Consider the following 461,373-nt stretch of genomic DNA (forward strand, 5'->3'; position numbering starts at 1 on the left):
ATCATGGTGGCGTTGAGCCGATTCGGTGGCCGACCCGCACTGGTGATCGGACAGGACGCCGATCGGCAGCGTGCCGGCGAGCTGATCGGACCGCACCACCTGCGTATGGCGCGCCGCGCATTGACCTTCGCCGCCGAACTCGGGCTCCCGGTGGTGACCGTCATCGACACCCCTGGCGCCGAGTTGTCGGTCGCCGCCGAGGAAGACGGACTCGCCGGTGAGATCGCCCGGTGCGCAGCCGAACTCATCGGCTTGCCGTCGGTGACCGTCTCGGTGTTGCTCGGACAGGGTTCAGGTGGGGCGGCGCTCGCGCTGTTCCCGACCGATCGACGGGTCGCGGTGTCGGATGCGTGGCTGTCGCCACTGCCACCCGAGGGGGCCAGTCTGATTGTCCATCGCGACATCGCTCACGCCGCCGATATCGCTGCGGGACAGCAGATCCTGGCGGTCGAGCTGGCCGGGGTCGGGGTGTTCGACCGCATCGTTGCGGTGAACGAGGTGGGGGACGGGGATGCAGGGGACGTCTTGGCCGCAGCGGCGACGCGGATACGCGAGGTGATCGCCGACGAACTGCACGCGCTGTCCGTGCCGGACCCTGCTGCCCGAACCCGTGTCCCCGCCGCCCCGTCGTCACCCGGGTCGGCGACACGCATCCCGGCGGTCGGTGCCGTCGTGCGGGATGCGGCCGGACGATTTCTGTTGGTCAAGCGCGGACATGAGCCGCAGGCCGGTATGTGGACGGTGCCGGGCGGCAAGGTCGAGCCCGGAGAGACGTTGGAGCAGGCCGTGATCCGGGAGATCGCCGAGGAGACAGGCGTTGCCATCGAGGTCATCCGCGAGGCCTGGGTCGTCGACATCCCCGATCGGCGTGCCGGCGTGGTCTACGAGGTCCACGATTTCGTGGCCACCCCGCTGACCACCGACGTCGTCGCCGCTGACGATGCCGACGACGCGGGGTGGTTCGACCACCAACAGATGCGCGCGCTCCCACTGACACCAGGGCTGCTCGACCATCTCGACCGGCACGGGATGCTGTGACGCCGGTGATGGATGGACCTCGTGTATTGGTAAGCTGCGGTGCGCTATTGGACAGAGCGGCCCGTACTCGTGGCCGGGGGTCGACCGGGGAGGGAACCATGTCGGTGAGCCGACGCATCATGGCACCGCTGATCGCGGCGGTGGCGTTGTCGATGGGGCTGAGTGCCTGCGGTGACGATTCGACGAGCACCACGGGAACCGCTCCGACCTCCAGTGCCGGCGCGATCGATACGCCGACGTCGAGCGCGCTGTCGGGCGCGTGGACGGGGACGTGGACGTCGGTGGGTGAGACCAAGAGCGCGCAGCTCGGCGTGGTCACCGACAAGCCGTTCCTCGCGACCATCGACATCCCCGGCCGTTGTGGCGCCACGTGGAAGGAGACCTCGCGCGACGCCACCCACGTGGTGGTCACGGCGACCGTCACCTACGGCCAGTGCTCGGACAACGAGTGGCAGCTCACCCTTTCCGACCAGTCGATCACCGCGGTCGACACCAGCGATCCGGAGACCCGGGCTCAATTCCGACGGAGCTGACCGCACGCATCACCGGCGCCTGGCAGACATTCCGTCCGGTGCCCATCGCATTTGACCCACACTGAACGCAATCGCGTGCACGGCCATCGTCCCAGGTGGGTTCGGCGACATCGGGTCGCGCCCGATCTCGACGTCATCAATCACGCGAATCGGACGCTAGCGTTCCTGAGGTTGTCTCTCGAACCAGTTCAGTGGAGGTACTGCCGTGCGATCGCGGATTCTCGTCCTGTTGCTCTCGTTCATCGCCGCCGCGAGCGTGATCACCGCGTGCGGCGGGGACGATTCGCAGGCGGTGAAGATCGGGGTCGCCGACGCGTCCGAAAGCTACTGGAATGTGTTCAAGCAGAAGGCCTCCGCTGCGGGCATCGACGTCGAGCTGGTGAATTTCACCGACTACAATCAGCCCAATCCCGCACTCGCCGAGGGGGAGTTGGACCTCAACGAGTTCCAGCACCTGCTCTACCTGGCGACCTACAATGCCAAGAACAACAAGGATCTGGTGCCGATCGGCGCGACCGCGGTCTACCCGCTACCGCTGTACTCCACTCAGTACAAGTCCGTCGGTGAGATCCCGCAGGGGGCGCAGGTCGCAATCCCCAATGACCCCACCAATCAGGCACGCGGACTGCTGGTGCTCGCGCAGGCCGGACTCATCACGCTGACCAAGCCGGGCAACGCTTTCTCCACGCCCGCCGACATCGATCAGGCGCGATCCAAGGTGAAGGTCATCGCCGTCGACGCCGGCCAGACCGCCGCGAATCTCGATTCGGTGGCCGCGGCGATCGTCAACAACAACTACGCGACCTCGGCCAAACTGACCGCAGATCAGATCATCGCCTCCGACGATCCGAATGCTGAGGCCTCCAAGCCCTACATCAATGCGTTCGTCGCCCGCGCCGCAGACAAGGACAACGCCACCTACGCCAAGCTGGTGCAGATTTACCACGATCCCCAGGTGATCGCGGCGGTGAAGAAGTCCCTGGGCGAGTCCGGGGTCATCAAGACGAACTCGCCTGCCGATCTGCAGGCGACCGTGAAGGGATTGGAATCCGACGTGCGGGCCAATGGCTCCTGAGCCCGTCCCCGTCGGGGAGGCCCGGCGCCCGGCCGCCATCGAGTTCGTGGACGTCGCAAAGCGTTTCGGCAAGGATGCACCTGCGGTGCTCGACGGCATCAGTCTGCGCATCGATGCCGGCGAGATCGTCGGGATCATCGGGCCGTCAGGCGCGGGGAAGTCGACGCTTGCGCGTCTGATCAACGGACTCGAACGGCCCACCGGTGGTCATGTCCTGGTCGACGGACGGGACCACGGTGGGGCGCGCGAGCGTGAACTCACCGCCTTCCGAACCCAGATCGGCATGATCTTCCAGCAGTTCAATCTGTTCAACTCGCGCACCGTCGCCGGCAATGTCGGATTTGCGCTGCAGGTGGCGGGCGTGCCGAAATCCGCTCGACAACAACGCATCACCGAGCTCCTCGAGTTCGTCGGAATCGCCGACAAGGCGAAGGCGTGGCCATCGGCGTTGTCCGGCGGGCAGAAGCAGCGGGTGGGCATCGCGCGGGCGCTCGCCTCCTCGCCGTCGATCCTCATCGCCGACGAGGCCACCAGCGCCTTGGACCCCCAGACCACCGACGACACGCTCACACTGTTGCGTCGCATCAACTCCGATCTGGGTACCACCATCGTGGTGATCACCCACGAGATGGATGTGGTCCGCGAGGTGTGCGGCAAGGTCGCCGTTCTCGCCGACGGGCGACTCGTCGATCACGGCGACCTCTATGAGGTGTTCGCCCACCCGCGCTCGGAGGTCACCCGCAGCCTGCTGCGGCATGCCGTCTCCGGCGTTCCCGACGCGGACACGTTGGCCGCGTTGCGATCTCGGCACTCGGGCCGGCTCGTCACCGTCGAGGTCCGCGACGATGTCGCCCGCGTCGATCTCACCGGTGCGGTGGCCCGGGCCGGCGGGACCGCGTCGGTGATCCACGGTGGAATCGCCGATCTCGGCGGCCGCCCGTTTGGGGCATTGACCTATGAGGTCCACGCCCCTGATTCGGCGCTCGAGGAAGTCATCGGCGAAAGTCATACCGCCACCGGCATTGTCGTACACGAGGAGGTGAACCGATGAGCCACAGCGCACTGGCCGCCGACGGCTTCACCCGGGTGTTCGGTGACGAACTGCGCCCGTTGCTCTTCCAGGCGATCGGGGAGACTTTCCAGCTCGTCGGCTTCACCCTGCTGATCGGTGGCGCGCTGGGACTGCTGATCGGTGTGGTGCTGTATGCAACCAGTCCCGGGAACCTGTGGTCGAACGTGTGGATCTTCAACGGACTCAACGTGATCGTCAACATCGTCCGACCGATACCGTTCATCATCTTCATCACCGCCATCGCGCCGTTGACCAAGACGGTGATGGGAACCCGAATCGGTACCGAGGCGGCGATCTTCCCGATGACACTGATGGCGATGGTGGTGATCGCCCGAGTGGTCGAGCAGAGTCTCGTCTCCGTGGACCCGGGAGTGGTGGAAGCCGCCCGCGCGTGCGGCGCCGGTCGCGTGCGCACCCTGCTGACGGTGGTGGTGCCCGAGGGATTCGCGCCACTGGTACTGGGCTACACCTTCATCTTCGTCGCGATCGTGGACATGTCGGCGATGGCCGGCTATGTCGGTGGAGGGGGACTCGGAGATTTCGCCTTCCAATACGGCTACCAGCAGTTCGACTGGAAACTGACCGTTGTCGTCATCGCGTTGCTGGTGATTCTGGTACAGGTGGGACAGTACTTCGGCAACTGGCTGGCCCGCCGCGCACGACATCGCTGAGCCCGTCGCCACGCAGCTCCACACGCACGCAACCCAGACGCGAACAACGAGGTGACCGATGACAGAGCTACTCCCGCTTGGCCCCGACCAATTGCTGACCACCACCCGCTCGGTGCGCAAACGGCTCGATCTGGATCGGCCCGTTCCGCTCGAGGTGATCACCGAGGCCCTGGAGGTCGCGCTGCAGGCGCCCACCGGATCCAACAGCCAGACCTGGCACTGGATCGTGCTGACCGATCCCGAGATCAAGGAGAAGGTCGGCGCCTACTACGCGCGTTCGTTCGCGGCGTACTCCGCCGAGCGCACACTCGCCGACGACACCGCCCGTCGGGTCGCGTCGAGCGCGCAGTATCTCGCCGACATCATGGGCAAGGTGCCCGCACTGGTGATCGGGGCCATCTATACCGGCGGCGATCTGCCGGCCGGAAATCAAGCCGGCGTCTGGGGCTCGTTGCTGCCCGGCGCCTGGAGTCTCGGTCTGGCTTTGCGTGCCCGTGGTCTGGGGTCGGCGTGGACGACGCTGCACCTGACCTACGAGAAGGAGGTCGCGGAGCTGCTGGGTATCCCGCCCACCGTCCACCAGGGCGTTCTGCTGCCTGTTGCCTACACGAAGGGCGCCGACTTCAAGCCTGCCGGGCGCAAACCCCTCGACGAAGTGCTGCACGTCAACAAGTGGTGAGACGCGGTGCCCGGGGCAGTGGAGTGCCGCCGCCGCCGAGGTGAGCCGGTAGAGTTCAGAATCACCATGTCGTCCGCCGAGTCTGCCCACACCACCCCGGATTCGGGTTCCGGGGTGGCCTCGGGCGGTCCGCGTCCGTCGAATCGTCGTAGTGCTGCCAAGGCGGCTCGCCGTGCCGAGCTGCTCACGGCCGCAGCCAGTCAAATGGCCGACCGCGGATTCGCCGGGGTGCGACTCGAGGACATCGGGGGAGCGGTCGGCGTGAGTGGGCCGGCGATGTATCGACACTTCTCGTCGAAAACCGAACTGCTCGACGAGATGCTGCTCGACATCAGTCGTCGTCTCTACACCGGCGGACGAGAGGTCGTGCAGCGCGGCGGCTCGCCGGCCGAGACCCTCGATGCGCTGATCGCCTTCCACATCGACGTCCTGGTCACCAAGCCGGATCTGATCGCGGTCCAGGACCGTGACCTCTCCTCATTGACCCCGGAGGCCAATCACGAGGTACGGCGGTTGCAGCGACGCTACGTCGAAGACTGGGTCGACGTCCTGATGTCGGATGACGAGGGCCGCGAACTCGAACGCCAGGAGGCTCGCGTTCGAGTGCACGCCATGTTCGGGTTGCTCAACTCCTCGCCACGTCTCCCGGATTTTGATCCCGACAGATTGCGGTCGCTGCTGCGCGCCATGGCGCTCGCGGCGCTACGGGTGCCCGTCACGCCCTGATGGCACGTGACGGTGCTGGGGTGTGACGGTTCTGGGGTGTGGACGGTTCTGGGGTGTGACGGTCCGACGAATGAATCTGCGCTGCTGTGGGTACCGATGTCCAGGTCTGGCTCTACGCTGACACGCACATGATGTCGCGAATGAGAGTTTCGCCGACCGAAAGGGACGAGCAGTGAATCCTGGTGACCCGAACAATCCCCAGCAGAATTGGGCGGCCGGGTATCCCGCCCAGCCCACCGCCCCGCAGGGCCAGCACGGCGGCCCGGCACCCACGCAGGGGTTCGGGCAGCCGGGAACGCCATCGGGGCAGTGGTCGACGCCGGGGCAACAGTGGGGTGCCCCGCCCGCCGCACCTCGACGGCAGTTCGACGCCCGCGCTCAACTTCCCTCGATCCTGCTGGTGGCCGCCGCGGTCACCGGGCTGATCACCTACTTCATGGGTTTCGTCAGCTGGGTTGTGGTCGACAACAACGTCAGCGAAAGTCAACTCGACAATTGGAGTCAGAACTTCGAGAACGGAAACTCCGGGGTACCAGGCTTCGCCTCGTACGAGATCGTGCTCAACCCCGGCAAATTCCTGATCATCCTGGGTGCGATCGGTGTCGCTGCTGCGGTGGTATTGGTGCCGCGATTCCGTAAAGCCGTGCCCTTTCTCGCCGTGATCGCCGCAGGCGCATGGCTCGCCTTGTTTGCCGCCGCCGTGACCACCACGTCGGTGCCCGTCATCGGAGTCGGGGCCGGCGCGATTGTCGCGTTGATCTTCGGGTTCCTTCAGGTGGCATTCCTTTTGGCTGCTGCGGTACTCGGTGGTGTGAACAGAAGCTGAGCTTCTGAGCTGCGGTGGTCCGGTTCCAGCTCTGCCGCAGGCGGTCTCGAGGCTCGCCGCACGCGGCTCGCACCTCGACCATCGGGGAAGGCGACTCGCCGTCGAGGGACGCTGAAGCCCTTCCCGTCCGATGGTGTCCCATCCCGATGGTCGAGGTGCCGAGGAGCGTCAGCGACGAGCCTCGAGACCCCTTGTGCTGAAGGGCTTCCGGGGCCACGGATGCTCGAACACCTCGACCATCGGGTGGGGATTTCGCTATGGGGTTCTCAGACAACAGATGCGGTCCCGGCCGGCCGGGTGCGGGGAATCAGGTTGTGGGGCAGGGTAGGTCAGGCTGCGGTGTCGTCGAGTCGCATGGTGCGTCGGTGGTAGGACGGTACGGGTTGTCGTTTCGGATCCACGCTGGCGGGTGGGATGAGCCAGGGGTGTCGGTCGAATCCCATGATGATGTCCCAGCCGTGGTGGTGGACGTCGTCGTGGCAGCTGGTGCAGAGCAGGCAGCCGTTGTCGAGGTCGGTGGGACCACCGTCGGCCCAGTGGTGCACATGGTGTGCTTGGCAGCGGCCGGCGTGGGCACCGCATTTGATGCATCCGCGATCCCTGACGAGTAGTGCTTTGCGTTGGCCGGGGGTGAAGAAGCGTTCCTGGCGTCCGACGTCGAGGGGTGCGCCGTCGGTGTTGAGGATGATTTTGGTGATGGTGGTGTCACACGACAACATTTTCGCGGTCGCTTCGGTGATCGGACCCATGTTCTGCAGGTCCCCACCGAGGGCCGGGTTGTCGGCTGACCACGTCCACAACAACCCGTTGGTGGGTTTCGCCGAGAAGGTGGTGTCCGCAAGTCCTTGTGCCGCGAGTTCCACGATCGTCTCGAACGCGGCGGCACAGATCTGCTCAGGCGTCCGCGGATCGGGCGACCCATCGGGCTGCGGCTTGGGCGCCGACAAGGTTTCCATCAGGGTGCGGGTCTTTCCCCGGCGATGATGTCGAGGTTCGCCGAGATTTCCAGCCGTCCGTCGTCGGTGATGCGGTCGGTGTAGGAGTTGATCGTCTTGTCCTCCGCCGCTGGTAACCCGCCAGGTGTGTCGGCCGCCAACTCGTTACCCAGCTGCCGCGCGTAGAGGTTGATCTCGGCGGGGGTGAATCCGGCGAAGTAGTGCGACAGCAGTTTCCGCAGAAACTCGCAGCGTTGGACGGTGTCGAGTGGTTCGGAGCATCGGGTGTCGATGTGCGCCAACCCGCGGACGATGGCATCGGCGTGCTCCGACGAGATAGACCCGTCCGCCGCGTGCGCCAACAACAGATCCACATCGGTGGCGGCAGCCATCCGCACATACCGACCCGCGACCGAGGGCGCGAAACCCATGCGGATCAACAGTTCTCGTAGCCGGGTGGTTTTGTGGTCGGCGACGCCCAGTCGGTCCAGTTCGCCGGTGAGGGTGGTGGCGTGGTGATCGACCAGGTTCCGCAACAGCAGGACTTGTTTCATGGCACCGAAGGCTTGGGGTCCGGTCATGTCCGGGTTCCATTGCAGGTCGCTGAGTTGGGTGACGATGGCGGCGAAGACTGCCTCGGCGTCAACGGTTTCCGCGTCAAGAATGGTAGTGGAGTCGATCATGGGCCCCTCCCCGGTGGCTGACCGGTGTGATGGGTTCAGTGTGTACCTCGCCAGGGTGTTCGATGCAAGGGGTGTTTTGGTGAATTCTGCTTGTGGACAACGTGTTTCGGTGCTGATTTTCTGTCGGTGGGGTGTGGTAGGGGAGTGTGGGTTTCGTTGGCCTTGCTTCGATGTGGTTGGGGGGCTTGTTGTCTCGCCGGGTCTCGAGGCCCGGCGCTTGGCGCGCCGTGCACCTCGACCATCGGGGGAAGGGCACTCGGTCATCGGGGAAGGCGCCTTGACCGTCGGGGGAGGGGTTGACTGTCGGGAGTGATGAGTTCGCGGCCCCACCTTGCGGACGCGGCTGGTGCAGCGGGGGCGTCTGCAGAATCGGCTCGCGTTCGGCTCTCGGGTGGTGGATGTGGTTGGGAGGCTGGTTATCTCACCGGGTCGCGAGGCTCGCCGCACGCGGCTCGCACCTCGACCATCGGGGGGAAAGTTCTCGACGATCGAGGGAAAAGTTCTCGACGACGGGAGAAGCTCTCCGCCATCGGGGGGAATAGTTCTCGACCGTCGGGGGAGAATTCTCGACTGTCGGGAAGTTGTCGACAGAGGGGGAAAGGTCTCGACCGCCGGAGAAGAGCGTGAACGATCGGGGTCATCGATGGGTGTCCCGGGTGGGAAGGGGGCGGAGGGGAGTCAGCGAAGGGCGGCGGCGAGTTCGTCGACGTGGTCGACGAGCTCGGTGCCGTCGCGTGCGCTGATGAAGGCATCGCAGTACTCGATGTAATCAGTCAGCGCGCAACCGGTTTGATTCCAGTAGCGGCGCGGTTCGGGGGTGATCCAGGCGAGCCGGTGCGCGCGGCGACTTAGCTCGGCGAGGAGGTCGACGCGGGGGTCGAAGCCGTTGCTACGAGCGTCGCCGGCGACGATCACCGACGTGCGGGGGCCGAGGAGGTCGCCGTGACGGCCGATCAGTTCGGTCAGCATCGAACCGTAGTCGCTGGTGGCCGCGAGGTCGAGATCGTCGTCGGCGAGTACTGCCGCGAGTGCGGAATCGTCGTTGCCGAGACACAGGGCGTCGGTGACCCGCACTGGTCTGTCGACGAAAGCGACGACCTCGCAGCGCTCGCCGTGACGATGAAGGGTCTGGGCGAGCCGCAACAGAAACCCCGCCACCGGTCGCACCGACAACGACACGTCCACCAGCAAGAGCAGGCGGACGGGTCCGGCGTGGGTCGTGTGCCGCCAGAGTTGCACCGGCACACCATCGGTGGCCACGGCCGCACGCATGGTGCGGCGCATGTCGAGGCCGCCGTGATCGGTGCGTCGAACAACCTTCCGGGGAGCACCGCGCATACGTTGGACGAGTCGATGACAGGCGCGATCGATGTCGGCTTGATCCGACCACAGGGGACCAGTGGACGAATCGGCGGAATCGACACCGACATCCGATTGCGCCGCCAGATCCAGTCGCGCCGCCAGGGCGTCGACGAACGCCTCCAGTGCCCGTTCCAACTCGGCGCGCGCAGCCGCGTCGAGGTCATCTGTGCCGTCGGTGCCATAGGCGCGTCGAGCGTCGAAATCGGCGAGGGCGTGGAGGATCGCCTGTGCGCCGGCGACTCCCAGCGGGCTGCCGTGTACCCGTGCGGCACTTCCGACGAGTTCGCCGACGCTCGACGAATCGGCCTCATCCACCTCGATGGTGTAGGTGACTCCACCCGACACGGACGCGGAATCCTGGTCGACGCCCAGTGATTCGGTACCCGCCGACACGGTGAAGTCGTTCTCCTCCCGGTGTGCGCTCTCACCGTGGCGTTGTCGGGCGTCGGGGTCGTCGACGAGGAGGCCGCCGATGTCGTCGGTGTGCTCGTCCGCCCCGATCCGGCGGCCGGCGCCGGCGAAGTCCTCATCCCACTCGACGTCGTCGGGCAGGTCGGCGGCGGCGCCACGCGGTCGGGGGAGCGCCTCGTCTGCGCCGTCGATCCGTCCTTCGCCGAAGAAGGCGTCGAAGGCACGATCGAATCCTGTTGATTCGTAACCGTATTTGACGCTGACCGACCGCAGTGCCGCGCGGAGGTGATCGTTGTCACCGCCGACGATGTCGAGTACCCGACGGATCTCGATCACCTCGGCCGGTGACACGGCGACGCCCGATCCGCGCAGGACCCGGCCGAACAGCACCGCCAGCCTATCCAGTGTATCGTCGCGTGGACCGGTCGACACTCGCGAATGCCGTTGCGGGGAAACCATTGTCGTCGGCCGGTCAGGGATGCTGAGAAGACTGGCGCGGCGAAGACCGGCGCGAGGACGCCTGGTGCGTGGAACTGCGGGCACGTCCGGCGCCGAACGCGGTGGCCGTGACCGAGCCTGATGCCGTGGTTCCGTCGGTACCCACCTCTGCGGGATCGGAGTTCTCACCCGACGGGGAATCGAGTTCTCGTCGGGCGAGTTCGAGGTCGCTGCCGAATTTGACCAGTAACGACAGGAGTGTGCGATCGGCGACAGCCCGGTTGTCGTCACCGGTGCTGCCGAGCAGCGAAGCGGCCCGCGCGGCGTCGATGACCTCGGCGATGGACGGGCTCTTGCGCAGGGGTAGGTCACGCAGGCGGCGCGCGAGATCGACGACCTCGGCGATCACCGACTCCTCGACGTCGGGTGCGCGCACACCGACGATGCGGCATTCGCGGGCCGCGTCGGGATAACCGACCTGAAAGTGCAGGCATCGGCGTTTGAGAGCGGGCGAGAGTTCGCGAGTGTCGTTGGAGGTCAAGATCACCCATGGCGCCGAACGTGCGGTGAAGGTACCGAGCTCGGGTACCGTCACCTGTCGTTCGGCGAGCACCTCGAGCATGACCGCCTCCATCGCCTCGTCGGTGCGGTCGACCTCGTCGACGAGTAGCACCGTCGGTGTTGCCGACAGGATCGCGGCGAGCAGCGGGCGGGCGACGAGAAAGTCCTCGGTGTACACGCCGATGTCGTTGCGGGCCAACGCCGCCGAGGCGGCCGACAGATCGGGTTCGGCGGCCAGGTCGGCGCTGATGCGATCGCGCAGCATCTGCACATGCAACAGCTGCCGGGCATAGTCCCACTCGTAGAGTGCCCGTGCCTCATCGAGTCCCTCATAGCACTGCAATCGGATCAGATCCCGACCAGTTGCTGCGGCAAGGGCTTTCGCGAGTTCGGTCTTGCCGACGCCGGCGGGCCCCTCGAGAAGCAGTGGCCGGTCCAGCAGCGTCGCGAGATGGACCACCACTGCGAGATCGGAATCGATGACGTAGCCCTGCTCGTCGAGTCCACGGATGAGATCATCGACGGTGTCGACCGCGAGGTTCTCGACGGAGTCGACCGCGAGGTTCTCGACGGTGTCGAGGGATACCGGTGTGGTGGGCAGGGTCGAGGGTTCGGACATGACTCCTCTTCGTGGGTCAGCTCAGCAGCTCATGCGGGCAAGGTGCGGGTCGGTCCGGGCGAAGGGACAGGTCTCGTCCTCGCCCGGACCGACCCACGGTGCGGGAGTTGCTCAGGCTCCCGGTCTGTGTGGCCGGCGACCGATGGTCAGTAGCTTCCGGTCATGGCGTGGGTGACCATCGGGATCAGCGACTCGACGGTGCACTCGCGCGGATTGCCGGGCGTGCACCAGTCGTCCATCATGTGCTCGGCGATCGCCCGGATCTGCTTGTCGGAGGTGTCCATCGTATCGCCGCGGCCCTCGTACTTGCCGGTGTTCATCCGGTTCTTCTCGTAGCTGCCGACGCTGAGTTGGCCGAAATTGTCCGGAATGCCAAGGTCTTTGGAGAGCCGGATGGCCTCTTCGACGGCGGCGTCGGCGGCCTGCACCGTGGTCATGTTCGTGGTGTCGACGCCGAGCAGCGCGGCGATGTCGGCGTAGCGCTCGTAGCGGCTCGGCAGGTTGTACTCCCAGACGCGCGGCAGTGCGATCGCGTTGTTGAGTCCGTGGTGGCTGTCGTAGAACGCCGAAACGGCATGCGAGAGTGAGTGGATCAGTCCGAGGCCGCCCGAGTTGAACGCCTGGGCCGCTATGTATTGCGCGTGCATCATGCCGGTCCGCGCTTCGAGATTGCGGGGCTCGTAGACGGCGGTGCGCAGGTGATCGCGGATGAGCTCGATGGAGTACTTGGCGTTGCCCAGCGACGGCGCGAAGTCCAGCCGCGAGACGTACGGTTCGGAGGCGTGCGCCAACACGTCGAAACCGCAGAACGCGGTGAAGTGCTCGGGGCAGCTGTAGTAGAGCAGCGGGTCGTCCATGGCCAGATCGACCAGGCAGGTGTCGTCGAAGGCCACCCATTTGTGCGGCTTGTTCATGTCGGAGGTGTCGGTGATGACATAGGCCCACGAGGTTTCCGAGCCGGTGCCCGCGGTGGTGGAAACCGCGATGTGCTTGGGATTCTCCTTGTTGGTGGCCTTCGAGAATCCCTCGAACTCGTTGATGTTGCGACCGTCGTGCGCGATGACCATCCGGGCGCCCTTGGCGGCATCGTGACTCGAGCCGCCGCCGACGGAGATGATGCCGTCGCACTTCTCGCTCTGATAGAGCGCCGCGGCGTCCATGCAGTTGTAGTCCTTGGGGTTGGACTCGACCTTGTCGTAGAGAACGACGTCGACACCTTGGTATTCGATTTTGCCGACGAGTTCTTCGATGATTCCCGATCCGCGCAGACCGGTGGTCATCAGCAGGACACGGGTCATGCCGAGGTTCTTGGCCTCGACCCCGAGCATGTCGTGGGCGCCGACACCGAGTTTCGCGTTGGGGAAGGGGTGGAAATCCTTGATCGGGAAGTCCCAGATCTGGTTCAGCTCGATGGCCATGACGGTCGATCTCCTTGCGTCGCTGTGGGGTAACACTTCGAGGATGTCGTCGGCATCACACTTCACACAAGAACACCTGAACACATAATCAGATGTTCAGTCCAGCAGGTGAGTGAGGAACTGTCCGGTCGGACAGGGCGAGCCCGTCGCGGGTGTGACCGTCGTGTGCGTGCGACTGCCGACGAGGTGAAGACCCGATGACGGGTGTGGGCGTTACACGGCAGCGTCGGGGTCGATGGGATAGGACTGGACACGTACGTTGCCGGGACCGATCGACGCGGAGGTAGTGATGAACACTCGGGGTACCAAGCTGGCGGTCATCGGGGCCGGTGCGGTGGGTACGGCGGTCGCCTACGCGTCGTTGATCCGCGGCGTGGCACGCACCATCGCGTTGATGGACATCAACACGGCCAAGGTCGAGGCCGAGGTTCTCGACATGTCGCACGGACTCGAATTCGTGCCGCGCACCGACATCATCGGCGGCGACACCATGGACGTCGTCGCCGACTCCGACGTCGTGGTGTTCACCGCGGGCGCGAAGCAGAAGCCCGGGCAGTCGCGGCTCGAACTCGCCGAGGCGACCATCGGTCTGACGCGGGCGATCCTGCCCAAGGCCGTGGAGGCCGCGCCGAACGCGGTGTTCATCATGGTGACCAATCCGGTCGACATCGTCACCAATGCGGCGCTGAAGATCAGTGGGCTGCCCAACAATCAGCTGTTCGGGTCGGGCACGGTGCTCGACTCGTCGCGCCTGCGGTTCCTCATCGCCCAGCACGCCGGGGTGGCCGTGCAGAACGTGCACGCCTATATCGCCGGCGAGCACGGCGATTCGGAGATTCCCCTGTGGAGCTCGGCGGCCATCGGTGGCGTCCCGCTTCGAGACTGGAAGCCGCTACCGGGCTACGAGCCGATCGATGAGGAGGTGCGTCGGCGCATCGCGCACGAGGTGGTGCACGCCGCGTACAAGATCATCGATGGCAAGGGCGCCACCAACTACGCGATCGGCCTGGCCACTACCCGCATCGTGGAGGCGGTGCTCAACAACGAACACCGGGTGCTGCCGGTCTCGACGCTGGCGACCGGGTTCGAGGGCCTCGACGACGTGTGCCTGTCGCTGCCGTCGCTGGTGGATCGCACCGGATGTGCCCAACGCCTCGACGTCAGCGTCGACGACACCGAACGTGCGGGCCTGATGGCCTCGGCGGACACCCTGCGGAACATGCAGAAACAGTTCGGTTTGTGACGGTTGCCGATCGGCACCGGATCTGCCGCGCTCAGGCGAGCGCGGTCTGGATGGCGTTCTGGTAGCGCTTCTGCTGGTCGGCGGAGGTGCCGGCCGGGAAGTCGACGACGACGTTGAGGACCTGGAACGACTGCAGGTGGGCGCCGAGATAGATCTCGGCGCGCCCGGTGGTCTGGAACTGCATCAGGGTGAACTGATCGGTGGCCAGGGCCGAGGTACACCCCGCGCTCGGGCAGACCTGTGCGGTCACATTGTGCTGATTGGTGACGGGCAATCCCTGCCGTGCCACCTCGTCGGCGGTGTTGGTGAGCGTGCGTGGATTGACGTTGTTGTCGACGCTGCGCGAGGCGGTGTCGGCGCCCGTCGGGTCGTCGGGGCGCGCGCATGCCGCGGGTAGCAGGGCGCCGCAGCAGATCGCCAGCACGGCCACCGCACGCCGTATCGTCATCGACCCCATGTCGTGCTCCCGTCGTCACATGCCTGTCTCGGCCACGACGTTACTGGTGCGGCGACGATGGACGGTCGGCGCCCGGGCCGGGCGTCCGGATTGTCGGGGGCGGGTGGCCCGGTCAGGTTTCCTGCAGGAGGGCCGGATCGGCGGTGACCTGTGTCACCGGGCCGGTGAACCATTTCTTGACCGACAGGTGCCAGTACACGTACAGCGCGACGAGGGCGCCGCCGACCAGCAGCGGCGTGTAGTTGACGTACTTCCATGCGAATCCCGGGTCCCACGGCATGCCGCCCAACGACGTCGGGAACATGGCGATGATCGAGGTCAACGCGATCTCGGCGAGTGCCAGCGGGGCGATCCACTTGTACTTCGAACCCAGTGTCCACGACCCGGATTCGAAGGAATCGCCTGCGCGCCAACGGAAGTAGATGGGCACCGCGAAACACAGATACAGCCCGACGACGCCGATCGAGACCACCGCGAAGAACGCGACCGGGACCGGTGCGCCGTTGATGTCGACGGCGACGAGGGCCGGAAGAGTGATGATCGCGGCCACCGCAGCCGTGACGATGACGGCGTAGGCGGGAATCCCCTTGGTGTTCACCTGCTTCCAGATCTGGTGGCCGGGAACGGCGCCGTCGCGGCTGAAGGCGAACATCATCCGCGACGCACTCGTCTGGCAGGCGGCCGTACAGAACAACTGCCCCGCGGTGGAGATCAACAACACCACACCCGCCCACCGGGAGGTGAGTGCCTGGGTGAAGATCGTCGCCACCGCGCCGCCGCTCTTGGACACCCCATCGGCATCCTGCACCGCGAAGAGAAAGCTGAGCAACAGAATCCAGCCGCCGATCGCCGAATAGGCGATCGAGCGCCAGATTCCTTTGGCCGCAGCACCGGCGGCGCCCTTGGTCTCCTCGGAGATGTGGGCCGACGCGTCGTAGCCGGTGATCGTGTACTGCGTCAGGATCGCCGAGATCGGCAGGACGTACAGGATGAATCCGGCGTGTGAGGTGGCACCGCCGAAGATCCCGGAATTGTTGACGGTGCGGGCGAACACGTCGGAGAACGACGCGTGCTGATCCGGCACCAGGAAGAGGATGAGAATCACTGCCGCGGCGCCGAAGACGTGCCACCACACCGACAGGTTGTTGATCATCGACAGCAGATGCCCGGAGAAGATGTTGATCAGTGCCGCGGCGATGAGAATGATGACGAAGATGATGAACACCCGGGTGAGACTGTAACCGGCCAACCATGATTCGCTGAATGTGCCGATGGTGAGATCGACGAAGGTCGCCGCGCCGTAGGCCACCGAGGCGAGGATGGCGACCAGCCCGATGAGGTTGAGCCAACCGGTGTAGAAGCCGGCCTTGGCGCCGCCGAGTTTGGATGCCCACCAATAGATTCCGCCGGACGTCGGATACGCCGAGACGAGTTCGGCCATGCAGAAGCCGATGAGCAGGATGAACACCGACACGATGGGCCAGCCCCACGCGATGGCCGCGGGGCCACCGTTGTTCCAGCCCAACCCGAACGAGGTGAAACATCCGGACAGGATCGAGATGATGGAGAACGAGATCGCGAAATTGGAGAAGCCCGACCACGAACGGTGCAGTTCCTGGGTGTAGCCGAGCCGGGCGAGGTGGGCCTCGTCCTCGTTGAGAATTTCGTGCCCTTCGGGCATGGCGCGCCTCCATCGTCTCGGCCGAGAGGTGAAGCGCCGTTGCTGCACTGGTGATCAGTGCAGACGATAAGCCCGGGAGTGGGGTACCGCTGCCCGATATCCGATAGATCCGATTTGCCGTTTATGGGCGAGGCTCACCTGTCGGGCTCGGCGAGGAGTCGGCATGCGGCTGGTCGACGATCGCGCGGAGTGCGGCGACATGGCCGTCGAACGCCTCGCGTCCGGTCGGGGTGAGCCGGGCGCGCACGGTACGGCGTCGCCCCGTCGACGGGCGCTCGGTGCTGACGTAACCGGCTGACTCGAGAGTGGTGAGTTGTTTGGACAGTGCCGAATCCGACAGTGCCAGTCGCTCTTTCAGGTAAGAGAACTCGGCCCAGTCGGTGGCCGCGAGGGTCGCGACGAGGGATAGGCGGGTACTGGGGTGGATGATCTCGTCGAAGCGTGGCACGGTCACGGCAATACCCGGCGACGGATCGTGGTGAAGATGGTGTTGCCGCCGAAGCCGAATGCGGCACCGACGATCAGCGCGGCCCAGGTGGCGGCATGGGTGGCGCCGTCGGCGTCGAGACCGAAGCCGAGGCCGATGGTACAAGCCACCGCGACGAGCAGGATGGCGATGACGATCAGGGGAATGCGGCGGTCGGTGACGGAGCGGCGCAGTTGCACGGTGCGTCGCGCGCGTCGACCGTCGAGCAGGCGGGAGGCGACGATGGAATGCCCCACGCCGAAGGCCACGGTGGCGACGGTGACCACCCACGCCGGGGCGACGTCGGTCAGGACGCCGAGGGCGATCCAGCCGGCACCCATGATCGACCAATAGGTCTGCGGCAGGCCGACCTCGTCGGCGACTCGCCGACGAGCGGAATCGACGTCGGTGAGTGCGGCTCGTGCCTGCTCGGGAGTGATGTCGGACATGGCGGCCTGCTTTCGCTCATGGGTTTCCTGCCTGGAAAGTAGTTTTCGCTTTCCTACTGGGAAAGTCAAGGGGTGACCGACTCGACCGAAAAAAACTCGGCGCCGAGTGGAACCGATCGGCCGTCGAAATAGTCTGATTCATATGCGCGACGACAAACTGCTCACCCGAATCGCCGGGCTCCTGCGGCAGGCGGAGAACACCGACAACCCACACGAGGCCGAGACGTTCATGGCTGCGGCACAGCGGCTGGCCACCGCCTCGGCGATCGACCTGGCGCTGGCGCGGGCCCACGATCCGGCCTCCCGAACCACGACCCCGATCTCGCGGCAGATCGCCATCGGCGAGACCGGCAAACGTGGACTGAAGACCTACGTGCAGTTGTTCGTGGCGATCGCGCGGGCCAACGATGTGACCGTCGACGTCGCCGGCAACTCGACGTTCGTCCTCGCGTACGGTTTCGAATCCGACATCGACACGTGTGAGGCCCTGTACACGTCCCTGGTGGTGCAGATGGTGACGGCCAGTGATGCCTACCTCCGCTCGGGCGACTACCGCAACGAGACGTCGGCCCGGGTGGTGCGGCGCGGTCAGGGCTGGCACACGCGGAAGGTGGTGGAGCGAAAGCCTCTGGCCCCCATCACCGCGCGGCTCAATTTCCAGTCGGCGTTCGCCGAGCGGATCGGCGTCAGGTTGGCGCAGGCGCGTGACGAACAGCGACAGGAGGCGATCGCCGCCGACGCGGAGTCGACGCCCGCGGGTGACGGCCGACCGTCGACGTCGACGGCCATCGTGTTGCGTAACAAGGAGATCGAGGTCACCGACTTCTACAAGAGTGCATCCCAGGCGCGCGGCACGTGGCGTCCCACGAGTGCCTCGGCCGGATACTCCGAGGGCGCTCGGCGCGCCGGCGACCGAGCGGGACGACGCGCCAAGATCGGCGCCGACCCCGAATTCGGGGCACCCCGAGGAGCTCTCGAACGATGACTCGTCACGGATGTCGATCGTCGGCCGCCGCCGGCTGATCGGGCAGGGCGAAGGGGCTCGGTGGCACGGGCGCGGGGACGGGGACCCCGGTGAACGCTCCGACGCGTCTGCCCCACACGCCGTCGTCGGTCGCGACGGCATGCACGACGGTGGCGCTCACGACGAGGATCGCGGCGTAGAAATACAACCAACTGATCGCGAGAAACACCATGCCCAGGGTGCCGAAACGATTGAGCGTCGCAGGGACGGTCTCGGGCAACACGATTCGGCTGCCGACGAGGTACACCGTGATCAGCGCGCCGGTGAGGGCGCCGTTGACCGCGAGCAGACGCATCGGCACCTGATGCGAGACCATCAGGCGTGGCACCACCGTCCACAGCGCCCACCACGTCACGAAGGAGGCGAGGACCACGATCGCCAGACCGAGCGGCCTGACACCGTGGTAGTGGACTCCGAAGATGCTGATGTCGCCGAGCGGGGTGATCAGACCCTGCACCATCACCGCGACCGGGATGAGGAAGATGACCACCACCCACCGCCACCAGCCGCGCCACGAGAGTCTGTTCACCCGGAACGTCTGCATGTACATGCGCCCCAGGGCACGGGCCAGCGACGTCGCACCGGCGATCGTCATCAGTGCGCCGACGACACCGAATGCGGTGGTCGTCGACGTCGACAGGGACACGTCGAGTCGAGTGGGGTTGACGCCCAGGTTGTTCAGGGCTTCGTCGAGATAGGTGCGGCCGACCGGCAGGGTGGTGAGCAGGATGACGATCGGCAGCACCGACGTGAACGCCTGTGCCGACAGCGTCATCGACCGATCCGACAGGCTTGCCGTCGCCAGCTCGCGCACGATCCGCAGGATCACCGACGCGCCGGGCAGTGTGAGGGCCCGATCGGTGAGGTCGCGGGCACGCCCACGCCATCGCTCGACGTGGCCGGACACCCCTGGCTTCATCGGCCGTCTCCCTCATGTCGTGGCTGTGGAGATCGTAACCGTCGGCGTGCGGGGGTCCGATTAGCATCGAGTCGATGACTGCGCGTGATTCGGGTCGGTCCCGACTGTATGAGGCCGAGCGGCTGGTGCACCGGATGTTCGATCGGGCGGGCTCGGCGCGAACGGTGCAGATCGCCGGCACCGAGCTGACGTTGCCCGCCGAGGCGCTGTTCTCCTCGGTGGAGTCGGTGCGCTCCTACGTCGAGCGGGTGCTGACGATGGACTCGGTGCGACAACGCTTTCCGCGCGCATCCGAGCCGGTGACGGTCCGGGCCAGGGGAGGGTACCGGGCGGCGGAATACCGGCGCGACATCGGTGAGATCGCCATCCCGGACTCCCGGGAAGGGCGCTGGGCGCTCCGGGAATTGGTCATCCTGCACGAGGTGGCACATCACCTCGACGACGGGACCGGACCGGCGCACGGCCGGGCTTTCGTGGTCACCCTCACCGACCTCGTCGGTGCCGTCCTAGGGCCGGAGGCGGCCTTCGTCTATCGCGTGGTGCTGACCGACTCGGGCGTCGGCGCAGAACGCCGGAACGACAGCCCGCGGCACATGCCTTAGCGTGAGGTCATGACGGTTTCCTCTCCCGGTCGGATCGAGCTGCCCGGTTCCTTCAACGTGCGCGACGTCGGGGGCCTGCCGACCGCCGACGGCCGCACGGTCAATGGCGGCCTGTTGTTCCGTTCGGCGCATCTCGGCCGGCTCGACGACGCCGGCCGAGATGCGTTGGACCGCCTCGGCGTCGACATGGTCATCGACCTGCGGTCGGCCCGAGAGTGTGAGGCAGAGGGCGCCGATGCGCTGCCCGATCACATCGAGGGGCTGGTTCTGCCGTTCCATCAGAATCCGGTCATCCCGAGGTCGTCGCGGACCTTTTCGGCCGATGCTGCGCGCGAGCACCTGATCGAGGTCTACGGCACATACCCGGCGCTCGAGGGGGCCGGGCGGGCGATCCGAACGATCATCGAATCGGTCGCGCTCGGACGAACTGTCCTGGTGCACTGTTCGGCGGGCAAGGACCGCACCGGGTGGGCGGTGGCTGCCGCATTGCGTGCAGCGGGTGTCGTCGAGGACGCCATCGAATCCGACTACCTGCGCAGCAACGACACGGTCGAGGATCTGCGGGCGATGCTCGCGCGCCGGTATCCCGACGCGGACATCCCCACCGACTATCTGGGTGTGCGCACCGAGTATCTGCGTGCGGCCGACGAGGCGATGATCGCCGCACATGGTGATCCGGCGGGCTACCTGGCTGCCTGTGGCGTCGACGCAGACACGCTCGGGCGGTATAGGGGGCGCGTGGTCATGTGACCTGAACCACGCGATATCCACCAGCTGTTGTGGCCTGCTGTTCACCGCACGTTACTACCTCTCGCTACGGTTGATCCGAATCGACTCCGGACACGTGAGGGGTGGCATCGTGGAGTTCAGACACCTGGCCTCGTTCATCGCCATCGCCGAAGAACTCCACTTCGGCAAAGCGGCAGCGCGCCTTCATCTCACGCAACCCTCACTGAGCGCTCAGCTCCAGAAACTGGAGAAGTCTCTGGGGGTGCAGCTCGTCGTTCGAAACTCACACGAGGTCCGACTGACCTCCGCGGGCGAGGACTTCGAGGCGCACGCGCGACTCATCATGCGGCAGATGGAGCAGGCGGCCAGCTCGGCGCAGTCGACCGCGGCCGGACTGTGCGGCTCGTTGAACGTCGGCTACAACATGCCCGCGGGTCGCTACATCCTCCCGTACGCGATGGCACGGATGAGCAGGGAGCACCCCGACATCTCGATCTCGCTGTGGGAAAAGCGAACCGGGCCCCAACTCGCCGGTCTCGTGGACCGGTCGCTCGATCTGGCGCTGGCCTATGGGCGTCCGCACGGGGCGCACTTCCGGCACCGCCGACTTCTTGCGAACATCCCGATCGTGGCCATCGTAGGCCGCAGCCACCGCTGGGCCGGCCGCAAGGTGGTCCGCTTCTCCGATCTGGCCGGCGAACAGTGTTTGATGTTCGGCCGTGACCAGACCCCGGCGATGTACGACGCGATCTTCAATGCGGCCGCGGATTGCGGCATCGAGGTCAGCGTCGCCCAGTCGGCCGACGATCCGGGTGCCACCGCCCACATGGTCACTGCCAAACCCCTCGTGGGGTTCGCGTCGTTGCCTCGTGCTGTTGCGGTCGGGCTCGGTGCCACCGGACCGGACCCCGTTGCGGTGAAACTGGTCGATCCGGTTCCGGTGCTCGACCTGTATGCGGTGTGGCGTGCGGAGGAGACGAACGCTGCAGTGGCACATTTTCTGGATTGCATCGAGGTGAACGGTCCCGAAGAGCACCGCATGGTGGGCTGAATTCGTCCACGACGATAGGCGATTTCGTTCGCGCGGTAGCTATTTGGCCGTTGCCCCACCGTCGGGATACGACGAAAATCGGTGGTATGAAACCTATTTCGTTCACCGGCCCGGGACTCGAATTACCCGACCCGTGCTCGTTGTATCCGATGGTCGCCAAGGTGTCCAGCCGTGGTCCGGATCAGCTGTCACTCGGTGACGGCCGGCGTCGTCACAGTCGCGCAGAAGTGATTGCCGACGTGGAGCGCGTCGCGAGCGCGCTGTTGCATTGCGGTGTCGGAGCGGGTGATCGGGTTGCGGTGCTGGGACGCACGGGACTCGACTGGGCGATCATCGATCTGGCGGTGCTCGCTGTCGGAGGCGTGATCGTCCCGATCTACCCCACTTCGTCGGCGGCGCAGATCGCGCACATCGTTGCCGACTCGGGGGCGACCGCGTTCTTCGGCGAGACCGACGACGATCTCGAACGGCTCAGGTTTGCCGGCGCCGGGCAACCGTGGCTGTTCGCCGAGGTCTCCGCCTGGAAGCCCACGCGGCATCCCGAACTGCTCGAACGGATCGGTGCGGTGCGCGCCGACGACCTCGCGATGATCGTCTACACCTCCGGGACCACGGGCGCGCCCAAGGGCGCAATGATCACACACCGAAACATGTATGCCTCCGCGGCAAACACCGTCAAGCAGACCGAGGGCATCTTCGACGGCGTGACCGCACTCGGACTCCCGCTGTCCCACGTATTCGGCCAGACGATCCTGTTCGCGTGTCTACTCGCGGGCACCTCGACTCATCTGTTTCCCGGAATTCCGCAACTGATCGCCGGGCTCGACTCGATTCGGCCCGATTTTCTCGCTCTCGTACCGTATGCGCTGGAGAAGATGCGCAAGGCCGACAACGGTACCCCGTCGACCGACCGATGGGGTTCTCGTTTGCGCTTCGTGATCTCCGGAGGTGCCTCGCTCGACGAGTCCACGGCGCGATTCTTCGCGCAGCACGGAGTCACGATACTCAACTGTTACGGCATGACCGAGGCGGCCACCGCTGTCACGGTCAGCGCACCGTCGACCAACAGGATCGGTACGGTGGGTCGCCCGATCCCCGGCACCGAGGTGGCGATCGCCGACGACGGCGAGGTGCTGGTTCGTGGCGCGAATGTGAGTCCCGGGTATTGGGGGTCGGCATCGGTGCAGCACATGGTGGATTCCAAGAAGTGGTTGCACACAGGTGATCTGGGTCGAATCGATGATGGCTATCTGCAGATCACGGGTCGGCGCAAGGAAATCCTGGTGACCTCCGGTGGCAAGAATGTTGCACCGACGGTCCTCGAGGACCGGGTCCGGCTGCATCGGCTCGTCAGCAATTGCATCGTGATCGGCGACGGCAAACCGTTCGTGACCGCTTTGATCACGCTCGACACCGCTGCGCACGAACGCTGGTGCGCGGCCACCGGCAGCGGTCCGGGCCTCGACGACGACGATCTGCGCGTCGAGCTGCAGCAGGGTGTCGACGACGCCAACTCGTTGGTGTCGCGGGCCGAGGCGATCCGTGGCTTTCTGGTCGTACCCGGTGATTTCACCGTGGAATCCGGTCTGCTGACGTCCTCGCTCAAGCTTCGGCGGGCGGCGATCGAGGCCGCGTACTCCGACGCCGTCGACGCCTTGTACGGGACGGCCACCGGACGGACGGCCTGACCGTCCGTGGTCGGGGCCACCGGGTGTCCTCTTTTGAAGAAGGATGTGTGTACACACCCACTCCGGGTTCGGCGAGGGAACGATAGGGCGCAGCAATGGTGCGATGGGCAAGCGTTGTTCGTCCGGGCGTGCCCATTCCGCCGGAGGCATGCTGTGGGCATCACCCTACCGGCCTGGACCGAACGAGCCGAGGGCGACCAAAACCGAACAGCGAAAGGACTTTCCGATGTATGACGTCATTGTGGTAGGCGCCCGGGCGGCAGGTGCACCCCTCGCGATGCTGCTCGCTCGCCGTGGGTTCCGCGTGCTGGCGGTCGACCGGGCCCGTTTTCCGAGCGACACGATCTCGACCCATTACATTCACCAGGCCGGACTGGCACGTCTGCGTGACTGGGATCTGCTGGATACGGTGGTGGCCACGGGATGTCCGCCGGTCCGTCATCTCAACTTCACCTACACCGACATCACTCTCGCCGGCTTCGCCGACCCGATCAGCGGGATCGACGCCGTGTACTGTCCGCGTCGCACCGTTCTCGACGAGATACTCGTCGACGCGGCACGACGCTCCGGCGCGGAGGTGATGGAGGGATTCACCGTCACCGACCTCCTCGAGGAGAACGACTCGGTGGCCGGAATCCGTGGCCGCGACGGTGACGGGCGATCCGTCGAGTTCCGGGCGCCATTGGTGATCGGCGCCGACGGAGCGGGATCGACCGTGGCCAAACTGGTTGGCGCACAGATGTACAAGCACGCTCCTGCCGGATGTTTCATCTTCTACTCCTACTACAGCGGCCTGGACTGGGGCATGCAGCACCGGACCGGATTCGGCGAGCAGCAGTTCGGGTCGTGGCCCACCAACGACGGTCTCTCGCTGGTCGCGGTGATGCGCCGCCGCGACCGATTCCGGGGCTTCCGTGCCGATCCCGATGCCGGTGTGCAGGAGATCGTCGATGCGGTCGACCCGGTGTACGGCGAACAACTGCGCGAGAGCGGTGAGCGAGCCGAGCCTTTCCGGCCGATGCTCTACCCCGACAACTACTTCCGTCGTTCCCACGGACCCGGATGGGCGTTGGTCGGCGACGCCGGTTACCACAAGGACCCATTCACCGGTCTCGGTATCACCGACGCGTTCAAGAACGCGGAACTGCTCGCCGATCGGATCACCGAGGGCTTCGGTGGCGCGCGGCCGATGGCCGAGGCGCTCGAATCGTACGAACTCGAACGTGACGCCGCGAGCGTGCACAGCTTCGATTTCACCGTCGCCATCTCCGACCTCTCCCTGACGCCGTATCACGACTCGGTGTTCCGCGCCGCCAGCCACAGTCCGCGCTACACCAAGAAGTTCTTCGGCCACATCGGCGGCGGGATCTCCGCAGAAGAGTTCTTCGATCCGGAGGCACTCGCGGAGCTGTACCGCGAGGTGGACCTGCCCGAGGCCGACCGGCATCTGGTGCCGGCATGAGTGGCGCTGGTGTGGTGACCCTCGGCGACAGTTTCGTCGAGGGGCGGGGAGATCTGCGCGGCAACCTTTTCCACGGTTGGGTCCCGAGATTCGCGGGGCAATTGGGGGTACCGGCATCGCGTGTGCTCAACCTGGGTGCCCACCAGGCGACCACCACCACGGTGCTCGACGAGCAACTCGGGCATGCGGCGCGCCAACTCGCCACCCATGCCGCCGTCGTCGGGGTGGTGGTGGGTGTCAACGATGTCGTCAGCGACTACGACCCGCGACGGTTCGAACACAACCTGCAGACGATCTTCACCCGCCTCGCCGCGACGCGAGCGGTGGTGTTCACCGCCAACTATCCGGATATTCCTGCGCGACTGCCGGTACCCGACCGATTCCGGGACCTGCTGCGCGCCCGCTTCGCCGAGGCCAATCATCTGTTGGCCGGTGTCGCCGCGACGACCGGCACGGAGTTGATCGATCTCGCCGCCGACAGCGCGTGGACCCGTGCGGAGATGTGGAGTCCCGATGGGCTGCATCCGAGCCCACGCGGGCACGCCGACTTCGCCAAACAGGCCGTCGCGGCGGTGTCGGCGCGTACCGGCACGATCGTCGCCGCCTGACCAACCCGCACCGCGCATGCCCCGGCGTGCGTGCGTTGACCTGCACTCACTTTCGCCAAGGAGAACCCGTGACCACCGTGCCTTCCGCCGATGTCGGCGCGCCCACCGGCGCCGACACCGATCGTCATGTCCAGCGCAGACTCGCGCGCAATCCCATCGCCATCGTCGGTATGTCCGGGCTGTTGCCGCAGGCGGCCGATCTGGGCCAGTACTGGCAGAACATCGTCGACGGCGTCGACTGCACCACCGAGGTGCCGGACTCACGGTGGAGCCTCGACGACTACTTCGATGCCGATCCGTCCGCTCCGGACAAGACCTATTCGCGACGCGGGGCCTTCTTGCCGGATGTTGCATTCGATCCGTTGGAGTTCGGGCTGCCCCCCAATCAGCTCGAGGTCACCAGCACCATGCAAACGCTGAGTCTCGGTGTGGCGCGCGATCTTCTGCTCGATGCGGGCGCGCCCGGCTCCGAGTGGTACGACCCGAGCCGTACCGGTGTGGTGCTCGGCACCACCGGGCCCGTTCCGCTGATGCATCCCTTGGCCGCACGGTTGTCCACCCCGGTGCTCAAAGAGGCGGCGCGTAGTTGCGGGATCTCCGACGACGATGCCGATCGTCTTGCCGAGAAGTTCACCGCGGCGTTCGCGCCGTGGGAGGAGAATTCGTTCCCGGGGCTGCTCGCCAATGTGGTGGCCGGGCGTATCGCCAACCGGCTCGGTCTCGGCGGAATGAACTGTACCGTCGACGCCGCATGCGCTGCGTCTCTCGCCGCGATCCGTACCGCGGTGGCCGAATTGGTCGACGGACGCGCGGACACCATGATCACCGGTGGCGTCGACACCGAGAACTCCATCTTCATCTACATGTGTTTCAGCAAGGTCGGCGCGCTGTCGAAGACCGACGCGATCAAGCCCTTCTCCGACAACGCCGACGGCACCCTGCTCGGCGAGGGCATCACCATGCTGGCGCTGCGCCGGCTGTCCGACGCGCAGCGCGATGGCAACCGGATCTACGCCGTCATCCGTGGTCTGGGGTCCTCCAGCGACGGCCGGTCCAAGAGCATCTACGCCCCGCGCGCCGAGGGACAACTCGTCGCATTGCGGCGCGCGTACGCCGATGCCGAATGCTCGCCGACGTCGGTGGAGCTGTTCGAGGCGCATGCCACCGGAACCGCGGTTGGGGACCGCACCGAACTCACCGCTCTCGGCGAGCTTCTCGCCGACGGGTCGGAGACCCGGTTCGCCGCCGTCGGAAGCGTGAAATCGCAGATCGGCCACACCAAGGGGGCAGCGGGCACCGCGAGTGTGATGAAACTGGCTCTCGGACTGCATCATCGGGTGTTGCCAGGAACCATCAACGTCGCCGCACCGAACGCCGCGATCACCGCCGACAGCCCCTACTACGTCAATACACGTACCCGGCCGTGGATTCGTGACCCCCACCGGCCGGTACGGCGTGCGGCCGCATCGGCGATGGGGTTCGGTGGCACCAACTTCCACGTCGTACTCGAGGAGGCACCCGGTTCGCTCGGCGCGACCCGACCACTGCACTCGGTGGCTCGCGCACACCTGTGGCATGCGCCGGACGTGGCCACCTTGATCGACCGGGTGCGCACCGAGTCGCCGGTGGACGGTGACGTCCCGGCGGACGAGGTACGCGTGGGTTTCGTCTCGTCCGACGACGCGAACGCCGAGTATCTGCGGGAGGTGACCGTCGAGCAACTCATCGCGCAGCCCGGCGCGTCGTCGTGGCGGCACCCGGAGGGGATCTACTACGCCGCCGCGGCGATGCCCGACCTGCGGGTCGCCGCGCTGTTCGCCGGTCAGGGCAGTCAGTACGTGGACATGGGTATCACCGCGGCACTCAACGTGCCCACGCTCGCCCGTGCCTTCGACGATGCCAATGCCGTCTTCGCCGGCGCTTCGACGAGACTGGGCTCGGTGGTGTATCCGCCGCCGGCGTTCACCGACGAGGACCGGGAGGCGCAGGAAATCATGTTGCGTCGCACGGAATTCGCGCAGCCCGCCATCGGTGCCCTCGCTGCGGGGCAGTTCGGGTTCCTGGCTGAGCTCGGTCTGTCCGTCACCGACTTCGCGGGACACAGTTTCGGTGAACTCACCGCGCTGTGGGCGTCGGGATCGTTGAGCGACAACGATTTCCATGCGCTCGCGCGCGCCCGTGGAGCGGCGATGGCACCGTCCGGCGACGGCGATCGAGGAACCATGCTCGCCGTTCCGGCCGACCGTGACCGGGTGGAGGAGATGCTCGACGGTCGTGACGACATCTGGCTCTGTAACCACAACGCACCCGACCAGGTGGTCGTCGGAGGCGGCACGGACGCGGTCGAGCGCTTTGCCGCCGACGCGCGCGATGCGGGTCTCAACGTTCGGCAGTTGCCGGTGTCGGCGGCCTTCCACACCCCCTACGTCGACCATGCGGTCGATGCCTTTCGCCCGGCGGCCGAGGCTGCGACAATCAGTGCTCCACACGGGGTCGTGTACGCCAATTCGCCTGGCGCGCACTACGGGGATGACATCGAACGCAACCGCGACACCCTGGTCGGCCAGTTGCGCCGGCCGGTCGAGTTCGCCGCGGCGTTGTCGGCGATGGCCGACGCGGGGTGCAATGTCTTCATCGAGTTCGGCCCCAAGAAGGTGCTGACGTCACTGGTCGACCGCACTCTCGACGACGTTGTCGCGATACCCACCGACGCGGGTCCGCTCGGTGACAGTGACGTGGCACTCAAGCGTGCCGCTGTTCACCTCGCGGTGCTGGGTGCACCCCTGACCGGTATCAACCGTTACGCCTCCGATCCGGTGGCGCCGCGACCGTCGACGGGCATGACGGTCACCCTGTCGGCGCCGGAATACGTTCCCGCCGTGCGCAAGCAGGCTTATAAGGATGCGCTCCAGGACGGCTTTCGAATCGGTGCCCAATCAACAGCGGCCCAGTCAACAGCGGCCCAGTCAACGGCGGCCCAGTCAGCGGCAGCACAGTCAGCGGCAGCACAGTCGACGGCGGGCCGTCCGAACGGAACCGCCGTCGACGTCTCGTCACAAGCGCCGCCGATCGCTGCCACCACGCTCGCACAACCCACAGAGAGTGACATAACCATGGAGATCCCCTCCGCCCCCGACGTCACCGTCAGTCCGACACGGCCTGCCGCCGAGAAGGTCGCAGCCCCGGCGGGTGACCTCGGTGCGCTCCTGGCCGATCACCTGCACACCCACCGCGGCTATCTGGAGGGGCAGCTGACCCTGGCTCGCGAACTGGCGCAGGCGGTTGCGCAACCCCACGCCGACCCGGCGACGCTCGCCGCGATCGGCGCGGTCAGCACGCACGGAATTGCCATCAGCGAGGGGCACATTCGTGCCAGCGAGGTCATTGCCGAGATCGTCGCGCTGGACCAGGGAGCCGCGCCGACCGTTCCGATGCGCACCTCGCCCGCACCGTCGATGGACATCATGCGGGAGGAGCCGAGCCCCGCGGCCCTCGCCCCGTCGGCGGTGAAACCGGCTGTGTCGCAGGCACAGGGTCACCGGACCACCGACGCGCCGGCCGTCGGTTCACCCGCCGACATCGAGGAGGCGTCCCCTGAACGGACCTCGCCCGAGCCGACCTCGCCCGAGCCGACCTCGCCCGAGCAGGCTGCCGAGCAGACCGCGGTGACCGCCGACGATGTGCGGTCGGCGCTGCGTGAGGTGGTTGCCGAGCGGACCGGGTATCCGGTGGACATGGTCGATCCGTCAATGGATCTGGAAGCCGATCTCGGGGTGGATTCGATCAAGCGGGTACAGGTTCTCGGAGAGGTGCAGGCGCGGTTCCCGCAGCTGCCGAGCTTGGGTCCAGAACAACTCGGTACGGCTCGCTCGCTCGATCAGATCGTTGCGCTCCTCGCGGTGGATCCGTCGACCGCGCCGGCACTGGCTCATCCGGTCCCGACGCCACCGATGGCGCCGGAACATCCGGCCGTGACGACGGCGGTGACCGCCGACGATGTGCGGTCGGCGCTGCGTGAGGTGGTTGCCGAGCGGACCGGGTATCCGGTGGACATGGTCGATCCGTCAATGGATCTGGAAGCCGATCTCGGGGTGGATTCGATCAAGCGGGTACAGGTTCTCGGAGGGGTGCAGGCGCGGTTCCCGCAGCTGCCGAGCTTGGGTCCAGAACAACTCGGTACGGCTCGCTCGCTCGATCAGATCGTTGCGCTCCTCGCGGTGGATCCGTCGACCGCGCCGGCACTGGCTCATCCGGTCCCGACGCCACCGATGGCGCCGGAACATCCGGCCGTGACGACGGCGGTGACCGCCGACGATGTGCGGTCGGCGCTGCGTGAGGTGGTTGCCGAGCGGACCGGGTATCCGGTGGACATGGTCGATCCGTCAATGGATCTGGAAGCCGATCTCGGGGTGGATTCGATCAAGCGGGTACAGGTTCTCGGAGGGGTGCAGGCGCGGTTCCCGCAGCTGCCGAGCTTGGGTCCGGAACAACTCGGTACGGCTCGCTCCCTCGATCAGATCGTCGCACTGCTGACCACAGGTGGTGATGCCGACCCAAAAGGTGAGGCCCCGCGTGACGGGGCACCGACGTCGGACCCCGCTGTTCGGCGCCACTTCATTGCGACGGCAGAGCTGCCGCCGATCGATCCGGCCGTCCGCCCATTCGGCGATCAGCCCGTCGCCGTGGTCCTCGGCATCGGCGTCTTCGACGACCGGGCGCCAGCCATCGCCGAGGCATTGCGGGCCGACGGCTGGCGGGTCGCCGAGTCGGCCCGACTGTTCGTCGACGCCCCCGACGCCCCCGACGCCCCCGACGCCCCCGACGCCCCCGACGCCCCCGACCACTCGGGCGCCCCGAGCGACGGTTCGGTGGTGCCAGAACCGATGGACCTGTGCGTGATGGTGCTCCCCACCGGGACCGATGAGGATGCGTCGGCGATGGGTGGACTGGCCGAGACGGCCGCTCGGCTCGAGGAGGCGATTCTCGCCGCCGGCACCGTGGTGAAGGGGCTCGTCACACGGGCCGAGCACACCGGACGTCGTGCCGGGCTGGTGACTGTCACCGCGGTGGACGGTCACCTCGGGCTCGCACCGGCTGACGTACTGCGCGGCTGCGGCCCACTTCCGGACGCGGTGTCGGCGAGTGCCGCCGGCGTCGGCGGTCTGGTGAAAACGGTTGCGGCCGAACATCCCGCGCTCTTCGTCCGGGCGCTCGACGTGGATGAGCGGCTCGACGCGCAGGGGTGTGCGAGACACGTGCTGGCCGAGATCACCGACGGCGCGACCGACGTCGTCGAGGTGGGCATCGACGCAGCGGGGCGGCGGCGCACCCTGGTGCCGCACCGGGGCCACCACCGACACTCGTCGACCCCGATCGCGGAGAACCCGGAGGTCGACCAGCTCACGGCCGACGACGTCGTGGTGGTCACTGGTGGTGCACGCGGCATCACCGCGCTGTGTGTCGAGGCGCTCGCCGAACGCTGCGACGCACGGTTCGTCCTGATGGGCCGCACCCCCCTCGCGGACGAACCGGAATGGGCGCGGGGTGTCGCCGACGCCGGGCTGCGTGCCGCAGCCATCGCTGCGATGGCCTCCTCTCGTCCGACACCGGCCGAGATCGGGAGGTCCTGTGCCGCAGTGCTGGCCGGACGTGAGATCGCCGCGCTCCTGCGCCGACTCGGCACCGACGGCCCGTCGCCTCGGGTGCGCTACGTCAGTGCCGACATCGCCGATGCGGAGTCGGTTTCTGCCGCGCTGGCCCCGCTCCGAGCGGAGATCACCGCTGTCGTGCACGGTGCGGGAGTGCTCGCCGACGCACCCCTGATGTCGAAGACACGCGACCAGATCCGCTCGGTGTTCGCGCCGAAACTCCTCGGTCTCGGTGCCGTCCTCGATGCGCTGAGTGCCGATGCCGACGACTCACCACTGCGGAGCCTGGTGCTGTTCACCTCGGTCGCGGGCCTGTACGGCAATGCCGGACAGGCCGACTACGCCGTGGCGAATGAGGCGCTGGTGCGCTTCGCCGCGCGGTGGAAGGCTCGCCACCCCGACCGTCACGTGACCGCGATCGACTGGGGAGCGTGGGACGCCGGGATGGTCGACGAGTCGCTTCGTGCCCACTTCGTGGCGCGTGGGGTGACCCTACTACCGCCGGAGGTCGGCGTGCGTGCCTTCACCGAACAGTACGGGCACCACCGACGCGACGACACCGCGGTTCTCATCGGGGAAGACACATCCCTCTGCCCCACAATCGAACCCGAACGGTCGGTGGAGGTCGTTCGATCGCTCGCCGAACTCGCGCGGCAGCCCGTGCTGATGGCACACCGCATCGGTGCGCATCCGGTTCTGCCCGCGACCTTCGCCATCGGTGCGATGATCGGCGTGGCCGAACGAAGTGCACCGGGACGGACCATCCGCCGCGTCGAGGGATTCGAGGTGTTGCGCGGCATCGTGTTCGACGATGCTCCACTCGAGGCGCCGAACGTCGAGATCGTTCCCGCACAGGGCCGGCTCGTCGCATCGATCACCACCGCCGCCGACCGAGGCCCGGTACCGCGGTATCGGGCGAGCCTCTTCGATTCGGCACCCGGACCGGACCTATCGGTCGTGGCCTTGCCCGACGACTTCGGCACGGGGGCCTCGGGCGACGAATTGTATTGCGATGCCACCCAATTCCACGGACCCGCGCTGCAGGGCATGCGGCAGATCTGGCGGCCGTCCCCGGACACGGTGATCGTCGAGTGCTCACGTCCGCAACCGGTCGATCCGCCGGACGATTCGGTGATCATCGACGCCTACCGAGGTGCCCTGCACGATCCCGTACTCGCCGATCTGGTGCTGCAGGTACCGCCGGTGCTGGGCCATCAACTCCGTGGTGGGGCCTGGTTGCCGCTCGGAGTGGGTGCGTGGACCCACCTCCACCCGCTGCCCGATACCGACCCGTTCCTGGTGGTCGCCGGCCACCCGAGGGTCGCCGACACCCAGGTGATCTGTGACGTCACCGTCTACGACACCGCACACACAATGCTCGCGCACCTCGGTGACGTCACGGTGGTCACCACCGCCGATCTCTCCGACAAGTTCAGTGACTCAGTGAGGCAATGGAATCCATGACCACTTTTGACGAGACCACTCTTCATGAGACCACGGTCGACCAGACCGATTTCGACGACATCACATACGACGACGACGCCGCTCTCGACCTGATCGCCTTCGACGGCCCGGTGTTCGACCCGTTCGCCGGTGGTTCGCCGCAGGCGCCGAGAGACGACGAACCCGTCGAGCCGGTATCCACCCGGGTCGCCCCGATCCCCGCGGCCCGTACCGGTCCGGCGGGGGGAGCGGGCCCGGTGGGTGCGCCGGGGCTGATGACGGATTCGGTCGCCGACCTCGCCGCGGGGGTGCTCTCGGCACATCGCGCGGCCCTACGGGCACAGACGGCATTGCAGCGCGCCCTCGTCGATCGCGCACTGTCCGGAAATCGATTCTCGCGCAGTGCTTCGGAATCCCCGGCGCCGGCGTCGGGCGACACACACGGGTCGGGTGGCAACCATCGGGCGGGAGCACTCACGAGTGCGCCGGAAGGCGCGTTCAAACCTCTCAGCCGTCCCTCGGCGACAACCCTGCGTCCCGCCGAACTCCCCGCACTGCTCGCGCGGGCCGGATACCCCGGACCGGTGGCCGTCGACGTCGTCACCGACATCTCCGTGCGTGGTGGCTCCCGCGGCCTGGGCGCCCTAAGTGCCACACCGGCCCGCGGAGCCTCGCCGCAGGACGCGGTGAAGGTCGCGGCGGTGATCTTCGCGGCTCTCGTCGGATTGCCGGACTGCCTGCCGAACCCGACCGCTCACGTCGCCCTGAGGTCGTCGCACGATCTCCCCGCCGGGCCCTTCCGGCTCGGGATCCGCGAGATCGATCTGCTTCCGCGCCCATATCTCGTGGCCGAGGTCGTGGCGGCTGACGCCGGGGTGACCGATGACGGAGTGTCTCAGGACGATCACGGTCAGGTCGAGGTCCTTCTCCGCGAGCGTCCCGGAACCCACATCGGTCCCCGAGCCGGCGGCGGTGCGCCGTCCCCGTCGGCCCGGACCAGTCGGGACGGTCGTCGTGTCCTGCTCAACGAATTCCACATGGCACACCTGTCGCGTGGGGACCAGGCACTCGCGCTCGGTCCCGAGTTCGGTGTGTACACGGGCCGTCGCGCCACCCGATTGCCCACCGGAGGTCTGCTGCTGGTCGACCGGGTCGTCGACTACTCGGGAAATGAGAACAGCAGGCAAACAGCGGAATTCGGTCCTGCGGCGTACGACACCGAGTACGACGCGCCGGCCGACTCGTGGTATTTCGCCGACACGGCCAACGAGTCGATGCCGCATTTCGTCTTCATGGAGACGTCCCTGCAGGCGGCCCTGCTGATGGGGTACTACGCCGGGCCGACGCTCGTCGACCCACACGCAACCGCCAGTCTGCGCAATCTCGGTGGGACCGCGACACTGCACCGTCAGGTCGACCTCCGCGACAAGACGATCTGTCAACACTCGCGATTGCTGTCCACCACGATCCTGCCCGGATCGTCGTTGCAGACCTTCGATTACACGCTGAGCGTCGACGGCGAAACCCTCTACAGCGGCGAGACGCTGTTCGGCTACTTCAGCGACGAGGCGCTGGCCACCCAGACCGGGCTCGATGCCGGCATCACTCGTCCCAGCTGGATTGCCGCGCAACAGGTCCGGCCGCGCACCCGGCGCATCGACGTTGCCGCGCGCCGCGGCGCCACCGACCGGATGCCGCGTTCGGTGGGCAAGCTCGCCCTGCTCGACTGGGTCGACGTCGTCGACGGCGGCGGCGAATTCGGCCTGGGCTGTCTTCACCTGATCCGGCCGATCGATCCCCACGATTGGTACTTCGAGCGGCACTTCCACCTCGATCCGGTGATTCCCGGATCACTCGGCGTGGAGACGGTCGTCCAGGCCGTTCAGGAATGGATGATCGACGCCGGCCACGGAAGCGATTACGCAGAACCCGGATTCGCCATCCCCACCGGGGTCGCGTTCGGCTGGAAGTATCGCGGACAGTTCCTGCCCTCCGACGAACAGTGCGAGGTGGAGGTGCACATCAAGTCGGTGCACGTCGGTGAGCACGCGGTGGTCGTGGTCGTCGACGCCTCCCTGTGGAAACCGGGATTGCGCATCTACGAATTGACCGATCTCGGAATCGAACTCCATGACCGAAAGGCCATTCAGCGATGACCCTCACCACGCATTCCGGCGTGCCGTCGGGTACCGACGACACCATCGCCCACACCACGGCGACGATCCGGGCCGTTTTGCACGACCTCGAGCAGCCGTGCCGGATCGTGCAGGGCACACGCGGCCTCGGTGCGACATCAGCCGCGACAGATGCGCAGGTGCTGGCAGCGGTGCCACCACTACCGCCGCAGATGCTGGGGGACAGCGAGTTCCGACGATTTCACGGCGTGCGGTCGGCATACGCGGCGGGGTCGATGGCCAACGGGATCTCCTCGGTGTCCATGGTGGTGGCGATGTCGCGCGCCGGTTATCTCGCCTCGTACGGCGCGGCCGGCGTGCTGCCGCGACGCGTGGACGCCGCGCTGGCCGAGTTGTCGGGCACCCTCGGTGACTCCCCCTACGCGTGCAACCTGATCCACAGCCCCAGCGAGCCGGCTCTGGAGTACGCCATCGTCGATGCCTGCCTGCGACACGGGGTGCGCTGCGTCGAGGCGTCGGCATTCATGTCGCTGACCCCGGCGATCCTCCGGTACCGATTGGCCGGACTCCACCTCGGCCCCGACGGGGTGACGCCACGACATCGTCTGATCGCCAAGGTCTCCCGCTCAGAGGTCGCCGAGTTGTTTCTCCGTCCGGCGCCACCGGCGATGATCGACGCCCTCGTCGCCGACGGCCACATCACCGCCGAACAGGGGCAGTGGGCGCGGCGCATCCCGGTCGCCGACGACATCACCGCCGAGGCCGACTCCGGCGGGCACACCGACCGTAGGCCGCTACCGGTATTGCTGCCCGACCTCATCGCGACTCGGGATCGCGTGGCATCGGAGTTCCCCGCCGCCTCCTCGGTCCGAGTGGGCGCCGCAGGCGGGCTCGGAACCCCGACAGCGCTGGCCGGCGCGTTCGCGATGGGTGCAGCCTACGTCGTGACCGGATCGATCAACCAGGCATGCGTCGAAGCAGACCAATCGGCAACGGCCAAGCGTTTTCTCGGCACCGCCGATGTGGCCGATGTGGCGATGGCCGCCTCCTCGGACATGTTCGAGATGGGCGTGCAGGTGCAGGTCCTGCGCCGCGGAACGATGTTCGCGGCCCGGGCCAACCGGCTCTTCGAGTTCTATCGTGACCACGACGGGATCGAGTCGATGCCGCCCGAGACGCGCCGGGAGATCGAGGAGACCATTCTCCGACGCCCGTGCGCCGAGGTGTGGGCAGAGTGCGTCGACTATTTCACGCAACGAGATCCACGCCAACTCGCCGGTGCCGCAGACGACCCGAAACGACGGATGGCGCTGATCTTCCGCTGGTATCTGGGGCTGTCGTCGGGCTGGGCGATCCGTGGCGACGCCGAGCGGGTCGCCGACTACCAGATCTGGTGCGGTCCGGCGCTCGGGGCGTTCAATCGCTGGGTGGCCGACACCCGGCTCCGTGATGTCGGCGAACGGAGGGTCGCCGAGGTGGCCGCAGAGCTGATGCGGGGCACCGCGATCGTCACGCGGGTCGCGGCGCTGCGCACCGCCGGGGTCCGGCTGCCCGGGTCGGTCACGGCGGTACGGCCGCAGGTGTGAGGCGTCGCCGCACTCGCGGTGACATCGCTGGCGCTCGGGTCTACTTCAGGCCCGAGCGCACGAACGCGTTGACGATGTGGCGCTGCAACAGCAGATAGAGTACGAACACCGGCAGGCACGACATACCGGCGAGTGCCATCATCGCACCCCAGTCGGTGCCCTCTGCGGTCATGAAGCTCCGAAGCCCCAGCTGGACAACCGAACTCGTACGCTGCAGGACAACCGCAGGCCAGAAGTACTCGTTCCAGGCGTTGATGAACAGCAGGATCGACAGGGCGGCGAGAGCCGGCCGGAGGTTGGGGACGACGACGGTCCACAAAATGGTCCACGACGTCCGGCCGTCCATGCGGGCCGCGGCGATCAATTCCTTCGGGAACGAATCCATGTGCTGGCGCAACATGAGTACCGCCAGCGCCGAACACAAGGTGGGCATCATGACGCCGACAAGGGTGTTGAGCATGCCGAGCTGTTGGAGCAGAACGTAATTGGGGAGCATGGTCACCTGAAAGGGGACCAGCCAGGTCCCGACGAAGGCAACGAACAGCAGGCGCTTCCCGCGGAACTCGTACATCGAGAACGCGTAGGCGGCCAGCAGGGCGATGAGCAGTTGCGCGATCGTCGACCCGGCGGCGACGGCAAACGTGTTGGCCAGCAGGGTGACCACATGTGTTTGCGCGGCCGCATCGGCGTAGTTCTCCAACGAGAGCGGCCAGGGCACCGGGCGCAGGGAGTACTGGTCCTCGGGGCGGCGCAATGACGTCGCCACGAGCCAATAGATGGGGAATCCGCACACCAGCGCGATACTCGCGAGCACGAGATGTCCGCGCACGCGGGCACCCGTGCCCCGGTCGTGGCGTGGTGTGGTGTGACTACTTGTCGTCATGGAAGGTGACCCGTTCGGAGAGGCGGACGAGGAGGGCGGCGAGGACGCCGAAACACAAGAAGACGACGATTCCGACCGCCGCGCTCATGCCGGCGTCGAAGGTCTGGAAGCCGTACTCCCACAGCAGGTAATAGATGTTGGTGGTGGCTCCCGATGGGCCACCCTGGGTGAGCGTGTCGACCAGTGGGAAGGTCCACTGGGCGCTGAGCAACACGGTCAGCAATGCCAGGAGGACCAGCGACGGCGATAACAGGGGCAGGGTGATCCAGCGATCGATCTGTCCGCGGGTGGCACCGTCGACCCGGGCGGCGTCGTGGTAGTCGGGGTTGATGCCGGAAATGCCGGCCGAGACCACGAGTACCGCGAAACCGAGGACATGCCAACCGGTGATGACGATGATCGCCAGCTGCGCGGTGCGGGTGTCGTTGATCCAGTTCACGTGCAGACCGAGAACGCGATTGATCGCGCCGGACTCGGGCTCGCCCAGCCAGCGCCACACCGCGGCCGAGGCGACCGGCGCGACGAGGAACGGCGCGAAGATGATCGCCTGATAGAACACCCGCATCCGGCCGGTCACGTGACGGGTCGCCAACGCCACGATCACCGGCAGGATGAGTGAGAACGGAAGCAGCCCGACGATGATCTCCACTGTGCGCCAGAGTGAGTCGCCGACCTCCGGCACATCGACGAGGCGTCGGTAGTTCTCGGTGCCCACGGCGACCATCGGGCTGGTGGGCAAGAGATTCCAGGAATAGAAGGACAACTGTACGGCCTGCGCCAGCGGCCGGTAGGTCCAGATCACCAGCAGTGCGAGCGCGGGGGTCAGATACAGATACGGAGTGGCCGAACCGATCACGCGTCGTGCGCGCGCGGACACGCCGGTGCGTCTTCCTGCGGAATCGACGGCGCCAGGAACGGAGTCGGCACCAGGCGCGGGATCGGCGGGCCGGGTGTCGGTGGGTTCTGCGGTGCTCGGCGCGGGCGATGACTCGACGAACACTCTCCTCACACCTCGTGCGCGAGTTCGCGCAGTGTGGCCAGTGTCTGCTCCTCGTCGGTGTCGTAGACAGCAGTGGTCGGCGTCTCCTCGACGGCGGTCGCCACCACCGAGCCGTCGAGTACATCTACCCTGGTGAATCCGTAACCGACCCAGCCGCGGTGCCGACCGAGTGGAGCGAACGGATCGATCCGGTACGACATCGCCGGACCGATCCAGATCGGAACTCCCGCCAGCGCCCCGGTGCCGGTGAGATGTGCGTGGCCGCACAGGATCATTCGAACCTCGCTGCCGGCGATCACCTCGGCGAGATCTTCGGGATCACGCAGGCGCAGCGCGTCGATGGGATCGATCGCCGATCGCAGCGGCGGGTGATGCATCGCGAGCACCGTGGTGCCCGAGCGGCTCGGTGTCGCCAATTGCGCTGCCAACCAGGACAGTTGATCGGTGCCCAGTCCGCCGTCGTGTCGGCCCGGAAGGGTGCTGTCCATCGTGATCACACGCACGTTCGCGAGGTCGTGCACGGTGTCCAACGGGATCTCAGACGGGTCGCAGCCGCTCGTCTCGGGTGCCAGTTCGGTTCGAAAAGCACTGTGTGAGTCGTGGTTCCCCAACGCATAGATGATCTGTGCGTCCAATGTCGCGGCGGCCGGTTCGACGATCTCGCGAAGCCGGCGATAGGCGAGTGGATCGCCGGTGTCGGTGAGGTCGCCGGTCAGCAGGAGCACATCGACAGTGCGTCCGGTCGCGATGATGCGATCGAGGACGGTGCGAAGGTTGTCCGCGGTGTCGACGACATCGCGGACCAGGCAACCCGGTGCGACGATGTGGGTATCGGTGAGGTGGACGATGGTGCAGTCGGGTGTCATCGAAAGCCGTCCTCAGCTCGCCGGGAGAAGGCGCGTCGATTGGTTTTGTGCGTCGGTGAGCACGACACGTGGGTCGGCGCCCTGATACACCGACGACTCGACCGCGGTCATCAGATTGGTCTGAATCTGTTTGTAGCTGTTGCCCGGCATCGACATCCAGGGCTTGATCTTCTCGAGTTGCTCCAGATTCGGGGTCAACAGCGCGCGATTCTTCGAGGCCCAATCGGCGAGGTAGGCAGGATCGTTCACCAGTCCGGTGCGCAACGGAAGGTAGCCGATGCCCTTGGCGATCGTCGTGAACGCCTCATTGCCGGTGAGGTATTCGATCAGTTCCCAGGCAGCGCGCTGTTTGGCCGGGTCCTTCGAGAAGGTGTACAGCGCCACACCCGAATTGGTGGGTACCGGCGTGTGTCCGGCGAAGACCGGCAGGGGGGCGGCGCGTAACTCCCACTTGCCCTTGGCGCCCTTGAGGAAGGTGGCCTGCAGTGAACTGCTCTCCAGGATCATGCCCATGTCGCCGCGCGCGAAGGCCTCGTATCCCTGCTGCTGCGTGTAGACGGGGGTGGCACCGGACTTCACCATGTTCTGCGCCATCGTGGTCACGGTGAGTGCGGCGGGATCGGCGAACGACAACGTCTTGCGGTCGTCGGAGATCACCTGTCCGCCGGCGGAGCGAACGAGGCTCTGGTAGCACCAATCGGTCGCCGACTTCGTCAGGCAGTCGAGGTAGGCGCCACCCTTTCCGGTCTTGGTGGCAATGGCTTTGGCGTCGGCGGCGACCTCGTCCCAGGTGGTGGGCGGCTTGGCCGGGTCGAGCCCGGCGGCTCGGAACAGGTCGGCGTTGTAGTACAGCACCGGTGTGGACATGACGAACGGGATGCCGTAGGTGACCCCGCCGAAGTCGCCCAACGTCCGTACCGCCGATGCATACGGGTACTTGTCGCCCTGGAAGTTGGCCTGCACGGCTGCCTCGCCGAAGAGCGTGGACAACGGCTTCGCGCCGAGCTGATGGATGGTGAAGTCGAAATCGCCGAAGCCGAGTTGGGCGACGTCCGGCGGAGAACCGGCGACGGTCTGACTCTGCACGCTGGACACGGCGTCACCGGCCGGATTCGGGCTGTTGCCCTGCGGCTTCTGCGCCTTGACGGTGATGTTGGGGTGTTGCTTGGTGAAATTGGCGATCAACGTGTTGAACGTGTCGGTCCAGGCGCCGGCCAGACCGTAGTTGTAGCTCTCGAAAACGATGGAGACCTTCTGATCGGGACGGAGCTCGGGGACGGCCGAGGTCGTCGTGTCGTCCGACGAACTGCCCATGCTGCAGGCGGAGGCGAACAGCGTCACCGCCGAGCACACGGCGACGGCGCTCGCCAGATGACGAAGGGGGAGATGGGTTCTCATGACAGTGCTCCTTGGGAGACGAATGGTGTGGCGGGTTCGGTGAGATCGGTTGTCCGGGTGGGCCCAGGGCAGGGGGTGGGGTCCCACTGCAGCCGGCGTCCCGACACCCGGTCGAAGAGGTGTACGTCCTGCGGGGCGATGGCGAGCCGCACGGAGTCGCCTTCCCGGACGCCGCACGGACGCGCGACGCGAGCCTGCAAGGCCGTGGACCCGACGCGCAGGTGTACGACCTCGTCGCTGCCGAGGTTCTCGATCGTTCCGACGCGCGCACCGACCTCGATCGCGTCCGTCGGTCGTGGTGCTGCCGCGGCGATCAGCCGTACGCGTTCGGGTCGGATGCCTGCGGTGACCGGCTGCGCGGAGTAGTCGGTCGGTGCGGGTAATTCGAGCGGAACCGTCAGGCCGCCGGCGGCGACGACGACCCGGCCGTTGCGGCCACCTGCGACGGCGTCGAACAAACACATCGGAGGAGCGCCGAGAAAGGCTGCCACAAACGAGGATTCGGGACGATCGTACAATTCCGTCGGCGTTCCCACCTGTTCGACCCGACCGGCATTGAGCAGCACGATGCGGGTGGCCATGGTCATGGCCTCGACCTGGTCATGGGTGACGTAGAGAAACGTCGCCCCCATGCGGCGATGGAGGTCGATGAGCTCGGCACGGGTGGCCGAGCGCAACTGGGCGTCGAGGTTCGACAGCGGTTCGTCCATCAGGTAGGCGCCCGGCTTCTGCACCATCGCCCGGGCGAGGGCCACCCGTTGGCGCTGGCCGCCGGACAGGTCCGCCGGCCGCCGGTTGAGCAACGGCGTCAGTTGTAGTGACTCGGCGGCGTCGGCGACCTGCGCGGCGATGTCGGAACGTCGAAGTCGCCTGGTACGCAGCGGAAAGCCGATGTTCTTCGCGACGGACAGATGCGGATAGAGCGCGTAACTCTGGAAGACCATCGCGAGGTTGCGCTCGCGCGGCGACGCGACGGTGACATCGCGTCCGTCGATCCGGACCGAACCCGATGTCGGCTCGGAGAGCCCCGCGATCGTCCGGAGCAAGGTGGACTTGCCGCATCCGCTCGGCCCGAGGAAAACGATGAACTCCCCGTCGCCGATCGTCAGATCCACCGATTCGAGGGCCCGCGAATCACCGAATGCCTTTGTCAGGGAATCCAGCTCGATTCGGCTCACTGCTGCTCCGGTCGACGCGTACCGATTGCCGTGTCGAACCACCCGGCAACCTGGGTGGCGAGCGCGGGTGAATCCTTCAGCCAGGCGAAATGGTCGCCGGAGCGGATGGGTGCGCTGCCGGACATGTGCCAGTGGCTCACCGAGGCCGCAGGCATCCGGCGGGCGAGATGGTCGACCGTGCTCTTGGGACCCAGCGGATCACCGGCGAAGGAGATCATCAACACCGGGCGCTGCAAGGTGCGCAACGCGGCGTTGTAGTCGATTTCGGAACCACGGACCCGGTACCGACCGGTCAACGCCTGCATCGACCAGTCGGTCATCACTCCGCCCGCCATGGGTGCCGGTATCGCCACGCCACCGGGCCACCGCTTGGTGGTGCGCGAGACCGCCCCGATCCACTGGGTCTGCCACAGGATCTCGAACCGGCGGCGGCGATCGAATGCCTGCCAGAACACTGTTCCCGTGGCGACCACGGTGACGCTGCCGATCGCATCCGGATGGGCGGCGGCGTACAGCAGCGACAACTGGCCGCCGAGGCTGTGGCCGACGAGGTGGACGACGTCGGTGCCGGTGTGCTCGCGGAGCCGGTCGATGATCGCCGGGAGATCGATCTCCAGCATCTCCCGATACCCGAAGTTCGGTGCGTCGGCCAGTGCGGGCCGGGACTCGCCCTGGGCACGCAGGTCGCACGTCGCGACGGCAAAGCCCTGTGCGGCAATCGCATCGGCAAGTCCGCGGTAGTGCTTGCCCTTCATACCCATCGCCGGGAGCACCAGCACCGTCGGCGCGCCCGGGTCGGGCGACAGGTGCAGCCGGAACGACGTGCCGTCGGTCGTGACGACGTCGAGGACCTCACGGGTTGGTGCCGGTGCGCTGGTCATCGGCTGTCCCCGGGGGAGGTCGCAACGACGTCGCACACGTAGTCGAAGACGAACTTCGCGGTGACGACCCCGGCGTCGTCGAGGACGACCGCCTTGGCGGTGATGTCATGGCGTCCGCCGTCGTCGGCGGTGAGCACCGATCGCAGTTCGCGCTCGTCGATGTGGGCGACCGCGCGGATCGCGCCGAGGGCCGGACGGCGATAGGTGACGGTGGCGGCCCGCAGGACCAGACGTTCGATCGTGTACAGCCGCGGGGCGGCAGCCCCGATGAAGGCCAACGCGCCGGCGATGTCCGCGGCGGTGAACTGGGCCCCCGCATGGACGGTCCCCATGTGATTGGTGACCGACTCACCCGCTGCGATGGTGACCACGGCCTGCTCCGCCGAAATCTCGGTCACGGCGGTACCGACGAGCTCACCGAAGGGGACCAGGGCGGTGGCAACCGAGCGCAGGTACTCGTAATCGGGTGCGGTGAAGTCGAGTTGGGGGAAGGCCGCGGCGAAGTCGGTCAACACGCGTCCTTCCCCGGATTCAGTCGCGGTCTCTGCGGTCACAGCAGTCCTCCTTGGGACGTTTCCGGTCGGGAACACAGATCAGTGTCGGCGGTCGGCCGTCGCCGGCGGGTGATCGATAGAGACTGCCAATCGCGCGAACAAAGGGCAGCGCTCCGTGATGCGGCCGTCTCGAATCCCGGTCACCGTGGTGATGTCGCCAATCGGCGAATGTCGCCGGTCGAGGAGATCCGATGCCCCCGCAATCCACCGCCAACGCAGCCCTGTCCGTGGTGGTCGAGACCCGTCGCCGGCTGACGCCGGACATCGTCGAGCTGGTCCTGACCCCACCCGGCGGATCGGCGCTGCCGACGTGGGCACCGGGCGCCCACATCGACGTCGACGTTCCCGGGATCGGTCCGCGGCAGTACTCCCTGTGCTCGTCGCCCACCGACAGTGACAGATATCGGATCGCGGTACTCCGCGAGATCGACGGTAGGGGCGGCTCGATCACCCTGCACGAGAGCGTCGTCATCGGCGACGAGTTGCGTATCTCGATGCCGCGTAACAACTTCGCGCTCGCCGACGCGGATCGCCACGTCTTCGTGGCCGGCGGCATCGGCATCACCCCGCTGTTGCCGATGATCGCCGATCTCGCCTCACGGGACTCGGAGTGGGAGCTGCATTACGGCGGACGGTCCGAAGAATCGATGGCCTACCTCGACGAACTGAGGGACCACGGGGCCCGGGTGCGCGTTCGTCCACAGGATCGACTGGGGCCGTTGCCGGTTGCCGACATTCTTGCCGATGCGGGTCCGGGTACCCGGGTCTACTGCTGCGGCCCAGCGGGTTTGATCGCAGCGGTCGAGGACCTCGCGGGTCCCGATGTCGCGGTGCACACCGAACGGTTCACCCCGAAGGAGATCGTCGAGGACGACGGCGCCCGGGCCTTCACCGTGTGCCTGGCCAGTTCGGGGCTCACGGTCGACGTCGGCGCCGACCAGAGCATCCTCGATGCGCTGGAGGCGGTGGGGGTGTCGCCGGTGACCTCGTGCCGCGAGGGCACCTGCGCGAGCTGTGAGACCGGGGTACTCGAGGGTGAGATCGTCCATCGGGATTCGGTGCTCACCGCCGCGGAGCGGCAGGCGGGGCGATCCATGATGGTCTGCGTGTCGCGCGCAGCGTCGGAGAGGCTGGTGCTGGATCTATGAGCTTCCTCGGCAAGGCCTATGAACCGTTCGTGCCCTTCGGAGGTTCGAATCCCGACTTCGCCAAGTTGCGGGAGGTGGCCAACGGACTGGCTCCGCACACCGAACACAACGACATCCGCATCATCGACCTCGATGCCGAGCGCGCGGTGGCGCAGATCCCCGATGTGACGCGTCTGCACAACCACGTGGGCACGGTGCACGCCGCCGCGCTGTATCTGGGCGCCGAGTTCTGTGCTGCAGCAGCGTTTGTCGGCACCGCGGCCGCCCACCTGGAGCGGGTCGAGTGGATGGTCGTGCGGGACTGCCGCGCGGTCTACACCCGCCCGGCGACCGGAACCATCACCGCCACCGCCGCGGTCGACCTCCGTGCGGTCCGGGAACTGGCCACCCGTGGCGAACCCGGACGCCTCGACGTCGATGCGAAAGCGGTCCTGCGCGACCCGGGCGGCGCAGTCGTCGGCAAGGTCTATTTCGACTATGTCTGCCAGATTTCCTGAAAACCCATCCACGCAGTGATCAACGAGGTGAAACCGTCATGGTCCACTCCACCGCGTCGTCCGAGAACATCGGCGTCCCGTCCTCGACACCGTCCGAACCGAGGAAGAAGACGATCAGCAACGCCTATATCCATCGGCTGCAGCGCAGGCATTTCCTGCTGTTCGACGTCCTACCGATCATCGGCACCGCCGTCGCGGTAGGCTTGCTCTGGGTGATACCGGTACCGACCTCGGCGTGGGTCTCACTCGGTGTGATGTGGTTGCTGACCGGACTCGGCATCACCGTCGGGTATCACCGTCTGTTCACCCATCGCACCTTCAAGGCCGCGCCGGGAGCGGTTGTCGCGCTGGCGATCGCGGGCTCCATGGCCGGACAGGGGCCGGTGATATCGTGGGTCGCTCTGCACCGGCGACACCACGAGTGCAGCGACCGCGACGGTGATCCGCACTCGCCCAACCTCTCCGGCGACGGATTCCGGGGTGCGCTACGGGGGCTCGTCCATTCGCACTTCCTGTGGATGCGGCGTCACGAGTACCCGAACGTGATGCACTACGCCCCCGACTTGTTGAAGAATCGCGCATTGTTGCGTATTTCCCGCCACTACCACCTGTGGGTGGTGCTCGGTCTGGTCATCCCGGCGGCGATCGTCGGCGTGATGGAATGGAGCCTCACCGGCGTACTGATGGGCTTCCTGTGGGGCGGTCTCGTCCGGATATTCGTCCTCGAGCACATCGTCTGGGCGATCAACTCCTTTCTCCACATGTACGGCACCCGGCCATACGAGTCACGTGAGAACAGCCGCAACGGAGGGGTTTTCGCGCTCGTCACACTCGGTGAAGCCTGGCACAACAACCACCACGCGTTTCCCGACTCCGCATCGTTCGGATTGAACTGGTATCGCGTCGACCCCGGATACTGGCTGATCGTCGTACTGTCCGCGTGCGGTCTGGCCACCGATGTGGGGGTGCCGTCACCGCAGCGGCGTGCCGCCAAACGTATCCGGACGACGCCTGCGGGCGCGGGCGACGTCCGTGGTGGCGACTGATCAACTCTGCACCCTCAGTTCCATTCGTGTCCAGAAGTTTTCGCTCCACGAGCACCTGCGCTCCAAGAGCGCCTGCCCCGTCCCGCACCCTGCGGGCCTGCGCAATCCACTCGAGCCTGCTGAACCCAGGAGGGACCATGAACATGCCCCAGCCCGACGGACCGATCGACACCGCGCCGTCGTCGGAGCCGATCACGCGCGAGAGCATCGTGCGCTGGTGTCGCGAGTACCTCGCAGACCTGCTGGAGACCACGCCGGAATCGGTCGACCCGGATGCCGGATTCGATCGGCTCGGGCTGGATTCGGCACACGCCGTCGCCCTGCTGATCGAGGTGGAAGCGCGCTACGGAGTCGAACTCCCTTCCGAGGCCTTGTTCGACAACCCGACGATCAGCGCGGTGTCGAACCATCTGTTCGAGCACCTCGATGCGGCGGCGGGGCAATGACCGGTGCGGAAATGACCTGTGGGGAAACGACCCTGACGCCCGGCACCGGCGCAGTGACCGGTGAGCGCAGGCGTGGCGAGGCCGCCGAGGCCATCGCATTCCACTACGACGTCGGCAACGACTTCTATCGCCTCTGGCTCGACGCGGATCAGAGTTATTCCTGTGCCATGCCCGAGAGTCCGGGTGACGACCTCGACGCCGCGCAGTCGCGCAAGGTGCGATATCACCTCGACGCGATCGGAATAGGGAACGCGCACCGGATTCTCGACATCGGATGTGGCTGGGGCGCGCTGCTGCGCCAGGCCGTAACGCACCCCGGAGTGACCGAGGCGATCGGACTCACGCTCAGCGTGGAACAGGCCGCCCACATCCGCGCACTCGGCGAACCCCGGATTCGCGCCGAGGTCACCGATTGGGCAGAGTACCGGCCGCCGCATCGTTTCGACGGCATCGTGTCGGTGGGCGCCTTCGAGCACTTCGCGCGGCCCGATGAGAACATCGAGACGCGCCGCGCGGTCTATCGAGCATTCTTCACCCGATGCCGCGACTGGCTCAACGATGACGGCACTCTGTCGCTGCAGACCATCGCGTATGCGAACATGTCTGCGATGCAGGCGAGTTCGTTCATGCAGCGGGAGATCTTCCCGCACGCCGAACTGCCCACCTTCGCCGATATCGCGGTTGCCGCGGACGGCATCTTCGAGATCGATCGCGTGACCAACGGTCGCCTGGACTACGCCTGGACCTGTGCGCAGTGGGCGCGCCGGCTGAGGCAACGACGCGACGAGGCGACCCGCATCGTGGGCGAGGACACGGTCGATCGTTACCTCCGTTACCTGACGATGTCGGCGCTGGGGTTCCGTATGGGGAAGATCTGTCTGCTGCGCTTGGTATTACGGCCGTACCGGCGCAGCTACTTCGTGTCGGAATCCGCACCGCGACATGACCTGGACGTGGACAAGTGACGGCCACGACTCCGCGTTTCAACCCGCTTGCACCGGGATTCCGGATGGACCCCTACCCGCTGTACGCGGCGCTCCGGGAAGCCGAACCGGTACACCGCACCCTCGGGATGTGGGTGTTCACGGCGCACAACGACATCCGTAACCTACTGCGCGACAACGGATTCAGTTCCTCGTTGATTCCCGATGAGGTGGCCGGACGGATCGATCGACTGCCACCGCACGCACGGGCGGACGCCGCTCGGATCGTTGACCTCGGACGGACCTCGTTGGTGTTCACCGACGACCCCGCACACGCGCGGTTGCGCGCGCTGGTCAACCGGGTCTTCACCCGTCAACAAATCGAGGGGTTGCGACCGGTCGTGGCGCAGCGGGTGGACGACATGCTCGATCGCCTCGATATCGGCGTCCAGGCGATGACCTTCGATCTCATCGCGAGTCTCGCGAGCCCGCTGCCGTGTGCGGTTCTCGTCGACTGGATGGCGTTGCCGCCGTCGCTCGCCTCGGTGGCACCGGAGTGGACCCACGAAGTACGCCGGTTACTCGAGCCGGGACGGATGTCGGTCGCCGACCTCACCCGGGTGGGACGCGTCGTCGGTGACTTCGCCTCGGCACTGCGCACGCTGGTCGACGAACGGACCGATCAGCACGGCGACGACCTGATCAGTGAGCTCGCGCGGGTATCGGTGGGCCACGGCGATCGTCTCTCGCAGACCGAGCTCGCCTACATCTGCATCATGTGTTTCGTCGCGGGTACCGAAACCACAACCGCCCTGCTGGGCAACGCCGTCGCCGCGCTGCTCACGCATCCGAAGCAGTCGGCCAAGCTCGCCGCAGCACCCGAGCGTGCCGGAGATGCCATTCGCGAGACGCTGCGCTACGACAGCCCGTTGCAGATGACCAAGCGGGTCGCACGCGCCGAGAGCCGATACGGCGGACAGGTCATCGGATGTGGAGACCAGGTGTTGTTGTGCCTCGGTGCAGGTAACCGGGACCCGGAGGTCTTCGACGCCCCGAACGAGTTCAGTATCGACCGCGGAGCCGATATGCGCTCGGCTGCCTCACATCTGGGGTTCGGACACGGAATGCACGGTTGTCTCGGCGCAGCTCTCGCCCAACTGATCGCCCAGACGGCACTGGAGCGTGTGTGGCGGCGCTTGGAGCTGACGCCGACGGGCATCGCGCCGACCTGGCAGACCGAGAGCTTCATCATTCGCGGACCGAGCGCGTTACCCGTGAGGGGAAGATCACGATGATGTCCACCATCTCGCATCACATCGAAGAGCCGCCCGGACTCTGGCTGCGGCCGATGCCGGACACGCACCGCGTGAGCCGTGGGCGCGCCCACACCAGAGTGGTGATGGTGCCCCACGCCGGCGCGGGCGTGTCGACGTTCACCCGTTGGGGCGCTTGCTTCCCCGCCGGTCTCGAGGTGTTGCGAGTGCAGTTGCCGGGGCGGGAGGATGTGCGTCATGCGGCCCGGGCGACCTCGGTATTCGCCGCAGCCGCCACCCTGGCCGGCCAGCTGTTGGCGTTGCCCGAGATGCCGACGGTGGTGTACGGGCATTCCATGGGTGCGGTCATCGCCTTCGAGCTCACCCGGTGCCTCCTCGCTGCCGGTCGGTCGCCGATCCATCTGTGCGTCTCGGGGCGGCGCGCTCCTCACCTCCCCGCCAGCCGCCCGCCGCTGCACGAACGCGACGACGAGGAACTCCTCGCCGGGCTCGCCGAATTGTCCGACACCTGGCACCTACTGGCACGAACGCCGGAATTCCTCAGCGACGCCTTGGATCTGGTGCGATATGACCTGGCGATGGTGGAGCAGTACCGATACGTCGCCGGACCGATCCTCGAGGACGGTGGGGTGGTACCCCTCCCGGTACCGATCACGGTGTGCCACGGCAACCGTGATCCGCTCGTCGATGCCGACGAGGCGTGGTCGTGGTCGGCACATACCGCATCGGGTTTTGCCGGGCACACGTTCGCCGGTGACCACTTCTTCCCGCAGCAACACCGGGACCGTTTGACCGCACTGTTCGTGTCGCCGCCATCGACTGCGGAGCCGGCGGGGTCATGATCGGCCACGACGATCCCGAACGTCGGGGCGCGTTCCTGCCCGACGTGCTCATGACCCGCGCGCGGACGGCGCCGGACCGGGTTGTCTATGTGTTCGTCGACGAGTCCGGTACGGAGGTCGATCAACTCGACCACGCAACCCTGCACCGCCGTGCCGTCCGGATCGCGGAACGATTGCGGCGGCAATGTGTGCCCGGCGACCGAGCCCTACTGGCGTTCCTTCCTGGCCTCGACTTCATCGCCGCCTTCTTCGGGTGCATGTATGCGCGTGTCGTCGCGGTACCGGTGGCGCCGCCGCTGCCGACCCCGACCGCAGGGCCGAGCGCGATCCGGAATGTGGTCGCCGACGCCCAACCCGCAATAGTGTTGACCGATAGAGTATCCGACGAATTCTTTGGCGCCACGTTGAGGACGTTGTGTCCGGTACCGCCCATCTGTGTCGATGACCTGACCGACAGCGACCTGACCGACAGCGATCTGACCGACAGCGATCTGACCGACAACGATCTGACCGACAACGGGGTGGTCGATGACAGGGTGGTCGATGACGTACCCGCCGATGAACGATCGGCCATCCCATATGACTCCACGCACGTCGCGGATCCGGTGGACGCCGACGACCTCGCACTCCTGCAGTACACCTCGGGCTCAACCGGTGCGCCCAAGGGAGTGATGGTGACACATGGCAACCTGCGCGCCAACCAAGAGATGATCCGGGATGCCTTTGGTCATGACGAGACATCGGTGGTCGTTGGTTGGGCCCCCTTCTTCCATGATCAGGGCTTGATAGGAAATGTGTTGCAGCCGCTGTATGTCGGCGCCCGAGCGGTTCTGATGTCGCCCATGACCTTCATCCGTCGGCCACTGCTGTGGCCGACGCTGATCTCGCGGTATCGGGCCACCACCAGCGGAGGGCCGGACTTCGCCTACGCGGCCTGCGTGGCGCATGCCCGTCGCACCGGATTACCGGCCGATCTCGACCTGACGAGCTGGACCGTCGCCTTCAATGGCGCCGAGCCGATCCGCTCCGACACGATCCGCAGCTTCGCGGCGGAGTTCGCGCCCCACGGATTCGACGCTCGCGCACTGTATCCGTGTTACGGACTCGCCGAGTCGACCCTGTTGGTCACGGCGTCCCGCCCGGGTCGTGGGCCGCGCACGCTGCGAGCGTCCGCAGCGGACCTACAACATCGACGTTACCGTCCGGATACGGCCGGGACCGAAGTGGTGGGGTCCGGAACAGCGGTGCGGGACAGCGTGATCCGCATCGTCGACCCGGACAGGCGCGTCGGCCTCCCCGACGGCGTCGTCGGGGAGATATGGGTCTCCGGTGAGCATGTGAGCGCGGGTTATTGGCACAATCGCCCCGCAACCGACGCGTTGTTCGGGGTGATCGTCGGTGGCGGTGATCCCATGCTGCGCACCGGTGACCTCGGGTTCGTCGTCGCCGGCGAACTGTACGTGGTGGGACGCATCAAGGACATGATCGTCATCCGCGGTCGCAACTTCTATCCCACCGACATCGAAAGAGCGACTGTGGGAGCACATTCGGCGCTCCGTCCGGGCGGCTGCGCGGCGTTCGGGTGGGCCGAGGAGTCATCGGGTGGTGACACTCCTGCCGAAGAAGTGGTCGTGGTCGCCGAGATCCGGGCCACGCACCGAGACCTCGATGCGGCGGAGGTGCGTACGGCGATCCGTGCGGCGATCCGGGCCGACCTCGGGATCACTGTGCTCCGTATCGGACTCATCGCCGCCGGCGAGTTGCCCAAGACGACCAGCGGAAAGGTGCGGCGCCGAGCGGCACGTGCCCTCTACGACAATGACGGGTTCACGCCCGTCGGAACGGAGTATCGATGACCACCACCAAGACGTCCGACTCGCCGGATCCCGCCGCCGCCGAGGCCATCAGAGCCGTCCTGGACGCGATGCCCGCGGCACGTGCGCTGGGCTTCGCGATCGAGTCACTCGGAACCGGCGCCGCCACGCTTCGACTGGCGGTTCGCCCCGATCACACCCAGCACACCGGACACGTTCAGGCGGGCGTTCTCGGCGCTCTCGCCGATTACGCAGCAGGCGCGGCGGTGGCGACGTTGCTGCCGGCGGGCTGGGCGAACGTCACGCTCGACTACACCATCAAGATCGTGGCGCCCGCCCCCGGCCCGCAACTGAGCGCGCAGGGAACCGCGGTGTCGGCGGGTCGAACCATCTCCGTCGGTCGCGCCGACATCTTCGATGAGGACGGAAATCTCTGTGCGACTGCGTTGTCGACGTTTCGTAACGTTCGGTTGGTGCGGTGAACACGCGCATCGATGCCGGCGGGATGGATCTGTTCGACCCGGCGTTTGCGGTCGATCCACATGCCGCGTATCGGAGGTTGCAGGCCACCGCTCCGGTTGTCGTTCACCCGCAGGGATTTTGGCTGCTGACCCGCTACGCCGATGTCGCGGCGCTACAGCGGTCCGGACACTCCGTGCAAGAGAGCGCACTTCGGCATATTCCCGATTTCAAGAGTGACAGCACCCGACTGGGCGATGAGAACCGCATGATGCGTGGATTGTCGTTGCTCGATCGCGACCCGCCGGACCATTCCCGGCTTCGGCGGCTGGTCGGTACGCCGTTCACCCGATCAGGTGTCGCCGCACGTATGGACCGGATCAGCCGACTCGCCGATCGCGCGCTCGACCGGGTGGCCGCTGCGGGCACCATCGATCTGATGCAGGAAGTCGCGTTCACCATGCCGTACGAGGTGATCTCGGAGATCCTCGGGGTGTCCGGGGTCGACACCGAACGGTTCCGCGAACACATCGGTACTCTCGTGCTCGGACTCGAACCACTTGCCGAGCCGGCCACCCAGGCCCGTATTCGAGCGGCCAACGACGAGTTGACGATGATGACCCGTGATCTGGTGCGGCACAAGCACTCCGATCCCGGCGATGATCTGTTGACCGCCCTGATCGCGGCGGAAAGTGCGGGTGAACTCACTGGTGACGAGTTGGTCGCCCAGGTGATGTTCGTCCTGATTGCCGGTCATGAGACTACGGTCAACCTCATCGGCTCCGCGGTGGCGACACTTCTCGCGCATCCGGACAGTATTGCGATGGTGCGGCAGCGACCCGATCTCGTGACCAATGTGGTCGAAGAGGTTCTGCGGTTCGAGCCGTCGGTGCACCTGATGCGACGGGTCACGACCGCGCCCCTCGACGTCGAAGGAGTGCGAATCCCTCTGGGCTCTTTCGTGATCGGCGTCATCGCCGCGGCCAACCGGGACCCCGCCTTCTGGGGTGGGGATGCCGCGACGTTTCGTCCTGATCGGCCGCTGGCGCACCGTCATCTCTCGTTCGGTGCGGGGATTCACCATTGTCTGGGTGCGGCGCTGGCGCGGGCCGAAACCGCGACGTTTCTTTCCGGATTCATCGAGCGGTTCCCCCGCGCACGGCTGGATTCGTTGTCCTGGAACGGGCGACGCAACATCCGCGGTCCGGAATCGGTTGTGGTGAGCGTCAGTTGACCGAACCGAGGTGGTCGGCCAAGAGCGCCGACACGGTGTCCGGTTGCTCGAGAACGCTGCTGTGGCCACACCCCGGTAACAGGTGCAGTGTGGCTCCCGGAATGGCCGCGGCGACCCGGGAGGCCTCCACCGGAGGTGTTGCCACGTCGTTCTCGGCGCCGATGACCAGGGTCGGGGTGGTGATCAGCGGCAGTTGGGAGGCCACGGCATCGCGTGCCACGACACCCGCCACGACGCGTCGCAGGGTGGCCCGGCGGGCCGTGGACTGTTGGGTGGTCGCGAGTCGGGCGAACCATTCGTCACCGATGCGCTTGCCACGCGCGGTGTCGACGAACCCACGACCGAAGAGCTTGGACTCCAGCAGGTGTCGAAGTGGCCGAACACCGGTCACCTGTTGCATCCAGGCCATGGCGGTGTAGTCGATGACGGATCGGGCTGATTCGTTGCGCGCCATGGTGTTGAGGAGGGTCAGCGAGCGGAGCAGTTCGGGATGACGCAGGGCGAGCCGCATCCCGACGTACCCACCCATCGACAGTCCGACGTAGTGCACGGGACCCGTTGCCAGGTGCTCGATCACCCCGAGCGTGTCGTCGGTGAGCGTATCCATGTCATAGGCGGAATGGTGGCTCACGCTGGCACCCTGGCCGCGCCAGTCCGCGCGGATGCAGCGGAACCGGCCGCGCAGTGCGGCCACCTGATCGTCGAACATGGTGCCGTCGAACAACAGCCCGTGACCGAAGAGGATCGTCTCCGTAGGGTCCGCGGCCCGCGGTACGCCGGAGTCCCGATAGGTGATGGCCGCGTTCGGCATGTCGATGGTGTGCACGGTGTCCACCGGGAGAGTATCGCGTGTCGAGGAGACGGCGTGCCGCATCGATCGGCGTCGTGAACGCCCCGATCGATCCGGGCTATTGCCGGAATACCGGGTGACTCCATCGAGCCCGTCCCGGATGGGTGGTTGCGTACCGCGCGCGGTCAGAGTTGGCCGTTGACACCGGACTTCGGTCTCGACCGGATGGCGGTGGCGTTAGGGTGGGGTGTGGATTTCACCGCCGACGTCGCACCCGATCTCCGGGCAGATCTGATCGCCGCACTGGAGGCGGCGGTCACCCCAGGTGCGGTGGTGCGCGATCCGGATGTGATGGCCAGCTACGCCCACGACGACGCGGAGTGGGCGCCGCACCAGATGCCGATCGCTGTGGTGCGTGCGCGTACGCCCGAGGATGTAATCGAGGTGGTGCGCGCGTGTCGTGCCCGCCAGGTCGCGGTGATCCCCCGCGGAGCCGGGACGGGCCTGTCCGGCGGTGCCAACGCATGGGCCGGCAGCGTCGTCCTCTCCTGTGCGGCGATGACCGAGATCTTCTCAGTCGATCCGCTCGAACGCATCGCGGTCGTGGCGCCCGGGGTCGTCAACGACCATCTGCGAGCAGCCTGCGCGGAGGTGGGTTTGTGGTACCCGCCCGACCCGGCGAGTTCGCCGTGGTCGACCATCGGCGGCAACGTGGCGACCAACGCCGGCGGTGTGTGTTGTGTGAAGTACGGGGTGACACGCGATTACGTGCTCGCGGTGCAGGTGGTCACCGGTACCGGCGAACTGGTGCGGCTCGGGCACCCGACGGCCAAGGGGGTCGTCGGGTACGACCTGGCAGGAGTGATGGTCGGCTCGGAGGGGACGTTGGGGATCGTCACCGAGATCACGGTGAAACTGCGCCCCCTGCAACCACCGTCGCGAACCATCGCGGGCTATTTCGACTCGTTGATCGACGCCGGACGGGCGGTGTCTGCTGTCGGGGCGAGTGGATTGACCCCCGCCGCACTGGAACTCGTCGATCGGCAGTGTCTGCTCGCGGTGGATGCGTGGAAGAACATGGGGCTCGCGGTGGACGCGAACGTCGTGCTGCTCGGCCGGATCGACACGCCCGGAATCGAGGGTGAGCGTGAATCCGAGCGCTTGCGTGAGTGTTTCGACGCCGCGGGCGCCACGTGGTCGGCGGTGTCCGCCGACGAGCAGGAGGCGCAGGCGCTGTTCGCGGCGCGACGCCTGGCCTATCCGGCGTTGGAGCGACTCGGTCCCGTACTCACCGAGGACGTCTGCGTCCCCAAGAAGCATGTGCCGGCGATGCTGGCGCGCATCGAGGAGATCGGCATCCGCCACGACATCGTCATCGCCAACAACGCCCACGCCGGTGACGGCAATCTTCATCCACTGCTGATCGCCGACGAGGGAGACGCCGTCGCGCGTGGCCGGGCGCAGCTCGCCTTCGGTGAGATCATCGATGCCGCACTGGAACTCGGGGGCACGGTCACCGGCGAGCACGGCGTCGGTGTGCTCAAAGCCCTCGACCCCGACGGAATCCTCAATCCCGGCAAGGCATTCTGAGCTCGCTCGACGGGCTCAGGCGAGCCCGTCGCCGGCCAGGAACGTCAGGTAACTCGGGTGCTCCGGGTCGAGAACGAGACGTTGCTTGCGTCCGCGGGCCTTGATCAGGTCGGGGACCACCGTGAGGTAGCGGGGGAAACTCGCGGCGTAGACGTCCACCCGCAACCGGTGACCTGGTTCGAGCACGGCGTCGGTGGGCACGAGATCGACGTCGATGCGGACCGGCTCGTCGGCGGGGACCGGCAGTTTGCGCTTGCGGGAGAGGTAGTGATGGGCACCGAGGAGATGCCCGTCGGCGGTGAATGTCGACATCGACCGGTCGAGGGCGCGATTGGTCGCCGAGAGCGCGCCGTTGGTGAGAACGGTCGAGGTGCCATCGGGCGCAACATCATTGACGGTCACCGCCCAGATACCCTCGTGTGCGGTGGTCGCCACGTTGAGGCGGAGGTTCATCGCTCCGCTGAGGTGGGTCGCCTCGGTGACCGGGGCGCTGGTGAACGACAATCCACCGCGCTCCTGAAAGCGTGCGTCGGTGGTGAATCGATTGCCGAGAACCATCGACGCACCCGCGGTCACCTGCGTCATGTCCCGGGACACCATGCCACGCAGGTCGGGCCGGATGTGCAGTGACGAAACACCTTGTGCCGGAGCTATGCTCAGCGATCCGTCGTGCACGGCGTGTTCCGCGGTCGTCGACGGCTCCTCGGTGAGATAGAGCCGCCGGGGTCGCACGCCCGGTCGCGGGAACGCCGCGCCGGACGTCCACGATCCGCCCTGTTGCATCATCGTGACCGGCCCGTAGTGGTCGATACCGTTGCGGTGGCCCTTGAGCCAGCGATCGAACCAGGCGCGCTCGAGGACATCGAGACGCGGAGGGGCGGAGCTGGATCCATGGCCGGTGCCCACGTCGAAGTGATACCCGTCGCCGACGAGCATCTGCTTGCGGCCGGGCTCGAGACGGAGCCGCTCGTAGATGCCGGTGGCGCTACGCCCGAAGAGATCGTGCCACCCGCCGACGGTGAAGGTGGGCGCGGTGATCCGGTCGATCTGCGGATCCCGCTCGTCGAAGTAGGGGTCGTCGAAGATCCGGTCGTCGCGGGCGGTGAGGAAACCCCACAGCAACGACGGGATCTCGGTCGCCGGGGAGGCCACGCGATCGCGCAGCCAACGCAGAGTGTCGCCGCGCATCACATCGCGCAGGTACGTCGACGGATTGGGGACCCACTTGAGCACGTTGACCACCGACAGCCACATCGGGATGAACGCCGACGGCATGCCGCCGGTGATGTAGACGTCGCGAACGATGTCGTCGCATCCCTCGACCGCGAAGACCGCGCCGAGTTCGGCCGGCCGTTTGTCGGCGGCCTGCAGCGAATTGATCGCCGAGTATGACCAGCCGGCGAGTCCGACCTTGCCGTCGCACCACTCTTGTTCGGCGGCCCAGGAGATGACCTCCACCGAGTCCTGTTGCTCGCGCGCGCCGAGGATCTGCCATTTGCCGCCGCTGGCCCCGGTACCCCGGACGTCGACGATGACCTGGACGTAACCGCTGCGGACCAGGGTGCGGTTGATGCCGAAGACGTCGAGGATTCCGCCGGAGAGCGTGCCGGTCAGGCGGGTGAGCCCGCCGAGTGCGGTGCCCGTCGCATCGATCGACGACGACGCGACCCGCAACGCCCGCCCGAGGACCGGTGCGTGGGTGGTGGTGTCGATGAAGTCGACGGCCGCCCGGTTGTAGGGGTTGATGTTGACGATCGCGGGATAGGGGGTGAGCACGGTCTGGCCGAAGCGGTTGGCGGGGCGGACCACCGTGGCGCGCAAGGTGACACCGTCGCTCATGGTGATCTTGACGTCCCGATCGACGACCACGCGGGGATAGAGCTGGGCGCCGTCGACTGCTTCGCGCCACCGGATGCCGTCGGCGCCGCCGGTTGGATCACCGAGGGGGAGGGTGCCGAAGTGGGGAATGGCGCGTCCGCCGTCGGGCCGCGTCGGGGCCACCTGGGGTCGTGACATCCCGGGAGTGCCCGGGTCCAACTGGTACGTCATGGTGCCTCACCCTGCCTGGGGTGTGACCGGACGCCGGACCCACCGGCGTCACCCACACCCCGTCGTGTGCTCGGGCCGTGAGTGAAACCCCGCTTATACTTTGTGGGCCACATCACTCCCGATCGCCGACTGTAGTGCATCGCCGATCTCGGAATCGCATCGAGGTGGGGTCCATTTGGGTCACGACAGTGAATTGGCAGTTCAAAGCCGTGTGTGACCTGGAAAACCCTCCGTTCGGTCAGGTGGCCCGGGCGGCGCCGGGACGGATTTGGTCGACGACGCCCGGCTCGGGTAACCTCGTTCCCGGTGTGACGCGCGTTGACGCGTCGTATCGGTTCAACCAGAGACCGTTGGTCATCGGGAGCGATCCCGATCGAAGGATGACAGCAATGTCGGCGGCCCACGCAGGGAGAACGAGGAAGAAGCTCGATCATGCCTTGACCGGTGTGTTCGCCAGTGTGACGCCCCGTGCCTCTGTGTGCCGGGGCGTCTCGTCGTTTCGAGGGCTACGTGCCCTCCGCGACGCCGCGTCTTTCCGAACGCCCCTGCGTTGAACTCTGACCAACTCAACTCGAGTGATGAGGAAGGAGGCGAAGTATGGCCAAGTCCGACAAGGTCGCCGCAGTCGCGGAGATCGCAGAGCAGTTCGAGGGCGCTACGGCGACGGTCGTCACGGAGTACCGTGGCCTGTCCGTCAGCCAGATCACCGATCTGCGTCGTTCCCTCGGTGAGGGCGCAACCTACTCCGTCGCCAAGAACACCCTGGTGAAGCGTGCCGCCGAAAAGGCGGGCGTGGAAGGGCTCGACGAGCTGTTCAGCGGTCCGACCGCAATTGCCTTCATCGAAGGCGAACCGGTTGTGGCCGCCAAGGCGATCAAGAACTTCGCCAAGGACAACAAGGCTCTCGTCATCAAGGGCGGATACATGGACGGCCGTGCGCTGTCCGTGGCCGAGATCGAACAGATCGCCGACCTTGAGACCCGCGAGGTCCTGTTGGCCAAGCTCGCCGGTGCCATGAAGGGCAACTTGGCAAAGGCTGCCGGCCTGTTCAACCAGCCGGCGTCGCAGGTGGCGCGTCTCGCCGCGGCCCTGCAGGAGAAGAAGAACGAAGCCGGCGAATAACTCGCCGCACCACAAACATCCCCACGGGGATCACCACGACCCCGTGTGGGGCTTGAATAGGAAGGACGCCAACCATGGCGAAGCTCACCGCTGACGAGCTCATCGATCAGTTCAAGGAACTGACCCTGCTGGAGCTCAGCGATTTCGTGAAGAAGTTCGAAGAGGTCTTCGAGGTCACCGCGGCCGCTCCGGTCGCCGTCGCCGCTGCCGGTGCCCCGGCCGCTGCCGCCGAGGCCGCTGCCGAGCAGGACGAGTTCGACGTCGTGCTCGAGGCTGCCGGCGACAAGAAGATCCAGGTCATCAAGGTCGTCCGTGAGGTCGTCTCGGGTCTGGGCCTCAAGGAGGCCAAGGATCTCGTCGAGGGCGCTCCCAAGGCGATCCTGGAGAAGGTCGACAAGGATGCCGCCGAGGCTGCCAAGGCCAAGCTCGAAGAGGCCGGCGCCAAGGTGTCCGTCAAGTAAGCTTGCTTACTTGCGCAGTGTGACCGTCAAGTAGGCGTGCTTACTTGCGCAGTGTGACCGTCAAGTAGGCGTGCTTACTTGTGCGGTGTGACCGTCGACTGACGGTGCATGTCCCGAACCCGGGACGGAGACATCCGTCCCGGGTTCGTTGCTGTCACGGGCAGTTGCTGCGGCGGGAGGCTTGCGGGTGGTGGGAGCGGGACGGACTAGTATCACCCCGCGTGACTGCTCCTGTGTCCCGTCGTGCGTTCACGACGATCAACGTCGTCGGGGTCGTGGTGCTCGTCCTGGGGGTGTGCCGCGTCTTCGGCCAGCCGTGGCTGGTGCACCTCGGGCCCACCAAGTACTGGGGTCCGCCGGTGGATCTGCAGATCTACCGCTATGGCGGCCAGTTCCTGTTCCACGGGCAGCACCTCTACGACGGTCCGATGCCGCAGGCGAACGACAGCATTCTGCCGTTCACCTACCCGCCGTTCGCGGCGGTGTCCTTCGTGCCGATGAGCTGGATGCCGGTGCGCTTGCTCTCGGTCATCTTCCTGATCCTCGGATGTCTGCTGACGTGGTGGCTGATTCGTATCCTGCTGCGTCGCGTCGGATGTGGTGACCTGCCGATCGGCTGGTCGATGATCCTGACCGGTGTGGCCTTCGAACTCGAACCCATCCGCATCACCCTCGACCTCGGTCAGATCAACCTGATCCTCGCCGGCCTGGTCATCGCCGACACCCTGTGGGACCGGCGCCCCGCGTGGGCCGAACCGTATCGGGGACTGCTGGTCGGTATCGCCGCGGCGATCAAGATGACCCCGGCCGTCGTCGTCATCTATTTCATCGCGCGCCGGCAGTGGCGGGCGGCGATCAACGTCGTCGTCGGCTTCCTGGTGGCGACCGGTATCGCGTGGGCGATCACGCCGTCGGACACGTGGAAGTACTGGACGTCGACGGTCTTCGATCCCGAGCGCATCGGTGGACTGGCCTTCGTCTACAACCAGGGCATCGCCGGGGTGCTGGCGCGCACCGGGATGAGTGACAGCGATAGGTCGCACTGGTGGTTGCCGTTGTGCGCGATCGCAGGGCTCTATTGTCTGGCTCTCGCGTGGTATCTGGCCAAACGTCGCGAATACGAGCTGTGCTTCCTGGCGGCGTGGGCGGTGGCCCTGCTGGCCACCCCGGCCGCCTGGATTCACCACTGGGTGCTCACCTCGGTGTTCATCCTGGTGTTCGTCACCATCGGTGTCCGGGCGTTGCGGGCCAGACGCGGCGACCGGCGTGGTGCGGTCTTCCTCGGACTGGGCATCCTCGGCCTGATCGCGCAGCTCCCCGGACCGTCGCTGTCACTGCCGAGCGCGCAGCTCAACGAACTCCGTTGGGGCTGGTGGGAGATCATCTACGGCAACTCGTCGCTGATCTGGCTCGTGCTGATCCTGCTCATCTCCTGGTGGTTACCGCTCACGCGGGTGCGCGAGGCATGGGAGCCCGGGTCAGGCGGGCCGGAGGCAATCGAATCCGGCCACCCCGAGGACGCATCCGGCCACCCCGACAGCATCGTCGGAGGCGCCGACGCAGAGATTTCCGACGACCACGAGGAGGGCCCTCGCGCGGTCCTGAACCGGTGGGCTGCGCCACCGCAGCGACGGTAGGGAGCGCCATCGCACTCCGACGGCGACGATGGAACCGGGCCCACTTTCCATCGGACCGTTTCATCGGCTAGTGTCATCGCCCGAGGGTAAGTTACCGGTTGGTAGATTTCTTTCGCGTCCACGCTGTGGGTCTTCGGTCCACGTGTGTGGGGGGTGCTGTTGCTGTGGTCGGATACAGTGACCTCAACCACACATGTCACCGAGGGGTGGACTCTCGCACCGGCGGGAGCTCATTGGGGGCAGCGAACTTCTGGAGGAAACCGTGGGTGTTGAGGTCAGCGTTGAGGGGCTCACCAAGTCGTTCGGCTCGCAGAACATCTGGCGTGATGTGACCCTGACCTTGCCGGAAGGCGAGGTGTCGGCACTGCTGGGTCCGTCGGGTACCGGTAAGTCGGTGTTTTTGAAGACGTTGATCGGTTTGCTGCATCCGGAGCAGGGGTCGGTGATCATCGATGGCACCGACATCACCCAGTGTTCGGCCAAGGAACTCTATGAGATCCGCAAGTTGTTCGGTGTGTTGTTCCAGGACGGTGCGTTGTTCGGGTCGATGAGTTTGTATGACAACATCGCGTTCCCGCTTCGTGAGCACACGAAGAAGAAGGAGAACGAGGTCCGCGACATCGTGATGGAGAAGATCGACCTGGTCGGTCTGGCCGGTGCCGAGGACAAACTGCCGGGTGAGATCTCCGGTGGTATGCGTAAGCGTGCCGGGTTGGCGCGGGCGTTGGTGTTGGATCCGCAGATCATCTTGTGCGACGAGCCGGACTCGGGTCTGGATCCGGTGCGTACCGCCTACATTTCGCAGCTGTTGATCGATATCAATTCGCAGATCGATGCGACGATCCTGATCGTGACGCACAACATCAACATCGCTCGGACGATTCCGGACAACATCGGGATGTTGTTCCGCAAAGAGTTGGTGATGTTCGGTCCGCGGGAACAGCTGTTGACCTCGGAGCAGCCGGTGGTCAAGCAGTTCCTTTCCGGTGATCGGTTCGGCCCGATCGGTATGTCGGAGGAGAAGGACGAAGCGGTCCAGAAGCAGGAAGAGGCGATGCAGGCCGCGGGTATCGGTGGTGGCGGCACCAAGGACGACTTCTCGGAGATCATCCCGCAGGTGCAGCCGAATCCGGGTATGCCCCAACGCAAGGCTGTTGCCCGCCACCGCGAACGCGTCCTGGAACTGTTGCCCTCACTTCCGGAAAACGCCCAGCGCGCCATCCGCGAGTCCATGGCGCAGGAGGACGAGATCCGCGCCCAGGCACAGGCCCACGGCGCCGACATGGCCGAGAACGGTGCAGGCGGCGCCGCCGCCGCACATGCCGGCGGATCCGGTCAGGGGGAGTGGAGCTCGGCCGGTGGCGTCGCCACTGCAGAAGCCCCCACCGAGGTCTACGAGTTCGCCGGCAACGACGCACCCACCCAACAGTGGGACGTGCCGCCGGCCGCCCAGACCGACCAGCCCACCGAGCAGATCGACACCACCAAGAAACCCCGACACGGCGACGGGCGGAGCTAACCGAGAATGGCCAATGCCACCACGCGTGGCGCCGACAAGATCGCGCAAGCCGGAACGAGTGCACTTGCCCAGGCGGGCAACATCGTCCAGCTGTTCGTCGACGTCGCGCGTCAGACCTTCGTACGGCCCTTCCAGTGGCGCGAGTTCATCCAGCAGGCATGGTTCATCGCCAGCGTCACGATCCTGCCGACCGCGCTCATCGCGATCCCGTTCGGTGCGATCGTCTCGCTGCAGACCGGTTCGCTGATCAAGCAGCTCGGAGCGGAGTCGTACACGGGTGCCGCGAGTGTGCTGGTGGTGATCCAACAGGGATCGCCACTGGTGACCTCGCTGCTGGTGGCGGGCGCCGCCGGGTCGGCGGTCGCCGCCGACCTCGGTTCGCGCACCATCCGTGAGGAGATCGACGCGATGGAGGTGCTGGGCATCAACCCCGTCCAGCGCCTGGTGGTCCCGCGTGTGCTCGCGATGATCCTGGTCGCCGTGCTGCTCAACGGCCTCGTCGCAGTCGTCGGTATCGGCGGCGGCTACTTCTTCAACGTCGTCGTCCAGGACGGCACCCCGGGCGCCTATCTGGCGTCGTTCGGAGCGCTCGCGCAGCTCCCCGACCTGTGGATCTCGACGATCAAGGCCGCGATCTTCGGTGTGCTCGCCGGGGTCATCGCCGCCTACAAGGGACTCAATCCCAAGGGCGGCCCCAAGGGCGTCGGTGACGCGGTCAACCAGAGTGTGGTCATCACCTTCCTGCTGCTGTTCCTTGCCAACCTGATCATCACGGCGGTCTACCTTCAGATCGTCCCGCCGAAGGGAAGTTAGGCGTGTCCGGTGGTGGTGGAGTGACGATCGCCAAGAGTCGTCCCGAGTATTACCTCTACGAAGTACGCAAACTGGCCGGCAAGCCGTTGAAGGTCCTCGACGGCGCAGGCGAACAGATGTCCTTCTACGGACGGACGTTGGCGTGGATCCCGAAGACACTCGTGCACTACACGCGCGAGGTGCTGCGCCTGCTGGCCGAGGTGGCCTTCGGTACCGGCGGCCTGGCCGTCGTCGCGGGCACCGTCGGCGTGATGGTGTTGATGTCGGGATTCACCGGCGTCGTCGTCGGCCTGCAGGGGTATTCGGCGCTCGACCAGATCGGTTCGCAGGCGCTGACCGGCTTCCTGTCGGCCTACGTCAACACCCGTGAGGTGGCACCCCTGGTCGCGGGGCTGGCGTTGTCGGCGACGGTCGGGTGCGGTTTCACCGCACAGCTCGGTGCCATGCGCATCTCCGAGGAGATCGACGCCCTGGAATCGATGGCGGTGCCGTCGATCCCGTTCCTGGTGTCCACACGCGTGATCGCCGGTTTCATCGCGGTCATCCCGCTCTACGTGCTCGGCCTGCTCGCGTCGTATCTGGCCTCCCGGGAGATCACGGTCATCTTCAACGGCCAGTCCGCGGGCAACTACGACCACTACTTCAACTTGTTCCTGCCGCCGGCCGACGTGCTGTGGTCCTTCGGCAAGGTGCTCATCTTCGCGTTCGTCATCATCCTGGTGCACTGCTATTACGGCTACTACGCCAGCGGTGGTCCCGCGGGCGTCGGCGTGGCGGTGGGGCACGCCGTTCGTGCCGCACTCGTCCTGATCGCGGTGCTTGACTTCTTCCTCGGACTGGCGATCTGGGGCACCACCACGACCGTCAGAGTGGGAGGCTGATCGATGGGGACCGTGCGCCGCAGACTCCTCGGCGTCGCCTTCCTGGTCGTCGTCGCGCTGTTCTTCGCGGTGACGATCATGAAGTTCAACAAGACCTTCACCGACTTCACGACCGTCACGCTCACCACCGACGCCGTCGGCAACGCGCTGCCCGCGAATGCCGACGTCAAGGCCCGCGGGGTCGTCGTCGGTGAAGTCCGCAGTATCTCGCCGGCGCCGAACGGTTCGGTCGACGTCGAATTGGGCCTCAACCCCGACATGGCCAAGCAGATCCCCGAGGCGACCACCGCGCGGATCCTGCCCAAGACCCTGTTCGGCGAGCGCTACGTCGATCTGCAGCTGCCCGCCTCCGGCGGACCGGGATTGCAGAACGGCGACGTCATCGCGACCGACAAGAGCGGTAACGCCGAAGAACTGCAGCAACTGTTCGACAAGCTGCTCCCGGTCCTACAGGCCATCCCGCCGCAGGATCTCAACGTGACGCTGACCTCGCTGTCGCAGGCATTGCAGGGCCGCGGCGAGGAGCTCGGCACCACCATCGACAACCTCAACAAGGTGTTCGTCGGCATCAACGGGGTGCTGCCCGACCTGCAGGGCACCCTGCGGGGTCTGGCGAGTTTCTCGCAGACCTACTCCCAGGCGCTGCCCGACGTCATCGACGCCCTCGACAACTTCCGGACCACGTCGAACACCATCGTGGAGCGCCAAGGCGACCTGCGGACGTTGATCGCGACCCTCGGTGTCGCGGCCACCGACACCACCGGCTGGTTGCAGCGCAACGGCAACAACCTCGTCGACCTGTTCGTCGACTCCGAGCAGTTGCTCACCGGTCTGGCCAAGCAGTCACCGACCTTCCAGTGCACCTTCCACAACTTCGCGACCCTGATCCCGGAGTCGCAGAAGATCGTCGGTGCCGGCACCGCCAATCCCGGTGTGCGCGTGAACCTGCAGTTCGTGAACCCCCGCGGACGCTATCTCCCGAACCAGGACGAGCCGCGGTTCTTCGACACCGATCCGCCCGCGGTTTGCTACGAACCGCCGACCAACGGCCGCCCGTTCCCGCAGTACCCCGGCGGTGGACTGGCCGACGGCTCCTACCAGCCGCCGTCGCGTAACCCCGGCCCGCGGACGATGCCGAGTCTGCCGCAGCCGCAGTTCACCACCACCCCGGTCGGACTGATCAAGCCCTCGCCGTTCGACGACCCGTCATTCCGGACCCAGCTGAAGCTGATCTACGGCTCGGCCAGCGGTACCCGTCCGGACGACGTCCCGACCTGGATCACCATGATCGGTGGTCCGGCGCTGGCCGGCGCGGAGGTGCACATCCAGTGAAATCCGTTGTGGGACCGCTGATCAAGCTGATCACGTTCGCGGTGATCACCGTGCTCGCGACCAGTCTTCTCGCCCTGACGATCGCCAATGCCGGCGGCGACGGCGACAGCAAGTACAGCGCCGTGTTCGACGACGCCGCCCTGCTCAACAAGGGCGACGACGTGCGTATCGCCGGTGTGCGCGTCGGTCAGGTCACCGACGTCGCGGTGTACGACCAGAACAAGGCGATGGTGAAGTTCAACATCAACCGGTCGTCGCTGCCGCAGGGTGCGCAGCTCTACATCCGCTACCGCAACCTCACCGGCCTGCGCTACCTGGCCGTCGAGCGGGGTGCGGGTACCTCCGATGCGACCGTGGCACCGGGCTTCACCTTCGGCACCGACCCGAACGTGCGCGACACGCATCCCGCGGTGAATCTCACCGAATTGTTCAACGGGTTCAAACCGCTGTTCCGTCAGCTCTCGGCCGCCGACGTCAACAACCTCGCCGACCAGATCATCAAGATCTTCCAGGGCGAGGAGGGCAACATCTCCACGTTGATCTCGAGCACCTCGTCACTGACGAACTCGCTGGCCGACCGCGACAAGGTGATCGGTGAACTCATCACCAACCTGACGTCGGTGCTCAACACCGTCAATCGCAACGACGCGAACTTCAAGTCGCTCCTGGACAACACCGAGCAACTCGTGACCGGCCTTGCGGCGCAACGCGGTTCGGTCGGATCGGCGATCGCCTCGGTATCGAACCTGACGACGGTGACCGCGTCGATCCTGTCGCAGACCAGGCCGTCGATCCAAGGCGACATCGCGGGTCTGAAGTCGCTGGCCGACCAGATCAACGCGCGCAACAAGGACGTGAACCAGATCCTGAACAATCTGCCGGTCAAGCTCCAGAAGATCGGCCGCGCGGCGACCTTCGGGTCGTGGTTCCAGTTCTATCTGTGCGGCATCGACGTCGTGGCGGGCAACGGCAAGTCGACGCTGCTGACCCAGCCGGCGGTGCCGCTGCCCGACATCAATCATGTGCTCTACACCAGCGCGGCGACCCGCTGCTGGAAAGACAACAGGCCAGGGGGGTGAGAGACGAGATGACGGATAACAGCAACCGCGGCAACGACGCGGACGATACCGGTGCGCAGGCACCGAAGAAGTCCCATCCGCATCGCCGCTTCGGCGGTCGGCGCAGTCCGGTCTCCATCGGCGGGATCGGCATCCTGATCCTGCTGATGGCCGCGGTCTCCGCGTTCTATCTGACCTCTCTCCCGCTGGTCGGGCAGGCCGCCACCTACACCGCGAAGTTCACCGAGGCCGCAGGCCTCAAGGCGGGTAACGAGGTCCGCGTCGCCGGCGTCAAGGTCGGCGAGGTCAAGGACGTGACCCTCGACGGTGACCGGGTCGATGTCAGGTTCCGGGTGTCCAACACCTGGATCGGCAACCAGACGCAGGCGTCCATCCAGATCAAGACGGTGCTGGGACAGAAGTACCTGAGCCTCAATCCGCGTGGCAGCAAGCAGGCCGATCCCGATGTGCCGCTGACCGATACGGTCTCGCCGTACGACGTCATCGAGGCGTTCTCCGACGCGACGACCCAGATCGAGGACCTCGACACCAATCAGTTGGCGCAGTCGATGCGCTCGCTCTCGGATGCCTTCTCCGGAACCGCGGGAGACATGGGGCCCGCGCTCGACGGCATCGCGCGGTTGTCGAACACCATCGCCAGCCGCGACCAAGAGGTGCAGAAGCTGTTGCAGGCGACCAAGGACACCTCCAAGATCCTCGCCGACCGCAACCAGACCTTCGTGCGGCTGATCGCCGGTGCCGGGCAGCTGCTCGACGAACTCAACAACCGGCAGAAGAACATCTCGGCGCTGCTCGCCACGACGACGACGCTGTCGACGGCGTTGACCGGCATCGTGCGCGACAACGAGGCGCAGATCGGACCCGCGCTCGACTCGCTCAAGGGCGTCAACGAACTGCTCACCAAGCAGAACGCCAACCTGCGCGCGACGATCACGAACATGGCGCCGTTCTATCGGCTCTACGCCAACGTGCTCGGCAATGGTCGGTGGTTCGAGTCGGTGGTCACCAACCTGCTACCCCCGGCGCTGCCGCAGCAGAACACCACCCGACTGCCCAACAAGCAGGCCAACCAGAACAACGGCGGAACGGGGGCCACCGGATGACCACCGCACCGGATCTGACGAACACCTCCGGCCCCGGCCGGTGGTTCACTCCGCGCCACATCGTCTACATCGTGTTCGGCGCGATCATCGCGCTGATCGTCGCCGGGGTGTTGTGGTGGGCGTTCTCGCTGATCGGCACCACCAAGGTGACCGCCACCTTCCACCGCTCCGTCGGCATCTACGAGGGCACCGACGTGCGCGTGCTCGGGGTGTCGGTGGGCAAGGTGGATTCCGTTGAACCCGACGGTGATTCGGTCAAGGTGACGATGACGGTGGATCGTGGTGTGGATCTGCCCGCCGACGTCAAGGCCGTCCAGATCATCCCGTCGGTGGTCGCCGACCGCTTCGTCCAGCTGACGCCCGCCTACTCCGGCGGACCCAAGGCCGGCAAGGATGTCACCCTCGGACTCGACAAGACGATGGTCCCCGTCGAAATCGACCAGGTCTATTCGAGTGTGCAGAAACTGTCCGAGGCGCTCGGCCCCGACGGCGCCAACAGCAAGGGCGCGGTGAGCCAGCTCATCACCACCGGTGCCGACAACCTGCAGGGCAACGGTGAGAAGCTCGGCGCGGCGATCGAGAATCTGTCCAAGGCCAGCACCACCCTGTCGGACTCGCACGGCGACCTGTTCGACACCGTCAAGAACCTCAACACCTTCGTCGGCGCGCTACGCGAGAACGACACCCAGGTGCGCCAGTTCAACACGCAGATGGCCGATTTCAACAGCTTCCTCGCCGGCGAACGCCAGCAACTCGCGACCGCGTTGAACAAATTGTCGATCGCTCTCGGCGACGTCGCCGGGTTCATTCAGGACAACCGCGAACAGATCGGCCAGACGCTCAAGGATCTACAGCCGACGACGCAGGCCTTGCTCGACACCAAGACGTCGCTGAAGGAGATCCTGACGGTGCTCCCGCTGACACTGAGCAACCTGATCAACGCCTACGACGCCGAGTCCGGCACGCTCGCGATGCGTCTGACGATCCCCGATCTGCAGAATCTGCTTGCGGCGCAGTGCAAGTTCCTCGACCTCGGTCAGCTGCTGCCGGGCAACCCGGCCGCCACCCAGTTCAGCGACACCCTCGCGCCGCTGATCAATCAGTGCACCAACATCGCCAATCAGGTCAACGACAAGGTCCTCACCCCGATTCTGCCCATCCTGCCGTTCGGCATCATGAGCAACGGCAAGCTGCAGCAGTATCCGGTCCCGGGCACCGTGCCCGGCACCCCGGACACGAGTCTGAACCCGGGGCCGAGCACGGGCCGCACGCCGGCCTCGACCACCGCACGGCCGTCGACGAGCCGTCCGGCGTCGACGACGGCCCGACCGGGAACGGGGGGCAACTGACATGGGGCATGAGACGAAGCGCTCGCGTCCGTCGCTGCGCACTCGGTTGACCGGGACACTGCTGAGCCTGGCCACCGTGGTGCTGGTGGCCGGTTGCGGCAGCAACGGCATCCAGTCGATCCCGCTGCCCGGCGGCGTCGACGTCGGCGACAACCCGCGGACCTACACCATCCAGTTCAGCGACATCCTGGATCTGGTCCCGCAGTCGATGGTGAAGCAGAACGGCGTCGCCGTGGGCCGCGTTACCAAGGTCGAGGTCCCCGACAACGAGTGGTACGCGCTGGTCACCATCAAGGTGAAGCACGAGATCGACCTGTCCGACCAGGCACAGGCCGCGGTGCAGCAGACCAGCCTGCTCGGCGAGAAGTTCGTGGCCCTCGACGACCCGGCGGAGGTCGGCAACGCGCCGCGCCAGCCCGACGGCCAGCCGATCCCGCTGGCGCGGACCCGCACCGCCACCGACATCGAGCAGGTGCTCGGCGCGTTGTCGATGTTGCTCAACGGTGGTGGCATCAACCAGCTGGAGCCCATCGTCACCGAGCTCAACAAGGCCTTCGACGGCCGCGCGAACAACGTCAAGAGCTTGCTGAACAACGCCTCGGAACTCATCTCGGGTCTCAACAAGCAGCGCGACGACATCATCAGCGCGATCGACGGGCTCAACACGCTCTCGGCACGGGCCAATGCGCAGACCGATCAGATCAACCGCATCCTGCAGCAGCTGCCCGCCGGTATCGCCGTCCTCGAACAGCAGCGTCCGCAGTTCGTCGACCTGTTGACCAAGCTCGACAAACTCGGGCAGGTGGGCACCGATGTCCTCGGCCGCGCCCGCGAGTCGATGATCACCGATCTCAAGGCGCTGCGACCGGTGTTGACCGAATTGTCCAAGGCCGCGCCGGATCTCATCACCGCCGCGCCGCTGATGCTGACCCACCCGTTCCCCGACTCGTTGCTGCCCGCGGTGCAGGGTGACTCGACCAACCTGTTCATGACGTTGGATCTGCGCACGCTGAACCAGCTCGAGGCGCTCGGTGTGGGCCAGGGCAACCCGGTCTATTCGCCGCCGGAGCGGCACTATGTGCCGGTCAACCCGTCGAACCCCTATTACAAGGGCAACGGGCCGCGCTACGGCTGGCCGACGATCACCCTGCTGCCGCCGGCCGCGAACTCGCGTCCGGGCCCCAACACGCCACCGTCGGGCGGCACGTACCCGGCCAACCCGGCGTCGTTCGCCCCGGTCCCCGCCCAGGGGCAGGGACTGCTGGACAAGACGCTCGCACAGATGGGGGTGGGCGCATGATCGGCAAGCTCGCCAAGATCCAGCTGCTGGTGTTCGCCGTCGTCGGCATCGTCGCGATCGTCTACGTCGGCGCGAAATACGCGCGGCTCGACAAGCTCGCCGGCATCGGCAACTACACGGTGACCGCGGAGATGAAGCAGTCCGGCGGTATCTTCACCAACGCCGAGGTCACCTACATGGGCATCCCCGTCGGCCGGGTGGGCGCGATGACGCTGACCGCCGACGGCGTCGACGTCAAACTCGACCTCAACTCCGGTGGTCCCAAGATCCCGGCGTCGTCGAAGGCCGTCGTCGCCGAGCGGTCGGCGATCGGTGAGCAGTTCATCGACCTGCAGCCGTCGGGGTCGACATCCGGGCCGTACCTGGGCAACGGGTCGACGATCTCACCCGACAACGTCTCCATCCCGGCGCCGCTCGAGGACGTCGTCGCCTCGGCCATCAACTTCACCAACTCGATCCCGATCGACGATCTGCACACGGTGATCACCGAGCTCGGCAAGGCCTTCAACGGGCAGGGCGACAACCTCTCCCGTCTCGTCGACTCGCTGAACACGCTCGCCAAGGCAGGCGCGGACAACCTGCCCCAGACGATCTCGCTGATCCAGAACTCTGATGTGGTGCTCTCCACCCAGGCCGACCAGTCGGATGCGATCCTGACGTGGTCGCGCAACCTGAACCTGATCACCGCCACGCTGGCGTCGTCGGATCCCGATCTGCGACGTCTGCTCACCACGGGCACGGCGTCGGCGACCCAGATCTCGGCGCTGATCCAGAAGAACGGCGGCGATCTGGGCAAGGTGGTCGGCGACCTGTCCGAGGTGTCGCGCACGATCCAACCCGCGACGTACATGACGTCGGGAACGTTCGCGATGCTCTCGGCGCTCTCGGCGGGCAGCCACAGCCCGGCACCCGGCGACGGGCAGATCCACTTCGGCATCGTGCTCGAGACCAACAACCCCCCGGCGTGCACCAAGGGGTACGAGAGCACCTACAAGATGATCGACGAGATCAAGAAGAAGGACCCGACCTTCGACATCCGATACGACGATTTCCCGTTCAACACGAACGCGTCGTGTGATGTGCCGTTCGGTAATCCGACGGGTGTGCGCAGCGCCAACCGCGTGCAGTACGCCAACCCCGACACCCCGCAGCCGTGGGACAACACGCCCAAGAAGGACCCCGACAAACTGAACCTCAATCCGCTGGCCACCCAGCTCGCCTACCTGTTGGGTGTGCGACCGGTGAACCCCGGCGGATTCGGGTACGGCGTCGGCCAGTGACGAAACACGCTGGATGACGGGCTGTTCCCGGCCCGCCGATGACGCCTGTTCGATGATGAAGGAGCGATTGGCAACCTCTCAGGTCCGATCGTTACAGTGACGCGCGATGACGACGAAGAGTGACCCGAAGCGGTCCCGTACGCCCCGAAAGGGGACCGACGAGCCCGGTGCGGCGGGCGGACGAAGCTCCGCTGCCGGTGCCGCGGCAGCCAAGGACGTTCCGACGCCGCGCAATGCGGCGATGCTGCACAACATCCTGGGCGTCGCGGTGATCGTCGTGCTGGTCGCCGCGATCGCGTGCGCCGGCTGGTTCGGGTACCGGGCCTATGAGGCCTACGCGGTGGCGGCGCCGACCCAGCAGGCACGCGACGACGCGACGGGCGCCGCCGAGCAGGCGATGCTCAACGTCACCACGATCGATCCCAAGAACATGAACACCTTCAGCCAGCGACTGCAGAGCAGTTTCGCCGGTGACGCCCTCGATCAGGTCCGCCAGCAGGTGGCCGGCACGCTCGACCCGCAGCTCCAGCAGGCCGGCAGCCAGGTGGGGTCGACGACGTCCCGGGTGGTGCGATCGGCGCCGACGCAGGTGAACGCCGACGAGGGCACCGCCCAGGTCCTGGTGTACGTCGCGGTGACCGGCAAGATGCCGGGCCAGGCGTCGGAGACCCCGAACACCATGGGGTTCCTGGTCGGCATGCAGAAATTCGGTGACACGTGGAAGGCGGTGAAGGTGAGCCCGCTCGACGGGATCTCCTACGCCGACGACGGATCGTCGGGTACCGGAACCGACAGCAGTGGCGGCACACCCGCCCCGACGGATGCACCGGCAGGGGGTAACTGATGGCGCGCACACCAGGGCAGCGCAAGCCCGGATACCGCCCGAAGGTCGCCGGGTCGCGACGCCCGGCCGATCAGGTCACGGACGCGACGGCCATCGATCAGGTCACGGACGCGATGGCGACCGACGCGACGGCGACCTCCGCAGAAGAGAAGGCCGCCGAGAAGCCGGTGCCCGCCGAGAAGCCGGTGGCAGCGGAGACGATCGCAGCGAAGCCGGTCGTCGATGAGCCCGAGGATGTCGATGAGCCCGAGGATGCAGAGTCCGACACGGTAGAGCCCGAGGCTGCAGAGCCCGAGACTGCATCGATCTCGCTGACCAAGAAGGACTCCGACGCCGAGGCAACCGACGCCGAGGCCACCGACTCCGACGTCGACGCCGCCACCGAACCCGAACGTCCGACCGGCAAGACGCGGCCGGTGTCGCGGGTGTCGACCATCAAACCGCAGCCCGACGCGGCGCGGCGCGCACAAGGAAACACGCAGCGCGGCAACGGGATCGGTCGACGCGGGCCGGGTCGTGACAGGTCGGCCGACAAGGAACGGGCCGCTGCGCGTCGCGCCGAGCGGGGATGGTTCTCCGGTCGCGTGATCGCAATCATCGCAGGCGTGGCCGCCCTGTTCGCGATCGCCGCCGTCGTCCTCGCACTGCATCCGGGCGCGAACGTCGGCGACAACAAGGCCTTCATCGATCAGGCCGCGACCACCGACCTCACCTCGCAGGCGCAGTCGAAGTTCTGTCAGGTCCAGGGCGCACGCAGCAAGGACTTCGACAACTGGGCCGCCTCGGCACGGACCGCCCTCACCGGCGACGCCCTCAAACAGTTCAATCAGGGGCTCCCGACGATCAAGGAGCAGTTCGGGCAGCAGGACGTCACCAACGACTGCAAGGTCGACGCCGTCGGCGTCACGAGGCTGTCCGGCGACTCCGACGGCTCGACCGCGGATGTGATCCTGAACTTCGTCGCCTCGGGTACCGCCAACGGCGCCCCGACGCAGAGCGTCATCGGCCGCTACCAGCTCGGTCTGGTCAAGCACGGCGATCAGTGGCTCATCCAGAGCTACACCGACATCTGAGGCCTCGCGAATCCGTGTCGACTTCGGGTTTGTGTGCCCTGCAGGACACACAAACCCGAAGTCGACACCGTTGTGGACGGCGTCCGGCGCGCCCGGATCCGCTCCCCAGCAGGTTCAACACACGATTTCTTCCACAAATCTGCGCGTAGCGCTTGACGTGACGGCGTCGGCGGGCCAATCTGTCACCAGCGAAGATCGCGGGTGGCAGCCACACTGCGCGGATTCGGTTCACGGCGTCGCTGCCTGCAGTGTGATCACTGCTTGACACGATGCCCTCTTTTCCTGCTATAGTTGGACGTTGCGCTGGCTGCCTCCTGTCCATCTATCGATCCTCCTTCCGGCCACCTTGTGTGAGCTGCGGTGATCGCCGATCCAGGTTTGTCACCAGCGAACGGCCCATCAGCCACGCCACACAACGCACGGCAGTGAACACATCGTGTTGGAAGGACGCACCTTGGCAGTCGACCGCCAGTCCACCTCAACCACCATCCCTGGCGCACCACACCGCGCCTCGTTCGCAAAGATCAGCGAACCCTTGGAGGTACCGGGCCTCCTCGACCTCCAACTCGACTCCTTCGAATGGCTCGTCGGTTCTCCCGAATGGCGCGCGAAAGCGATTTCGCGCGGCGACGAGAGCCCGACCGGAGGCCTCGAGGACATCTTGCACGAGCTCTCGCCCATCGAGGACTTCTCGGGTTCGATGTCGCTGTCCTTCTCCGACCCGCACTTCGACGAGGTCAAGGCCTCCGTCGAGGAGTGCAAGGACAAGGACATGACGTACGCGGCCCCGCTGTTCGTCACCGCGGAGTTCATCAACAACAACACCGGTGAGATCAAGTCGCAGACGGTGTTCATGGGCGACTTCCCGATCATGACCGACAAGGGCAGCTTCATCATCAACGGCACCGAGCGTGTCGTGGTGAGCCAGCTCGTGCGCAGCCCCGGCGTGTACTTCGATGCCACCATCGACAAGACCACCGAGAAGACCCTGCACACCGTCAAGGTCATCCCGAGTCGTGGCGCATGGCTCGAGTTCGACGTCGACAAGCGCGACACCGTCGGTGTCCGTATCGACCGCAAGCGCCGCCAGCCGGTCACCGTGCTGCTCAAGGCGCTGGGCTGGACCACCGAGGAGATCAGCGAGCGCTTCGGGTTCTCCGAGATCATGATGTCCACCCTGGAGAAGGACAGCGCCGCCAACCAGGACGAGGCACTGCTCGAGGTCTACCGCAAGCTGCGTCCGGGCGAGCCGCCGACCAAGGAGTCCGCGGAGAACCTTCTGGAGAACCTGTTCTTCAAGGAGAAGCGCTACGACCTCGCGCGCGTCGGCCGGTACAAGGTCAACAAGAAGCTCGGCCTCACCGACAACCCGATGACCGGCGAGGCGGTGCTGACCCGCGAGGACATCGCCGCGACCGTCGAGTACCTGGTGCGTCTGCACGACGCCGACCCGCACACCGTGTCGTTCGCGAAGGTCGCCGGCCCCGAGGGGCTCGACGTGCCGATCGAGGTCGACGACATCGACCACTTCGGCAACCGTCGTCTGCGTACCGTGGGCGAGCTGATCCAGAACCAGATCCGCGTGGGCCTCTCGCGTATGGAGCGTGTCGTGCGTGAGCGCATGACCACCCAGGACGTCGAGGCGATCACCCCGCAGACCCTGATCAACATCCGTCCCGTCGTGGCGGCGATCAAGGAGTTCTTCGGTACCAGCCAGCTCTCGCAGTTCATGGACCAGAACAACCCGCTGTCGGGTCTGACCCACAAGCGTCGTCTGTCGGCGCTGGGCCCGGGCGGTCTGAGCCGTGAGCGTGCCGGCCTCGAGGTGCGCGACGTGCACCCGAGCCACTACGGCCGCATGTGCCCGATCGAGACCCCGGAAGGCCCGAACATCGGCCTGATCGGCTCGCTGTCGGTGTATGCGCGGGTCAACCCGTTCGGCTTCATCGAGACCCCGTACCGCAAGGTCGTCGACGGTGTCGTCTCCGACACCATCGAGTACATGACCGCCGACGAGGAGGATCGATACCTCATCGGTCAGGCGAATACCGCCTACGACCTCAACGGCAACATCACCGACGAGCGCGTCCTGGTCCGCAAGAAGGGCTCCGAGGTGGAGTTCGTCGACGCGGCACAGGTCGAGTACCTCGACGTCTCGCCGCGCCAGATGGTCTCGGTCGCGACCGCGATGATCCCGTTCCTCGAGCACGACGACGCCAACCGCGCACTGATGGGTGCGAACATGCAGCGTCAGGCCGTGCCACTGGTGCGCAACGAGTCGCCGCTGGTCGGTACCGGCATGGAGTTGCGTGCCGCCGTCGACGCCGGCGACGTCATCGTCTCGTCCAAGACCGGTGTGATCGAGGAGGTCTCGGCCGACTACATCACCGTGATGGCCGACGACGGCACCCGCGACACCTACCGGATGCGCAAGTTCGCGCGCTCCAATCACGGCACCTGCGCCAACCAGCGTCCGATCGTGGACGAGGGCCAGCGCGTGGAGGCCGGTCAGGTCCTCGCCGACGGGCCCTGCACCGAGAACGGTGAGATGGCCCTGGGCAAGAACCTGCTCGTGGCGATCATGCCGTGGGAGGGTCACAACTACGAGGACGCGATCATCCTGAGCCAGCGGCTCGTGGAGGAGGACGTGCTCACCTCGATCCACATCGAGGAGCACGAGATCGATGCCCGCGACACCAAGCTCGGTGCCGAGGAGATCACCCGCGACATCCCGAACGTCTCCGACGAGGTGCTCGCCGATCTCGACGAGCGCGGGATCGTGCGCATCGGTGCGGAGGTCCGCGACGGCGACATCCTGGTCGGCAAGGTCACCCCGAAGGGCGAGACCGAGCTGACCCCGGAGGAGCGTCTGCTGCGTGCCATCTTCGGCGAGAAGGCCCGTGAGGTGCGCGACACCTCGCTCAAGGTCCCGCACGGCGAGACCGGCAAGGTCATCGGTGTGCGCGTGTTCAGCCGTGACGACGACGACGATCTGCCGCCCGGCGTCAACGAGCTGGTCCGCGTCTACGTGGCGCAGAAGCGCAAGATCCAGGACGGCGACAAGCTCGCCGGCCGCCACGGCAACAAGGGCGTCATCGGCAAGATCCTGCCCGCCGAGGACATGCCGTTCCTGCCGGACGGCACCCCGGTCGACATCATCCTCAACACCCACGGTGTGCCGCGTCGTATGAACATCGGCCAGATCCTGGAGACCCACCTCGGGTGGATCGCCAAGGCCGGCTGGAACGTCGACGTGGCCGGCGGGGTCCCGGAGTGGGCGTCGAAGCTGCCCGAGGACATGTACTCGGCGGCTCCCGACACCAACACCGCCACCCCGGTGTTCGACGGTGCCCGCGAGGAGGAGCTGACCGGACTGCTGTCCTCGACGCTGCCCAACCGCGACGGTGAAGTCATGGTCAACGGCGACGGCAAGGCCACGCTGTTCGACGGTCGTTCCGGTGAGCCGTTCCCGTACCCGGTGTCGGTCGGCTACATGTACATCATCAAGCTGCACCACCTCGTCGACGACAAGATCCACGCACGCTCAACCGGTCCGTACTCGATGATCACCCAGCAGCCGCTCGGCGGTAAGGCCCAGTTCGGTGGCCAGCGCTTCGGTGAGATGGAGTGCTGGGCGATGCAGGCCTACGGCGCCGCCTACACCCTGCAGGAGCTGCTGACGATCAAGTCCGACGACGTGGTCGGCCGCGTGAAGGTGTACGAGGCGATCGTCAAGGGCGAGAACATCCCCGAGCCCGGTATCCCCGAGTCGTTCAAGGTGCTCCTCAAGGAGCTCCAGTCGTTGTGCCTCAACGTCGAGGTGCTCTCGAGTGACGGTGCCGCGATCGAGATGGCCGACTCCGACGACGAGGATCTCGAGCGCGCCGCCGCCAACCTGGGAATCAACCTGTCGCGCAATGAGTCCGCGACGGTCGACGACCTGGCGAACTGATCAAACGCCCGCCGGGGCCACGGCCCCGGCGGGTACCCCCATTAGTCGAATCAAAGAGCTTGCTCAGGGAAGGCATAGAGTGCTCGACGTCAACTACTTCGACGAACTGAAGATCGGTCTCGCCACGGCCGATGACATCCACAACTGGTCCTACGGCGAGGTCAAGAAGCCGGAGACCATCAACTACCGCACGCTCAAGCCCGAGAAGGACGGCCTGTTCTGCGAGAAGATCTTCGGACCGACTCGCGACTGGGAGTGCTACTGCGGCAAGTACAAGCGTGTGCGCTTCAAGGGCATCATCTGCGAGCGTTGCGGGGTCGAGGTCACCAAGGCCAAGGTCCGCCGCGAGCGCATGGGTCACATCGAGCTGGCCGCCCCGGTCACTCACATCTGGTACTTCAAGGGTGTGCCGAGCCGGTTGGGCTACCTCCTCGACCTGGCGCCGAAGGATCTCGAGAAGATCATCTACTTCGCCGCCTACGTGATCACCTCCGTCGACGACGAACTGCGCCACAACGAGCTCTCCACGCTCGAGGCGGAGATCGAGGTCGAGAAGAAGGCCGTCGCCGACCAGCGTGACGTCGACCTCAACGAGCGTCAGCAGAAGCTCGAGGCCGATCTCGCCGAGCTCGAGGCCGAGGGTGCCAAGGCCGACGTCCGCCGCAAGGTCAAGGACGGGGCCGAGCGCGAGATGCGTCGCATGCGTGACGCCGCGCAGCGTGAGCTCGACGGTCTCGAAGAGCTGTGGGACAAGTTCGTCAAGCTCTCTCCCGGCGATCTGATCATCGACGAGAAGCTCTACCACCAGCTCCAGGACCGCTACGGCGAATACTTCGCCGGATCGATGGGCGCCGAGGCGATCAAGAAGCTCCTGGAGACCTTCGACATCGACGCCGAGGCCGAGTCGCTGCGCGAGACCATCCGCAGCGGCAAGGGCCAGAAGAAGCTGCGCGCGCTCAAGCGACTCAAGGTCGTCGCGGCGTTCCAGCAGTCGGGCAACTCTCCGCTGGGCATGGTCCTGGACGCGGTGCCGGTGATTCCGCCGGAGCTGCGTCCGATGGTGCAGCTCGACGGTGGCCGCTTCGCCACGTCGGACCTGAACGATCTGTACCGCCGTGTCATCAATCGCAACAACCGCCTCAAGCGACTGATCGATCTGGGTGCGCCCGAGATCATCGTCAACAATGAGAAGCGGATGCTGCAGGAGTCGGTCGACGCGCTGTTCGACAACGGCCGTCGTGGACGTCCGGTCACCGGACCGGGCAACCGCCCGCTGAAGTCGCTCTCGGATCTGCTCAAGGGCAAGCAGGGCCGGTTCCGTCAGAACCTGCTCGGCAAGCGCGTCGACTACTCCGGCCGTTCGGTCATCGTCGTCGGCCCGCAGCTCAAGCTGCACCAGTGCGGTCTGCCCAAGCTGATGGCGCTCGAGCTGTTCAAGCCGTTCGTGATGAAGCGTCTGGTCGACCTGAACCAGGCCCAGAACATCAAGAGCGCCAAGCGCATGGTCGAGCGTCAGCGTCCGGCCGTGTGGGACGTCCTCGAAGAGGTCATCGCCGAGCACCCGGTGCTGCTGAACCGTGCGCCGACGCTGCACCGTCTGGGTATCCAGGCCTTCGAGCCGCAGCTGGTGGAGGGCAAGGCCATTCAGCTGCACCCGTTGGTCTGTGAGGCCTTCAACGCCGACTTCGACGGTGACCAGATGGCCGTGCACCTGCCGCTGAGCGCGGAGGCGCAGGCCGAGGCCCGCATCCTGATGCTGTCCTCGAACAACATCCTGTCGCCGGCTTCCGGTCGCCCGTTGGCCATGCCGCGTCTGGACATGGTGACCGGCCTGTTCTACCTGACCACCCTCAAGGAGGGTGCGGCAGGCGAGTACCAGGCCGCGACCGCCGAGCATCCCGAGGAGGGCGTGTACTCCAGCCCGGCCGAGGCCATCATGGCCGTCGACCGTGGGGTGCTGACCGTGCAGTCGCGCATCAAGGTGCGACTGACCGATCAGCGTCCGCCGCTGGAGATCGAGGCGCAGGAGTTCGCCGACGGCTGGCGGTTCGGGCAGCCATGGACCATCACGACCACGCTGGGTCGGGTGTTGTTCAACGAGCTGCTGCCGATCGAGTACCCGTTCGTCGACGAGCAGATGCCGAAGAAGCGGCAGGCCGCGATCATCAACGATCTCGCCGAGCGCTACCCGATGATCGTCGTCGCGCAGACCGTCGACAAGCTCAAGGATGTCGGCTTCTACTGGGCGACCCGTTCGGGCGTGACCGTGTCGATGGCCGACGTGCTCGTGCCGCCGCAGAAGGCCGAGATCCTCGAGCGTTACGAGGAGCGTGCCGATGGTCTGGAGCGCAAGTTCCAGCGCGGTGCCCTGACCCCGGACGAGCGGCGCGATGCGTTGGTCGAGATCTGGAAGCAGGCCACCGAAGAGGTCGGTAAGGCCATGGAGGACTACTACCCCGAAGACAACCCGATCACGATGATCCCGAAGTCGGGTGCGACCGGAAACATGACCCAGGTCCGCAACCTGTCGGGCATGAAGGGTCTGGTGACCAACCCGAAGGGTGAGTTCATCCCGCGTCCGATCAAGTCCTCCTTCCGTGAGGGCCTGACCGTGGCGGAGTACTTCATCAACACCCACGGTGCCCGAAAGGGTCTGGCCGACACCGCACTTCGTACCGCCGACTCGGGTTACCTGACCCGTCGTCTGGTCGACGTCAGCCAGGATGTCATCGTCCGCGAGACCGACTGTGCCACCGAGCGCGGCATCGTCGTCCCGCTGGGCGAGAAGCAGCCCGATGGTTCGATCATCCGTGACGCGCACGTCGAGACCAGTGCGTACGCACGCACGTTGGCCGCCGACGCCCTCGATGCCGACGGCAACGTCGTCGTCGAGCGTGGTCACGATCTCGGTGACCCGGCGATCGAGGCCCTGCTGGCCGCGGGTATCACGCAGGTCAAGGTCCGTTCGGTGTTGACCTGTGCGACCGGCACCGGCGTGTGCGCCATGTGCTACGGACGGTCGATGGCCACCGGCAAGCTCGTCGACATCGGCGAGGCCGTCGGCATCATCGCCGCCCAGTCGATCGGTGAGCCCGGTACCCAGCTGACCATGCGTACCTTCCACCAGGGTGGCGTCGGTGACGACATCACCGGTGGTCTGCCGCGTGTGCAGGAGCTCTTCGAGGCGCGCGTGCCCAAGGGTGTCGCGCCGATCGCGGAGGTCTCCGGCCGGGTGCGTCTCGAGGACGACGACCGCTTCTACAAGATCACGATCGTCCCCGACGACGGATCGGAAGAGGTTGTCTACGACAAGATCTCGAAGCGTCAGCGTCTGCGTGTGTTCAAGCACGACGACGGCTCCGAGCGTCTGCTCGCCGACGGCGACCACGTCGAGGTCGGCCAGCAGCTCATGGAGGGTTCGGCGAACCCGCACGAGGTGCTGCGTGTGATGGGTCCCCGTCAGGTGCAGGTGCACCTGGTCAACGAGGTCCAGGAGGTCTACCGCAGCCAGGGTGTGTCGATCCACGACAAGCACATCGAGACCATCGTGCGTCAGATGCTGCGCCGCGTGACGATCATCGACTCGGGGTCGACGGAGTTCCTGCCCGGTTCGCTCACCGAGCGTGCCGAGTTCGAGGCCGCCAACCGTCGCGTTGTGTCCGAGGGTGGCGAGCCCGCGGCCGGTCGTCCGGTGTTGATGGGTATCACCAAGGCGTCGTTGGCCACCGACTCGTGGCTGAGTGCGGCGTCGTTCCAGGAGACCACCCGTGTGCTCACCGATGCGGCCATCAACAGTCGCAGCGACAAGCTCATCGGCCTCAAGGAGAACGTGATCATCGGTAAGCTGATCCCGGCCGGTACCGGCATCAACCGGTACCGCAACATCCAGGTGCAGCCAACGGAGGAGGCGCGCGCCGCGGCCTACGCGATGCCCGCCTACGACGACACCTACTACAGCCCGGACGGCACCTTCGGTGCTCCAGCCGGCGCTGCGGTGCCGCTCGACGACTACGGCTTCTCCAGCGGCGACTACCGCTAGTCCACCTCGAAAGCTCAGGCGACCCCCGCACCGGAAGGTGCGGGGGTCTCTGTCTTTTTGGAGGGGCTTGTCTGGGCCCATCAGCTCTCATATCGATACGGCAGGTACTGCACATTCCAGTGGTTGCCGTCGGGATCGTCGAAGTAGACGAAGTGTCCCCACTGAGTGATGTCGACGTCGGAAACCTCGATGCCGGCGTCGGTGAGGTGCTGGTGGGCGGCGTCGATGTCGCAGACACAGAGCATCAACGTCGATCGGCTGGGCGGGGGACCGTCGGTGATGCCGTTCCCGAAGGCGATCGAGCAGCCCGACCCGGGTGGGGTCATCTGGACGAACCGGATCTCGGGAGACGGTGAACTGTCGTGGTCTGGGTGGAATCCGACGCGGGTGTAGAACTCCTTGGCGCGGTCGACGTCGGTGACGGGGAGGAACGCGACTTCCAGTGTCCAATCCATGTGCTCGGCCTTTCGGTGTCCGCGGAATCAGGTGCGGTGGGTCATTCGGTCGGTGTCAGCATCTTCTCGATTGCGGACATGTGGGGTCCGTGATCTCGTGGTTTCTGTGAATTGCGCCCCAAACCAAAGCCGGTGATGGGTTCGCCGCCCCACCGGTCTTCGTGACAGCGCACAATGTTCACGTGGATCGCCGGGCGTCGATGAGTTTCGCATCGCTTTTCGCGATGATGAGCGTGGCGCAGCAACTCGGTGAGGGCGCCGATCTCGACGACGTGCTGCAGGTCATCGCCCGGGGCATCATCGAGGTGATCGGGTTCGACGCCGTCGCGGTCAACGTGCGGCGCGACGACGGCGACTTCGAGGTCCGCGCCGTGGTCGGTCCGCCCGAACTCGAGAACCTCCGTGGCGAGCGGATGACCGAGTCCGTCTGGCTGGAGTTGCTCGACTCCGCCGAACGCTGGGGCGGGGTGTACCTCACGCGAGAAGCGGAGATGGCCGACGGCGTCGCGTCGATCGATCCGTGGCGGGAGCGGTTCTCGTCGGGTGCGGAACCGGTCGACACCGCCGACATCGCGTCCGGCTTCCTGCCGCCCGCGGTGTGGGAGCCGGAGTTCGCCCTTCTGGTGCCCGTCTACGCCGACGAGCAGCTGCAGGCGGTCATCAGCGTCGACCTGCCGCGCAGCGGGATGACCCCCGACCCGGAGCAACAGGCACTGCTCGAACTGTTCGGCGTCCGGGTGGGGATAGCACTGACCCGCGTCATCGAGGCCGGCCGGGCGACCGACCGGGTGCGGCTCTATCGGGCCTCGTTCGCCGAATCGCCGTTGGCGACGGCGCTTCTCGACTCGCGGCTGCGGCTGATCGACGTCAACGACGCCTTCCTACAGCTGACCGACGCGGTACCCGGTGAGTGGGACGGGCGGGTGCTCGCCGACGTCGTCGCTGTCGACGCCGACGAGTTGGCGCGGCGGTTCGACGGTTCGGAGCCGGGCGAAGGGGCGAGCGTCGCCGAGTACTGCGGTCTGCGCCACCCACGCGGACTGCCCTGGGACCGGTGGGTCGACGTGACCGCCCGCCGTGTCGAATCCATCACCGACGCCGCGCTGTTCGTGTGCACGATCGCCGACCGGACGCAGGCTCGCGCCGAGTTGAACGCCATCCGCTACCGCGCCGACCACGACGGTCTGACCGGGCTCACCGTGCGTGAGGTGTGGCTCGGCGAGCTGAACGACCGGCTGCGGAGCCAGCGGACCGGGGTGCTCGGCGTGCTGATCTGCGATCTCGACGGTTTCAAGGAGGTCAACGACACCTCCGGACACGTCGCCGGTGACGCGGTGCTGAGGTCGGTCGCCGAGGCCATGCGTTCGGCGGCCCACGCTCGAGACGTCGTATGCCGTTGGGGTGGGGATGAATTCGCGGTGGTCTGTACCCGCAAGTCCCTCACGGAGGTCAATGATCTCGCCGCGGCGATCGCCGCCGGTGTCCGCCGGATCTCGACCTCGGCGTCCGTCTCGGATCCGGTGTCGGGCGTGGGGATCTCCATCGGCATCGCGGCATTGGAGAATCCGGAACCGACGGTCTCGAGCACCACCCTCGTCGATGTTGCCGACGGTGCGCTCTACCGCGCGAAGGCACATCCCACACAGCGGTGGCAGGTGACGGTGATCTGATGGATCGTCCTCAGGCCGGCGGCACTCGTGAGGCCGTTGCCTGCCGGCTCAGCCGACCATGACCCCGAACATGATGGCCATGCCGACTGCCATGAACACCTGGCAGAGGTCCCCGGCGAAGGTCATCAGATCGGTCGAGGCCCCCGGGGCCCGACGACGAGCGAAGTATAGGTACAACCAGGCTGCCGCGGCGAGGGCGAAACCGATGGTGAGAATCCAGTTCACCGGGGTCACGTAACCGGGTTGTGCGGCGTGGTGGCCCATGTCCATCCCGGGCATGTCACCCATGTCGTCGTGATTGTGCGCGAGGACGGTCACCGGCGAGCCCGACCCCATGGCCATCGCCTGCGCCGGAGCTGCACCGGGCAGAACGCTGCCGTTCATCACCGCGTACATCCAGGCCATCGCGCCCATCATCGCGGCGTGATACACCGCGGCCAGCCGCCCGAACGGGGTGGTTGTCGGAGGGACACAACCACAGTCGTCGGTGGGCCGCAGCCTCGCGTGCAGCGCCAGGCTCACCAGGAACCATGCCGCCGCGACGACGAAGAACCACATGGGGCCCGCGGTCGGCCAGTCCGCCGAGAACGGCCACGCCATCACCAGCATGGCCACCGACATGACGAGGTGCAGCACGTGCCCGACGTAGGCCTCCCATGGCATCCGACGGGTGAGCATCAGGTATGCGCACTGCGCCGCGGACAGCCCGAACAGTACGGTGACCACCCACCGCAGGACGATGTCGTCGATCATCGGGCTGCCCCGACCGCGGCGTCGGCATCACGGCGGGTCGCGACGACACCGCGTAGGGCGTCGGCGATCACGAACAGTGCCAACGGGATTCCGAACCACGGCATGAACCAGCCGAGTCCGGCGGCGACTGCGACCACGGCGAGCGCCTCCAGCGGACGCAGCCCGCTCAGCGCGCCACGGCGCGGCGCCTGGGGGAGGTGTCGATCGCCCCTGGTGGGTCGCCGCCGCCACCACATGAGGTAGCCGCGCACGATGACGCTGAGGAGTCCGATTCCCAACGCCACCAACGCGATCTGGTTGATGACGCCGAACAGACCCATGTGTGCGCTGATGGCCCAGGTGGTCATCTTCGCCATGAACGGCCACTGCGCGAAGTCGACGCGGTCGGTGACGGTGAAGGTGTGCGGGTCGACGGCGATCGCGTCGAAGTGGCTCGGGAAGCCCCGGGCGTTCTCCTTCACCGACCATGCGGCCCCCGGCTCCGCGGGTACCGAGATGTTCATGGGGCCGACCAGCCCGGCGTCGCGGGCGGCGTCATAGACCTGGGTGAAGTCGGTGGCGCCGATCGGTGCCACACCGGTCTCGGCGGGCGCGGAACCATGGTGTGCGGCCGCATCGCCGGCGGCGGCACCGGCGATCGTCGTCGACACCGCAGGCGTCGTCCACGACAGTTCGCTGCGCAGGTCACTGATGTTCTCGCCGGCAAACCGCGACCAGCTCAGCCCCGACGCCGACAGCCCGATCAGACCGACGATGATCCACACCCCTACCGCACCATGCCAACTCAGGGTGCGGGCGCGGCGGGGTGCGTTGCGGTCCGGGACGGCCAGCCGGGCGAGTTTGCGGGTGCGCCGACGATGACCGATCCACAGGATCAGCCCACCGAGGGCCACCACCCACAACCAGCTCGCCGCGATCTCGCTGTAGTTGCGGCCGAAGTCACCGAGATGCAGATTGCGGTGCAGATCGTCGAACCACGCCCGGACCGGCAGCCACTCGCCGAAGGTCGGCAGCGCGCCGCGAACCTCACCGGTGTAGGGGTCGACGAACACCGTACGGGTGTGGTCGGCGGGCAGGCCGTCGACGGCCAGCACCACCCGGGTGGTGTCCCCGGCACGCGGGGCCGGTGTCACCGAGACGATCGCGCCCTCCGGATGCGCGCGTCGCGCGGCATCGACCTGCGCCGACAGCGGTAGCTCCGCGGTGCCGACGCGGTCGACGGTCAGCTCGTGGGCGTACACGGCGCGATCGATCTGCGGGATCAACGCGTAGAGGGTGCCGGTGACGGTGGCGACGATCAGGAACGGACCGATCAGGATGCCGGCGTAGAAGTGCCAGCGCAGCAGTAGCGGACGCCACCGGTCGGCAGCGGAACGGCCTGTGGCACCACGTGTGTCGAGCCGGTCCGACGCCCCGGGGGTCCGGGGTTCGAGGGGATCGGAGACATCGGCGGTCTGGGTCGTCACCACGTGTTCGTCCTGCTTTCGGGCTGGGCTGGTTGACTTCGAGTGCGGGCCCGGTAGAACTTCCCCGGGGCACCGCAGAAGAGGTCGGCGCGTCGAGACCGATGGTTCCCGGGGCCCGGTGTGTTGTGCGTCACCCACGGACGGATGGGCGCGCACCGCCTAACCTCTACAGGCGTGGGAAACCCCGATCACCTGATGCCGGTAGACGGCGATCCGTCCGCTGCCCCGATCACCATCTTCGGCCCCGACTTCCCGTTCGCCTACGACGACTGGATCGCCCATCCCGCCGGGCTGGGCGAGGTGCCGCCCGATGCACTCGGTGCCGAGGTCGCCGTCATCGGTGCCGGTATGGCCGGGATGGTCGCGGCGTACGAGCTGATGCGGATGGGGCTGCGACCGGTCGTCTACGAGCCCGATCGCATCGGCGGACGGCTCCGGTCGGAGCCGTTCGTGCCCGGTGAACCGGAGGTCGCCGAGCTCGGCGGCATGCGCTTTCCGATCTCGTCGAGCGCCTTCTTCGGCTATGTGAACCGGTTCGGTCTGCGGTCGGCGCCGTTCCCGAACCCGCTCACCGAGGCCGCCGGGAGCACGGTGATCGACATCGGCGGCGAGACGTTTTACGCCCGCACCCTCGACGACCTGCCGCCGGTCTACCGCGAGATCTCCGACGCGTGGGACGCGGCGCTCGAACGCATCGCCGGCTACACCGGTCTGCAGCAGGCCATTCGAGAGCGCGACACCGTCGAGCTCAAGCGCCGATGGAACGCGCTCGTCGCCGACTGGGACGACCGCAGCTTCTACGACTTCCTGGCGACCTCCACCGAGTTCGGCTCGCTGTCGTTCCGTCACCGGGAATTGTTCGGCCAGGTCGGATTCGGTACCGGCGGTTGGGATTCGGACTTCGCCAACTCGATGCTGGAGATCCTGCGGGTGGTACTGACCAACTGTGACTCCGATCAGCACCTGATCGTCGGCGGCGCCGAGCAGGTGCCACGGGCATTGTGGGCCGATGCGCCACAACAGATCACGCACTGGCCGGTGGGAACCAGCCTGTCGTCGCTGCATCACGGTGCCCCACGGGCCGGGGTGCGCTCACTGCGTCGGCTCGGACCCAACCGCATCGAGGTCACCGACCGGTGGGGTGACTCACGGGTGTTCGGCGCGGTCATCGCGACCTGCCAGGCGTGGTTGCTCTCCACTGAGATCGAGTGCGACGAGGCACTGTTCAGTCAAGACCTGTGGATGGCCCTCGACCGCACCCGGTACATGCAATCCTCGAAGACCTTCGTGATGGTCGATTGGCCGTTCTGGACCGACCGGGACCCGCGCACGGGACGCGACGTGCTCAGCATGACGCTGACCGACCGATTGACCCGCGGTACCTATCTGTTCGACAACGGCCCCGACCGGCCCGGGGTGATCTGCCTGTCCTACTCGTGGATGAGCGACGCGCTGAAGATGTTGCCGCACCCCGTGGAACGACGTGTGTCGCTGGCACTTTCGGCGTTGCGCAAGATCTACCCGGATCTCGACATCGCCGAACACATCGTCGGCCGTCCGATCACCGTCTCCTGGGAGGACGACCCGAACTTCCTCGGCGCATTCAAGGGTGCGTTGCCCGGTCACTACCGGTACAACACCCGCATGTACGGCCACTTCCACGATCAACACCTCCTTCCCGAATCCGAGCGGGGGATCTTCATCGCCGGCGACGACGTCTCGTTCACCCCGGCGTGGGTGGAGGGTGCGGTGCAGACCGGACTCAACGCGGTCTGGGGCGTGATGACGCACTTCGGCGGGCGGTGCCACCCCGACAACCCGGGGCCGGGCGACCGCTACGCCGAACTCGGACCGATCGACATCGGGGGATGAGCATGACCGACCGATCACCGGACGCCGAGTCGCCGGATGCGCTGCGACTCGCGCTCTGGCAGTGCGCACCGACCGCCGATTCCGACCGTGACGATCACGCGGGCGTCGTCGCGGGCAACCTCGAGCGGCTCGAGCGCGTCATGGCCGAGGTGGCCGGGCGGGCCGATCTGCTGATCACCCCCGAGATGTTCCTGTGCGGCTACAACATCGACGCCACGGCTGCGCGTGCACGAGCCGACGAACCCGATGGTCCGATCGCGCAATCGGTGGCGCGCCTGTGTTCGCGATACGGGCTCGCGGTGCTCTACGGGTGTGCCGAGTGCGTGACCGCCGGTCAGGGGACGGGCGACGGTGTGAAAGAGGCTGTGTACAACACGATTCGGCTCGTCGACGCCGACGGCATGACGATCGCGACCCACCACAAGACGCACCTGTTCGGCGACCTCGACGCCGCGATGGTGACCGCCGGTGCGACGCGTGCACCGGTGGTCGACTTCCGGTCGTGGCGGATGGGAATGCTCATCTGTTACGAAGTCGAGTTCCCGGAGATGGTGCGCGACTTGGCGATCCGCGGGGCAGATCTGATCTGTGTGCCGACGGCGAACATGCCCGACTACGACAAGGTGCAGCAGATCCTGCTGCCCGCGCGCGCATTGGAGAACCAGGTGTACCTCGCCTACGCTAATTATGTTGGTAGCGAACGGGATCTGGTGTTCGGTGGTCTCACCGAGATGATCGGTCCCGGTGGCACCGTCGATGTGTCGGCGGGACGCGACGAGCGGGTCGTCATCGCCACCGCCGACCGTGACACTCTTCGATGGTCACGCGAGACCTGGCGATATCTTGCCGATCGGCGTCCGGAGCTGTACTGACGCCGCGTGTCCACTGGCCGATGGGGTAGTGAACCGCGCCTCGTCGATCGCGCGTGCAGTTCGCCCGTCGACACCCCATGTTCGCTGAACTGTATTCCGTTCGGCGCGTGCGTAATTCATATACGCGCGTTACCGCAAGTGAATGTGGGCCAGGTCTGGACACAGCACCCAATGTGGTCTAACTTACTCCTCGGTACGAGATCTACTCGTCAGTAACTGGCGCTCGGGGACGTCGGCGGACCATCGATTCAACACATGGGGGCTGCATCTTGTTCGACTTCATGGAGTGCGAAACACGCACTCGCCGAGCATTTCTCGGCGGAAATGCGATCCTCGAGGCCTATGACGTCGAAGAGGTGATCGTCCTGCCCGCGTTGCGGATGCTGGTGCGCGACAACGGGACCGACGCATCGTCGACGCCACCGTGGGAACTCGACGAGCAGGCGCGGACACAGGTGCGCGCGTGTATCGCCCGGCATCTGCGCACCAGTGACGTCCTGTCGGGCATGTTGCGCGATGCCCTCGGAAACCCTGGCCTCGATGGCCGGGGCCTTGATGATCGGGGCCTTGATGGGCGGGGTGTAAGCCACCCCTTGCGTGGGGTCGCCGGTGCGCTCCCGGTCCGTGCCCAGGGTTTCTTGTTGTCCGACGCCGCGAAAGGCGGCGACCCCACCCGGTCGGACCTGGTGCGTCTGGCCTTCCTGCTGGTGTCTGCGCACGCGTTGAGTGATCCCACCGACGTGGCGACGGCGTCGCGGTCGCTCAATCTGGTTCCGCCGCCGCTGCATCGCGATCGGGCAATGATGAATTCGGTTCTCGCGCAAGTGGTCCCAGTGCTGACGAGTCCGCAGCGGGCGTGGTTCGAGATCACCGTCAGCAAGGCGGCGTCATTTTTCTCGGTACCCGATGAGAAGCGGCTGCCGGCCGCCGGTGACCGGTTGGCGCCGGGCACGTCGGATCTGACGTTGTTGCGCTACAACCGGCACTCGTTGGCGCTGGCGTGTGAACAGGTCGGACTCAGGCTGCTCGGCTCGGTCTGAGCCGATCCCGGTGCCGATCTCTGCGGCGCCCGATCGCGCCCGATCGTGCTCGGGCGCCGCGGCGTCGGCGGTATCGTGGCGAAGGTGAGTGAGTCGACCCACCGATCGCCGACTCCCGTGCGTCACCGGTGGCTCCTGCACATCGACCTCGACCAATTCCAGGTCGCGGTGGAACGGTTGCGCAGCCCCGAGTTGACCGGGGTGCCGGTGATCGTCGGTGGCAACGGGGATCCGACCGAGGCACGCAAGGTCGTGACCTGCGCGTCGTACGAGGCGCGTGCCGTCGGTGTGCGAGCGGGGATGCCCCTGCGGGCCGCCTACCGCAAGATGCCCGACGCGGTGTATCTACCCCTCGACATGGCGGCCTACGATGCGGCGTCGGCCCAGGTCATGAACATCCTGCGGGAGTCGGGCCACCCCATCGAGGTCTGGGGATGGGACGAGGCCTACGCCGGGGTCGACGACGGGACCGACGCCGAGATCCGCGACCTCGCGGCCGGATTGCGCGAACAGGTCGCGCACCGCAGCGGGCTGTCGTGTCGTATCGGTATCAGCGACAACAAACAACGCGCCAAGATGGCCACCGGATTCGCCAAGCGCGACGAGTCGGCCGGCGGCGTGTTCCTGCTCGACAACCGGAACTGGCTGCCGCTCATGGGTTCTGCTCCTACCCGGGACCTGTGGAGTGTCGGTCCGCGCACCGCGGACAAGCTGACCGAGATGGGGGTGCACACGGTCGACGAGCTCATCGCCACCTCCCGCGAGGACCTCATCGCGAGATTCGGCCCGCACCAGGGCAACTGGTTGTACGTACTCTGCCGTGGCGGCGGCGACTCGACCATCACCGTCGAACCGTTCGTCGCGAAATCCCACTCCAAATCCCGGACCTTCGCCACCGATCTCACCGAGCCCGACGAGATCGCCGCGGCAGCAACCGAACTCACCGAGGAATTACTGACCCAGGTCGTCGCGGAGGGGCGGGTGGCCTTTCGGGTGGCCGTCACCGTACGCACCTCCACCTTCTACACCCGGACCAAGTCGCGAAAGTTGTCCGTCCCCGGCACCGACGCGGCGGTGATCACCCCGGTCGTCGTGGAGTTGTTGGGCAAGTTCGAACAGGGACGGCCGATCCGACTGCTGGGGGTGCGCCTCGATCTCCTCGAGGACTCGGACGGCGGTGTGGGAGACGGGGGCGAGGCGGACTGAGGGGACGGCCTCCGGGTCGGCTCGGCACGTACTTGCGATTGCGTCCAAACGGACGACACCGACGAACGGGTCGTCGTTGATACCGTTGAGCGCTCGCCACGTCCTTGTCCTCGCAGGAGCTTCCCGATGACCGCACCCCCGACACCGCCGCGCCGGCCCACACCGGCAGCCGAGGTGGCCGGCCGCATCCCACTGCTGCCGGCGATCGCGGGAGCACTGGTGCTCGTCGGCCTGATCGGAGCGCTCGCCGGAGGCTGCGGCGGTGGACTGTCGGCGGATACTCGACGAGCCGCTCGGAACTCTGCTCGGCGTATCGGACCGCGCTCAACGCCTTCGACGACGATTCCGAATTCGACGTGACCGATGAGCTCAACGCGCTCGCCGACGCGGCGAAGGACTACGACGACTCCGGCGTCCGCTCCGACGGGGAGGACGTGGACTCCTCCTCGGGGCTGATCAGCGAGTCGGGCTTCCGGAGCGACACCCGCAACATCGCGGCGGAATGTGGGTGACGACATGACGATGCCTCCCGGTCCCGGCGACCACCCCGGTTTCCCGAATCCCGGTTTCCCGAATCCCGGCGCCCCGAATCCCGGTTTCGGTGGTCGGCCGTTCGGTTCACCTGCGCGCCCGACCGCCCCCACCGGACCCAATCCGCAGGGCGCGGGGATGCGCGCGCTGATCGGTGGCGGTGCGATCGGCCTCGTCGCACTGGTCTTCGTCTTCCTGTTCTGGCCGGTCGCAATCCTCCTCTTTGCCGTCGCCGCCCTGTACACGGTGCTCCTCGGCACCGGGATGGATCCGTTCGCCGGGGCGTCGACGACGATCGCCCACATCGGATACCTCTGGCGCACCCGCGTCGCGACCGCCGGGGCGTCACCCCCCGCGCAGCGGTTCCCGAATCCGCCGACCGGGCAGCAGTTCCCGAGCCCGCCGACCGGGCAGCAGTTCCCGAACCCGCCCACCGGGCAGCAGTTCCCGAACCCGCCCACCGGGCAGCGGTTCCCGAATCCGCCGACGGGGCAGCGGTTCCCGAATCCGCCGACGGGACCACGCGGGGTGGGCATCTCACCACCGGTCGATCCGCCGACCGAGATCGTGGCGCGACCGACGACACCCGGGCACGGATTCACGGCCGCACAGGCCGCCGATCCCGCCACCGACCCGGCCGTTCTCGCGCAGATCGCCGCAACAGCGAGCGATCTGCACATTCATCTCGCCGCCAATCCCGCGACGTATCCGGATCTGCTCGACTGGCTCGCCGCGCACGGCGCACCCGAGGCCCGGGAGGCGGTGGCCCGCCGCCGTCACGGCTGACGGCATCAGCCGCGGCTCAACTGCGGGGGAGCAAGGTCTTCTCGACCTTCGCCGCCCGGGGTTACCGTAAGGCGTGTCGTTTCTTCTCGATCACCGCGTGCGCCGCTCCGGGCACTGCCGTCCGCCAGGGAGTCGGGGCCGACGACGTCGCGTCACGTCCGTCGCCGTTGCGGCGATGGTCATCGCCTCCGTGTTCGGGATCGGGGCTCTCGGGATCGGGACGGCCCAGGCCCGGCCGCACACCCCGTTACCCGTGACCTACGACTTCCTGGCCGGTATCTCCGCCGAACTCGCCCATCCCGGCGGGTCGCTGCCCGGCACCAACGACTACTCGTGCCGCCCGTCGGCGGCCCACCCGCGGCCGGTGATCCTGGTTCACGGCAGTGGCGGTGGGCGGCAGACGAATTGGGCGACGCTGGCACCGGTGTTGGTCAACGCCGGCTACTGCGTGTTCGCACCCACCTACGGTGCGCTGGGCACGGTGTGGCCGGTCTCGGCGCTCGGCGGGCTCGGCCCCAAACCCGACAGCGCCTGGCAGATCAAGGAATTCATCGACCACGTGCGCGCCACGACCGGCAGTGATCAGGTAGACATCGTCGGACACTCGTTGGGCACCGAGATCCCCACCTACTGGCTGAAATACCTTGGTGGGCGCGGCCATGTGGCCCACTACGTGTCGCTCGCGCCGTACTGGCGGCAGGGCCCCGATGACGACGACGTCCGCGGCGAGACGATCGCCGCATTCCGTGCGCGCCTGGGAATTGCGCCGCCGGCTCATCCGGCGTGTCCCGAATGCACACCCGCGCCGGCGGATCTGAACTTCAACCAGGCGGTCCGCCTGCCCACGCCCTACCTTCCGGGGGTGCGGTACACCAACATCGTGACCCGCGACGACGAGATCGTCGCCCCGTACTCGTCAGGCATCCTTCCCGGACCACCCGGCACCGACGTCACCAATATCGTTGTGCAGAAAGGCTGTCCGATCGATCACGCCGACCATCTGTCCATCGTGGCGAACCGGCGATCTGCCGCGCTGGTGCTCAACGCCCTCGACCCGGCTCATCCGCGCCTGGTGCCGTGCGTACCGGTGTCGCCGGTGACCGGCGGCTGATCAGACGGTGACGTACGTGCCGAGCATCCGGACGAAGGCATCGGTGGTGTGCTCGAGCGATACCTGATCACCGGTCATCACAAAGCCGAGGGTGAGCCCGTCGGCGGCCGCCACCACCGCGGGAGCGATCTGCTCTTCGGGTACCGCCCAACGGAATCCGCCGAGCCGCGCGCCCTCGCGCAGCATCCGGACGACCAACTCGGTGTAGCGCGCGTACAGATACTCGGCCAGCGGTTCCAAGCCTGTCGTGCGGCGTGCGAACAGTCCGAGCGAGATCAGCGCACGCTCGCGGGTGGCATTGCCGGCAACGTCTCCGGCGAAGCTCTCGAATCCGGCGCGGATCACCTCGCGCGGATGTAGTGGTGCGTCACTCGAGCGTTCCTCGAGCGCGCCGATCCGCTCGTTGAGCGCATCCAATTCCTCGTTGATGCCATGCTCGGCCACCGCCGCGAGCAACTCGTCGCGACTGTCGAAAGCGTAGAAAAGCCCCGACTGCGGAACGCCCGCCTCCAGGGCGATCCGCCGTGTGGTGGCACTCTCGACACCTTCGGTCGCGATGACCCGCAAGGTGGCCTCGATGGCGAGTCGGCGTCGCTCGGCGACACTCAACCGCATCGGTCTCTCCTCTGTGTGGTCTGGCCGATGGTGCGTTGGCCGAGACATTTGTTCTGCTGTGGACGTGAGTCGGTGGACGCGACTCGATGGATATATCTCTGTGGACAATGCTCAGTGGACGAACAGTGAACATCACGGATGGTACCCACATCGACGCCCGACGGCCGCAACCCGCCGCGCGGCCTGCCCGGTCCCCGGGGCCGCAGCGTATGCGGAATCTGCCCACAACCTGTTGGGCTGCAACCGATTACTCGATATTGGTGGTTCCGGCCGGGTGAGTGCACCGCGGTCGCCGGGATGTCGGGGGCTACCGGTGGTCGCGGTCGCGTCAGGCCCGGACGACGGGCGGCAGTGCGGAGATCGCGTCGAACTGTTCGCGCTGCTCGTCGAGTGTGTCGGCGAGGAAGGTCCGGGCGATGAGCAGCAACTCGGACACCTTCGGATGGGCAAGTGTGTAGAATACGGCGTTGCCGGTGCGCGTCGAGCGGACCACGTGATGACGTTTGAGCACTGCGAGATGCTGCGACATGGTCGTCGGGCCGATGTCGATGATGGTCAGGAGCTCGCTCACCGGGGTGGGCGAGTCATTGGCCGAGAGGACCTCGAGGACCCGGATGCGCGCCGGATGGGCGAGCGCCTTGAACAGGTTGGCCTTGATCTCGTACAGCGGCTGGTCGGTGCCGGAGAATCCGTTGGTCGACACGGGTGGCTCCTCGGTCATTCATCGCTTGGGATTAACGATGAATTGATGGATTACGTCATTGCGTAATCGATAGTACGACGCCGGACTGCGTGGGACAAGTCCGAGATCGGCGGTCACCGAAGCGGCCGGTAGGTGCGGCCGGTGCGAGATCAGTCGCGAGGAACGCGCACGCCGAGAAGGCGGGCATCGGGATCGTGGTCGATGCCGATCGTCTCCCAGGGCACCCCGATGCGCACGACCGCGTAGGCGGAGGTGGGGAAGCGGTCGATCGTGCTCTCGGGATCGAGGGTGAGTGCGGTGGTCGGCATACCCGGGTCGTGGCCGACGACGAGCACGGTCGCGGCGTCGGCGGGCGCATGGATACGCAGCGCCTCGAGCACGTCGAACGGACTGCCGCCGTACAGGTCGTCGAGATAGACGGTCGGGGCGCTGATCCCGGTTCGGTCGAGGGTCTGCCGGGTGCGGGTGGCCGTCGAACACAGCACGGCGTCGACCGCCAGTCCCTCCTCGGTCATCCATCGACCGGCCAGGGCTGCCTCGCGCCGACCGCGATCGGCGAGCGGGCGCTCGTGGTCGCCGACGCCGGGTGGGTAACCGGATTTGCCGTGCCGCAGGAGGACCAGCGTCCGCCCCGGCGCGGCGACCTCGCTCACGCCACGCCCCGGCCGTTGCGGATCGGCGCCGGGCGCGACGATGGCGTGTCGCGGGAGCGCTGTGAGAGGGCCAACACCCGGGCGGTGGCCCGCCACGCCGCGGCCTTTTGCCGATGGAAGCAGGCCACTTCGGCGGCGTGGTCCCACTCGCCGCGATCACGGACGGTGATGTCGTCGTCGATGTCGTCGTCATCGACGCCGGCCTCGGCGCAGGTCTCGGCCTGTTCGGCGGCGGTGTCGGAGTCGGCGGCCTCGTCCAGGCACGCCACGATCAGGCGGTCGACGAGCGAGGGGTCGGTGCACACGGCCTCGATCGTGGTGGCGTCGAGGGTCGCGAGGATTTCCAGTTCTGATCGCAACCGCATGGTTCCAACCTACGACGTGCAAACCTCGCCTCCCGGGTAGGCGCACCGTTAGCCTTGTGGACGTGCATTCCTGGGTTCCCGCGATACTCGCGGTTCTCGCGGCACTGTTGATCGCCGCCGGAACCGTGTTGCGTCAGCGTGCCTCCCGGGCGTCGGGTGCGATCACCCGTGGCTGGTGGGCGGGGGCGTCCATCGCGATCGCGGGCTTCGCGCTCCAGGCGGCCGCACTCGGTCTCGGATCGATTCTGCTGGTGCAACCGCTGGTCGTGCTCGCGGTGCTGTTCGCCCTGCCGCTCGAGGCGTGGGCCGATCGGCGTCATCCCGCCAGACGCGAGTGGGCGTGGGGTGCGGTGCTGGTCATCTGCGTGGCGACGTTCCTGCTCATCTCGCGCCCCGAACCGTCGATGCGCCGACCCCACGACCTGGTGGTGTGGGCGACGGTCGCCGCCGTCGCCGCGGTGATCGTGCTGTGCGTGGCGTGCGCCGAGCGTTCGACCCCGCACTATCGGGCACTGTTCTACGGGCTGGCCGCGGGCACCCTGTTCGGGGTGTCGGCGCTGCTGATCAAGACCATCGTCTACCAACTGCTGCATCATCCGATGCACTTGTTCCTGCACCCCGAGCTGTACCTGTTCGTCGTGGTCGCGACCGGGGCGATCATCGCCCAGCAGAAGGGCTTCGGTGCCGGCGACCTGCAGACGTCGTTCCCGGCGATGAACGTGATGGAACCCGCGGTCGCGATGGCGCTCGGCGTCGTGCTGCTCGGCGAGAACCTCAAGGTGTCGACGACGACGGCCCTGTTCCTCGGGGTGGTGCTGGCGGTGATGATCCGGTCGGTCGTCGAGCTGGCCAAGGAATCGGCGGTCCGGTGCGGCACCCTGCCCGGCCAACCGGCGCCCGTGCTATCCGGGGACACTGCCGCCGAGGGCGCGCGGGTCGAACCGACCGGGGATGCGCCGACGCCCCGGGCCCAGCCCGAGCCCGGAGCGTCGGCTGGCGGTGATCAGATCAGGCGGTTACCGGATCGATCACAGGGATCAGGTTCTGCGCCCACGTCGCGGCCATCACGCTCGGCTTGACCGCCGAGGAGTTGTCGTGGCGGGCGTGCTCGCCGACCTGCGTGGCGCCCCGCGCGGTGAGCTTCTCGGCCATCAGTTCGCCGCCGCGGTTGAAGGTCTCGCCGTAGACCGTGTCGCCGAGTCCGAACACCGCGAACCGCAGACCGGTCAGGTCGGGGGTCAGGGCATCGAGTTCGTCGGCGAACGGCTCGGCACCGGTCGGCAATTCGCCTTCGCCGTACGTGGAGCAGATCACCACGAGGAAGTCCCCGGCGTCGAGATCCTCCACCGCGAACTCGCTCATGTCGTAGATCGACGGGTCGTGATCGACGCTCAGTGCGTCGGCAATGGCGTCGGCGACCAGCTCACTGTTGCCGGTCTCGGTGCCGTAGAGGATGACGACGGACATAGGACTCCCTTCGGAAAACATGGCAAGGCTACCCTAATTCACGAGTGCTCCACCATCCGGTCCGGTTGATGCCGCTCACCACAGTCGCCGCCGCTTCGTGACGGGGGACCCTTGCGCAATTACTTGGATGTCCTAGTATTGGGGCTGTCCCCAAAATCCCCCGAGCAGAAGTCCAGGTGATCTCGCGGTGAGTACAACCACCACCTCCATCCCGCACTACCTCAACGGCACCAAGGTGACCGCCGACGGCGGTCGCTTCGCCGACGTCTTCAATCCGAGCACCGGCGCCATCGCCGCACAGGTCCCGCTCGCCAGCACCGACGACGTGGCCAAGGCGGTCGACACGGCCAAGAAGGCCCAGCAGGAGTGGGCGGCGTGGAATCCGCAACGGCGCGCCCGGGTGCTGATGCGTTTCGTCGATCTCGTGAACAAGAACGCCGACGAGATCGCCACGACGCTCTCGCTCGAGCACGGCAAGACCCACGCCGATGCCCTCGGCGACATCCAGCGCGGCATCGAGGTCATCGAATTCGCCATCGGTATCCCGCATCTGATCAAGGGCGAGTTCACCGAGGGTGCCGGTTCGGGCATCGATGTGCACTCGATTCGTCAGCCCCTCGGTGTGGTCGCGGGCATCACCCCGTTCAACTTCCCGGCGATGATCCCGCTGTGGAAGGCCGGCCCGGCGCTCGCCTGCGGTAACGCCTTCATCCTCAAGCCCAGCGAGCGGGACCCGTCGGTCCCGGTCCGACTTGCCGAATTGTTCACCGAGGCAGGGCTTCCCGACGGTGTGTTCCAGGTCGTCCATGGCGACAAGGAGGCCGTCGACGCGCTGCTCGATCACCCCGACGTCAAGGCACTCGGTTTCGTCGGCAGCTCCGACATCGCGCAGTACATCTACTCCACCGCCGCGGCGAACGGCAAGCGTTCGCAGTGCTTCGGCGGCGCCAAGAACCACATGATCATCATGCCCGACGCCAACCTCGATCAGGTCGTCGACGCGTTGATCGGCGCCGGCTACGGCAGCGCCGGGGAGCGGTGCATGGCGATCAGCGTGGCCGTGCCGGTTGGTGAACAGACCGCAGAACGGTTGCGCGCCAAGCTCGTCGACCGGGTCAATGCGTTGCGCGTCGGGCACTCCCTCGACCCGAAGGCCGACTACGGGCCGCTGGTGACCGCCGCAGCGCTCGAGCGGGTGCGCAGCTACATCGGCAAGGGCGTCGAGGAAGGCGCAGAACTGGTCATCGACGGTCGGGAGCGTGGCAGCAACGAACAGACCTTCGGCGACGAGGATCTGTCCAACGGCTTCTTCATCGGCCCGACGCTGTTCGACCACGTCACCAAGGACATGTCGATCTACACCGACGAGATCTTCGGACCGGTGCTGGCCATCGTGCGCGCCGCCGATTACGAGGAGGCGCTCGCCCTCGCCTCGGATCACCAGTACGGCAACGGTGTTGCGATCTTCACCCAGGACGGTGACGCCGCCCGCGACTTCACCGCCCGCGTCGAGGTCGGCATGGTCGGGGTGAACGTTCCCATCCCGGTTCCGGTGGCCTACTACACCTTCGGCGGCTGGAAGCGGTCGGGCTTCGGCGATCTCAACCAGCACGGTCCCGCGTCGATCCAGTTCTACACCAAGACCAAGACCGTCACCTCGCGCTGGCCGTCGGGCGTCAAGGACGGCGCGGAGTTCGTCATCCCGACGATGGACTGATCGGCGATGACGACCTTCGTGGACTCCGGTCTCGACGCCGACGAGCGCGTCATCGTCGAGACCGCAGCCGACTTCGCCGCGAAACGCATTGCCCCCCACGCCCTGAGGTGGGACGCCGACAACCACTTCCCGGTCGACGAGCTGCGCGAGGCCGCGCAGCTCGGCATGGGTGCGATCTACTGTGCCGAGGACGCCGGCGGTAGCGGGCTGCGCCGACTCGACGGGGTCCGGATCTTCGAGCAACTCGCCTACGCCGATCCGGCGGTCGCCGCCTTCCTGTCCATCCACAACATGTGTACGTGGATGGTCGACGAGTACGGCACCGACGAGCAACGCGCACAATGGGTTCCGCGGCTCGCGAGCATGGACACCGTCGCCAGCTACTGCCTCACCGAGCCGGGTGCCGGTTCGGACGCGGCAGCGCTGTCGACCCGTGCCGAGCGCGTCGGGGACGAGTACGTGCTCACCGGCGTCAAACAGTTCATTTCCGGTGCGGGTGCCTCGGATCTGTACGTCGTGATGGCGCGGACCGGGGACGCCGGACCCAAGGGCATCTCCACCTTCCTCGTCGAGAAGGACTCGCCGGGGCTGGGTTTCGGTGCGCAGGAACACAAGATGGGGTGGCACGCACAACCCACCGCGCAGGTGATCCTCGACGAGGTGCGAGTGCCGGCGACGAGTCTTCTCGGCGGCACCGAGGGCATCGGATTCGGTATCGCGATGAACGGACTGAACGGTGGTCGGCTCAACATCGCCGCGTCGTCGTTGGGTGGTGCGCAGGCGGCCTTCGACAAGGCGGCCGCCTATGTCGCCTCCCGAAAAGCCTTCGGGGCGGCGCTGATCGACGAGTCGACCATCCGATTCACGCTGGCCGACATGGCGACCTCGCTGCAGACCGCGCGCCTGATGCTGTGGCACGCGGCGAGTGCACTCGACGCCGGTGCCCCGGACAAGGTCGAACAGTGCGCGATGGCCAAGCGCTACGTCACCGACTCGTGCTACACCGTCGCCGACCAGGCGCTGCAACTGCACGGCGGCTACGGGTACCTGGCCGAGTACGGAATCGAGAAAATCGTCCGGGATCTGCGCGTGCACCGCATCCTGGAGGGAACCAACGAGATCATGCGAGTCGTGGTGGGTCGGTCCATTGCATCGCGCTTCTCGAACTGACATCACCGAGAGATTCGATATGGAGATTCGACAATGACGACGATCGCCTTTCTGGGACTGGGCAACATGGGTGGGCCGATGGCGGCGAACCTGGTCAAGGCCGGGCACACGGTGCACGGCTTCGATCCGGTGCCCGAGGCGGTGAAAGCGGCGCAGGAGAGCGGCGTCGAGACCTTCCCGACCGCGGTGGAAGCCGTCGCGGTGGCGCAGGTCGTGATCACGATGCTGCCCAGCGGCGCAATCGTCAAGCAACTCTACGACGAGATCCTCCCCGCGAGCGCCACCGGCACGCTGTTCATCGACAGCTCGACGATCTCGGTCGCCGATGCCCGTGAGATCAATTCGCGCGCTGGTGATCTCGGCTTCGCACAGGTCGACGCCCCGGTGTCGGGTGGCGTGAAGGGCGCGACCGCGGGCACCCTCGCGTTCATGGTGGGCGGTACCGAGGAGGCCTTCGCCGCGGCGCGCACCACCCTGGATCCCATGGCGGGCAAGATCATCCACTGCGGTGACACCGGTGCCGGGCAGGCCGCGAAGGTCTGCAACAACATGCTGTTGGCCGTGCAGCAGATCGCGGTCGGCGAGGCCTTCGTCCTCGCCGAGAAACTCGGCCTCTCCGACCAGGCGCTCTACGACGTCGTCACCGGAGCGACCGGCAACTGCTGGGCCATCGAGACCAACTGTCCGGTGCCCGGCCCGCAGCCGGCGTCGCCGGCCAACAACGAGTTCAAGCCCGGCTTCGCCACCGCGTTGATGAACAAGGACCTCGGCCTGGCCATGGACGCCATCGCCGACACCGGTTCCCGCGCACCCCTGGGAACCCATGCGGCACAACTGTATCGGGCCTTCGCCGAGCAGAACGCGGGACTGGACTTCTCGGCGATCATCGAGACCTTGCGTTGAGTTGACCCGTTGATCAGTATGACGTTTCCTCCGGAATCCGGGCGAAACGTCATACTGATCAACGACGACGTCGCCGATGGAACCGGATGCGGTCTGCTCGCGTCCAATCCCCATGGACATTCACGAGTTGTCGGTCCGTCGCGACGGCGTGTTCACCACAAGAGAAGCGCTGGACTGCGGTGTGAGCGAGTCGGCCATCGCGCGACGCGTGGCGTCCGGCGCGTGGAGAGAAGTGGCGCACGGCGTTCACCTCGTCGCCGGACACGCCCGGGGTCCTCGGGCGCAAGCGCGGATCGCGGTGCTCTCGGTGCACAGGAATGCCGTTCTGGGTGGCGCGGCGGCAGCGTGGTGGCTCGGCTTGTGCTCCGAGGAACCGCGAAAACACCTGGTCTTCACTCAGACCCGAGGCCGCGCTCGCCGATCATCGGCGACGGCGGTGACCCGTTATCGCGAACTCCATGACGACGACATCGTCGTGCACGACGGCCTTCGGACGACGGCGGCCGATCTCACGGTGCTCGAAGCGTCAGTTGCTCTGGGACTGTCGTTCATGGACTCGGCATTGCTGTCCGGGCGAGTGACCCCTGAGTCCCTCGCCGATGTTCATACCCGTCACCCGAAGCGGCATGGCGCCGCCCAGGCGTCGGCTACTTGAGGCTCATCGGCGACGGCGCGCGGTCGCAAGCGGAGCGGCTCACCGTGACAATCTTTCGCGCGGCCGGTGTTTCCGGCTGGGTGGCCAATCTGCCGACGTGCGGGTACGTGATCGACTTCGCGTTTCCCGAACAGAAGGTCGCGGTGGACATCGATGGTTTCGCCTACCACCGTGACGCGGTCGCCTTTCAGCGTGATCGCACCAAACGCAATGCCCTGATTCGGTCCGGCTGGCAGGTACTCAACTACACGTGGGCCGACCTCATCGATCGCCCCGACCAGGTTGCCGCGGAGGTCGCGGCTGCCCTGCGCTCGTCGGCGGCGTGATCAGTATGACGTTTCGCCCGGAATCCGGCGGAATTGTCATATTGATCACCTGGAACGACGACCACCGTCAGAAATCCCCCGCGTGATGACGCAGCGAGTGGATGGCACCGACCAAGCCGCGGATCTCGTCGCGGTCCATGCCGACGTCGGCGAACACCTCGCGATTGAGTGTCGTCGTGGCGTCTTCGACGGTGGAGCGCCCCAGGTCGGTGATCTCCACCAGTGTGGTGCGTCCGTCGGTGGGGTGGGGCAGCCGCCGAACCAGCTGTGCCTCCTCGAGTCGACGGATCGCGTGGGTGACGCTGGTGACGTGGACCTGCAGTCGGTCGCTGGCCTTGGTGATCGGCAGGGCGCCGTGCCGCGAGAACGCGAGCAGACGGAGCAACTCGAAGCGAGAGAACGTCAAATCGTAAGGGCGCAAGGAGGTCTCGACGCGTGCCAACAGAATCTGATGGGCGCGCATCACCGACGTGACCGCAACCATTCCATCGGCGACATCACCCCATCCGGCTTCGGCCCAGTTGTCCTTCGCCTCGGCGATGGGATCGAAACGCATGCTCCGGCCTGCCATGCGTCATACCCTATCCCGGCACCCGGTGTGCCGCGGCAACCGATCGCCCTGGTCGCCACGCACGGGAATGACCGAGATCGGTCGGCACAGTGTGGTGTGGTCGACGGAGTCCGACACCCGGCGTCACGGCGCAGCGAGCAGCACGCGGATCGCGCCGACGATGGTGTCGACCAGCGCGGCGACGGTGTGATCACCGAGTTCGCCGCGTTGCTCGTCGGAACGCAGCATGATGACCGATTCGACGAGGCGGAAGGGAAGTAGTCGGCGCATGTCGGTGGGGTCGTCGAGTGCCTCGGCGGCCAGCGACTCGTACGCTCCGGCCAATTCTTGTCGGGCGGAGCGGAAGTGGGCGTATCGCTCGTCGGCGACCTCGGGTAGCAGATAGAGCGAGCCGAGATTCCAGCGTGCGTCGACCAGTTGCTGGGCGTCGATGCGTGCCAGTTCCAGGAGACGGTCGAGGGCGGGTGCGTCGGAATCGAGTAGTTCGCGTGCGGTCTCGAGCGATCCGACGACGGTCGTGTCCAGCAACGCGGCGAGGATGTCGTCCTTGTTCTTGAAGTAGTGGTAGAGCGAGGCCTGCCGAATCCCGACCGCGTCGGCGATCATGCGCGTCGAGGTACCGCTGTAGCCGTGTCGGACGAACAACTCGCCGGCGGCGTCGAGGATCTCCTCGCGTGCGGTGGCTCCGCGCCGCTTGGGCTCGGTCAGGCGGGGCCGCCCGGGGCCGGTGCCGCGGGGTGGCGCGGTACGGGACATGGCGGCTGGCTCCTCGCGGTCGGCTCCTCGTAAAGCTGCATGCTGGTCGGTTTCGCGACAGAATCAGCCTAACGCAACGGTGCGTAACACGGCTGTCACAGGGGTTTCCCCGCCCGCAACATATCTATCACTCGACAGAAATAGACGGGCAGTTATCTATCAACTGACAGATACAGCGCTCGACGGGGAGCCCTACCGAAGGACATCGCCATGACCATGACCGCTCACTCATCCCCGGAGCCCACCCCGACTCCCGCCTCGCCGTCGTCGGGCGGGGGTGACTCCGACGACCTCCTCGAGCTCGGCTACGACCAGCAGCTGCACCGCTCGCTGGGTAAGTTCGCCTCGTTCGCGGCCGGCTTCTCGTTTGTCTCGATCCTGACGACGATCTTCCAATTGTTCGGTCTCGGTTTCGGATTCGGCGGGCCGGCCTTCTTCTGGACCTGGCCCGTCGTCTACGGCGGCCAGTTCCTGGTGGCGTTGTGCTTCGCGGAGATCGCCGCACGGTACCCGATCTCGGGTGCGATCTACCAGTGGTCGCGCCGAATGGGTGGAGAAGTCGTCGGCTGGTTCGGCGGGTGGTTCATGATGATCGCGCAGATCGTCACCGCGGCCGCAGCGGCGATTGCCCTGCAGGTCGTCCTGCCCGCCGTGTGGACCGGTTTCCAGATCATCGGGGACGACCCGACGCTCACCAGCACCTCCGGTGCGGCGAATGCGGTCCTGCTCGGTTCGGTGCTGCTGGTGGCCGTCACCGCGATCAATTGCGTCGGGGTGCGGTGGATGAGCCGCGTCAACAACATCGGCGTGACCTGTGAGCTCGTCGGCGTCACCGCCGTGGTGCTGGCCCTGTTCACCCACGCCAAGCGCGGCCCCGACGTCGTCTTCGACACCGGACTGCCCGGACAGCAACCCGGCTACATCTGGGCGTTCATCGTCTCGGGTCTGATGGCCGCGTACGTGATGGTCGGCTTCGGGTCGGCCGGCGAGCTCGCCGAGGAGACCCGCAACCCCCGACGGGTCGCACCGCGTACCATCCGGATGGCGCTGACCGTCTCGGCGATCGGTGGTGGCCTGATGCTGCTTGGCGCGTTGATGGCTGCTCCGACACTCGGTGACGAACTCGCGACCGGCGGCCTGCCCTACGTGCTGGATTCGGTGCTCGGTGGTTTCTGGGGCAAGGTCCTGCTGTGTGACGTCGCGGTGGCGATCTTCATCTGCACCCTGGCCATCCAGACCGCGTGTTCGCGGTTGATGTTCTCGATGGCCCGCGACGGCCGGTTGCCCTTCTCCTCGCGACTGGCACATGTCAACTCGCGCACCGGAACCCCCATCGCGCCGTCCATCCTGATCGGGCTGCTCTGCGTCGCGACCCTGTTGGTCAACGTCGGCAACCCGGCGATCTTCGCGACCCTCGCGAGTGTCTGCATCATCCTGATCTACCTGGCCTACCTCGCGGTCACCGGACCGATGCTGTACCGACGCCTGCAGGGCTGGCCGAAGGGGACCGTCGAGGTCGACGCCGAGGGCAAGAAGCTGTTCGGGCTCGGGCGATTCGGCATCATCGTGAATCTCGGAGCGGTGATCTACGGGGCACTGATGGTCGTGAACCTCGCCTGGCCGCGCACCGAGATCTTCGACCCCGCAGGTGACATGCCGATCCTGCGGTGGGCCGGCCCGATCTCGATCGCCATCACGGTCCTCGTCGGAATCGCCTGCTATCCCAGGGGAAAAGAGCATCCCAAGCCGGTCACGCCCATCGGCCGGGCCGCAACCAGCCGCCAGACCAGCGACATCGCCACCGTCGACTGACCTCACGCCGACGATACCCAACCACCACACCTGTTCGATCCCAAGGACTCTCACCATGAATGCCACCGCCACCACCGCTGGCGCCCGCGCGCACGCCCGGGCCCAGGCCACCACCCTGACCGACTCGATGCCGGTGGTGCCGGCCACCGGATGGCCGCACCCGCCCGCCGGCGTCGACGCCGCCGACCTCACCTGGGCCGAGACCGTCCCGGGCGGTCGCTACACCACCAAGGTACTCGCCCGGGGAAGCCGACTTCGCCTGCGCGACATCACCGGAACGGCCTGCGCACACCTGCTGATGTGGCGCGCCGACGCCCCGCATGAACGCCTGAACGTCGCCGACACCGTCAAGGTGCCGTGGCAGGCCTACCTCACCACCGGGCACCCGCTGCACAGTGACCAGGGTCGGGTGCTGGCCACCGTCGTCGCCGACGACAGCCGTCATCACGACGCGCTCTGCGGCACCTCGACGCTCGCCGGGAACATCGCCAAATATGGTGCCGGGAGCCCGCATTCGGGCAGCCCGGCGGGACGCGAGATGCTCGTGCTGGCCGCCGCCAAGAACGGGTTGACACCCACCGACGTGGCACCGTCGTTGTCGTTCTTCCACGGCGTCACCGTCGACGCCGACGGCTCGTTGCGATCCACCGGGTCGGCGGGCGCGGATACGACGGTGGAGCTGATCTTTCATCTCCCGTGCATCGTCGCCCTCGCCAACACCGCCCACCCCCTCGACCCCGCGACGGATTTCGAGGCCGGCCCGCTCGAGGTGCTCGCCTGGCGCGCGACCGCCGACCTCGAGGTACTCATCGCCGACGCCGAGCGCCGCGACCCCGAATATCAACGGGCCGTCGCCAACAGCGAAGACGCCCACCGCGCCACCCATTTCTGACCTCGACACCCACCCGCGACCACACCCACAGGGACAACCATGACCACCACACTCGATCCGACCCTCGACCCGACGACGGCACCGGCCGCCGAGATCGCACTCGTTCCCGGCGAGGTGATCCTCGACGAGATCGTCGGCGAACGCGGCCCCTGGTCGGGAATCGTCACCGCCGGTGACGTTCTCACCATCGTCGACCTGCACGGCAACCAGGCCGTCGACACCCTCTTCTACGGCGCCCACGATCACACCATCCGCTACAGCGCACAGGCCACGATCGCCGCGCAGGGCAACATCTTCCTGACCACCGGAACGGTGATCCGGGACCAGGAATCGGCACCGATGATGACCATCGTCGCCGACGAGGTCGGCAATCACGACACCCTCGGCGGCGCCTGCTCGCAGGAATCGAACACGCTGCGTTACGGACACCACACCAAACACCAGCACGCGTGCGTGGAGAACTTCCTGATCGGCGGCGCACGGCACGGGCTGGGCAAACGCGACCTCGTCGGCAACGTCAACTTCTTCATGAACGTGCCCGTCGACCCCGACGGCTCGCTCGGCATCGTCGACGGCCTGTCGGCACCGGGTCGCCGGCTGGCGTTGCGGGCGGAGGTCGACACCCTCGTGCTGGTCAGCAACTGCCCACAGATCAACAACCCGTGCAACGGTTTCGACCCGACCGCGGTGCGTGTGGTGGTGACCCGATGACCGCGTGCGAGATCCTGCGTGCGGGACCGTTCACCACGGTCCAGGACTGGCCCGGCCGCACCGGCTACTGGAAGGTCGGGGTGCCGCCGTCGGGGCCGATGGACGATCTGTCGTTCCGGCTTGCCAATCAAGCGGTCGGCAATCCCCACTCGGCCGCAGGCCTCGAGGCGACGATGGCCGGCCCCCGACTGCGCTTCGGCGAACCCACCGTCGTCGCCGTCACCGGTGCACCGGCGTTCATCACCGTCGACGGAACACCTGCTGCACAATGGGTTCCGCTGCACCTGGATGCCGGGCAGGTCCTCGACATCGGAACCGTGGGGACCGTTGGTCTGCGCGTGTACGTCGCAGTCGCCGGCGGCATCGACGTCGAGGAGTACCTCGGCAGCCGGTCCACCTTCACGATGGGGCGATTCGGCGGCAAGGACGGACGGACCCTCGCCGATGGCGACTCACTGACGATCGGGCCCGCCGGATCGGGGCCGATCACCCGGATTCTCACCGACGAGATCCCCGCGCTGACCAATTCGTGGGAACTCGCGGTGACCGTCGGCCCGCACTCCGCGCCGGAGTTCTTCACCGCCGCCGACATCGACGACCTGATGTCGACCGGCTACGAGGTGCATTTCAATTCCGACCGCACCGGCATCCGTCTGATCGGTCCCCAACCGCGCTGGGCGCGCAGTGACGGCGGCGAAGCCGGCCTGCACCCGTCCAACATCCACGACAACGCGTATTCGGTGGGCGCACTGGACTTCACCGGGGACACCCCGATCCTGCTCGGGCCCGACGGCCCGTCTCTGGGCGGGTTCGTCTGCCCGGTCACCGTGGTCGCTGCCGAACGATGGAAGCTCGGGCAGCTCAAGCCCGGCGACACGGTGCGCTTCGTCCCGGTGCGCTCGAGGGCGGCGGCGTCTCCGTCGTCGCTCGGCCGCGACCGGCGCGCGAGTTTCCCGCATGTCCTGTCCACCGGCGGCGACGCCGACCACGGCATCCTCGGGCGCACGACGACCGCCGACGGCACCACCGAGGTGACCTATCGGCGCAGTGGCGACGACAACATCCTCGTCGAATACGGCGACATGCGACTGGATCTGGAGCTGCGGGCCCGCGTGCATGCGCTCAGTGAACGCATCGCCGCCGAACGGCCGAGGGGGCTCATCGACCTCACTCCGGGTATTCGTTCGTTGCAGGTCAAGGCCGACCCGGACGTGTGGTCGCAGACCTCGATGCTGCAGTGGCTCAGCGAATGCGAGGCACAACTCCCGTCCGCCGACGACCTGGTGGTTCCGAGCCGGGTGGTGGATCTGCCGCTGTCGTGGGACGATCCGGCGACCCGCGAGGCCATCGAGCGGTACATGCTCGGCGTGCGGTCGGATGCGCCGTGGTGCCCGTGGAACATCGAGTTCATCCGACGGATGAACGGGCTCGACTCGGTCGACGACGTCCACCGCATCGTCTTCGACGCCGAGTACCTGGTGCTCGGTCTGGGCGACGTGTATCTCGGTGCACCCGTGGCGGTTCCGCTGGATCCGCGTCATCGGCTGGTGACCACCAAATACAATCCGGCGCGTACCTGGACCCCGGAGAACGCCGTCGGCATCGGTGGTGCCTACCTCTGCATCTATGGGATGGAGGGCCCCGGCGGCTACCAGTTCGTCGGCCGCACCACCCAGGTGTGGAATCACCGCCACCCGCAGACCACACCCGGGTTCGATCCGGAGCACCCGTGGTTGCTGCGCTTCTTCGACCGTATTCGCTGGTATCCGGTGAGCGCCGAGGAACTTCTCGACATGCGCGCCGACGTCGCCGCGGGCCGCGGCGACTCCGTCCGCATCACCGACGGTATGTTCTCGTTGTCGGCACACCAACAGTTCCTCGACGCGCACGCCGACGAGATCGACGCCACCCGCGGGGCGATGGAGAGTGCGCGCGCCGAGGAACGCGAACGCTGGTCGCAGGGAGGGGAATTCGCCGCATGACACGCATCGACGATCTCTACGCACGTATTGCCGAGGCCGACCGGCCGGAGGTTTTCATCACGCTGCGACCGCACACGCAGGTCGCCGCCGAGTACGCCGAGTCGCTCGCCGCGGGCGGGCCGCTGGCCGGAATGGTGCTGGCGGTCAAGGACAACGTCGACGTCGCCGGTGTGCCGACGACCGCGGCGTGTCCCGGTTACGCCTACACCCCCGACACCGATGCCCCGGCGGTCGCCGCGTTGCGCGCGGCGGGTGCCGTGGTGATCGGCAAGACCAACCTGGATCAGTTCGCGACCGGGCTGGTCGGTACGCGCAGTCCCCATGGTGCGGTGCGGGATTCGCGTCGTTCCGACCGCATCTCCGGTGGGTCGAGTTCCGGGTCGGCGGTCGCGGTGGCGTTGGGTTTCGCCGACATTGCCATCGGTACCGACACCGCCGGGTCGGGCCGAGTCCCCGCGGCGCTCCAGGGCATCGTCGGGGTCAAGCCGACCCTCGGGGTGGTGTCCACGACGGGTGTGGTGCCGGCCTGCGCCGATCATGACGTTGTCACGATCTTTGCCGCCGACCTCGACACCGCCGACCGTGCGATGGCGGCCATGGCCGACGCGTGCGGCCCCCGGCCGTTCGGCGGGCACGTTGCCTTCGCCGCGCCCGAGACGCCGGTACTCGCCGTCCCGGAACAACTTCCCGAACTCGACGCCGCGTGGCGGGCTGCGTTCGGCGAAGCGGTCGCACGTGCCGAGGACGCCGGTTTCCGGGTGAAGACCATCGATGTGTCGGCCTTCCTCGCCGCCGCCACACTGCTCTACGACGACGCACTCGTCGCCCAGCGCTACGACGCGGTGGGTGAATTCCTCTCCGGGCTCGCCGATCCGGTGGCCGCGGGCGTCGATCCGACGGTCGCGGCGATCATCACCGGTGCCGATCGGTTCAGCGCCGTCGACCTGCTGCGGGCACGCCGCCGACTGGCCGACCTGCGCGAGCGCGCGATGCACGAGTGGGGTGACGCCGACGCGCTGATGGTGCCGACGGCGCCGCGCCACCCCCGGATCGACGAGGTGACCGCCGATCCGATCGGCGTCAACTCGGCGATGGGCACCTACACCAATTTCTGCAACCTCCTCGATCTGTGCGCGGTCGCCGTGCCCGCCGGTACGGTCGACGAACCAGACTGCAGCACAGCGCAATTCGGGATCACACTGTTGGGCAAGGCTCATCACGATGCGGCGATCATGGATCTCGCCCGTCGGTTCCGCGGTGATCGCCTGCCGCGTGCGGCGTGGCCGGAGTCCCACGCCGGAGGTGTGGAATTGGCGGTCTTCGGTGCGCACATGCGGGGTGGTCCACTCACCCACGAGCTGTCCGGGCGTGGTGCCCGGTGGGCCGGAGAGGTGCTGACCGCACCGAACTATCGTCTGGTGAAGCTCGACACCGTACCGCCGAAGCCGGGACTCATCCGAGATCCGGAGTGCGGTGCGCCGATTCACGGAGAGCGGTGGATACTCTCCGCCTCGGCCCTGGGCGAGTTCCTCGCCGCCCTGCCCGAACCGATGATGCTGGGTCGGGTCGAGCTGTCCGACGGTCGATGGGTCGTCGGATTCGGCTGCGCGGCCGACGCAGGCGCGGAAGGGGAGAGGCTCGATCGGGATCGGTGGTGACGTTCCCAACGATGTTCGGGGTGTTGTTCTTCCGATGGTGACTTCTCCCGATGGACGAGGTGGTCCTTCTCCCGATGGTCGAGTCGTGACTTGTCCCGACGGTCGAGGCGGTTCTTCTTCCGATGGTCGAGGTGCTGAGGAGCGCTAGCGACGAGGCCTCGAGACCTCTTGTGCCGATGAGTATCTGCACCACGATGGCACCGGATCAGCTCCGTAGCAGGTGGTCTCGAGGCTCGGCGCACGCGCCTCGCACCTCGACCATCGATGGGAAACGACCCGTCATTGCAGGCGGTCACTTTCTCCACGGTGGCCTCGAGACCCCTTGTGCCGATAAGTATCCGCTGCCCGACGCCGGTCAATCGTTACCCGATCGGGCCAACTCGCCACCCGTCGACGATGGCCGAGATGGCGAGGACGGGGTCGGCGCCGTCGGGGAACAAGCCCGCGAGAAGGAGTAGTGATGCGCCGTGCACCTGCGCCCACAACGACGCGGTGACCGTCGTCGGGTCGGCCGGCCGGAACATGCCCGAGGCGATGGCCATCGTCACCGCCTCGTGCAGCGGGGCGAAGGCCTCGGCACCAGCCGTGATGGTCTCCTCGGTTGCCTCGATACCGAGTGCGCTCAGGCCGAACATCAGCTCGTAGAGTCGAGGGTTGTCCAAAGCCCAACCGACGTACGCGGTTCCGAGCGCGGTGACGTGGCCGATCGGCTCCTCGGTTCGCGCGTCGCGTTGCGCCGCCGCGAAGTCACGCAGAGCGCGCACCAACACCGCTCGGGTGAGGTCGTCCTTGCTGCCGAACAGTGAGTACACCGCGGTGGTCGACGTCGACGCCGCGCGCGCCACCGATCGCACCGAGAGCGTCCCGAGCCCGTCCGTCTCGACGATCGCGGTGGCCTCGTCGACAAGGCGCTTGCGGAGGTCATCGTCGTGGATCTTGGGTCTTGCCATATTCGCCATCGTTCCATGACATCGTTTCGTAACAATGTTACAAAACGAGGAGTCGTCATGACCGCACGCGAGGCTCAACGCATGACCAACAAGACCCCGCCCGAGGGCACGACGCTGTTCCTCATCGGCATGAGCATGCCGCGGCTCCGGCATCCCGGGGCGTGGCTTGCCGTCTTCCTCGCCATGCCACGAATGTTGGTGTATCTCAAGCGAAACCCCGAGGCGGGACTGCTGTCGGGCCGGCTGTACGTCGGGGCGTCGATCATTGTCGTGTCGTACTGGCGAAGTGCCGAAGACATCCGCCGGTTTGCTGCCGACGCCCGGGCGCCACATCTGCCGGCGTGGCGATGGTTCAACAAGCGCTTCGCCGACCGCAATGCCGTCGGCATCTGGCACGAGACCTATGTGATCGGTGAACACGAGACGATCACCAGTGGGATGCCGCCGTAAGGGCTGGCCGAAGCGGTGGGTGCCGTGCCGGTGGGTCCGGGAACCGCGACCGCGGCGCAGCGCAGCAGACACAACGTGGCCGAGATGTCGCACTCGGTCTGAGCCCTCCAGACGCGCTTGCCGTGTTGTTGAAACTGCACGTTATGGCCTGATGATGAATTGGATGCGCAGCTCGGGTTAGCCGTGGTTTACTGTCTCAGCTTCTCTTCAGGAACCAGGAGTTGGACACCATGGCCGATGTGCTGACCCGCCGCGAAACCGCGCGCCCAGAACGTATTTCCGCGCCGAGTCCGCGGCCACCGCGGCACCGGCGCTTCGGGATCGCGGTGGTCGCGCTGCTCTCGGTGCTGGCCATCGGACTCGGTGTGAGCATGGGGGAGGGGCAGGCACGGGCGGCGTCATTGCCGACGTCGACTCCGAGTCCGACCGGAGCCATCGGTGACGTCATCGCCGCTCTGGCGAACAACGGGGTCACGCAGGTGCTCGCGAAGCAGTGGCGCTTCGACCTTTGCTCCTCTGATTCCGACGGTGGCCCGACGAACGGAGGTGCCGACTGCACCGGTTCGACGGGAACAGGCGTCGCAGTGGTCCTGCCGACGACGATCGATCTTGTCCCAGACGCCGCCTACACGCTGGCGCAGCAGGTATTCAACGCCGTGTCCGGTCTTGCCATCAACGGCAAGATCCTGGGGGTCACCGTACCCATACCCGATGCCGCCCTTCCCGAGGGCTCCGCGAAGGTCATCGGTGATGGTTTCCAGTTCGCCCTTGCGTCGGGTGGTGGCAAGGCCACGGCCATCTCGTATCTCCCGCTGAGCCTCGCGACAGCCGGTGCGAGCGACGGCCGGACGGCATATGCATTCGCGATCATCGGTATGGCCAATGCGTGGACCACGAGTGCCATCCCGATCGAGATCTTCACGATCCCGACGGGTACCTCGATCCCGTCGATCAAGAACGTCAGCTGCTATGGCGTCCTGACTGCGGCATATGCCGAGAACGTGGGTGCGTGTGCCAACGTCCTGGGTACCTTCGACTTCAAACTCGATCAGCTGCAGAGCATTCCGCAGGTGCAGTTCGCATTGACCGATCCCACCGCAGTCGTTTTCAATCCCGCGCAGGTGTTGACCACCGCACTCGGAAAGTTCGTCGCAGGCCAGGGATTCACCCTCAGCAAGGACTTCACCCGCCTGTCCCTCGGCGGCGATTCGCTGCTGGCACTCACGAGTGACTACGGGCTGTCGGCGCCAATCACCGTGAACTGGCTGGGCTCGACGATCACGATCTACCCGACCGCGACCATCAACGGGGCAGCCCGCCCGAACATGCTTGCGCTGCCGCAGATCGTGACCGGAAACCTCGACACCTCCCAGATCATCCCGATCATCACGATCCCGCAGATCACCTTCCCGTTCGGGCTGGCTCCGTTCGGACCGTATGTGACCAGCACGCCTGCGCTGACGACGACGTCGGCCCGGACGTTGGCCGCGACGAAGAGCACCACCTCACGGGCCGCGCGGAGCGCCGTCGCCGATGACGAGACCGGCACCACCTCCTCGAGCTCGAGGACCGCGTCGTCGAGCACCACACCGAGCACGACGACGTCGAGCACCACAACCACGCCGAGTTCGTCGTCGAGCACCAGCCGGTCGTCACAGTCGAGCACCTCGTCGGGGACGCGCACCAGCGCGCCGTCGGCGGCCCCGACCTCGTCGGCGGGTACGGACACCGGTGCCGACTCCGGCAGCACGCAGAGCACCGGCGGCATCCCGGCGGCCAGCCCGGCCAGCTGAGGGTTCTCCACGTCGGCGGGAGCACCGCTGCGCACTTCGCCGGTGCACCACGCCCGGTTCGTTACAGTGGATGGCAACTCGCCGACAAGGAGACTCCGACGTGATGGCCATTGATCCGAACAAGAGCAAAGCCGTCGGTCAGGTGGTGCGGCAGCACCCGGTGATGAGCCTGGTCGCCGTGTCTCCGGCCATCGCGATCTTCGTGCTGCTCTGGGTGTTTGGCATCGAATGGCTGGCCATCGTCTTCGCGCTCGCGGCGATTGGTGGTGGCTACTACCTGCTGACCCGGCAGAAGTAGGCCAGGTCGATGTCACCGGGGGAGATCGTACGCCGTCCCCGACGGGAGCGCTGACCGTGGCGTCCACCCGCGTCGACAGCTGGATCTGGGCAGTGCGTCTCACCAAGACGCGATCGGCGGCCGGTGCCGCCTGCCGCGGCGGTCATGTGCGCGTCAACGACGTCACGGCCAAACCCGCCCAGCAGGTCACCGTCGGCGACCGCGTGCAGGTGCGCCTGGCCGGGCGTGAACGCATCGTCGAGGTCACCAAGCTGATCAGCAAGCGGGTGTCGGCGCCGGCAGCAGCCGAGTGCTACATCGACCACAGCCCGCCACCGCCACCGCGCGAGATCCTGGCCAGCCAACCGCGACGGGATCGCGGGGCGGGTCGTCCCACCAAGCGAGAACGACGCGATCTCGACAAATTCCGCGGTGGTGCAGGCTTTCTCGGACTGACCGCGGTACTCGCGGTGCTCCTGGTCCTCCTGGGTGCGTGTTCGTCGGGCTCCGACGACTCCTCTGCGCCGACCCGCAACACGCCGCAGGCCCCGGGGCCGGCCGGCGGTGGACCGTACTTCGGGGAGTGTGGGGGCGTCACCACCGACGAGGTCGGCAAGATCACCAACTTCGGCGGCCTGTCCCTCGTCGTCGACAATCCGTCTGTGTGCGAATGGAGTTCGGGCCCCAGTCGCACCGGCGCTGTGGCCTCGTTCAACTGGTACCGGGGCTCGCCCATCGGCCGTGAGCGGGCCACCGAGCAACTCTCCCGGGAATCGACCAAGGACATCGACATCAACGGGCACAAGGGTTTCATCGCCTCCGACCCGGGCATCTGCGAGATCGGTATCCAGTTCGGCGCGGACTTCTTCGAATGGTCGGTCAGTTCCGGGACCGGCGTCGCCGGCACCACACCGACCGACCCCGATGCGATCTGCACCGCCGCACGTCAACTGTCGACGATGTCGATCGAGCGTGCGAAATGAGGCGCCGCAACCGGCTTCGCGCCGTCCTGGTCCTGCTGATCGTGGCGGTGGTGGCCGTCGTCGCCTCCGGATGCTCCCGATCGGTGGACGGAACGCCGTTGTCGGTGCAACAGGCCAACTCCCAGGGCGGAGACCAGTCCGGCAACGTCGACACCGATCAGTACGATCAGCTCACCCTGGAATGCCAGATCCTGCGCACCGACCAGATCGCCGAGGCGGTCGGCGGTACGGGCGCCGATGCCATCTTCTTCGGGGCGAACTGCCGGTGGTACGTAGACGGCCCGGTGGCGGCGTATGTGACCTTCAACTGGTTCGAGTGGGGCACCGTCACCGTCGAGAAGGACACTGCGAAGAAACTCGGCTACTCCACCAACAACGTCAAGGTCGCCAGTCAGGCCGCCTTCACCTCGACCGACCCGCGCCGCCCCGCGGTCTGCGGGGTGACCACGCGGGCGCCGAGTCGGGGCATCTACTCGTCCTGGGTCGAGCCGGTGGGCGGCGCGGCCGCCGCGGACCCGTGCGCCGCGCCGACGAAACTGATGGAATTGGTGCTCAGCGGCGGTCAATAAGTCATTCATAGGGCCACTGAAGGAGCACCACATGCGTGTGATGATTCGGGCGATGATCGCACTCGGAGCCGCGCTTGTCGCGGTAACCGCGGGATGGGCTGCGCCCGCGGGCGCCGACGCCGCGTCCTGTCCGGTCTACTCGGCACGGACGTGGCTTCCAAGTCCCGGGCTCGACGGATGGGCGGAAAATCTGCTTGTCGCCGACGGATCGGTGTGGGTCCCCCGGACGCTGCGTAACGTCGTCGAGCGATACGACGACTCAGGGCGGCTGCGCGCCTCGATCGTCGTGACTGCGCCCGGTTCGATCCGGCAGGGGCCCGACGGGATGGTGTACGTCGCTTCCGGCGATTCTACGGTCAACATGATTCCCGGTGCGCCACGTACCGGAGCAGTCGTGCGTCTCGATCCGCGTGCGGCACAACCGATCGCGCGAGTCTTCGCGACGGGGCTTGGTATGCCCAACGGACTTGTCGTCGAGTCCGACGGGACAGTGTTCGTCGCCGACGGCGTACTCGGTCTGGTTCGGTTGCGCGCCGACGGTTCGATCGACACAGAATGGTCCGCGCGCGCCCCCCAGAATCTCGCACCGACACCGGTGATCGACGGTACCGGGATGAACGGGCTCATCGCCGTCGGCGATGACCTGTTTCTGACGATGACGATGAGCAGCACCGGCCGGGTGCTACGGGTTCCGATCGACAATCCGGCGGCTACGTCGTCGGCCGCCGATCTGACGGCTCCTGTGCCCGCGATTCTTGACGACCTCGCCGTCGTCGACTCGACCACGTTGGCAGTCGCGTCCGCCGCCGGCCAGGTGCACCTCGTCGACCTTCGTAGCCATCGTGTCTGTTCCTCGAGCGTCGGCCACCCTCTGACCGCGCTCGCTGTCGTGCGCGGCCGGCCGGGGGAGCTGCTGGCGACCTCGGAGACCGGTCAGGTCATCACACTGCGTCGTCAGTGAACGCTGCGCGCGTCACCGACACCGTTGCTGCGACCCGCAATTCGTCCGGGCTGTTGTGGTCTGCGGGCACCATCATCCACACCAGTAGCTGGTTGGGTTCGCGCACGCGGCGCAGCGTGATCGGTGTGCCCGGCACGATCGGGCGCAGATATTCGATGACCACCCGGTGCGGACCGTCGATGAGATCGGGGTGCTCGCCGAGCTCGTCCTCGATCGCCTCGAGGTAGGCGGCGTTGTTGAGATGTTTGAACGGATCGAAATCGGTACTGCGCAGCACATGTGGGCGGTCGGGCACATCGAGCATCTCCGTGGCCGGGGCGGTCTCGGGATTCATCGACTTCCACCGCAGGCGGTGTTCGTCGGTCATCGACGAGAGCATCTCGAAGGCATTGTCCGACAGCCGTGACGGCATCCCGAGGTCGTTGACGTTGATCCAGAACGCCTCGGTCTCGATGAGACCGGCCGGGCGGGGATCGGGATTGAAGCGGTTGGTCTCGTGGTCGGCGGTCAGACGCACCCGCATGTTGGTCCACCGGGTGGACAGGGCGCCGCACCAGCGCTGCGCGGTGATCGACGCGGGCCAGGAGAACGGGACGATGACATCGATGATGGTGCGGCGCACGATCCAGAACGGGTCGGTGTCGCCGAAGTCGGTGGCCTCGATGTTGTCGTTGGCGACGTCCTGCAGGTATCGCGCGACGGCGTCGAGTCGTACCCGCATCTGCTGGTCCACGTCGCCGGTGCGGACGCGATACCCCGCCTCGAAGTACCGCGCTCCGGTCTTGCGATCGGGGAGTGGGGTCGTCGTGGCGGGATCGCCTGGGACCTGTCCGGATGCGTGGGGCCGGGCGGCTGTGCTCACTCGAAGTCCTCATGTCTCGTCCGCTGTGTCAGAGTTAAGATACAGTGAACCGCTAAACTAGAACACGTTCTAGATGGAGAAGCAGGGAAACCCCAGATGGCGCATGTGATCACTCGACCGTGTTGCAACGACGCTTCGTGCGTGGCCGTGTGTCCGGTGAACTGCATCCACCCCACGCCGGACGAGCCGGAGTTCTTCACCGCCGAGATGCTGTTCATCGATCCGGAGACCTGTATCGACTGCGGCGCCTGCATCGACGAGTGCCCCGTCGAGGCCATCATTCCCGACGATCAGCTCGAGGAGAAGGACGAGCCCTACCTGCAGATCAACGCCGACTACTACAACGACCACGACGTCGAGGGCGGTCTCGTGCCGCCGAAGAAGGCGCCGCAACTCCCGGACGGACCGCTGCACGTTGCGATCGTCGGCGCCGGGCCGGCCGCGTTCTACGCCGCCGAGGACCTCGTCCGTCGACCCCAGATCGCGGTCGACATGTTCGACCGGCTGCCCACGCCCTACGGGCTGGTGCGCGCGGGGGTGGCCCCCGACCACGCCGCCACCAAGGGTGTCGAATCTGGCTTCGCCTCGACTGCGGCCAAGAAGAACTTCACCTATCACCTCGACGTCGAGGTCGGCAAACACATCAGCCACGACGAACTCGCCCAGCGCTACCACGCGGTCATCTACGCCGTCGGCGCACCGACCGATCGGCGTCTGGGCATCGATGGCGAGGACCTGCCGAACTCGTTGCCCGCCACCGAGTTCGTGGCCTGGTACAACGGCCACCCCGACTATGCGGATCTCGCCGTCGACCTGTCGGCGCAGCGCGCGGTGGTCGTCGGCAACGGCAACGTCGCACTCGACGTCGCGCGCATCCTCGTCACCGACCCCGACGAGCTGGCCCGCACCGACATCGCCGACCACGCGCTCGCCGCCCTGCGGGACTCCCAGGTCACCGAGGTGGTGTTGCTCGGACGACGTGGCGTCGCCCAGGCGGCCTACACCAACAGCGAGTTCCTCGCGCTCGGTGACGTCGACGGGGTCGACGTCATCGTCGATCCCGACGAGCTGGTCCTCGACTCGGCCACGCAGGAGGCGCTCGACGACGGAACCCTCGACTCGACGATCGCCACCAAGATCCGACTGGCCCGCGAGTTCTCCGAGCGTCCGACCACCCCGGGTAACCGTCGCATCGTCTTCCGGTTCATGGCGTCCCCGCTGTCGATCCAGGGCTCCGATGACGAGGCCACCGGCGGTGTGCAGACGCTGACTTGCGTGCGCAACGTGTACGCCGAGGCCACCGGTGCCAGCGTGGCCATTACCCCCACCGAGGAACGCTTCGACATCGAGGCCGGACTGGTGCTGCGGGCGATCGGATACCGCGGTGTACCGATCACCGACCTGCCGTTCGACGAGGGGCACGGCGTCGTTCCCAACACCGCGGGCCGGGTGACCGCCGGCGCCGACGGCGAGGTGATCCCCGGCCTGTACGTCGCCGGATGGATCAAGCGCGGGGCCACCGGAGGGATCGGCAGGAACCGTATATGTGGTCAGGAGACGGCCGAGTCGGTGATCGCCGATTTCGTTGCCGGCAGCCTGCCCGAGCCGGCGGCATCGCGGGACGACGTCGCCGACCTGGTCGTCGACCGCGGCGCGCGCCGCATCGACCTGGCCGGATGGAAGCGCATCGACCTGGCCGAACGCGGCGCCGGCAAGACCGCGGGCCGGCGACGTGTGAAGCTTGTCGACATCCGTGAATTGGAAAAAGCCGCCGAGGCCGAATCTGCCTGAGGTCTTGGCGCCCGCCGACCGGTGGGCGCCTCGCCGGCGATCGGGTCACACGAGAAGAACGGGGTACACGACGTGCGCGTCGCACTGCTCTCCTACCGGAGCAAACCGCATTGCGGGGGACAAGGGGTTTACGTCCGGCATCTGAGCCGGGAACTCGCGTTACTCGGGCACGAGGTCGAGATCTTCTCCGGCCAGCCGTATCCGGACCTCGACCAGGCCGCTCTCGACGCCGGTGTGCGTCTGACCAAGGTGCCCAGCCTCGGCCTGTACGACGAGCCCGACCCGTTCCGCACGCCGCGTCCGGGCGAGTATCGGGACTGGATCGACGCGCTCGAGGTGGGGTCGATGTGGACGGCCAGCTTCGGTGAACCACTGACCTTCAGCCTGCGGGTGGCCCGGCTGCTCGCCGATCGCCGCGACGACTTCGACATCGTGCACGACAACCAGTGCCTCGGCTACGGCCTGCTGCAGATCCAGAAGGCCGGATTCCCGCTGATCGCCACCATCCACCACCCCATCACCCGAGACCGCACGCTCGCGGTCAAGGCCGCCAAGGGGTGGCGCAAGATCACCGCGTGGCGCTGGCATTCGTTTCTGCGCATGCAGGGGCGGGTATCGCGGCGCATCCCCGAGCTGCTGACCGTCTCGCGCAGCAGCGAGGTCGACATCCGCAAGGCCTTCGACATCCCGTCGGGTCGCATCACCACCATCCCGCTCGGCGTCGACACCGAGGTCTTCCGACCGGCCGATCAGCGGGTTGCGGGCCGGGTGGTGTCCATCGCGAGCGCCGACGCCCCGCTCAAGGGAGTGTCGTATCTACTCGAGGCCATCGCCAAACTCGCCGCCGAACGTGACGTCACGCTGACCCTGGTGTCGAAACTCGACCCCGAGGGACCCTCGGCCAAGCTCATCGAGGACCTCGCGATCGGCGACCGGGTCGAGGTCGTCTCCGGGCTCACCGACGAGGAGGTGGCGCACCTGCTCGCCTCCGCCGAGGTGGCGTGTGTGCCCTCGCTCTACGAAGGATTCTCGCTGCCCGCGGTCGAGGCCATGAGCTGCGGCACCCCACTGGTCGCCACCCGCGCCGGCGCCATCCCTGAGGTCGTCGGCACCGACGGCAGCGCCGCCCGCCTGGTGCCGCCCCGGGATTCGGGCAAGCTCGCCCAGGAGATCGGGCGGTTGCTCGACGACGCCGACCTGCGCGCCGCGATGGGCGCCGCGGGGCGCGCCCGCGTCGAGGAACGCTACAGCTGGGCGGCCGTGGCCGCGAAGACCGCCGAGCATTATCGGACGGTTTTGGACAGGACGGGGCTTGAGTCAACAGGGCTCGATCGGGTGACCACAAAGGAGACGAGTGCGTGCTGACAGTTGATTTCGACCGGCTGGGCGTGGGTCCGCAGACCAAGGCGATCGACATCGGGGCGGGGCAGGGCAGGCATTCGTTCGAGATGTTCCGGCGTGGCGCCGACGTGATCGCCTTCGATCAGTCCGAGTCCGACATGGCCGATGTGGCCGAGATGTTCGACGCGATGATGGCCGAGGGGCACGTGCCCACCGAGGCCAAGGCCCGCGCCGAGGTCGGTGACGCGCTTCGACTCCCGTACGCCGACAACACCTTCGACGTCGTGCTGATGTCGGAGATCCTCGAGCACATCCCGACCGACGAAGGTGCCATCGCCGAGATGGTGCGGGTGCTGCGGCCCGGCGGTGTCGCCGCGGTGACCGTGCCGCGGTACTGGCCGGAGAAGGTGTGTTGGGCGCTCTCGGATGCGTACCACGAGGTCGAGGGCGGTCACGTTCGTATCTACAAGGCCTCCGAGCTGGCCGGCAAACTCGAGGCCGCGGGCCTCGAGGTCACCGGCACCGACCACGCCCACGCACTGCACGCGCCGTACTGGTGGCTCAAGTGCGCTGTCGGCGTCGAGAACAACGACAACGTGCTGGTCAAGGGCTATCACCAACTATTGGTGTGGGACATGATGAGCAAGCCGTGGCTGACGCGGGTCGGCGAGCAGGTGTTGAACCCGGTCATCGGCAAGTCGGTCGCCCTGTATCTACGCAAGCCGGAATGAGTCGGGCCACACCGGCGATCGCCGGTGTGCTGACGGCCGAGCAGGTCACCGCGACCGGGGCGGCCATCGTCGGTATGCAGGAGGACTCCGGTGCTCTGCCGTGGTTCCCCGGCGGACAAACCGACCCCTGGGATCACATCGAGTCGGCGATGGCGCTGAGCGTCACCGGCTTCCTCGCCGAGGCCGAGGCCGCCTACGACTGGTCACGGCGTCATCAACGGCCCGACGGGTCGTGGCCGATCCGGACGGTGTGCGGGACGGTGACCGATCACGGCATCGATTCCAACTTCTGCGCCTACATCGCGGTCGGCGTCTGGCATCACTACATGATCACCGGCGACACCGCGTTCCTCGATCGGATGTGGCCGACGGTGTGGTCGGCGATCGACCTCGTCCGTCGCTTCCAGCGGCCCGACGGCGCCTTCCGGTGGGGCGGTGACCACCGCACGCACGCGATGTTCGACGAAGCCCTCGTCACCGGCAACGCGAGCATCCACCACGCCCTCGACTGTGCGATCCGGATCGCCGCGGAGATCGACCAGCCCGACGACGAGTGGGTGCGTGCGTTCGAGGCGCTCGGGGAGGCATTCCGCGAGCGGATCGAGGTCTTCGAGGACCCGTCGGAGCATTCGATGGACTGGTATTACCCGGTGCTCGGCGGTGCACTGCGCGGACGAGCCGGCCAGGAACTCATCGCTCGGCGGTGGGACGAGTTCGTGGTGCCCGGCAAGGGTGTGCGCTGCGTTGACCACCGGCCGTGGGTGACCGGGGCCGAGACCTCGGAGCTGGCCCTGGCCCTCGACGCGCTCGGCGACACCGCCGATGCCGTCGAACTGATCGCCTCGATCCAGCACCTGCGCGATCCCGACGGCTCGTACTGGACCGGCCTGGTCTTCGCCGACGGGAAACGCTGGCCGGTCGAGAAGAGTTGCTGGACCTCGGCGGCCGTGATCCTCGCCGCCGACGCGGTCAGCCGGGCGTCGGCGGCCAACGGGATCTTCCGCGACGTCGGCAGCTGGATGGCCGCTCGACGCTGAAGCGGTTCGCCCCCGAAGTGGTTCGCCCAGAGGCGTTTGCCCTGAGCGGACTGCCGCCTTCTCTCGAATGCGCTCTCGCCGCCGCCCCACGTCGGCGACGAGAGCGCATCCCCCGACACTCGACCCGGTGGTCGTGACACCGACCGGGGAGTGACCTCAGTCAAATCGACCGCGCTGGGTCCATGCCACCGGTGGACCGGATTTCCGCCGAAAACCGCTGGTAAAGTCATCCCACGAGTTTTCCGGACCGGAAAACCGGAACCGGATGGACGGATGTGACCAAACTCTGATTTGTCGTGGCGCTGCCTGGTTCGTAGATTCGCAGGGAACCCGAGACCGGGGGAGGGGGAAGCACCAATGACGACGCGTCTGTCAGACGCGTCCGCGGTCGACGGCCCCGGACGCTTCGGTTCCCAACTGCACGCGTTGTTCACCGCGGCGGGATCGCCGACACTGGCCGCCACCATCGCGGGCGCTGCCCGCATCGCCCCCGGGCGTGGTGAGGTGTCGGTGCAACGCCTCTCGGACTGGCGTCGCGGACGTCACCTCCCGGCCCGGTTCGAGACTCTCGAACCCGTCCTCGCGTGGCTCATCCTGCAAGCGCAGTCGCGGGGTGCCGACACACCGTCGCTGCGTGACTGGCGACGCTGGTGGTCGGCGGCCAGTGGCACCCGCACCCGTGACGCGGGCCCGTCGAAGCGGCGCACAGCCGAGCCGATCCCGACGCTCGCCAGTCCGTATCCCGGACTCGGGGTGATGACCGCCGACGACCGCGACGTCTTCTTCGGCCGCGACCGCGTCCTCGACGAACTCGCGGCACTCATCGGTGCCGCCGACCGCGACCGTGAGCTCTCGCCGGCGATGGTACTCGTCACCGGGGTCTCGGGGGCGGGCAAGTCGTCGTTGCTGCGCGCGGGCCTCGCCCGGCTCGCCGAACGTCCGGAGAACCGTTGGGAAGTGCGTGCGCGACCGGCCGTCGCACTGCTCGATGACGCCGATGGGCAGCGTGCCGAGGGCGCGGGAGGCGACGAGCCCGCCGAACAACCCGACGTCGAACAACCCGACTTCGAACAACCCGGCACCGAGGAATCCGGTACCGATCATCCCGGCGCCGACCCCGACGCCGGACTCGATGATCACGCCGCCGCGCCGACGCTGACCGTGCAGGTGGTGGATCAGCTCGAGCAGGTGCTCGTCGGGGAGTCGCGTCGCGCCCCGCGCGTACAGCAGCTGATGGAGGCGTTGGGCGGGCTCGCATCGGAGCCGGGAACCGTGGTCGTGGTCGGGGCCCGCGCCGACATGTACGAGATGGCGTCCACGCTCGAGCCGGTCGCCTCGGCGTGGCAACACCGGTCCATCGTGGTGCCGCCGATGACCGACACCGAACTCGAAGAGGTCATCGCCGCGCCCGCACGGGTGTCGGGAATTCGCGTCGACAAGGGCCTCGCCCCGACCATCCTGTCCGATCTGCGGGGTCTGACCGGGCGGCGCGGCCCGGTCGAGGACCGTGCCGGGCAGCTCCCGCTGGTGGCGCACGTGCTGTCGGTGATGTGGACGACGCGTGCCGGTGCCACGCTCACGGTCAGCGGCTATCACGCGGCGGGTGGGGTCTCCTCGGCCATCGCCGAATCCGCCGAGGCCATGTGGCTGGCGCTGCCGCCGGCCCACCGCGTCACCGCACAGCGGCTGCTGTTGTCGCTGATCCACATCTCCGACGGGGTGACCGCGCGCCGGCCGCGTCGGTTCGCCGACCTCGTCGCCCTCGGTGACGATCGCGCCGGCACGGTCGCGGTGATCGAAGCGCTGTCGGAGTCGCGCCTCATCACCGTCTCCGACCAGCAGGTCCAGATCATCCACGACGTCGTGCTCAGTGCGTGGCCGCGCCTGAGCGAACTGATCGAACGCACCCGTGACAGCGCTCCGGTTCTCGAGCGCGTCACGTCCGATGCCACCGAGTGGGACCGTCAGGGCCGCGACACGTCGCTGCTCTATAACCCGACGCGCTACGAGTGGGCCGTGCAGGTGGCCGACGACCCGGTGCTCGGTTCGGTGGCTCGCGACTTCCTCGACACCGGCCGCCACCACATCGACACCCAACGCCGCCGTCGACGATGGGCGATCGCGGCGGTCTCGCTGCTGGCGGTGATCTCGGTGGTCGCCGCGGGCGTCGCCATCTTCTCCAATGTCGCGCTGGCCCGCGAGAGTGACAACGCACGGTTCTCGGCGCTGCTGTCGTCGGCGGGGCGGCTGGCCCAGACCGATCCGGGCCTCGCCGCCCAACTCGCGGTGGGTGCGTGGCGCATACACCCCGACAACCCGCTGGCGCGGATGCGGGTGCTGCAGACCCAACAGCTTCCGTTGCCGATCTCGGCACGACAGGGCCACCAGGGGTCGGTGTACGACCTCGGCCTGACCTCCGGCGGCGCCGGTGGCACGGGTTCGGGGGGCAGATTGCTGGCGACGGCCAGTTACGACCGCTCGGTACGCCTGTGGCGCGCCGACAACCCACGCGACATCGTGGCGGCGGGTCCGGCGCTGCGCGGTTACGGCTCCTTTGTCACCTCGGTCGATTTCCGGCCCGGCTCGCCGACCCTGGCCTCGGCCGACGGCGAGGGCAAGATCGCGGTGTGGGACATCGCCGACGTCACCCATCCGGTGCGGACCCAGACGTTGCAGTCGCCGTACGGCACCGGGACGTCCTACATCCTGCGGTACGACCACACCGGCCGGGTGCTCGCAACCACCCACGACAACGGGGTCGTCACCTTGTGGGACACCACCGCGCCCGGCGGGTATCGCGCGGTGTCGGCGATCCGCGATCACACCGGTCCGGTCCGCACGGTCGCGCTGTCGCTGACCCGACCGGTGCTCGTCGCCGGCTCCGACGACGGCACCATCAGTCTCTCCGACATCGCCGATCCGGCTGCGCCGGTGCATCTCTCGGACCTGCGCGATGGTATCGACAGCGGGTGGCATTCGGTGGCGATCTCACCCGACGGCACGCTGCTGGCGGCCGGCCGGGACGACGGGACGGTCGCGGTGTGGAACATCGCCGATCCGCGCTCGCCGATCGCGTTGGGCCGCGTCCGGGCGCACGGCGCGGCGATCTGGTCGGTCGGATTCTCCGCCGATGGCCGGTCGTTGATCTCGGCCGGTCTCGACGGATTCGCGCGTCGCTGGGACGTCGGCACCGATGGGACATCGGCATCGGCCGATCTGCTCACCGAACTCGGTGTGCCGATGCGAACCTCCGGCGGCGCGTTCTTCACCGCCCGTGAGATCGCCCCACAGGTGATCCTGACCGCCGGTGGCGCCGGGACTATCCAGGCCTGGGACATCCCGGCGTCACCTCAGCCCGCGCATTCGCTGCCCATCACCCAGACCTCGGTCAGCCCGGATGGCACGACCTTGGCCACCAGCGCCGCCGACCAGACGATCGCTCTGTGGAATCTGCCGCGTGGCCGGGCGCCGACCGAACTGTCGCGGATCTCCTCGCAACCGCGGCCCAGTGGTGGGTATGTGACCGCGTTCAACCGGACGGGCACCATTCTCGCGAGCGCATTCACCGGTGGCGGCGAGGTCGATCTCTACGACATCTCCGATCGCCGGGCGCCGCGCCGTCTGGTGACGCTTCCGGTACAGACCCGCCACACCTTCCCGCTGGCCTTCGACCCGACGAGGGACCTGCTGGTCACCGGCAGCAACGACAACTCGATCCAGTTGTGGGACGTCGCCGACCCGCATGCGCCACGGATGCTCGGACAGCCGTTCGCCACCGCGGACGGCTTCATCGAGGACGTCCAATTCAGTTTCGACGGTGGTGATCTCGTCGTCGCCGACGCCGCACATCGCATCACCCGGTGGGATATCGACGACCCCCAGAATCCCCACCTGGCACAACAGATGGCCTCGCACACCAGTGCGGTCAATGCGGCCGTGTTCAGCCCCGACGGACGTTTCATCTACGGTGGCGCCGACGACCAGACCATCTCGGTGACCGCGGTTGGTTCCGAATCGACTGCGCGCGTGCGTGTTCCGGTCGGCGTCCGGGTGACGTCGCTGTCGGTGTCGGCCGACGGCGCGACCCTGGTGGTGGGCGCCGACCTGAGCGTGCAGCTGTGGGACATCTCGACGCCCGATGTGCCGAAGCCGATTGCGCGCGACGAGTCGATCACCGCCGAATCGGCGTACGTCCGCGAGCCGATGATCGCGCCCAACGACGTCATCTATGCGGGCGGCCGATCCGATCTGCAGTGGTGGACGATCGACGCCGGAGCCGTCGCGAGCCGCGTCTGCGCGGCCGACAATCACATCGATCGCGGCACGTGGGACGAATTCGCCGAGGGCGTCGCGTACCCCGACGTCTGCCCCGGCTGAAGTAAAACGAGAACTTGTTCTAGACAGGTGTCCAGGCCTGTGTCTAAGGTGAGGGCATGGATTTCGGGATCGTGCAGTTCACCAGCGACCGCGGCCTGACGCCGCAGGTCCTGGCCCCGCTCATCGAAGGGGCCGGGTTCGCGTCGTATTTCGTGCCCGAGCACGGGCACATCCCGACCCGCCGCGATGCGGCGCATCCGCGAACCGGTGATTCCTCGTTGCCCGACGATCGCTACATGCGCACCCTCGACCCCTGGACCACGCTGGCCGCGGCGGCGGCGGTCACCGAGCGGATTCGGCTCGCCACGGCGGTTGCGCTACCGGTGCAGTCCGATCCGATCACCCTCGCCAAGACCCTGGCCACCCTCGACCACCTCTCCGGTGGACGGCTGACCCTCGGCGTCGGATTCGGTTGGAACCTCGACGAATTGGCCGATCACAAGGTGCTGCCGAAGCTGCGGCGGACGATGTTGCGTGAATACCTCGAGGCCATGCGCGCGCTCTGGACCGACGAGGAGGCCGAATACCACGGTGACTTCGTCGATTTCGGGCCCAGCTGGGCATGGCCCAAGCCGCGGGCGCACATCCCCACGCTCGTCGGGGCGGCCGGCAACGAGAAGAACTTCCGATGGATCGCCCGCAGCGCCGACGGCTGGATCACCACGCCGGGCGAAGAGGACATCGAGGGCTCGGTGGGCCTACTGCACCGGATCTGGTCCGACGCCGGCCGTGACGGCGCGCCGGAGATCGTCGTCCTCGACTTCAAGCCGGTCGCCGAGAAGCTGGAGAAGTGGCGCGAGATCGGCGTCACCACGGTCCTCTACGGGCTTCCCGATGACTCGGTGGAACGCGCCCGCGGCTACCTCGCCAAACTCGCCGGCAAGCTGGGTCTCGCCCCCGCCGTCGTGTAGCCCTTTTCGGCCGACAGCGCTCTTCCCATCGCCGACAGCGCTCTCCTCCCCGCTGACGGCGCTCTCCTCCCCGTCGACGGCGCTCTCCACCTCGCCGACGGCGCCCTCCACCTCGCCGACAGCGCCCCTCTCCCCGCCGACGGCGCTCTCCCCATCGCCGACAGCGCTCCTCTCCCCGCCGACAGCGCTCTTCACCGCGCCGACAGCGCTCCTCTACGGCGCGGCCGCAAGCCCCGGGATGACGAAGCGCTCGACCTGTCGTCGCACCGACGCCGGGTCGTCGGCGTCGACGGTGGTGCCGGGAACGGTGCCGAGGCTGATGAGAATGCGTGCCACCCACTCCGATACCTCGACGGCGTCGTGATCGGGGTGTACCTGTCCGGTCTCGATCGCCGCGTCGACGAATGGTCTCCAGAACAGTGCGAGGTCGGGGACGAGGGCGCTGACGCCCACGCCCGCGCACGCGGCGAATTCCTCCGGCTCCTCCGTGCGCAGCCGCAGCAGGAGTGTGCCGGGGTCGTCGTAGGCGCCGCGGCCGATTCGGACGCCTGCCACGAGTTGCGCGGTGAAGTCGCCCAGTGTCTCGAGTTCGACGCGCGCGTCGCTCCAGAACGAATCGGTGAGCCGCACGATCGTCGCCCCGACCATCGACTGCTTGTCGGGGAAGTGTCGGTAGAGCCACGCCCGCGACACCCCGGCGACGTCGGCGACCTGCTGCATCGTCGTGGCCCGAATGCCCATGTCGGCGAGCAACTTCTCGGCCGCGTCGAGCAGGCGGTCGGCGACGCTGGTGGCCGGGGCGGGTGTCATGGTCACCAACTCTAACAACCGGAGTGGACAGTTTCGCCAAAGTGTTCACTGTGAGGCCTTGCGTGCGGTAGACAGATTCAGAGATCTGTCAACTATCCAAAAGGGGCTCCCATGCGCGATCTCCCGCGTACCGCCATCATCGGCGCCGGAATCAGCGGTCTGACATCGGGAAAGATGCTCACCGACTACGGCGTCCCGTATACCTGTTTCGAGAGTTCCGATCGGGTCGGCGGCAACTGGGCGTTCGGCAATCCCAACGGGCACTCCAGCGCTTACCGCTCGCTGCACATCGACACGTCCAAGCATCAGCTGTCGTTCCGCGATTTCCCCATGCCGTCGGAATACCCGGACTTCCCGCACCACACCCAGATCAAGCAGTACCTCGACGATTACACCGACGCCTTCGGTCTGCGCGAGAACATCGAGTTCGGAAATGGTGTCACCCACGCCCGTCGACTCGACGGCGGCGGGTGGGAGTTGTCGACCCAGCGCGGCGAGACGCGTCGCGTCGACCTGCTGGTCGTGGCCAACGGGCATCACTGGGATCCGCGGTGGCCGGACTTCCCGGGCGAATTCGCCGGTGACGAGATCCACTCCCATTCCTATATCGACCCGCGTACGCCGCTGGACTTCGCCGGTAAACGAATCCTGGTGGTGGGCTTGGGCAACAGTGCCGCCGACATCGCCGTCGAGCTGTCGTCCAAGGCGCTCGACACTACGGTCACCATCTCGACCCGGTCGAGCGCTTGGATCGTCCCCAAGTACTTCGCGGGCAAACCGGCCGACAAGTACTACCACACCTCGCCCTACATTCCGTTCTCGTGGCAGCGCAAGTTCACCCAGATCATGCAGCCGATGACCGCCGGGCGCCCCGAGGATTACGGACTGCCGACCCCGAATCACAAGTTCTTCGAAGCACATCCGACGCAGTCGGTCGAGCTGCCGCTGCGGCTCGGCTCCGGTGACGTCACCGCCAAGGGCAACATCGAGCGACTCGACGGCCACATCGTGCACTTCGTCGACGGTACGAGTGCCGATTTCGACGTGATCATCTACGCCACCGGATACAACATCACCTTCCCGTTCTTCGACCCCGACGTGATCAGCGCCCCCGACAACCACATCGACCTGTACAAGCGGATCTTCTATCCGGGCATCGACGACGTCGTGTTCGCCGGGTTCGCCCAGTCCACGCCGACGCTGTTTCCGTTCGTCGAATGTCAGGCCCGGGTCATCGGTGCCTATGCGGTCGGGCAGTACCGACCGCCGTCGGTGCCGCAGATGCGCGAGATCATTGCCTCCGACCAGCAGTACTTCACCGGGCACATGCTGCACACGGCAAGGCACACACAGCAACTCGACCACTATCTCTACGAACACAACATCCGTACCAAAGAACTGCCCGCCGGGCGTGCGCGTGCCGCCGAGCAGGGGCCCGTCCGTTGGGCGGGCGTCGACGCCGCGCCGCTGCAGGAGGCACGATGACCACCGCCGACACCGACCGTCGCACCGCGCGTTTCGAGTCCGTACGATTCGATTCTGACGGAACCGGTTGCGACGCCTGGTTCTTCGCATCGACCGGCACCGCATTCGCCAACGACGCAGGAGTGCCGGTGGTGGTGATGGCCCACGGCTTCTGTGGTACCAAGGATTCCGGGCTCGAGCCGTTCGCGCGACGCCTGGCCGACGCCGGTCTGGCGGTGTTCGCGTTCGACTACCGGAACTTCGGACTCTCCGATGGTGAACCGCGCCAACGGGTCTCGATGTCCGGTCAGGCCGCCGACTACCATGCCGCCATCGCCGCCGCCGGCCGTCAGCCCGGTGTGGACGCCTCCCGGATCGTCCTGTGGGGGCTGTCGCAATCCGGCGGGCACGTGTTGATCGTGGCAGCCGAACGTGCGCGGACGGGACGCGACGACGTGGCCGCCGTCATCTCGGCGGTGCCGATGGTCAGCGGGCTTGCGGCCGGTGTTCACCATTACCCGCAGGTGGGTGCGGTCTCGATGTTGCGATCCACGGCCGTCGGCATCGGCAGTGCGTTGGGCGCCAGACTTGGGCGCGACCCGGTGATGATGCCGGTCGTCGGCAAGCCCGGTGACAAGGCCGCGCTGACCAGCGACGGTTACCTGGAGAGTTACCTCGCGATCGCCGGCCCCAGCTGGCGCAACGAGGTCGACGCGTCGATCGGCTTGGAGCTCGGCTCATTTCGCGCCGACAAGGCCGCGCCCGATGTGGCCGCGCCGGTCCTCATGCAGATCGCCGATCTCGATCGGGGAGCGCCGCCCCACGCGGCGGCCAAGGCCGGGTTCGCCGCGCGCGCCGAGGTTCGGCACTACCCGTGTGACCACTTCGGGATCTTCGCCGAGGTTCAGGATTCGTGGTTCGATCCGGTCGTGTCCCACCAGATCCTGTTCCTGACACGCCATCTCGCCACCTCGGCGGTGACCGCGTGAGTACGGCGCTGGTGGTCGGCGGCGCGTCGGGCATCGGAAAGGCCACCGCGCGAAGGCTGCACGAGGACGGCCATCGCGTCGTCGTCGCCGACGTCAATGCCGATGCCGCGTCGGCAACTGCCGCCGAACTGGGCGGAACCGCGACCGCGGTGCACCTCGATGTCACCGACGAGGCCTCTGTCGCTGCAGGTTTCGACGGTCTGGACCACCTCACGACCGTCGTCAACTGCGCAGGGCTGTCGATGCCGGGAGCGCTCACCGACCTGGAGTTGACGGCGTGGCAGACGACCGTCGACGTCTGTCTGACCGGAACGTTCCTTGTGCTCAAGTATGCGGGACGCCATGTCGCCCAGGGTGGTTCGATCGTCTGCGTGGCCTCGCTCAACGGCCGCCAGCCCGGTGCCGGGATGGGGTCGTACTGTGCAGCGAAGGCCGGGGTGCTGATGCTCGTCGAGGTGGCCGCCCTCGAACTCGCCGAGCGTGGGATTCGCGTCAATGCCGTCTCGCCCGGACTCGTCGACACACCGCTGACCGCCGGCATCGCCTTCGTCCCCGGGCTGACCGAGGAGTACATCGAGAACACGCCGTTGGGTCGGGCGGGTACTCCCGAGGACATCGCCGCGACGATCGCGTTCCTCACCTCCCCGGCGCCGGGGTGGATGACCGGTGCCGCAATCGATCTCAACGGCGGCGCGCACCTGCAGCGCTATCCGGACGTGTTGGGTAAGGTGCGGGCACTCGCAGGCGGGTAGATCCCGGTGTTCGGCGGCGGTCAGCCCCGCGGCAACGGGGCCCCGACCTCGCCGGAGTCGCGTCGCAGGACGCGCAGCGAACCCTCCACCCGCACCTCGGTGAATTGTCCGCTCTGCAGTGCCTGGCAATAGATCTCGTAGGGGGGACGGCCGCCGTCGGCGGGGTCGGGGAACACGTCGTGGATCAGCAGCGCGCCACCGATGCGCACCCACGGTGCCCACCCGTCGAGGTCGTTCTGCGCGGCCTCCATCGAATGGCCGCCGTCGATGAACACGAAGTCGGCGGGCTTGCCCCAGGCCCGGGCCGCGACTGTCGACGGGGCGAGCATCCCGATCACGGTCTGCTCGAGGCCGGCGTCGAACATCGTGCGCCGAAAGCGGGCCGAGGTGTCCAGCGTGCCCGAATGCGGATCGACGAGAGACTCGTCGTGGTACTCCCAGCCGGGCTGGTGTTCCTCGGAGCCGCGGTGGTGGTCGACGGTGACGATCACCGCCCCTGCCGCCTCGGCCGCCGAGCCCAGGAACACCGTCGACTTGCCGCAATAGGTGCCGATCTCCACGCCGACCTTTGTCGAATCCGGTTGTGTCAGATACTCGCCGGCGATCTCGAACAGCGTCTGCGCCTCGTCGAGCGGCATGAAGCCCGGCGCGTCGTCGGCGACCTGACGGCGTTCGGGTGAAGGAGCGGAGAGCGGCTGCGATGCCGGCGAGGCGGTCATGAAAACCGATCCTAGGGCATCTCTGCGGTTACCGACCGAGCGATTGTTCTCCCCGGCGTAGGGTGGACAACCATGAAAGCTCAGGTGCTCACCGAAGAGTCCGGACCGTCCGCCCTCGAACTGACCGACGTCCCCGATCCAACGCCCGCCGAGGGCCAGGTCCTCGTCGACATCAAGTCGTGCGGGATCTGTTTCCCCGACCTGCTGATGAGTCAGGGAAAGTACCAGCTCCGCATGCCGACGCCGTTCACGCCCGGCACCGAGGTCGCCGGCGTGGTGCGTCAGGCTCCCGAGGGTGCGTCGGTGAAGGTGGGCGACAAGGTTCTCGTCGCGTCCATCGTCGGCGGCTTCGCCGAACAGCTGGCCGCCTCGCCCGAGCAGCTGCTGCCCCTGCCCGAGGGGCTGACGTTCGATCAGGGCGCCGCTCTGGGCATCAACTATCAGACCGCGCTGTTCGCGCTGAAAATGCGCGCACAGACCGCGCCCGGTGAGGTCGTCGGCGTGCTCGGTGCTGCGGGTGGCGTCGGGACCGCGTCGATCATGGTGGCCAAGGCGATGGGCGCCAAGGTCATCGCGATCGTGCACCGTAAGGGTGCCGAGGAATTGCTGCGCAGCGCGGGCGCCGACGAGGTCGTCCAGCTCGAAGAGGGCTGGGGTGCCGAACTGAAGAAGATCGCGCCCGAGGGTGTCGACGTGATGATCGACCCGTCCGGTGGCGAGGTGTTCGACGAGGCGCTGCGCCAGGTCGCCCCCGACGGTCGGTACGTGGTCATCGGATTCGCGGCCGGCGGTATCCCGACCGTCAAGCTGAACCGCGTGCTGTTCCGCAACATCGCCGTTGTCGGCGCCGCCTGGGGTGAGTACGTGCGCACGCACCCGGGCGTGCCTGAACTGCTGCACGACGAGCTGACCGAGATGATCGCGGCGGGGCTGAGCCCGCAGGTCAACACCACCTACACCCTTGATCAGCTACCGACCGCATTGACCGATCTCGCCGAGGGGCGGATCCTGGGGAAAGCTGTCGTCCACATCGCCGATTGAGAGGTCACCTCATGTGCCGCAACATCACCGAATTGCGCGGACTCGAACCCGCGGCGACCGAGGAAGAAATCGAGGCAGCCGCGCGCCAGTACGTTCGCAAGGTGAGCGGCATACGTCATCCGTCGGCAGCCAACGCCGAGGTGTTCGAGGCGGCGGTCATTGCGGTGACCGCCGCCACGCGAACCCTGCTCGGTGAGCTCCCGGAGCGTCGCCAGCCGCCGAAAACCGTACCGCCGCTGCGACGTCCGGAGGTCCGGGCGCGGATCGCGGCGCGGGGGTAGGGCCGCGGCGCAGTGATCGGAGACGGCGCGAGGTGATGATCAGGTGGACGCCCCCACTCAACGAGGTAGGGGTCCGGGTGCCGCTCGACGGCGTGATCAATCGCTGTGCTGACGTGGTGGTCTGGATTACGCAGACAGTGGTGTACACCACCGGGGTCGAGATGACCGTCGAGGTCCGAATCCGCAAGGACGCGATGACTTGTGACGGCGGGCTGTGGCTCGGGCGCGATGGTCGCCGCAGCTCCGTGGTTCCGTTGCTCGTCGGGTTCGAGTGGGCCGACGGAACGACCTCGTCCAATCTGCCGTCGCCGGAGTTGAACGCGGGTGGACTCGGGCGGTTCCGCGGCACAGCCGGCGCCCACGACGCCTCCTTCGCCTTCGGCCTCGACCACCTGCCGCCTCGCGGCGAGTCTGTACTCGTCACTGCGGCACCTTTCCTCGGACTTTCGGAACGAAAGATCACGTTCGACGCGGGAATCATCCTCGACGCCGCATCCCGTGTGGAGGTGCTCTGGCCCGATGATGGCCGCCCGATCCCGCGTGAGCGCGGTGACCGCGACGCGGTGCCGCGAATCCCGTCGACCGGGTGGTTCGCTGAGCACTACGTGCAGGCGCCACCGAGACCGGCGGGTGGGTATGCCGCCGTCGTCACACCGGCAAAAGGTGCGCCGAGGTATCCGGACGACTGGGTCGACGGCGCGCCGACCAACAGCACCGACCAGTCATGTGCAATCTGCGGAAGCGTCAATGTCGTCTGGGTACATCCACTCGACATCGACAGGACCAGGTATCGCGTTTATGGCAAAGGGCATTCGCTCCCCTCGTATTGGGCATTGTGCGAGGACTGCGAACAGATGTACCGCGCAGGCAATGACGACGCCGTGGTCGCAGTCATGGAGAAGTACTGGATATTCCAAGACACCGACGAACAGCTTCGTCAGGCGCTGTCCGTGTTTCGCCGGGCAGACAAGGGGGCTCGTCGTTTCTCGAGTTGAGTCTTCCGAGAGGGGCTCAGTTCACGCCGAACAACTCCGCCGCATTCCGATAGAGGACCCCGCGTACCCAGTCGTCGCCCAGATCCAGCCGCATGATCGCGTCGAGGGCGTGGGTGTAGGTGTAGGGGATGTTCGGGAAGTCGCTGCCGAACAAGATCTTTGGTCCCAGGTCGGCCAGCCGGGGTCGTAGCTCGGGTGGGTACGGCGCGTCGGCCTCGGAGAAGTCGGTGAACGACATCGTGGTGTCGAGTCGCACATTCTCGAATCGTTCGGCGAGACCGAGGAATTCCTCGTATTCCGGTGTGCCCATGTGCGCGATGATGAGCGGCAACGACGGGAATCGCTTGAGCAGCCGGGCGATGGGCTCGGGCCCGGTGTAGGTGCCCGGCGCCGGCCCGGAGCCGCAGTGGATGATCACCGGGACCTGCGCGTCGGCGATCTGCGACCACACCCCGTCGAGCAGTGGATCGAGTGGTGAAAAGGCGCCGACCTGGATGTGGCACTTGAAGACCCGGGTGCCCGCGACGATGGCCTTCGAGACGTAGGCGGTCGCCGGCTCCTCGGGGTAGAAGGTCGCGGTGTGCAGACAATCGGGGTGGTGGGCGGCGAAGTCGGCGGCCCATCCGTTGAGCCACTCGGCCATGTTCGGCTTGTGCGGATACACGAGTGACGAATACGCGCGAATGCCGAACGCCTGCAACGCAGCCACCCGGACGTCCTCGTCGGCTCGGTAGGTGATCGGCCATTCGCGTCCGACGAGCGGGCCTGCCGAGTCGAAGTACGACCACACCTTGTCCATCACCGACCGCGGCATGAAGTGGGTGTGGACGTCGATCAGACCCGGTAGTCCCAACGTGCCCCAGACCGAGCGGACCCGTTGTGCCTCAGCCTCGCTGAACGGTGTCGGCGCGAAGGGATCTTGCTCAGGAACGACGCTGTTCATGCGTCGACGGTACCGCGCCTGACGCCACGGGTCACGGAGAGCCGATCACCGTGCGTTCCCCATCGAGGTGACCGCGGTGCGCAATGTCAGTCCTGCGTGTGAGCGGAGGAGTGGTCCTTGGACGCGCGCGGCATGCGCCCGGTCCAGTCGCGGGGAACGATGAACACGCCCTCGGCCTCGACGGTGACCCCCTCGGCGTCGGCGAGAGTGCCCCGGACGGTCTTCTTACGGCCGTCGCGGCCGACGATCGACGCGCGTGCGGTCAGCGGTCCCAGTGGAGTCGGGCGCACGTAGCGCAGCGAGATCGTCCCGGTGTAGCACGGCACGTTGTCGACGCTGGCGGCCTCACCGAGGACCTGATCGAGGATCATCGCGGCCACTCCGCCGTGCACATGGTCACCGGGACCCTCATAGGCGGCACCGAGGGTGAACTCGGCAGACACCTCGTGCCCGTCGTGGTGGGTCCGCAGTGGTGGGGCGATGGCGTTACGAACGCCGACAACCGAATTGCCCCAAGGCATTCCGACAAAGTCTGGCGTGTAGCGCACGCCGTACGGGCCGTCGATCTGTTCGGCGCGCAGGGTGTCGACGATGGCGTCGATCCGCTCGCGCGCCGCGGCCACCACATCGTCGGGGACCTCGGTGCGAATCACCGCATCGATGAGCTGGCGCACGGACTCGGTCAGCGGTTCGTAGACCGCACGGCGTCGGGCGATCTCGTCGTCGGAGATGTCCTCGAGGGTGAACTGCATGCGGCGACTCCCGGGTCGTGCCGGCCGTGGCGAACCGCGGACCGAAACCAGACTAGAACGTGTTCTAATCTAGCGGAAGGCGTCGGCGTCGGCCACCAGATCGGCGCGGGCATCGGCCAGCACCTCGGCGCGGTCATCCGGGCGGACGAAGCCCGCCTCGATCGCCGTGTCGGCCGCCTCGGCGTAACGCTTGAGGTAGGTGTCCTGGTCCGGGTAGAGATCGGCGATGACCGTCGGCGGCAGGGGTGTCGTCACACCGAACAGGACGCAGATCCGGGGTACGTCGTCCTCGACCACGCCGCTGAGGATCTGGGTCGGTACGTCCACGCACGGAGTGCGCACGCCGTCGCGCGCATTGCCGACCTGGTCGAGTTCGAAGCGGTGGCCGTCGCCGGCGTCGACCACCAGGAGCGGGTCCGCGACCGGGGGCTCCGACTCCTCGTCGACCCACGACCGCAGATGGTGCAACGCCGAGCGCAGCACGAAGCGCTGCTGTCCGCGATTCACCGGCGCCGGACAACCGAGCATCGACTCGTACTCGCCGATCTGGGCGAGATCGGCATGTGACGTCCCGGCTATCTCCCATACGCGTAACAGTGACGAATCAGGTTGTCGGGCTTGCACATACTGAAAGTTGGTGAGAACGTCGGTCTCGGTCTGCACGACGAAGACCGGAACGGTCAGATCGGTGGATATTCGCACGGGCAACCCGCGATAGGCCTCGGTGATGTCGGCGGGGCCACCGGCCTCGTCGAGCGGTAGTGCTCCGAGTGATCGGCTGTGAATCAGAATCCCGTGAAAGACGTTGTGCAGGTTGGTGAAATGATTCGCGTAGGTTGTCAGTGCCATCGCCGATTGGGATTCGCCCGCGGCCAGCAGTCGGCGCACCGTGAGCCCCGCCAGCGGATGGCCTTCGGTATGGTTCGCGGTGAGTGCGCCACCGATGGCGCCGTAGATGTCGTAGCTGTAGCCGTCACCCGGGTGGTGTAGTGACCCGTATCGATCGGTGTCCTTGTCGGCGAGACGCGTGGGCGTGTCACCGCCGTCCATTCCGACAGATCCGGCACCGCCTTCGATGCCGGTGTACTGCGCCGACACCCCCACCCACGCATATCCCGATCGGACGATCTCCGGCGCGAGGTAGGTGTACTCGGGTGCGGCGTCGGTGCCGCTCGACACGTTGAACCACTCGACGACGACGTGTCCGTTGAAATCGGAGTCATTCTCGGGTCGCCGCACCAGGATTCGAGTGGTGAACTCCGCGGAGTCGACTTCGGCGACGGCGCCCGACGAGGTGCTCTCGAATCGGCGGGCACGTCCGACGGCAGCATATTCGCGCTCGTCATATCGGTGGGCTGTCAGGTTCGGACCGGGGCTGGCGCTGAGGATGTTGTGACCATTCCCGCCGGTCAGTTCGATGAAGGTCACTTGCGACGACATCTTTCGACCATAGCCCTCGTTCACGGTTCGACGAGGCCTTCCTGATGCTTGACGTCGACGTCCTCGAGACGCCTTCCCCTCGATGGTCGAGGTGCCCGTCTTGCCCAACGGCCGGAACCCTTCCCCCGACGCCCCACGCGTCGGGTCTTCCCGCCGATGGTCGAGGTGCGAGCCGCGTGCGGCGAGCCTCGAGACCCGGCGAGATGACAGGTATCGCAACCACATCCATCAACTACAGCGAAAACCGATCCGTCTACCACACCCCACCGACAGAAAATCGGCGCCGAAACACGTTGTCCACAAGCAGAATTCACCAAAACACCCCTTGCGTCGAACACCCTGGCGATGTAGACTCGACCTATCACACCGATCAGCCACCGGGGAGGGGCCCATGATCGACACCACCACAATTCTTGACGTCAAAGATGTTGATGCCGAAGCGGTCTTCGCCACCATCGTCACCCAACTCAGCGACCTGCAATGGAACCCGGAGATGACCGGACCCCAAGCCTTCGGCGCAATGAAACAAGTCCTCCTGCTCCGCAATCTGGTCGATCACCACGCCACCACCCTCGCCGGCGAACTGGACCGACTGGGCGTGGCCGACCACAAAACCACCCGACTGCGAGAACTGTTGATCAGCATGGGCTTCGCGACCTCGGTCGCAGGTCGGTACGTGCGGATCTCGGCCACCAGCGACATTGACCTGTTGTTGGCGCATGCCGCCGACGGGTCCATCTCCTCCGAACACACCGACGCCATCGTCCGCGGGTTGGCCCACATCGACGCCCGCTCCTCCGAACCCCTCGACACCGTCCAACGGTGTGAATACCTGCGGAAACTGCTGTCACACTACTTCGCCGGATTCACCCCCGCCGAGATCAACCTCTACGCGCGGCAGTTGGGGAACGAGTTGGCGGCCGAAACCCCGGGCGAGCTACCGGCCGCCGAGGACAAGACGATCAACTCCTACACCGACCGCATCACCGACGATGGCCGGCTGGAAATCTCGGCGAACCTCGACATCATCGCCGGGGAAAGGACCCGGACGTTGATGGAAACCCTGTCGGCGCCCAAGCCTCAACCCGACGGGTCACCCGATCCGCGGACACCCGAACAGATCTGTGCCGCCGCGTTCGAAACGATCGTCGAACTCGCGGCACAAGGATTGGCCGACACCACGTTCTCGGCGAAACCCACCAACGGGTTGTTGTGGACGTGGCCGGCCGACAACCCGGCCGTCGGCGGCGAGTTGCAGAACATGGGAGCCATCACCGAAGCCACCGCCAAAATGTTGTCGTGCGACACCACCATCACCAAGATCATCCTCGACCCCAACGAGGTACCGCTCAGTGTTGGTCAAGAGAAACGCTTCTTCACCCCCGGACAACGCAAAGCCTTACTCGTCCGGGATCGCGGATGCATCAAATGCGGTGCCCACGCCGGCCGCTGCCAAGCACACCACGTGCACCACTGGGCCGACGGTGGGCCCACCGACCTCGACAACGGATGCCTCCTCTGCACCAGCTGTCACGACGACGTCCACCACCACGGCTGGGACATCATCATGGGATACGACCGACACCCCTGGCTGATCCCACCCGCCAGCGTGGATCCGAAACGACGGCCAGTGCCGTCCTATCACCGACGCACCATGCGACTCGACGACACAGCAGCCTGACCTACCCTGCCCCACAACCTGAATCCCCGCACCCGGCCTGGCCGGGACCGCATCTGTTGTTTGAGAACTCCATAGCGAAACCCCCACCCGATGGTCGAGGTGTTCGAGCATCCGTGGCCCGGAAGCCCTTCAGCACAAGGGGTCTCGAGGCTCGTCGCTGACGCTCCTCGGCACCTCGACCATCGGGATGGGACGGCCATCGGGCACGAAACCCGGGGTGGGAACGGCCCTCCGGTGGTCGAGGTGCGAGCCGCGTGCGGCGAGCCTCGAGACCGCTTGCAGCAGAGCTGGAACTGAACCACCGTGGCCCGGAAGCCTTTCAGTACAACAGGTCTCGAGGCTCGTCGCTGGCGCTCCTCGGCACCTCGACCATGGGGATGGGACGGCCATCGGGCGGGAGAGGCTGGAGCATTCCCGCGCGGGCGGCCTCGTCCATCGGGATGGGAACACCGTCGGGCGGGAGGGCGTCAGCGCCTCGATGGTCGGCTATTACTTCTGGGACTTGCGATGGTTGTCGATCACCTTGCCGAACATGAAGTGCATCTTGGTGCCCAGGGGCCAGCCGACGTAGTAGCAGAGGAACAGGGAGATCTCCTCCAGCTGTTCCGGCGTCAATTCGCCATTGGCCAGCGCCGAGGACGCCTGGATCTCGGCGACGTCGATCTGGCCGGACTGCGCAAGGGCACCGAGGAGTAGGAGTCGGCGATCGCGGATGGAAAGCCCTTCGCGGGACCAGACTTCGCCGAACACCTGATCCGCGGTGTGGGCGAAGTAGTCGCCGGGTCCGTCGGACATTTCCCAGCCGTAGACCTTCGACATCATGTCGAGCGATCTCTGGCGCTGCTCGGATGTCATGAGAGTTCTCCTTCGTGGTGGGGGACGCCGAGCGCGTCGGCAAGGTCGCGGCGTGCCAACCGGCCGAGGGGAAGGTCGACACCCAAGTGATCGGCAAGGGCCAACGCCAGCGTGAGATCTTTCTCGCCCAGGGTTCGAACCGAAGTGAAGATGTCGTACCAGAAATCGTCCGGTGCGATCTCGGCGGTGGTGTCGCGCAGCATGATGGCGCCGGCACCGCCGGTGATGGCATCGGTGTGGCGGACCACTTTTCCGAGTTTCACCAGGTCGATACCGGCTGCCTCGGCAAGGCGGGCGGCCTCGGTGGTGGCGGTGAACGAGATGAAGTGGAGCAGGTTTCGCGCCAGCTTCATCTTCGTGCCCGCACCGACGTCCGGGCCGGCGTGGACCAGCATGTCGGAGGTGAGTGCGAACGGTTCCTTGATCCTCTCGTAGGCGTCACGCGGGCCGCCGACCATGATCGCCAAACGGCCTTCGGCGGCACCGGCCGCGCCACCGGAGATCGGGGCGTCGAGCACCGTCACTCCGCGTTCGGCGGCCTCCGCAGCAAGGTCGATGGCCGTTTCCGGGGCGATCGTCGAGTGCACGGTGATGATCGTTTCCGGAGCCGCGGCGCTCAACAACCCGCCGTCGCCGCTGACGACTGTGCGGACCTGCTCGTCGTCGAGCACGCAGACCCCGATGACATCGGTGCGAGAAGCCAGATCCGCAAGTGACTCTGCGCGATCGGCCCCCTGATCGACGAGCTTGGCGACGGCGTCCTCGGACAGGTCGAACACCGTCATCCCGCCGGCCCACTTGGCGAGGCTGCCGGCCATCGGGCCACCGATGTTTCCCAACCCGACATACCCGAGCCGCAGAGAGCCGGCAGGGTCGGCGCTCACGACCGGATCACCTGCCCGCCGTCGACATTGAAGATCTGGCCGGTGATCCAGCCGGCCTCGTCGGACAACAGGAACAGGCACATGCCCACCAGATCCTCGGGCGTGCCGAAGCGTTTGAGCGGTAAGCGGTTCACGATGTCATCGACCATCTCCTTCGGTGTGGTGGTGCGCGTCGCCTCAGTGTCGATGGGTCCGGGGGCAATCGCGTTGACCCGGATGTTCTGACCGCCGAGCTCGGTGGCCAACTGTTGGGTGAGCCCGTTGACGCCCACCTTCGCGAGACCGTAGAAGCCGCTGTACAACCATGCCGCGGTGGAGGATTGATTCACGATCGCGCCCCCGCCGGTCATGTGCGAATACACCGCACGGGTGACGTTGAGCGCGCCGTCGAGGTTCACGCTCATGAACTTCTTGTAGTAGTCCCACGGAACGGTGATCAAGAAGTCCAGCTTCATCCCGCCGTAGATCGCCGCGTTGTTGACCAGACCGTCGATCCGGCCGTACGCGTCGACGGTGGCCTGCGCGAGTGCCGCGGCCGAGTCGGGATCGGAGACGTCGGTGTGGACGTAGCGTCCGCCGATGTCGGCGGCGACCTTCTCGCCGGCCTCATCGTTGAGATCGGCGACGACCACATTGGCGCCCTCGCCGGCCAGCGCTCGTGCGTAGGCCTCGCCGATGCCGCCGGCGGCGCCGGTGACGATGACGGTTTTGTCGGTGAATCGTGAAGACGTCATGTGCTGCTGCTCTTTTCGTTGGGTGATGGATCAGGCGGGTCGGGCGACGGCCTTGGTCTGCAGGTATTCCTCGAAGCCGGCGACGCCCATCTCGCGGCCGATACCCGATGCCTTGTAGCCGCCGAAGGGCACATCGGCGGAGTACCAGATGCCGCCGTTGACGGACATGGTTCCGGTGCGAATGCCGTTGACAACCTTGTTGATCCGATCCTCGTCGGTACCCCACACCGCTCCGGAGAGGCCGTACGGAGAATCGTTGGCGATGCGGATGGCGTCGTCGTCACCATCGTGGGGGAGGACCACCAGCACCGGCCCGAAGATCTCCTCCTGCGCGACCCGGGACGAATTATCAACCCCGGAGATCAACGTGGGTTCGACGAAGAATCCGGTGGGCTTCTCGGTCGGACGTCCGCCGCCGATCTCGATGGTGCCACCTTCTTCACGTGCGAGTTCGATGTAGGACTCCACACGCTGACGTTGGCGAGCAGAGATCAAGGGCCCGCACATGGTTCCCGGGTCGGTCGGGTCGCCCGCGGCGAGCCCGGCGAGGCTGTCGCGGGTGGCGGAGATCGCCTCGTCGAGTCGCTCGCGCGGGACGAGCAGTCGGGTGGTGATGGCGCATCCCTGCCCGGCGTGGGTGACCACGGCGAACGCGGCCATCGAACACGCGGCCGCGAGATCGGCGTCGTCGAGGACGATGAACGCCGACTTCCCGCCGAGTTCGAGGAAGACCTTGGTGAGCGATTCCGCGGCAGCGGCCATCACCTTCTTGCCGGTGGCGGTGGACCCGGTGAAGGACACGACGTCCACGCGCGGGTCGCTGCCGAGTTGGGCGCCCACTGCGTGATCGCTGGAGGTGACGATGTTGACGACGCCGGGCGGGAAGTCTGTTTCCTCGGCGATCACCTTGCCGACCAGTGCCGCACACCATGGGGTGTCGGGGGCGGGCTTGAGGACGACCGTGCACCCGGCGGCAAGTGCCGGCCCGATCTTGGCGAAGTTGATCTGGTGCGGAAAGTTCCACGGCGTGATCGCGCCGACGACGCCGGCCGCCTCGCTGCGCACCTCGCGATGGTTCTTCAGACCCATCGGCTTGGCCTCGCCGAGATCGGTGGTCCACGAATAATTCTCGGCGAGGTCCGCGAAGTAGCCGAGGTCGTTGATGGGTCCTTCCAGCTGTGGCCCGTGCGTCAGGAACACCGGGCAACCAACTTCGGCGACGGTGATCTCACGGAGTTCGTCGACGTGCGCGAGCAGGGCGTCGCGTAACTGACGGAGACATCGCGCGCGGAATGCGTGGTCGCGCGACCACGATGTCTCGTCGAAGGCGCGTCGGGCGGCGGCGATCGCGGCATCCATGTCGGCGGTGTCGGCGTCGGCCGCCTTGCCGATCACGGCCTCGGTGGCGGGGTTGATGACATCGAAAGTGCCACCGCCGCCGGGGATCAGCTTGCCGTCGATGAGTAGGTCCGAGGCGGATGCGGGTCTGAGTGACATGAACTGGAACTCCATCTGGACAGGTGTCTGGACTCGAGTTCAAAGCTAGTGTAGCGTCGGTCACATGTCCAGTCCCGTATCTCAGGAATCGACCCGACGGCGACTCTCCGCCCAGCAGGCCGAAACCGTTGCCCGGCTGACCGACGCGGCGGTCGACGTGCTCAACGACGAGGGCTTCGACGGGTTGACGGTTCGGGTGGTCGCCAAGCGGGCCGGTGTCGCGCCCGCCACCGCCTACACCTACTTCTCGTCGAAGAGTCACCTTGTGGCCGAGGTGTTCTGGCGCCGACTTGCCGACGGCGTGCCCGACCCCGACCCGGCCCTCGATCCGGCCGACCGGGTGGCCGCCGTGCTGCGGGATGTCTCCCTCGTGGTCGCCGGCGAGGGCCAACTCGGCGGCGCTGTCACCGTCGCGCTGTTGGGTACCGACCCCGACGTCGAACACCTGCGCCTGCGCATCGGCGGATTCATCCGCCAACGCCTCGCCCAGGCGCTCGAGGTGGACCCGGAGAGCCCGGGGCCGGTCGTCGACGCGCTGGAGATGTTGTACGCCGGCGGGCTCGTGCACGCCGGGATGGGCCACCTCAGCTACGAGCAGACCTCCGAACGTCTGGTCGCCGCCGCCCACCTGCTGATGGAGAAGCAATCGTGATGATGGAGCACACCCGATGACCGACACCGTTGCCGTGGCCGGGATGCAGGAGCATATTCCGTTCGATCCGTATGCCTATGGCTTTCATGAGGATCCGTATCCCACCTATGCTCGCCTGCGCCGTGAGGCGCCGGTGTATTACAACTCCGAGTTGGATTTCTGGGCGCTGGCCCGGCATGCCGACGTGCGCAGCGCATTTCGTGACTCGGTGAACCTGTCCAACGCCTGGGGCGTATCGATGGACCCGGCGTCGTACGGTCCGGACGCACACAAGTCGATGTCGTTTCTGGCACTCGACGACCCGAAACACATGCGCATCCGCAAACTGGTGAGCAAGGGCTTCACCCCGCGCCGCGTCAACGACCTCTCCGGCCGGATCACCGCCCTGACCCACGAACACTGGAGCCGGTGCCGCGACAAGGGCGAGTTCGACTACGTCGCCGACTTCGCCGGATTGCTCCCGATGGACGTGGTGTCGGAGTTGCTCGGCGTCCCCGAGAGTGACCGGGCGTTCCTGCGCAAGCAGTCGGATCTGCTGCTGCATCGCGAGGAGGGGGTGCTCGACGTCCCCGAAGCGGCCGTGTACGCGTATATCGAACTGCACAAATACTATTCGGCGTTGATCGCCGAACGTCGCAACAACCTCGGCGACGATCTCGTTTCCGCGTTGCTCACCGCCGAGATCGACGATGAGTCGGGGGACAAGACAGCGCTGTCCGACGACGAGATCGTCGGATTCATGGTGCTGATGGTGGTGGCCGGCAACGAGACGACCACCAAACTCCTTGCCAATGCCCTGTATTGGGCCTGGCGCAATCCGGACGAGATGGCGCGTGTCATCGCCGACCCCGACCTCGTGCCCGACTGGACCGAGGAGACTTTGCGCTACGACAACTCGACGCAGATGGTGCTGCGCCGGGTCGCCGCCGACGTCGACTACGGCGAACACACCATCGCTGCCGGCCAACGGGTGTTGCTGCTGGTCGGCTCGGCCAATCGCGACGAGGACGTCTTCGACGATCCCGACAGTTACCGCATCGGCCGGGACTGCGGTCAGGCGCTGATGAGCTTCGGCATGGGCACCCATTTCTGCCTCGGCGCCCACCTGGCGAGGTTGGAGGCCAACATCGGGCTGACCGAGGTGGCCCGGTCGATCAGGTCGGTCGACATCGACATGGAGAACGCGGTGCGTGTGCACTCGGTGAACGTCCGCGGCTTCGCTGAACTCCCGGTACGAGTGACGGTGCGCTGATGGCCTTCGTCCCGCATCCCGCCCGACGCCCGGTCCTGGTCGCGGGTGCCTCCTCTGGCATCGGCGCGGCCACCGCCGAATGGCTGGCAGCGCAAGGGCATCCGGTGGCCCTGGCCGCGCGCCGTGTCGACCGTCTCCAAGAGCTCGCCGACAAGATCATCACCGCGGGCGGGGAAGCCGTCGCGGTGCCCCTCGACGTCACCGACGAGGCGTCGGTCCTCGAGTGTGTCGCCAAGTCGCAGGCCGCGATCGGTGATCTCGAAATCGTCGTCGCCGGTGCCGGTGACCTCGCCGTCGGCCTGTCGTACGAGACCTCGCCCGCCGAGTTCGCCGATCAGATCAACATCCACCTCACCGGCGCCTACCGTCTCTACCGCGCGGTCATCGGCGGCATGATCGAGCGGACGCGCGGGGACGTCGTGTTCATCGGATCCGATGTGGCACTGCACCCCCGGCCGTGGTCGTCGGCGTATGTGGCCGCCAAATCCGGCATCGACGGTCTCGTCGCGACCATCCAACTCGAACTCGAGGGCACCGGCGTGCGCGCCGGGGTGGTGCGCCCGGGCCAGACCCTCACCGGCATGGGCATGAATCTCGACCAGAAGACCACCGAGAACATGCTCAACGACTGGATCACGCACGGATTGGCTCGGCACGGCAATTTCCTTGCCCCGGAACACATTGCGCAGGCGGTCGCGGCCATGATCGCGATGCCGCGCGGCGCGCACATGCGTGCGGTCGAGGTGGAGGCCGAAGGCGCCATCCCCAAGAGCAAACTCCCCCCGAAAGGATCCGAGCAATGACCACCCTCACGACCCCGAAACGCGTGTCCGGCGGCGACGGTGAACACGGTCATCTCGACGAGCTCGCCACCGACCCGATCGGCCTGTTCTGGCGGGTTCGCGAGGAGTGCGGTGACGTCGGGCAGTTCCAGCTCGCCGACCGTGAGGTGGTGCTCGTCTCCGGTGCCGCAGCCAACGAGGAGTTCTTCCGCGCGCCCGAGGAGGATCTCGACCAGGCCGCCGCATACCCTTTCATGACACCGGTTTTCGGTGAGGGCGTGGTCTTCGACGCGAGCCCGGAGGAGCGCTCCAAGGCGATTCACAACTCGGCGCTCAAAGGCGCACACATGAAGCAACATGCGGTGACGATTCCCAACGAGGCCGAGCGTATCATCGCCGGATGGGGCGATGAGGGTGAGATCGATCTGCTCGAGTTCTTCGGCGAGCTGACCCTCTACACCTCCTCGGCGTGCCTGATCGGCCGCAAGTTCCGCGAGCAACTCGACAAGCATGTCTCCGAACTGTTCCACGACCTGGAGAAGGGCACCGACCCCATCGCCTACGTCGATGCCCACGCCGACATCGAGAGCTTCCGACGCCGCGACGCCGCACGCGCCGAACTCGTCGAGTACATCCATGGCGTGATGGAAGAACGCGTCACGAACCCGGTGTCGGACAAAGAGGATCGGGACCTGATGGACGTCCTGATCCAGGTCGGATTCGATGCCGACACCATCACCGGCATGTTCATCTCGATGATGTTCGCCGGCCATCACACCACCCAGGGCACGGCCGCGTGGACCCTGATCGAGTTGCTGCGCAATCCCGAGTACCTGCGGCGCGTCTACGACGAGCTCGACGAGATCTACGGCGACACACCGCCCGGCGAGCGCCCGGAGTACACCTTCGCCCACACCCGGCAGATGCCGTTGCTGGAGAACGCGCTGAAGGAGGCGCTGCGTCTGCATCCGCCGCTGATCATCCTGATGCGATTGGTGCAGAACGATTTCCACATCGAGGAGTTCGAGGTGAAAGCCGGTCAGACGATCGCGGTCTCGCCTGCGGTGTCGAATCGGCTGGCCGACGATTTTCCCGATCCCGACACCTTCGACCCGGATCGCTACCTCAAGCCACGCCAGGAGGACCTGGTCAACCGCTGGACCTGGATTCCCTTCGGTGCCGGCCGACACCGTTGTGTGGGAGCGCAATTCGCGGTCATGCAACTCAAGGCGATCTTCTCGGTGCTATTCCAGAACTACGAGTTCGAGATGGCCCAGCCCGCCGACAGCTATCACAACGACCACTCGAAGATGGTGGTGCAGCTCGCGCAACCGTGCCGGGTGCGCTACCGCAAACGGGTCCGGGATACGGAGTCGTGATGCGCATCGAGATCGATCTCGACCTGTGCCAGGGCCACGGGATGTGCGAGATGGAGGCCCCGGAGGTCTTCGTCGCGCACCGCGATCACGCCGAGATCCTCGACAAGGAGCCCGACGAGAGCCTGCGCGAGCAAGTTCTCGCCGCCGTGCAGTACTGCCCGACCCAAGCTTTGAGAATCATCGACGACCACAACGAATGACGAGGACCTTTCATGCCTTTCGATCGTGCCGAACTGGACGAGATGAAGCAGCGCTGGCTGCAGGCCAACATCGACGCCGAGGCAGCCGGCGACTGGAAACCGTTGGCGGAGTTCTACACCGAGGACGCCACCTACGGCTGGAACTACGGCCCCGACAAGGATTTCATGGCGGTCGGACGCGACGAGATCCGTGAGATCGCGCTCGGGCAGGAGATGGAAGGCCTCGAGGGCTGGACCTACCCGTATCAGGAATGGGTGATCGACGATCAGACCGGCTCGATGATCGGACTGTGGAAGCAGATCTATTCCGGCACCCGCGACGACGGCACCCACTATGCGCTCGAAGGCATCCAGGGGAGCTGGTTCAGGTATGCCGGGAACTTCCAGTTCTCCTGGCAGCGTGACTTCTTCGACTACGGCAACGTCTCCGCTCTGTTCATCGAGATGCTGAAGAACAATGCGATGAGCGACGGCATGCTCAAACGGATCGAGAAGGCCACCGGCGATCAGCCGGGCTGGTACCCGTTCGGCAAGGCGCCGGTGCCCTTCTGGTGACCTGAGCCCATGACCGATACAGCCCACGAGATCCCGGCCCGCACCTACTCCGATCTGACCGGCGACCAGCTCGCCGACCTCATTCCGGAGCTGCTGTTGTCGGGGCAACTCATCGATCGCAGCGGGATGGCGCACCTCATCAGCGCCTTCGGCCGGGACACGATGGCGCAAGTGGCCATCGAGGAGTGGATGGCCGCGAGCCCCGTCTACACCCATCGGATGCGGACCGCGCTGGGTATCGACGGTGACGGTGTCGAGGACATGTTCAAGTGTCTGCAGCTCGACATCGGGGCGCCCCCGCAGTTCATGGACTTCCGCTACGAGATCACCGACCACCACCACGGCGCGTTCGTGCTGAATCACTGTGGCGCGCTGATGGATGTCGAGCCGCTCGGCGACGAGTACGTCACCGCGATGTGTCACGACATCGAGGACCCGACGTTCGACGCGACCGCGATCGCCACCAATCGGCGGGCCCGTATCCGGCCGATTCACCGGCCGCCGCGGCGTCCGGCCGACCGGCATCCGCACTGCGCGTGGACGGTGACGATCGAACCCGACCGTGACGAACTCCCGTTGCCGGCCGACGCCGAGACGATGTTCACCACACGTGCCGCGCAGATCGAGCTGGTGGCGATCGATCCGGACGCCGACGACGGGCTCGTCGACTATCGTGGACCGCTCGTCGCCGACCTGCAGTTCCGGGAGTGGTCGCACTCGGCGTTGGCGCGGATCGCCGAAGAGGTTGCCCTGCAACATCAATTGCTCGCGCTCGGCTTCTGGACGAGTGTGCGTCGCCACGCCGACTCCGACGAGCAGGCGCGTGAGATCTTCGGCAAACAGTTCACCGGCATCGCGGGATTGTCCGCGGATCGGCTGCGGCGGGTGCTGCGCCTGGGAACCGACGCTGCTGCGCTGGCGCAGGTCATCGCGTTGGTGCCGGTGCTCGGACCCCGCAGCTACAGCGGGATCGAGGTCGATGTCGAGGGAGATGAGGTCGTGGTGACGATCCCCGGTGAGTCGGACGCACGGGCCGACGGCGGATGGATCACCTTGCTGACCCACGACCACATCGAGCCGCTGCGCGCGATCGGGGTGGCCGTCGACCCGAGGTGGGTGATCACCGAGAGCACGTCCACCGACGGCACGTCTACCGGCAGCGGGCTCAGTGTGCGGTTCGCGCTCGGCGACGTCGAACAGGCCGAGAGCGGCGAGGTGGCGATCACCCGCTTCAGTTCCGGTGCCGACTTCAGCTTCACCGACCGCGGCCGCTCGGTCCCGGTCACGGCGCTGCCGATCACTCCGATCACCAGCGGGGTGTGATGGTCGAGCTCGATCTGGCCGGCCGGGTCGCGATGCTCGCCGGCGCCACCCGGGGCATCGGACTCTCGGTGGCATACGCGCTCGCCGGGCGTGGGGTCTCGCTGGTGATCAACGGTCGCGACGACGAGGCCGTCGCCGCGACCGTGGACGAGATCATCGGCGGTGGTGGGCAGGCGGTGGGGGTCTGCGGGCCGGCCGGGCAGGCGGGCGTCGTGGAGAAGATGGCCGATGCCGCGCTGTCCGGGTTCGGTGCGCTCGACATCGCGATCAACTGTGCCGGGATCGCTGAGCCACCGGGCTCGACGGTCCTGACGATCACCGAGGACCAGTTCCGCCAGCAGATCGACGCACAACTGATGAGTGCGTTTCACCTCACCTCGATCGCCGGGCGGGTGTTCGCCGAGCAGCAGTCGGGGTCGATCGTGTTGACCGGCTCGGCTGCCTCGCTCGGAACCTTCGGTGGCAGTGGATATCCCGCTGCTAAAGGAGGAGTGAACGCTCTGGCGCTCGCCGCGGCCGGTGACCTGCGTGAGCTCGGAGTGCGCGTCAACGTCGTGATGCCGGGTGCCAAGTCACGGTTGTCGTCGGGACCGGAGTACGTGCGGCACATCGAAAGCCTGCATGAGCGGGGCATTCTCGACGAGTTCACCCGCGATGCCGCTCTCGATCCGGCTCCGCCGGAGTATGTCGCACCGCTCTACACCTTTCTCGCCAGTGCGGCGGCATCGGAGATCACCGGTCAGATATTCAGCGCCGCAGGTGGTTTCATCGGACGCTATGATCCGCAGCAACCCACCTTCGTCGCGTATCGCGACCACGGCGCCACCGCACCCTATGACATGAGTGAGCTTGCCGATCTGCTGACCTGAAAGGCGTGGTTGCCCCCGATGAGACCAATTGCTAGTTTCGTCTCATGACCGTTGTGGCGCCGCAGGAGCTCGAACCACCCCGCCGATTCCGGGCGTCACCCGACCGTGGCCGGAGGATCGGTCGACCGCTGCGCGCGTATTGGCGTCTGCGTGAGCCGACGGCCGAGGAGATGTCGCTGCTCGGCCGACGGCTGATGATGCGCGACGAACCGGCGGCGGCGCTGGTCGCGGCGATGCGCCTACCTCGGGAGCATCCCGATCGTGTCTCGATGCGCGCGGTCCACCGAGCCCTGCAGGACGGTGTCCCCGACGACGCACCCACCGCGTTGCGCGAGTTCTTCACCCGCGTCGAGGCCACGCCGTCGTGGGTCGATCCGGAACTCGTCGAGTATGGCGCGCAGGTCTTCCGACGGTTCGGGCGCAACGCCAACGACGTCCTGCTCGCCCTGTCCCTGATCGGCGGCTACCGCTTCGGCGGGCCGGTCGACCTGCTCGCCGAGACCGGCGGACTGTCCCGCAGTACCGCGACACGTCGACTCGGGGAGACCCAGACGTGGGCGATCGCGGTGGGCGCACCCGGCGGCATGGCCCGCGACGGCGACGGCTGGAAACTCACCGTGCACGTCCGGCTGATGCACGCGCTGGTCAACGACGCCTTCGAGAAGAACGGCCGCTGGGATGCCACACAGTGGGGGCTGCCGATCAACCAGACCGATCTCGCCTCCACCCTCAACCTGTTCAGTGGTGCGCTCATGATGGGCGTGCGATCCCTCGGCGTGCCCGTCGACGCCGAACAGTCACGCGCGATCATGCACCTGTGGAAGTACGTGGGCTGGCTCGTCGGCGTCGACGAGGACTGGCTGTTCGACCACGAACGCGATCAGCATCAGCTCAGTTACGCGATCCTGTTGTGCCAGACCGGGGTCACCGAAGCGGGAGGTGAGCTGTCCCGGGCATTGGTCGACGCTCAGTCCGAGCTGCATTACCGCCACGCACCCGACCTCGCCGCGCGCTACACGCGGGAACGGTTGCTGAGTATGCTCGAAGGATTCCTCGGACCCCGCGGTATGCGGGATCTCGGCCTGCCGCAACGCCTTCCGTGGGCATTCGGTGCGGCATGGGTGCGCAACACGGTCGGCTATCGGGTAATCGGCAGGACCCCGGTGGCCGACAGTTACCTCGAATGGCGCGGACGCCGGGCCCATGAACTCGCGACCTACCGGCACTTCGGCTCCGATGGCGCCGACATCGGTGCACTGCCCGTGTGAGGTGGTTCCGACGGATCAGCGTGTGACCGCGCGTCGGGCGGCTCGACGCTGTACCCAATAGCGGGCCGCGGCCCGCACGGAGTCCTCGACACCGGCGGGGTACCAATCGAATTCGTCACTCGCCCGCCGGTGATCCATGGGCGACATGCAGTGCATCAACCGCACCGTGTCGACCGACAACCGTTGCGGGGTCCCGGTGATCCGCGATCGGAGGTTGCCGCCGGCGCCGAGTGCGTACATCGCCGGGCGGGGCAACGTCGGTCGCGGGGGCGCGACGCCCGCCTCGTCGGCGGCGATCCGGATGATCTGCCCGAGATCGAGGTAGTCGGCGCTGACGATGTAGCGTTCGCCGATCCGGCCGCCGCGGGAGGCCCGGATCAGTGCCTCGGCGGCGTCGTCGACGCCGACCGTTTCCGCGCACATCCCGCGCAGCCCGAACGGCAACCTGCCCAGGGCGGCACCGGCCACGAAGGCGCCGTGCGGGGTGGGTTTGACGTCACCGGGACCGTAGGTGTTGGAGACGCACATCGCGACCACCGGCACGCCACGTCCGGCGGCGTCGAGCGCCGTACGCTCGCCCGCAACCCGGGACAGCACATAGGCATTCGCGGTCGAGGCCCAGTTGAACGCATCGCGCTCCGACGCCGGCCGGCCCCGCACCCGGCCGATGGTGCACATACTCGAGGTGTAGACGAACCGCTCCAGGTCGTGGCGGGCCGCGACGTCGAGAACTCCGCGCAGGGTCTCGACGTTGGTGCGCCACAGTGGTTTCCGGTCACGAATCCACGCGCGTGTGTACGACGGAGTAGATGACCCGAGTCGCCCCCGACATGGTCCGCGAGACCGCGTCGGCGTCGTCGAGTTCGCCGACGACGGTCTCGACGTCGAGGCCGTCGAGCATCGAGGTGTCGGAGCCCGGTCGCACCATCACCCGCACCGCCGCGTTGTGCACGGTACCCGTCTGATCGCTGTTCGCCTGGTTCAGGAGGCGACGGACCACCCGCGACCCGAGGAAGCCGGTGGCGCCGAACACCGTGGTGACGGGCCGGCTCACCGGGGCATCTCCGGCGCGAGGTCGGCGAGCGCGACAGCGGCGCGATGCGCCATGGCGGCGAACATGGCGTCACCGCGGGCGGTCGGGCGGGCGGCACCGGCACCGAACACCACGATCAGCGGCGCCTGGATGAGATTGCCGAGATAGTCCGCCCAACACGCCTCGGCGGTGTAGTCGCGCACCCCGAGTTCGACGAGACGCCGATGGTAGGCGGCGACGATGTCACGTTCGTGTGCGCGCCGGTCCTCGACGTCGAGGCTCGTGACGAGCAGAAAGGCGATGTCACGCAACGCCGATCCCGTGGTGATGGTTTGCCAGTCGACGACGGTGACCGCGCCGTCCGCCCCGAACAGCACGTTGTCGATCCGCATGTCACCGTGGATGAGCGAGGTGTGCGAGGTCGGTGCGACCAGCCAGGCGCCGGCATGCTCGAGTAGCCAGTCCAGCAACTCGTTCTCCGCCGCACCCGGGCGGAACCGGTCGCGGTACTGGGCGGTCATCGGTGCGAGGACCGAATCCATCAGCTCACGGTCGTCGGAGGTGGGCAGGGGAAAGCGTTGCAGCAGAGCGGGATCGTTCCAGCGGGGAGCGTGCAGCTCGGCGGCCGCGACGGCCACCGCCCGGGCCTGCCCGGCGGTGCAGCCGGCGATCTGATCGCCCTGTCGCGCCGCACCCATGTCCTCGAGAAGCACCACGAACTCGCTGCAACTCTCCGAGAGTGCCGAGGCGTAGCAGGCGGGGACGGGGACGGTGACACCTGCGGCCAGTTCGCGATAGAACGCGACCTCGTTGCGGAACGCACCCGAGGCGAATTCGCGTTGACCGGGATCCCCGGTCGCCAGTTTGGCGATCATGGTCGACGGCAGCTCGGCCGGTCCGTCGAATGTCATTCGGAGGCGCAAGGATTCGGCCATCTGCCCGGTGCCGACCGGTGTGGCCTCGACGGTACGGACCGCGGTGTGGTGACCGGAGCCGGCCAACAACTCGGTGAGCAGTGCCGGCGTGAGGTGCTCGACGGCGGTGGGGATGTCGGTGAACGTCATGAATGGTGTCCTCGGCCGGGATTGGCGGGCAGCGGGCGTCGCGGACGGCGTCCCAGCGTGCGATACGCGCCGACGATGTCGTCGATCTCGGTGGGCGCCACGCCGTGCAGGATCACCGAGTCGACGCCGAGATCGAACTGGTCGGCGACCGCGACCGCACAGGCCCGTGGCGATCCGACCGCACAGTCGGCCACCCACGAGTCCGGGATGGCGCCGGCCAATTCATCGAGTTGCGCCGCGGTGGCGCTCGCGTCGATCGGTCCACGGGCGTCGGTGAATGCGGTGGTGGACCGGATGCGATCCAGATCGGTGGTGTCCCAACCGTTCGCGCCGACGAGCACCTCCGGGTAGCCCTGGAGATAGGTGGCGAGACGCCCGTACAAGCGGCGTGATCGGTCGTCGGCGTCGAGGTCGTCGGGGACGGTGGCCAGCACCGACCAGATGCGTACCGACGCCGGGTCACGGCCGGCCGCCTCGGCCGCGGTGCGCACACGGATGACCGCGGCACGGGTGGCGTCGGCGGTGAGAAAGGTGTGCAGGACAACGCCGTCGGCGATGCGCCCGGCGAGGTCGAGCGTCCTCGGCGACATGGTCACCAGCAGCACCGGCGGTGGCGGATCGAGTGTGATGCCCAGGGACAACAGGGGATACGAGCCGGACGGTCCGTCGTGGCCGACGACCAGCTCACCCGACCACAGCCGGCGCAGCACGCCGACCGCGTCCTCGATGCCTGCGCCGGTGATCGTCGGCAGGCCGAGGATCTGCCACTGCGGCGTGATCCCGCGCCCGAGCCCGAGCGCGAACCGCCCCGACGACACCTCGTCGAGCGTGGCGGCCATGGTCGCGGTGACGATCGGATGGCGGGTGGTGTGATTGGTCGCCGCGGTGGCCAGACCGAGTCGGGTGGTCGCCGCCGCGAGCGCACCGCACAACACCGCGGCGTCCTTGACGTTGAAACGTTCGGAGACGAATGCCGTTCCCAGGCCCAGACGTTCGGCATGCGCCGCCTCGTCGACGAGTTCGGCCGGACGCACCGGATGCCGGGACAGCGCGTAGTAGCCGAGCTCGGTCAGCTGCGGACGGTCGGTGTCGGGGTCCGGGATGGCAGGGCCTGGGGTGACCGGAACCGCACCGGTCATGCCGGTGCCGGGGTCGCGGTCGACACGTGGTAGCTGTGCGCGCGGGCCGGGCGCACCCAGAGCGTTCCGTCGCCGGGGACCGCACCCTCGGACTTCAGTTGCCGTTTGACGATCTTGTTGGTGGCCGTCGTCGGGAGCGTCGCGGCGATCCGCACATATCGAGGCCAGGCCTTGGGGGAGAGATCGGGTTGCGCGGCGAGCGCGGTGGCGAACTCGTCGGGATCGATGGTCGCGTCGTCGTCGAGCACGACCGCCGCCATCACCGCGTCGCCGACCCGGTCGTCGGGGACCCCGTACACGGCGACCTGACTGATCCCCGGGATACGTTGCAGGACACGCTCGATGGGGCCGGCGGTCATGTTCTCGCCGTCGACGCGCATCCAGTCGCCGGTGCGGCCGGCCAGATAGATCCAGTCGTTGTCGTCCTTGTAGGCGAGGTCACCCGACCAGTACATGCCGTCGCGGAGCCGTTCGCCGGTGGTGGCCTCGTCGTTGTAGTACCCGGTGAACATGCCTGCGCCCGAGGTGTTCACGAGTTCACCGATGGCCTCGTCGGCGTTGATGAGGGCGCCGCCCGCGTCGAAGCGTGCGCGTGCGCATTCGGTGGTGGTGGCCGGATCGTACACGGCCACACCGGGAAAGCCCTTGCCGATGGAGCCGGTCGGGGTTCCGGGTTCACGGGTGACGATGATGGCGAGCTCGCTCGACCCGTAACCGTCCCAGACGCTGCAATCGAAACGCCGGGCGAAGTCGGCGATGTCCTGATCGGTGGCCTCGTTGCCGAAGGCGGCGCGCAGCGGATTGTCGGCGTCGTCGGGGCGTTCGGGGGTGGCGAGGATGTAGGCGAGTGGTTTGCCCACATAGTTCATGAACGTGACGCCGTGGCGGCGAACATCGTCGAGAAAGGTCGACGCGGAGAAGCGGGCCGGGACGATCGCCGCGCCCGCCGAGGCGGCGACGCTGTATCCGCCGAGCAGTGCGGCGGAGTGGAACAACGGCATCGACAGATAGCAGATGTCGTCGGAGGTGATGCCGAATTTGTCCACCAGTGGCGGGCCGGCGAAGGGAATCAGCATGTGCGCCAGCCGAACCGGCTTGGGATTACCGCTCGTTCCGGAGGTGAAGATGAGCATGAACGGGTCCATCGCGCCCGGCGTCGAGTACGGAACCAACTCGCCGGCCGCGTCGACGCGACGCGTCCATTCCTCGCCGGAGGTGTCGAGGACGGTGACCCCGGGCGGCTCGAGTCCGGTGAGGAGATCGCGGTGTTCGGCGTCGGTCAGCAGGATCTGGCAGTCGGCGCGGACGATGTCGCCGGCAAGCGCCTCGCCGCGGCGCGTGTTGTTGATGCCGGCGGTGACGTAGCCGCCGAGGGCCCCGGCGGCCAGCGCGGTCAACATGGTCGGGGTGTTCCCGAGCAGGGTGCCGACGTGCATCGGCCGCTGCGGGTCGGCGAGGGAGAGCACCGCCGAGGCCATTCGGCGAGCGTCGGCGATGTGGTCGCGCCACGTCCGGCGAATGTGGTCGTCGATGATGGCGACATTGTCGTCGTCGGCGCGTTCGAGGAGGAGCTGGGTCACGGTCTCGGCCATGCCCCAAATCTAGAACGTGTTCCACCACAGTGTTTACAGATTTCCAGAATTGTCTACTGGATCGTGGTGCGGTTCCGCCGCAACCCGCCGACGGCGCCCTCTCCGACGCCGACGGCGCCCTCGGACGTGCCGACAGCGCCCTTGCTGACGCCGACGGCGCCCTCGGAGGTGCCGAGAGCGCCGTCGGGTGAGGTATCAGCGCTGGATCGTCGCGGTTCCGGGGGAGAGGGTGAAGGTGTCGCCGCCCTTGCCGAGCACGGTCACCGTGAATTCCAGGGTGCCCGGGCCGGTCTTCAGCCCCGGGCTGAGTGCGGGTTTGCCCGCCGAGCATGCCGGGAAGGTGGCATCGTCGCTGGTGTGAGCCGAGGTGTTCTTCCAGCTCACAGCCACTTTCGCGTCGCTGAGCGAGGTTGCGCAGGCGTCCTTGGGCATGGGTTCGAGCCAGACGACGGTTGAGTCCGTGCCGGTTGCCGCTGCCGCGAGCGGAGCGACGAACGCGCCGGTTGGTATCGCGCCCGTGCGGCTGACTCCGATGGTCGGTGTCTGCTGCGACGCGTCGAGGGTGCGGACGTCCTGTGGGGTGGTCTGTGGGGCCGCGGCAGCGGTGCCCGCAGCCAGTGGAGCGATCGCGCATGCTCCGAGGGTCAGACATGCGCCGATGGCGGCGCGTCGGTGAGTGAACTTCATCTGCAACATTGGTAACATCAGCCCCTTTCGTACCAAACCATAGCAGTGCGACCATACGCCGACAACGGCGCGAAGGTCCCGTCGTGTGCGTCGAGGTCAGCGGAAGTGGACGTCGGCGACGCCCTCGCACAGCAACAATCCGTCGTGTGCGGTCATGCGTGCGGCGAAGGCTGCGATGCGACGCCCCGTCTTGACCGGGGTCACCTCGACGATGACGTCCCCGCCGTGCACCGCGGGTGACCGGAAGAACCCGACCGACATGTCGGCGACGCGATACTCGCCGCCGGCCGGGGTCAGCGCCTGTCCGGCGAACGAGAAGGCCTGTCCGACGATGGTGGCGATGACGCCGCCGTGCATCGTGCCGAAGAGATTGCCCATCCATGGCTCGGTGGTCGCCGTGAACCGAATGGCGCCGTCGTCGCCGACGAGATCGACGCCACCGTTGAGCAGGGTGGTCAGCGGGCCGGCGTCGCGCACCCGGGCAGAGATCTGGGCAACCACGTCGCGCCCGTCGAGTGTGGGTGGTATTGCCTCCGGAAGTCGAACGCCGTGGGCGTCAGCGCAATTAGGGACGTCGTGCAGCGGGGTTTCGGTCGTGCCGTCGGTGGACGCCCGCCCGACGCGCATGTTCCGTGCCGTCCCGATACAGCACAGCCGGCCGGACTCGGTCCGGATCTGCACCGGGGTCACGCCGGTGTGATCGTCGTGCATCGCGGTCTCCGCGTCGCAGGTGAGTCGGTCGTCGACGTCGACGTGGCCGAGTGTCGACATGGTCAGCCGCGCCTGCATGCTCAGCGCGCCGGACCGCGCGCCCGCGAGGTGGAAGGGGATTCCGCCGATGTGGTCGAACAGGACCCCGAACGCCGGGAGGTCGATCCGGCCCCGGTGGTCGGCGAACCGTGCGCACAGTTGTTGTTGCGCGCTCACCTGGGTTCCGGACACCGTCAGGTTGCCGACATGAAACACCGACAGCGGGTCGTGAACCGTCGTGGAGCTGGGTGACAGATCGGTCATCGCTCAGTCCTATCACCCGATCTCGGCGACGTCCGTGTGGCATTCGCCCGTTGTGACGCAGGTCGCGAAGGGGTGGCGAATCGGCGAGGAAGGCGCCGTCGCGGATCTGGCGGGCGCTGTCGGCGAGGGGAAGAGCGCTGTCGGCGAGGGGAAGAGCGCCGTCGCGGGAAAACAATCATGCGTGCTTGATTTTTTGGCGCCGACGTGTGACGCTGGTCGCATGTCGCTCGTGCAAGAGGTCGTCGCCGACCTCGCCGCCGCCTCTGCCGAACTCGATGACCTGGTCGCCGACCTCGATGGCCAGGCCTTCTCGACCCCCACACCCGCGCCCGGGTGGACCATCGCCCACCAGATCGCGCATCTGGGGTGGACCGATGAGGTGGCCGCGGTCGCCGCCACCGATCCGGCGGCGTTCGCCGAGATCGCCCGCGAGGCGATGAAGGATCCGGCCGGCTTCGTCGACGCGGCCGCGGAGCAGGGGGCGCAGATGTCTCCCGCCGACCTCCTCGCGCACTGGCGGACGGCACGTGAGTCGCTGGAGCGCGCGCTGCTCGCGGTGCCCGAGGGGACGAAGATCCCGTGGTTCGGCCCGCCCATGTCGGCGACCTCGATGGCCACCGCTCGGCTGATGGAGACGTGGGCGCACGGCCTCGACGTCGCCGATGCGCTCGGCGTGCGCCTTGCGCCCACCGACCGCATCAAGGCGGTCGTGCACATCGGGGTACGCACTCGCGATTTCGCCTATGTCGTCAACGGGAGAACGCCTCCGGCCACACCGTTCCGCTTCGAGATCACCGCTCCGTCGGGGGCGCTGTGGACATGGGGGCCCGCCGACGCCACCGATGTGGTGCGCGGCCCGGCCGTCGACTTCTGTGAACTGGTCACCCAGCGTCGTGCCCCGGCCGACCTCGACCTCGAGATCGTCGGTGACGACGCCCGTGAATGGTCCACGATCGCACAATGTTTCGCCGGGCCGCCCGGCGCCGGGCGGGAGCCCTCGGTGACCCCCGCTCCCTCGACGGAAGGTCGATAGATGACTCCCAATCCAGTCCGTATCGGTAATGCGTCGGGTTTCTACGGCGATCGCTTCTCGGCGATGCGGGAGATGCTCGAGGGCGGTGAACTCGACTACCTCACCGGCGATTACCTCGCCGAGCTCACCATGCTCATCCTCGGCCGCGATCGTCTCAAAGAACCGAACACCGGCTACGCCAAGACATTTCTGCGTCAAATGGAGCAGTGTCTCGGCCTCGCCGTCGACAAGGGCGTGCGCATCGTGTCCAACGCGGGTGGTCTCAATCCACACGGCCTCGCCGTCGCCCTGCGGGAACTCGCCGAGAAGGTGGGCGTGAACGTCGGCGTGGCCTTCGTCGACGGCGACGACCTGGTCGACCGCGCCGCCGAGCTGAACTTGGGAACACCGTTGACCGCCAACGCCTACCTCGGCGCCTTCGGTATCAAGACCGCACTCGACGCCGGCGCCGACATCGTCGTGACCGGCCGGGTCACCGACGCCTCGCTCACCGTCGGCCCGGCCGCGAGCGCCTTCGACTGGGGATACGACGACCTCGACGCGCTCGCCGGCGCGGTCGTGGCCGGACATGTCATCGAATGCGGCGCCCAGGCCACCGGCGGCAACTACGCGTTCTTCACCGAACTCGGCCTCGCCGACTCGCCGCGTGCCGGGCATCTGGGCTTCCCGATCGCCGAGATCGCCGCCGACGGTTCCTCGGTCATCACCAAACATGCCGGGACCGGAGGTGTAGTGACCGTGGGAACGGTGACCGCGCAACTGCTGTACGAGGTCGGCGGACCGCGCTACCTCGGCCCGGACGTCACCACCCGGCTCGACACCATCACCCTCGCCCAGCAAGGCCAGGACCGCGTGGCGATTACCGGGGTCCGTGGTGAGGCGCCACCGACGACCACCAAGGTCTCGCTCAATCATCTTGCGGGCGTGCGCAACGAGATCACCATGATCCTCACCGGCCTTGACATCGAGGCCAAGGCGGAGCTGTTCAAGAGTCAATTCCTCGCGGCGCTGCCCACCGAGCCCGAACAGATCACCTGGGAGCTCTCGCGACTCGACCGCGACGATGCCGCCACCGAGGAGCAGGCCTCGGCACTGCTGCGCTGTGTCGCCCGCGACCCCGACGCTGCCACGGTGGGCCGGGGATTCTCTTCGGCTGCAGTTGAGTTGGCGTTGGCCAGCTACCCCGGATTCAGCATGACCGCACCGCCCGGGCACGGTTCTCCGTACGGGGTGTTCGAACCCGGTTATGTCGACGCTGCGGTCATCGAGCATCGGGTTGCGTTGCCCGACGGCGTGGTCGAGCGCATCGAACCCAGCCCGCTGCGCACGGCTGTCGAGGGCGACGAGCCGGTCAACCGCGTGCCCGGCGGCGCCGCAGCCGATCCCGAGCCCACCGGGATGATGCCGCTGGGTACCCTAGCCGGAGCGCGCAGCGGCGACAAGGGCGGCAGCGCGAACATCGGTGTGTGGGTGCGTGATCCGGACCATTTCGAGTGGCTTGACGCCACACTCGACACCGACCTGCTGACCACACTGCTGCCCGAGGTTGCCGGCCTCACGGTGCGCCGCTATCGGCTACCCAACCTACTCGCGGTCAACTTCGTCATCGAGGGAGTGCTCGGACGTGGGGTCGCCGACAACGTGCGCTTTGATCCGCAGGCCAAGGGGATGGGTGAGTGGCTGCGCTCGCGGCCGGTTCCGATCCCGTTGAGGTTCCTCGAGAATTCCACCAGCCCGACAACAACCGCTCAGGACTGAACACATGCCGATCACCAATGACATCTGGGACAGCGATGAACGACGCGCGTTACGGGAGACCGTGCGTGGCTTCGTGAACCGTCATGTCCTTCCCGCCCAGGACGAGTGGGAGAAGACGGGCGAGATCCCGCGCGAGATCCACCGGGAGGCTGCCACACTCGGCTTGTTCGGGCTGGGCATACCCGAGGAGGTCGGTGGAAGTGGCGGCGATCTCGTGGACGCCTCGATTCTCGGTGAGGAACTGCATTACGCAGGTGCCGCGGGCGGCGTGTTCGCGTCGCTGTTCACCCACGGAATCGCCCTTCCGCATCTGATCGCCGCCGGGGACCCCGCCCAGATCGACCGATGGGTTCGTCCCACGCTGGCCGGTGAGATGATCGGCAGCCTCGCGATCACCGAACCCGGCGGCGGCAGCGACGTCGGGCATCTGACCACGCGTGCTGCGCGCGACGGTGATCACTACGTGGTCAACGGTGCCAAGACCTACATCACCTCGGCGGTGCGCGCCGACTTCGTGGTCACCGCCGTCCGCACCGGCGGCCCCGGCGCCTCCGGCGTGTCGCTGCTCGTGATCGAGAAGGGCACACCGGGATTCACCGTCACCCGCAAACTCGACAAGATGGGCTGGCGGTGTTCGGACACCGCCGAACTGTCCTTCGTCGACGTGCGGGTGCCGGTGGAGAACCTGGTGGGACCGGAGAACTCGGGATTCGCCCAGATCGCCGCGGCCTTCGTCACCGAACGATCCTCGCTGGCGGTCCAGGCCTACGCCAGTGCGCAACGCTGCCTGGACCTGACCGTGGACTGGGCGCGGCAGCGGGAGACCTTCGGCAAACCCATCATCGCGCGGCAGTCGGTGCAGGACGCGCTGACCGAGATGGCCCGTCGGATCGACGTCGCCCGCACCTACACAAGGGCGGTCGTCGAACGCAAGATCGCCTCCGGCGACGACCTCATCGCCGAGGTGTGTTTCGCCAAGAACACCGCCGTGGAGACCGGACAATGGGTGGCCGACAAGGCGGTTCAGCTCTTCGGCGGGCTCGGTTACATGACCGGCACCGAGGTGGAGCGGCAGTATCGCGACATGCGAATCATCGGGATCGGCGGTGGCACCACCGAGATCCTGACCGGCCTGGCGGCCAAACGACTGGGTTACCAGCAGTGAGGGGAAGCATCCGATGACGGCGATCCGTTCCACGCTCGACACGGCGAGCGAGGCATATCAGACCAACCGGGAGGGCCTGCTCGGCAAGCTCGACGACCTGCAGGCCGAGCTCGACAAGGCGCTCGCCGGCGGCGGTGAGAAGAACATCGCACGACACCGCAAGCGCGGCAAGATGATCCCTCGGGAACGTATCGAGATGCTCATCGACGAGGATTCGGCGTTCCTCGAACTGTGTCCGCTCGCGGCGTACGGCTCGGACTTCACCGTCGGCGCCTCGGTGGTGACCGGCATCGGGGTCGTCGAGGGTGTCGAATGCGTGATCGTGGCCAACGACCCGACCGTCAAGGGCGGCACGTCCAACCCGTGGACCCTGCGTAAGATCCTGCGCACCAACGACATCGCCCTGGCCAACCGGTTGCCGGTGATCTCGCTGGTGGAGTCCGGCGGTGCGGATCTGCCGACTCAGAAAGAGGTCTTCGTCCCGGGCGGGCGGATGTTCCGCGACCTGACCAGGCTCTCGGCGGCCGGAATCCCCACGGTGGCCATCGTCTTCGGCAACTCCACGGCCGGCGGGGCCTACGTGCCGGGGATGAGTGACCACGTCGTGATGATCGAGAACGCGTCGAAGGTGTTCCTCGGCGGGCCGCCGCTGGTGAAGATGGCCACCGGTGAGGACAGTGACGACGAGTCCCTCGGCGGCGCACAGTTGCACGCACGGCAGTCGGGGCTGGCCGACTACTATGCCGCCGACGAGCAGGACGCGCTGCGGATCGGACGACGCATCGTCGCCCGCCTGAACTGGCGCAAATCCGGTCCGCGGCCGGTCGCTGAGGTCAGCGAACCACGGTATGACGCCGACGAATTGCTCGGCATCGTGCCGGGCGACCTGAAGATCCCGTTCGACCCGCGCGAGGTGATCGCGCGCATCGTCGACGACAGCGACTTCGACGAGTTCAAACCCGAATACGGCAACTCGCTGTGCACCGGGTGGGCGCGCATCCATGGCTATCCGGTCGGCATCCTGGCCAACGCGCAGGGAGTGCTGTTCAGCCAGGAATCACAGAAGGCGGCCCAGTTCATCCAGCTCGCCAACCGCTCGAACACACCACTTCTGTTCCTGCACAACACCACCGGCTACATGGTCGGCAAGGAGTACGAACGTGGCGGCATCATCAAGCACGGGTCGATGATGATCAACGCGGTCTCGAACTCCACGGTGCCGCACCTGTCGGTGCTGATGGGCGCCAGTTACGGTGCCGGGCACTACGGTATGTGCGGGCGCGCCTTCGATCCCCGTTTCCTGTTCGCCTGGCCCAGTGCGAAATCCGCGGTCATGGGCGCCGCACAACTGGCCGGTGTCATCTCCATCGTGTCCCGCGCGGCGACCGAGGCGCGCGGCGGTGTGGTCGACGAGGCCGCCGATGCGGCGATGCGGCAGATGATCGAGGCGCAGATCGAGACGGAGTCGGTGCCGGCGTTCCTGTCCGGAATGCTCTACGACGACGGGGTGATCGACCCGCGTGACACCCGTACGATTCTCGGGCTGAGCCTCTCGGCGATCCACAGTGCACCCGTCGAGGGGACGTCGAACTTCGGCGTCTTCCGGATGTGAGGACTTTCATGACCGCAAAACAGGACACCGCAGAACAGAACAGGACCGTGGAGCCCGCCATGACCGGCACCATCTCGCGCGTACTCGTCGCCAACCGCGGCGAGATCGCCTGCCGCGTGTTCACCACCTGCCGGGCGATGGGTATCGGCACCGTCGCGGTGTACTCCGACCCCGACGCCGGCTCACCGCATGTCCGCGCGGCCGACGTGGCGGTCCGGTTGCCCGGATCGACCTCGGCCCAGACGTATCTGCAGGGCGAGAAGATCATCGCCGCCGCCCGCGCCGCGGGTGCCGACGCGGTTCATCCGGGTTACGGATTCCTTTCGGAGAACGCCGACTTCGCCCAAGCGGTGCTCGACGCGGGCCTGATCTGGATCGGACCGCCGCCCGCGGCGATCTCGGCGATGGGCTCCAAGGTCAACGCCAAGAAACTGATGGCCGATGCCGGTGTGCCGGTCCTCGGGGACATCGATCCGGCCGCGGTCGCCGACTCGGACCTGCCGCTGCTGATCAAGGCGTCCGCCGGTGGCGGTGGCCGCGGCATGCGGATCGTCCGCGATCTCGCCGACCTCACCGAGCAGGTCGACGGGGCCCGGCGCGAAGCGCAGTCGGCGTTCGGCGATCCGACGGTGTTCTGCGAACCGTATGTCGAACGCGGACACCACATCGAGGTGCAGGTGCTCGCCGATTCCCATGGTGCGGTGTGGGCGGTCGGGGAGCGGGAGTGCTCGATCCAGCGCCGCCATCAGAAGGTGGTGGAGGAGGCACCGGCCCCGCTCGTCGAGCGGGTGGGCGAGGCGATGCGTGAGAAGCTCTACGCCGCAGCCCGAACCGCGGTCGAGGCGATCGGCTACACCGGCGCCGGAACCGTCGAGTTCCTCGCCGACGAGTCCGGCCGATTCTACTTCCTGGAGACCAACACCCGCCTGCAGGTGGAGCATCCGGTGACCGAACTGACCACGGGCACCGATCTCGTCGAGTGGCAGTTGCGGATCGCGATGGGCGACCACCTCGACGTCGAGGCGCCACGCGCTCGCGGCGCGGCGATCGAGGTGCGTCTCTACGCCGAGGACCCCGCGGCCGGATGGCAGCCCCAGTCGGGGCGGGTGCACGCGTTCGGTATCGGCGCCGCAACGACTTTCGGTCCACTGTCGCGACCGGGGGTGCGGGTGGACTCGTCGATTGCCGGCGGCTCGGAGATCTCCACCTTCTACGACCCGATGCTGGCGAAGGTCATCGCGTGGGCGCCCACCCGGGGGCGGGCGGCGGCGATGCTGGCCGGTGCATTGGCCGACGCCACGATCCACGGTCCGATCACCAACCGCGATCTGCTGGTGAACATCCTGCGCGATGCCACCTTCCTGTCCGGGCTCACCGACACCGGCTATCTGGACACCGTCGGACTCGACGCACTGGCGGCGTCGTCGGCCGGCGACGACGAGGTGGCCATGGCCGGCATCGCGGCCGCACTGGCCGATGCCGCGGCCAACCGCGCTGCCGCCCGGGTGCAGGCCGGCCTGCCCTCCGGGTGGCGCAACATGGCCTCGGGGTATCAGACCAAGGCCTATCTGCGCGCCGACGACACCGAGGTCCGGGTCCGGTACCGCAACGGCCGCAACGGTATCGAGCTGCCGGATGCGCCGGAGTTCTCGGTGCTCGCGGCCACGCCCGAGGCCGTCGTGCTCACCGACCGCACCGGCCTGCGGCGTGAACTGCGCGTGTCCCGGTACCGCGGCGGGACCGATCGGACCGGAGCGGATTCCGACGATGTCTTCGTCGACGGCCCCGGGTGGGCGGTGCATCTGCGCCGTGCGCCACGATTCATCGATCCCACCGCCGTGCAACGCCCGGGATCGCTGCTGGCGCCGATGCCGGGCGCGGTGATCAGAGTGGCTGTCGCCGAAGGTGATCGGGTGACCGCCGGACAGCCGTTGATCTGGCTGGAGGCGATGAAGATGGAACACACCATCTCCGCGCCCGCCGACGGCGTCGTCACCACGCTGGCCGTCGAACCCGGCCGCCAGCTCGCGGTCGGCGACGTGCTCGCCGTCATCGGCGAGGAGACGAGTCCCGAGAACTCCAGCCCAGACAACACCGGCCCGGACAACACCGGCACCGCCACGAATGCCACACCGATCGAATCGAACGAGGGGAACACGCCATGAGTTTCATCGAAAGCCCCGAGCGGGCCGAACTGCGCGCAGCGGTCGCCGGTCTGGCCGGCAAGTACGGCCAGGAGTACTTCCGGGAGTGCGCCCGCGAGGGACGCAAGACCGACGAGTTGTGGCGTGAGGCAGGTGAACTCGGGTTCATCGGGGTCAACCTGCCCGAGGAGTACGGCGGCGGCGGTGCCGGCATGTACGAGCTGTCGATCGTGATGGAGGAGATCGCCGCCGCGGGCACCGGTCTGCTGATGCTCGTCGTGTCACCGGCCATCTGCGGCAACGTCATCGCCCGCTTCGGCACCGACGAACAGAAGCAGCGATGGCTGCCGGGCCTGGCGGACGGCTCGATCACCATGGCATTCGGTATCACCGAACCCGACGCCGGATCCAACTCGCACCACATCACCACCACCGCGCGCCGCGACGGATCCGACTGGATCCTCAACGGCCGCAAGATCTACATCTCCGGGGTCGACCAGGCGCAGGCGGTCCTCATCGTCGGACGCACCACCGACGCCAAGACCGGCAACCTCAAGCCGTCGCTGTTCATCGTGCCGACCGACACACCCAACTTCGAGTACAAGCAGATCGACATGGAACTGCAGAACCCGGAGAAGCAGTTCCTGCTCTACCTCGACGACGTCCGGTTGCCCTCGGATGCACTCGTCGGCTCCGAGGACGCCGCCCTGAGTCAGTTGTTCGCCGGGCTGAACCCGGAGCGGATCATGGGTGCGGCGTCGGCGATCGGGATGGGACGTTTCGCGCTGGGCAAGGCGGTCGAGTACGTCACCGATCGCACCGTGTGGAAAACCCCCATCGGCGCGCACCAGGCGATCGCACATCCGTTGGCGCAGGGCAAGATCGAGCTGGAGATGGCCAAACTGATGATGCAGAAGGCCGCCACGCTCTACGACTCGGGGGATGACTGGGGTGCGGCCGAACCGGCGAATATGGCGAAGTACGCCGCGGCGGAGGCGTGTGTGAAGATCGTCGATCACGCGGTGCACTCGCTCGGCGGGAACGGGTTGACCACCGAATACGGTCTCGCGCCGATGCTGTCGCTGGCCCGGATCGCCCGGATCGCCCCGGTCAGTCGTGAGATGATCCTGAATTTCGTGTCCCAGACCAGTCTGGGTCTGCCCAAGTCGTACTGACCCGGATACGCCTCGAACGAGACACCGAACCCCGACCGACACCGCCGACGAAGGACCCGACGTGACCGATCAGCAGACCGAAGTCGTCCACCGCGTGATCGCGGACGGCATCGCCACCCTCACCCTGGACTCGCCGGCGAACCGTAACGCCCTGGGCACCGCCCTCGTCGCCCAACTCCTCGACGGGCTCGTCCACGCCGGGGGCGACCCCGACGTACGCGCGGTGGTGCTCACCCACACCGGCAACACGTTCTGTGCCGGAGCCGATCTCGGCGAGGCGCTGGCTCGCGGTGCGAGTGTGGAAGAGGCGTCGGCGGCCGGGACCGAGGCGATGCTGGGGGTGCTCCGGACGATCCTGGAACTGCGCAAACCGGTCATCGCCCGCATCGACGGGCACGTGCGGGCCGGCGGGCTCGGGCTGATCGGCGCCTGTGACATGGTGTTCGCCGGTCCCGCATGCAGTTTCGCGCTCACCGAAGCGCGGCTGGGATTGGCGCCGTCGGTGATCTCGGTGGTGTTGCTGCCGAAGATGACCGCACGGTCCTCGGGCCGCTACTATCTCACCGGTGAGACGTTCGACGCCGCCGTCGCCGAACGCATCGGACTGATCACGCAGGCGCACAACGGTGTCGACGACCTCGACGCCACGCTCGGCGCCGTGCTGAGAGGTATCGGCAAGGCCTCGCCGCAAGGACTGGCCGCGTCGAAGGAACTCACCACGGCGCCGGTGCTAGCAGCCTTCGATCGCGACGCACAGCGACGGGCGGCCGAATCGGCGGCGTTGTTCGGCAGTGACGAGGCGCGCGAGGGAATGACGGCGTTCCTGTCGAAACGGCGTCCCGCATGGGATCTCACCGCGGGCCTGGCGCCGTGAGCTCGGGGGCACGTGCGGCCGGTCCGCGCGAACCGCAACAGGAGCGCTCGAGGCTGACCCGGGAACGGCTCCTCGACGCGACCATCGACGCGCTGGCACGCGACGGGTGGTCGGCGGCAACGGTGGCAGCGGTGGCCGAGCGCGCCGGGGTGTCCCGGGGCGCGGCGCAACACCACTTCCCGACGCGGGAGGCGTTGATCACCGCCGCGCTCGAGGAGATCTTCGAGGACATGACCGAATCGGCGTCGGCGGCCAAAGCCGAACTGCCGGAGGGAGACGCGCGGGTGGCCGCCGCGATCGACCGTGCCGTCGAACTGTATACCGGCACGGTGTTCAAGGCAGCCCTGCAGGTCTGGGCCGCCGCCGCGTCCGATCCGGCACTGCGTCGACTGATCCTGCCGATGGAGGACAAGTTCGCCCACGCGGCGCACCGCATGACCACCTCGATGCTCGATCCCACCGGCACCGATCCGCGGGTGCACCGGATCGCGCAGGTCACCCTCGACCTCGCCCGCGGTCTCGGTCTGGCCGACACCCTCTCCGACGACTCCGCACGACGTGCGCAGGTCGTCGCCGCATGGACCGAGATGGTCTCGGCGGCGCTGCAGACCCCGAACTGAACTGCGCACCCCGAACTGAACTGCGCACCCCGAACTGAACTGCGCACCCCGAACTGAACTGCGCACACCGAACTGAACTGCGCACACCGAACTGAATTGCGCCGAGCGGGCACCCGATTCCGTCGACCAGACGCTGAGAATCGCCGACCGGGCTCAGCCCCGCTCGACGTCGAGCAGGTACTCGCGCACCCGCTCGCGGTGGCGGTGAACCCAGCTCACCGCGAAACGATGCGCCAGCGTCCACATCAGCGCGGTGATGATCACGGCCATCGCGACGCAGACGAGGAAGTCGATGGTCGACAGCTCGCGGTCCCAGCCCAGGCGCCGGGACAGCCGCCAGATCGTCACCGGCAGCGCGACGATCAACCCGAAGGCCACCGGATAGAGCGTGTAGGGCAGGACCAGCAACACGAGCCACCGCAGGATGACCTGTTTGAACTGCCGGCGGTGTTCCCATCGCCAGCGCAGCGACCGCAGATGGTAGGGGAACATGATTCCCACCAGACTTGTCATGGCCAGCGCACCGAGGGGAACGACGGCGACGGCGAGAACCACCTCGGTGGTGAACACCCAACTGCGGTCGCCCACGAGCGAGATGATGATCGCGAGCGTCGCGCACGCCGGTCCGATCAGAAGCCACAGCCCCAAGGCCTTGGAGCGCAACAATTCGGCGAAGGCACGCGGGTCGTCGAGGCTCGACAACACCCGCTCGCGGTCGGGGGCGAGCACGTTGGTGGCGCACACGTCGGCGTACATCCAGCCGGCGAGGGCGTACGGAAGGCCCTCGGGGCCGGTGAAGGTGAAGAACCAGGTTCGCGGGAGCGCGAACCACAGGACGAACACCATCGCCGAGTTGAACGCGAGCATCAGCAGGGTGTCGGTCGGATTGGTCCGGATTCTGCCGAGTTCGGTGCGCACCGCGGCGAGTGTTCCCGGACTGATCACGCGATCAGCGTACCCAGGGCTCGACGGTCACCGACATGGAACGACCCGGACGCACCAGCGGGGGCGTGGTACGTCCGGGTCGGGTCGGTGGACGCCGAATTGCTCAGCTGTCGTGGATGATCACTCCGCGAATGTTCTTGCCGTCGCGAAGATCCTGATAGCCCTCGTTGACCTGATCGAGCGTGTAGGTCTGCGTGATCAGTTCGTCGAGCTTGAGCTGCCCGGCGTCGTAGAGGCGCAGCAGTTTGACGATGTCGTACTGCGGGTTGGCCGAGCCGAACAGCGTGCCCTTGATCGTCTTCTGGTTCAGGACCAGATCGGTGCCCGACAGATGCACGGTCAGCTTGGTGGGATCGGCGAGGCCGGTGATGACCACGGTGCCGCCCTTGCCGATCACCGCGGCCGCGTTGGTGACGACCTCCTCGTCGACGGTGCCGACCAGGATCAGTGCCTGATCGGCACCCTGACCCCAGGTCAGCTCGTTGACCTTGGCCGCGGCCTCCGCGGCGTCGGCGAAGGCATGCGTCGCCCCGAACTTGATGGCCGTATCCCGCTTCAGCGCAACCGGATCGACGACGACGACGTACTTGGCGCCGGCCGAGACCGCACCCTGCACGGCGTTGATACCCAGCCCGCCGATGCCGTAGATGACGACGGTGTCGCCGGCGCGTACCCCGCCCGCGTAGACCGAGGTGCCCCAGCCCGACGGGACGCCGCAACCGACCAGGACGGCCTTGTCCAGCGGCAGCCAGTCATCGACCTTGACCACCGAGTGCTGGCTGATGGTGGCGCGTTCGGAGAATGTGCCCAGCATGCACATCGCACCGAAATCGTCCTTGCCGGAACGGAATCGGAACGATCCGTCGGGCATCGAGCCTTCCAGAATGGTGGCGCCCATGTCGCAGAGGTTCTGCCGGCCGGTCGAGCAGTAGCGGCAGGTGCCGCAGTTGGGGATGAAGCTGCAGACGACGTGGTCGCCGACCTTGACCTTGGTGACGCCGGCGCCGACCGCCTCGATGATGCCCGAACCCTCGTGCCCGCCCACGATGGGATAGCGCGGCGGCAGGTCGCCGTCGGTGAGGTGCAGGTCGGAATGGCACAGTCCCGCAGCTGTGTACTTGATCAGTACCTCACCGTCGCGGGGCTCCTCGAGATCGAGTTCGACGAGTTCGAAGGGCTTGCCCGGGCCGGTGAGGACGGCGGCCTTGGTGGTGATGGTCATCGACTACTCCTATGTGGTTGATGAGAATTGAACAGAGAGCGAAAGATGTTGTCGCAGTTTGTATTTGTCACAGAGAGGAACTATCACAGAGCGACGTTGACGGCCTTGGTCTGCGTGTACAGATCGATCGCCGAGCCGCCGAGTTCGCGGCCCCACCCGGACTGCTTGTAGCCGCCGAACGGCATCGCGGTGTCGAAGCCGTTGTACTGGTTCACCCACACCGAGCCGGCCTTGATCGCCCGCGCGGTCTTGTGGGCCTTGGACAGGTCCTGGGTCCAGATCCCTGCGGCCAGACCGTAGATGGAATCGTTGGCCGTCGCGGCGACACCGGTGTCGGCGTCGAAGGGCAGGGCGGCGACGACGGGGCCGAAGATCTCCTCGCGCACGATCGAGAAGTCCGGTTCGACGTCGACGAACACGGTCGGCTCGATGAAGAATCCCTCGTTGCCCCAACGCTTTCCGCCGGTCAGGGCGCGAGCGCCGTCGGCGAGGCCGGCCGCGAGGTACCCGGAGACCCGATCGAACTGCTCCTGGCTGACCAGCGGTCCGAGTTCGGTGGTGGGGTCCAGGCCCGGCCCGATCTTGGCCTGCGAGGCGGCCTCGGCGACCGCGGCGGTGAAGTCGTCGAAGATGGGGCGCTCGACGAACAGGCGGGTACCGGCGACGCAGCACTGGCCGTGATTGAACATCCACGCCGCCACCGACCCGGCGACCGCCTTCTCGAAATCGGCGTCGGCGAACACGATGTTGGGGCTCTTGCCGCCGAGTTCCAACGACACCTTCTTCAGGTTGCCCTTGGCCGCGTCGACGATCTTCTTGCCGACCTCGGTCGAACCGGTGAAGGCGATCTTGTCGACGTCGTCGTGGGCCGAGAGTGCCGCGCCCGCATCGCCGAAACCGGTGACGATGTTGACCACGCCGGGCGGGAAGCCCGCCTCCTGGAAGACCTCACCGAGCAGCAGGGCGGTGAGCGGGGTCTGCTCGGCCGGCTTGAGGATCACGGTGTTGCCGGCGGCGAGTGCGGGTGCCAGTTTGAACGACGCCATGAGCAGCGGGAAGTTCCACGGCACGATGAGCCCGCAGACGCCGACCGGCTCGCGCAGCGTGTACGCGTGGAACTCGCCGCCCGGGACGAACGGCATCGAGACGTTCACGGTCGAGCCGGTGATCTTGGTGGCCAGACCCGCGTTGTAGCGGAAGATGTCGGCCGACCAGTTGGTGTCGACGGCGGTCGCGATGGTCGCGGCCTTGCCGTTGTCGAGGGCCTCGAGCTGGCCGAACTCCTCGGCGCGTTCGGTGAGGATGTCACCGACCCGCCACAGCAGACGTTCCCGCTCGTTGGGCTTCATCCGGACCCACGCGCCCTCGTCGAATGCGGCGCGGGCCGCGCGCACCGCACGGTCGATGTCGGCGGCACCGCCGTGGGCGACGCTGGTGATGGGGCGGGCGGTGGCGGGATCGATGGTCTCGAACGTCTGCCCGGACTCCGCCGACACCCACTCACCCCCGATCAGCATCTTCTTCTCCGACGAGATGAAATCCCGTACGCGGGGGAGGAGGTCGGTTGCGACGGCGGTCATGGGGTCTCCTGCTCGACTCAGTGGTGAAGGAAGGGGGCGAACATGGCGGTGTCATCAACGATGGATCATTTGTGACGGGGGTCATATTCGGTCCTGCTTCTATTTCTGCCACCGCATGGGTCGGGCGAGATGTACAGAAACTGAACACCGTGCTGGACAGGTGCCGACAGCGGCAGCGCGATCACGGGGTGGATCGACGTGTCGGGAGCAGACGATGCTCTCCGGTAGCCGTGGGCTCGCCTCAGATCCCGAGCGCCCGCATCCGCGCGTACAGCGTGGTCCGGGAGATCCCGAGTTCCCGGGCGGCCTGAACCTTGTTGTGCGAGCAGCGTTCCAACGCGTCGATGATCGCCTGACGCTCGGCCTGTTCGCGACCGGCGAGATGCGCGGCGCGGCTTGTGGTGCGGTACCGCTCGGGGAGGTCGGCGACCTCGATCGTGCGCGCCGAGCGGGACCGGCAGGTGGCCACCGCCTCGTCGAGCACCGACACCAACTCGGTGAGGTTGCCCAGCCACTCCTGACTGAGCAGGCAGTCGGTGGCCCCGCCCGACAGGGCGGTGTCCGGTGCGAGGTCGGCGACGATGCCGCTGGCGATTGCGGCGAGCTCGGTGCTGCGCTGGCGCAGCGGCGGCAGGTCCACCCGACGCGGGCAGTGCCCGATGAGAGCCGCGGCTCCGGCGCCGAGTTGCGCCGGCGGACCGGTCACCACGATCACCGGCGCGGCCGGTGTCGCCCGGCCCGCGGCATGGCGGAGCAGGATCAGCGAACGGTCGTCGAGGAGTTCGGCGCCGTCGACGACCAGCGCCACCGACTCCGCGCGGCACCGGGCGAGCACCGCTGCGATGTCCGGCGCGGTGCCGTCGATGAGGGCGTCGGCGATGTCGACGACGATCGGTGGTCGGTGACCGCCGCCGAGATCGGCGGCCAGCGCCCGGGCCGTCGTGCTGCGCCCGGTACCCGGCTCACCGGTGATCGCGATGCCCGCGGCCACCGAGGCCGGGCGGGCGGGGGTGGGGGTCGAGCCGGCACCGACGGTCAGCGGCCGCAGGTGGAACAGCGCCGCACCATGGGTTCCCGCCACCGGCTCGACGAGGATCTCCACGGCGGTGCCGCCGGCCAGGGTCAGCGACAGGGTGGTCGGGTGCAGCGCCGGGTCGGCCACCAGCGCCCGCAGCGCACCGAAGTCGGACGCGCAGAGTAGTTCGGCCGCAAGGGTATTGGTGAGCTGGATGTCGTCACCGATGGCGGCGACCGCCACGTCACGGCGCGGGGCGGCGCGCTGGAATGCGTCGAGCACCCGTCGTTGATGCGAGCGAGAACGATCGAGGAGCCGGTCGGCGATGTCGGCGACGATGCCGTTGACGAACGGCACCGCCAACGGGTTGGTGTTGTCGGCGACCTCGGTCATGCACAGACTGCCCACGAGGCGACGGGTGGCCGGATGGATGATCGGCTGACCGAAGCAGCTGAGTCGCTTGAACTTCTCGAGATAGTGCTCGGACCCGTTGACCATCACGCCGCGTCGGATCTCGACGGGCGTACCGAGCGCGGTGGTGCCGACCGCGGCTTCGCCGAAGGGCACCCCGCTGGCGGCGCCCGCGCCGTCGAGTGCGCGCTCGATGGTGGTGCCACCGGTGACGCGGGAGACCATGCGGCATTCGTGGTCGACGAGCAGTAGCGACATCTCGCTGCCGACGATCCGCGAGGCGGCCTCGTCGAGGACGGGCCGGGCGGCGTCGAGGAGCGGGTCGGCCGAAGAGATGTCCACCGGTGCGGGCAGCACATCGCGATCGGGGCGGATTCCGGACAGCGCCGATCGCCGCCAGGACGCTGCGATGACCTGTCGGCCGGGGGTCCGATGGTGAGGGTCGGGGCGCGCTGCCGCTGTTGTGTCGATGGTCACAACGATGGCACATGTCGGGGTGCGCGCGAAAGGCGCCGGACCGCCCGCACGGGTCCCGAGTCCTGGTGCTTGCCTCGTCGTGTCCGGCCGGCCGGTCTCGTCAGCCCGGGGATCCGGCAGGTCTCCAGGGCAGCCGCGTCCCGAGCCAGGACACGGCAAAGGCGAGCCCGGCCATCCCGATGACGATGACGATCATCGACATCGTCATCGACAGGTACCCCTGTGTGCGCGGGTCGATGAACGGATACGGATACCAGTCGACGACCGTGCCCCGGGTGAGCGTGTACACGCCATAGACCAAGGGGATCGCCAGCCAACTCCACCAACTCCACGACGGCAGGCGGCGCGGTCGCACCACGATCCAGTCGACGAGCAGGACCACCGGCAACACACGGTGCAGCACCGAGTTGATCCACTCGATGTTCAGGTTCACGTCGATGCCCGAGAGCAGCAGGGCGTAGACGATCCCGGTGATCGCCATGCATGTGGTCACAGCGCCCCTGATCCATTGCCACGCAACGGATTCCGGTGCGAATACGGCACCGATCATCAACACGCAGACGGCGGCGATGTTCGACAGCACGGTGAAGTAGCTCAGGTAGTTGCCGAGGGTGAAACCGGCGACGTCGGCCTGCCGGATCGGCAGCAGGATCAACGCCGCCGCACCCAGGGCCGCAAAGCCCAACCGCAGGAGTCGAATCCACCACAGCCGTTCGTCGATTCGGGACAGGACGGAGATTTCCGACATGCCGCAATCCTGTCATGCCCCTCGTCCTGTCATGCTCCCCGACGCGAGGTGGTCGGCGAGCCGACGATCGCGGCCACGATCGACACGACGACGCCGACCGCGGCGCTCGCGGCGACCATCCACAGGCCCGGACCGACGGTGGCCGCGTCGAGCCACTGCCGAAACGGGGTGAGCGAGGGATCGGTCGAGGCGACCGCCTGCCACGGGTCGCGGATCGCGCGTGCGGCGAAGAATGCACCGGCCCCGCCTGCGAATATTCCCAGCATCGCGCCCACGAACACCAGGCGGTGTATGCAGAGCGCACCCGCGGCGAGCACGAGTACCGCCCCGCAGATGACCGTCGGCATGCCCGCTGCGGTGTAGTGCGCGACGGAGAGCGGGTCGAAGTCGCCCGCGGCACCACCGTGGCCGACGGTGCCGAGTCCGCTGATGGTGTAACTCCGTTGCCGGCCGGTGGTGTCGGTGAACGAGATCGTCGCCCAGCCGAGCAGACTTCCGGCGACCATCGCGACGCCGGCAAGGGCGAGGATCACGGCGCAGAGCGTGGCGGCGGTTCCGCGGGTGCGTCGTGCGGCAGCCGGCGGCGGGATCGGAGTGGGCGGGGTTGGCGTCTCTGGGATCGGAGCGGGCGGTCGGGCCCGGGCGACGGTGCGCTCGTCGGTGATGGGCCGAGTGCGCGGGGCCGGGGTCCCGGGTGGCGGGGTTCGCGGTGGTCGCGAGCGTGGCGGTGGGGTTTGTGACGGTGGAGCGCGCCACTGGGTGTGGGGCACTCGGGGCAGCGCCGTCGTCGTCGGATCCGTCGCGATGGTGCTCGTTGCAGCGGTGCTCGTCGCGGCGAGCGTGGCGGCGAACGAGCGGCAGTCGCGGTGGCGGTTCTCGGGGTGTTTGGCCAGTGCGGTGGCGAAGACCGCGTCGAGTCCGGCGAGGTCGGGATGGGCGAGGCCGAGTGCGGGGGCGGGCCGGGCGAGATGGTCGCGGATCAGTGCTGCGGGCTCGGCTGCGTGGAACGGTGTGGTGCCGGTGAGGAGCTGATAGGCCGTGCACGCCAGGGAGTATTGATCCGAGCGTGCGGTCGCGGCGCCGCCCTCGATGATCTCGGGCGCGCAGTAGGCCAGGGTGCCGATGATGGCGTTGGTCGCGGTCAGTGGTGTGGCATTGCCGTCGGCGAGCTTGGCGATCCCGAAGTCCAGGACGATCACCCGGTCGATCTCACTTGTCGACGCCGAGCGGGTCACGACGATGTTCGCGGGCTTGATGTCGCGGTGCACCACTCCTTGGTGGTGGGCGTGGTCGAGGGCGTCGGCGACGCGGCTCACGATGTGCACGACCTCGTCGGGCGTGAGGTCTGCGGCGCTCAGGTCGGCACCATCGATGTAACTCATCGTGAACCACGGTGTCTCGTCGACGATCCCGAAGTCGTGCACCGTGATGATGCCCGGATGGTCCAGGGCTGCGGCGGTGCGGGCCTCGTGGAGGAAGCGTCGCACGAACTCGTCGTTACCCGCCCCGAGACGCGAGATGACCTTCAGCGCCTGGCGCCGCAACAGGTGTGGATGCTCCACCAGGTAGACCTCGCCCATACCGCCGGCGCCGAGTGGGGCGAGCACGGTGTATCCGGCGAAGGTCGAGCCGACTCGTAATGTCATGGTCTCGCGCCCTTGCTCGGCTGGCGGGTCTGTGATCGACAGGGTCTGTGATCGACGATGACACACCCGACCCTTGGTGGTCACGTCCTCGGTCCTCTGTTCGGCGGATCGGATCTGCGGGGTGGATGCCGCGAGCGCTCCGTCGGGCGGCGATACCGTGGTCGCATGCGCGTGGCGACCTGGAACGTGAACTCGGTGAAACAGCGGATTCCTCGGCTGTTGCCCTGGCTCGATGAGCGGCGTCCCGATGTGGTGTGTCTGCAGGAGACCAAACTCTCCGACGACGTCTTCGACACCGTCCTCGGGCCCGAATTCACCGACCGCGGTTACGAGTTCGCCCACGTCGGGCAGGGGCAGTGGAACGGGGTCGCGATCCTGTCCCGGGTCGGCCTGTCCGAGGTGCGCCGCGGATTCGACGGTGCGCCAGGCTATCCCGACCCCGAGTCGGCGCCCGAGGCGCGTGCGGTGTCGGCGATCTGCGGGGGAGTGCGCGTGTACTCCCTCTATGTGCCCAACGGCCGCGAGCCAGATTCCGATCACTACCGCTACAAGCTCGCGTGGCTCGACCGGCTCCGGGAGGTGGTCGCGCCCGAGGCGGCCGCGACGATGCTGTGCGGCGACATCAACATCGCGCCCGCCGACGCCGATGTGTTCGACCCCAAGGCCTACGAGGGTCACACGCACGTCACCGAACCCGAGCGCGCGGCGCTCGCCGGTCTGGAGGATCTCGGCCTGACCGACGTGGTGCGGACCCGGTGGCCGTCCGAACGTGTCTTCAGTTACTGGGACTACCGTGCCGGAATGTTCCACAAGGATCTCGGCATGCGGATCGATCTGATCCTCGCCGGCGCCGACACCGCACCCCGGGTGGCCGCGGCGTGGGTGGACCGCGCCGCGCGCAAGGGATCCAAGCCCAGCGATCACGCACCGGTCATCGTCGACCTCGACGACGCCCCCGACGGCGACATCGGGCCGATGGTTCCGCCGCCGTCCAACCCGGCGCGACGCGGATCATCGAAGGTGTCGTTGCCCCAGGCCAAGGACGTCGGCCCGGGCCGGGCGTCCTCGTGAGCGACGCCGCGCCCGGTGCCGGTGTGAACGATTCCGGACCCAGTGATACCGGGAACCGTGCGCACGCACAGTGGTACGGCGTCCTCACCGTGCGTCGCGGCGGACCGCTGCCGCCCGCTCGGGCGGCCTCGCGGCTCTCGGCCTATGTCTACGGCAACCTCCTGGTGTTGGCGGCGATCGTCCTCGCCTCGGCCGGCGACATCTACGAGGGACATGCGGTGTTGATCGTGCTCGGCACCGGGGTGACCACCTATATCGCGCACGTCTTCGCGGACCTGCTCGCGTGGGCCAACATCCCGGAGGCACACGAGAGCACGAGCGGCAGCCACACCGACGGCGAGGGAGGTGAGGGCGCCGAGGTGGACGACGGCGGCGAAGCCGAACGCCCCGACCTGCGTCGCGAAATCCTCGACGAGCTGCGCGACGCGGTGCCCATCATGTCGTCGGCGATCTGGCCCGCCATCATCCTGGCCCTCGGGTACCACGACCTCATCCCGACGCAGGTCGCCCAGCTGGTGTCCGGCTGCGTCATCGTGATCCGGATCGCCTCGGTCCCGATCGTCACCGAGCGCGTCCGCGGCAATCGACTCGACATGCGCATGCTGATCGCCGGGCTGATCGCCGCCGGGCTCGCCGCGGTCATCGTGATGCTCAAGACCTTTTTGGGGCACTGAGCACTTTCGGTGGGACACTGAGCACCTCCGGTACGCGCCCCGGCGCCGCATGTGTCCGATTTTCTCGCGCGGGAATGTTCGGGCAGGTCAGGCGGTTGACCAACCACGTCCGGTCATCTGCCGATCACTCCGGGTTGCGGTCGTGTTGGCCGTCTGGATCCGATTTTTGACCTGTGTGAACCCCATCGGTAGAGTGGACCGTCGGTGCCTGGCAACAGCCGGGCCAGTCCGCGTGCCCTGCCCACGCCGCCCGAGGTTTACGCCCACGGTGACGCAGGTAGACAGCTCGCATGGGAACTCCCGCCCGTGCGAGGGGTGGCCGGACTGACAAGCGATTCCGCTGTCGGGTGTTTGACACGCCCGACCTCGGGGTAGCAATAACTGTACTGACCAGGGCTTACACCCTGGTGGGGCGAGTTGTGGAGGTCGCCGGAAGTCCGGTCTCGACCGTTTCCGACGACCTGCCCGGAGCACAAACCACGACGACAACACCATCGAGCGCTCCACCTCGTGTGCGGGCGAACGTGCCGACAAAGGAAGAAATACCCAGTGCCAACGATCAATCAGCTGGTCCGCAAGGGCCGTCATGACAAGGCTGCGAAGAAGAAGACCGCAGCGCTCAAGGGAAGCCCGCAGCGTCGCGGCGTGTGCACCCGCGTCTACACCACCACCCCCAAGAAGCCGAACTCCGCGCTGCGCAAGGTTGCCCGTGTGCGCCTGACCAGTGCCGTCGAGGTCACCGCTTACATCCCGGGTGAGGGCCACAACCTGCAGGAGCACTCGATGGTGCTCGTGCGCGGTGGTCGTGTGAAGGACCTCCCCGGTGTGCGTTACCGGATCATCCGCGGCTCGCTCGACACCCAGGGTGTCAAGGACCGCAAGCAGGCCCGCAGCCGTTACGGCGCGAAGAAGGGGAGCTGATAAGCGATGCCACGTAAAGGACCCGCACCCAAGCGCCCGCTGATCAACGATCCCGTCTACGGTTCGCCGCTGGTCACCCAGCTGGTCAACAAGATCCTGTTGGACGGCAAGAAGTCGACCGCCGAGCGCATCGTCTACGGCGCACTCGAGCAGGCCCGCGAGAAGACCGGCACCGACCCGGTGGTCACCCTCAAGCGCGCCCTCGACAACGTCAAGCCGACCCTCGAGGTCAAGAGCCGCCGCGTCGGCGGTGCCACCTACCAGGTGCCGATCGAGGTCAAGCCGAACCGTGCCAACACCCTCGCCCTGCGCTGGTTGGTGACCTTCAGCCGGCAGCGTCGCGAGAAGACCATGGTCGAGCGCCTGGCCAACGAGCTGCTCGACGCCTCCAACGGTCTGGGCGCCTCGGTGAAGCGTCGCGAGGACACCCACAAGATGGCCGAGGCCAACCGGGCGTTCGCGCACTACCGCTGGTAGAAGAACTCAACACCGGGCACTGGCCGCTCGGAGCGCAGCGACGACCGGCCAGTCCACCCGAGCCCGCGAGGGTGGGGGCGAGCGCAGCGAGCCCGGGCTGACAAATGAAGACAGCCTTTAGTCCGAAATCTTTCCCGAAGGGAACTTGATGGCACAGGAAGTGCTCAGCGACCTCAACAAGGTTCGCAACATCGGCATCATGGCCCACATCGATGCCGGCAAGACCACCGCGACCGAGCGAATCCTCTTCTACACCGGTGTGAACTACAAGATCGGTGAGACCCACGACGGCGCTTCGACGACCGACTGGATGGAGCAGGAGAAGGAGCGGGGGATCACCATCACCTCCGCTGCGGTGACCTGTTTCTGGAACAAGAACCAGATCAACATCATCGACACCCCGGGCCACGTCGACTTCACCGTCGAGGTGGAGCGCAGCCTGCGCGTGCTCGACGGTGCGGTCGCCGTGTTCGACGGCAAGGAAGGCGTCGAGCCGCAGTCCGAGCAGGTCTGGCGACAGGCCGAGAAGTACGACGTGCCGCGTATCTGCTTCGTCAACAAGATGGACAAGCTCGGTGCGGACTTCTTCTTCACCGTGCGCACCATCGAGGAGCGTCTCGGTGCCAAGCCGCTCGTCCTGCAGCTGCCGATCGGTGCCGAGGACAACTTCGACGGCGTCGTCGACCTGATCACCCAGAAGGCGATCACCTGGCGCGGCACCGTCGAGATCGGTGCGGAGCCGACCTTCGAGGAGATCCCCGCCGATCTCGTCGATCAGGCCGCCGAGTACCGCGAGAAGCTGCTCGAGACCGTCGCCGAGAGCGACGAGGCGTTGCTGGAGAAGTACTTCGGTGGCGAGGAGCTCTCCGAGGACGAGATCAAGGGTGCGATCCGCAAGCTCACGATCGCCCGCGAGTTCTACCCGGTGATCTGCGGTTCGGCGTTCAAGAACAAAGGCATCCAGCCGATGCTCGACGCCGTCATCGCGTACCTGCCGTCCCCGCTGGACGTGCCGAGCGTCGAGGGCCACGCGGTGGGCAACGAGGAGGAGATCCTCTCTCGCAAGCCCAGCGCCGACGAGCCGTTCTCGGCTCTGGCGTTCAAGATCGCTGCGCACCCGTTCTTCGGCAAGCTGACCTTCGTGCGGGTGTACTCCGGTCACATCAGCGCCGGTACCCAGGTGCTCAATGCCACCAAGGGCAAGAAAGAGCGCATCGGCAAGCTCTTCCAGATGCACGCCAACAAGGAGAACCCGGTCGACGAGGCCTGGGCCGGACACATCTACGCGATGATCGGGCTCAAGGACACCACCACCGGTGACACCCTGTGCGACCCGAACGCACCCATCGTGCTCGAGTCGATGAGCTTCCCGGACCCGGTCATCAACGTCTCCATCGAGCCGAAGACCAAGTCCGACCAGGAGAAGCTCGGCACCGCGATCCAGAAGCTCGCCGAAGAGGACCCGACGTTCTCGGTCCACCTCGACGAGGAGACCGGTCAGACCGTCATCGGCGGTATGGGCGAGCTCCACCTCGACATCCTCGTCGACCGCATGCGTCGTGAGTTCAAGGTCGAGGCGAACGTCGGTAAGCCGCAGGTGGCCTACCGCGAGACGATCCGCAAGACCGTCGAGAAGCACGAGTACACGCACAAGAAGCAGACCGGTGGTTCCGGCCAGTTCGCGAAGGTCATCATCAAGCTCGAGCCCCTCGTGGACGCCGAGGATGGTGCGACCTACGAATTCGAGAACGCCGTGACCGGTGGTCGTGTGCCGCGCGAGTACATCCCTTCAGTGGATGCCGGTGCGCAGGACGCGATGCAGTACGGCGTGCTCGCCGGTTATCCGTTGGTCAACGTGAAGGTCACCCTGCTCGACGGTCAGTACCACGACGTCGACTCCTCGGAAATGGCCTTCAAGATCGCCGGTGCACAGGCTCTCAAGGAATCTGCGCGGATGGCGAGCCCGGTCATCCTGGAGCCGATCATGGCCGTCGAGGTCACGACTCCCGAGGATTACATGGGTGACGTGATCGGCGACCTGAACTCCCGCCGTGGCCAGATCCAGGCCATGGAGGAGCGCAGCGGTGCCCGTGTCGTCAAGGCGCAGGTTCCGCTGTCGGAGATGTTCGGCTACATCGGCGACCTGCGGTCGCGGACCCAGGGCCGGGCTAACTACTCCATGGTGTTCGACTCGTACGCCGAGGTTCCGGCGAACGTGTCGAAGGAAATCATCGCGAAGGCCACCGGCGAGTAATTCACTCGCTGCGCGGTCTGTCGCGAAGCGCTCACGGCGACCGACGTCGTGGTGACACGGCGCGAACAACGTAAGAGAAAACCCCTGCTGGGATCCGCCCAGTAGAGCAACAAGTCCAGGAGGACAATCAAGTGGCGAAGGCGAAGTTCGAGCGGACCAAGCCGCACGTGAACATCGGCACCATCGGTCACGTCGACCACGGCAAGACCACCCTGACCGCGGCCATCACCAAGGTCCTGCACGACAAGTACCCGACCCTCAACAAGAGCTTCGCGTTCGATCAGATCGACAAGGCTCCTGAAGAGAAGGCTCGTGGTATCACGATCAACATCTCGCATGTCGAGTACGAGACCGAGAAGCGTCACTACGCGCACGTCGATGCCCCGGGTCACGCCGACTACATCAAGAACATGATCACCGGTGCTGCCCAGATGGACGGCGCGATCCTCGTGGTTGCCGCCACCGACGGTCCGATGCCGCAGACCCGTGAGCACGTGCTGCTGGCCCGCCAGGTCGGTGTGCCCTACATCCTGGTCGCCCTGAACAAGGCCGACATGGTCGACGACGAAGAGATCATCGAGCTCGTCGAGATGGAGGTCCGCGAACTGCTGGCCGCCCAGGAATTCGACGAGGAAGCCCCCGTCGTCAAGGTGTCGGCGCTCAAGGCCCTCGAGGGTGACCCGGAGTGGGTCAAGTCCGTCGAGGAGCTCATGGACGCGGTCGACGAGTCGATCCCGGATCCGGTTCGCGAGACCGACAAGCCGTTCCTGATGCCCGTCGAGGACGTCTTCACCATCACCGGCCGCGGCACCGTGGTCACCGGTCGTGTGGAGCGCGGCGAGGTCAACGTGAACGAGGAAGTCGAGATCGTCGGCATCCGCGAGAAGTCCACCAAGACCACCGTCACCGGTATCGAGATGTTCCACAAGCTCCTCGATTCGGCGCAGGCGGGCGACAACGCCGGTCTGCTGCTCCGCGGCCTCAAGCGTGAGGACGTCGAGCGTGGCCAGGTCATCGTGAAGCCGGGCACCACGACCCCGCACACCGAGTTCGAGGGCCAGGCCTACATCCTGTCCAAGGACGAGGGCGGCCGTCACACCCCGTTCTTCAACAACTACCGTCCGCAGTTCTACTTCCGTACCACCGACGTGACCGGCGTCGTGACCCTCCCCGAGGGCACCGAAATGGTCATGCCGGGCGACAACACCGAGATGAGCGTCAAGCTCATCCAGCCGGTCGCCATGGACGAGGGCCTGCGCTTCGCCATCCGCGAGGGTGGCCGCACCGTTGGTGCGGGTCGAGTCACGAAGATCGTCAAGTGACGATTTCCCGTGCCCTTTGTGGTGGCGTGAGAGCGTTGTCATGTGGGCACGGGCCTGCGTCACGGATCGTCAAGTGACACCCTGACTCACTGAGTCATCAAGGCGCCCCAACCGCTTTCGCGGTTGGGGCGCCTTTTTCGTTGCGTCAGGCGATGCTGCCGCAGATGTAGCAGAAGGTTCGCCCTACGCGTGACCTTCTGCTACGTCTGCGGGCAGCTGCGCGGCGAACGCCGCGGCATCGGCACACGATCCGCCCCGCTCCCGCCCGCGCGCCCACGCGCAGAACAACTCGGTGAACCTGCGCTCCCCGAGATCTGCGCACAGCAGCGGTAGATGTCGGGCCGCCTCACCGGATCGTTTGCGCAACAGAGCGTCCTCGACGGCGCGGAGCCGCGTCGGATCGAAGCCCGCAGGCGGCGGAGTACCGGTGACGAGCGCGCGCACGAGCTCTTCCTGCCGCCGAGCGAGGCCGGTCACGACGCCGCCCACCAGCGGCTGCCGACGGTGATCCGGTCCATCCGTGCGGCGTCGGCGATCGCGTCGAGTTCGCCCAGGAGTTCGGTCACCGGCGGATACCGGCCGTCGCGCTCGAGCATGAACGCCGGTGCGCGCCCGGTGGCGGCGAGCCGCGAGACGAGGTCGAGCACCGCGTCGGGGACGGGCGCGGTGTGGGTGTCGTGATAGAGCACCCCGTCGGATTCGCCGCCGGCGACGTGACAGTAGGCGATCGCCTCGAGCGGCATCCGGGAGAGTTCGACGGCCGGGTCGACACCCGAGTTGCGGGCGCTCGCATACACATTCGCGACGTCCAGCAGCAGTCGGACCCCGGTGCGCTCGACGATTTCGGTGAGGAACTCACCCTCGGTGTATTCGTCATCGGGCCAGGAGAACAGTGCTGCGATGTTCTCCACCGCCAGCGGCACCGACAACCGGTCCTGGGTGCGAGTGATGTTGTCGCACAACACTGCCAGCGCTTCGCGCGTCCGGGGTACGGGCAGCAGGTGCCCGGCCTCGACGCCGCCCGCTCGGACGAACGCGATGTGCTCACTGACCAGCGGTGAGCACAGGCGGCGAGCCGCACAGGCCAGGATGTCGATCCGGTCGTCGGTCACCGGCTCGGCACCGCCCAACGACAGGCCGACGCCGTGCGGGATCACCGGCACCCCCAGCGCCGTAAGCGGTTCGACGTCGATGTACGGCACCGATTCGGCGATGACCTCACAGAATCCGAGGCCGGGAAGGCCGTCGACGACGGCCGCGATCTCCGGGCGCCAGCCGATCCCGATACCGGCGACCTGCGACGCACTACGTGATCTGCTCATGCGGAACCCTTTCTCTGATGTGCCCGCCCCGTGGTGATCTCGTTGGCCCGGGTGGTCGCACGCGGTGATTACCCGCCGCAGCCGCCGCCACCGCCCCCACAGCTGGATCCGCCACTGCTGCAGCCACTCCAGCCTCCGCCGCAACTGTGTGATGAACCCCCGTGATGCGAGCCGCCGTCGCTGCCACCGTAGAAGGTGGACCCGAACCACGATGTCCCGCTGCTGCTCGTGGCACGTCGCGAGCGGGCCTTCTGCTTGACAGGTGTTGTGGGCGTGGCGATCACCGGATCGGGGGCCGTCGTCGGCGGCCGGAGCAGCGGGTCGGCGGCCAGGCGCGGATCGAGCAGTGTGAGGGCCTCGATGCCGTACAGGGCTGCGGCCACTGCGGCGTGGTGTGCGCCGAGAGTGGCGAGCGCAGGCCGGTACTGCGGCGCGAGCAACCGGTGGCGCCGCCGCAGTTCGGTGAGCACCGAATCGCCGCGCCCGGTTCGCTCACGAGGGTGGACGGCACACCAGATGCACACCGCAGCAAGGCATATCACGATGACGACGAGATAGCCGACCGGCTTGCGATGGGAGAGCCCGGCCACGATCCGCGCGAGTCCGAGGACGAGTACCGGGATCAGGACGGCCACCCCGACCGCGCGTCGGCGTGCGTGGCGCAGGCCCGCTTCGGTGAGCTCCGAGTGCACCTGCCGCAACGGCGCCGACACGTCACGCAGGGCACCCGTGCCGCGTCGCGCATAACGGTCACCGACCGCCCGCACAAACCGATCATTCTGTGCGGGTGCAGCTTTCAGTCGATTGGTCACGCGTCCATTCGAGGTGATGTAGCCGGCTGCCCGGAGCTGGGCGACCGCGGCGAGGACCGCATTCTCCTCGGAGGCCAGTGCTCCGATCTGTGCGGGAGTGAGGTCGGGGAGATCGTCGACCCGCTGGTGGGCGGGACGTCGCCGCACGATGACGACGGCGAGGGCCGCCACCGAGATGACGGCGTAGAGGGCGAGGAAGGTCGTGCTGGGGATACCCCAGGTGTCGGGACCGTTCATGGTGTCACCGGCTTTCTCCCGGTGCGCGGCCTCGTCACGAGGCATGCGCGGAGGTGAACCCGCCCGATTGTGAGAGGCGGGGAAAGGCATCGTCGGCCGGCGCGACGTTGCGCAGGCCCGACACTCGTTGCGGCGGCGGCCGTTCGGTTACTGCTTCTCGGCCCGAGAGTCACTGCGTGTCAGGTGATCTCAGTATCTACGCGGCGTGCGAATGCGCCAGTGGTGAAGGCCTGCCGTGGCCGATTCGTGACCGATTCCATCGGATGCTCACAGATATCGATCCGGTGAGCTGGGGTGATGTGTCAGGGTTTGTTGGCCGGCCAGTTGTAGATGTAGTCCAGCAGACCCGTCCCCGGTCCCTTGGGTGTCTTCAGTGCCGTGCTGTTGATCAGGTAGTAGGTGCTCCCGATGCCGGTCCAGACTGCCCCGACGACCTGGTGTTCCATGCTCTCGGTCGCCGGGAGGACCTTCGCGAGTTCGGCGAACAGATTCGGCAACGCCCCGGTGTACTTGACCACCCGGAACCAGGCGGTCTTGCGCAGCGGGGTCTTGTGGCGATCGTTGATGCGTAGCTCGACGTTGGCCTGCGGCGTCATCCAGTCGCTGATCTTGGTGACCGGTTGGATCTGCCGGAGATCACTGAACGTCGGATAGAAGACCTGGGACAGGTGGATGTGGAGTTGGTCCTGGCCTCGTCGGTCCTTGGAGTTGACGCCGAGTGCGAGCGGGGAGGACGGCTTGGCCGGGATGTTCGCGACGGCCTCGCGCCACGCGCCGGCCCACCAGTTGGGCGGATCGTGGCGCAGGTAGCTGCATTCGATACCCGAGATGCGATTGGTCGGCATGAGCAGCATGTCGTTGTTGCCGTGCGGGTTGTCGCCGCCTCGACGGATCGCGTAGAAGCGGTTGGGACTCGCCGAGATCTGCTTGACGTAGAGGTTGGACCCGGGCTGGGCGGGCGTGCACCCCTTGACCTGATCCCACAGCCAGAACCGGCCGTTCGTCTTGCTCGAATCCGACGGACTGCCGCAGTCCGGTGGGGGAGCACCCCATGCGATGCCGGCGATTCCCGTTCCGGCGACCGCACCGATGCCGAGGGCGGCCGTCGTGGTGAGAAAGGTGCGCCTGCTCGGTCCGCGGCTCGGAATGGATGCGCCCGGCAATGGGGCGGATGCGCGGAACTGGGTGGAGTCGCTGTCCATGGCCGGCCCTCTCGCCGATGAGCCCGGCTGATCGGCCGGTTGCTCCGTCTGAGTCCCGAGTGTGCCAGCCGGCGGTAGCCTCGGTTGCCCGAACATCGAAATCGATTCAGGTTCTCCACATGTTTCGCTCAGCGAATTCAGAGCAACCTAGACCTCACGAGTCACATTAGTAACATCCAGTCACAATTGCCACTTGGGTAACTGACTGGTCTCAATGTCGGTGCCCTGTGGTCACGAGGCTGGTGAGAGCGGTCCGCACCGCCCTAATGTCCTCGGCGTGCGTTCAAGTCTGAGAAGGTCGGTCCACAAGCGCCTGGGCCGGCGAATCGTCGCCGCGACCGTCGTGGCGTCGGCGTTGGTGATCTCCCTGTCCAGTGGTGTCGGTGGCGCAGATGCCGCATCGCTGAACCGGATCTCGGTCGGCGGGTGCGGGATGCCCGCGAGCCCGGTCGACATCTGGGCCCGGCCGGGCAACTACAAGACGGTGATCGCCCTCGACGGACTGCGCGCCACCAGCGACATGAGCGGCTGGCGTCACGAGACCAACATCGCTCGCCTGGCCGACTCGGGCGTCAACGTCGTCGAACCCGTCGGTGGACTCGCGAGCTTCTACACCAACTGGGACACCACCAGCCCCGGCAACAAGATCAAGTACCGCTACATGTGGACGTGCCGGTTGGACCGCATCGTCGCCGCACTGGATGCGCGCGGACTCGCCGTCGGACCGTGGGGCAAATACGCCATCATGGGCATCTCGATGGGTGGCGGATCGGCGATGATCTACGGCGCGTATCACCGCAACCGGATCTCGCATGTGTTCTCGATGTCGGGCTATGTGAACCTGTCGGCGCCGACGATGCGCGAGGCCGTGCGCCTGGCGCTGATCGACGCGGGCGTGGAAGCCGGGGTGGGGCCGTTCAGCGCGGATGCGATGTGGGGGCCGCCGTGGAGCGACCGCTGGCAGCGCAACGATGCACTCGTCCAGCTGCCACGGATGCGCGGCATGAAGATCCGGGTGGCCGCGGGATCGGCCGCCTGGGGCCGATACAACACCGATGCCGTCAACTCCGTGAAGGGCACTCCGCTCGAGGCGGTGGCACTCGCGCAGACCCGGTCGTTCGAGGTGGCCGCCGCATTACAGGGCATCCGGATCACCTCCGACTTCCCGAACGTGGGCACTCACACGTGGGGTTATTGGCAGGACATGGTCTGGCGCGCCAAGAACTCCGGCTGGTTCCGGGACCGCTGATCACCGGACAGGCGCCGACAGGGGATGCGGCGCCTTGCCTGGGGTGATCTGCGGGTGCGTGGCGGAACCGTCGACGACGTGGCATCGGACCCTCTTCCGGGTCGGGTACCGCGTCGTCGACGGTGCCGTCCGACGAGGTGCCGTCAGACGAGCGCGCCCGTAACCGAACTCACCACTCGTCGAGCGAGACGTAACCGTCCTGGATCGCGCGGGCGAACAACGCCGACTTGGTGTTCGCCGCCCGGCCCACCGACTCGTACTTCGCCCGGATACGGGCAACGTGGGTGCTCACCGTCGACACACTGATGAACAGTGATTTGGCGGCCTCTTGTTTGGACTCGGCGTGCAGCCAGGCGACGAGCACCTCGATCTCACGGCGCGACAGCTCGGGACGTCGGCTCGCCGGACGGTTCACCGCGTACAGGTGGCGATGGCGGGGATCGAGGTGGGGTCGCGAATCGTGCTGGGGTCGCCGATGCAACGGCGGCTCCTCGGTACCGGGGATGATGGTGACCTCCTGATGGGTTCGCGCCGCAGACCGACTCGCCGGCGCGCAGATGGCGTCGCGGTGTAGTCCGCGCGGACCAATCTTGGTGCGGAGGGGATGACGAAGCACGCCGCAGTGGCTGAGAATCGGAAGTCGATACATTTCTCGATACGCTGACCAGCGCGAATCTGGTCCGACGACAAGGACTCTTCTCGCCATGGGACCCGATGCTGTGCACACCCGCGACGAGCTCGGCCGCGCCCTCACCGGGCTCCGCGAACGGTCCGGGATGAGTGTGCGCGAGGTCGCGTCCGACGCCGACGCGCTGCTCGGTACGGTCGCCGGGTGGTTCGCCGGACAGCACGCCCCGACGCGGGCGAGCCGGGAGATGTTCGAGCGTGTTCTGGCCACGTGCGGCGTCGTCGAGGAGGCCGACGTCCAGCGGTGGTGGGCCGCGGCCGAACGGTCGTCGCGGCGCGCCCGCAGGTCGGCGTCGGCGGTGTCGCCGTACCGGGGCTTCGCGCCGTTCTCGGCCGACGACGGGGCCTGGTTCTTCGGTCGCGACGAGCTGATCGACCGGCTCGCCGACATGGTGCGCTCCCGGCTTCCCGAGACTGTGCCCGGTCCCGGCCCGGAGCCGGACCAGTCGGTCGGAGACGGCGGGCCCGGCTGGCTGCACGCCGTCGCGGTGGTCGGGGCATCCGGGGTGGGCAAGTCATCGCTCGTTCGGGCGGGCCTGCTACCGCGCATCGGCACGCAGGAGCCGTTCATCGACTGGCGCGCGGCGGTGATGGTGCCCGGCGACGACCCGGCCGCCGCTCTCGAGCAGGCCGTCGCAACACTCGATGAGACGCCCGGCGACGGTCCGGCGCTGCTTGTGATCGATCAGCTCGAGGAGCTGTGGACCCAGGGTGATTCCGCCGGGCGGGCACGGCTGACCGCCCGGCTGGCCGAGTACACCGGGCGCCGGCGCACCGTGGTGATCGGGGTGTTGCGCGCCGACTTCTACGAGCGTGCCGCCGCCGGGCCGATCATCGCGTCGGTGCTGGCCGACTCGCAGCTGCTCGTCTCGCCGATGCTGCCCGCACAGCTGCGGGAGGTGATCGTGCGACCCGCCGAGGTCGCCGGGCTCACCGTCGACGACGACCTGGTGACCATGTTGCTCGACGACGTGGCGCCGTCGACGAGCGTGCGGCCGGTCGGCGCGGGCGTACTGCCACTGCTGTCCCATGCCCTGCGTGCGACCTGGGAGAAGTCCGATCGCCGACGACTCACCGTGCGCGACTATGTGTCGACCGGGCGTATCTCGGGGGCCGTCGAACAGACCGCGGAGTCGGTGTATGACTCACTCGACGACGCGCAGCGGGCCGTGGCGCGCCGAATCCTGTTGGAAATGGTCAACGTCGACGAGGAGACCGTCACCCGGCGCACCGTCCGTCTCGCCGATCTCGACGCCGACGACCCGGCCGGGGACAACCGTCATGTGCTCGAGACGTTCGCCGCGGCACGTCTGGTCACGGTGACGACCTCGCACGCCCAGGTCGCACACGAGGCGCTGCTGACGGCCTGGCCGCGGCTGGGCGAGTGGATCGACGCCGACCGGGAACGGCTGTTGCTGCGGCGTCGACTACAAACCCTGCGGGACACGTGGGAGGCCAACGGACGGCCCGACGACCTGCTGCCGCTGCGGGCCCGGCTGGAGATGTTCCGGCCGCTCGCCGACGACGGCTCCTCGCTGGATCAGGCCAGCCGTGGCTTCCTGGAGGCCGGTGAGGCGCGGGTACGCGCCCAGGACGCCCAGGAACGCCGCCGCAGTCGTCAGCTGCGCCGAATCGCGCTGACCGCCGGGGTCTTCGGCATCGTCGCGGTCACCGCGGCGGTCATCGCGGTGATCACCGGCGTACATGCGGTCGGTCAGCGCGAGCAGGCCGAGGCCGCCCGGAATCAGGCGCTGAGCCGACAGTTGGCCATCCAGTCGAGTGAGTTGGAGGATCGCGACCCGTTTCTCGCCGCGCAGTTGGCCATGGTCGCCTATCAGACCTCGCCGACCCTCGAGGCGCGGTCGCGGTTGATCGACGCGACCGGCCACGGTGTCCCGAACCGCTTTGTCGGTGAGGGCGGGTCGGTGTTGCTGGCCCGCTCGGGGTCACTGCTCGTCGCCGCCGGAGGCGGTGGGCAGGTGCGCGTGTTCGACGTGTCCGACCGCGGGATCGACCGACAGGTCACCACCTTCCGCGCCCCGGGTGGCGGAGGCCGATTGGGTGGGGTGGCGATCCTGCCGGGGACCTCAACGGTTCTTCTGGGCGGTCGCGGCACCCTCACCGCGTGGAATGTCGCCGACCCCGCACACCCGGTGCGCGCCTTCGACTTTCCGGACGTCGGCGGCGACGTCAACGCGATCACGGTGAGTCCGGACGGTCGGTTCGTCGTCGCCGCCGTGCCCGAGGTCGGGGTGCAGGCATGGGTGAACTCGGCCGGGGCGTGGCGTCCGGTGCCGTTGCCGGGCAAGGTCGCCGGAGTCGCCGGCGCGGCCGCGTTCAGCCCGGACAGCCGCTCGCTGGCCACGAGCAGCGCCAACCGTCGCATCGATCTGTGGCGCATCGACGGCGACGCCATCGTCGCGACGGGGGAGATCCCACTCGATGCGTGGCGCGACAACGAACTCGCGCAGGGCCTGACCTACACGCCGGACGGTACGCGGCTGGCGGCGGCACTGCGCAGCCGCGTTATCGACGTCGTCGACGTCACCGATCCGGCGGCTCCGCGCAAGGTTGCGGGATTCGGCGGATTCGACAGTTACGTCACGGCGGTGGCCGTCAACGCCGCCGGTACCGAGATCGCGGGCGCGGGCGCCGACAACACGCTGCGGATCTTCGACCTGGCCAACCCGTCGGCCGCCCCGCGGATCCTGACGGCCGCGTCGAACGCGGTGTCGGTGGTGTTCGCCGGCGACCATGTGATCGCATCCAGTGATGATGGGCGGGTGCAGGATTGGCCGCCGACGTCGAATCGGACGGTGGTCGGGACCAACAGCGTCTACCAGATCCCGGCGAACGGCTCGACGACCCGGCTGCTCGCCGCCGACAGCGGCACCGATGGGCGGATCACGCAGTGGGACATCGAGTCCGGGGGACTGCGCCGCGCGGGACCGGACCTGGTTCCGCCGCCGGGCATCGTGTACTCGGGGGCGGTGACGATGTCGCCGTCGGGCCGGATCGCGACCATGGGAACGGTCACCGGCGCGGTACAGTTCGCGGACATGTCGAATCCCGCCGACCCGCATCTGGTGGGTACGGTCGACGCGCAGCACACCCTCAACGAGACGGTGGACTACAGCGAACGGTCGCATCTGGCCGTGACCGGGGCCACCGACAGCAACATCGTCACCGTCATCGATGCGTCGGATCTCGCTGCGCCCAAGGTGGTCTCGACCTTCGACGCCGGCGGTGGTGTGTGGTGGACGACGCTGAGTCCCGACGGTCGCAGGCTCGCGGTGGCGACCTCCACCGGCGTCGTGCAACTCCTGGATCTCACCGATCCGGCTGCGCCGCGGGCCTATCCGCATCCGATCGACTTCGAGGGCGCAGCGCTCGCGGTGCGCTTCTCGGCCCGCGGCGACCGGATCGTGGCGACCTCGGAGGAACGTGCGGTCGTCGTCGCCGATGTCTCGAATCCGCAAGCGCCGCATACCGTCGCGACGTTGACCGGCCCGGCGGGCCAGCTCTACAGCGCCGGTTTCTCCGCCGACGGTTCCCACGTGATCGCCGGTGGTGGGAATTCGGAGGTGTGGGTGTGGAATCTCGCCGACGGTGGGTCGGCGGAGGTCGTGATGCGCTCGTTCCCCGGACGGGTCTACGACGTGCGGTTCGCGCCCGACGATCGGATCCTCGCCGCCGGTGAGGGAGGGGTGATCGAGTCGTGGGTGCTCGACACCGCTGCGATCATCGACGCGCAGTGCGCGCAGGTCGGTGATCAGATCACCGAGGAGGAGTGGGACACCTATGTGCACGGCATGGGCTACCAACCTCCGTGCGGTCGGTGATCGCGGCCGCGGGGCCGGTCCGGGTAGGTATCGACGCTGGTACCTTGGGCCCAATGCGGTTGTTGCAGCGCCCCATCGAGCACGGCGAGCTCACCCTCGCGGTTGCCGTCGACGGCGATCTCGCCGACGGCCGGACACCGCCGGTCCTGCTGGTCCACGGGATGGGCAGCGACCACGGCACCTGGCGGCCCTTCGCGTCGGTCCTGCGCCGCGCAGGCCGTGCGGTCATCGCGGTCGACCTGCGTGGACACGGCCGTAGTGGCCGTGCCGTCGAGTACACGCTGGAGGCCTTCGCCGCCGACCTGGGGTTCGTGCTCGACGAGTTCGACGTGGCGAGGGCTGATGTGGTCGGTCACTCGCTCGGTGCGCATGCGGCACTGCGTGCGGCGATGACCGATCCCGGCCGGGTCCGGTCGCTGGTGCTCGAGGAGGTACCGCCGATGCCACGCGACCAGGCCGACCTCGACGAGGAGATCGTCATGTCGTCGGGATTCGGTGAGCGCGTGCGTGGTATCGGCGCCCTGATGCGCAACCCGATGCCGGTCGTCCGATTCGATCGTGCCGTGGCAACGCAGGTCGGCACCGAGTTCGAGCGAGCCGAACCGCAGTGGTGGGACCGTCTGGCCGCGGTGTCCGCCCGGACCCTCGTCATCTCCGGTGGTCCGCGCAGCTTCCTTCCGCCGCAGCATCTGCAGAGCCTGGCGCAGGCCCTACCCGACGGCCGCTTCGACATCATCGACGCAGGCCACTCGGTGCACCGGGACCGTCGTCGCGAATTCGCCGCGAAGGCAGGCGCTTTCCTCGCGCGGTGACGCCGGTGCCGGCCCCTACGCGGCCGGCTTGTTGTGCAGCGGCCGCGGGTCGAGGCCGACCTTCTCCCATGCCTCGGCGGCCCACGGCACATACAGCCACCGCACCGGCAGCCGGTTGAACACCGGGTTGAGCGCCCGCATGAATGCGGCAAACCTCTGGAAGTTCTTTTCGCGCTTGGCATCCCATTCCAGGTCGCAGACATCTCGCATCTGCTGCGGAAGGGTGCCGACCACCACGGTGCGGATGAACGCGTTGAGTGGGGCGGAGACGACGCGCCACACCGGCGCCGGAATGCGGCGGGGCCGCGGCAGACCCTTGCGGATGTATCCGGTGGCGTACACGACGGTCTTGTGCGGCACGAAACGCTCGAGCATGGAGTCCCAGTACTCGCGGAACTCGGTGTAGGTCTGCGGCTGACTGCGCGCGCTCACGCCGTAGAGCTCGTACCAGATCTTGCTCTCGGCGAAGATCTGCTCCTTCTCCGCCTCGGACAACCTGCGGATGAAGGTGTCGGTGATGTAGAGCACCTGATCGACGAAAGTGGCATGCGCCCAATAGAACAGCTCGGGATTGAGCGCGTGGTAGCGCGAACCGTCGCTGATCGTGCCCTTGATGTCGCGATGGAAATCCCGCACGGTACGCCCCCACTTGGCGGGTTCGGCGCTGTAGACGGTGCGCATGACGGGCGGGCCGGTGCGGCGGGCGCGGCCGAGGAAGTCGTCGAAGATCACCGAGTGATCGAGCACGCCCTGTCCGAGTTGTTCGATGCAGTTCTCGGTGCCGGCGAGGCGCTGGAATCCGAGGATTCCGCGGACGTCGCCGTAGAACTTCCAGATCAGCGAGTCCGCGCCGAGCCGCGGAGTCGGCAGCGCGTCGTTCTCCGGACCGGGGTGTTCGGGGCCGGCCTCGACCAGGACAGGCTGCGCCTCACGGATCGCCGAGTCGAAATCCTGATTCACTGTCATGGCGAGACCTTATCGCACGAAGGAACGGGTTTCCAGATTTGTTTCAACAGTCTGGACAGTGAGGAGGATCGTGACCGGTCAGAGGTTGCCGACGCCGGAGGAACTGCTCGAGCATGCGGTGGTGCTCAGCCTGCCGATGCGCACCCGTTTCCGGGGCATCACCACGCGCGAGGTGATGATCGTCGAGGGGCCGGCGGGATGGGGCGAGTTCGGGCCCTTCGTCGAGTACGACGACGAGGAGTCTGCGGCGTGGCTCGCGGCGGGCATCGAGGCGGCCTATCTCGGAGCACCCCCCGCACGTCGCGATCGGGTCCCAGTCAACGCCACCGTCCCCGCGGTACCCGCATCAGAGGTCGCGGGCATTCTCGCCCGTTTTCCCGGGGCGCGAACGGCCAAGGTGAAGGTCGCCGAACCGGGACAGACCCTCGACGACGACGTCGCGCGCGTTGCCGCCACACGCGAGCTCATCGGCCGCGTCCGCGTCGATGCGAACGGGAAGTGGACTGTGGCACAGGCGGTCACGGCGCTGCGCGCGATCGGCGACCTCGAGTATGCCGAGCAGCCGTGTGCCACCGTCGAGGAGTTGGCTGCGGTGCGTCGGGCGGTCGATGTGCCGATCGCCGCCGACGAGTCGATCCGCAAGGCCGCCGACCCGATGCGGGTGGTCGCCGCCGAGGCCGCCGACATCGCGGTGCTCAAGGTCGCACCGCTGGGCGGCATGCGGGCCGTGCTCACCCTGGCCGAGGAGATCGGTCTGCCCGTGGTGATCTCGAGTGCGCTGGACTCCGCGGTCGGCATCGCCGCGGGCGTCGCGGCCGCCGCGGCGCTGCCCGAGCTACCGTTCGCCTGCGGTCTCGGCACCGGCTCGTTGTTCACCGGAGACGTCGCCGACGGTGGCACCCCGGACTGCGGCACCCCGGACGACGGCACACCGGACGACGGTCATCTGCGGCCACGGTGGTTCGGTCCCGGTGACCTCGACGTTCCGTCGACGCTGCACGCCGCCGACGACCGCCGGCAGTGGTGGCACGAGCGAGTGCGGCGCGCTCACGCGGTGCTGACCGCGCGGGGTCATCGGCTCGGCTGAGGTAGCTCGGTTCCGGGCCGGTGGGTGACAGTCGATAGAGACATATCGTAGAGTTTGTTCCATGGTGTTGTGTGGCTCACAGGCGAGGACGGATTCGCACACGTGCAGGGTGCTGTCATGACCGCCCCCTCGTCGGTGTCTCGGGGCCCGGCCGGGAAGTCACCGAGCTTCGCCGCGCCGCCGCCCGGCAGCGATCTGCGGGCGATTCCGTGCGCGCACTGCAACGGAATCCTCGAGATCATGTCGATGCGCCGCGACCCCTTCGCCTTCGCCGAACGCCGTCGCGCCGAGCTGGGCGTCATCTCCGGTATGAGCGCGCTGGGAATTCGAATCGTCACCGCCGCAGGCCCCGACGCGGCCGCGGAGATCCTGATGAACTCCGACCGGGCCTTCGCCAACGGCCCGGCCTGGAGTTATTTCATCGGCCCCTTCTTCAACCGCGGGGTGATGCTCCTCGACTTCGAGGAACACCGCCACCACCGGCGCATCATGCAGCAGGCCTTCGCGCCGGCGATGCTCAAGGGCTACCTGCAGGAGATGTCGCCGATGATCGCCGAGGCGATGACCCGCTTCCCGACGGGGCGCGTGCACCTGTTCGATCGGTTCAAGTCGTTGACGCTCGACGTCGCGCTCGAGGTCTTCCTCGGCGTCGACCTGTCCGCCGACGAGTCCGCCACGCTGAACAAGGCCTTCGTGGAGACCGTTCGCGCCGGAGTCGCCTACGTGCGCAAGCCGATTCCCGGCGGTCGGTGGTGGAAGGGCCTGCGCAGCCGCAAGGTGCTCGAGGAGTTCTTCTACGCCACCCTGCCCGCCAAGCGGGCGCGTGAGACCCCCGATCTGTTCTCGGTGCTCTGTCATGCGCGCAGCGACGAGGGGCACCGATTCACCGACGAGGACGTCGTGAATCACATGATCTTCGTCCTGATGGCCGCGCACGACACTTCGACGATCACGATGACCCAGATGGCCTACCGGATGGCCGCCGACCCGCACTGGCAGGAGCGGGCGCGCGCGGAGTCCGAGGCACTCGGCCCCGAGTTGGGCTACGACGACCTCGGTCGTCTCGACGTGCTCGACCGGGTGATGAAGGAGTCGTTGCGGTTGTGTCCGCCGGTACCCGCCCAGCCGCGAATCGCGGTCAAGGACACCTCGATTCAGGGGTTCTTCGTGCCGGAGGGGACGATGGTCAGCGTTCCGCAGCTGACCAATCATCGGGACCCCGAGTTCTACACCGACCCCGGGGTCTTCGACCCCGATCGTTTCGGCCCCGAACGCGCCGAGGACAAGTCGCATCGGATGGCCTGGATTCCGTTCGGTGCGGGCGTCCACAAATGCATCGGTCTGTATTTTGGACAAATGGAAATCAAGACGATCATGCATCACCTGCTGCGCGGGTACGAGTGGTCGGTCCCCGCGGGGTACACGCTTCCGATGGACTACAGCGCACTGCCGGTTCCCAAGGACCGGCTACCGGTCACCGTCCGGGGTTTGCGATGACCCCGGGTGCGGCGGGCACCCACGCCGAGCAGGGCCGTCGGCGCAAGGTCCGCAACACCGACAGTCCCGCCGATCAGAACAGCGCGATCATCGCTGCCGCCGAGGCGGAGTTCACCGAGGTCGGGGTGCGCCGCGCGAACGTCGACGAGGTCGCCAAGCGCGCCGGGGTCTCCCGGTCCACGCTGTATCGCCGGTTCCCCAACAAGGAGGCGCTGCTGCTCGGCGTCGCCGAGGAGCTCTACGAACGCGGCATGGCCCGGCTGGTCGACGCGGTCCGTGGTCTCGGGCCCCGCGAGGCGGTGATCGAGGCTTTTGCCGCGGGCGCGGCGATGATCTCCGACGAACCGCTGATGCGCCGACTCGTCCTGACCGACCACGACATGGCGCCGATCACCGCTTCGGTGACCGCCCTGTTCATCGACGTCGCGACCGGCCGCGTCGCCGCGACTCTGCGGACCGCCGGTGCGCAGATGCCCGACGACGATCTGCTCGAGGCCATCGAAATTCATGTGCGCCTGGTCATCTCGTTCCTGGAGACACCGGCCTCCGACGAGGCACGGCGGGAGCCGGACCGGGTGCGGGCATTCGCGGAGAAGTTCCTCGCGCCGATGATCTGGTGACCGCCCCGGGCGGCCACCGTCGAAGTCAGTACGTGATCTCACCAAGGGGGAGTAGTCGATGAGTATGCGCAGCAACCGATTCGGTCGTATCGGGCACGACGAGGTGCGGGCCCGGCTGGCCGACAAGGTCGTGGTGATCACCGGCGGTGCACGAGGTATCGGCTTTCAGACCGCCGGTCAACTCCTCGACGCCGGGGCGCGGGTGGCGGTCGGCGACGTCGACGGTGAGGCCCTGGCCAAGGCCGCCGCCGATCTCGGGGCGGAGGGTGTCGAGGTCGACGTCACCGACCGGGCGAGTTTCGCCGCCTTCCTCGACGAGGTTGAACGGCGTCTGGGGCCGGTGGACGTGCTGATCAACAACGCCGGGATCATGCCCGTCGGGTCGTTCCTCGAGTTCGACGACGCGCTGATCCGCCGGACCTTCGACATCGACCTGATCGGCGTCATCACCGGCAGTCAGCTTGCCGCGCAACGAATGACGGCCCGAGGGTCCGGGCAGATCGTCAACATCGCCTCGGTCGCGGGCCGGCTGCCGATGCCCGGCCTGGCCGTCTACAACGCCGCGAAATCGGGGGTCATCGAGTTCTCCGAGGCCCTCGACGCCGAACTGTCCGGCCACGGCGTACGGGTGAGTACCGTGATGCCGACCTTCACCCGCACCGGCCTGATCTCGGGTCTGGCGACCAATCGCTACATCCAGACCGTCGAACCCGAGGTCGTGGCCGCCGCCGTCGTCGGGGTCATCGCCGAACCACGCACCCGGGTGGCCGCGCCGCGGGCGATGCGGTGGGTGGACGCCAATCCGGTCTTCCCGCAGGCACTCAAACGTCTGACGCGCCGACGCACCGGACTCGACCGGATCTTCCTCGACTACGACCCGGCCGGCCGGGCCGACTACGACGCCCGGATGCGGGGGCGCGCGACATCCTGAGCGTCACGGCCCGGCGTTATGATCGTGCGGTGCTGGCAAGGAGGCGTTGACGATGCCGTGGCCGACACCGCCGACATCGGGATCCGCGTCGATCCGGGAGGAGCGGGTGGCCCGCCGCGAGTTGCGGCGCGCGGTTCGCGATCTCGACGAGGTGCGCCGGGAAAATGGTCGGATCGCCCCGCTGTCGCGGTGGTGGTGGACGGCCTCCGCGCTGATCCTGGCCGCTGCACTACTGGTCGCGGGATTCGGTGTGGCGGCGTGGGTGCGCGCCGCGAATTCCTGGACCGATGCCGATTTCACCGACGTCGCCGCCGGCGTCGTCGCGGAGTTGTTGAGCCCTGATCCGACTGCGCCGCAACGGGTTCGGTCGGTACTCGACGATGCGACCGGAGCCTTCTACGACGAATTCGCGCAATCGGCCGACGCCTACACCGCGTTCGTCCGGCGCAGCGGAACCGCGGCGAGTGCCACCATCGACGGCGCCGGAATCGTCACGCGCACCCCCGATTCCGCGGTGGTGCTCGTTGCGGCGACCGTGGGTTACCAGCAGGCCGGGCGGGCCGTAGCCGACCGCGCATTCCGGTTGCGTCTGGCCGTCACCGACGATTCGGGACGGCTCAAGGTCGCGGCGGTGCAATACCTTCCATGAGAATCCCGCTGCGCACCACCTCCGACCGTGACCGCATCGTCGCGCCCGGCGCTGCGCTGGTCGCCGCGGCGGTGGCGGTCGTGGTGATCGCCGCACTGGTGACCGCGGTGATCACCACCGCGACGTCGTTGTCCGATGAGCGACGGACCGCGGACACTCGCGACTCGCTGCGTGCTCATGCCGGTGCGATCGTCGCGCAGGTGTTCTCCGTCGACACCGCGACCTGGCAGGCCGATCGGGCGCGGGCCCGCACCCTGGTGGCCGGGGACTTCGCCGGATCGTTCGCCACGCAACTGCATCGCGCCCCGCCCGCGGGTACGGCGTCGGTCCGGTGGCATCCCGACTCGGTCGCGATCATCGACACCGGTCGCGAGGGCGGTGACGCCCTGATCCGCGCGACCGTGCTGACCCGCACCGGAACGGGACAGCAGAGTACCGAAAAGCTCACGCTCCGAACCGGTTTCGTGCTCCGCGGCGGACGATGGCTGTTGCGTGACGCCGAGGTGGTGTCATGACCCCGCCGACCGACGCCACCGCCCGCGAACGGCTCGCGCAGGAGCGGGCGACACACGCCCTGCGCGCCGCTCGCCTCGCCCGGATCGCCGCCGCCGACGATCTGCGGGCCCGCGCGGTGAGGCGTTCGCGCTGGGTGCGTCGCGCGCTGGCGGTGGCCGCACTCGTGGCGGTGGTGCTGATCATCGTGGCGAGCACGCTCGCGGTTCTCGATCACCGGGCGACCGGCCGCGTCGACCTCGACGACGAGGTCCTCGGGGCGGCCCGATCGGCTACCACGAGCATGCTGACGTCGGACCCGGCGCACGCCGAGGCCTACGTCGAGCGGGTCCTCGCCCTGAGTACCGGGACACTGAAGAAACGTCTCGAGCAGGCCGGCGCGGCCCTGTCGGCCGCCGTCGCCGTCCAGACCGCACCCAGTGCCGGACGGGTGCTCTCGGCCGGGCTCGTCACCGATCCCGGGTCCGACGATCCCGGTTCCCGCGCCCAGGTACTGGTGGTCGTGCAGGCATCCAATCCCGTTCTGCTCGGCGGGGATCCGCAGGCCGACCGCCTCACCCTCACCGTCGGGATGACCCGCACCGACGCCGGTTGGCTCGTCGACTCGGCGGTACCGGCATGAGCACGTCCCGAGTTCCCCGAGCCCGAGTCCCCCGGGGCCGCCGGCTCACCTGGACCCAGCGCCACCGGGTCCGGCCGCTCACCGCGCCGCCGCGGATGTCGCGGCGCGCACGCCGGCTGCTGATGGCGATCGCGGCGCTGACCCTGACCGCGCTGGTGGTCGCCGTCCTCGCCTGGGCCCAGGCGTATCGGCAGACCCCCCGTCCCACCGACGCCGACCGTGCAGATCTCGAACGGGCCGCGACGAGTGCGGTCACCGCGCTGATGACCTTCGGCGGGGAGCACCCCCCGGGCCCCGACGCGGTGCGCGCCCATCTGAGCGACCCGCTGCTCACGCGATACGACGCCGAGCGTGCCGACGTCGTTCTCCCGGATGCGGTTGCCGCGTCGGCGCAGATGACGGTGAATGTGGTCGGCATGGCGGTCGGGGAGTTCCACGCCGACGACGCACGTCTGCTCGCCTTCCTCGACCAGACGGTGACGGTGCCCGACGCGGGGGCGCCGGGGGCCGGGGCCGGCACACCAGGAGCCGGGTCGGGCGCGGATAACGGACATACATCTACCGAAATGTGGTTGGTCATGCGTAAGGTGAACCAAACCTGGCTGCTCGCCGACGTCCGACCGGTGGGAGATGTCACCCGCTGATGCGGGCAGCGACATTCGAACCGCTGATGCGGGCAGCACCGTCGACGAGAGGGCGAGAACCGAGGATGAGTGCAGCAGGTGTCGTGGTGGTCGGTGCGGGACTCGGGGCCATCCGCCTCGCAGAGAACCTGCGTACCAACGGATACGAGGGCCCGATCACACTGATCGGTGCCGAGCCCTACGCACCCTACGATCGGCCACCGCTGTCGAAGACCGTGCTACTCGGCAAGGACGACCGCGTCGAGCTGAAACCGGCCGAGTTCTACACCGAGTCGTCGATCACCCTGCGACTGGGCCAACGGGTCACCGCCGTCGACCCGCAGGCCAAGACCGTCACCGTGCGCGCAGACGACACCGATGGGCCCGATACCGACGCCGCCCAGAGCGTCCCCTACGGCGTCCTGGTGCTCGCCACCGGACTCGCCCCGCGGGTCTTCCCCGGCGCCGAACACCTTGCGGGCGTGCACACCCTGCGCACCTTCGACGACGCGGTCGCCCTGCGGTCGGAGATCGACGGGGCGCAGACCGCCGTCGTCATCGGTGCCGGCTTCATCGGCTGCGAGGTCGCGGCGAGCCTGACCGAACGCGGCGTGCGGGTCTCGCTCGTCGAGCCGGCACCGACCCCGCTGGCGCAGGCGCTCGGCGAACCGATCGGGACACTGGTGGCCCGGATGCACACCGCCAATGGGGTCGATGTCCGTGCGGGCGTCGGGGTTTCAGAGATCGTCGGCGGCGACTCGGGCGCGGTGCGGGCGGTGCGTCTGGCCGACGGGACCGAATTGCCTGCCGACATCGTCGTCGTCGGCATCGGCTCGATTCCCGTCACCGACTACCTCGAGGGCTCGGGTATCGAGTTCGCGCCGCGTGAGACCGGCGGTGGGATCGCCTGCGATGCCGTCGGAAAGACCAGCGCCCCCGACGTGTTCGCGATCGGCGACGTCGCCAACTGGGCCGACGGCTCGCCCGACTCGCGGCGCGTCGAGCACTGGAATCACACCGTCGAACAGGCCGCGGTCGTCGCCCATCAGATCGCCGGCAGTGAGGGCGCGCCGATCACCGCGGCGGTGCCCTACTTCTGGAGCGACCAGTTCGCGGTGAAGATCCAGGCGCTCGGGCATCCGCGCGCCGACGACGAGGTGCACATCGTCAGCGACGACGGCACGAAATTCCTGGCCTACTACAGCCGCGACGGAATCCTCACCGGTGTGGTCGGCGCGGGCAAGGCGGGCCCGGTGATGAAGACCCGGCCCAAGCTGCAGACCCCGACACCGATCGCCGACCTTCTCTGAGAATCCGCATTCGTGGATTCCGTTGCCGCGCAGGCGATCGCCGAGGTCCGCGAACTTGGCGACGCCGAGCGGGCCGCGGGTATCGCACGATATCTGCAGGCCCGGCCCGGTGGTTACGGTGAGGGCGACGAGTTCGTCGGGGTCGCGGTGCCGCAACTGCGTGTGTTGGCCCGCCGGTGGCGTGGCATCGACCGCGGTGCCGTCGGCGAGCTGCTGAGTTCGCCGATCCACGAGATCCGTTTTCTCGCACTACTTCTCATGGCGCAGGAGTCCGCGCGTGCCGACGACGCCGACGCTCGCGCGTGGGTCGCCGACTATCGCCGGGCCGTCGATGACGGGTATGTCAACAACTGGGATCTCGTCGACACCTCGGCCGCACCGGTTCTCGGACACTGGTGTGTACGGATCGGTGACCACACCGAGCTCGTCGACCTCGCCGCCGACGAGCGGCTCTGGCACCGGCGGGTCGGTATCGTCGGCACCCACGCCCACCTGCGTGAGGGTGACGCCGGCCCCACGCTGGCGGTGGCGCCGCTCGTCATCGACGACCGGCGCGACCTCATCCAGAAGGCGCTGGGCTGGATGCTGCGCGAGATGGGCAAGCGCGTCGAGAGATCAACGCTCACCGACTATCTCGACGCCCATGCGGCGTCGATGGGACGCACCGCGCTGCGGTATGCGATCGAGCATCTCGATCCCGCGATGCGCGCCGGCTATCGCGCAATGCGATGAGTCTCGCGGGCCGTCCGGCACCGATCCCTCAGACGCCCTCGGCCTCGTGGCCCTTCCACTGCCGCAGCATGCGTTCGCGCAGATCGTCGTAGATCGGCGGCGAACGCAACAGTTCGGCGACGATCATCGTCGCGGCCCCCGCGGCGAGCACCGACACCGCAACCGAGGTCGTCGAGGTCATCTCCATCACCAACACCGCGCCGGTGAACGGGGCACGGACCACGGCGGTGAAAAACGACGACATGCCCACGATCATCAGTGGCAACAGCAACTCGTGCCCGTAGCCCGGCGACACCAGATCGATCAGCCGCGAGGCGACGAGACCGGTCATGGCGCCGAGCGCCAGCATGGGGGCGAAGATGCCGCCGGGCGTGCCCGCCGAATACGACACCGGGCCGGCGACGAAGCGGATCGCCAGCAGCATCACGATCGCCCAGAAGGCCAGATGCTGACCGGACAGGATGTTCTGCGTCAGGTCGTCACCGCCGCCGCCGAGGTCGGGGTCGATGGTCAGCACCGCCCCGATGACCGCTCCGATGATCGCGGCCTTCACCGGGCCGGGCACCCGGGGGATGGCCGCGAAGCCGCTCAGACAGGCACGGATCAGCCAGTTGTAGACGACGCCGAGCAGCCCGACCACGACGCCGAAGACGACGAACACCGGAAGTGAGGACAACGCAACGGAATTGATCTGCGGGACGACGAAGTCGGGATGGTTGCCGACGATCAGTCGGCTGCACACGGTGCCTGCGGCGACCGCGGCCATCGTCCAGAGGACGTAGCGCACCTTGACGGTCTTGGCGATCTCCTCGATGCAGAACAGGGTGCCGCTGATCGGTGCGTTGAATGCGACGGCGAGACCGGCACCGGACAAGGTGGTCTGCAGTACCCGGATCTCGCGCATGGTGGCGCGGCACACGCGGCCGGTGAGCGCGCCGATCGCGGCGCCCATGTGCACCGTCGGACCCTCTCGGCCGAGGACCATCCCGCCGACGCCGATGGCCAGCAGGCCGCCGACGAAGCGGGCCGGGATGACCGCGGGTGGCGGTGGTGCGGCCTCGCCGCGTTCGACGGCCTCCACATGCTGGATGCCGCTGCCGGCCGCGCGCGGTTCCCATCGGGTGATCAGTGCCGCGATGAGCGCCGCGGTCGCCGAGATCACCACGGGTATCAGCCAGGCGGCCGGGCCGTGGTGGTGGGTCCAGTCGATCAGATCGGCGCGCAGGTGATCGGCGCGGATCAGCAGCCACCGGAATGCCCCGCCGACCAGACCGGTGATCGCACCGGCGATCGTGGCAACTATGGTCAGCCAGACGAGAACCCGTGCACCGGTGTCCTCTTCGGGCGCATCCGGTGTGAGATCAGGGGAGTCCGGCGCCGTCACGCGTCGTCACCGGGCCGTTGGTGATCACCGGGCTGGGGATTTCGGGTCGCGGACACCAATCCACGGTAGAACCCCGACGGGCCCTCGGTGACGGCCAGGGGTGCCCGACGGCGTTCTCGATCGTCAGGACGCCCGGAACACCTTGACCGCCGCGGCGATCATCGGGAACTGCAGCGGCAGCCGTCCGAGGGCGATCGCCTTGTAGATCGCCGGCTTGTGCCACCACAGCCGGACCATGTTGATGTTGGCCGGGTACACCGCGACGAACAGGGCCGCGGCTGCGGCGGCGGACGGCTTGCGGGTGGCCGGGACGAGTAGTCCCACGCCGAGCGCGACCTCGGCGACACCGGAGGCATAGGTCAGCATGCGCGGGTCGGCGGGGATCTCCTCCGGGATGATCTCGTCGAACGGCTTCGGCGCCACGAAGTGCAGGGTGCCGATGGTCAGCAGCATTCCCGCGAGGGCGCGGGCGAACTGGATGGGGGACAGGCGTGAGAGCATCAGAACTCGATTCGCAGTCGGTCGGAAGTCGGATGGGCCTGACACCCGAGGATATAGCCGTCGGCGATGTCCTCGGGATCGAGCGCACCCGCGTTGTCCATCTCGACGGTTCCATCGGTGAGAGTGCATGCGCACGAACCGCATTCACCCTCCTGGCACGAGTACGGCGCATCGAGTCCGGCCTCGAGCATGATGTCGATCAGGGTGCGTTTGCGGGGCCAGGTCAGCTCGTGGGTCTCGCCGTCGAGTTCGACCTCCACCGTGGCGGCATCGGCCTGCTCCTCGGCGCTCACCTCGTCGAGGACGACGTCGGCGAAGGGATCACCCGAGAGCGAGTTGTAGACCTCGGCGTGCACGTCGTGGTGGGCGAAGCCCGCGGTGTGCAGTGCCTGGTGCACGGCGTCCATGAAGGGGCCGGGGCCGCACATATAGGCGGCGTGGCCGCGGAAGGCACCGAAGATCGTCGCCAGGGACTGCGCACGGGGCAGGCCTTGCAGCGTCTCGAGCCAGTGGATGAGGACCAGCCGGTCGGCGTGCGCGGTCTGCAGCTCGCGTAGTTCGTCGGCGAAGATGACGTCGTCGGCGCTGCGGTTGGCGTAGAAGAACACGATGGTGCCGCTCCCGGACGCCAGCGCGGTCTTGAGGATCGACATCACCGGGGTCACCCCGCTGCCCGCGGCGATCAACAGGAGCGGTTCGTCGACCGACCGCGGGGTGAACACCCCCGACGGCGGCAGTACCTCGATCTGCGAGCCCGCGGAGAGGTTGTCGCACACCCAGTTCGACCCGTAGCCGTCGACGGTGCGCTTGACCGTCACCTTGGGCAACTCGTCGCGGGCGGGGGAGGAGGCCAGCGAATAGCAGCGGGCCACCGACCCGGTCTTCTCGCTCGGGATGCGCAGGGTGAGGAATTGACCCGACTTGTACTGCGTGAACGCCTCTTTGGCCGTGTCGGGGAGTTCGAAGACGATCGACCGTGCGTCGTGGGTCTCGTCGATGACCTCGGCGACGGTGAGGATCACGCTGCGCGAGCCGTGAGGCGTCAGTTCGGTCGAGTCCGATCCGGTCATGGCTCTGGTCTCCTGGCGTCGTCGAAGGTGCAGCAGTTGGTGGTAGAAACTAGAACACGTTCTACTTTGAGCCTAGCGTAGACGTCGGGCTGTCGACATCGGCAAGGCGATCGGTTCCAGGGTAGAGGTCGGTCCGTTGCGGCGGTGTCGCCGGTATTTCCTCGACAGCGCTCTGTTTCTCGCCGACAGCGCTCAGGACTTCGTCGACGGCGCTCTGTTTCTCGCCGACAGCGCTCTCGGTCACGTCGACAGCGCCCGGTATCTCGTCGACAGCGCTCGGTATCTCATCGACAACGATCGAGTCGCGGGGCTGGCTCGGCGAACCCGTCGATCGCGAGCCTCGGCATCGAGGACCACACGCGTGCCGCCGAGTCGGTGACGGGGTCTACCGCGTGCGATGAGCACTCACAACCCCTCCAGCCCCGCGGCCAGCGTCGCGCACCCCGCCCGGATGAGCGCGTCGAGGTCGGCGTCGGGATGGGCGAGCCATTGTTCGTAGGCGGCCAGGGCGGTGCCCAGACACAGCCAGCCGATCGTCTGCGGGAGGTGATCGCCTTCGTCCAGGCCGAGCCGGTGGGCGCAGAACTCGGCGATGACGTGTCGCCAGTCGGCGTACATCAACATCGAATGTGCTTGCAGGCTCGGCACTCCCAGGAGTAGCTGCATGCGCCGGCGGTGGCCGTCGACGAATTCTGCGGGCACCTCGTTGAAGGCGATCAGAGCCCGGGTGACGGCCTCGGCGATGGGGAGGTCGTCGGGGATCTCGGCGAGCAGCGCACGCAGGTCGTCGAGGTGGGCGTCGAACTCGCCCCACGGGATCGCGTTCTTCGACGGGAAGTACCGGAACAGCGTGCGACGCGCGATGCCGACGGCCTCGGCGATGTCGTCGACGCTGGTTTCCTCGAAGCCGACGGTGGTGAACAGGTCGATGGCGGTCGCGCTGATCTGCGCGCGGCTGGTGCGCGGACGCCGGCCCGGCGCCGTCGCATTCTCGGTCGTCATCAGACCTCTCTCACCAGGTCGGGACCTGTCCGTTTGGTCAATTTTCGGCTAGGGGGTGCAATTCTGCACCCGGTGCCATTATAGTGGTCGGTGATCCACATCACTACCCAAATATTAGGAGGTTTGGATCATGGCCGATCACACAGCCAAGGCAGCTCAGGACGTGGCGGTTCCCGCCGACGTCGAGACCGAGCTCGTGGGTGAGTCCCTCGTCGAAGAGGTCTCGATCGACGGGATGTGCGGGGTTTACTGATGTCCACCCCGACATCTGCTCCGGTTGCCGGCGACCGCGACTCCGCGGTCGCCGGTGACCGGCGCGACGCCCCCACCATCCTGTCCACCTTCGATCTCGACGCCGCCTGGGAGCTCAACCCCAAGGTCGCACTACGCCCGGAACCCTTCGGGGCGTTGCTGTATCACTTCGGTACCCGCAAACTCTCATTCCTCAAGAACCTGACCGTCGTCGGGATCGTGCGCTCCCTCGCCGAGCATGACGACGCCGAGTCCGCCCTGGCTGCCGCCGGGATCGGAGCCGCCGAGCGCGCGCTGTACCTGCAGGCGCTGACCGCCCTGGCCGACTCCGGGATGATCGTCCGCCGCTGACCGGCGTTCTCGTCCACCGTCCACCACCGCTCCTCGAGCCCAAGGAGACCCGAAGATGACCACACTCGAGTTGCCGCCCACCGCAACCGAACTCGCCGCCATGCCGACGCTGCAGCCCAGCGCGCCCCCCAAGGTCGGGCGTCTGGTCGATCAGTTCGAGAAAGGGCTCGACGCCCCGATCTGCCTGACGTGGGAGCTGACCTACGCCTGCAACCTGGCATGTGTGCACTGCCTGTCGTCCTCGGGTAAGCGCGACCCGCGTGAGCTGTCGACCGAACAGTGCAAGGCGATCATCGACGAACTGCAGCGCATGCAGGTCTTCTACGTCAACATCGGTGGCGGGGAGCCGACGGTGCGCCCGGACTTCTGGGAACTCGTCGACTACGCCACCAGCCATCAGGTGGGAGTCAAGTTCTCCACCAACGGTTTACGCATCGACAAGAAGGTTGCCGCGCGGCTGGCCGCGTCGGACTACGTCGACGTGCAGATCTCGCTGGACGGTGCGACCGCGGAGGTCAACGACGCCGTGCGCGGCCCCGGCTCGTTCGACATGGCTGTGCGCGCGTTGGAAAACCTCCACGAGGCGGGATTCGCCGACGCGAAGATCTCGGTGGTGATGACACGGCAGAACGTCGCGCAGCTCGACGAGTTCAAGGCTCTCGCCGACCGCTACAACGCCACTCTGCGCATCACCCGGCTGCGCCCGTCGGGCCGCGGCGCCGACGTCTGGGACGACCTGCACCCGCTGCCCGAACAGCAGCGCGAACTCTACGACTGGCTCGTCGCCCACGGCGAGAACGTCCTCACCGGCGACTCGTTCTTCCACCTGTCGGCATTCGGCGGGACCGGCGGGTCCGGCCTGCCCGGGCTGAATCTGTGCGGCGCGGGTCGCGTGGTGTGCCTCATCGATCCGGTCGGCGACGTCTATGCCTGCCCGTTCGCGATCCACGAGAACTTCCTCGCCGGCAACATCACCACCGACGGTGGCTTCCAACAGATCTGGCAGAAATCAGACCTCTTCACCGAGCTTCGTGAGCCGCAGAACGCCGGAGCCTGCACGCGCTGTGCCCATTTCGACGCCTGCCGCGGCGGCTGCATGGCGGCCAAGTTCTTCACCGGACTGCCGCTGGCCGGACCCGACCCGGAGTGCGTGCAGGGTTACGGCGAGGAGCTGCTGGCCGGTGAGCGTGCCAAACCGACTGCGAACAAAGATCATTCCCGCGGTACCCCGTTGACACTGATGACCCGGCAACCCGACGGGGAGATCACCCCGATCGGTGGGCCGCCGTCGAAGAACTGCGATGAGAACCCGTTGGCGGGATTCGCCCTGTAGTACCCCCGCGTGGCGGATCGTCGAGCACTCGGGCCGGCCGCCCGGGTGGTTCGATGCTGCGACGAACAAGTAAAGAAAATAGGTAGGAACACACAATGGTCACCAATCCCTGGGCCCGCAATCCCTGGTTCGAAACCGTTCACGAAGCGCAGCGTCGCGCCAAGAAGCGACTGCCGAAATCGGTGTACTCCTCGCTGATCGCCGGCACCCAGGCCGGCGTGACGGTGCGCGACAACGTCGACGCGTACTCCGAGATCGGGTTTGCCCCGCATGTGATCGGCGCGCAGCCCGATCGTGAACTCTCCACCACCGTGATGGGCCAGGACCTGTCGTTCCCGGTGATGATCAGCCCCACCGGCGTACAGGCCGTCGACCCCGACGGCGAGGTCGCGGTGGCGCGCGCCGCGGCAGCGCGCGGTACCGCAATGGGCTTGTCCAGCTTCGCTTCTCATCCGGTCGAAGAGGTCACCGCGGTCAACGACAAGATCTTCTTCCAGATCTACTGGCTCGGCAGTCGCGACGAAATCCTGGCGCGTGCCATGCGCGCCAAGGAAGCCGGCGCGAAAGGTCTGATCGTCACGACCGACTGGGTGTTCAACATCGGTCGCGACTGGGGAAGCCCGGAGATCCCGGAGAAGGTGGACTTCAAGGCTCTGCTGCGTCTGGCGCCGGAGATCGCGGTCAAGCCGCGCTATGCGATGGACTGGATTCACGACGGCAAGATCATCATTCCCGACCTGACCGCGCCCAACGTCTCCAAGGGTAAGGGGCAGCCCGGCCCGACATTCTTCGGTGCCTACGGCGAGTGGATGAGCACGGCTCCGCCCACCTGGGACGACCTTCAATGGCTGCGCGAGCAGTGGGGCGGACCGTTCATGGTCAAAGGCGTCACCCGTCTCGACGACGCCAAGCGGGCCGTCGACATCGGGGCGACCGCGCTGTCGGTGTCCAACCACGGTGGCAACAACCTCGACGGCACCCCCGCCACCATCCGCCTGCTGCCGGGCATCGCCGAGGCGGTCGGCGACCAGATCGAGGTCCTGCTCGACGGCGGCATCCGCCGCGGCAGCGACGTCGCCAAGGCACTCGCGCTCGGGGCGCGCGCGGTCATGATCGGTCGCGCCTACCTGTGGGGTCTGGCGGCCAACGGTCAGGCGGGCGTCGAGAACGTCCTCGACCTGCTCCGCATGGGCCTCGACGGCGTGGTGATGGGACTGGGCCACAAGAGTATTCACGAACTCTCGCGCGATGACCTGATCATCCCCGAGGACTTCGATCGGTCCTTCGGCAGCATCTGAGCGAATCCGCGCCGGAAGAACACCGCAAGGACAAGGCCACGAAAAACAGAGCGCCGTCGGTTCCCGCCGACGGCGCTCTGTTGTTCGCCGACGGCGCCCTCGGTTTCGCCGACGGCGCTCGGTATCTCGTCGACAGCGCCCTCGGTTTCGCTGACAGCGCCCGGCATTCCTCCGACAGCGCTCAGACCTTGGAGTTTCCCATGTCGATCTGGAATTGCGAGCCGGTGACCGCGCGCGCTTGCGGCGAGGTGAGGTAGAGCACGGCGTCGGAGATGTCGTCGAGCGAGGCAACCGGGAAGTGATCCATCATCGAGATGAAATACCTTGTGTACTCGCCCATCTCGAAGATCTTCATGGCCGAGGTGTCGGCGATGCCCATCGGCGTGTTGACGGCGTAGGGGTGGATCGAGTTGACGCGGATGCGGCGCGGGGCGAGTTCTTTGGCGGTTGTCTGTGCCAGTCCGGTGAGCGCGTATTTCGACGCCGAGTAGGCCGCCTGGACGGGCATCGCCTTGAGCCCGGCGACCGAGGAGATGACGACGATCGAGCGGTTCTCGGCGTCGGTCTCCAGGAGCATGGGAATGGTGGCGCGCAACGTCTTCCAGGTGCCCACCACATTGACGTCCATGACGTCGGTGAATTCGTGTTCGGAGAGCTCCCAGGTGAGCCCCCACGAGAGGATGCCGGCGTTGGCGATCACATGATCGAGGCGGCCGAATTGCCGCACGCCGTCGGCGACGAGCTCCTCCTGGAACGCCAGATCTCGCGTATCCCCCTGACGTGCAAGGATTTTGCCGCCGGCTTCCTCAACGAGGCGAATCGTCTCGGCAAGATCGTCCGGAGTCGACGCCGGGTAGGTGATGTGGTCGGCGACCTCGCCGGCGATGTCGAGTCCGATGATCGACGCACCCTCACGGGCGAAGCGTAGCGCGTGATTACGCCCCTGGCCACGGGCGATGCCGGTGATGTAGACGACCTTGCCGTCGAACTGTCCCATGAGGAAAAACTGTAACACGTTCTATTTCGGTGGGGTGGGCTACCGGGGGAAAGCGCTGTCGGCGCTGAGACGGGCGCCGTCGGCGAGTCGGAGAGCGCTGTCGGCACAACAGAAAGCGCTGTCGGCGTTGAGACGAGCGCTGTCGGCACAACAGAAGGCGCTGTCGGCGAGGTGGAGGGCGCTGGCGCGACGACGCGGGGCGCCGACGACATCGTCGGCGCCCCGCGTCGGACGGATGAGGTGCGATCCGGTCAGTCGGTCCAGATGGTCGACGGATCGGTGGCCTGGCGGGCCGGTTTGGTCGGCGTCTCCGGCGAGGTGCGCGAGAAGCGCGGTGCGACCTGTGCCTGCATGACGCCGTCGATCTCGAGGAGATTGGCGCGGGCCGACATGTGCGGGTCGGTGGGGGCCTCGGCGAAGCTCAGTACCGGCGAGGTGCAGGCGTCGGTGCCGTCGAAGACCTTGGCCCACTCGTCGCGGGTGCGCGAGGCGAAGGTCTGGGTGAAGACCTTCTTGAGCTCCGGCCATTTCGCGATGTCGTTCTGGTCCGGCAGGTCGGCGTCGGCGAGTCCGAGGCCCTCGAGGAGTGCGGCGTAGAACTGTGGCTCGATCGCGCCGACGGCCATGTACTTGCCGTCGGAGGTCTCGTACACCTCGTAGTACGGGGCGCCGGTGTCGAGCATGTTCACCCCGCGCTCGTCCGACCACAGCCCGGTGCCGCGGAAGGCCCACATCATCTGTCCCAGAACGGAAGCGCCGTCGACCATCGCTGCGTCGATCACCTGGCCGCGACCGGAGAACTGTCGCTCGAAGAGTGCCGAGAGCACGCCCATGACGAGGAACATCGAGCCGCCGCCGAAGTCGCCGGCGAGGTTGAGCGGGGGCACCGGACGCTCACCGTGACGGCCGATCGCGTGCAGCAGGCCGGTCAGCGAGATGTAGTTGATGTCGTGGCCGGCGAGCTCGGCGCGCGGACCTTCCTGGCCCCAGCCGGTCATGCGGCCGTAGACCAGGCCGGGGTTGACCTCGGCGAGATCATCGGGCCCGAAGCCGAGTCGTTCCATCACGCCGGGCCGGAATCCCTCGAGAATCACGTCGGCCTTGGCGACCAACCCGAGGATGGTGTCGCGGTCGGCCGGGTCCTTGAGGTTGGCCTCGACGACGCGACGCCCGCGCAGCAGTGCGTCGGCATTGCGCCCCTCGGCCGGCAGTGTGCCGGGACGCTGCACCCGGATGACGTCGGCGCCGAGGTCGGCGAGCATCATCGCTGCGTGTGGTCCCGGACCGATACCCGCGAACTCGATCACGCGCAATCGATTCAGCGGTCCGCTCTTACCGCTGGTGGGTGTCGAATCTGCTGTCATGGACGTCCTCCCTCGAATGTCATCGACCTGTTGTGCCGACTGGTGCCGACCGTGTTCTGCGACACATACTGCGATCCAGGATTCCACAACCGATCGAGCGCTCGTCCAAGCGGGTCCGAACAGGGGATCTTGGTCCTGTAATTGGTGACGACCGGTTACCCCGAGGCGCCGCGCACATTAGACTTGGCCGAATGGTGCGAACGGCGAGGCTGGGGCAATACGCATGGCCGCAGGTGACGCCCGCCGAACTGACCCTTCTCGTTCCGATCGGTTCCGTCGAACAGCACGGGCCGCATCTCCCGCTCGACACCGACACCCGCATCGCCGTCGCGGTGGCCACCGCCGCCCGCTCGGAATTGCCCGCCGACGCCCCGGTCACGGTCGCACCGGAGATCGCCTACGGAGCCAGCGGTGAGCACGAGGGTTTCGCCGGGACGATCTCGCTGGGACAGCAGGCGCTGACCGACCTCCTCGTCGAATTCGGTCGCAGCGCGTGTCGCTGGGCGCGGCGGATCGTCTTCGTCAACGGCCACGGTGGCAACGTGCCCACGCTGGCCTCTGCGGTCACCAGATTGCGCTATGAGGCGCGCGAGGTGGCCTGGTATCCGTGCATGTTCGCCAACGCCGACGCTCACGCCGGACACACCGAAACCTCAGTGCTGCTTCATCTTTCGCCGGAGCTGGTGCGGACCGACCGGATCGAGGCGGGTAACCGTGAGCCGATCGGCGCGCTGATGGCGCCGATGCGTGCCGGCGGTGTCGCCGCGGTCAGCGAGAACGGGATACTGGGCGACCCGCGAACGGCGACCGCCGAGCACGGTGCGCAGCTCCTCACGCGTGTCGTCGACGACCTGGCGCGAGCGCTCGGCGAGTGGACCGTCGACGACGGGGGGAGACTGCGGTGACGACGACCGAATGGGTCGCGCAGAAGACGCCCGCCCCGAGCGACTCCGGATTGCCGGACGGTTTCCAGATCCAGATCGATCTGCGGTGCGCACGTCGCGGCGACCTGCGCTATCTCGTCGGCGGATCGCCGACGCGCATGCTCCGGCTCAGCGACACCGCGCTCGGTCTCACCTCCGCCGACGGCCGCATCGAGGTGTGCAACACCGCCACACGCACGCTTTCGCGGACGCTGCTCGAGACGGGCATTGCTCATCCGCGGCCCATGTCGGGGCCCAAGCCCGACGACGTCACCGTGGTGATCCCGGTGCGCGACAACCAATCCGGCGTCGACCGGCTCCTCGACGCGGTGGCCGGTGCCCGGGTCATCGTGGTCGATGACGGCTCGGCGGTGCCCCTCGTCGCGCAGGGGCCGCTGGTGCAGGTCATCCGATTCGAGTCCAATCGCGGCCCGGCCGCAGCCCGCAACGCCGGCGCTGCGGCGGCCACGACGGACTTCGTGGCCTTCCTCGACTCCGACGTCGTTCCCGAGCCGGACTGGCTGGTGATGCTGCTGGCGCACTTCTCCGATCCGCTGGTTGCGCTGGCCGCTCCCCGGATCGTCGGCTTGTCGGCCCGACGCGGTGAACGCCAGTCGATGGCCGAGCGCTATGAGAACGGTCACTCCTCACTCGACATGGGGCCCACCGAGGCCGCCGTGGTCCCCGGTACGCCCGTACCATATGTACCCAGTGCGGCAATGATCGTGCGGCGCAGCGCTTTTTGCGGATTCGACGAGAACCTCCGGGTGGCCGAGGACGTCGACCTGTGCTGGCGACTGCACGAGGCGGGCTGGCGGATGCGCTACGACCCGGTGGCCCGGGTGGCCCACGATCACCGCACCAATCTCCGGCAGGTGTTGTCCCGTCGCCGCTACTACGGCACCGGGGCGGCGTTCCTGGCTCAGCGGCACGGCACGCTCGCCGCACCGATGGTGATGACGGCGTCGATGGCGCTGGCGGTCGCGGCGCTGTTGTCGCGGACGAAGTTCGGACTCGTTCTCGCTTTTCTCGTGCTGGCCCGCGTGGCCCGTCGATTGCGGACGCGACTCGGTGACCTGCCGGACGCGCCGGTGGCCGCCGCGCAGATGACCGGCCGCGCGGCCGGATACGGACTACTGCAGGCGGCCGGTGCGATCTGTCGACATTATTGGCCGGTTGCAGTCCTGTTGGCGTTGATCTCCAAGCGATTTCGGATACTCGTCATCGAGGTCGCCATCGCCGAGGGTCTCATCGAATGGGTGCGCGCCGTCCTCGCCGACACCACGCGCGGGCCCGCGATCGGCCCCGTCGCCTATCTGATCTGTCGCCGTCTCGACGATCTCGCCTACGGTGCGGGACTATGGGAAGGCGTTGTGCGTCAACGCGATCTCGGCGCGCTTCGACCTGTCGTCACGCGCTGACCGCCGAACCAAGGTGACGGGGACGCCGGTGGACGAGACGTCGGTGGCGGGTGAGCTTCCCCGACGCGCAGACGTCGTCATCGTCGGCGCCGGCAGCGCTGGGTCGGTACTGGCCGACGCACTGAGCCGCGACGGCACCCGATCGGTACTCCTGCTCGAGCAGGGGAGCGGCTGGCCCGATGCCACGGTTCGCGATCTCCGGACACTGCCGATCAGCGCGTCGTCGGGGTTCGTGACGGTCCACGACGCGCCGCCCGGCCAGACCGTGGTCCGCGGGCGCGGGCTGGGCGGGTCCTCGGCGATCAACGGTGGATACTTCTTGCGCTGGCATCGCGATGATTTCGCGGAGTGGCCCACCGGCTGGGGCGTCGACGACGTCGAAAGGGCCTACCGCGAACTCGACGAGACCGACGGCCCGATGTCGGTGCATCCGTTCGGCGAGGACGATCTCGGGCCGGCCGCCCGCGCCTTCGAGCGATTCTGGTCGACGCGGGTACCGGTCCGCGATGTCACCGACCGGTGGCCGATCATCGGTCTCAACCGAGTACTGGGCAACAACGAACTGCTGGGCAACAACGCAGTGCTGGGCACCAATGCCCACCGACTGCGCACGACCTCCGCGGAGGCATTTCTCCGCCCGGCTCTCGCACGTCCGAATCTCGTTGTGAGAAACGGTATTCGGGTACAGGAGATCCTGATGGCGGGACGCCGGGCGACGGGCCTGCGGGTCACGGGGTCGGGGGGCACCGACGCCGACATCGCCTGCGACGAGGTGATCCTGTGCGCCGGAACGCTCGGTACCGCAGGCATCCTGCTGCGCTCGATCCCGGAGGTGATCGGGCCCTCCGGCGTACTCGTCGCCGGCGAACACCGTGAGGTGCTCGTCGGATACCGCAGGCGTTCGCCAGATGACCTGCGGCCACTCCTGCCGACCGTGGTGCACACCGGCGACGGTATCGAGATCCGCTGCTACTCCGACGATTTCGAGCGATACGTGACCGGATCGGCCGGCGGCTCGCAGGCCGTGGGGGTCTGCGGGATGCTCCAGGCGGGCCCCGCGCGGCTCACGTCGGCGTCGGGAGGCTCGGTGCGCATACGGTTCGACGACCTCGACGAGTCGGCGGCGGCCCCGTTGTGGGCCACGGCGTCGGACGTGGTCGACATGTTGGCGTCCGCCGAGTTCGACGACGTGGTGGAGCCCGATTCGATCTCGGTCGATCCGGTGATCCGCAGTTCGCAGCACGCCTTCGGCAGCCTGCCGATGGGCGTCCGCACCGACTGGCTGGGTGGGGTGGTCGGTGTGCGGGGACTACGGGTGGTGGACGGCTCGATCCTGCCGAGTCCGGGCCGCAGCGGTCCGCACGCCACGATCATGATGTTGGCGCGCCGGATCGGTGCGGCGCTCGCGGCGGGGCACTGACCGCACCCGAACACGCCCTGCGCACTCGAACACATTCCGGGAAAGAACTTCGTCGATCCCGGGAACCTTTGTGCACCGGCATCCGACCACTCTTGCGGCTCGACTACATCTGACTGACGAGAGGCGGGTGGCGAACTGGCCGCAACCGTGGCGATCACCGGCGTGTTCACGCTGTGCGCGGTGATCTACCTCATGCGTGCCTGGCACTCGCCGACCCCACTGACCCGATTTGCCGGAATTCTGCACGTCCTGATGGCCGTCGCGATGATCGCCATGGTCTGCCCGTGGGGCGCGCAGGTGGCACCGATCGTGTCGGTACTCGTGTTCAGCGGTGGCGCCCTGTTCTTTGCTCATCGCGTGGTCGTCGACGCCGATGCGACGCGGCGTCACCTGCTGGTGGGGTCCTACGACGCGGCCATGATGGCGTCGATGGTGGTGATGTCGGTGCTGATGTCGGTGCGGGCGACGGTGAATTCCGCTTCGGCGGAGGCGAACTCGGCCCAGGGTTCGATGCCTGGCATGGGTTCGATGCCCGGTATGGGCTCGATGAGCGCTATGGGCGTGCCGGGTACCGCGGGCTGGGCGCAGCCGACCGGCGTCGCGGTGCTCGCCGCGCTTTGTGCGGCAGCCTATTTCGCCGCCGCACTGTGGTGGTTCTACGCGCTGATCCGTGGACCCGCGCGCCCGTGGGGTGAGGTGCTGATGGCAACCGGGATGGGCGTGGCATTCGCCGTCCTGAGGTGAGACCCCGGTGCATTCGCCACCGGAATAGTGAAACTACGAGAGAACGAGGATATCGATGGTGAGAAGACGAGCGGCGTTGGTGCTCGCCGTGGCGGGAACTGTGGTGGCGCTGATGATCGGCCTCTCCGGGACGGCGTCGGCACACGTGAAGGTGTCGGGAATCGACGCCACCGAGGGCGGATACGGCGTGTTGACCTTCCGGGTGCCCACCGAATCCGACACCGCGTCGACCACCGAACTGGCGGTGACCTTCCCGGACGACACCCCGATCATCTCGGTGTCGACGCAACCCAAGCCGGGATGGACGGTGCAGGTGGTCAAGAAGAGCCTGCCCGCGCCGCAGAAGGACGACGACGGCAACGAGATCACCCAGTATGTCTCCCAGGTGATCTGGAAGGCGCAGACCCCGCAGGCCGCCATCGCGCCGGGGAGCTTCGACACGTTCAGCGTGTCGGCGGGACCGCTACCAGACAAGGCGACGCTCTCGTTGCCCGCCCAGCAGACCTACAGTGACGGCACCGTCGTGAACTGGAACGAGAAAGCGGTCTCCGGTCAGGCCGAGCCCGAGCATCCGGCACCCGTGCTCTCCCTCGCCGCCGCATCCGGTGGACACACGAGCGATCAGTCGATGTCGAACGACTCGACTTCGTCACCGTCATGGCCGGGCATAGCCGGATTGGTCATCGCGATCATCGCCCTGCTGGTCGGGGTGGCCAACCTCGCGCTGATTCGCAAGGGGCGTTCATCGAATTGAGGTGGCGCAGAGCGCTTCTGGTGTTCACTGGGGTGGTGTGTGCGTTGGTGATGGCCACTCCCGGCCTGGCCGGCGCACATGCCACCCTGGTCTCCAGCGTGCCCGCCGACGACTCGCGAGTCGCCATCTCGCCGTCACAGGTGGTGTTGACCTTCGATGAGAACATCAGTGTGGGAGCCGATCCCGCGCGTGTCATCTCGGCACAGGGCGATCGCGTCGACACCGGCTCACCACATCTGATCTCGGCCGGCAACGCCCTGGTCATCCCGGTGCGCCCCGATCTGCCTGCCGGAAGTTATTCGGCCACCTGGCGAGTCATCTCCGCCGACACCCACGTGGTCACCGGGTCCATCGTGTTCGGCGTGCGGGCCGACCCCGGGGCGCCGGCCCCGGCGGCACCGCCGGTCGCCGCCTCGGTCACCGCACTCGATCGCGCATCGCAGGCGCTGCTCTACGCGGGCCTGGTGGGCGCTGTGGGTCTCGCGGTGGTGTCGCTGATGCTGTATCCGAGAACGTTGGCGCTCAAACGATTCCGATGGACGGTGGCGCCGAGTTGGGTTCTGGCGGTGCTGGCCTGTGCGGGCACGGTTCTCGTCCGGGCCGCCGAGAAGGCAGATGTCGGTGTGAGCCGGGCATTCTCGGGCTCGGCGCTCTCCTCCGGCCTCGACGGTGGCGATACGAGGGTGGTGCTCATCAGAGCGGCCCTGGTCGTGGTGCTCGGACCGGTGCTGTTCGCGGCCGCGCGCCGGCGAGTCTCACATGCGTGGGGTGCAGCGCTGATCGGGGCCTGCGGGCTGGGTATCGCCGTCACCATCGCCGCCGACGGCCATGCGTCGGTGGGGGATCTGACATGGCTGGCCGTGCCGGTCACCACCCTGCACGTGGTGGCGATGACACTCTGGCTCGGCGGACTGCTCTCGATGGTGCTGATCCTGTTGCCCGACAAGCACTCCCGGAACCCATCCGCGGTGACGTCCAAATCGGTGACACCTGAATCGCCGGGATCCGAACCGCCGACGCCTGAGCTGCTGACACCTGCCGTGTTGCATCGGTGGTCGAGGTGGGCGTTCGCCATGGTGGTCGTCCTGGTGCTCTCCGGGGAATTCCAGGCGTGGCGGCAGATCTGGCCGGTGCAAGCGCTGTGGGACACCACCTACGGTGTCGTGCTGCTCGTCAAATCGGCTCTCGTACTGGCGATGCTCGGCCTGGCGGCATACGCGCGTCGTCGCCTCGGCCTCAGCCGTCTTCGGCGTTCGGTGCCGCTCGAGATGGCATGCGGCATCGCCGTCCTCGTCGTCACCTCCGTCTTGGTCACCGAACCGCCCGCGCGCACCACCTACGGTCCGCCGGTGCAGGTGGCGGCCCCTCTCGACGACGGCTCGGCACAGGTCTCGGTATCGACCACGCGCCGCGGCCCCACCGTGGTGGACGTGACCCTCGATGACGGTCACGGGACGCCGATCCGGGCCCGGTCGCTGCGCGCCACATTGTCCTCGGAGTCGGCAGGGATTCCGTCGTTGGCGCTGAGATTCGTTCCGGCCCAATCGGACACAACGGACACCGGCTCGCCCGGGTCGGCCCGCTGGCACCGCGTTGCGGCGTCGGTTCCCGTCGCCGGTGCGTGGACACTGACGCTGACCGTGCAGTTCAGCGATTCCGACGCGCAGGTCACCACCGTCGGATTTGTCGTGTGGTGATGCCCCCGGTCGTGAGTTGCCGTCGCGAATTCCCGGGTCTGCGAGACGCCTCGTCTATTGATTTCACCGCCGAGGGAGTAGCGTCCTTCGTCAGCGCGTGGGAATCCAGGAAACCGGTGGAAATCCGGTGCGGTCGCGCCACTGTCATCCGTGCCGAACGGGCACGGTCAGCCAGACCCTGGCCCACGTCACCTTGTCCGGACGCGTAATCCAAAGGCTCTCACGTGAATTCTGCATCCTCGGCCGCCGACCAGATCGGCTCGGCCGGCAGCACCAGATGGACCCGGACCGACTGGGTCCACGCCGCAGTACAACTCGGCGTCATCGCGGCGATGCACGCCGTGGCTTTCGGTGTGCTGTTCATGGTCATCGTGCCGCACCACTACAGCCTGGGTAAGCAGGTCTTCAGTGTGGGTCTCGCCGTCACGGCCTACACCTTCGGTCTGCGGCACGCATTCGACGCCGATCACATCGCCGCGATCGACAACACCACCCGCAAACTGATGAATGACGGCAAACGCCCGAAATCGGTCGGATTCTGGTTCGCCATGGGGCATTCCACGATCGTCTTCGTGATGGCGATACTCGTGGTCGCCGGCGCCCACGCGGTCTCGGCGCTCGCCGACGACGATTCGCCCGCCCGGCATGCGCTGGGCACCATCAGCACGATCGCGTCCGGCTCGTTCTTGTATCTGATCGCGCTGATCAACATCGTTGCGCTCATCGGTATCTGGCGGGTGTTCCGCTCACTGCGCCGCGGTAGTTTCGACGAGGAGCAACTCGACGAGGCACTCGACGGCCGGGGCTTTCTCGCACGACTCCTCGGGCCGGTGATGCGCCGCATCCGGCATCCCTTCCAGATGTATCCGGTGGGTGTGTTGTTCGGACTCGGCTTCGATACCGCGACGGAGGTGGCTCTGCTCGCACTCGCCGGTACCGGCGCTGTCGCGGGATTGCCCTGGTATGCGATTCTCGTTCTGCCCCTGCTGTTCGCGAGCGGGATGAGTCTGATGGACACCCTCGACGGCATGTTCATGACCGTGGCCTACGACTGGGCGTTCGCCCATCCCGCACGCAAGATCTACTACAACCTGACCATCACCGGCCTGTCGATCGCGGTGGCGTTGCTCATCGGGACCATCGAACTGGTCAGCGTGCTGCACGACGATCTCGGCTGGGATGACCCGATCACCAACTGGATCAGTGGTTTCGATCTGAACACCGCGGGCATCGCGATCGTGATCATGTTCATCGTCGCGTGGGGTATCGCCATCGCCTACTGGAAACTGGCGCGGCTGGAGCACCGGCTGGTCCGGACCCCGTCCGAATCTCGGTGACCGTCCACCTCGGAGGAGTCAGAACGTCTCAGATCAGCGTCGACCAGTAATCCCAGAAGTGCACACCGATCGCGACGATGATGATCGCGTACCACAGCGGCAACAGCACCCACAGCCAGCCGCGAAGGTCGCGGGCTCGTGGTGAGTCACCGAAAAGCCTTCCGGCGCTGAGGATCAACAGGATCGGCGTCAGCGTCCACACCACCATGCAGTACGGGCACAGCGCGTTGATCCGGTAGATGCTCTGGAAGGCGAGCCAGTTGACGAAGACGAAACCCAGGGCGAGCCCGAGTGTTTGACCCGCCCAATACCACCGCGGCAGCCAGACGCGGGCAGTAGTGAGCACGCCGGTCACGATGATCACCGAGAAGGCGGCGATCCCGATCAGCGGATTGGGGAACCCGAAGACACGAGCCTGCTCGGTCACCATCACCGAGCCACAGGACAGCACCGGATTGATGCTGCAACTCGGCACGTACTCCGGGTTGATGAGCAGTTCGATGCGCTCGATCGTCAGCGTCGCCGCCGAGATGAACCCGAGGACACCGAGAATCAGGATCACGATGCCGGTCGCGGTGGATACGTCGGGGCGCTGAAGCCACCACGGCCGGTCATCGGTGATCACGTCGGCGGCGATCAGCTCGTCGTCGGGCGGTTCGACCGCCGGTGCCTCAGGGTCCGGGGTGGTGCCGGAAGGAGAGGTGGTGCTGCTCATTGCTGGTCGCTTCGTCTCGGGGTGGATTTACTGTGCGGTGCCGGCGGCCTGATTGATCTGGGCGAGGAAGGCATCGGGCCCCAACTGGATGTTGAAATCTTGACCGTTGATCTTCACCGTCGGTGTTCCTTGGACCTGGGAGGCCGTGGTCTCCTGACCGACCCAGTTCTTGAACTGGCCGTCGGAGATGCACTCCTTGACGTTGGGTGCGCCCGCTTGGTTGGCGAAATCAGCGAGCTGATCGTCGGTCAGACCGGACCCGTTCTCCTCGGGCTGATTCGCGTACAGGATGTTGTGGAACTTGAGCCAGATGGCGAAGTTGTCGGCGCCCTTGGTCGCCTCGGCCACACACGCCGACGCATTGGCTGCGCGGGTGGAGTAATTGGTGCTCGACATCCGGTCGAGGATGGCCACCGGCTGATAATCGATGGCGACCTTGGGATTGCTGCGCACCTGTGTCAGCGCGTCGCTGTAGACCTGCTCGAACTGCTTGCAGACCGGGCACTGGAAGTCCTCGTAGATCTGCACGGTCACCGGCGGGGTGGTGCCCTTGGGTGCAGTGGTGACGCGGAACGAGCTGTTGGTTGCGACCGACGGCGCGGTCGCGTCACCCGTGGAGGACTTGTTGGTGAGGATCACCGCGACGGCAACGATGACGGCGATGACGACGATCGCAACACCCGCCCCGATCTTCATGAAGAGCGAACGGCGCCGTTCGGCGGCTCGCGGATCGACGATCGGCTTCCGGCGTTTGTCTGCCACTTTTTGTCTCCCTGGTCCACGGGTTCTCCGGCGTCGGTGTCGGGCTCCGGTCGGTCTGCGCAGGACCGGAGGACCGCCATGCCGGTGTTCAGGGTACTGGCAGGAATCTGAGGAGCATCTGAGCGGTAGGGGCCGGTGGGACGTTGGTCCCGGGTGGTTCTCGTCACGTGACGCCGATGCGGGCCTCGGCGGCGTGGTCGGTTCGCCTACGCCGCGTCGTAGACTGACGACGATGCCGTCTCGCAGCGGCGTTGCTAGGAGACATTGTTGTGACCGCCCCTGACGATGCCCACGCCGATCCCGGCGTGCCGCCGACCTCGACCGACACTGCCGCGACCGTCGACACGGCGCCTGTCGGAACCCCGCCCGCCGGGACCGCTGTTCCCACCGACAATCCGGTGGCCGCCGGTGCTGCGTCTGTGGGGACGGCGCGACGATCGAACGTCGCCGCGGTGCGCTGGGTGGGCGCGGTACTCGCCGCCGGATTGCTGGTCGTGGTCCTCTACGCGCTGGTGTCGGGTCCGACCCGCCACATCGAGCGCGGCGACCCGTACCCGGGTCTGACCACCGCGGTACTCGATGTGGCCGGATACTTCGTCGGCGCCACCCTTGCCGCGCTGTGTTTGGGAGCATTGGCGTTCGTGGTCGCCGGGTCGCGACCGGATTCCGACGGCATCATCGACGCCACCGTCTATCGCGCGCACCTTTTCGTCTCGCGCGCAACGCCGGTGTGGGCGGTGGTGGCCTGGCTGATGGTCGGCGTCGCCGCATCCGACGGGTACGGTCTCCCACTCGGCAAGCTCGTGTCGTCGGGAACCCTGTTCGAGGCGATCGGCATCAGCGAGGAGGCGGTGGCCTGGCTGGTGGTCGCGATCTTCGCCACCGTCGTCGCGATCGCCGTCCGATTCTTCCTGTCCTGGATTGCGCACGCGGTTCTGCTGATCCCCACCGGAATCGCCGTCGCCGCGTTGCCGATGGCCGGCAACGGTGCGCAGGGACCCAACCACGATTACGGCACCAGCCTGGTGATCGTCCTGGTGCTGGCCATGGCCGTCTCCATCGGATACCGCGTCGCGTACGTGGCCGCCCCGACCGTGACGCCCGAGGCCGACCGCGTGATCCTCGAACGCCGGCACACCTGGATCGTCGGCGTCGCCGATGTGCTGGCGCTGATCTCCGGGGTGATCCTGATCGCGTTCCTGGTGCCGGTGCGCTACCTGTTCACCACGACCTTCGGGGTGACCTCGGTGGTGATGGTGGTGGGGTTGATCGCGGCCACCGCGTCGAGCGTCGTCGCGCTGTGGTCGGCGCCGGGCGCGACACGGCTGTGGCGGATCGAGATGGCGGCCGTCGCGGTGATGGCGGCGGTGTACGTGTCCTGGGCGATCATGGACACCCGGGTGGCGCCCGGACTGCTCGCGCACCCGTTCACCGCGTGGGATGTGTTCCTCGGCTACGAATTGCCGGGACCGCCGACCGCGTGGCGGCTGGCCACCTTCTGGCGATTCGACTTCCTCGTCGGCACCGCGGCCATTGCCGCGGCCGTGCTGTACGGGATCGGGGTGTTGCGGCTGCGTCGCCGGGGTGACGAGTGGCCGTGGGGTCGCACCCTCTCGTGGATGCTGGGCTGTCTGGTCCTCGTCGTCGTGACCGGGTCGGGGGTGCGTGCCTACGGTTCGGCGATGTTCAGCGTGCACATGGCAGAACACATGGCGCTCAACATGTTCGCGCCGGTGCTGCTGGTGCTGGGTGCGCCGGCGACCCTGGCCCTGCGCGCTCTGCCGACGGCCGGTTCGCGCCCTCCCGGGCCGCGCGAATGGCTGCTCTGGGTGCTGCACTCCAAGGTGACCAGGGTGCTGTCGAATCCGGCGGTCGCGTTGCTGTTGTTCGTGTTGTCGCTCTACGTGGTGTACTTCACCGCCATCTTCGGCACGTTTGTCCGCTACCACTGGGGTCACGTGCTGCTGACGATCCACTTCATCATCGTCGGCTACCTCTTCTATTGGGTGATCATCGGTATCGACCCCGGACCCCGGCGCATCCCGTACCTGGCGCGCATCGGATTGCTGTTCGCGGTCATGCCTTTTCACGCGTTCTTCGGTATCGCGCTGATGACGATGTCGTCGGTGACCGGCGGCGAGTTCTACAGCCAGCTCGGTCTGCCCTGGGTCACCGATCTGCTGCACGACCAGTGGCTCGGCGGGGCGATCGCGTGGGGCGCCAGCGAGGTCCCGGTGGTGCTCGTCGTCATCGCGATCGTGACGCAGTGGGCCAAGTCGGATCGACGGGAGGCGCGCCGGGCCGATCGGCATGCCGAAACCTACGAGGACTCCGAGCTCGACGATTACAACAAGATGCTCGAGGAGCTGGCCCGGACACGTCGCTGAGGCGGAGCCGGTGATGTGGCTGAGGCGGAGCCGGTGATGTGGCCGAGCGGAGCCGGTGAATGTGCCGGGCCGGAGCCTGACTTGACCGTGACGGGACAATGGATTCATGCGGTGCGAGGTCGCGCGGGAGGCGCTGTCGGCGCGTGTCGACGGAGAACGGGAGACCGTTCCGTCGGCGCGTGTGGACGAACACGTGGCCGGATGCGCCGACTGCGCGCAGTGGTATCAGGCGTTGCAGCGTTTCACGATTCCGGAGATCGGTGAGCCGCTGCGGGTGGTGCGTGGTAACGAGGGCCCCGATCTCGTCGAGATGATGATCGCGGCGCGCGCAGACACCGCTGCGCCGCCGGCGCGGGGGAGCGAGAGTTCTTCGCGCACATGGTGGTTGATGGCCGGTGGTGCGGCCTTCGCGTCCGGTGCGCTGGCCGTGTCGATGGTCGTGACCCATGGGTCGGTGGTGACGATCTGCTTGTTTGTCGCCGCGATGCTGGTGACCGTCGGGTTGACGGTGCGTGCCCGGCGGTGACGTGGGCTGGTCCCCACCGGCGCGCCGTGTTCTTCCCGAAGAAATCCGTTCGTCCGCGGGAAATTTCCCGGGGAAGAACGAAACGCTGACGGAAGAACCGCGGGTGCCGCCCGTCAGCGTCCGTGGGAGCTGAAGCCGCTCAGCGTCGGGATTCGCCGAAGTGTTGCAGCCGCAGGCTGTTGGTGACGACGAACAGCGACGACAGCGCCATCGCGGCACCGGCGATCAGCGGGTTGAGGACGCCGAGCGCCGCGATCGGGATCGCGGCGACGTTGTAGCCGAACGCCCACACCAGGTTGGTGCGGATGGTGCGCTGGGTGGCCCCGGCGAGGCTGAGCGCGGCCGGTACGGCCCGGAGGTCGTCGCGGACCAGGATGACGTCTGCGGCGCCGATCGCGACGTCGGTGCCGCGGCCGATCGCGAGCCCGAGGTCGGCGGTCGCGAGTGCCGGGCCGTCGTTGATGCCGTCGCCGACCATCGCGACCGAATGCCCCTCGTCCTGCAGCGCGCGCAGGGTCTCGACCTTCTCATCGGGCAGTACCTCGGCGATGACGTCGTCGACGCCCACCGCCTCGGCGACCGCACGGGCGGCGCCCTCGTTGTCACCGGTCAGCAGGATCGTGCGCAGGCCGGCGGCCTTGAGCGCGGCGATCGCGGTGGCCGCCGACGTCTTGATGGTGTCGCCGACAGCGATGGCCGCGGCGGGCACATCGTCGACGACGACGTAGACCACGGTCTTGCCCTGTGCTTCGGCGTCGCGTCGGGCGCGGGCCAGCTCGGCGGGCACCACCAGCGCATGCGAGGCCCATCGGGGCGAGCCGACGCGGACCCGGTGGCCGTCGACGATGCCGCTGACGCCGCGTCCGGGTTCGGTGGTGAAGTCGGTGACCTCGGCGCGGTGTTCTTCGGTCACCGCGGCGGCGATCGCGGCGCCGACGGCGTGTTCGGAGGCCGCCTCGACCGCCGCGGCTCGTGCGAGGACCTCATCGGCGTCGAATCCCGGTGCAGGATGGATCGATTCGACCGACAGTGTGCCCTCGGTGACGGTGCCGGTCTTGTCGAAGACGACGGTGTCGATCAGACGTGAGGTGTCGAGGGTCTGGTGGCCCTTGAGGAAGATGCCGAGCTGCGCACCGCGTCCGGTGGCCACCATCACCGCGATCGGTGTGGCCAATCCCAGTGCGCACGGGCAGGCGATGATCAGCACGGCCAGGGCCGCCGACACCGCGCGGTCGGCGGGCTGACCGAGACCCAGCCAGACGGCCAGGGTCACCAGGGACAGGGCCACGACGATCGGGACGAACACCCCGGCGATCCGGTCGGCGAGGCGTTGGGCCCGGGCCTTGCCGGACTGGGCCTCCTCGACCAGCCGCATCATCCCGGCGAAGGCGGTGTCGGCGCCCACCGCGGCGGCCTCGACGATGAGCCGTCCGTTGAGGACGGTGGTGCCGCCGATGACGGCCTCGCCGGGGGTGACCTCGACAGGCCGGGATTCACCGGTCATCGCGCTCATGTCGATGGCCGCGCTGCCCTCGATCACCAGGCCATCGGTGCCGACGGTCTCGCCGGGCCGCACGACGAAGCGTTGCTCTTCGGAGAGTTCTTCGGCGGGGATGCGCATCTCGCGGCCGTCGGACAGGAGCACCGCGACGTCCTTCGCGCCGATCGCCGCGAGCGCCCGCAGTGCGCCACCGGCTCGTGAGCGGGCGCGCGCCTCGAAGTACCGGCCGGCCAGGACGAGGACGGTCACACCCGTGGCGACCTCGAGGTAGATCGAGTCGCTGCTCCAGATGGCATCCCACACACCGTGGGTGGTGGCGTTGGGGTCGGTGGTGAACATCGAGTACAACGACCAGCCGGTCGCGGCCAGCACACCCAGGGTGACCAGCGTTTCCATGGTCGCAGCCCCGGTGCGTAGATTCTTCGCCGCGACCCGGTAGAAGGGCCAGGCACACCAGGTGACGATCGGTGCGGCCATCGCGATGAGCAGCCACTGCCAGCCGGTGAACCGCGTCGAGGGCACCACCGCGAACACGATGGACAGATCGGCGAGCGGCACGAACAGCACCACCGCGACGGCCAGTCGCCGGAACAGGCGTTTCGCGTCGGCGGCGTCGGTGTCGGGAATCGTGGTGGGCACCTGCGGGCGGGGGGTCGCGCCGTAGCCGGCCTTGTCGACGACGGCGCAGAGGTCCTCGGTGCTCACCTGTGCCGGCGCCTCGATGGTCGCCACCCGCGTCGCGTAGTTGACCGATGCCTTCACGCCGTCGACCTTGTTGAGTTTGCGCTCCACGCGAGCCGCGCATGCCCCGCAGGTCATGCCGGTGACGTCGAGCTGACGCCGCTGGTCGATCGCCGGGTCGTCGGCCCCAATGGCCCCGGGGTTCGCACCGGCACCGGAGTTCGCAGTGGCCCCGGAGTTCGCATCGTGGTGCGGATTCACGTCGTGCAGGGTGGTCACATCATCCTCGATCTCTCGCCTCCGGCGTCCCGGGTCACCTCGCCTCTCGGGACCGTCGGAGCCTCACGCACACTCGTCCTCAGGATAGGTCGGTGACGTACACCGTCTGGTTCCCGACGAGTCGAGTGGTCTGCGTCACAGCGCGAGATGAGTGCGCGACGTCAGGCCTCAGACCGATCGACGGTGCGGTGTCGACGCGGCGATCAGGTATTCGCGAGCCCGGGCGACGCGGGAGCGGATGGTGCCGATCGGGGTGCCGGTGACCTCGGCGGCTTCTTGATAGGACAGGCCGAGGATCTGGGTGAGGACGAGCGCTTCACGACGTTCGGCGGGCAGATCCTCGAGGAGGAGGTTCACCTCCACCATGTCCTCCCAGCGGGGACGGGAGGTGCGGGCCTCGGCGGCCGAGATCCAGTCGACGCCTGGGCTGACCCGCGGGCGCGACCGGTCGTGCCGGACCTCGTCGGCGCAGACCCGTCGCGCGATCGACAACAGCCACGTCTTGGCGCTGGCCTCGGCCCGGAAGCGGGAGATGCTCTTCATCGCCCGCAGATAGGTCTCCTGGGTGAGATCGTCGGCGGTGCTCGCGTGCCCGAGGTGCGCGATGAACCGCCAGACGTCCTTCTGTGTGGCGCGGATGAATGCCGTCAGCGCCGCCCGGTCGCCGGTTGCCGCGCGCAACGCGGCACGCGTCAACTCGTCGTCGGGGCAGACATCCATGGCGCACACCCTATCGGGTCGCCGAACCGTGTCCGGCGTCCCACCCGTGCACCGGTCATCGGTGCACCGCCGCCCGGCATGCCCGCTGCGGGATGTCTCACCCCGGAGCACCCCAGTGGTGCAGCACCCCGCTGTAGCGCTTGGGTGGTGGCGAGGCGAACTCTCCGGACGCGGTACCGGTCCGCAGCCCCATCGCCGCCATCGCCGAGAGCATGCCGACCCCCGCGGCGACCCCGTCGACGACGGGCGCACCGATCTGCGAGGACATCCGCGCCGCCAGATCGGCCATGCCGGCACAGCCCAGGACGATGGCGTCGGAGCCGTCGTCGGCGAGTGCCTGCGCGCAGGCCTTGGCGAGGATGGCCTCGGTGTCGGGGTTGGATTCGAGGTCGAGCACCGGGATCTCGCATGCGTGGATACCGAGACAGCGATCGCTGAAACCGTAGTGCGAGACCAGGTCTCGTGCCCTGCCAATGGTGCGCGACAAGGTGGTGACGATGGAGAACCCGCGGCCGAGCGGGGCCGCGAGATGTACTGCGGCCTCGGCGATTCCGAGTACCGGTGCGACGGCGACCTCGCGGGCCGCATCGAGTCCCGGGTCGCCGAAGCAGGCCAGCAGGTAACCGTCGGCGTCGGGGTGGGCGGCGATCGCATCGAGGACGCCGGGCACCGCGAGCGCCTCGTCGTAATGACTTTCGATGGATTCGGGGCCGGTCGCGGAGGTGACCGCGACGATCTCGGCGTCGGCCCGTGCGACGGAGCGGGCGGCGGCCGAGATCACCGCGGTCATCTCTGCGGTGGTGTTGGGGTTGATGACGACGAGCCTCATGGCAGCGAGTTCACCATGTCGATCGGTCCCGCTGCCACCGGCGTCGTCATGCTGTCGTCACCGACGCGGTGCCCCCGTCGTCCTCGCCGTCGCCGACCGAGACGGTGGTCGGTTGGTCGTCGAGACTCATCGTGCCGTCGGCCGCCACCGAGATGTCACTGGTCGAGTGCGCGGTGACGCCGCCCGGAGCAGCCGCACGCCCGTACACGAATTCGTTGGGGGCCAACCGCATTCCGAGGTAGTAGATGACCAGCCCGGCGCCCGCGCCCATGAACCAGGTGAAGCTGGCCTCGTAGGCGGTGCCCCAGATGACGAAGGAGATCGGCAGGATCGAGGCGAGGATCACCGAGATCACCGCCACCGGATTCCAGCCGTTGCGGTAGAAGTAGGCGCCTTCGGGCTTGCGGGTGAACAGGTCGTCGACCACGATCTGTTGCTTTCTGACGAGATAGAAGTCGGCGATCAGGATGCCGAACAGCGGTCCGATCACCGCGCCGAGCGTATCCATCGTGTAGTGGATCGCGCTGGCGTTGTTGAACAGATTCCACGGGGTGATGAGCACCGAACCGACCGCGGCGATCATTCCGCCCATCCGCCAGGTGATCTTGGTCGGTGCGACGTTGGAGAAGTCGAAGGCGGGGGAGACGAAGTTCGCGACGATGTTGATGCCGATGGTGGCGATGGCGAAGGTCAGCACGCCCAACACGGCGGCGGTGGTGTTGTCGATCTGGTCGACGATGTGGACCGGGTCGGTGACGATCTTGCCGTCGCTGTCCCGGCCGATCACGGTGGCGCCGGCCGAGACCGTGCAGACCACGAGGAGGGAGAAGAACAAGAAGTTGACCGGCAGACCCCAGAAGTTGCCCTTCTTGACCTCACCGAAGGTCTTGCCGTAGCGGGAGAAGTCGCCGAAGTTGAGCATCGGGCCCGAGAAGTACGACACCACAAGGGCGAACGCACTGATCATCGCCGTCACCGACGCCCAGCCGGTGGTTCCCGACCCTTCCGACAGATCGAAGTGGACATTGCTCCATCCGGCCTTGACGATGAGGTACGCCGCCAGCGCGATCATCACGACATACACTGCAGGACCGCAGAAGTCGATGAACTTGCGGATGGTGTCCATGCCGTTCCAGAAGACGATCGCCTGCAGCACCCACATCAGGACGAAGCCGGCCCAGCCCAACGGCGACAGACCCAGGAACGAGTGTGTTCCGGTGTCGCCGTACTGCTCCAGGGACGGCCAGAACTTCAACGCCAGCAGGCCGAAGGCGACTGAGGCGAGATAGGTCTGGATGCCGTACCAGACCACCGCGATGACACCGCGGATGATCGCCGGGATGTTGGCGCCCTTGACGCCGAAGCAGATTCGCGTCGTCACCGGATAGGGCACGCCTGCTTTCTGCGAGGGCTTGGCGACGAGATTGCACAGCAGGTTGACCGCCACGATGCCGACGAGCAGTGCCACGAGGACCTGCCAGGCGGCGATGCCGAGCGCGAAGAGGCTGCCCGCGAACACGTATCCGCCGACGCTGTGCACATCGGACATCCAAAACGCGAAGATGTTGTACCAGGTCCACTTCTGCTCTTTGAGTGGAGCGAGGTCCTCGTTGGTCAGAGATGGGTCATAGCCGGGCTTGATGACACTGTCGCCCGCGGCGCTGTGATGCGTCTGCGCCGCAGCGGAGTCGGTGGTTGCGGACATGGGATTGGCTCCTCACACGAATGGTTGAGGAACAACCTACGAACGCTTTGTTACCCGACGATTACTCGACGGATATATTCTCCCCGGCCGTCAGGTGGTTCGGCGGCGGCGCTCCTCGGCATTCGGTGGCGCCAGCGACACCTCGGGTTCGATGCCGCGGAACTGTTCGAGACCCTCGATTCGGGGGCCGTCCTTGGTGGCGTGCTCCCAGAGCTGATTCTGCAGCGCCGTGGCCTTCGCCGCGACCGCGCGTGCGGCTTTCTGTGTGGCCTCGGTGACCGAGGCGGCCAGCTCGTCGGGGGTGACGGTGTGCAGATCGTCGAGGTCGATGTGGGTGTCGATGACCACGCCGCGGGCATTGACCCAGATACGGACGTGCTCGTCGGATGACCACGCGTCGGCGGTGAGCGCGCGCAGGCGCTCGGTGATCGCGGCGGTCTCGTTGCGGAATCGATGCACGCTGCCGGCGATCTCGTCGATGATCGATTCGAAGTCGAGAGGCGAACCCATGGCCGCCATTGTGCCCGGTGTGCCCGAACGCCGGCGACCTGCCGCCGCCACGTCGGTGTGTTAGCTTCGATAACCAGTTGTGAGACGTGAATTCGACTGTGGGGGAAGAATGTCCGATTTCTGGATGCGGCCGGAGTTCGCCGGCGCCGCCGATCGGTTCGCCGAGGCCGCGAGCAGTGTGTCCGAGCAGTCCGCCAAGCTCGACGAGGGCGGCGCCCCCTGGGGTGAGGACAAACTGGGCAGTGCCTTCTCGTCGAAGTTCGTACCCGACCTGCATCAAGTATTGACCAACCTGTCGAACATGGCGACCAAGCTGAACAACGAGGGCGAGGCGGTGACGCGGGTCGCCGAGTCGGTCACGCGGGCTGATCAGGGTTTTGGTGGGTGATCGCGCGCGCCGTGGGGCGCGGCGGTGACCATCGGGTTGCCGGGCTGGCTGACGTGGCTCGGCGACAAGATGGGCGAGAAGTTCCCCGACGGTGACGAGGACGCGCTGCGCCGGCTCGCGCAGCAGTTCCGTGAGGTGGCCGACGGCCTGGAGTCGGAGTCGCTCTCGTCGACGCGCACGGCGATCTCGACCGCGCTCGACAACATCGAAGGTCGTACACGTGAGGCGATGGAGACCGAATACTCGTCGCTCACCTCGGGGGACGCGTCGATCCAGACGCTGGTCTCGCAGGTGCGGTCGTTGGCCGACGGCTTGGAGAACATGGGCACCGAGGTCCAGTTCACCAAGGAGATGTACATCGCGAACCTGATCGTGCTGGCGGCCACGATCGTCACGTTGATGGCAACCGCATGGCTCAACTGGTCGGCGCCGGCCGAGGTGGCGGTGGCCATCACCGCCACGCGCGCGGTGATCACGCGACTGGTGCTCGAGACGCTCGGGCGCATCGTCAGTGAGCAGGTGGCGCGCGTGATCGCCGACATGGCGTTCAACATGGTGGTCGGCGCGGCCCTGAACTCCGCGATCTCGTCCGGCATGGATCTGGCCGTCCAGGGAATCCAAAACCTGCAGGGCACACGGCACGGGATCGATTGGGGCCGTGTGGGTGCCGACGCCGAATCCGCGGCGATCACCGGTGTGCTCGCCGGCGGTGTCGGGGCAGGTCTGGGACGGATCGCCCCGAACGTCGACGGGGTGATCCGCAACTATGCGCAGGGTGTGGTGGCCAACACCGCCGGAATGGTTGGGGCGCAGGAGATCACGACCGGACATGTCGACCTCGGGTCTGCGGTACAGGCCGGGATGGTCTTCGGTGGTGTCGATGCGCTCGGCCGAGAACTTCATGCCAACACGCCCGACACCGCCGGTGAGCAGCCGAATTCAGGTCTCGCAGAAGGCGAGTTGTCGCCTGATCTGATGGCCGAACTCCACCGGGGCGGGGCTTCGGTGGACACCGTCGGCGACACGGCTGGGGTACACCCGGAGTCGGGTACGACGGCGACTGGTCCCGCGAGTCACGAGGCCGGTGACAGCACGGCTCGTGGTGTGCAGGAGTCGACGGGGGGAACCGATTCGGGCGGGCGCGCCATGGAGTCGGCCCCTCACCCGCCATCCGACGCCGGCGCGGGGGATCGGGGCGCCACGTCCGGTGCATCGACGGCGGGCCCGGCAGTGGCGCCGACGGCGTCGTCGGCATCCGGAAGTGGTACGGCGACGGCGGGTGACGCACGGTCGGCGGGGGTGGCACCGAGAACGGATGCTTCGCCGCGTCCGAGTGCTTCGTTGACGTCGGGCGCGGACGGCGCCCGGTCGGGCGGGGGCGCGGGCACCCCGGTGGCCCGCATCGCCGATTCTCCGGTCACGCCCGTGACCCGATCGGAACCGGCTGTCGGGGCGGTGCCGCCGGAGGGGGAGCGGGGCACGCCCGTCACCGATGTCGGTGGTGCGCAACCGGCGCCGACGCCCACGCACGTGGGCGGCGATGAACCGGCACCCGGCCCCAGTGACCTACGGGCCGCGAACACACCGACCGCTGATGAGTCGGGTGGCCCGAGTGGCACGACCGCCGAACCGGACGACCGGGCCGGATCGGCCGGCACACCATCGCCCGCGACACCCGTGCCCGACGCGCCGCCGGGTCGTGCCCATTCGACGGAGACGGCCGCAGGCTCGGAGAGGTCCGGCGGTACGGGCCGGGACACCGCTCAGGTATCGAAGGAGCCTGCCCGCCAACCGGAATCGGGAAAGACGGCGCCGGAGCCGCGGACGCAGGAGCCGCGGTCGTCGCGGGTGCCCGAGGAACTCGGACGGCCACAGGCGTCGGATGTCGGCGGAGGGCGGCCGTCGCGTTCTGCGGGTGAGCCGGTAGCCACGGCGAAGGGCGGCGGCGGCAACCCGCAGGCGGGCTCCGACGTCACAGACCGGGGGCTTGTGGGAGGTGGCGTGGCGCCCGATGGCCACACCGCGGCCCACGACCCCTACGAACCGGAGTCGGGCGCGGAGACGTGTGCCGCCGACGTGCTCGACTACTTGTCGGAGACGACCGGGCATGAGTTCGTGCTGCCCAACGAACCCACTGCGGTGGGGATCGCCGCGCGCGATCTGTTCGAGGCGATCGGCTCGGAGGCTCTGCCGGACTCGTATGCGGGTATCCACGACACTCTGCTCGACCTCGGTGACGGTGCGCAGGCGCTCATCGCGTCACGGTGGGCCGGCGATGCGGAGGGGCTGGGCGGACACGCATACGTTGCGGTCAACGACGCCGGGGCCGTCCACCTCGTTGACCTGGTGACCGGGGCGCGGTCGGGGTGGCCGCCGCATTGGGGTGAAGAGAACGTCGGCATCGTCGTGGCGGGCTACTTCCACCCGGATGGCACTGCGGTTCACCCGTTGTTCGGGGAGGCAGGCCTGCATGCCGCGCTCGAGGTCGGTGAGGTCGGTGCCGGCCCGCGGTCACGGTGGATCGACCCGGGGCGTGGCGAGCCGGTGAGCGTGATCGAGCGGCGCGATCTTGGCGTTGGCGTTGACGGGACGCCGGTGCGCGAGAGGGTATTCGATGAGTGGACCGCTCGTATTGAACCCAAACTGGATCCGGACGGGTTGGGAACGGAGCATGCCGATTTCCGGGAGGTGGCCCGTCACGAGCGTGAGCTGGAGTATCCGGTGGGTGCGCATCCGGTGTATCCGGAGAATCGGGTGATTGAGACGACTACGGGTGTGGGTGGTAACGAGTTGACGTTGATCACCGCGTTCGGGGAGAACGGTGTGGAGGTGCCGGTGGGTGGCACGGTGGTGATCGGTGAGGTGTTTGATCGGGTGGATCGGCCGGGTGCGGAGGTGGCGGCGCAGGAGTGGGCTGCGCGGGGGCAGGGTGTGCAGGAGGTGTTCGACACCGATCAGGGTGGGCATGTGTTCGGTTTCCGGTTTGTGTTGGCGCAGGGGTTGCGCAACATGTTTGCTCAGGACGGGCATTTCAATACGCAGCCGTATCGGGTGATGGAGAATGAATGGGCTGATTTCGCCCGGTATGGGGCACGGGTGGAGGTGACGATCGACCTGGATGCGCCGGTGGTGGGGGAGAGACCGGAGGAGGTGATCGTCGCCGGTAGAGCCTATTCGGCCGCGTCCGGTCGGCCATTACTAGGTGTTAAGCTCGGTGATACCTTCGACAATAAAAGTCGGCAAACCTATACTCGTCAGTACTATAAACGCGAAATCTTGTCCAGGATCGAGAGGGCGGATGCGATATGACTGGAAGCGGCTCGCTGACAATGTTGCTCGAACGTCTTGGTGCTCAAATTGGTCAAATTGTCGTGGGCAGTTCGGGTGAGCTCTCTGATGGTCCTTGGGACAGGTTTGTCTGGGTCGGACACTTTGATCCTGGCCATTCTCGTTGGACTGATATTGCCCTCTTTGAGGGACGGGTAATTGATGATCGGTTCGCGGATTTGTCGATGGTTGATACAAAGCGCGTGCTAAGGCTTGTTAAAGAGCTTCGCCATGATTACCCGGTGCCTTTGTGGTTGTTTGATGCGTTGGTGGTGGTGGTGGATCGGGATCCGGTGCGGGGTGTGGTGCATGTGTTGTGTGGTGACGTGGCCGCGGATTTTGAGGCGTCGATGGCGACGGCGGGTGAGGTGAAGGCGCGGGCGATTGACATGTTTGGGGATTTGTCGGAGCCGTCGGTGGTGTGTGGTCGGCCGATTGTGGTGGGTGATGGTGGGTCGGCGGTGGATCGGGTGGCGGCGTTTGTGGCGGTGAGTCCGGTGTTGGGGTTTGTGGTGGAGGATGCGGTGGTGTCTCGGGTGGATGGTGGGTGGCGGGTGTTTGTGCGGGATCGTCCGGGTGAGGTTTGGGTGGATCGGACGTATTTTTTGGTTGGTGATGATGGTGGGGTGTTTCCGGTGTCGTCGGGTGAGCCGCCAGCGGAGGCGGTGGCCAGGTTGCTGGGCCGGTGACGATTACGGACTCCCCGGCAGGCTGCTCCGCGTTCGTCGGACGGGTGCGCACTGATCCGATCGGTGGCGCGGCCGTCACTCGGGTGGAAGGCCGAGACGGTCCGCGGTCTCCAGGATCGCGGTCTCCAGGCGAGCGTGGTGAGTATTCGCCACGTCGAGTACGGCGCTGACGTCGCGAGCGGTGAATCCGTCCAGCAGAGCCGCATGGTCGGCGTTCAGGAGCTCCTGGGTGGCCGAGCTCACGCTGCGCATGATCTGGAACGGCTCGGTCAGATTCCACGTCGACTCGAACATCGACAACAAACGTGGCATCGCGCACGGCGCGGTCAGACACATGTGGAACTGCCTCGACACGTCGTGAAACGACTTGCCGTCGCCCCACTTGGTGGCGGTCACCAGTTGCTCGTGGCAGCCACGTGCGGCTGCGATATCGGCCTCGGAGACACGGTCGACGGCCTGGGCGAGCGCGGCCTGTTCGAGGACGCCGCGAACGAAGTAGATCTCCTTGAGTTCGTCGGTCGACAACGAACTCACCCGATATCCGGAATTGCGCTGGTGGACAACCAGTCCCTCTCCGACGAGAGTCTTGAGTGCCTCCCGCACGGGGATCGGACTCACACGAAAGGCGTCGGCGACCTCACCCGGGGGAATGACGGTGCCCGGCGGTGCGCCACCGGAGAGGATCAGTCGGCGCAACTCCTCCTCGATGTTCGCGTGCTCGTGATGTGATCGGACCTCGACGAGCTTCGCGACCAGGAGATTGGGCCGACGGCGGTTCACGACAGCCGGGCCTGATCCGACACCGAATCCGTGGCATCCCAGCCGAATTCGGCGGCGCGGGCCAGCCGGTGCGATTCGGCGTGGGCGGCCGCGGCCGAGGGATGACGCAAGACCCAATCGGCAACCGCATTGGTCAGTCGCTGCTGATTGTCGCGCTTGACGATCTCGTGGCCCTCGTCACCGAACATCAGCAACTCGGCCACCCGACCACGAGACCGCAATTCGTGCACGATCTGCTGCGATTCACTGACCGGAACGTTGGTGTCGTGGGCGCCGTGAATCACCAGCAACGGAGCGCACACCTCGTCGATCCGGTGGATCGGGGACAGGTCACGCAGCAGTTCGCGATCTGACTCCGGATGACCGTACTTGGTGTAGGCGGCCACCGCGATCCACGGCTCGGTGTTGCGGAAGAACGACTCGAGATCGCTCATACCGCAGATCGCGATGCCGGCCGCGAAGAGCTGGGGGTGAAAAGTCAAGCACGCCAATGTCAGATAGCCACCATAGGACCGCCCCGACACGTAGAGCGCGTCGGGATCGGCGATACCGGCATCGACGAGATACTCGGCGCAATCGGCCGCGTCGTCGATCCCCGCGTACCGGCCGTAGCGGTCGTCGGCGTGTGAGAACAGACGCCCGTTTCCCGAGGACCCGCGCACGTTGGGAGCGAACACCCCGATGCCGGCGTCGACGAGCGGACCGAACAGGAAGTGATAGTCGGGCCGGGTCTGTGCCTCGGGGCCACCGTGAAAATACAACAGGTACGGGGTCGGACGGTCGTCGGCGTCGGATGAGCGCTGTGCTGGCCGAAACAGCCAGCCCGACAACGGCATCCCATCGCGCGCGGAGAAATCGTGCAACTCGGGCCGCAGGGTGTGCGACGGGCCGGTGCCGGTCACCATGTCGTCGCGGACCGGGGTGACCTCCCGGCTCGCGGTGTTGATCAGATGCACCAGCGGCGAGCGCTGCGGACTCGACACCGTCACCGCGATGAGAGTGCCCGCCGCGCTGATCGACAACTCCGACGCCACGTCACCCGGCAGTGGAATCGGATCGTGCAGTGTCTGATCGGGAAGCGTCATGATCTGTAACTCGCTGTGCCCGTCGGTGTTCCACAACATCGCGACCGTTGATTGGTCGTGGGAGACCGCGAAGGCGTCGAGGCCGCAGCCCGCGCGCTGTGCCAGCACCCGGAAGCGGGTTCCGGTGCGGGCCACCTCCACACCGAGTAGGCGCGGATACTTGGCGTCGAAGTCACTGCGCACCACGGCTTGTACCGAGTCGAGATCACGCTCGGCGTCACCGGGCGGCCCGACGAACACCAGCGACGGGTGGTCGAAGCCCTGGTCGAGAATGTACCCGTCGTCGGTCACCGAACCCGGATCGTTGGGCAACAGTGTGCTCATCTCGACCTCCGGCTCGTCCTCGCGGGCCCCGACCGCGGGCGCCGGACGCAGCGGACGCGCCGAACGCCGGACGTGACCATCGAGCGGACCGGCCGATCCCGTGCCGTCCTGGCGATCCCGGCGTCGCAACAGCAGCATGTCGTGGTAACCGCGCGGGCCGACACGCAGCAGTGTGGCGCCCTTCCACGAGTCGATCAGTGCGCCACCGACACGCACGTCGAGGGTCTGGGTGGTGCCCGTGCTCGGATGAATCCGCAGCGAGTGCGCGGTGCCGTCGGTCGCCGTGGCGGTGATCAGGACCCAATCGGTGTCCCAACCGACGAGGGTCACCGTACCGAAAGACCGCCCCGCACCCGCGGTGTAGGGATTGCCGTCGGGACGGATGGCGGCGACGCGATGAGCGGTCTCGTCGTCGGGATCGGTCGTCACGACCCACACCTGGTGGTGCTCACCGCCACCGGGCGCCAACTCCACCGCGAGCCACTGTCCGTCGCTGGAATGCACGAGCTTGCGCACCGGTCCGGTCGCCGGCACCCGCACCCACCGCAGTTCGCCGACCCCGTCGGGAGTCAGAACCCGCTGTGCCGCACGCGGATAACCGGTCCCGTCGTCGACGATGTAGGCGAATGCCGACCCGTCCGGCGAGACCGACGGACCGTACGTGTGCCACCCGTTCTCGTCGAAGCGCACCGAGAACGCGGGGTCGGGGACGCCGGCGGCGATGGAATCGGGTGTCGACGCCTGCGCGCCGGGCGGAACGGACGGCGTCACGGTGCGGTGAGACCTTCCATGGTCTGCAACCACATCTCGAGCATCGCGACCTGCCACAGCTCGTTGCCGTCGAGGCGAGTGCGAATCCCGTTGGGATCTGCGAACAGTCGGTCGAGCGCGGCCGGCCGGTACAGCCCGCGGTCGGTTGCTGAGCGCGTCTTGAGTACATCGGCGACGAGATCGAAGACCTCGCCCTCGAGGTGGCGGATACCCGGCACCGGAAAGTACCCCTTGGTGCGGTCGATGACGGCCGAGGGCAGCAACGCGCGACTGGCCTCCTTCAGTACGCCCTTACCGCCATGTGCCAGTTTGAGATCCGGCGGGCAGGTGGCGGCGAGCTCGACGAACTCGTGGTCGAGGAACGGCACGCGTGCTTCGAGTCCCCAGGCCATGGTCATCGTGTCGACCCGCTTGACCGGGTCGTCGACCAGCATGACCGTGGTATCGAGGCGCAGCGCTGCGTCGACCGAGGTGTGCGCACCCGGGGCCGACTGATGGGCCAGTGCGAACTCCCAACTGGGGTCGAAATCGCGCTCCTCCAACAGATAGTCGTCGGCGAGGATCGCGGCGATCTCCTCGTGCGACCGATCGAAGAAGACCTCACGGTAGGCCTTCGTCGTCTCCGGGCGCGCGATACCGGCCAGCGGTGGATACCAGGAGTAACCACCGAGGATCTCGTCGGCACCCTGCCCGGACTGCACCACCTTGATGGACTTGCTCACCTCCTCGGAGAGCAGATAGAACGCGACGCAATCGTGGCTGACCATCGGCTCACTCATTGCGGCGATCGTGTCGCCGACGGCGGGCAGCAGCCGGTCGGTGCCGATGTGGATCTTGTGATGATCGGTGCCGAAGGTATCGGCGATGAGATCGGAGTAGGCGTACTCATCGCCCGATTCGCCTGCTGCGGAATCGAATCCGATGCTGAATGTGGCGAGGTCGGTCTGGCCCTGCTCGGCCAGCAGCGCCACCACCAGTGACGAGTCGATGCCCCCGGACAGCAACACCCCGACCGGGACGTCGGCGACCATCCGACGCCGCACCGAGGTGCGCAGGGAATCCATCAACTCGTGCTGCCAGCGTTTCTCGTCCCAGTCGGCCCGATCGGCATGTCGGGCGAACACCGGCTCCCAGTACCGGCGCTCGGTGCTGCGGCCATCGCGGGTGATGGTCCGGACGGTGGCCGGAGGCAATTTGCGGATGCCGTTGTACATGGTGTGCGGCGCCGGAACCACCGCGTGAAAGCTGAAATAGTGGTGCAGCGCGACCCGGTCGATGGAGGTGTCGACGTCCCCGGCCCGCAGCAGCGCCTGCAACGACGACGCGAACCGCAACCGCCCGGGGGTTTCCGCCAGATACAACGGCTTGATGCCCAGACGATCGCGAGCCAGGGTCACCGTGCCCGAATCGGTGTCGACGACGGCGAACGCGAACATCCCGATCAGGCGCTCGACGCAGTCGGCGCCCCACGCGTGAAAGGCCTTGAGGATGACCTCGGAATCGGCGTGGGAGAAGAATCGGTAGCCCTTGCCCTCGAGTTCGTGGCGCAACTCCTGATAGTTGTAGATGCAGCCGTTGAACACCAACGCCAGCCCCAACTCGGGATCGACCATCGGCTGACCGCCCCGCTCGGACAGGTCGATGATCTTCAGACGCCGATGCCCCAGCGCCACATTGCCTTTCATGTAGACCCCGGAGGCGTCCGGGCCCCGTCGCGTCATTGCGGCGGTCATCGCGTCGACGGAAGAGACGTCGGGCGCGGACCCGTCGAAGCGGATCTCGCCGCAGACTCCACACATGAAATAGCAACCTTTCGTCTCCATGTCGCGGCAGACGCGACGTCATCGTCCCAGCCTAGGAGTTTTGTCCCGGTGCGTCAGCGTGAGTCGTCGCCCGCGCGCGGCGTCACCCAGGTGGTGATGTCGGCGTGGACCACCTCGGTGCCGTGCGTGTCGAGGATGCGGACGGAGACGACGACGTCGGTTCCGGTACTGATCGCCTCGACGTCGATCGGTTCGGTCAGGGTCGCCTCCGCCGTCAGTCGCGTGGTGGCCTTGGCCAGGTACTGCGTCGACATGGCCTTGGGCAGCCAGCGATGCGACGGCGGCAGGCTGGCCTCCATCAGCATGCCCATTGCGGCCTCGGCGAGGTTGCACGCCGCGATCGCGTGGAACGTGCCGATGTGGTTGTACACGCCGAACCACTTGGGCGCGCTCACCTTGCAGTACCCGGGTCGCATCTCCTCGACGATGGGCAGCACGGTGCCGAAGTAGGGAACGCGCGCGACCATTCCGAGAGAGAACAGGGCGTGGCCGAGAACGTTGTCGGGCAGGCGCCGGCGCAGGGCATAGGTCGCGGTCATCGCCGATGGTTGAGCATCGTCGGTGTGCGAGGGCTTGGTCGTCATGGAACCGACCCTAACCGCCCACCCGTGCGGGGCGAGCGGCCGTGCTCGGCTGAGATCGCTGGCGATCGGCTGTGAGCACTGCGGCCTTGTCTGTGGCGGTCCTGACAGGACGCTTCGGGTGTACCGGGCGAAACGGTCAAACCGACATGAACCGCACAGAAACCTCGCAGCGTGAGCGACGGTTTAGACCCGAAAACGGTTGTAGCGTAATGGCTTAGACACGAAGCGAACGTTGCGCCGGGGAGTGGATCGGTTCTCCTGATCACACCGATCACGACGTCGCCGTGGCTGTGGACGGCGGTCTTTCGACCTCGTCGTCCGTCCGTAGATCCGAGAAAGGGAAACCCAGATGACAACAGCGACCGCCAAGCGTTCGGGCATTACCATCAAGCGCACCGTGGCCGGTGTCGTAGCCGCCGGTGCCATCATCACCGGCGTCGGAGCAGGGGCGGGTCTCGCCTCGGCGGCGCCGACTGCCCCCAGCCACCAGCAGACCCAGCAGCAACCGCAGCGTCAGCAGCAGCCGCAGCCCCAGCGCCAGCAGCAGCCGCAGCGTCAGCAGCAGCCCCAGCGTCAGCAGTGGGCGCCGCGTCAGACCAGCCCGCGCGGGTTCTGGTTCTTCGGGTTCTGGATTCCGCTGCCCTGACCGATCGCAGGGGCGCTGTGGGGTTGCTGGGAGCAAAACGAACATTGATGTGATTCGGCTGGCAATCAGCTCTTCGCGTTCGGATCAAAGCACCTAAAGGGCTCAGCCTCCCACAGCGAATCTGCAGGTCAGGTCCGATTTTCTGTCCCTGGGACGGCGTAGCGTCAGCGCTGGCCGACGACGCCGTCGACTCCCGACCGACACGGTCGGGAGTTGTTGTTCGTCGCGGCTGTCGAGCCGGCGCCGTCCGACGCCGTCGACGATCATTGTCGTTCGAAGGGACATCTCATGAACACCGTCAGCAGTTCGGGGACCGAGGCGCGGTCGGTGAAGTCGCGCTCAGTGCCCGCAAAGCGGATCGTGGCGGGCGTCATCGCCGCCGGGGCCATCGTCACCGGCATCGGCGCCGGTGCCGGCATCGCGTCAGCCGCCCCCCCGCCGCCGCAGGGAAACCACTACCAGCAGCCCAACCGGTGGCAGCCGCAACCACAGCCGAACCGGTGGCAGCCACAGCCCCGGCAGTGGCATCCCCAGCCCCAGTGGCACCCGCAGCCGCAGTGGCATCCGCAGCCGCGCTGGCAGCCGGGTCAGTACACCCCGAACGGGTTCTGGCTGTTCGGGTTCTGGATTCCCCTGCCCTGATACCGCATTCCTCCGACCACCGGGTCGGATCGTCGACGACGTCGGAGACCTCCACGGTCCCGGCGTCGTCGGCGTCTTGCACATGACGCCGTCCGCGCCCGGCCGGATCGGTTGCCTCGTGCGCTCGTCAAACCGGTTCGGGGACAGCCTGATTCATGCCGGCCGAGCCTGGCTGTATCCGCGGTGCGCGGCGTCCGCCGACAAGTCTGGGTGGCCACGCGGCGTCCTGATCCGAATGATCGAATGATCGACATGCGCGGTGAATGTCCGTTCCGGGGGATACAGTTCGATGCGTCCGAACCTCGGCAGAGGTGTGCGAACGGCTGCGGGAGGCTGACCAATGACATTCGGCGACCACGGGAATCTCGGCGGTCAGGGGCAGCCGGGGTCCTCGAATCCCGGTCACGGCGGATTCGGACAGGCGGGCTACGGCGCGCCCGGCGGGCAGGGCCAGCCCCAGTACGGGCAGCCCCAGTACGGGCAGCCGCAACACGGTCAGCCCCAGTACGGGCAGCCGAATCACGGGCACCAGCAACCGAACGCCGGGCAGCAGCCGTACGGGCAACCCGGTCCGTTCGGATCGCCCGCGGCGCCTGCGCCAGCATCCGGGTCCGGATCGGTGGCGTCGCGACTCACCGCGACGCGCTCCGGGCGACCCACGCCCACCCTGATCATCGGCGCGGGTTTGGCAGTGCTCGGCCTGGTGATGGTCGCCTTCAGCTTCCTGACGTGGGCCACCGCCGAACTCCAACTCAATCAGTCGATTCCGGGTGCCGGGGCGATCACGGGATCGGTGTCGTCGTCGGTGACCGGTCTCGGGTCGGTGTCGACGAGCAATGACATCGACGTCTCGTCGTTGCCGTCCCAATTCCAGGAACAGTTCAAACAGGAGCTCGAGCGCGAACAGGGTTCCAGCGACTCGTCCGACGACAACACGGCGGCACCGGGTGTGTGGACGATCGTCTTCGGAGTGCTCCTCATCGTCGCGTCGGTACCGCTGATCCTGCGGAGATTCCCCGCGATCGCGTCGATCGCCGGCACGGTCATCGGCCTCGCCGCGTTGATCGCTGCGGCGGTTTTTCTCTCCGACCCCGGTGCGGCGGTCTCTGCCGACGGCAAGAGTCCCGCCGACGACACCTCGCTCGGAGGTCCGGCTCCCGACGTGCACGCGGGCTACGGACTGTGGATCGTGTTCGTCGCGGCGCTGGTCGCACTGATTGTCGCCGTCGGCGGGCTCGTGCTGTCGCTGATGCGGCCCGTGACGCCGGCCGGTCCGGCGCCGACCGCATTCGGGAACGGATTCCCGGGCGCGCCGCAGCCGGGTGTCGGGTCGGCGCCGGGACAACCGGGATTCGGGCAGGGGCTCGGGCAACCGGGACTCGGGCAACCGGGGTTCGGGCAGCAGCAGTATCCGGGGCAACCGGGGTTCAGGTCGGCGCCCGGCCGACAGGAGCCGGGTCAGCAGGGGTTCGGGGGCCCACCGCGCTCCGGCTGGTAGCGGCGTCGGCGACGGACATCGTCATGCCGCCGAGGAGTGTGACATCGGCGATCTGCCTCGGGGATATCGACCCCCTCACCTGTCACCCGTCACCGCAGGGCAGCCCGGTGCCGTCGGTGCCGAAGCCAGCGATCAGGTGCGAGGGGATGTCGAGTACCGAGGCCAGCGACGCCGCGAACATCACGGCACCGACGATCACCAGCAGAATCGCGAGGGGCACCCATGCCGTACGCACCTGTACTCCATACACCGCCACCTTGAGGACGAGTGCGCTGCCGGCGAGCACGCCGAGCGCGGCCGCACAGGTGGCCGCCCATGAGATGGGACGCAGGTCCGGCAGCGCAGCGACCGGATGACACCTGATCGCGAGCATGTGCGCGTTCCAGTCGTTCTCGAGCTGCACACGACGAAACTGGCAGAGCATCGACCCCAGAACCCCGGCCGCAGCCAGGGCGACCATGGTCGGCCCCCACGGTGAGCCGGTCTGATCAGAGCGCATCATGGCTACGGTTCTAATGCCGCGGCCCCCGACGGCGGGTTGCTCGTCGTTCGCGCAGCTGACGACGCGGTCGTTGCAGGTCGGGTGGCATCAGGGGCCGATTTGAATCCACCCCCCGCCCTGGTGCATACTTGTCGGGTTGCCTGGACGGCAGGTTGCGGGATTTTCCGCGGCTTCGCTCAGGTGAATGACTCCCAGGCCCGGAAATCGGGGACTGGGCGTGTAACGCGTGCGCCGGTCTCGGTTCACGGACTCGACACGCCCGACCGCGGGTGCCGGAGCAAATCGGTTCGTCTGATGGGCGAGCCAACGTACAACGACAGATGAACAGCGTCGATCCCGACTCTCACGCGGTGATCTATGTGCCCGCCGGCGGCTAGTGCCGGCCCAGGTGCGCGGTGTTCGTCTGTCGAGAACAACTGACGGAAGAGGACACAGCGTGGCGGGACAGAAGATCCGCATCAGGCTCAAGGCCTATGACCACGAGGCGATCGACGCTTCGGCGCGCAAGATCGTGGAAACCGTGACCCGTACCGGGGCACGCGTGGTCGGCCCGGTGCCGTTGCCCACCGAGAAGAACGTGTACTGCGTCATCCGTTCGCCGCATAAGTACAAGGACAGCCGCGAACACTTCGAGATGCGTACCCACAAGCGACTCATCGACATCCTCGACCCGACGCCGAAGACGGTCGACGCGCTCATGCGCATCGACCTGCCGGCCAGCGTCGACGTCAACATCCAGTAGGGCGGGGGCGAAGAATCATGAGCAACCAGAGTTCAACCAAGGGCATCCTGGGCACCAAGCTCGGCATGACCCAGGTATTCGACGAGAACAACCGCGTCGTCCCGGTCACCGTCATCGCGGCGGGCCCGAACGTCGTGACCCAGCTGCGCACCGCGGAGCGTGACGGCTACACCGCCGTGCAGGTCGCCTACGGCGCCATCGATCCGCGCAAGGTCACCAAGCCGGTCGCCGGTCAGTTCAGCAAGGCCGGGGTCACCCCGCGCCGGCACCTGGCCGAGATCCGCGTGGCCGATGTCAGCGAGCTCGAGGTCGGTCAGGAATTGACTGCCGAGATCTTCGCCGACGGTGCGCTGGTCGACGTCACCGGCACCTCCAAGGGCAAGGGCTTCGCCGGTCCGATGAAGCGTCACGGCTTCTCCGGTCTGGGCGCCAGCCACGGTGCACACCGCGTGCACCGCGCGCCGGGTTCCATCGGTGGCTGCGCCACCCCGGGCCGCGTGTTCAAGGGCATGCGGATGGCCGGACGTATGGGTAACGACAAGGTGACCACGCAGAACCTCACCGTCCACAAGGTGGACGCCGAGGCCGGCCTGCTGCTGATCAAGGGAGCGATCCCGGGTCGTCGGGGCGGCATCGTGGTGGTTCGCGACGCAGTGAAGGGTGGTGCTGACAAGTGAGCGCCGAAACCACAGTCAAATTGACGCTGGACGTCCGCAACGCCGACGGCACGACCAACGGCACCGTTGATCTGCCCGCCGAACTGTTCGACGCGCCGGCCAACATCGCGCTGATGCACCAGGTCGTGGTGGCCCAGCAGGCCGCCGCGCGCCAGGGCACGCACGCCACCAAGACCCGCGGCGAGGTTCGCGGCGGTGGCGCCAAGCCGTACCGGCAGAAGGGCACCGGTCGCGCCCGCCAGGGTTCGACCCGCGCACCGCAGTTCGCCGGTGGTGGCACCGTGCACGGTCCGCAGCCGCGTGACTACAGCCAGCGCACCCCGAAGAAGATGAAGGCGGCCGCCCTGCGCGGCGCGCTGAGCGATCGGGCTCGCAACGAGCGCATCCATGTGATCACCGAGCTGGTTCCCGGTCAGGTCCCCTCGACCAAGACCGCGCGTCAGTTCCTCGAGAGCCTGAGCGATCGTCGCAAGTTCCTGGTGGTGCTGGGCCGTGAGGACCTCACCGCATGGAAGAGCGTCGCGAACCTGCAGAACGTGCTGCCGATCTCGGCCGATCAGCTCAACACCTACGACGTCCTCGACGCCGATGAGGTGGTGTTCAGCGTGGAGACGCTCAACGCGTACATCGCTGCCAACGGATCCAAGACCGACCAGAAGGAGGCGTGAGCATGGCTATCCAGGCCAACCCGCGCGACATCATCCTGGCGCCGGTGATCTCGGAGAAGTCCTACGGGCTCATGGAGGAGAACGTGTACACCTTCCTGGTGCACCCGGACTCCAACAAGACGCAGATCAAGATCGCCGTCGAGCAGATCTTCGACGTGACCGTCGACAGCGTCAACACCGCGAACCGGCAGGGCAAGCGCAAGCGGACCCGCTTCGGCTACGGCCAGCGCCGCTCCACCAAGCGCGCGTTCGTGACGCTGACCGCCGACAGCAAGCCCATCGAGATCTTCGGAGGCTCGGTCAGCTGACCGGGACTCTTGGAATAGAGGGACTTTCACATGGCTATTCGTAAATACAAGCCGACGACACCCGGTCGTCGCGGGTCGTCCGGCTCGGATTTCGCCGAGATCACCCGTGACCATCCGGAGAAGTCGTTGGTCCGCCCGCTCCACGGACGCGGCGGTCGTAACGCGCACGGTCGCATCACCACTCGTCACAAGGGTGGCGGTCACAAGCGTGCCTACCGTCTGATCGACTTCCGTCGTAACGACAAGGACGGCGTCAACGCCAAGGTCGCACACATCGAGTACGACCCGAACCGCACCGCGCGGATTGCGTTGCTGCACTACGTCGACGGCGAGAAGCGCTACATCATCGCGCCCAAGAACCTCAAGCAGGGCGACGTGGTGGAAAGCGGTCCGACCGCCGACATCAAGCCCGGCAACAACCTGCCGCTGCGCAACATCCCGACCGGTACCCAGGTGCACGCCGTCGAGTTGCGCCCGGGTGGCGGCGCGAAGATGGCCCGCTCGGCCGGTGCGTCGATCCAGCTGCTCGGCAAGGAGGGCGCCTACGCGACCCTGCGTATGCCCTCCGGTGAGATCCGTCGCGTCGACGTGCGCTGCCGCGCCACCGTCGGCGAGGTCGGCAACGCCGAGCAGAGCAACATCAACTGGGGCAAGGCCGGCCGCATGCGGTGGAAGGGCAAGCGCCCGACCGTCCGTGGTGTGGTCATGAACCCGGTCGACCACCCGCACGGTGGTGGCGAGGGCAAGACCTCCGGTGGTCGTCACCCGGTCAGCCCGTGGGGTCAGCCGGAAGGCCGCACCCGCAAGAACAAGGCGAGCGACAAGCTCATCGTCCGTCGCCGTCGTACCGGCAAGAACAAGCGATAAGCACAGGAGGGAGTTAGAGAATGCCACGCAGCCTCAAGAAGGGCCCGTTCGTCGACGACCACCTGCTTGCCAAGGTCGACGCACAGAACGAGAAGGGCACCAAGCAGGTCATCAAGACCTGGTCGCGCCGTTCGACCATCATCCCCGACTTCATCGGACACACCTTCGCCGTCCACGACGGTCGCAAGCATGTCCCGGTGTTTGTCTCGGACAACATGGTCGGGCACAAGTTGGGCGAGTTCGCCCCCACCCGTACCTTCAAGGGTCACATCAAGGATGACCGGAAAGCGAAGCGCCGGTAATGACTACGCAGACCGATAATCCCACCGCGAAGGCCACGGCCAAGTTCGTGCGCGTGACGCCGATGAAGGCGCGTCGCGTGCTCGACCTGATCCGCGGCAAGAACGTCGACGAGGCCCTCGACATCCTGCGGTTCGCGCCGCAGTCGGCGTCGGAGCCCGTGTACAAGGTGCTCGCCAGCGCGGTCGCCAACGCCGAGAACAACCAGGACCTCGATCGCCGGAGCCTGGTCGTCGCCACGGCTTACGCCGACGAGGGCCCGACCATGAAGCGGTTCCAGCCGCGTGCGCAGGGCCGCGCGTTCCGTATCCGCAAGCGCACCAGCCACATCACCGTGGTCGTGGAGAGCCTGCCGGAGAAGGCCGCCGCCGGCGGTCGCGGTCGTTCGCGTCAGCCGAAGAAGAAGGGAGCCTAGTAGTGGGCCAGAAAATCAACCCGCACGGCTTCCGTCTGGGCATCACGACCGACTGGAACAGCCGGTGGTACGCCGACAAGCAGTACGCGGAGTACGTGAAAGAGGATGTCGCCATCCGCAAGCTCCTCTCGCAGGGGCTCGAGCGCGCCGGCATCGCCAAGGTGGAGATCGAGCGCACCCGTGACCGGGTTCGCGTCGACATCCACACCGCCCGCCCGGGCATCGTCATCGGTCGCCGCGGCGCCGAGGCCGATCGCATCCGCGGCGAGCTGGAGAAGCTGACCGGCAAGCAGGTCCAGCTGAACATCCTCGAGGTCAAGAACCCTGAGTCCGAGGCCCAGCTGGTGGCCCAGGGTGTCGCCGAGCAGCTGAGCAACCGTGTGGCGTTCCGTCGCGCGATGCGCAAGGCCATCCAGTCGGCGATGCGTCAGCCCAACGTCAAGGGCATCCGGGTGCAGTGCTCGGGTCGCCTGGGCGGCGCGGAGATGAGCCGCAGCGAGTTCTACCGCGAAGGCCGTGTGCCCCTGCACACCCTGCGCGCCGACATCGACTACGGCTTGCACGAGGCCAAGACCACCTTCGGCCGGATCGGCGTGAAGGTGTGGATCTACAAGGGCGACATCGTCGGTGGCAAGCGTGAGCTGTCCGCAGCCGCGCCGGCCGCCGAGGACCGTCGTCCGCGTCGGCCGAGCCGTCCCCGCCGCAGCGGTGCCTCGGGCACCACGGCCACGAGCACCGACGCCGGTCGCGCTGCCGAGGCCCCCGCTGAGGCGACGGCAGCAGCCGGTGCAGAGAAGCAGGAGGGCTAGGCAATGTTGATCCCACGGCGGGTCAAGCACCGCAAGCAGCATCACCCGAGCCTGAAGGGTCAGGCGTCGGGCGGTACCAAGGTGACGTTCGGTGATTTCGGCATCCAGGCTCTGGAAGGCGCCTACATCACCAACCGTCAGATCGAGTCCGCTCGTATCGCCATCAACCGGCACATCAAGCGTGGCGGCAAGGTCTGGATCAACATCTTCCCGGACCGTCCGCTCACCAAGAAGCCGGCCGAAACCCGCATGGGTTCGGGTAAGGGTTCTCCCGAGTGGTGGGTCGCCCCGGTCAAGCCGGGTCGCGTGCTGTTCGAGATGACCTACCCGAACGAGGAGATCGCTCGCGAGGCCCTGCGCCGCGCGCAGCACAAGCTCCCGATCAAGACCCGAATCGTGACCAGAGAGGAGCAGTTCTGATGGGACTCGGAGTTGCCGCAGCCGAGCTGCGTGACCTCAGTGATACCGATCTGGTCGACCGCTTGAAAGAGTCGAAGGAAGAGCTCTTCAACCTTCGGTTCCAGATGGCCACCGGTCAGCTCGACAACAACCGGCGTCTGCGGACGGTGCGTCGCGAGATCGCGCGCATCTACACCGTGATGCGGGAGCGCGAGCTCGGTCTGGCGTCGGGACCGGATGGTGATGACGCATGAGTGAGGACCAGAAGGTGACCGAAACCCAAGAAGCATCGGCGACCGCCGAGCGTAACCGCCGCAAGGAGCGGATCGGTTACGTCGTCAGCGACAAGATGCAGAAGACCATCGTGGTCGAGCTGGAAGACCGTAAGCGTCACGCGCTGTACGGCAAGATCATCCGGACCACGAGCAAGGTCAAGGCCCACGACGAGAACGGCGATGCCGGCGTCGGCGACCGTGTGCGGATCATGGAGACCCGCCCGCTGTCGGCGACCAAGCACTGGCGACTCGTCGAGGTGCTGGAGAAGGCCAAGTAAGGCGTTCTCGCAACAGGATTCACGCGAAGCGGCCCGTTCCCTCAGGGGAGCGGGCCGCTTCGTCGTCTTTGTATTCGCGAGTGTTATCGGCGCTGGGGAAAGTACTGAAGTACGGGTCCGCGACGGATCGCAGTGCGGATGGCCCGTTCGAGTTCCGGATCGTCGATGCTCCCGGCACGAAGCTCGTCGAGTACCTGCCGGAGATGGAATCGTTCGCCCGAAGCGGCGTGGATGTGCTTCACCTGATCGGCGCGAGGTCGGTCCGGCAGAGTCGTGCAATTACCGCCGGCCACCAGCAACTCGAGCATGGTGCGCAGACATTTGGCGCAACGACCACAGTTGAACCGTCCGTCACGATTCTCCCAGCACACTCGTAGATTCTTCATGGCGGGCGCCGACCGGCTGATCTTCCTGACCTTCTCGAGTCTGGTGACGTCGATGGAGTCGTGCTCGAGTGTCACCGACGAGCCAGACCACAGTGGGTCGAGTTGGGGATGCGAGCCCCACCGGTGAATGCTGCCCGTCGAGTCTGACGAGGGGACGATGATCGTGCCGAGTACAGGCGAGAGCGCGTTGGCCACGTGCGCCAAGGCGGGGCCGTGGAAGATCCATCCCCATGGCACGCGGGCGACGTCACCGAACGCGCTCCGTAGGGTGGTGCGCACCTCTATGAGAGGTTTGCCGAGTTCGGCTGCTGCTGATCGCGCCGAATCCAGCGCCTGAGTCGCCAGTGCTTCGTCATTCATGATGTCGAAGCCCAGGACGAAGACGAGGTGAGTGAGTCGGTCCAGGTGAGTGAGGGCGGAATAGAAGCTGTCCACACCTCCGCTGAAAAAGCATCCGACGCCATCCGCGCGGGGCGCGGTCGGCCCCTGGCCGGCGTGAATGTCGGCGGGTGCGAGGTGCCGTGGATACCACTCGGCGAGCACTCCCTGGGCTTTGCCCGCGTTCTCAAGGGCCACAGGATCGACCGCACCCTCGATGGTGAGATCGGCGGACAGCCACATCGCCGTCGGAAGCGTCGGCGCCAGCCACGGCGTCGCCGAGCTGTCCAGCGGGTGCGACGACTCGGTGGCGACAATCATCGTCGTGCTATCGGGAGCCTGGATTGTTGCGGAGATGCGCGTGGTGGCCGGGGAGTCGGGACGGACCTCGAGTCGGGGCTTGGCGCCGGCACGCCTGCTACGTCGCGCGACCCGAGTCACAACGCGGACGCCATCGATTTGGCGACGTCATAGCCTTCGTGGAAGTCGCGGGCAAGGGCAACGTGACCGAAGGTGGCCAGGTAATCGCGGAACGCCGCGGACAACTTGCTGTTGGCGTTGTCGACCATGACCACCGGCTTCTCGAGCAGAACACCGAGGACTGCGCCGTGGAGTCGGTCGGTGAGGACGACACGACCGCGTGAGAGGGCATCGACTGCCGAGCGCACGATCAGTTCGGACTGGCGGTCGAAGGCTCGCTTCGCCCATCGGTGGATCCGACGCCGGAACACCGGGACCGTACTCAGAGTCACTATCGCGAGCGACTGCGGCCACCACCTGAGGTCGTATCCGAACCACTCCATGCGCCAGTCATGGATGAACGCCTCATCCATCAAACTCGGCGGGATGCCATCGGCGGAGAACGCCGACTCTCCGTCGGTCCGCTTGAGGAGGATAACGTCGTGGTCGGGTTCGCGGGCGGGGTCGATGCGGCCGGCACCGAGGGCGGTGTCCGGGCAATAGTGGACCTGGTTCGCAGGAAACAGCTCGGTGACCCGCTCGAGTGCACTGCGATCGCGAATCAGCAAAGTGAGGTCGGGATGTTCGCCGTACACCTGCTGTGTGTGGGTCAGAGCATTGCGATCGCGGTATTCGAATGTCTGCGGCAGACCGATGATCGGCCGGTCACGATTCTCGCCGATCACCCGTTCCCGAAATGGCTGGTAAATCGGGTACCTGTCACCGAAGTTGCCTCCACCATGAAGAAGGATCGGGCCAGTGGAGACGGCGGAAGCGAGAGCGCCTTTGTCGTAGGTGTTGAACGTTGCCGTGTAGGCGATCTCGCACCCCAGCCGCTGGAGATAGGCGAGTTCGCCTCGATAGATGAGGACGTCTCCGGCGTTGGCGTGGTTGGGGAAATCGAGGAGGGCGACCGTGCTGCCAGCTGGAATCACCGTCCTGAGGATGTCGAGAGTTTCGGTCTGGATCGCAGAGATCGCGGACATGCGGAAATCATAGCCGGAAGAGCAACAGGTGATTTGCGAAGCCGTGAAAGCAGGATTTCGGCGCAGACGTTTCCAAAAAACCCGAAATTCCACCGGATCACAGACTGCTGTCGGCCAAGGCCGCGATGAGGACGGCGATATTCCACACGAGGCCGAAACCGGCGACGACGAGTCCGGCGATGGCCAGGCCGCGATTGTGCTGCGCAGGCGGCACGTCGGGGCGCGCCTTGGCGATCTTGAGGCTCGAGAGTCCGAAGAACACCGCCAAAGCGGCCGCGGCGAATCCGACGACGACCAGACAGACGCCGGGGAACGACAGCACCGCGCAGATCATCGACCAGAGGGCGTAACTCTTGGCTTTGGGGTCAGGTGGCGACGGGTATCCCGATGGTTGCCGATGTTGGTTCTGTGGACTGCCGTGTGCCTGATACGACACAACCGGATTCGACCGTTGCGCAGTCCCGTGCGTCGTGTACGGCGGCGGTGTCACGCCTGGCGAGATCGGGGGGAGTGAGGTCTGACCGGGTTGGGGCGCGCCACCTGAGGAAGGACCAGGCTTCCCCAGTTCGACGGCAGGTTGTGGATACGAGGCCGGAGCACTCTGCGTGCGCTGATGACCGACGGTCGAGGGATCGGGCGGAGGTGCGACGGTGGGTGCGGCCGGATGTGCTGCGAGTGCTGCGGTGAGTTCGGTCGCGAATACCGTACAGGTTCGGTACCTGCGGTCCGGCTCCTTCTCGAGCGCACGGTGAAGGACCTGGTCGACGCGCGGAGGCAGATCGCGTCGGCGGGTGGTGATCGCCGGTGGGATCTCGGTCAAGTGCTGACGGATCAATGCCGCCGCATTCGTGCTCGCAAAAGGTGTTGAGCCACTGAGTAGCTGGTAAGCGGTGCAAGCGAGTGAGTACTGGTCGGCGCGACCGTCGAGCTTCTCGGCGGCAAGCTGCTCGGGTGAAGAGTAGGCGAACGACCCGACGGTGAGGTTCGTGGCGGTCAGGCGGGTGTCGTCGAGGATGGGGCGCGCGATGCCGAAGTCGGCGAGCAGGACGCGGCGATTTCCGGACGGGCCGGTGGCGTCGGTGAGCAGGATGTTGGCGGGCTTGACGTCGCGGTGCAGCAGGTTCTGGGAGTGGGCATGGTCGAGAGCGTCGGCGACCGCGGAGACGATGTGTGCGACCTCATCGGTCGGCAGACCGCCCGGGTGCGACGACAAGAGCGCGGCGGCGTCGAGGCCTTCGACGTATCGCATGGTGATCCAGAGCTGACCGTCGTGCTCGCCGCGGTCGTAGACGTCGACGACGTTCGGATGGTCGAGGCGTACCGCGAGATCGGCTTCGCGGGTGAACCGTCGTCGGAAGGCCTCGTCCGACGAGAGATTCGCCGGCAACACCTTGAGTGCGTCGAGGCGCGGCAGTCGCGGGTGTTGGGCCAGGTAGACCTCGCCCATGCCGCCGGCGCCCAGTACCCGAACGATTCGATATCCCGCGAATTCTTGACCAACCATCAACGCCACGCCGTCAGTCTAGGGTGCGAGTCCGACATGTCCGGTGGTCGCCGGCAGGGTCCGGATGCGACTCGGCCCGTCCGACGCAGAGCGTCGGACGGGCCGGTGATCGGTTGCGGTGCCACGCCCGGAGAGGTGGCCGGCGGGTCTGCCCAACCGTCGCGGTGAGCGGTCGTCCACCCCCGCTCACAGGTTCAAGAGTAGGGGACTGCCGCGGGGACCGACAGGGACTTAGGGCCCCACATCTGTGAAAAGTTGATCAATTGATCTGACCTTGGAGCCAGTTGATCGTCTCCTCGTGCACGGGACGGGTGTCGCCGTCGAACTCGTGGTGCTTCTTGAGGAACGCCGCGACCAGCGGGCACACGCCGACGATGACCTTTCCCTGCGCTCGCGTGTCGGTGAGAGCCTGCTCGATCAGGATGGTGGCCAGGCCGCGTCCACCGAACTTCGCGTCCACCTCGGTATGGAAGAAGATACGTTCGGTCGCCCCATCGTGCTCGCGTTCGCGGTAGGCGGTGAAGCCGGCGATCTGTTCATCGACGCTGATTTGGTAGCGCTGCGTGTCGGCAACCTGGGAAACGTCTGCTTCTGCGCCGGTCTTGTCGAGGGTCATGTGATCGAGGGTAGCGATGGGCTGGGGATGTCGAGTCGACAAAGCAGTCGGTCGTGATCCGACAGTCGTCACGCCGAACGCGGTGCGGGTACTCCGCTCACGCCGGGAGCGGCGTGAAGTATCGATGTGGTCGCCACGTGCGGGTGGTCGGGTCCCAGGGTCGGAGGATCAGCCAGAAGTAGGTGAACATCGCGAACTTGACAACGGCGTCGAGCGTCATCATCGCGGTGAGTCGGGTGTGCCCGTGTGCGCGTGCCGTCCGTCGACCGCCGAGAATGTAGTGGCGGTTGCGCCACGGCGACGTTCGCAGGCGCCGACAGGATGTCTCGGCCAGTAGTCGTGGATCAAATGCCACCCGCATTCCGCAGGCGGCCATTGATAAACCGACGTCGAGGTCCTCCCATACGTGTTTGTCGGTGTGCAGGCGGTGACGGATCTGACGCCAGGCATCGCGGCGGAGGAAGTACGCGGGACCGTGGACCGACCCGATCGATCCGCCCTCGGCCAGCTTGCCGTAGCTGCGTGCGGCCATCCGCTTCTGAAACTCCTCGAAGGGGGCGTCAGCCAGCAGGAGGGGCCCGGTGAGTGCGGAGAACTCGCGACCCTGGGGACCCGCGAGGAACTCCACTCCCCGTGCGGCCCAGTCGGGTCCGACACGTGTGTCCGCATCGACCTTGGCTATCAGTTCTGATGTCGCCGAGTCGAGGCCGCGACTTCGGGCCGCGTGAACGCCCTGGACCGGCTCGAACTCGTGACGGACCGCGGCGTGGCGCGCTGCGTAGTCGGCGACAACCGAAGATGTTCGGTCGGTCGAGTTGTTGTCGACCACGATGATCTCGTCGATCGCTCTGGTCTGGGCGAGCAGGCTGTCGAGGCAGCCGGGCAACTGGGATTCCTCATTGTATGCAGGAATAACGACGGAAAGCTTCACCGATGATCTCCCGAAAATCTCTTGGTTTGGGCGTCGCGTCGTTAGCCAAGGTACACGTTTCTTGGAATTGCCTTGAATTCAACTGTGGGATTTGGTTGGGCACCGAACGGGCGCCGATTGCTTGACGGTGACAGGCCCTTTGATCCGCCCACATTTGATCGAATGATCAAATGTGGACCATCTGAACCATCGCCGGCGTGAATGACGGCAACCGCCGACCGGAGGAGGGGTAACTCTCGTCGATCGTTCGACGATAGGTTAGGGCGAGGATGAGCGTGTTGAAGCGGATCTGTGCGTAAGTTTGAATCGTGGACCCGCTGCCATCCGAGGGCGTCGGATCTCGCGGTACCGACCTCTGCGGAATCCCTCGCCTGTTGTGCCGAAAGCGTCACCGAACGTAGAGGAAAGCAATGCCCGAAGCCCAGGAGTCTGTCTCGGCACGTGAGCCGAGGCATCGTAGGCATGCGAGCGTGCAGCGTGCCGACGAGGTCGATCCCTTCGACGAGCCGGACCCTGTCGAGCAGCAGCTTCGCCGCTGGCGCGCCGAGCGGGCCGCCGGTGCGGTGGCGTCGGAGCAAGTGCATTTCGGCCCCAATGGAACGATGCCGGCGAACGGTAACCCGCCTACTCGGCAGGGTGGTGAACCGGCTCATCGCCCGGTCAACGGTTCGACTGCACCCGGTCCGGGCCTGGTTCATGGAGTCGCGCAGAACTCGCAACCGCCCCGGACCGATCCTTATGTTCGATCGCCGACGGCCCCGTCGGCGAGTGCGCCGACCGCTCCGCCGCTCAACGGGTACGGCCCGCCTCGAGACGATCGAGCACCTCAGAGCCGAGTGGATCCCACGCTTCGTCACGAGACTCCAACGGCGACGTTAGGGGGACGTCCTTTCGTACAGCCGGTGCGCGATTCCGACGGTCGAGGGGTCATCCCTGCGTCTCGGTCGTCGATACCCAGGTCACCTGGAACGGCCACTGCCGATCAAGGCGATGGCAGGGCAGCGGTCGGTGGCAAGGCAATCGATGGGATCTCGCAGGCGGACGAGACGTCGTATGCGATCGTGGCGTCTGGGCTGCACAAACGATTCAAGGACACCATTGCTGTCGATGATGTGAGTTTCTCTGTGCCGCAGGGTCAGATCGTCGCGATCCTCGGACCCAACGGGGCAGGCAAGACCACGACGGTCAATATGCTCTGCACTCTTCTGACCCCCGACAAGGGCACGGCGACCGTGTACGGACACGATGTGGTCAATGAAGCCTCAGCCGTTCGCCGATCGATCATGTTGACCGGACAGTTCGCCGCGCTGGATGAGGCATTGACCGGCCGCGAGAATCTGGTTCTGTTCGGGCGACTGTTGGGCCTGTCGAAGTCGGTCGCGCGGGCACGCGCCGACGAACTGCTCGACATGTTCTCGTTGACCGACGCCGGTGCAAAACGGGTGGGCCAGTACTCCGGCGGTATGCGTCGGCGGATCGATATCGCGTGCGGCCTGGTGACGCAGCCCAAGGTGGTGTTCCTCGATGAGCCGACGACAGGGCTGGACCCTCGCAGCAGACAAGAGGTGTGGACCCTCGTCGAGCGACTTCGGGATTCGGGTGTGACGATTCTGCTCACCACGCAGTACCTCGAAGAAGCCGACGTACTGTCCGACAACATTGTGGTGATCGATAAGGGGCGGGTGATCGCAGAGGGCACATCGGACGAGCTCAAACTGTCGATCGGCGCCGCCTACTGTGAGGTGACGCCGGCCCACGCACGGGATCTCGACATGTTGCGAAGGCTCTTCGCCGATCTGATCCCCGATGGTGGCGGTGGCGGCGACGACCACGTGGTTGCGGTTCCCGCACCACGCGGTCCCGAAACTCTCGTCGAGGTGATCCGCAGAACCACCGAGGCCGGCATCGAGCTCACCGATGTGGCAATGCGGCGCCCGTCGTTGGACGAGGTCTTCCTCGCGCTGACCGATCCGCGTCGTGACCGACCGGGAACGGCATCGTGAGCCGGATAGGAACTGCGCAATGAGTACGGGTTCCGAGGTGTCGGCCATGGTGTCAGGGGCCATCCCAGCGTCACCGGAGGTGGCCCCGCCTCCGGGCGGTGCCGGTGTGAGGCTGGACCCGCGGCCTCGGTCGCTGCAGCAGTGGTGGGCACTGACCTGCCGGGGTACCTCGAAGGTCTTCCGTAACGGTGAGCTGATCTTTGCGTTCATTTCACCGGCGTTCCTGGCGGTCTGCTTCTACCTGCCTCTTCGTAGCATCATGAACGAGGCGCCCGGGATGAATTACGGCCAGTTCCTCATGCCGATCATCGTTCTGCAGTCGGTGGGCTTCGCCGCGTCGTCGGCGGCCATGCGGGCCGCCAATGATGGCGCCGAGGGCATCAACACCCGATTCCGGGTTCTGCCGATGTCGGCGGCGATACCCATGCTTGCCCGGACCGCCACGAACCTCGTTCTGCTGGCGGTGTCCCTGCTGTGTGCGGCTGTCGCGTGCCTGATCATCGGGTGGAGAGCGGACGGGGGCGTGCTGGGCACCGTTGGGCTCTTCGCCTTGGCAGCGACCATCGGTGTTCTGTTTTCCCTGCTGGCCGATGGAATCGGTCTCTTGGCGGGCACACCGGAGGCGACCAGTCAGGCGATGACGCTGCCCACCCTCATCCTGGGAATGCTGTCGACCGGATTTGTGCCCCTAACCCAGTTCCCCGAGTGGATTCAGCCGTTCGTGCGCAACCAGCCGATCTCGCAGTTCGCCGACTCGATGCGCGGCCTCGACGCGGGAACCGCGACGTGGGAGCTCGTGCGGCCCTCTCTGGGTTGGTGTGTCGGCCTGCTCATCGCAGCCGTGGTGTTGTTGTACCTCGGTGCCCGAAAGTCGCGCGGATGAGCGCCGAAGCGTCGCGGCGTCTCGACGATCTCGCCCCTCCTGCTCTCCACGTCCCCGAGGAGAGGTCGATTCGCGCGTGGTGGTCGCAAAGTGTGCCGCTCACCGGGCGGCAGGTCGTCGTCTTCGTGCGGGACTTTCCGACTCTGCTGCAATCGCTGATCTTTCCGGCCCTGAGCATGTTGATGTTCAAGGTCGTCCTCGGCGATGCGATCGGGTCGGCCACCGGCCAGAACAGCGCATACGGCACCGTGCCGCTGGTGATTCTGGTCGGCGCCATGTTCGGTTCGATCGCGTCGGCAACCAGGCTCAACCATGAACGTGCCACGGGCTTGCTCGCTCGTCTCTACGTGCTCCCGATCAACCGGGCGGCCGACTTGACCTCACGCGTCGGCGCCGAGCTGATCCGCATCCTGATCACGACCGTGATCCTGCTCGGAGCCGGTTTTCTCATCGGCTTCCGCTTCACGCAAGGCGTCGGTCCGGCGATCGGGCTGGTGGTGGTCGCACTGGCCTACGGCGCCGCGTTCTCGATGATGACGCTGGCGTTGGCGGTCAATGCTCGTCCGGGCGCTCCGATTGTTCCGTACCTCGGACTGGCGTCGAGCATGCTGATGTTCTTCAATTCGGGGTTCTCGCCGGTCAGCGCCTACCCGTCGTGGTTACAGCCGGTGGTCGCCAATCAGCCCATGACCCCCGCCATCGAGGCGATGCGTGCACTCGCTGTGGGCGGCGCGCTCACCGAGAATCTCGTCAAGGTGGCTGTGTGGGTCGTCGTGATCATCGGTTTGTCGCTTGTTCCCGCTTTGCGGGGATATCGGCGGGCGGCGCGAGACCGATGACAGGAAACCTACAGTTCGCCGGTGAAGTGAACAGCAATGTCACAGGAGACATGTCAAATTCGAGGTTGCGAATGTACCACGACATGCCGGGTGCGACTCGACATGTCCGATTCCGTTCGGTGTACACCGACCAGCGCAATTTATCGCGTAACGTCGTGCCTAATTGCGAGCGATTGAAAGAATGGACTGCGTCCACGGTTCACTCTTCCGCGCGACGCAGGAATGGCCCTCAAGTGCTGGTTTTGAGGTTCAGTCCGTGTCGTGGAAATGTGAATCGTCGGTGCAATTCAGGTCGGGACTCACGGCCCGATGGATGACGGTCGGAAACGAGAGGTGTCGGTACAGGTGGCGATCGCCGAGCATCGCGCGAAAGCGCAGGTCGCAGCGGAGACCCCGCTGCAGTACCTGCCGCTCACCGCGGCTCAGCGAGGCATGTGGTTCGCCGAGTCGCTGGCATCGGACTATTCGGTCAACATCGCCCAGTACCTTGACATCCGTCATCCTCCGGGCGGTCTCGACATCGAGTTGCTCGCCGAGTGCTCCATCCACGTCGGCAAGCACCTGGAGTCGCCCTACACCCGCCTCGCCGAGGTTGACGGCGTGCCGATGCAGTTCGTCGACCTCGATTTCGATCAGCAGGTCGACATCCTCGACTTCCGTGCCGAACCGGACCCGGCGGGTGCGGCCCTGGCGTGGATGCGCGCGGAGTACCAGCGACCCGTCGACCTGCTCAACGACCAATTCGTCATTGCCGCAATTCTGCAGGTCGGTGACGAACGAACGTTCTTCTACAACCGCGCCCACCACATCGTTCTGGACGGTTACGCCGCACTCACCGGGGTACGACGGACCATCGATCGGTACAACGCGATCCGGCGCGGTCGGGTTCCCGACGACAAGCAGCTCGCCACGATGGCCGAGATCGTCGAGTACGAGCAGAGCTACCAGAGCAGTAGTCGGCGCGAGACCGATCGTGCGCACTGGCTCGAGCGGGTCGTCGACCTCCCCGAGCGGGTCACGCTCTCGACGCGGTCGGCGGCGGTGGCGCCGCTCTCGTTCGCCAATGTCGTGTCGAGTCAAGAGCTCGAGCCCGCGTCGCAACGCCGTCTGGAAGCCCTGGCCACGGAGTGCAACAGCTCGATTGCCGTGCTGCTCACCGCCGCATTCGGCGCCTACCTGTCACGGGTGACGGCCAACGACGACATCGTGATGAGCCTGCCGATCACCGGACGCACCAACGTGAAGATCAAGCGGTCGGGCGGCATGGTGTCCAACATCGTGCCCATCCGGCTGCGCGATCCGCAGGGTAAGTCCGTCCGCGATCTCATCGCCACCGCGCAGCTCGAGCTGACCGGAGCGCTGCGCCACCAGCGATACCGGTCCGACGACATCCGGCGCGACGCCGGACTCGACGCCAGTTCGACCTCCTTCGGCCCGGCGATCAACATGGTCTTCTTCGACGAGCCGGTCGCCATCGACGGCACCGAGTCCGACTATCGGATCCTGACGTCGGGAATTCTCGAGGATCTGCTGATCAACATGTATCAGTCGGGGCCCTCAGCGCCGCTGGTCGTCGATCTTCACGGCAATCTGGGCCTGTACACCCAGGCCGAACTCGACGCCCACCACGCTCGTTTCCTGCACTTCCTCGAGAACTGTTTGTCGCCTGAATCGCTCGATCGGCTGGTCGGCGACATCGAGATGTTGACGCCCGCCGATCGGGCGATGTTGGCCGCCTTGCCCGAACCCGCAGTCCACGGCTCGGGCGAGCCGGCGACGATCGTCTCCCGATTCGACGAGGTGGCGCAACGCCATCCGGATCGACCTGCGCTCACCGACGCGCGCGGCGTCACTGTCACCTATCGCGAACTCGGGGCACAGGCGGCCGCGGTGGCTGCAGCCCTGCGAGCCCGCGGCGTCGGGCCCGGCGACCTGGTGGGCGTGGCTACGGCACGCCACACGACGCTGGTCGCGGCCATCATGGGTGTGCTCACCGGTGGCGCGGCATATCTGCCGCTGGACACCAGCAACCCCGTCGACCGCCTCTCGTTCATCGTCGGTGACGCGGCTCCGGTGTGTGTCATCGTCGACGACGACGCCTCGCGACCGGACTGGAGTGGAACGTTTCCGGTGGTCTCGGTCGACCAGCTGATCTCCGAGGGGGCGGCCGCGCCCGTACCGCCCGCGGTATCCGACGACACTCTCGCCTACGTCATCTACACCTCGGGGTCGACCGGCCGACCCAAGGGTGTCGAGATCACCCACCGCAACGTGATCGCACTGCTCGACGCGGCGCTGGAGCAGTTTGAGTTCGGTGCCGACGATGTGTGGTCGGTGTTCCACTCCTATGCGTTCGACTTCTCGGTCTGGGAGATCTTCGGTCCACTCCTCACCGGAGGGCGTGCGGTGATCGTGGATCGTCAGGTCGCGCGTGCGCCCGCCGAGTTCCTTGAGGTGCTCGCGCGCGAGAATGTCACGGTCGTCTCGCTGACGCCGTCGGCTTTCGGCGTCCTGGCCGAGGCACGTCGACGCACACCGACCCCGTTGTCGTTGCGGTACATGGTGTTCGGCGGCGAGGAGCTTCGGTTCGACGAGGTCGAGCGCTGGTATGACGCCTTCGGTGACGACGTCGCTCTGGTCAACATGTACGGGATCACCGAGACCACGGTGCACGTGACCTACCGTCCGCTCGATCCCGAGTTGGTGCGGGGCGAGAGCAGCAGCTTGATCGGACAACCGTTGTCCACGTTGGGTGTGCGCATCCTCGACAACCGTCTCCAACCGACTCCCGAGGGCGCGATCGGTGAAATCTACGTGGTCGGTGAGCAATTGGCCCTGGGATACCGCAATCGCGCGGCGCTCACCGCAAGCCGATTCGTCGCCGACCCCGGCGGCAGTGGCCGTCGGATGTACCGGTCGGGCGATCTCGGCCGCCGCGTCGGTGACGACGTCCAGTATCTGGGCCGGGCCGACACACAGGTGCAATTGCGTGGGTTCCGTGTGGAACTCGGCGAGGTCGAGACCGCTCTGCGCTCCGTCGGCGGCGTCACCGCTGCGGCCGCCGTGGTCCTCGACGCGCGAAATGCCGGTGGCGCCAAACTGATCGGGTACGCGGTTGTCGATCCCGCTGCGGGCCTCGACGAGTCCTCGATCCGCGATGCGGTACGGGCGGCGGTGCCCACCTACATGGTCCCCGACCTCGTGATGCTGATCGACCAGCTACCGATGACCGCCAACGGAAAGCTCGATCGCCGCGCCCTGCCGACGCCGCGCTTCGCCCGGGATGAGCGAGTCGCCTTCATCGCACCGTCCACCGCGCGGGAGATCGCCGTCGCCTCGGTGATCGGTGACCTCCTGGACGTGACGCCCATCGGCATGCACGACAACATCTTTGCGCTCGGCGCCGATTCGCTGACCGCCGCCCGCATCGTCTCTCGGTTGCGGAGCGTGGCGCGGCTGTCGGTGTCGTTGTCGGACGTGTTCGAAGCGGCCACGCTCGCCGAGATCGTCGCCGCAGCGGTGCCGACGCAGGACGCCGCTGCCCTCCCGCTCCCCGGGCAGGTCGAGCGGCCGGTGCGCATCCCGTTGTCGCTGAGCCAGCAACGTCTCTGGTTCATCAATCGGCTCGATCCGGCTTCGGGGGCCTACAACATCCCGGGCGCGGTTCGGCTCGGCAGCGACGTGGACGCGGATGCCCTCGCCGGCGCCGTCGGTGATCTCGTATCCCGGCACGAGCCGCTGCGGACAACGTTCCCCGATGACGACGGCGAGACCTTCCAGTCCATCGGCGAGATCGACGACGTCACCGCTGCAGGTGTTTTCGGTGCGGAGGCGGTCGACGCTTCAGCCCTCGACGCCCGGATCGCAGACCTGTCGGTGACCGGTTTCGACGTCACCAAGGACTGGCCGCTGCGAGTTCGGTTGCTCGCGGTGTCCGACTCTGCGGACAGTGCCGCTGGAGAGACGGCCGGCGGCATCGTCGATCACGTGCTGGTTGTCGTCGTCCACCACATCGCGGCCGACGGTGCCTCCCTCGGGCCATTGATCACCGACCTCTTGACCGCGTACGCCGCCCGCGCCCAGGGGCAGGCCCCCGAGTGGACGTCGTTGCCGGTGCAGTTCGCCGACTTCGCCGTGTGGCAGCGTTCGGTGCTGGGGGAGGAGTCCGACGCCGACTCGGTGATGGGTCGTCAAATCGCCTTCTGGCGCAAGGAACTCCAGGGCATGCCGGAGCTCATCGGGCTGCCGACCGACCGCCAGCGGCCCACGCGTCCCACGGGTGCCGGCGGCTACGTCGACACGATGCTCGACGCACAGACCGTCGAGCGACTGCATGCCCTCGCCGCGCATCACGGCGTCACCTTGTTCGCGGTCTTCCACTCGGCGCTCGCGGTGCTGCTGTCGCGCCTCAGCGGTGGCGAGGACATCGCCATCGGCACCGCCATCGCCGGTCGTGACGAACCCGAATTGGCCGACCTCGTCGGGATGTTCGTCAACACCGTGGTGCTGCGCACCCGGGTGCGGCCCGCTGACGGTCTCACCGACCTCCTCGCCTCGGCTCATCACACTCGCGCACAGGCGCTCGGTCACGGCGACGTGCCCTTCGAGCAGGTGGTGAATGCGGTGGGGGCCCGGCGATCCCGGTCGCACTCGCCGCTGTTCCAGGTGGAGCTGGTCATGCAGCACGATCAGGTGGTGGGCCGGCTTGATGCGGAGTCGGGACTGGGGTTGATCGACGCCCGCCCGCCGTTCGCCAAGTACGACCTCTCGCTGAACGTGATCGAGTTCGGTCCGGTTGCTGACCACTCCGAGCAGATCTCGTTGTCGTTCTCCTACTCGCGAGAGCTCTTCGATCACAGCACGATCGAGCGCTTCAGCCACTACCTGCACGACATCCTGGAACGGATGGCCGCGACCCTCGAGGAGGAGCAGGACCGACCTCTCGACGATTTGTTCTGGTTCCCGGATTCGGAATTGGACGTCGTCGCGGGCTGGTCGAGAGGATACTCCGAGGAGATCACCCGGCCCCTGCTGCTGGCGGCCTCGGCGTCCGAGCGGCGCGCCACGGCGCTCGTCCACGACGGCCGGCGGGTGTCGTACCGCGAATTCGCCGACCGCGTCAACAGCCTGGCCAGGGAGCTGATCGGTGTCGGAGTCGGCCCCGACGTGGCTGTGGCCGTGTGCATCCCGAGGTCGGTCGAGCTGTTGGTCGCGCTACACGCGGTGATCACGGCCGGTGGACAGTACGTCCCGATCGATCCCGACGCCCCGCTCGACCGCGGCGAGTACATGGTCGAGATGGCCGGCGTCGGCTCGGTGCTCGTCGGTCCCGGTGTGCTCCCTCCCGTCGTGTCCGGCCTCGCCGACCGCGTCTGGGTGCACAGGGTGGATGCTTCCGCGCCGATCGAACACGCCGTCGCCCCGGTGACGACCGACGAGCTGATCGCGCCGCTACTGCCCGATCATGCCGCCTACACCATCTTCACTTCCGGATCGACCGGAAAACCCAAGGGCGTCACCGTCTCCCATCGGGCGATCGTCAATCGGCTCGAATGGATGCAACGGCATTACCCGCTGAGCACGTCCGATGTGGTGTTGCAGAAGACGCCCATCACCTTCGACGTGTCGGTGTGGGAGCTGTTCTGGCCGTTCATGGTCGGTGCCAGTCTGGTCATCGCCGAACCCGGACGTCATGGAGACCCGGAGTATCTGGCGTCGTTGATCGACTCCGAGGGCGTCACCACGGTGCACTTCGTGCCGTCGATGATGTCGACGTTCGCCGACGTGACCGGGCCGACCCGGATGGCCGAATTGAGTTCGCTGCGACTGATGTTCACCTCGGGGGAGGCCCTTGCGGCGCCGACTGCGCGGTCGGTGCTGTCCGCGCTGCCCGGCCTGGGATTGCACAACCTGTACGGTCCCACCGAGGCCGCGGTCGACGTCACCGAGTATCACGTCGGCGCCACCGATACGGCGATCCCGATCGGTCGACCCGTCGCCAACACCACCACGTTCATCCTCGATCGCCGGCTGCGACCGCTCCCGGTGGGTGTCCCCGGCGAGTTGTATCTCGGTGGCGTCCAGCTCGCCCGCGGATACGCCGCACAGGGCAGGCTCACGGCGGAACGGTTCGTGGCAGATCCGTTCGGACCTCCGGGATCGCGTCTGTACCGCACCGGCGATCTCGCACGGTGGAACACCTCGGGCGACATCGAATACCTGGGGCGCAACGACTTCCAGGTGAAGCTTCGCGGACAGCGCCTCGAACTCGGCGAAATCGAGGCCTCGCTGGTCAACGTCCCGGGCGTGGTGCACGCTGCGGCAACGGTGATCGAGTTGGCCGCCGGTCAGAACCTGGTCGCCTACTATTCGCCCGACACCGTGGCACCCGACACGGCCGCGGCCCACCTCGCCGAGCACCTGCCGGAGTTCATGGTGCCGACAATCTGGATGCCGATGGAGCAGATGCCGCTCAACTCGGCGGGCAAGGTCGATCGCCGGGCGTTGCCCGAACCGGTGCTGGCCACCGCTCCGTTCGTCGGCCCGAGCACCGAAACCGAACGGATCATCGGGTCGGTCTTCGCCGAGGTCCTCGGTGTCGAGAAGGTCAGCGTCACCGAGTCGTTCTTCGATCTCGGCGGAAACTCCTTGAGCGCCACCAAGGTTGCCGCCCGATTGTCCGCCGAACTCGGAATCAAGGTCCCGCTGGCGGCGGTGTTCGACGCGCCGTCGGTCCGCGAGGCCGCACAGCACGTACGCGGAATGGACACCCCACACCACCGGCCGGTGTTGGCCCCGGCCCGGCGCGGCACGAGCGCGCCGTTGTCGGCCGTCCAGCGAGGCATGTGGCTGGTCAATCGAGCCGATCCCGCGTCGCCGGTCTACAACGTGGCCATCGCGCTCCGGTTATCCGGAGCGCTCGACCGGGCGAGTGTCGACGATGCCTTCGCGGACCTGGTACGCCGACACGAGTCGTTGCGGACGATGTATCCGATGATCGACGGTGAGCCGGTCCAGCTCGTCGTCGAGCCCGCGGACGCTCTGACTCGCATCGATCGGTCGGTGCGCGACGTCCGCGACGCTGTCGATGCCGAGATCGCGACGGTCACCGGTGGCGGGTTCGACGTCACTGCCGGGCCGCCACTACGACTGGCGCTGCTGGCGGTCGCCCCCGACGAACACATCCTGGTCTTCGTGGTGCACCACATCGCCGCCGACGGCGCGTCGATGATGCCATTGGCCACCGATTTCATGGCCGCATACACCGCTCGGGTGAGCGGTGTCGCACCGGCGTGGGAGCCGCTCGCCGTACAGTACGCCGATTATGCTGTGTGGCACCATGATTGGCTTGGCACGCAAGGCGCAGACGGCCGGACAGAGGCCGCGCGGCAGTTGGACTACTGGACCGAGCGGCTGGCCGGTGCGCCGGCGAGGCTCGAGTTGCCCACCGACCGGTTACGGCCGCGTGTACCGACGTTTTCCGGAGACGAGATCGTCTTCGAGGTTCCCGCCGAGCTGGTCGGCAGGCTCGACGCCGTTGCCCGCCAGAACAATGCCACCCTGTTCATGGTCATGCATGCCGCGTTCGCGGTGCTGCTCAGCCGGATCACGGCGCAGCGCGACATCGTCATCGGCACGCCCTTCGCAGGTCGCGAGCAGGCCGAGCTGGACGGCGTGATCGGGATGTTCGTCAACACCTTGGCACTGCGTACCCAGATCCGTGAGGAGGAGAAGTTCGCCGAGCTACTCCAGCGGGTTCGGCACGACGACCTGTCGGACATGGCCAACGCCGACGTCCCCTTCGACTCCATCGTGTCGTCGGTTGCGGCGGCGCCGGCGACCAGCCATCACCCGATCTATCAGGTGATGTTCGCCTATCAGAACTTCGCTTTCCCGACAGTGGATCTGGCCGATCTGACCATCACCCCGGTGTCCGAACAACTGGTGCCGGCCAAGGTCGATCTGCAATTGACACTGTTCCCCGACGATCCGCACGCAACACCTGGCACGAAGGACTCCGATGCAATGAAGGGTCAGTTGATCTACGCCAAGGATCTCTACAACCGGAGTTCGGTTGAGCTGCATGCGCAGCGGTATCTGCGGGTGCTCGAGGAGGTCGCCGAGAACCCGCAGGTCCTCGTCGACGACATCTCCATCGCCACCGACGCAGAAGCGCAGGCCGCACTCGACGACGCGGGCCACGGATATCATTCGCTGTCGATCCCCGAGCTCGTCGCGGCGGCCGCCAACGCCGCTCCGGATGCGGTGGCGGCCAGTCACAACGGCACCGAGGTGACCTTCGCGGTGCTGTCGGCGATCACCGATACCATGGCGAGCGCGCTACCGGACGCCGACTCGGCACTGACGACCGCGCTCATGAGTCTGATCCCGGATGTCGCCGTCTCCGGACCGCAGGCGCTCGGGGACGTCCTCGGCGAGCTGCGATCGAATTCGCTGGTCGCCGTGGGTGATTCGGCGGGAGCCCCGGTCGGCGGCAGCGCGAACAACGGCAGTGCGTTCAATGGCAAGGCGTTCAACGGGACCTCGAGCAACGGGGTGGCGAACATGGCGAATAAGGGAATGACTCCAACGTGACAGAAGTCGATTCAAGGGCCTCAGCGATCGCCAAGACCTGGGGCCCGCGCCCGTCGACTCTCCATCTGATCGCCTTCGCAGCCGGATCCGTGCCGAATTCGATTGCGATCGATGCGCCTGCCGGCCCGGTGACCTTCGCCGAACTGCACACGCAGGTCGCGGCGACGGCGCAGGTGTTCGCCACCCAGGGACTCGACACCGAGGCGGCGGTCGGTGCGGGTGTGACGCGTGCGCTGATGTCGCCCGGGCACACGCCGCAGGATCTCGCCGAGGCCACACGACGCGCCATCGAGCAGGTGCGCATCCGCGCGCTCGATGCTGTCGGCAGCCACGATCTGGGATCGCTTGTCGGACTGTTCGGATCGGCGGTGGCACGCTTCGGCGGCCGGACCGCGGTCAGCGACACCCATCGCGATCTGACCTACCGTGAACTCGATGAGCGGTCGGCGCATCTCGCCGACGCACTGCGCCATGCCGGCGCCGGCCCGGGCCGACTGATCGGCGTCGCGCTGCCCCGCGACGTCGACCTGATCGTCGCTCTCGTGGCGATCTTGCGCACCGGTGCCGCGTACCTGCCGCTCGACCGTGGCCAGCCGCCCGCGCGTGCGTTGTCCATCATCGGCGACGCCGAGCCCCTCCTGGTCTTGGCCGACGACGAGCTCGCCGCGCAATGGACGGACGCCGTGGTGCCGCTGGTCTCCCCGGCGGAGATCGAGCGTCGGTTCGCCGAGGTGACAACCGTGCGTGCCGGATCGCCGGATGCCGCAGCGGCAATCGACGACCGGCTACCCGCGTACCTGATCTACACCTCCGGGTCGACCGGAAAACCCAAGGGCGTGGTGGTGTCGCACCGTCAGGTGGTGGCCCTGCTCGCGGCGGCCGCGGACGATTTCTCCTTCGACCACAACGATGCGTGGACGCTGTTCCACTCGTACGCGTTCGATTTCTCGGTGTGGGAGATCTGGGGGCCCTTGACGACCGGCGCGCGGCTGGTGATCGTCGACCGCGACGTGTCCCGTGACCCCGGTGCGTTCCTCGAATTGTTGGCTGCGCAGCGGATCACGGTCCTCAACCAGACACCGTCAGCCTTCTACCAGCTTGTCGCGCAACGGCGCCGGGCGCCGGTGGAGCTGTCGCTGCGCTATGTCGTCTTCGGCGGAGAGGCACTGAGTTTCGAGCAGGTCCGCCGATGGTTCGACGAGAACCCCGCCGATCACGCACAACTGGTGAACATGTACGGCATCACCGAGACGACGGTGCATGTCAGCTACCGGCCGCTCGACCGCGGCGCGGTCGCCGCTGACGACGCCTCCTTCATCGGGCGTCCGCTCTCCTCGCTCGACATCCACATCCTGGACGGCCGGCTGCGGCCGGTGCCCGAGGGCGTCGTCGGTGAAATGTACGTCACCGGCACACAACTCGCTCAGGCATACCGCAAGCGGCCGTCGTTGAGTGCGACCCGCTTCGTCGCCAACCCATTCGCCGCGGACGGTTCACGGATGTACCGGACCGGTGACCTCGCGCGTCGCGTCGGGGAGGACATCGAGTATCTCGGACGTGGCGACGATCAGGTGCAGTTGCGCGGATTCCGCATCGAGTACGGTGAGATCGAAGCAGCCCTGCTGGGGGCCGAGGGGGTCAGCGCTGCAGCGGCTCGCGTGATCGACCTCCCGGGGCGCGGCGAGATCCTTGTCGGATACGTTGTCGCGGAAGAGGACGCGTACGGCGCCGCCGGTGACAGCAGCGGCCTCGATGTCGCGCAGGTACGACGGATCGCGGGACGAGCGGTCCCGGACTACATGGTCCCCGATGTCGTTGTCGAGGTGAGTTCGTTGCCGTTGACCGGCAACGGGAAACTTGATCGCGCGGCGCTCCCGCGCCCGAATCTGACCGCCGACACCGAGATCGTCGCGCCCGCGACGGCCACCGAGACCGCGCTGAAGGCGATCGTCGTCGAGGTGCTCGGGCTCGACGACATCAGTGTGACGACCTCGGTCTTCGACGTCGGCGGCAACTCATTGCTCGCGGCGCGGATCGTCGGCCGGGCCGCGGAGACGCTGGGGGTCGACCTGAGCGTGCGGGATCTGTTCGAGGCGCCCACGGTCCGCGAACTCGCGATCACCGCCGAGGCCACCCGCCCGGGCCTGCCGGCCATCGAGTCCGTCGTGCCCCGCCCCGAGCGAATCCCGTTGTCCCTGGCCCAACAACGGATGTGGTTCATCAACCGCTTCGACTCCGCGTCGGCTGCCTACAACATCCCCGCGGTGCTGCGGCTCGACGGCGATGTCGACACTGGCGCCCTGCGCGCGGCACTGCTCGACGTCATGCGCCGGCATGAGGTGCTCCGCACCACCTACCCCGAGACCGAGGGCACCGCGGTCCAGCACGTCGCGGAGATGACCGTGGCCGAAGCCGCACTTGACTGGCGCATCGGCGACGAATTCGAAGCGCGCGCAGCGCTTCTCGCAGGATTCGACCTGCGCGACGAGCTACCCGTCCGGGTCCGGCTGACCCAGGTGTCGGCAACCTCCTGGGTGATGGTGCTCGTGTTGCATCACATCGCCTGCGACGGTGAGTCGTTGGCCCCGCTGGTCGCCGACCTGATCGCCGCGTACGAGGCGCGCTCACAGGGCCACGCACCCGAATTCACGCCACTGCCGGTCCAAATGGCCGACGTCGCGCTCTGGCAGGAGCGGGTCCTCGGTGCCGCCGACGACCCGGACTCCCTGATCGGCGCGCAATTGACGTATTGGGCAACCCAACTCGACGGTGCCCCCGATGTGATCGAGCTACCGACCGACCGGCCCCGCCCGGCGATCGGCTCGCAGCGCGGCGCCCGAGTCGATTTCGACGTGCCCGCCGAACTGTCCGAACGGGTGGGGGTGTTGGCACGCGAACGCGGCCTGACGCCGTTCATGGTGGCCCACGCCGCGCTGTCGGTGGTGCTCGCGCAACTCTCGGCGACCGACGACATCACCGTCGGCACCCCGATCGCCGGTCGCGGCCAATCGGTTCTCGACCCGATGGTCGGCATGTTCGTCAACACATTGATCCTGCGGACGACCGTCGAGCCGCAGATGAGCTTCGACGACCTCCTCGCCGAGACCCGACGGATTGATCTCGAGGCCCTCGCCCACGCCGACCTGCCGTTCGAGGCGATTGTCGAGCGGGTGAACCCCATTCGGTCCCAGGCGTATGCGCCGCTGGCGCAGGTGTGGTTGTCCTTCGATCAGTCCGCGATCACCGAATTGGCCTCGCAGAGCGTCGATATCGGCGTTGCAGGTGGGCTACGCGTCAGTGCCGCCGAGCCGCCCGAGATCTCGTCCAAGGTCGATCTCACCGTCGGTATCGCCGACTTGTCGAGCGGATGGCAGGGATCGATCGTCTACGCGACCGACCTCTACGATCCCGAGACCGTCGAGGTGTTCGCCGAGCGGTTCGTCCGTGCGCTCGACGGGCTCACCGGGGACCCGGCGCGACCGGTCGGCGACGCCACGATTCTCTCCGCATCGGAAACCGCTGCGCTGCAACGGTGGATGTCGGGCGGCGCGGTCCGCGCCGGAGCGGCCACGGTTGCCGACGCACTCGGTGCGGCCCACCTCGCCCACGCCGAGCAGATCGCCGTCGTCGACGCCGGGAACCGTGCTGAGCATTCGAGTCCGGCGGGTTCGACACACTGGACCTACGCCGGATTCGGTGCTTTGGTCAACGCCCTCGCGCGGCGGTTGATCGACCTCGGTGTCGGCCCTGATGTTGCTGTTGCCGTCGGGATTCCGCGTTCGCCGGAGATGCTCGTGGCCGTGCACGCGGTGATCGTCGCCGGCGGTCACTATGTGCCGGTGGACCCGGAGGCTCCGGCCTCGGTGGTCGCCCATCTGCTCGATACTGCGCAGGTGGCCGCGGCCCTGACGGTGCCCGACGCCTTCGGTGTCTTCGCCGACGCGGCTGATCGCCTGCCGGTCACCATCGTCGACCTGACCGAACTCGAACGCGCGGATGGGCGCCCGGTGACCGATCGGGATCGGCTCGCACCCCTGCGCCCCGACCACGCCGCCTACACGCTGTTCACCTCCGGCTCGACCGGACAACCCAAGGGCGTCACCGTCTCCCACGGGGCCCTCACTGCGCTGCTCACGTGGTTCACGCCCGCCGGCATCGACCCGCGGGACGAGCGCGTACTCGTCAAGACCCCGTTCACCTTCGATGCGTCGGTGTGGGAGTTGTTCTGGCCGTTGACCGTCGGCGCACACGCCGTCGTGGCGGGCGTGGACGACCATCGCGAACCGACCGCCCTGGCCCGCAGCCTCGCCGAGTACGACATCACCATGGTGCAGTTCGTCCCATCGATGCTCTCGGTCTTCCTCGACGAGGTCTCCGACGCGGCCGCCGCGCTCTCGACGGTGCGCCGGATCTACACCGGCGGTGAGGCATTGACGCCGGCGCTCACGCAGCACACGCTCGCCGCGGCACCGCACGCGACGGTGATCAACCAATACGGGCCCACCGAGATGACCGTCGACACGACGATTGCGACGCTCACCGAGCCGGTCGAGACCGTCACGATCGGCCGGCCCGCCCCGGGTGTGCTGGTCCGAATCCTTGACCGACGTCTGCGTCCGGTCCCGGCGGGTGTGCCCGGCGAACTCTATCTCGCCGGCCCCCAGATGGCCCGTGGTTACGCCCGGGCCTGTGCGCTGACCGCGGAGCGATTCGTCGCCGACCCCTGCGGTCCCGACCTGTCCGGCGCGCCGGGACAGCGCCTCTATCGCACCGGTGATCTGGCCCGATGGACCACCAACGGCGACATCGAGTACCTGGGGCGCACCGACTTCCAGGTCAAACTGCACGGGCAGCGGATCGAACTCGGTGAGATCGAGTCCGTGGTGTCGTCGATTCCCGGCGTCGTCGCCGCAGCAGCCGACGTCCGATCGTCGGCGGCCGGGGACGCACTGGTCGCCTACGTGGTCGGGCACCCCGGCGATACGCTTCGCACCGAGGTCATCGCCGAGGAGGTCGCCGACCGGCTGCTCGCGCACCTGCGGCCGTCGGTCTGGGTGGTACTCGATGCCATGCCCCGCAACAGCGCGGGCAAGATCAACCGCCGAGCGCTGCCCGATCCGGCGCCCGCGGCGCACTCCGAGGTCGTCGCGCCGTCGACGCCGGCCGAGACGACCATCGCTGCCGTCGTCGCCGAGGTGCTCGGTGTGGACCAGGTGTCGGTGACCGATTCGTTCTTCGACATCGGCGGAAATTCGTTGGCCGCCATGCGCGTCGCCGCCCGTGCGGGTGCGGCACTGGGCGTCGACATCGCCGTCCGCGATCTCTTCGACGCGCCGACTGTCGCCGATCTCGCACGCCGGGTGGCCGGCCGTGGTGCCGGGCTTGCACCGGTGCGGGCGCATCACCCGCGCCCGGAGCAGATCCCGTTGTCCTACGCGCAGCAACGGATCTGGTTCATCAACCAGTTCGACACCTCCTCGGGCGCCTACAACATCCCGATCGCCCTGCGCCTCACCGGCAAACTCGACCTGTCGGCGCTGCGCGCGGCCGTGGTCGACGTGATCGACCGCCACGAGGTGTTGCGCACCACCTTCCCGTCCGTCGAGGGCGCGCCGCGTCAGGTCGTGACCGACCGATCACTGACCGGCTCGCGGCTGGACTGGGCGGTCGTCGACGACGAGTCGGAGCTGTTCGCCGCCGCGACAGCAGGATTCGACGTCACCGCCCACCATCCCATCCGCGTCCGGATTCGGCGCGTCGAGGATCTCGAACACATCGTGCTCATCGTGGTGCACCACATCGCCGGCGACGGCGAGTCGATGCGCCCGTTGGTCACCGACGTGGTGACCGCCTACCATGCCCGCTCGCGTGGTCGCACGCCGCAATTCGCGGAACTGGCAGTGCAATTCGCCGACGTGGCACTGTGGCAGCAGGAGGTGCTCGGCTCGGCCGAAGACCCGGGGTCGGTGGTGTCGGCGCAATTGGCGTACTGGACCGACCGGCTCGCCGGTCTGCCGGATGTGCTGAGCCTGCCGACCACGCACCCACGCCCGGCCGTCGCCTCGATGCGTGGCGCCGAGGTCGGCTTCGAGATCCCCGCCGGCACCGCAGAATCGGTGCGCGCGCTCGCCGTGGCACGCGGGATCAGCGAATTCATGATCATCCACGCCGCGCTGGCGGTGCTGTTGTCGCGTCTGGCTGCCACCGATGACATCGCGATCGGTACCCCGATCTCGGGCCGGGGAGATCAGGCGCTCGACCCGCTGGTCGGCATGTTCGTCAACACCCTCGTCCTGCGGACCGCGGTCGACGGTGCCGCCACCTTCGCCGACTTCCTCGACGTGGTCCGCACGACCGACCTCGACGCGTTCGCCCATGCCGACGCGCCGTTCGAGACCGTCGTCGACGCCGTGTCGCCGGCGCGCTCGGAAGCTTTCGCGCCGCTGACCCAGGTCTTGCTGACGGTGGAGCAGAATCCCGTTGACCCGTCGGCGATGGTTGCCGACCTCGACGACCTCGCCGTCGGTGTCGTGGAGATCGAGGAGACCTCCGCGAAGGTCGATCTGACGGTCGGTGTGCGCGCCGGACGCACCGGCGCGTGGACCGGACGGGTGAACTACGCGACCGACCTCTTCGACGCGCACACTGTCGACACCATGATGTCGCGGTTCGTGGACCTGCTCGGGTACCTCGTCGCCCAGCCCGAGACAGCGGTCGGCGACGCGCCGCTGCTGTCGCGTGGCGAGGAGGTCGCGTTGACACCGGTGGGAACCGCGCCCGGTGCCCCTGCGGTCCTGCTCTCGGAGATCTTTGCCGAGGCTGCCGCCCGCCGCCCCGGGCATGTGGCGGTCAGCGATCCGATCCGATCGCTGACCTATGCCGAACTCGACGTCGCGTCGAATCGACTGGCGAGGTATCTCCTCGAGTGCGGTGTCGGGCCGGAAGTTCTTGTAGCCCTGGCATTGCCGCGGTCGGTTGAGTTGATGATCGCCATCTGGGCGGTCGCGAAAACTGGCGGAGCCTATGTTCCGATAGATCCTGATTACCCTCCGCAACGCGTCCGCACGATGATCGAGGACTCCGGTGCCGAGCTCGGGTTGTGTGGACAGGCCGACGACCTGCAGGTCGTTTCGGGCCAGAAGCCGATCAGGTGGTTGTCGGTCGATACCGCGGAGTTCGCCAACGCCACGGCCGAGCGCTCCGCCGAACCTGTCCGTCCAGACGAGCTGCATGGCCGGGCGCGCATCGACAGCACCGCCTACGTCATTTACACCTCCGGTTCCACGGGCCGCCCCAAGGGGGTCAGCGTCACCCACCGCGGGTTACACAACTTCGGGGTGCAGGAGGCGCGACGTGGTGACGTCTCCGAGGACGCCCGGGTCCTGGGTTTTGCGTCGCCGAGCTTCGACGCGTCGGTGCTGGAGTATCTCCTGGCCTTCACCGCAGGAGCCACACTTGTCTATCGCCCCGCGGACGCGGTGGCCGGTGCGCCGCTGCAGGAGTTCATCCGGTCCGAGCGGCTGACCCACACCTTCTTGACCCCCACCGTGCTCGCCTCACTGGATCCCGCCGAACTCCCGTCCCTACACACCGTCTTCGCCGGTGGTGAGGCGGTCCCGGAGTCGCTGCGCGATCACTGGAGTACGCGGGTTCGTTTCCAGAACCTCTACGGTCCGACCGAGACCACCATCGGCGTCACGATCGGACCGCCGATGTCCGCAGAAAACCCCGTGCTGACCGGCCCCCCGATCGACGGCGTCGGTCTACTGGTGCTCGATGGTCGTCTGCGCCCGGTGCCGATCGGTGTGCTCGGCGAGTTGTACATCGTCGGGTCCGGTCTGTCCCGCGGATATCTCGATCGGCCCGGGCTGACCGCGCAAAGATTTGTTGCGCAACCATTCTCCGATCGAGGAGAGCGGATGTACCGCACTGGCGACGTCGTCCGGTGGGTGGCCACCGACAATGGTCTGTCTCTTGCCTACGGCGGTCGCAGCGACGATCAGGTCAAGTTGCGTGGTCTGCGGATCGAGCTGGGCGAGATCGAGTCGGTGCTGTCGGCCCACCCCGCCGTCGACACTGCCATTGTGGTCGGAGTCCGACCCGACGGCGCAATTGCAGGCAGTGGTGAATCTGTGGTCGCATCGCTGGCCGGATACGTCGTGCTGAGCGAACCCGTCGAGCTGCAGGTCTTGAGTGATCATGTGGCACAGCAGCTTCCGTTGTACATGATGCCGGCGACCATTGTCGTTCTGGATGCGCTTCCGCTCACCCCGGTGGGCAAGCTCGATCGCCGCGCGCTACCTGAGCCGGTCCTCGTCGTCGATGTCGAGCACATTGCACCGGAGAATCTCATCGAACACCACCTCGCAGGCATCGTCGCCGGTCTCCTCGGAGTCGAGCGTGTCGGCGTCACCGAGTCGTTCTTCGCCATCGGCGGTGACTCCATCATGTCGATCCAGCTGGCGTCGGCGGCGCGCGCGGTCGGGATCGAGGTGTCTCCTCGAGATATCTTCGAGCACAAGACCATTCGCGCCATTGCCCGCGCCGTCGAGCGGCGAGGTGCGGCCGTTGCGGCACTCGAGGAGCCCAGCGGCGGCGCCACGGGGCCGATGTCGATGCCACCGGTCGTCTCGTGGCTGCTCGAGCACGCCGACTCCGCCACCGACTTCGCCGACTTCTCCCAGTCGATGGTGCTGCACGCCCCCGACGAGCTCACGCTTCCGGTACTTCGTGCGCTGCTCGACGTGGTCGTCGACAACCATCCGATGCTCACGGCCACGTTGACGGAACTCGACGGGCGGTGGCATCTGGAGTCGGGGGCAGGCCGGTTCGACGCGAACACCGCGGTCACCGAACACTCCGACATCCCCGACGGCGGTGCTTCGGCAGCAATCGTCGCCGCGTTCGGTGCGGCGTCGACGAGACTCGATCCAGCACTCGGACAACTGGTATCGGCGGTCCTCGTCGGAACCGGTGAGCAGCGGCGCGTCGTCATCGTCATCCACCACCTCGGTGTCGACGCGGTGTCCTGGCGCGCGATCATCGAGGACCTGGTGACCGCGTGGGGACAACATCTCGGGGGGCTTGCATACGCGCTGCGACCCGAGTCCACCTCGGCGCGCGCCTTCATCGGTGCCGTCGCTTCCCAACGCGATTCGCGCCGGCAGGAACTCGGCTATTGGGCGGCCCGTAGCCGGGCCACCGACCTCGGAGTCGAGATCGATCGCACCCGTGATCGCATGTCCACCGTCTCCGAGATTGTGCACACCATCGAGCCGCATCTCGCCGAGCCGCTGCTCACCTCGGTACCGGAAGCTTTCCGCGGCAACGTCAATGACGCGCTCGTCGCCGCGCTGGCGCGAGCGGTCCGCTCGTGGCAGCGTGATCGGGGGATCGCCGACGAGGCGCCGGTCACGATGCTTGTCGAGGGGCACGGCCGCTACGAGGAAGTGCTACTGGCCGACGAGAGTCCCCGTGCGGTCGACCTGTCGCGCACGGTGGGCTGGTTCACCACCGTCGCCCCTATCGCGGTCGACCCCGTCGGCGGGGCCGCGCGCACCGTCAAGGCGGCCAAGGAAGAGCGGCTCGGACAGCCAGATCACGGAGTGGGCTTCGGGCTGCTGCGGTTCGATCGTGGCGGCGCACTGTCGTCGGCGCCATTGCCGACCATCGCCTTCAATTATCTCGGCAATGTCAGTGGTGGCGTGGCGACCGATGGCGTCGCTGGGCCTTTGCTACCCGATCCGAATGCTCTTCGTCTACCTGGCACGGTCAGCGGTGCGATGACGGTCACCGCTCTGATCACCATCACCGCGGGAACCATCGTCACGACCGAGGGCCGAGCACTACAGGCCGGATTCGGATTCCCGGCGGGGGCGATGAACGGTGGCGACGTCGCCGATCTCGCCCGCCGCTGGGAAGTCGAGCTCGGTGCGATCGTCGAGTACGTCGCAGCGGTCGGCGATCCGGGGCGATCGCCCTCGGATGTCGTCGGCGCGCAGGTCACCCAGGATGATCTCGACGACCTCGCACGACGATTCCCCCGCGCCGAGATCTGGCCGTTGTCGCCGCTGCAACGCGGTCTGCACTTCCAGTCCGAACTTGCTGCTGCCGGGCACGCGCACGGCGCCGTCGATGTCTACGTTGCCCAGGCCGTGGTCACGCTCGACGGCGAAATCGACGCCGACCGCCTGCGCAGCTCGGTGCAAGCCCTGTTCGACGAGCACCGGGTGCTGCGCTCGTCCTACATACGTGTGGGCAGCGGTGAGGTCGTTGCCGTCGTCCCCGAGACGGTCGAGGTACCGTGGCAACTCGTCGAATCGGCCGATGTCGAGGCCATCGAGACGCTCGCCGAGTCCGAACGTTCCCGCCCATTCGATCTTGAATCGGCACCGTTGATGCGATTCGTCTTCGTGCGCAACGGCACGGAGTCCGTCCTCATCGTGACCAGCCACCACATCCTCATCGACGGTTGGTCGTCGCCGCTCATCCTTGCTGATCTCTTCGCGTTCTACGCCACCGGCCACGCCTACACGGCGTCCAGGTCGACCGGCGCCGGGGATTATGCGGATTATCTACGCCACATCGCGAACGTCGATACCGACGCCGGTCTGGGCGCCTGGCGATCGGTTCTCGATGCCGTCGTCGAACCGACCCTGCTCGCGCCACGGCTCGAGGCCACCACCGACCTGCGCCCGCGTGACCACAGTGTTCTTCTCGACGCGGAATTGACCACGGACATAGAAGAACTCACCCGGACGCGGGGTGTCACCGTCTCGACGGTGATGCAGTTCGCGTGGGCGTCGTTGCTCTCGCGCATCACCGGAGATCAGGTGGTGACGTTCGGTGAGACCGTGTCGGGCCGCCCCGCCGATCTCGACGGCGTCGAGACCATGGTCGGCTTGTTCATCAACACCCTGCCCGCTGTGGTCGACGTCGATCCCGGCGCCGCCATGGCGCATATTCTCGAAACGATCCAGTCGAGCAAGATCGCGGTCCTCGACCACCAGCACATCGGTCTGCCCGACCTGGCCGCGCTGGTCGGCAAGGGGCCGCTCTTCGATACCCTCACCGTGCACGAGTCCTATCCGGTGAATGCCGAATCGCTCACCGGCGCAGGTTCTGTCGGCGGAATCGGGATCAAGGATCTGAGCGCCTCTGATGCCACCCAGTACCCGCTCAACCTCGTCAGCGGTGTCATCGGCAATCGGATAGAGCTCAAACTCAAATATCTTCCTGCCGCATTCGACGCGGGCCAGGTGAATGTGTTCGCCGACATTCTTGTTCGGGTGTTGCGCGCGTTGGTGGCGGATCCGGGTGCTTCGGTGTCATCGGTGCCGTTGGTGGACGAGGACAGCTACCGTCGGTCGTTGGTGGCACCGGTGACGGTGACCGCGAACTCGGGGCGTTCGCTGGTGGAGTTGTTCGCGGGTTCGGTGCGGCGCTTCGGCGAGCGTGGGTCGGTGACGGCCGGGTCGGTGTCGTTGTCGTACGCAGAGCTCGGCGAGCGCTCGGCGGCGGTGGCCGCGGGGTTGCGGGCCCGTGGCGTGCGCGAGGGTGATCTGGTTGCGGTGGCACCGTCGCGGTCGGTGGACCTGGTGGCGGCGATCGTGGGTGTGTTGCGTGCGGGCGCAGGGTATCTGCCGTTGGACGTGTCCAATCCGGTGGATCGGTTGCGGTTCATCGTCGCAGATGCCGCGCCGCGGGTGGTGGTGACCGATGAGGTGTCGTCGGGACTGGGCTTGTGGGCCGAGCTGGGTGCCGGCGTGGATGTGGTGACAGTGGAGTCGCTGGTCGCCGGTGGCGTGGGAGTCGAATTCGATGATGCTGTGGTGCATGCGGATTCGCCAGCATATGTGATCTACACGTCGGGGTCGACGGGCCGGCCCAAGGGGGTGGAGGTCACCCATCGTGATGTGGTGACGCTGATGGATACCGCTGCCGGCGATTTCGATTTCCGGGCCGACGACGTGTGGACGATGTTCCATTCATATGCGTTCGACTTCTCGGTGTGGGAGTTGTGGGGGCCGCTGCTGACCGGTGGCCGTCTGGTGGTGGTGGACCGGGAGGTTGCGCGGGTTCCCGAGGAGTTCGTGCGATTGCTGTCCGCCGAGGGTGTGACGGTGGTGAACCTGACGCCGTCGGCGTTCTATCAGGTGGCGCAGGCCCGCCGACGGGTGCCGGAGTTCTCGTCGGCGTTGCGCTACATCGTGTTCGGCGGCGAGGCATTGAGTTTCGAGCAGGTACGCCGGTGGTTCGACGACAATCCTGCCGACGACGCGCGGTTGGTGAACATGTACGGCATCACCGAGACGACGGTGCATGTGAGTTTCCGGCCGTTGGATCGTACGGTGGTGTCGGCCGGCGATGCGTCGTTCATCGGTCGCCCGTTGGCGTCGTTGGGCATTCATGTTCTCGATGAGCGGTTGCGTCCGGTGCCCGAGGGCGTGGTGGGCGAGATGTATGTGGTCGGCGGTCAGCTGGCGCAGGGCTATCTGCGGCGCTCGGGATTGACCTCGACGCGATTCGTGGCCTCGCCATTCGGTCCGGCGGGTGCGCGGATGTACCGCACGGGTGATCTGGCGCGACGAACCGCCGGGGATATCGAGTACGTGGGCCGTGGTGACGCACAGGTGCAGTTGCGTGGCTATCGGATCGAGTTCGGCGAGATCGAGTCGGCGTTGTTGTCGGTGCCGGGTGTGGGTGCGGCGGCGGCTCGGGTGGTGGTGTTACCCGAGCGCGGTGAGCAGCTCGTCGGATACGTGGTGTACGAGGGCGATTCGGCCCCCGATGCCGGTGAGGTGCGCGCTGCGGTGGGGCGTGCGGTGCCCGGATACATGGTGCCGGACCTGGTTGTCGAGGTGGCGGAGCTGCCGCTGACGGCGAACGGCAAGTTGGATCGTGGTGCGTTGCCGGTGCCCGATGCCGAGGTGGCGGTTGGCGAGATCGTGGCGCCGGAGACCGCGCAGGAGCATGCAGTCGCGGCGGTGTTCGCCGAGGTCCTGGGTGTCGATGAGGTGGGGGTGTCGTCGAGTTTCTTCGACCTGGGTGGCAATTCGTTGTCGGCGACGCGGTTGGCGGCCCGCACGGCCGATGCGTTGGGTGTGTCGGTGTCGGTGCGTGACGTCTTCGATGCTCCGTCGGTTCGCGCCCTGATCGAGCGCACACGTGGGCACGTCGACTCGCTGCCTCCGGTGACTGCGGTTGCGACCCGACCCGAACGTATACCGCTGTCCTTTGCTCAACGACGCATCTGGTTCATCAACCGATTCGACCCCGACGCGCCGACATACAACATCCCGATCCTGTTGCGTGTCAGCGGAGGCCTCGATCGTTTGGCGCTCCGCGCCGCAGTCGGCGACGTCGTGGCGCGGCACGAGATCCTGCGTACCACCTTCCCCGACGCCGACGGGACACCGCACCAGGTGATCCATCCGGTGGAGTCCATCGACGACATGCTCGACTGGGCCGAGGTGACCACTGCTGCGGGGCTCGAATCGGCCGCCACCGGCGGGTTCACCCTCAGTGAGGCGTGGCCGCTGCGCATCCGCGTCCTTCGTGAGGCCAATGGAGACGAGGTCGCTCGGGACAGGGAGGCCGGGGCGGGACCGACGACGGGAACCCAAGCGCCCTGCGACATCGTCGCGCTGATCCTGCACCACGTCGCCGCGGACGGTGAATCAATGGCCCCGCTGGTTGCCGATCTGCTGACGGCCTACCGCGCCCGGGTCGTCGGACGCGTACCCGAGTTGGCGCCTCTGGCAGTACAGTTCGCCGACGTCGCGCTCTGGCAGCATCAGGTGCTCGGCGACGCCAACGATCCCAACTCGCTGATCGGTGCTCAACTCGACTATTGGACGACACAGTTGCGGGGTGTTCCCCCGGTGTTGGACCTTCCGACGGATCGGCCGCGGCCGGCGATCGCCTCACATCGCGGTGCGCGAGCGGATTTCGAGTTGCCCGCCGCGCTGACCGGCGACATCGCACGGGTTGCGACCGAGGCGGATGTCACGCCGTTCATGGTGGTGCACGCCGCACTGGCGGTCCTGCTGTCCCGACTGGCCGCAACCGAGGACATCACGATCGCCACGCCGGTGGCCGGTCGCGGCGGCCGCGACCTCGACCAGTTGGTCGGGATGTTCGTGAACACCCTGGTACTGCGCACGCGAGTCGACGGGTCGGCCGGGTTCCGGACCCTCCTCGAGAGCGTCCGGAGCACCGACCTCGACGCCTTCGCCAACGCCGAGCTCCCGTTCGAGACACTGGTCGAAGCACTCGATCCGGTGCGATCAGAGGCCTTTGCGCCACTCGCACAGGTCATGCTGAGCTTCGATCAAGCGGTGGCCGGCATGGCCGGCGACGCAACTGCCGGAGGTGCACTGGCAGCCGGCGAGGTCGCGGGCCTGACCGTGACGCCACTGGCCGCACCGTCGGTGCCGGCCCAGGTCGATCTCACGGTGACCCTGGCGAGCAGCGCTGCGGGACAACCATGGTCGGGGTCGGTACTCTACGCCACCGACCTCTTCGACGCCACGACGATCGCCGCCTTCACCGACATGTTCGTGCGTGTGCTGTCGGCGTTGGCCGCCGACCCCGACACTGCCGTCAACGATGCCTCGCTGATCGCCCCCGACGTCGCCGAACAGGTTGGCCGCTGGTCCGTCGGCGCACCAACGGCGCCGATGTACAAGACGATCCCGACACAGATCGGCGAGACCGCACGCCGAGCCCCTGACGCTGTGGCTCTCATCAATGGAGCGCGGCACCTGACCTACGGCGAGTTCGGCGCCCGTGTCCGAGATCTCGCCCTACGCCTCATCGATGAGGGCGTCGGACCGGATACCGCTGTGGCCGTGAGCATTCCACGCTCCGCCGAAATGATGATCGCGGTGCACGCCGTCCTCGCGGCAGGCGGACAGTATGTACCGATCGACGTCGAGGCACCGGCCGCGCGGATCACAGCGATGGTCCACTCCGCTGCCATCACCGTCGCACTGGTCTCGGCCACAACCACCACCCTGGCCGCCGCCGCGCCGGAACTCGGCCTGACAATCCTCGTCGTCGACGCCGAATCCTACTGTGGTGACGACTATTCCGCCATCGCCGATCATGAACGCCGTTCCCCACTGCGCGGAACCAACGCCGCCTACACCCTCTTCACCTCCGGCTCCACCGGCACGCCCAAGGGTGTGACGGTGTCCCACGACGCGATCGCCAATCGACTCGAGTGGATGCAGGACCTGTACCGGTTGACCGCCGCCGACGTGGTGCTGCAGAAGACGCCGTACACCTTCGACGTATCGGTATGGGAACTGGTGTGGCCGTTGCTCCACGGGGCGCCATTGGTGCTCGCCGAGCCGGGCCGACACGGCGACGCCGACCACCTCGCGGCGCTCATCACCGAGCACGCCGTCACCGTCACCCACTTCGTCCCGTCGATGTTGTCGGCGTTCCTCGATGCCCTCGGCACCCGCGTCGGATACCTGACGTCGCTGCGGCTGGTCTTCACCTCGGGTGAGGCACTCGGCGCGGCGTCCGCCCACACCCTGCTGACCCTGCTCGACCGAGTCGAACTCCACAACCTCTACGGGCCCACCGAGGCTGCCGTCGACGTCACCGAACATCGGGTTCGGTTGACCGACACCGTGATCCCCATCGGCCGCCCCGTCGCCGGAACCACCACCCACGTGCTCGACGGTCGACTCCACCCGGTACCGCCGAAGGTGGTCGGGGAGTTGTATCTCGGTGGGGTGCAGGTGGCCCGGGGATATGCCGGACGCCCCGAGTTGAGCGCGGAACGTTTTGTCGCCGACCCGTTCGGACCAGCCGGTGCCCGCCTGTACCGCACCGGTGACCGGGTGGTGTGGAACGCCGATGGCGAACTCGAATACTTGGGCCGCACCGACTTCCAGGTCAAGCTGCGCGGTCAGCGCCTCGAACTCGGCGAGATCGAGGCCGTCCTCGCCTGCGTACCGGGCGTTGTGCACGCTGCCGTCACGGTGGCGCACACCGCTGCGGGGGAGCAACTCGTCGCCTATCTCGCACCCGGGAACGCCGACCTCGCCGCCGCGCAGTCCGCGGTACGCGCCGCCCTGCCCGAGTACATGCGGCCCACCACCTGGATGGTGCTCGAACAGATGCCGCTCGGCAGTGCGGGCAAGGTCGATCGTCGCGCGCTGCCGCAGCCGCAGGCGCACACCGCCGAGTACATCGCACCCACCTCCGACCGCGAGATGGTCGCGGCGCAGGTATTCGCCGATGTCCTCGGCGTCGAGCGTGTCGGCCTGGCCGACTCCTTCTTCGACGTCGGCGGCAACTCACTGGCAGCGATGAGGGTGGCCGCGCGCCTCGGTGAGGCACTGGGGGTCGAAGCGTCGGTCCGCGACGTCTTCGACACGCCCGTCCTCGGTGATCTCGTTGCGGCGCTCAGTGATCGGCCGGCCGGACTGTCGAAGCTCCGCCCGGTGACACCCCGCCCGGCAATGATCCCGTTGTCGTTCGCGCAGCAGCGCATCTGGTTCATCAACCAGTTCGACGTCACCTCCGCCGCCTACAACATCCCGGTCGTCCTGCGCCTCTCCGGTCCGCTCGACGTCACGGCGCTGCGCGCGGCCGTCGTCGATCTCGTGATCCGCCACGAGATCCTGCGCACCACCTTCGAGTCCGTCTCGGGGGGAGCCCCGGAGCAGATCATCCACCCGGTGGAGTCGGTGGAACACACCCTCGATTTCGCCGTGGTCGGCACGGCAGCGCACCTCGAGGACGCGGTGCGGTCCGGGTTCGACGTGACCCGGCAGTGGCCGATCCGGGTGCGGATCGCCGCCACCGGCCCCGACGAACACCTCATGGCACTGGTCCTCCACCACATCGCCGCCGACGGGGAATCGTTGTCGCCGTTGCTCGGTGACCTGATCGCGGCCTACTCGGTCAACAGGGACGGCTCCGCTGTTGGGGTCAACAGGGATGGCTCCGCCGTCGGGACACGTCCCGCGCTGCCGGTGCAGTTCGCCGACGTCGCCCTCTGGCAACGTGATGCGTTGGGTGCGGTCGACGACCCCGATTCGGTACTCGGACGCCAACTGGCCTACTGGTCCGAGCACCTCGCGGGCCTACCCGAGGTACTCGACCTGCCCGCCGATCGTGCGCGTCCGGCGATCGCGAGCCAGCGCGGCGCACGCCTGGGCTTCGAGGTCCCGGCGCCGGTGGCCGAACGGATCGCCGCAGTCGCGCAGCGTCACAACGCCACCGCGTTCATGGTGGTGCACGCCGCACTCGCCGCACTCATGGCACGACTGACCGCGACCGACGACATCGCGGTGGCCACCCCCATCGCCGGTCGCGGTGACCGTCTGCTCGACGATCTCGTCGGGATGTTCGTCAACACCCTGGTCCTGCGCACACGGGTCGACGTGCACACCGCTTTGACCGATCTCCTCGAGCAGGTGCGCGGTACCGACCTCGACGCCTTCGCCCATGCCGACGTGCCCTTCGAGGCGGTCGTCGAAGCGCTCGCGCCGACCCGGTCGGAAGCGTTCGCGCCGCTGGCCCAGGTGATGGTGACCCTCGACGGGGGAGCGGTCCCCGAACTCGCCGCGGCGTCGGTCGCCGGGACCGGCGAGCTTCGGGTGGAATCTGTTGTTCCCGAGGAAGTTCCGGCCAAGCTGGACCTCACCGTCGGGTTGTCCACCGACCAGCCCGGCCGTGCCTGGGCGGGCACGCTGATCTATGCCACCGATCTGTTCGACGAGGCCACGATGGTCGTCTTCGCCGAGCGGTTCGTCCGCCTCCTCGATGCCCTGACCGCTGACCCGTCGCTGCCCGTCGCCGATGCCGACTGGATCGGCGACGACGAGGTGGCCCACGCGCTGGCACTCTCGGCGGGCCCGGTTGTGGCGTACGAGGCCCGGACCGTCGCCGATGCGATCGTCACCCAGGTACTCGCCACCCCCACTGCGGTCGCGGTGCAGATGGCGGATCGGTCGACGACCTACGGCGAGTTCGGGATTCGTGTCAGCGAGCTGGCTCGCCGGCTCATCGTCACCGGTGTCGGGCCGGGCGTGGCGGTGGGCGTCGCCATCGACCGATCGGTCGAGATGCTCGTCGCCATCCACGCCGTCGTCGCCGCAGGTGCACAGTACGTGCCGATCGACACCGCAGCCCCTGCGGAGCGGGTCGCCAGTATGGTCGACACGGCCCGTGTCGCACTGATCCTCGTCGGAGCGCAGGTTCCGCCCGCGGTCGGTGCGCTCGGCGACGAGGTGTCGACGATTGTCGTCGAAGCGACCACCATGCTCGATCCGGACGCGACCTTCACATCGATCACCGACGCCGAGCGACTGCGCCCCCTGCGCACCGACGACGCCCTCTACACCCTGTTCACCTCCGGATCGACCGGGCGTCCCAAGGGTGTGACCGTCTCGCATCGTGCGGTGTACAACCGACTGCGCTGGGGGCTCGACGCCTTCGCGTGGTCGGCGGGCGATCGAATCATCCAGAAGACGCCCTACACCTTCGACGTCTCGGTGCCGGAACTGTTCGCACCGTTGATGTCCGGGGCGACGGTGGTCGTGGCCGAGCCGGGCGGACACGCCGACCCCGTTTACATCGCGGATCTGATCGAGTCGGCCGCGGTGACCTCCGTGCACTTCGTGCCGTCGATGCTGTCGGTGTTCCTCGACGTCGTCGAGGAATCCCAACTGTCCCGATTGACCAGTCTGCGTTGGGTGTTCGCCTCCGGTGAGGCGCTGCCCGCCGCGACCGTGGCCCGGTTGCACCGGGCCATGCCGTGGGTGGAGATCCACAATCTGTTCGGCCCGACCGAAGCCGCGGTCGAGGTGACCGGGGCCGACGTCACCGCCGCGCCCGATGTCATCACCATCGGCACACCCGTGCCGAACACCACCGCCCTCGTGCTCGACGCACGTCTGCGTCCGGTACCGGCCGGCGTCCCGGGCGAGCTGTATCTCGGTGGCGTACAGATCGCCGACGGCTACGCACGTGCCGCGGTGCTCACCGCCGAACGCTTCGTCGCCGACCCCTACGGCGCCGCGGGCGCACGGCTGTATCGCACGGGTGATCTAGTGCGCCGCAACGCCTCCGGTGAGATCGAGTACCTCGGCCGCACCGACTTCCAGGTCAAGTTGCGCGGGCAACGCATCGAGCTCGGTGAGATCGAGTCGGTGCTCGTGTCGGCTCCCGGTGTCGTGCATGCTGCGGCCGCGGTGGCCGTCGCGCCGACCGGTGCGCAACACCTGGTGGCCTATCTGTCGCCGGCCTCGGTGGATGTCGGTGACGTGCGTGCGCGCATCGCTGCGGCGCTACCGGAATACATGCGGCCCACGGTCTGGATGACCGTCGACGAACTCGCCCTCAACAGCGCGGGCAAGCTCGACCGTCGGGCCCTGCCCACCCCGGACTTTGGTGGCACCGACGACGAGTACGTCGCACCCGAAGGGCCGGTTGAGGAGCAACTCGCCGCAGTCATCGGGGCACTGCTCGGTGTCGAACGGATCAGCGTGACCGAGTCGTTCTTCGCTCTCGGCGGCGACTCGATCATGTCGATCCAGCTGGCCTCTACGGCACGCGCCGGTGGGCTGACGTTGAGCCCACGCGACATCTTCGAGCATCGAACCGTGCGCGCGATGGCCCGGGCCCTGTCGGCGCAGCGGACCGCCCTGCCCGACCTCACCGACCCCGCCGGTGGCAATCGCGGCGAGGTGCCGATCCCGCCGGTCGTGTCATGGATGCTCGAACTGTCCGACACCCCTGACGATTTCGCCGATTTCTCACAGTCGATGGTGCTTGCCGCGCCTGCCGGCCTGACCGTCGACGACCTGGCTGAACTCCTCGCCGAACTCCTGGCCGTCCACCCGGCGCTGGCGACGCGCCTCGATGTCGTCGACGGCGGTGCGCGGATGACGGTCGGCGTCGACGTGGACCTGCGCACGACGGTCACCGAGACCTCGGTGCCATCGGCCGTCGGCAGCGATGAGTATGCGACCGCGCTCCGCGAAGCACACGCGAGTGCGTCGGCGTCCCTGGACCCGGGTGCCGGTGTCACGCTGGCCGCCCGACTGGTCCACGATCGTGACGGCAATGCCCGCATCGTGCTGGTGCTGCATCACCTTTCGGTCGACGCCGTCTCGTGGCCGATCCTGATCGAAGATCTGGTCACCGTCTGGTCACAGCGCGCCGGCCGGCGGCCTGTCGAACTGCGCGCCGAGGCCACCTCCGAACGCGGGTGGTATCACCGTCTGGCACAGTCCTCGGCCGACCGCACCGACGAACTCGACCACTGGCTGCAACGGCTCGGACGGGCGACCACGCCGCTCGGCGCGAGCATCGACCGCTCGCGTGACCGGGCTCGTACCACCGTGTCGGTCACCATGGCCGTCGACGCCTCGCTCACCGAGCCGCTCGTGACCGACGTCCCTGCGGCGTTGCGGGGCAACGTCAACGACGTCCTGCTCGGTGCGCTCGCACGTGCGGTGCGCTCATGGCAGGTGGCACGCGAGATCCTCGACGAGCAGCCGGTCACCGTTCTCGTCGAGGGCCACGGACGTCAGGAAGAACTGGTGGCCTCCGGTGCCGACCCACGCCGAGCGGACCTGTCACGGACCGTCGGCTGGTTCACCACGATCTCCCCCCTGGCACTCGATCCCGCCGACGACGTCGTGCACGCGGTGAAGGCGGCGAAGGAAGAGCGTCTCGGACACCCGGATTCGGGAGCCGGATTCGGCTGGTTGCGTTATGGGCCCCACGGCACCCGAACCGACACCGAGCTCGCTCGTCGGCCGCTGCCGGCGATCGGCTTCAACTACTTCGGCGCGGGCGGCCGCGCCGACGACTCTGCCGGCACGGCCGCACCATTCGCGCCCACCGCCGACGTGCGCGGGCTGGGATCGTCGGCGTCGGGGGCGATGGTGGTGCTCAACGCACTCACCGTCAACGTGGGGACGGAGTCGACGCCGCAGGGACGGAACCTGGTCGCCGACCTCGCTTTCCCGGCGGGCATGTTCGACGCCGCCGACATCGACGACCTCGCCGGTCGGTGGCGCTCCGAGCTCGCCGCCCTCGTCGAGACGGTCACCCGCGGTTCCGATCTGGGCCACAGCCCGTCGGACGTCCCCGGATCCGGGGTCACCCAGCACGATCTCGACGCCCTGGCACATCAGTACCCCGGTGCGGACGTGTGGCCGCTGACACCTCTCCAACGAGGGCTGTACTTCGAGTCCGAGCGTGCCGGCGGCGGCGCCGACACCATCGATGTCTACGTCACCCAGGCCGTGGTGTCGCTCGGCGCGGTCGACCTCGAGCGGCTCCGCCGGGCGGCGCAACGCCTGTTCGACGAACATCGCGTGTTGCGCAGCGGTTATGTCCGCACTGCGAGCGGTGCGGTCGTTGCGGTCGTCCCAGCAACGGTCGAGGTTCCTTGGCGCGTCATCGATCTCGACGGTTCCGCCGACGGCGTGGCCACCAAGGTGCGCGCGCTCGCGGACGCCGAACGCATCGCCCGGTTCGACCTCTCGTCGCCGCCTCTGGTGCGCTTCACGGTCGTCCGTCACCGCGACGGCGCCGAGGTGATCATCACCAACCATCACCTACTTCTCGATGGCTGGTCGGGCCCACTGGTCCTGGCCGACCTACTCGCGCTGTACGCCACCGGCACCTCGTACACCGGTCGAACACGCAGCGGTGACACCGATTTCGCGACACACCTGATGCGTGTGGCGCGCGCCGACGTCGGGGAGGGGCTCCAGGCGTGGCGTTCTGTGCTGGCACCGGTGGAGGGCGCCACCCTGGTGGCCCCGGGTATCGAGGCGACCGCTGAGGCTGCGCCGCACACACATTCGGTCACGCTGGACGAACACACCACCTCCGCACTCGAGGATCTCGCCCGCTCGCGCGGCGTGACGATCTCCACCGTCATGCAATTCGCCTGGGCGGTACTGCTGTCGCGCCTGACCGGGCAACGCGTGGTTACCTTCGGTGAGACGGTCTCAGGTCGTCCGGCCGATCTCGACGGTGTGGAGACGATGGTCGGTTTGTTCATCAACACTCTGCCCGCCGTTGTCGACGTCGATCCCGATGCCACCATCGGTGACGCCTTGTCGCGGCTGCAGGCCGCGAAGGTCTCCGTGCTCGATCATCAGCACCTGGGGTTGCCCGATCTCGTTGCCCTCACCGGGGTGTCGGGTGCCTTGTTCGACACCCTCACCGTGCACGAGTCCTATCCGATCGACACCGCGTCTCTGGAGTCGACATCGCGTGGCGCGGCCACCGGCGAACTGGATCTTCTGGCCATCGACAGCCGTGACTCGACGCATTATCCGCTCAATCTCGCGACCATGCCCGACGGCGAACAGATGCGGATACGACTCTCCTACCTGCCGACGGCGTTCGACGCCGCACAGGTCGAGGTGTTCGCCGAGATGGTGCGCGAGATCCTGCGAACCGTCGTCGATCAGCCGGATATGTTGCTCGCCGACCTTCCGGTCATGAGCGAGGATCGCCGTCACGAGGTCCTCGGTTGGGCCAGCGGCTCGGTGGTCACAGCAACCGGGCTTCCCGCCAGCGCAACCGACCTCGCTGGACGTGTGACCGATATGTTGTCGTCATATCCCGATCGAGTCGCGATCGTCGAGGGCGATCGCGAGATCTCCAACGCCGAGTTCGGCTCTCGGGTCTGGGTTGTGGCCCGGCGGCTGATGGCCCACGGTGTCGGTCCCGACACACCTGTTGCCGTGTGTCTGCCCCGGAGCGCGGAGATGGTGATCGCGATTCACGCCGTCGTCGCCGCCGGCGGACACTACGTGCCGATCGATCCCGATGCGCCGGCCGCGCGCGTGCGCTACATGGTCGAGACCGTCGGGCTCGACGTGGCGTTGGTGGCGTCGCAAGAATCCGGCGCAGCAGAATTGCGTGCAGCGCAACACCTCACCGGTCTGGCCTCGGTCCTCACCGTCGACGCGCTCGAGCCGATCGACACCGCGACGCCCCCGGTCACTGACTCGGAGCGACGCGGTGCCCTGCGAGCTGACAATGCCGCATACACACTGTTCACTTCGGGCTCCACTGGTCGACCCAAGGGTGTCACGGTCGATCATCGGGCCATTCTCAACCGTCTGGACTGGATGGCTGACGCCTATGGTGTCGACGATCAGGACGTGGTTGTTCAGAAGACCCCCAACACTTTTGACGTGTCGGTGTGGGAGCTGTTCCTGCCGGTACTGACCGGTGCGACCATGGTGTTGGCCGAGGCCGGACACCATGGGGATCCGCGGCACGTGGCCGACATCGTGCGCCGCCATCGCGTCACCGTGATGCACTTCGTCCCGTCGATGCTGTCGGCCTTCATCGACGTCCTGGGTGAGGACGTCGCGGATCTGACTTCGCTTCGTGCGGTCTTCACCTCCGGTGAGGCGCTTGCGGGCGCGACCGCACATTCTCTGCTCCGTCTTCTCCCGGAACTCGCGGTGTACAACCTCTACGGTCCGACCGAGGCTGCGGTGGACGTGACCGCGCACGAGGTGACGCCCAACGAACAAACCGTACCCATCGGCTCCCCGGTGTGGAATACCACCGCTCACGTGCTCGACGCACGACTGCGGCCGCTGCCTCCGGGGCTGCCCGGTGAGCTCTATCTGGGCGGTATCCAGGTCGCCCGCGGATACGCCGCGCGTCCTGACCTCACCGCTGAACGTTTCGTCGCCGATCCTCTCGGTGCGCCGGGAAGCAGGCTGTACCGGACCGGTGACCTCGTCCGATGGAATACCGGAGGTGAGATCGACTATCTGGGACGCACCGACTTCCAGGTCAAACTCCGTGGTCAGCGCCTTGAACTCGGCGAGATCGAAGCGGTCATCGCCGCAGTTCCCGGCGTGGTACACACGGCGGTCACGGTGGTCGAGAATGCCGGCGAGCAGCAGTTGGTCGCCTATCTCGCGCCGGAGTCGGTAGATCTCGAGGCGGTCTCCGCGGCAGTCCGGAATTCGTTGCCCGCGTACATGCGTCCTTCGGTCTGGGTGCCCCTCGAGCGCGTCGTACTCAACTCGGCCGGTAAACTCGACCGCCGCGCACTACCTCAGCCTGACGAAGTCGCGCCGAAGCAAACGGTGGTTGTACCGGCCTCCGCCGACGAGGCCCGCGTCGCCGCGGTGTTCGCGGATGTTCTCGGCGCCGACCAGATCGGGGTGACCACCGGATTCTTCGATCTCGGTGGCAACTCGCTCTCGGCCACCCGTCTGGCCGCGCGGGTCGGGCTCGCCATGGACGTGGAGATCTCGGTCCGCGACATCTTCGACGCCCCGTCGGTGCGCGAACTCGTGCAACTGATCTCGGGTCGATCGGCGGGTCTTCCGCCGGTCACCGCGGTCACTCCACGGCCAGAAATGGTCCCGCTGTCGTTTGCGCAGCAACGGATCTGGTTCATCAACCGATTCGACCCGGGTACCGCGATGCACAACATCCCGGCGGTCCTGCGGCTGTCCGGCGACCTCGGTGCGGCGGCGCTGCACGCGGCAATCGTGGATGTGGTCACCCGACATGAGGTGCTGCACACGCGATTCCCCGATGTCGACGGAGTGCCCGCACAGCAGATCGATCCGGCCGACTCGGTGGCCGACCGTCTCGACTGGCAGGTGGTGGACTCGCAGGAAAGCGTTGCGGCTGCGGTCACCGCGGGCTTCGACGTCACCGTCGACTGGCCGATCCGGGTGCGGTTGTGGCCCGTCTCGGCAACCGAACACATCCTCGCGATCGTCTTCCACCACATCGGTGCCGACGGAGAATCGTTGGCACCCTTCGTCTCCGACCTGGTGACCGCGTACGTCGCACGCTCGGCGCACACCGAACCCGAATTCGCGCCGCTGCAGGTTCAGTTCGCCGATTTCGCGCTCTGGCAGCACACCGTGCTCGGTTCCACCGACGACCCGGAATCGGTGGTCGGACGACAGTTGGCGTATTGGGCCGACCAACTCGCCGGGCTGCCGGACGTTCTCGAGCTTCCCGCCGACCGGCCACGACCGGCGGTCGCCTCCGGTCGCGGCGGCCACGCGGCACACCCGATGCCCGCCGAACTGGGCACCGCGATCTCCGCGGCCGCACAACGGCACGGGGTGACACCATTCATGGTGGTGCACGCCGCGCTGGCGGTGCTGCTCTCGCGACTGTCGGGAACCGATGACATCGCGGTCGGCACGCCGATCGCCGGGCGCGGTCAAGCTGTTCTCGACCCGCTGGTCGGCATGTTCGTCAACACGCTGGTGCTGCGCACCCGCATCGATCCCGCGCAGGGCTTCGACGACCTGCTCGCGACCGTGCGCACCACCGACCTCGATGCCTTCGCGCACGCCGACATCCCGTTCGAGACCTTGGTCGACGAGCTGAATCCGGTGCGTTCCGAGGCCTTCTCGCCGCTGACCCAGGTCATCTTCTCGTTCGATCCGGCCGCCTCGGCCGTCGACGCGCTCGGTGATGCGGGTGGTCTGACGGTGTCTGCCGTCGATGACGTGAGCGTGGCGGCCCAAACCGATCTCTACGTCACCGTCGCGTCCCGTCCGGACGGGCAGGAGTGGGGTCTGTCGGTCACGTATGCGACCGACCTGTTCGACGAGTCGAGGATCGACGCGCTCGCGGCGCGGTTCATCGCACTGCTGCAGCAACTCTGTACCACGCCGTCCGTGGCGGTCGGGGACGCCTCGCTGCTCGACCCCGCGCAGACCGACCGGATCGCCGACGGCGAATGGGGGGCGCAAGTCGAACTTCCTGCGCCGGCAACCGTGCCCGACGCCCTTGCCGCACAGGTGAACCGAACCCCGGCCGCCCGCGCCCTGGTCTTCGGTGAGCGCGAGGTCACCTACGCCGAGTTCGGTGCACGCGTCAACACGCTGGCGCGTGAACTGATCGCAACCGGAGTCGGTCCGGATGTGGCTGTGGGGCTCTGCATCCCGCGTTCGGTGGAGATGATGGTGGCCATCCACGCGGTGGTGACCGCCGGTGGACAGTACGTGCCGATCGACGTCAACGCGCCCGCCGATCGGGTCCGGTACATGCTCGACACCGCCGGTGCCGCAGCCCTGCTGGTCGCCGACACCGGAGCCGCAGCGGCGGCGGTCGGAGCCGCGGTCGACGCCGGTGTTCGCATCCTCCGGGTCGACTCGAGCACCGACGTCGACGTGAACTCGGCAGCGGCGCAACCGGTCACCGACGCCGACCGCCCGACGGTACTGCTCGGTGCCGCCGCCGCCTACACCCTGTTCACCTCCGGCTCCACCGGACGCCCCAAGGGGGTTACGCTCTCGCACACCGCGGTGCTCAACCGGTTGTGGTGGGGCCTGGACACCCTCCCGATCGACGCCGGTGACGTCGTGCTGCAGAAGACGCCGTACACCTTCGATTGCTCGGTCCCGGAACTGTTCGCGCCGTTGATGATCGGTGCCACCCTGGTCGTGCTGGCCGACGGCGGGCATCTCGACCCCGGCTACGTGGCCGACGAGATCCGCCGCACCCGCGCCACCATGGTGCACTTCGTGCCGTCGATGCTCTCGGTGTTCCTCGAGATCCTCGGTTCCGGCCCACACCGCGAGGAGCGGCTCGCCGGCCTCGATTCGGTGCGGATCGTCTCGGCGACCGGTGAGGCCTTGCCGCCGGCCGTCGCGGCGCAGGCTCGTGCGCTGTGGCCCGAGGCGTTGTTCTTCAACCTGTACGGTCCCACCGAGGCCGCCGTCGAGATCACCTACGAGCAGATCGGCGACGTCGCCGCCGACGACCCGACCGTCCCGATCGGTGCGCCGGTGTGGAATTCGTCCGCGGTGGTGCTCGACTCGCGGTTGCATCGTGTTCCCGACGGTGTGCCCGGCGAGCTGTATCTCGGTGGCGTGCAACTCGCGCGCGGGTACGCGGCGCGACCGGACCTGTCTGCCGAACGCTTCGTCGCCGACCCGTACGGTGAGCCGGGAGCCCGTCTCTATCGCACCGGTGATCTGGTGCGACGCCGTCCGGATGGAGTGTTGGAGTACCTCGGCCGCACCGACTTCCAGGTGAAGCTCCGCGGGCAGCGCATCGAGCTCGGCGAGATCGAATCGGTCATCGCCTCGGCCCCGGGTGTGGTCCATGCGGCCGCGACCGTCGCCTCCGCCCCCGGCGGTGGTGAGCATCTCGTCGGCTATGTGTCCGCCGCCCCCGGGGAGACCGTCGACCTCGATGCGGTACGCGCCGTGGTCGCCGAGTCACTCCCGGAGTACATGCGGCCGACCGTGTGGATGCCGGTCGCCGACATCGCGCTCAACACCGCAGGCAAGATCGACCGGCGAGCCCTGCCGGAACCGGTATTCGAGGCCGGTGACTACGTGGCACCCGTCGGTGAGGCGGAGACCCGCGTCGCCGAGGTGTTCGCCGACATCCTCGGAGTCGAGCAGATCAGTGTCACCGACAGCTTCTTCGACCTCGGCGGCAACTCGCTGTCGGCGATGCGCCTGGCAGCCCGGGCCGCCGACGCATTGGGCACCGACATCGGCGTCCGCGATCTCTTCGATGCGCCCTCGGTGCGTGCGCTCCTCGCGGCCACCGCGGGCAACGGTGACACTCGCCCGCCGATCACCGCGGTATCGCCTCGCCCGGAACGGATTCCGCTGGCATTCGCGCAGCAGCGCATGTGGTACGTCAATCAACTCGACACCACCTCTGCGGCGTACAACATCCCGATCGTGTTGCGCCTGACCGGTCCGCTCGACGTCGACGCGCTGCATGCCGCCGTCGTCGACGTGGTCACCCGTCACGAGGTGCTCCGGACCACCTTCCCTGCCGAATCCGGTGTGCCATACCAGAAGATCGGCCGAGCATCCGCCGTCGCGGCCAAACTCGACTGGGCACAAGTCGATTCGGTCGCCGATGTCCAGGCCGCGGTGGCCGAGGGCTTCGACGTCGCCACGCAGTGGCCGATCCGGGTGCGCGTCGCGCGGATCGGTGCCGACGAGCACGTCCTCGCCGTCGTCACCCATCACATCGCCTCCGACGGCGAGTCGGTGGCCCCGCTGGTCTCCGATCTGGTGACCGCATACCTCGCCGAGACCGCGGACGCCGATCCGCAGTTCGCCGACCTCGAGGTGCAGTTCGCTGACGTCGCGCTCTGGCAGCACGATGTGCTGGGATCGCCGGATGATCCCGAATCCGTTGTCGGGCAACAGATCACCTACTGGAAGGACAAGCTCTCCGGACTGTCCGACGTCATCGACATCCCCACCGATCGGCCACGTCCGCCCCGTGCGAGCGGTCGCGGTGCGCGGGTGCCGTTCACGCTGCCGGCCGCGACCGGGGACAAGGTCCGCGCGGCCGCCGCCGAGTACGGCACCACGCCGTTCATGGTGGTCCACGCCGGCCTGTCGTTGTTGCTGTCCCGGCTCGCGGGCAGCGACGACATCGCCATCGGCACCCCGATCGCCGGGCGCGGACAGGCCGTGCTCGACCCGCTCGTCGGCATGTTCGTCAACACCTTGGTGCTGCGCACCCGGGTCGACGCCGACCACGGATTCGCCGACCTGCTGGCCGTGACCAAGGACACCGATCTGGAAGCGTTCGCGCACGCCGACGCCCCGTTCGAGGCGGTCGTCGACGCCTCCGACGCGGTGCGATCCGAGGCGTTCGCGCCGTTCACCCAGGTGTGGTTCACCTTCGATCAGACCGCTCTACCGGAATTGGCGGGCGCCGACCTGTCGGTCGGTGAGATCGCCGGTCTGCGTGTCGAACCGATTGCCACCGACATCGTCCCCGCCCGCGTGGATCTCCTGGTGAGCGTCTCTCCGACAGCAGGGGATACGGCCGGGGCCGACTGGCAGGGCTCGGTGCTCTACGCCACCGATCTGTTCGACGAATCGACGGTCACCGCATTCACCGAGCGCCTCGTCGACGTCCTCGACGAGGCATTGAGCGACCCCGCCGCACCAGTGGGCCGCATCGCGGTCGGCCGCGAACCGTCGGTGGCCGAGCTCGCCCGGACCGCTGAGGCCGCACGCGCGTCGGCACCCGAACCGGTGGCGATCGCCGACTCCGACGCCGTGGTGACAGGGGGAGCGGGTACCGCACCGAAACTCCTGCGCGACATCGTCATCGATGCCGCCGAGACCTGGGGGCCACGCCAGGCCGTGGTCGACGCCGGCAACGCCTCGTTGACCTACCGGGAACTCGACGAGCGTTCGAATCGGTTGGCGCGCTGGCTGATCGACCGTGGCATCGGGCCCGAGAAACTCGTGGCACTGGCGATCGGGCGCTCGGTGGATCTGTTGGTCTCGATCTGGGCGGTCGCCAAGACCGGCGGCGGCTACGTGCCGATCGACCCGGACTATCCCGCCGAGCGCGTCGCGAACATGGTGGAGGACTCCGGTGCGATTCTCGGCCTCACCGCGGGCGCCACCGAGGTACTGCCCGGTGCGGCATTCGACTGGGTGCGCCTCGACGACCCGGCGGTCGCCGAGGAGATCGCGGCCGCTGACGGTGCCGCGGTCACCGCCGCGGACCTCCACGGTGAGGTCCGGATCGACAACGTCGCCTACGTCATCTACACCTCCGGCTCCACCGGCAGGCCCAAGGGTGTCGCGGTCACTCATTCGGGTCTCGCGAATTTCGCCGCCGAAGAGATCCGTCGATCGAACGCCGACGAGTACTCGCGGGTGCTGGGATTCGCGTCCCCGAGCTTCGATGCCTCGGTGCTCGAATATCTGTTGGCCGCGGTATCCGGTGGGGTGCTCATCTACCGTCCGGCCGAGGCCGTCGGCGGTCCGGCGCTGCAGGATCTCCTGATGCGTCAGGCCATCACGCACACCTTCCTCACCCCGACGGTGCTCGCCACCGTCGACCCGCACTCGGTGCCCGCGTTGCGCGTGGTCTACGCCGGCGGCGAGGCGGTCCCGACGGCGTTGAAGGACGCGTGGGCGCCGCTGCGTCGTATCCAGAATCTGTACGGCCCCACCGAAACCACCATCGGCGTGACCATCAGCGCGCCGATGTCGCTCGGTGAACCGGTCACCCTGGGCGGCCCGCTCGCCGGCGTCGGACTGATGGTGCTCGACGCCCACCTGCGCCCGGCGCCGCTCGGTGTGCCGGGCGAACTGTACGTCTGCGGACTGCCGCTCTCCCGCGGCTACCTCGACCGTCCCGGCCTGACCGCCGACCGCTTCGTCGCCAATCCGCATGGGCGGCGGGGTGATCGGATGTACCGCACCGGCGATGTCGTCCGCTGGCGGGCCGACGCCACCGGCGCACCGGTGCTCGAATACTCCGGGCGCAGCGACGATCAGGTCAAACTGCGCGGGCTCCGCATCGAGCTCGGCGAGATCGAGTCGGCGCTCTCCACGCACCCCGCGGTGCATTCGGCGGTCGTCATCGGCGTCGGCGGTTCGGTGGCCACCGCACTGGCCGGCTACGTCGTCGCCGACCCCGGGTCCGTGAGTGTGGCCGATCTGAAAACGCATGTCGCGCAGACACTCCCGGCACACATGGTGCCCGCCACGATCGCCTTCCTCGAGGCACTCCCGCTGACGCCGGTCGGTAAACTTGACAAGGCCGCGCTACCGGAGCCGGTGATCGAGGCGGTCGAGATCGTCGCACCGGCATCCGCGGCCGAGCGTGCTGTCGCCGACGTCTTCGCCGAGATCCTCGGGATCGACGAGATCAGCGTCGTCGAGTCGTTCTTCGACCTCGGCGGGAACTCGTTGTCGGCGGCCAGGCTGGTCGCCCGGGTCGGTGAAGCACTCGGCGTCGAGACCTCGATCCGCGATCTGTTCGACACGCCGACGGTGCGCACCCTCGCCGCCGCGGTGGCCGGTCGGGCGTCGGGTCTGCCGCCGGTGACCGCGACCGTCCCACGCCCCGAGCGCATTCCGCTCTCGTTCGCACAGCAGCGGATGTGGTTCATCAACCAGTTCGATCCGTCGCTGCCGACCTACAACATCCCGGCCGTGTTCCGGGTGACCGGCCGGCTCGACGTCGCGGCGTTGCGTGCGGCGCTGGCCGATGTGGTCACCCGCCACGAGGTGCTGCGCACCTCCTTCGTCGCCGACGGTGAGAGTGCCTCGGCGCTCATCCACCCCGTCGCCGCGATCGACGACGAAGTGGACTGGGCGGTCGTCGATTCCGTCGACGACATCGAGGCCGCGGTCGCCACCGGCTTCGACGTCGCGGCCGAACTCCCGATCCGTGCCCGGATACTGCGCACCGGCGACGACGAGCACGTCGTGGCGCTCGTCGTGCATCACATCGCCGCCGACGGCGAGTCGATGCAGCCGCTGGTCGGTGACCTCATGACGGCATATCTGGCTCGCAGCGGCGGTGGCGCACCGGATTTCGAGCCGCTGGAGGTGCAGTTCGCCGATTACGCCCTGTGGCAGCATCGCGAACTCGGAGACCGCAACGATCCGTCGTCGGTGGTCGCCCGTCAACTCGCCTATTGGACCGACTCCCTGGCCGACGTCCCCGACGTCATCGACCTGCCCGCCGACCGCCCCCGCCCGATGGCGGCCACCCAACGTGGCGGACGTGTCACCGGTGCGGTGCCCGCGACGGTCGGGGACCGAATCCGGGCCATCGCCGCCGAACGTGGACTCACCCCGTTCATGGTGGTCCACGCCGCACTCTCGGTGTTGTTGTCGCGGTTGTCGGCCGGTGACGACATCACCGTCGCCACACCGATCGCCGGCCGCGGCCAGCGTGCACTCGACCCGCTCGTCGGCATGTTCGTCAACACCCTGGTGCTCCGGGCGCGGGTGACACCCGACATGGCCTTCGCCGAGTTGCTCGATCAGGTCCGCGAATCCGACCTCGAGGCGTTCGCCCATGCCGACGTGCCGTTCGAGATGATCGTCGACGCGGTCAACCCCGTCCGCTCGGAAGCCTTCGCGCCGCTCGCGCAGGTCATGCTGACACTCGATCAGTCGACGCTGCCCGAGTTCGCGGCCGCGCCGACCGCGACCGGCATCGCCGACCTGACCATCACCCCGGTCAGCCCGGCCGATCCGCCGGCCAAACTCGATCTGACGGTGAGTGTCTCGGTGGCCGATCACGGCGCCGACTGGCCGATCGAGGCCGTCTTCGCCCGTGACCTCTTCGACGACGCGCGTATCGACGCAATGCTCGACGCCTTTGTCGCGCTGCTGGACTCGCTGACCGTCGACCCTGCCATCGCCGTCGCCGACGCACCGATCCTGTCCGCCGCCGAGACCGACGCGCTGCTGCAGCGGGCGACCGGTGCGGCGGTGCGCATCCCGGCCGGCTCGGTCGCCGATGTGGTCGCCGAGCGCGTGAGTGCCGCGCCCGACGACGTGGCGCTGTCGCTGCGCGACCGAACGGTGACCTTCGGCGAGTTCGGCGCGCGGGTGGCGTCGCTGGCGCGGACCCTGCGCGCAGCGGACGTGGGACCCGAGGTGGCGGTCGGTGTGTGCATCGATCGTTCGATCGAGATGGTTGTCGCGATCCACGCCGTCGTCGCCGCCGGCGGCCAGTACGTCCCGATCGACACTGCCGCGCCGGCCGAACGCCTGCGCCACATGGTCGACACCGCCGGTGTCCGTGTGCTGCTCACCGGCCCGCGTCCGGTCGCTGCCGATCTCGACGCCCTCGCCGATGTCGTCACGTCGATGGTGGTGGACACCACCGTCGCGGTCGACGAATCGACCGCACCGTTCACCGATGCCGAGCGCGTCCGCCCGATCCGTGGCGACGATGCGCTCTACACGCTGTTCACCTCTGGCTCCACCGGACGTCCCAAGGGCGTCACCGTCTCCCACGCGTCGGTGCTCAACCGGCTGCGCTGGGGCCTGGCGGAATATCCGTGGACCACCGGCGACCGCATCATCCAGAAGACCCCGTACACCTTCGACGTCTCGGTACCGGAGCTGTTCGGACCGGTCATCGCCGGCGCGCAGATGGTGATCGCCGACGCCGGCGGTCACGCCGATCCCCTCTACATCGCCGACCTGATCGCTGCGACGCGCGCCACCTCGGTGCACTTCGTGCCGTCCATGCTCGCGGTGTTCCTCGATGTGGTGCCGCCCGAACAGATCTCGGAGCTGACCTCGTTGCGCTGGCTGTTCGCCTCCGGTGAGGCACTGCCGCCCGCGGTGACCGTGCGAGCCCATCAGCTGCTGCCCGACGTCGCTATCGTCAACCTGTTCGGCCCGACGGAGGCGGCGGTCGAGGTGGCCTACGCCGATGTCACCCATGCCGATCGGATCGTCCCCATCGGGGTGCCGGTGTGGAACACCACCACACTCGTGCTCGACGCCCGGCTGCGCCCGGTACCCGTCGGCGTGCCCGGCGAGCTGTATCTCGGCGGCACCCAGGTCGCCCGCGGCTATGCCGGAGCTCCCGCGCTGACCGCCGAACGCTTCGTCGCCGACCCCTTCGGGGCGCCCGGCGCCCGCGTGTACCGCACCGGAGACCTGGTGCGCTGGAACACCTCCGGGGAGATCGAATACCTGGGCCGCACCGACTTCCAGGTGAAGCTGCGTGGCCAGCGCATCGAACTCGGCGAGATCGAATCGATCATCGCGACGGTGCCCGGGGTGGTCCACACCGCGGCCACCGTCGCCGAATCCGACACCGGCGGCGCACATCTGGTGGCATACGTGTCTCCGTCGACGGTGGATCTCGATGCCGCTCGCGCCGCCGTGGCCGCCGCACTGCCCGAGTACATGCGACCCACGGTGTGGATGCCACTCGACGACGTCGTGCTGGGCAGCGCAGGCAAACTTGACCGCAAAGCCCTGCCCGCACCCGATTTCGACTTCGCGACAGCACAGTACGTGGCTCCGGCGAATGCGGTCGAGGAAACCCTCGCCGCGATCGTCGCCGGTCTCCTCGGACTGCCGCGGGTGTCGGTCACCGACTCGTTCTTCACCCTCGGCGGCGACTCGATCATGTCGATCCGGCTCGCATCGGCGGTCCGCGCGACGGGCCTGTCGCTCTCGCCGCGCGACATCTTCGAGCACCGCACCGTGCGCGCGATGGCGCGGGCCGCGCTCGACACCGCGACCACGCTGCCGATCCTGCCCGAGACCGGTGCGCGCGGAGCAGTCGCACCTCCGGCAGTGGTGTCGTGGATGATCGAACATTCCACGCAGCCTTTGGATTTCCGTGACTTCTCGCAGTCGCGGGTGCTGTACCTGCCCGCCGACGCCACCGCGTCGTCGGTCGCGGCTCTGCTCGCGCGGGTGGTGGACACCCACCCGATGCTCGCGGCCTCACTGGTGCCCACCGACGACGGCTGGACACTCACCGCCGGGGTGGACGTCGACATCGCAGCCGCGGTCGGCGCCCGGCGATCCGGCTCTGCGGTCGGCACCGACGGATTCGCCGCCGATCTGCACACCGCGTTCGCCGACGCATCAGCACGCCTCGACCCCACCACCGGTGCACTCGTCGCCGCCGAACTCGTCGTCGACCCGGCCGGAGCGGGCCGCCTCGTCCTGGTGATCCATCACCTTGGCGTCGATGCGGTGTCGTGGCCGATCCTGCTGGAGGACCTCGTCACCGCCTGGGGACAGGCCCAGTCCGGTGACGCCGGACTCACCCTGCGACGGGAGGTCACCTCGGCACGTGCCTGGGCGGATGCGGTTGCCGCCCAAGCGGAACGCCGCGCGGCGGAGGAGGGCTACTGGCTCGATCGGCTACCGGCCCGCGCCACCGATCTCGGCGCCGAGGTCGTGGCCGGCCGCGACCGGTTCGCCACCGAGGTGTCGGTCACCGAGATCCTCGACCCGTCGACCTCGGAGGCCGTCCTGACCTCCGTGCCGCAGGCCTTCGGTGGGGGTGCGGGCGACGTCCTGCTCGGTGCGCTCGCCCGCGCCGTACGCGGATGGCAGCACGCACGCGGCATCGACGACCGTGGCCCGGTGTCGGTGCTCGTGGAGGGTCACGGACGCAACGAGGACATCGTCGCCTCGGGACCGCACCCCTACGACAGCGACCTGTCACGCACCGTCGGATGGTTCACGACGATCGCGCCCGTGCGCCTCGACCCGTCGGTCGACGCGATCCACGCGGTCAAGGCGGCCAAGGAAGAGCGCCTGTCGATCCCCGACGCGGGCGTCGGCTTCGGGCTGTTGCGGTACGCGAACCCCGATCCCCGCAGTGAGCTCACCACCCGCCCGCTGCCGAGTATCGGATTCAACTTCTTCGGCGCAGGCACGGCCCGCACCGATGCCGAAGCGCCGCAAGAGATCCCGTTCACCCCGACCGGGGACGCACCCGGATTCGCCGCGTCGGCGACCGGTGCGATGGTGGCGCTCAACGCACTCAGTGTCACCGTGGCCACCCGGACCGGTACGCGCGGACGGGAACTGGTCACCTCGCTGACCTACCCGTCGGCGCTCTTCACCGCCGACGACGTCGCCGATCTCGGAGCGCGTTTCAGCGCCGAACTGCGGACGCTCGCCGGGGTCGTGGCGGGCGGTGCACCGATCGGAGCGAGCCCGTCCGACATTCCCGGTACCACCATCAGCCAGGACGAACTCGACACGCTCGCCGTGCGTTTCCCCGGCGCCGATGTATGGCCGCTCACGCCACTGCAACAGGGCCTGTACTTCCAGTCGGAGATGGCGACCGGGGGCGACGGCGTCGATGTCTATGTGACACAGGCGGTTCTCGAACTCGGTGGCGAGATCGACGCGGATCGGTTGCACGCCGCGGCCGCCGCGCTGCTGGCGCACCATCGGGTGTTGCGCAGCGGATATGTCCGCACCGACGCAGGTGCGGTCGTCGCAGTCGTGCCCGAGGCCGTCGATATCCCCTGGCGTGAACTCGATCTGAACGGAGGGTCGAGCGAGGTCGCCGGTTCCGTCTCCGAGATCGCCGCGGCCGAGAAGCTCGCGCCGTTCGACCTCGACGCCCCACCGTTGATCCGGTTCGTGCTGATCCGCCACGGCGAGACGGCGTCGCTGATCGTCACCAACCACCACATCCTGCTCGACGGCTGGTCGGGGCCGCTCGTCCTCGCCGACCTCCTCGCGCTCTACGCCGGGCGCGGCACGTTCACCTCCGCGCTCGCGCACCGGGATTCGGATGCCGAACCGACCAGTGGCGCAGCGGCGGCCGACTTCGGTACGCACGTCCGCCGGCTCGCCGCGCGCGACGACTCGACAGGTCTGGACACGTGGCGCCGGGTGCTCGCCCCGCTCACCGAGCCGACGCTGGTGGCACCGCAGACCGACGACGACATCTCCACCCCGCCGCGCGATCACACCGAACGTCTCGGGGCCGAATTGTCCACGGCGCTCGACACACTCGCCCGCGATCTGGGCGTCACGGTGAGCACGGTGCTGCAGTTCGCGTGGTCGGTGCTGCTCTCGCGCCTGACCGGCAACCGGGTCGTCGGATTCGGTGAGACCGTGTCCGGTCGGCCCGCCGATCTCGACGGCGTCGAATCGATGGTGGGGCTGTTCATCAACACGCTGCCCGTCGTCGTCGATGTCGATCCCGGCTCGTCGGCGGCCGAGGTGCTGCGGCGCCTGCAACAGGACAAGATCACCGTGCTCGATCACCAGCACCTCGGCCTACCGGAGATCACCGCGACCACCGGGCTCCCCGTGCTGTTCGACACGCTGACCGTGTACGAGTCGTTCCCGGTCGCGAGCGAGTCGCTGTCGACCGCCGACGCCGCCCTGACCGGCGGTCTGCAAATCCTCGGCATCGACGCCGGCGACTCGACGCACTATCCGCTCAACCTGTCGGCGACACCGTCGGCCGACGGTGTGGCGATCACGCTCAAGTACCTGCCCGCCGTCTTCGACGCCGCGCAGATCGAACGATTCGCCGCCGCGGTACGCACGATCCTCGCAACGATCGCCAGTGCGCCCGACATCGCCTGCGGAGACCTGCAATTGGTACCCGTCGAGACCCGCCGGTCACTGACCCCGGTCAGCGGCGGCCCGGCCGCCACGCCACGACATCTGCAGGAGGTCTTCGCCGAGGTGGCCGCCGCGCACCCGGACACCCCCGCGGTGACCGACGCCGACGGCCGATCGCTGACCTACCGTGACCTCGACACCCGCTCGGCCGCGATCGCCCGCGGACTGCGGGCTCGCGGCATCGGGACCGACGCGATCGTCGCTGTGGCGCTCGGGCGCCGCGTCGACCGTCTGGCGACACTGTGGGCGATCACCCGACTCGGTGCCGCCTACCTGTCCATCGACCCCGGATACCCGGCCGACCGCATCGCGCACATGATCACCGATTCGGTTGTGCGCGTGGGCATCTGCTCTCCCGGTGAGGAACTCCCCGCACCGGGTGGACTCGACTGGCTGACCGTCGACGACCTCGTCACGGGCTCGCGCGAACACGGGACTGTCGAACCAGGGACCGGCGAACAGGACATGGGTCGCGACGTTCCCGGTGGATCGAACAACCTCGACGCCGTCGCCTACGTCATCTACACCTCCGGCTCGACCGGCGTGCCCAAGGGCGTGTCGGTCACCTACCGCGGTGCGCACAACTTCGCCGTCGCCGAGGTCGAGCGTTTCGGCGTCACCGCCGGCGACCGGGTGCTGGGCTTCGCGTCGGCCAGTTTCGACGCCTCCGTGCTGGAATGGCTGCTCGCGTCGGTCGCGGGTGCGACTCTGGTCTATCGACCCGACGACGTGCTCGGCGGCGCGGAGTTGACGGCGTTCCTTCGCGCGCAACACCTCTCGCACGTGTTCCTGACCCCGGCGGTCCTCGCGACCGTCGATCTCGACGCCGACCTGCCGGATCTGCGCGTCCTGATCGCCGGTGGCGAGGCGGTCTCGCAGGCGCTCGTGGCGGGCTGGTCGGACCGGGTGGCCTTCCACAACGCGTACGGGCCGACCGAGGCATCGGTGGCGGTGGCCATCAGCGCCGCACTCGATCCCACGGCACCGGTCCACATCGGCGGACCCATCGCCGGCGCCGGACTCCTGGTACTCGATGAGCGCCTGCACCCGGTCCCGGTCGGTGTGCCCGGCGAGTTGTACGTGACCGGAACCCCGCTCGCCCGTGGCTATCTGCGACGCCCGGGGCTGACCGCCGAACGGTTCGTCGCCGACCCGTACGCGCCGGGCGAGCGGATGTATCGCACCGGCGACGTCGTCCGGTGGGTCGCCGTCTCGTCCGGACCCTCCGACTCCAGCTCGTTCGACACCGGCTCGTTCGACACCGGACGGCTGGTGATCGAGTACGTCGGACGCAGCGACGACCAGATCAAGTTGCGTGGCCTGCGCATCGAACTCGGCGAGATCGAGACGGCACTGACGGCGCATCCCGCGGTCGACGCCGCCGTCGTGATCGGGGTCGGCGGATCGGTCGCGACCGCACTCGCCGCCTACGTCGTGACCTCGGGTGACGGCGGGACCGTGGCCGAATCGGCGACACCGGCCGACCTCATCGACTTCCTCGGTCGGCGACTGCCCGCGCACATGGTGCCCGCGGCAGTCACCGTCCTCGACCACCTGCCGCTCACGCCTGCGGGCAAGGTCGACAAACGTGCACTACCCGACCCCGTGCTCGACGCGGGTGAGCACGTCGGCCCGGCGTCGGCCGCCGAGGCCGCGGTGGTGGCGTGCTTCGCCGAGATCCTCGGTGTGACCAGTGTGTGGGTCACTGCGGATTTCTTTGCCCTGGGTGGTAATTCGCTCAGCGCCACCCGACTCGCGGCACGCGTCGGTGACGCGCTCGATGCCGACCTCGGTGTGCGTGACGTGTTCGAGGCGTCGACGCCGCGCGCACTGGCCCGGGTGGCCGCCGGCCGCGCCGGTGCACTCGCGCCGGTCCGGGCCGTCGTCCCGCGACCCGAGCCCGTACCGCTGTCCTTCGCGCAGAGCCGCGTGTGGTTCTTGAACCGCCTGCAGCCGGAGTCGGTCGCCTACAACATCCCGGTCGGGTTGCGCCTGAGCGGACCACTGGATCCCGAAGCACTGGCGCGTGCGGTGCGCGATGTCGTTGCGCGTCACGAGATCCTGCGAACCACATTTCCGACGATCGACGGCGAACCGGTGCAGTGGGTACACGGCCCCGACGACGTTCTCGCCCGCCTCGACTGGGCGGTGGTCGCCGACGAGACATACATGTATGCGGCCGCGTCCACCGGCTTCGACGTCACCGCGCGACCCCCGTTCCGGGTGCGGCTGTGGCACGCCGGCGACGACGACTGGGTCCTGCTCGCGGTCATCCACCACATCGTCGGCGACGGCGAATCGATGCGGCCCCTGATCGCGGACATCATCACCGCCTACCGGGCACGGGTGGCCGGCGAGAACCCCGAGTTCACGCCACTGCCGGTGCAATTCGCCGACTACGCACTCTGGCAACACCGCGAGCTCGGGTCCGCCGACGACCCGCAGACCGTCGTCGGACGTCAGCTCACCTACTGGCGAGAGCAGTTACGCGGGCTGCCCGACGTTCTCGACCTGCCCGCGAAGAATCCGCGGCCCGCGGTCGCCTCGCAGGCCGGTGCGCTCTTCGAGTTCGAGATCCCCGGCCCGATCGCCGACCGTGTGTCGGGTCTGGCGCGTGACCGTGGCGTCACCCCGTTCATGGTGATCCACGCGGCGCTCGCGGTGCTTCTCGCACGGCTCTCGGCGACCGATGACATCGCGATCGCCACCCCGATCGCCGGCCGTGGCCAGGCCGAACTCGACGGACTGATCGGCATGTTCGTCAACACGCTCGTCCTGCGGACCGTCGTCGATCCCGCGACGGGATTCGCGGAGTTGCTCGACGACGTCCGGGGCGTGGACCTCGAAGCGTTCGCACACGCCGACATCCCGTTCGAGACCGTCGTCGACGCCGTCGATCCGGTGCGTTCACAAGCATTCTCACCGTTGGCGCAGGTGCTGCTGACCATGGCGCAGCCGACACCGACCGACGCCGTCGCCGACGACTCCGGCATCGTCATCACGCCGATGACCCCGCCGGTGGTCGGTGCCCAGCTCGACCTGTCGATCAGCATCGGCGCGAGCGCTCACGGACCGTGGCGGTCGTCGGTGGTCTACGCCACCGACCTCTTCGACGAGGCCGGTATCGCCACGCTGGTGGCGCGTTTCGTCGCAGTGCTCGACGCGGTGACCGAGACGCCAGACGCTGCGGTCGGTGCCGCCCCGATCGTCGCCCCGGCCGAACGTGACACGCTGGTGCAGTGGTCGTCGGGCACGCCGGGACGCCATCCCGCGAGCACGCTGTCGACACTGATGTCGGACGGGGCGCAACCACGCACCGGCACTGACGGCGCGAGTACACGGTGGCACGGGGACAACCGGCACGGGAATAACTGGCATGGGGACACGGGGCACAGAGAGGGAGACAACGCGTGACCGAGGTCGTCCGGATGAGTGCCGCGTCGCCCGCCGTGGCCGTGGTGTGCGGTGACCGACGGGTCACCTACGCGGAGTTCGCGGCGCGCGTCAACGATCTCGCCCGATGGCTGATCACCGCGGGCGTCGGCCCCGATGTGGCGGTGGGCGTGGCGATGCCACGCTCGGTGGAGATGCTCGTCGCAATCCACGCGATCGTCGAGGCCGGCGGCCACTACGTCCCCCTCGACGCCGACGCACCGCTCGACCGGGTGCGATACATGCTCGACACCGCCGACGCCCGGATCGTCCTCGTCGTCGACGGCGCGTCCCCCGCGGCGATCGCCGACCTACCCGAAGCGATCCGGGTGATCGGCGTCGACACGTCGGTACCGATCGACCCGGCGACCCCGCCGATCGCCGACGCCGAACGGCTTGCACCGATCCGGCCCGACGATGCCGCCTACACGCTGTTCACCTCCGGCTCCACCGGGCGACCCAAGGGGGTGACGATCTCCCACTCGGCGATCGTCAACCGGCTCGAGTGGATGCGGGAGTGGTACGGCTTCAAGGACTCCGACGTCGTGCTGCAGAAGACGCCGATCACCTTCGACGTGTCGGTGTGGGAGTTGTTCCTGCCCGCCGCCGTCGGCGCGACCCTCGTGTTGGCCGAGCCGGATCGGCACGGCGACCCCGACCACATCGCCGACCTGATCACCACCGAGAACGTTACGGTCATCCACTTCGTGCCGTCGATGCTGGCCACCTTCGTCGACGTCCTCGGCCCACGCATGTCCGGATTGCGTTCGCTGCGAGCGATGTTCACCTCCGGCGAAGCGCTCGCGGCGGCCACCGCACAGGCCGTCCTGGCCGAATTGCCCGCGCTGGAGCTGCACAACCTCTACGGCCCCACCGAGGCAGCCGTCGACGTCACCGCCCATCACGTCCTGCCCGGCGAGGCCACCGTACCCATCGGTGTCCCGGTGCCGAGCACCACCACGTTCGTGCTCGACGCGCGGCTGCAACTCGTGCCGGTCGGCGTGCCCGGTGAGCTCTACCTCGGCGGAATCCAGATCGCGCGCGGTTATGCATCTGCCTCGGCGCTCACCGCCGAGCGCTTCGTCGCCGATCCGTTCGGGCCGCCCGGCACGCGCCTGTACCGCACCGGCGACCTTGTGCGCTGGAACTCCGCCGGCGAGATCGAGTACCTGGGCCGCACCGACTTTCAGGTCAAACTGCGCGGGCAGCGAATGGAACTCGGCGAGGTGGAGGCGGTACTCGCATCGGCCCCCGGTGTCGTGCACGCCGCCGCGGCCGTCGTCGACTTTCCCGCGGGAGCACAGCTCGTCGGTTATGTGAGCCCCGACGACGTCGACCTCGACGCCGTCCGCGCGACCGTCACGCGGGCCCTGCCGGAATACATGCGCCCCACCTTGTGGGTGCCGATGGCGGTCATGCCCCGCAACAGTGCGGGCAAGGTTGCCCGTCGCGCGCTGCCCCGGCCGGAGTTCGAGGTCCGTGAGATCGTCGCGCCCGAGACCGGACCCGAGGCCGAGATCGCCGCGATCTACGCCGACGTGCTGGGACTCGATCGGGTGAGCGTGACCGAGTCGTTCTTCGACCTCGGGGGCAACTCCCTGGCCGCGACCCGCGTCGCCGCCCGGGTGGCGCAGGCGCTCGACGCGGACGTCACCGTTCGCGATCTGTTCGACACGCCGACGGTCCGCGGACTCGCCGCCGCTCTGACCGGACGCCGGCGGACCCGGGCACAGCTCACGGCACGACCACGGCCGCAACGACTTCCGCTGTCGACCGCGCAGTCTCGGATGTGGTTCATCAACCAGTTCGACACCGACTCGTCGGCCTACAACATCCCGATGGGCCTGCGGGTGGAGGGTGCGGTCGACACCAACGCCCTGCGGCTGGCCGTCCTCGACGTCCTCGAACGACACGAGGTGCTGCGCACCGTCTACCCGTCCGACGATGCCGGTCCATACCAGCGGATACTCGAGATCGATGCGGCGGCAGGAGAACTCGACTTCGCGGTCACCGATGACGAGACCGAACTCGCCGCGAGTGCCGTCCGCGGGTTCGACGTCTCGAGCCGACTGCCGATCCGGGTGCGGGTGCGGACCGCCCGGAGTGGGGACCGCCCCGAGGAGGATGGTGCCGGGGAGGATGGTGCCGCGCATTCCGATGTGGTGATCACGGTGCACCACATCGCTTTCGACGGTGAGTCCTCGCCGGTGTTCGTCGGGGATCTGCTCAACGCCTATCTGCGACGCACCGGCGCCGGGATCGACGCGCCGCTGCCGCTGCCGGTGCAATACGCCGACTTCGCGCTGTGGCAGCGTGAGGTCGTCGGGGACGTCGCCGATCCCGGGTCGCCGGCCGCGGCGGCGATGGCCTACTGGCGTGCCCACCTCGCGGGGCTGCCCGCGGTCACCGACCTGCCGATGGACCGCCAGCGCCCCGCGGTGCTCGACACGACGGCGGGCGTCGTCTCCGTCGAAGTCGACGACGCGGTGGCGGCGAAGTTCGAATCCTTTGCCCGCGAACATGATGTGACGGCGTTCATGCTCTCGCATGCGGCGCTCGCCATCACCGTGGCACGCCTGGCCGCCACCTCCGACGTGGTGATCGGCGCGCCGATCGCCGGGCGCACCGACGCCGCGCTCGCCGATCTGGTGGGGATGTTCGTCAACACCCTCGTGCTACGCACCGACGTCGATCCGGCGGCGCCGATCGGTGACTTCGTGGCGGCGGTGCGCTCGACCGACGTCGATGCCTTCGCCCACGCCGACGTCCAATTCGACGATCTCATCGACGAACTCGCCCCCGAGCGCTCGACCGCCTATCCGCCGCTGGTGCAGATCGCGTTCACCCACGAATCGGCCGGCGCCCCCGCAGGCGCAGAGGCCGAGGTTCAGGTGGCGGGGCTGGCCGCACGCCCGCTCGGACCGCTGAACGCGGTGGCCAAGTTCGATCTGACGGTCGGCGTCGCCGACCGGTCCGCCGATCGTCCGATGCATGCCGACTTCCTCTTCGCCACATCGCTGTTCGACGAGGACACCGTCGTTCGGTTCGCGCAGACCTGGCTCCAGGTGGTCACCACGATGGTCGCCGACCCCCGGCGCGCGGTCGGCGACATCGACGTCGTCGACGATGCCGCGCTCTCGGCGATGCGCCCCAGTCGTAATTCCACCGGCGTTCTCGAGCCGGCCGCCGACGGCGGGATCAGCACACCCCGACCGCTCGTCGACATCCTCGACGCGCGGGTGCTCGACCCGGCCGGGGATGCGGTGATCTGCGACGGTGAGGCGCTCTCGCACAGCGAGTTCGACGAGCGCACCCACCGGTTGGCGCGTGAACTCATCGCCCGCGGTGTACGTCCCGACGACGTGGTCGCCGTCGGCCTCGAACGCTCCGTCGATTCCGTCGTGGCGGTATTCGGCGTTATTCGTTCCGGAGCCGCCTACGTCCCCATCGATCCGGCCTACCCCCAGGACCGCATCGACTACATGATCGCCGATTCCGGTGTGCGCCTGGGCGTCACCAACGCGGCGACCCGACACCGCCTGGGTACCGGCGGATGCGACTGGATCGATGTCGCGATTGCCACGGATCCCGCCCGCCCGGCAGCGCCGGTGACCGCGGCCGACCGTGCCGGCGAGATCGGCCCGGACACCCTGGCCTACCTCGTCTACACCTCCGGCTCCACCGGGCGACCCAAGGCCGTCGGCGTCGGCAACCGTGGCATCGCGACTCTCGTCGACGCCCTCCGGGAGATCACTGGAACCCCCGAAGAGGCGCCCGACACCCGCGTCCTGCACGTCGCCTCACCGAGTTTCGACGCCTCCGTACTGGAGATGATGTGGTCCGTCGCGCTCGGACACACCCTGGTGGTGGCGCCCCCGACCGCTTACGCCGGGGAGGCCCTCGGCGCCGTCCTGAGCCGCGATCGGGTGACCGACACCCTGATCACCCCGACAGTGCTCGCGACGGTCCCGGTCGAGCGTGGTCGCACGATCCGCAACCTGGTCACCGGCGGCGAGGCCTGCCCACCGGAACTGGTGGCGCGCTGGGCGAATGGGCGCGGTGCCGACGGACGCCGCATGTACAACTTCTACGGCCCATCGGAGGCGACGGTCTGGTCGAGCACCGGCCGCTCCGAGATGGGCCGACCGGTGACGATCGGCCATCCCGTCCGCGGTTTCACCGCCTACGTCCTCGATGCGCGACTGCACCCCGTGCCGCGCGGGGTGGTGGGCGAGTTGTATCTGGGGACCAGCGAGTCGTTGGCCCGCGGCTACCTGGGACGGCCGGGCCTGACGGCAACGTCCTTCGTCGCCGACCCGTTCACCGGAGTCCCCGGGCAGCGGATGTACGCCACCGGCGACCTGGTACGCGTGCGCCGCGACGGACAGATCGAATTTGCCGGGCGCGCCGACCATCAGGTCAAGATCAACGGACAACGCATCGAACTCGGCGAGATCGAGTCCGTACTCACCGATCTGCCGGACGTGGCCTCGGCGGTGGTCCTCGGTGTCGCCGACGACTCCGGGCGATCACGACTGGTGGCCTACCTGGTTCCCGACGACGGCGCCACCATCGACCCCGCCCGCATCGTGACCGCCGCCGGTGCACGGCTCGCCGGGCACATGATCCCGCACCAGGTGGTCGTTCTCGCCGAGTTGCCGCTCACCCCGGGAGGCAAACTCGACCGGGCCGCGCTGCCCGCGCCGGAGCCGGTGTTCGAGGCCGCCGATCGCGTCTCGCCGGCCACCGCCGCCGAAACCGCTCTCGCCGCGATCGTCGCCGGCCTCCTCGGTCGTGACGAGGTCGGCGTGACCGAATCATTCTTCGCCCTCGGCGGCGACTCCATCATGTCCATCCAGCTCGCCTCGGCAGCCAAGGCCGCCGGACTGACGCTCACCCCGCGAGACATCTTCGAACACAAGACCGTTCGCGCGATGGCCCGCGCGGCCACCGACGGTGCCACAGCACTGCCGGTACTCGCCGACCCACCCGGCGGACCCACCGGGCCGACCGAACTCGGCGCGATCATCTCGTGGATGGTCGACACCTCACCCGCACCCGAGGACTTCGCCGACTTCAACCAGTCGATGGTGCTGGCGGCACCGAGGGAACTGTCGGTCGACGATCTCGCGACCATGCTGGCGGCGGTCTGCGCGGCGCACCCGATGCTCACGGCGCGATTGGTCCGCGGCGCGGCCGGATGGGCGCTGACGACCGGCGAGCCGTTCGACGCGCATGCCGCCATCGACCGGGTGATCACCGACAGTGCCACCGGCACGGAAGGTTTCGACGAGTCGGTGCGCGCCGCTCATGCGCGGGCGGCGGCGCTCCTGGATCCGGCCGCCGGGCACGTGATGCGTGCCGCGCTGGTGGTCGGTGCCGACGCCGCCCGGTTGGTCCTGGTGATCCACCACCTGGCCGTCGACGCCGTGTCGTGGCCGATCCTCATCGAGGACCTGCTCACCGCGGCGGCCGCGGTGGCGGCCGGCACGGCGCCGGTCGCGCGCTCCGAGCCGACGTCGATGCGTGCCTGGCAACAGGCGCTGGCCGATCGGCGCGAGTCGCGGGAATCCGAACTGGCGCTGTGGCTCTCGCGCACCCCGGAGACACCCACCCGGCTGGGCGTCGACCCCGATCCGCAGCGGGACCGCCTACGCACGGTCGGCTCGGTGATCGCCCGGGTCGACGCGCCGATCACCGGGCCTCTGCTCACGGCCGTGCCCGAAGCATTCGGCGGCAGCGTCAACGACGTTCTCGCCGGTACCCTGTCGCGCGCGATCCGGTCCTGGCAGCAGCAGCGCGGTATCGCCGACGATCAGGCGGTGACGATCCTCGTCGAGGGCCACGGCCGACACGAGGACATCCTCGAGTCCGGCCCGGACCCGCGTCGCGCCGACCTCTCGCGCACCGTCGGATGGTTCACCACCCTGATCCCGATGCTCGTCGACCCCGGTGCCGACGCCGTGCACGCGGTCAAGTCGGCCAAGGAACAACGACTGACGATCCCCGATCACGGCATCGGCTTCGCCGACCTGCGTTCGGTGGCGAATTCGCCTCTGGCGCAACGACCGCTGCCGACGATCGCCCTGAACTACCTCGGCAACCGGGCCGCCGCCGACGGCGGGGGAGAGGTCGGTGACGCTGTCGGCGCCGACTTCCTGCCCGCACCCGATGCCCCGTTCCTGCCGTCCTCGGTGTCGGGGGCGATGCCGGTGATGGCGCCGCTGACCATCAATGCCGCCGTCACCACCGGTGCGAACGGTCCGGTGCTGGCCGCCGATCTGCGATTCGCCGAGGCCGTACTCTCCGAGGCCGACGCCACCGACATCGCCGAGCGGTGGCGGCGAGAACTGGCCGAACTCACCGAGGCCGTCGACGCCGGTGTGCCGGTGGGTCTCTCACCGTCGGACGTCCCCGGCAGCCACGCCACCCAGGACGACCTCGACGAGGTGGCGGCGCGTTATCCCGGGGCGGCGATCTGGCCGCTGTCGCCTCTGCAACGCGGCCTCTACTTCCAGTCGGTGCTCGCCGGTACCGGCCCGGCCACGGCCACCTCGGGTGGCGCTGCGGACACCGCAGACGACGTCGTCGATGCGTACGTCACCCAGGCGGTGCTCCGGCTCGGCGGGAACGTCGACCTCGACCGGCTGCGTACGGCCGCCGACGAGTTGTTGCTCCGGCACCGGGTGCTCGCCTCCGGGTTCGTACGGGCCCGCAGTGGTGCGGTCCTCGCGGTGATCCCGCCCGAGGCACGGGCCGGCTGGCGGGTCGTGAGCCTCGCCGACGACGCCGCGGCACCGGACCGGGTGGCCGAGATCGCGCGGCAGGAACGCAACGAGCCGTTCGACCTCGCGTCGCCGCCGCTGCTCCGGGTGGTGGTGATCGGTCACGGCGATCAGACCGATGTGGTGATCACCAACCACCACATTCTGTTCGACGGCTGGTCGGGGCCACTGGTCCTGGCCGACCTGATGGCGCTGTATGCCACCGGATCGGCCTACACCGGAGACGGATCCGGGGGAGACTTCCGGGACTTCCTGCACCACATCGGCCGCATCGACGACCGCGCCGGGCTGCAGGCGTGGGCGCGACGACTGGCGCGCGCGCAGGGGCCCACCCTCGTCGCACCGGGTGCCGAGGCCACCGCCGAACACCGACCCGCCGAACACATCGTCGCCGTGTCGGCCGAACTCACCGCCGCACTGGAGGATTCGGTCCGTCGACACGGCACCACCCTGGCCACCGCGCTACAGGTCGCCTGGGCGCTGCTGGTCTCGCGGCTCTCGGAGTCGCGCGTGGTCACCTTCGGGGAAACCGTGTCGGGCCGTCCCGCCGACCTACCCGGCGTGGAGAACATGGTCGGGTTGTTCATCAACACGCTGCCGGTGGTCGTCGACGTCGACCCCGACGCCACGCTGGCGGCCGTAGCGAGCACCCTGCAGGACGACAAGACCGCGGTCCTCGACCACCAGCATCTCGGTCTGCCCGAGATCATCGCGCACAGCGGCGTTCCCATCGCCTTCGACACCCTCACCGTGCACGAGTCGTATCCGGTGGACACCGCCTCCCTGTCGTCGGCATCGCCGACGGCGGTCGGGGGACTACAGGTGCGCGGCGTGGACGTCAGCGACTCCACCCACTACCCGCTGAACCTCGCGACCTCGGTCCGCGGGGATCGGCTCCACCTGCGATTCGCGTATCTGCCCACGGCATTCGACGAGACGCAGATCATGGTCTTCGCCACCGCGCTCACCCGAATCCTGCAGACCTTCGTCGACGCACCGGACACCCCGATCGCCGAAGTGCCGCTGGTGGATTCGGCCACCGCGTCACTCCTCGACGAGTGGTCGCACGGCGCGGTGGTATCGCTCGAGGGCGATGCGGTCACCGACCTGCTGGCCCGCCGCGCCGCCGACACCCCCGACGCGATCGCGGTGATCGCCGACGAGCGAGAGGTCACCTACGCCGAGTTGCTCACCCGCGCGAGCATGCTCGCCCGTGAGCTGATCGTCTCCGGAGTGGGACCGGATATGGCTGTGGCCGTGTGCATCCCGCGTTCGGTGGAGATGATCGTGGCGATCCACGCCGTGTGGGCCACCGGTGCGCAGTTCGTGCCGATCGACACCGGTGCACCGGCAGATCGGGTGCGCTACATGACCGACGTGGCCGCCGTGTCACTCGTCCTCGTCGGACCCGGCCCGATCCCCGACGGGATCGCCGCACTCCCCGATACGCGGACCCTGACGGTCGACGCCGCCACTGCCGTGGCCCCCGGTGCCGTGGATTCCGGTGCCGTCGACGCCGTTGGCGTCGCGATCACCGCCGGCGAACGCCTCGCGACGGTTCGTCCCGAGCACGCGGCCTACACCATCTTCACCTCCGGATCCACCGGTCGGCCCAAGGGTGTCACCGTCTCGCGGCGCGCGCTGAGCACGCACCTGGCCTTCGACCGCGACTACTACGGATTCGGCCCGGACGACGTTGTGCTGCAACAACTCGAGTACACTTTCGACCCCGCGATCATCGAGATCGTGCGCCCCGTGGTGTGCGGCGGACGGCTCGTCCTGCTCCACCCCGGAGAGCATCGCGACCCGGTGCTGGTGACGCGCCGCATGATCGATCACGGCGTCACCTCGGCGACGCTGGTGCCCTCGGTGCTCGGCGCGATGGCCGAGATCGTCGACGAATCCGACCTGGCCGAACTCACGGCGTTGCGGTTGGTGCACACCGGTGGTGAGGCGCTCACCCGTCCGGTGGCCGACGCGATCGGGCGACTGCTGCCCGCCACGGAACTGCACAACCAGTACGGTCCCACCGAGACGACGATCTACGCTGCGGTGCAGCACATTCGGCGCGACGGCCACACGGTGCCGATCGGCCGGCCGCTGTGGAATACCGCCGCGCTCGTCCTCGACGCGCGTCTGCGTCCGGTGCCGCCGGGACTGCCCGGCGAGTTGTACTTCGGTGGGGATCTCGTGGCTCGCGGTTACGCCGGCCAACCCACCCTGACCGCCGAACGGTTCGTCGCCGACCCCCACGGACCCGCCTGCGCTCGGCTCTACCGCACCGGCGACCTGGTGCGCTGGAACGCCGAGGGTGAGCTGGAGTACCTGGGCCGCAGCGACTTCCAGACTAAGCTGCGCGGACAACGCATCGAGCTCGGCGAGATCGAGGCCGTGCTCACCTCCGCCCCGGGGGTCGTGCATGCCGCCGCGACGGTGGTCGCCACACCTGCCGGTGAATTGCTGGTGGGTTATCTCGCCCCCGACACCGTCGACCTCGATGCCGTCAAGGCCACCGTGACCCGGGCGCTGCCGGAGTTCATGCGGCCGACCATCTGGGTGCCGCTCGAGCAGATGCCGCTCAATACCGCCGGCAAGATCTCACGCCGAGAACTACCTGCGCCGCAACAGGTGTCGGGGGAGATCGTGGCACCGTCCACCCCGGCCGAACAGGTGCTGGCCGAGGTCTTCGCCGGCGTGCTCGGCGTCGAGCAGGTCAGTGTGACCGAATCGTTCTTCGATGCCGGCGGCAACTCGCTGTCGGCGATGCGGGTGGCGGCGCGCGCCGGTGAGGCGCTGGGACGCGAGATCTCGGTCCGTGACGTCTTCGAGGCGCCGAGCATCCGGGAACTCGCCGCCCTCGCCGGCGACCGGGGCGCAGCAGGCCCGGCGATGGTGCCACCCGCGCCACGACCCGACCGCGTGCCGCTGTCCCTTGCGCAGCAACGCATGTGGTTCATCAACCGGTTCGACCCCACCTCACCGGCCTACAACGTGCCCGCGGCGCTGGCCCTGCACGGCGCGTTGGACGTCGAGGCCTTGCATGCCGCGGTCCTCGACGTCGTCGCCCGCCACGAGATCCTGCGCACCACCTTCCCCGAGAACGCCGGTGTGCCCGAGCAACTCGTCCACCCGGCATCCGCGCCGGTCGACTGGCAGATCGCCGGGAGCCGTGACGACCTCGAGGCAGCGGCGACAACGGGATTCGACGTCACCGTCGATTTCCCTTTGCGCGCCCGGTTGTGGTCGGCGAACCCCGAGGAGCACGTCTTCGTGCTGGTGCTGCACCACATCGCCGCCGATGGCGAGTCACTGGCGCCGCTCGTCGCCGATCTGGTGACCGCGTACCACGCACGGGTGGCCGGAACGCCACCGCAGTTCGAGCCGCTCGCACTGCAATTCGCCGACGTCGCGGTGTGGCAGCACCGGCACCTCGGGTCGGTCGACGAGCCGGGCTCGATCCTGCACGCGCAGTGGGGCTACTGGTCACATCAGCTCGCGGGACTGCCCAGTGTGCTCGACCTGCCGACGGATCGTCCGCGTCCGGTGGTCGCGTCCACCCGCGGAGCGACAACACATTTCGAGATCGACGCCCCGATCGCCGAGCGGATCACCGCACTCGCCCAGGAGTATCGGGTCACCCCGTTCATGGTGATTCACGCCGGGCTGTCGGTACTGCTCGCCCGGCTCTCGGCGAGCGACGACATCGCGGTCGGCACGCCTGTCGCCGGCCGTGGCCGACCCGAACTCGATCCGCTGATCGGCATGTTCGTCAACACCCTGGTCCTGCGGTCGGACTATCGGGCTCAGGAGTCCTTCCATGGCCTGCTCGAACGCATCCGGGGCATCGATCTCGACGCGTACGCCCACGCCGACATCCCGTTCGAGACGCTGGTGGATCACCTCAATCCGGTTCGCTCGGAAGCGTTTGCGCCACTGACCCAGGTCCTGCTGACCCTCGAACAGTCGGTGATCGCCGAACTCGCCGGGGAGTCGGTCGCCGGCGGTGAGGTGGCCGGTCTGCAGGTCCGTCCGCTGTCGATCGGGGAGATCCCGGCCAAGGTCGACCTGCTGTTCTCGGTGACCCCGGCGACGGCAGGCCACTCCTGGTCCGGCGCCGTGCAGTACGCCACCGATCTGTTCGACGCGCACCGCGTCGAGGCGATGGCCGCGAGTCTGGTCGGTCTGTTGGATCGGCTGACCGCCGAGCCGGGTACCGCGGTCGGTGACGCACCGCTGCTGCGGGGCGACCAGGTCGACGAGCTGGTCCCGGTGTCCGGGGGGCCCGAGGTGGCGCCCATGGTGCTCGCCGACATCTTCGCCGCGGCGGTCGGCGGCCAGCGCAGACGTACCGCGGTCGTCGACCCCTCCGGTTCCGCACTGTCCTACCGCGACGTCGATGCCCGCTCGAACCGGCTCGCGCGATGGCTCATCGCCCGCGGAATCGGCGCCGAATCACTGGTGGCGCTGGCGATCCCGCGGTCGGCCGATCTGTTCGTGGCGATCTGGGCGGTGGCCAAGACCGGTGGCGGCTACGTACCGATCGACCCCAGCTATCCGGCCGAGCGCGTTTCGGCCATGATCGAGGATTCCGGGGCCGTCCTCGGCTTGTCGATCGCGGCCGTGGGTGACCTGCCGGGTGAGGACTTCGAGTGGGTGGCAACCGATCACGAGTCGACCGCAGCCGAGGTCGCGGCGATGGACGACGCATCGATCGGCGCCGAGGAGCGGCTGCGGGCGGTGCGGCCGGACAACGTGGCCTACGTCATCTACACCTCGGGCTCGACCGGAAGGCCCAAGGGCGTCGCGGTGTCGCACACCGGACTGTGGAACTTCGCACGCGCCGAATCCGCGCGACTCGGCGTCGGTGACGGGCCGATCGTGATGGGCTATGCGTCACCGAGTTTCGACGCGTCGGTCCTCGAATACCTCCTCGCCGTGGCCAACAACGGCACCCTGGTCTATCGACCGGCCGACGCCGTCGGCGGGGAGGCGTTGCAGGAGTTCATGATCGACCGCGAGGTGACACACACGTTCCTCACCCCGACGACCCTGTCGACCCTCGACCCGGCCAGGTTGCCCGCGGTGGAGTGTATCGCCGTCGGTGGTGAGGCCGTCCCGCAGGCGCTGCAGGATCACTGGTCGGCGCACGTCCGGATGCAGAATGCGTACGGTCCCACCGAGACGACGATCCTCACCAACATCGGGGAGATCGCGACTCCGGGGGCGCCGGTGCGGATCGGTGCGCCGCTGCACGGACTACAGGAGGTCGTCCTCGATGCCCGGCTGCATCCCGTGCCCGAGGGTGTCGTCGGCGACTTCTACATCGCCGGGTGCGCGTTGTCTCGGGGCTACCTCGACCGCCCGGGCCTGACCGCCGAACGCTTTGTCGCCGCGACGTTCGGTGCGCCCGGTACACGGATGTATCGCACCGGCGACCTCGCACGCTGGCGCCGCGGCCCCGACGGACGTCACGTGATCGAATACGCGGGCCGCAGTGACGATCAGGTCAAGTTGCGCGGACTGCGGATCGAACTCGGCGAGATCGAGGCAGAGCTCGGCCGGCACCGCATCGTCGACGCCGCCGTCGTCATCGGGGTCGGTGCTGAAGGAGCTGGGGGATCGGTGGCCTCGGCGCTCGCCGCCTACGTGGTCCCGACCGATCCCGACGCCGATCAGGCGACTCTGATCACGGATCTCCGCGCGCACCTCACCCGGCGGCTCCCGGCGCACATGGTGCCCGCGTCGATCACGGTGCTCGCGCACCTGCCGCTCACCCCGGTCGGCAAGCTCGACAAGCGGGCATTGCCCACGCCGGAGATCGGCGAGCGCGAGATCGAGCCGCTGCGCAACGATGTCGAGCGTGCCGTCGCCGCCGCGTATGTCGAGGTGCTCGACATCGACGAGGTCGGCGCGGGTGACAGCTTCTTCGATCTGGGTGGCAATTCGCTGTCGGCGGCGCGGGTCGCGGCGTATCTGCGCGGCGAGCATCAGCTCGAGATCGAACTGGCCTGGCTGTTCTCGGACGCGACGGTGCGCGGGCTCGCGCAACGCATCACCGGGGCCGACGCCGCGACCGCCGACGTGCTGATCACCCTGCGCGCCGAGGGTTCGCGACCGCCGCTGTTCTGCGTCCACCCCGCCGGTGGGCTGGCCTGGTTCTACGGCGGGCTGGTGCCCTATCTGGCCGATCGGCCGATCTACGGCCTGCAGGACCCGCATGTGGTCGGTGGCGAACCGTCGATCACCGATGCCCACGCGCTCGCGCAGCGTTATGTCGCGCAGATCCGCGAGGTCGCACCGCACGGCCCGTATCGCATCCTGGGCTGGTCGGTCGGTGGCGTGATCGCACATGCGATGGCCACGCATCTGCAGAACGAGGGCGAGACCGTCGATTTCCTCGGCGTCATGGACTCCGTACCGGAGGACCCGGGGGCCACCGAGCGGACCGTCGAGCCCGACCCCGAGGCGACCGGGCCAGCCGGCGACGGGCCGGACGGTTCGGTGGTCGTCGACGTCCTCGGTGGCTGGCGCGACCTGTTCGATCTCGGCGACGACGTGCAGGCGTCCACGTCGGAGGAGGTCACCGCGATCATCCGGACACAGATCGAGGGCATGGGGTTGCTGGGCGCCGACCAGGTCGATCGCATCATGACGAGCTTCGAGTTGTCGCCCCAGGTGGTCCTGGACTTCGTGCCGGCGGTCTTCAACGGTGATCTGCAGGTGTTCACCGCGACCGAGGACAAGGACGATCCGCGCAGGATCGCCGAGGGATGGCGTGCCCACGTCTCCGGGGAGATCCGCAACGTCGACGTCGCCACCCACCATCTGGGGATGGCCGATGCGGCGTCGCTCGCCGTCATCGGTCCGGTGCTCGACGCCGAGCTTCAAGCGCTCGATTCCCTACCGGAGGAGGGCAGGAGACCGGGGCGGGGTTAGTGCCGCCGACAAGGTCGGGGACGGTACGGTGAGACACGACTGAGGTTCACCTAACCGCCTCGAGGACAACGACGATTGACTGAAGGAGTCGAGTAGAGATGACGAACCCATTCGACGACGAGAACGGCCGCTTCTACGTGCTCGTGAATGATGAGAACCAGCACTCGCTGTGGCCGACGTTCGCCGACATCCCGTCCGGCTGGACCAAGGTGTTCGGTGAGGATTCCCGTGCGGCGTGCCTGGAGTACGTGGAGAAGAACTGGACCGATCTGCGCCCCAAGAGCCTCATCGATGCGATGGAGGCGGACAAGGCAGCCCGGGAGAACGGCTGAGCTGTCGAACGCAGGACGAGATGTCACGAAACGTCGCCGGGACCCCAGTGGTCACGGCGACGTTTCTTTTCAACATCAGACTCAGTAACCTCATGGATCACTCACGTCACACGCTCTATCGTTTCTGTTGACGGATATACCGATGTTGTTGTGGGCGTTACCAGTTTCAGTGTGTAATCCGCCACATTTCGCGCGGTAAGGTACCCATATCGTTACGCAGCGATTGATGCTTGATCGCAAGAAACCCTCGGTCGACGGGGAGGTTGATCGAAGGGTGATGACCATGAATCAAGTCAGCCGGGTGGGGGAGTGTCACATGAATGAACTACTGCAGGACATCCGCGACAGAGCGGACATGACGCCGTCGTTGCCGGCGGTGCGCTTCGGCGGGCACATGGTGACCTACGGCGAACTCGATCAGGCTCTCGACTCCTTCGAGGTGGTCATGGCGCAGCACGGCATGTCGCGTGAGGCGGCGTTCTACGCAGCCGTGCTCCACTCGGTCCCGGCGTTGGCCGAGATCTCCGACCCCGACGAGCAGGGCCGCAACATCGACCAGGTGGTCGCCTGGCTGGGCCGTCATCTCGAGCCCACCGTCGGACATCTGCGCGTCGCCGGCTGATCCGTCCCGGCCTGCGACAGCAGCGCGCGCACTTTGTGCCGCGCGCGGCTCTACAGCAGCGAGCCGACCATCAGGACGAGCGCGAGAATCGGTAGCCCGACCAGGGCGCTGCCCGTCCCCATCACGATCGACGCCACAGCGCGACCGGTGCCACGCATGCCCGGTGTTCGACGGATCGTGCGTACCGCGGCCACTCCCGAGATGATCGCCAGTATGCCCAGCACACCACCGATGCCGAGTGCCAGGGTCAGCGGCACCGAGGCGACGCCGCACACCACCGCTGCGGTTGCCGCCGGAGCGGTGCGTCCACGCGGATAGACGACAGGTCCGACGCCCGATGTTGTGAGCTCGGGGATCGGATCGAGTTCGGCCCGGCCCCACAGGTCGCCGATCGGCGGCAGCGGCCCGTCCACGACATCGCTCCGGGCGCTGGGGATCTCGGAGAGCGGGGTCTCGGGTTCCACGGGTTCATCGACCAGATCGTTCACCTGAGGCCAGCGCGCATGACGATCGGTCACCGCGGGCGCAATCGGACGGGTGACCTGATCGGTTCGCACAGCGCCTCCCTCGGCATCGATGTCCCGGCCGTCACCGGGTCCTGCCATGCTACCGGCGCTCGCGTCGGGCAATCCGGTCCCAGCGTGATCGGTCCCAGCGTGATCGGTCCCAGCCGCATCGGTTACAGCCACACCGGTCGCAGATGCACGAGCGCCGCACCGGAGGCTTCCGGTGCGGCGCTCGGGAGTACGGCGTCGGTGGTCAGTGACCGCCGGCCATCGACTGCAGGAAGGTCACCGCGTCACCGGAGAGCTTCCAGCTTCCGTCGACCTTGACGAACTTCATCTGCAGTCCGCTGGCCGAGTGTGCGCCGCCGACATCGAAGGTCACCAGTGCGGCATCGTTGCCGTCGCCGCTGACCTTGGTCACCTTGTAGGTGTAGCCCATCTGCTTGGAGCCCTTGGCGAAGGCCTGGATCGCGGGCTTGGTCAGCGGGCTGCTGGTGTCGACGACGGCGTCGAGATCGGCACTGGAGGTGTCGGGGTTCAGTGCCTTGTCCAGGATGGCCTGAGCCGCTGCGTTGTCGAGATCTGTGGGAGCGGGTGCGTCACTGCCGGAGGATTCCGCGGCGCTCGATTCGGCGCTCGTGGCCACCGACGTGCTCGCGGTCGTGGTGGAGGCGTTGTCGTCGCTGCTCGAGCAGGCGGCGACGGTGAAGACGGCGGCACCGGCCAGGGCGGCCGCGGCAACGGACTTCCGAAGCTTCATGATTCTGACTCCCATCGAGGATCGGGTAAGCCCACACTAACTCACCCAGGTCAGCGTGCCCGGAAGACGGGTCATCCGGTGTCCGGAATTAACCGGACCATGGTCCGGTTAAGCTGGATGACAGTCCCGAAATCCCAGGAGGCGCGACATGCAATTCGGACTCTTCAGCGTCAGCGACATCACGGTGGACCCGACCACGGGAGTTGCTCCCACCGAGCACGAGCGCATCAAGGCCATCGTCGAGATCGCCAAGAAGGCCGAGGACATCGGACTCGATGTCTTCGCACTCGGTGAGCACCACAACCCGCCGTTCTTCTCGTCGTCGCCGACGACGACGCTGGCCTACATCGCCGCACAGACCTCGACGCTGAATCTGTCGACGGCCACCACCTTGATCACCACCAACGATCCGGTGAAGATCGCCGAGGATTTCGCGATGCTGCAGCATCTCGCCGACGGGCGGGTGGACCTGATGCTCGGCCGCGGCAACACCGGCCCGGTCTATCCGTGGTTCGGCAAGGACATCCGGCAGGGCATTCCGCTCGCGATCGAGAATTATCATCTGCTGCACCGGCTCTGGACCGAGGAGGTGCTCGATTGGGAGGGCAAGTTCCGCACCCCGCTGACCTCGTTCACCTCGACGCCCCGACCCCTCGACGGCGTCGCGCCGTTCGTGTGGCACGGGTCGATTCGCAGCCCGGAGATCGCCGAGCAGGCCGCCTACTACGGTGACGGCTTCTTCGCGAACCACATCTTCTGGCCCGCAGAGCATTTCCAGCGTCTGATCGACTTCTATCGCGAACGCTACGAGCACTACGGGCACGGCAACGCCAACCAGGCGATCGTCGGGCTGGGCGGACAGTTCTTCATCCGCAAGAACTCCCAGGACGCGGTCCGCGAATTCCGGCCGTACTTCGACAACGCACCGGTCTACGGGCACGGTCCGTCGTTGGAGGATTTCAGTCGGGAAACCCCATTGACGGTGGGTAGCCCGGCCGAATTCGTCGACCGCACATTGTCTTTCCGTAACACCTTCGGTGACTACCAGCGCCAGCTGTTCCTCATCGACCACGCGGGTCTGCCGCTGAAGACCGTCCTCGAACAACTCGACGAACTCGGCGCGGTCCTGCCGGAGTTGCGCAAGGGATTCGCCGAGGGACGTCCCGCCGAGGTTCCGGATGCACCGACGCATGCCTCGCTGGTGGCGGCGCGTGATACCGCACAGGAGCCCGTGGAACACGAGGTGCAGGCATGATCCGACTGGTCGCGGTCAATGCCGGCCTCGGCGAGCCGTCGTCGACGAGGATGCTCATCGACCGGCTCACCTCGGCGGTGACCGGTGTGCTCGGTGAGAACCGCGTGCAGACAACGACCATCGATCTCCGCGATCTCGCCGTCGACCTCGGCCGGTCGATGGCCGCGGGCTTTGCCACCGGTGCCGCCCGCGCAGCCATCGACGCCGTGCAGGGTGCCGACGCCTTGATCGTCGCCACCCCGGTCTTCAACGCGTCCTACTCGGGCCTGTTCAAGACATTCTTCGATCTCGTGGACGTCGACGAGATGGCGGCCACGCCGGTCCTGATCGCCGCGACCGGTGGAAGCCCACGGCATTCGATGGTGCTCGACCACGCGCTGCGCCCATTGTTCGGCTACCTGCGCATGATCGTGGTACCCACGGGTGTCTATGCCGCCGCCGAGGATTGGGCGGGCGGCTCCGGTGACACCACCACCCTCGGTGATCGGATCGACCGCGCCGCACGGGAACTCGCGGCGCTGCTCGAAGGCAGCAAACAGCAGACCCGGGCAGTCGCGGATGCGTTGTCCGACAACGACAACCACAGCGACACCGCCGCCGAGTCCGCAGGCATCGCGAACTTCGCGCGGCTGCTCGGCACCTGAGCGCTCACCCCTCCCGCGTTCACCCCTCCTGCGCTCACTTCTCCTGCGCCCGCCCCGGCACGTTCTCCCGCGCCCGCAGGCGCGTACCGGGGAGCGTGGGGGCGGGCAGGTGCTGGATATCACCGGTGTATCCCTGCACCTGCCCGAAGCGCTCACTGTGGGCCACCCACTCCTCGCGGAAGGCGACGATGTCGTCGTGGCTGCGCCCGATGAAGTTCCACCACATCACGATGTCCTCGTTCAGCGGTGCGCCGCCGAGCACCACGATGCGTGCGGTGTGTTCGGCGTGGTTGCGCAGAGTGAGGGTGTTCGCGCCGAGTCCGACGTACCCGAGTTCGGTGCGTTCGAGGATGGGGGCGGTGGAGCCCACGATCTCGACACGGCCGGTGTCGACGAGGAATCCGTGTTCGAAGTCGTCTCGGACGTCGAGGCTGATCTCGGCCCCTGCCGGTAGGTGGAGTTCGGCACCGAGAAGCGGTGTGAAGGTGTGCACGGGGGAGGTGCTGCCGAGCAGCTCCCCGAGGAAGACACGTGCGGTGGCCTCACCGACAGTGATCAGCGGTGGCGCGTAGTGCGCGAAATCCCGTGGCGTGTCGACGGCGTCGGCGGGCAGGGCGATCCACAGTTGCACGCCGTGGAGCACCGTGGTGTCGGGGGTGGACACCTCGGTGTGGGCGATGCCGTGCCCCGCGGTCATCAGATTGAGTTCACCCGGCCGGACCATCGCATGGTTGCCCATGGTGTCCCGGTGTTCGATCTCACCGGTGAACAACCAACTCGCGGTTTGCAACCCGGTGTGCGGATGCGGTGGCACGTCCATTCCGCCGGTGGTCGAGACGTCGTCGGGACCGTAGTGGTCGGCGAAACACCAGGCGCCGATCAACGACCGGCTGCGCTGCGGCACGGTTCGGTGGACGGTCATCGCGCGCGGACCGCCGAGGGGGACATCACGCGAGGTGAGGACCTCGACGCGCAATCGGCCTCGTTTCTCGTCCGAGGAGTTCTGCGCGACCGAGTTCTGGGCGACCGAGTTCTGGGCGACGGTTCGACATTCGACCTCCGCCGGCTGGGCTTCGATATTGCTCACGTGCGACACCGCCTGACTGGCTGGGGACGGTCGCGGCTGTCGGCGACCGGGGCTGGGACGACCCCGCCAGTCTACGGATTCGATCCGTCGGGTCCCCGGCTCACGGAGTCACCCCGCTCGTGGTTGTTGCTCAGACGACCTCGGCGTCGTCGAAGGTCATGGCGAGGCTGCGCACCGACGTCGTCATGAGCGCGTGCCGCGACAAGCGGAGAGCGCGCAGTTCGTCGGCGATCTCGTGGTCGCCGAGGTGCAGGCGGGCACCGCCGAGCCGGGTCCGGGTGCCGGTGATCGACCGCAGTCGCCACGGCGTCATCCGCGGCGTGCCGTCGAGCTGCGAGTACGCATGCAGCGTGGTCTCCACCGAGGATGCGGGCATCGGTATGCCCGGCTTGACGGTGAGGTCGGCGATCAGCCGACCGTCGACGCTCACCCGGCCGTGCCGGGTCGTCGACTCGTGGTCGACGTCGAAGTCGGCGAGAATCTTCGGGAATCCCCAGATCCCGCGTCCGGCGGCGAGGGTGAACTCACCGTCGACCGGCAGCCGGTGGATCAAGGCTCGGGCGTCGCCGGCGAACAGCGACCGCAACCCGGACCAGGAACCGCCGGCCCTGGAGTCGCCGGGGGCGTCGTCGGTCGTGGTCGGATCGACGAGGAAGCACACCCCGAATTCGTTGTAGGGCCCGAGGTCGCCGTCGATGTAGTCGACGAAGACGAGCATGCACATACCCCGGTCGCGACGTATCCGCAGCGGTGCCAGCGCGCCACGGGTGTCGCCGGCGGCGACGATCGCGGTCTGCATCGCCCTCGCGTCGGCGGTGAACCCCGCGACGAAGCAGCGTGCGCGCCGGATCTCGACCGGCATCGTCACCGTCGAGCCCAGGACCTCATGTCGGGAAGGGTGCGTCATCGTTGGTTCCTCGCCTCGCCGTGAGTCGGTTCTAGAACATGTTCTACTTTTTCCGTCGCGGTGATACTACGCGGTGAGCCGCGCGACGACGCCGGGATCGAGCCACCTGATCGGATGAAAAACGCCATCTCTCAGCGCCACGAGCAGCGCCGATCGGATATGTGCGTGGTATCTGACACCTGAGGGATTCGTCGGTGGTGACAATCGGGAGGTCGGTGCGCGATGCGAGGCGACGGTGTGTTGCGGGTCGGCATGGTCGACGACCACCGCTCGCCGATCTGGGGTGTCGAGCGGATCCTGGAGGGCGAACCCGATCTGGAATTGGTGTGGGCGGCGGCGACGGTCGACGAGGTGCTCGCCACGGGCGAGCCGCTCGACGTGGTGCTGCTCGACCTGCGTCTCGACGACGGCACCACCCCTCGGCAGAACGTCGCTCGGCTCCGTGAGGCCGGGATCGGCACCGTGGTCTACACCTCCGGGGAGCATCCGGCGCTGTTGCGATCGGCCGCGAAGGCTGGTGCGCTCGGGGTGGTGCTCAAGTCGGCGTCGGAGGACGAGATCCGCGGGGCGCTACGCGATGCGGGACAGGGCCGCGCCGTGCTGACCACCGAATGGGCCGCCGCGCTCGACGGCGATCCGGAGCTCGCCGCCGTCGATCTCAGTCCCCAACTGCAGCGGGTGCTCGCGCTGTACGCGTCGGGGGAGACCTCCGCGGGCGTCGGTGCGGTGCTCGGGGTCACCGCGGAGACGGTCAACGAGTACCTCAAGCGCATCCGCGCCAAGTACGCCGACGCCGGGCGTCCGACCCGCACCAAGATCGACCTCTACAAGCGTGCGATCGAGGACGGATGGCTGCCGATGCCGCGACGTGGCGACGGCGACGAGACCGAGCCGCCACGATGACGGCGATGGGGCCACGCGAGGCCCGGATTCAGCGGCTCATGGCGCAGTTCGTCGGCGGTGGCTTCCTCGCGTACTTCGCGGTGTCGGCCGGAGAATTCGCGCCCACCGCGCATTTCGTCGCGGCCTGGTACACCCCGGTGGCGATCGTCGCCGCATTCGTCCCCGGAATCCTGCTGTTCCTCTACAGTTTTCGGCGGTCGCTCGATCAATGTACGCTGACCGCACTGGCGTACCTCACCTCGACCGGATACCTGAGTGCCATCGCGCTGTGGCTCGTGGCCTGGGACGGTGTGGCTGTCGAGGTGGACCAGGTCACCTGGCTGATGAGCTTCGGCGGTCTGCCGTCGCTGGCGATCGTTCTGGTATGGCCGCTGTCGGTCAGCGCGGTGCATCTGCTGGCGTGCAGCGCGGCGTCGACCGCGATCACCAATCTCGGCCGATCCGGGGTGCTGGAGTGGGGTGTCGTGCCGCAGATCGTGTGGGGCGTGGCCTATTCGTCGATTTTCCTGGTGGCCTCGTCGATGATCCGCCGCACCGGCCGATCCCTGGACACCGCACGCGAGGCGGCGCTGGCGGTTACCGCCAGCACCGCCGCGGCCACCGCCCGTGATGTCGAACGTGCCCGCTTCGACGCCCTGGTCCACGACCATGTCATCGCCACACTCCTGGCCGCCCGCCACGGCGTCGCCGACCACCGGCTGGCGCTGCAGGCCGGCCATGCCCTCGCCCAACTCGACTCGCCTGCAACGTCTGTCGACGACGATCTGGCCCGTGACCCCGCGGCGGCCCGGCTGCGCGCCGGGGTCTCCGCCGTGTCGGATGCGGTGCCGGTGATGATCACCGACGCCGGCGACGTCGACGATTCGCGGTACCCGGGAGAGGCGGTCGCCGCGATCGCCGAGGCCATCGGCGAGTCGGTGCGCAACAGTCGGCGGCACGCGGGAGCCGACGCCGAGTGCGCGGTCTACGTCGAGTTCGGACCGGGACACCTACACGCGACCGTGATCGACGACGGTCGGGGATTCGACGTCGGATCGGTCCCGTCCGAGCGTCTCGGTATCGAGGTGAGCATCCGGCTGCGGATGGCCTCGATCCCCGGGGGGCGGCTCGCGGGTGCGCAGCGCCCCGGACACGGCACCGCGGTGGGGGTGTGGTGGCGCGAATGAGCATCACCCTCGCCTCCGTGCTGCGGCAACCGCCGCGCAACGACGCCTCGACGCTGTTTGGCCTGCAGTCGCCGAAGGCATTCGTCGTCGTCGGATGGTTCACCGGCGCAGGGCTTCTCGCCGCCGGATACGGATCGGGCGGCGTGGGCAACTGGCCGCTGTTCGCGCTCGCCTACCTGGTGTTGCTCGCCGCCGTCGCGGCGCTCACCCTCGCCCCCGGTGACCCCATCGGCCCGCTCGCCACCGCGGTCGTCGCGACGGCGCCGTCGGTGGTCATCGGCCTCGGGGTCCTCTCCTGCGCCCGACCGCCGGCCGTCGCGTTCGGTGTCCTCACCGGCTGCGTATCGGCGCTGGCCGCCTTCCTGTGCGTCCGGGGTCGAGTCGTGGCGGCCTGGTCGGCGTTCGTGGCCAGCGTTGCGGTGTCGGTCGCCGCAGGTGTTCCCACCGGCATGCCGATGATCTGGGCGAGCACCGAGATCGCCAGTGTTGCAGTGCTGTTGATGGCGATGCTGTTCGCCGCCATCATCCGCCCCGCAGCGCGCGAGATCTACGCGCTGCGCGCACAGACCGTACGAGAGGCCGGCCACGCGGCGGCGGTGGCGGCAACTGCCGCCGAGCGTGTGCGACAACTCGCACGACTCGACGAGCAGGCACGGGAGCTGCTCGAGATGATCGCCTCGGGGCGGTTGCTCAGCGAGGGCGAGCGATTTCGGTGCCGGCTGGTGGAGGCGCGGCTGCGTGACGGGATCCGGGCGCCGGCCCTCGACGTCGGTGAGGTCGTCGAGGCCGTGTGGTCCGCACGCGAGCGAGGCGTCGGGGTGACGCTGCTCGACGACGGCGGATCCGCCGCACCCGGCGCGCACGGGCTCGTCGACTCCTCCCGGGATTCGGGCATCGCCGGGCTGCGGGCCGCTCTGGTGGACCTGGTGCGATCACTGGCACCCGGCGACACGGTGACGGTCCGCATCCATCCCCTCGGCCGCGACCCGATCGGCACGATCGTGGTGCGCACGGATGACGGTGCGCGACGTCTGGACTACCGGGCGAGTGGCGAACCCGAGATCCGGGATCGTACCGAGATCACGGATTGACGAATCGCTTAATCCTTGCATCTGCAAACGACGTCCCCCATGTTGGGACTATTCGGTTGCTGAACGCAGCCTTAACATTCTCTGTGAAAGTTGATCGACCCCAGTGCGAACGGCGAGCGCGATCCACGCGCGTGAGCCGTGGTACCTGACAGCGAACGAGGACCAACGGTGACGACCGCGCATTCCGATATCTCGGACACCATGCCCCTTCCGGCCCCCGGACATCCGGTCGGTCACCCCTGCGACGCCCGCGCCTCGGTGGCCCGTATCGCCGACTATCGACCGCCGGTCGCGCCGGGCTCGCATCTGCGGATGCGCCCGCTCGCACCGGTCCGGCCGCCGATTCGCCCGGTCATGCCCAGCGCCGGGCCCGCGCCCGCGCCGATCCGGCGTCCGGTGCTCTCTCCGCGCGAGATCGAGGTGCTTCTCGCCTGGTTGGCAGCGGAATCGAAGGACGAGGCCGCCGATCAACTGTTCATCGCGGCATCGACCGTGAGCACCCACCTGGCCCGTATCCGGGCGAAGTATGCGGCCGTCGGTCGCCCCGCGCCGACGAAGACCCATCTGCTGGCACGCGCGCTGCAGGACGGCATCACCCGCCTCGAGGACTGGTGAGTCCCGCAACGTCCTGAAATCCCGGTACACCCGAGACCGACGACGACTCCCGCGCGCCGATGGCGTCCGGGGGTCGTCGTCGTCAACCGGGTAGCACGTCGGCTCGGACGGGAATCACAGTGACACCTGCCCGAGGATGTCGGTCGTCGGCTGCGGTGATCCGCCCTCCGGCTCGATGGTGACGGCCAGAACCTGAGAGTTGTCGATGCGTTCGATGAGCAAGGGATCGCTCGCCGCGGAACCCGGAACGAGGCCCGCCGACGCGGGCTGCGCGTTCGCGCCGCCGACCAGCCACAGCTGGTAGGTGCGATTCGAGGGCAGCGGGGTGCGCTGATCGCGTAGCACCGCCACGGCCCGATTCTGGGTCCGCGACGCCACCACCGACATCGCTCCGTGATCGTCGGCCAGCCGGGCGACCGAGACCACCGCATCCGGTGCCTGCAGGACGTCGAGGACGTTGCGATCGGCCGTCGTCGTCGTCGGCGCCGGCTGCGGAGCCGTCTGTCGTCCGACGAGCACACCGGCACCGAGCGCCACGCCCACGACGACCGCCGCGGCGGCCAGGGCTGCGGCTCGTCTGCGCCGACGCGCGGCCAGGTCGATGACCCGGCCCTCGTCCGGACCTTCCGGCGTCGGGGTTTCCGGAGCGGGCGGACCGGTTGCCGCGTACGCGGGGTTGTCCTTCCCGGCGACCGGCGACACCGCCGTGTGCCGACCGGTATCGGTGCTCGCCGGAGTCGAAATCGAGGAGGTCGGGCTCGACGACGGCGATCCCGCGGAGGACGACGCCTGTGCAGAGACGGCCGGTCCGGTGGTGTCGGCGGGCGCGGAGAAGACGTGATCGAGGACGCGATCGCGCAGTTCCGGTCGCGCCGCCAAGGCGTAGCCGGCGGCGAAATCGGCCATGGTGGTGTGGATTTCGTCGATGCGGCCGTCGTAGATGGTGCGCTCCAACGGGGTCAGCCCGTTGTACTCGTCGACGAATCGGTCGGCCTCGGCGCCCTCGAGGGCGTGGATGGCGAACAATTCGACGTGGTCGTCGAGCCACTCGGTGTCAGGCATGGCCGCGTCCTCGCAGGCAGTCACGCAGCCGCCGCAGCCCGTCCCGCATGCGCGACTTGATGGTCGGCAGTGGGGTGTCGGTCCGGGCGGCCACCTCGGGATAGGTCAGGCCGTTGAAGTAGGACATCTCGATGCTGGAGCGCTGCAGTTCGGTGAGATCGTCGAGACAGGTCCGCAACGTCCGGGTTTCCTCACGGTCGACGACCACCTCGAGCGGCAGGGGATCGGAGACCGATGCCTGCGCCACGCCGGCCTCGGTGACCCGGCGTCGTTGCAGATCCTCGGTACGCACCCGGTCGATCGCACGCCGGTGGGCGATGGTCATCATCCAGGTGATCACCGACCCGCGTTCGGGCCGATAGGTTGACGCCTTCTGCCAGTACTGCAGGTACGCCTCCTGGACGACCTCCTCGGCATAGTTGGCATCCCGGATCACGCGTAGCACCAGACCGTAGATCCGGGCGTTGGTCAGGTCGTAGAGCCGGGCGAAGGATGCCCGGTCGCCGAGTGCCGACGCCTCGAGCAGCGCGCGCATCGAGGTATCGGAATCGTCGGCGAAGGAAAGGTCATGGCGAGGCGCGTCGGTGAATCCGCGGCGCTCGTGGGTGTCGGGCTCGCGGTGTGGCGGCGACGTGTCATCGGTGGAGGGTGGCACCCCTCCACGGTAGACATGTCCGATCAGCATGGTGTCACGATCCCTGTCGATTGATCATGAGTCGTTACCGACTCGTCGAACGGCGGTAGAGCAGCAACGACACCGGCACGCACACCGCGAGGATCACCAGGCTGGCGCCGATCGAGTACCCCAGGGCGTGGTCGGCGACCCATCCGGACGGGGCCGGGAAATCCGGCGGCGCACTGTTGCCGAACTTCTCGCGTGCCATCGTCGCCACCGCGGTCACCGGATTCCATTCGGCGATCGCGCGCAGCGGCCCCGGCAGGCTCTGCGCGGAGATGAACGCACTCGAGAGGAACGTCACCGGGAACATCCACAGGAACCCGATGCTCTGAGCCACTTCCACATTCGGTGCCGCCAAGCCGCTGACCGCGCCGATCCAGGCCATCGCCAGGGCGAACAACGCGATCACGGCGAACGCGATCACCGCGTCGCCGGCGCTGCCGCGGACCCGCCAGCCGATGGCCAGACCACTGGCGACCATGACCGCGAGTCCGATGGCGCCGAGCAGCATGTCCGAACCGACACGTGCGGCGATCACCCCGATGCGTGACATCGGCAGCGACCGGAGGCGATCGACGATGCCCCCGGACATGTCACCGGCCAGGCCGACGGTGGTGAAGGCGGCGTTGAACACGACGGTCTGGGTGAAGATGCCGGCCATCAGGAACTCCCGGTAGGGGGCTCCGCCGAGGGTGGCGCCGAAGACGTAGGCGAAGAGCACCACGAACATCAACGGCTGCACGGTCGCCGAGAGCAGCAGGGTCGGGATGCGTTTGACGGTCAGCAGGTTTCGTTCGACCAGGACTGCGGTGTCAGCGAACATCGCTGGGCTCCAATCGTTGTGGGTCCTCGCTTGCCGGCGGGTCGGCGGCGACGCGACCGGTCAGCCGGAGGAAGACGTCGTCGAGGGTGGGGGTGCTCACCGAGGCGTCGACGATCTCGATCCCGAACTCGCCGCAGATCCGTACCGCGGCGACCGCACTGCGCGTTCCGCCGGCAACCGGTACCGACCAGCGCACGTCGTCGATCCGCTCGGGCATGCCGAGTCCGACCTCGGCCAGCGTGGTCGCGATGACCTCGGTGGCGGTGCCGCTGCCGCGATCGTGCCGATCGTGATGCGGGGCGACCTCGACGGTGAGGATCGCCGGTGCGGTGGTCTCCTTGAGCTCGGTCGCGGTGCCCTGGGCGCGGATCGTGCCGTGATCGATCACGGTGATCCGGTCGGCGAGTTCGTCGGCCTCCTCGAGGTACTGGGTGGTCAGCAGCACCGTCGTCCCGGTGGCGACCTGCTCGCCGATGACCTCCCAGATCTGGCGCCGGCCGCGGGGGTCGAGACCGGTGGTGGGCTCGTCGAGGATGATCAGTTTCGGATCGTTGATGAGCGCACCAGCGAGGTCGAGGCGACGTCGCATACCGCCGGAGTAGGTGCGCATCGGACGATCGGCCGCGGCGTCGAGATCCAGATCGTTGATCAGTGCGCGTGCCCGCTCGCTCGCGTCGCGGCGCGAATGTCCGTAGAGCTGGGCGACCATGCGTAGGTTCTCGAAGCCGGTGAGCGTCCCGTCGACGGCGGCGTACTGGCCCGACACCCCGATGATGTCGCGGACGGCCCCCGGGTCGGCGAGCGCGTCGAGGCCGCACACCTTCACCGAGCCGGAATCCGGGCGCATCAGTGTCGCGACGGCGCGGACGGTCGTCGTCTTGCCCGCACCGTTGGGGCCGAGCAGCGCGTGGACCGTCCCGGCGGGCACGGTCAGATCGAGGCCGTCGAGGGCCCGCACCTTTCGTCCGCGCCCGAACGGACCGGAGCTGAATGTCTTTGTCACACCGGTCAATTCCAGCGCCGGAGCCGAGCCGGTGGTGGGCAGGCGCTCGGTGATCGGGTCGGTCGCGCCGGGATGTGAGGAACTGAGGTCGGGGTCGAATCCGCCGGCCATGCTATGCCGTCCCATCCTGGATCCTCCCGGTTCGGTGGGCGTCGGGCGCCTCACCCATCGCGGCGATCAGGCTCGCCGGCCGCATGTCGTGCCAGTGGTCCTCGACGTAGGCCAGGCAGGCGTCGTGTCCGTCGGGCCCGTAGACCTGCTGCCATCCCTGCGGGATCGGCGCGAAATCCGGCCACAGCGAATGCTGGTTCTCGTGGTTGACCAGGACGGAGAAGACCCCGTCGGTGTCGTCGAACGGGTTGGTCATCGTGATGCTCCCATCTCGTGTGATTCGTGTGGACTCTCGACCGATGGCGGTGGTGGCCGCCGCATCAGGCCTCTGCGATGGCCCGGGCGAACCCGGGTACGTTCTCGCCCTGCAACATTCGGGCGTGCGAGCAGTTCAGCCGGACCTCGTGGACGTGGCCGCGCAGCGCACGGGTCCATCCGGCGATCGCCGGTGGCCCCGGCGGCGTGTCGGCGGTCGCCGAGACGAACACCGCGTCACCGTCGTACCGGCGCGGATGCCAGGTCTCGGCGAGTCGCGAGGCATCGACGAAGACCCGGTGCACCGCGGCGAACTCGTCGACGTCGAGTGAGGCCAGTGGTCCGCCCGCGGCCACCACCGTCTCCCACGCGCGTTCGGTGGTCAGCTCACCGGAGTGCTCGGGGCGGATACCGAATTCGGCGAGCAGCGCACCGAGATCGGGGGTGGTGTCCAGATCCGGACGTTGTGCGACGACGAAGGCGTCGAGCAACATCAACTGGCCCACCTTCTCGCCGGCCTCGGTGAGTTGCACCGCCATCTCGTGTGCGATGAGACCGCCCAGCGACCACCCGAGCAGATGGTACGGACCGTCGGGGTGGATCGTCCGGATCTGCTCGACGTAGTGAGCTGCCAACGCGCCCACCGAGTCCGGCGACACGCCGCCGCTCAGCGCCGGATGTTGCAGACCGTAGACCGGGCGGTCGGCGGGTAGATGGGTCAGCAGCGAGGAGAAGCTCCACGACAGGCCGATCGCCGGATGGATCACGAACAGCGGGGCCGGGCCGTCGGCGGTGCGTCGACGACGCAGCGGCAACACCGTCGCCATCGCCGACGGTGCCCGATCGCGGTCGTCGGACTCCGGCCCGGAGGTGCCGGTGGTCGTCGTGCTCGCGGAATCGCCCAGAACGGCAGCGAGTTCCGCGGGCGTCGGCGCCGCGAACAGGTCGTTGACCCGGACGTCGCGACCGGTCGCCGCGGACAGCCGCGCGGTCACCTCGGTCGCCGACAACGAGTTGCCGCCGAGGTCGAAGAACCCGTCGTCGGCGTGCACCGCGGACGGCGCGATCCCCAGGATGTCGGCGAAGGTCGACGCGACAAGGGTTTCTGCGCCGGGCCGGGGTGCGCGACCGGGTTCGGCGGTGCGTGCCGGTCGTGGCAACGCCGCGCGATCGAGCTTGCCGACCGGCGTCAGCGGGATCTCGTCGAGAACGGTGATACTCGCCGGGACCATGTGTCGCGGCAGCCGGCTCGCGACCTGCCGGGTCAACGCCGCCGGGTCGATCATGGCGCCGTCGGCCGCGCAGACGTAGGAATGCAGGCCGGCCGAGACCGCCGATCCCGACTCCGATGCGGTGTCCTCCACCAATACGGTGACGGCGAAATCGACTGTCGGATCGTCACACAGGGCGTCGTCGATCTCGCCCAGTTCGACGCGGAAGCCCCGCAGCTGCACCTGGTTGTCCGACCGGCCGACGTAGCGCAGACGTCCGAGCTCGTCCCGCGCGACCAGATCGCCGGTGCGGTACATGCGGGCGCCGGCCCAGTCCGGGCCCGCGACCATCGGGACCGGCAGATACCGCTGCGCGGTCAGCGCGGGCCTGCGGTGATATCCGCGGGTCACCTGATCACCGAGCAGATACAGCTCACCCATCACCCCGGTCGGCACCGGATGCAGGCGCGAATCCAGGACCATCGCGGCTACACCGTTGTTGGGTGTGCCGATGGTCAGGGCGCCGACCTCGTTCGGATCGGCCTGCGCCGCAAGCGGTTCACTGCCGGTGACGATGATCGTCGTCTCGGTGGGGCCGTACACGTTGAGCACGGTGCGATCGGGTGCCCAGCGACGGACCAGGTCGGGGCCGTAGGCCTCACCGCCGATGGCCAGGTGCGACAGGGTCGGGACCGACGCCGGATCCATGCTCGCCACCGCCGCGGGTGTGATGAACGCGTGGCTGACGCGATGCCGGTCGATGAACTCGGCCAGAGCCGTGCCGCCGTAGAGGTCCGGCGGAACGATCACCAGCGCAGCCGATCCCGATGCCGCCAGCAGGAATTCCAGTACCGAGGCGTCGAAACTCGGGGAGGCGAAATGCAGGACCCGGGAGTCGGTGTCGGGCGCCATGCGGGAGTGCAGTTCGTCGTGGACCGCACGCAGTCCCGAATGCGGGACCAACACGCCCTTGGGTCGCCCGGTTGACCCCGAGGTGTAGATGACGTAGGCCAGGGCATCGGTGCGGTGTACCGGGATTCGTTCGCGGTCGCTGATCGGTGTGGGTGCGCTGCGGCCGAGTCGTGACCGGGTGGCAGTCGAGTCGACGATCACCGTGGGCACGGTGTCGCCGATCCGCTCGGCGACATCGGAGCGGGTGAGCACCAGCACGGCACCGGAATCGGCGAGCATGTGCGCGATCCGGTCGGCCGGGTAGGTCGGGTCGATCGGCACATAGGCGGCACCCGAACGCACGATCGCCCAGATGGCGACGAGCGCGTCGATCGAGCGGGGGATCGCCATCGCGATCACCGGCTCGGTGTCGCCGAGATCGCGTCCGAGGATCACCCGGGCGAGCCGATTGGCGCGGGCGTCCAGCTCGGCGTAGGTGAGCGATTCCTCGGTGCCGTCGGCATTCTCGGCCACCGCGGCACAGCCGTCCGGATTGCGACGGACCGCCTCGTCGAACAGCGAGCCGAGGGTGAGCGTCGGCGCCGATTCGGGGCCGCGCGCCGGGCTGACCTCGGCGACCTCGAGCGGATCGGTGATCCGCACATCGCCGATCGGGCGGTCGGCGTCGGTGATCATGGCCCGCACGACCCGCAGCAGACGGGTGGCGAGGATCTCGGTGTCGGCGTGGCCGTAGCGGGTGCGATCGAAGGTCACCTCGAGCATCGCGCCGGGCGCCGACGAACTCGGCGCGGTGCGGGGCGCGAGTCCGGTCACGGTGAACTGGAGATCAAACTTGGCTGCCGCAGCACCGATGTCGAGGACCTCGCCGGTGAGTTCATCGGAGAGCGGCCACGCCGTTCCCAGGAGTCCGTCGCCGAAATCGTGGACCGACAGCGCGATCTGGAACAGCGGATGGCGTCCGGGCCTGCGGTCCGGGTTCACCGCCTCGACCACCTCGTCGAAGGGGGTGTCGCGGCGGTCGAGGGCCGACAGATCGGCATCGCGGACGCGCTCGAGCACCGCGGCAATCGTGTCGTCGGCCCGTACCCGGGTGCGCAGGGCGAGGGTGTTGACGAACATACCGACCATGCCGGTGCAGTCCATGGCGGGACCGTCGTCGTTGGGGCCGGACCGATTGGCGACCGGACTGCCGATCACCAGGTCGTCGCCGACGCCGAGCCGGTGCAGCAGAATCGCCAGTGCGGTGTGCAGCACCGTGAATCCGGTGGTGGCGTTCTCCCGCGCCCAGGCGACGAGGTCGCTGCGCAGGGTGTCGTCGATCGGCACCGTGACGGTGCCCGCGCCGCCGGAGCGGGCCTCACCGGCTGCGCCCGCGCGGGTGGCGGGCACGGCGGTCTCGGTGGGCGAATCGGCATGCAGCTCGGACCAATACGCGAGATCATCGCGGTCGAGTGCGGCCGCGCGGATCGCATAGTCGCGGTAGTCGACGTCGGGTTCGGGCCAGGCGTCGGTACGGCCGGCGAGACGCTCGGCGTACGCGGCGGCGAGATCGGCGGCCAGGACGGGCAGCGACGCACCGTCGGCGGCGATGTGGTGGATCACCAGCAGCAGCACATGAGCGCTGTCCTGGTCCGCGTTTCCCGGGTCCGGCGACGGCGCCAGCAGATGTACCCGCATAGGGGCCTGCGACACCGGGTCGATGGGCCGGGAGAGGCGCTCGGCGATCGCTGCGGGCATATCACCGACGGTCTGTACGGCGAGATCACCGATCACCTCGTGGCCGTGCTCGAGGACCACTCCGTGCGGTGCGGAGTTGAGCGCGGGGAACACGGTCCGTAGGGAGACGTGCTTGGTCACCAGGTCGGTGAGGGCTCCGCGCAGTGCATCGAGGTCGACGCGGCCGTCGAGCCGGATCGCCAGCGGGATCAGGTAGTCCGTCGATGCCGGGTTGGCGCGGGCGATCGACCACAGTCCGCGTTGCACCGGTGCCGCCGGTACCTGTGCAGGCCGTGACACGGTGGGCCGTCCGGTGCTCTCGGGTGCCGGGACCGGCTGTGCGTCAGAGGGATTCACCAGCGCCGCGAGATCACCGATTCGTGGGTGATCGAACAGGTCACGAACCCGCAGTGCCGGGCCGTCGTGGCGCCGGTTGAGGCGGCTGATGACGGTGGTGGCCTGCAGGGAGGTGCCGCCCAGACCGAAGAAGTCGGCGTCGGCGTCGACCTCGGCGGGATCGACGTCGAGTACCCCGGCGATGGTCTCGGCGACGAGCGCGAGCGGAGAGCGCGTCTGTCGAGCGGCGGTCGCGGGCTCGTCGGCGGGTACCGTCGCCGCGCGCTCCATGGCGAGCAGGGCCTTGCGGTCGAGTTTGCCATTGGGTGTCAGCGGGATCTCGTCGATCACGATCACCGTTGCCGGCACCATGTGTGATGGCAGTGTGCGAGACACGAAGGCGCGCAGGTCGGCTGGGGTGGGGGCAGCGGAATCGACCGCCGCGGAGTCGACCGCCGCGAGCCGGACGTATCCGAGGAGTGCCGCATCGGCACCGGTGCCACCGACCGCTGCCGCGGCGAAGTCGACGGCCGGATGCGCCGCGAGCGCCGCGCCCACCTCGTCGAGTTCGATGCGGAATCCCCGCACCTTGACCTGATTGTCGCTGCGGCCGTGGAAGATCAGCGAACCGTCGCCTCGCTGGTGCACCACGTCGCCGGTGCGATACATCGGTGTGCCGGCCGGCACACCGGGTAGGTCCGGGGCGGCGACGAAGCGTGCGGCGCTCAGGGCGCTGCGGTGCAGGTAGCCGCGGGCGACCCCCGGCGAGATGAGATACAACTCGCCCGGGCACTCGTCGGGTACCGGGCGCAGGCGGTGATCCAGGACGAGCGCGATGGTACCGGCCACCGGTGTGCCGATCGAGATCTCGGCGCCCGGCTCCAGCGGCGCCGACATGGTGGCGACGATGGTGGTCTCGGTCGGCCCGTAGCAGTTGATCATGCGGCGGCCCGGGGCCCAGAGCGACACCTGCTCGGCGGTGGTCGCCTCGCCACCGACGGCCAACGTCACCAGATTCGGCAGTTCGCGGTGACGGGCCGTGGCCAGGGCGGCCGGGGTGATGAACGCATGCGTGATCGATTCGGCGGCAAGGAAGTCCACCAGCTCGTCACCACCGACGATGTCGGTGGGCGCGATCACCATGGTCGCGCCGGCGTCGACGGCCAGGAGCAGCTCGAGCATCGACGCGTCGAAGCTTGGGGAGGCGAAATGTAATGTGCGAGCGCCGGGTTCGACGCCGTACCGGTCGCGCTGCGAGGAGCTGAACGCGGCGAGGCCGGCGTGCGGCACGATGACGCCCTTGGGTGTGCCGGTCGAGCCGGAGGTGTAGATGACGTACGCGGCGCTGTCGGGGTGTCGGTCGGCGCTGGATTCGGCGAGCGCCGCCGCCCGCAATTCCTCTTCCGGGGTCCGCGGGGAGGCGAAGTGCCGCGGCCACGCATCGAGGGACACGGTGTCGACCCACCACACCGGATGCGGCAGGGTGCCCAGGCGGGTATCGGAGGTGATCCCCAGCAGCGCAACGGAATCGGTGAGCATGTGGGCGATCCGCTCGTCGGGATGGCGCGGATCGATCGGCAACACCGCGCCGCCGGCCAGCGCGACGGCCCAGGTGGCGGTCACCGAGTCGACCGATCGTGGCAGGGCGACGGCGACGACGTCGTCGGTACCGATGCCGAGATCGCGCAGGTGTGAGGCCCACCGTTCGGCGCGCGTGAGGAGCTCACGATAGGTCAGCGCAGCGGTTCCGTCGTCGATGGCGATGGTATCGGGGTGCTCGACGGCCGCGGTCTCCAGGAAGTCGGCGAGGTGACGCGGCGCCGGGGGCTCGTGGTCGGGGATCCGGACCTGGGCGGCTCGGGAAGGCAGCACGTCGTCGAGGGGCCGATCGGGATCGTCGAGGATGGCGTGTGCCAGCGCCACCAGATCGCGGGCGACCGACTCCACGCGAGCGCGCGAATAGACGTCGGTGGCATAGGTGCAGACGAGGGTGTCCGAGCGCAGCCGGATCTCGAGATCGAAACGGGCCGAGCCGGTCTCGACCTCCTCGGCCGACACCTCGAGTCCGGGCAGCTGCGGCAGTGGTAGTTCGGTGGCGCCGTCGCGCACCGACGCGTCGGCGGCCAGCGCGATCGAGAACAACGGATGACGGCCGGTGCGCGGCGGGTTGATCCGGGCCACGAGGTACTCGAAGGGCATGTCGGCGTGCACGAGTGCATCGAGATCACGATCACGCACCTCATCGAGCAACCGGCCGAAACTCTGCTGCCCGTCGACCGGGGTGCGCAGCACCACCGAGTTGACGAACATCCCCACGATGTCGGCGAGCCGGGGATCGGTGCGGCCCGACACCGGTGTGCCGATCACGACGTCGGAAACGGCGCCGTCGATCTGCACCTCGGGTCGCGCGTCGTGATGCCGCAGCGTCGCGGCCAGCAAGGTGTGCAGGAGCGTGAACTCGGTGACGTGGTCACCGGCGAGCCCGCGCAGCCGGTCACGGATGTCGCGGCCGAAGTCGACGCGGACGACACCGGCGGCATCCGGGGTGGAGTCCTGCCGATCGCCGGCCGAATCATTGTGTGCCGGTGCGGCATCCGGGGCGAGGACCGGGGTGTGATCCATGCCCGAGAGGGTGTCCTCCCACCAGTCGGCGAGCGTCGCGAGGCGACTGTCCCGGTCGTCGATCCGGCGCGGGTGGACGACCGCGCCGGGATCGACGCCGAGACCCCGGGCCTGCCACCGCAGATGGTCGCGGTAGCCGACCCGGAGAGGCGGTTGCGACGATGATCGACCGTCGCGAATCCGCGCATAGGCGCCGGCGATGTCGTTCGCGAGCGGCGCCATCGACCAGCCGTCGGCAGCAATATGGTGCACGACGACGGTCAGCTTGTGATGATCGGAGTCGCCCGTGGGCGAATCGATCCGGTGCAATGCGACCCGCAGCGGGGTGTCGCGGGTCAGATCGAACGGTTGCCGCGCCAACGCGCGGGCCGCCTGCGGCCACAGCTCGGCGGTGGTGTGCTCGAGCGCGAGATCGACGGCGGCATCGTCGGTGTCGAGGACCCGCAACTCGGGCCGCCCGTCGACGTCGGGATAGATGGTGCGCAGCGGCTCGTGACGATCGACCGCGTGGCGCAACGCTTCCCGGAGCGCGTCCACGGCGAGGTCACCGCGCAGATCGAGGGCGAAGGCGATCGTGTACGAGGCGGTGTCGGCGTCGGGATCATCGGCGCCGAGACGGTTCAGGAACCACAGCTGTTGCTGCGCCGGCCCGGGAACGACGGGACCGTCGTCGGACTGCGGGGCGGGTGCCGTACCCGGTGTCGGGTCGACCTCGCCGACCTCGCCGACCTCGCCCGCCAGCCGCGCCAGACCGGCCACGGTGGGATGGGCGAACACCTCGCGGACCTCGATACGACGCCCGCCGAGCTGTTCCAGCGCGCCGGCGAGGTGGGTGGCCAGCAGCGAGTTGCCGCCGAGCTCGAAGAAGTCGTGATCGCGACCCACGCTCGCCGGGTCGAGTTGCAACCGCTCGGCGATCACCTGCGCCACCATGCGTTCGGCGGCACCGACGGGCGCGACGTATTCACCGGTGTCCGAACCGATCTCGCCGACCTTGCGGGCGGCGACGGTCTCGGGGTCGGCGAGCGCGCGGCGATCGATCTTGCCGATCGGGGTGGTCGGGATCGCCGACAGGGCGACGATACTGCGCGGAACCATGTGCGCGGGAAGGTGATCGCGGATGCGGTCGGAGACGCCCGCGAGTGCCGCGGCGGGATCGACGTCGCCGTCGAGCGTGACGAACGCGACGATGCTCGCGCTCTCACCCGAGCCGCTGGTGATCGTGACCGCGGAGGCGACGGCGTCGTCGGCGGTCAGTACCGCGTCGATCTCGCCGAGTTCGATACGGTGCCCACGGATCTTGGTCTGATCGTCGGTACGCCCACGGAACTCCAGCTCGTGCTCGGCGGTCCACCGCACCAGATCGCCGGTCCGGTACATCCGGTCGCCGGGTGCACCGAAGGGGTTGGCGATGAAGCGCTTCGAGGTCAGCGGCCGAATACCGTGATAGCCGCGGGCGAGATGCGGTCCGGCGATGTACAACTCGCCGACCGTGCCGGGTGTGACCGGCTGCAGCCGCTCGTCGAGGACCATCGCGGCGATCCCACGGATGGGTCGTCCGATGGTGATCGTCGAATCCATCGGCGTGATCTGCTCGGAGACGGTGGCCACCACCGTTGTCTCGGTCGGGCCATACGCGTTGAACAGGGCCGGGCCCCGCGACCAGTCGCGCACCGCCTCGGGATTGGGGTGTTCTCCGCCGATCACCAGCGCGTGCAGACCCGGCACGTCGTCGGGACCCATGGTGGACAGCAGAGACGGCGTGAGGAAGGCGTGGGTGATGCCGCGGTCGTTGATCAGTTCGGCGAGTTCGCGTCCGCCGACGAGTCCCGGCGGAGCGATGTGCATGGTCGCTGCCGCCGCGATCGCCATCAGCATCTCCAGGACCGAGGCGTCGAAACTCGGCGAGGCGAGGTGCAGTGTGCGTGACCGGGCGGTCAACCCGAAGTGCACCACCTGATGCGCCGCGAAGTCGGCCAGCCCCCGGTGACTCACCACGACGCCCTTCGGGGTGCCGGTCGTGCCGGAGGTGTAGATCAGGTACGCGGGGTGATCGACCGACAGCGGTGCGGGTCGTTCGCCGGCGGTGATGGGTGCGTCGTCATGCCCGGTCCAGCCGTCGGCCTTGTCGAGAACGACGACGCGCCGATCGCCGGTGATGCCGCTCATCGCCGGTGCCGACGCCGAATCGGTCAGCAGCAGAACGGCTTGCGAGTCGTCGATCATGTAGGCGATCCGCTCGCTCGGATAGTTCGGGTCGACGGGCACCCACGCCGCTCCGGTTCGCGTGATCGCCCACACCGCGGTGATCGTGTCGACCCCGCGGGGCAGGGCGACCGCGACGAAGCACTCGGGGCCGGCTCCGAGATCGAGCAACTCGCGCGCGAGCCGGTTGGCCCGACGGTCGAGCTCACGGTAGGTCAGGGCGGCGGTCGCGTCGCGCACCGCGATGCGGTCCGGTTCGGCGCGCACGGCCTCGGCGAGGAGGTCGGTGAGATGTTCGCCGGGACGTCCGGCGATGCCAACGGCCGGGACGAGGCCGAGACGCTCGGCGGGATCGAGGAGGGTGATGTCGCCGATGGGGCGTGCCGGGTCGGCCACGACTGCCTCGAGGATGCGGCGCAGTCGGGTGGCCAGCGAGGTGATGGTCGTCGCATCGAACAGTGCGGTCGCATAACCGATCTCGAGCGAGAGCCCGGCCGGAGTGCCGTCGGCGGCGTGCCGCTCGGTGAAGGTGAACTGCAGATCGAACTTGGTGTGGCCGACGTCGATCCGCGAGGCGGTGGCCGACAGATCGGCGAAGTCGAGATCGATCGCGTCCGCGCCGTCGCGGCCGGCGCCGTGACCGCCGGTGATCGCGTCCTCGAGAGCGACCGACACCGAGAAGAACGGGTGATGGCCCGCGGCGCGGGTCGGATTGAGCTCGGTGACGATCCTGTCGAAGGGCAACTCGGCGTGGTCGAACGCATCGAGATCGACGGTCCGGACGGTGTCGAGCAGGGCATCGAATCCGAGGTGCTTGTCCACGCGGGTGCGCAGCGGAACGGTGTTGACGAACATGCCGATGAGATGGTCGAGGTCGGCGTCGCCGCGACCGGCGACCGGCGTACCGATCACCAGATCGTCGTGGGAGGACCCGGTGCGCAGCAACGCGGCCACCAACGCGTGCAGCGCCATGAAGGTGCTCGCGCCGCGGGATTCGGCGGCGGCGTGCAGGGCGGCGTGCGCGTGCGCGGGCAGCCAGGCGCTCACGGTGGCGCCGCGCGAATCGTATTCGCGGGGTCGGGGGCGGTCGACGGGCAATTCGGTTTCGGTGGGTGCATCGGCCAGCGTCGCCCGCCAGAATTCGAGATCATCTGCAGCGGAAGAGCTTTCCATGGCCGCGTGCTGCGTGGCGCTGAATTGCGAGTAGGACACCCCGAGCGGCTCCCACTCGGGGGCATGCCCGGCCGCGCGACTGCGGTACGCGGTCGCGAGGTCGTCGGCCAGCGGCGTCAGCGACCACCCATCGGCGGCGATGTGGTGGATGACGATCGTCAGACGGTGATCGTCGGAACCGGCCCGGACCAGACGGGCACGCAGCGGGATGTCGTGGGCGAGATCGAAGGGGGCGCCGGCGAACTCGAGATCGCTCACGGCCCTGTCGGTCTCGGTGACGGTCAGATCGACGTCGACGTCGGCGGCGTCGTGCACCTCGATGCAGGCGGTGCCGTCGATCTCGGTCACCGTGCTGCGCAGCGGTTCGTGGCGGGCGATGACGTCGACGAGAGCCGCGTGCAGAGCGTCGACGTCGAGTTGGCCGACGAGACGAACCGAGAACGGGATGTGGTAGTTGGCCGAGTCGGTGGAACCGAGCCGGTCGGTCAGCCACAGCCGATGCTGGGCGGGGGACAGCGGAACCGGACCGCTGGGGGAGTGCCACCGGGTGGAGTCCGGTGCCGCATGGAGCGCGGTGTCGTCGACGACGGTGGCCAATGCGCGCAGATCGGCGGAGTCGAAGATGTCGCGGATACCGACACGGCGCCCGGTGGCGCGGGACAGTCGCGCCGCGACACGCGTCGCCGACAGCGAGTTGCCGCCAGCGTCGAAGAAGTTGTCCGACATCGACATCGACGAGCGCCCGAGGACCTCGCCGACGAGATCGGCGACGAGGTGTTCGGTCGCCCCGACCGGCTCGACGTGCGCACCGGAGTCGGCGCGTTCGGGTACCGGGAGGGCACGACGATCCAGCTTGCCGTTGGCGGTGGTCGGCATGTGTTCGAGGAGCATGAGGGTGGTGGGCACCATGTGGGCGGGGAGTCGTTGCGCGAGTTCGCCGCGCAGGTCGCGGGAATCGAGACGGTCACCGCACAGATATCCGACGAGCACGACGTCACCGTCGACGACGTCATCGCGCAATGCCACCGCTGCCGAGGACACACCGTCGAGTTGCGCGAGCACCGTTTCGATCTCACCGAGTTCGACCCGCTGGCCGCGGATCTTGACCTGGGAGTCGCTGCGGCCCAGGTATTCCAGGGCGCCGTCGGTGCGTCGACGGACGAGATCTCCGGTGCGGTAGAGGCGTCGGCCGTCGGCGGCGGCGATGAATCGCGACGCCGTCAGGTCCGCTCGGGCGGCGTATCCCCGGGCCAACTGCGGTCCGCCCAGATAGAGTTCGCCGATTGCGCCCACCGGCTGCGGGCACAGGCGATGATCGAGGACGATCGCGTCGGTGTTCCAGACCGGGGTGCCGATGGGGGTCACGGTGTCGTCGGCGCGGCAGTGGTCGTGGTGGGTGACGTCGATCGCGGCCTCGGTCGGGCCGTAGAGGTTGTGGATCGGTGCGTCGGTGACGCGTGCGGTGGCGGCCACGGTGGCCGGGGTCAGCGCCTCGCCACTGGTGATGATCCGCCGCAGGCTACCCAGAGTGCTTGTTGCCGTGTCATGTTCGGTGCCGAGAGTCTCGGCGAAGGCCGCCAGCATGGACGGCACGAAGTGCACGGTGGTGATCGCGTGACGGTCGATCACCTCACGCAGATACCAGGGATCGCGATGCCCGTCGGGGGTCGGCACGACCAATGCCGACCCGGAGATGAACGGCCAGAAGAACTCCCACACCGACACGTCGAAGGTGGCGGGGGTCTTCTGCAGCACCCGGTCGCCGGGGGCGAGCCGGTAGCGGTCCTGCGTCCAGCGCAGGCGGTTGGCCAGCGCGCGGTGGGTGATCGTGACGCCCTTGGGCATGCCGGTCGACCCGGAGGTGAACAACACGTAGGCCGGCTGATCGGGCAGCGGACGCGACGGGCGGATGCCGGATTCGGCGGGCGCGTTCTCGATGGTTGCCGAATCGATGGGAGCAGTGAACAATTCGGACACGGTCAGGGTGGCCGCTGCTGTGGGCAGTGCCGGTCCGTCGGAGTCCACGATGATCGCGGTGGGGTCGGCGGTGGCGACGATGTGAGCGAGTCGCTCGGCCGGTTCGCCCGGATCGATCGGCAGGAATGCGGCACCGGCCCGCATCACCGCGTGCAGCGCGACGACCTGCTCCACACCGCGTGGTAATGCGACACCGACCACCGACTCCGGTCCGATACCGCGCGCGGCCAGAGCGTCGGCGATGTGCTGTGCGAGTGCGGTGAAGTCGGCCAGATCGAGTGCTTCGCCGGAGGTGGCGTCGACGATCGCGGTGCCTCCCGAACGGGTGTGCCCGGTGTGGGTGCGCACCGCCTCGTCGAGCAGGTCGAGGACCGTTTCGTCGCCGAGATCGACCGAGTCGCCGTGTGATGCGACGTCGATCCGGCTCTGTTCATCGATTCCGGGCAGCGGCAGAGAGGTGATCGGCAGGCCGGCGTCGGACCGGACGAACCGCTCGAGGAAGTCGATGATCCGACGGTGATGGGTTTCGATCTCCTCGGGGGAGTACAGGTTCGGGTTCGCCTCGAGATCGAGTCGCATCCCGCCGGTGAATCCGTCGTAGACGTTGATCGAGGCATCCTCGACGGGCCCGGTCGACAGGACGTTCAATTCGCCTCGGAGAGTGGCGAAATCGATGTGCTCGAAGAACAGCATCACGTTGATCATCGGGCCGAAGAAGCCGCGCCGTCCCGACGGCGAGTCCAGCACCCGACCGGTGATGTCCTCGTGGCGGAAACGCTGATGGCGCAACGCCGCCCGGACGTCGTCGTTGGTGGCCCGGATGAGATCGGCGATGCTGCGCGGGGTGTCGTCGGCGCCGAGCCCGACTCGGATCGGGATGACGTTGGACGTCAGACCCGCCGAGGTGCGCAACAGGTCGTTGTCGCGGCACGCCACCGGCAGCGAGGTCATCGCCTCGGTGCGGTTGTTGAGTTTGGCGAGGTAGGCCGAGACCGCGGCGGTGATGACCGACGCCACCTTCACATGATGGCGTTCGGCGACCTCGCGGATGGCGGCGATCAGGTCGGCGTCGAGGATCGCCGGGCGCACCGTCGCCACCGGAGCGGCCGGCGCCGATCCGGTCGACAGCGAGGTGATCTCCGCTGGGGCGCCGGACTCGTCATGCAGACGCGAATTCCAATACTGCAGAGCAGCATCGAAATTGGGCGATTCGCGCCAGTCCCGGTCGAATTCGGCGACCTGTGCCATCGTCGCGGTGTTCGCGGGCGGTACGTCGGAACCGGTGGCCAGTGCGGTGTAATGCGCCGCGACGCGCAGCATCATGTACATCGCCGCGTAGCCGTCGAAGGCCAGATGGTGCCCCCAGCAGTACCAGACGCTGTGTCGGGGGCCGAGTTCGAGCAGGTAGGTCTCGAGTAGTGGGTCGGAGAACAGGTCGGTCGGCTGCGAGCGGTGCTCGTCGATCCAGGCCAACGCGGCCGCGCGCGGATCGTCGGCGGCGGAGAAGTCGCGGCGGTGCAGCGGAATGGTGCGGGTGTGATCGACCAGGACCTGGGGCTCCCCGTCTTGCGGCTCACCGTCTCCGGATTCGCCGGCGTGGCCTACGGCGTCGGGGGAGACCAGGGTGATCAGACCGGACTCGGTCTCGACAGAGGTGGCAGCGACCGCGCGGCACATGAGGTCGGCGTCGACGGCGTCGTGGAACTCGGCAAATGCGGCAACCGACATCGGCACCTCGGGTTCGAGGAGCTGCGCGTAGTAGATGCCGCGCTGCGCCGCCGTCATCGGAATGGCGCCATCGGTGTCGGTGAGTTCGATGGTCAGGTCGTCAACACTCATGAGGTGCCTCCTTGGCGTGAACCGGAGTCGGTGCGGTGCCGGGTGTGGCTCGGCAGGGACTTCGGGCGGCAGATGGGCGTAGATGGGTCCAGATCGCGTGAGATCGTGTGTTCCCCGTCACTGCCGGTGGTCCCCACGCCCCCGACGCCCGGGCCAGGCATTGCCCGGATGCCCGGCCGACGAAACCCCATCGCACGCTCCGCGGGTACGGGCAGCGCCGAGGATTTGGTTCCCACCTGCGGTTTCACCTACACTGGACGGGTTGCCTGCGGTGCGTGAGCGCCGCGAATCGGCTCGTGAACCCACTGGGAAGGCCCGCTTACGGCGGAAAAGCCCAGGCAGGCGTGTGTCCGATGGCAACAGGCCGTGTGCGTCGGGTCGGAAATCCGGCGCACAGATACGTCTGATCGGCGCACGCTGTTCGGACGTGTCGACGACATCCAGGTCAAGGAGAGAATCGAATGATTCAGCAGGAGTCTCGCCTGCGGGTCGCCGATAACACGGGAGCCAAGGAAATCTTGTGCATCCGCGTGCTGGGCGGCTCGTCGCGGCGCTACGCCGGCATCGGTGACACCATTGTCGCCACTGTCAAGGACGCCATCCCCGGTGGCAACATCAAGAAGGGCGAGGTCGTCAAGGCGGTCATCGTGCGCACTACCAAGGAGCGCCGCCGTCCGGACGGAAGCTACATCCGTTTCGACGAGAACGCCGCCGTCATCCTCAAGGGTGAGAGCGACCCCCGCGGTACCCGCATCTTCGGCCCGGTCGGCCGCGAGCTGCGTGAGAAGAAGTTCATGAAGATCGTGTCGCTGGCACCGGAGGTGATCTGACATGAAGGTGCACAAGGGTGACACCGTGATCGTCATCTCGGGCAAGGACAAGGGCGCCAAGGGCAAGGTCATCGAGGCCTACCCGCAGCGTGAGCGTGTCCTCGTCGAGGGCGTGAACCGTATCAAGAAGCACACCGCCGCCTCGGCCAACGAGCGTGGCGCGGCCTCGGGCGGCATCGTCACGCAGGAAGCCCCCATCCACGTGTCGAACGTGATGGTCGTGGACTCCGACGGCAACCCGACCCGCGTCGGCTACCGCGTCGACGAGGAGACCGGCAAGAAGGTCCGGATCTCGCGCAAGACCGGGAAGGACATCTGAGATGACCACCACTGAAAAGGTCCAGCCTCGGCTGAAGCAGCGCTACCGTGCCGAGATCAAGGACGCGCTGAACAAAGAATTCGACTACGCCAACGTCATGCAGATCCCCGGCGTGGTCAAGGTCGTGGTGAACATGGGTGTCGGTGACGCCGCCCGCGACGCCAAGCTCATCAACGGCGCAGTCGCCGACCTCGCGCTGATCACCGGCCAGAAGCCGGAGATCCGTCGCGCCCGCAAGTCCATCGCACAGTTCAAGCTGCGCGAGGGCATGCCGATCGGTGCCCGCGTGACCCTGCGCGGCGACCGGATGTGGGAGTTCCTCGACCGTCTCGTGTCGATCGCGCTGCCCCGTATCCGCGACTTCCGCGGTCTGAGCGACCGTCAGTTCGACGGCAACGGCAACTACACCTTCGGTCTCAACGAGCAGTCGATGTTCCACGAGATCAACATCGACAACATCGACCGGCCGCGCGGTATGGACATCACCGTCGTCACCTCGGCCACCACGGACGACGAAGGCCGCGCACTGCTTCGCGCGCTGGGCTTCCCGTTCAAGGACAACAACGCGAAGGACAACTGAGATGGCCAAGAAGGCTCTGATCAACAAGGCCAACAAGAAGCCGAAGTTCGCCGTGCGCGCCTACACCCGGTGCAACAAGTGCGGTCGCCCGCACTCGGTGTACCGCAAGTTCGGCCTGTGCCGCGTGTGCCTGCGCGAAATGGCACACGCCGGCGAGCTGCCGGGCGTGCAGAAGTCGAGCTGGTGACTTCCCGCCGGTGACTTCACCGGCGGCACAACACCTCACAACGACCCCGTCTCCCTCACCGGGAGGCGGGGTCGTCGTGCTCTCGCCGACGGCGCCCTCTATCTCGCCGACAGCGCCCTCTTTCTCGCCGACGGCGCCCTCTATCTCGCCGACAGCGCTCTTCCTCCTGCCGACAGCGCTCTCTTTCTCGTCGACAGCGCTCTTCCTCCCGCCGACCGCGCTCTACTTCTCGCCGACAGCGCCCCTTTGATCGGTGGTCGAGGTGAGAGGCGCGCCAGCGCCGAACCTCGAGACCTCGTGCGCCAACGCCGGATTCGTTCCGACCCGCACCTGGCGCTGAGCGCTCCCCGGCCGCATCGGACCCCGCTCGACCCGACTATGCACTCCTGCATAGAATGACCGCATGACGGTTACCGACAACGAATCCCGCGGCACCTCTCTGTCCGAGGTGCTCCGCGCGTTCGACCCGGCCCTGGAGTTCGCGATTCCGGCTGGCTGGACCCAGGGTCGTACCGCGTACGGCGGGTTGACCGCAGCACTCGTGGTCGCAGCCGCCCAGCAGACCGACGGCGCGCCGCTGCCTGCCCTGCGGGCCGCGCAGTTCGCGTTCACCGCTCCGGTGACCGAGACGTTGGACGTGCAGGCGCGACGACTCCGTGAAGGCCGGTCGGTGACGAGCGTTGCCGTCGAGACCCGAAGCGGTGATTCCGTTGCGGCACAATCGACCCTGATCTTCGCCGGAACGCGTGACAGCTCCGTCGAGCACACCCTGATTCCTCGCCCCGACGTCGCCGGCCCGCAGGATTGCCCAAGCGTCGACGGACGGCCCGGGCCGCAGCCGACCTTCACCGACCAATTCGAGCGCCGGATCGCCGGCGGCGCGATACCGGTGACGAAAGCCGCTGAGCCCGAGGTGCTTTGGTGGATGCGACACCGTGATGCCGAGGGTGTCGATCCGGCCGTCGCGCTCGTCGCGCTCGGTGACAGCCTGCCGCCTGCAGCGATGACGGCATTCTCCGACTGGGCGCCCATCAGTACCGTGATGTGGTCCATCGACATCTGCGCCGACGAGGTCGTCGACCCCACCGGTTGGTTCTTGTTGCGGTCGTCGAGCGTCGTTGCGCGCGGTGGCTACTCCTACCAGACGATGGAGGCCTGGGACGCCGACGGGCAATTGGTGATGACCGGCACCCAGACGGTGGCGATCTTCACCTGATCGGACGAACGTCGCAAACATCGTTGACCTGCTCTTGACCGTTGCTTGCACCCAGACTTACTGGGGTGTTCTCACGGCTTGTCCTCAGCTTCGGCAAAGGTTTTCGCGATTGGGTGTGCTTCGGCTGTTATTGGTCGGCACGGTGCCGAGGAAGGGGCTGGAGAATGTCGATGGGGTTGGCAACGACGCGACGTCGAGTGGCGGTTGCGGTCGCGGGGATCGGTATCGCAGGTGTGGTCGGGGCGGGCGGAGCCGGTATCGCCGGAGCCGCACCGACGCCCCCGCCACCGCCGAAGGCGTTCGGAACGACGTGTTCGGTGATGCAGGTGGAACGGGCGCTCGCCGTGGAGGATCCGGCGCTGTGGCAGCAGATCAACTCGCATCCGCGGGCCAAGCGGCACTTCGAGGAGATGATCGTGCTGTCGCCTGAGCAGCGGAAAGCGCTGCGGGAGAAGAATCGTCACGCGAACCCGGTCCGCTCGACGGTGATGGCGTTCCTGCGTGATCACGGCATCGGCGCACAGCAGCGCACGATGACCCGTGACGCCATGGCGAAGGCCTTGCGCACCTGCAACAAGTACTGAGATCTGTTGCAGCAGAGGTTCTTCGGGTAGTTTACTGGGTCAGTGACCGCACCGCCACCTGCACGGCGTCGAGATGATCGGCCATGGCCTGCTCGGCGGCTTGGCGGTCGCCGGAGCCGATGGCCTCGACGATGCGCTCGTGTTCCTCGTTCGACCGGCGCATGCGTCCGGTCGCCAGATTGAGGGTGGCCGACTGACCCGTCAGTGAATTGCGGATGTCGCCGAGTGCCTTCTGGAACACCCGGTTGCCACTCGCTCGGGCGATCGTGAGGTGGAACTGTCCGTCGAGGGCGACCCAGTCGGTCTGATCCGACTCGGCCGCCATGGCCTGCGTCAATTCGGTGAGTTGGCGCAGGTCGTCGGCGGAGTGGCGTTCGGCGGCCCACCCGGCGGCCGGGATCTCGATGTGCGGTCGCGCCTCCATGAGTTCCCGCGCGGTGTAGTCGCCGACCTTCAGGTCGTGCGATACCGTGCTGCTGATTACGAATGTTCCTCGGCCGGTGCGGGTCTCGGTGAGGCCGAGAGCCGTGCACGAGCGCAGTGCCTCCCGGACGACCGATCGACTCACCGCGTAGCGCTCACCGAGTGCGGCCTCGGATGGGAGGCGTTCACCCACGGGGAGGTCACCACCCTCGATGGCCTGGCGTAGGTCGGTGAACACCGCTTCGGCCGCGCTGACCCGGGTCGTGACGGGCCGGCGGTCGGCCCAGCTGCTGGTCATCGGGTGATCCTCCGTGATCGATCCGGTGTGTGTGGTGGTCGTACATGTTGACGATAGCTCAGCAATGTACGACACTAGAGCTGTCAGACAGCCGGATAGTAAGATAGGTGAGAATGTGACGATGGTCCAGGAGCGAGTGGAGACCGATCTGCTCGGTCGGCGTGAGGTGCCTGCCGAGGCGTACTGGGGTATCCACACCCTGCGAGCAGTGGAGAACTTCCCCGTCACCGGACGGACGATCGGCTCCAACGCCCATCTCGTCCGTGCGCTCGCCGCGGTGAAATGGTCGGCGGCACGTGCGAACGCCGATCTCGGCATCCTCGATGATGAACGAGCGGCCGCGATCTGCGCGGCCTGCGACGAGATCCTCGACGGCGACTTGCATGATCAGTTCGTCGTCGACGTCATTCAGGGCGGTGCGGGTACCTCGACCAACATGAACGCCAACGAGGTGATCGCGAACCGGGCGCTGGAGATCCTCGGGTACGGTCGCGGCGAGTACCGGCATCTACATCCCAACGAGCATGTCAACGCCGGACAATCCACCAACGACGTCTATCCGACCGCGGTCAACGTGGCGACCATCCGGGCGGTCGGTGAGCTCGACGAGGCGATGTCGGTGCTGCAGCAGGCTTTTGCGCGCAAGGCCGCGGAGTTCTCCTCGGTCGTCAAGATGGGGCGCACCCAGTTACAGGATGCGGTACCGATGACCCTCGGTCAGGAGTTCGGGGCATTCGCGGTGATGATCGACGAGGATCGGCAACGTCTGCGTGAGGCGGCGACCCTGGTCCACGAGATCAATCTCGGTGCCACCGCGATCGGCACGGGTCTCAATGCCCCGGTCGGCTACGCGGACAAGGCTGTCGGATATCTCCGCGACAAGACCGGTTTGGACCTGGTGAGTGCGCACGACCTCGTCGAGGCCACGCAGGACGTGGGCCAGTTCGTGCACCTGTCGGGGGTTCTCAAACGTGTCGCGGTGAAGCTGTCGAAGATGTGCAACGATCTGCGATTGCTGTCGTCGGGGCCGCGGGCCGGACTCGGTGAGATCAACCTGCCACCGGTCCAGGCGGGATCGTCGATCATGCCCGGAAAGGTGAATCCGGTGATCCCCGAGGTGGTTTCGCAGGTCGCCTACGAGGTGATCGGCAACGACGTCACCATCACGATGGCCGCCGAATCGGGTCAGTTGCAGCTCAACGCCTTCGAGCCGATCATCGTGACCTGCCTGTCGGAAGGGATGACCCACCTCAGCGCGGCCTGTCGGACGCTCGCCACCAAGTGCGTCGACGGCGTCACCGCCAACGAGGAGACGCTGCGGCATCGGGTTGAGAACTCGATCGGTCTGGTCACGGCGCTGAGCCCGTCGTTGGGCTACGTCGCCTCGACCGCGATCGCCCAAGAGGCGCTGCGCAGTGGTCGTACCGTCCTCGAGTTGGTTCTCGAGGCGGACCTTCTCGAGCGCGGCGAACTCGAACGACTGCTGAGTCCGGCGCATCTGGCCAATCTGCGTCCGGTGACCGCCGAGGTCGACAGAACCCGCTGATGGTCGACGAACAGATGCCGGACGCCGGGTCCGGCTGGGTGGCGGTGCTCGGGACCGGCGGCACCATCGCGAGCCGGCGCGACGCCGACGGCGTCATCCGACCAGGCGGGGCCACACCGGATTTCGGTCCGACGGCGACGCCGGTGCGCGTCACGACGGTCATGTCTCGCGACAGTTCGACATTCGACTTCGCCGCCATGGATCGGATCGTCGACGCCGTCGAGGAGGCGTTGACCGAGTCCGGTTGTCTCGGCGTGGTGGTGCTGCACGGGACCGATACCCTCGAGGAATCGGCGCTGGCCGTGGATCTCTTCCATGACGACCCGCGCCCGGTGGTGTTCACCGGGGCGCAGCGCAGCGCCGACCACGCCGACCCCGACGGCCCGGCGAATGCTGGGCATGCTGTTGCCACGGTGATGGATCCGGCGAATCGGGGACGGGGCGTCCTCGTGTGTTTCGGTGGAACGGTGCATGCCGCACGAGGTGTTCGCAAGGTGCACACCACCGCGCGCGATGGTTTCGCGGGAACCCCGGTGCAGCGGCAGATTCTCAGAAGGGTTCGTCTGCAAGGGATTCGGGTGGATGTGGTCGCTCTGTACCCGGGTGCCGACGAGGTGGTGATCGACGCGCTGGTGGCCGCCGGTGCACACGGCCTGGTACTCGAGGCGATGGGATCGGGCAACGCCAACCAGGCGATCATCGCCGCCGTCCGACGGGCCGTCGAGTCGGGTGTGCGGGTCGTCGTGACCACGCGCGTGGCCTTCGGGACCATCGCGCCGAGTTACGGCGGTGGCGCCGACCTGGTGGCTGCCGGCGCATCCTGGGAGCCGGAGTTGCGGGCCGGTCAGGCGCGAGTGGCATTGGCCGCTGCGGTGGCCGCGAGTGCCGCTGGGTAGACGGCGATGCCGCCCCCGCCGACGGGGAGCGGCATCACCTGGCCGGAAAGTGGACTGTCGCCGTCAGCCGAGCAGCCAGGCGTTCGGCGCACACACGATCGGAACCGCCGGATCGAAGGCATTGAGGACGATCGACACCGCGCGCGGTGAATAGCTCACCGACAGGTGGTCCGAGGTGTCCTGCTCACATCCGTTCTGCAGCACGATATTTCGGGTGTTCTTGGTGCCCGCGGGGAAGAAGGTCGACTGATACGGCGTGGTGACCTCGTCGTACCGGCTGCCGACGATCGTGTACTTCACGTCGCCGACGGCATAGACGCCGTCCTTGTTGAGATTCTTGATGAAGGGGGAGTCGTAGACCTGCTGGATGCCCGATGCCCCGACGCCGAGTGCGATCGGACCGAGTACGTCGATCCCGAGGTTGTTGATGGTGCGACCCAGGGTGCCGATCCCGTCCAGTGAGGTGCCGTTGTTGGTGGCGCCCAAGGTGACGAGGTTGGCGACCTTGGAGGCGCCGCCGTCGTAGCGGATGTACTGACGCGCGGTGATGCCGCCCTGAGAATGGCCGACCATGTTCACCTTCGAGGCACCGGTGGTCGAGAGCACCTTGGTGACGAAATCGCCGAGCTGCGCGCCGGATTGCGCGATGTCACCCGTGCCGAAGGCACCGGGTAACAGAGCGCCCAGCCCGCCGCCTTGCAGGGTCGGCAGGATGCCGTAGTTCAGCGCGTAGACGCAGTAGCCCGCGGATTTCAGGGCCGGCGACAGCATTGCCCAGTTGTTGTACGCGTTCTCCCACGTGCCGTGGACGAGGACGACCGGGTCCTGACCCTGTTTCGGTGTGCAAGACCAATCGTTGGCCCCGGGCGGCGCGATGTTCGGATTGGTCAGCCCGTACCCGAAGGCCGGAAGGAAGCCCTCTTGACGGGGACCGTTGCCGGTCGGGGTGAACCATGAGCTGCGTCCTGCCAGAATCGTCTCTGCGACAACAGGTTTCTTGGCGCCAGCCGCGATGAAGTCGGCGAGCTGCTGTTGCTGGTCGGCCGCGGCGGCCGGGCCGGCGAGTGACATGGCCACCCCGACGCCGGTGGCCACGGCGGCAACAGTGGTGGCGATTCTGCGGGTCCACGCCCGTCGTGACAATCGATGATGCGGCACTGCGATTCCCCTTCCCACAAGTGCCCGCCCCCTGTGGCGGCGCTGCCGGGTGTCGTACGTCATGTTGTGACGAGAACGTAAGTTACCACGCAGTAAGAGTACGTGTGTACTCCGATACCAAAGTGTCCGCTCTTTACTGACCAAAAGTAGGGATCGTGGATCCCATGTGACCTGTCGACGATGAAGGGCCCAAAAGCGTTCAGCGCCCGAGGAATCCGCCGAGCATGCCGCCGACGCCCGCCTGTCCGCCGTCACCGGTGCCGCCGACGAATCCGCCCGGTGGCAACTCCGAAGGCTGAACCACCACAAAGCCCTGCCCGGCGAACGCCAAGGTGAGTCGTTCGCCGGTGCTACGCCCCATCAGGGTGCCGAGGTTGAACGAATCGTTGGACTTGATCGAGGTCCGCAGGCTCGACGACCAGGCGACCGCGGCGTTGGGGTCGGCGTAGGTGGCCGCGTCGACGGTGAGCACCACCGGGGTGCCGTCGGTGGTGATCGCGATGCGCCCACGACCGGTGAAGACACAGTTGAACATTCCGGCGTTGCCGAGCGCGCCGGCCCCCTGCACGCGCGCGATGTCGTAGTGCAGCGTGGAGTCGAAGGCGAGCACGTTGGCGCCGTTGATGGTCAGGCCGTCGGTTCCGTCGAGATCGATGAGGTGGACGTCGGCGGCGGCGTTGGCCAGGAACAGATCGCCGCGGCCGCTCACCTTCATCAGCGGCACGCCTTCGCCCGAGAGTGCCTGGCGCATCATGCGTCCGATGCCGCCGGAGCCGAGAGCCTCGAAGCTCAGATCGCCCTGATAGGCGACCATCGACCCGGCCCGCGCCATCACCTCACCCGACAGGCCGATGCGACACATCTTGCTGCCCTGCTTCTGGATGCCTTGTCCGGAAACTTCGGAATGATCGGGTTTGAACAGATCGCTGTGCATGGGGGCTCCCTCGGGCTGCGGTCGGGGCGGAGGCGGACTGGCGGCGGGGTGGTGTGATGCGTCGGGTGGCCACGGTTGGGGCTCGCGTACCGGAGGCGACTCGGGCACGGGTGCGTCGTCCTCGACATCGATGCCGAAAGCGGTTGCCAGACCCGCCAATCCGGCGTCATATCCCTGTCCGACGGCGCGTACCTTCCAGGCATCACCGCGTCGATAGATCTCAACACAGACCACCGCCGCCTCGCTGGTGAGACCGTCCGGCGAGAAGGCGATCGTCTCGCCTGCGGGTGTCCCGGCGTCGGCGGGTGCGACGGTGACCTCGAGGCGTCCAGCGGTCGCGAACGAGACGGGGCCGGTTCCGTCGAGGCTGGCCGCGACGGCGATGGTGTCGATGTCGGCGGGTAGTCGAGTCGTGTCGATGTCGAGCACGTCGGCACCGCCGTCAGTGCGGTAGGAGATCCCGGGGCCGGTCGGCTGGTTGTAGAAGATGAAGTCGGCGTCGGACCGGACCCGATGAGCCGACGTCAGCAACACCGCCGAGGTGTTCACCGGTGTCACCGAACGCACCGACACCGCTACCGTCACCGACGGCAGCGCGATGTTCTGTCCCGGGGCGAGGTGCCGCATGGACCCATTGTGCCCGATATGCGACGGTGCGTGACCGGTGTCCACAGTCCTCACCTATGACGCGCGGGGCGGGCCGAGTCGACGGCGCGCCCCGCGCGTCGTCGGCGTTTACTCGCGAGGGCCGCGCCGCCGCGCACGGCAAGACTCGACCCGACTGCCGTCGACCGATGCACTCACCACGCGTGGGCCGCCGGCATGAGCGGCGCCCGTGTCGGGGGCACCCTTGACCGGCTGGTGGATCGGCTGCAGCACATATCCCGTCTGCCACGGGAAGGTCCCCAGGTCGTCGGCCCAGACCACCTGCAGCGCCGGATGATTCGGGAACAACTCGTTGGTGATGAGCATGTCGGATTTGTCGACGAGCTCGATCACCCGGACCCGCACCTCGAGCGCGTGTACCTCCAGTTCGGTCCGACCGTCGACCACCGATCGCCAGTCGACCCGGTGGAACAACTCGCCGAGTTCGTTGAGCACCTCACAACCCGTGCGCGCATCGAGACCGAAGACCACCAGATCGGGGATCGAGTGCAGCGCGAGCCCCGTCGTGTACGCGAACGCGCAGTCCGGCGGTGCGCACCGCGAATCCCCACACGAACACCCGTCGCCAACCGCTGTCACCGCCCAGCCGAACCGGCGAATGGTGGACAGCGTCTCACGGACGAGGGGATCGGGATGCCAGCGCGGGACGCCCCGGATTGCTGCGGCGTGATCGGCCATGGTCGCTCCTTTGTTCGAGGGTGCGTTCATGACATCACGGGGGTCCGACAAGTTCGGATCGCCTCGATCGGTTGCCCCGTTCGGTGTCCACCGGGTGAGTGAACCCTCGGGTGCACCTGCCTGCCCGAAGTGCGCGGTTCCCTCGGTTGGCTAAGCTCCGAGGGGAGATCATCACCTCATGCGTGGTGGCGAAATGGTGGAGCTCGAGGGTGATGTTCGCGTTTTCGGAGTACGACGCCGCAGACCTGCGCGATGACACCTGGGTGGACCTCTTCCCGTGGCTGGACTCCTACGAATCGGCGGACGCCGCCTGCCTCGAAGAACTGGTCCCGAACGTGTCGGACTGGTGGATCGCGGACTCGCCGCGCGACACGGCCGCCGACATGTCGCTCGACGATCTCGTCGTCGGCCTGGCTCGTCTTGCGGTCCGGCGGCATCGGGAACTCACCTTCGGGGAGCTCGCGCCGCTCCTCGATCCGACGATTCCCGTCGCCGGCCTGCGTCTTGATCCTCGCGCCGAAACCGTGGTCCGACGTCTCGGGGGTCGAGCGCTGGTCCGGACACTGCTGTCGGCGAGTGTGGCGTCGTTGTTCGCGTTGAAGGGCACGAGCCCGGACACCGTTCAGGAGGTCGCCGCGGGTGTTCTCGGTGCAACCATCCTGCGACTACCCGAAGACGGCGTTCTCCCCGACGAGGAGGCCGACAGTCCGGTTGCCGTGCAACTCGTCGATGACCTCAGAGTGCTCGCACGGTGGCGAGGTCTGCGCGGCAGTCTGGGCGCGCCGCTCATTTCCGTCGGCATCGAGGACGAAGCTCCCGAACAGGTCCAGGAGGTCGCCACCCGGATCTCGGCGATCACCGGCAAGGATTTCTCCACGATGGTGGAGTCCAACCCGGTTGACGAGCTCGAGAACCTGATCGAGCAACTCGATGACCGGGAGATGCTGGCACTCACCGAGTTCGTCATGGCGGCCGAACCGATCAGCATGGGACAGCTCAGCGTTCGGCTGCACGTGAGCAAAGGGCGCGCCGGCGGCATCGTGGCCAAGCTCAAGCAGGATCTCGCCGCCGCGTGCGAATTCGAGACCACCGCCGGCGGATTGCTCGCGAGCATCCGGGCCGAGATCCAGCCGGTCACCTCACTCGACCGACTACTCGACATGCAATCCGTGCTGCGCACCGAGGTCCCATCACTGGGCGTGCCGCTGTGGCTCGCTCTCGACCGGCTCGACGATGGATTCGAGGTCACCGGGGGCTGGGCGGTGGCTCCGGATCTCCGTTCGGCGAAGGGGCGGACGATCGTGATGCTCGAGCAGTTCGAATCCGTCAACGCCGTCGTGCCCATCCACGTCGCGGCGTCGACGCTGCGGTTGTCGACCGACGAGGTTCGAGAGTGGTTGCAGTACTGCGAGATCCCGGTCCTCGGCGACAACGTGTTGTTGTCCACCCGCCGTCTGGCCGATCATGCCGCCGGGATTCTGGAAGTACTCGGCCCCATGGGCATCGACCGCCTGACCGATCTCCTGAACACCGATCGACCCGAGCACCATGTCGTGAAACAGCTTGCCGACGATGAACGCCTCACCTGCACCACGGACGGCCTGTGGTGTCTGACGGAGTCTGTCGGTGAAGAACTCGGTGGGGCGCAAACGGCACCACGTACGCAGGACGTTGATCGGCCGGCGACCGAACAGTCCGCTCCCGAGGACGACTCGACCGCTGCCGCCGTTGTCGTCCGGCCCACGCGCCGTCTGTATCGGATCGAGGACACCTGGTGTTTCCGGCTCCGCGTGACCACCGAACACCTTCGTGGTTCCGGGTTCACCGTTCCTGTCGGTGTGGCGCAGGCACTGGGATGCGCGGAGGGGGTCGTGCGCGAGTTGCCCAGCCGGCTCGGCACACAGATGCTCCGCTGGACTGGAACGAACCCGACGTGCGGGACCATTCGCCGGTTTCTCAACGAATTGTCCTCGCAGCCCGGCGATCTGGTGTTCCTTTCATATTCGGAAGGCCGCGGGTTCGACGTGGTGGCCTGCGCCGAGACCGATGCCGCGGACCCGGTTCGCGGAGCCCTCGCCCTGATCGGCGTCACTGATCCGCAGGATGTCGCCGATGCCGACGTCGCGCCACTGCTCGCGGCGGGGATCGGACTCGATCCGGACATCAAGCCGCGACGCATCCTCAGCCGCTATCAGTCCCGTGACGACACGGTCGCCGCGCTCCTGGAGCAAGCCTGGACGGTCACCGTGCGATGACGACCGAACCGACTGCATTCACCGCCACCGAACGCGCACTCGGCCTGCATCACACCGTCGCGACCGCGGTTGCGGATCTGATCGACAACAGCATCGACGCGGGCGCAACGCACGTACTGCTCCGATTTCTGCAATCCGGCCGACGTATCACCGGGTTACGGGTCGTCGACGACGGTCGGGGCATGGACGCCGACACCATCGATGCGGCGATGCGCTACGGCGTACAGCGCGCGTACGGGGTCGCCGATCAGGGGCACTTCGGTGTCGGGCTGAAAGCTGCCTCCCTCAGCCAAGCCGATACCGTGACCGTGTATTCGCGTGCGGCAGAAAACCTTCCGGTGGCGCGTCGGCTCGCCGTCGATGACCGTCACGACCCGCCACGACTGTCCACACTGCCGGATGCCGACGCGGCGAAGGTCATCGCGGCCGCACGGCCGCGCTTTCCGTTCGAGACCGGCACCGTCGTCGAATGGCGGGGTATCCGTACCTTTCCGAACACGGCGTCGGCGCAAGATCAGGTCGCCTGGCTCGAGACCGTCGTCGGTGATCTGCTGGCGCACCTCGGCCTGGTGTTCCACCGACTGATCGCCACGGGCTTGGCGATCACGATCGATGTTCTCGACGAGGCCATCGGCCGCGCCGGAGCACCGCGGACGGTGCGCGGAATCGATCCGTTCGGCTACCGGATGAGCGGGCGAGCCGGTTATCCGCGGCCGTTGGCGGCCCTCGGTCGCGACGCGGGACAGGCACACATCTGGCCGGCTCGCAGTTCGGCACCCGAGTACAAACTCGGTGGCCTACCCGGTCGTGACTCGCAGGGATTCTTCGTCTATCGCAATGACCGCCTGCTCCATGCCGGCGGGTGGCTCGGCGTGCTCCGGCCCCGGCCGGACTGGGCGTTGGCGCGAGTGAGCGTCGACCTCGATGACGTTCTCGCCCAGCACATCACCATCAACCCGGAGAAGTCCGGGGTGACCCTGGACGCGACGCTCTCCGCCGCGCTGCACCAGGCGCTCACCGACGATTACCTCGATGACGCGGCGACCACCGCCGTCGCGGCCCGACGCGTACAGCGCCGGCCGATCAGCGTCGTCGAACCCGGGATCGGTCTACCGGATGAGGTTGCCGACGAGTTCGCCGACAGCTTCTCGTTCGTGGACACGGCGGAGCCGGTCGCGATCGGGTGGCGGGTGCTGGCCGCCGATCGGTTCTTTGAGGTTGATCTGGAGTCACGCACGTTGTGGCTCAACGCCCGGTTCCGCACGCAACTGGGCGGGCGCCGACGTTCCGCCGACGATGTTCCGGTGCTGCGGACTCTGGTGTACCTCCTTGCCCAGGACATGTTCGACGCCGTGCGGCATAGTGCCAGACAGGTCGAGCAGATGGATGCCTGGCAACGCGTCCTGATCGCGGCGCTCGCCGCCGACGAGGGGAGTCCGAAGTGATCGACGTGGTGATCGACGCCCTGGTCCGCGAGTTCACGACCGACCTCGCACCCACCCGATTTCTCGGCGCGGTGGCCGGGCGCGTGATGGATGCCGGACACGACCACTCCGCCGTCACCATGGATCTGGTTGTCAACGTCATGGTCTCCGACGAGGCCGCGTCGGTCCAGTCGGCAGTGCGATCGGCCCTGATTCGTTGGGACGCCGAAGAGGCCGCGACGTGGACCGGTGGTACCGAGGCGCAGACCCCCGAACGCCGGACCCTGATCTACACGCTTCTCGGAATTCCGCCCGCGGCTTTCGAGCCACTCACCGAGGCCTTTGCGATCGCCGGCGGGCCGACGGTGATCGTTGCACCGCAGCCCTGGGAGCCCTGGTACGTCCAGGAACGGCGCACGGCCCAGGACTTCTACTGGTCTGCCTACCGTCGACTCCTCCTCGACAAGGGTTGGGGTGTGGACACCGTCGAGGACCTCGGGGTGGCCACCAACGCGGTTGTGCAGCGCCTGGCCGATCCGACTCGCGAGGAGCCGTATCAGTCCAAGGGGCTGGTCGTCGGCTACGTGCAGAGCGGCAAGACCGCCAACTTCACCGGTGTGATCGCGAAGGCGATCGACGCCGGGTATCGGTTGGTGATCGTGCTGACCGGGACGATCGAGTTGTTGCGCAGTCAGACCCAGCGCCGGCTCGACATGGAACTCATCGGCATGCAGAACATCGACGAGGTCGAGTACGCCAACGATGAGGATTGGCACGCCGGCAAGTTCCTCCATCACGTGCTCGACCCGAATCATTCCAACGAGGCTCCCGCCATCCGTCGGCTGACCGGTCGTGTCGACGACTACAAGGCGCTCGCGAAGGGGATCGGCACCCTGCACTACGAGTTCGTCGATCATTCGAAGCCGTTGTTCGACCCGGTCAACCTCTACCAGAGCAACGTTCGGGTTGCGGTGGTCAAGAAGAATGCGGCGGTGCTGAAGAAACTCGTCGCCGACGTCGGACGGATCCCCACACCGCTCGACCAGATCCCGACGCTGATCATCGACGACGAGGCAGACCAGGCGTCGGTGAACACGCAGAACCCCAAGAACTTTGCCGCAGGGCGGATCGAGCGCACCGCGATCAACGAACAGATCTCGCTGCTCCTCGAGAGGCTCGGACGCAGTCAATACGTCGGCTACACCGCCACACCATTCGCCAACGTGTTTGTCGATCCGGATGATTCGGTGAACATCTTCCCGAACGACTTCATCGTCAGCCTCGACCGCCCCAAGCAGTACATGGGTGGTACCGACTTCCACGACGGTGACACCGACCTCGGCGATGATCTCTCCGAGACGGCCGAGAAGACCCCTGCCAACTCCAACGAGAAGGCCTTTGTCCGGGGTCTGCGAGCCCAATGCGACGAGGACCGTGACGCCGAACGGTTGGGGGCGCTGGACTCCTACGTCCTGGCCGGGGCGATCAAATTGTTCCGGCAGAGCCGGGGAGTTCGTGGGGACTTCCGTCACCACACGATGCTCGTGCACGAATCGGTCAAACAGCAGGAGCACGAGTCCCTCGCCGCCGACTTCGAGAGTCTCTGGAAAAATGCAGGCTACAGTCAGCCGCACGGACTGGCGCGCCTGGAGGAGCTGTGGGACAGCGATTTTCGTGTGGTCTCGGCCGATCGTGGCGAGCCGGGGACACCGACCCCTCAGAACTTCGACGAGCTCGAGGAGTTCGTCGGGGAGGCGTGCGACCGGATCGGTGCGGGGATCAGTCCGGTGATCATCGTCAACGGTGCCGCGGACAAGGATTATGTACAGGAACCGTTGGACTTTCAGGAACGCTCGGTGTGGAAGATCCTGGTGGGCGGCACCAAGCTGAGCCGCGGCTTCACCGTCGAAGGGCTGACCACCACTTACTACACCCGGCGAACTGCACAGGCGGACACGCTGATGCAGATGGGTCGGTGGTTCGGTTTCCGCCCCGGATACCGAGATCTGGTGCGGCTGTTCATCGGTCGGGAGGTTCCCGGACCCGGCGGGACGGTGGTCGACATGTATGCCGCGTTCGAGGCCATCGTCGGCGACGAGGAGGAGTTCCGCGACGAACTGCGAAGATTCAAGGGGCTGAACGAAGCTGGCGAGCCGATGGTCACGCCACGAGACGTGCCGCCGATGGTGTTCCAGCGGCTGCCATGGCTCAAGCCGACCGCCACCAACAAGATGTACAACGCAGAGTTGAGCTATCGCAGCGTCGGCGGCCAGAGTTTCAGTTTCACGATGCAGGCCCCGCGCGGCGACGGCGCCAACAATGTGAGCCATTTCCGCGCCGTTCGTCCGTTGCTCGACGCACTCGAGCGTACCGGTTCGTTCTCGTTCATCGACAAGGACCAGACGCCACGGATCTTCGAGGCGAGCTACGGGATCGTCGGTGCCGACGTCGTTCTCGACGCGATCAGCCAGTTCGTGTGGGATGCCAACTGGGACTTCGAGCCACACCGCAAGGCCTTCGAGTCGGCGATCGAGCGTGGTGCGCTGGAAGATCTCGCGATCCTGCTGCCGATCCCGAAGACCAAGAAGCCGGTGATGATCGGCGACTACCCGAGAGAACTTCCTCTCGTGAACCGCAAACGTGAAGAGGCCGAGTACCGCACCGGATTCACCGGCACTGCGGTGCGCGAGCGAGACGCCATCGAGCACATCGCCGGCAATCCGAAGAAGGACGTCGGTGGTCCACTCGCGGCGCAGCTCCGGAAGCGGACGCGCGGCGCGATGATCCTGTTGTTCGCCAGCGACCCACCGCCGCGAAGCCGGCATATCAAGTCGCACAAGCGCGGTGTGGCCGACCCGCGTGACGTGGCGACCCTGTTCTCCTACGCGCTTCCATATCTGGCCGATCCTTCGCCGAAGGTCGGATTCACCGTCCGCAAGGACGGAGCAGGAGCGATTGTCGATGCGTGATCACAAGAAAGGTGAGAGTTCTCGATGGCAAAGGTGATCGCGACGATCAGCTTGAAGGGCGGGGTCGGCAAGACCACCGTCACCGGCGGACTCGCTGAGTTCATGTCGGCGGAGTTCGGTCAGCGAGTGCTGCTCATCGACCTCGACTCGCAGATCAACCTGACCACGATGATGATCAGCGAGGCACGCTGGTTCGAGCTCAACACCAACGGCCGCACTCTGGCAACGCTGTTTTCCGACGCGGTCAACGGCACCGAGTACTTCCGGCTCGACGAGGCGATCGAACGGGACGTGTCGCCGGTGAAGCGGGTGACGACCGTCGATCTGCTCGCGTCGTCGCTCGATCTCATCGAGGTGCAGGAAGAACTGAGCGCCCTGCGTGTGCAGGGCGGCGTGGCGGACGGGGGCACCGGCTTTCTGCGGCAGGCGATCGCGCCGGTCATCGACTTCTACGATTACGTTCTGATCGACTGCCCGCCGAACATCGGACCGGTGACCCTCAACGGTCTGGCCGCGGCGGACGCCTACATCATCCCGACGATCCCGGATGTGTTGTCCACCTATGGAATTCCGCAGATCCAGAATCGCGTGCGCAAGTTCAGCGAGGAGATCGGACGGACCATCGTCGAACTGGGTGTGGTGATCACCAAGTACAAGGCCAACTCCGTTGTGCACCGGTCGACGACCAAACGTCTACGCCGCGACCCCACCATCCAGAACGTCCTGCCCAGCTACATCAACGAGGCCAACTCGGTGGCTGCGGCGGCGGAGTTCGCCGGCTACGGGACGCTCAAGACCAAGTACGGCACGCAGGGGCAGTTCGACCAGTTCCGCGCCCTCACCGTCGACGTGATGACCGAGGCACAGGGGAAGATCGAATGAGTTCTGACGACGCACGCCGCCGCACGGAGTACTCCGCCATCGGGGGAGCTCTCGCCCAGCTCGACAGCAAGAATCCGCAAGCGGCCCAGTTGATCGCCGGGCTGACGCGGGTGATCATCGACGAGGCGGAGAAGTCGACGAGGTTTGCCGCGGCACTCGTCGGCGTCGTCGGCTCGCTGCGCGACGACGGGGCGCCGGCGCCCGTTGCGGTACCGGCGCCGCGGAAGCGAGCACCGGCCAAGAAGAAGGTCGCGCGGCAACCGGGTGCTTTTGACCCCTTTGTGGTCTACCGGGAGTCGGGAGCTGTCGGACTCGGGGAGCGACTTGCGTCGCTGGATCTCGAGCAACTGCGTGACATCATCGCCGAACAGGAACTCGACACGCGCAAGGAAACCGCGCGCAAACGCAGCCTCGAGGTGATCTCCGCGTGGATCGTCGAGCGCGTCGAGGCGTCGGAGAACAAGGGGAGTGTGTTCCGGTAGGACTCGCAGGCGAGGTCGGTTCGAACGAGAAGGGTTCAGATCAGGCCTGCCGTGAGTTGTCCTCGAGTGGTCAGGAATCCGGTCCGAGCACATCAATCGAGGTCGCCGCTAAGACGTTGTCGACCAGCGACCGAGGTCCGCTAATTCGCGCCTGCGGTTGACGAAGTGCATACCAACGTCTCTAACATACGCTCCCCGTATGTTACGTCACCTGTATGTTACGACCGCCGTGTGCTAACGGGCCACAGCATGGCTGATGTGGTCGGCATGTAGAGCGTCGAACCTGCTTCCGAGCTGCGGTTGTGTGTCGTCCAGGGCTCGATACGGGTTCCATTGAGCCGATGAAGGTGTCGTCGTCGATTGATGGCGGCGCGCTGGGTGGTCCCGGTCTTCGCAGCTGGGTTCCATTGCGGGAGAATGGCGTTTCCACGGCCGTCGACACGGGATCGCCAAGGTGTGGCCGGGTTCCATTCACGGTTTCGGAGAGATCTACAGCGACGATCCGCTCGACGATCGGCACTCTTCGGCCTGCCCACCGTGAGGTAAGGCAAATCATGACGAAGTGCGAGAAATAGGTGCTTTCGGTCTCTCCAGCGACCCAAAAGCCCTACCCCGTGATCACAGTCAGCAGAATCGCTGAATCCTGTTGTGCCGACAGGCTGTGCCGCGCGTCGGGCAGCATCACCAGATCGCCTCGGCGGCCCTTCCAGACGTGCTCGCCGGCGGTGATGGTCACCCGACCGTGCAGCACCTGCACGCTGCCCTCCGCGGGGCTTTCGTGTTCGGCCAGTTCACGCCCGGCCACCAGGGCGATGACGGTGTGCCGAAGTCGATGTGAGGAATCGCCGTGCAGGGTCTGTGCCGCCCGGCCGCTGCGGCTGCGGTGGGCGGTCCCGATCAGTTGGTCGACGAGCGAGGTGAGGTGGCTGGTGTCCATGTCTTCACTCTTGCACCCGGGGACCGGGTTCGGAACCAACCGAGGGGGAACTGTGGATCGTGCCTGTCGGTGGCTGTGGATCAGCGCCCGTCGGCGACGGCTGCCCGCTCGACCGTCAGCAGACTCTCGGCGCTGTGCTGGGCGTGGTAGGCCGCACCACCGCCGCGCACCCCGAACAGTCGTTTGCTCCAGATCAGCCAGATGACCGCGGCGACGTTGACCGCGAGCAGCAGCACCTTGAACACCGTCACACGCTCGACGAGTTCGTAGACCTCGAGCGGGATGAAGATGCTGGTGACGATCACCGCGAAGTACTCGCCCCATCGTTTGGCGAACCACAAACCGAAGGCCTCGACGAATTGGCTTGCGCCATAAGCGAGCAGGGCGCATCCGACGAGCACGATCGTCGCGCTCGACAGCGTCGTCGCCTTCTCGATCCAGCTGACGACCTTGGAATCGTCGATGTTCCAGCCGATTTGGTCGGCGATCGGCCGCAACAACGGCAGCTCGGCGTCGAATTTCTCCTGCAGGGTTTGCTGGCTGTGGCGCAGTTCGATGACGAAGACGCCCGCGAGCACCAGGAACAGGCCGCGGAGCAGGCGTTCGACGGCCAGCACCCGCATGATGATCAGGTCGCGCAGCAGCGCGCCGCGCGGGACCTCGGGCGCATGGTCGGCGGGACCGCTACGGCGGGGCTCACCGACGGCGAAGTCACCGCACCGCAGACACCGCCAGGCCTGGCCCGCGGCGCTGTCGACGTGCAGGCGATCGGCGAGTTCCGACTCGTCGGGGCGATAGGTCTCGTGACCGCGCAGGCCGCATGACAACACTTCCCAATTCACTTCGGCAGACTAACGCCGAACTCGCTGCACGGGGGCCGACGGTCATCCGGTCGGTCGAGCCGTTCTCGACCGCCGGCGGCGTCGGCGCCGCTACCCTCACCGACATGAGCCGGCGTCACGTGGATCGAAAGGTGATGGTGGCGGTCTGGGGGAGCGGGCAGCTTCTGACCCCGACATTCCGAGCCGACTGCGGGTCCGCGGGCGTGCGACGTCTCCAGGTCAACATCTCCGACGACGCGGTGCAGGGGGCGATGCGGATCTCCACCTTCGACCCGCCGATCGATGCCGTGATCAGTCTGTGGACCCCTGATGTCGCCGCAGCGCTCGAGAGTGTCGCCGCACATGTGGCCAGCTTCGCGGCGTGGGAGGTGCAGACCCGTGCGCCGCTCGACCCGCTGCCGACCGCCGACGGCACGCGCGCCGACGCACTGGCCAATATCGCCTTCCTGCGACGGCCGCAGGATCTCGCCCAGGACGAATGGCTACGGATCTGGCTCGACGAGCACACACAGGTGGCCATCGACACCCAGGCGACCTTCGGCTACCAGCAGAACATCGTCGAGCGTTGTCTGACAACGGATTCCGGCGATCGAGGAGATGTGCGGGTGACCGGCATCGTCGAAGAGCTGTTCCCGATGGCGGCCATCTCCGACCCTCACGCCTTCTATGGCAGCGACGGCGACGATGACGAACTGCAGCGGCGGCTGACCGCCATGCTGGCCAGCGTCGCGCGCTTCGGCGCCGACCGGGATCTCGACGTCGTGCCGACCTCGCGATACGACTTCTCGCCCACGCCCTGAGCGCTGTCGCGGTGAGGACGGGCGCTGTCGCGGTGGAGACGAGCGCTGTCGGTGGGGGACAGGGCGCTGTCGGCGGTGGAGAGGGCGCTGTCGGCGGCGATTTGGGTCTGGCCAGGGAATTCTCTACACTAGACCGGTTGCCTGTGCACCTCAGGTGCCAGGGACTCACCACACGTACGCGTGTGGACCACAACTGAACAGTCTCCGGTGCTGGTGAAAAGCCAAGGGCATCGGCGACGAGAACAGATAACAACTATCCACTTCGTGGAAGGCCCACCGCAGGTCAGGGGAGCGATCCTCTGGAGTCACATCGCTGACCGGCGCTGTATGGGAACCGCTACGAGAAAGGTTGACGGTCAACCATGACCATGACTGACCCGATCGCAGACTTCTTGACACGTCTGCGTAACGCCAACTCGGCGTTCCATGACGAGGTGACTCTTCCCTCGTCGAAGCTCAAGGTGAACATCGCCGAGATCCTCAAGCGTGAGGGCTACATCACCGACTACCGCACCGAAGATGCGGAGGTCGGCAAGAACCTCGTCGTCGCCCTCAAGTACGGCCCCTCGCGGGAGCGCAGCATCGCCGGTCTGCGCCGCGTGTCCAAGCCGGGTCTGCGGGTGTATGCCAAGTCCACCAACCTGCCCAAGGTCCTGGGTGGCCTCGGCGTGGCCATCATCTCCACGTCGTCCGGTCTGCTCACCGATCGCCAGGCAGCCAACCAGGGCGTGGGCGGCGAAGTCCTCGCCTACGTCTGGTAAGGGGAGGTACACAAACATGTCGCGTATCGGTAAGAACCCGATCGAGATCCCCGCGGGCGTCACCGTCTCCATCGACGGCCAGACCATCACCGTCAAGGGACCCAAGGGCGAACTCAGCCACACCGTCACCGCGCCGATCACCGTCGCGCAGGAAGACGCCACCATCGTGGTCACCCGCCCCAACGACGAGCGCCGCAACCGTGCCCTGCACGGCCTGAACCGCTCGCTGGTCGCCAACCTCGTGGAGGGCGTGACCAAGGGCTACACCAACAAGATGGAAATCTTCGGTGTCGGCTACCGCGTCCAGGCCAAGGGCAAGGACCTCGAGTTCGCGCTCGGTTACAGCCATCCCGTGCCGATCGAGGCTCCCGAGGGCATCACCTTTGCCGTCGAGTCGCCCACCAAATTCTCGGTGTCGGGTATCGACAAGCAGCAAGTCGGCCAGATCTCGGCGAACATCCGCCGCCTGCGTCGCCCGGACCCGTACAAGGGCAAGGGCATTCGCTACGAAGGCGAGCAGATCCGTCGCAAGGTCGGAAAGACGGGTAAGTAAGCCATGAGTGATACAGCAGCCAAGACAGTGCGCAAGCCCCTCGGCAAGGATGTGTCGACCCGCCGTCGCACCGCGACCAACCGTCGTCACTTCCGCCTGCGCAAGAAGGTCGCCGGCACGCCGGTGCGTCCGCGTCTCGCGGTCAAGCGCAGCAGCCGCCACATCCACGTGCAGCTGATCGACGACCTCGCCGGCCACACGCTGGCCGCGGCGTCGACCATCGAGGCCGACGTCCGCGCGGCCGGCGGCGACAAGTCCGCGCAGGCCCGCAAGGTCGGCGAACTGATCGCCGAGCGCGCCAAGGCCGCCGGCATCGACGCCGTCGTGTTCGACCGTGGTGGCAAGGACTACCACGGCCGGATCGCCGCGCTCGCCGACGCCGCCCGTGAGGGAGGCCTGCAGTTCTGATGATGACCACACGTACTCAAACCAAGACCGGAGGGATCCTCTGATGCCCGGACGTCAGCGTGACGGCGGAAACGGACCCGCCGGAAACGACAACAACAACAACGCAAGCGGAGACCGCAACGATCGCCGGGGCGGCCGTGACCGTCGCGGTGGCGACCGCGGTGGCCGCGACAACGACCGCAACCAGCTCGAGCGGGTCGTCGCGATCAACCGTGTCTCCAAGGTGGTCAAGGGTGGCCGCCGGTTCTCCTTCACCGCTCTCGTGGTGGTCGGCGACGGCCAGGGCATGGTCGGCGTCGGCTACGGCAAGGCCAAGGAAGTCCCGGCCGCGATCCAGAAGGGCGTCGAAGAGGCTCGCAAGAACTTCTTCCGTGTGCCGCTGATCGGTGGCACCGTGACCCACCCCGTTCAGGGTGAGGCCGCTGCCGGTGTCGTGATGCTCCGTCCGGCCAGCCCCGGTACCGGTGTGATCGCCGGTGGCGCGGTGCGTGCCGTGCTCGAGTGCGCGGGCGTCCATGACGTCCTCGCCAAGAGCCTCGGCTCGGACAACGCGATCAACGTCGTCCACGCCACCGTGGCCGCCCTGAAGATGCTGCAGCGTCCCGAAGAGGTCGCGGCTCGTCGTGGTCTCCCCATCGAAGACGTGGCACCGGCCGGTATGCTCCGCGCCCGTGCCGGCCAGGGAGTGTGAGAGAGATGGCACAGCTGAAGATCACCCAGGTCAAGGGCACCATCGGTACCAAGAAGAACCAGCGTGACAGCCTGCGGACGCTCGGCCTCAAGGGCATCCGCAAGTCGGTCACCCGCGAGGACACCCCGATCAACCGCGGTCTGATCAACGTGGTTTCGCACCTCGTGACAGTCGAAGAGGTTAAGTCATGACCATCAAGCTCCACCACCTTCGCCCCGCTCCGGGCGCGAAGACCGACAAGACCCGTGTGGGTCGCGGCGAGGGCTCCAAGGGCAAGACCGCCGGCCGCGGCACCAAGGGCACCAAGGCACGCAAGAACGTGCCCGCCGCCTTCGAGGGTGGCCAGATGCCGATCCACATGCGGCTGCCGAAGCTCAAGGGCTTCACCAACCGCAACCGGATCGAGTATCAGGTCGTCAACGTCGGCGACATCGCCCGTCTGTTCCCGCAGGGCGGCACCATCGGCGTCGACGAGCTCGTCGCCGCCGGAGCCGTGCGCAAGAACAAGCTCGTGAAGGTCCTCGGCGACGGTGAACTCGGTGTGGCGGTCAACGTTACCGCCGACAAGTTCACCGCATCGGCCAAGGAGAAGATCGCCGCTGCCGGTGGCAGTACGACCGAGCAGTAAGAAAAAGTGCAGGTAGCCGAGGTCCGTAGCGGATGCGACACCGCGTCGCCGCCGCTGCGGACCTCGGCGTCGGGGCACCCGGCCGACCGCGACGTCTATTGTGGTCACCGGCGCCCGGGGGGATGACGTCCGAGCGTCGGCCGCCACCGGAAGGTGGCGACCGCGACGGCCGCGCCGGCCGACGACGTCACACCAGACGTCGGACGGGCCGTGCGCGAGCGGCTGTTAGAGTTTCACCGTTGTTGCCCCGCAACCACTGATCAATGTCGATTGCCGAGCACGTGAGCCGGATACCCGGTGCAAGATGACGCGTGGTCGTTCTAGGAGGAATTAGTGCTCTCCCCCCTCATCGCGGCCTTCAGGACGCCCGATCTGAGGAAGAAGATCCTCTTCGTCATCGGCATAGTCGTGCTGTATCGCCTGGGGGCGACGGTTCCCTCGCCGGGCGTGAACTACGTCGAGGTGCACAAGTGCATCGACACCATCAACAGTGGTGGCGGCAACCAGGTCTATTCGCTGATCAACTTGTTCTCCGGCGGCGCACTGCTGCAGCTGTCGGTGTTCGCGATCGGCATCATGCCCTACATCACGGCCAGCATCATCGTGCAGTTGCTGACGGTGGTCATCCCGCGCTTCGAGCAGCTCCGCAAGGAGGGCCAGTCGGGTCAGGCCAAGATGACGCAGTACACCCGCTACCTGACGGTCGCGCTGGCGTTGCTGCAGTCCACGGGCATCGTGGCGCTGGCCGTGCGCGGCAACCTGTTGCCCTCGAGCTGCGGCGACAACATCCTCAACGACAAGTCGATCCTGGGTCTGACGATCATCGTCCTGGTGATGACCGCGGGTGCCTGCCTGGTGATGTGGTTCGGTGAGCTGATCACCGAACGCGGTATCGGCAACGGCATGTCGCTGCTGATCTTCGCGGGCATCGCCGCCCGCATCCCCGCCGAGGGACGCACGATCCTCACCAGCCGTGGTGGCCTGGTCTTCGGGCTCGTCGTGGTCGCGGTGCTCATCATCGTCGCCGGCGTGGTCTTCATCGAGCAGGGCCAGCGTCGCATCCCGGTGCAGTACGCCAAGCGCATGGTGGGCCGCAAGATGTACGGCGGGTCGTCGACCTACCTGCCACTGAAGGTCAACCAGGCCGGCGTCATCCCGGTCATCTTCGCGTCGTCACTGCTGTATCTGCCGCAGCTCATCGTGCAGCTCACGCAGAGCTCGTCGGAGGCGCCGTCGGGCTGGCAGCGCTGGGTCAGCACCTATCTCGCCGACCCGAGCAACTACGTCTACATCATCGTGTACTTCCTGATGATCATCTTCTTCACGTACTTCTACGTGGCGGTGACCTTCAATCCGGAGGAACGCGCCGATGACATGAAGAAGTACGGTGGCTTCATCCCGGGTATCCGCCCGGGGCAACCGACCGCGGACTACCTCGGGTATGTGCTCAGTCGCATCACCCTGCCGGGTTCGATCTACCTGGGTATCATCGCGGTACTGCCGAACCTGTTCCTGGAGATCGGGAACAGTGGTGGTGTTCAGAACCTGCCATTTGGGGGCACGGCCGTGTTGATCATGGTCGGCGTGGGACTGGACACGATGAAGCAGGTCAACAGTCAATTGATGCAACGCAAGTACGAAGGATTCCTGAAGTGAGACTTGTCATTCTCGGCCCCCCCGGAGCAGGCAAAGGTACCCAGGCGGAACTGTTGAGCGAATCGCTCGGCATCCCGCACATCTCCACCGGGGATCTGTTCCGCGCCAACATCTCACAGGGCACCGCCGTGGGCATCGAAGCCAAGCGCTATCTCGACGCCGGTGACCTCGTGCCGTCGGAGATCACCGTCGACATGGTGCGTGCCCGCGTCGGCGAGCCGGATGCGGCGAAGGGATTCATCCTCGACGGATTCCCCCGGTCGACCGAGCAGGCCGACGCCCTCGCCGAGATCCTCGACGGTCTCGATTCCTCGCTGGATGCGGTGCTGTCGTTCGTGGTCGACCCCGACGTCGTCGTCGAGCGCATGCTGGCCCGCGGCCGTGCCGACGACACCGAAGAGGTCATCCGTAACCGGATGTCGGTGTATCAGAAGGAGACCGCACCGCTGCTCGACTACTACGGCGATCAGGTGAAGACGATCGACGCGGTCGGCGACATCCAGGACGTGCATCAGCGGGTGCTGAGCGCACTCGGTGCCGGCGTCTCCTGACGTCCACCGACACAAGTATTTTCCGGCGCCGGGCCACACCGCACGATCGGTGTGGCCCGGCGCCTTTTCTTCCAGCCGTGGTAATCGGATGAGGTGTGGTGATGGGATTCCGTAAACGCAAGCGCGTGCCGTTCCGCAGCGCCGGCGAACTCGATGCGATGGAGGCCGCGGGCGCCGTGGTGGGCGCCGCACTCGTTGCCGTGCGCGCGGCGTCGGCGCCCGGGGTGAGCACCCTCGAACTCGACGAGGTCGCCGAGACCGTGATCCGACAGGCCGGGGCGGTGCCGTCGTTCAAGGGTTACCACGGATTCCCGGGATCGATCTGCTCGTCGGTCAACGACGTGGTGGTGCACGGAATCCCGTCGAGCACCGTCATTCTCGCCGAGGGCGATCTGGTCTCGATCGATTGCGGTGCCATTCTCGACGGCTGGCACGGGGATTCGGCCTGGACCTTCGGGGTCGGTGAACTGTCGCAGGCCGATGCCGAACTCTCCGAGGCAACCCGACTGTCGATGGAGGCCGGGATCGCCGCCATGATCGACGGCGCACGCCTCACCGACATCTCGCACGCCATCGAGACCGGCACCCACGACGCCGAGCGAAAGTTCGATCGTGCCTTCGGGATCGTCGACGGTTACGGCGGTCACGGCATCGGTCGCGAGATGCACATGGAACCGTTCCTCGCCAACGAGGGTGCCCCCGGCTCCGGCCCGCTGCTCGTCGTCGGGTCGACATTGGCCATTGAGCCGATGCTCACCCTGGGCACCACCGAGACCAGCGTTCTCGACGACGACTGGACGGTCGTCACCGACGACGGCTCGCGCGCCGCGCACTGGGAGCACACCGTGGCCGTCACCGCCGACGGCCCACGAATCCTCACCAACCGACCGTCCTGATCTTCCGGCCGTCCTGAACTGCCGGCTGGGCTGACCGCGTCCACGCGTCGCAACCGATCGAGCGGCGACACCTGCCGGACACGTATCGCTCACCGGCGCTCAACGTGGCCGTTCGCGTCCGGTCAGCTGTCGGCTGAATACTCGCCGAGTGCCATCGGTGAACGAACATGTGCTGCCCCGCGCGGGCGGGCGTCGGCCGTGGAAGTCCTATGCCCTGTTCCTCGCCATCGTGGGCCCCAATCTCGCGTTGTTGGCGGTGTTCACGTATCGGCCGCTGATCGAGAACATCCGGATGTCGTTCTACGACTGGAACATCTCCTCGCCGGGCTCGACGTTCATCGGGTTCGCGAACTATCGCGAATGGTTCACCCGCGAGGACACCGCGACCATCGTCGTGAACACGGTGGTCTTCACCGTCGTCGCAGTCGCCGGCAGCATGGCCCTCGGCCTGGTGCTGGCATTGCTCCTCGATCGGGCGCTCAAGGGCCGAAACCTGGTGCGGTCGGTGGTTTTTGCCCCGTTCGTGTTGTCCGGCGCGGCGGTCGGCATCGCCTTCCAGTTCGTGTTCGACCCCAATTTCGGCCTGATCAACGACCTGATGCACCGCCTCGGTCTGGGTTCTGCTCCGGACTTCTATCAGCAACCCCACTGGGCGCTGTTCATGATCACCGTCACCTACGTGTGGAAGAACCTCGGATACGCCTTCGTGATCTATCTCGCTGCGCTGCAGGGTAAACGGGCAGATCTCGACGAGGCGGCCGCCGTCGACGGCGCCTCGGGGTGGACACATTTCCGCAAGGTGCTCCTGCCGCAGCTGCGCCCGACGACGTTCTTCCTCTCGATCACCGTGTTGCTCAACTCGTTACAGGTCTTCGACATCATCAACGTGATGACCCGCGGCGGTCCCCTCGGCAACGGCACGACGACGATGGTCTACCAGGTCTACGAGGAGACCTTCCGCAACTTCCGCGCCGGCTACGGTGCGACCGTCGCCACCATCATGTTCCTGATCCTGCTCGTGGTGACCGTCGCCCAGGTGCGGCTGATGGATCGGGGCGCACGATGACCCCGACCACGGACACGCCGGTGGCAGAGACGCACCCACGCAACGCGGCGATCGTCTCCGACGAGCGCGAACGGATTGCCGCGCGTGCGCGCAGGCGTCGGCGGACGGTTGCGGTGCTGGGCTATCTCGCGATGCTCGTCGCGTTGGCCGTCGTGGTGGTGCCCTTGGCGTGGATCGTGTTGACCTCCTTCAAGGATCGATCCGAGATCTACGTCCAGCCGGCGGTGTGGTGGCCCTCGACGTGGCATCCCGAGAACTACCGGGAGGCCACCACCTCGGTGCCGTTCTGGCAGTTCCTGCGCAACTCACTGATCGTCACGCTGATCCTCGGTGTCATCAAGTTCGTGCTCGGCGTGCTCAGCGCCTACGGTCTTGTCTTCCTGCGATTCCCGGGCAAGAACCTCGTGTTCCTGGTGATCATCGCGGCGCTGATGGTGCCCAATCAGATCACCGTCATCACCAACTACTCGCTGGTCGCCCAACTCGGTTTCCGCAACACCTTCGCCGGGATCATCGTGCCGCTGGCCGGGGTCGCGTTCGGAACCTTCTTGATGCGCAACCACTTTCTGTCGATCCCACCGGAGATCATCGAGGCCGCCCGGATGGACGGCGCCGGGCACATCCGGTTGCTCGTGCGTGTGGTGTTGCCGTTGTCGATTCCGACGATGGTGGCGTTCGCCCTCATCACGCTCGTCAACGAATGGAATGAGTACCTGTGGCCGTTCTTGATGGCCGACGACTACAGCGTGGCGACACTGCCGGTGGGACTGACGCAGCTGCAGAACAACGACGGCGTCACCAACTGGGGACCGGTGATGGCCGCGACGGTCCTGGCGATGCTGCCGATGCTGATCGCCTTTCTCGCACTCCAACGCCACATGATCAAGGGCCTGACCTCCGGTGCGGTCAAGGGGTGATCGCGTACGCCGTTGTGGCCCCACCTGTTTGACCATCCCGACCCAGTCTCATCACTCAGCACACATTCAGGAGAATGCGCATGACCGACCTGACCCGCCGTGGCTTCCTCGGCGCCGGACTGACCGTGGCCGCTGCGGCCGCCCTCGCTGCATGTGCCGGCTCGGGTGGCGGCTCGAGCAATGACGGTGATCCCTACAATCTGACCTTCTGGTCGAACCATCCCGGCAAGTCGACCGATGTCGAGAAGGAACTGATCAAGCGGTTCGAGGCGGCCAACCCGGGCATCAAGGTGCAGTTGATCGATGCGGGTAAGAACTACGAGGAGGCGGCGCAGAAGTTCAACGCCGCACTGTCGGGCGGTGCACTGCCCGACATCATCATCCTCAGCGATGTGTGGTGGTTCAATTTCGCCCTGATCGGTGCGATCGCACCGCTCGACGACCTCTTCGGCAGGGCCGGCGTCGATCCGTCGGGCTACGTCGATTCCCTTGTCGGCGACTACAAGTGGAACAACAAGACGTGGGCCCTGCCGTACGCGCGGTCGACCCCGCTGTTCTACTACAACGCCGATGTGTGGAGCCAGGCCGGGCTGCCCGCCCGTGGTCCCGCGTCCTGGCAGGAGTTCGCCGAGTGGGGTCCGCGCATCCAGTCGGTGGTGGGCTCGGGCAAATCGGCGCACGGATGGGGCAACGCCGTGGACTACCTGGGCTGGACCTTCCAAGGACCGACCTGGACCTTCGGCGGCGCCTACTCCGACGACTGGACGATGACGTTCACCGACCCGAAAACCGTTGCCGCTGCGCAGTATCTGAGCGACACGATCAACAAGGATCGGTACGCGAAGATCTCCAACGACATCGCCGGTGATTTCAGCGCGGGACTCCTCGCCTCCACGGTCGCCTCCACCGGTGACCTCTCGGGTATCACCTCGGATGCGAAATTCCGGCTCTCGACGGCGTTCCTGCCCGCCCCGGACGGCACGATTGGTTGCCCGACCGGTGGTGCGGGACTGGCCATCCCGGCCCGCAATTCCGACGAGCGCAAGGTCAACGCGCTGAAGTTCATCGACTTCATCACCAACACCGACAACACCGCCTACTTCTCGCAGAACGTCGGTTACATGCCGGTGCGCAAGGCCGCGGTCACCGCGCCGTCGATGACCGCCTTCCTGGAGAAGAACCCGAACTTCCGGACCGCGATCGAACAATTGCCGAAGACCAAGCCGCAGAACTACGCTCGGGTGTTCATTCCCGGCGGCGACAAGATCATCGGCACCGGTTTCGAGAAGATCGGTCTGCAGAACGCCGACGTCGCCGCGACGATGGCCGATACGCAGAAGCAGATCGAGCAGATCTACACCACCCAGATCCAGCCGAAGCTGCCCAAGTAATGGCCTCGGTCACCTACGCCAAGGCCACCAAACGATTCGGCGACGGTTCGCCCGCCGTCGACGCCCTCGACCTCGAGATCGCCGACGGCGAGTTCATGGTGCTCGTCGGCCCGTCTGGCTGTGGCAAGTCGACGAGCCTGCGCATGGTCGCCGGCCTCGAATCGGTGGAATCGGGCGCCATTCTCATCGACGACGCCGATGTCGTCGGGCTGCCGCCGAAGTCGCGGGACGTGGCGATGGTGTTCCAGAACTATGCGCTGTACCCGAACATGACGGTCGCCGACAACATGGGATTCGCGCTGCGCAACGCCGGGATGAGCAAGGCCGACACCGCCGCCCGGGTCAACGAGGTGGCGGCGATGCTCGAACTCGACTCGCTGCTCGACCGCAAACCGGCGAAACTGTCCGGCGGGCAACGTCAACGGGTGGCGATGGGGCGTGCGATCGTCCGGCATCCCAAGGTGTTCTGCATGGACGAGCCGCTGTCGAATCTCGACGCGAAGCTACGTGTGAGCACGCGCGCACAGATCGCCGCGTTGCAGCGCAAGCTGGACACCACCACGCTCTACGTCACCCACGATCAGGTCGAGGCGATGACCATGGGTGATCGGGTGGCGGTCCTCGATCATGGTGTGCTGCAACAGGTCGGGACACCGAGGGAGATCTATCGCCACCCGGCGAACGTCTTCGTCGCCGGGTTCATGGGCACGCCGCAGATGTGTCTGATCGACGTCGAGGTACGGGACGGGCACGTCGATCTCGGTGGCGCCGACCTGCCGGCGCCGCGCGCGGTGCCGGGTAGGGCGGTCGTCGGAATGCGGGCCGAATCCTGGCAGCTGGTCGCGGCCGGGACGTCGCGGTCGGTCACCGCTCGGGTCGAATTGGTCGAGGAACTCGGCGCCGAGCAATTCGTCTACAGCGCAGCAGATCTGCCGGTGCGCGATGGGCGCGTGGTGGTGCGTGCCGATCATCGGCAGCAGTTCACCGTCGGTGACGAGATCGGTCTGGTGCCCGTCGCCGACGAGGTTCACTGGTTCGACGGGCAGACGGGGCAGCGGGTGTGAGAGCGGCGATGTGGGGATCGGGGATGCGGGCGGCTCACCGGGCCGGTGAGCCCAGGACGCGGTCGGGCCGGCTGTAGAGCACCAGGGAATCGCCGCGCACGAAGCCGGCCAGCGTCATCCCCTGCTCCTCGGCGAGATCCGCGGCCAGAGAGGACGGCGCCGACACCGCCGAGAGCATCGGGATGCCGGCCATCGCCGCCTTCTGGACGAGCTCGAAGCTCGCCCGCCCCGATACCTGGAGCACAGTGCCGCGCAACGGAAGTCGATCCTGGGTCAGGGCCCAGCCCACGACCTTGTCGACGGCGTTGTGGCGGCCGATGTCCTCTCGGATCACCAGCATCTCGCCGGTGGTGCCGTCGAACAGGCCCGCCGCGTGGATGCCGCCGGTCCGGTCGAATGCCTTCTGCCCCTCACGAAGACGGTCGGGGAGTGCGAGAACGGCGTCGGTGTCGAGGGTCAGCGGGTCGTCGCCGACGGTGAAGCGCGACGCCGTCGCCACCGCATCGATGCTGTCCTTGCCGCAGACGCCGCAGGCGCTGCTCATCGTGAAGCGTCGCGCGGCCGCGGCGTTGGGCGTACCGATCCCGTCGGCCAGGGCGAGGTCGAGAACGTTGTAACTGTTCGGTTCGCCGGGGGCCTGCGCACCCGCACAGTAGCGGGCCGCGACCACGTCCTCGGCGCGGGCGATCAACCCTTCCGACACCAGGAAACCGGTCGCGAGCTCGACGTCGTGGCCGGGTGTGCGCATGGTGACGACCAATGCCCGCCCACCGATCCGGATCTCCAGTGGTTCCTCGACGGCCAGCACGTCGGCGCGCGCCGTGGGTTCGCCGCGCCGGACGCGGATCACCCGGCGACGTGCGGTGATACGTCCCATGAGTCCGACGCTACCGGGATCACGTCTCGATGATGATGGTGACGGGGCCGTCGTTGACCAGGCGCACGCGCATGTGCGCGCCAAAACGCCCGGTGGCCACCGTCGCCCCCGCGGCGCGCAGGGCGGCGATCACGGCATCGACGAGTGGCTCGGCGACCGCCCCCGGCGCCGCCGCATTCCACGAGGGGCGTCGGCCCTTGGCGGTGTTGGCGTACAGCGTGAACTGACTGATCACCAGGATCGGTGCGTCGACGTCGGCTGCCGACACCTCCGCCGGCGATCCGCCCGTGGCCGTGCCGTCGAGGATGCGCAGACGCCAGATCTTGTCGGCCAACTTGGAGGCGTCGGCATCGGTGTCGTCGTGGGTGACGCCGATCAGGGCCACCAGACCGTGGCCGCCGGGTGTGATGTCGAGTTCTCCCACGACGTCCCCGTCGACGACGACCGAGGCCTCGGTGACCCGCTGGATGACAGCACGCATGGGGATCAGCCTGCCATCACCGATGTTCTGCGGTCGACTGTTCCCCGGCCGCCACCAGATCCACCGACCGCGACGGCGCCCACCGCTTGCCAGTACGCTGCCCGTGATGGGTAAGCGATCGCGAGGCAAGAAGGATCCCAAGCGCAGGCATCTGCAGCCGGTGCGGTCGGCGACGGGCGGCGGCCGCGGTGGTGGACCAGCGCCGGGGGTCGACGAGCAGCCGCTCATCCAGAGCATCCGCCTCGCGCTGCGGACCGGTGAGCCCGTCGACCTGCTGGTCACGCTCGGCGGGCTGCTGGAGGCCACCGATCCCGATCCGCATCCGCTCGCCGATCGGAAGGATCGGGCCACACGCGACACGCTGATCGAGTCGTTCGTGGAGATCTCCTTCGCCGAGACGACGGCCGCCCTCACGGTTTTCCGGGAGCTACTTGCCGATGAACTCGAGGCCGACGAACTCCTCGCGGCGCGCATCACACGCACGCTGGCCGGTCGTCGCCAGCCCATGCCGTCGTGGCTCGGCACGTTCGGCGAGGCGCGCGTGGTCTCCGAGGTCTATGTCGTCGGCGACGAACTGAGCGACGGGGAGTCCTACATCTTCACGATCGGGTGGCCGCCGGCGCACGAGCTCTCGTTCCTGGTGTACGTCGACCACAACATGGGTTCGATCGTGAAGGATGCCTTCGTCGTTCCGGCGCCGGTGGAGGACTTGCTCGCGCATTTCCGGGAGACCGCATCCTCGTCGATGACCACGGTGGTGTGCGATCCCGTCGACGCGGGTATCGCCCGCGCGACCATCGAGGAGGCGATGAAGATCGGTCGGATGACCTTCCCGCCGGCCGAATCCGACTCGTGGCCGATGTGCCGTCCGCTGGTCGAGTGGGCGCTGCGGCTGTTACCTGAGGCCGGTGCTGCGGCGTCACCGCGCGAGTGGACCGACGCCGAGTTCTCCGAACTCGCCGACGCGTTCTTCGCCTCGCCCCACGGTCGGCCCCTCGACGATGCCGAGAACCGCAGCGCTCTCGAACCGTTGATGTGGATGGCTGCACCGGATCCCATGCGGTGGAGCCCGGTGGTCGTCGAGATAATGTTGCTCGATCGCATCCCGCGCAAGATCATCGACGACGTCGAATCGCTTCAGCGGTACCCGGAGATGATGCGCCGCTTCGTCCGCTACTGCCACGGTGAGCGCGGGATCAGCCGGGCCGCCACCGCCGACACCCTCGCCGCCATCGACGAATGCGAAGCCGAGTTCCGGGAGGAGATCCGGCGTGACCGGCCACCCAACGCCATAATGCTGGCGCAGCTCGCCCGGGCGGCGGCGCTCGGGGAGGATGCCTCGATCCCCGACGGGTTGTCGGATTATCCACCGGGTGTCGAGTTCAGTGGACCATCTCTCGAAGAGTTCATTCTGCGGGAGTTGGACCAACGGGTCGGCGGACGCCCGACGCTGCTGAGCCTGGACGCCGAGCCGCTGCCCGACGAACAGTTCGACGTCACGGGGATTGCCGAGGACATCCTGCCCGTGGTCGAGGTGATCCGGCAGCGCTGCGATGCGAGCGCGGAGGTCTTCTTCGACGTCGAACACCGCACGGCCATGCGGCGATTGCTGGCCCGGGCGGCGCGCCGCGATCCTGCGATCTTCCGTCGGAAAGCATCGACCGACCGGGCGGCGGCCGCCATCGGCTGGATCATCGGACGCGCCAATGACACCCTCGGCGGGCATCTCCTGACGACGACCGTTGCCGAGTTCCTCGACTGGTTCGGCGTGAAAGGCAGTGTGTCGCAACGGGCCGAGCCGTTTCTGCGGGCCAACGGCGTGAATCCGCACGACAGCGGCCACATGATGGCGCTGGGCACCCCGACGCTGCTGACCTCACAGATGCGAGCGTCGATCATCGAGCGGCGCGACGACATGCTCGCCAGAATGCAGTAGCTCCTCTGCCGCCGGGGAGACCCTCGAAGTCGGCCGACCCGATCAGTCCACGATCAGCGCCTCGATCAGTCGCTCGATCGGCACGACGCCGAGGAACGCTCCGGACATGTCGCAGCACGCGAGGGGGTCGAACCGGGTCGGCCGCGGTCGTGTCATCGCACGCCGCAACGCTTCTCGCTGGTCGGTGGAGTCGAGGGTCCGCAGCACGTCGCGCCGCTCGATCGTCGTCGGGTCGCTCTGTTGCGCCAGTTGTGTTGGGCGACCACCGGAGTCGAGCAGAATGACCAGCGGAAGAGTCGAACCGTCGGAGAGCGCGGTGCGCAACGTGCCGTCGGGGGAGTCCAGAGGTGCGGTCAGGCAGGCGTGCGCGAGACGGGCCACCGTGGACTGCGGTGCCGCCGTCACCGTCGGGTTGATGGTCGGGGCGAGGGTGCTCGGCTCGAGTTCGAGAGAACCCATCTCGGGTGCAGGACGCCCGAGGAGGTATCCCTGACCCAGGGGGACACCGAGCTGCACCAACCGGTGCAACTCGTCGCGCTGCTCGATCCCCTCGGCGACGACCCACGAATCCATCCGGCTGGTGAAACCGCCGAACATCTCGACGAGCGCGGCCTTGGCCTCGTCGTTGTGAAGGCCGGTGATCAGTTCACGATCGAGCTTCACGAAGTCCGGCCGGATGGCCAGAATCCGGTACAGACTTGCATACCCGGCGCCGACGTCGTCGACCCCGATGAAACCACCGCGGTCGCGTACCTGGGCCACCGCTCGGCGGACGACATCGTAATCCGAGACCGCGGAGTGTTCGGTGAGTTCGACGACCACCCGCGTCAGGTCGGTGTGCTGCAACAATTTCTGGATGGGCGTCGAGACAAGCGCCTCGGGCGCCACATTGATCGTCAGAAAACAGTTGGCCGGCAAGTGCACTCGCGCGGCGAGTGCTTTCTCGACGACCATCGCTTCCAGCTCGATGGCCCGATCGACGCGTACCGCCGCCGCGAACCACCGGTCCGGGCTGGCCTGCAGGGGTCCCGGAAAACGGCTGAGTGCCTCGTATCCGACGACACGCAGACGCGCGATGTCGACGATGGGCTGATAGACCAGTCGCGGTGCGCGGCCGGCGTCGAGCAACTCGGTGACGGCTGCATCCAGCTCGTCGACCGGCTCGCTCACCGCAGGGTGGTGCATCCCACCAATCGCTTTCCGCGTCCGCCGGTCTGCGCGCGTCGCCCGATCACTCGGATATGTCGGAGATCAACCGGCGGACCCGGTCGACGGTGGCGGCGGGCAGGTGGTCGAGTCCGTGCACGCCGGCGGCGTGGGCGGCCACCTGCCTGAGCACGTCGGGTTCGTCGTTACCGACAAAACGCGTATCGCAGTCGGGAATGACGGCCCCACACCAGAAACTCTTCACCAGGGAACTCCTTTCCGGTGAGTATTCGGATCGTACCCCGTCTCGGATGGGAGTCCGGGACGCCGGAATAGGCATTCGCCGATTCCGGTTGGCCAGGACATGACTGACTCGGAGAAGACGGCACACATCCAGAGATTCGGACGCCACGGGGTGTGGGGATGGTTCGGTCGGTTCTCGCCCGAGGAGTCCCGGCAGATCGAGGAACTCGGATACGGCACGATCTGGCTCGGTGGGTCGCCCAAACATCTGGGTCCGATCCGCAAGGTCCTCGACGCGACCGAGAACATCACGGTGGCCACCGGCATCGTCAACATCTGGAACACCGACGCCGCCGCCATCGCCGACCAATTCCACGAACTCGACCACGACTTCCCGGGCCGTTTCTATCTCGGCATCGGTGCCGGCCACCCGGAGGCGACCGCGGAGTACAAGAAGCCGTACGAGGCGGTCGGGGAGTATCTCGACGTCCTCGACGAGAAAAAGGTGCCGACTGAGCGGCGTGTGCTGGCCGCCCTGGGGCCGAAGATGTTGCGCCTGTCCGCCGACCGCGCGCTGGGGGCGCACCCCTACCTGACACCTCCGGCGCACACCGCGATCGCCCGCGAAACCCTCGGCGAGGGCGTATTGCTGGCTCCCGAGCACAAGGTGGTCCTCGACACCGATCCGCAGGCGGCGCGTGCCGTCGGACGGCCGCCGGTCGACAATCCGTATCTGCACCTGCGCAACTACACGTCGAATCTGAAGCGGCTCGGATGGACCGACGACGACATCGCCGACGGTGGCTCCGACGCCCTGATCGATGCGCTGGTCGCCCACGGCGATGCGGCCTCGATCCGCAAGCAGGTCGATGAGCATCTCGCCGCCGGTGCCGATCACGTGGCCATCCAGGTGCTCGGCGACGGATCGCCGATCGAGCAACTGACCGCGATCATCGGCGCCGGGGCCTGACGTCCCGGCCGGTGACACCGGGTGGAGGACGGTTAGTGGACGGGCTCTTTGAGCACCATCGAGATCAGCCAGCTCACCACCGAGATGACCAGCGCGCCGAGAACCGCCGACCAGAAGAAGTGGTCGACCTGTAGGCCCCACGACGTGGTGTTGTGGGTGATCCACGAGGTGATCTCCAGCATGAACGCGTTGATCACGATGTGGATCAGCCCGAGGGTGAGGATGTAGAGCGGGATCGCGAAGATCTGCACGATCGGCTTGATGAAGGCGTTGATCACGCCGAAGATCAGCGCGACAAGCACGACGATGCCCAGTTTGACGCCGAAGCCGGCGTCGGCGGGGAACACGAAGTCCAAGCCGGGCACGATCAGCGTCGCCACCCACAGGGCCACGCCGCTGAGGGCACTCTGGATCAGGAAGGCACGCATGGCCAATAGTGTGCCATCGTCGGCGCGGGATGCCGGATTCGTGCGGTCATGGTGCCGGGGCCATCGACGGTTTGGAGTGTTCCCGCAGTTCGCGTAGCATAGGACGGCGGTGCGCAAAGCGTGCCGGTATTTGTGTGTCCATCGTCGGAGTTGCTCCGCGCGTGTGTATGCGAAACCGGGAGGCAACGTATCGAGTTCCGGTCAGCACCGGAACGGGCACCTGGTGACGCTGTCCCGGGGTGCCCACACAGTAACGGATCGGAACGAATTCAACCGGGTTACGCGCCTGATGAGGGCGCGCGACAGGATCGCGGAGGACATGGCGAAGAAAGACGGGGCCATCGAGGTCGAGGGTCGGGTGATCGAACCCCTGCCGAATGCGATGTTTCGCATCGAGCTGGAGAACGGTCACAAGGTGCTCGCCCACATCAGCGGCAAGATGCGGCAGCACTACATCCGCATCCTGCCCGAGGACCGGGTCGTCGTGGAACTTTCGCCCTACGACCTCGGTCGTGGGCGCATCGTCTACCGCTACAAGTAAGACCTCCCGGGCCGGGGCGGCCCGGGGTAACCACACCCGCCATCGGTGCGGCCATCGGCCGTGCCCAGCGGGCGAGTAACAGGAGAGATTGACGTGAAGGTTCAGCCGAGCGTCAAGCCGATCTGCGAGAAGTGCAAGGTGATCCGCCGTAACGGTCGGGTCATGGTGATCTGCGAGAACCTGCGTCACAAGCAGCGTCAGGGCTGATCATCACTCGCCACCCTCCGGGTCGCTTGAGACACAACTGAATACACCAGAAGAGCTGAACAGGATTTTGTGAAGCCCTCTTGGCACCAGCGACGACACACGGGTCGGCGCCCACCTCCGGTTCAGAGGCCGGAGCCCGGCAAGAGTCCGGGACGGACCAGGAGCAGACCTCTGAGAAGTGAAGGAATCCCGCCACATGGCACGTGTTGCTGGTGTGGATCTCCCCCGCGAAAAGCGGCTGGAGATCGCACTGACCTACATTTATGGAGTTGGGCGTACCACCTCCAAGGAGATCCTGGCCGGAACCGGGCTCAGCCCGGACCTGCGCGCCAAGGATCTCACCGACGCAGACGTCGCGAAGCTGCGTGAATACATCGAAGCCTCGGTGAAGGTCGAGGGTGACCTGCGCCGCGAGGTCCAGGCCGACATCCGTCGCAAGATCGAGATCGGCTGCTACCAGGGTCTGCGTCACCGTCGTGGCCTGCCCGTCCGTGGACAGCGCACCAAGACCAATGCCCGTACTCGCAAGGGCCCGAAGAAGACCATCGCCGGGAAGAAGAAGTAATGCCTCCTAAGTCACGAAGCGCAGGCCCGAAGAAGGGCGCACGCCGTCGCGATAAGAAGAACGTCCCGCACGGCAACGCACACATCAAGTCGACGTTCAACAACACCATCGTGTCGATCACCGACCCCAACGGCAACGTCATCAGCTGGGCGTCGTCGGGCCACGTCGGGTTCAAGGGCTCGCGCAAGAGCACCCCGTTCGCGGCTCAGCTCGCGGCCGAGAACGCCGCGCGCAAGGCCCAGGAGCACGGCGTCAAGAAGGTCGACGTGTTCGTCAAGGGACCGGGTTCGGGTCGCGAGACCGCGATCCGGTCGCTGCAGGCCGCCGGCCTCGAAGTCGGCACCATCTCCGATGTCACCCCGCAGCCGCACAACGGTTGCCGTCCGCCCAAGCGGCGTCGGGTCTAGCGGGAAAGGAAAGAATAGACAATGGCTCGTTATACCGGCCCCGCCACAAAGAAGTCCCGTCGTCTTCGCGTCGACCTCATCGGAGGCGACCAGGCATTCGAGCGTCGCCCCTACCCGCCCGGCCAGCACGGCCGTTCGCGGATCAAGGAGAGCGAATACCTGCTGCAGCTGCAGGAGAAGCAGAAGGCCCGCTTCACCTACGGCGTGCTCGAGAAGCAGTTCCGTCGCTACTACGAGGAAGCCAACCGTCGTACCGGTAAGACCGGTGACGAGTTGCTCAAGCTCCTCGAGACCCGCCTGGACAACGTCGTCTACCGTGCCGGCATCGCCCGCACGCGTCGTCAGGCCCGGCAGATGGTCAGCCACGGCCACTTCACCGTCAACGGTGTGAAGGTCGACGTGCCCAGCTACCGCGTCAGCCAGTACGACATCGTCGACGTCCGGCCGAAGTCGCTGCAGACCACTCCGTTCCAGATCGCCAAGGAGCTCGTCGGCGATCGTCCGGTCCCGGGTTGGTTGCAGGTGGTTCCCTCGACCCTGCGCATCCTCGTGCACAACGTGCCCGAGCGCGCCCAGATCGAGGTTCCGCTGCAGGAACAGCTCATCGTCGAGTTCTACAGCAAGTAGTCCGTCGAATCAGTAATTGCCAAGCAGCACAAGCTGTTCGGTTCACTTCTAGGCCGTCATATAGCGGTCGGCCACAAGGAGAAATCTCAGAATGCTCATCTCACAGCGACCCACCCTGACCGAGGAGATCCTCGCCGACAACCGGTCGAAGTTCGTCATCGAACCGCTCGAGCCCGGCTTCGGCTACACCCTCGGCAACTCGCTGCGTCGTACCCTGCTCAGCTCGATCCCGGGTGCTGCGATCACCAGCATCCGCATCGATGGTGTGCTCCACGAGTTCACCACCGTCCCCGGGGTGAAGGAAGACGTCACCGACATCATCCTGAACCTCAAGGGCCTCGTGGTCAGCTCCGAAGAGGACGAGCCGGTCACCATGTACGTGCGCAAGCAGGGTCCGGGCACCGTCACCGGCGCCGACATCGTCCCCCCGGCCGGTGTCACCGTGCACAACCCCGATCTGCACATCGCCACCCTGAACGACAAGGGCAAGCTCGAGATCGAGCTCGTCGTCGAGCGGGGCCGCGGATACGTTCCGGCCGTGCAGAACAAGGCGTCGGGTGCCGAGATCGGCCGCATCCCGGTCGACTCGATCTACTCGCCGGTGCTCAAGGTCACCTACAAGGTCGAGGCCACCCGTGTCGAGCAGCGCACCGACTTCGATCGGCTCGTGCTCGATGTGGAGACCAAGAACTCGATCAGCGCGCGGGATGCGTTGGCGTCGGCGGGCAAGACCCTGGTGGAGCTGTTCGGGCTCGCCCGGGAGCTCAACGTCGAGGCCGAGGGCATCGAGATCGGGCCGAGCCCGGCCGAGGCCGATCACATCGCGTCGTTCAGCCTGCCGATCGAGGATCTCGACCTGACCGTCCGGTCCTACAACTGCCTCAAGCGCGAGGGTGTGCACACCGTCGGTGAACTCGTGGCACGGACCGAGTCGGATCTGCTCGACATCCGCAACTTCGGGCAGAAGTCGATCGACGAGGTGAAGGTGAAGCTGCACGCCCTGGGTCTGGCTCTCAAGGACAGCCCGGCGAGCTTCGATCCGTCGCAGGTGGCCGGTTACGACCCGGCGACCGGAACGTGGTCGGACGACGTGTCGTTCGACGGTGACTCCGGTGAGGATTTCGCAGAGACCGAGCAGCTGTAGCCGCTGCACGCCAACCCTGATTTCCCCCATTCAGCGATGGGGGAGTCCGTCTAGGAGAAGACAATGCCCAAGCCCACCAAGGGTGCCCGCCTCGGCGGGTCGGCGAGCCACCAGAAGGCGATCCTGGCGAACCTCGCCACCTCGCTCTTCGAGCACGGCCGCATCACCACCACCGAGGCCAAGGCCAAGCGCCTGCGGCCGTACGCGGAGAAGCTGATCACCCACGCCAAGGCTGGCAAGCTGGCCAACCGTCGTGAGGTGCTCAAGGTGATCCGCGACAAGGACATCGTGCATGTCCTGTTCGAAGAGATCGGCCCGAGCTTTGCCGATCGCAACGGCGGCTACACCCGCATCATCAAGACGCTGCCGCGCAAGGGCGACAACGCCCCGATGGCCGTGATCGAACTCGTCACCGGGTCGACCGCGTCCAGCGAGGCCGATCGCGCCACCCGCGTCGCCGCGTCCCGCAAGGCCGCCGAGGCCAAGCTCGACGAGACCGAGGCCGCGGTTGCCGAGCCTGCGGGCGACAACGTCGTCGAGGCCGTGGAGGCCGACGCCGACGACGCCGCGAAGGCCAACGCCGAGGCTGTGGCCGAGGCCGTCGACGACGAGTCGACCGCCGCGACCGCCGTCGAGGCCGACGAGCAGGGTGCCGACGTCGACAGCTCGACCGAGAAGAAGTCGGACGACTGAGCCCGACAGTGCCGCACGAACCCGCCGCCACCGATTCCGGGAACGGCGGGTTCGTTCGTCTGCGCTTCGACATCGGTTATGACGGAACCGATTTCGCCGGCTGGGCACGGCAGGTCGGGCAGCGCAGCGTGTGCGGGGTACTCGAGGACACCCTCGCCACGGTGCTGCGCGTGCCGATCCGCCTGACCGTCGCCGGACGCACCGACGCGGGCGTCCACGCGACCGGTCAGGTCTGTCACGCCGACATCCCGGCCTCGGCGCTGGCCACGCGCAGTCTGGCCGGCGGTCCCGCGCTGCTCGTCGGTCGGCTGGCCAAGATGCTGCCCGACGATGTGCGCGTCAAGGCCGTCACCCCGGTGAGCGAACACTTCGACGCCCGCTTCTCGGCGCTGCGTCGCCACTACCGATATCGGCTCACCGATGCGGTCTTCGGCGCCGAACCCACCCGGGCGCGGACCACCGCGACCTGGCGTCGGACCCTCGACGTCGAGGCGATGAACGCGGCGTCCTCGACGCTGTTGGGGCTCAACGATTTCGCGGCGTTCTGCCGTCGTCGGGACGGCGCCACCACGGTCCGCGATCTCCAACGTTTCGCGTGGCGTCGTGACGACGAGGGGGTGCTGATCGGCGAGGTGAGCGCGGATGCGTTCTGCTGGTCGATGGTGCGTTCGCTCGTCGGTGCGGTCGCCTGCGTCGGCGACGGACGTCGTGATGTCGAGTGGTGCCGTGGGTTGTTGGCGCAGCGTGAGCGCAGCAGCCAGGTCCCGGTGGCGCAGGCGCGCGGCCTGAGCCTGGTGGGTGTCGACTATCCGGCCGTCGACGAGTTGTCCGCGCGCAATGCTGTCACGCGGGATGTGCGCGATGCGGTCCCGCCGGGCGTCGGCGGATGCTGTGGGGGATGAGGTCGTTCAGTCCGGCGTGGACGTGTCGGTGAGATAGGCGACGATCATGTCGCCGATCATGCGTCGTTGATGGACGCGCTGATCGGTGGCGGCGAGATCGCGGTCGAACAGGGTCTTCCACGAGAACCGGTTGGCCACCCGGAAGAAGCAGAAACTGCTGATCGCGAGATGGACGTCGAGGGCATCGACGTCGCTGCGGAACACCCCCTTCTCACGGCCGGACTCGAGGATCCGGGTCAGCACGTCGAGCGCCGGATTGCCCAGGCGCCCAACGCCTGCCGCATGCTTGAGATGCGCCGCCCGCAGGATGTTCTCGCCCGCGACGATCCGGATGAAGTCGGGATTGCGGTCGTGGTGGTCGAAGGTGATCTCGGCGACGTGGCGCAACGCGGCAACCGGGTCGTCGGCGATGTGGGTGACCTTCTGCTCGAGGCGCCGGATACGTCCGTAGGACGCCTCGAGAACGGCCTGGTACAGACCCTCCTTGTCGCCGTAGTAGTAGTAGATCATCCGCTTGGTGGTGTGGGTCTTGGCGGCGATCTCATCGACCCGCGCACCCGCAAACCCCTTGTCGGCGAACTCCTTCGTCGCGACCTTCACGATATCGGCCTTGGTGCGTTCGCTGTCGCGGCGTCGGGGTGCGGGATCGGTCACCTCATGAACTCTATCGTTCGTTCACTGCCTCGACAGCGCTCTCCCCAGCGCCGACAGCGCCCGCCACGACGCCGACAGCGCCCGCCACGACGCCGACAGCGCCCGTCACAAGGCCGACAGCGCTTGCGAGGGCGCTGTCGGCGATCTGGAGGGCGCTGTCGGCGAGTAACAGAGCGCTGTCGGCAAGATGAGGGGCGCGCCCTCAGGCGGTCCGACGCTCGGCGAGGTCCTCGGCGGCAATGAGTTCGGCGATGTGGGCGGCCATCCGGTCCGCGTCCGGCTCGATGCCGGTGAACAGCCGCAGCGCGTCGACGGCCTGCCCGACCGCCATCCCGTCGCCCGGCAGGGTGCGTGCGCCGACCGCACGGGCCACCGCGATCAGCTCGGTGATGGCCGGACGGTAGACGACGTCGGCGACCCAGAGGTCGGCGCGCAGCAGCGCCGGGTCCACCGCCATACCGGGGTGATGGGCCATCCCGATCGGGGTGGCGTGCACCAGGCCATCCGCGTCGGCCAGTGTGATGGCAACGGAATCGACTCCACCGGAGGTGATCTCGGCGTCGAACATGGTGCGCAGGGTGGCGGCGAGTCCGGCGGCCCGAGTGGTGTCGGTGTCGACGAGGTGGAAGTGGGCGACCCCGGCGGTGAGTACGGCATAGGCGACGGCAGCGCCTGCTCCGCCTGCGCCGATCTGCACCACCGACTCCCGGGGTGCGGCCTCGGCGCCGAGACCGGCGCCGAGGCCCCGGTCGAAGCTGCGCGCGAAGCCCGACCAGTCGGTGTTGTGTCCGATCGCGCGAGCACCGTCGAAGACGACGGTGTTCACCGCACCGAGACGGGCTGCGTCGGGCGAGAGATCGTCGAGATGGGCCAGTATCCGTTGCTTGAACGGATGGGTGACGTTGAGCCCGACGAGCCCGGCGTCGGCGGCGCGGGCCAGCAGCGCCGCGAGGTCGACGGTGGCCGCGGCCGACGCCGGGACGTCGAGGGTCAGATAGGTGTAGTCCAGTCCGTGGTGGGCGGCCTCGCGCTCGTGCATGGCGGGCGTGAGCGACCGGGAGATCCCCTGCCCGATCAGGGCGGCGACCACGGCACCGCCGGATGCGCGGCGGGCTGCGGTGGCGAATTCGATGTCGAACATTGGTGTGTCCTTTGATGATCGGGCCGGGGAATCGTCCCGGAGCCGGGTGTGGGCGAGCGGTGTCAGGCCATCGACGGCGAGGCCGGTGCCGACGCGGTCATGGTGTCGGCTCCTTTGACGGGTTCCTCCCCGAGTCGCATCGTGTCGGTCTTGTGCGTCTCGACCGCGGTGGCGGCAGCGAGTGCGGCAACCACGGCGAAGGCGGCGACGACCACGGCGACCGGGACCCAGCCCATCCGGCCCTCACCGAGGATCGCCGCGGCGATCAGGGGCAGGAAACCGCTGGCCATGAAGCCGATCTGGGTGCCGATGGCCACGCCCGAGTACCGGACCTTGGCCGGGAACATCTCGGAGTAGAACGACGGCCAGACGGCGTTGGCGGCGGCGTAGACGACGGTCTGGATGATCAGGGTGGCCACGAGGATCGCCCAGAAGGAGCCGGTGGTGATGATCAGCAGGTAAGGGAATGCCAGGATCGCGCAGCCCAGCGCTCCGCCGATGAAGATCGGCTTGCGTCCGATGCGGTCGGAGGCCAGGCCCCACAGCGGCTGGCTGAGCAGCATGACGAGGTTGGCGATGACGCTGACGAGCAACATCGAACTCTTCGAGACGGCGAAGTCGGTGGTCGCGTATTTGAGGGCGAAGGTCGAGAACAAGGTGCTCATGACCGAGATCGTCGAGCAGGCGATCACCCGGACCAGGGCCCGCCAGTGGAAGCGCAGCAGCACCAGCAGCGGGATGTCGGAGACGCCCTCGGTCGAGTCCTTGATCTTCTCGAAGACGGGGGTCTCGGGCATCGTGCGGCGGATCAGGTAGGCGACGAACATGACCACGGCGCTGAACCAGAACGGAACGCGCCAGCCCCAACTGAGCAGGGCGTCCTCGGGCAGCGCGGCGACGGGGATGAAGGCGAGGGTGCCGACCAGCAGCCCGGCCTGGGTGCCGTTGAGCGTCCAGCTGGCGTAGAAGGCGCGCTTGCCCTGATCGGCGTGTTCGACCGTGAGTGAACTCGCGCCGGACTGCTCACCTGCCGCCGAAAGTCCTTGCAGCAGGCGAAGAACGACGAGTGCGACCGGTGCGGCCATGCCGATCGAGTGGTAGTCGGGCAGACATCCGATCGCGAAGGTGGCCAGGCCCATCAGGATGAGGGTGAACACCAGGACCCGCTGACGGCCGATGCGGTCACCGAAGTGGCCGAGGACCACCGCGCCGACCGGGCGGGCGATGTAGGCGACGCCGAACGTGGCGAAGCTGGCCAGCGTCCCTGCCGTCGGGCTGATGTCGGGGAAGAAGATCTTGTTGAACACCAGCGCCGAGGCGGTGCCGAAGATGAAGAAGTCGTAGTACTCCACCAGGCTGCCCATGAAGCTGGCCAACGCGGCCTTGCGCGGCTGGGCTGCCGGCAGATCGGAAGTGGGTGCGGTCATCAGTCCTCCAAGTTGTGCTCGCCAACACAGGGTGTCGGGCGTGTGACTGACGATACAAAGGACCTTCGTCCCGGTCAAGACAACTAACCAGATCGTTCATAAATATCCCAATAGATGCAGGTGGGGGCGCTCCAAATATTCATACGCAGTCGAGTGAACAGCCGATCCAATGAACTATCTGGTACATTTCTCTCATCGTGTCCCGGATCACAGGAGGCCATCCCATGTCGCAGGCCCGCACCGTGCAGACCGCTGTGGACGACGCGCCTGGATCGGCACTGCCGCTCGACGCCCGAACGTCGATCGCGACGGTGTGCCTGTCGGGAACTCTGGGCGACAAACTCCAGGCCATTGCCCGCGCCGGCTTCGACGGGGTGGAGATCTTCGAACCCGATCTGATCGCCGCCCCGGGCCGGCCCGCCGAGTTGGCGCGCGCCACGGCCGATCTCGGACTGACCATCGACCTCTATCAGCCGTTCCGCGATCTCGACTCCCGCGACCCGGACCGCTTCCGGCGCAATCTCATTCGCCTCGAGCGCAAGTTCGACGTGATGGACGACCTGGGTTGCGACCTGCTGCTGGTGTGTTCGTCGCCGTTGGCGTCCGCGGCGTGTGATGACGGACTGCTGGCCGAGCAGCTCGCGACCGCGGCGCGCCTCGCCGGCACGCGTGGCAAGCGCCTGGCCTTCGAGGCGCTCGCCTGGGGGCATCACGTCAACGACTATCGACACGCGGCCGCCATCGTTGCCGCCGTGGATGATCCGGCACTCGGTACCTGCCTGGACAGCTTCCACATCCTGTCGCGCGGCGACGATCCGTCCGGAATTGCCGACCTGCCCGCCGACTCGATCTTCTTCCTCCAACTTGCCGATGCCCCGCGGATGGCGATGGATCTGCTGCAGTGGAGTCGACATCATCGGTGCCTGCCGGGTCAGGGCAACTTCGATCTCGCATCGTTCACCGAGCATGTCGTCGCGGCGGGCTATCGGGGCCCATGGTCGTTGGAGGTGTTCAGCGACGTCTTCCGTCACGCAGACCCGGTACGTACCGCTCGCGATGCGCACCGCTCGCTGCGATACCTCGCGGAGCTCGTCGATGCCGGCCGCCCCGGATCATCCGAAGGTACTGCACCGCAAGAAGACCCGGAGGTCGAGACACAACGGCCCGTCACCGGCGGCGTCGTGTCGATCCGGGTCGCGGCCGGACCGACCTCGGCGCCGCAGCTCGGTGAGGTCCTCGGCGCCATCGGCTTCGATCTGAGTGGAGTCGACAGCTCCACCGGCCTGCAGCTTTACCGCGATGCCGAGCTGGCCGTCGTTGTCGATCCGACCGTCGGCACCGTCTGGACGTCGCCGGGTGCGCCGGCCGACATGCCGACCATCGCGCAAATCGGTTTGCGCAGTGCCGAGCCGCAGGCGTGGGCGGCACGAGCCGCAGAGTTCGACGTGCCGGTCGCACCGATTGCGGCACCCGGGCCGTCGTCGAAGCACGAGGGCGCAGGGGAGGTCGTGCGACTCGACGTCACCGACACCCTCGCCGTCGACCTGCGGCCCGCGCTGTCGGCGGGCACCTGGCAGCGACATTTCGATCTGGTGCCGCGCGAGCCCGCCGCGGTCACCTCGCTCTACACCGGGGTCGACCACATCGGCATCGGCATGAGTCCCGCCGACTGGGAGGCGGCAATGTTGTTGCTGCGCTCGGTGTTCGGCATGACGGTCGAGGAGGGGCTCGACGTACCCGATGCGGTCGGGACGATGCGATCGCAGGCACTGACATCGGCAACCGAGAGCGGTGAGCCGATCCGTCTCGTCGCCTCCCTGGTGCCCTCGCGACTCGACGGACGCGGCCCGCTGCGACGGCGCGGCGGACTGACCCATGCGGCATTCGCCTGCGCCGACATCATCGCCACCGCCCGCGCGTGCCGCTCCCGCGGCCTCATCACATTGCCGATCCCGGAGAACTATTACGACGACCTGCGAGCGCGCTTCGATCTCGGCGCCGATCGGATCGACGCGCTTCGCCGCTACGACATCCTCTACGACGCCGACGAAACCGGAGGCGAGTTCTTCCACTTCTTCACCCCGACCATCGCCGACGATCTGTTCTTCGAGGTGGTCTGCCGACGCGGGGGATACCGCGGGTACGGGGAGGTAAACTCGCCGGTGCGGGTGGCCGCAGCGCTCGCCTTCGACGCCTGACCGGGCGCGAGGGACGGGCCGGTGCTCAGCTGCGGAGCTTGCGTCCCTGGGGATCGCGGACGCTGCCGACGAACATCATGATGGCGTCGACGAGGACCCAGATGCCGACGCCGGCGATCACCAGCCAGCCGACGATCAAGAGAATGACGCCGAAAGCCGCACCGCCACCGGAGTTGCCGCCCGCCGCGATGCCGGCGATCACGACGCCGATGACCATCAGTAGCCATCCGCCGATGTTGCCGCACAACTGGATCACGGCGATCTTCATGTCGCCGATGTAGAAACGACCGGCGGCGAAGCCCCCGAGGAACAGCTGCAGCAGGCCCGCGGTCAGCTTGCTCTTGTCCGACAACGGTTCGCCGGTCGCCGGGTCGACGTTGAAGTCGCCATATCCGGGCACCCCACCGTAGGCGGGATACGGGGACTGGCCGGGCACTGCGCCGTACGGCTGGGATCCGTAACCCGGCTGGGATCCATAGCCCGGCTGGCCTGTGCCATATGGCTGCTGACCCTGACCGCTGTTGCCCGGATACTGCTGATAGCTCATGCCGATCATGCTCTCACGGGTGTGGGCGTCTGGGGAGGCGAGCGTAGCTCACCCGACCGACACCTCGTCCCGCTCGCACGTCGTCCCGGCTCGCACGTCAGGTTGCGCTGCGCTCGTCCTCGATCGCATCGAGCACCGCCTCGACGGTGTCCTCGTCGCCGACGAACTCCTCCGGCCGGGCACCGCCGGTGGACATCAGTTGCCGCCAGTTCTGCGGATCGAAGTCCACCGGCTGGGTGCGCTCGAGGAAGCTGGTGATCACCTGCACGAAACGCTCGGGGTCGTCGTGGAACGGGAAGTGACCGGCGCCGGGGAACGTCGCCAACTCCGAATGCGGGATCGCCGAATGCCCGATCAGCGCATGCTCGTACGGGATGACGGTATCGAGCTCACCCCACACGAACAGCACCGGAAGGCGCTCGGTCAGATAGCAGCGATCGAGCATCGTCACCGCCTGACCACGCCAGTCGACCACCGCGCGCAGGGTGCGCAGGAACGCCGCCTGCGCGTGCGGATCGGCGAGATCGCCGAGTACGCGCAGCAGATCCTCATGGTCGTTGAGCGCCCGGCGCGGTGAGATCTCCTGCGGCACACCGGGAAGGTGCGGAAGACTGACGAGTGCCTTCGCCACGCCTTGCAGCGCGGGCATCACTCCGGGTACCCGCAGCAGCGTCAGGACCTCGTTGACCACCGGGAGCGTCACCAGCCGCAACGCCGGATTGACCTCACGCGTCACACCGCCGGCGGCCACCAACACCAACCGCTCGACGAACCGGGGGAACTGGTAGCAGAACTGCATGGCGACGCCGCCGCCGAGGGAATGACCGACGACGGTCACCTTCGTGACACCGAGGACGACGAGCAGATCGCGCATCCCGTTGGCGAATGCCGGTACCGAATAGTCCGCGCGCGGTTTGTCCGAGCGGCCGTGGCCGAGGAGGTCGGGCGCGATGACGGTGTAGTGCTGGGCGAGCATCGGGATGACCTCGTCCCACGTCGAGGAGTTGTCCCCGATGCCGTGGATCAGCAGGAGTGCCGGACCGCTACCGGCGATGCGGTACGCGCGGCGATAGCCGTGGATCGTGTGGTATTCGATCCGGACCTCGGTGTCGGAGACGGGCCGCAGATTCGGCGTGGACGAACCCGCCGTCTTCGTCCGGCCGGAGGTCGGGGGAGGCTGGGTGGTGGACACGGTCGGCTCCTAGAGGTCACGTCGTCGTGAGAGTCGGCGGGCTGGGGTCGAGCGCGGTGGATTCGCGCTGCATGTTTACGACCGAGTAAACCCCACATGGGCACGCTCTGCCCAGCATGTTGCATCGAGTTAACGTGGGCATCGACACCCCGTCGGGCGGGAGCCGGTGGTGCTCGCAGCACCTAGGGTGGACCGTGATGAACCCCTTCGATGTCGACTCGTTCCTCGCCACCGGCGGCGTCATCGGCCTGTGTGTGCTCATGTTCGTCGAGACCGGCATCCTGATCGGGTTCCTCTTCCCCGGCGACTCGGTACTGTTCACCGCCGGCGTGCTTGCCGCACAGCCGAATCCGTTCGCCAAAGTGTGGTGGCTGTGTCTGGTGGTACCGCTGGCCGCGGCGGCCGGCGATCAATGTGGCTATTTCCTCGGTCGGCGTCTGGGCCGATCGGTGATCGAGGGCCGGATGATGCGCGCGGTGGGACCCGAGTACGTTGAGCGCACCCATCGCTACTTCCAGCGCTACGGCCCGCTGACGGTGTTCTTCGGCCGGTTCATCGGAGTGGTTCGTACACTGACGCCGTTGGTCGCCGGGTTCAGCGGCATGCCGCACCGCGTGTTCACGCTGTTCTCGCTACTCGGCAGCGTCGTATGGGCGGACGGATTGATCCTGCTCGGCTATTTCCTCGGGCAGGTGCCGTTGATCCGCGACCATCTCGAGGTGTTCATCATCGCCTCGATGCTCACCGTCGTGATCCCGATGGCCGTGGGCATCACCCGGCGTTGGCTGGCGCACCGCCGCGAGCGCGCAGAGGCGCTCGTCACCGGTGACCCCGACACCGACTGACCATCGCCTGCGGCCCGGTGCCCGGGGTTGCGTCCGGCCCGGTTCAGCCGTAGAACGGTTCCTCTCGACGAACCGTCGGCGCGAACTCGTCGGCGATGGTCGCGGCGAGCTCAACGAACGCCAGCCGGGTGGGCTTGCCGACGAGTTCGAGATCGACGTCGGCGCCCTCGGCGAGATGATCGTCGAACGGGATCGTCTGCACCGCACGGCATCGCGTCAGGAAATGCTGACCCAATTGGTCGGTGTCGATGGTCGACGAACCCGGGCGGGACGAACTGAGCACGACGACAGCGCGTGACACCAGGTGGCCGTATCCGTGGGCCTCGAGCCAATCCAGCGTGGCCGAGGCGCTGCGGGCGCCGTCCAGTGCCGGCGACGAGACCAAGATGATGGCGTTCGCCAGGTCGAGCACGCCGTTCATCGCCGAGTGGCTCAGGCCGGTTCCGCAGTCGGTGATGATGATGTTGTAAAAGCGCTGGAGGATGGTGACGACACCGCGGTATTCGTCCTCGCTGAATGCTTCGGCCATCGCCGGATCTCGTTCGGAGGCAAGAACTTCCAGGCGCGACGGCGCCTGTGAGGTGTGGGCGCGCACATCGCTGTAGCGGTAGACGTTGTCGTCGGAGAGCAGATTGCGCACCGTCGACGCCGTCTGCTGCGGGACACGCTGAGCCAGTGTCCCCAGATCGGGGTTGGCGTCGACGGCGATCACCCGGTCGCCGCGCAGCGAGGCGAAGGTCGAACCCAAACCGACTGTCGTGGTGGTCTTTCCGACGCCACCCTTCAGCGAGAGCACCGCGATGCGATAGTCGCCGCGAACCGGTCGGCGCAACCGCTCGAGCAGCTGCTGATACCGGATCTCGTTGGCGGAGTCGCCGGGATTGATGGTGCCGGCCGAGATGGTGTGCACCGCCCGCCGCCACCCGCGAGCGGGGGCTCGGCGAGCCTTGCGTAGCAGGGCGACCTCGTCGAGGGCCGGTCCCTGTTGCGGCGACCCGAATCCCATCGGCGGGGCGTACCCGTTGTCCGGCGGCGGGGCGTACCCGGATGGGGCCGGCGGCATGTGCGGTGGCGTCGGCGCGCCGGGAACCGGACCGGAGGGTAGAGGGCCGGTCGGGTAGGGACCGGGTGGCATGGTGCCGGGTGCGTACCCCTGCGCGGACGGGTCGAAACCGTTGGGCGCGTAGGGGTTTGCCGGTGCAGACTGGTTGTGCTGGTGCTGCTGGGGCGCCTCGTACTGTGGTGGTGTCTGGTACCCGGTTGCCGGGGGAAACGGCGTGTGGTGAGGCTGCGCCGGTGTCGCAGGAGTGGGGGAACTCGGCGGCGCGGGGTGCTCCGGCGGTGCATCGGTGGGTGCTGGAACGGCCGGCGCCGCGCTCGTGGGTGCTGCGGCATCGCCCGGGGCCGTGGAGCCCGTCGGCGACGGAGGGGACGGCGAGGGAGGGATCGGTGGCCGGTCGGCGCCGAAGCCGGCAACGGGCTCGTCCGGCGCTTCGGTTCCGTGCGCTGGTTCGGTCGGTGCCTCGCCGGTCCGCGGTGCGTCCCCGGGCGGCCCGAACTGCAACCACGGTGGGGTTGCGGGCATCATCGCCGCCGGATGTCCGTTGTTCTCGTGCGTCATCGATTCCCCCTGCAAGGTGATTCCCGGTGACATGAGTCCGCCTGCTTTGCGGGACGGACGTCACCACGCTCGGCAGTGTACCCATGGGTGTCGGATCGTGAATGGTGAGCGTCACGCCGAGCAACAGTCCGGGTCGGGGCCCGGTGACCACGGAGCATCGGGCGAGGCCCGGCACATCTAACGGGTACCGACGGTCCCGGGTTATCCCCAGACATCACGCGCAAACCGGACACCGCATGTGATCTGTGGCATCATCTCAACACCGTCAGCGGAGGTCACCGGCAACGGGTCGAAAAAAGATCCGATCGAGTGGAACCCGAACCGGTCCCGCTGCGTCCAATCATGACATCGCACATCGGCGGCGGAACGGACGCCGCTGCGATACAGGGAGTAACCGACGTGGGAGGGTCGATGACCGGCGAGGATTTCGGTGGAGTCGAGGAGACATCCTCGGCGCGATCGCGGGACGGGGCGATCTCGGTGATCACGACGCCGGCGGGCCTGCCGCTGGCGGTGCGTATCGACGACACCCAGCTGCGTAAACATCCCCAGGTCGTGGCCGACGACGTCCTCCGGTTGTGTCAACAGTCGGCGATGGCATCGGCGATCCGGTTGCGTGCCCGGCTGCTCGAGTCCGGGACGCCGTCGGAGGTGGTCGAGTCGCTCGGTCTGCCCAGGCCCGACGATCTGGCTGATGCCGAGTTGCGTGACGACGACGAGGCCGATGCGCCCGCGTCCTGGCTCAGGTCGGTGTGAGCGCGATGAACTCGGCGATGGACGAACTCGAATCCCGTGCGGCAGCTCAACTGGGCCGTCTGCACGACTTCTCCGACGAGCTGGCGCGGATTCGGGTCCGGGAGAGCTCTGCCGACGATCTGATCACCGTGGAGGTCGATGGCTCCGGGGCGATGACGGGGTTGTGGCTCGCCGACGGGGCGGGCGAGCTCGGCGGTGCTCGCCTCGGCTCCGGGATCGTGGCGACGGCCATGCTCGCCGCCCAACGAGCATTAGCTCGCCGAGCGGTGATGACCGAGGACTTCACCGCGTCGTTCGCCGAGCTGGTGCAGTCGCGGTGAGGTCGACGAGTGTGGTGGGCGTCTATGGCATGGCGACGAGTGACCTGACGATAGATGAGATGGCAAGGGGGAGAGCATGAATCATGTGACGGTGACACCGGAAGTCCTCGAGGGCTTCGCGGCGACCAACGCCGCGATCGGTACTGCGGTGGCGGCGGCCGGCTCGGTCAACGCCGCCGCGAACACGGCGGTCATGATCCCCGTATTCGGACTGATCGGGCAAGAGTTTCTCGCGGCATTCATCGCCGCACAGGCCAATCACCTGTTCGCGGTGGGCAACCTGGCCGCCGTCCATGCGGCGACGGCCGCGAGCGCGCTCGGCGGTCTCGCCGAATTCGAGGCCGTCGATGCCACCTCCGCCGCGACCCTACGGTCGGTGCTGTGAGTCAACCTCTCGCCTCCGGGCAGCCCACCTCCGGGCCGCCCGAGTTCCCGGCGCTCACCGAGATGTCGGTCAACGACATGATCGCGGCGACACCGCTCGGACCGATCCTCGACCGGCCGGTCGGCGACGTGCTGGCAGGGTTGGGACTCCCGCCGCTGCCCGAGTTCCCGCCGCTGCCACCGCTTCCGGGGCTACCGCCATTACCGGTCATCGACGTCGGCCTGCTCGTCAAACCGATCACCGATCTGCTCGGCAGCTTCGGGACCGGCGACCTGTCGGCGGCCGACTTCGATCCGACGGTCATCTTCCAGGGACTGTCCACGATGCTCGAGTCATCGATGTCGATGGCGCAGGCCGCCCTGAAGATCGCCGACGAGGTGTGGGGTGGTCAGAGTGCCGTGTCGGCCGCTGCGAAGACCGGCGAGGCGAGCGTCAACAGTGGGCAGCTTGCAGTCCAGGGCAGCGGTATGTCCTTCGACATCCAGGCCGCCGCCGGCATCGTCGCCGCGGGTGTGGCAACGCTACAGGCCATCCTGGCCGCCACGATCGCCAAGATCACCGCGGCCGTCTCGTTCACCGGGCCGGCGGCGTTGCCCCTCGCGGTGAGTTTGGCCGGCCTCGGATTGTCCGAGGCGACCGCCGCCGTCGCGGCCACGCGGGCTCAATTGCTGGCTCCGACAACCCATATGACCGTGAACGGAGCGCCGGTGGCCGTCACCAATGCGCCCACCGGCGCAGTCGGCGCCGCGCAGTCGCCGTTCGCCCTGGCCGGTACCATCCTCGACGCGGTGTCCCCGGTGGTCTCCACGGCCACCGAGATCCCCTCGATGCTCACCGCACCACTGCAGCAGGTGCTGGCCGCCGGCGATACGGCGGTCCGGCCGGCGGCATATGTCGCTCCGGAGGATGGTGCCGGTGGGCCGTCCGGGCCCGGCGGCGGCCCGGCCGGTCTGGCAGCGATGCCGACGGGCGCCGGTGGTGCCGGCCGTGGCGGTGGCGGTGCCGGTGGTGCGGCGGTCACCGCGCCGCTGGGCGCGGCCCGCTCCGGGATGCCCGTCGTCGGGGCCACCGAACCGGCGAGCTACACCCCAGCCTCCGCGGCGCGTGCGGTTTCGGGGACCGCCACCCCGATGCCGGCATCGATGGCGCCCATGGCCGCCGCCGGGGCCGCGCGCGGGGCCGGGGCATCCGACGACACCCACGAGGTTCCGGACTATCTGGTGACCGAGGACAACGGAAGGCAGATGGTCGGCGGCGTCGCCGACGTCGCTCCCGCAGTGCTCGGTGCCGACGCCGACCCGGAGACCCCGCCCGACATCGAATTGCGACTCGGTCCGGCCGGGCCGCTCTCGCCCCGATGAGTCCAGTTCTCGGCACCGTCAGAGAGGCCATCCGATGACACCGTCACCCACCAGCGGCAATCTTGATGTGGATCCGCATGAATTGTCCAGGGCCTGCACTGATCTCGAACGTCTGGCGCTGTCCCTGGAAGAAGCGGTCGGACGACTTGCCCCGGAGGCCGCCGTCGACGCCCCCGGTCGAGACGAGGTGTCGGTGACCACCGCGGCGTCGGCCACCGCAGTGGCCGGGCGCTTCGCCGAAGACGCGACCTCCGGCATCCGACAACTGCGCAACATCGCGGCGATGCTGCGGTCCCACGCCGGTGGCCTCGCCGACGCCGACGATCAGGCCGCGTCCGGCCTGCGGACCTGACGACCGCCCCCCGGACACGGCGACCGCTCGACCATCCGAACCCCATCCGTAGACCGTCATCCCGACCGACCCACCGACCGAGCAGCCGAGAGGAGTGGGCATGACCGGATTCACCGGAGTCCTCTGGGACACCCGTACCAGTCGCCGGCTCGCGAGCGACCTCGTCGAGGGACCCGGCGCGGCGCCATTCGCCGACGCCGCGATCGCGTGGGGTGCGTTCGCCGGTGAGTTCGCCAGGGCCGCAGCCGAATACGGCGCCGTCCTCACGCGACTGCGGGCCGACTGGGAATCCGGCGCAGCCACCGAAGCCATCGACCGTCTCGCCGGTCTCCTCGGATGGCTGACCGACATGGCAGCGCAGGCCGCCGAGGCTGCGGCGGTGACCGAGGCGCAGTCGCTCGCCGTGTCGGTGGCGCGCCTGGCGATGCCGAGCACCGCCGAGGTCGACCTCGCCGACACACTCGCCCACGGTGCGGCAGTGGTCGCCTCGGTTGCGCCGATCGCCACTGGGGCGGCCGCGCATGCCGAACGCGCGGTCCACGATCAACGGATGCGCGCGGCGCGGGTGATGGAGGCCTACGAAACCGCCGCCGAGCCGCTGGCACAGCCGTGGCGAGCTGCCCACGCCGCACCACAACTGGTGCCCGACACCCCGCCGACGACCGCGCCCAGCCGACCTCCGCAGGCTCACGCTACCGCTGCCACCGCGGGTCACGGGTCCGCCTCGACCGCGGGAATCGTTGCGGCGACGATGCTCTCGGCGCCGACTCCCCGGGGCGCGTATACGCCGACGATGGTGGCCGCGGCGCCCACCGGGTCGCCCACGACGGCCACCACCGCCGGCGCGGGTCAGGCGGGATCGGGGACGCCCGGCGCGCCGTCCGCGGTACCGCCGCCCATGGCGCCGATGACCTCGACGGCATCGATGGGCGACCGCGTGGTCCGCGTCGACACCCAGGCGCAGGTCGAGACCGGGCAGGCCGAGGCATCCCCACGCCCTCCGGAAACCTGGGCGGAGGTCGCCGCACAATCGAGCACGGCGCTCGACCCCCGATACGTCGAGCAGACCCTCACCCTCGACACCGGGAGGACGCCATGATCGTGACCTCCACCGATTCCCGTCGCCTCGAGATCGCGGTGGTGCGCCGACTCGGGCAACGATGCGGGGTCACCACCTGGCCCGTGGTCCTGGATCTCCGGACACCGGCGGCCGACGGTGCGCGCGACGAGACCCGAGGCATCGCCCGCGACCTTAACGATCCGGACAACGCCACCCTGGACCGCGTCATCGCGCAGGCGGGACTGTTCGACAGCAGCGGCCCCACGCTGTGGGCCGATACGGTGCTCGGGGTGCTCGCCCACCCGGACCGCGAACTCGAGATCCGAGGTTTCGCCACCGATTCGACGGTTCGTGCCTGCGTGGCGCGGCGCGGGCACGACCACGTCCTTGCGGTGCGCCGAGGTGATCACGTCGAGCTCGCCGTTCTCGACGTGCGCGACACCACTGCTCTGGCCGGCGTCGTTCGCGCGATGTGCGGCCCGCATGACGCGCTGGACTTCACCGAGACCAGCGTCCCCACCCGCGAACTGACCGAGAGGTTCGGTCACTGCGCAGACGCTCCCGGTGTTGTTGCGGCACTGCGTGCATGGGGCGCCACGGCCGCCGACGCCACCCGGGTGGCCGACGCATTGCTGTCCTGCGACGTGCGGTGGGAGATCGTGGCCACCTCGCGTGCCGACGGCGTTCTCACCCAGACTTCTGGGGCCATCGGGATCATCGACTCGCGTGCGGGTCGAATTCTGATGGGCCTCAGCAGATCTCCCGACGACAGATTGTGGACCACCATCACCCCGGGGACGGGGCATCGGATCGGTGCGGCCGTGGACCGGTTGATCGACACCCTGCCGGGACAACGGTGGTTCCCATGAGTCGACGGGACTTCCCCATCGAGATCTTCGCCGGGGGACATCAGCGCCTGTCCGCACGGACAGCGCTTCGGGGGCATCGCGACGACGGTGCCGACATCTATGAGGAGGAGCACCATGAATCTCGATGGAGCAGTTGACGTCGACGTCGAATCAGGCTTGGCCACAGCACAATCGGTCTCGCAGATCGTCGACGACATGCAGGGGGTGATCAGGCAGATCGCCACCGCCGCATCGACGGGCGTGTCCAGCTGGAACGGCCGGGCGTCCAACGCATTCGACAACATCCACACCGACTGGAACTCGTCGGCGACGGCGCTCAACGCCGCGCTCGACGACATCCGCACCCAGCTGACCGCAGGTTTCAGCGGCTACGACGACCAGGATTCTCAGGCCGCGGGTGGCTTCGGCGCCGAGGGGCCGCTGCGTCTGTAGGCCCGGTCGCACCGGCGCACCCCGCCACCGACCTCGTCGACCACCGCTGTGCTCGACCACTACCGGGCTCGACCACTACCGGGCTCGACCACTACCGGGCTCGACATATCTGATCACGACCACATCTGACCGAAAGGACTTCCCATGTCCGGGAGAATCAAGTACGACTTCGGCGCCCTCGGCGACCTCGAAGGGGGACTGAACGCCCAGTTCGGCCGCCTCGAAGAACTGGCGTCCCAACTGAAATCGCAAGTCGCCGCGCTCGATGGCAACTGGCGTTCGCCCGATGCGAAGCAGGCCTACGACGCCGCCCAGCAGAACTGGGACCGCGTGTTCACCCAGGCCCGCGACCAGCTGCTCGGCATCCAGCGCGGCGTCACCAATGCGCGGACGGTGATGAACGAGACCGACACCTCGATCGCACGCGGCTTCGGCGGGCTGGTCTAGCCCTCCGAGACCGGCCCGGGCCACACCTTCGGTGCCGCGGGGGCTCCGGCACCGAAGGTGCCCGTCGGCGCCGGTGATCTCGGCCGTGTCGATGGTGGTGTCACCGCGGGCGGTGATGCCCTAGAGTTCGCGATGTTCGCACGTCGTGCCGGGTTCCCGGCGAATGGGAGGATCAGCTCGTGTCCGCCGAAGGTTCCAAGAAAGCGATCGTCGCCGCTCTGGCCGCCAATGCCGGTATAGCGATCGCCAAGTTCGTCGGTTTCGCCGTCACCGGCTCGTCGTCGATGCTCGCCGAGGGCGTGCACTCGGTCGCCGACACCGCCAACCAGGGTCTATTGCTACTCGGGCAACGACGAGCCGCCCGCCGGGCCGATCGGCTGCATCCTTTCGGGTACGGACGCGACCGATACTTCTACTCGTTCATCGTCGCGCTCGTGATCTTCGCTCTCGGTTCGCTTTTCGCGCTCTACGAGGGTGTCGAGAAGATCATTCACGCCCACGATCACGGGCTCGAGTCGCCGCTCGTCGCGGTTGTCATCCTGCTCGTCGCGATCTGCCTGGAGAGCTACAGCTTCGCCACCGCATTCCGCGAGTCGCGGCCGTTGAAGGGGTCGGCGAGCTGGTGGCGGTTCATCCGCAACTCGCGCAACCCCGAACTGCCCGTCGTCCTGCTCGAGGACAGCGGAGCCCTCATCGGTCTCGTCCTCGCCCTCGGCGGCGTCGGCTTGACGATGGCGACCGGGGATGCGATCTGGGACGGCATCGGGACGGTCTGCATCGGGGTGTTGCTGGGGGTCATCGCGATCGTGCTCATCGTGGAGATGAAGAGCCTGCTGATCGGGGAGGGCGCCACCGAATCCGAGGAGTCCGCGATCATGGCAGCGCTCGCCACCGACGGCGTCGACCGTGTCATCCACATCAAGACCCAGTACCTCGGCCCGGAGGAGATGCTGGTGGCCGCGAAGATCGCGATGCCGCCGAACGCCGACCTGCAGACCGTGGCCCGAACCATCGACGCCGCCGAGACCAGGGTGCGTGTCGCGGTACCGCAGGCCCGCATCATCTACCTCGAACCCGACATCGACCGCAGCGATCCGCCGGCCCGATCCGCACCGAAATCCCGGTAAGTCGTGATCGCGTCGATTAGCGTCTAGCCCACCGCAACCAGTCGGCACCGTGGTGGTCGTTCTCGCCGATCGGCTCGAACCGCACACGGCTGCACCAACAAAGAGAGGTCGAGGCGAATGGCCAACCCGCTGACCCGGGTCAAGTCCGTCGAGCAATCGATGGCCGACACCGACGAGCCCGGACACCAACTGCGCAAGAACCTGACCTCATGGGACCTGATGGTCTTCGGGGTGTCGGTGGTCATCGGAGCAGGTATCTTCACCATCACCGCGACCACCGCGGGCAACAAGGCCGGCCCGGCCATCTCACTGTCATTCATCATGGCCGCCATCGCCTGTGCCCTGGCCGCCCTGTGTTACGCCGAATTCGCCTCGACCGTGCCGGTCGCCGGATCGGCGTACACCTTCGGCTATGCGACCTTCGGCGAGTTCCTCGCGTGGATTCTCGGCTGGGATCTGATCCTGGAGTTCGCGGTGGGCGCCTCGGTGGTGTCCAAGGGCTGGTCGTCCTACCTGGGCAGCGTGTTCGGATTTTCCGGCGGCACAGCCGATGTCGGGTCGGTGACGATCGACTGGGGAGCGATGATCATCGTCGCCGTGGTGACCGCACTGCTGGTACTCGGCACCAAACTCTCCTCGCGGGTCAGCGCCGTCATCACGGCCATCAAGGTGGCCGTGGTGCTGCTGGTGATCGTCGTCGGGTTCTTCTACGTCAAGTCCGCCAACTTCAGCCCCTTCATCCCGCCCTCGGAAAGCGGTGCCGGTGCCGAGAAGTCGGTCGACTCGTCGCTGTTCTCGTTGATCACCGGCGGCGGCGAGAGCTCCTACGGCTGGTACGGCGTGCTGGCGGCGGCATCGATCGTCTTCTTCGCGTTCATCGGATTCGACGTGGTCGCCACCACCGCCGAGGAAACCCGTAACCCGCGCCGCGACGTTCCCCGCGGAATCCTCGGATCGCTGGCGATCGTCACCGTCCTCTACGTCCTGGTGACCATCGTGGTGACCGGAATGGTCAGCTACACCCAGCTCGCCACCAGCGCCGGTGACGGCAAACCCAAGAACCTGGCCACGGCGTTCGCGCTCAACGGGGTGACGTGGGCGGAGAAGACCATTGCCATCGGCGCTCTCGCCGGTCTGACGACCGTCGTGATGGTCCTGATGCTCGGCCAGTCGCGGGTGTTGTTCGCGATGTGCCGCGACGGGCTGCTGCCCCGCGGTCTGGCCAAGACGCATCCGCGTTTCGGTACCCCGGCCCGGCTCACCCTGCTGATCGGACTGGTGGTGTTCATCGTCGCCGGCTTCTTCCCGATCGACAAACTGGAGGAGATGGTCAACGTCGGGACGCTGTTCGCGTTCATCGTCGTGGCGGCGGGCGTGATGATCCTGCGCCGCACCCGGCCGGATCTCGATCGCGGCTTCACCGTTCCCGGCGGACCGATCATCCCGGTCCTGGCCATCCTGGCCTGCATCTGGTTGATGCTGAATCTGTCGGCACTGACCTGGATTCGGTTCGTCATCTGGATGGTGATCGGGGTGGCCGTCTACTTCCTGTACGGCATGCGCCACTCGATGGTCGGCAAACGTGAACGCGGCGAGGTCGAGGGCGTCGACACCGTCGCCGCCGGTGCCGCGGCGTCCGGAGGTCCCGACCTGTCCAAGGAGTGATCTGCCCGGGGGGAGGGGCGCCCGGTGGCGTGGCACGCGGCCCTCGACGCCCACGCCCCGCGGCCCGCTGACGGTGTCGGATAGCCTGGTCCTCAGATCTCTTCGTCGTGTCCCGATGGGCGCACCCTGCGCCCGCCGGTGTCACGCGACGAGCCACACCGACTCCGAAGGGGACCAGATGACCATGGTGCAGAACGACGCACCGCAGGCAGACTCCATCAACGGCATCGACTTCAAGGTTGCCGATCTCTCACTGGCCGACTTCGGCCGCAAGGAGATCGAACTCGCCGAACACGAGATGCCCGGCCTGATGTCGCTGCGGCGCGAATACGCCGAGGTCGCCCCGCTCAAGGGCGCACGGATCTCGGGGTCGCTGCACATGACCATCCAGACCGCGGTGCTCATCGAGACACTCGTGTCGCTCGGTGCGCAGGTCCGGTGGGCCTCGTGCAACATCTTCTCCACCCAGGACCACGCCGCCGCCGCAATCGTCGTCGGTCCGCACGGCACCCCCGACGAGCCCAAGGGCGTCCCGGTGTTCGCGTGGAAGGGCGAAACGCTCGAAGAGTACTGGTGGGCTGCCGAGCAGATGCTCACCTGGCCCGACGAGCCCGCCAACATGATCCTCGACGACGGCGGCGACGCCACCATGCTGGTGCTGCGAGGTGCCGAATTCGAGAAGGCCGGGGTCGTTCCGCCCGCCGACGAGAACGATTCCGCCGAGTACAAGGTCTTCCTGGACCTGCTGCGGTCGAGTTTCGAGGCCGACAAGACCAAGTGGTCGAAGGTCGCCGAGTCGGTCAAGGGCGTCACCGAGGAGACGACCACCGGTGTGCTGCGGCTCTACCAGTTCGCCGCCGCCGGCGACCTGGCGTTCCCGGCGATCAACGTCAACGACTCGGTCACCAAGTCGAAATTCGACAACAAGTACGGCACCCGCCACTCGCTCATCGACGGCATCAACCGCGGTACCGACGTCCTCATCGGTGGCAAGAAGGTCCTGATCTGCGGGTACGGCGACGTCGGCAAGGGCTGCGCGGAATCGTTGGCCGGGCAGGGCGCACGCGTCCAGGTCACCGAGATCGACCCGATCAACGCCCTACAGGCGCTGATGGACGGCTTCGACGTGGTCACCGTCGAGGACGCGATCTCCGGGGCCGACATCGTCATCACCTCAACCGGTAACAAGGACATCATCCTGCTCGAGCACATGAAGCAGATGAAGAACCAGGCGATCCTGGGTAACATCGGGCACTTCGACAACGAGATCGACATGGCGGGTCTCGAGCGTTCCGGCGCCAAGCGGATCAACGTCAAGCCGCAGGTCGATCAGTGGATCTTCGACGACGGCCACTCGATCATCGTGCTGAGCGAGGGCCGGCTGCTCAATCTCGGCAATGCGACCGGTCATCCCTCGTTCGTGATGAGCAACAGCTTCTCCAACCAGGTCATCGCGCAGATCGAACTGTGGACCAAGAACGACGAGTACGACAACGAGGTCTACCGGCTGCCCAAGCATCTCGACGAGAAGGTCGCCAAGATCCACGTCGAGGCACTCGGTGGCACGCTGACCAAGCTCACCAAGGAACAGGCCGAGTACATCAACGTCGACGTCGAGGGCCCCTACAAGCCCGAGCACTACCGCTACTGAGCGCACTCCCACCGACGAACGCTGCCCCGCTCGAAAGATCGAGCGGGGCAGCGTTTTTCGTGAGTGAGTTCTGCGTCGATGCACTTCCCGGCGCTGAGCCGACGTGTCCTCAGGCGGTGATCGCGGGCTCGGCGCCCGGGCAGTAATACCAGGACGAGTTCTCGCGTTCGAAACTCACCGTGGCCTCCTGGCTGCTGCTGCGTTGCGATCCCACCTCGATGTGAGTCTGGATCGTCGACTGTGCAGTGTCGCCACTGACGGAGTTCACCCGCAGTTGCTCGAGCACCAGATTGCCCTGCTGTGTCGGCGCCTGTACCGACGATCGTGCCGCGCTGCAGACCGCGGCCTGCATCCCGGCGACGTTGCGGGCGTTGGCCGCGGCGATGTAGCGCTGCATCGCATCGGCAATGGCATAGGCGGTCGACGGGTCGACCGCGGACGTGCCGTCGGTGTCCGGGGCGCTCTGCGTGGGGGCGTCGGTGTCGGGTGTGGTGCTCGCGCTCCCACCGCCGGGCGTCGACGGAGCGGTCGACTGCGCACCGGTGGCGACCGTGGTGTCGGTGCTGCTGCCGGTGTTGACCACGATCAACGTCACCGCGAGTGCCACGATCACGACGACCGTGAGCACGCCGGCGCCGATGGCGACGAGCGCGCCGGTGTTACGCGGGCCACCCGGCGGACGTTGCCCGCCACCGGACATACCCGGCCCGAAGCCGCCACCGGGCCCGATCGGACCGGCGGGCCCGAAACCGCCACCGGGATGGCCACCCGTCGGGAATCCCGGGCTCGCAGGCGGACCGTATGCACCGGGTACCGAGTGAGGCGGCACCGAGTGAGGCGGCAACGGCTGAGCCGGCTGCTGGTACGGAGGTGGCAATGGAGGTGAAAACGGTTGGGCGACCGGGGGTTGGGTGACCGGGGGTTGGGCCGCAAAGGGTTGCGACGGCGGTGCCGGTGGGAATGCGGCCGATCCGGGCGCCGGTGACGGTGACGGTGCCTGCGGTGGCGGAGCCTGTCCGCCGGCTCCTTCGGCACCCTGGGTAGTCACCGGGTCGGCGGTCATCGGGTGGGTCGTCATCGTGCGGGTCGGCATCTGCGCGGGCGTCGGAGCCGGTCCCGCACCGGGAGTGGCCGGGCTGGCGGACTCCTCGGGCGTGGGTGCCGTCTGCGCGGGTTCCCGTGATGCATCGCCACCATGGGGCGGCGGATAGGTCATAAGTCTTCCTCGCGACGTGGGTGCAGCCAGGCTATCGGACCGCGTGGGGCGGCGTCGGCGCGCGTCATTCGGGTCGTCGACCCTCAGCCGAGCAGGTCGATCAGTGCCTCCGGGGCCGCGTCGGCGACCTCCGTCCACGGCGAGGCCCACTCCGACCGGGCCAGCTCGCGATACGTGGCATCGACGCGGCGTTGCAGATCCGCATCGCGCTCGTAGTGATCGCGGGGGCGTGTCGGGTCGCCGGCCGACCGCGCCTGCGCGCGACTCATCGCGACGTCGGCCGCCACGGCGAGGAACAAGGTGTGGTCGGGTCGGGGGAGGTCGAGGCGCCCGAATTCGAGGTCGTGCACCCATTGGACGACCTCTCCGTCGGCGGGTTGCGCGAGACGCGCGGCACTGTAGGCGGCGTTCGACGCGACATAGCGGTCGGCGACGACGATGTCGTTGCTGTCGATCGCGGCCCGGATGTCCGGGGCCGCCGCCGATCGGTCGAGCGCGAACAGCAGGGCCATCGCATACACGCTCTCGCGTAGATCCCCGTGCTCGCCGTGGAGTGCCTCGGCCGCGATATCGGCGAACAACGACTGGTGATAGCGCGGGAAGGTGACCGTGGCCACGGCGACACCCCGCTCGCGCCATCGCTGAACCAGTCCGGTGACCAGCGTGTTCTTACCGGCGCCGTCGAGTCCCTCGACGGCGATGAGTCGACCCACCTTGTGCTCCTGTGTGATTGACCGGTTGCCTGTGCGGCTGCGACATCGGCGTCGGCACCGCGTGTCCGCGTGACCACTCTGCCCGGACGGTGCCGACCGTCGGCGCCCGGGCGTCACGAACGCGCGGCGCGTCGATCACGGCCGGATGGTCACAACAGTGTCACCATTGTCTTCATGAAGCCACGGATCCTCGTCGTCGATGATGATGCCGCGCTCGCCGAGATGCTCACGATCGTGTTGCGCGGCGAGGGGTTCGAGCCGTTCGTGGTGGGTGATGGGACCCAGGCGTTGACCGCTGTCCGCGAGATCCGCCCTGATCTGGTGTTGCTCGACCTGATGTTGCCGGGAATGAACGGTATCGACGTCTGCCGGGTACTGCGGGCCGACTCCGGGGTTCCGATCGTGATGCTGACCGCCAAGTCCGACACCGTCGATGTGGTGCTCGGTCTGGAGTCGGGCGCCGACGACTACATGGTCAAACCCTTCAAGCCCAAGGAACTCGTCGCCCGGGTGCGCGCACGGCTGCGCCGCACCGACGAAGAGCCCGCGGAACTGCTGTCGATCGGGCCGGTCGAGATCGACGTTCCCGCGCACAAGGTCACCCGCGACGGCGTTCCGATCTCCTTGACGCCGCTCGAGTTCGACCTGCTCGTCGCGCTGGCCCGCAAGCCCCGACAGGTGTTCACCCGCGACGTCCTGCTCGAGCAGGTGTGGGGTTATCGGCACCCGGCCGACACTAGACTCGTCAACGTGCATGTTCAGCGGTTACGCGCGAAGGTCGAGACCGACCCGGAGAACCCGGAGGTCGTTCTGACGGTGAGGGGGGTCGGCTACAAGGCCGGCCCGCCGTGATCGGTCGCAACAGACGACGCGTCAACAGCACCTTCGGACGGCTCACCCGCACGGCGAGCGCGATAGCTTCGGTCTTCGGCCGGATCTGGCGGCGCTCGCTGCAATTGCGGGTCGTGGTCTCGACGTTGGTGCTGTCTTTCGTCGTGCTCCTGATCCTCGGATTCGTGCTGATGAGTCAGATCACCGACCGGCTGCTCGACGTGAAACTGACTGCGGCGACCGAGGAGATCGAGCGCGCCCGCATATCGGTGGAACGCGATCTCGCCAGCGGCGACGGCAACATGTCGGTGCAGAATCGGCTGCGCCAGACCCGGTCGTTGCTCACCGACCGGGACATCGACAGCGGGCAGTCGTCGGGCAACGTCGGGACCTTCGACACCGTGCTGCTGGTGCCCGGTACCGGCGCCGACGGTAGCTCGACCGGCGTCGGACCGGTCTCCGAGATCCCTCGGAACCTGCGCGACATGGTGCAGGGCGGGCAGATCGCCTACCAGTACTCCTCGGTGGCCAACTCGACCGGCGGCCAGGAACCCGCGCTCATCATCGGCTCACCCACCAATGCCTCCGTGCCGGGGCTCGAGTTGTACCTCGTCTTCCCGTTGACCACCGAGAACAGCACCGTCGACCTGGTTCGCGGCACCTTGCTGACCGGTGGTGTCGTGTTGCTCGGTCTGCTGGCGGCGATCGCCTGGCTGGTGTCGAGACAGGTGGTCATCCCGGTGCGATCGGCGTCGAGGATCGCCGTCCGATTCGCCGATGGTCGACTCAAGGAACGCATGCCGGTCCGCGGTGAGGACGACATGGCACGGCTGGCCATGTCGTTCAACGACATGGCCGAGAGCCTGTCCAAGCAGATCACCCACCTCGAGGAGTTCGGTGGGCTGCAGCGGCAGTTCACCTCCGACGTCAGCCACGAGCTGCGGACGCCGCTGACCACCGTCCGGATGGCCAGTGACGTGCTCTACGAGGGGCGCGACGAGCTCGATCCGGTGCGCCGCCGATCCGTGGAATTGCTGGACAAGGAGCTCGACCGGTTCGAGACGCTGCTCAACGAGCTGTTGGAGATCTCCCGACACGACGCGGGTATGGCCGAGCTGGCCGCCGAACGAATGGACATGGCGATCCCGATCGACGCCGCGCTCTCGACGGTGTCGCGCCTGGCCGAGGAGACCGGTACCGAACTGATCCTCGATCTCCCCGCCGAGCCGGTCCTCGCCGAGATCGACCCGCGCCGGGTCGAACGCATTCTGCGCAACCTGCTGGCCAACGCGATCGACCACGGCGAACGCAAACCCGTGACATTGTCGATGCGCTCCGACGGCGACGCCGTGGCGATCACGGTCCGCGATCAGGGCATCGGTCTTCGTCCCGGAGAGGAGAAGTTGGTGTTCAACCGCTTCTGGCGCTCCGATCCGTCGAGATTCCGCCGGTCCGGCGGCACCGGGTTGGGCCTGGCGATCAGCATCGAGGATGCCCGGCTGCATCAGGGCCGGCTCGAGGCGTGGGGGGAACCGGGCCAGGGCGCGTGCTTCCGGCTGACCCTGCCCCTGGTGCGCGGACACAAGGTGCTCGGCTCGCCGTTGCCCCTCAAACCGGTCGGCACGAGCAAGGTCAAGAGCGTCGCCAAACCCGCCCGCGTCGAGGGGGCCGTCGGTGGTGAGTGAACATCGGCCGGCCGGGACGAGATCGGTCGGGGCGAGATGGCGCCTGCTGGCGCCGGTCCTGTGCATCGTCGCGGCCCTGCTCGCGGCCTGTGGCGGTATCCCCGACGATTCGCTGCCGCAACCGATCAGTTCCTTCGCCCGCGAGGGACCGACCAACGCGGTGCCTGCGCCCCAGCCCGACATGGACCCCGAGGCGCTGGTGCGCGCGTACCTGAAAGCCACCGCGGCACCCTCCGACGCGCACGCCGCGGCCCGCAAATTCCTTGCCCCGGTGACCGCGGCGCAATGGGACGAGCGCGGTGACGCGATCATCCTCGACGACATCAACACCTACGTCGACCAGCGCAGCCCGACCGCTGTGAGGATGCGCCTCGTCGGCGACAACGTGGGCGTCCTCAAGCCCGACGGTCAACTGCTGCCGGCGACCGGTCAGGTGGAGACCACCCTGACGCTGGCGCGGGTGGGCAATCAGTGGCGCATCGACGGCACCCTGCCCGATCGAACGATGATCGACCGCAACCAGTTCGAGGTCAGCTATCGCTCGGTGTCGGTGTACTACACCGACCGGACGCGATCGCACCTCGTGCCAGACCCGAGGTGGCTCTACGGCGGTACCGACTCGGACCCGACGACGCTGGTGAACACCCTCATCGACGGGCCGGCCGACGACCTGGCCGCCGCGGTCGATTCCGGTTTTCCGAGTGGGTCGGCGTTGCGGGGTCCGGTCACACCGGTGGCCGGGGGAGGGGTGCGCGTCGAACTGACCGGCATCGGCAGTCCGTCCACCCGGGATCGCACGCTGCTCGCCGCGCAGATCATCTGGACCCTCAGCGGAGCCGACATCGGCGGCCCGTACGTGATCAACGCCGACGGTGCGCCGCTGGTCGGCGACCGGGCCGCGGGCTGGCAGACGACCGACGTGCGGTCCTTCGATCCGAACGTATCGCCGACATCGGCCGTGGGGCTCAACGTCATTCGCAATGGAGCGATGTCGCGGGTCATCGACAACGGCACCGTGCCGGTATCGGGTTCGCTCGGCGCCGGAACCTCGGTACGGTCGGCGTCGATCTCTCCGGACGGATCGCGGGTGGCCGCGGTGCTCGCCGCCGGCGGCCCCGACCCCCGGCTGAACCTGGCGGTCGGCGACTACGGCGGGTCGCCGACGACGATCACCTCCGGCATGTCGATCACCCGCCCGTCCTTCGGCCCGGAGAACGAGCTGGTCTGGGCCGTCGTCGACGGGCGGCCCGTCGAGTGGATCGGCAACGATCCCGGTGGCGCCCGCGTCGCCGAGATCGACGCCGGAGCGGTCGCCGCACTGGTGCGCGGGCCGATCACCGAGTTGCAGGTCGCCCCCGACGGGGTGCGGGTCGCGATGATCGTGTCCGGGCAGGTGGTGTTCGCGGTGCTCGCGACCAACGCCGACGGGCAACTCACGCTCGCGCAGCCGATGATCGCCGCCTACAACATCGGAAACCGCGCGGTCTCGCTGGACTGGGCGTCGCCGACCACCGTGATGGTCGCCCGGGACGCGACCGACTCCCCGGTGGTGCAGGTGTCGATCAGCGGGACCCCGGCCGTCGGCCTGCTCAGCGGCAATGTCTCGCCCCCGGTCACCGCGGTCGTCGCCAATCCGACGACCGTCTACATCGCCGACCAGCGTGGTGTGTTGCGTCTCGGTAGTACCAACGGTCAGGCCGACGAGTACTGGACCGAGGTCGAACCGGCGATGACACCGGGGGCCATCCCGGTCATCCCCTGACGCGACCGCTGTTGCGACGCCGGGTATTTCAGGCCCCGGCGAGGACCACGACCGCCCCGATCCCGATGCCGTGGGTGCGGCACACCCGCACCGATTCGGCGGCCGTGGCGCCGGTGGTGAGTACGTCGTCGACGAGGATCGCCGCACCCGCAGGACAGTGCGCATCGGCTCGCAGTCGGATGCTGCCGCGGAGGTTCGCGCGCCGCTCGCGCGCGTCGAGCCCCGACGAGTCGCGGGTGGTCATCGCCGTGGTCAGCAATGGCCGCACCCGGGTGCGGGGGCCCAGATGTGCGGCGGCGACGCCGGCGACGGCCGTCACCGGGTCGCCGCCCCGACGCCGGGCCGCGAGTGGGCGGGTCGGTGCCGGGATCAGATGCAGCCGCGCGGCGTCGGGCAGCTCGCCCCAGCGCGCCAGCGTGATCACCGTGTCGGCCAGCGCCCGTCCGAGAGGTGTGACGAGGTCACGCCGCCCGTGTTCTTTCATCGCGATGATCGAGGCGCGCAACGGTCCCCGGTAGCGGCCCACCGACCACACCGGGAGCCCGATGGCCACCCGCGGATGCAATTCGAGGGGTGCGTCGGCGACCTTCGCCGCGCAGTCGGGACACCAGTCGCGTCCGGGGCGCCCGCATCCGCCGCACGTGCGGGGCAGGACGAGGTCGGCGCCCTCGACGCCCACCCGTCCCAGGCCCGTGGCGAGGACCGAGAAGAGGGAGGCCACCGGGCGGGGCGGAGGTGCGCTCACCCGTCGAGCGTGGCATCGGATCTCTCGGACGTCCCGTCCGCGTGGGCGTGTGCCCGTCGCCACCGTGGGCGGGTTCGGGTCTGTGGAGTGCCGGTCGTCGCGCCCCCGGGTGGGCCGTTGGTCCCGACTTCGGTGACCGCGACGTGACGCACTGATCAGAAACGTGGCCGCGCTGCGAACATCCGACTACGGTCAGAGGTACAAGAGGTTGATTGGTCATCGCAGGAGCGCACAACCGCTCCGCGCCGGGAGGTGAGGCCAGTGCACATGGGTGCCGACCGTCGGTCGGTACTGACTCGGTTCCTGCTCTGCGATTCTTGAGTCGACATCGAAGGATCCATCCGAAATCATTGAGCGCCAACTTCTTTGACAGTCCTCTTGGGCGCATGTGATTGGTGGACCCCGTGTTCGGCACCTCGAGGTCGAAAAGCACTTTCCAGGAGGTAGTTCCATGTCATCTGTCATCCACCGCAAGGGCCAGCGCGAATCCAAGGTCGCCGCGGTCGACGACATCGACAACCAGTCCGCGTTCGTCATCCCACCGGGAACGGTGGAGTCCGACGAACCCGCCGAGCCCGACGCCAAGGTGGCGTTCAGCGGCCGCAACGTCGAAATACCCGAGCATTACCGGATCTTCGTCGGCGACAAGCTCGCCCGACTCGAACGCTACGATCCGACCATTTTCCGCTTCGACGTCGAGCTGAACCACGAACGCAATCGCCGCCAGTCCAAGGTCTGTCAGCAGGTGGAACTCACCGCGATGGGCAAGGGCCCGGTGGTGCGCGCACAGGCGTGTGGCGAGAATTTCTACTCGGCACTCGAGTCGGCACTGGACAAGATCGAGTCGCGACTGCGTCGGGTCAAGGACCGCCGCAAGGTGCACTACGGCAACCGCCGCCCCTTGTCGGTGGCCGAGGCCACCGAGGTCGGGGCGCCGCGCCTGCGTGACAACCAGCTGTCGGTTGATGCGGGCCCGTCGCCCGAGGGTGCCGAACAGTCGGCCGAGCAGCAGTGGGATGACGGTGTCGCCGAACGCACGCCCGGTCAGGTGGTTCGTGTCAAGGAGCACCCCGCGGTGCCGATGACCGTCGATGACGCGCTCTACGAGATGGAGCTCGTCGGGCACGACTTCTTCCTGTTCCACGACAAGGAGAGCGACAAGCCGTCGGTGGTCTACCGACGCCACGCCTTCGACTACGGGCTGATCCGGCTCGCCTGACCGGCGAACCTGTCGAGTCCGTCGGCGGGGCGGTGCGGACGATACGTCGGTACCGCCCCGCCGCGCGTCGGCGCCGAATCGGTCACCCCCGACCCCCGATGCGGCCGATCAGATCTTCTTCAGGCGGCCTCGGTACGATGGACGACGGCCTGTGCGCTGCACGGGCCGTGGTTGGACGTCGACATGAGTAAGGGACTCGATCAACGGTGCTGAACAAGCTGCTGCGCATCGGCGAAGGCCGGATGGTCAAGCGACTCGATGCCATCGCATCGCACGTCGAGACATTGTCCGACGAGGTCGAGGCGCTCGGCGACGACGATCTGCGGGCCAAGACCGACGAGTTCAAGGAGCGTTACGCCGAGGGCGAGACACTCGAAGAACTGTTGCCCGAGGCGTTCGCGGTGGCCCGCGAGGCGGCCTGGCGCGTTCTCGACCAGAAACACTTCCACGTCCAGATCATGGGTGGCGCGGCGCTGCATTACGGCAACATCGCCGAGATGAAGACCGGTGAGGGCAAGACCCTCACCTGTGTGTTGCCCGCCTACCTCAATGCCATCTCCGGCGACGGCGTCCACGTCGTCACCGTCAACGACTATCTCGCCAAGCGCGACGCCGAGTGGATGGGCCGGGTGCACCGGTTCCTCGGCCTCGAGACCGCGGTCATCCTGACCGGGATGTCGCCGGATCAGCGCCGCGAGGCCTATGCCGCCGACATCACCTACGGCACCAACAACGAGTTCGGCTTCGACTACCTGCGCGACAACATGGCGCACTCCCTCGAGGAGCTGGTGCAGCGCGGCCACAACTTCGCGATCGTCGACGAGGTCGACTCGATCCTCATCGACGAGGCGCGTACCCCGCTGATCATCTCCGGGCCGACCGAGGGATCGAGTAAGTGGTACGTCGAATTCGCCCGCATCGCACCGCTACTCGAGCGTGACGAGCACTACGAGGTCGACATCAAGAAGAAGACCATCGGTGTGCACGAGGCCGGCGTGGAGTTCGTCGAGGACCAGCTGGGCATCGACAACCTCTACGAGGCGGCCAACTCGCCGCTGGTGAGCTACCTCAACAACGCCATCAAGGTCAAAGAACTGTTCCACCGCGACAAGGACTACATCGTCCGCAACGGTGAGGTACTCATCGTCGACGAGTTCACCGGTCGCGTGCTCGACGGTCGCCGGTTCAACGAGGGTCTGCACCAGGCCATCGAGGCCAAGGAAGGCGTCGAGATCAAGGCCGAGAACCAGACGCTGGCCACGATCACGCTGCAGAACTACTTCCGCATGTACGACAAGCTCGCCGGCATGACGGGTACCGCCGAGACCGAGGCCGCCGAGTTCGACCAGATCTACAAACTGGGCGTGCTCCCGATCCCGACCAACAAGCCGATGATCCGCAAGGACCAGGGCGACCTGATCTACAAGACCGAGGAGGCCAAGTTCTCCGCGGTGGTCGACGACATCACCGAGCGCCACGAGATCGGCCAGCCGGTGTTGATCGGTACCACCAGCGTCGAGCGCTCGGAGTACCTCTCGCGCCAGCTCAGCAAGCGCGACATCCCGCACACCGTGCTGAACGCGAAATTCCACGAGCAGGAAGCCCAGATCGTCGCCGAGGCCGGCCGGATCGGCGCGGTCACCGTCGCCACCAACATGGCCGGTCGTGGTACCGACGTCGTGCTCGGCGGCAACCCCGACATCATCGCCGACACCCGCCTGCGCAAGGCGGGCCTCGACCCGGTGTCGACTCCCGACGAGTACGAGGCCGCGTGGGAAGAGGCGATCGAGACCGCGCGGGCGGCCGCGGCCGACGAGGCCGAGCAGGTCCGCGAGGCCGGCGGCCTGTACGTGCTCGGCACCGAACGACACGAGTCGCGTCGCATCGACAACCAGCTGCGCGGCCGCTCCGGTCGACAGGGCGATCCGGGGGAGTCCCGGTTCTATCTCTCGCTCGGAGACGAGTTGATGCGCCGGTTCAACGGCGCCGCGCTCGAGTCAATCATGAACCGGGTGAACCTGCCCGACGATGTGCCGATCGAGGCGAAGATGGTCACCAAGGCCATCCGCAGCGCGCAGACCCAGGTCGAGCAGCAGAACTTCGAGGTCCGCAAGAACGTCCTCAAGTACGACGAGGTGATGAACGAGCAGCGCAAGGTCATCTACGCCGAGCGCCGCACCATCCTCGAGGGCTCCGACCACCGGGAACAGATCCTGGAGATGGTTGCCGAGGTCGTCGGCGCGTACGTCGACGGAGCGACCTCCGAGGGTTATGCCGAGGACTGGGATCTCGACGAGCTGTGGTCGGCGTGCCGGGCGCTCTACCCGATCGAGCTCGATCCCAAGGAGGTCGTCGGCGAGAACGAGTACGGCGAGCGTGACGACATCTCCGCCGAGGAGCTCAAGGAGATCCTCATCGCCGACGCGCAGGCCGCCTACGAGAAGCGCGAGGCGCAGATCACCGAGGTCGCCGGCGAGGGCGCGATGCGTCAGCTCGAGCGGACGATCCTGTTGTCGGTGCTCGACCGCAAGTGGCGCGACCACCTCTACGAGATGGACTACCTGCGTGAGGGCATCCACCTGCGGTCGATGGCCCAGCGAGACCCGGTCGTGGAGTATCAGCGCGAGGGCTTCGACATGTTCAGCGGCATGCTCGAGGGCCTGAAGGAAGAGACCCTGCAGTTCCTGTTCAACGTGCAGGTGCAGACCGAGGCCCCGCCCGTTCCCGCGCCCGCCGCGGCCTCACTGCGCCAGCCGGCTCCCGCGCTGGCCGGTGCCGCGACCGGAGCGTCGAGCCAGGCGCCGCCCGCACTGCGGGCGGTCGGTGACGGCGTGCCCGACGACGGTGGCCCCGATGTCTCGGCGATGACGTTCTCCGGGCCCGACGAGGGCGGTGGCGAGGTCAGCCACAGCGAGGCCGAGGAACTCGAGGACCCGGCGGTCGTGTCGGCGTCCCGGCGTGAGCGTCGCGCCGCGGCCCGCGCCCAGACGAAGACCTCCCGACCCCCGAAGGCCAAGAAGAAGCGCCGGTAGGCGGCCGCCGAAAAAAACTTCGGACGAAGTGGAACCGGAGCGCCCTGCGGTGCGTCCGATTTCCATGACCACAACCCTCACCGCCACCGCGCCCGCCGACGCTCCCGTTCGCGCAGGGGCTCAAGCCCCCGTTCATGCCGTGGCCGATACGCCCGTCGACCATCTACGTGTCGTTGCAGCACCCGCCTACGAGCCGGTCGGGGAGCCGAGCCGGGCGACCGACGGGCCGCTGGTGACCGCACCTGTCGGTATGCCGCCGGTCCGACGACCCGAGCCGGTGGCGGTACCGGCGGGGACGGTCGAGGCACGACGCGTCGCCGCGCGGACCGTCACCGCTCTACTCGAGGTCCTCGACCGGCGGCGTCCGGCGGCACACCTGGAGACCGCGGTCTCCCCACAGCTCTACGAGCACATCGTCACCCTGTTGCGCCCCGACATCGCCCGGCCCGAGAACCGCGCCGCAGGAGTGAGCGCCCGCATACGACGGATCCACATCCAGATGTGTGATCCGTCGACGGCGGAGATCTTCGGCAGTTTCGAGCGGGGTCGCCGGGTTCGCGCTTTCGCCGGACGCATCGAACGCGTCCCGGTCCGGGTGCGCCAGGCCGGCCGAGTCCGATCGAGCCTTCCGGTTCGGGTCGAATACCGGTGGCGGCTGGCGACTTTGGAGATGAGCTGAGAGCAGGCGCTCAGCCCACGCCCGCACCGGACGGCGAGACCAAGATCTTCACCGCGGTTTCGTTGTGGTGCAACAGCGTGTCGAAGCCCTCGTCGAGAAGCTGGTCGAGTCCGATGCGCCCGGTGATGAAGGGTGCGAGATCGACCTTGCCCTCCTCGACGAGCCGGATGGTCGCCGGATGGCTGTTGACGTAGGCGATGGTGCCGCGCATGTCGATCTCCTTGAGCACCAGTTTCTGCATGTCGAGCGTCCCGGGATGACCCCAGATCGACACCACCACAAGGACTCCCGTCGGCTTGAGCGCATCGAAGAGGGTGTCGAGAGCCGGCTGCACCGAGGTGCATTCGAAGCCGACGTCGGCGCCGCGACCGCCGGTGAGATCCCGGACGAACTCGACCACGTTCTGCGTCGACGGGTCGACGATGTGGTCACCGACACCGGTGTCACGAGCCTTCTCCCGGCGCAGCCGGCTCGGCTCGCTGACGATCGTGGTGATGCCCTCGGCCTTGCACACCGCCGCGGTGAGCAGACCGATCGGGCCGGCTCCGGTGATCAACGCGACGTCCCCGGCACCGGCGCCGCTGCGCTGCACCGCATGGAATCCCACCGACAGGGGTTCGATCAACGCCGCCTGGTCGAGGGGAATGTCCTTGGACACCTTGTGGACCCAGCGTCGCTCGACGACGATCTTCTCGCCGAGGCCACCACCGCGACCACCGAGCCCGATGAAGTTCATGTCGGCCGAGAGGTGATAGTTGTGGCTGTCCGGGCCGGTGTCGACGCCGTCGGCGATGATGTAGGGCTCCACGACGACGTGATCGCCCGGCGCGAGGTCCTCGACACCGTCGCCGACCGCCGACACCACACCCGACATCTCGTGTCCCAGCGTGATCGGCGCGCTTTCGCCGCTGATCGGCTGCGGGTGTCCCGACGGCGGGATGAAGATGGGTCCGTCGGCGTACTCGTGCAGGTCGGTCCCACAGATCCCACACCACGCCACATCGATGGCGACGGTGCCGGGCTCGACGGCGGGCTCGTCGATGTCCTCGATCCGGATGTCCCCCCGGTCGTAATAGCGTGCTGCGCGCATCATCAACTCCGTTCTTCTCCGGTGCCGGCGGACCGTCGTGATCGTCGGTTCCTCGCCGGGCACTCTGGCATCGAGTGAAGAACCGAGCGCCCACGTCGGGCAACAGTTGCCGAGGGGTTGCACCCCCAGGCCTTACGATCATCGATGTGGCCAATCGGTTGTCCCCGCGCGAGGCGATGTACTACTTCCTGGATCCGACGGGCGCGACCAGCCATCTGGGGGCGCTGCTGATCTTCGACGATGCCGGCCCGCCCGCCGGGGCCGCGGCCGACGGCGCGCGTCACATCCTCGACTATCCCTCGCTGGTGTCGTTGGTGGAGAACCGGTTACAGCTCGCGCCGCGCTACCGGCAGATCGTTCTGCCGGTGACGATGGGTCTGGCGCGGCCGGTGTGGGTCGACGATCACGACTTCGACATCAACTTCCACATCCGCCGCTCCGGACTGCCCCGCCCGGGCACACTGACCGAACTCGGCGATCTGATCGCCCGCGTGATGTCGCGCCCGCTGGATCGGTCCCGGCCGCTCTGGGAGATGTATCTGATCGAGGGGCTCGAGGGCAACGGCTATGCGGTGCTCACCAAGAGCCATCGGTGTCTCGTCGACGACTTCGCCGGACCCGAGATCAGTCAGGTGATCACCGACGAGACCGCCGAGGTGGTGCAGTACGAGCCGGACCTGTGGATGCCCGGGCACCCGCCCGGTGCGACGTCTTTGGCGATCGGTGCGCTCGCCGAGGCGGTGTCGCGGCCGGGGGAGTTCATCGACTCGGTCGTCACCGGCAACGGCGTCGTCGGTGGTGTCCGCACGGTCGTCGACTCCACGGTGCGACGTATCGGCGATCTGATCGGTGAGGTGACCGACTCGGCGCCACAGAGTCCGCTGAACTCGCCGGGCAGTTCGTCGCAGATGTTCGCGGTGTCCTCGGTGCCCCGCCGCGACTGCGCGAAGATCGCCGAGCACCATCGCTGCACCGTCAACGATGTGGTGCTCGCGATCGTCAGCGGCGTGATGCGCCGGTGGTTGCTGTCCTTCGATGTCGCCGCTCCCATCACCGACACGGTGCGCGTCGAGATCCCGCTGTCGACCCGGGATCCGGGGATGGCGCCGGATGCCGGGCGGGATTCCACGTGGATCGATGTGGGTGCCCCGGGCTTCGTGACGGATCTGCCTGTGGGAGAGGACAATCCGAAGGTGCGGCTCTCACAGGTCGCCGCGCTCGCCGATCGCTACGCCCAATCGTCGCGCCGGGTGACGCTCGGTCCGCGGCCACTGCTTCCCGACCTCGGCATGGTGCCGTTCCCGGAATTCAGCTCGTGGGCGTTCCGGTCGCTCGGTACCCGCGGCTACAACATCCCCCTGTCCATCACCAGCTCGCCGGTGTCGGATCGGTATGTCTTGGGGCGCAAGGTGAGTGCGGTGCATGCGGTGCCGGGGTTGATCGCCGGACACGCGTTGTCGATCGGGGTGGTGGAGTACCGCGACCGGTTGAACTTCGCGTTCACCGCCGACCGCGGCGTCATCGGTGATCTGCCCGCGCTCGCGGGCTACGTCGCCGAGTCGTTCGAGGAATTGCTGGGGGCGCAATGAGTGGGCGAGATCGCGCGATCACGCCGACCGCCGTCGGCCAGTAGGGTGAGCGCGTGCAGAAGCGAAGGACTCATCGATGAGGGTGTACTTTCCGGCGACGTTGACGATGTTGATGGAACTCGACGAGTCGGGTGAGTTCCGGCCGGTCGGCGGGACGGGATTCGCGCTGACCCCGGCCTTGCGCGAATCGTTCCTGTCCGGCGACGACGAGGAACTCGCCGAGGTCGCGATGCGTGAGGCCGCGCGGGCGTCGCTGCGGCTGCTCGCCGGTGAGGCCCCAGAACCCGGCGACGCCCACGCCGACGCCGAACTCGCCGCCGATGCGGCCGGCACCAAGCCCGGTGTCACCCCGAAGCTGCCACCACGTCGGGCGGTCGTCGCCGCCGACGTCGAGAACCCCACCCTGCATCCCGAACTCGACGCCGCCGTCGTCCGCGTCGCCGGACCGATCCCGCGCTCGGCCGTCGCCTCGGTGCATGTCGACGGGGCCGACGCCGAGGCCGCGGTGCGCAACGCCGTCGTCGTCATCGACGCCGCCGATCTCGGTGACGAGGACGCCGAACTCGCCGTCGGTGACGTCGATGATCACGACCTGGGGTGGTATGCCACCCAGGAGCTGCCGTTCCTGCTCGAACTGCTCTGAATCCCCCGGGTCTGAGAACCCGGGGTGGCGTCGGGCATCGCCCTCTCGGACCGTAACCTACGCTCCCGTAGGTTACGGTGGTTCGGTGAGCGGATCGACGAGTTCGAGGATGGGCGTCATGAAATTCAGGGCTGGGGGAATCAGGGGCCGGGACATCCGGGAACGATTCGAGGAGCCGGTGTCGGGGATCGCCGCCCGGACCAGGGGCGGGCAGTGGATTCGTGCTGCTGTTGCCCGGGTGACCACCCCGCTGCTGCCCGACGACTATCTGCATCTGGCCAATCCGCTGTGGTCAGCGCGCGAACTGCGCGGCAAGATCGTGTCGGTCACCGCCGAGACCGAGGACTCGGCGACCATCCGTATCCGTCCCGGATGGGGATTCTCCTTCGACTACGCGCCCGGTCAGTACATCGGCATCGGTGTCCTCGTCGACGGGCGGTGGACCTGGCGCTCCTACTCGCTGACGTCGGTCCCCGACACGACGCGCGACGAGGGGACCATCGCCATCACCGTCAAGGCGATGCCGGAGGGCTTCCTGTCCTCGCATCTGGTCAACGGCCTGACGCCGGGCACCGTCGTGCGGTTGGCGGCGCCGCAAGGTGAATTCGTGCTCCCGCAACCACTTCCGGACAAGATCTTGTTCGTCACGGCCGGCAGTGGCATCACGCCGATCATCTCGATGCTGCGCACCATGGCCCACCGCCACCAGCGCACCGACATCCGGCTCATCCATTCCACCCCGACGCCCGCGGATCTGCTCTTCGGCGACGAACTGGCGCGGTTGCACGCCGACGGCGTCATCGATCTGCACATCCAATACACCCGGACCGACGGCAAGGTGACCCCGGACTCGCTGACCGCGCTCTGCCCGGATTGGACGCAGCGGCAGACGTGGGCGTGCGGCCCGGGTGCCTTCCTCGACATGGTTTCCGGTGTGTTCGCCGACGGCCATGCCGATCTGCTGCACATCGAACGGTTCGCGCTCGAGCGGGGCGTGGTGGGTGCGGTCGGCGGAACGGTCACCTTCGGTCGTTCCGGGCGGACCGAGGAGGTCGACGGCGCCACCACTCTGCTCGAGGCAGGGGAGTCGGCAGGGGTACTCATGCCGTTCGGGTGCCGCATGGGTATCTGTCAGAGCTGTGTGGTGATGCTCGACCGCGGATGCGTTCGCGATCTGCGGTCGGGTGTCGAACACGTCGAGGGTGAACGTATCCAGACTTGCGTCAGCGCGGCGGCGGGGGACTGCACCCTCGACGTCTGACACCGGCCTCGTCGACGCCCGCCGACGAGGCGGGACACGGTCGATCGGGCGCAAACATCGCCCTGTCGTCGCAGACCCGTTAGGCTCGAACACGGCTGCTGTCGACCACGGAGGAGATCCGCGTGCGAGCCGAAGTGTCCCGACTGTCCGAAACGACCGAGGTTCCGGTCTGCTCCGACGGGGTGGTCACCCTGCGGGCACACCGGAGTGACGACATCGATCGCGTGGTCGGTTACGCCACCGACCCGCTGACCATGCGCTGGGCGCGTATGCCCTCGCCCTACGGCCGCTCCGACGCCGAGCGTTTCATCGACGGGGCGCTGCGGGGGTGGGATGACGGCGATTCCATGACCTGGGCGATCGAGCACGAGGGGCGATTCGCCGGCAGTGTCGAGCTGCAGGGCGCCGGGCGGATCGTCGAGGTCGGATTCGTCCTGCATCCCGATGCTCGGGGAGCGGGTCTCGCGCGTCGGGCGGTGGTGCTCGCGATGACGTATGCGGCCGCCGAACGCGACGTGGAGGTCGTGCGGTTCCACGCCGCCGAGGGCAATCTGGCGAGTCTTCGGGTCGCGCACGCCGCCGGGTTCACCCTGCTCGCGCGCCTGCCCGACTGGCTCGAGATGAACAGCCGCGTCGTCGACGCGTGGTGTGCCAAGTGGCATGCCGGCGACGACTTCGCACCGAAATCGCGGTGGCACGCCACCACCTTCGACACCGAGCGTTTCCGGCTGCGCCCGCTGGCCGAGAAGGACGACGAGCGTATCCGCGAGACCCTCGACGACCCGATCTCGCGCAAATACCTCTTCGAGCGCCCCGATCCGCTGTCGGTCGAACATGCGGCACTCGAACGCACCCGTAAGTGGTGGACCGCCGCGTGCGGGAGCACCTGCACCTGGGCGGTCGCCGATCAGGAGACCGACGAATACATGGGCGATATCTCGATCTTCGCGATCGACGACGTCACCGGCGCCGAGATCGGCTTCTACACGCATCCGGCGTCGCGTGGCAAAGGTGTTCTGGGAGAAGCATTCCCGGCGGCGGTGCGCCACATCTTCGACGTCCTCGACATCCGGCGGCTGACCATGTTCGCCGCGGCCTCCAATGAGGGCAGCCGGGCGCTCGCCCGCAACGCCGGCTTCACCGAGTTCGGCACCCAGCCCCTGGCGGCGAGTTCCGACGGCCATATCGAGGATCTCGTCGGATACGAACTCCTTCGGGAGAACTGCACACTCTGAGCGGTCCCGACCCAGGTCGCACCGATGTCTGTTTCACCAAGGCTGGACACCTCGCGCCCAGTAACCTACGCTGTCGTAAGTTACGGAAACGTAGCCGTAGGCGGGAGTAGCTTGTCCCGGCCGCGGCGTGAGGTGAGAGGAATCCATGGCGATCACCGACATCCCCGAATACGCCCACCTGTCCGAGTCCGACGTCGAAGCCCTCGGCGCCGAACTCGATGCCATCCGGGCCGACATCGAGGCGGCGCGCGGTGAGCGTGACGCCCGCTACATCCGCAACACCATCCGCTTCCAGCGTGGCCTCGAGCTCGCCGGTCGGACGATGATCGCCGGCTCGCGCAACCGCGGGCTGTGGTGGGCGGGCGCGGCCACGCTCGGCGTCGCCAAGATCGTGGAGAACATGGAGCTCGGGCACAACGTGATGCACGGGCAGTGGGACTGGATGAACGATCCCGAGGTGCACTCGACCACCTGGGAGTGGGACAACACCGATCCCTCGGCGCATTGGAAGCACACCCACAACTACATCCATCACAAGTACACCAACGTACTCGGCATGGACGACGACGTGGGCTACGGGCTGCTGCGCGTGACGCGCGATCAGCGATGGCAGCCGTTCTACCTGGGCAACCTGGTGTACAACACCCTGCTGGCGCTGTTGTTCGAATACGGTGTCGCCGCACAGCATCTCGAGCTCGGCAAGAAGCGCCGTACCCCCGAGGCCAAGGAACAGTTCCGCCGGGATCTGGCGGACGTGGGCCGCAAGGTGGGTAGGCAGCTCGCCAAGGACTACGCCGTACAGCCGACCCTGGTCGCCGCGGCAGCCCTGGCGTTCGGTGGCGACAAGCGCGATGCCGCAACGGCTTTCCGCAAGGCGGCGACCGCCGACGCGATGGCCAACGTCATCCGCAACCTGTGGACCAACGCCGTCATCTTCTGCGGGCACTTCCCGGACGGCGCCGAGAAGTTCACCAAGCAGGACGTCGACTCCGAGACGCAGGCGCAGTGGTATCTGCGACAGATGTTGGGCAGCGCCAACTTCCGGTGCGGACCGGTGCTGGCGTTCATGAGCGGCAACCTCTCCTACCAGATCGAGCACCACATCTTCCCGGACCTGCCGAGCAATCGGCTCGCCGAGATCGCGGTGCGGGTGCGCGCGCTGTGCGAGAAGTACGACCTGCCCTACACCACCGGCTCGTTCCCGCTGCAGTACGCGAAGTCGTGGCGCACCATCGCCAAGTTGTCGCTGCCGGACAAATACCTCTCGGCGACCGCCGACGACGCACCCGAGACCGCGTCCGAACGTCGTTTCAAGCAAGGTCTGCCCGAGGGCGCCCGATTGTATGCGACCGTCGACCCGCTGACCGGTCGGCGCCGCGGACTGCGCTCGGCGATCAAGTCCCTGCGCGAGCGTCGGCGGACCCGAGTGGGACGATCGTCCCAGGTGGTGGAGCGTCGCGCGGCATGAGGCGGGCTCCCCGTCTCGGCGCCGCAAGCGCATAATGGACACCGATGGCAATCACCGACATCAATGAGTACGCCCACCTGACCGACGCCGACGTCGAGGCGCTCGGGGCCGAACTCGACGCGCTGCGCCGCGAGATCGAGGCCGACCGCGGGGTGCGCGACGTCACCTACCTGCGGCGCACGATTCTCGCTCACCGGGTCCTCGAGGTCACCGGCCGTCTCGTGCTGCTCGGCAGCCATCGGCGGTCGTTGTGGCTCCTGGGCACCGGCGCGCTCGCAGTGGCCAAGATCATCGAGAACATGGAGCTCGGGCACAACGTGATGCACGGGCAGTGGGATTGGATGAACGATCCCGAGGTCCACTCGACGACGTGGGAATGGGACATGGTGTGCGCGTCGCCGCACTGGAAGCACTCCCACAACTACATCCATCACAAGTACACCAACGTCGTCGGCATGGATCACGATGTCGGTTACAAGATCCTGCGGGTCACCCGCGACGAGCCCTGGGAACCGCGCCGCGCGCTGCAGCCGCTGTTCAACGTCATCCTGGCGGCCACCTTCGAATGGGGCATCGGCCTGCACGACCTCGCGCTCAAAGAGGTCATTCAGGGCGAGAAGCCCAAAGAGGTCGCGATTCCGCAGATGAAGGAATTCGGCCGCAAGATCGGCAAGCAGGTCGCCAAGGACTATGTGTTGTTCCCGGCGTTGACCGGGCCGAATTTTCGGCACACCCTGACCGCGAATCTGACGGCGAATCTGATCCGCAACCTCTGGGCGTATGTGGTCATCTTCTGCGGGCACTTCCCGGACGGCGCGGAGAAATTCACCGTCGACACCCTCGAGGACGAGACCCAGGGCCAGTGGTACCTGCGACAGATGTTGGGCAGCGCCAACTTTCGTGCCGGCCCGGCCATGGCATTCATGTCGGGGAACCTCTGCTACCAGATCGAGCACCACCTGTACCCCGACCTGCCGAGCAACCGGCTCGCCGACATCTCGGTGCGGGTGCGCGCGCTGTGTGACAAATACGATCTGCCCTACACGACCGGCTCACTGTGGGTGCAGTACGGCAAGACGCTGCGCACCATCAACAAACTCGCATTGCCGGACCGGTTCCTGCGCGACACCGCCGACGATGCACCCGAGACCGCCTCGGAGCGTCGTTTCGCGGGCATCGACAAGGCGCTCGGTCTGCGCTCGGCCATCGCCGAGGCCCGGCGCAGGCGACGGCTGCGTCGTCACGCGCGCTGAGTCGGGCTCAGAGACACGCCCTAGACCGCCTGGACTTCGCCGCGCAGCCGTTGCTGCGCGGCGATTCCTTGCACCGAGTGCTCGCGCTCACCGATCGCGAACGCTGCCCACAGCACGATGCCGAGCACCGCGGTAGCCGCGCCCGCAGCGCACACCAGGTTCCACCCGCCGGTCTGATATGCCCATCCGCCGAACGCCGAACCCGCGACGCCGCCGGCGAAGTAGGCCACCATGTAGGCGGTCGTCAGCCGAGAGCGTGCCTCGCCGTCGAGCGAGTACACCGCGGCCTGGTTGGCGATCTGCACGCCCTGCACGCCGAAATCGAAGACGAGCAGCGCGAGGATCAGCACCAGCACCTGGTGCGCACCCGCCCACAACAGCCCCCAGCTGAGAAGCTGGACGACCCACACGCCGTATTGGGTGTGGCGCAGATAGCCGCGGTCGGCGAGTCTGCCGACCCGTGGCGCGGCCAGTGCACCGGCCACCCCGGCCAGACCGAACAGCCCGATCTCGGCGTCGGAGAAGTGATATGACGAGCCGTGCGCACCGGCGAGCAGGAACGCGATCGCCGTCCACATCGCCGAGAACGCGGCCATGTTCAGTCCGCCGAGCACCATGCGGTGGCGCAGGACGCTCTCGGACCGGATCAGCGTCGCGATCGAGGCCAGCACACGCGGATACGACGTGGTGCCCGAGCGCTCGACCGCGGTGTGCGGCGCCCGCCACCAGACCGCGGCGGCCATCATCACCTGCATGACCGCGGCCACGACGAGCACGGTGCGCCAGCCGCCCGCCTGCGCGATGAGGCCCGACAGGACGCGGGAGAACAGGATGCCGACAAGCAATCCGCTCATCACCGTGCCGACGACGGCGCCGCGTTCACTCGGCCCGGCCACCGCCGCGGCCCACGGCACGACCACCTGCGCCGCCGACGCCGACACCCCGACCGCGAACACCATGATTATCAGGACCGCGTAGGTGGGTGCGGCCGCGGCGATCGCCAAACCGATGCACGACACCACCAGCAGCCCGCCGACGAGTCGCCGGCGGTCCAGGAAGTCGCCCAGCGGTACGACCAGGGCCAGACCGATCAGATAGCCGACCTGGGTCACCGAGATGATCAGGCCCGCGGCCGTCGTCGAGACGTGGAGGTCGCCGCCGACCTCGTGCAGCACCGGCTGCAGGTAGTAGAGACAGCCCGCCGAGGACCCCGCGGTCACCGCGAACAACAGCACGATCACCCGGCTGAGTCGGCTGGTCGGGGAGGAGGTCGTCGAAGCCATGTGTCCATGGTGCGGCCCGGTCGCCGTGAAGAAAAGCGATAGATTCTGATGGCCGCATCTACATCGGAGATGATGGCCAGGTCGGCGGGGGTGAGTGAGAGGGCGATCACGATGGAACTGCGACAACTCGACTACTTTCTCGCGTGCTGTGAGCACGGCACCTTCACCGCTGCGGCACGCTCGATGCAGGTCGTGCAGTCGGCGGTGTCGACGTCGGTGGCCAAACTCGAGCGCGAGGTCGGTGCGCAACTCTTCGATCGCACCCCGACCACGCTGGTGCTCACCGAGGCCGGCCGCGCAGTCGTCGAACCCGCTCGCGCCGCGGTCCGGGCGCGCGCCGAGATCGTCGACGCCCTCGCGGCGCTGCGCGGGGACATCCGTGGCGATGTCGCGGTGGGCGCACTGGTCAACATCGTCACCATCGATCTCGCGGAGGCGTTCGGGGCGGTGCATCGGCGGCATCCGGGTGTCGCGATCGCGATGCGGCAGAATCCGCAGGGCAGTCAGGGCAACATCCGCGGGCTGCGCGACGGAACGCTGGATCTGGCACTGCTCGGCGGTCCGGATCAGGAGATCCCCGGCATCACCGTGTACCGGCTGGCCCGAGAGCCCCTGGTGCTGGTCGCCCACCCCGACCACCGGCTGGTTCGGGCCGGCGGCTTCGCTGCCGCGGATCTCGCCGCCGAACGCGCCATCGACTATCCGCCCGGCTGGGGTACCCGCGCGGTGACCGACAAGTGGCTCCCGCACCGCCGATCGGTGATCGAGGTGGCCGATCAAGAGTTCGGTATCCGATTGGCGCTCAACGATTTCGGGGTGACCTTGGTGCCCTGGAGCGTCGCCCATGACCACGCCGGTGCGGTGGGGGTGCCCTGCACCGACCGTGATCTCGACTGGGTTGTCTCGATCGCACACTCCTCGGTGCGTTCGCCGTCGACGGCCGCCCGGGCGGTACTCGACATCGTCCGGGAGGTGACGACGCGGACCGCTTGACGCCACATTTGTACCAATATCCGGACAAATAAAGTGGAGATGGCGAGACTGGGATTGGTCGGTTACGGCGCGGGTGGACGGATCTTCCATGCGCCCTACATCCAGGCGGTGCCGGAGATCGAGCTGGCCGGCGTGGTCACCGGCAACCCCGACCGCCGCCGCGAAGTGGCAGCGGACCTCCCGGGAGTTGCGGTCTTCGATTCACTCGGCGATCTGCTCGCAGGAATGGGTGAAACATCGCGCGGTGAAAGTGCTGCTGTGCGCCATCACGGCGCTCTCGCCGGGGGGGGCATCGTCCGCAGGTGTCGGAGATCGCCGTCATCACCCCGCACAACATCCCGGGCGACTGATCGACCTGTCAAAGACACACATGTTTGGTTGTTATGACATACTGTGAGGCATGCCACAGGCCACCACGCAGCTCCAGATCGATCTCGATCGGTCGACCCCGATGCCGCTGTATCACCAGCTCGCCCGCGCGATCGAGGCCGCGATCATCGGAGGCGAGCTCGCTCCGGGTGATCGTCTCGAGAACGAGCTCGACCTCGCCAAACGGCTCAAGCTCTCCCGCCCGACGATCCGCCAGGCCATCCAGGAACTCGTCGACAAGGGGGTCGTCGTGCGCAAGCGAGGCGTCGGCACCCAGGTGGTGCAGAGCCCGGTGAACCGCTCGGTGGAACTGACCAGCCTGTTCGACGATCTCAGCAAGGCCGGAATGCATCCGGAGACACAGCTTCTCGAGTATCGGCGGTCGGTGCCCGACGACGACCTGCGCACCGATCTCGGTCTCGCCGCCGACGCGGAGGCTGTCACCATCCGACGGCTACGCAGCGCAGGCGGCGAGCCACTGGCGGTGATGACCAATCACCTACCCGCCGACGTCTGCCCGCCGCCAGGCGATCTCGAGGACGGCGGCCTCTACAAGGGGCTGCGCGCCAAGGGCGTCCACATTCGGCTTGCCCGCCAGGTCATCGGCGCGAAAGCCGCCGACGCCGAGGAGGCCACTCTGCTCGACGTCGAGCCGGGTGCGCCGTTGCTGACCATGCAGCGCACCGCTTTCGACGATGCGGGCAAGGTCGTCGAGGTGGGTCGCCACGCCTACCGAGCGGACCGCTACTTCTTCGAGACGACCGTCGTCGATCGCTGAGGCGGGTCTCGAGGCCCGGTCGCCGGGGCGCCGTGCCTCGAGACCGCTTGCGCCGACGCTGGTTTCGCCACCATCGCCCACCGGCACCCTACTCCGGGTCGACGCTCGTCGATTCCGGCTCGGGGTCGGTCGCGCCTCCACCCACCGCGACGAGCAGGCGCCGTACCGCCATCGCGCGACGATGCGAGGCGCCGGTGAGATCATCGAGTGCGCATTCCGGATCGGCAGGCGGTCCGAGGTGGGTGCAGCCGCGCGGACAGTTCTCGATGGCATCGCGCAGATCGTCGAAGGCGTCGACGATGTCGTCGGCGTCGACGTGGGCGAGACCGAATGAGCGGATTCCGGGGGTGTCGATGACCCACGACCGTCGGCCCTGGTCCTCGGGACCTCGCGCGTCATCGGGATGTGGTGGCAACACCAACGCCACCGACGCGGTGGAGGTGTGTCGGCCCTTGCCGACCCCCGAGACCACACCGGTGGCCCGTTCGGCTTCGGGCACAAGGCGGTTGACGAGGGTGGACTTGCCCACGCCGGAGTGTCCGATCAATGCGGTGAGGTGCCCGCGCAGCAAGCCGAGGACGTCGTCGAGTGGATCGTCACGACCGGCGCGCACGATGATCAAGTCGAGTCCGTCGAAGGCATTGGTGAACTCGGTGGGATCGGCCAGATCGGACTTGGTGAGACACAAGATGGGTTCGAGCCCACCGACATACGCCGCGGCGAGAGCGCGTTCGACGAATCCGGTCCGGGGTGGGGGATCGGCCATCGCTGTGACGATCAGGAGGCGATCGGCGTTGGCGGCGACGATGCGCTCGTACGGGTCGGTGTCATCGGCGGTGCGCCGCAGGACCGTTCGCCGCTCGTCGACTCGCACGATGCGAGCCAGTGAATCCGGCTTCCCGGTCAGGTCGCCGACGACCCCGACATCGTCGCCGACCACGATCGGGGTGCGGCCGAGTTCACGTGCGCGCATGGCCACCACACGACGATCCGGATCGCCATCGAGTACGCAACCCCAGCGCCCCCGATCGACCGAGACGACCATCGCCGACTCCGCATCATCATGTGCCGGACGGGTTTTGGTGCGCGGACGACTGCCCTTGCCGGGGCGGACCCGAACATCGGACTCGTCGTAACTGTCCGCGCGACGGCTCACGGATGGCCGATCATCTTCTGCCACATACCCGGAAAGTCCGGGAAGGTCTTCGACGTGGTCTCGATGTCGTCGACGGTGACCGAGGGCACGCGCAGGCCGATGATCGCGCCTGCGGTGGCCATCCGGTGGTCGGCGTAGGACTCCCAGCGCCCTCCGTGCAACGGGGCCGGCCGGATGATCAGGCCGTCGTCGAGCTCGGTGACATCGCCACCGAGACGCCCGATCTCGGTGGCCAGTGCGGCCAGACGATCGGTCTCATGGCCGCGCAGATGGGCGATGCCGGTCAGCCGGGACTCACTCTCGGCGAGGGCAGCCAGTGCCGCGATCGTCGGTGTCAGTTCGCCGACCTCGCGGAGATCGCGGTCGATACCGGTCAGTCGAAGCGGTCCGCGCACGGTGAGCGCACCGTCGAGAAGTTCGACGGTGCAACCCATCTCGGCGAGGATGTCGGCGATCTGGGCGCCGGGCTGGGTGGTGACGGACGGCCAGCGTGGCACGCTGACCGCCCCGCCGGTCGCGGCGCCCGCGGCGAGAAAGGCGGCCGCGTTGGAAAGATCGGGTTCGATCGCCCAGTCCACCGCACGAATCGGCGACGGATCGACGTGCCAGATATTCGGTTCGTCGACAACGACTTTCACACCGGCTGTCGCGAGCATCGCGATGGTCATCTCGATGTGGGGCATCGACGGAACCGGACCTCCGACGTGGCGCACGGTCAGTCCCTCGTCGAATCGTGCGCCGGTCAGCAGCAACCCGGACACGAACTGCGACGATCCCGACGCATCGATCGTGACCCCGCCGCCGCGAGCCGATCCGGTGCCCACCACCGTGAACGGCAGGGAGTCACCCTCGACGGTGACACCGAGGTCACGCAGGGCATCGAGGATCGTCGTGAGCGGTCGCTGACGCGCTTGCGGATCGCCGTCGAAGTCGACCGGTCCCGACGCCAACGCCGCCATCGGCGGCAGGAATCGCATGACGGTGCCTGCGAGCCCGCAATAGACGTCGGTGCCGTGCATGGGTCGCGGTTCGATGGAGACCGTCGTCGGGTCGGCGGCGTCGACCCGGATGCCGATACCCAGTCCGGTTAGAGCGGCGAGCATGAGATTGGTGTCCCGGCTTCTCAGAGTGCCGGTGAGGGTCGACGGGCCGTCGGCGAGCGCGGCGAGCAGCAACGCCCGATTGGTGATCGACTTGGACCCGGGCAGGTCCACGGTCGCGTTCACCGGCCCCGACACGACAGGCGCATTCCACGTGCTCATGCGGTCCAGTCTGTCATGGGGCCGGCCACATCCGATCCCGTCCCGGTCAGCGGTTGTCCAGACGCAGGGGATGCGTCGGCGGGACCTCGACGATGATGAGCAGCCGGCCGTCGGTGTCGCGCACATGCATCTCGATCAGGCCCCACGGCTCGGTGAGCGGTTCGCGCTCGATCGTGACGTGCGCCGACCGCAGTTCGCGTTCGGCGGCCGAGACGTCGCGTACCTGCAGCCACAGTGCGCCCGACGGTTCGATGGTGGTGTCGAGATCGGAACTCATGTGCCCGGGAACCTCGATCAGGCCGTTACCGGCGTAAAAGACAATGCCGCCCGGGTACTCCCGCGCGACCGCGAGACGCAGCTGATGACGATAAAAATGCTGCAACGATTCCGGGTCTCGTGAACGGAGTAGGACGCGACTGCTGAGGACCTCCATGCCTTGTGTCTACACCGCTACCGATCAGTCGGACACGACAATACGCCCGGCGCGTCACGGGTCCGGTGCGCTCGGATCACTGGCCTTCGGTGGTGCCGTCCGACCCGCCGAGCGCGTGTCCGCGGTTGAGGTCGTTGCCATGACGGCCCGCCTCGTAGATCGCCTTCTCCCGGGCGATGCGATCGGTCTCACCGATCGGCTCGGCGTCTCCGAAGGCGAAGGCGGATTCGTGCGGGTACTCGTGCGGGATGTCCGGGTCGTCGAGTTCTTCGGGCCGTGGGCTGTTCATGGGACAACGATACGACCCTGGTCTGGCACCGTCGCTGCATTACCGGCGTCCCCGGGTTCTGGCGGACCGTCGACGACGAGATCGTTCATCGTGTGGGCGCCCCCACCCACGTCCCGGTCACCACGGCGATGGCGGTGACGGCGAGACCTGCCAGCGGCATCAGAGCTGCAATGCGGCGCCTGGTGCGGACCGCCCAGAGGTATCCGAGGACTGCTGCGCCACCACCGATGGCCGCCCCGATCCCGACGATCTTGATGCCCATGTCCGCGTTGCCTTCCGAGTGGCAGACCGCATTCGCGCAGGCGACCGACGCCAATCCGAAGACCAAAGCTGCCCCCACGAACGCGAACACATCCGCAACGGCCAGCAGTGCCGACCCCACTCCACCGACCACGGCAAACGCAATGGACACCTGCGGGTTGCTCTCCTCAGTCGTCACCCACCCAGTGTCGCCGAGGGAGACTCCGCGGTCGGTTGGTCGAACGATGTGGCGGCCGGTCTGGGTCCGGCGACGACAGGTTCACCTGGATACGAACCGGCAACAGAGATCGACGCCGTCTCGGTCACCGTCGTCTACGCGAATCGTTCGCCGGTCTGCGGATCGAAGAGTCGATAGCCGAGCGAATGCATGGCGTCGATGATGGCGTTTGCATGCTCGTTCTCGAATCCGTAGCCGATGAATTCGACCATCTGAGTGCCGATATTCGCATCGAACGCCGGCGCCGTGTCGGGTTCGGCTTCGGGGGGCTGCAGGATATGCCGATCCCAGACCCAGCCGGGAAGCGCGTCGGCGAGCGCGCGTACGACGCGCTCCTGATCCACCGCGGCGACCTCGTTGACCGGTTGTTGGTCGCACAGCCGCGCGTACACGTCCGCGGGATCGAGGTCGTCGCCGCCCACCCAGAACGCCAAGTTGTAACTCACCCTGACGAGTATGCCCAATCGGGTGCGCGCAGTCCCGGTGCTCGGCGCGCGGCGAGGGTCACCTCCGGGGCGAGGCCGCGTCGTAGGGGCCCACCCGGGGCTGGATCAGCACAGTGGTCCCCTAGCTCCGAGCGGAGAACTTCCCGCCCGTCTTGTCGTCCCACCGGTCGAGTAGCGCGGTGACCTTCGGATCGCCTTGGGCGCGAATCCATTCGCACAGTTCCTGCGGCGCCGAGGGATTGGTGACGATGAACCGGTGGAGACCGGCGTCGTGCTCGGCGAGTACACGCAGCGTCGCCGGGTCGGTGTCGGGGTCGGCGGCGGCGAGCGCATCCCGCGGATCGAAGGCGCCGTACCGCGGTGCGTCGGAGCCGGAGAGGCCGTCGGCGTCGACCACCTCGATCTCGCCGGTGTTGTGATAATCCACCGGATCGGGTGAGGTGCTGCGCCAATTGAGTAAGAGGTTCAACAGGATTGCGGTGATGGCGCCCGCGGAGATCCCGGAGTGGAAGATCGTCTGGAACCAGTCCGGGAATTGGTGATACAGGTCGAGCGACACGGTCTCGCCGTTGTCGTTGGTGTATGACAGGCTCGCCTCGCTCAGCATCGCGACGCCCACCGAGATGGCGACCACCAGGATGTTGGTGTTGTTGAACTTGACCCGGCTCAGGGTGCGGACACCACTGGCGGCGACCATGCCGAACAGCGCGACACCCGCGCCGCCGAGGACAGGCTGAGGGATGCCCTCGATGATCGCGGCCATTTTCGGGAGCAGGCCGAGGACCACCAGGATCGCGCCCGCACATGTCGCGACATGTCGGGTCTTGACGCCCGTGATCGCCACCAGGCCGACGTTCTGCGCGAATGCGGTGTAGGGGAAGGTGTTGAAGATCCCGCCCAGGACGGTGCCCACGCCGTCGGCCCGCATGCCGTCGGCGAGCTTGCGCGGTGTGATCTTCTTGTCGACGATCTCGCCGACGGCCACGATGTCGCCGGTGGTCTCGGTCATGATCACCAGGGCGACGATGATCATCGCAATGATGGAGCTGACGTCGAAGCTCGGCACACCGAAATAGAACGGCTGCGGTACAGCGATCCAGGAACTCTGCCCGACGCCGCTCCAATCGGTCATGCCGAAGGGGATCGAGATCAGGGTGCCGAGGACGAGTCCCACGAGCACCGACACCCGCTTGATCGCTGCCGGCGCGAACCGCTCGAGCAGGATGATCAACAGCAGGGTGCCGAATCCGAAGGCGATCGATGTGGGTGCGCCGAAGTCCTCGCCCTTGTTGGTGCCGCCGCCGAACCATCCGGCGGCCACGCTCATCAGCGACACCCCGATGATGAGGATGATCGTGCCGGTGACCAGTGGTGGAAAGAATCTGATCAGCCGACCGACGATCGGCGCCACCAGGATCATGAACACGCCGCAGGCGATCACCGAACCGTAGATCGCGGTGATGCCGTGGTTGAGCCCGATCGTGATCATCGGCCCGACCGCGGCAAACGTGACGCCCTGCATCAGGGGCAGGCGCACCCCGAACCGCCAGAACCCGACTGCCTGCAGCAATGTGGCGATGCCGGCGACGAACAGGTCGGCGGTGATCAGGTGGACGATCTCGTCGGAACGCATCTGACCCGCGCCGACCATCGCGCCGCCGACGATGAGCGGCACCGCCACGGCACCGGCGTACATCGCCATGACGTGTTGCAGTCCGAGCGGGAAGAGCTTGGTCAGCGGCGGGATGTCGTCGACCGGATGGTCGGCGTCACGGCCGCGTTTGATGGTGTCGAGAACCGTCATGAACACTGTCTACGAGTCCGAGATTTCTGATTCGACGCGATCGTGTGTCGACGGTGTTTCCGGCAGAATATATCGATGTGGCAGCACGGACTCCCCAGCTCAGCGCCGGGTTACTGATCCATCGGAACTCGGCACTCGGCGTCGAGGTGCTGCTCGCCCATCCGGGTGGACCGCTGTGGGCGCGCAAGGACGACGGAGCGTGGTCGATCCCGAAGGGACTCGTCGAGGACGGTGAGGAACTCCTCGTCGCCGCCCGTCGCGAATTCGCCGAGGAGATCGGTCAGACGGCACCCGACGGTGAGGTCATCGAGCTCGGTGAGGTGCGGCTCAAGAGCGGTAAACGGGTCGTCGCCTTCGCGATCGACGGTGACCTCGACGTCTCCGTCGTCATCAGCAACACCTTCGAGATGCCCTGGCCGCCACGGTCCGGGAAGACCCAGGACTTCCCGGAGATCGACCGTGCGGAATGGTTTTCACCCGACGACGCACGCCGCAAGCTCAATCCGGCGCAGGTCGCCTTCATCGACCGGTTACTCGAGCACCTCCCGCCGAACCCGTGATCGGCGCCCGCACGATCGGCGTGCCCGCCGTCAGCGCACCAGTGCGGTGTCGGATTTCTCCGCACCCGACTGGTCCACCTGATAGCGGATGAGACGAGAACTGTTGGCCACCACGGCCACCGACGACGCGTTGTGCAGGATCGCCGCCACCACCGGGGACAGCGCGCCACCGGCGCCGACGATCAGCCCGATCGCGTTGACGGCGATCGACATCCCGTAGTTCTGCTTGATCACCTGCAGGGTGTGCTCGCCCAGGTCGCCCACCGCCAACAGCATGCGCAGATCGTCTGCGGCCAAGGCGATGTCGGCGGTCTCGACGGCCACGTCGGTGCCGGCCAAGCCCATCGCGATGCCGATGTCGGCGGCGGCCAGTGCGGGTGCGTCGTTGACCCCGTCACCGATCATCGCCACCAGATGACCTTCGGACTGCAACTCGCGGACTGCGGTGAGTTTGTCCTCCGGAAGCACCTCGGCCCGCCAGTCGTCGATGCCGAGTTCACCGGCGATCGCCGCGGCGGTGGCCGGGTGATCGCCCGTGAGCATGGCGATCCGCTCGATTCCCTTGTCCCGCAACCCATCGAGCACCTCGTGCGCCTCGGGACGGACCTCGTCGCGCAGACTCACCAGGCCGACGAGGGTGCCGTCGACGGCGAGCAACAGTGGTGTCTCGCACTCGTTGCGGAGCTTGTCCACCCACTCGATCGCGTCGGTGGACAGTGCCACCTCGTGTCGAGCGAACAGGGCGGGGCTGCCCAGCAACAGGACGCGGCCGTCGGCGGCGAAGGTGCGCATGCCGAGACCCACGATGACCTCGCATTCGGCGTGGGTGGGGATCTCGATCCGGCGCTCAGTCGTCGACCGGATCACCGCTTGCGCCAACGGATGTCGCGAGTGGATCTCGGAACTCGCCGCATGGGCCAGGACGTCCTCGGGTGACCAGTCGGGGTGGAAGGAGATCACGTTGGTCACCACCGGACGGCCGGTCGTCAGTGTGCCGGTCTTGTCGAAGACCATGGCGGTGATGCGGCCGGCCGCCTCGAGATGCGAGCCGCCCTTGATCAGGATTCCGCGGCGGGCACCGTTGCCGATGGCGCCACTGATCGCGGTGGGTGTCGACAACCCGACCGCGCAGGGGCACGCGACGAGCAGCATGGTCATGGCGCGGCGCAGATCGCGTGTGACGAGCAGGGTGGCCGCCGACAGCAGGAACGAGGCCGGGACGAAGCGGCCCGAGAACTGTTCGCCGACAGTCTGAATGGGCGCCCGATCGTGCTGGGCTTCCTCGACCCGGGCGATGATCCGACCGATGGCGGTGTCGGCGCCGACCGCCGAGGTGGTGATCACCAACCGCCCGCTGACCACCACCGAGCCCGCGTGCACGTGGGCGCCGACCTGTGCGGTGACGGGCAGGTTCTCGCCAGTCAGCGCGGACTGGTCGATCACCGCCTCGCCCTCGAGTACCGTCCCGTCGACCGGCACGGCGACATGATCGTGGACGACGATGACGTCGCCGACCGCCAGCGAATCGACGGGCACCGAGACCTCGGTGCCGTCCTCGAGCCGCAGCCATGCGGTGTCGGCGTTGCCGCGCAACAGATCCGAGATCGCCCGTCGGGTGCGGCGCAGCGTCAGATCCTGGAGGAATTCACCGATGTTGAGCAACCACAGGACGGTCAGCGCGACGACGTTCTCCCGCAACAACAGGCTTGCCACGGTTGCCGCCGACACGAGCGCATCGGTACCCGCCCGGCCGCCGCGCAGTGAACGCAAGGCCCCCTTGAGGAATGGATAGCCGGAGAAGATGGTGATGCCGGTGGCGACCGTGCGCGACGCGGGTCCGAGCATCGGTGGTCGTCGGAATCCGTAGCGCCGCAACCCCAGAAGGATCAGGGCGCCCGCGCCGATACCCATCCGCAGGATGTCGGAATTGGTGACGTCGGCCGAATGTGGCGCGGCGCGGGTGACCGCCGTGAGATCGGTGGCCTGCCCGGCAGCGATCGCGCGATCGATGGCACCACGGTCGGTGTCGCGGCGATACCAGACGACGACCGAGCCGGTGCGCGGATACACGTGCACGGCGCGAACGCCGGTCACCGCGATGACGGCATCCTCGACGGCGACCGCGCGTGCCGCCGACGTTCCGCGCAGCGCATCGACGACCAGACGGAGACGACCCGCGGCGTCGGACCGCACAGTTTCTTGCACGGCGGGTCAGTGATCGTGGTCGTGCGGCTCGGCTGTTCCCGGGGGACTGGTTTCCTCGCCGATACGGTCCTTCGCCTCGGCCACGATGTCGGCGGTCCGCAGGCGCGCGTCCTCGGCGATGGCCTCGGCTTTCCGGGTCCCCACCAGGCCCCAGGAGGTGACCACCACGGCGCCCTGCCGTAGGGGTGCCTTGGCGATGGCCTTGCGGGCGACGTCGTATGCGACGGCGCCGACGAGGCCGGTCGCGATCGTCGATCCGGCCTTGGTCAGGAAGCCGTGTAGTGCCATCTCGGTCCTTTCGCGCTCAGCTCGAGCGAGTTGCCCGATTAATGGAAACGATTGCCAGGACGTCCGAGTCTACGTCGTGCGCGGCCACCCGGCGAGTGGACACACGCCGACACGGGGACCGGTTGGGCAAAAGTACGGAAGCATTGCAACATTGACCAATGTGCCATTGACAAATGGCATCATGAGTGGTGGCATCGAGATGTGATTCACACCTCACGACAGTCCCGGTGTGCGGCGAGGCTGACCCGACGCACGTTGCGGCCGTTCGCCGACGTCCTGCCCGGCGGTGTCCTCGCGGTACATGTCTCCCGGGCCATCGTCGCCACGGCCATGCTGCTCGGGTCACCGCCGCCCTATCGGGTCCGCGTCGATGCCCTGTCCACCGGCAGCTTCCGCGGAGAGTGGGTGTATGCCCCGGGATCGGAGAAGTCCCGGCGCGTCATCCTCTACGTCCACGGCAGCGCGTATGCGATCTGCTCGGCGCGCACACACCGCGGACTCGTTGCCCGACTCGCGCATCTCACCGGGATGCCGGTGTTCAGCGTCGACTACCGCCTCGCACCCGAACACACCTTCCCTGCTGCCGCCGACGACGTCGAGGCCGCCTACGCCTGGTTGCAGAACATCGGCTATCGACCCGAGAACATCACCGTCGCAGGTGATTCGGCAGGCGGCCATCTCCTCCTGGATCTGCTCGCCGAGAATGTGCGACACCGGCGTGCACAGCCGCGCGCGATGGTACTGATGTCGCCGCTGGTCGATCTCACCCTCGAACTGGCCCGCAGGCAGGAACGCGACACCGGGCCCGATCCATTGATCTCGGCCGTCGCCGCGCAGCGTCTGGTCGATCACTACACCAGAGGCCATCCGGCCGACCTGCCTCGCCTCGCTCTGGCGCTCGATCGCGCCGACGACCTGCCCCGCACACTGATCCAGGTCGGTGGGGCAGAGATGCTCCTCGGCGATGCACGTGCTGCGCACCGGATGATCTCCGACGCCGGTGGGGACAGTGAACTGCAGATCTGGCCCGGACAGATGCACGTCTTCCAGGCACTGCCGACGATGATCCCGGAAGCCGGCCCCGCCTTGGCGGCTGTCGCACGGTTCATCACCGAGTGTCCGGAACCGGGTGGCAAAGCTGCGGCGACGAACGCTGCGACGGCACACGCTGATACCGAACACGCTGATACGGAAAGGTATGCCACGACATGACATCTCGACGATCACAGGGTGCACGTGCCGTCGTCACCGGAGCGGGTAGCGGCATCGGGCGCGCCTTCGCTCTCGAACTCGCGCGCCGTGGTGGCCGCATCGTCTGTGCCGACATCGACATCGACCGGGCCGAGGAGACGGTCGCCATGATCGACGCGGGCGGGCGCGGGGAGGGCATTGCGCTGTTCTGCGACGTCGCCGAGATCGACGACATGCGTACCCTCGCCGGCCGCGCACCGGATCTGCTCGGTGGCCCGACCACGTTGACGATCAACAACGCCGGCGTCGGCATCGGCGGGCGCTGCGTCGGCAGCATCGGCCTCGACGACTGGACCTGGGCCCTCGACATCAACCTGCGCGGAATGGTGCTCGGGTCGGAACTCTTTCTGCCCCAACTGCGCTCGGCCGGACGGGGTGGTCTCATCAACGTCGCCTCGGCCGCCGCGTTCTCCGCGGCGCCGGGGATGGGCGCCTACAACGTCGGCAAGGCGGGGGTGCTGGCACTTTCGGAGACCATTGCCGCGGAGTTGTCGGGCACGGACCTCGCGGTGACCGTGCTATGCCCGACGTTCGTGAAAACCAATGTCGCCGTGGACGGTCGGATCACCGGCGACGCGATGAAACTCGCGCAAACCCTGATGCGGTACTCCGGGCGGTCGGCGGAGCAGGTCGCGCGGGCGACCCTCGACGCCAACGACCGGGGACGGTTGTACGTGGTGCCCCAACTCGACGCCAGGGCCCTCTGGCTGATGAAGCGACTGTTCCCGCGGACCTACACCCTCGGGGCGGGTCTGCTGCATCGTCTGACCCCGGCGATCGCCGCCGTGGACCCGGAGGTCCTCGAACCGGGGGTATCCGAGCACAACGGCCTGGCGTCCGATGCGGAAATCGAAGCTGCACCAACACGAATCGAAGAAGGAGTGTGACATGCCGATAGTTCTCGAGGACATGCTGGCGACCATCAAGGATCGCCAGTGGGCCCTGGCCGACATCGACTGGGATGCTCCCGGTGCCGAGTTGATCACCGAGGAGCAGAAGCCGAAGCTCAAGGCGTTCATGGCCGATCTGGTGTGGATCGAGAATGTGGGCGCCCGCGGGTTCGCGGCGCTGGCGAAGAAGGCGCCCGACGAGACGCTCGCGGAGATCTATCGCTACTTTCACGCCGAGGAGCAGAAGCACGCCAACGCCGAGCTCGCGCTGATGCGGCGGTGGGGGATGCTCGAGGACGACGAGGTCCCCGAGCCGAACGTCAACATCCGCCTGGCCATCGAATGGCTCGACACCTTCGCCGACCGCATGTCACTGTCGGTGCTGGGCACGGTCATCCCGATGCTGGAGGTGGCCCTCGACGGGGCGCTGCTGAAGTTCCTCCTCGAGGAGGTCGAGGATCCGATCTGCCATGCCGCGTTCCGCAAGATCAATGCCGACGAGTCGCGGCATCTCGCCGTCGACTTCCACGCACTCGACATGATCGGCAACGCCCGCCTGCGCACCCTGCTGGTCCAGACCGTCGGCACGGTGGCCTCGCCCGGACTCATCATCGGCGCGCTGATGTACGTGCCGTTGCTGAACAAGATGCGCGACAACATCGTCGACATGGGACTCTCGGAGGATCGGCTCTACGACGCGATCAAACGGTTCCGCAAGAACGGCGACCGGGGCCGCGGCACCCGGCTGTTCACCTACCAGGTGCTCAAGTACCACGCCGGGTGGGTCATCAACCGCGACAGTCCGTATCACTACTTTGCCGATGCGATGGTCACGCTGACCGACCTCTACCCGCGCTTTCTCCTTCGGTCGCAGCCGAGTTGGTCGAAGGAACTGACCTACGAGCCGATCGCGTGAGCGCCGTGCACGAGGACCCGCACACGCCTGCTCCCGATGCCGCCGGTCTCGATGCCACCACCGTCATCATCGGGGCCGGGTTCGCCGGTATCGGCACCGCCATCCGGCTCCTGCAGCAGGGCCGGGATGACTTCATCATCTGCGAACGCGACGTCCGACCGGGCGGAACGTGGCGCGACAACGTCTACCCCGGGGCGGCCTGCGACATCCCGTCGCGGCTCTACTCGTATTCCTTCGCACCCAATCCCGAATGGTCACACACCTATTCGGGAAGTGAGGAGATCCTGGCGTACATCGCGCGGATGATCGCCGACCACAATCTCGAACGGTTCATCCGGTATTCGCATCTGGTGACCGGGCTGCAATTCGACGAGGAGTCCGGCACGTGGCGCGTCGACTTGGCCGATCGGGAGTCGCTCCGCACACGCGCGGTGGTCGTCGCGTCCGGCCCGCTCTCCACACCCGGCTATCCCTCGATCCCGGGTATCGACGAGTACACCGGTCACCGGATGCACTCGGCGGCATGGGACCACGACTACGACTTCGCCGGCAAGAAGGTCGGGGTGATCGGCACCGGTGCCAGTGCGGTGCAACTGATCCCGGAGTTGGTACGCTCCGGCGCCGACGTCACGGTGTTCCAGCGCACTCCCGGGTGGGTGCTGCCGCGAGCCGATCGACGGATCTCCTCGTTGACCAGACGGGTGTATCGGACGGTGCCGTACTCACAGACGGTGGCACGTCAACTCTGGTACCTCGGGCACGAGTCGGTCGCGCTCGGTGCCGTGTGGAACACGCCGTTCACGCGGGTCATCGAGGGGGTCGCGAAGATCAATCTCGTTGCCCAGGTGCGCGATCCGTGGATGCGGCGACAGCTCACCCCGGATTTCCGGGCCGGCTGTAAGCGGCTGCTGATGACCAGCGACTACTATCCCGCGCTGCAGGCCGACAACTGCACCCTGGTGACGTGGCCGATCGCGCGGATCTGCGAACACGGCGTGCGGACCGTGGAGGGGATCGAGCGGCGATTCGACGCACTGGTGTTCGCGACCGGATTCGAGGTGTCCAAGCAGGGATCGCCGATCCCGATCCGCGGCCGTGACGGTCGAGTGCTCGCCGACGAATGGTCCGGTGGCGCATACGCGTACAAGTCGATCGCGGTGTCGGGGTATCCGAATCTCTATTTCACCTTCGGCCCGAACTCCGGCCCGGGGCACAATTCGGCGCTGGTGTACATGGAGGCACAGATCGATGCGATCGTCACCGCCATCTCGCTGATCGTCGACCGCGGATTGCGGTTGCTCGACGTGCACCGACCCGCCCAAGATGCCCACAACCGGTCGATCCAGAAACGACTGGAGGGCACCACCTGGAATTCCGGTTGCCGCAGTTGGTATCTCACCGACGACGGGTTCAACGCCACCATGTACCCGGGGTTCGCCGGTCAATACCTCGCGCAGATGCGGGGAATCGATTTCTCCCGGGACTTCCGTGCGGTGGCACTCGACGCAGCGCGGTCGCCGGACGCAAGCCGGGACTCGTCGATGGTGTGAGCGGTGCTCGCCTCAGCCGATGCCGGCGGGGTCGACCGACACCCAGTCCGGATACTTGGCGGGTCGGTCGTCGCCGGAGGACTGCTTGCGAAGGCGTCGCATCACCCACGGGAACAGGTGCTCGCGCGCGAATCCGGCCTCGGCGACGAGACGCGGGGGACGCGGTTGCGATTCGGGGCGAGCGGGCGTCGTCGTCGGCACCCCGAGGCCGCGCAGGATCAGTGCGGCGGCGCGGCTGTGGCCGATCGCGTTGAGATGCAACCGATCCGGCGACCAGTACTCGGGGCGGCGGATCTCGGTGTCGTGGAAGACGTCGATGAACTCCACGTCCTCGGTGACGGCGATGGTCGCGACCTCATTGGTGAGGTACTCGCCGCGGCGCCGGATGGTCGACCCGAAGGGCAGACCGTCCGAGGGGTCGGCGCCGGCGAGGAGGACCACGCGGATTCCGGCGTCACGGCATCGCCGTACCGCGGAGCGGGTGAGTTCGACGAGTCCGGTGAGGTCGCCGGTGCGCAGCATGTCGTTGCCGCCGCCGTTGAGGGTGATCAATGTCGGCAACGGGTCGAGGCGCAGGGCGGCGTCGACCTGATCGGTGACGATGGGCTCGAGGAGCCGCCCGCGCACGGCAAGGTTGGCGTAGTCGATCCCGCCGTGCGCGGCGGCGAGCCTCTCGGCGACGAGGTCGGCCCACCCGCGCGGGGTGTCGGGGCCATCGGGTTCGTCGCCGACTCCTTCGGTGAAACTGTCACCGACCGCCACGTACCGCACTGCCTGCCTTGACCTTTCGCTCGTTCGGGAGATCGCGCACCGGACGTGATGGGTACGCGGACCTACGTGACGGTGATGCCGCCGTCGACCGCGAGGGTTTGGCCGGTGACATAGCCGCCGGCGGGGGACGCCAGCCAGACCGCCGTCGCGGCGAGCTCCGCCGGATCACCGGTGCGGCCCAGCAAGACGCGGGGCATCTGTGAGTCGAGGTAGCCGTCCTTGTAGCCGTTGGTCATCTCGGACTTGAAGAATCCGGGGGCCAGCGCGTTGACGCGAATACCCTTGCGGGCGCCCCACTGCTGGGCGAGATCGCGGGTGAGGCCGATGATCCCGGCCTTGCTCGCGGCGTACGCGGCCTGCGGGAGCGAGGCGGTGGTGATGCCCAGGATCGACGAGATGTTGATGATCGAGCTACCCGGCTGCATGACCCGGCCGGCCGCCTGCGCCATCCAGTACGAGCCGTTGAGATTGACGTCGATGACGTTGCGGAACTGCTCGGGCGTCTCCCGTGTCGCCGGCACCGCGGTGCCGATGCCCGCGTTGTTGATCAGCACGTCGACGCGACCGAAGGCCTCGATCGCGGCGTCGATCACCTTCTGGCACGACTCCGGGTCGGCCACGTCGGCGGTCACCGACAGTGCCTTGCGCCCGGTGGCCTCGACCTCGGCCGCGGTGTCGGCCAGGCGGTCGGTGCGGCGCGCGGCCAGGACGACGTCGGCGCCGGCTTCGGCGAAGGCGATGGCGAACGAGACGCCGAGACCCGACGAGGCGCCGGTGACGACGACGACCTTGTCGGTCAGGGAGAACATATCGAGGACGGACACTTTCGGGAGCTCCTTCGTGAGGGTTGGTCGACTGCGTGATGGATCGACGGTATGTGGAGGTGGGCTACAGCCAGGCCGGATCGGTGTCGAGGGTGGTGCGGTCGAGTGCGGTCAGCAGCTCGAACTGCGGCCCGGTCTTCGGCAGTTCGTAACGGTAGAAGTATTGTGCCGCAGCTCGTTTGCCGTCGTAGAAGTCGCCGGTCGATGTGCCGACCGCAAGTAGCTGCTCGAGCCACATCCAGGCGATGACGATGTGCCCGGTGGCCTCGAGGTAGGCGGTCGCGTTGGCCAGGGAGACAGCCACGTCGCCTGCCGACCACACGGCGACGGTGGTCGCGACGAGTGTGTCGAGTTGGGTGCGCAGTGCGGCGGCGTACTCGGCGAGCGCCGGATCGGCCTCGGCTCCGGCGATGGTGTCGCCGATGGTCTCGGCCAGCAGGGTCAGTCCCGCGCCGTCACGCATGATGACCTTGCGTCCCAACAGGTCCAGGCCGTGGATGCCGTGGGCGCCCTCGTGGATCGGGTTCAGTCGATTGTCGCGGTAGTACTGCTCGACCGGGAATTCGCGGGTGTAGCCGTAACCGCCGAGGACCTGGATGGCCAGGGAGTTGGCCTCGAGACACCATTGCGACGGCCAGGATTTGGCGATCGGGGTCAGCACGTCGAGAAGCAGTCCGGCGCGGGCCTGCTCGGCGTCGTCGCCGGTCTGCTGGAGGTCGACGAGCTTGGAGCAGTACAGTCCCAGCGCCAGCGATCCCTCGACATAGGACTTCTGCGCCAACAACATCCGCTTCACGTCGGCGTGTTCGACGATGGGGACGGGCTTGGCGGTGGGGTCCTTCTGGTCGACCGGACGTCCCTGCGTGCGTACCTTGGCGTATTCCAGGGATGCGAGGTAACCGGCGTATCCCAGTGAGGTGGCGAGGAATCCGACGCCGATGCGTGCCTCGTTCATCATGTGGAACATGTAGGACAGGCCCTTGTGCTCCTCGCCCACCAGGTACGCAACTGCTCCCGGAGCGGGGTCGGGGGAGTGGGTGCCGTCGCCGAAGTTGAGCAGGCAGTTGGTGGTCGCCCGGTTGCCCATCTTGTGGTTCAGCCCGACGAGTGCGACGTCGTTGCGGGTGCCGTCGGGGAGATATTTGGGCACGATGAACAGGGAGATGCCCTTGACGCCGGGGCCGCCGCCGGGGGTCTTGGCCAGCACGAGGTGGACGATGTTCTCGCCGAGTTCGTGATCGCCGGCCGAGATCCACATCTTGGTGCCGGTGACGCGGTAGGTGCCGTCGGCCGAGGGGATCGCCTTGGTGATGATGTCGGCGAGCGAGGAGCCGGCCTGCGGTTCGGACAGGCACATCGTGCCGAAGTAGCGGCCCTCGACGATGGGTCGGACCCAGGTGTCGATCTGTTCGGGTGTGCCGTATTCGGCGATCAGGTTGGCGTTGCCGACGCTGAGGAAGGTGTAGGACGACATCGCGGCGTTGGCTGCCTGGAACCATGCGGCGCTCGCCCGGTTCACCACCGTCGGCAGTGCCATCCCGCCGAGTTCTTCGTCGAAGGAGCCCGCGACGAGCCCGGCCTTGAGGAATTCGTTGATGCCCGAAGTGATCTCGTCGGGCAGGACGACCGTGCCGTCGTCACCGACGTAGGGCTCGTGGGCGTCGCCGAGTGCGTTGTGGGGCGCGTAGCGCCGGGTTGCGATGTCGGCGGAGAGTTCGAGGACCGCGTCGAAGGTCTCGCGGGAGTGCTCGGCGAAACGTGGACGTTCGGTGAGCTTTTCGACGTCGAGCCATTCGTAGAGCAAGAACTCCAGGTCGCGACGGGACAGCGGTTCGGCCATGACACTCCATTTCGTCCGGTGTGCAGCCAAGCACTCGCTCATTTTGTGAGCACTTGCTTATACTGCCTGGTGTGGCGGTTCGCCGTCAACATCGGCGGGCCCTGAGAACCGGGAGTGAGGTGATGGTGCTCGTGCATGCCACCGAATCGGCTGCGGCGCAGCGTATCCGTGCTGCCGCCATCGCGTCGTTCGCCGAGTTCGGCTATGCGGGGACCTCGACCCGGCAGATCACCGCGCGACTCGGGATGAGTGCGGCGGCGATGTACCCGCACTTCCGGTCCAAGGAGGAGTTGCTCTACTCGATCGCCCTCGAGGGCCATCAGGCGGTCAACGACGCCATGCGGGCGGCCGACGAACCGTCCGCGCCGTACCCGGACCGGTTGCGTGCCGTGGTCGCCGCCTTCGCCGAATGGCAGGCGCGTCATCATCAGCTGGCAAAGGTGGTCCAGTACGAGATGCGGGCGTTGCGGCCCGAGCATTTCCGCGCGATCGCCGACCTGCGGCACGAGACGACGGCGATGTTGACGACGATCATCACCGCAGGGGTTCAGGCGGGTGAGTTCCTCGCCGACGACGCCGACGACGTGATCCTCGCGATCTCGTCGCTGTGCGTCGACGTGTGTCGTTGGTTTCCCAGCCGAACCCACCGCGATCCGGTGCGACTCGGTGTGGCCTACGCGCGGATGGCCTCACGGATGGTGCGGGCGGAGGAGAGCTCCGGTCACCGCTCCCGGCCGGGGAACGGGGTGTAGTGCCGGCGTGCGGCAGTCGCCACGACCTCGGTGAGTTGGTTCTCGTCGAGTACCGCGGGGGTGCCCGCGCTGACCGAACGCAGGTAGACCTCGCAGAGCCACTCGAGTAGTTCGATGTGCTCGCAGGCGGTTTCGATGTTGCTGCCGATGGCGATGGCACCGTGATTGCGCATGAGCGCCGCGGTCCGTTCGAAGAGGGCCTCGTTGATACCCGTGCTCAGTTCGGGGCTGCCGAAGACCGCGTACGGCGCCACGCGCACCGAGCCGCCGAGCATGGCCGCGGTGTAGTGGATCGCGGGCAATTCGTCGACGATGTTGCCGACGGCGACCGACGCGATCGGATGTGCGTGGGCGACCGCGGCCGTCGACGAGGTGCGGTAGATGTCGAGGTGGAGGCGCAGTTCGGAGGTGGGCCGGTACGGGGTGGGAACCGCGACGGTTCCGTCGAGATCGACCACCACCAGTTGTTCGGGCGACACTGAATCGAGTCGGCAGCCCGACGGGGTGACCAGCACGTGGTCGCCGACGCGGGCCGACAGGTTGCCACCGGTGCCGATCGTGTGGCCCGCCGAGGCGAGTTGGTGGGCCGCCGCGCAGAGGTATGCGCGCTGATCGTCGATGTCCACTCCTTGACGGTAGCGCCTTTGTGCAGTTCATGGCAGGGATGTGGCGGTTCATGGCGGGTGACGCAGGCGCCGCCGGCCGTCGCGCGCCGTCGGGTTTTCTGTTGCCCGCCGCGTGTCAGGTGACGATCCCGAACTCCTTGATCTTGCGGTAGATCGTGGCGCGCGAGATGCCGAGCGCATGTGCGGCAGCCGCTTTGCTGTTGCCGTTCTCCTCCAGGCTGCGCACGATCGCATCACGTTCGAGCGCCTCGATGCGGGTGAGGGTGTGCCGACTCGTGGTCCGGCATCGTGGCGGGAGTTGGCTGACGCCGATCACCCCGGAACGCTGATGGGTGACCACCTCTCGTAGCGTCTGGCGCAATTCGGCCACGTTGCCGGGCCACCCGTACTTGCTGAGCTGGGCCATGGCGTCGGAGGCCACGGTGAGCTCCCGTCCACGGGTGAGCTGGCGCAGCAGGGCAGGTACGAGATCGTGGAGATCCTCGATGCGGTGCCGCAGCGGCGGCAACTCGACGGTGTGGCCGAAGAAGGGCAACAGCATCGACGCGGCATCGGCCGCATGCAGGGCGGTGGTGACTCCGAGCCAGCCGGCGTACTCCCGGCCGGGCAGCAGGTCGGCGATCGCCGCCTGGGTGTGGTCCGGCACCCGGTCGAGGTCGCGCAGGATGATGCAGAACCCGTCGCGGTCGAGTTCGGTGGCGAGGGCGTCGAGGGTTTCGTCGGTGTCCGACCCGGAATCGGGGTCGGCGTCGAAATCGTCGGCGGTGAAGATCCGGGTCGTCGACGGCTGGTAGCGTTCTGCGGCAGCACGCAGCAAAGCCGTACGGCCGGAACCACTTTCGCCGGACACGGCGATCCACTGCCCGGCCTGGACGTGCCCGGAGATCCGGGCGCAGCACTGGCGCCACGACGAGCTGCGGCCGACCACCCCGGGTAGCGAGGCGACGGGACGCAGCGGGGTGGAGGCGGGTGGTGTGGGTGCGGAATCGAGCAGATGGACCCGGAACACGGCGATCGCGGTGTCGGAGTCGAAGTGCTCGTCGACCGGTGACAATCGCGCGACCCGACCGCTGGGCAACGTGTTGACCCGATTCGCCGATACGCGGTCCGGCGACTGGTCAACGGCGTGTTCGAGGATCGCGAGTTGGTCGCCGGGATCGATGCTGTGGCGCAGCCGGCGGTTCATCAGCACCACGTCGCCGGAGATGGCGAGCACCATTGCCTGCGGGGCGCGCCGACAGGTGGCCAGGTAGGCGTTGAGCAGCCGGGACTCCCGTTCGCTGGCCTGCGAGACCATGCGGTGCATGATCTGCGAGGTGGCGGACTTGGCCAGGGACAGCAACAGCGTCGAGGGGTGTTCGTCGTCGGACGGACACGTCAGGTCGAGCGCGCCGACGACCGCACCGGAGATGGGGTGCACGATCGGCACGCCCGCACAGGACAGCGGCCCGAGGCATCCGGCGTAATGCTCGGATCCGCGGACCAGGGTGGGCTGTCGCGTTTCGAGCGCGGTGCCGATGCCGTTGGTGCCCGCGTGCTCCTCGCTGTAGCTGTACCCGGGAGCCAGGCTGACCTCGTCGAGCATCTGTTGCAGCCGGCGGCTGGCGGTGGTGCGCGAGAGCACCACCCCGTCGGCGGAGGTCAGGATGATCGAGACCGGCTCGGTGGACAGATCGTCGGCGAGTTGGCTCAGGATCGGGCGGGCCGCGCTGACCAGCGGACCCTCGAGGTTCGGTTCGCGGACGAACGGCAGCTCGAGGCGATCGGCGTGGACGTTGAACGCACGCGAACGCTTCCCCGACGTCGAAATCGAGTCGCGGACGGCGTCATCGAGCGCGTCGTCGCTCAGGAATTTCTCCCGGGCTCTGGCGATCGCTGCGGTGGACATGGCTGCTGGTGGTGTGGGCTGTGGAATCACCGAGCAAAAGGCTCCTCTGCGATCGGGGGCTCCGCTGTGATCTGTGTCTCACCTGCTGCGAGTGTACCCCCTGGGGAGGACCGGCCGCGATCAACGCCGCGAACGAATCTCATCGTCCGGATCGCGGCCGGCCCAGTCCTGGGTGGGAATGATTCGGCGTCGGATCATTCCCGGGCGGTATGTGCCGGGCCCGTCGGCCCGGCACACACCCGACTCAGTAGATGTTGGACGGGCGGACCATGCCCTCGGCGAGATCGCCGAAGCCCGGCGCGGGGATGGCGCCGGGGTTGCCGAGCACCTCCTCGACCACCGCTGTCTCGGTGGTGATCAGCAATGCCGCGATCGACGCGGCACTCTCCAACGCCGCGCGGGTCACCTTGCACGGATCGATGACGCCCTCGTCGAACATGTCGCCGTAGGAGCCGCTCAGGGCGTTGAACCCGTGTCCGAGGGGCAGCCCGGTCACCACCTTGACCACCTCTTCGCCGTCGTAGCCGGCGTTGGTCGCGATCCAGAACAGCGGCTCGGCCAGCGAGTTGCGCACCACCTGCACCCCGGCGCCCTCATCGCCGGAGGTGTCCAGCGATTCCAGGGCCCGATGGGACTGGGCGAGTGCCGTGCCGCCACCGGAGACGATCCCGGCCTCCACCGCGGCCCGGGTTGCGGCCAGGGCGTCCTCGACCCGCAGCATGCGTTCCTTGAGCTCGACACTGGTGACACCGCCGACCCGGATCACCGCGACCCGGCCGGTCATCCGTGCGATCCGCAGCTCCAGGGCGTCGCGGTCGGCGTCGATTCGTGCCCGCTCGAGCTGGGCCTCCAGATGATGCACCCGGGCGTCGACGAGTTCCTGCTCGCCGTGTGCGCCGACGATGGTCGTCTCGTTCTCGGTGACGGTCACCCGGTCGCAGGTGCCGAGGTGCTCCATGCTGACCTCGGAGAGTTCGATCCCGGTGTCCTTGGCGATCACGTGGCCGCCCAGGGCGACCGAGAGATCCTCGAGCTCGGCGATCCGGCGATGACCGAAACCCGGTGCGCGGACGACCACCGACCGCATCGTGTTGTGCATGTTGCCACCGACGAGCAGTTGCAGGGCCGGTCCGTCGACGTCCTCGGCCAGCACCAGCAGTGGCCGATCGGCGCGCTTGGCGACCTCGATGGCAGGCATGATCTCCTGCACCGAGGTGATCTTCTTGTTGGTGAGCAGCACGACCGGGTTGTCGAGCACCGCCTCCATTCGCTCGGGATTGGTCACCATGTACCCGGAGATGTACCCGTGATCGAATTCGATGCCGTCGACGACCTCGACCGACAGCCCGAGGGTGTCGCTCTCCTCGGTGGTGATGACGCCGTTCTTCCCGACGTGTTCGACGGCGGCGGCGATGACCTCACCGATCACCTCGTCGTCGCTGGCGGCCAGCGATGCGACGCGTTCGAGGTCACTGCGGCCACCGATCTGCACGGCCTGCTCGGTCAGCGAGCCGAGCACGGCGGCGACGGCGCGTTCGATACCCCGACGCACCCGCATCGGATTGGCGCCCTGTTCGACGGCTCGCAGGCCCTCGCGGACCATGGCCTGGGCCAGGACCGTCGCGGTGGTGGTGCCGTCACCGACCACCCCGTTGGTCTTCATGGCGACTTCCTTGACCAGTTGGGCGCCCATGTTGGCGAACGGGTCTCGGAGCTGGATCTCGCGGGCGATGGTCACACCGTCGTTGGTGATCGTCGGTGGTCCGGTGAGCTTCTCCAGGACGGCGTTGCGACCCTTGGGTCCCAACGTCACCTTGACCGCGTCGGCGAGGGCATTGACGCCCCGTTCCAGCCGCAGCCGCGCTTCGGCGTTGTAGCGCAACTCCTTGGCCATGTTGTCCAACCTTTCTCGAATGTCGTGCGGGGTAGATCGTTTCGGGTGTTTGCGGTGTTCTCGGGTGTGGGTCAGGGGATCAGGATGGCGCGCCCCCTGACCTTGCCCGCATCGAGGTCGTCGAGGGCCTGCTGGAAATCAGTGAGCGGATAGGTCGCGGTGTGCAGCGTGACCTTGCCCTGGGCGGCCAGCGTCATCAGCTCGGTCAGGTCGTTGTAGGAACCGACGAGGTTGCCGATGAAGTTGATCTCGGTCGAGATGATGTCGATGGTGGGGACATTGATGTTCTCGCCGTACCCGACGACGAAATAGTTGCCGGCCTGCCGCAACATCGCGACACCCTCGGCGGTCGCGCCGCCCTCGCCGACGAAGTCGAGCACCGCCTCGGCGCCCTTGCCGTCGGTCAGCTCGAGAACCTTCTCGATGTGGTTGCCGTCGGCGACGATTCCCTCGTGCGCACCGACCTCGACGGCGAGTGCCACCGCGTCGGGGTTGCGGTCGAGCACCACGATGGTGACCCCGGAGATCGCCGAGAGCACCTGAATCCCGATGTGGCCCAACCCTCCTGCACCGATCACGACGCACGTGTCACCCGGGCGGGTCATTCGCGCGACCTTGGCGGCCGCGTGATAGGCGGTCAGCCCGGCGTCGGCGAGTGCGGCCACCGCGGCGGGCTCGAGCGAGTCGTCGATGCGCACCACGCTGCGGGCCGTCGTCTTCAGATAGTCGGCATAACCACCGTCGGTGTCGATGCCGGGGAACTTGCTGTTCTCGCAATGCACGTCGTCACCGTCGCGGCACGCCCGGCACAGTCCGCAGGTGATCAGCGGGTGCAGGATCACCTTGTCGCCCACCGCGACGTTGGTGACGGCATCGCCGATCGCCTCGACCCAGCCGGCGTTCTCGTGGCCGATCGTGTACGGAAGGGCCACACCGCTCTTGGCCTCCCACTGGCCTTCGAGGATGTGCAGATCGGTCCGGCACACGCCGGCACCGCCGATGCGCACGATCACGTCGAGTGGCCCGGTGATCTCCGGATCCGGAATCTCGTTGAGCTGCAACTTGTCGTGGTATCCGACCACCTGTACCGCTCTCATGCCGACCTCTTCTCCTCGAGTGCGCCCCCGCTGGTGCGCAGATTGGTGATGACCGGGCCGCTGGTGCCGTCACACTCGCCGTCGTCGGCGTAACGGGTGGCCAGCAGACCACGGCAGAAATGGCTGTTGCCCTCCATCGAGATCCGCACCGATCGCGCGAAGCGCAATCGCATCGGGATCTGCTCGGGTGGCAGCGCGGTGCCGTCCTCACCGACGACTACCCGGCAGTTGGGGCACACACCCAGACCCAGCTGCACGCGGCGGCGCAGCAGTGCCCACTTGGCGGAACCGTCGGGCAGATCACGCAGCAAGAGATGTTCACAGTCGTCGACGGTGGCCTGACCGGACGATATGAGCTTGGCCACAGCGCGTTCCATCGCCGCGGTGTGTGCCTTGCGCAAGAACGTCAGCCGCAGCTCCTCGAGATCCTGTTCGGCCTCCACACCGAAGGTGCCCTTGTAGCCGGCGTGCGCGGCGAGCCCGGCGTTGATCTTGTCCGAGTCGTGGTGGTCGTCGAGCATGACCCGCACATCCCCGATGCCGTCGATGTCCTCGAGTGCGTCGAGGGCATCGGAGGCCATCAGATACGCGAAGTTGGGCGAGCAGAACGACGTGGGCAACCGCAGGTGAACGGCGACCCCGTCGTCGTCGATGAAGATCGATCGGACGAAGTTCAACTCGGTGATCGGTTGGTCGAGTTCGGGATCGAGCACCGTACCGAGAGCCCCGAGCACCGCGTCGACGACCATCACATCGGTATCGGTCGGCTCCGACAGCGCCGTCATGATGCCACCGCATCCTTCGCGCCCGCGGCCACCTCGGCTCCCGGGTCGGCGGCGTCGGTGGGGATGCGCAGCTCGGCGGGCACCTCGATGTGCGGGTACAGCGCGGCAGCGTTGAGGCCGAGGATCTTTCGCTTCTGATCGGTGGTGATCGGGGCGTACTCGGTCATGTCCTCGGGGATCTGGAAGTCGACGAAACGCTCCACCAGCCACTGCGGTGTCCACAGCGCGTAGTCGCTGGCGAAGAGGATCTTGTCCTCGCCGATCCAGTACAGGAGCTCACCGATGATCTGCGCGAAGTAACGCGGGCGCGTGTGGATGAACGGAATCGCCACGGCCAGACCGCCGTAGACATTCGACTCCTGGGTGGCGATCCAGCAGAAGTCCTCGAGGCGGGGGAGCCCGACATGCTCGATGATGAAGTTCAGGTCGAGATAGTCGGTGGCGACCTTGTCGACGTCGGCGACGTCGAAGGCATCCCGGTCGAGCGGCCGGATGGTCGGGCCCTTGTGCACGTGCACGTTCTTGATGCCCAGCTTGATGCACTCCTCGAGATACCGGCGCGACCAGTGGTCGTCGAGCTTGTATCCCCGTGAGTCGCCGTGCCATTCGGCGGTGTAGAGCTTCACGCCCTTGAGATCCATCGTCTCGGCGTCGCGGCGGAGCTGCTCGAGGCCGTCCTCGCCGTCGCGCGGATCATAGGCGTGGTTGTAGGTGAGTTTGCCGGGATTGTCCTGGCAGAGCTTCAGTGAATCGTCGACCTGGGCGAAACCGTTGACGTAGAAATCCCGCAGGATGGTGGCCTGGAAGATCGCGTGATCGGCCGGCCCCTCCTCGAAGAGGTCCCGCATGAGGCGATCGGGGCCGTAGTAGCAGTAGGTGTCGTAATCCCACAGCTCCTCGGCGGGACTGAGATTGCGGTGATAGTCGTAGAAGCAGTCGATGAACTGTTTGCCATGGATGTTGCGCTGGTTGGATTCGCGGCCGTCCCACAGGTGGACGTGGGCATCGACGATGAAATACTTGTCGCCATTCTTCTCGTACATCGTTATCACTCGCTCTCTCGCGGCGTTGACGGGGCTGTGTGGGCTGAAAACTTGTGCTGTGGTGTCTTGTCGGATGGTGGAATTCGCCGCCGGGGCCTGCTTGCGGGGGCGGAATGACCCCGGCGGCGAAGTTCTGTGGCGACCGCTCCTAGGAGGCGGTCAGATCGAAGCCGATGAACTCGGCGGCGTCCTCGGGACTGGCGAACAGGATGGTCTTGTCGTCGAGATGAACCATCCGTCCGTAGTGGGTCGAGCTGATCTCCTCGAAGATCGATCCGTCGAAGTCCTGGCCGAGGGCGTCGGTCAGTTCGTCGTAGTCGAAGTCGAGGCGGTTGACCCCGTCGACGCGGATCATCGAGGGGTATTCGGTGAGTTCGACACCGTCCTTGGCGCCCATCACGTCGGCGACGATGCGTCCGATCGGTGTGTTCATGAGCGTCACACCGCACATGTTGGAGAACTCGGTGTCGGCTCCGAATTGCATGGTGCTCACTTGTTCAACTCCTCTGGGATATCGACATCGATGGCTGTCAGGACATCGGCGAACTTGGTCTTCGCGTGTTCGAGGCTGGATGAGAACGTGACGGACTTGTCCGCCGGCTGCGACCAGATCGGCTGGAGTCCGCGCGCGGCGTCGAGGCACCGGGGTACCCATTCGGACATCCACCGCGAGAACAGCTTCCGATTGTCGATGCCGTGCTTCTCGTCGCGGGCGAGCATCTGGAACAGGGCGCGCGAGTAGTTCAGGTCCCGGTCGTAGTCGTACTCTCCGGTGCCGACGATCGTCGGGGTGATGTAGTCGCCGTTGCGGGCAGCGACCTGCATGACCAGCTCGGACCGGAACAGCGAGCCCACCAGCTGCTCGAAGACGATGTTGGAGCAGAACAACAATTCGGCCCAGTCGCCGATCGCGGTCAGGCGTTCGACCGC

366 protein-coding genes, 4 pseudogenes and 1 riboswitch (2 of these 371 running past the window's edge) are annotated in these 461,373 nt (G+C 67.3%); of the genes and pseudogenes, 238 read left to right on the top strand and 132 right to left on the bottom strand.

Features of this window, described 5'->3' with window-relative positions; translation table 11 throughout:
• The 8 genes from QNM97_RS03740 to QNM97_RS03775 form a co-directional block, all read left to right on the top strand.
• Window positions 1-1,038: the 3' portion of a carboxyl transferase domain-containing protein gene (locus tag QNM97_RS03740; RefSeq protein WP_283821646.1), read on the top strand. The gene continues 867 nt to the left of window position 1, outside the view; the window shows 1,038 of its 1,905 coding nt (coding positions 868-1,905); its start codon lies off the left edge, out of view; its stop codon occupies window positions 1,036-1,038.
• A gap of 98 nt (window positions 1,039-1,136) precedes the next feature.
• Entirely contained in the window at window positions 1,137-1,571 is a 435-nt protein-coding gene (locus QNM97_RS03745; RefSeq protein WP_283821647.1) for a hypothetical protein, read from the top strand.
• A gap of 205 nt (window positions 1,572-1,776) precedes the next feature.
• The gene (locus tag QNM97_RS03750; protein WP_283821648.1) at window positions 1,777-2,646 is read left to right on the top strand and encodes a MetQ/NlpA family ABC transporter substrate-binding protein; all 870 of its coding nucleotides are present in this window, start codon (window positions 1,777-1,779) and stop codon (window positions 2,644-2,646) included.
• Window positions 2,636-3,697: a methionine ABC transporter ATP-binding protein gene (locus QNM97_RS03755; RefSeq protein ID WP_283821649.1), complete on the top strand. Its 1,062-nt coding sequence runs from the start codon at window positions 2,636-2,638 to the stop codon at window positions 3,695-3,697. Before QNM97_RS03750 ends, QNM97_RS03755 begins: the two co-directional genes overlap by 11 nt.
• The gene (locus QNM97_RS03760; RefSeq protein WP_208792331.1) at window positions 3,694-4,389 is read left to right on the top strand and encodes a methionine ABC transporter permease; all 696 of its coding nucleotides are present in this window, start codon (window positions 3,694-3,696) and stop codon (window positions 4,387-4,389) included. Before QNM97_RS03755 ends, QNM97_RS03760 begins: the two co-directional genes overlap by 4 nt.
• A gap of 58 nt (window positions 4,390-4,447) precedes the next feature.
• Complete coding sequence (locus QNM97_RS03765) at window positions 4,448-5,068, top strand: nitroreductase family protein (RefSeq protein ID WP_283821650.1); 621 nt, start codon at window positions 4,448-4,450, stop codon at window positions 5,066-5,068.
• 66 nt (window positions 5,069-5,134) lie between these two features.
• Window positions 5,135-5,794 (top strand): TetR/AcrR family transcriptional regulator, encoded by a 660-nt coding sequence (locus tag QNM97_RS03770; protein ID WP_244332319.1) that lies wholly within the window; start codon window positions 5,135-5,137, stop codon window positions 5,792-5,794.
• A 172-nt stretch (window positions 5,795-5,966) separates the two neighbouring features.
• The gene (locus tag QNM97_RS03775) at window positions 5,967-6,620 is read left to right on the top strand and encodes a DUF5336 domain-containing protein (RefSeq protein WP_283821651.1); all 654 of its coding nucleotides are present in this window, start codon (window positions 5,967-5,969) and stop codon (window positions 6,618-6,620) included.
• Between the two features lie 329 nt (window positions 6,621-6,949).
• Here QNM97_RS03775 and QNM97_RS03780 read toward each other — a convergent pair.
• The 4 genes and pseudogenes from QNM97_RS03780 to mdo form a co-directional block, all read right to left on the bottom strand.
• A pseudogene (locus QNM97_RS03780) lies at window positions 6,950-8,238 on the bottom strand (HNH endonuclease).
• 678 nt (window positions 8,239-8,916) lie between these two features.
• Entirely contained in the window at window positions 8,917-10,470 is a 1,554-nt protein-coding gene (gene madC, locus QNM97_RS03785) for a MadC family VWA domain-containing protein (RefSeq protein WP_283821652.1), read from the bottom strand.
• A gap of 13 nt (window positions 10,471-10,483) precedes the next feature.
• Complete coding sequence (locus tag QNM97_RS03790; protein ID WP_283821653.1) at window positions 10,484-11,629, bottom strand: MadB family AAA-type ATPase; 1,146 nt, start codon at window positions 11,627-11,629, stop codon at window positions 10,484-10,486.
• Between the two features lie 146 nt (window positions 11,630-11,775).
• Complete coding sequence (mdo, locus tag QNM97_RS03795) at window positions 11,776-13,047, bottom strand: NDMA-dependent methanol dehydrogenase (RefSeq protein WP_208792325.1); 1,272 nt, start codon at window positions 13,045-13,047, stop codon at window positions 11,776-11,778.
• Window positions 13,048-13,336: 289 nt separating this feature from the next.
• Between mdo and QNM97_RS03800 the strand changes: the two genes are divergently transcribed.
• The gene (locus QNM97_RS03800; protein WP_283821654.1) at window positions 13,337-14,290 is read left to right on the top strand and encodes an L-lactate dehydrogenase; all 954 of its coding nucleotides are present in this window, start codon (window positions 13,337-13,339) and stop codon (window positions 14,288-14,290) included.
• 31 nt (window positions 14,291-14,321) lie between these two features.
• On the opposite strand, the gene QNM97_RS03805 is transcribed toward QNM97_RS03800, so the two are convergent.
• From QNM97_RS03805 to QNM97_RS03820, 4 genes are all read right to left on the bottom strand, one after another.
• Window positions 14,322-14,738, bottom strand: coding sequence for a hypothetical protein (locus QNM97_RS03805; RefSeq protein ID WP_244332317.1), 417 nt, complete (start codon window positions 14,736-14,738; stop codon window positions 14,322-14,324).
• A gap of 121 nt (window positions 14,739-14,859) precedes the next feature.
• Entirely contained in the window at window positions 14,860-16,428 is a 1,569-nt protein-coding gene (locus QNM97_RS03810; protein ID WP_283821655.1) for an amino acid permease, read from the bottom strand.
• Between the two features lie 121 nt (window positions 16,429-16,549).
• Window positions 16,550-16,882, bottom strand: coding sequence for a winged helix-turn-helix domain-containing protein (locus QNM97_RS03815; protein WP_283821656.1), 333 nt, complete (start codon window positions 16,880-16,882; stop codon window positions 16,550-16,552).
• The gene (locus QNM97_RS03820; RefSeq protein ID WP_283821657.1) at window positions 16,879-17,343 is read right to left on the bottom strand and encodes a hypothetical protein; all 465 of its coding nucleotides are present in this window, start codon (window positions 17,341-17,343) and stop codon (window positions 16,879-16,881) included. Before QNM97_RS03820 ends, QNM97_RS03815 begins: the two co-directional genes overlap by 4 nt.
• 142 nt (window positions 17,344-17,485) lie before the next feature.
• On the opposite strand from QNM97_RS03820, the gene QNM97_RS03825 reads away from it, so the two are divergent.
• Window positions 17,486-18,328: a DUF2786 domain-containing protein gene (locus QNM97_RS03825; protein WP_283821658.1), complete on the top strand. Its 843-nt coding sequence runs from the start codon at window positions 17,486-17,488 to the stop codon at window positions 18,326-18,328.
• Window positions 18,329-18,332: 4 nt separating this feature from the next.
• Here the strand turns inward: QNM97_RS03825 and QNM97_RS03830 are convergent, their stop codons facing one another.
• The gene (locus QNM97_RS03830; RefSeq protein ID WP_283821659.1) at window positions 18,333-19,286 is read right to left on the bottom strand and encodes a hypothetical protein; all 954 of its coding nucleotides are present in this window, start codon (window positions 19,284-19,286) and stop codon (window positions 18,333-18,335) included.
• A gap of 74 nt (window positions 19,287-19,360) precedes the next feature.
• On the opposite strand from QNM97_RS03830, the gene QNM97_RS03835 reads away from it, so the two are divergent.
• From QNM97_RS03835 to QNM97_RS03875, 9 genes are all read left to right on the top strand, one after another.
• Entirely contained in the window at window positions 19,361-19,888 is a 528-nt protein-coding gene (locus tag QNM97_RS03835; RefSeq protein ID WP_283821660.1) for a TIGR04338 family metallohydrolase, read from the top strand.
• A 9-nt stretch (window positions 19,889-19,897) separates the two neighbouring features.
• Window positions 19,898-20,638, top strand: a complete 741-nt coding sequence (locus tag QNM97_RS03840; RefSeq protein ID WP_283821661.1) for a tyrosine-protein phosphatase — start codon at window positions 19,898-19,900, stop codon at window positions 20,636-20,638.
• A gap of 109 nt (window positions 20,639-20,747) precedes the next feature.
• Window positions 20,748-21,668: a LysR family transcriptional regulator gene (locus QNM97_RS03845; RefSeq protein ID WP_079928961.1), complete on the top strand. Its 921-nt coding sequence runs from the start codon at window positions 20,748-20,750 to the stop codon at window positions 21,666-21,668.
• Between the two features lie 86 nt (window positions 21,669-21,754).
• On the top strand, window positions 21,755-23,356 hold the full coding sequence (locus tag QNM97_RS03850; RefSeq protein WP_283821662.1) for an AMP-dependent synthetase/ligase: 1,602 nt from the start codon (window positions 21,755-21,757) through the stop codon (window positions 23,354-23,356).
• A gap of 226 nt (window positions 23,357-23,582) precedes the next feature.
• The gene (locus QNM97_RS03855; RefSeq protein ID WP_283821663.1) at window positions 23,583-24,818 is read left to right on the top strand and encodes an NAD(P)/FAD-dependent oxidoreductase; all 1,236 of its coding nucleotides are present in this window, start codon (window positions 23,583-23,585) and stop codon (window positions 24,816-24,818) included.
• Window positions 24,815-25,426, top strand: coding sequence for a GDSL-type esterase/lipase family protein (locus QNM97_RS03860; RefSeq protein ID WP_283821664.1), 612 nt, complete (start codon window positions 24,815-24,817; stop codon window positions 25,424-25,426). Before QNM97_RS03855 ends, QNM97_RS03860 begins: the two co-directional genes overlap by 4 nt.
• A 68-nt stretch (window positions 25,427-25,494) precedes the next feature.
• A complete protein-coding gene (locus tag QNM97_RS03865; protein ID WP_283821665.1) occupies window positions 25,495-32,538 on the top strand; it encodes a type I polyketide synthase in 7,044 nt (2,347 codons plus the stop codon).
• The gene (locus QNM97_RS03870; RefSeq protein ID WP_283821666.1) at window positions 32,535-34,673 is read left to right on the top strand and encodes a hotdog family protein; all 2,139 of its coding nucleotides are present in this window, start codon (window positions 32,535-32,537) and stop codon (window positions 34,671-34,673) included. Before QNM97_RS03865 ends, QNM97_RS03870 begins: the two co-directional genes overlap by 4 nt.
• Complete coding sequence (locus QNM97_RS03875; RefSeq protein ID WP_283821667.1) at window positions 34,670-36,238, top strand: PfaD family polyunsaturated fatty acid/polyketide biosynthesis protein; 1,569 nt, start codon at window positions 34,670-34,672, stop codon at window positions 36,236-36,238. Before QNM97_RS03870 ends, QNM97_RS03875 begins: the two co-directional genes overlap by 4 nt.
• Window positions 36,239-36,278: 40 nt before the next feature.
• On the opposite strand, the gene QNM97_RS03880 is transcribed toward QNM97_RS03875, so the two are convergent.
• From QNM97_RS03880 to QNM97_RS03910, 7 genes are all read right to left on the bottom strand, one after another.
• Window positions 36,279-37,121, bottom strand: a complete 843-nt coding sequence (locus QNM97_RS03880; RefSeq protein WP_283821668.1) for a carbohydrate ABC transporter permease — start codon at window positions 37,119-37,121, stop codon at window positions 36,279-36,281.
• Window positions 37,108-37,998 carry a carbohydrate ABC transporter permease gene (locus tag QNM97_RS03885; RefSeq protein WP_283821669.1) on the bottom strand — a complete coding sequence of 297 codons (891 nt, stop codon included), beginning with the start codon at window positions 37,996-37,998 and terminating at the stop codon, window positions 37,108-37,110. The genes QNM97_RS03880 and QNM97_RS03885 overlap by 14 nt, the downstream gene beginning before the upstream one ends.
• A 128-nt stretch (window positions 37,999-38,126) precedes the next feature.
• The gene (locus QNM97_RS03890; RefSeq protein ID WP_283821670.1) at window positions 38,127-38,987 is read right to left on the bottom strand and encodes a metallophosphoesterase; all 861 of its coding nucleotides are present in this window, start codon (window positions 38,985-38,987) and stop codon (window positions 38,127-38,129) included.
• Window positions 38,988-38,999: 12 nt separating this feature from the next.
• Window positions 39,000-40,385: an ABC transporter substrate-binding protein gene (locus tag QNM97_RS03895; protein WP_283821671.1), complete on the bottom strand. Its 1,386-nt coding sequence runs from the start codon at window positions 40,383-40,385 to the stop codon at window positions 39,000-39,002.
• The gene (locus QNM97_RS03900) at window positions 40,382-41,563 is read right to left on the bottom strand and encodes an ABC transporter ATP-binding protein (RefSeq protein ID WP_283821672.1); all 1,182 of its coding nucleotides are present in this window, start codon (window positions 41,561-41,563) and stop codon (window positions 40,382-40,384) included. Before QNM97_RS03900 ends, QNM97_RS03895 begins: the two co-directional genes overlap by 4 nt.
• On the bottom strand, window positions 41,560-42,444 hold the full coding sequence (locus QNM97_RS03905; RefSeq protein WP_283821673.1) for an alpha/beta hydrolase family protein: 885 nt from the start codon (window positions 42,442-42,444) through the stop codon (window positions 41,560-41,562). Before QNM97_RS03905 ends, QNM97_RS03900 begins: the two co-directional genes overlap by 4 nt.
• Window positions 42,441-42,998, bottom strand: a complete 558-nt coding sequence (locus QNM97_RS03910; RefSeq protein ID WP_283821674.1) for a YiiD C-terminal domain-containing protein — start codon at window positions 42,996-42,998, stop codon at window positions 42,441-42,443. The genes QNM97_RS03905 and QNM97_RS03910 overlap by 4 nt, the downstream gene beginning before the upstream one ends.
• Window positions 42,999-43,189: 191 nt before the next feature.
• Here QNM97_RS03910 and QNM97_RS03915 point away from each other — a divergent pair, with 191 nt between their 5' ends.
• The 10 genes from QNM97_RS03915 (at window position 43,190) to QNM97_RS03960 (ending at window position 52,681) form a co-directional block, all read left to right on the top strand.
• On the top strand, window positions 43,190-44,146 hold the full coding sequence (locus QNM97_RS03915; protein WP_283821675.1) for a PDR/VanB family oxidoreductase: 957 nt from the start codon (window positions 43,190-43,192) through the stop codon (window positions 44,144-44,146).
• Window positions 44,143-44,643 carry a DUF4442 domain-containing protein gene (locus tag QNM97_RS03920; RefSeq protein WP_283821676.1) on the top strand — a complete coding sequence of 167 codons (501 nt, stop codon included), beginning with the start codon at window positions 44,143-44,145 and terminating at the stop codon, window positions 44,641-44,643. The genes QNM97_RS03915 and QNM97_RS03920 overlap by 4 nt, the downstream gene beginning before the upstream one ends.
• A 38-nt stretch (window positions 44,644-44,681) precedes the next feature.
• Window positions 44,682-45,689, top strand: a complete 1,008-nt coding sequence (locus QNM97_RS03925) for an acyl-CoA desaturase (protein WP_283821677.1) — start codon at window positions 44,682-44,684, stop codon at window positions 45,687-45,689.
• Between the two features lie 137 nt (window positions 45,690-45,826).
• Window positions 45,827-46,135, top strand: a complete 309-nt coding sequence (locus tag QNM97_RS03930; protein WP_014361126.1) for an acyl carrier protein — start codon at window positions 45,827-45,829, stop codon at window positions 46,133-46,135.
• Window positions 46,132-47,100 (top strand): class I SAM-dependent methyltransferase, encoded by a 969-nt coding sequence (locus QNM97_RS03935; protein ID WP_349632347.1) that lies wholly within the window; start codon window positions 46,132-46,134, stop codon window positions 47,098-47,100. The genes QNM97_RS03930 and QNM97_RS03935 overlap by 4 nt, the downstream gene beginning before the upstream one ends.
• A complete protein-coding gene (locus QNM97_RS03940) occupies window positions 47,097-48,353 on the top strand; it encodes a cytochrome P450 (RefSeq protein ID WP_283821680.1) in 1,257 nt (418 codons plus the stop codon). The genes QNM97_RS03935 and QNM97_RS03940 overlap by 4 nt, the downstream gene beginning before the upstream one ends.
• Entirely contained in the window at window positions 48,353-49,174 is an 822-nt protein-coding gene (locus QNM97_RS03945; protein WP_283821681.1) for a thioesterase II family protein, read from the top strand. Before QNM97_RS03940 ends, QNM97_RS03945 begins: the two co-directional genes overlap by 1 nt.
• A complete protein-coding gene (locus QNM97_RS03950) occupies window positions 49,171-51,030 on the top strand; it encodes a fatty acyl-AMP ligase (protein ID WP_283821682.1) in 1,860 nt (619 codons plus the stop codon). The genes QNM97_RS03945 and QNM97_RS03950 overlap by 4 nt, the downstream gene beginning before the upstream one ends.
• Entirely contained in the window at window positions 51,027-51,470 is a 444-nt protein-coding gene (locus tag QNM97_RS03955; RefSeq protein WP_283821683.1) for a PaaI family thioesterase, read from the top strand. The genes QNM97_RS03950 and QNM97_RS03955 overlap by 4 nt, the downstream gene beginning before the upstream one ends.
• Complete coding sequence (locus tag QNM97_RS03960) at window positions 51,467-52,681, top strand: cytochrome P450 (RefSeq protein WP_283821684.1); 1,215 nt, start codon at window positions 51,467-51,469, stop codon at window positions 52,679-52,681. The genes QNM97_RS03955 and QNM97_RS03960 overlap by 4 nt, the downstream gene beginning before the upstream one ends.
• Here QNM97_RS03960 and QNM97_RS03965 read toward each other — a convergent pair.
• Entirely contained in the window at window positions 52,674-53,516 is an 843-nt protein-coding gene (locus QNM97_RS03965) for an alpha/beta fold hydrolase (RefSeq protein ID WP_283821685.1), read from the bottom strand. The genes QNM97_RS03960 and QNM97_RS03965 overlap by 8 nt on opposite strands.
• A gap of 204 nt (window positions 53,517-53,720) precedes the next feature.
• Between QNM97_RS03965 and QNM97_RS03970 the strand changes: the two genes are divergently transcribed.
• A complete protein-coding gene (locus QNM97_RS03970) occupies window positions 53,721-55,061 on the top strand; it encodes an FAD-binding oxidoreductase (RefSeq protein WP_283823092.1) in 1,341 nt (446 codons plus the stop codon).
• Between the two features lie 15 nt (window positions 55,062-55,076).
• Here QNM97_RS03970 and QNM97_RS03975 read toward each other — a convergent pair whose 3' ends face one another.
• Entirely contained in the window at window positions 55,077-57,110 is a 2,034-nt protein-coding gene (locus QNM97_RS03975) for a CocE/NonD family hydrolase (protein WP_283821686.1), read from the bottom strand.
• Window positions 57,111-57,707: 597 nt separating this feature from the next.
• Between QNM97_RS03975 and rplJ the strand changes: the two genes are divergently transcribed.
• From rplJ to QNM97_RS04055, 16 genes are all read left to right on the top strand, one after another.
• Window positions 57,708-58,232, top strand: a complete 525-nt coding sequence (gene rplJ, locus QNM97_RS03980) for a 50S ribosomal protein L10 (RefSeq protein WP_208792306.1) — start codon at window positions 57,708-57,710, stop codon at window positions 58,230-58,232.
• Between the two features lie 74 nt (window positions 58,233-58,306).
• Window positions 58,307-58,693 carry a 50S ribosomal protein L7/L12 gene (gene rplL, locus QNM97_RS03985; RefSeq protein WP_283821687.1) on the top strand — a complete coding sequence of 129 codons (387 nt, stop codon included), beginning with the start codon at window positions 58,307-58,309 and terminating at the stop codon, window positions 58,691-58,693.
• A gap of 221 nt (window positions 58,694-58,914) precedes the next feature.
• Complete coding sequence (locus tag QNM97_RS03990) at window positions 58,915-60,330, top strand: glycosyltransferase 87 family protein (RefSeq protein ID WP_283821689.1); 1,416 nt, start codon at window positions 58,915-58,917, stop codon at window positions 60,328-60,330.
• 262 nt (window positions 60,331-60,592) lie between these two features.
• Window positions 60,593-61,849, top strand: coding sequence for an ABC transporter ATP-binding protein (locus tag QNM97_RS03995; protein ID WP_283821690.1), 1,257 nt, complete (start codon window positions 60,593-60,595; stop codon window positions 61,847-61,849).
• A gap of 6 nt (window positions 61,850-61,855) precedes the next feature.
• On the top strand, window positions 61,856-62,662 hold the full coding sequence (locus QNM97_RS04000) for an MlaE family ABC transporter permease (protein ID WP_283821691.1): 807 nt from the start codon (window positions 61,856-61,858) through the stop codon (window positions 62,660-62,662).
• Window positions 62,663-62,664: 2 nt separating this feature from the next.
• On the top strand, window positions 62,665-63,543 hold the full coding sequence (locus QNM97_RS04005) for an MlaE family ABC transporter permease (RefSeq protein WP_283821692.1): 879 nt from the start codon (window positions 62,665-62,667) through the stop codon (window positions 63,541-63,543).
• Window positions 63,544-63,546: 3 nt separating this feature from the next.
• Window positions 63,547-64,875 (top strand): MCE family protein, encoded by a 1,329-nt coding sequence (locus QNM97_RS04010; RefSeq protein WP_283821693.1) that lies wholly within the window; start codon window positions 63,547-63,549, stop codon window positions 64,873-64,875.
• Window positions 64,872-65,954 carry an MCE family protein gene (locus QNM97_RS04015; protein WP_271353984.1) on the top strand — a complete coding sequence of 361 codons (1,083 nt, stop codon included), beginning with the start codon at window positions 64,872-64,874 and terminating at the stop codon, window positions 65,952-65,954. Before QNM97_RS04010 ends, QNM97_RS04015 begins: the two co-directional genes overlap by 4 nt.
• 8 nt (window positions 65,955-65,962) lie before the next feature.
• A complete protein-coding gene (locus tag QNM97_RS04020) occupies window positions 65,963-67,057 on the top strand; it encodes an MlaD family protein (RefSeq protein ID WP_283821694.1) in 1,095 nt (364 codons plus the stop codon).
• Entirely contained in the window at window positions 67,054-68,406 is a 1,353-nt protein-coding gene (locus QNM97_RS04025) for an MCE family protein (RefSeq protein ID WP_283821695.1), read from the top strand. The genes QNM97_RS04020 and QNM97_RS04025 overlap by 4 nt, the downstream gene beginning before the upstream one ends.
• A 1-nt stretch (window position 68,407) precedes the next feature.
• Window positions 68,408-69,706 carry an MCE family protein gene (locus QNM97_RS04030; RefSeq protein ID WP_283821696.1) on the top strand — a complete coding sequence of 433 codons (1,299 nt, stop codon included), beginning with the start codon at window positions 68,408-68,410 and terminating at the stop codon, window positions 69,704-69,706.
• Window positions 69,703-70,986: an MCE family protein gene (locus QNM97_RS04035; RefSeq protein WP_283821697.1), complete on the top strand. Its 1,284-nt coding sequence runs from the start codon at window positions 69,703-69,705 to the stop codon at window positions 70,984-70,986. The genes QNM97_RS04030 and QNM97_RS04035 overlap by 4 nt, the downstream gene beginning before the upstream one ends.
• Window positions 70,987-71,092: 106 nt before the next feature.
• Window positions 71,093-71,830: a hypothetical protein gene (locus QNM97_RS04040; protein WP_283821698.1), complete on the top strand. Its 738-nt coding sequence runs from the start codon at window positions 71,093-71,095 to the stop codon at window positions 71,828-71,830.
• Window positions 71,830-72,903 carry a hypothetical protein gene (locus tag QNM97_RS04045; protein WP_283821699.1) on the top strand — a complete coding sequence of 358 codons (1,074 nt, stop codon included), beginning with the start codon at window positions 71,830-71,832 and terminating at the stop codon, window positions 72,901-72,903. The genes QNM97_RS04040 and QNM97_RS04045 overlap by 1 nt, the downstream gene beginning before the upstream one ends.
• Before the next feature lie 454 nt (window positions 72,904-73,357).
• Entirely contained in the window at window positions 73,358-76,855 is a 3,498-nt protein-coding gene (rpoB, locus tag QNM97_RS04050) for a DNA-directed RNA polymerase subunit beta (protein ID WP_283821700.1), read from the top strand.
• A gap of 79 nt (window positions 76,856-76,934) precedes the next feature.
• Window positions 76,935-80,894 (top strand): DNA-directed RNA polymerase subunit beta', encoded by a 3,960-nt coding sequence (locus QNM97_RS04055; RefSeq protein WP_020170348.1) that lies wholly within the window; start codon window positions 76,935-76,937, stop codon window positions 80,892-80,894.
• 80 nt (window positions 80,895-80,974) lie between these two features.
• Here the strand turns inward: QNM97_RS04055 and QNM97_RS04060 are convergent, their stop codons facing one another.
• Window positions 80,975-81,349, bottom strand: a complete 375-nt coding sequence (locus QNM97_RS04060; protein ID WP_283821701.1) for a VOC family protein — start codon at window positions 81,347-81,349, stop codon at window positions 80,975-80,977.
• 182 nt (window positions 81,350-81,531) lie between these two features.
• Between QNM97_RS04060 and QNM97_RS04065 the strand changes: the two genes are divergently transcribed.
• Window positions 81,532-83,019 (top strand): sensor domain-containing diguanylate cyclase, encoded by a 1,488-nt coding sequence (locus tag QNM97_RS04065; RefSeq protein ID WP_283821702.1) that lies wholly within the window; start codon window positions 81,532-81,534, stop codon window positions 83,017-83,019.
• A gap of 48 nt (window positions 83,020-83,067) precedes the next feature.
• Here QNM97_RS04065 and QNM97_RS04070 read toward each other — a convergent pair whose 3' ends face one another.
• The gene (locus tag QNM97_RS04070; RefSeq protein ID WP_283821703.1) at window positions 83,068-83,772 is read right to left on the bottom strand and encodes a DUF5134 domain-containing protein; all 705 of its coding nucleotides are present in this window, start codon (window positions 83,770-83,772) and stop codon (window positions 83,068-83,070) included.
• Window positions 83,769-85,238 carry a PepSY-associated TM helix domain-containing protein gene (locus tag QNM97_RS04075; RefSeq protein WP_502874985.1) on the bottom strand — a complete coding sequence of 490 codons (1,470 nt, stop codon included), beginning with the start codon at window positions 85,236-85,238 and terminating at the stop codon, window positions 83,769-83,771. Before QNM97_RS04075 ends, QNM97_RS04070 begins: the two co-directional genes overlap by 4 nt.
• 195 nt (window positions 85,239-85,433) lie before the next feature.
• Between QNM97_RS04075 and QNM97_RS04080 the strand changes: the two genes are divergently transcribed.
• The 8 genes from QNM97_RS04080 (at window position 85,434) to QNM97_RS04115 (ending at window position 92,656) form a co-directional block, all read left to right on the top strand.
• Window positions 85,434-87,110, top strand: a complete 1,677-nt coding sequence (locus QNM97_RS04080; protein ID WP_283823093.1) for a flavin monoamine oxidase family protein — start codon at window positions 85,434-85,436, stop codon at window positions 87,108-87,110.
• A gap of 2 nt (window positions 87,111-87,112) precedes the next feature.
• Window positions 87,113-87,982: a carbon-nitrogen hydrolase family protein gene (locus QNM97_RS04085; protein WP_283821705.1), complete on the top strand. Its 870-nt coding sequence runs from the start codon at window positions 87,113-87,115 to the stop codon at window positions 87,980-87,982.
• Window positions 87,983-88,263: 281 nt separating this feature from the next.
• On the top strand, window positions 88,264-89,022 hold the full coding sequence (locus QNM97_RS04090; protein ID WP_283821706.1) for a hypothetical protein: 759 nt from the start codon (window positions 88,264-88,266) through the stop codon (window positions 89,020-89,022).
• Window positions 89,023-89,106: 84 nt separating this feature from the next.
• Entirely contained in the window at window positions 89,107-90,228 is a 1,122-nt protein-coding gene (locus QNM97_RS04095; RefSeq protein WP_283821707.1) for a DNA polymerase IV, read from the top strand.
• Between the two features lie 126 nt (window positions 90,229-90,354).
• The gene (locus QNM97_RS04100) at window positions 90,355-90,588 is read left to right on the top strand and encodes a hypothetical protein (RefSeq protein WP_283821708.1); all 234 of its coding nucleotides are present in this window, start codon (window positions 90,355-90,357) and stop codon (window positions 90,586-90,588) included.
• Window positions 90,585-90,740: a hypothetical protein gene (locus tag QNM97_RS04105; protein ID WP_283821709.1), complete on the top strand. Its 156-nt coding sequence runs from the start codon at window positions 90,585-90,587 to the stop codon at window positions 90,738-90,740. The genes QNM97_RS04100 and QNM97_RS04105 overlap by 4 nt, the downstream gene beginning before the upstream one ends.
• 4 nt (window positions 90,741-90,744) lie before the next feature.
• Window positions 90,745-91,545 (top strand): variant leucine-rich repeat-containing protein, encoded by an 801-nt coding sequence (locus QNM97_RS04110; protein ID WP_283821710.1) that lies wholly within the window; start codon window positions 90,745-90,747, stop codon window positions 91,543-91,545.
• 73 nt (window positions 91,546-91,618) lie between these two features.
• A complete protein-coding gene (locus QNM97_RS04115) occupies window positions 91,619-92,656 on the top strand; it encodes an esterase/lipase family protein (protein ID WP_283821711.1) in 1,038 nt (345 codons plus the stop codon).
• Here the strand turns inward: QNM97_RS04115 and QNM97_RS04120 are convergent, their stop codons facing one another.
• The 4 genes from QNM97_RS04120 to QNM97_RS04135 all read right to left on the bottom strand — a co-directional run bounded on the left by QNM97_RS04120 (window position 92,657) and on the right by QNM97_RS04135 (window position 94,992).
• The gene (locus QNM97_RS04120; RefSeq protein WP_283821712.1) at window positions 92,657-93,271 is read right to left on the bottom strand and encodes a TetR/AcrR family transcriptional regulator; all 615 of its coding nucleotides are present in this window, start codon (window positions 93,269-93,271) and stop codon (window positions 92,657-92,659) included. It abuts the gene before it with no gap.
• A gap of 328 nt (window positions 93,272-93,599) precedes the next feature.
• Complete coding sequence (locus tag QNM97_RS04125; RefSeq protein WP_502874986.1) at window positions 93,600-93,992, bottom strand: ArsR/SmtB family transcription factor; 393 nt, start codon at window positions 93,990-93,992, stop codon at window positions 93,600-93,602.
• Window positions 93,993-94,123: 131 nt separating this feature from the next.
• Entirely contained in the window at window positions 94,124-94,627 is a 504-nt protein-coding gene (locus QNM97_RS04130; RefSeq protein WP_283821714.1) for a SixA phosphatase family protein, read from the bottom strand.
• Window positions 94,624-94,992 (bottom strand): hypothetical protein, encoded by a 369-nt coding sequence (locus QNM97_RS04135; protein ID WP_283821715.1) that lies wholly within the window; start codon window positions 94,990-94,992, stop codon window positions 94,624-94,626. The genes QNM97_RS04130 and QNM97_RS04135 overlap by 4 nt, the downstream gene beginning before the upstream one ends.
• Before the next feature lie 56 nt (window positions 94,993-95,048).
• On the opposite strand from QNM97_RS04135, the gene QNM97_RS04140 reads away from it, so the two are divergent.
• Window positions 95,049-96,071 carry a DMT family transporter gene (locus QNM97_RS04140; protein WP_349632348.1) on the top strand — a complete coding sequence of 341 codons (1,023 nt, stop codon included), beginning with the start codon at window positions 95,049-95,051 and terminating at the stop codon, window positions 96,069-96,071.
• On the opposite strand, the gene QNM97_RS04145 is transcribed toward QNM97_RS04140, so the two are convergent.
• Complete coding sequence (locus QNM97_RS04145) at window positions 96,001-96,459, bottom strand: flavodoxin domain-containing protein (RefSeq protein ID WP_283821717.1); 459 nt, start codon at window positions 96,457-96,459, stop codon at window positions 96,001-96,003. The genes QNM97_RS04140 and QNM97_RS04145 overlap by 71 nt on opposite strands.
• Window positions 96,460-96,646: 187 nt before the next feature.
• Between QNM97_RS04145 and QNM97_RS04150 the strand changes: the two genes are divergently transcribed.
• The 5 genes from QNM97_RS04150 (at window position 96,647) to QNM97_RS04170 (ending at window position 101,230) form a co-directional block, all read left to right on the top strand.
• A complete protein-coding gene (locus QNM97_RS04150) occupies window positions 96,647-98,176 on the top strand; it encodes a CoA-acylating methylmalonate-semialdehyde dehydrogenase (RefSeq protein ID WP_283821718.1) in 1,530 nt (509 codons plus the stop codon).
• Between the two features lie 6 nt (window positions 98,177-98,182).
• The gene (locus QNM97_RS04155) at window positions 98,183-99,346 is read left to right on the top strand and encodes an acyl-CoA dehydrogenase family protein (protein WP_283821719.1); all 1,164 of its coding nucleotides are present in this window, start codon (window positions 98,183-98,185) and stop codon (window positions 99,344-99,346) included.
• Between the two features lie 33 nt (window positions 99,347-99,379).
• Window positions 99,380-100,249 (top strand): 3-hydroxyisobutyrate dehydrogenase, encoded by an 870-nt coding sequence (mmsB, locus tag QNM97_RS04160; RefSeq protein ID WP_283821720.1) that lies wholly within the window; start codon window positions 99,380-99,382, stop codon window positions 100,247-100,249.
• 112 nt (window positions 100,250-100,361) lie between these two features.
• The gene (locus tag QNM97_RS04165) at window positions 100,362-100,904 is read left to right on the top strand and encodes a type IV toxin-antitoxin system AbiEi family antitoxin domain-containing protein (RefSeq protein WP_283821721.1); all 543 of its coding nucleotides are present in this window, start codon (window positions 100,362-100,364) and stop codon (window positions 100,902-100,904) included.
• A 44-nt stretch (window positions 100,905-100,948) separates the two neighbouring features.
• Complete coding sequence (locus tag QNM97_RS04170) at window positions 100,949-101,230, top strand: endonuclease domain-containing protein (RefSeq protein WP_283821722.1); 282 nt, start codon at window positions 100,949-100,951, stop codon at window positions 101,228-101,230.
• Between the two features lie 67 nt (window positions 101,231-101,297).
• Here the strand turns inward: QNM97_RS04170 and QNM97_RS04175 are convergent, their stop codons facing one another.
• Both QNM97_RS04175 and QNM97_RS04180 read right to left on the bottom strand, forming a co-directional pair.
• A complete protein-coding gene (locus tag QNM97_RS04175) occupies window positions 101,298-101,801 on the bottom strand; it encodes a MarR family transcriptional regulator (protein ID WP_283821723.1) in 504 nt (167 codons plus the stop codon).
• A 123-nt stretch (window positions 101,802-101,924) separates the two neighbouring features.
• Window positions 101,925-102,557: a TetR/AcrR family transcriptional regulator gene (locus QNM97_RS04180; protein ID WP_283821724.1), complete on the bottom strand. Its 633-nt coding sequence runs from the start codon at window positions 102,555-102,557 to the stop codon at window positions 101,925-101,927.
• 210 nt (window positions 102,558-102,767) lie between these two features.
• Between QNM97_RS04180 and QNM97_RS04185 the strand changes: the two genes are divergently transcribed.
• Genes QNM97_RS04185 through atzF form a run of 5 tightly spaced genes read left to right on the top strand, consistent with a single transcriptional unit; the run spans window position 102,768 to window position 109,612 of the window.
• Window positions 102,768-104,369, top strand: a complete 1,602-nt coding sequence (locus QNM97_RS04185; protein WP_283821726.1) for an amino acid permease — start codon at window positions 102,768-102,770, stop codon at window positions 104,367-104,369.
• Between the two features lie 55 nt (window positions 104,370-104,424).
• Complete coding sequence (locus tag QNM97_RS04190) at window positions 104,425-105,261, top strand: urea amidolyase associated protein UAAP1 (protein ID WP_283821727.1); 837 nt, start codon at window positions 104,425-104,427, stop codon at window positions 105,259-105,261.
• A 39-nt stretch (window positions 105,262-105,300) separates the two neighbouring features.
• Window positions 105,301-105,972 (top strand): urea amidolyase associated protein UAAP2, encoded by a 672-nt coding sequence (locus tag QNM97_RS04195; RefSeq protein WP_283821728.1) that lies wholly within the window; start codon window positions 105,301-105,303, stop codon window positions 105,970-105,972.
• Entirely contained in the window at window positions 105,969-107,954 is a 1,986-nt protein-coding gene (locus tag QNM97_RS04200; protein WP_283821729.1) for a 5-oxoprolinase/urea amidolyase family protein, read from the top strand. Before QNM97_RS04195 ends, QNM97_RS04200 begins: the two co-directional genes overlap by 4 nt.
• On the top strand, window positions 107,951-109,612 hold the full coding sequence (gene atzF, locus QNM97_RS04205; protein ID WP_283821730.1) for an allophanate hydrolase: 1,662 nt from the start codon (window positions 107,951-107,953) through the stop codon (window positions 109,610-109,612). Before QNM97_RS04200 ends, atzF begins: the two co-directional genes overlap by 4 nt.
• Before the next feature lie 362 nt (window positions 109,613-109,974).
• On the opposite strand, the gene QNM97_RS04210 is transcribed toward atzF, so the two are convergent.
• Window positions 109,975-110,571: a TetR/AcrR family transcriptional regulator gene (locus QNM97_RS04210; RefSeq protein WP_283821731.1), complete on the bottom strand. Its 597-nt coding sequence runs from the start codon at window positions 110,569-110,571 to the stop codon at window positions 109,975-109,977.
• 48 nt (window positions 110,572-110,619) lie between these two features.
• Between QNM97_RS04210 and QNM97_RS04215 the strand changes: the two genes are divergently transcribed.
• The 6 genes from QNM97_RS04215 to QNM97_RS04240 all read left to right on the top strand — a co-directional run bounded on the left by QNM97_RS04215 (window position 110,620) and on the right by QNM97_RS04240 (window position 115,595).
• Window positions 110,620-111,012, top strand: coding sequence for a DUF4188 domain-containing protein (locus QNM97_RS04215; protein WP_283821732.1), 393 nt, complete (start codon window positions 110,620-110,622; stop codon window positions 111,010-111,012).
• A 230-nt stretch (window positions 111,013-111,242) separates the two neighbouring features.
• Window positions 111,243-112,805, top strand: a complete 1,563-nt coding sequence (locus QNM97_RS04220) for a hypothetical protein (protein WP_283821733.1) — start codon at window positions 111,243-111,245, stop codon at window positions 112,803-112,805.
• Between the two features lie 103 nt (window positions 112,806-112,908).
• Entirely contained in the window at window positions 112,909-113,103 is a 195-nt protein-coding gene (locus QNM97_RS04225; protein ID WP_283821734.1) for a hypothetical protein, read from the top strand.
• Between the two features lie 56 nt (window positions 113,104-113,159).
• Window positions 113,160-114,065 carry a DUF3558 family protein gene (locus tag QNM97_RS04230; RefSeq protein WP_283821735.1) on the top strand — a complete coding sequence of 302 codons (906 nt, stop codon included), beginning with the start codon at window positions 113,160-113,162 and terminating at the stop codon, window positions 114,063-114,065.
• Window positions 114,062-114,634, top strand: a complete 573-nt coding sequence (locus QNM97_RS04235) for a DUF3558 domain-containing protein (protein ID WP_283821736.1) — start codon at window positions 114,062-114,064, stop codon at window positions 114,632-114,634. The genes QNM97_RS04230 and QNM97_RS04235 overlap by 4 nt, the downstream gene beginning before the upstream one ends.
• 31 nt (window positions 114,635-114,665) lie before the next feature.
• Window positions 114,666-115,595 carry a PQQ-dependent sugar dehydrogenase family protein gene (locus QNM97_RS04240; protein ID WP_283821737.1) on the top strand — a complete coding sequence of 310 codons (930 nt, stop codon included), beginning with the start codon at window positions 114,666-114,668 and terminating at the stop codon, window positions 115,593-115,595.
• Here the strand turns inward: QNM97_RS04240 and QNM97_RS04245 are convergent.
• On the bottom strand, window positions 115,576-116,457 hold the full coding sequence (locus QNM97_RS04245) for an acyl-[acyl-carrier-protein] thioesterase (protein WP_283821738.1): 882 nt from the start codon (window positions 116,455-116,457) through the stop codon (window positions 115,576-115,578). The genes QNM97_RS04240 and QNM97_RS04245 overlap by 20 nt on opposite strands.
• Window positions 116,458-116,553: 96 nt before the next feature.
• Here QNM97_RS04245 and QNM97_RS04250 point away from each other — a divergent pair, with 96 nt between their 5' ends.
• The 6 genes from QNM97_RS04250 (at window position 116,554) to QNM97_RS04275 (ending at window position 126,645) form a co-directional block, all read left to right on the top strand.
• Window positions 116,554-118,248, top strand: coding sequence for an FAD-dependent oxidoreductase (locus tag QNM97_RS04250; protein ID WP_283821739.1), 1,695 nt, complete (start codon window positions 116,554-116,556; stop codon window positions 118,246-118,248).
• A gap of 72 nt (window positions 118,249-118,320) precedes the next feature.
• Complete coding sequence (locus QNM97_RS04255) at window positions 118,321-119,613, top strand: glycosyltransferase family 4 protein (RefSeq protein ID WP_283821740.1); 1,293 nt, start codon at window positions 118,321-118,323, stop codon at window positions 119,611-119,613.
• Complete coding sequence (locus tag QNM97_RS04260) at window positions 119,607-120,320, top strand: class I SAM-dependent methyltransferase (RefSeq protein ID WP_283821741.1); 714 nt, start codon at window positions 119,607-119,609, stop codon at window positions 120,318-120,320. The genes QNM97_RS04255 and QNM97_RS04260 overlap by 7 nt, the downstream gene beginning before the upstream one ends.
• Window positions 120,317-121,357 (top strand): glycoside hydrolase family protein, encoded by a 1,041-nt coding sequence (locus QNM97_RS04265; protein ID WP_283821742.1) that lies wholly within the window; start codon window positions 120,317-120,319, stop codon window positions 121,355-121,357. The genes QNM97_RS04260 and QNM97_RS04265 overlap by 4 nt, the downstream gene beginning before the upstream one ends.
• A 357-nt stretch (window positions 121,358-121,714) precedes the next feature.
• Entirely contained in the window at window positions 121,715-125,734 is a 4,020-nt protein-coding gene (locus QNM97_RS04270; protein ID WP_283821743.1) for an nSTAND1 domain-containing NTPase, read from the top strand.
• A gap of 56 nt (window positions 125,735-125,790) precedes the next feature.
• Complete coding sequence (locus tag QNM97_RS04275; RefSeq protein WP_283821744.1) at window positions 125,791-126,645, top strand: LLM class F420-dependent oxidoreductase; 855 nt, start codon at window positions 125,791-125,793, stop codon at window positions 126,643-126,645.
• A gap of 213 nt (window positions 126,646-126,858) precedes the next feature.
• On the opposite strand, the gene QNM97_RS04280 is transcribed toward QNM97_RS04275, so the two are convergent.
• Window positions 126,859-127,455 (bottom strand): TetR/AcrR family transcriptional regulator, encoded by a 597-nt coding sequence (locus QNM97_RS04280; RefSeq protein WP_283821745.1) that lies wholly within the window; start codon window positions 127,453-127,455, stop codon window positions 126,859-126,861.
• A gap of 111 nt (window positions 127,456-127,566) precedes the next feature.
• Here QNM97_RS04280 and QNM97_RS04285 point away from each other — a divergent pair, with 111 nt between their 5' ends.
• The 3 genes from QNM97_RS04285 to QNM97_RS04295 are packed head-to-tail and all read left to right on the top strand — an operon-like array spanning window position 127,567 to window position 130,660.
• Entirely contained in the window at window positions 127,567-128,940 is a 1,374-nt protein-coding gene (locus QNM97_RS04285) for a flavin-containing monooxygenase (RefSeq protein WP_283821746.1), read from the top strand.
• Window positions 128,937-129,908, top strand: coding sequence for an alpha/beta hydrolase (locus QNM97_RS04290; protein ID WP_283821747.1), 972 nt, complete (start codon window positions 128,937-128,939; stop codon window positions 129,906-129,908). The genes QNM97_RS04285 and QNM97_RS04290 overlap by 4 nt, the downstream gene beginning before the upstream one ends.
• On the top strand, window positions 129,905-130,660 hold the full coding sequence (locus QNM97_RS04295; protein WP_283821748.1) for an SDR family NAD(P)-dependent oxidoreductase: 756 nt from the start codon (window positions 129,905-129,907) through the stop codon (window positions 130,658-130,660). The genes QNM97_RS04290 and QNM97_RS04295 overlap by 4 nt, the downstream gene beginning before the upstream one ends.
• A gap of 20 nt (window positions 130,661-130,680) precedes the next feature.
• On the opposite strand, the gene QNM97_RS04300 is transcribed toward QNM97_RS04295, so the two are convergent.
• On the bottom strand, window positions 130,681-131,379 hold the full coding sequence (locus tag QNM97_RS04300; RefSeq protein ID WP_283821749.1) for a class I SAM-dependent methyltransferase: 699 nt from the start codon (window positions 131,377-131,379) through the stop codon (window positions 130,681-130,683).
• Window positions 131,380-131,451: 72 nt separating this feature from the next.
• Between QNM97_RS04300 and QNM97_RS04305 the strand changes: the two genes are divergently transcribed.
• Genes QNM97_RS04305 through QNM97_RS04315 form a run of 3 tightly spaced genes read left to right on the top strand, consistent with a single transcriptional unit; the run spans window position 131,452 to window position 133,696 of the window.
• The gene (locus QNM97_RS04305) at window positions 131,452-132,420 is read left to right on the top strand and encodes an NADPH:quinone oxidoreductase family protein (protein WP_283821750.1); all 969 of its coding nucleotides are present in this window, start codon (window positions 131,452-131,454) and stop codon (window positions 132,418-132,420) included.
• A gap of 11 nt (window positions 132,421-132,431) precedes the next feature.
• Entirely contained in the window at window positions 132,432-132,701 is a 270-nt protein-coding gene (locus tag QNM97_RS04310; RefSeq protein ID WP_006367793.1) for a DUF2277 family protein, read from the top strand.
• A gap of 35 nt (window positions 132,702-132,736) precedes the next feature.
• Window positions 132,737-133,696, top strand: a complete 960-nt coding sequence (locus QNM97_RS04315) for a hypothetical protein (protein WP_283821751.1) — start codon at window positions 132,737-132,739, stop codon at window positions 133,694-133,696.
• 16 nt (window positions 133,697-133,712) lie between these two features.
• Here QNM97_RS04315 and QNM97_RS04320 read toward each other — a convergent pair whose 3' ends face one another.
• The 3 genes from QNM97_RS04320 to QNM97_RS04330 all read right to left on the bottom strand — a co-directional run bounded on the left by QNM97_RS04320 (window position 133,713) and on the right by QNM97_RS04330 (window position 136,831).
• Complete coding sequence (locus tag QNM97_RS04320) at window positions 133,713-134,639, bottom strand: amidohydrolase family protein (protein WP_283821752.1); 927 nt, start codon at window positions 134,637-134,639, stop codon at window positions 133,713-133,715.
• A gap of 86 nt (window positions 134,640-134,725) precedes the next feature.
• The gene (locus QNM97_RS04325) at window positions 134,726-135,391 is read right to left on the bottom strand and encodes a PaaI family thioesterase (RefSeq protein ID WP_208792246.1); all 666 of its coding nucleotides are present in this window, start codon (window positions 135,389-135,391) and stop codon (window positions 134,726-134,728) included.
• Window positions 135,392-135,460: 69 nt separating this feature from the next.
• A complete protein-coding gene (locus tag QNM97_RS04330) occupies window positions 135,461-136,831 on the bottom strand; it encodes an alpha/beta hydrolase domain-containing protein (RefSeq protein WP_283821753.1) in 1,371 nt (456 codons plus the stop codon).
• Between the two features lie 391 nt (window positions 136,832-137,222).
• Here QNM97_RS04330 and QNM97_RS04335 point away from each other — a divergent pair, with 391 nt between their 5' ends.
• The gene (locus QNM97_RS04335) at window positions 137,223-138,512 is read left to right on the top strand and encodes an HNH endonuclease (protein ID WP_283821754.1); all 1,290 of its coding nucleotides are present in this window, start codon (window positions 137,223-137,225) and stop codon (window positions 138,510-138,512) included.
• 489 nt (window positions 138,513-139,001) lie between these two features.
• On the opposite strand, the gene QNM97_RS04340 is transcribed toward QNM97_RS04335, so the two are convergent.
• The 4 genes from QNM97_RS04340 to QNM97_RS04355 are packed head-to-tail and all read right to left on the bottom strand — an operon-like array spanning window position 139,002 to window position 142,482.
• Window positions 139,002-139,367 (bottom strand): carboxymuconolactone decarboxylase family protein, encoded by a 366-nt coding sequence (locus QNM97_RS04340; RefSeq protein WP_283821755.1) that lies wholly within the window; start codon window positions 139,365-139,367, stop codon window positions 139,002-139,004.
• Window positions 139,364-140,251, bottom strand: a complete 888-nt coding sequence (locus QNM97_RS04345) for an NAD(P)-dependent oxidoreductase (RefSeq protein ID WP_283821756.1) — start codon at window positions 140,249-140,251, stop codon at window positions 139,364-139,366. Before QNM97_RS04345 ends, QNM97_RS04340 begins: the two co-directional genes overlap by 4 nt.
• Complete coding sequence (locus QNM97_RS04350) at window positions 140,248-140,985, bottom strand: SDR family oxidoreductase (RefSeq protein ID WP_283821757.1); 738 nt, start codon at window positions 140,983-140,985, stop codon at window positions 140,248-140,250. Before QNM97_RS04350 ends, QNM97_RS04345 begins: the two co-directional genes overlap by 4 nt.
• 30 nt (window positions 140,986-141,015) lie before the next feature.
• Complete coding sequence (locus QNM97_RS04355) at window positions 141,016-142,482, bottom strand: aldehyde dehydrogenase (protein ID WP_283821758.1); 1,467 nt, start codon at window positions 142,480-142,482, stop codon at window positions 141,016-141,018.
• Window positions 142,483-142,546: 64 nt separating this feature from the next.
• Between QNM97_RS04355 and QNM97_RS04360 the strand changes: the two genes are divergently transcribed.
• The 9 genes from QNM97_RS04360 to QNM97_RS04400 are packed head-to-tail and all read left to right on the top strand — an operon-like array spanning window position 142,547 to window position 150,762.
• The gene (locus tag QNM97_RS04360) at window positions 142,547-143,134 is read left to right on the top strand and encodes a TetR/AcrR family transcriptional regulator (protein WP_283821759.1); all 588 of its coding nucleotides are present in this window, start codon (window positions 142,547-142,549) and stop codon (window positions 143,132-143,134) included.
• A gap of 16 nt (window positions 143,135-143,150) precedes the next feature.
• Window positions 143,151-144,386, top strand: a complete 1,236-nt coding sequence (locus tag QNM97_RS04365) for a cytochrome P450 (protein ID WP_283821760.1) — start codon at window positions 143,151-143,153, stop codon at window positions 144,384-144,386.
• Complete coding sequence (locus QNM97_RS04370) at window positions 144,386-145,189, top strand: SDR family oxidoreductase (protein WP_283821761.1); 804 nt, start codon at window positions 144,386-144,388, stop codon at window positions 145,187-145,189. Before QNM97_RS04365 ends, QNM97_RS04370 begins: the two co-directional genes overlap by 1 nt.
• The gene (locus tag QNM97_RS04375) at window positions 145,186-146,547 is read left to right on the top strand and encodes a cytochrome P450 (RefSeq protein WP_283821762.1); all 1,362 of its coding nucleotides are present in this window, start codon (window positions 145,186-145,188) and stop codon (window positions 146,545-146,547) included. Before QNM97_RS04370 ends, QNM97_RS04375 begins: the two co-directional genes overlap by 4 nt.
• Window positions 146,547-146,747, top strand: a complete 201-nt coding sequence (locus QNM97_RS04380) for a ferredoxin (RefSeq protein ID WP_283821763.1) — start codon at window positions 146,547-146,549, stop codon at window positions 146,745-146,747. The genes QNM97_RS04375 and QNM97_RS04380 overlap by 1 nt, the downstream gene beginning before the upstream one ends.
• A gap of 12 nt (window positions 146,748-146,759) precedes the next feature.
• Window positions 146,760-147,302: a nuclear transport factor 2 family protein gene (locus QNM97_RS04385; protein WP_283821764.1), complete on the top strand. Its 543-nt coding sequence runs from the start codon at window positions 146,760-146,762 to the stop codon at window positions 147,300-147,302.
• Window positions 147,303-147,311: 9 nt separating this feature from the next.
• Window positions 147,312-148,625, top strand: a complete 1,314-nt coding sequence (locus tag QNM97_RS04390; RefSeq protein WP_283821765.1) for a hypothetical protein — start codon at window positions 147,312-147,314, stop codon at window positions 148,623-148,625.
• Window positions 148,625-149,494: an SDR family NAD(P)-dependent oxidoreductase gene (locus QNM97_RS04395; protein ID WP_283821766.1), complete on the top strand. Its 870-nt coding sequence runs from the start codon at window positions 148,625-148,627 to the stop codon at window positions 149,492-149,494. The genes QNM97_RS04390 and QNM97_RS04395 overlap by 1 nt, the downstream gene beginning before the upstream one ends.
• Window positions 149,495-149,538: 44 nt before the next feature.
• Window positions 149,539-150,762, top strand: coding sequence for an oxygenase MpaB family protein (locus QNM97_RS04400; RefSeq protein ID WP_283821767.1), 1,224 nt, complete (start codon window positions 149,539-149,541; stop codon window positions 150,760-150,762).
• A gap of 15 nt (window positions 150,763-150,777) precedes the next feature.
• Here QNM97_RS04400 and QNM97_RS04405 read toward each other — a convergent pair.
• The 4 genes and pseudogenes from QNM97_RS04405 to fadD1 all read right to left on the bottom strand — a co-directional run bounded on the left by QNM97_RS04405 (window position 150,778) and on the right by fadD1 (window position 155,590).
• A pseudogene (locus tag QNM97_RS04405) lies at window positions 150,778-151,816 on the bottom strand (NAD-dependent epimerase/dehydratase family protein).
• Window positions 151,813-152,859 (bottom strand): phosphotransferase, encoded by a 1,047-nt coding sequence (locus QNM97_RS04410; protein WP_283821768.1) that lies wholly within the window; start codon window positions 152,857-152,859, stop codon window positions 151,813-151,815. The pseudogene QNM97_RS04405 and the gene QNM97_RS04410 overlap by 4 nt, the downstream one beginning before the upstream one ends.
• Window positions 152,856-153,998, bottom strand: a complete 1,143-nt coding sequence (locus tag QNM97_RS04415; protein WP_283821769.1) for a TIGR03857 family LLM class F420-dependent oxidoreductase — start codon at window positions 153,996-153,998, stop codon at window positions 152,856-152,858. The genes QNM97_RS04410 and QNM97_RS04415 overlap by 4 nt, the downstream gene beginning before the upstream one ends.
• On the bottom strand, window positions 153,995-155,590 hold the full coding sequence (fadD1, locus tag QNM97_RS04420; protein WP_283821770.1) for a fatty-acid--CoA ligase FadD1: 1,596 nt from the start codon (window positions 155,588-155,590) through the stop codon (window positions 153,995-153,997). The genes QNM97_RS04415 and fadD1 overlap by 4 nt, the downstream gene beginning before the upstream one ends.
• A gap of 29 nt (window positions 155,591-155,619) precedes the next feature.
• Here fadD1 and QNM97_RS04425 point away from each other — a divergent pair, with 29 nt between their 5' ends.
• Window positions 155,620-155,781: a hypothetical protein gene (locus QNM97_RS04425; protein ID WP_283821771.1), complete on the top strand. Its 162-nt coding sequence runs from the start codon at window positions 155,620-155,622 to the stop codon at window positions 155,779-155,781.
• A 4-nt stretch (window positions 155,782-155,785) separates the two neighbouring features.
• On the opposite strand, the gene QNM97_RS04430 is transcribed toward QNM97_RS04425, so the two are convergent.
• Both QNM97_RS04430 and QNM97_RS04435 read right to left on the bottom strand, forming a co-directional pair.
• Complete coding sequence (locus QNM97_RS04430; protein ID WP_283821772.1) at window positions 155,786-156,277, bottom strand: hypothetical protein; 492 nt, start codon at window positions 156,275-156,277, stop codon at window positions 155,786-155,788.
• 96 nt (window positions 156,278-156,373) lie between these two features.
• Complete coding sequence (locus QNM97_RS04435; protein ID WP_283821773.1) at window positions 156,374-157,291, bottom strand: PaaI family thioesterase; 918 nt, start codon at window positions 157,289-157,291, stop codon at window positions 156,374-156,376.
• A gap of 220 nt (window positions 157,292-157,511) precedes the next feature.
• Here QNM97_RS04435 and QNM97_RS04440 point away from each other — a divergent pair, with 220 nt between their 5' ends.
• From QNM97_RS04440 to QNM97_RS04475, 8 genes are all read left to right on the top strand, one after another.
• Window positions 157,512-158,324, top strand: a complete 813-nt coding sequence (locus QNM97_RS04440; protein ID WP_283821774.1) for a TIGR03084 family metal-binding protein — start codon at window positions 157,512-157,514, stop codon at window positions 158,322-158,324.
• Window positions 158,325-160,082: an acyclic terpene utilization AtuA family protein gene (locus QNM97_RS04445; RefSeq protein ID WP_283821775.1), complete on the top strand. Its 1,758-nt coding sequence runs from the start codon at window positions 158,325-158,327 to the stop codon at window positions 160,080-160,082. It begins immediately after the preceding gene.
• 4 nt (window positions 160,083-160,086) lie between these two features.
• Complete coding sequence (locus QNM97_RS04450; RefSeq protein WP_283821776.1) at window positions 160,087-161,247, top strand: acyl-CoA dehydrogenase family protein; 1,161 nt, start codon at window positions 160,087-160,089, stop codon at window positions 161,245-161,247.
• A 13-nt stretch (window positions 161,248-161,260) separates the two neighbouring features.
• Window positions 161,261-162,859 carry an acyl-CoA carboxylase subunit beta gene (locus tag QNM97_RS04455; protein WP_283821777.1) on the top strand — a complete coding sequence of 533 codons (1,599 nt, stop codon included), beginning with the start codon at window positions 161,261-161,263 and terminating at the stop codon, window positions 162,857-162,859.
• A gap of 8 nt (window positions 162,860-162,867) precedes the next feature.
• Entirely contained in the window at window positions 162,868-165,024 is a 2,157-nt protein-coding gene (locus tag QNM97_RS04460) for an acetyl/propionyl/methylcrotonyl-CoA carboxylase subunit alpha (protein ID WP_502874987.1), read from the top strand.
• Entirely contained in the window at window positions 165,021-166,178 is a 1,158-nt protein-coding gene (locus tag QNM97_RS04465) for an acyl-CoA dehydrogenase family protein (RefSeq protein WP_283821778.1), read from the top strand. Before QNM97_RS04460 ends, QNM97_RS04465 begins: the two co-directional genes overlap by 4 nt.
• Window positions 166,179-166,239: 61 nt before the next feature.
• A complete protein-coding gene (locus tag QNM97_RS04470; protein ID WP_283821779.1) occupies window positions 166,240-167,052 on the top strand; it encodes an enoyl-CoA hydratase family protein in 813 nt (270 codons plus the stop codon).
• Window positions 167,049-167,672: a TetR/AcrR family transcriptional regulator gene (locus tag QNM97_RS04475; RefSeq protein ID WP_283821780.1), complete on the top strand. Its 624-nt coding sequence runs from the start codon at window positions 167,049-167,051 to the stop codon at window positions 167,670-167,672. The genes QNM97_RS04470 and QNM97_RS04475 overlap by 4 nt, the downstream gene beginning before the upstream one ends.
• A 153-nt stretch (window positions 167,673-167,825) precedes the next feature.
• Here the strand turns inward: QNM97_RS04475 and QNM97_RS04480 are convergent, their stop codons facing one another.
• From QNM97_RS04480 to QNM97_RS04505, 6 genes are all read right to left on the bottom strand, one after another.
• Entirely contained in the window at window positions 167,826-168,617 is a 792-nt protein-coding gene (locus tag QNM97_RS04480) for a hypothetical protein (RefSeq protein ID WP_283821781.1), read from the bottom strand.
• A gap of 103 nt (window positions 168,618-168,720) precedes the next feature.
• Window positions 168,721-169,839, bottom strand: a complete 1,119-nt coding sequence (locus tag QNM97_RS04485) for an NDMA-dependent alcohol dehydrogenase (RefSeq protein WP_283821782.1) — start codon at window positions 169,837-169,839, stop codon at window positions 168,721-168,723.
• Between the two features lie 83 nt (window positions 169,840-169,922).
• Window positions 169,923-171,419 carry an aldehyde dehydrogenase family protein gene (locus tag QNM97_RS04490; protein ID WP_283821783.1) on the bottom strand — a complete coding sequence of 499 codons (1,497 nt, stop codon included), beginning with the start codon at window positions 171,417-171,419 and terminating at the stop codon, window positions 169,923-169,925.
• A gap of 241 nt (window positions 171,420-171,660) precedes the next feature.
• On the bottom strand, window positions 171,661-173,322 hold the full coding sequence (locus tag QNM97_RS04495; protein WP_283821784.1) for a sigma-54-dependent Fis family transcriptional regulator: 1,662 nt from the start codon (window positions 173,320-173,322) through the stop codon (window positions 171,661-171,663).
• 100 nt (window positions 173,323-173,422) lie between these two features.
• Entirely contained in the window at window positions 173,423-174,070 is a 648-nt protein-coding gene (locus QNM97_RS04500) for a Pr6Pr family membrane protein (RefSeq protein ID WP_283821785.1), read from the bottom strand.
• 29 nt (window positions 174,071-174,099) lie between these two features.
• Window positions 174,100-175,716, bottom strand: coding sequence for a serine/threonine-protein kinase (locus tag QNM97_RS04505; RefSeq protein ID WP_283821786.1), 1,617 nt, complete (start codon window positions 175,714-175,716; stop codon window positions 174,100-174,102).
• A gap of 165 nt (window positions 175,717-175,881) precedes the next feature.
• On the opposite strand from QNM97_RS04505, the gene QNM97_RS04510 reads away from it, so the two are divergent.
• The 6 genes from QNM97_RS04510 to tuf all read left to right on the top strand — a co-directional run bounded on the left by QNM97_RS04510 (window position 175,882) and on the right by tuf (window position 182,435).
• Window positions 175,882-176,787 (top strand): exodeoxyribonuclease III, encoded by a 906-nt coding sequence (locus tag QNM97_RS04510; RefSeq protein WP_283821787.1) that lies wholly within the window; start codon window positions 175,882-175,884, stop codon window positions 176,785-176,787.
• The gene (locus QNM97_RS04515; protein WP_502874988.1) at window positions 176,784-177,461 is read left to right on the top strand and encodes a hypothetical protein; all 678 of its coding nucleotides are present in this window, start codon (window positions 176,784-176,786) and stop codon (window positions 177,459-177,461) included. Before QNM97_RS04510 ends, QNM97_RS04515 begins: the two co-directional genes overlap by 4 nt.
• 549 nt (window positions 177,462-178,010) lie before the next feature.
• Window positions 178,011-178,382, top strand: a complete 372-nt coding sequence (gene rpsL, locus QNM97_RS04520) for a 30S ribosomal protein S12 (protein ID WP_006367844.1) — start codon at window positions 178,011-178,013, stop codon at window positions 178,380-178,382.
• Between the two features lie 6 nt (window positions 178,383-178,388).
• Complete coding sequence (gene rpsG / locus QNM97_RS04525) at window positions 178,389-178,859, top strand: 30S ribosomal protein S7 (protein ID WP_005199940.1); 471 nt, start codon at window positions 178,389-178,391, stop codon at window positions 178,857-178,859.
• A gap of 148 nt (window positions 178,860-179,007) precedes the next feature.
• On the top strand, window positions 179,008-181,113 hold the full coding sequence (fusA, locus tag QNM97_RS04530) for an elongation factor G (protein ID WP_283821789.1): 2,106 nt from the start codon (window positions 179,008-179,010) through the stop codon (window positions 181,111-181,113).
• Between the two features lie 131 nt (window positions 181,114-181,244).
• Complete coding sequence (tuf, locus tag QNM97_RS04535) at window positions 181,245-182,435, top strand: elongation factor Tu (RefSeq protein ID WP_006367846.1); 1,191 nt, start codon at window positions 181,245-181,247, stop codon at window positions 182,433-182,435.
• 183 nt (window positions 182,436-182,618) lie between these two features.
• On the opposite strand, the gene QNM97_RS04540 is transcribed toward tuf, so the two are convergent.
• From QNM97_RS04540 to QNM97_RS04555, 4 genes are all read right to left on the bottom strand, one after another.
• Window positions 182,619-182,912, bottom strand: coding sequence for an SCO6045 C-terminal-like domain-containing protein (locus tag QNM97_RS04540; protein ID WP_283821790.1), 294 nt, complete (start codon window positions 182,910-182,912; stop codon window positions 182,619-182,621).
• Complete coding sequence (locus tag QNM97_RS04545; protein ID WP_283821791.1) at window positions 182,909-183,757, bottom strand: MbnB/TglH/ChrH family RiPP precursor modification enzyme; 849 nt, start codon at window positions 183,755-183,757, stop codon at window positions 182,909-182,911. Before QNM97_RS04545 ends, QNM97_RS04540 begins: the two co-directional genes overlap by 4 nt.
• 68 nt (window positions 183,758-183,825) lie before the next feature.
• The gene (locus QNM97_RS04550; RefSeq protein ID WP_283821792.1) at window positions 183,826-184,851 is read right to left on the bottom strand and encodes a TIGR04222 domain-containing membrane protein; all 1,026 of its coding nucleotides are present in this window, start codon (window positions 184,849-184,851) and stop codon (window positions 183,826-183,828) included.
• A 257-nt stretch (window positions 184,852-185,108) separates the two neighbouring features.
• The gene (locus QNM97_RS04555) at window positions 185,109-186,008 is read right to left on the bottom strand and encodes a CDP-diacylglycerol diphosphatase (protein ID WP_283821793.1); all 900 of its coding nucleotides are present in this window, start codon (window positions 186,006-186,008) and stop codon (window positions 185,109-185,111) included.
• A 277-nt stretch (window positions 186,009-186,285) separates the two neighbouring features.
• Here QNM97_RS04555 and QNM97_RS04560 point away from each other — a divergent pair, with 277 nt between their 5' ends.
• The gene (locus tag QNM97_RS04560) at window positions 186,286-187,257 is read left to right on the top strand and encodes an alpha/beta hydrolase (RefSeq protein ID WP_283821794.1); all 972 of its coding nucleotides are present in this window, start codon (window positions 186,286-186,288) and stop codon (window positions 187,255-187,257) included.
• 169 nt (window positions 187,258-187,426) lie between these two features.
• On the opposite strand, the gene QNM97_RS26600 is transcribed toward QNM97_RS04560, so the two are convergent.
• Window positions 187,427-187,873, bottom strand: a complete 447-nt coding sequence (locus tag QNM97_RS26600; protein ID WP_502874989.1) for a response regulator transcription factor — start codon at window positions 187,871-187,873, stop codon at window positions 187,427-187,429.
• 88 nt (window positions 187,874-187,961) lie between these two features.
• On the opposite strand from QNM97_RS26600, the gene QNM97_RS04570 reads away from it, so the two are divergent.
• A complete protein-coding gene (locus QNM97_RS04570; protein ID WP_283821795.1) occupies window positions 187,962-191,786 on the top strand; it encodes an NACHT and WD repeat domain-containing protein in 3,825 nt (1,274 codons plus the stop codon).
• Between the two features lie 53 nt (window positions 191,787-191,839).
• On the top strand, window positions 191,840-192,598 hold the full coding sequence (locus tag QNM97_RS04575) for an alpha/beta fold hydrolase (protein ID WP_283821796.1): 759 nt from the start codon (window positions 191,840-191,842) through the stop codon (window positions 192,596-192,598).
• Between the two features lie 15 nt (window positions 192,599-192,613).
• Here QNM97_RS04575 and QNM97_RS04580 read toward each other — a convergent pair whose 3' ends face one another.
• A complete protein-coding gene (locus tag QNM97_RS04580; protein WP_283821797.1) occupies window positions 192,614-193,564 on the bottom strand; it encodes an oxygenase MpaB family protein in 951 nt (316 codons plus the stop codon).
• 70 nt (window positions 193,565-193,634) lie between these two features.
• Between QNM97_RS04580 and QNM97_RS04585 the strand changes: the two genes are divergently transcribed.
• The 10 genes from QNM97_RS04585 (at window position 193,635) to QNM97_RS04630 (ending at window position 202,148) form a co-directional block, all read left to right on the top strand.
• The gene (locus QNM97_RS04585) at window positions 193,635-194,651 is read left to right on the top strand and encodes an o-succinylbenzoate synthase (RefSeq protein ID WP_283821798.1); all 1,017 of its coding nucleotides are present in this window, start codon (window positions 193,635-193,637) and stop codon (window positions 194,649-194,651) included.
• Window positions 194,652-194,768: 117 nt separating this feature from the next.
• Window positions 194,769-196,148, top strand: a complete 1,380-nt coding sequence (locus tag QNM97_RS04590; RefSeq protein ID WP_283821799.1) for a cytochrome P450 — start codon at window positions 194,769-194,771, stop codon at window positions 196,146-196,148.
• The gene (locus QNM97_RS04595) at window positions 196,145-196,768 is read left to right on the top strand and encodes a TetR/AcrR family transcriptional regulator (RefSeq protein WP_208792201.1); all 624 of its coding nucleotides are present in this window, start codon (window positions 196,145-196,147) and stop codon (window positions 196,766-196,768) included. The genes QNM97_RS04590 and QNM97_RS04595 overlap by 4 nt, the downstream gene beginning before the upstream one ends.
• Before the next feature lie 58 nt (window positions 196,769-196,826).
• Window positions 196,827-197,699, top strand: coding sequence for an SDR family oxidoreductase (locus QNM97_RS04600; protein WP_502874991.1), 873 nt, complete (start codon window positions 196,827-196,829; stop codon window positions 197,697-197,699).
• Between the two features lie 52 nt (window positions 197,700-197,751).
• Window positions 197,752-198,348 carry an Rv1363c family protein gene (locus tag QNM97_RS04605; protein WP_283821800.1) on the top strand — a complete coding sequence of 199 codons (597 nt, stop codon included), beginning with the start codon at window positions 197,752-197,754 and terminating at the stop codon, window positions 198,346-198,348.
• The gene (locus QNM97_RS04610; protein WP_283821801.1) at window positions 198,345-198,863 is read left to right on the top strand and encodes a hypothetical protein; all 519 of its coding nucleotides are present in this window, start codon (window positions 198,345-198,347) and stop codon (window positions 198,861-198,863) included. Before QNM97_RS04605 ends, QNM97_RS04610 begins: the two co-directional genes overlap by 4 nt.
• A complete protein-coding gene (locus QNM97_RS04615; RefSeq protein WP_283821802.1) occupies window positions 198,860-199,483 on the top strand; it encodes a hypothetical protein in 624 nt (207 codons plus the stop codon). Before QNM97_RS04610 ends, QNM97_RS04615 begins: the two co-directional genes overlap by 4 nt.
• On the top strand, window positions 199,480-200,127 hold the full coding sequence (locus tag QNM97_RS04620) for a hypothetical protein (RefSeq protein WP_283821803.1): 648 nt from the start codon (window positions 199,480-199,482) through the stop codon (window positions 200,125-200,127). Before QNM97_RS04615 ends, QNM97_RS04620 begins: the two co-directional genes overlap by 4 nt.
• A 65-nt stretch (window positions 200,128-200,192) precedes the next feature.
• Window positions 200,193-201,416: an NAD(P)/FAD-dependent oxidoreductase gene (locus QNM97_RS04625; RefSeq protein WP_283821804.1), complete on the top strand. Its 1,224-nt coding sequence runs from the start codon at window positions 200,193-200,195 to the stop codon at window positions 201,414-201,416.
• A 12-nt stretch (window positions 201,417-201,428) separates the two neighbouring features.
• A complete protein-coding gene (locus QNM97_RS04630) occupies window positions 201,429-202,148 on the top strand; it encodes a DNA alkylation repair protein (RefSeq protein ID WP_283821805.1) in 720 nt (239 codons plus the stop codon).
• A 28-nt stretch (window positions 202,149-202,176) separates the two neighbouring features.
• On the opposite strand, the gene QNM97_RS04635 is transcribed toward QNM97_RS04630, so the two are convergent.
• From QNM97_RS04635 to mftR, 4 genes are all read right to left on the bottom strand, one after another.
• Window positions 202,177-203,532 (bottom strand): ClC family H(+)/Cl(-) exchange transporter, encoded by a 1,356-nt coding sequence (locus QNM97_RS04635; protein ID WP_283821806.1) that lies wholly within the window; start codon window positions 203,530-203,532, stop codon window positions 202,177-202,179.
• Window positions 203,533-203,655: 123 nt separating this feature from the next.
• Window positions 203,656-204,033: a DoxX family protein gene (locus QNM97_RS04640; RefSeq protein WP_283821807.1), complete on the bottom strand. Its 378-nt coding sequence runs from the start codon at window positions 204,031-204,033 to the stop codon at window positions 203,656-203,658.
• Window positions 204,033-205,103, bottom strand: coding sequence for a ferredoxin--NADP reductase (locus QNM97_RS04645; RefSeq protein WP_283821808.1), 1,071 nt, complete (start codon window positions 205,101-205,103; stop codon window positions 204,033-204,035). The genes QNM97_RS04640 and QNM97_RS04645 overlap by 1 nt, the downstream gene beginning before the upstream one ends.
• A gap of 405 nt (window positions 205,104-205,508) precedes the next feature.
• Window positions 205,509-206,105 (bottom strand): mycofactocin system transcriptional regulator MftR, encoded by a 597-nt coding sequence (mftR, locus tag QNM97_RS04650; protein ID WP_283821809.1) that lies wholly within the window; start codon window positions 206,103-206,105, stop codon window positions 205,509-205,511.
• A 130-nt stretch (window positions 206,106-206,235) separates the two neighbouring features.
• On the opposite strand from mftR, the gene mftA reads away from it, so the two are divergent.
• The 4 genes from mftA to mftD all read left to right on the top strand — a co-directional run bounded on the left by mftA (window position 206,236) and on the right by mftD (window position 209,339).
• Complete coding sequence (gene mftA / locus QNM97_RS04655; RefSeq protein ID WP_283821810.1) at window positions 206,236-206,358, top strand: mycofactocin precursor MftA; 123 nt, start codon at window positions 206,236-206,238, stop codon at window positions 206,356-206,358.
• On the top strand, window positions 206,358-206,708 hold the full coding sequence (mftB, locus tag QNM97_RS04660) for a mycofactocin biosynthesis chaperone MftB (RefSeq protein ID WP_283821811.1): 351 nt from the start codon (window positions 206,358-206,360) through the stop codon (window positions 206,706-206,708). The genes mftA and mftB overlap by 1 nt, the downstream gene beginning before the upstream one ends.
• A gap of 55 nt (window positions 206,709-206,763) precedes the next feature.
• Window positions 206,764-208,041, top strand: coding sequence for a mycofactocin radical SAM maturase (gene mftC / locus QNM97_RS04665; protein WP_006367873.1), 1,278 nt, complete (start codon window positions 206,764-206,766; stop codon window positions 208,039-208,041).
• 95 nt (window positions 208,042-208,136) lie between these two features.
• A complete protein-coding gene (gene mftD / locus QNM97_RS04670; protein ID WP_208792189.1) occupies window positions 208,137-209,339 on the top strand; it encodes a pre-mycofactocin synthase MftD in 1,203 nt (400 codons plus the stop codon).
• Window positions 209,340-209,520: 181 nt separating this feature from the next.
• Here mftD and QNM97_RS04675 read toward each other — a convergent pair whose 3' ends face one another.
• Together QNM97_RS04675 and QNM97_RS04680 are read right to left on the bottom strand one after the other, a co-directional pair.
• Window positions 209,521-210,336 carry a mycofactocin-coupled SDR family oxidoreductase gene (locus QNM97_RS04675; RefSeq protein ID WP_283821812.1) on the bottom strand — a complete coding sequence of 272 codons (816 nt, stop codon included), beginning with the start codon at window positions 210,334-210,336 and terminating at the stop codon, window positions 209,521-209,523.
• Window positions 210,337-210,587: 251 nt separating this feature from the next.
• On the bottom strand, window positions 210,588-211,700 hold the full coding sequence (locus tag QNM97_RS04680; protein WP_283821813.1) for a CaiB/BaiF CoA transferase family protein: 1,113 nt from the start codon (window positions 211,698-211,700) through the stop codon (window positions 210,588-210,590).
• Between the two features lie 191 nt (window positions 211,701-211,891).
• On the opposite strand from QNM97_RS04680, the gene mftE reads away from it, so the two are divergent.
• From mftE to nicT, 7 genes are all read left to right on the top strand, one after another.
• The gene (mftE, locus tag QNM97_RS04685) at window positions 211,892-212,605 is read left to right on the top strand and encodes a mycofactocin biosynthesis peptidyl-dipeptidase MftE (protein WP_283821814.1); all 714 of its coding nucleotides are present in this window, start codon (window positions 211,892-211,894) and stop codon (window positions 212,603-212,605) included.
• Window positions 212,602-214,044, top strand: a complete 1,443-nt coding sequence (gene mftF / locus QNM97_RS04690; protein WP_283821815.1) for a mycofactocin biosynthesis glycosyltransferase MftF — start codon at window positions 212,602-212,604, stop codon at window positions 214,042-214,044. Before mftE ends, mftF begins: the two co-directional genes overlap by 4 nt.
• Window positions 214,045-214,072: 28 nt before the next feature.
• Window positions 214,073-215,464 carry a mycofactocin system GMC family oxidoreductase MftG gene (mftG, locus tag QNM97_RS04695; RefSeq protein ID WP_283823097.1) on the top strand — a complete coding sequence of 464 codons (1,392 nt, stop codon included), beginning with the start codon at window positions 214,073-214,075 and terminating at the stop codon, window positions 215,462-215,464.
• Window positions 215,465-215,611: 147 nt separating this feature from the next.
• A complete protein-coding gene (locus QNM97_RS04700; RefSeq protein WP_283821816.1) occupies window positions 215,612-216,208 on the top strand; it encodes a DUF5134 domain-containing protein in 597 nt (198 codons plus the stop codon).
• Window positions 216,209-216,263: 55 nt separating this feature from the next.
• Window positions 216,264-216,962 (top strand): YcnI family copper-binding membrane protein, encoded by a 699-nt coding sequence (locus tag QNM97_RS04705; protein ID WP_283821817.1) that lies wholly within the window; start codon window positions 216,264-216,266, stop codon window positions 216,960-216,962.
• Between the two features lie 20 nt (window positions 216,963-216,982).
• Window positions 216,983-218,659, top strand: coding sequence for a copper resistance CopC/CopD family protein (locus tag QNM97_RS04710; RefSeq protein WP_283821818.1), 1,677 nt, complete (start codon window positions 216,983-216,985; stop codon window positions 218,657-218,659).
• A 62-nt stretch (window positions 218,660-218,721) separates the two neighbouring features.
• A riboswitch (cobalamin riboswitch) is annotated at window positions 218,722-218,860 on the top strand.
• A gap of 23 nt (window positions 218,861-218,883) precedes the next feature.
• Entirely contained in the window at window positions 218,884-219,996 is a 1,113-nt protein-coding gene (gene nicT, locus QNM97_RS04715; RefSeq protein ID WP_283821819.1) for a Nickel transporter NicT, read from the top strand.
• 28 nt (window positions 219,997-220,024) lie between these two features.
• Here nicT and QNM97_RS04720 read toward each other — a convergent pair whose 3' ends face one another.
• Together QNM97_RS04720 and QNM97_RS04725 are read right to left on the bottom strand one after the other, a co-directional pair.
• Window positions 220,025-220,711 (bottom strand): vitamin K epoxide reductase family protein, encoded by a 687-nt coding sequence (locus QNM97_RS04720; protein WP_079930689.1) that lies wholly within the window; start codon window positions 220,709-220,711, stop codon window positions 220,025-220,027.
• A gap of 27 nt (window positions 220,712-220,738) precedes the next feature.
• Entirely contained in the window at window positions 220,739-221,473 is a 735-nt protein-coding gene (locus QNM97_RS04725) for a DsbA family protein (RefSeq protein WP_014361010.1), read from the bottom strand.
• A 269-nt stretch (window positions 221,474-221,742) separates the two neighbouring features.
• On the opposite strand from QNM97_RS04725, the gene QNM97_RS04730 reads away from it, so the two are divergent.
• Window positions 221,743-223,860 carry a cytochrome c oxidase assembly protein gene (locus QNM97_RS04730; protein WP_502874992.1) on the top strand — a complete coding sequence of 706 codons (2,118 nt, stop codon included), beginning with the start codon at window positions 221,743-221,745 and terminating at the stop codon, window positions 223,858-223,860.
• A 106-nt stretch (window positions 223,861-223,966) separates the two neighbouring features.
• Window positions 223,967-224,086 (top strand): annotated as a pseudogene (locus tag QNM97_RS26505) (zf-HC2 domain-containing protein); the annotation flags it as partial.
• A gap of 439 nt (window positions 224,087-224,525) precedes the next feature.
• Here QNM97_RS26505 and QNM97_RS04740 read toward each other — a convergent pair.
• From QNM97_RS04740 to QNM97_RS04760, 5 genes are all read right to left on the bottom strand, one after another.
• On the bottom strand, window positions 224,526-226,847 hold the full coding sequence (locus QNM97_RS04740; RefSeq protein WP_283821820.1) for a heavy metal translocating P-type ATPase: 2,322 nt from the start codon (window positions 226,845-226,847) through the stop codon (window positions 224,526-224,528).
• A gap of 168 nt (window positions 226,848-227,015) precedes the next feature.
• Window positions 227,016-227,567 carry a sigma-70 family RNA polymerase sigma factor gene (locus QNM97_RS04745; RefSeq protein ID WP_283821821.1) on the bottom strand — a complete coding sequence of 184 codons (552 nt, stop codon included), beginning with the start codon at window positions 227,565-227,567 and terminating at the stop codon, window positions 227,016-227,018.
• Window positions 227,568-227,664: 97 nt separating this feature from the next.
• Window positions 227,665-228,396, bottom strand: coding sequence for an aspartate/glutamate racemase family protein (locus tag QNM97_RS04750; RefSeq protein WP_283821822.1), 732 nt, complete (start codon window positions 228,394-228,396; stop codon window positions 227,665-227,667).
• Window positions 228,397-228,442: 46 nt separating this feature from the next.
• The gene (locus QNM97_RS04755) at window positions 228,443-230,101 is read right to left on the bottom strand and encodes an NCS1 family nucleobase:cation symporter-1 (RefSeq protein ID WP_006367890.1); all 1,659 of its coding nucleotides are present in this window, start codon (window positions 230,099-230,101) and stop codon (window positions 228,443-228,445) included.
• A 90-nt stretch (window positions 230,102-230,191) separates the two neighbouring features.
• Window positions 230,192-230,611: a YbaB/EbfC family nucleoid-associated protein gene (locus QNM97_RS04760; protein ID WP_006367891.1), complete on the bottom strand. Its 420-nt coding sequence runs from the start codon at window positions 230,609-230,611 to the stop codon at window positions 230,192-230,194.
• Between the two features lie 109 nt (window positions 230,612-230,720).
• On the opposite strand from QNM97_RS04760, the gene QNM97_RS04765 reads away from it, so the two are divergent.
• Genes QNM97_RS04765 through QNM97_RS04775 form a run of 3 tightly spaced genes read left to right on the top strand, consistent with a single transcriptional unit; the run spans window position 230,721 to window position 235,015 of the window.
• Complete coding sequence (locus QNM97_RS04765; protein WP_006367892.1) at window positions 230,721-230,999, top strand: hypothetical protein; 279 nt, start codon at window positions 230,721-230,723, stop codon at window positions 230,997-230,999.
• 24 nt (window positions 231,000-231,023) lie between these two features.
• On the top strand, window positions 231,024-234,308 hold the full coding sequence (locus QNM97_RS04770; RefSeq protein ID WP_283821823.1) for a WXG100-like domain-containing protein: 3,285 nt from the start codon (window positions 231,024-231,026) through the stop codon (window positions 234,306-234,308).
• Window positions 234,305-235,015 carry a hypothetical protein gene (locus QNM97_RS04775; protein WP_283821824.1) on the top strand — a complete coding sequence of 237 codons (711 nt, stop codon included), beginning with the start codon at window positions 234,305-234,307 and terminating at the stop codon, window positions 235,013-235,015. Before QNM97_RS04770 ends, QNM97_RS04775 begins: the two co-directional genes overlap by 4 nt.
• A gap of 75 nt (window positions 235,016-235,090) precedes the next feature.
• Here QNM97_RS04775 and QNM97_RS04780 read toward each other — a convergent pair whose 3' ends face one another.
• The 4 genes from QNM97_RS04780 to QNM97_RS04795 all read right to left on the bottom strand — a co-directional run bounded on the left by QNM97_RS04780 (window position 235,091) and on the right by QNM97_RS04795 (window position 240,382).
• The gene (locus QNM97_RS04780) at window positions 235,091-235,795 is read right to left on the bottom strand and encodes a GntR family transcriptional regulator (RefSeq protein WP_283821825.1); all 705 of its coding nucleotides are present in this window, start codon (window positions 235,793-235,795) and stop codon (window positions 235,091-235,093) included.
• Window positions 235,792-237,975: a S9 family peptidase gene (locus QNM97_RS04785; protein WP_283821826.1), complete on the bottom strand. Its 2,184-nt coding sequence runs from the start codon at window positions 237,973-237,975 to the stop codon at window positions 235,792-235,794. The genes QNM97_RS04780 and QNM97_RS04785 overlap by 4 nt, the downstream gene beginning before the upstream one ends.
• Entirely contained in the window at window positions 237,972-239,774 is a 1,803-nt protein-coding gene (locus QNM97_RS04790) for an N-acetylglutaminylglutamine amidotransferase (RefSeq protein WP_283821827.1), read from the bottom strand. The genes QNM97_RS04785 and QNM97_RS04790 overlap by 4 nt, the downstream gene beginning before the upstream one ends.
• A gap of 77 nt (window positions 239,775-239,851) precedes the next feature.
• The gene (locus tag QNM97_RS04795; protein WP_283821828.1) at window positions 239,852-240,382 is read right to left on the bottom strand and encodes a hotdog fold domain-containing protein; all 531 of its coding nucleotides are present in this window, start codon (window positions 240,380-240,382) and stop codon (window positions 239,852-239,854) included.
• A 349-nt stretch (window positions 240,383-240,731) separates the two neighbouring features.
• Here QNM97_RS04795 and QNM97_RS04800 point away from each other — a divergent pair, with 349 nt between their 5' ends.
• The 3 genes from QNM97_RS04800 (at window position 240,732) to QNM97_RS04810 (ending at window position 243,168) form a co-directional block, all read left to right on the top strand.
• Window positions 240,732-241,028 (top strand): hypothetical protein, encoded by a 297-nt coding sequence (locus tag QNM97_RS04800; protein ID WP_283821829.1) that lies wholly within the window; start codon window positions 240,732-240,734, stop codon window positions 241,026-241,028.
• Between the two features lie 288 nt (window positions 241,029-241,316).
• Window positions 241,317-241,670: a hypothetical protein gene (locus tag QNM97_RS04805; RefSeq protein ID WP_283821830.1), complete on the top strand. Its 354-nt coding sequence runs from the start codon at window positions 241,317-241,319 to the stop codon at window positions 241,668-241,670.
• 340 nt (window positions 241,671-242,010) lie between these two features.
• Window positions 242,011-243,168, top strand: coding sequence for a hypothetical protein (locus tag QNM97_RS04810; protein ID WP_283821831.1), 1,158 nt, complete (start codon window positions 242,011-242,013; stop codon window positions 243,166-243,168).
• Window positions 243,169-243,250: 82 nt separating this feature from the next.
• Here QNM97_RS04810 and QNM97_RS04815 read toward each other — a convergent pair whose 3' ends face one another.
• Complete coding sequence (locus QNM97_RS04815) at window positions 243,251-243,670, bottom strand: hypothetical protein (protein ID WP_283821832.1); 420 nt, start codon at window positions 243,668-243,670, stop codon at window positions 243,251-243,253.
• Window positions 243,671-244,106: 436 nt separating this feature from the next.
• Here QNM97_RS04815 and rpsJ point away from each other — a divergent pair, with 436 nt between their 5' ends.
• Genes rpsJ through rpsQ form a run of 11 tightly spaced genes read left to right on the top strand, consistent with a single transcriptional unit; the run spans window position 244,107 to window position 249,408 of the window.
• Window positions 244,107-244,412 carry a 30S ribosomal protein S10 gene (rpsJ, locus tag QNM97_RS04820; protein ID WP_003938093.1) on the top strand — a complete coding sequence of 102 codons (306 nt, stop codon included), beginning with the start codon at window positions 244,107-244,109 and terminating at the stop codon, window positions 244,410-244,412.
• A 17-nt stretch (window positions 244,413-244,429) separates the two neighbouring features.
• Window positions 244,430-245,089 carry a 50S ribosomal protein L3 gene (rplC, locus tag QNM97_RS04825; protein ID WP_006367911.1) on the top strand — a complete coding sequence of 220 codons (660 nt, stop codon included), beginning with the start codon at window positions 244,430-244,432 and terminating at the stop codon, window positions 245,087-245,089.
• Window positions 245,086-245,757, top strand: a complete 672-nt coding sequence (gene rplD, locus QNM97_RS04830) for a 50S ribosomal protein L4 (RefSeq protein ID WP_006367912.1) — start codon at window positions 245,086-245,088, stop codon at window positions 245,755-245,757. The genes rplC and rplD overlap by 4 nt, the downstream gene beginning before the upstream one ends.
• 2 nt (window positions 245,758-245,759) lie before the next feature.
• Complete coding sequence (gene rplW, locus QNM97_RS04835) at window positions 245,760-246,065, top strand: 50S ribosomal protein L23 (RefSeq protein ID WP_006367913.1); 306 nt, start codon at window positions 245,760-245,762, stop codon at window positions 246,063-246,065.
• A gap of 30 nt (window positions 246,066-246,095) precedes the next feature.
• Window positions 246,096-246,932: a 50S ribosomal protein L2 gene (rplB, locus tag QNM97_RS04840; RefSeq protein ID WP_006367914.1), complete on the top strand. Its 837-nt coding sequence runs from the start codon at window positions 246,096-246,098 to the stop codon at window positions 246,930-246,932.
• A 20-nt stretch (window positions 246,933-246,952) separates the two neighbouring features.
• Window positions 246,953-247,234: a 30S ribosomal protein S19 gene (gene rpsS / locus QNM97_RS04845; RefSeq protein WP_006367915.1), complete on the top strand. Its 282-nt coding sequence runs from the start codon at window positions 246,953-246,955 to the stop codon at window positions 247,232-247,234.
• On the top strand, window positions 247,234-247,647 hold the full coding sequence (rplV, locus tag QNM97_RS04850) for a 50S ribosomal protein L22 (RefSeq protein ID WP_006367916.1): 414 nt from the start codon (window positions 247,234-247,236) through the stop codon (window positions 247,645-247,647). Before rpsS ends, rplV begins: the two co-directional genes overlap by 1 nt.
• A 2-nt stretch (window positions 247,648-247,649) precedes the next feature.
• A complete protein-coding gene (gene rpsC / locus QNM97_RS04855; protein WP_006367917.1) occupies window positions 247,650-248,456 on the top strand; it encodes a 30S ribosomal protein S3 in 807 nt (268 codons plus the stop codon).
• A 3-nt stretch (window positions 248,457-248,459) separates the two neighbouring features.
• Entirely contained in the window at window positions 248,460-248,876 is a 417-nt protein-coding gene (gene rplP, locus QNM97_RS04860) for a 50S ribosomal protein L16 (protein ID WP_006367918.1), read from the top strand.
• Entirely contained in the window at window positions 248,876-249,109 is a 234-nt protein-coding gene (gene rpmC / locus QNM97_RS04865) for a 50S ribosomal protein L29 (RefSeq protein WP_006367919.1), read from the top strand. The genes rplP and rpmC overlap by 1 nt, the downstream gene beginning before the upstream one ends.
• The gene (gene rpsQ, locus QNM97_RS04870; RefSeq protein WP_006367920.1) at window positions 249,106-249,408 is read left to right on the top strand and encodes a 30S ribosomal protein S17; all 303 of its coding nucleotides are present in this window, start codon (window positions 249,106-249,108) and stop codon (window positions 249,406-249,408) included. Before rpmC ends, rpsQ begins: the two co-directional genes overlap by 4 nt.
• 83 nt (window positions 249,409-249,491) lie before the next feature.
• Here the strand turns inward: rpsQ and QNM97_RS04875 are convergent, their stop codons facing one another.
• The 5 genes from QNM97_RS04875 to QNM97_RS04895 form a co-directional block, all read right to left on the bottom strand.
• Window positions 249,492-250,493, bottom strand: a complete 1,002-nt coding sequence (locus QNM97_RS04875) for an adenine nucleotide alpha hydrolase family protein (RefSeq protein WP_283821833.1) — start codon at window positions 250,491-250,493, stop codon at window positions 249,492-249,494.
• Between the two features lie 116 nt (window positions 250,494-250,609).
• The gene (locus QNM97_RS04880) at window positions 250,610-251,617 is read right to left on the bottom strand and encodes a polysaccharide pyruvyl transferase family protein (protein ID WP_283821834.1); all 1,008 of its coding nucleotides are present in this window, start codon (window positions 251,615-251,617) and stop codon (window positions 250,610-250,612) included.
• A gap of 97 nt (window positions 251,618-251,714) precedes the next feature.
• Window positions 251,715-253,121: a serine/threonine-protein kinase gene (locus tag QNM97_RS04885; protein WP_283823099.1), complete on the bottom strand. Its 1,407-nt coding sequence runs from the start codon at window positions 253,119-253,121 to the stop codon at window positions 251,715-251,717.
• A 259-nt stretch (window positions 253,122-253,380) separates the two neighbouring features.
• Window positions 253,381-253,737 carry a GNAT family N-acetyltransferase gene (locus QNM97_RS04890; protein WP_283821835.1) on the bottom strand — a complete coding sequence of 119 codons (357 nt, stop codon included), beginning with the start codon at window positions 253,735-253,737 and terminating at the stop codon, window positions 253,381-253,383.
• 97 nt (window positions 253,738-253,834) lie between these two features.
• Window positions 253,835-254,668, bottom strand: a complete 834-nt coding sequence (locus QNM97_RS04895; RefSeq protein ID WP_283821836.1) for a glycosyltransferase family 2 protein — start codon at window positions 254,666-254,668, stop codon at window positions 253,835-253,837.
• Window positions 254,669-255,078: 410 nt separating this feature from the next.
• Between QNM97_RS04895 and QNM97_RS04900 the strand changes: the two genes are divergently transcribed.
• The 8 genes from QNM97_RS04900 (at window position 255,079) to QNM97_RS04935 (ending at window position 321,988) form a co-directional block, all read left to right on the top strand.
• A complete protein-coding gene (locus QNM97_RS04900) occupies window positions 255,079-256,671 on the top strand; it encodes an ATP-binding cassette domain-containing protein (protein WP_283821837.1) in 1,593 nt (530 codons plus the stop codon).
• Window positions 256,672-256,717: 46 nt separating this feature from the next.
• Complete coding sequence (locus QNM97_RS04905) at window positions 256,718-257,554, top strand: ABC transporter permease (protein WP_283823100.1); 837 nt, start codon at window positions 256,718-256,720, stop codon at window positions 257,552-257,554.
• On the top strand, window positions 257,551-258,393 hold the full coding sequence (locus tag QNM97_RS04910) for an ABC transporter permease (protein WP_208792164.1): 843 nt from the start codon (window positions 257,551-257,553) through the stop codon (window positions 258,391-258,393). The genes QNM97_RS04905 and QNM97_RS04910 overlap by 4 nt, the downstream gene beginning before the upstream one ends.
• Before the next feature lie 309 nt (window positions 258,394-258,702).
• On the top strand, window positions 258,703-266,988 hold the full coding sequence (locus tag QNM97_RS04915) for a non-ribosomal peptide synthetase (protein ID WP_283821838.1): 8,286 nt from the start codon (window positions 258,703-258,705) through the stop codon (window positions 266,986-266,988).
• A complete protein-coding gene (locus tag QNM97_RS04920; protein WP_283821839.1) occupies window positions 266,985-307,295 on the top strand; it encodes a non-ribosomal peptide synthase/polyketide synthase in 40,311 nt (13,436 codons plus the stop codon). The genes QNM97_RS04915 and QNM97_RS04920 overlap by 4 nt, the downstream gene beginning before the upstream one ends.
• Window positions 307,292-321,034, top strand: coding sequence for a non-ribosomal peptide synthetase (locus tag QNM97_RS04925; protein ID WP_283821840.1), 13,743 nt, complete (start codon window positions 307,292-307,294; stop codon window positions 321,032-321,034). Before QNM97_RS04920 ends, QNM97_RS04925 begins: the two co-directional genes overlap by 4 nt.
• A 98-nt stretch (window positions 321,035-321,132) precedes the next feature.
• On the top strand, window positions 321,133-321,366 hold the full coding sequence (locus QNM97_RS04930) for an MbtH family protein (protein ID WP_208792161.1): 234 nt from the start codon (window positions 321,133-321,135) through the stop codon (window positions 321,364-321,366).
• A 316-nt stretch (window positions 321,367-321,682) separates the two neighbouring features.
• Window positions 321,683-321,988 carry a hypothetical protein gene (locus QNM97_RS04935; RefSeq protein ID WP_238534739.1) on the top strand — a complete coding sequence of 102 codons (306 nt, stop codon included), beginning with the start codon at window positions 321,683-321,685 and terminating at the stop codon, window positions 321,986-321,988.
• Window positions 321,989-322,038: 50 nt separating this feature from the next.
• Here the strand turns inward: QNM97_RS04935 and QNM97_RS04940 are convergent, their stop codons facing one another.
• Entirely contained in the window at window positions 322,039-322,545 is a 507-nt protein-coding gene (locus QNM97_RS04940) for a DUF4190 domain-containing protein (protein ID WP_283821841.1), read from the bottom strand.
• A gap of 202 nt (window positions 322,546-322,747) precedes the next feature.
• Window positions 322,748-323,254 carry an MTB12 C-terminal domain-containing protein gene (locus QNM97_RS04945; RefSeq protein WP_283821842.1) on the bottom strand — a complete coding sequence of 169 codons (507 nt, stop codon included), beginning with the start codon at window positions 323,252-323,254 and terminating at the stop codon, window positions 322,748-322,750.
• A 148-nt stretch (window positions 323,255-323,402) separates the two neighbouring features.
• Here QNM97_RS04945 and QNM97_RS04950 point away from each other — a divergent pair, with 148 nt between their 5' ends.
• Together QNM97_RS04950 and QNM97_RS04955 are read left to right on the top strand one after the other, a co-directional pair.
• On the top strand, window positions 323,403-324,509 hold the full coding sequence (locus tag QNM97_RS04950; protein ID WP_123929537.1) for an LLM class flavin-dependent oxidoreductase: 1,107 nt from the start codon (window positions 323,403-323,405) through the stop codon (window positions 324,507-324,509).
• On the top strand, window positions 324,506-325,153 hold the full coding sequence (locus QNM97_RS04955) for a CE1759 family FMN reductase (RefSeq protein WP_283821843.1): 648 nt from the start codon (window positions 324,506-324,508) through the stop codon (window positions 325,151-325,153). The genes QNM97_RS04950 and QNM97_RS04955 overlap by 4 nt, the downstream gene beginning before the upstream one ends.
• A 34-nt stretch (window positions 325,154-325,187) precedes the next feature.
• Here QNM97_RS04955 and QNM97_RS04960 read toward each other — a convergent pair whose 3' ends face one another.
• Window positions 325,188-326,240, bottom strand: coding sequence for a pirin family protein (locus QNM97_RS04960; RefSeq protein WP_283821844.1), 1,053 nt, complete (start codon window positions 326,238-326,240; stop codon window positions 325,188-325,190).
• Window positions 326,241-326,370: 130 nt separating this feature from the next.
• Window positions 326,371-327,147 (bottom strand): acetoacetate decarboxylase family protein, encoded by a 777-nt coding sequence (locus QNM97_RS04965; RefSeq protein WP_283821845.1) that lies wholly within the window; start codon window positions 327,145-327,147, stop codon window positions 326,371-326,373.
• A gap of 222 nt (window positions 327,148-327,369) precedes the next feature.
• On the opposite strand from QNM97_RS04965, the gene QNM97_RS04970 reads away from it, so the two are divergent.
• From QNM97_RS04970 to QNM97_RS04985, 4 genes are all read left to right on the top strand, one after another.
• Window positions 327,370-328,050: a helix-turn-helix transcriptional regulator gene (locus tag QNM97_RS04970; protein ID WP_283821846.1), complete on the top strand. Its 681-nt coding sequence runs from the start codon at window positions 327,370-327,372 to the stop codon at window positions 328,048-328,050.
• A 5-nt stretch (window positions 328,051-328,055) separates the two neighbouring features.
• Window positions 328,056-329,216, top strand: coding sequence for a sensor histidine kinase (locus QNM97_RS04975; RefSeq protein WP_283821847.1), 1,161 nt, complete (start codon window positions 328,056-328,058; stop codon window positions 329,214-329,216).
• On the top strand, window positions 329,213-330,307 hold the full coding sequence (locus tag QNM97_RS04980) for a DUF8320 family protein (RefSeq protein ID WP_283821848.1): 1,095 nt from the start codon (window positions 329,213-329,215) through the stop codon (window positions 330,305-330,307). Before QNM97_RS04975 ends, QNM97_RS04980 begins: the two co-directional genes overlap by 4 nt.
• A 168-nt stretch (window positions 330,308-330,475) precedes the next feature.
• Window positions 330,476-330,922 carry a response regulator transcription factor gene (locus QNM97_RS04985; protein WP_349632349.1) on the top strand — a complete coding sequence of 149 codons (447 nt, stop codon included), beginning with the start codon at window positions 330,476-330,478 and terminating at the stop codon, window positions 330,920-330,922.
• A 114-nt stretch (window positions 330,923-331,036) separates the two neighbouring features.
• Here QNM97_RS04985 and QNM97_RS04990 read toward each other — a convergent pair whose 3' ends face one another.
• From QNM97_RS04990 to QNM97_RS05015, 6 genes are all read right to left on the bottom strand, one after another.
• Window positions 331,037-331,984 carry an anti-sigma factor gene (locus tag QNM97_RS04990; protein WP_283821849.1) on the bottom strand — a complete coding sequence of 316 codons (948 nt, stop codon included), beginning with the start codon at window positions 331,982-331,984 and terminating at the stop codon, window positions 331,037-331,039.
• On the bottom strand, window positions 331,977-332,669 hold the full coding sequence (locus tag QNM97_RS04995) for a sigma-70 family RNA polymerase sigma factor (protein WP_283821850.1): 693 nt from the start codon (window positions 332,667-332,669) through the stop codon (window positions 331,977-331,979). The genes QNM97_RS04990 and QNM97_RS04995 overlap by 8 nt, the downstream gene beginning before the upstream one ends.
• 34 nt (window positions 332,670-332,703) lie before the next feature.
• On the bottom strand, window positions 332,704-333,486 hold the full coding sequence (locus QNM97_RS05000) for an ABC transporter permease (protein ID WP_006370439.1): 783 nt from the start codon (window positions 333,484-333,486) through the stop codon (window positions 332,704-332,706).
• Complete coding sequence (locus QNM97_RS05005; RefSeq protein ID WP_208796271.1) at window positions 333,476-334,600, bottom strand: ABC transporter ATP-binding protein; 1,125 nt, start codon at window positions 334,598-334,600, stop codon at window positions 333,476-333,478. Before QNM97_RS05005 ends, QNM97_RS05000 begins: the two co-directional genes overlap by 11 nt.
• A 1-nt stretch (window position 334,601) precedes the next feature.
• Window positions 334,602-334,856, bottom strand: a complete 255-nt coding sequence (locus QNM97_RS05010) for an MbtH family protein (protein WP_208792150.1) — start codon at window positions 334,854-334,856, stop codon at window positions 334,602-334,604.
• Window positions 334,857-334,920: 64 nt separating this feature from the next.
• Window positions 334,921-348,846, bottom strand: a complete 13,926-nt coding sequence (locus tag QNM97_RS05015) for a non-ribosomal peptide synthetase (protein WP_283821851.1) — start codon at window positions 348,844-348,846, stop codon at window positions 334,921-334,923.
• A gap of 461 nt (window positions 348,847-349,307) precedes the next feature.
• Here QNM97_RS05015 and rplN point away from each other — a divergent pair, with 461 nt between their 5' ends.
• The 6 genes from rplN (at window position 349,308) to QNM97_RS05045 (ending at window position 352,562) form a co-directional block, all read left to right on the top strand.
• Window positions 349,308-349,676, top strand: a complete 369-nt coding sequence (rplN, locus tag QNM97_RS05020; RefSeq protein WP_006370435.1) for a 50S ribosomal protein L14 — start codon at window positions 349,308-349,310, stop codon at window positions 349,674-349,676.
• Between the two features lies 1 nt (window position 349,677).
• Window positions 349,678-349,995, top strand: coding sequence for a 50S ribosomal protein L24 (gene rplX, locus QNM97_RS05025; protein ID WP_006370434.1), 318 nt, complete (start codon window positions 349,678-349,680; stop codon window positions 349,993-349,995).
• Window position 349,996: 1 nt separating this feature from the next.
• Window positions 349,997-350,575, top strand: coding sequence for a 50S ribosomal protein L5 (gene rplE / locus QNM97_RS05030; RefSeq protein ID WP_006370433.1), 579 nt, complete (start codon window positions 349,997-349,999; stop codon window positions 350,573-350,575).
• A 1-nt stretch (window position 350,576) separates the two neighbouring features.
• Window positions 350,577-350,762 (top strand): type Z 30S ribosomal protein S14, encoded by a 186-nt coding sequence (locus tag QNM97_RS05035; protein ID WP_006370432.1) that lies wholly within the window; start codon window positions 350,577-350,579, stop codon window positions 350,760-350,762.
• Between the two features lie 403 nt (window positions 350,763-351,165).
• Window positions 351,166-351,978, top strand: coding sequence for a thioesterase family protein (locus QNM97_RS05040; RefSeq protein WP_283821852.1), 813 nt, complete (start codon window positions 351,166-351,168; stop codon window positions 351,976-351,978).
• A 164-nt stretch (window positions 351,979-352,142) separates the two neighbouring features.
• Entirely contained in the window at window positions 352,143-352,562 is a 420-nt protein-coding gene (locus QNM97_RS05045; protein ID WP_283821853.1) for a hemophore-related protein, read from the top strand.
• A 31-nt stretch (window positions 352,563-352,593) separates the two neighbouring features.
• On the opposite strand, the gene QNM97_RS05050 is transcribed toward QNM97_RS05045, so the two are convergent.
• Window positions 352,594-353,283 carry a FadR/GntR family transcriptional regulator gene (locus QNM97_RS05050; protein WP_283821854.1) on the bottom strand — a complete coding sequence of 230 codons (690 nt, stop codon included), beginning with the start codon at window positions 353,281-353,283 and terminating at the stop codon, window positions 352,594-352,596.
• Window positions 353,284-353,404: 121 nt separating this feature from the next.
• On the opposite strand from QNM97_RS05050, the gene QNM97_RS05055 reads away from it, so the two are divergent.
• Both QNM97_RS05055 and QNM97_RS05060 read left to right on the top strand, forming a co-directional pair.
• Complete coding sequence (locus tag QNM97_RS05055) at window positions 353,405-354,829, top strand: aspartate ammonia-lyase (protein WP_283821855.1); 1,425 nt, start codon at window positions 353,405-353,407, stop codon at window positions 354,827-354,829.
• Window positions 354,829-355,725 carry an asparaginase gene (locus QNM97_RS05060; RefSeq protein WP_283821856.1) on the top strand — a complete coding sequence of 299 codons (897 nt, stop codon included), beginning with the start codon at window positions 354,829-354,831 and terminating at the stop codon, window positions 355,723-355,725. Before QNM97_RS05055 ends, QNM97_RS05060 begins: the two co-directional genes overlap by 1 nt.
• A gap of 63 nt (window positions 355,726-355,788) precedes the next feature.
• Here QNM97_RS05060 and QNM97_RS05065 read toward each other — a convergent pair whose 3' ends face one another.
• The 3 genes from QNM97_RS05065 to QNM97_RS05075 form a co-directional block, all read right to left on the bottom strand.
• The gene (locus QNM97_RS05065) at window positions 355,789-356,883 is read right to left on the bottom strand and encodes an esterase/lipase family protein (RefSeq protein ID WP_283821857.1); all 1,095 of its coding nucleotides are present in this window, start codon (window positions 356,881-356,883) and stop codon (window positions 355,789-355,791) included.
• 199 nt (window positions 356,884-357,082) lie between these two features.
• Window positions 357,083-358,444: an AIM24 family protein gene (locus QNM97_RS05070; protein ID WP_283821858.1), complete on the bottom strand. Its 1,362-nt coding sequence runs from the start codon at window positions 358,442-358,444 to the stop codon at window positions 357,083-357,085.
• Window positions 358,445-358,552: 108 nt separating this feature from the next.
• A complete protein-coding gene (locus tag QNM97_RS05075; protein WP_283821859.1) occupies window positions 358,553-359,161 on the bottom strand; it encodes a DUF4262 domain-containing protein in 609 nt (202 codons plus the stop codon).
• A 212-nt stretch (window positions 359,162-359,373) separates the two neighbouring features.
• Here QNM97_RS05075 and QNM97_RS05080 point away from each other — a divergent pair, with 212 nt between their 5' ends.
• From QNM97_RS05080 to QNM97_RS05100, 5 genes are read left to right on the top strand one after another with little or no spacing between them, the layout of a single operon-like run.
• On the top strand, window positions 359,374-361,416 hold the full coding sequence (locus QNM97_RS05080; RefSeq protein ID WP_283821860.1) for a hypothetical protein: 2,043 nt from the start codon (window positions 359,374-359,376) through the stop codon (window positions 361,414-361,416).
• Window positions 361,413-362,861: an ATP-binding protein gene (locus QNM97_RS05085; protein WP_283821861.1), complete on the top strand. Its 1,449-nt coding sequence runs from the start codon at window positions 361,413-361,415 to the stop codon at window positions 362,859-362,861. Before QNM97_RS05080 ends, QNM97_RS05085 begins: the two co-directional genes overlap by 4 nt.
• Entirely contained in the window at window positions 362,858-365,809 is a 2,952-nt protein-coding gene (locus tag QNM97_RS05090; RefSeq protein ID WP_283821862.1) for a Z1 domain-containing protein, read from the top strand. Before QNM97_RS05085 ends, QNM97_RS05090 begins: the two co-directional genes overlap by 4 nt.
• A gap of 24 nt (window positions 365,810-365,833) precedes the next feature.
• On the top strand, window positions 365,834-366,691 hold the full coding sequence (locus tag QNM97_RS05095; RefSeq protein ID WP_283821863.1) for a ParA family protein: 858 nt from the start codon (window positions 365,834-365,836) through the stop codon (window positions 366,689-366,691).
• The gene (locus tag QNM97_RS05100; protein WP_283821864.1) at window positions 366,688-367,173 is read left to right on the top strand and encodes a hypothetical protein; all 486 of its coding nucleotides are present in this window, start codon (window positions 366,688-366,690) and stop codon (window positions 367,171-367,173) included. Before QNM97_RS05095 ends, QNM97_RS05100 begins: the two co-directional genes overlap by 4 nt.
• A 607-nt stretch (window positions 367,174-367,780) precedes the next feature.
• On the opposite strand, the gene QNM97_RS05105 is transcribed toward QNM97_RS05100, so the two are convergent.
• Both QNM97_RS05105 and QNM97_RS05110 read right to left on the bottom strand, forming a co-directional pair.
• Window positions 367,781-368,110: a cupin domain-containing protein gene (locus tag QNM97_RS05105; RefSeq protein ID WP_283821865.1), complete on the bottom strand. Its 330-nt coding sequence runs from the start codon at window positions 368,108-368,110 to the stop codon at window positions 367,781-367,783.
• Between the two features lie 80 nt (window positions 368,111-368,190).
• Window positions 368,191-368,952, bottom strand: a complete 762-nt coding sequence (locus tag QNM97_RS05110) for a DUF2127 domain-containing protein (protein ID WP_283821866.1) — start codon at window positions 368,950-368,952, stop codon at window positions 368,191-368,193.
• 104 nt (window positions 368,953-369,056) lie between these two features.
• Here QNM97_RS05110 and QNM97_RS05115 point away from each other — a divergent pair, with 104 nt between their 5' ends.
• The 14 genes from QNM97_RS05115 to QNM97_RS05180 all read left to right on the top strand — a co-directional run bounded on the left by QNM97_RS05115 (window position 369,057) and on the right by QNM97_RS05180 (window position 380,334).
• Window positions 369,057-369,752, top strand: a complete 696-nt coding sequence (locus QNM97_RS05115) for a hypothetical protein (RefSeq protein ID WP_283821867.1) — start codon at window positions 369,057-369,059, stop codon at window positions 369,750-369,752.
• Window positions 369,753-370,114: 362 nt separating this feature from the next.
• Entirely contained in the window at window positions 370,115-370,513 is a 399-nt protein-coding gene (rpsH, locus tag QNM97_RS05120; RefSeq protein WP_005208388.1) for a 30S ribosomal protein S8, read from the top strand.
• A 16-nt stretch (window positions 370,514-370,529) separates the two neighbouring features.
• Window positions 370,530-371,066, top strand: coding sequence for a 50S ribosomal protein L6 (gene rplF, locus QNM97_RS05125; RefSeq protein WP_006370415.1), 537 nt, complete (start codon window positions 370,530-370,532; stop codon window positions 371,064-371,066).
• A 3-nt stretch (window positions 371,067-371,069) separates the two neighbouring features.
• Entirely contained in the window at window positions 371,070-371,474 is a 405-nt protein-coding gene (gene rplR, locus QNM97_RS05130; protein WP_006370414.1) for a 50S ribosomal protein L18, read from the top strand.
• 43 nt (window positions 371,475-371,517) lie between these two features.
• Window positions 371,518-372,165 (top strand): 30S ribosomal protein S5, encoded by a 648-nt coding sequence (gene rpsE / locus QNM97_RS05135; RefSeq protein WP_006370413.1) that lies wholly within the window; start codon window positions 371,518-371,520, stop codon window positions 372,163-372,165.
• 5 nt (window positions 372,166-372,170) lie between these two features.
• Window positions 372,171-372,356 carry a 50S ribosomal protein L30 gene (gene rpmD / locus QNM97_RS05140; RefSeq protein WP_006370412.1) on the top strand — a complete coding sequence of 62 codons (186 nt, stop codon included), beginning with the start codon at window positions 372,171-372,173 and terminating at the stop codon, window positions 372,354-372,356.
• Window positions 372,353-372,793, top strand: a complete 441-nt coding sequence (gene rplO, locus QNM97_RS05145) for a 50S ribosomal protein L15 (protein WP_283821868.1) — start codon at window positions 372,353-372,355, stop codon at window positions 372,791-372,793. Before rpmD ends, rplO begins: the two co-directional genes overlap by 4 nt.
• A gap of 333 nt (window positions 372,794-373,126) precedes the next feature.
• The gene (secY, locus tag QNM97_RS05150; RefSeq protein ID WP_208792128.1) at window positions 373,127-374,449 is read left to right on the top strand and encodes a preprotein translocase subunit SecY; all 1,323 of its coding nucleotides are present in this window, start codon (window positions 373,127-373,129) and stop codon (window positions 374,447-374,449) included.
• A complete protein-coding gene (locus QNM97_RS05155) occupies window positions 374,446-375,000 on the top strand; it encodes an adenylate kinase (RefSeq protein ID WP_208792127.1) in 555 nt (184 codons plus the stop codon). Before secY ends, QNM97_RS05155 begins: the two co-directional genes overlap by 4 nt.
• A 101-nt stretch (window positions 375,001-375,101) precedes the next feature.
• Window positions 375,102-375,896 (top strand): type I methionyl aminopeptidase, encoded by a 795-nt coding sequence (gene map / locus QNM97_RS05160; protein WP_208792126.1) that lies wholly within the window; start codon window positions 375,102-375,104, stop codon window positions 375,894-375,896.
• A gap of 148 nt (window positions 375,897-376,044) precedes the next feature.
• Window positions 376,045-376,962, top strand: coding sequence for a carbohydrate ABC transporter permease (locus QNM97_RS05165; protein WP_283821869.1), 918 nt, complete (start codon window positions 376,045-376,047; stop codon window positions 376,960-376,962).
• Window positions 376,959-377,879 (top strand): carbohydrate ABC transporter permease, encoded by a 921-nt coding sequence (locus QNM97_RS05170; RefSeq protein ID WP_283821870.1) that lies wholly within the window; start codon window positions 376,959-376,961, stop codon window positions 377,877-377,879. Before QNM97_RS05165 ends, QNM97_RS05170 begins: the two co-directional genes overlap by 4 nt.
• An 80-nt stretch (window positions 377,880-377,959) precedes the next feature.
• Window positions 377,960-379,270, top strand: coding sequence for an ABC transporter substrate-binding protein (locus QNM97_RS05175; RefSeq protein WP_283821871.1), 1,311 nt, complete (start codon window positions 377,960-377,962; stop codon window positions 379,268-379,270).
• Entirely contained in the window at window positions 379,270-380,334 is a 1,065-nt protein-coding gene (locus tag QNM97_RS05180) for an ABC transporter ATP-binding protein (RefSeq protein WP_283821872.1), read from the top strand. The genes QNM97_RS05175 and QNM97_RS05180 overlap by 1 nt, the downstream gene beginning before the upstream one ends.
• Window positions 380,335-380,368: 34 nt before the next feature.
• Here the strand turns inward: QNM97_RS05180 and fdhD are convergent, their stop codons facing one another.
• Window positions 380,369-381,211 carry a formate dehydrogenase accessory sulfurtransferase FdhD gene (gene fdhD, locus QNM97_RS05185; protein WP_283821873.1) on the bottom strand — a complete coding sequence of 281 codons (843 nt, stop codon included), beginning with the start codon at window positions 381,209-381,211 and terminating at the stop codon, window positions 380,369-380,371.
• 19 nt (window positions 381,212-381,230) lie between these two features.
• Entirely contained in the window at window positions 381,231-381,692 is a 462-nt protein-coding gene (dtd, locus tag QNM97_RS05190) for a D-aminoacyl-tRNA deacylase (RefSeq protein WP_283821874.1), read from the bottom strand.
• A gap of 106 nt (window positions 381,693-381,798) precedes the next feature.
• Between dtd and QNM97_RS05195 the strand changes: the two genes are divergently transcribed.
• The gene (locus tag QNM97_RS05195; RefSeq protein WP_283821875.1) at window positions 381,799-383,628 is read left to right on the top strand and encodes a hypothetical protein; all 1,830 of its coding nucleotides are present in this window, start codon (window positions 381,799-381,801) and stop codon (window positions 383,626-383,628) included.
• 42 nt (window positions 383,629-383,670) lie between these two features.
• Here the strand turns inward: QNM97_RS05195 and QNM97_RS05200 are convergent, their stop codons facing one another.
• Window positions 383,671-384,798 carry an EAL domain-containing protein gene (locus tag QNM97_RS05200; RefSeq protein WP_283821876.1) on the bottom strand — a complete coding sequence of 376 codons (1,128 nt, stop codon included), beginning with the start codon at window positions 384,796-384,798 and terminating at the stop codon, window positions 383,671-383,673.
• Window positions 384,799-384,859: 61 nt separating this feature from the next.
• Window positions 384,860-385,039, bottom strand: a complete 180-nt coding sequence (locus tag QNM97_RS05205) for a DUF1059 domain-containing protein (protein WP_283821877.1) — start codon at window positions 385,037-385,039, stop codon at window positions 384,860-384,862.
• Between the two features lie 99 nt (window positions 385,040-385,138).
• Here QNM97_RS05205 and QNM97_RS05210 point away from each other — a divergent pair, with 99 nt between their 5' ends.
• On the top strand, window positions 385,139-385,987 hold the full coding sequence (locus QNM97_RS05210; protein WP_283821878.1) for an LLM class F420-dependent oxidoreductase: 849 nt from the start codon (window positions 385,139-385,141) through the stop codon (window positions 385,985-385,987).
• A 32-nt stretch (window positions 385,988-386,019) separates the two neighbouring features.
• Here QNM97_RS05210 and QNM97_RS05215 read toward each other — a convergent pair whose 3' ends face one another.
• Window positions 386,020-386,415, bottom strand: a complete 396-nt coding sequence (locus tag QNM97_RS05215) for a phage holin family protein (protein ID WP_283821879.1) — start codon at window positions 386,413-386,415, stop codon at window positions 386,020-386,022.
• 319 nt (window positions 386,416-386,734) lie between these two features.
• Here QNM97_RS05215 and infA point away from each other — a divergent pair, with 319 nt between their 5' ends.
• From infA to truA, 8 genes are all read left to right on the top strand, one after another.
• Complete coding sequence (gene infA, locus QNM97_RS05220) at window positions 386,735-386,956, top strand: translation initiation factor IF-1 (protein WP_005170487.1); 222 nt, start codon at window positions 386,735-386,737, stop codon at window positions 386,954-386,956.
• 93 nt (window positions 386,957-387,049) lie between these two features.
• Window positions 387,050-387,163, top strand: coding sequence for a 50S ribosomal protein L36 (rpmJ, locus tag QNM97_RS05225; RefSeq protein WP_005207978.1), 114 nt, complete (start codon window positions 387,050-387,052; stop codon window positions 387,161-387,163).
• 196 nt (window positions 387,164-387,359) lie between these two features.
• Window positions 387,360-387,728, top strand: a complete 369-nt coding sequence (gene rpsM, locus QNM97_RS05230; RefSeq protein ID WP_005170495.1) for a 30S ribosomal protein S13 — start codon at window positions 387,360-387,362, stop codon at window positions 387,726-387,728.
• Complete coding sequence (gene rpsK / locus QNM97_RS05235) at window positions 387,728-388,135, top strand: 30S ribosomal protein S11 (protein WP_005207980.1); 408 nt, start codon at window positions 387,728-387,730, stop codon at window positions 388,133-388,135. Before rpsM ends, rpsK begins: the two co-directional genes overlap by 1 nt.
• A 21-nt stretch (window positions 388,136-388,156) precedes the next feature.
• Window positions 388,157-388,762, top strand: a complete 606-nt coding sequence (gene rpsD, locus QNM97_RS05240; RefSeq protein WP_208792115.1) for a 30S ribosomal protein S4 — start codon at window positions 388,157-388,159, stop codon at window positions 388,760-388,762.
• A 91-nt stretch (window positions 388,763-388,853) separates the two neighbouring features.
• Window positions 388,854-389,906, top strand: coding sequence for a DNA-directed RNA polymerase subunit alpha (locus QNM97_RS05245; protein ID WP_006370387.1), 1,053 nt, complete (start codon window positions 388,854-388,856; stop codon window positions 389,904-389,906).
• A gap of 63 nt (window positions 389,907-389,969) precedes the next feature.
• Entirely contained in the window at window positions 389,970-390,599 is a 630-nt protein-coding gene (rplQ, locus tag QNM97_RS05250; RefSeq protein WP_006370386.1) for a 50S ribosomal protein L17, read from the top strand.
• 8 nt (window positions 390,600-390,607) lie between these two features.
• Window positions 390,608-391,501 (top strand): tRNA pseudouridine(38-40) synthase TruA, encoded by an 894-nt coding sequence (gene truA / locus QNM97_RS05255; RefSeq protein ID WP_283821880.1) that lies wholly within the window; start codon window positions 390,608-390,610, stop codon window positions 391,499-391,501.
• 6 nt (window positions 391,502-391,507) lie between these two features.
• On the opposite strand, the gene QNM97_RS05260 is transcribed toward truA, so the two are convergent.
• Window positions 391,508-392,155: a TetR/AcrR family transcriptional regulator gene (locus QNM97_RS05260; RefSeq protein WP_283821881.1), complete on the bottom strand. Its 648-nt coding sequence runs from the start codon at window positions 392,153-392,155 to the stop codon at window positions 391,508-391,510.
• 76 nt (window positions 392,156-392,231) lie between these two features.
• Here QNM97_RS05260 and QNM97_RS26605 point away from each other — a divergent pair.
• Window positions 392,232-392,324, top strand: a pseudogene (locus QNM97_RS26605) (hypothetical protein); the annotation flags it as partial.
• 33 nt (window positions 392,325-392,357) lie between these two features.
• On the opposite strand, the gene QNM97_RS05265 reads toward QNM97_RS26605, so the two are convergent.
• Window positions 392,358-393,296, bottom strand: coding sequence for a shikimate dehydrogenase (locus QNM97_RS05265; RefSeq protein WP_283821882.1), 939 nt, complete (start codon window positions 393,294-393,296; stop codon window positions 392,358-392,360).
• Between the two features lie 62 nt (window positions 393,297-393,358).
• A complete protein-coding gene (locus QNM97_RS05270; RefSeq protein ID WP_283821883.1) occupies window positions 393,359-394,723 on the bottom strand; it encodes an MFS transporter in 1,365 nt (454 codons plus the stop codon).
• A gap of 224 nt (window positions 394,724-394,947) precedes the next feature.
• Between QNM97_RS05270 and QNM97_RS05275 the strand changes: the two genes are divergently transcribed.
• Complete coding sequence (locus QNM97_RS05275; protein ID WP_283821884.1) at window positions 394,948-396,921, top strand: sugar phosphate isomerase/epimerase and 4-hydroxyphenylpyruvate domain-containing protein; 1,974 nt, start codon at window positions 394,948-394,950, stop codon at window positions 396,919-396,921.
• Between the two features lie 25 nt (window positions 396,922-396,946).
• Here QNM97_RS05275 and QNM97_RS05280 read toward each other — a convergent pair whose 3' ends face one another.
• A complete protein-coding gene (locus tag QNM97_RS05280) occupies window positions 396,947-397,477 on the bottom strand; it encodes a TM2 domain-containing protein (RefSeq protein WP_283821885.1) in 531 nt (176 codons plus the stop codon).
• Between the two features lie 88 nt (window positions 397,478-397,565).
• The gene (locus tag QNM97_RS05285; RefSeq protein ID WP_283821886.1) at window positions 397,566-398,660 is read right to left on the bottom strand and encodes an alpha/beta fold hydrolase; all 1,095 of its coding nucleotides are present in this window, start codon (window positions 398,658-398,660) and stop codon (window positions 397,566-397,568) included.
• A 197-nt stretch (window positions 398,661-398,857) separates the two neighbouring features.
• Here QNM97_RS05285 and QNM97_RS05290 point away from each other — a divergent pair, with 197 nt between their 5' ends.
• Complete coding sequence (locus tag QNM97_RS05290) at window positions 398,858-399,505, top strand: DedA family protein (protein WP_283821887.1); 648 nt, start codon at window positions 398,858-398,860, stop codon at window positions 399,503-399,505.
• A gap of 43 nt (window positions 399,506-399,548) precedes the next feature.
• Here the strand turns inward: QNM97_RS05290 and QNM97_RS05295 are convergent, their stop codons facing one another.
• Window positions 399,549-401,159 (bottom strand): AAA family ATPase, encoded by a 1,611-nt coding sequence (locus tag QNM97_RS05295; RefSeq protein WP_283821888.1) that lies wholly within the window; start codon window positions 401,157-401,159, stop codon window positions 399,549-399,551.
• A gap of 378 nt (window positions 401,160-401,537) precedes the next feature.
• On the opposite strand from QNM97_RS05295, the gene QNM97_RS05300 reads away from it, so the two are divergent.
• The 12 genes from QNM97_RS05300 (at window position 401,538) to ahcY (ending at window position 411,551) form a co-directional block, all read left to right on the top strand.
• A complete protein-coding gene (locus tag QNM97_RS05300; RefSeq protein WP_283821889.1) occupies window positions 401,538-401,882 on the top strand; it encodes a hypothetical protein in 345 nt (114 codons plus the stop codon).
• A gap of 5 nt (window positions 401,883-401,887) precedes the next feature.
• Window positions 401,888-402,202 (top strand): YbaB/EbfC family DNA-binding protein, encoded by a 315-nt coding sequence (locus tag QNM97_RS05305; protein WP_283821890.1) that lies wholly within the window; start codon window positions 401,888-401,890, stop codon window positions 402,200-402,202.
• A 76-nt stretch (window positions 402,203-402,278) separates the two neighbouring features.
• Entirely contained in the window at window positions 402,279-402,587 is a 309-nt protein-coding gene (locus tag QNM97_RS05310) for a type VII secretion target (RefSeq protein ID WP_283821891.1), read from the top strand.
• Window positions 402,584-403,948, top strand: a complete 1,365-nt coding sequence (locus QNM97_RS05315) for a hypothetical protein (protein ID WP_283821892.1) — start codon at window positions 402,584-402,586, stop codon at window positions 403,946-403,948. Before QNM97_RS05310 ends, QNM97_RS05315 begins: the two co-directional genes overlap by 4 nt.
• A gap of 34 nt (window positions 403,949-403,982) precedes the next feature.
• Complete coding sequence (locus QNM97_RS05320; RefSeq protein WP_283821893.1) at window positions 403,983-404,300, top strand: PE family protein; 318 nt, start codon at window positions 403,983-403,985, stop codon at window positions 404,298-404,300.
• 100 nt (window positions 404,301-404,400) lie between these two features.
• Window positions 404,401-405,399 carry a PPE domain-containing protein gene (locus QNM97_RS05325; RefSeq protein WP_283821894.1) on the top strand — a complete coding sequence of 333 codons (999 nt, stop codon included), beginning with the start codon at window positions 404,401-404,403 and terminating at the stop codon, window positions 405,397-405,399.
• Window positions 405,396-406,229 carry an ESX secretion-associated protein EspG gene (locus tag QNM97_RS05330; RefSeq protein ID WP_283821895.1) on the top strand — a complete coding sequence of 278 codons (834 nt, stop codon included), beginning with the start codon at window positions 405,396-405,398 and terminating at the stop codon, window positions 406,227-406,229. The genes QNM97_RS05325 and QNM97_RS05330 overlap by 4 nt, the downstream gene beginning before the upstream one ends.
• Window positions 406,230-406,343: 114 nt before the next feature.
• Window positions 406,344-406,661, top strand: coding sequence for a WXG100 family type VII secretion target (locus QNM97_RS05335; RefSeq protein WP_283821896.1), 318 nt, complete (start codon window positions 406,344-406,346; stop codon window positions 406,659-406,661).
• A 144-nt stretch (window positions 406,662-406,805) separates the two neighbouring features.
• Window positions 406,806-407,108 (top strand): WXG100 family type VII secretion target, encoded by a 303-nt coding sequence (locus QNM97_RS05340; RefSeq protein WP_208792098.1) that lies wholly within the window; start codon window positions 406,806-406,808, stop codon window positions 407,106-407,108.
• A 179-nt stretch (window positions 407,109-407,287) separates the two neighbouring features.
• Entirely contained in the window at window positions 407,288-408,235 is a 948-nt protein-coding gene (locus QNM97_RS05345; RefSeq protein ID WP_283821897.1) for a cation diffusion facilitator family transporter, read from the top strand.
• Between the two features lie 117 nt (window positions 408,236-408,352).
• Entirely contained in the window at window positions 408,353-409,900 is a 1,548-nt protein-coding gene (locus tag QNM97_RS05350; protein ID WP_208792096.1) for an APC family permease, read from the top strand.
• Between the two features lie 178 nt (window positions 409,901-410,078).
• Window positions 410,079-411,551, top strand: a complete 1,473-nt coding sequence (gene ahcY / locus QNM97_RS05355; RefSeq protein WP_079930613.1) for an adenosylhomocysteinase — start codon at window positions 410,079-410,081, stop codon at window positions 411,549-411,551.
• Between the two features lie 109 nt (window positions 411,552-411,660).
• Here ahcY and QNM97_RS05360 read toward each other — a convergent pair whose 3' ends face one another.
• Entirely contained in the window at window positions 411,661-412,767 is a 1,107-nt protein-coding gene (locus tag QNM97_RS05360; RefSeq protein ID WP_283821898.1) for a hypothetical protein, read from the bottom strand.
• A gap of 83 nt (window positions 412,768-412,850) precedes the next feature.
• A complete protein-coding gene (locus QNM97_RS05365; RefSeq protein WP_283821899.1) occupies window positions 412,851-413,480 on the bottom strand; it encodes a dTMP kinase in 630 nt (209 codons plus the stop codon).
• Window positions 413,481-413,654: 174 nt separating this feature from the next.
• Here QNM97_RS05365 and mtrA point away from each other — a divergent pair, with 174 nt between their 5' ends.
• The 3 genes from mtrA to lpqB are packed head-to-tail and all read left to right on the top strand — an operon-like array spanning window position 413,655 to window position 417,758.
• Entirely contained in the window at window positions 413,655-414,332 is a 678-nt protein-coding gene (gene mtrA, locus QNM97_RS05370) for an MtrAB system response regulator MtrA (RefSeq protein WP_004023513.1), read from the top strand.
• A complete protein-coding gene (gene mtrB, locus QNM97_RS05375; RefSeq protein ID WP_283821900.1) occupies window positions 414,329-415,996 on the top strand; it encodes an MtrAB system histidine kinase MtrB in 1,668 nt (555 codons plus the stop codon). The genes mtrA and mtrB overlap by 4 nt, the downstream gene beginning before the upstream one ends.
• On the top strand, window positions 415,986-417,758 hold the full coding sequence (gene lpqB, locus QNM97_RS05380) for an MtrAB system accessory lipoprotein LpqB (protein ID WP_283821901.1): 1,773 nt from the start codon (window positions 415,986-415,988) through the stop codon (window positions 417,756-417,758). Before mtrB ends, lpqB begins: the two co-directional genes overlap by 11 nt.
• 28 nt (window positions 417,759-417,786) lie before the next feature.
• Here lpqB and QNM97_RS05385 read toward each other — a convergent pair whose 3' ends face one another.
• Window positions 417,787-418,446: a ComF family protein gene (locus QNM97_RS05385; protein ID WP_283823102.1), complete on the bottom strand. Its 660-nt coding sequence runs from the start codon at window positions 418,444-418,446 to the stop codon at window positions 417,787-417,789.
• A gap of 508 nt (window positions 418,447-418,954) precedes the next feature.
• Here QNM97_RS05385 and hpf point away from each other — a divergent pair.
• From hpf to QNM97_RS05400, 3 genes are all read left to right on the top strand, one after another.
• The gene (gene hpf / locus QNM97_RS05390) at window positions 418,955-419,722 is read left to right on the top strand and encodes a ribosome hibernation-promoting factor, HPF/YfiA family (RefSeq protein ID WP_208792091.1); all 768 of its coding nucleotides are present in this window, start codon (window positions 418,955-418,957) and stop codon (window positions 419,720-419,722) included.
• Window positions 419,723-419,928: 206 nt separating this feature from the next.
• A complete protein-coding gene (gene secA, locus QNM97_RS05395; RefSeq protein WP_283821902.1) occupies window positions 419,929-422,754 on the top strand; it encodes a preprotein translocase subunit SecA in 2,826 nt (941 codons plus the stop codon).
• Between the two features lie 64 nt (window positions 422,755-422,818).
• On the top strand, window positions 422,819-423,433 hold the full coding sequence (locus tag QNM97_RS05400) for an Rv3235 family protein (RefSeq protein WP_283821903.1): 615 nt from the start codon (window positions 422,819-422,821) through the stop codon (window positions 423,431-423,433).
• 10 nt (window positions 423,434-423,443) lie between these two features.
• On the opposite strand, the gene QNM97_RS05405 is transcribed toward QNM97_RS05400, so the two are convergent.
• Window positions 423,444-424,523, bottom strand: coding sequence for a 2,3-butanediol dehydrogenase (locus tag QNM97_RS05405; protein ID WP_283821904.1), 1,080 nt, complete (start codon window positions 424,521-424,523; stop codon window positions 423,444-423,446).
• Window positions 424,524-424,669: 146 nt separating this feature from the next.
• On the opposite strand from QNM97_RS05405, the gene QNM97_RS05410 reads away from it, so the two are divergent.
• From QNM97_RS05410 to QNM97_RS05435, 6 genes are all read left to right on the top strand, one after another.
• On the top strand, window positions 424,670-426,112 hold the full coding sequence (locus QNM97_RS05410) for a wax ester/triacylglycerol synthase domain-containing protein (protein WP_283821905.1): 1,443 nt from the start codon (window positions 424,670-424,672) through the stop codon (window positions 426,110-426,112).
• Between the two features lie 76 nt (window positions 426,113-426,188).
• Window positions 426,189-426,755 (top strand): DUF6912 family protein, encoded by a 567-nt coding sequence (locus tag QNM97_RS05415; RefSeq protein ID WP_283821906.1) that lies wholly within the window; start codon window positions 426,189-426,191, stop codon window positions 426,753-426,755.
• A 118-nt stretch (window positions 426,756-426,873) separates the two neighbouring features.
• Complete coding sequence (locus QNM97_RS05420; RefSeq protein ID WP_283821907.1) at window positions 426,874-428,016, top strand: ferredoxin reductase; 1,143 nt, start codon at window positions 426,874-426,876, stop codon at window positions 428,014-428,016.
• A 122-nt stretch (window positions 428,017-428,138) separates the two neighbouring features.
• On the top strand, window positions 428,139-429,251 hold the full coding sequence (locus tag QNM97_RS05425; RefSeq protein WP_283821908.1) for a GNAT family N-acetyltransferase: 1,113 nt from the start codon (window positions 428,139-428,141) through the stop codon (window positions 429,249-429,251).
• A gap of 145 nt (window positions 429,252-429,396) precedes the next feature.
• Entirely contained in the window at window positions 429,397-430,719 is a 1,323-nt protein-coding gene (locus QNM97_RS05430; RefSeq protein WP_283821909.1) for a fatty acid desaturase family protein, read from the top strand.
• 44 nt (window positions 430,720-430,763) lie between these two features.
• Window positions 430,764-431,972 (top strand): fatty acid desaturase family protein, encoded by a 1,209-nt coding sequence (locus tag QNM97_RS05435; RefSeq protein WP_283821910.1) that lies wholly within the window; start codon window positions 430,764-430,766, stop codon window positions 431,970-431,972.
• A gap of 20 nt (window positions 431,973-431,992) precedes the next feature.
• Here QNM97_RS05435 and QNM97_RS05440 read toward each other — a convergent pair whose 3' ends face one another.
• Window positions 431,993-433,255 carry an MFS transporter gene (locus tag QNM97_RS05440; protein ID WP_283821911.1) on the bottom strand — a complete coding sequence of 421 codons (1,263 nt, stop codon included), beginning with the start codon at window positions 433,253-433,255 and terminating at the stop codon, window positions 431,993-431,995.
• 90 nt (window positions 433,256-433,345) lie between these two features.
• Here QNM97_RS05440 and QNM97_RS05445 point away from each other — a divergent pair, with 90 nt between their 5' ends.
• Entirely contained in the window at window positions 433,346-434,248 is a 903-nt protein-coding gene (locus QNM97_RS05445; protein WP_283821912.1) for a LysR family transcriptional regulator, read from the top strand.
• Window positions 434,249-434,648: 400 nt separating this feature from the next.
• Window positions 434,649-435,395, top strand: a complete 747-nt coding sequence (locus tag QNM97_RS05450) for a GntR family transcriptional regulator (RefSeq protein ID WP_283821913.1) — start codon at window positions 434,649-434,651, stop codon at window positions 435,393-435,395.
• Window positions 435,396-435,483: 88 nt separating this feature from the next.
• Here QNM97_RS05450 and rsgA read toward each other — a convergent pair whose 3' ends face one another.
• The 7 genes from rsgA to QNM97_RS05485 all read right to left on the bottom strand — a co-directional run bounded on the left by rsgA (window position 435,484) and on the right by QNM97_RS05485 (window position 441,263).
• Window positions 435,484-436,551: a ribosome small subunit-dependent GTPase A gene (gene rsgA, locus QNM97_RS05455; RefSeq protein ID WP_283821914.1), complete on the bottom strand. Its 1,068-nt coding sequence runs from the start codon at window positions 436,549-436,551 to the stop codon at window positions 435,484-435,486.
• Window positions 436,548-437,813 carry a 3-phosphoshikimate 1-carboxyvinyltransferase gene (aroA, locus tag QNM97_RS05460; protein WP_283821915.1) on the bottom strand — a complete coding sequence of 422 codons (1,266 nt, stop codon included), beginning with the start codon at window positions 437,811-437,813 and terminating at the stop codon, window positions 436,548-436,550. The genes rsgA and aroA overlap by 4 nt, the downstream gene beginning before the upstream one ends.
• A gap of 46 nt (window positions 437,814-437,859) precedes the next feature.
• A complete protein-coding gene (locus QNM97_RS05465; RefSeq protein ID WP_283821916.1) occupies window positions 437,860-438,246 on the bottom strand; it encodes a VOC family protein in 387 nt (128 codons plus the stop codon).
• Window positions 438,247-438,322: 76 nt separating this feature from the next.
• Complete coding sequence (locus QNM97_RS05470; protein WP_283821917.1) at window positions 438,323-438,535, bottom strand: hypothetical protein; 213 nt, start codon at window positions 438,533-438,535, stop codon at window positions 438,323-438,325.
• An 85-nt stretch (window positions 438,536-438,620) separates the two neighbouring features.
• Complete coding sequence (locus QNM97_RS05475) at window positions 438,621-438,974, bottom strand: hypothetical protein (protein WP_283821918.1); 354 nt, start codon at window positions 438,972-438,974, stop codon at window positions 438,621-438,623.
• A 134-nt stretch (window positions 438,975-439,108) separates the two neighbouring features.
• Window positions 439,109-439,435, bottom strand: coding sequence for a hypothetical protein (locus tag QNM97_RS05480; protein WP_283821919.1), 327 nt, complete (start codon window positions 439,433-439,435; stop codon window positions 439,109-439,111).
• 145 nt (window positions 439,436-439,580) lie between these two features.
• Complete coding sequence (locus tag QNM97_RS05485) at window positions 439,581-441,263, bottom strand: nucleobase:cation symporter-2 family protein (RefSeq protein ID WP_283821920.1); 1,683 nt, start codon at window positions 441,261-441,263, stop codon at window positions 439,581-439,583.
• A gap of 77 nt (window positions 441,264-441,340) precedes the next feature.
• Here QNM97_RS05485 and QNM97_RS05490 point away from each other — a divergent pair, with 77 nt between their 5' ends.
• A complete protein-coding gene (locus tag QNM97_RS05490; RefSeq protein WP_283821921.1) occupies window positions 441,341-441,823 on the top strand; it encodes an NUDIX hydrolase in 483 nt (160 codons plus the stop codon).
• Window positions 441,824-441,853: 30 nt separating this feature from the next.
• Here QNM97_RS05490 and QNM97_RS05495 read toward each other — a convergent pair whose 3' ends face one another.
• Both QNM97_RS05495 and QNM97_RS05500 read right to left on the bottom strand, forming a co-directional pair.
• Window positions 441,854-444,016, bottom strand: a complete 2,163-nt coding sequence (locus QNM97_RS05495) for a heavy metal translocating P-type ATPase (protein ID WP_283823103.1) — start codon at window positions 444,014-444,016, stop codon at window positions 441,854-441,856.
• Between the two features lie 18 nt (window positions 444,017-444,034).
• Complete coding sequence (locus QNM97_RS05500; protein ID WP_283821922.1) at window positions 444,035-444,316, bottom strand: DUF1490 family protein; 282 nt, start codon at window positions 444,314-444,316, stop codon at window positions 444,035-444,037.
• Between the two features lie 201 nt (window positions 444,317-444,517).
• On the opposite strand from QNM97_RS05500, the gene QNM97_RS05505 reads away from it, so the two are divergent.
• Genes QNM97_RS05505 through QNM97_RS05520 form a run of 4 tightly spaced genes read left to right on the top strand, consistent with a single transcriptional unit; the run spans window position 444,518 to window position 448,923 of the window.
• Window positions 444,518-445,528, top strand: coding sequence for an alpha/beta hydrolase (locus QNM97_RS05505; protein WP_283821923.1), 1,011 nt, complete (start codon window positions 444,518-444,520; stop codon window positions 445,526-445,528).
• Window positions 445,525-446,454 carry an SDR family NAD(P)-dependent oxidoreductase gene (locus QNM97_RS05510; RefSeq protein ID WP_283821924.1) on the top strand — a complete coding sequence of 310 codons (930 nt, stop codon included), beginning with the start codon at window positions 445,525-445,527 and terminating at the stop codon, window positions 446,452-446,454. Before QNM97_RS05505 ends, QNM97_RS05510 begins: the two co-directional genes overlap by 4 nt.
• 1 nt (window position 446,455) lies before the next feature.
• A complete protein-coding gene (locus QNM97_RS05515; RefSeq protein WP_283821925.1) occupies window positions 446,456-447,373 on the top strand; it encodes a ferritin-like domain-containing protein in 918 nt (305 codons plus the stop codon).
• On the top strand, window positions 447,370-448,923 hold the full coding sequence (locus QNM97_RS05520) for a flavin-containing monooxygenase (protein ID WP_283821926.1): 1,554 nt from the start codon (window positions 447,370-447,372) through the stop codon (window positions 448,921-448,923). The genes QNM97_RS05515 and QNM97_RS05520 overlap by 4 nt, the downstream gene beginning before the upstream one ends.
• A 12-nt stretch (window positions 448,924-448,935) precedes the next feature.
• Here QNM97_RS05520 and QNM97_RS05525 read toward each other — a convergent pair whose 3' ends face one another.
• The 3 genes from QNM97_RS05525 to QNM97_RS05535 all read right to left on the bottom strand — a co-directional run bounded on the left by QNM97_RS05525 (window position 448,936) and on the right by QNM97_RS05535 (window position 452,358).
• Window positions 448,936-449,694, bottom strand: a complete 759-nt coding sequence (locus tag QNM97_RS05525; RefSeq protein WP_283821927.1) for an SGNH/GDSL hydrolase family protein — start codon at window positions 449,692-449,694, stop codon at window positions 448,936-448,938.
• Window positions 449,695-449,756: 62 nt separating this feature from the next.
• Complete coding sequence (locus QNM97_RS05530) at window positions 449,757-450,518, bottom strand: SDR family NAD(P)-dependent oxidoreductase (RefSeq protein ID WP_283821928.1); 762 nt, start codon at window positions 450,516-450,518, stop codon at window positions 449,757-449,759.
• 64 nt (window positions 450,519-450,582) lie between these two features.
• A complete protein-coding gene (locus QNM97_RS05535) occupies window positions 450,583-452,358 on the bottom strand; it encodes an acyl-CoA dehydrogenase (protein WP_283821929.1) in 1,776 nt (591 codons plus the stop codon).
• 122 nt (window positions 452,359-452,480) lie between these two features.
• On the opposite strand from QNM97_RS05535, the gene QNM97_RS05540 reads away from it, so the two are divergent.
• Entirely contained in the window at window positions 452,481-453,110 is a 630-nt protein-coding gene (locus QNM97_RS05540; protein WP_283821930.1) for a TetR/AcrR family transcriptional regulator, read from the top strand.
• Here QNM97_RS05540 and QNM97_RS05545 read toward each other — a convergent pair.
• The 8 genes from QNM97_RS05545 to QNM97_RS05580 form a co-directional block, all read right to left on the bottom strand.
• The gene (locus QNM97_RS05545; protein ID WP_283821931.1) at window positions 453,080-453,736 is read right to left on the bottom strand and encodes a class II aldolase/adducin family protein; all 657 of its coding nucleotides are present in this window, start codon (window positions 453,734-453,736) and stop codon (window positions 453,080-453,082) included. The genes QNM97_RS05540 and QNM97_RS05545 overlap by 31 nt on opposite strands.
• A gap of 115 nt (window positions 453,737-453,851) precedes the next feature.
• Window positions 453,852-455,624, bottom strand: a complete 1,773-nt coding sequence (locus QNM97_RS05550; protein ID WP_283821932.1) for a sigma-54-dependent Fis family transcriptional regulator — start codon at window positions 455,622-455,624, stop codon at window positions 453,852-453,854.
• Between the two features lie 244 nt (window positions 455,625-455,868).
• On the bottom strand, window positions 455,869-457,518 hold the full coding sequence (groL, locus tag QNM97_RS05555) for a chaperonin GroEL (protein WP_283821933.1): 1,650 nt from the start codon (window positions 457,516-457,518) through the stop codon (window positions 455,869-455,871).
• A gap of 71 nt (window positions 457,519-457,589) precedes the next feature.
• Window positions 457,590-458,615: an NAD(P)-dependent alcohol dehydrogenase gene (locus QNM97_RS05560; RefSeq protein WP_208792062.1), complete on the bottom strand. Its 1,026-nt coding sequence runs from the start codon at window positions 458,613-458,615 to the stop codon at window positions 457,590-457,592.
• Window positions 458,612-459,400: an iron-sulfur cluster assembly protein gene (locus tag QNM97_RS05565; protein ID WP_283821934.1), complete on the bottom strand. Its 789-nt coding sequence runs from the start codon at window positions 459,398-459,400 to the stop codon at window positions 458,612-458,614. The genes QNM97_RS05560 and QNM97_RS05565 overlap by 4 nt, the downstream gene beginning before the upstream one ends.
• Entirely contained in the window at window positions 459,397-460,443 is a 1,047-nt protein-coding gene (locus QNM97_RS05570) for an amidohydrolase family protein (RefSeq protein ID WP_006370696.1), read from the bottom strand. Before QNM97_RS05570 ends, QNM97_RS05565 begins: the two co-directional genes overlap by 4 nt.
• Before the next feature lie 148 nt (window positions 460,444-460,591).
• The gene (gene mimD, locus QNM97_RS05575; protein WP_185091039.1) at window positions 460,592-460,927 is read right to left on the bottom strand and encodes a propane 2-monooxygenase effector subunit MimD; all 336 of its coding nucleotides are present in this window, start codon (window positions 460,925-460,927) and stop codon (window positions 460,592-460,594) included.
• Window positions 460,928-460,932: 5 nt separating this feature from the next.
• Window positions 460,933-461,373 carry the 3' portion of an aromatic/alkene monooxygenase hydroxylase subunit beta gene (locus tag QNM97_RS05580; RefSeq protein ID WP_283821935.1) on the bottom strand. The gene runs 666 nt beyond the window's last position, so the window shows 441 of its 1,107 coding nt (coding positions 667-1,107); its start codon lies beyond the right edge, outside the window — the gene reads right to left on this strand; the stop codon is at window positions 460,933-460,935.

The sequence above is a fragment of the Gordonia sp. L191 genome, from assembly GCF_030077625.1.
Lineage (GTDB): Bacteria > Actinomycetota > Actinomycetes > Mycobacteriales > Mycobacteriaceae > Gordonia > Gordonia polyisoprenivorans_A.

Coding starts and splice junctions, on each gene's coding strand:
- QNM97_RS03745 (WP_283821647.1), top strand. CDS start 1,137: ATGTCGGTGAGCCGACGCATCATGGCACCGCTGATCGCGGCGGTGGCG.
- QNM97_RS03755 (WP_283821649.1), top strand. CDS start 2,636: ATGGCTCCTGAGCCCGTCCCCGTCGGGGAGGCCCGGCGCCCGGCCGCC.
- QNM97_RS03760 (WP_208792331.1), top strand. CDS start 3,694: ATGAGCCACAGCGCACTGGCCGCCGACGGCTTCACCCGGGTGTTCGGT.
- QNM97_RS03765 (WP_283821650.1), top strand. CDS start 4,448: ATGACAGAGCTACTCCCGCTTGGCCCCGACCAATTGCTGACCACCACC.
- QNM97_RS03770 (WP_244332319.1), top strand. CDS start 5,135: ATGTCGTCCGCCGAGTCTGCCCACACCACCCCGGATTCGGGTTCCGGG.
- madC (WP_283821652.1), bottom strand. CDS start 10,470: ATGGTTTCCCCGCAACGGCATTCGCGAGTGTCGACCGGTCCACGCGAC.
- QNM97_RS03790 (WP_283821653.1), bottom strand. CDS start 11,629: ATGTCCGAACCCTCGACCCTGCCCACCACACCGGTATCCCTCGACACC.
- mdo (WP_208792325.1), bottom strand. CDS start 13,047: ATGGCCATCGAGCTGAACCAGATCTGGGACTTCCCGATCAAGGATTTC.
- QNM97_RS03800 (WP_283821654.1), top strand. CDS start 13,337: ATGAACACTCGGGGTACCAAGCTGGCGGTCATCGGGGCCGGTGCGGTG.
- QNM97_RS03805 (WP_244332317.1), bottom strand. CDS start 14,738: ATGACGATACGGCGTGCGGTGGCCGTGCTGGCGATCTGCTGCGGCGCC.
- QNM97_RS03810 (WP_283821655.1), bottom strand. CDS start 16,428: ATGCCCGAAGGGCACGAAATTCTCAACGAGGACGAGGCCCACCTCGCC.
- QNM97_RS03820 (WP_283821657.1), bottom strand. CDS start 17,343: ATGTCCGACATCACTCCCGAGCAGGCACGAGCCGCACTCACCGACGTC.
- QNM97_RS03825 (WP_283821658.1), top strand. CDS start 17,486: ATGCGCGACGACAAACTGCTCACCCGAATCGCCGGGCTCCTGCGGCAG.
- QNM97_RS03830 (WP_283821659.1), bottom strand. CDS start 19,286: ATGAAGCCAGGGGTGTCCGGCCACGTCGAGCGATGGCGTGGGCGTGCC.
- QNM97_RS03835 (WP_283821660.1), top strand. CDS start 19,361: ATGACTGCGCGTGATTCGGGTCGGTCCCGACTGTATGAGGCCGAGCGG.
- QNM97_RS03840 (WP_283821661.1), top strand. CDS start 19,898: ATGACGGTTTCCTCTCCCGGTCGGATCGAGCTGCCCGGTTCCTTCAAC.
- QNM97_RS03850 (WP_283821662.1), top strand. CDS start 21,755: ATGAAACCTATTTCGTTCACCGGCCCGGGACTCGAATTACCCGACCCG.
- QNM97_RS03855 (WP_283821663.1), top strand. CDS start 23,583: ATGTATGACGTCATTGTGGTAGGCGCCCGGGCGGCAGGTGCACCCCTC.
- QNM97_RS03860 (WP_283821664.1), top strand. CDS start 24,815: ATGAGTGGCGCTGGTGTGGTGACCCTCGGCGACAGTTTCGTCGAGGGG.
- QNM97_RS03870 (WP_283821666.1), top strand. CDS start 32,535: ATGACCACTTTTGACGAGACCACTCTTCATGAGACCACGGTCGACCAG.
- QNM97_RS03875 (WP_283821667.1), top strand. CDS start 34,670: ATGACCCTCACCACGCATTCCGGCGTGCCGTCGGGTACCGACGACACC.
- QNM97_RS03880 (WP_283821668.1), bottom strand. CDS start 37,121: ATGACGACAAGTAGTCACACCACACCACGCCACGACCGGGGCACGGGT.
- QNM97_RS03890 (WP_283821670.1), bottom strand. CDS start 38,987: ATGACACCCGACTGCACCATCGTCCACCTCACCGATACCCACATCGTC.
- QNM97_RS03895 (WP_283821671.1), bottom strand. CDS start 40,385: ATGAGAACCCATCTCCCCCTTCGTCATCTGGCGAGCGCCGTCGCCGTG.
- QNM97_RS03905 (WP_283821673.1), bottom strand. CDS start 42,444: ATGACCAGCGCACCGGCACCAACCCGTGAGGTCCTCGACGTCGTCACG.
- QNM97_RS03915 (WP_283821675.1), top strand. CDS start 43,190: ATGCCCCCGCAATCCACCGCCAACGCAGCCCTGTCCGTGGTGGTCGAG.
- QNM97_RS03920 (WP_283821676.1), top strand. CDS start 44,143: ATGAGCTTCCTCGGCAAGGCCTATGAACCGTTCGTGCCCTTCGGAGGT.
- QNM97_RS03925 (WP_283821677.1), top strand. CDS start 44,682: ATGGTCCACTCCACCGCGTCGTCCGAGAACATCGGCGTCCCGTCCTCG.
- QNM97_RS03930 (WP_014361126.1), top strand. CDS start 45,827: ATGAACATGCCCCAGCCCGACGGACCGATCGACACCGCGCCGTCGTCG.
- QNM97_RS03935 (WP_349632347.1), top strand. CDS start 46,132: ATGACCGGTGCGGAAATGACCTGTGGGGAAACGACCCTGACGCCCGGC.
- QNM97_RS03945 (WP_283821681.1), top strand. CDS start 48,353: ATGTCCACCATCTCGCATCACATCGAAGAGCCGCCCGGACTCTGGCTG.
- QNM97_RS03950 (WP_283821682.1), top strand. CDS start 49,171: ATGATCGGCCACGACGATCCCGAACGTCGGGGCGCGTTCCTGCCCGAC.
- QNM97_RS03955 (WP_283821683.1), top strand. CDS start 51,027: ATGACCACCACCAAGACGTCCGACTCGCCGGATCCCGCCGCCGCCGAG.
- QNM97_RS03975 (WP_283821686.1), bottom strand. CDS start 57,110: ATGACGTACCAGTTGGACCCGGGCACTCCCGGGATGTCACGACCCCAG.
- rplJ (WP_208792306.1), top strand. CDS start 57,708: ATGGCCAAGTCCGACAAGGTCGCCGCAGTCGCGGAGATCGCAGAGCAG.
- rplL (WP_283821687.1), top strand. CDS start 58,307: ATGGCGAAGCTCACCGCTGACGAGCTCATCGATCAGTTCAAGGAACTG.
- QNM97_RS04000 (WP_283821691.1), top strand. CDS start 61,856: ATGGCCAATGCCACCACGCGTGGCGCCGACAAGATCGCGCAAGCCGGA.
- QNM97_RS04010 (WP_283821693.1), top strand. CDS start 63,547: ATGGGGACCGTGCGCCGCAGACTCCTCGGCGTCGCCTTCCTGGTCGTC.
- QNM97_RS04020 (WP_283821694.1), top strand. CDS start 65,963: ATGACGGATAACAGCAACCGCGGCAACGACGCGGACGATACCGGTGCG.
- QNM97_RS04025 (WP_283821695.1), top strand. CDS start 67,054: ATGACCACCGCACCGGATCTGACGAACACCTCCGGCCCCGGCCGGTGG.
- QNM97_RS04030 (WP_283821696.1), top strand. CDS start 68,408: ATGGGGCATGAGACGAAGCGCTCGCGTCCGTCGCTGCGCACTCGGTTG.
- QNM97_RS04035 (WP_283821697.1), top strand. CDS start 69,703: ATGATCGGCAAGCTCGCCAAGATCCAGCTGCTGGTGTTCGCCGTCGTC.
- QNM97_RS04040 (WP_283821698.1), top strand. CDS start 71,093: ATGACGACGAAGAGTGACCCGAAGCGGTCCCGTACGCCCCGAAAGGGG.
- QNM97_RS04045 (WP_283821699.1), top strand. CDS start 71,830: ATGGCGCGCACACCAGGGCAGCGCAAGCCCGGATACCGCCCGAAGGTC.
- QNM97_RS04060 (WP_283821701.1), bottom strand. CDS start 81,349: ATGGATTGGACACTGGAAGTCGCGTTCCTCCCCGTCACCGACGTCGAC.
- QNM97_RS04070 (WP_283821703.1), bottom strand. CDS start 83,772: ATGATCGACGACATCGTCCTGCGGTGGGTGGTCACCGTACTGTTCGGG.
- QNM97_RS04080 (WP_283823093.1), top strand. CDS start 85,434: ATGCCGGTAGACGGCGATCCGTCCGCTGCCCCGATCACCATCTTCGGC.
- QNM97_RS04085 (WP_283821705.1), top strand. CDS start 87,113: ATGACCGACCGATCACCGGACGCCGAGTCGCCGGATGCGCTGCGACTC.
- QNM97_RS04090 (WP_283821706.1), top strand. CDS start 88,264: ATGGAGTGCGAAACACGCACTCGCCGAGCATTTCTCGGCGGAAATGCG.
- QNM97_RS04100 (WP_283821708.1), top strand. CDS start 90,355: ATGACCGCACCCCCGACACCGCCGCGCCGGCCCACACCGGCAGCCGAG.
- QNM97_RS04110 (WP_283821710.1), top strand. CDS start 90,745: ATGACGATGCCTCCCGGTCCCGGCGACCACCCCGGTTTCCCGAATCCC.
- QNM97_RS04120 (WP_283821712.1), bottom strand. CDS start 93,271: ATGCGGTTGAGTGTCGCCGAGCGACGCCGACTCGCCATCGAGGCCACC.
- QNM97_RS04125 (WP_502874986.1), bottom strand. CDS start 93,992: ATGACCGAGGAGCCACCCGTGTCGACCAACGGATTCTCCGGCACCGAC.
- QNM97_RS04135 (WP_283821715.1), bottom strand. CDS start 94,992: ATGCGGTTGCGATCAGAACTGGAAATCCTCGCGACCCTCGACGCCACC.
- QNM97_RS04145 (WP_283821717.1), bottom strand. CDS start 96,459: ATGTCCGTCGTCATCCTCTACGGCACCGAGACCGGCAACAGTGAGCTG.
- QNM97_RS04155 (WP_283821719.1), top strand. CDS start 98,183: ATGACGACCTTCGTGGACTCCGGTCTCGACGCCGACGAGCGCGTCATC.
- mmsB (WP_283821720.1), top strand. CDS start 99,380: ATGACGACGATCGCCTTTCTGGGACTGGGCAACATGGGTGGGCCGATG.
- QNM97_RS04165 (WP_283821721.1), top strand. CDS start 100,362: ATGGACATTCACGAGTTGTCGGTCCGTCGCGACGGCGTGTTCACCACA.
- QNM97_RS04175 (WP_283821723.1), bottom strand. CDS start 101,801: ATGGCAGGCCGGAGCATGCGTTTCGATCCCATCGCCGAGGCGAAGGAC.
- QNM97_RS04180 (WP_283821724.1), bottom strand. CDS start 102,557: ATGTCCCGTACCGCGCCACCCCGCGGCACCGGCCCCGGGCGGCCCCGC.
- QNM97_RS04185 (WP_283821726.1), top strand. CDS start 102,768: ATGACCATGACCGCTCACTCATCCCCGGAGCCCACCCCGACTCCCGCC.
- QNM97_RS04190 (WP_283821727.1), top strand. CDS start 104,425: ATGAATGCCACCGCCACCACCGCTGGCGCCCGCGCGCACGCCCGGGCC.
- QNM97_RS04195 (WP_283821728.1), top strand. CDS start 105,301: ATGACCACCACACTCGATCCGACCCTCGACCCGACGACGGCACCGGCC.
- QNM97_RS04200 (WP_283821729.1), top strand. CDS start 105,969: ATGACCGCGTGCGAGATCCTGCGTGCGGGACCGTTCACCACGGTCCAG.
- atzF (WP_283821730.1), top strand. CDS start 107,951: ATGACACGCATCGACGATCTCTACGCACGTATTGCCGAGGCCGACCGG.
- QNM97_RS04210 (WP_283821731.1), bottom strand. CDS start 110,571: ATGGCGAATATGGCAAGACCCAAGATCCACGACGATGACCTCCGCAAG.
- QNM97_RS04215 (WP_283821732.1), top strand. CDS start 110,620: ATGACCGCACGCGAGGCTCAACGCATGACCAACAAGACCCCGCCCGAG.
- QNM97_RS04220 (WP_283821733.1), top strand. CDS start 111,243: ATGGCCGATGTGCTGACCCGCCGCGAAACCGCGCGCCCAGAACGTATT.
- QNM97_RS04225 (WP_283821734.1), top strand. CDS start 112,909: ATGGCCATTGATCCGAACAAGAGCAAAGCCGTCGGTCAGGTGGTGCGG.
- QNM97_RS04235 (WP_283821736.1), top strand. CDS start 114,062: ATGAGGCGCCGCAACCGGCTTCGCGCCGTCCTGGTCCTGCTGATCGTG.
- QNM97_RS04240 (WP_283821737.1), top strand. CDS start 114,666: ATGCGTGTGATGATTCGGGCGATGATCGCACTCGGAGCCGCGCTTGTC.
- QNM97_RS04250 (WP_283821739.1), top strand. CDS start 116,554: ATGGCGCATGTGATCACTCGACCGTGTTGCAACGACGCTTCGTGCGTG.
- QNM97_RS04265 (WP_283821742.1), top strand. CDS start 120,317: ATGAGTCGGGCCACACCGGCGATCGCCGGTGTGCTGACGGCCGAGCAG.
- QNM97_RS04270 (WP_283821743.1), top strand. CDS start 121,715: ATGACGACGCGTCTGTCAGACGCGTCCGCGGTCGACGGCCCCGGACGC.
- QNM97_RS04275 (WP_283821744.1), top strand. CDS start 125,791: ATGGATTTCGGGATCGTGCAGTTCACCAGCGACCGCGGCCTGACGCCG.
- QNM97_RS04280 (WP_283821745.1), bottom strand. CDS start 127,455: ATGACACCCGCCCCGGCCACCAGCGTCGCCGACCGCCTGCTCGACGCG.
- QNM97_RS04285 (WP_283821746.1), top strand. CDS start 127,567: ATGCGCGATCTCCCGCGTACCGCCATCATCGGCGCCGGAATCAGCGGT.
- QNM97_RS04290 (WP_283821747.1), top strand. CDS start 128,937: ATGACCACCGCCGACACCGACCGTCGCACCGCGCGTTTCGAGTCCGTA.
- QNM97_RS04300 (WP_283821749.1), bottom strand. CDS start 131,379: ATGACCGCCTCGCCGGCATCGCAGCCGCTCTCCGCTCCTTCACCCGAA.
- QNM97_RS04305 (WP_283821750.1), top strand. CDS start 131,452: ATGAAAGCTCAGGTGCTCACCGAAGAGTCCGGACCGTCCGCCCTCGAA.
- QNM97_RS04310 (WP_006367793.1), top strand. CDS start 132,432: ATGTGCCGCAACATCACCGAATTGCGCGGACTCGAACCCGCGGCGACC.
- QNM97_RS04315 (WP_283821751.1), top strand. CDS start 132,737: ATGATCAGGTGGACGCCCCCACTCAACGAGGTAGGGGTCCGGGTGCCG.
- QNM97_RS04320 (WP_283821752.1), bottom strand. CDS start 134,639: ATGAACAGCGTCGTTCCTGAGCAAGATCCCTTCGCGCCGACACCGTTC.
- QNM97_RS04325 (WP_208792246.1), bottom strand. CDS start 135,391: ATGCAGTTCACCCTCGAGGACATCTCCGACGACGAGATCGCCCGACGC.
- QNM97_RS04330 (WP_283821753.1), bottom strand. CDS start 136,831: ATGTCGTCGCAAGTGACCTTCATCGAACTGACCGGCGGGAATGGTCAC.
- QNM97_RS04335 (WP_283821754.1), top strand. CDS start 137,223: ATGATCGACACCACCACAATTCTTGACGTCAAAGATGTTGATGCCGAA.
- QNM97_RS04340 (WP_283821755.1), bottom strand. CDS start 139,367: ATGACATCCGAGCAGCGCCAGAGATCGCTCGACATGATGTCGAAGGTC.
- QNM97_RS04350 (WP_283821757.1), bottom strand. CDS start 140,985: ATGACGTCTTCACGATTCACCGACAAAACCGTCATCGTCACCGGCGCC.
- QNM97_RS04355 (WP_283821758.1), bottom strand. CDS start 142,482: ATGTCACTCAGACCCGCATCCGCCTCGGACCTACTCATCGACGGCAAG.
- QNM97_RS04360 (WP_283821759.1), top strand. CDS start 142,547: ATGTCCAGTCCCGTATCTCAGGAATCGACCCGACGGCGACTCTCCGCC.
- QNM97_RS04365 (WP_283821760.1), top strand. CDS start 143,151: ATGACCGACACCGTTGCCGTGGCCGGGATGCAGGAGCATATTCCGTTC.
- QNM97_RS04370 (WP_283821761.1), top strand. CDS start 144,386: ATGGCCTTCGTCCCGCATCCCGCCCGACGCCCGGTCCTGGTCGCGGGT.
- QNM97_RS04375 (WP_283821762.1), top strand. CDS start 145,186: ATGACCACCCTCACGACCCCGAAACGCGTGTCCGGCGGCGACGGTGAA.
- QNM97_RS04380 (WP_283821763.1), top strand. CDS start 146,547: ATGCGCATCGAGATCGATCTCGACCTGTGCCAGGGCCACGGGATGTGC.
- QNM97_RS04385 (WP_283821764.1), top strand. CDS start 146,760: ATGCCTTTCGATCGTGCCGAACTGGACGAGATGAAGCAGCGCTGGCTG.
- QNM97_RS04390 (WP_283821765.1), top strand. CDS start 147,312: ATGACCGATACAGCCCACGAGATCCCGGCCCGCACCTACTCCGATCTG.
- QNM97_RS04395 (WP_283821766.1), top strand. CDS start 148,625: ATGGTCGAGCTCGATCTGGCCGGCCGGGTCGCGATGCTCGCCGGCGCC.
- QNM97_RS04400 (WP_283821767.1), top strand. CDS start 149,539: ATGACCGTTGTGGCGCCGCAGGAGCTCGAACCACCCCGCCGATTCCGG.
- QNM97_RS04410 (WP_283821768.1), bottom strand. CDS start 152,859: ATGACGTTCACCGACATCCCCACCGCCGTCGAGCACCTCACGCCGGCA.
- QNM97_RS04415 (WP_283821769.1), bottom strand. CDS start 153,998: ATGACCGGTGCGGTTCCGGTCACCCCAGGCCCTGCCATCCCGGACCCC.
- fadD1 (WP_283821770.1), bottom strand. CDS start 155,590: ATGGCCGAGACCGTGACCCAGCTCCTCCTCGAACGCGCCGACGACGAC.
- QNM97_RS04430 (WP_283821772.1), bottom strand. CDS start 156,277: ATGAAGTTCACTCACCGACGCGCCGCCATCGGCGCATGTCTGACCCTC.
- QNM97_RS04435 (WP_283821773.1), bottom strand. CDS start 157,291: ATGACCGATCTGTCACCCAGCTCCACGACGGTTCACGACCCGCTGTCG.
- QNM97_RS04440 (WP_283821774.1), top strand. CDS start 157,512: ATGTCGCTCGTGCAAGAGGTCGTCGCCGACCTCGCCGCCGCCTCTGCC.
- QNM97_RS04445 (WP_283821775.1), top strand. CDS start 158,325: ATGACTCCCAATCCAGTCCGTATCGGTAATGCGTCGGGTTTCTACGGC.
- QNM97_RS04450 (WP_283821776.1), top strand. CDS start 160,087: ATGCCGATCACCAATGACATCTGGGACAGCGATGAACGACGCGCGTTA.
- QNM97_RS04455 (WP_283821777.1), top strand. CDS start 161,261: ATGACGGCGATCCGTTCCACGCTCGACACGGCGAGCGAGGCATATCAG.
- QNM97_RS04460 (WP_502874987.1), top strand. CDS start 162,868: ATGACCGCAAAACAGGACACCGCAGAACAGAACAGGACCGTGGAGCCC.
- QNM97_RS04465 (WP_283821778.1), top strand. CDS start 165,021: ATGAGTTTCATCGAAAGCCCCGAGCGGGCCGAACTGCGCGCAGCGGTC.
- QNM97_RS04485 (WP_283821782.1), bottom strand. CDS start 169,839: ATGACCATCACCACCAAGGCCGCCGTCCTCACCGGCCCGGGCAAGCCC.
- QNM97_RS04490 (WP_283821783.1), bottom strand. CDS start 171,419: ATGACCGCCGTCGCAACCGACCTCCTCCCCCGCGTACGGGATTTCATC.
- QNM97_RS04500 (WP_283821785.1), bottom strand. CDS start 174,070: ATGTCGGAAATCTCCGTCCTGTCCCGAATCGACGAACGGCTGTGGTGG.
- QNM97_RS04505 (WP_283821786.1), bottom strand. CDS start 175,716: ATGACATTACGAGTCGGCTCGACCTTCGCCGGATACACCGTGCTCGCC.
- QNM97_RS04510 (WP_283821787.1), top strand. CDS start 175,882: ATGCGCGTGGCGACCTGGAACGTGAACTCGGTGAAACAGCGGATTCCT.
- rpsG (WP_005199940.1), top strand. CDS start 178,389: ATGCCACGTAAAGGACCCGCACCCAAGCGCCCGCTGATCAACGATCCC.
- fusA (WP_283821789.1), top strand. CDS start 179,008: ATGGCACAGGAAGTGCTCAGCGACCTCAACAAGGTTCGCAACATCGGC.
- QNM97_RS04545 (WP_283821791.1), bottom strand. CDS start 183,757: ATGAGCAGATCACGTAGTGCGTCGCAGGTCGCCGGTATCGGGATCGGC.
- QNM97_RS04550 (WP_283821792.1), bottom strand. CDS start 184,851: ATGCCTCGTGACGAGGCCGCGCACCGGGAGAAAGCCGGTGACACCATG.
- QNM97_RS04555 (WP_283821793.1), bottom strand. CDS start 186,008: ATGGACAGCGACTCCACCCAGTTCCGCGCATCCGCCCCATTGCCGGGC.
- QNM97_RS04570 (WP_283821795.1), top strand. CDS start 187,962: ATGGGACCCGATGCTGTGCACACCCGCGACGAGCTCGGCCGCGCCCTC.
- QNM97_RS04575 (WP_283821796.1), top strand. CDS start 191,840: ATGCGGTTGTTGCAGCGCCCCATCGAGCACGGCGAGCTCACCCTCGCG.
- QNM97_RS04580 (WP_283821797.1), bottom strand. CDS start 193,564: ATGACAGTGAATCAGGATTTCGACTCGGCGATCCGTGAGGCGCAGCCT.
- QNM97_RS04590 (WP_283821799.1), top strand. CDS start 194,769: ATGACCGCCCCCTCGTCGGTGTCTCGGGGCCCGGCCGGGAAGTCACCG.
- QNM97_RS04595 (WP_208792201.1), top strand. CDS start 196,145: ATGACCCCGGGTGCGGCGGGCACCCACGCCGAGCAGGGCCGTCGGCGC.
- QNM97_RS04600 (WP_502874991.1), top strand. CDS start 196,827: ATGAGTATGCGCAGCAACCGATTCGGTCGTATCGGGCACGACGAGGTG.
- QNM97_RS04605 (WP_283821800.1), top strand. CDS start 197,752: ATGCCGTGGCCGACACCGCCGACATCGGGATCCGCGTCGATCCGGGAG.
- QNM97_RS04610 (WP_283821801.1), top strand. CDS start 198,345: ATGAGAATCCCGCTGCGCACCACCTCCGACCGTGACCGCATCGTCGCG.
- QNM97_RS04615 (WP_283821802.1), top strand. CDS start 198,860: ATGACCCCGCCGACCGACGCCACCGCCCGCGAACGGCTCGCGCAGGAG.
- QNM97_RS04620 (WP_283821803.1), top strand. CDS start 199,480: ATGAGCACGTCCCGAGTTCCCCGAGCCCGAGTCCCCCGGGGCCGCCGG.
- QNM97_RS04625 (WP_283821804.1), top strand. CDS start 200,193: ATGAGTGCAGCAGGTGTCGTGGTGGTCGGTGCGGGACTCGGGGCCATC.
- QNM97_RS04640 (WP_283821807.1), bottom strand. CDS start 204,033: ATGCTCTCACGCCTGTCCCCCATCCAGTTCGCCCGCGCCCTCGCGGGA.
- QNM97_RS04645 (WP_283821808.1), bottom strand. CDS start 205,103: ATGACCGGATCGGACTCGACCGAACTGACGCCTCACGGCTCGCGCAGC.
- mftR (WP_283821809.1), bottom strand. CDS start 206,105: ATGACGACCGAGAATGCGACGGCGCCGGGCCGGCGTCCGCGCACCAGC.
- mftA (WP_283821810.1), top strand. CDS start 206,236: ATGGCCGATCACACAGCCAAGGCAGCTCAGGACGTGGCGGTTCCCGCC.
- mftB (WP_283821811.1), top strand. CDS start 206,358: ATGTCCACCCCGACATCTGCTCCGGTTGCCGGCGACCGCGACTCCGCG.
- mftC (WP_006367873.1), top strand. CDS start 206,764: ATGACCACACTCGAGTTGCCGCCCACCGCAACCGAACTCGCCGCCATG.
- mftD (WP_208792189.1), top strand. CDS start 208,137: ATGGTCACCAATCCCTGGGCCCGCAATCCCTGGTTCGAAACCGTTCAC.
- QNM97_RS04675 (WP_283821812.1), bottom strand. CDS start 210,336: ATGGGACAGTTCGACGGCAAGGTCGTCTACATCACCGGCATCGCCCGT.
- QNM97_RS04680 (WP_283821813.1), bottom strand. CDS start 211,700: ATGACAGCAGATTCGACACCCACCAGCGGTAAGAGCGGACCGCTGAAT.
- mftE (WP_283821814.1), top strand. CDS start 211,892: ATGGTGCGAACGGCGAGGCTGGGGCAATACGCATGGCCGCAGGTGACG.
- QNM97_RS04705 (WP_283821817.1), top strand. CDS start 216,264: ATGGTGAGAAGACGAGCGGCGTTGGTGCTCGCCGTGGCGGGAACTGTG.
- QNM97_RS04720 (WP_079930689.1), bottom strand. CDS start 220,711: ATGAGCAGCACCACCTCTCCTTCCGGCACCACCCCGGACCCTGAGGCA.
- QNM97_RS04745 (WP_283821821.1), bottom strand. CDS start 227,567: ATGGATGTCTGCCCCGACGACGAGTTGACGCGTGCCGCGTTGCGCGCG.
- QNM97_RS04750 (WP_283821822.1), bottom strand. CDS start 228,396: ATGAGGCTCGTCGTCATCAACCCCAACACCACCGCAGAGATGACCGCG.
- QNM97_RS04755 (WP_006367890.1), bottom strand. CDS start 230,101: ATGTCCGCAACCACCGACTCCGCTGCGGCGCAGACGCATCACAGCGCC.
- QNM97_RS04760 (WP_006367891.1), bottom strand. CDS start 230,611: ATGGGTTCGCCTCTCGACTTCGAATCGATCATCGACGAGATCGCCGGC.
- QNM97_RS04765 (WP_006367892.1), top strand. CDS start 230,721: ATGTCCGATTTCTGGATGCGGCCGGAGTTCGCCGGCGCCGCCGATCGG.
- QNM97_RS04775 (WP_283821824.1), top strand. CDS start 234,305: ATGACTGGAAGCGGCTCGCTGACAATGTTGCTCGAACGTCTTGGTGCT.
- QNM97_RS04790 (WP_283821827.1), bottom strand. CDS start 239,774: ATGTGTGGAGTCTGCGGCGAGATCCGCTTCGACGGGTCCGCGCCCGAC.
- QNM97_RS04795 (WP_283821828.1), bottom strand. CDS start 240,382: ATGACGACCAAGCCCTCGCACACCGACGATGCTCAACCATCGGCGATG.
- QNM97_RS04800 (WP_283821829.1), top strand. CDS start 240,732: ATGACAACAGCGACCGCCAAGCGTTCGGGCATTACCATCAAGCGCACC.
- QNM97_RS04805 (WP_283821830.1), top strand. CDS start 241,317: ATGAACACCGTCAGCAGTTCGGGGACCGAGGCGCGGTCGGTGAAGTCG.
- QNM97_RS04810 (WP_283821831.1), top strand. CDS start 242,011: ATGACATTCGGCGACCACGGGAATCTCGGCGGTCAGGGGCAGCCGGGG.
- QNM97_RS04815 (WP_283821832.1), bottom strand. CDS start 243,670: ATGATGCGCTCTGATCAGACCGGCTCACCGTGGGGGCCGACCATGGTC.
- rplC (WP_006367911.1), top strand. CDS start 244,430: ATGAGCAACCAGAGTTCAACCAAGGGCATCCTGGGCACCAAGCTCGGC.
- rplW (WP_006367913.1), top strand. CDS start 245,760: ATGGCTATCCAGGCCAACCCGCGCGACATCATCCTGGCGCCGGTGATC.
- rplB (WP_006367914.1), top strand. CDS start 246,096: ATGGCTATTCGTAAATACAAGCCGACGACACCCGGTCGTCGCGGGTCG.
- rpsS (WP_006367915.1), top strand. CDS start 246,953: ATGCCACGCAGCCTCAAGAAGGGCCCGTTCGTCGACGACCACCTGCTT.
- rplV (WP_006367916.1), top strand. CDS start 247,234: ATGACTACGCAGACCGATAATCCCACCGCGAAGGCCACGGCCAAGTTC.
- rplP (WP_006367918.1), top strand. CDS start 248,460: ATGTTGATCCCACGGCGGGTCAAGCACCGCAAGCAGCATCACCCGAGC.
- rpmC (WP_006367919.1), top strand. CDS start 248,876: ATGGGACTCGGAGTTGCCGCAGCCGAGCTGCGTGACCTCAGTGATACC.
- rpsQ (WP_006367920.1), top strand. CDS start 249,106: ATGAGTGAGGACCAGAAGGTGACCGAAACCCAAGAAGCATCGGCGACC.
- QNM97_RS04875 (WP_283821833.1), bottom strand. CDS start 250,493: ATGATTGTCGCCACCGAGTCGTCGCACCCGCTGGACAGCTCGGCGACG.
- QNM97_RS04880 (WP_283821834.1), bottom strand. CDS start 251,617: ATGTCCGCGATCTCTGCGATCCAGACCGAAACTCTCGACATCCTCAGG.
- QNM97_RS04885 (WP_283823099.1), bottom strand. CDS start 253,121: ATGGTTGGTCAAGAATTCGCGGGATATCGAATCGTTCGGGTACTGGGC.
- QNM97_RS04890 (WP_283821835.1), bottom strand. CDS start 253,737: ATGACCCTCGACAAGACCGGCGCAGAAGCAGACGTTTCCCAGGTTGCC.
- QNM97_RS04900 (WP_283821837.1), top strand. CDS start 255,079: ATGCCCGAAGCCCAGGAGTCTGTCTCGGCACGTGAGCCGAGGCATCGT.
- QNM97_RS04905 (WP_283823100.1), top strand. CDS start 256,718: ATGGTGTCAGGGGCCATCCCAGCGTCACCGGAGGTGGCCCCGCCTCCG.
- QNM97_RS04910 (WP_208792164.1), top strand. CDS start 257,551: ATGAGCGCCGAAGCGTCGCGGCGTCTCGACGATCTCGCCCCTCCTGCT.
- QNM97_RS04915 (WP_283821838.1), top strand. CDS start 258,703: ATGGATGACGGTCGGAAACGAGAGGTGTCGGTACAGGTGGCGATCGCC.
- QNM97_RS04930 (WP_208792161.1), top strand. CDS start 321,133: ATGACGAACCCATTCGACGACGAGAACGGCCGCTTCTACGTGCTCGTG.
- QNM97_RS04935 (WP_238534739.1), top strand. CDS start 321,683: ATGAATGAACTACTGCAGGACATCCGCGACAGAGCGGACATGACGCCG.
- QNM97_RS04945 (WP_283821842.1), bottom strand. CDS start 323,254: ATGAAGCTTCGGAAGTCCGTTGCCGCGGCCGCCCTGGCCGGTGCCGCC.
- QNM97_RS04950 (WP_123929537.1), top strand. CDS start 323,403: ATGCAATTCGGACTCTTCAGCGTCAGCGACATCACGGTGGACCCGACC.
- QNM97_RS04955 (WP_283821843.1), top strand. CDS start 324,506: ATGATCCGACTGGTCGCGGTCAATGCCGGCCTCGGCGAGCCGTCGTCG.
- QNM97_RS04965 (WP_283821845.1), bottom strand. CDS start 327,147: ATGACGCACCCTTCCCGACATGAGGTCCTGGGCTCGACGGTGACGATG.
- QNM97_RS04970 (WP_283821846.1), top strand. CDS start 327,370: ATGCGAGGCGACGGTGTGTTGCGGGTCGGCATGGTCGACGACCACCGC.
- QNM97_RS04975 (WP_283821847.1), top strand. CDS start 328,056: ATGGGGCCACGCGAGGCCCGGATTCAGCGGCTCATGGCGCAGTTCGTC.
- QNM97_RS04980 (WP_283821848.1), top strand. CDS start 329,213: ATGAGCATCACCCTCGCCTCCGTGCTGCGGCAACCGCCGCGCAACGAC.
- QNM97_RS04990 (WP_283821849.1), bottom strand. CDS start 331,984: ATGCCTGACACCGAGTGGCTCGACGACCACGTCGAATTGTTCGCCATC.
- QNM97_RS04995 (WP_283821850.1), bottom strand. CDS start 332,669: ATGCTGATCGGACATGTCTACCGTGGAGGGGTGCCACCCTCCACCGAT.
- QNM97_RS05000 (WP_006370439.1), bottom strand. CDS start 333,486: ATGTTCGCTGACACCGCAGTCCTGGTCGAACGAAACCTGCTGACCGTC.
- QNM97_RS05005 (WP_208796271.1), bottom strand. CDS start 334,600: ATGGCCGGCGGATTCGACCCCGACCTCAGTTCCTCACATCCCGGCGCG.
- QNM97_RS05010 (WP_208792150.1), bottom strand. CDS start 334,856: ATGACCAACCCGTTCGACGACACCGACGGGGTCTTCTCCGTCCTGGTC.
- QNM97_RS05015 (WP_283821851.1), bottom strand. CDS start 348,846: ATGAGTGTTGACGACCTGACCATCGAACTCACCGACACCGATGGCGCC.
- rplN (WP_006370435.1), top strand. CDS start 349,308: ATGATTCAGCAGGAGTCTCGCCTGCGGGTCGCCGATAACACGGGAGCC.
- rplX (WP_006370434.1), top strand. CDS start 349,678: ATGAAGGTGCACAAGGGTGACACCGTGATCGTCATCTCGGGCAAGGAC.
- rplE (WP_006370433.1), top strand. CDS start 349,997: ATGACCACCACTGAAAAGGTCCAGCCTCGGCTGAAGCAGCGCTACCGT.
- QNM97_RS05035 (WP_006370432.1), top strand. CDS start 350,577: ATGGCCAAGAAGGCTCTGATCAACAAGGCCAACAAGAAGCCGAAGTTC.
- QNM97_RS05040 (WP_283821852.1), top strand. CDS start 351,166: ATGACGGTTACCGACAACGAATCCCGCGGCACCTCTCTGTCCGAGGTG.
- QNM97_RS05045 (WP_283821853.1), top strand. CDS start 352,143: ATGTCGATGGGGTTGGCAACGACGCGACGTCGAGTGGCGGTTGCGGTC.
- QNM97_RS05050 (WP_283821854.1), bottom strand. CDS start 353,283: ATGACCAGCAGCTGGGCCGACCGCCGGCCCGTCACGACCCGGGTCAGC.
- QNM97_RS05055 (WP_283821855.1), top strand. CDS start 353,405: ATGGTCCAGGAGCGAGTGGAGACCGATCTGCTCGGTCGGCGTGAGGTG.
- QNM97_RS05060 (WP_283821856.1), top strand. CDS start 354,829: ATGGTCGACGAACAGATGCCGGACGCCGGGTCCGGCTGGGTGGCGGTG.
- QNM97_RS05070 (WP_283821858.1), bottom strand. CDS start 358,444: ATGCGGCACCTCGCCCCGGGACAGAACATCGCGCTGCCGTCGGTGACG.
- QNM97_RS05075 (WP_283821859.1), bottom strand. CDS start 359,161: ATGGCCGATCACGCCGCAGCAATCCGGGGCGTCCCGCGCTGGCATCCC.
- QNM97_RS05080 (WP_283821860.1), top strand. CDS start 359,374: ATGTTCGCGTTTTCGGAGTACGACGCCGCAGACCTGCGCGATGACACC.
- QNM97_RS05085 (WP_283821861.1), top strand. CDS start 361,413: ATGACGACCGAACCGACTGCATTCACCGCCACCGAACGCGCACTCGGC.
- QNM97_RS05095 (WP_283821863.1), top strand. CDS start 365,834: ATGGCAAAGGTGATCGCGACGATCAGCTTGAAGGGCGGGGTCGGCAAG.
- QNM97_RS05100 (WP_283821864.1), top strand. CDS start 366,688: ATGAGTTCTGACGACGCACGCCGCCGCACGGAGTACTCCGCCATCGGG.
- QNM97_RS05105 (WP_283821865.1), bottom strand. CDS start 368,110: ATGGACACCAGCCACCTCACCTCGCTCGTCGACCAACTGATCGGGACC.
- QNM97_RS05115 (WP_283821867.1), top strand. CDS start 369,057: ATGAGCCGGCGTCACGTGGATCGAAAGGTGATGGTGGCGGTCTGGGGG.
- rpsH (WP_005208388.1), top strand. CDS start 370,115: ATGACCATGACTGACCCGATCGCAGACTTCTTGACACGTCTGCGTAAC.
- rplF (WP_006370415.1), top strand. CDS start 370,530: ATGTCGCGTATCGGTAAGAACCCGATCGAGATCCCCGCGGGCGTCACC.
- rplR (WP_006370414.1), top strand. CDS start 371,070: ATGAGTGATACAGCAGCCAAGACAGTGCGCAAGCCCCTCGGCAAGGAT.
- rpsE (WP_006370413.1), top strand. CDS start 371,518: ATGCCCGGACGTCAGCGTGACGGCGGAAACGGACCCGCCGGAAACGAC.
- rpmD (WP_006370412.1), top strand. CDS start 372,171: ATGGCACAGCTGAAGATCACCCAGGTCAAGGGCACCATCGGTACCAAG.
- rplO (WP_283821868.1), top strand. CDS start 372,353: ATGACCATCAAGCTCCACCACCTTCGCCCCGCTCCGGGCGCGAAGACC.
- map (WP_208792126.1), top strand. CDS start 375,102: ATGGGATTCCGTAAACGCAAGCGCGTGCCGTTCCGCAGCGCCGGCGAA.
- QNM97_RS05170 (WP_283821870.1), top strand. CDS start 376,959: ATGACCCCGACCACGGACACGCCGGTGGCAGAGACGCACCCACGCAAC.
- QNM97_RS05175 (WP_283821871.1), top strand. CDS start 377,960: ATGACCGACCTGACCCGCCGTGGCTTCCTCGGCGCCGGACTGACCGTG.
- QNM97_RS05180 (WP_283821872.1), top strand. CDS start 379,270: ATGGCCTCGGTCACCTACGCCAAGGCCACCAAACGATTCGGCGACGGT.
- fdhD (WP_283821873.1), bottom strand. CDS start 381,211: ATGGGACGTATCACCGCACGTCGCCGGGTGATCCGCGTCCGGCGCGGC.
- dtd (WP_283821874.1), bottom strand. CDS start 381,692: ATGCGTGCTGTCATCCAGCGGGTCACCGAGGCCTCGGTCGTCGTCGAC.
- QNM97_RS05195 (WP_283821875.1), top strand. CDS start 381,799: ATGGGTAAGCGATCGCGAGGCAAGAAGGATCCCAAGCGCAGGCATCTG.
- QNM97_RS05210 (WP_283821878.1), top strand. CDS start 385,139: ATGACTGACTCGGAGAAGACGGCACACATCCAGAGATTCGGACGCCAC.
- QNM97_RS05215 (WP_283821879.1), bottom strand. CDS start 386,415: ATGCGTGCCTTCCTGATCCAGAGTGCCCTCAGCGGCGTGGCCCTGTGG.
- infA (WP_005170487.1), top strand. CDS start 386,735: ATGGCGAAGAAAGACGGGGCCATCGAGGTCGAGGGTCGGGTGATCGAA.
- rpsM (WP_005170495.1), top strand. CDS start 387,360: ATGGCACGTGTTGCTGGTGTGGATCTCCCCCGCGAAAAGCGGCTGGAG.
- rpsK (WP_005207980.1), top strand. CDS start 387,728: ATGCCTCCTAAGTCACGAAGCGCAGGCCCGAAGAAGGGCGCACGCCGT.
- rpsD (WP_208792115.1), top strand. CDS start 388,157: ATGGCTCGTTATACCGGCCCCGCCACAAAGAAGTCCCGTCGTCTTCGC.
- QNM97_RS05245 (WP_006370387.1), top strand. CDS start 388,854: ATGCTCATCTCACAGCGACCCACCCTGACCGAGGAGATCCTCGCCGAC.
- rplQ (WP_006370386.1), top strand. CDS start 389,970: ATGCCCAAGCCCACCAAGGGTGCCCGCCTCGGCGGGTCGGCGAGCCAC.
- QNM97_RS05265 (WP_283821882.1), bottom strand. CDS start 393,296: ATGTTCGACATCGAATTCGCCACCGCAGCCCGCCGCGCATCCGGCGGT.
- QNM97_RS05270 (WP_283821883.1), bottom strand. CDS start 394,723: ATGACCGCACCCACTTCCGATCTGCCGGCAGCCCAGCCGCGCAAGGCC.
- QNM97_RS05275 (WP_283821884.1), top strand. CDS start 394,948: ATGTCGCAGGCCCGCACCGTGCAGACCGCTGTGGACGACGCGCCTGGA.
- QNM97_RS05280 (WP_283821885.1), bottom strand. CDS start 397,477: ATGATCGGCATGAGCTATCAGCAGTATCCGGGCAACAGCGGTCAGGGT.
- QNM97_RS05290 (WP_283821887.1), top strand. CDS start 398,858: ATGAACCCCTTCGATGTCGACTCGTTCCTCGCCACCGGCGGCGTCATC.
- QNM97_RS05295 (WP_283821888.1), bottom strand. CDS start 401,159: ATGTCACCGGGAATCACCTTGCAGGGGGAATCGATGACGCACGAGAAC.
- QNM97_RS05300 (WP_283821889.1), top strand. CDS start 401,538: ATGACCGGCGAGGATTTCGGTGGAGTCGAGGAGACATCCTCGGCGCGA.
- QNM97_RS05305 (WP_283821890.1), top strand. CDS start 401,888: ATGAACTCGGCGATGGACGAACTCGAATCCCGTGCGGCAGCTCAACTG.
- QNM97_RS05310 (WP_283821891.1), top strand. CDS start 402,279: ATGAATCATGTGACGGTGACACCGGAAGTCCTCGAGGGCTTCGCGGCG.
- QNM97_RS05320 (WP_283821893.1), top strand. CDS start 403,983: ATGACACCGTCACCCACCAGCGGCAATCTTGATGTGGATCCGCATGAA.
- QNM97_RS05325 (WP_283821894.1), top strand. CDS start 404,401: ATGACCGGATTCACCGGAGTCCTCTGGGACACCCGTACCAGTCGCCGG.
- QNM97_RS05330 (WP_283821895.1), top strand. CDS start 405,396: ATGATCGTGACCTCCACCGATTCCCGTCGCCTCGAGATCGCGGTGGTG.
- QNM97_RS05335 (WP_283821896.1), top strand. CDS start 406,344: ATGAATCTCGATGGAGCAGTTGACGTCGACGTCGAATCAGGCTTGGCC.
- QNM97_RS05340 (WP_208792098.1), top strand. CDS start 406,806: ATGTCCGGGAGAATCAAGTACGACTTCGGCGCCCTCGGCGACCTCGAA.
- QNM97_RS05350 (WP_208792096.1), top strand. CDS start 408,353: ATGGCCAACCCGCTGACCCGGGTCAAGTCCGTCGAGCAATCGATGGCC.
- ahcY (WP_079930613.1), top strand. CDS start 410,079: ATGACCATGGTGCAGAACGACGCACCGCAGGCAGACTCCATCAACGGC.
- QNM97_RS05360 (WP_283821898.1), bottom strand. CDS start 412,767: ATGACCTATCCGCCGCCCCATGGTGGCGATGCATCACGGGAACCCGCG.
- mtrA (WP_004023513.1), top strand. CDS start 413,655: ATGAAGCCACGGATCCTCGTCGTCGATGATGATGCCGCGCTCGCCGAG.
- hpf (WP_208792091.1), top strand. CDS start 418,955: ATGTCATCTGTCATCCACCGCAAGGGCCAGCGCGAATCCAAGGTCGCC.
- QNM97_RS05400 (WP_283821903.1), top strand. CDS start 422,819: ATGACCACAACCCTCACCGCCACCGCGCCCGCCGACGCTCCCGTTCGC.
- QNM97_RS05405 (WP_283821904.1), bottom strand. CDS start 424,523: ATGCGCGCAGCACGCTATTACGACCGGGGGGACATCCGGATCGAGGAC.
- QNM97_RS05415 (WP_283821906.1), top strand. CDS start 426,189: ATGAGGGTGTACTTTCCGGCGACGTTGACGATGTTGATGGAACTCGAC.
- QNM97_RS05420 (WP_283821907.1), top strand. CDS start 426,874: ATGAAATTCAGGGCTGGGGGAATCAGGGGCCGGGACATCCGGGAACGA.
- QNM97_RS05430 (WP_283821909.1), top strand. CDS start 429,397: ATGGCGATCACCGACATCCCCGAATACGCCCACCTGTCCGAGTCCGAC.
- QNM97_RS05435 (WP_283821910.1), top strand. CDS start 430,764: ATGGCAATCACCGACATCAATGAGTACGCCCACCTGACCGACGCCGAC.
- QNM97_RS05440 (WP_283821911.1), bottom strand. CDS start 433,255: ATGGCTTCGACGACCTCCTCCCCGACCAGCCGACTCAGCCGGGTGATC.
- QNM97_RS05450 (WP_283821913.1), top strand. CDS start 434,649: ATGCCACAGGCCACCACGCAGCTCCAGATCGATCTCGATCGGTCGACC.
- aroA (WP_283821915.1), bottom strand. CDS start 437,813: ATGAGCACGTGGAATGCGCCTGTCGTGTCGGGGCCGGTGAACGCGACC.
- QNM97_RS05465 (WP_283821916.1), bottom strand. CDS start 438,246: ATGGAGGTCCTCAGCAGTCGCGTCCTACTCCGTTCACGAGACCCGGAA.
- QNM97_RS05470 (WP_283821917.1), bottom strand. CDS start 438,535: ATGAACAGCCCACGGCCCGAAGAACTCGACGACCCGGACATCCCGCAC.
- QNM97_RS05485 (WP_283821920.1), bottom strand. CDS start 441,263: ATGACGGTTCTCGACACCATCAAACGCGGCCGTGACGCCGACCATCCG.
- QNM97_RS05500 (WP_283821922.1), bottom strand. CDS start 444,316: ATGGCACTACACGGCTTCCTGACCAAGGCCGGATCGACGATCGCGACC.
- QNM97_RS05510 (WP_283821924.1), top strand. CDS start 445,525: ATGACATCTCGACGATCACAGGGTGCACGTGCCGTCGTCACCGGAGCG.
- QNM97_RS05515 (WP_283821925.1), top strand. CDS start 446,456: ATGCCGATAGTTCTCGAGGACATGCTGGCGACCATCAAGGATCGCCAG.
- QNM97_RS05535 (WP_283821929.1), bottom strand. CDS start 452,358: ATGGCCGAACCGCTGTCCCGTCGCGACCTGGAGTTCTTGCTCTACGAA.
- QNM97_RS05540 (WP_283821930.1), top strand. CDS start 452,481: ATGGTGCTCGTGCATGCCACCGAATCGGCTGCGGCGCAGCGTATCCGT.
- QNM97_RS05550 (WP_283821932.1), bottom strand. CDS start 455,624: ATGTCCACCGCAGCGATCGCCAGAGCCCGGGAGAAATTCCTGAGCGAC.
- groL (WP_283821933.1), bottom strand. CDS start 457,518: ATGGCCAAGGAGTTGCGCTACAACGCCGAAGCGCGGCTGCGGCTGGAA.
- QNM97_RS05560 (WP_208792062.1), bottom strand. CDS start 458,615: ATGAGAGCGGTACAGGTGGTCGGATACCACGACAAGTTGCAGCTCAAC.
- QNM97_RS05565 (WP_283821934.1), bottom strand. CDS start 459,400: ATGACGGCGCTGTCGGAGCCGACCGATACCGATGTGATGGTCGTCGAC.
- QNM97_RS05570 (WP_006370696.1), bottom strand. CDS start 460,443: ATGTACGAGAAGAATGGCGACAAGTATTTCATCGTCGATGCCCACGTC.
- mimD (WP_185091039.1), bottom strand. CDS start 460,927: ATGCAATTCGGAGCCGACACCGAGTTCTCCAACATGTGCGGTGTGACG.